The organism is Microbulbifer maximicatervae (SeqCode) (assembly GCF_056232625.1).
Map to the genome: position 1 here is coordinate 1,213,601 of NZ_CP174324.1, position 461,373 is coordinate 1,674,973.

The 461,373-nt window shown below is 46.8% G+C and carries 374 protein-coding genes, 6 pseudogenes and 1 riboswitch (1 of these 381 running past the window's edge); of the genes and pseudogenes, 178 read left to right on the forward strand and 202 right to left on the reverse strand.

What is annotated here, in order from left to right; all coding sequences use genetic code 11:
* A protein-coding gene (locus ACJJI6_RS05295) for an aspartate kinase (protein ID WP_475712718.1) crosses the window boundary here: on the reverse strand, positions 1-311 show its beginning. The gene continues 1,120 nt to the left of window position 1, outside the view; only the first 311 of its 1,431 coding nucleotides appear in the window; the start codon lies at positions 309-311; the stop codon falls past the left edge of the window.
* Between the two features lie 418 nt (positions 312-729).
* Positions 730-1,227 (reverse strand): diaminobutyrate acetyltransferase, encoded by a 498-nt coding sequence (gene ectA, locus ACJJI6_RS05300; RefSeq protein WP_475712719.1) that lies wholly within the window; start codon positions 1,225-1,227, stop codon positions 730-732.
* 436 nt (positions 1,228-1,663) lie between these two features.
* Between ectA and ACJJI6_RS05305 the strand changes: the two genes are divergently transcribed.
* From ACJJI6_RS05305 to ACJJI6_RS05335, 7 genes are all read left to right on the forward strand, one after another.
* Complete coding sequence (locus ACJJI6_RS05305; RefSeq protein ID WP_475712720.1) at positions 1,664-2,215, forward strand: MarR family winged helix-turn-helix transcriptional regulator; 552 nt, start codon at positions 1,664-1,666, stop codon at positions 2,213-2,215.
* 155 nt (positions 2,216-2,370) lie between these two features.
* Entirely contained in the window at positions 2,371-3,435 is a 1,065-nt protein-coding gene (locus tag ACJJI6_RS05310) for an FAD-dependent oxidoreductase (RefSeq protein ID WP_475712721.1), read from the forward strand.
* A gap of 210 nt (positions 3,436-3,645) precedes the next feature.
* Positions 3,646-3,855 carry a cold-shock protein gene (locus ACJJI6_RS05315; RefSeq protein WP_108733254.1) on the forward strand — a complete coding sequence of 70 codons (210 nt, stop codon included), beginning with the start codon at positions 3,646-3,648 and terminating at the stop codon, positions 3,853-3,855.
* Positions 3,856-4,104: 249 nt separating this feature from the next.
* Positions 4,105-5,133: a serine hydrolase domain-containing protein gene (locus ACJJI6_RS05320; RefSeq protein WP_475712722.1), complete on the forward strand. Its 1,029-nt coding sequence runs from the start codon at positions 4,105-4,107 to the stop codon at positions 5,131-5,133.
* A gap of 183 nt (positions 5,134-5,316) precedes the next feature.
* Positions 5,317-6,030, forward strand: a complete 714-nt coding sequence (locus ACJJI6_RS05325) for a response regulator transcription factor (protein ID WP_444927794.1) — start codon at positions 5,317-5,319, stop codon at positions 6,028-6,030.
* The gene (locus ACJJI6_RS05330; RefSeq protein WP_475712723.1) at positions 6,017-7,270 is read left to right on the forward strand and encodes a sensor histidine kinase; all 1,254 of its coding nucleotides are present in this window, start codon (positions 6,017-6,019) and stop codon (positions 7,268-7,270) included. The genes ACJJI6_RS05325 and ACJJI6_RS05330 overlap by 14 nt, the downstream gene beginning before the upstream one ends.
* An 86-nt stretch (positions 7,271-7,356) precedes the next feature.
* Entirely contained in the window at positions 7,357-8,166 is an 810-nt protein-coding gene (locus ACJJI6_RS05335) for a MipA/OmpV family protein (RefSeq protein ID WP_475712724.1), read from the forward strand.
* Between the two features lie 148 nt (positions 8,167-8,314).
* On the opposite strand, the gene ACJJI6_RS05340 is transcribed toward ACJJI6_RS05335, so the two are convergent.
* The 5 genes from ACJJI6_RS05340 to ACJJI6_RS05360 all read right to left on the reverse strand — a co-directional run bounded on the left by ACJJI6_RS05340 (position 8,315) and on the right by ACJJI6_RS05360 (position 11,113).
* Positions 8,315-9,238 (reverse strand): LysR family transcriptional regulator, encoded by a 924-nt coding sequence (locus ACJJI6_RS05340; protein ID WP_444913055.1) that lies wholly within the window; start codon positions 9,236-9,238, stop codon positions 8,315-8,317.
* A gap of 78 nt (positions 9,239-9,316) precedes the next feature.
* A complete protein-coding gene (locus ACJJI6_RS05345; protein WP_444908314.1) occupies positions 9,317-9,802 on the reverse strand; it encodes a DMT family transporter in 486 nt (161 codons plus the stop codon).
* Positions 9,799-10,242 (reverse strand): DMT family transporter, encoded by a 444-nt coding sequence (locus ACJJI6_RS05350; protein ID WP_445354243.1) that lies wholly within the window; start codon positions 10,240-10,242, stop codon positions 9,799-9,801. The genes ACJJI6_RS05345 and ACJJI6_RS05350 overlap by 4 nt, the downstream gene beginning before the upstream one ends.
* The gene (locus ACJJI6_RS05355; RefSeq protein ID WP_475712725.1) at positions 10,239-10,754 is read right to left on the reverse strand and encodes a VOC family protein; all 516 of its coding nucleotides are present in this window, start codon (positions 10,752-10,754) and stop codon (positions 10,239-10,241) included. Before ACJJI6_RS05355 ends, ACJJI6_RS05350 begins: the two co-directional genes overlap by 4 nt.
* Positions 10,754-11,113, reverse strand: a complete 360-nt coding sequence (locus ACJJI6_RS05360; protein ID WP_413665785.1) for a carboxymuconolactone decarboxylase family protein — start codon at positions 11,111-11,113, stop codon at positions 10,754-10,756. The genes ACJJI6_RS05355 and ACJJI6_RS05360 overlap by 1 nt, the downstream gene beginning before the upstream one ends.
* A 382-nt stretch (positions 11,114-11,495) precedes the next feature.
* Between ACJJI6_RS05360 and ACJJI6_RS05365 the strand changes: the two genes are divergently transcribed.
* Positions 11,496-12,137 (forward strand): CatA-like O-acetyltransferase, encoded by a 642-nt coding sequence (locus tag ACJJI6_RS05365; RefSeq protein WP_475712726.1) that lies wholly within the window; start codon positions 11,496-11,498, stop codon positions 12,135-12,137.
* Positions 12,138-12,280: 143 nt separating this feature from the next.
* Here ACJJI6_RS05365 and ACJJI6_RS05370 read toward each other — a convergent pair whose 3' ends face one another.
* The 7 genes from ACJJI6_RS05370 to ACJJI6_RS05400 all read right to left on the reverse strand — a co-directional run bounded on the left by ACJJI6_RS05370 (position 12,281) and on the right by ACJJI6_RS05400 (position 19,354).
* Complete coding sequence (locus ACJJI6_RS05370; RefSeq protein WP_475712727.1) at positions 12,281-12,838, reverse strand: PepSY-associated transmembrane domain-containing protein; 558 nt, start codon at positions 12,836-12,838, stop codon at positions 12,281-12,283.
* Positions 12,839-12,902: 64 nt separating this feature from the next.
* On the reverse strand, positions 12,903-14,897 hold the full coding sequence (locus ACJJI6_RS05375) for a TonB-dependent receptor (protein WP_475712728.1): 1,995 nt from the start codon (positions 14,895-14,897) through the stop codon (positions 12,903-12,905).
* Between the two features lie 106 nt (positions 14,898-15,003).
* The gene (locus tag ACJJI6_RS05380; protein WP_475712729.1) at positions 15,004-16,371 is read right to left on the reverse strand and encodes a sensor histidine kinase; all 1,368 of its coding nucleotides are present in this window, start codon (positions 16,369-16,371) and stop codon (positions 15,004-15,006) included.
* Complete coding sequence (locus tag ACJJI6_RS05385) at positions 16,368-17,066, reverse strand: response regulator transcription factor (protein WP_475712730.1); 699 nt, start codon at positions 17,064-17,066, stop codon at positions 16,368-16,370. The genes ACJJI6_RS05380 and ACJJI6_RS05385 overlap by 4 nt, the downstream gene beginning before the upstream one ends.
* A 97-nt stretch (positions 17,067-17,163) precedes the next feature.
* Positions 17,164-17,580 carry a hypothetical protein gene (locus ACJJI6_RS05390; RefSeq protein WP_475712731.1) on the reverse strand — a complete coding sequence of 139 codons (417 nt, stop codon included), beginning with the start codon at positions 17,578-17,580 and terminating at the stop codon, positions 17,164-17,166.
* Complete coding sequence (locus ACJJI6_RS05395; protein ID WP_475712732.1) at positions 17,564-18,367, reverse strand: CLCA_X family protein; 804 nt, start codon at positions 18,365-18,367, stop codon at positions 17,564-17,566. Before ACJJI6_RS05395 ends, ACJJI6_RS05390 begins: the two co-directional genes overlap by 17 nt.
* Before the next feature lie 105 nt (positions 18,368-18,472).
* Positions 18,473-19,354: a LysR family transcriptional regulator gene (locus ACJJI6_RS05400; protein ID WP_475712733.1), complete on the reverse strand. Its 882-nt coding sequence runs from the start codon at positions 19,352-19,354 to the stop codon at positions 18,473-18,475.
* A 122-nt stretch (positions 19,355-19,476) separates the two neighbouring features.
* On the opposite strand from ACJJI6_RS05400, the gene ACJJI6_RS05405 reads away from it, so the two are divergent.
* The 3 genes from ACJJI6_RS05405 (at position 19,477) to ACJJI6_RS05415 (ending at position 21,238) form a co-directional block, all read left to right on the forward strand.
* Positions 19,477-20,151 carry a type 1 glutamine amidotransferase domain-containing protein gene (locus tag ACJJI6_RS05405; protein ID WP_475712734.1) on the forward strand — a complete coding sequence of 225 codons (675 nt, stop codon included), beginning with the start codon at positions 19,477-19,479 and terminating at the stop codon, positions 20,149-20,151.
* Positions 20,152-20,211: 60 nt separating this feature from the next.
* Positions 20,212-20,664 carry a DMT family transporter gene (locus tag ACJJI6_RS05410; RefSeq protein WP_475712735.1) on the forward strand — a complete coding sequence of 151 codons (453 nt, stop codon included), beginning with the start codon at positions 20,212-20,214 and terminating at the stop codon, positions 20,662-20,664.
* Positions 20,665-20,938: 274 nt separating this feature from the next.
* Positions 20,939-21,238, forward strand: coding sequence for a putative quinol monooxygenase (locus ACJJI6_RS05415; RefSeq protein WP_444917146.1), 300 nt, complete (start codon positions 20,939-20,941; stop codon positions 21,236-21,238).
* A gap of 139 nt (positions 21,239-21,377) precedes the next feature.
* Here ACJJI6_RS05415 and ACJJI6_RS05420 read toward each other — a convergent pair whose 3' ends face one another.
* From ACJJI6_RS05420 to ACJJI6_RS05430, 3 genes are all read right to left on the reverse strand, one after another.
* Positions 21,378-21,899, reverse strand: coding sequence for a MaoC/PaaZ C-terminal domain-containing protein (locus ACJJI6_RS05420; protein WP_475712736.1), 522 nt, complete (start codon positions 21,897-21,899; stop codon positions 21,378-21,380).
* A gap of 82 nt (positions 21,900-21,981) precedes the next feature.
* Positions 21,982-22,830: an HpcH/HpaI aldolase/citrate lyase family protein gene (locus ACJJI6_RS05425; protein WP_475712737.1), complete on the reverse strand. Its 849-nt coding sequence runs from the start codon at positions 22,828-22,830 to the stop codon at positions 21,982-21,984.
* An 8-nt stretch (positions 22,831-22,838) separates the two neighbouring features.
* Positions 22,839-24,152 (reverse strand): acetyl-CoA hydrolase/transferase family protein, encoded by a 1,314-nt coding sequence (locus tag ACJJI6_RS05430; RefSeq protein ID WP_475712738.1) that lies wholly within the window; start codon positions 24,150-24,152, stop codon positions 22,839-22,841.
* Positions 24,153-24,680: 528 nt separating this feature from the next.
* On the opposite strand from ACJJI6_RS05430, the gene ACJJI6_RS05435 reads away from it, so the two are divergent.
* Complete coding sequence (locus tag ACJJI6_RS05435; protein ID WP_444927808.1) at positions 24,681-26,051, forward strand: NAD-dependent succinate-semialdehyde dehydrogenase; 1,371 nt, start codon at positions 24,681-24,683, stop codon at positions 26,049-26,051.
* A gap of 28 nt (positions 26,052-26,079) precedes the next feature.
* Positions 26,080-26,715 carry an SDR family oxidoreductase gene (locus ACJJI6_RS05440; RefSeq protein WP_475712739.1) on the forward strand — a complete coding sequence of 212 codons (636 nt, stop codon included), beginning with the start codon at positions 26,080-26,082 and terminating at the stop codon, positions 26,713-26,715.
* A gap of 10 nt (positions 26,716-26,725) precedes the next feature.
* On the opposite strand, the gene ACJJI6_RS05445 is transcribed toward ACJJI6_RS05440, so the two are convergent.
* The 3 genes and pseudogenes from ACJJI6_RS05445 to ACJJI6_RS05455 all read right to left on the reverse strand — a co-directional run bounded on the left by ACJJI6_RS05445 (position 26,726) and on the right by ACJJI6_RS05455 (position 30,697).
* Entirely contained in the window at positions 26,726-27,352 is a 627-nt protein-coding gene (locus tag ACJJI6_RS05445) for an anaerobic ribonucleoside-triphosphate reductase activating protein (RefSeq protein WP_475712740.1), read from the reverse strand.
* Positions 27,345-29,618: pseudogene (locus ACJJI6_RS05450) on the reverse strand (ribonucleoside triphosphate reductase). The gene ACJJI6_RS05445 and the pseudogene ACJJI6_RS05450 overlap by 8 nt, the downstream one beginning before the upstream one ends.
* Before the next feature lie 188 nt (positions 29,619-29,806).
* A complete protein-coding gene (locus tag ACJJI6_RS05455) occupies positions 29,807-30,697 on the reverse strand; it encodes a LysR substrate-binding domain-containing protein (RefSeq protein ID WP_475712741.1) in 891 nt (296 codons plus the stop codon).
* Positions 30,698-30,819: 122 nt separating this feature from the next.
* Here ACJJI6_RS05455 and ACJJI6_RS05460 point away from each other — a divergent pair, with 122 nt between their 5' ends.
* From ACJJI6_RS05460 to ACJJI6_RS05470, 3 genes are all read left to right on the forward strand, one after another.
* Entirely contained in the window at positions 30,820-31,512 is a 693-nt protein-coding gene (locus ACJJI6_RS05460) for an FMN-dependent NADH-azoreductase (RefSeq protein ID WP_475712742.1), read from the forward strand.
* A gap of 564 nt (positions 31,513-32,076) precedes the next feature.
* Positions 32,077-32,685, forward strand: coding sequence for an HD domain-containing protein (locus tag ACJJI6_RS05465; RefSeq protein WP_475710209.1), 609 nt, complete (start codon positions 32,077-32,079; stop codon positions 32,683-32,685).
* Positions 32,686-32,705: 20 nt separating this feature from the next.
* Entirely contained in the window at positions 32,706-33,077 is a 372-nt protein-coding gene (locus ACJJI6_RS05470; RefSeq protein WP_445354217.1) for a VanZ family protein, read from the forward strand.
* Between the two features lie 9 nt (positions 33,078-33,086).
* Here the strand turns inward: ACJJI6_RS05470 and ACJJI6_RS05475 are convergent, their stop codons facing one another.
* Together ACJJI6_RS05475 and ACJJI6_RS05480 are read right to left on the reverse strand one after the other, a co-directional pair.
* Positions 33,087-35,519, reverse strand: a complete 2,433-nt coding sequence (locus ACJJI6_RS05475; protein ID WP_475712743.1) for an ATP-dependent DNA helicase — start codon at positions 35,517-35,519, stop codon at positions 33,087-33,089.
* Between the two features lie 2 nt (positions 35,520-35,521).
* The gene (locus tag ACJJI6_RS05480) at positions 35,522-37,183 is read right to left on the reverse strand and encodes a VRR-NUC domain-containing protein (RefSeq protein WP_475712744.1); all 1,662 of its coding nucleotides are present in this window, start codon (positions 37,181-37,183) and stop codon (positions 35,522-35,524) included.
* A gap of 269 nt (positions 37,184-37,452) precedes the next feature.
* Between ACJJI6_RS05480 and ACJJI6_RS05485 the strand changes: the two genes are divergently transcribed.
* Positions 37,453-38,598, forward strand: coding sequence for a hypothetical protein (locus ACJJI6_RS05485; protein ID WP_475712745.1), 1,146 nt, complete (start codon positions 37,453-37,455; stop codon positions 38,596-38,598).
* Positions 38,599-38,634: 36 nt separating this feature from the next.
* Here the strand turns inward: ACJJI6_RS05485 and ACJJI6_RS05490 are convergent, their stop codons facing one another.
* Positions 38,635-39,066, reverse strand: a complete 432-nt coding sequence (locus ACJJI6_RS05490) for a hypothetical protein (RefSeq protein ID WP_475712746.1) — start codon at positions 39,064-39,066, stop codon at positions 38,635-38,637.
* Positions 39,067-39,447: 381 nt separating this feature from the next.
* Here ACJJI6_RS05490 and ACJJI6_RS05495 point away from each other — a divergent pair, with 381 nt between their 5' ends.
* The 13 genes from ACJJI6_RS05495 (at position 39,448) to ACJJI6_RS05555 (ending at position 50,768) form a co-directional block, all read left to right on the forward strand.
* Positions 39,448-39,924 (forward strand): hypothetical protein, encoded by a 477-nt coding sequence (locus ACJJI6_RS05495; protein WP_475712747.1) that lies wholly within the window; start codon positions 39,448-39,450, stop codon positions 39,922-39,924.
* 166 nt (positions 39,925-40,090) lie between these two features.
* Complete coding sequence (locus ACJJI6_RS05500; RefSeq protein WP_475712748.1) at positions 40,091-41,206, forward strand: 4Fe-4S dicluster domain-containing protein; 1,116 nt, start codon at positions 40,091-40,093, stop codon at positions 41,204-41,206.
* The gene (locus ACJJI6_RS05505; protein WP_282932825.1) at positions 41,203-41,691 is read left to right on the forward strand and encodes a cyclic nucleotide-binding domain-containing protein; all 489 of its coding nucleotides are present in this window, start codon (positions 41,203-41,205) and stop codon (positions 41,689-41,691) included. The genes ACJJI6_RS05500 and ACJJI6_RS05505 overlap by 4 nt, the downstream gene beginning before the upstream one ends.
* The gene (locus ACJJI6_RS05510) at positions 41,681-42,490 is read left to right on the forward strand and encodes an FAD/NAD(P)-binding protein (RefSeq protein WP_475712749.1); all 810 of its coding nucleotides are present in this window, start codon (positions 41,681-41,683) and stop codon (positions 42,488-42,490) included. The genes ACJJI6_RS05505 and ACJJI6_RS05510 overlap by 11 nt, the downstream gene beginning before the upstream one ends.
* Positions 42,466-43,284: an NADH-quinone oxidoreductase subunit B family protein gene (locus ACJJI6_RS05515; protein ID WP_475712750.1), complete on the forward strand. Its 819-nt coding sequence runs from the start codon at positions 42,466-42,468 to the stop codon at positions 43,282-43,284. The genes ACJJI6_RS05510 and ACJJI6_RS05515 overlap by 25 nt, the downstream gene beginning before the upstream one ends.
* Positions 43,285-43,327: 43 nt before the next feature.
* On the forward strand, positions 43,328-44,692 hold the full coding sequence (locus ACJJI6_RS05520; RefSeq protein ID WP_475712751.1) for a Ni/Fe hydrogenase subunit alpha: 1,365 nt from the start codon (positions 43,328-43,330) through the stop codon (positions 44,690-44,692).
* Positions 44,661-45,149 carry a hydrogenase maturation protease gene (locus ACJJI6_RS05525; protein ID WP_475712752.1) on the forward strand — a complete coding sequence of 163 codons (489 nt, stop codon included), beginning with the start codon at positions 44,661-44,663 and terminating at the stop codon, positions 45,147-45,149. The genes ACJJI6_RS05520 and ACJJI6_RS05525 overlap by 32 nt, the downstream gene beginning before the upstream one ends.
* Positions 45,112-45,384 (forward strand): hydrogenase/urease maturation nickel metallochaperone HypA, encoded by a 273-nt coding sequence (locus tag ACJJI6_RS05530; protein ID WP_282932830.1) that lies wholly within the window; start codon positions 45,112-45,114, stop codon positions 45,382-45,384. Before ACJJI6_RS05525 ends, ACJJI6_RS05530 begins: the two co-directional genes overlap by 38 nt.
* Positions 45,374-47,689, forward strand: coding sequence for a carbamoyltransferase HypF (gene hypF / locus ACJJI6_RS05535; RefSeq protein ID WP_475712753.1), 2,316 nt, complete (start codon positions 45,374-45,376; stop codon positions 47,687-47,689). Before ACJJI6_RS05530 ends, hypF begins: the two co-directional genes overlap by 11 nt.
* Positions 47,644-47,913, forward strand: a complete 270-nt coding sequence (locus ACJJI6_RS05540) for a HypC/HybG/HupF family hydrogenase formation chaperone (RefSeq protein WP_444917168.1) — start codon at positions 47,644-47,646, stop codon at positions 47,911-47,913. Before hypF ends, ACJJI6_RS05540 begins: the two co-directional genes overlap by 46 nt.
* A gap of 11 nt (positions 47,914-47,924) precedes the next feature.
* Positions 47,925-49,052 carry a hydrogenase formation protein HypD gene (gene hypD, locus ACJJI6_RS05545; RefSeq protein ID WP_475712754.1) on the forward strand — a complete coding sequence of 376 codons (1,128 nt, stop codon included), beginning with the start codon at positions 47,925-47,927 and terminating at the stop codon, positions 49,050-49,052.
* On the forward strand, positions 49,018-50,055 hold the full coding sequence (gene hypE, locus ACJJI6_RS05550) for a hydrogenase expression/formation protein HypE (protein WP_475712755.1): 1,038 nt from the start codon (positions 49,018-49,020) through the stop codon (positions 50,053-50,055). Before hypD ends, hypE begins: the two co-directional genes overlap by 35 nt.
* Positions 50,056-50,141: 86 nt before the next feature.
* A complete protein-coding gene (locus ACJJI6_RS05555; protein ID WP_475712756.1) occupies positions 50,142-50,768 on the forward strand; it encodes a LysE family translocator in 627 nt (208 codons plus the stop codon).
* A 369-nt stretch (positions 50,769-51,137) separates the two neighbouring features.
* Here ACJJI6_RS05555 and ACJJI6_RS05560 read toward each other — a convergent pair whose 3' ends face one another.
* Positions 51,138-51,662: a hypothetical protein gene (locus ACJJI6_RS05560; protein WP_475712757.1), complete on the reverse strand. Its 525-nt coding sequence runs from the start codon at positions 51,660-51,662 to the stop codon at positions 51,138-51,140.
* Positions 51,663-51,909: 247 nt separating this feature from the next.
* Here ACJJI6_RS05560 and ACJJI6_RS05565 point away from each other — a divergent pair, with 247 nt between their 5' ends.
* The 3 genes from ACJJI6_RS05565 to ACJJI6_RS05575 are packed head-to-tail and all read left to right on the forward strand — an operon-like array spanning position 51,910 to position 54,115.
* Positions 51,910-52,233 carry a hypothetical protein gene (locus ACJJI6_RS05565; RefSeq protein WP_475712758.1) on the forward strand — a complete coding sequence of 108 codons (324 nt, stop codon included), beginning with the start codon at positions 51,910-51,912 and terminating at the stop codon, positions 52,231-52,233.
* Between the two features lie 4 nt (positions 52,234-52,237).
* Positions 52,238-52,510, forward strand: coding sequence for a hypothetical protein (locus tag ACJJI6_RS05570; RefSeq protein WP_108733205.1), 273 nt, complete (start codon positions 52,238-52,240; stop codon positions 52,508-52,510).
* Positions 52,511-52,531: 21 nt separating this feature from the next.
* A complete protein-coding gene (locus ACJJI6_RS05575) occupies positions 52,532-54,115 on the forward strand; it encodes a PepSY-associated TM helix domain-containing protein (protein ID WP_475712759.1) in 1,584 nt (527 codons plus the stop codon).
* Positions 54,116-54,366: 251 nt separating this feature from the next.
* On the opposite strand, the gene ACJJI6_RS05580 is transcribed toward ACJJI6_RS05575, so the two are convergent.
* The 4 genes from ACJJI6_RS05580 to ACJJI6_RS05595 all read right to left on the reverse strand — a co-directional run bounded on the left by ACJJI6_RS05580 (position 54,367) and on the right by ACJJI6_RS05595 (position 57,214).
* Positions 54,367-54,936: a carboxymuconolactone decarboxylase family protein gene (locus ACJJI6_RS05580; RefSeq protein ID WP_475712760.1), complete on the reverse strand. Its 570-nt coding sequence runs from the start codon at positions 54,934-54,936 to the stop codon at positions 54,367-54,369.
* A 112-nt stretch (positions 54,937-55,048) separates the two neighbouring features.
* Complete coding sequence (locus tag ACJJI6_RS05585; protein ID WP_475712761.1) at positions 55,049-55,993, reverse strand: SMP-30/gluconolactonase/LRE family protein; 945 nt, start codon at positions 55,991-55,993, stop codon at positions 55,049-55,051.
* A 116-nt stretch (positions 55,994-56,109) separates the two neighbouring features.
* Entirely contained in the window at positions 56,110-56,811 is a 702-nt protein-coding gene (locus ACJJI6_RS05590) for a cytochrome c biogenesis CcdA family protein (RefSeq protein ID WP_475712762.1), read from the reverse strand.
* Positions 56,804-57,214: a thioredoxin family protein gene (locus ACJJI6_RS05595; protein WP_444897334.1), complete on the reverse strand. Its 411-nt coding sequence runs from the start codon at positions 57,212-57,214 to the stop codon at positions 56,804-56,806. Before ACJJI6_RS05595 ends, ACJJI6_RS05590 begins: the two co-directional genes overlap by 8 nt.
* Before the next feature lie 345 nt (positions 57,215-57,559).
* On the opposite strand from ACJJI6_RS05595, the gene ACJJI6_RS05600 reads away from it, so the two are divergent.
* Positions 57,560-58,234: a hypothetical protein gene (locus tag ACJJI6_RS05600; RefSeq protein ID WP_475712763.1), complete on the forward strand. Its 675-nt coding sequence runs from the start codon at positions 57,560-57,562 to the stop codon at positions 58,232-58,234.
* Between the two features lie 120 nt (positions 58,235-58,354).
* Here the strand turns inward: ACJJI6_RS05600 and ACJJI6_RS05605 are convergent, their stop codons facing one another.
* On the reverse strand, positions 58,355-58,723 hold the full coding sequence (locus ACJJI6_RS05605; protein WP_108733199.1) for a putative quinol monooxygenase: 369 nt from the start codon (positions 58,721-58,723) through the stop codon (positions 58,355-58,357).
* A 976-nt stretch (positions 58,724-59,699) separates the two neighbouring features.
* On the opposite strand from ACJJI6_RS05605, the gene ACJJI6_RS05610 reads away from it, so the two are divergent.
* Both ACJJI6_RS05610 and ACJJI6_RS05615 read left to right on the forward strand, forming a co-directional pair.
* Entirely contained in the window at positions 59,700-68,402 is an 8,703-nt protein-coding gene (locus ACJJI6_RS05610) for an RHS repeat-associated core domain-containing protein (protein ID WP_475712764.1), read from the forward strand.
* 12 nt (positions 68,403-68,414) lie between these two features.
* Complete coding sequence (locus ACJJI6_RS05615; RefSeq protein WP_475712765.1) at positions 68,415-68,843, forward strand: SEL1-like repeat protein; 429 nt, start codon at positions 68,415-68,417, stop codon at positions 68,841-68,843.
* 68 nt (positions 68,844-68,911) lie between these two features.
* Here ACJJI6_RS05615 and ACJJI6_RS05620 read toward each other — a convergent pair whose 3' ends face one another.
* From ACJJI6_RS05620 to ACJJI6_RS05630, 3 genes are all read right to left on the reverse strand, one after another.
* A complete protein-coding gene (locus ACJJI6_RS05620) occupies positions 68,912-69,250 on the reverse strand; it encodes a helix-turn-helix domain-containing protein (RefSeq protein WP_475712766.1) in 339 nt (112 codons plus the stop codon).
* A gap of 657 nt (positions 69,251-69,907) precedes the next feature.
* A complete protein-coding gene (locus tag ACJJI6_RS05625) occupies positions 69,908-70,585 on the reverse strand; it encodes a transposase (protein WP_475712767.1) in 678 nt (225 codons plus the stop codon).
* A 51-nt stretch (positions 70,586-70,636) separates the two neighbouring features.
* The gene (locus ACJJI6_RS05630) at positions 70,637-70,795 is read right to left on the reverse strand and encodes a hypothetical protein (protein ID WP_475712768.1); all 159 of its coding nucleotides are present in this window, start codon (positions 70,793-70,795) and stop codon (positions 70,637-70,639) included.
* Positions 70,796-70,893: 98 nt separating this feature from the next.
* Between ACJJI6_RS05630 and ACJJI6_RS05635 the strand changes: the two genes are divergently transcribed.
* The 5 genes from ACJJI6_RS05635 to ACJJI6_RS05655 all read left to right on the forward strand — a co-directional run bounded on the left by ACJJI6_RS05635 (position 70,894) and on the right by ACJJI6_RS05655 (position 77,703).
* Positions 70,894-71,625, forward strand: a complete 732-nt coding sequence (locus ACJJI6_RS05635; protein ID WP_475712769.1) for a hypothetical protein — start codon at positions 70,894-70,896, stop codon at positions 71,623-71,625.
* 567 nt (positions 71,626-72,192) lie between these two features.
* Entirely contained in the window at positions 72,193-72,768 is a 576-nt protein-coding gene (locus ACJJI6_RS05640) for a hypothetical protein (RefSeq protein ID WP_444897341.1), read from the forward strand.
* Between the two features lie 12 nt (positions 72,769-72,780).
* Complete coding sequence (locus tag ACJJI6_RS05645; protein ID WP_475712770.1) at positions 72,781-75,645, forward strand: prolyl oligopeptidase family serine peptidase; 2,865 nt, start codon at positions 72,781-72,783, stop codon at positions 75,643-75,645.
* A 263-nt stretch (positions 75,646-75,908) separates the two neighbouring features.
* Positions 75,909-76,565, forward strand: a complete 657-nt coding sequence (locus ACJJI6_RS05650) for a hypothetical protein (protein WP_475712771.1) — start codon at positions 75,909-75,911, stop codon at positions 76,563-76,565.
* Positions 76,566-76,845: 280 nt separating this feature from the next.
* Positions 76,846-77,703 carry an urea transporter gene (locus tag ACJJI6_RS05655; RefSeq protein ID WP_475712772.1) on the forward strand — a complete coding sequence of 286 codons (858 nt, stop codon included), beginning with the start codon at positions 76,846-76,848 and terminating at the stop codon, positions 77,701-77,703.
* A gap of 21 nt (positions 77,704-77,724) precedes the next feature.
* Here ACJJI6_RS05655 and ACJJI6_RS05660 read toward each other — a convergent pair whose 3' ends face one another.
* On the reverse strand, positions 77,725-78,210 hold the full coding sequence (locus tag ACJJI6_RS05660) for an SRPBCC family protein (protein WP_475712773.1): 486 nt from the start codon (positions 78,208-78,210) through the stop codon (positions 77,725-77,727).
* 288 nt (positions 78,211-78,498) lie between these two features.
* Here ACJJI6_RS05660 and ACJJI6_RS05665 point away from each other — a divergent pair, with 288 nt between their 5' ends.
* The 5 genes from ACJJI6_RS05665 to ACJJI6_RS05685 all read left to right on the forward strand — a co-directional run bounded on the left by ACJJI6_RS05665 (position 78,499) and on the right by ACJJI6_RS05685 (position 81,722).
* Positions 78,499-78,858: an ArsR/SmtB family transcription factor gene (locus ACJJI6_RS05665; protein WP_475712774.1), complete on the forward strand. Its 360-nt coding sequence runs from the start codon at positions 78,499-78,501 to the stop codon at positions 78,856-78,858.
* Between the two features lie 206 nt (positions 78,859-79,064).
* Entirely contained in the window at positions 79,065-79,538 is a 474-nt protein-coding gene (locus ACJJI6_RS05670; protein ID WP_475712775.1) for an SRPBCC domain-containing protein, read from the forward strand.
* A 104-nt stretch (positions 79,539-79,642) separates the two neighbouring features.
* Entirely contained in the window at positions 79,643-80,293 is a 651-nt protein-coding gene (locus tag ACJJI6_RS05675) for a dihydrofolate reductase family protein (protein WP_475712776.1), read from the forward strand.
* A gap of 230 nt (positions 80,294-80,523) precedes the next feature.
* Positions 80,524-81,006, forward strand: a complete 483-nt coding sequence (locus tag ACJJI6_RS05680) for a VOC family protein (RefSeq protein ID WP_444908264.1) — start codon at positions 80,524-80,526, stop codon at positions 81,004-81,006.
* Positions 81,007-81,197: 191 nt separating this feature from the next.
* The gene (locus ACJJI6_RS05685; protein ID WP_445364226.1) at positions 81,198-81,722 is read left to right on the forward strand and encodes a dihydrofolate reductase family protein; all 525 of its coding nucleotides are present in this window, start codon (positions 81,198-81,200) and stop codon (positions 81,720-81,722) included.
* A gap of 76 nt (positions 81,723-81,798) precedes the next feature.
* On the opposite strand, the gene ACJJI6_RS05690 is transcribed toward ACJJI6_RS05685, so the two are convergent.
* From ACJJI6_RS05690 to ACJJI6_RS05700, 3 genes are all read right to left on the reverse strand, one after another.
* Complete coding sequence (locus ACJJI6_RS05690; protein WP_475712777.1) at positions 81,799-82,206, reverse strand: DUF427 domain-containing protein; 408 nt, start codon at positions 82,204-82,206, stop codon at positions 81,799-81,801.
* Between the two features lie 523 nt (positions 82,207-82,729).
* Complete coding sequence (locus ACJJI6_RS05695; RefSeq protein WP_475712778.1) at positions 82,730-83,719, reverse strand: hypothetical protein; 990 nt, start codon at positions 83,717-83,719, stop codon at positions 82,730-82,732.
* A gap of 541 nt (positions 83,720-84,260) precedes the next feature.
* Positions 84,261-85,685 carry a serine hydrolase gene (locus ACJJI6_RS05700; RefSeq protein WP_475712779.1) on the reverse strand — a complete coding sequence of 475 codons (1,425 nt, stop codon included), beginning with the start codon at positions 85,683-85,685 and terminating at the stop codon, positions 84,261-84,263.
* A 752-nt stretch (positions 85,686-86,437) separates the two neighbouring features.
* Between ACJJI6_RS05700 and ACJJI6_RS05705 the strand changes: the two genes are divergently transcribed.
* From ACJJI6_RS05705 to ACJJI6_RS05715, 3 genes are all read left to right on the forward strand, one after another.
* Complete coding sequence (locus ACJJI6_RS05705) at positions 86,438-87,253, forward strand: hypothetical protein (protein ID WP_444941708.1); 816 nt, start codon at positions 86,438-86,440, stop codon at positions 87,251-87,253.
* 381 nt (positions 87,254-87,634) lie between these two features.
* A complete protein-coding gene (locus ACJJI6_RS05710) occupies positions 87,635-88,531 on the forward strand; it encodes a peroxiredoxin family protein (protein ID WP_444959550.1) in 897 nt (298 codons plus the stop codon).
* A 302-nt stretch (positions 88,532-88,833) separates the two neighbouring features.
* A complete protein-coding gene (locus ACJJI6_RS05715) occupies positions 88,834-89,583 on the forward strand; it encodes an alpha/beta hydrolase family protein (protein WP_282932837.1) in 750 nt (249 codons plus the stop codon).
* 147 nt (positions 89,584-89,730) lie between these two features.
* Here ACJJI6_RS05715 and ACJJI6_RS05720 read toward each other — a convergent pair whose 3' ends face one another.
* Positions 89,731-90,624, reverse strand: coding sequence for a LysR family transcriptional regulator (locus ACJJI6_RS05720; RefSeq protein ID WP_413661990.1), 894 nt, complete (start codon positions 90,622-90,624; stop codon positions 89,731-89,733).
* A gap of 192 nt (positions 90,625-90,816) precedes the next feature.
* On the opposite strand from ACJJI6_RS05720, the gene ACJJI6_RS05725 reads away from it, so the two are divergent.
* Both ACJJI6_RS05725 and ACJJI6_RS05730 read left to right on the forward strand, forming a co-directional pair.
* Positions 90,817-91,479, forward strand: a complete 663-nt coding sequence (locus ACJJI6_RS05725; protein ID WP_445354184.1) for a peroxiredoxin-like family protein — start codon at positions 90,817-90,819, stop codon at positions 91,477-91,479.
* Positions 91,480-91,587: 108 nt separating this feature from the next.
* Entirely contained in the window at positions 91,588-92,154 is a 567-nt protein-coding gene (locus ACJJI6_RS05730) for a carboxymuconolactone decarboxylase family protein (protein ID WP_252081685.1), read from the forward strand.
* A gap of 239 nt (positions 92,155-92,393) precedes the next feature.
* On the opposite strand, the gene ACJJI6_RS05735 is transcribed toward ACJJI6_RS05730, so the two are convergent.
* Positions 92,394-93,287: an enoyl-CoA hydratase/isomerase family protein gene (locus ACJJI6_RS05735; protein WP_475712780.1), complete on the reverse strand. Its 894-nt coding sequence runs from the start codon at positions 93,285-93,287 to the stop codon at positions 92,394-92,396.
* 666 nt (positions 93,288-93,953) lie between these two features.
* Here ACJJI6_RS05735 and ACJJI6_RS05740 point away from each other — a divergent pair.
* From ACJJI6_RS05740 to ACJJI6_RS05810, 15 genes and pseudogenes are all read left to right on the forward strand, one after another.
* Positions 93,954-94,118, forward strand: a pseudogene (locus ACJJI6_RS05740) (IS3 family transposase); the annotation flags it as partial.
* Positions 94,119-94,990: 872 nt separating this feature from the next.
* Positions 94,991-95,746, forward strand: coding sequence for a tyrosine-type recombinase/integrase (locus tag ACJJI6_RS05745; protein WP_445364220.1), 756 nt, complete (start codon positions 94,991-94,993; stop codon positions 95,744-95,746).
* Between the two features lie 320 nt (positions 95,747-96,066).
* On the forward strand, positions 96,067-97,566 hold the full coding sequence (locus tag ACJJI6_RS05750; protein ID WP_445364219.1) for an SIR2 family protein: 1,500 nt from the start codon (positions 96,067-96,069) through the stop codon (positions 97,564-97,566).
* Between the two features lie 79 nt (positions 97,567-97,645).
* Positions 97,646-97,966, forward strand: coding sequence for a hypothetical protein (locus ACJJI6_RS05755; protein WP_444897362.1), 321 nt, complete (start codon positions 97,646-97,648; stop codon positions 97,964-97,966).
* A 15-nt stretch (positions 97,967-97,981) separates the two neighbouring features.
* Complete coding sequence (locus tag ACJJI6_RS05760; protein WP_444897363.1) at positions 97,982-98,512, forward strand: HEPN family nuclease; 531 nt, start codon at positions 97,982-97,984, stop codon at positions 98,510-98,512.
* Between the two features lie 185 nt (positions 98,513-98,697).
* Positions 98,698-99,306 (forward strand): hypothetical protein, encoded by a 609-nt coding sequence (locus tag ACJJI6_RS05765; RefSeq protein WP_444897364.1) that lies wholly within the window; start codon positions 98,698-98,700, stop codon positions 99,304-99,306.
* 476 nt (positions 99,307-99,782) lie between these two features.
* Entirely contained in the window at positions 99,783-100,310 is a 528-nt protein-coding gene (locus ACJJI6_RS05770) for a hypothetical protein (RefSeq protein ID WP_445364218.1), read from the forward strand.
* Between the two features lie 357 nt (positions 100,311-100,667).
* Positions 100,668-101,387 (forward strand): response regulator transcription factor, encoded by a 720-nt coding sequence (locus ACJJI6_RS05775; protein ID WP_475712781.1) that lies wholly within the window; start codon positions 100,668-100,670, stop codon positions 101,385-101,387.
* A gap of 310 nt (positions 101,388-101,697) precedes the next feature.
* Positions 101,698-104,829 carry a membrane dipeptidase gene (locus ACJJI6_RS05780; protein WP_475712782.1) on the forward strand — a complete coding sequence of 1,044 codons (3,132 nt, stop codon included), beginning with the start codon at positions 101,698-101,700 and terminating at the stop codon, positions 104,827-104,829.
* Between the two features lie 281 nt (positions 104,830-105,110).
* Positions 105,111-105,384 (forward strand): annotated as a pseudogene (locus ACJJI6_RS05785) (transposase); the annotation flags it as partial.
* Between the two features lie 44 nt (positions 105,385-105,428).
* Positions 105,429-108,308 (forward strand): hybrid sensor histidine kinase/response regulator, encoded by a 2,880-nt coding sequence (locus tag ACJJI6_RS05790; RefSeq protein ID WP_475712783.1) that lies wholly within the window; start codon positions 105,429-105,431, stop codon positions 108,306-108,308.
* Positions 108,309-109,082: 774 nt separating this feature from the next.
* On the forward strand, positions 109,083-112,250 hold the full coding sequence (locus ACJJI6_RS05795; RefSeq protein WP_445364214.1) for a hypothetical protein: 3,168 nt from the start codon (positions 109,083-109,085) through the stop codon (positions 112,248-112,250).
* Positions 112,250-115,129 carry a hypothetical protein gene (locus ACJJI6_RS05800; RefSeq protein WP_445364213.1) on the forward strand — a complete coding sequence of 960 codons (2,880 nt, stop codon included), beginning with the start codon at positions 112,250-112,252 and terminating at the stop codon, positions 115,127-115,129. Before ACJJI6_RS05795 ends, ACJJI6_RS05800 begins: the two co-directional genes overlap by 1 nt.
* The gene (locus ACJJI6_RS05805; RefSeq protein WP_445364212.1) at positions 115,126-116,706 is read left to right on the forward strand and encodes a hypothetical protein; all 1,581 of its coding nucleotides are present in this window, start codon (positions 115,126-115,128) and stop codon (positions 116,704-116,706) included. Before ACJJI6_RS05800 ends, ACJJI6_RS05805 begins: the two co-directional genes overlap by 4 nt.
* A pseudogene (locus ACJJI6_RS05810) lies at positions 116,705-116,818 on the forward strand (IS481 family transposase); the annotation flags it as partial. The gene ACJJI6_RS05805 and the pseudogene ACJJI6_RS05810, both read left to right, overlap by 2 nt.
* Before the next feature lie 123 nt (positions 116,819-116,941).
* On the opposite strand, the pseudogene ACJJI6_RS05815 reads toward ACJJI6_RS05810, so the two are convergent.
* Positions 116,942-117,082 (reverse strand): annotated as a pseudogene (locus ACJJI6_RS05815) (IS256 family transposase); the annotation flags it as partial.
* A gap of 827 nt (positions 117,083-117,909) precedes the next feature.
* On the opposite strand from ACJJI6_RS05815, the gene ACJJI6_RS05820 reads away from it, so the two are divergent.
* The 3 genes from ACJJI6_RS05820 to zigA all read left to right on the forward strand — a co-directional run bounded on the left by ACJJI6_RS05820 (position 117,910) and on the right by zigA (position 120,893).
* On the forward strand, positions 117,910-118,203 hold the full coding sequence (locus tag ACJJI6_RS05820; RefSeq protein WP_475712784.1) for a hypothetical protein: 294 nt from the start codon (positions 117,910-117,912) through the stop codon (positions 118,201-118,203).
* A 109-nt stretch (positions 118,204-118,312) separates the two neighbouring features.
* Positions 118,313-119,566, forward strand: a complete 1,254-nt coding sequence (locus ACJJI6_RS05825; protein ID WP_445364210.1) for a tyrosine-type recombinase/integrase — start codon at positions 118,313-118,315, stop codon at positions 119,564-119,566.
* A gap of 121 nt (positions 119,567-119,687) precedes the next feature.
* Complete coding sequence (gene zigA, locus ACJJI6_RS05830; RefSeq protein WP_475712785.1) at positions 119,688-120,893, forward strand: zinc metallochaperone GTPase ZigA; 1,206 nt, start codon at positions 119,688-119,690, stop codon at positions 120,891-120,893.
* A gap of 100 nt (positions 120,894-120,993) precedes the next feature.
* Here the strand turns inward: zigA and ACJJI6_RS05835 are convergent, their stop codons facing one another.
* The 3 genes from ACJJI6_RS05835 to ACJJI6_RS05845 all read right to left on the reverse strand — a co-directional run bounded on the left by ACJJI6_RS05835 (position 120,994) and on the right by ACJJI6_RS05845 (position 126,119).
* On the reverse strand, positions 120,994-122,379 hold the full coding sequence (locus tag ACJJI6_RS05835) for a S8 family peptidase (protein WP_413662043.1): 1,386 nt from the start codon (positions 122,377-122,379) through the stop codon (positions 120,994-120,996).
* A 587-nt stretch (positions 122,380-122,966) separates the two neighbouring features.
* Positions 122,967-125,015, reverse strand: a complete 2,049-nt coding sequence (locus ACJJI6_RS05840) for a S8 family peptidase (protein WP_475712786.1) — start codon at positions 125,013-125,015, stop codon at positions 122,967-122,969.
* 615 nt (positions 125,016-125,630) lie between these two features.
* On the reverse strand, positions 125,631-126,119 hold the full coding sequence (locus ACJJI6_RS05845; RefSeq protein ID WP_475712787.1) for a hypothetical protein: 489 nt from the start codon (positions 126,117-126,119) through the stop codon (positions 125,631-125,633).
* A gap of 261 nt (positions 126,120-126,380) precedes the next feature.
* On the opposite strand from ACJJI6_RS05845, the gene ACJJI6_RS05850 reads away from it, so the two are divergent.
* Complete coding sequence (locus ACJJI6_RS05850) at positions 126,381-126,914, forward strand: Dps family protein (RefSeq protein ID WP_444913109.1); 534 nt, start codon at positions 126,381-126,383, stop codon at positions 126,912-126,914.
* A 120-nt stretch (positions 126,915-127,034) separates the two neighbouring features.
* Here ACJJI6_RS05850 and ACJJI6_RS05855 read toward each other — a convergent pair whose 3' ends face one another.
* Together ACJJI6_RS05855 and ACJJI6_RS05860 are read right to left on the reverse strand one after the other, a co-directional pair.
* Complete coding sequence (locus tag ACJJI6_RS05855) at positions 127,035-127,499, reverse strand: GNAT family N-acetyltransferase (RefSeq protein WP_475712788.1); 465 nt, start codon at positions 127,497-127,499, stop codon at positions 127,035-127,037.
* Positions 127,500-127,713: 214 nt separating this feature from the next.
* Positions 127,714-128,700, reverse strand: coding sequence for an LLM class flavin-dependent oxidoreductase (locus ACJJI6_RS05860; RefSeq protein ID WP_475712789.1), 987 nt, complete (start codon positions 128,698-128,700; stop codon positions 127,714-127,716).
* Between the two features lie 270 nt (positions 128,701-128,970).
* On the opposite strand from ACJJI6_RS05860, the gene ACJJI6_RS05865 reads away from it, so the two are divergent.
* From ACJJI6_RS05865 to ACJJI6_RS05885, 5 genes are all read left to right on the forward strand, one after another.
* A complete protein-coding gene (locus ACJJI6_RS05865) occupies positions 128,971-129,489 on the forward strand; it encodes a MerR family transcriptional regulator (RefSeq protein ID WP_413662048.1) in 519 nt (172 codons plus the stop codon).
* Positions 129,490-130,173: 684 nt separating this feature from the next.
* On the forward strand, positions 130,174-130,530 hold the full coding sequence (locus tag ACJJI6_RS05870; RefSeq protein ID WP_282932855.1) for a helix-turn-helix transcriptional regulator: 357 nt from the start codon (positions 130,174-130,176) through the stop codon (positions 130,528-130,530).
* Positions 130,524-131,822 carry a type II toxin-antitoxin system HipA family toxin gene (locus tag ACJJI6_RS05875; protein ID WP_475712790.1) on the forward strand — a complete coding sequence of 433 codons (1,299 nt, stop codon included), beginning with the start codon at positions 130,524-130,526 and terminating at the stop codon, positions 131,820-131,822. Before ACJJI6_RS05870 ends, ACJJI6_RS05875 begins: the two co-directional genes overlap by 7 nt.
* 318 nt (positions 131,823-132,140) lie before the next feature.
* Positions 132,141-132,752 (forward strand): hypothetical protein, encoded by a 612-nt coding sequence (locus tag ACJJI6_RS05880; RefSeq protein WP_475712791.1) that lies wholly within the window; start codon positions 132,141-132,143, stop codon positions 132,750-132,752.
* 291 nt (positions 132,753-133,043) lie between these two features.
* Positions 133,044-133,727: a VOC family protein gene (locus tag ACJJI6_RS05885; RefSeq protein ID WP_475712792.1), complete on the forward strand. Its 684-nt coding sequence runs from the start codon at positions 133,044-133,046 to the stop codon at positions 133,725-133,727.
* A 99-nt stretch (positions 133,728-133,826) separates the two neighbouring features.
* Here ACJJI6_RS05885 and ACJJI6_RS05890 read toward each other — a convergent pair whose 3' ends face one another.
* From ACJJI6_RS05890 to ACJJI6_RS05955, 14 genes are all read right to left on the reverse strand, one after another.
* Entirely contained in the window at positions 133,827-135,971 is a 2,145-nt protein-coding gene (locus tag ACJJI6_RS05890) for a TonB-dependent receptor (protein WP_475712793.1), read from the reverse strand.
* A gap of 31 nt (positions 135,972-136,002) precedes the next feature.
* The gene (locus tag ACJJI6_RS05895) at positions 136,003-139,413 is read right to left on the reverse strand and encodes an ABC transporter permease (protein WP_475712794.1); all 3,411 of its coding nucleotides are present in this window, start codon (positions 139,411-139,413) and stop codon (positions 136,003-136,005) included.
* The gene (locus tag ACJJI6_RS05900; protein ID WP_282932862.1) at positions 139,410-140,297 is read right to left on the reverse strand and encodes an ABC transporter ATP-binding protein; all 888 of its coding nucleotides are present in this window, start codon (positions 140,295-140,297) and stop codon (positions 139,410-139,412) included. The genes ACJJI6_RS05895 and ACJJI6_RS05900 overlap by 4 nt, the downstream gene beginning before the upstream one ends.
* A 76-nt stretch (positions 140,298-140,373) precedes the next feature.
* Positions 140,374-141,480 (reverse strand): Gfo/Idh/MocA family oxidoreductase, encoded by a 1,107-nt coding sequence (locus tag ACJJI6_RS05905; RefSeq protein WP_444941690.1) that lies wholly within the window; start codon positions 141,478-141,480, stop codon positions 140,374-140,376.
* Positions 141,470-143,743 carry a class I SAM-dependent methyltransferase gene (locus tag ACJJI6_RS05910; RefSeq protein ID WP_475712795.1) on the reverse strand — a complete coding sequence of 758 codons (2,274 nt, stop codon included), beginning with the start codon at positions 143,741-143,743 and terminating at the stop codon, positions 141,470-141,472. The genes ACJJI6_RS05905 and ACJJI6_RS05910 overlap by 11 nt, the downstream gene beginning before the upstream one ends.
* Before the next feature lie 9 nt (positions 143,744-143,752).
* Positions 143,753-144,904 (reverse strand): class I SAM-dependent methyltransferase, encoded by a 1,152-nt coding sequence (locus tag ACJJI6_RS05915; RefSeq protein ID WP_475712796.1) that lies wholly within the window; start codon positions 144,902-144,904, stop codon positions 143,753-143,755.
* Positions 144,901-146,001, reverse strand: coding sequence for a saccharopine dehydrogenase NADP-binding domain-containing protein (locus ACJJI6_RS05920; RefSeq protein ID WP_475712797.1), 1,101 nt, complete (start codon positions 145,999-146,001; stop codon positions 144,901-144,903). Before ACJJI6_RS05920 ends, ACJJI6_RS05915 begins: the two co-directional genes overlap by 4 nt.
* Positions 145,998-147,752, reverse strand: a complete 1,755-nt coding sequence (locus ACJJI6_RS05925; RefSeq protein ID WP_475712798.1) for an ABC transporter ATP-binding protein — start codon at positions 147,750-147,752, stop codon at positions 145,998-146,000. The genes ACJJI6_RS05920 and ACJJI6_RS05925 overlap by 4 nt, the downstream gene beginning before the upstream one ends.
* On the reverse strand, positions 147,749-149,557 hold the full coding sequence (locus ACJJI6_RS05930; protein ID WP_475712799.1) for an ABC transporter ATP-binding protein: 1,809 nt from the start codon (positions 149,555-149,557) through the stop codon (positions 147,749-147,751). Before ACJJI6_RS05930 ends, ACJJI6_RS05925 begins: the two co-directional genes overlap by 4 nt.
* Positions 149,558-155,143, reverse strand: coding sequence for a non-ribosomal peptide synthetase (locus ACJJI6_RS05935; RefSeq protein ID WP_475712800.1), 5,586 nt, complete (start codon positions 155,141-155,143; stop codon positions 149,558-149,560).
* A 48-nt stretch (positions 155,144-155,191) separates the two neighbouring features.
* Positions 155,192-161,815, reverse strand: a complete 6,624-nt coding sequence (locus ACJJI6_RS05940; protein WP_475712801.1) for a non-ribosomal peptide synthetase — start codon at positions 161,813-161,815, stop codon at positions 155,192-155,194.
* The gene (locus ACJJI6_RS05945) at positions 161,793-163,208 is read right to left on the reverse strand and encodes an isochorismate synthase (protein ID WP_475712802.1); all 1,416 of its coding nucleotides are present in this window, start codon (positions 163,206-163,208) and stop codon (positions 161,793-161,795) included. The genes ACJJI6_RS05940 and ACJJI6_RS05945 overlap by 23 nt, the downstream gene beginning before the upstream one ends.
* Entirely contained in the window at positions 163,205-163,534 is a 330-nt protein-coding gene (locus ACJJI6_RS05950) for an isochorismate lyase (protein ID WP_413662063.1), read from the reverse strand. Before ACJJI6_RS05950 ends, ACJJI6_RS05945 begins: the two co-directional genes overlap by 4 nt.
* Before the next feature lie 317 nt (positions 163,535-163,851).
* The gene (locus ACJJI6_RS05955; RefSeq protein WP_413662064.1) at positions 163,852-164,589 is read right to left on the reverse strand and encodes a thioesterase II family protein; all 738 of its coding nucleotides are present in this window, start codon (positions 164,587-164,589) and stop codon (positions 163,852-163,854) included.
* Positions 164,590-164,710: 121 nt separating this feature from the next.
* Here ACJJI6_RS05955 and ACJJI6_RS05960 point away from each other — a divergent pair, with 121 nt between their 5' ends.
* The gene (locus tag ACJJI6_RS05960; protein WP_444927906.1) at positions 164,711-166,315 is read left to right on the forward strand and encodes a (2,3-dihydroxybenzoyl)adenylate synthase; all 1,605 of its coding nucleotides are present in this window, start codon (positions 164,711-164,713) and stop codon (positions 166,313-166,315) included.
* A gap of 84 nt (positions 166,316-166,399) precedes the next feature.
* Here ACJJI6_RS05960 and ACJJI6_RS05965 read toward each other — a convergent pair whose 3' ends face one another.
* The 3 genes from ACJJI6_RS05965 to ACJJI6_RS05975 all read right to left on the reverse strand — a co-directional run bounded on the left by ACJJI6_RS05965 (position 166,400) and on the right by ACJJI6_RS05975 (position 170,376).
* Positions 166,400-167,155, reverse strand: coding sequence for a putative outer membrane beta-barrel protein (locus ACJJI6_RS05965; RefSeq protein WP_475712803.1), 756 nt, complete (start codon positions 167,153-167,155; stop codon positions 166,400-166,402).
* A gap of 523 nt (positions 167,156-167,678) precedes the next feature.
* The gene (locus ACJJI6_RS05970; RefSeq protein WP_475712804.1) at positions 167,679-169,238 is read right to left on the reverse strand and encodes a BCCT family transporter; all 1,560 of its coding nucleotides are present in this window, start codon (positions 169,236-169,238) and stop codon (positions 167,679-167,681) included.
* A 13-nt stretch (positions 169,239-169,251) separates the two neighbouring features.
* Positions 169,252-170,376: a mandelate racemase/muconate lactonizing enzyme family protein gene (locus ACJJI6_RS05975; protein WP_413662068.1), complete on the reverse strand. Its 1,125-nt coding sequence runs from the start codon at positions 170,374-170,376 to the stop codon at positions 169,252-169,254.
* A 324-nt stretch (positions 170,377-170,700) separates the two neighbouring features.
* On the opposite strand from ACJJI6_RS05975, the gene ACJJI6_RS05980 reads away from it, so the two are divergent.
* From ACJJI6_RS05980 to ACJJI6_RS05995, 4 genes are all read left to right on the forward strand, one after another.
* Positions 170,701-171,918: a CaiB/BaiF CoA transferase family protein gene (locus ACJJI6_RS05980; protein ID WP_475712805.1), complete on the forward strand. Its 1,218-nt coding sequence runs from the start codon at positions 170,701-170,703 to the stop codon at positions 171,916-171,918.
* Positions 171,919-172,036: 118 nt separating this feature from the next.
* Positions 172,037-173,227 (forward strand): AMP-binding protein, encoded by a 1,191-nt coding sequence (locus tag ACJJI6_RS05985; protein WP_475712806.1) that lies wholly within the window; start codon positions 172,037-172,039, stop codon positions 173,225-173,227.
* 61 nt (positions 173,228-173,288) lie between these two features.
* Positions 173,289-174,260 carry a methyltransferase gene (locus ACJJI6_RS05990; protein ID WP_475712807.1) on the forward strand — a complete coding sequence of 324 codons (972 nt, stop codon included), beginning with the start codon at positions 173,289-173,291 and terminating at the stop codon, positions 174,258-174,260.
* 463 nt (positions 174,261-174,723) lie between these two features.
* Positions 174,724-176,076 carry a lectin-like protein gene (locus ACJJI6_RS05995; RefSeq protein ID WP_475712808.1) on the forward strand — a complete coding sequence of 451 codons (1,353 nt, stop codon included), beginning with the start codon at positions 174,724-174,726 and terminating at the stop codon, positions 176,074-176,076.
* 272 nt (positions 176,077-176,348) lie between these two features.
* On the opposite strand, the gene ACJJI6_RS06000 is transcribed toward ACJJI6_RS05995, so the two are convergent.
* The 4 genes from ACJJI6_RS06000 to ACJJI6_RS06015 all read right to left on the reverse strand — a co-directional run bounded on the left by ACJJI6_RS06000 (position 176,349) and on the right by ACJJI6_RS06015 (position 180,482).
* Positions 176,349-177,596 (reverse strand): DUF418 domain-containing protein, encoded by a 1,248-nt coding sequence (locus tag ACJJI6_RS06000; RefSeq protein ID WP_475712809.1) that lies wholly within the window; start codon positions 177,594-177,596, stop codon positions 176,349-176,351.
* A gap of 311 nt (positions 177,597-177,907) precedes the next feature.
* A complete protein-coding gene (locus tag ACJJI6_RS06005; protein WP_475712810.1) occupies positions 177,908-178,735 on the reverse strand; it encodes an SDR family NAD(P)-dependent oxidoreductase in 828 nt (275 codons plus the stop codon).
* A gap of 222 nt (positions 178,736-178,957) precedes the next feature.
* Complete coding sequence (locus tag ACJJI6_RS06010) at positions 178,958-179,515, reverse strand: hypothetical protein (RefSeq protein WP_282932883.1); 558 nt, start codon at positions 179,513-179,515, stop codon at positions 178,958-178,960.
* 73 nt (positions 179,516-179,588) lie between these two features.
* A complete protein-coding gene (locus ACJJI6_RS06015; protein ID WP_475712811.1) occupies positions 179,589-180,482 on the reverse strand; it encodes a hypothetical protein in 894 nt (297 codons plus the stop codon).
* Between the two features lie 199 nt (positions 180,483-180,681).
* On the opposite strand from ACJJI6_RS06015, the gene ACJJI6_RS06020 reads away from it, so the two are divergent.
* The 6 genes from ACJJI6_RS06020 to ACJJI6_RS06045 all read left to right on the forward strand — a co-directional run bounded on the left by ACJJI6_RS06020 (position 180,682) and on the right by ACJJI6_RS06045 (position 189,774).
* Positions 180,682-181,083: a hypothetical protein gene (locus ACJJI6_RS06020; protein WP_475712812.1), complete on the forward strand. Its 402-nt coding sequence runs from the start codon at positions 180,682-180,684 to the stop codon at positions 181,081-181,083.
* A 185-nt stretch (positions 181,084-181,268) separates the two neighbouring features.
* Positions 181,269-182,807, forward strand: coding sequence for an efflux RND transporter periplasmic adaptor subunit (locus ACJJI6_RS06025; protein ID WP_444927918.1), 1,539 nt, complete (start codon positions 181,269-181,271; stop codon positions 182,805-182,807).
* Positions 182,801-185,935, forward strand: coding sequence for an efflux RND transporter permease subunit (locus ACJJI6_RS06030; protein WP_475712813.1), 3,135 nt, complete (start codon positions 182,801-182,803; stop codon positions 185,933-185,935). Before ACJJI6_RS06025 ends, ACJJI6_RS06030 begins: the two co-directional genes overlap by 7 nt.
* 263 nt (positions 185,936-186,198) lie before the next feature.
* On the forward strand, positions 186,199-187,587 hold the full coding sequence (gene dbpA, locus ACJJI6_RS06035; RefSeq protein ID WP_475712814.1) for an ATP-dependent RNA helicase DbpA: 1,389 nt from the start codon (positions 186,199-186,201) through the stop codon (positions 187,585-187,587).
* 328 nt (positions 187,588-187,915) lie between these two features.
* Positions 187,916-188,299, forward strand: coding sequence for an SMI1/KNR4 family protein (locus ACJJI6_RS06040; RefSeq protein WP_444927922.1), 384 nt, complete (start codon positions 187,916-187,918; stop codon positions 188,297-188,299).
* Between the two features lie 1,031 nt (positions 188,300-189,330).
* The gene (locus ACJJI6_RS06045) at positions 189,331-189,774 is read left to right on the forward strand and encodes a bacteriohemerythrin (RefSeq protein ID WP_444927923.1); all 444 of its coding nucleotides are present in this window, start codon (positions 189,331-189,333) and stop codon (positions 189,772-189,774) included.
* 448 nt (positions 189,775-190,222) lie between these two features.
* Here the strand turns inward: ACJJI6_RS06045 and ACJJI6_RS06050 are convergent, their stop codons facing one another.
* Positions 190,223-190,462 carry a hypothetical protein gene (locus ACJJI6_RS06050; protein WP_444927924.1) on the reverse strand — a complete coding sequence of 80 codons (240 nt, stop codon included), beginning with the start codon at positions 190,460-190,462 and terminating at the stop codon, positions 190,223-190,225.
* Positions 190,463-190,711: 249 nt separating this feature from the next.
* Between ACJJI6_RS06050 and ACJJI6_RS06055 the strand changes: the two genes are divergently transcribed.
* From ACJJI6_RS06055 to ACJJI6_RS06080, 6 genes are all read left to right on the forward strand, one after another.
* Positions 190,712-191,170 (forward strand): nuclear transport factor 2 family protein, encoded by a 459-nt coding sequence (locus ACJJI6_RS06055; protein ID WP_475712815.1) that lies wholly within the window; start codon positions 190,712-190,714, stop codon positions 191,168-191,170.
* A gap of 312 nt (positions 191,171-191,482) precedes the next feature.
* Complete coding sequence (locus tag ACJJI6_RS06060) at positions 191,483-191,848, forward strand: cupin domain-containing protein (protein ID WP_444927926.1); 366 nt, start codon at positions 191,483-191,485, stop codon at positions 191,846-191,848.
* Positions 191,849-191,968: 120 nt separating this feature from the next.
* Entirely contained in the window at positions 191,969-192,472 is a 504-nt protein-coding gene (locus ACJJI6_RS06065) for a GrpB family protein (protein ID WP_444927927.1), read from the forward strand.
* A gap of 297 nt (positions 192,473-192,769) precedes the next feature.
* Positions 192,770-193,159: a hypothetical protein gene (locus ACJJI6_RS06070; RefSeq protein ID WP_444917235.1), complete on the forward strand. Its 390-nt coding sequence runs from the start codon at positions 192,770-192,772 to the stop codon at positions 193,157-193,159.
* Positions 193,160-193,221: 62 nt separating this feature from the next.
* Entirely contained in the window at positions 193,222-193,449 is a 228-nt protein-coding gene (locus ACJJI6_RS06075) for a hypothetical protein (RefSeq protein WP_444927928.1), read from the forward strand.
* Positions 193,450-193,714: 265 nt separating this feature from the next.
* Entirely contained in the window at positions 193,715-194,599 is an 885-nt protein-coding gene (locus ACJJI6_RS06080; protein WP_444927929.1) for a homocysteine S-methyltransferase family protein, read from the forward strand.
* Positions 194,600-194,967: 368 nt separating this feature from the next.
* Here ACJJI6_RS06080 and ACJJI6_RS06085 read toward each other — a convergent pair whose 3' ends face one another.
* A complete protein-coding gene (locus ACJJI6_RS06085) occupies positions 194,968-197,901 on the reverse strand; it encodes a YncE family protein (protein WP_444927930.1) in 2,934 nt (977 codons plus the stop codon).
* Positions 197,902-198,475: 574 nt separating this feature from the next.
* Between ACJJI6_RS06085 and ACJJI6_RS06090 the strand changes: the two genes are divergently transcribed.
* Positions 198,476-199,045, forward strand: coding sequence for a DJ-1 family glyoxalase III (locus tag ACJJI6_RS06090; RefSeq protein WP_475712816.1), 570 nt, complete (start codon positions 198,476-198,478; stop codon positions 199,043-199,045).
* 49 nt (positions 199,046-199,094) lie between these two features.
* Here the strand turns inward: ACJJI6_RS06090 and ACJJI6_RS06095 are convergent, their stop codons facing one another.
* Positions 199,095-200,093: a GlxA family transcriptional regulator gene (locus tag ACJJI6_RS06095; protein WP_475712818.1), complete on the reverse strand. Its 999-nt coding sequence runs from the start codon at positions 200,091-200,093 to the stop codon at positions 199,095-199,097.
* Between the two features lie 108 nt (positions 200,094-200,201).
* Here ACJJI6_RS06095 and ACJJI6_RS06100 point away from each other — a divergent pair, with 108 nt between their 5' ends.
* The gene (locus ACJJI6_RS06100; protein WP_475712819.1) at positions 200,202-200,504 is read left to right on the forward strand and encodes a putative quinol monooxygenase; all 303 of its coding nucleotides are present in this window, start codon (positions 200,202-200,204) and stop codon (positions 200,502-200,504) included.
* A gap of 28 nt (positions 200,505-200,532) precedes the next feature.
* Positions 200,533-201,333, forward strand: a complete 801-nt coding sequence (locus ACJJI6_RS06105; protein WP_475712820.1) for an alpha/beta hydrolase — start codon at positions 200,533-200,535, stop codon at positions 201,331-201,333.
* A gap of 43 nt (positions 201,334-201,376) precedes the next feature.
* On the opposite strand, the gene ACJJI6_RS06110 is transcribed toward ACJJI6_RS06105, so the two are convergent.
* Complete coding sequence (locus ACJJI6_RS06110) at positions 201,377-202,246, reverse strand: LysR family transcriptional regulator (RefSeq protein ID WP_475712821.1); 870 nt, start codon at positions 202,244-202,246, stop codon at positions 201,377-201,379.
* A 140-nt stretch (positions 202,247-202,386) separates the two neighbouring features.
* Here ACJJI6_RS06110 and ACJJI6_RS06115 point away from each other — a divergent pair, with 140 nt between their 5' ends.
* Together ACJJI6_RS06115 and fghA are read left to right on the forward strand one after the other, a co-directional pair.
* Complete coding sequence (locus tag ACJJI6_RS06115) at positions 202,387-203,517, forward strand: S-(hydroxymethyl)glutathione dehydrogenase/class III alcohol dehydrogenase (protein WP_475712822.1); 1,131 nt, start codon at positions 202,387-202,389, stop codon at positions 203,515-203,517.
* Between the two features lie 56 nt (positions 203,518-203,573).
* Positions 203,574-204,425, forward strand: a complete 852-nt coding sequence (gene fghA / locus ACJJI6_RS06120; protein WP_475712823.1) for an S-formylglutathione hydrolase — start codon at positions 203,574-203,576, stop codon at positions 204,423-204,425.
* A gap of 72 nt (positions 204,426-204,497) precedes the next feature.
* Here the strand turns inward: fghA and ACJJI6_RS06125 are convergent, their stop codons facing one another.
* The 3 genes from ACJJI6_RS06125 to ACJJI6_RS06135 all read right to left on the reverse strand — a co-directional run bounded on the left by ACJJI6_RS06125 (position 204,498) and on the right by ACJJI6_RS06135 (position 208,675).
* Complete coding sequence (locus tag ACJJI6_RS06125) at positions 204,498-205,931, reverse strand: aldehyde dehydrogenase family protein (RefSeq protein WP_475712824.1); 1,434 nt, start codon at positions 205,929-205,931, stop codon at positions 204,498-204,500.
* Between the two features lie 253 nt (positions 205,932-206,184).
* Complete coding sequence (locus ACJJI6_RS06130; protein ID WP_444917247.1) at positions 206,185-207,894, reverse strand: alkaline phosphatase D family protein; 1,710 nt, start codon at positions 207,892-207,894, stop codon at positions 206,185-206,187.
* Positions 207,895-208,108: 214 nt separating this feature from the next.
* A complete protein-coding gene (locus tag ACJJI6_RS06135) occupies positions 208,109-208,675 on the reverse strand; it encodes a DUF1993 domain-containing protein (protein WP_475712825.1) in 567 nt (188 codons plus the stop codon).
* Positions 208,676-208,823: 148 nt separating this feature from the next.
* On the opposite strand from ACJJI6_RS06135, the gene ACJJI6_RS06140 reads away from it, so the two are divergent.
* Together ACJJI6_RS06140 and ACJJI6_RS06145 are read left to right on the forward strand one after the other, a co-directional pair.
* Entirely contained in the window at positions 208,824-209,291 is a 468-nt protein-coding gene (locus tag ACJJI6_RS06140; protein ID WP_444917249.1) for an allophanate hydrolase-related protein, read from the forward strand.
* A 34-nt stretch (positions 209,292-209,325) separates the two neighbouring features.
* Positions 209,326-209,718: an allophanate hydrolase-related protein gene (locus tag ACJJI6_RS06145; protein ID WP_445361767.1), complete on the forward strand. Its 393-nt coding sequence runs from the start codon at positions 209,326-209,328 to the stop codon at positions 209,716-209,718.
* A gap of 59 nt (positions 209,719-209,777) precedes the next feature.
* Here ACJJI6_RS06145 and ACJJI6_RS06150 read toward each other — a convergent pair whose 3' ends face one another.
* Positions 209,778-210,494 (reverse strand): SMP-30/gluconolactonase/LRE family protein, encoded by a 717-nt coding sequence (locus tag ACJJI6_RS06150; protein WP_475712826.1) that lies wholly within the window; start codon positions 210,492-210,494, stop codon positions 209,778-209,780.
* Between the two features lie 245 nt (positions 210,495-210,739).
* Positions 210,740-211,585, reverse strand: a complete 846-nt coding sequence (locus tag ACJJI6_RS06155) for an alpha/beta hydrolase family protein (protein ID WP_475712827.1) — start codon at positions 211,583-211,585, stop codon at positions 210,740-210,742.
* Between the two features lie 549 nt (positions 211,586-212,134).
* Here ACJJI6_RS06155 and ACJJI6_RS06160 point away from each other — a divergent pair.
* Entirely contained in the window at positions 212,135-213,007 is an 873-nt protein-coding gene (locus tag ACJJI6_RS06160) for a glycosyltransferase family 2 protein (protein WP_475712828.1), read from the forward strand.
* Between the two features lie 63 nt (positions 213,008-213,070).
* On the opposite strand, the gene ACJJI6_RS06165 is transcribed toward ACJJI6_RS06160, so the two are convergent.
* Entirely contained in the window at positions 213,071-214,216 is a 1,146-nt protein-coding gene (locus ACJJI6_RS06165; protein ID WP_475712829.1) for a hypothetical protein, read from the reverse strand.
* Positions 214,217-215,296: 1,080 nt separating this feature from the next.
* Here ACJJI6_RS06165 and ACJJI6_RS06170 point away from each other — a divergent pair.
* From ACJJI6_RS06170 to ACJJI6_RS06190, 5 genes are all read left to right on the forward strand, one after another.
* Positions 215,297-216,127: a sulfite exporter TauE/SafE family protein gene (locus ACJJI6_RS06170; RefSeq protein WP_475712830.1), complete on the forward strand. Its 831-nt coding sequence runs from the start codon at positions 215,297-215,299 to the stop codon at positions 216,125-216,127.
* Between the two features lie 1,039 nt (positions 216,128-217,166).
* On the forward strand, positions 217,167-219,362 hold the full coding sequence (locus ACJJI6_RS06175; RefSeq protein ID WP_475712831.1) for a hypothetical protein: 2,196 nt from the start codon (positions 217,167-217,169) through the stop codon (positions 219,360-219,362).
* A 621-nt stretch (positions 219,363-219,983) separates the two neighbouring features.
* Complete coding sequence (locus ACJJI6_RS06180) at positions 219,984-220,781, forward strand: hypothetical protein (RefSeq protein WP_475712832.1); 798 nt, start codon at positions 219,984-219,986, stop codon at positions 220,779-220,781.
* Between the two features lie 1,070 nt (positions 220,782-221,851).
* Positions 221,852-222,355 carry a hypothetical protein gene (locus ACJJI6_RS06185; protein WP_475712833.1) on the forward strand — a complete coding sequence of 168 codons (504 nt, stop codon included), beginning with the start codon at positions 221,852-221,854 and terminating at the stop codon, positions 222,353-222,355.
* The gene (locus ACJJI6_RS06190; RefSeq protein WP_475712834.1) at positions 222,352-223,308 is read left to right on the forward strand and encodes a histone deacetylase family protein; all 957 of its coding nucleotides are present in this window, start codon (positions 222,352-222,354) and stop codon (positions 223,306-223,308) included. Before ACJJI6_RS06185 ends, ACJJI6_RS06190 begins: the two co-directional genes overlap by 4 nt.
* A 127-nt stretch (positions 223,309-223,435) precedes the next feature.
* On the opposite strand, the gene ACJJI6_RS06195 is transcribed toward ACJJI6_RS06190, so the two are convergent.
* From ACJJI6_RS06195 to ACJJI6_RS06215, 5 genes are all read right to left on the reverse strand, one after another.
* Positions 223,436-224,317, reverse strand: coding sequence for a DMT family transporter (locus ACJJI6_RS06195; protein ID WP_475712835.1), 882 nt, complete (start codon positions 224,315-224,317; stop codon positions 223,436-223,438).
* A 526-nt stretch (positions 224,318-224,843) separates the two neighbouring features.
* Positions 224,844-225,656: a hypothetical protein gene (locus tag ACJJI6_RS06200; protein WP_475712836.1), complete on the reverse strand. Its 813-nt coding sequence runs from the start codon at positions 225,654-225,656 to the stop codon at positions 224,844-224,846.
* A gap of 270 nt (positions 225,657-225,926) precedes the next feature.
* Positions 225,927-226,148, reverse strand: coding sequence for a hypothetical protein (locus ACJJI6_RS06205; RefSeq protein WP_475712837.1), 222 nt, complete (start codon positions 226,146-226,148; stop codon positions 225,927-225,929).
* A gap of 458 nt (positions 226,149-226,606) precedes the next feature.
* Positions 226,607-226,816, reverse strand: coding sequence for a hypothetical protein (locus tag ACJJI6_RS06210; RefSeq protein WP_475712838.1), 210 nt, complete (start codon positions 226,814-226,816; stop codon positions 226,607-226,609).
* 1,239 nt (positions 226,817-228,055) lie between these two features.
* A complete protein-coding gene (locus ACJJI6_RS06215) occupies positions 228,056-228,469 on the reverse strand; it encodes a hypothetical protein (RefSeq protein WP_475712839.1) in 414 nt (137 codons plus the stop codon).
* A 248-nt stretch (positions 228,470-228,717) separates the two neighbouring features.
* Here ACJJI6_RS06215 and ACJJI6_RS06220 point away from each other — a divergent pair, with 248 nt between their 5' ends.
* Positions 228,718-229,893, forward strand: coding sequence for a thiolase family protein (locus ACJJI6_RS06220; RefSeq protein WP_444908172.1), 1,176 nt, complete (start codon positions 228,718-228,720; stop codon positions 229,891-229,893).
* A gap of 11 nt (positions 229,894-229,904) precedes the next feature.
* Positions 229,905-230,342 (forward strand): cupin domain-containing protein, encoded by a 438-nt coding sequence (locus tag ACJJI6_RS06225; RefSeq protein WP_475712840.1) that lies wholly within the window; start codon positions 229,905-229,907, stop codon positions 230,340-230,342.
* A 39-nt stretch (positions 230,343-230,381) separates the two neighbouring features.
* Here ACJJI6_RS06225 and ACJJI6_RS06230 read toward each other — a convergent pair whose 3' ends face one another.
* The 3 genes from ACJJI6_RS06230 to cadR form a co-directional block, all read right to left on the reverse strand.
* On the reverse strand, positions 230,382-230,786 hold the full coding sequence (locus ACJJI6_RS06230) for an acyl-CoA thioesterase (protein ID WP_108733067.1): 405 nt from the start codon (positions 230,784-230,786) through the stop codon (positions 230,382-230,384).
* 104 nt (positions 230,787-230,890) lie between these two features.
* A complete protein-coding gene (locus ACJJI6_RS06235; RefSeq protein WP_444957821.1) occupies positions 230,891-231,727 on the reverse strand; it encodes a metallophosphoesterase in 837 nt (278 codons plus the stop codon).
* Positions 231,728-231,748: 21 nt separating this feature from the next.
* A complete protein-coding gene (gene cadR / locus ACJJI6_RS06240) occupies positions 231,749-232,183 on the reverse strand; it encodes a Cd(II)/Pb(II)-responsive transcriptional regulator (protein WP_475712841.1) in 435 nt (144 codons plus the stop codon).
* 77 nt (positions 232,184-232,260) lie between these two features.
* On the opposite strand from cadR, the gene ACJJI6_RS06245 reads away from it, so the two are divergent.
* Positions 232,261-234,447 (forward strand): heavy metal translocating P-type ATPase, encoded by a 2,187-nt coding sequence (locus tag ACJJI6_RS06245; RefSeq protein WP_475712842.1) that lies wholly within the window; start codon positions 232,261-232,263, stop codon positions 234,445-234,447.
* 306 nt (positions 234,448-234,753) lie between these two features.
* Positions 234,754-235,080: an energy transducer TonB gene (locus tag ACJJI6_RS06250; RefSeq protein WP_444908167.1), complete on the forward strand. Its 327-nt coding sequence runs from the start codon at positions 234,754-234,756 to the stop codon at positions 235,078-235,080.
* 96 nt (positions 235,081-235,176) lie between these two features.
* On the opposite strand, the gene ACJJI6_RS06255 is transcribed toward ACJJI6_RS06250, so the two are convergent.
* Complete coding sequence (locus ACJJI6_RS06255) at positions 235,177-235,449, reverse strand: hypothetical protein (protein ID WP_475712843.1); 273 nt, start codon at positions 235,447-235,449, stop codon at positions 235,177-235,179.
* A gap of 23 nt (positions 235,450-235,472) precedes the next feature.
* The gene (norR, locus tag ACJJI6_RS06260; protein WP_475712844.1) at positions 235,473-237,044 is read right to left on the reverse strand and encodes a nitric oxide reductase transcriptional regulator NorR; all 1,572 of its coding nucleotides are present in this window, start codon (positions 237,042-237,044) and stop codon (positions 235,473-235,475) included.
* Between the two features lie 81 nt (positions 237,045-237,125).
* Between norR and ACJJI6_RS06265 the strand changes: the two genes are divergently transcribed.
* The 4 genes from ACJJI6_RS06265 to ACJJI6_RS06280 all read left to right on the forward strand — a co-directional run bounded on the left by ACJJI6_RS06265 (position 237,126) and on the right by ACJJI6_RS06280 (position 241,749).
* Entirely contained in the window at positions 237,126-237,467 is a 342-nt protein-coding gene (locus tag ACJJI6_RS06265) for a hypothetical protein (RefSeq protein ID WP_475712845.1), read from the forward strand.
* 448 nt (positions 237,468-237,915) lie between these two features.
* A complete protein-coding gene (locus ACJJI6_RS06270) occupies positions 237,916-239,181 on the forward strand; it encodes a glycosyltransferase family 2 protein (RefSeq protein WP_444894014.1) in 1,266 nt (421 codons plus the stop codon).
* 5 nt (positions 239,182-239,186) lie between these two features.
* Complete coding sequence (locus ACJJI6_RS06275) at positions 239,187-240,212, forward strand: HlyD family secretion protein (protein ID WP_413662141.1); 1,026 nt, start codon at positions 239,187-239,189, stop codon at positions 240,210-240,212.
* Between the two features lie 304 nt (positions 240,213-240,516).
* Positions 240,517-241,749 (forward strand): TackOD1 domain-containing metal-binding protein, encoded by a 1,233-nt coding sequence (locus tag ACJJI6_RS06280; protein ID WP_475712846.1) that lies wholly within the window; start codon positions 240,517-240,519, stop codon positions 241,747-241,749.
* Positions 241,750-241,801: 52 nt separating this feature from the next.
* On the opposite strand, the gene ACJJI6_RS06285 is transcribed toward ACJJI6_RS06280, so the two are convergent.
* The 3 genes from ACJJI6_RS06285 to ACJJI6_RS06295 all read right to left on the reverse strand — a co-directional run bounded on the left by ACJJI6_RS06285 (position 241,802) and on the right by ACJJI6_RS06295 (position 244,445).
* Entirely contained in the window at positions 241,802-242,203 is a 402-nt protein-coding gene (locus tag ACJJI6_RS06285; RefSeq protein WP_444959517.1) for a thiamine pyrophosphate-dependent enzyme, read from the reverse strand.
* A 509-nt stretch (positions 242,204-242,712) separates the two neighbouring features.
* Positions 242,713-243,699 carry a PQQ-binding-like beta-propeller repeat protein gene (locus ACJJI6_RS06290; protein WP_475712847.1) on the reverse strand — a complete coding sequence of 329 codons (987 nt, stop codon included), beginning with the start codon at positions 243,697-243,699 and terminating at the stop codon, positions 242,713-242,715.
* Between the two features lie 14 nt (positions 243,700-243,713).
* Positions 243,714-244,445, reverse strand: a complete 732-nt coding sequence (locus ACJJI6_RS06295) for a hypothetical protein (RefSeq protein ID WP_475712848.1) — start codon at positions 244,443-244,445, stop codon at positions 243,714-243,716.
* A 698-nt stretch (positions 244,446-245,143) separates the two neighbouring features.
* Here ACJJI6_RS06295 and ACJJI6_RS06300 point away from each other — a divergent pair.
* Both ACJJI6_RS06300 and ACJJI6_RS06305 read left to right on the forward strand, forming a co-directional pair.
* The gene (locus ACJJI6_RS06300) at positions 245,144-245,614 is read left to right on the forward strand and encodes a hypothetical protein (RefSeq protein WP_475712849.1); all 471 of its coding nucleotides are present in this window, start codon (positions 245,144-245,146) and stop codon (positions 245,612-245,614) included.
* A 9-nt stretch (positions 245,615-245,623) separates the two neighbouring features.
* Positions 245,624-245,755 carry a hypothetical protein gene (locus ACJJI6_RS06305; RefSeq protein ID WP_475712850.1) on the forward strand — a complete coding sequence of 44 codons (132 nt, stop codon included), beginning with the start codon at positions 245,624-245,626 and terminating at the stop codon, positions 245,753-245,755.
* Positions 245,756-245,804: 49 nt separating this feature from the next.
* Here ACJJI6_RS06305 and ACJJI6_RS06310 read toward each other — a convergent pair whose 3' ends face one another.
* Positions 245,805-247,445 (reverse strand): acetolactate synthase large subunit, encoded by a 1,641-nt coding sequence (locus ACJJI6_RS06310; protein WP_444933344.1) that lies wholly within the window; start codon positions 247,443-247,445, stop codon positions 245,805-245,807.
* A gap of 304 nt (positions 247,446-247,749) precedes the next feature.
* Here ACJJI6_RS06310 and ACJJI6_RS06315 point away from each other — a divergent pair, with 304 nt between their 5' ends.
* Positions 247,750-249,639 (forward strand): potassium transporter Kup, encoded by a 1,890-nt coding sequence (locus tag ACJJI6_RS06315; RefSeq protein WP_475712851.1) that lies wholly within the window; start codon positions 247,750-247,752, stop codon positions 249,637-249,639.
* Between the two features lie 195 nt (positions 249,640-249,834).
* Here the strand turns inward: ACJJI6_RS06315 and ACJJI6_RS06320 are convergent, their stop codons facing one another.
* From ACJJI6_RS06320 to ACJJI6_RS06330, 3 genes are all read right to left on the reverse strand, one after another.
* On the reverse strand, positions 249,835-250,554 hold the full coding sequence (locus ACJJI6_RS06320; RefSeq protein ID WP_475712852.1) for a DUF2059 domain-containing protein: 720 nt from the start codon (positions 250,552-250,554) through the stop codon (positions 249,835-249,837).
* A gap of 59 nt (positions 250,555-250,613) precedes the next feature.
* Positions 250,614-251,405 (reverse strand): penicillin-binding transpeptidase domain-containing protein, encoded by a 792-nt coding sequence (locus ACJJI6_RS06325; protein WP_475712853.1) that lies wholly within the window; start codon positions 251,403-251,405, stop codon positions 250,614-250,616.
* A 290-nt stretch (positions 251,406-251,695) separates the two neighbouring features.
* Positions 251,696-252,598, reverse strand: coding sequence for a prohibitin family protein (locus ACJJI6_RS06330; RefSeq protein ID WP_444927968.1), 903 nt, complete (start codon positions 252,596-252,598; stop codon positions 251,696-251,698).
* 602 nt (positions 252,599-253,200) lie between these two features.
* Here ACJJI6_RS06330 and biuH point away from each other — a divergent pair.
* Positions 253,201-253,923 carry a biuret amidohydrolase gene (biuH, locus tag ACJJI6_RS06335; protein ID WP_445354090.1) on the forward strand — a complete coding sequence of 241 codons (723 nt, stop codon included), beginning with the start codon at positions 253,201-253,203 and terminating at the stop codon, positions 253,921-253,923.
* Positions 253,924-253,991: 68 nt separating this feature from the next.
* Here biuH and ACJJI6_RS06340 read toward each other — a convergent pair whose 3' ends face one another.
* The 3 genes from ACJJI6_RS06340 to ACJJI6_RS06350 form a co-directional block, all read right to left on the reverse strand.
* Positions 253,992-254,513, reverse strand: a complete 522-nt coding sequence (locus ACJJI6_RS06340; protein ID WP_413662149.1) for a DUF4166 domain-containing protein — start codon at positions 254,511-254,513, stop codon at positions 253,992-253,994.
* 120 nt (positions 254,514-254,633) lie between these two features.
* A complete protein-coding gene (locus tag ACJJI6_RS06345; RefSeq protein ID WP_475712854.1) occupies positions 254,634-255,938 on the reverse strand; it encodes a S8/S53 family peptidase in 1,305 nt (434 codons plus the stop codon).
* A 390-nt stretch (positions 255,939-256,328) separates the two neighbouring features.
* Positions 256,329-258,554 carry a S46 family peptidase gene (locus tag ACJJI6_RS06350; protein ID WP_475712855.1) on the reverse strand — a complete coding sequence of 742 codons (2,226 nt, stop codon included), beginning with the start codon at positions 258,552-258,554 and terminating at the stop codon, positions 256,329-256,331.
* Positions 258,555-259,687: 1,133 nt separating this feature from the next.
* Between ACJJI6_RS06350 and ACJJI6_RS06355 the strand changes: the two genes are divergently transcribed.
* Positions 259,688-260,644 carry a leucine-rich repeat domain-containing protein gene (locus ACJJI6_RS06355; RefSeq protein WP_475712856.1) on the forward strand — a complete coding sequence of 319 codons (957 nt, stop codon included), beginning with the start codon at positions 259,688-259,690 and terminating at the stop codon, positions 260,642-260,644.
* A gap of 241 nt (positions 260,645-260,885) precedes the next feature.
* Here ACJJI6_RS06355 and ACJJI6_RS06360 read toward each other — a convergent pair whose 3' ends face one another.
* From ACJJI6_RS06360 to ACJJI6_RS06375, 4 genes and pseudogenes are all read right to left on the reverse strand, one after another.
* On the reverse strand, positions 260,886-261,923 hold the full coding sequence (locus ACJJI6_RS06360) for a CobW family GTP-binding protein (RefSeq protein WP_475712857.1): 1,038 nt from the start codon (positions 261,921-261,923) through the stop codon (positions 260,886-260,888).
* Positions 261,923-262,390 (reverse strand): Fur family transcriptional regulator, encoded by a 468-nt coding sequence (locus tag ACJJI6_RS06365; protein ID WP_475712858.1) that lies wholly within the window; start codon positions 262,388-262,390, stop codon positions 261,923-261,925. Before ACJJI6_RS06365 ends, ACJJI6_RS06360 begins: the two co-directional genes overlap by 1 nt.
* Positions 262,391-262,393: 3 nt before the next feature.
* A pseudogene (locus ACJJI6_RS06370) lies at positions 262,394-262,759 on the reverse strand (ZrgA family zinc uptake protein); the annotation flags it as partial.
* A 152-nt stretch (positions 262,760-262,911) separates the two neighbouring features.
* Positions 262,912-263,274: a MerC family mercury resistance protein gene (locus ACJJI6_RS06375; RefSeq protein ID WP_475712859.1), complete on the reverse strand. Its 363-nt coding sequence runs from the start codon at positions 263,272-263,274 to the stop codon at positions 262,912-262,914.
* 124 nt (positions 263,275-263,398) lie between these two features.
* Between ACJJI6_RS06375 and ACJJI6_RS06380 the strand changes: the two genes are divergently transcribed.
* Together ACJJI6_RS06380 and ACJJI6_RS06385 are read left to right on the forward strand one after the other, a co-directional pair.
* A complete protein-coding gene (locus tag ACJJI6_RS06380) occupies positions 263,399-263,533 on the forward strand; it encodes a hypothetical protein (protein ID WP_475712860.1) in 135 nt (44 codons plus the stop codon).
* Positions 263,534-263,539: 6 nt separating this feature from the next.
* On the forward strand, positions 263,540-263,818 hold the full coding sequence (locus tag ACJJI6_RS06385) for a TraR/DksA family transcriptional regulator (RefSeq protein WP_475713439.1): 279 nt from the start codon (positions 263,540-263,542) through the stop codon (positions 263,816-263,818).
* Between the two features lie 49 nt (positions 263,819-263,867).
* On the opposite strand, the gene ACJJI6_RS06390 is transcribed toward ACJJI6_RS06385, so the two are convergent.
* Together ACJJI6_RS06390 and ACJJI6_RS06395 are read right to left on the reverse strand one after the other, a co-directional pair.
* Positions 263,868-265,118, reverse strand: coding sequence for an anthrax toxin-like adenylyl cyclase domain-containing protein (locus tag ACJJI6_RS06390; RefSeq protein WP_475712861.1), 1,251 nt, complete (start codon positions 265,116-265,118; stop codon positions 263,868-263,870).
* Positions 265,119-265,849: 731 nt separating this feature from the next.
* Positions 265,850-266,758 carry a LysR family transcriptional regulator gene (locus ACJJI6_RS06395; RefSeq protein ID WP_475712862.1) on the reverse strand — a complete coding sequence of 303 codons (909 nt, stop codon included), beginning with the start codon at positions 266,756-266,758 and terminating at the stop codon, positions 265,850-265,852.
* 258 nt (positions 266,759-267,016) lie between these two features.
* On the opposite strand from ACJJI6_RS06395, the gene ACJJI6_RS06400 reads away from it, so the two are divergent.
* From ACJJI6_RS06400 to ACJJI6_RS06415, 4 genes are all read left to right on the forward strand, one after another.
* A complete protein-coding gene (locus tag ACJJI6_RS06400) occupies positions 267,017-267,985 on the forward strand; it encodes an LLM class oxidoreductase (RefSeq protein WP_475712863.1) in 969 nt (322 codons plus the stop codon).
* Positions 267,986-268,006: 21 nt separating this feature from the next.
* Positions 268,007-268,807, forward strand: coding sequence for an SDR family NAD(P)-dependent oxidoreductase (locus ACJJI6_RS06405; RefSeq protein WP_475712864.1), 801 nt, complete (start codon positions 268,007-268,009; stop codon positions 268,805-268,807).
* A gap of 33 nt (positions 268,808-268,840) precedes the next feature.
* Entirely contained in the window at positions 268,841-269,686 is an 846-nt protein-coding gene (locus tag ACJJI6_RS06410) for an enoyl-CoA hydratase/isomerase family protein (RefSeq protein ID WP_475712865.1), read from the forward strand.
* Between the two features lie 101 nt (positions 269,687-269,787).
* Positions 269,788-270,780: a zinc-dependent alcohol dehydrogenase family protein gene (locus ACJJI6_RS06415; protein ID WP_475712866.1), complete on the forward strand. Its 993-nt coding sequence runs from the start codon at positions 269,788-269,790 to the stop codon at positions 270,778-270,780.
* A 264-nt stretch (positions 270,781-271,044) separates the two neighbouring features.
* Here ACJJI6_RS06415 and ACJJI6_RS06420 read toward each other — a convergent pair whose 3' ends face one another.
* Positions 271,045-271,902, reverse strand: coding sequence for a LysR family transcriptional regulator (locus tag ACJJI6_RS06420; protein ID WP_475712867.1), 858 nt, complete (start codon positions 271,900-271,902; stop codon positions 271,045-271,047).
* 109 nt (positions 271,903-272,011) lie between these two features.
* On the opposite strand from ACJJI6_RS06420, the gene ACJJI6_RS06425 reads away from it, so the two are divergent.
* The gene (locus tag ACJJI6_RS06425) at positions 272,012-273,100 is read left to right on the forward strand and encodes an alkene reductase (RefSeq protein ID WP_475712868.1); all 1,089 of its coding nucleotides are present in this window, start codon (positions 272,012-272,014) and stop codon (positions 273,098-273,100) included.
* A gap of 59 nt (positions 273,101-273,159) precedes the next feature.
* Positions 273,160-274,038 carry an SDR family oxidoreductase gene (locus tag ACJJI6_RS06430; protein ID WP_475712869.1) on the forward strand — a complete coding sequence of 293 codons (879 nt, stop codon included), beginning with the start codon at positions 273,160-273,162 and terminating at the stop codon, positions 274,036-274,038.
* 113 nt (positions 274,039-274,151) lie between these two features.
* Here the strand turns inward: ACJJI6_RS06430 and ACJJI6_RS06435 are convergent, their stop codons facing one another.
* The 19 genes from ACJJI6_RS06435 to ACJJI6_RS06525 form a co-directional block, all read right to left on the reverse strand.
* Positions 274,152-274,487 carry a DUF6488 family protein gene (locus ACJJI6_RS06435; RefSeq protein WP_475712870.1) on the reverse strand — a complete coding sequence of 112 codons (336 nt, stop codon included), beginning with the start codon at positions 274,485-274,487 and terminating at the stop codon, positions 274,152-274,154.
* A 46-nt stretch (positions 274,488-274,533) separates the two neighbouring features.
* The gene (locus ACJJI6_RS06440) at positions 274,534-275,082 is read right to left on the reverse strand and encodes a hypothetical protein (RefSeq protein WP_475712871.1); all 549 of its coding nucleotides are present in this window, start codon (positions 275,080-275,082) and stop codon (positions 274,534-274,536) included.
* A gap of 64 nt (positions 275,083-275,146) precedes the next feature.
* Positions 275,147-275,842, reverse strand: coding sequence for a HupE/UreJ family protein (locus ACJJI6_RS06445; protein ID WP_475712872.1), 696 nt, complete (start codon positions 275,840-275,842; stop codon positions 275,147-275,149).
* A 62-nt stretch (positions 275,843-275,904) separates the two neighbouring features.
* Positions 275,905-279,060 (reverse strand): efflux RND transporter permease subunit, encoded by a 3,156-nt coding sequence (locus tag ACJJI6_RS06450; RefSeq protein ID WP_475712873.1) that lies wholly within the window; start codon positions 279,058-279,060, stop codon positions 275,905-275,907.
* Between the two features lie 9 nt (positions 279,061-279,069).
* A complete protein-coding gene (locus ACJJI6_RS06455) occupies positions 279,070-280,299 on the reverse strand; it encodes an efflux RND transporter periplasmic adaptor subunit (protein WP_475712874.1) in 1,230 nt (409 codons plus the stop codon).
* Positions 280,296-281,609, reverse strand: coding sequence for a TolC family protein (locus ACJJI6_RS06460; RefSeq protein WP_475712875.1), 1,314 nt, complete (start codon positions 281,607-281,609; stop codon positions 280,296-280,298). The genes ACJJI6_RS06455 and ACJJI6_RS06460 overlap by 4 nt, the downstream gene beginning before the upstream one ends.
* 10 nt (positions 281,610-281,619) lie before the next feature.
* Entirely contained in the window at positions 281,620-282,573 is a 954-nt protein-coding gene (locus ACJJI6_RS06465) for a M56 family metallopeptidase (RefSeq protein WP_475712876.1), read from the reverse strand.
* Positions 282,573-282,956, reverse strand: coding sequence for a BlaI/MecI/CopY family transcriptional regulator (locus ACJJI6_RS06470; protein WP_475712877.1), 384 nt, complete (start codon positions 282,954-282,956; stop codon positions 282,573-282,575). The genes ACJJI6_RS06465 and ACJJI6_RS06470 overlap by 1 nt, the downstream gene beginning before the upstream one ends.
* Before the next feature lie 577 nt (positions 282,957-283,533).
* Complete coding sequence (locus ACJJI6_RS06475; RefSeq protein ID WP_475712878.1) at positions 283,534-284,031, reverse strand: hypothetical protein; 498 nt, start codon at positions 284,029-284,031, stop codon at positions 283,534-283,536.
* Between the two features lie 89 nt (positions 284,032-284,120).
* On the reverse strand, positions 284,121-285,014 hold the full coding sequence (locus tag ACJJI6_RS06480) for a cobalamin-binding protein (RefSeq protein ID WP_475712879.1): 894 nt from the start codon (positions 285,012-285,014) through the stop codon (positions 284,121-284,123).
* Between the two features lie 30 nt (positions 285,015-285,044).
* Positions 285,045-285,878 (reverse strand): adenosylcobinamide-GDP ribazoletransferase, encoded by an 834-nt coding sequence (gene cobS, locus ACJJI6_RS06485; protein WP_475712880.1) that lies wholly within the window; start codon positions 285,876-285,878, stop codon positions 285,045-285,047.
* On the reverse strand, positions 285,862-286,467 hold the full coding sequence (locus ACJJI6_RS06490) for a histidine phosphatase family protein (protein ID WP_475712881.1): 606 nt from the start codon (positions 286,465-286,467) through the stop codon (positions 285,862-285,864). Before ACJJI6_RS06490 ends, cobS begins: the two co-directional genes overlap by 17 nt.
* Positions 286,457-287,503, reverse strand: coding sequence for a nicotinate-nucleotide--dimethylbenzimidazole phosphoribosyltransferase (gene cobT / locus ACJJI6_RS06495; protein ID WP_475712882.1), 1,047 nt, complete (start codon positions 287,501-287,503; stop codon positions 286,457-286,459). The genes ACJJI6_RS06490 and cobT overlap by 11 nt, the downstream gene beginning before the upstream one ends.
* A 288-nt stretch (positions 287,504-287,791) precedes the next feature.
* Positions 287,792-288,340: a bifunctional adenosylcobinamide kinase/adenosylcobinamide-phosphate guanylyltransferase gene (gene cobU / locus ACJJI6_RS06500; RefSeq protein ID WP_475712883.1), complete on the reverse strand. Its 549-nt coding sequence runs from the start codon at positions 288,338-288,340 to the stop codon at positions 287,792-287,794.
* Positions 288,333-289,115, reverse strand: coding sequence for a heme ABC transporter ATP-binding protein (locus tag ACJJI6_RS06505; protein WP_475712884.1), 783 nt, complete (start codon positions 289,113-289,115; stop codon positions 288,333-288,335). Before ACJJI6_RS06505 ends, cobU begins: the two co-directional genes overlap by 8 nt.
* Entirely contained in the window at positions 289,115-290,137 is a 1,023-nt protein-coding gene (locus ACJJI6_RS06510; protein WP_475712885.1) for a FecCD family ABC transporter permease, read from the reverse strand. Before ACJJI6_RS06510 ends, ACJJI6_RS06505 begins: the two co-directional genes overlap by 1 nt.
* On the reverse strand, positions 290,134-291,642 hold the full coding sequence (locus tag ACJJI6_RS06515; protein ID WP_475712886.1) for a cobyric acid synthase: 1,509 nt from the start codon (positions 291,640-291,642) through the stop codon (positions 290,134-290,136). Before ACJJI6_RS06515 ends, ACJJI6_RS06510 begins: the two co-directional genes overlap by 4 nt.
* 12 nt (positions 291,643-291,654) lie before the next feature.
* On the reverse strand, positions 291,655-292,269 hold the full coding sequence (gene cobO / locus ACJJI6_RS06520) for a cob(I)yrinic acid a,c-diamide adenosyltransferase (protein WP_475712887.1): 615 nt from the start codon (positions 292,267-292,269) through the stop codon (positions 291,655-291,657).
* Between the two features lie 35 nt (positions 292,270-292,304).
* Positions 292,305-294,161: a TonB-dependent receptor plug domain-containing protein gene (locus tag ACJJI6_RS06525; protein ID WP_445364110.1), complete on the reverse strand. Its 1,857-nt coding sequence runs from the start codon at positions 294,159-294,161 to the stop codon at positions 292,305-292,307.
* Positions 294,162-294,264: 103 nt separating this feature from the next.
* Positions 294,265-294,412: riboswitch (cobalamin riboswitch) on the reverse strand.
* A 1,739-nt stretch (positions 294,413-296,151) separates the two neighbouring features.
* On the opposite strand from ACJJI6_RS06525, the gene ACJJI6_RS06530 reads away from it, so the two are divergent.
* A complete protein-coding gene (locus tag ACJJI6_RS06530; protein WP_475712888.1) occupies positions 296,152-297,141 on the forward strand; it encodes a right-handed parallel beta-helix repeat-containing protein in 990 nt (329 codons plus the stop codon).
* A gap of 752 nt (positions 297,142-297,893) precedes the next feature.
* On the opposite strand, the gene ACJJI6_RS06535 is transcribed toward ACJJI6_RS06530, so the two are convergent.
* The 4 genes from ACJJI6_RS06535 to ACJJI6_RS06550 form a co-directional block, all read right to left on the reverse strand.
* Positions 297,894-298,247 (reverse strand): DUF1428 domain-containing protein, encoded by a 354-nt coding sequence (locus ACJJI6_RS06535; RefSeq protein ID WP_444897492.1) that lies wholly within the window; start codon positions 298,245-298,247, stop codon positions 297,894-297,896.
* Between the two features lie 106 nt (positions 298,248-298,353).
* Positions 298,354-298,746, reverse strand: coding sequence for a hypothetical protein (locus ACJJI6_RS06540; protein WP_475712889.1), 393 nt, complete (start codon positions 298,744-298,746; stop codon positions 298,354-298,356).
* A 12-nt stretch (positions 298,747-298,758) separates the two neighbouring features.
* Complete coding sequence (locus tag ACJJI6_RS06545) at positions 298,759-299,106, reverse strand: class I SAM-dependent methyltransferase (RefSeq protein ID WP_475712890.1); 348 nt, start codon at positions 299,104-299,106, stop codon at positions 298,759-298,761.
* A 911-nt stretch (positions 299,107-300,017) separates the two neighbouring features.
* Positions 300,018-300,953: an SPFH domain-containing protein gene (locus ACJJI6_RS06550; protein ID WP_413662199.1), complete on the reverse strand. Its 936-nt coding sequence runs from the start codon at positions 300,951-300,953 to the stop codon at positions 300,018-300,020.
* 447 nt (positions 300,954-301,400) lie between these two features.
* Here ACJJI6_RS06550 and ACJJI6_RS06555 point away from each other — a divergent pair, with 447 nt between their 5' ends.
* Both ACJJI6_RS06555 and ACJJI6_RS06560 read left to right on the forward strand, forming a co-directional pair.
* Positions 301,401-302,687 carry a hypothetical protein gene (locus ACJJI6_RS06555; RefSeq protein ID WP_475712891.1) on the forward strand — a complete coding sequence of 429 codons (1,287 nt, stop codon included), beginning with the start codon at positions 301,401-301,403 and terminating at the stop codon, positions 302,685-302,687.
* 544 nt (positions 302,688-303,231) lie between these two features.
* The gene (locus ACJJI6_RS06560) at positions 303,232-304,506 is read left to right on the forward strand and encodes a hypothetical protein (RefSeq protein ID WP_475712892.1); all 1,275 of its coding nucleotides are present in this window, start codon (positions 303,232-303,234) and stop codon (positions 304,504-304,506) included.
* A 155-nt stretch (positions 304,507-304,661) separates the two neighbouring features.
* On the opposite strand, the gene ACJJI6_RS06565 is transcribed toward ACJJI6_RS06560, so the two are convergent.
* The 4 genes from ACJJI6_RS06565 to ACJJI6_RS06580 form a co-directional block, all read right to left on the reverse strand.
* Complete coding sequence (locus tag ACJJI6_RS06565; protein WP_475712893.1) at positions 304,662-307,808, reverse strand: efflux RND transporter permease subunit; 3,147 nt, start codon at positions 307,806-307,808, stop codon at positions 304,662-304,664.
* A gap of 13 nt (positions 307,809-307,821) precedes the next feature.
* Complete coding sequence (locus tag ACJJI6_RS06570) at positions 307,822-309,063, reverse strand: efflux RND transporter periplasmic adaptor subunit (protein ID WP_475712894.1); 1,242 nt, start codon at positions 309,061-309,063, stop codon at positions 307,822-307,824.
* Positions 309,064-309,078: 15 nt separating this feature from the next.
* Positions 309,079-310,449 (reverse strand): TolC family protein, encoded by a 1,371-nt coding sequence (locus ACJJI6_RS06575; protein WP_475712895.1) that lies wholly within the window; start codon positions 310,447-310,449, stop codon positions 309,079-309,081.
* 85 nt (positions 310,450-310,534) lie between these two features.
* Positions 310,535-310,927: a hypothetical protein gene (locus tag ACJJI6_RS06580; RefSeq protein WP_444913965.1), complete on the reverse strand. Its 393-nt coding sequence runs from the start codon at positions 310,925-310,927 to the stop codon at positions 310,535-310,537.
* A gap of 222 nt (positions 310,928-311,149) precedes the next feature.
* Between ACJJI6_RS06580 and ACJJI6_RS06585 the strand changes: the two genes are divergently transcribed.
* The gene (locus ACJJI6_RS06585) at positions 311,150-312,082 is read left to right on the forward strand and encodes a DUF2092 domain-containing protein (protein WP_444913966.1); all 933 of its coding nucleotides are present in this window, start codon (positions 311,150-311,152) and stop codon (positions 312,080-312,082) included.
* Positions 312,079-312,567 (forward strand): hypothetical protein, encoded by a 489-nt coding sequence (locus tag ACJJI6_RS06590; RefSeq protein ID WP_413662207.1) that lies wholly within the window; start codon positions 312,079-312,081, stop codon positions 312,565-312,567. The genes ACJJI6_RS06585 and ACJJI6_RS06590 overlap by 4 nt, the downstream gene beginning before the upstream one ends.
* 39 nt (positions 312,568-312,606) lie before the next feature.
* On the opposite strand, the gene ACJJI6_RS06595 is transcribed toward ACJJI6_RS06590, so the two are convergent.
* Entirely contained in the window at positions 312,607-312,810 is a 204-nt protein-coding gene (locus tag ACJJI6_RS06595; protein WP_444913967.1) for a zf-HC2 domain-containing protein, read from the reverse strand.
* A gap of 2 nt (positions 312,811-312,812) precedes the next feature.
* Positions 312,813-313,430 carry an RNA polymerase factor sigma-70 gene (locus ACJJI6_RS06600; RefSeq protein WP_282933052.1) on the reverse strand — a complete coding sequence of 206 codons (618 nt, stop codon included), beginning with the start codon at positions 313,428-313,430 and terminating at the stop codon, positions 312,813-312,815.
* Between the two features lie 403 nt (positions 313,431-313,833).
* Here ACJJI6_RS06600 and ACJJI6_RS06605 point away from each other — a divergent pair, with 403 nt between their 5' ends.
* A complete protein-coding gene (locus ACJJI6_RS06605; RefSeq protein WP_475712896.1) occupies positions 313,834-314,880 on the forward strand; it encodes a methyltransferase domain-containing protein in 1,047 nt (348 codons plus the stop codon).
* 25 nt (positions 314,881-314,905) lie between these two features.
* Here ACJJI6_RS06605 and ACJJI6_RS06610 read toward each other — a convergent pair whose 3' ends face one another.
* On the reverse strand, positions 314,906-315,898 hold the full coding sequence (locus ACJJI6_RS06610) for a hydrolase (RefSeq protein WP_444897503.1): 993 nt from the start codon (positions 315,896-315,898) through the stop codon (positions 314,906-314,908).
* A gap of 34 nt (positions 315,899-315,932) precedes the next feature.
* Complete coding sequence (locus ACJJI6_RS06615) at positions 315,933-317,186, reverse strand: MFS transporter (protein WP_413662210.1); 1,254 nt, start codon at positions 317,184-317,186, stop codon at positions 315,933-315,935.
* Between the two features lie 77 nt (positions 317,187-317,263).
* Here ACJJI6_RS06615 and ACJJI6_RS06620 point away from each other — a divergent pair, with 77 nt between their 5' ends.
* On the forward strand, positions 317,264-318,511 hold the full coding sequence (locus ACJJI6_RS06620) for an ArsB/NhaD family transporter (RefSeq protein WP_475712897.1): 1,248 nt from the start codon (positions 317,264-317,266) through the stop codon (positions 318,509-318,511).
* Between the two features lie 9 nt (positions 318,512-318,520).
* On the opposite strand, the gene ACJJI6_RS06625 is transcribed toward ACJJI6_RS06620, so the two are convergent.
* The 4 genes from ACJJI6_RS06625 to ACJJI6_RS06640 all read right to left on the reverse strand — a co-directional run bounded on the left by ACJJI6_RS06625 (position 318,521) and on the right by ACJJI6_RS06640 (position 324,186).
* Positions 318,521-319,015, reverse strand: a complete 495-nt coding sequence (locus ACJJI6_RS06625) for a DUF411 domain-containing protein (RefSeq protein WP_444897506.1) — start codon at positions 319,013-319,015, stop codon at positions 318,521-318,523.
* On the reverse strand, positions 318,999-319,967 hold the full coding sequence (egtD, locus tag ACJJI6_RS06630) for an L-histidine N(alpha)-methyltransferase (RefSeq protein WP_444897507.1): 969 nt from the start codon (positions 319,965-319,967) through the stop codon (positions 318,999-319,001). The genes ACJJI6_RS06625 and egtD overlap by 17 nt, the downstream gene beginning before the upstream one ends.
* Positions 319,968-319,969: 2 nt before the next feature.
* Entirely contained in the window at positions 319,970-321,274 is a 1,305-nt protein-coding gene (gene egtB, locus ACJJI6_RS06635) for an ergothioneine biosynthesis protein EgtB (protein WP_445358225.1), read from the reverse strand.
* A 362-nt stretch (positions 321,275-321,636) separates the two neighbouring features.
* On the reverse strand, positions 321,637-324,186 hold the full coding sequence (locus ACJJI6_RS06640; RefSeq protein ID WP_444913971.1) for a TonB-dependent receptor: 2,550 nt from the start codon (positions 324,184-324,186) through the stop codon (positions 321,637-321,639).
* A 325-nt stretch (positions 324,187-324,511) separates the two neighbouring features.
* On the opposite strand from ACJJI6_RS06640, the gene ACJJI6_RS06645 reads away from it, so the two are divergent.
* Positions 324,512-326,839, forward strand: a complete 2,328-nt coding sequence (locus ACJJI6_RS06645) for a penicillin acylase family protein (protein WP_475712898.1) — start codon at positions 324,512-324,514, stop codon at positions 326,837-326,839.
* 22 nt (positions 326,840-326,861) lie between these two features.
* Here the strand turns inward: ACJJI6_RS06645 and ACJJI6_RS06650 are convergent, their stop codons facing one another.
* From ACJJI6_RS06650 to ACJJI6_RS06685, 8 genes are all read right to left on the reverse strand, one after another.
* Positions 326,862-327,125: a hypothetical protein gene (locus ACJJI6_RS06650; protein ID WP_444908100.1), complete on the reverse strand. Its 264-nt coding sequence runs from the start codon at positions 327,123-327,125 to the stop codon at positions 326,862-326,864.
* Between the two features lie 64 nt (positions 327,126-327,189).
* On the reverse strand, positions 327,190-328,584 hold the full coding sequence (gene cysG, locus ACJJI6_RS06655) for a siroheme synthase CysG (protein WP_475712899.1): 1,395 nt from the start codon (positions 328,582-328,584) through the stop codon (positions 327,190-327,192).
* Positions 328,585-328,676: 92 nt separating this feature from the next.
* Positions 328,677-329,960 (reverse strand): serine--tRNA ligase, encoded by a 1,284-nt coding sequence (serS, locus tag ACJJI6_RS06660; RefSeq protein WP_282933066.1) that lies wholly within the window; start codon positions 329,958-329,960, stop codon positions 328,677-328,679.
* 47 nt (positions 329,961-330,007) lie between these two features.
* Positions 330,008-330,382: a fluoride efflux transporter CrcB gene (crcB, locus tag ACJJI6_RS06665; RefSeq protein ID WP_282933067.1), complete on the reverse strand. Its 375-nt coding sequence runs from the start codon at positions 330,380-330,382 to the stop codon at positions 330,008-330,010.
* Between the two features lie 19 nt (positions 330,383-330,401).
* Complete coding sequence (locus ACJJI6_RS06670; protein WP_413662219.1) at positions 330,402-331,745, reverse strand: replication-associated recombination protein A; 1,344 nt, start codon at positions 331,743-331,745, stop codon at positions 330,402-330,404.
* Positions 331,738-332,349, reverse strand: a complete 612-nt coding sequence (gene lolA / locus ACJJI6_RS06675) for an outer membrane lipoprotein periplasmic chaperone LolA (RefSeq protein ID WP_282933069.1) — start codon at positions 332,347-332,349, stop codon at positions 331,738-331,740. Before lolA ends, ACJJI6_RS06670 begins: the two co-directional genes overlap by 8 nt.
* 93 nt (positions 332,350-332,442) lie before the next feature.
* Complete coding sequence (locus tag ACJJI6_RS06680) at positions 332,443-334,785, reverse strand: DNA translocase FtsK (protein ID WP_444897513.1); 2,343 nt, start codon at positions 334,783-334,785, stop codon at positions 332,443-332,445.
* Between the two features lie 226 nt (positions 334,786-335,011).
* Positions 335,012-336,067 (reverse strand): methyltransferase domain-containing protein, encoded by a 1,056-nt coding sequence (locus ACJJI6_RS06685; protein ID WP_475712900.1) that lies wholly within the window; start codon positions 336,065-336,067, stop codon positions 335,012-335,014.
* Positions 336,068-336,477: 410 nt separating this feature from the next.
* Here ACJJI6_RS06685 and trxB point away from each other — a divergent pair, with 410 nt between their 5' ends.
* The 4 genes from trxB (at position 336,478) to infA (ending at position 339,262) form a co-directional block, all read left to right on the forward strand.
* The gene (trxB, locus tag ACJJI6_RS06690) at positions 336,478-337,425 is read left to right on the forward strand and encodes a thioredoxin-disulfide reductase (RefSeq protein ID WP_282933072.1); all 948 of its coding nucleotides are present in this window, start codon (positions 336,478-336,480) and stop codon (positions 337,423-337,425) included.
* Between the two features lie 88 nt (positions 337,426-337,513).
* Positions 337,514-338,206, forward strand: coding sequence for a leucyl/phenylalanyl-tRNA--protein transferase (gene aat, locus ACJJI6_RS06695; protein ID WP_475713440.1), 693 nt, complete (start codon positions 337,514-337,516; stop codon positions 338,204-338,206).
* On the forward strand, positions 338,199-338,918 hold the full coding sequence (locus ACJJI6_RS06700; RefSeq protein ID WP_413662222.1) for an arginyltransferase: 720 nt from the start codon (positions 338,199-338,201) through the stop codon (positions 338,916-338,918). The genes aat and ACJJI6_RS06700 overlap by 8 nt, the downstream gene beginning before the upstream one ends.
* 125 nt (positions 338,919-339,043) lie before the next feature.
* A complete protein-coding gene (gene infA / locus ACJJI6_RS06705; protein ID WP_010130378.1) occupies positions 339,044-339,262 on the forward strand; it encodes a translation initiation factor IF-1 in 219 nt (72 codons plus the stop codon).
* Between the two features lie 97 nt (positions 339,263-339,359).
* Here the strand turns inward: infA and clpA are convergent, their stop codons facing one another.
* Both clpA and clpS read right to left on the reverse strand, forming a co-directional pair.
* Positions 339,360-341,639: an ATP-dependent Clp protease ATP-binding subunit ClpA gene (clpA, locus tag ACJJI6_RS06710; protein ID WP_475712901.1), complete on the reverse strand. Its 2,280-nt coding sequence runs from the start codon at positions 341,637-341,639 to the stop codon at positions 339,360-339,362.
* Positions 341,640-341,773: 134 nt separating this feature from the next.
* Positions 341,774-342,154 (reverse strand): ATP-dependent Clp protease adapter ClpS, encoded by a 381-nt coding sequence (gene clpS, locus ACJJI6_RS06715; protein ID WP_413662224.1) that lies wholly within the window; start codon positions 342,152-342,154, stop codon positions 341,774-341,776.
* 265 nt (positions 342,155-342,419) lie between these two features.
* Between clpS and cspD the strand changes: the two genes are divergently transcribed.
* On the forward strand, positions 342,420-342,719 hold the full coding sequence (cspD, locus tag ACJJI6_RS06720) for a cold shock domain-containing protein CspD (protein ID WP_413662225.1): 300 nt from the start codon (positions 342,420-342,422) through the stop codon (positions 342,717-342,719).
* Between the two features lie 104 nt (positions 342,720-342,823).
* On the opposite strand, the gene icd is transcribed toward cspD, so the two are convergent.
* Entirely contained in the window at positions 342,824-344,074 is a 1,251-nt protein-coding gene (icd, locus tag ACJJI6_RS06725) for an NADP-dependent isocitrate dehydrogenase (RefSeq protein ID WP_020415259.1), read from the reverse strand.
* A 149-nt stretch (positions 344,075-344,223) separates the two neighbouring features.
* Here icd and ACJJI6_RS06730 point away from each other — a divergent pair, with 149 nt between their 5' ends.
* The 6 genes from ACJJI6_RS06730 to ACJJI6_RS06755 all read left to right on the forward strand — a co-directional run bounded on the left by ACJJI6_RS06730 (position 344,224) and on the right by ACJJI6_RS06755 (position 349,810).
* Positions 344,224-344,826, forward strand: coding sequence for a pseudouridine synthase (locus tag ACJJI6_RS06730; RefSeq protein WP_444897515.1), 603 nt, complete (start codon positions 344,224-344,226; stop codon positions 344,824-344,826).
* A 97-nt stretch (positions 344,827-344,923) separates the two neighbouring features.
* Positions 344,924-346,069 (forward strand): tRNA 2-thiouridine(34) synthase MnmA, encoded by a 1,146-nt coding sequence (gene mnmA / locus ACJJI6_RS06735; protein WP_444897516.1) that lies wholly within the window; start codon positions 344,924-344,926, stop codon positions 346,067-346,069.
* Positions 346,070-346,075: 6 nt separating this feature from the next.
* A complete protein-coding gene (gene hflD, locus ACJJI6_RS06740; protein ID WP_413665869.1) occupies positions 346,076-346,714 on the forward strand; it encodes a high frequency lysogenization protein HflD in 639 nt (212 codons plus the stop codon).
* Between the two features lie 15 nt (positions 346,715-346,729).
* Positions 346,730-348,103 carry an adenylosuccinate lyase gene (gene purB / locus ACJJI6_RS06745; RefSeq protein ID WP_475712902.1) on the forward strand — a complete coding sequence of 458 codons (1,374 nt, stop codon included), beginning with the start codon at positions 346,730-346,732 and terminating at the stop codon, positions 348,101-348,103.
* 128 nt (positions 348,104-348,231) lie between these two features.
* Positions 348,232-349,386, forward strand: coding sequence for a JmjC domain-containing protein (locus ACJJI6_RS06750; RefSeq protein WP_475712903.1), 1,155 nt, complete (start codon positions 348,232-348,234; stop codon positions 349,384-349,386).
* Between the two features lies 1 nt (position 349,387).
* On the forward strand, positions 349,388-349,810 hold the full coding sequence (locus ACJJI6_RS06755) for a GNAT family N-acetyltransferase (RefSeq protein WP_444897519.1): 423 nt from the start codon (positions 349,388-349,390) through the stop codon (positions 349,808-349,810).
* A gap of 49 nt (positions 349,811-349,859) precedes the next feature.
* Here the strand turns inward: ACJJI6_RS06755 and ACJJI6_RS06760 are convergent, their stop codons facing one another.
* Positions 349,860-350,465, reverse strand: a complete 606-nt coding sequence (locus ACJJI6_RS06760; protein WP_444897520.1) for a TMEM175 family protein — start codon at positions 350,463-350,465, stop codon at positions 349,860-349,862.
* 493 nt (positions 350,466-350,958) lie between these two features.
* Between ACJJI6_RS06760 and ACJJI6_RS06765 the strand changes: the two genes are divergently transcribed.
* Positions 350,959-352,257 carry an MFS transporter gene (locus ACJJI6_RS06765; RefSeq protein ID WP_475713441.1) on the forward strand — a complete coding sequence of 433 codons (1,299 nt, stop codon included), beginning with the start codon at positions 350,959-350,961 and terminating at the stop codon, positions 352,255-352,257.
* On the opposite strand, the gene ACJJI6_RS06770 is transcribed toward ACJJI6_RS06765, so the two are convergent.
* Positions 352,219-352,806 (reverse strand): flavodoxin family protein, encoded by a 588-nt coding sequence (locus ACJJI6_RS06770; protein WP_444908091.1) that lies wholly within the window; start codon positions 352,804-352,806, stop codon positions 352,219-352,221. The genes ACJJI6_RS06765 and ACJJI6_RS06770 overlap by 39 nt on opposite strands.
* Positions 352,803-353,648 (reverse strand): arylamine N-acetyltransferase family protein, encoded by an 846-nt coding sequence (locus ACJJI6_RS06775; RefSeq protein ID WP_475712904.1) that lies wholly within the window; start codon positions 353,646-353,648, stop codon positions 352,803-352,805. Before ACJJI6_RS06775 ends, ACJJI6_RS06770 begins: the two co-directional genes overlap by 4 nt.
* Before the next feature lie 192 nt (positions 353,649-353,840).
* On the opposite strand from ACJJI6_RS06775, the gene ACJJI6_RS06780 reads away from it, so the two are divergent.
* Both ACJJI6_RS06780 and ACJJI6_RS06785 read left to right on the forward strand, forming a co-directional pair.
* Positions 353,841-354,203, forward strand: a complete 363-nt coding sequence (locus ACJJI6_RS06780) for an MBL fold metallo-hydrolase (protein WP_475712905.1) — start codon at positions 353,841-353,843, stop codon at positions 354,201-354,203.
* A 316-nt stretch (positions 354,204-354,519) separates the two neighbouring features.
* On the forward strand, positions 354,520-354,798 hold the full coding sequence (locus ACJJI6_RS06785) for an MBL fold metallo-hydrolase (RefSeq protein ID WP_475712906.1): 279 nt from the start codon (positions 354,520-354,522) through the stop codon (positions 354,796-354,798).
* 235 nt (positions 354,799-355,033) lie between these two features.
* Here ACJJI6_RS06785 and ACJJI6_RS06790 read toward each other — a convergent pair whose 3' ends face one another.
* From ACJJI6_RS06790 to ACJJI6_RS06800, 3 genes are all read right to left on the reverse strand, one after another.
* Positions 355,034-356,947: a BamB-related PQQ repeat family beta-propellar protein gene (locus ACJJI6_RS06790; RefSeq protein ID WP_475712907.1), complete on the reverse strand. Its 1,914-nt coding sequence runs from the start codon at positions 356,945-356,947 to the stop codon at positions 355,034-355,036.
* Between the two features lie 984 nt (positions 356,948-357,931).
* Positions 357,932-358,336 (reverse strand): hypothetical protein, encoded by a 405-nt coding sequence (locus tag ACJJI6_RS06795; protein ID WP_475712908.1) that lies wholly within the window; start codon positions 358,334-358,336, stop codon positions 357,932-357,934.
* Positions 358,337-358,353: 17 nt separating this feature from the next.
* Entirely contained in the window at positions 358,354-368,436 is a 10,083-nt protein-coding gene (locus ACJJI6_RS06800) for an RHS repeat-associated core domain-containing protein (RefSeq protein ID WP_475712909.1), read from the reverse strand.
* Positions 368,437-370,269: 1,833 nt separating this feature from the next.
* On the opposite strand from ACJJI6_RS06800, the gene ACJJI6_RS06805 reads away from it, so the two are divergent.
* A complete protein-coding gene (locus tag ACJJI6_RS06805) occupies positions 370,270-371,070 on the forward strand; it encodes an IclR family transcriptional regulator (protein WP_413662238.1) in 801 nt (266 codons plus the stop codon).
* A gap of 35 nt (positions 371,071-371,105) precedes the next feature.
* On the opposite strand, the gene ACJJI6_RS06810 is transcribed toward ACJJI6_RS06805, so the two are convergent.
* From ACJJI6_RS06810 to ACJJI6_RS06820, 3 genes are all read right to left on the reverse strand, one after another.
* A complete protein-coding gene (locus tag ACJJI6_RS06810; RefSeq protein WP_475712910.1) occupies positions 371,106-372,536 on the reverse strand; it encodes a coniferyl aldehyde dehydrogenase in 1,431 nt (476 codons plus the stop codon).
* Positions 372,537-372,600: 64 nt separating this feature from the next.
* Positions 372,601-373,728 carry an acyl-CoA dehydrogenase family protein gene (locus ACJJI6_RS06815; RefSeq protein ID WP_475712911.1) on the reverse strand — a complete coding sequence of 376 codons (1,128 nt, stop codon included), beginning with the start codon at positions 373,726-373,728 and terminating at the stop codon, positions 372,601-372,603.
* Positions 373,729-373,755: 27 nt separating this feature from the next.
* A complete protein-coding gene (locus ACJJI6_RS06820; RefSeq protein ID WP_445364085.1) occupies positions 373,756-374,955 on the reverse strand; it encodes an acyl-CoA dehydrogenase family protein in 1,200 nt (399 codons plus the stop codon).
* A 468-nt stretch (positions 374,956-375,423) separates the two neighbouring features.
* On the opposite strand from ACJJI6_RS06820, the gene ACJJI6_RS06825 reads away from it, so the two are divergent.
* The 5 genes from ACJJI6_RS06825 to ACJJI6_RS06845 all read left to right on the forward strand — a co-directional run bounded on the left by ACJJI6_RS06825 (position 375,424) and on the right by ACJJI6_RS06845 (position 382,210).
* On the forward strand, positions 375,424-377,301 hold the full coding sequence (locus ACJJI6_RS06825) for an acyl-CoA synthetase (RefSeq protein ID WP_475712912.1): 1,878 nt from the start codon (positions 375,424-375,426) through the stop codon (positions 377,299-377,301).
* 55 nt (positions 377,302-377,356) lie between these two features.
* Positions 377,357-378,559 carry a 3-oxoadipyl-CoA thiolase gene (locus tag ACJJI6_RS06830; protein WP_475712913.1) on the forward strand — a complete coding sequence of 401 codons (1,203 nt, stop codon included), beginning with the start codon at positions 377,357-377,359 and terminating at the stop codon, positions 378,557-378,559.
* A gap of 62 nt (positions 378,560-378,621) precedes the next feature.
* The gene (locus ACJJI6_RS06835) at positions 378,622-380,724 is read left to right on the forward strand and encodes a 3-hydroxyacyl-CoA dehydrogenase NAD-binding domain-containing protein (protein ID WP_475712914.1); all 2,103 of its coding nucleotides are present in this window, start codon (positions 378,622-378,624) and stop codon (positions 380,722-380,724) included.
* An 82-nt stretch (positions 380,725-380,806) separates the two neighbouring features.
* On the forward strand, positions 380,807-381,736 hold the full coding sequence (locus ACJJI6_RS06840) for a DMT family transporter (RefSeq protein WP_475712915.1): 930 nt from the start codon (positions 380,807-380,809) through the stop codon (positions 381,734-381,736).
* Between the two features lie 24 nt (positions 381,737-381,760).
* A complete protein-coding gene (locus ACJJI6_RS06845) occupies positions 381,761-382,210 on the forward strand; it encodes a PaaI family thioesterase (protein WP_444957892.1) in 450 nt (149 codons plus the stop codon).
* Between the two features lie 398 nt (positions 382,211-382,608).
* On the opposite strand, the gene ACJJI6_RS06850 is transcribed toward ACJJI6_RS06845, so the two are convergent.
* Together ACJJI6_RS06850 and ACJJI6_RS06855 are read right to left on the reverse strand one after the other, a co-directional pair.
* Positions 382,609-382,833: a hypothetical protein gene (locus tag ACJJI6_RS06850; protein ID WP_444917348.1), complete on the reverse strand. Its 225-nt coding sequence runs from the start codon at positions 382,831-382,833 to the stop codon at positions 382,609-382,611.
* A gap of 126 nt (positions 382,834-382,959) precedes the next feature.
* Positions 382,960-383,430, reverse strand: coding sequence for a hypothetical protein (locus ACJJI6_RS06855; RefSeq protein WP_475712916.1), 471 nt, complete (start codon positions 383,428-383,430; stop codon positions 382,960-382,962).
* A gap of 461 nt (positions 383,431-383,891) precedes the next feature.
* Here ACJJI6_RS06855 and ACJJI6_RS06860 point away from each other — a divergent pair, with 461 nt between their 5' ends.
* Together ACJJI6_RS06860 and ACJJI6_RS06865 are read left to right on the forward strand one after the other, a co-directional pair.
* Positions 383,892-384,695: a hypothetical protein gene (locus ACJJI6_RS06860; protein WP_475712917.1), complete on the forward strand. Its 804-nt coding sequence runs from the start codon at positions 383,892-383,894 to the stop codon at positions 384,693-384,695.
* 23 nt (positions 384,696-384,718) lie between these two features.
* Positions 384,719-385,615, forward strand: coding sequence for a fatty acid desaturase family protein (locus ACJJI6_RS06865; RefSeq protein WP_475712918.1), 897 nt, complete (start codon positions 384,719-384,721; stop codon positions 385,613-385,615).
* A 199-nt stretch (positions 385,616-385,814) separates the two neighbouring features.
* Here ACJJI6_RS06865 and ACJJI6_RS06870 read toward each other — a convergent pair whose 3' ends face one another.
* Together ACJJI6_RS06870 and ACJJI6_RS06875 are read right to left on the reverse strand one after the other, a co-directional pair.
* Entirely contained in the window at positions 385,815-386,528 is a 714-nt protein-coding gene (locus ACJJI6_RS06870) for an aspartate/glutamate racemase family protein (RefSeq protein ID WP_475712919.1), read from the reverse strand.
* A gap of 428 nt (positions 386,529-386,956) precedes the next feature.
* Positions 386,957-390,514: a sialate O-acetylesterase gene (locus ACJJI6_RS06875; RefSeq protein ID WP_475712920.1), complete on the reverse strand. Its 3,558-nt coding sequence runs from the start codon at positions 390,512-390,514 to the stop codon at positions 386,957-386,959.
* Between the two features lie 1,623 nt (positions 390,515-392,137).
* Between ACJJI6_RS06875 and ACJJI6_RS06880 the strand changes: the two genes are divergently transcribed.
* From ACJJI6_RS06880 to ACJJI6_RS06890, 3 genes are all read left to right on the forward strand, one after another.
* Entirely contained in the window at positions 392,138-393,211 is a 1,074-nt protein-coding gene (locus tag ACJJI6_RS06880; protein ID WP_444913571.1) for a 3-deoxy-7-phosphoheptulonate synthase, read from the forward strand.
* A 248-nt stretch (positions 393,212-393,459) separates the two neighbouring features.
* On the forward strand, positions 393,460-393,915 hold the full coding sequence (locus tag ACJJI6_RS06885) for a hypothetical protein (RefSeq protein WP_444913570.1): 456 nt from the start codon (positions 393,460-393,462) through the stop codon (positions 393,913-393,915).
* Positions 393,916-394,065: 150 nt separating this feature from the next.
* A complete protein-coding gene (locus ACJJI6_RS06890) occupies positions 394,066-394,674 on the forward strand; it encodes an OsmC-related (seleno)protein (RefSeq protein WP_475712921.1) in 609 nt (202 codons plus the stop codon).
* A 54-nt stretch (positions 394,675-394,728) separates the two neighbouring features.
* On the opposite strand, the gene ACJJI6_RS06895 is transcribed toward ACJJI6_RS06890, so the two are convergent.
* Entirely contained in the window at positions 394,729-395,103 is a 375-nt protein-coding gene (locus ACJJI6_RS06895) for a potassium channel family protein (RefSeq protein WP_475712922.1), read from the reverse strand.
* 316 nt (positions 395,104-395,419) lie between these two features.
* Positions 395,420-396,340, reverse strand: a complete 921-nt coding sequence (locus tag ACJJI6_RS06900) for a LysR family transcriptional regulator (protein ID WP_475712923.1) — start codon at positions 396,338-396,340, stop codon at positions 395,420-395,422.
* A gap of 139 nt (positions 396,341-396,479) precedes the next feature.
* Here ACJJI6_RS06900 and ACJJI6_RS06905 point away from each other — a divergent pair, with 139 nt between their 5' ends.
* The gene (locus ACJJI6_RS06905; RefSeq protein ID WP_475712924.1) at positions 396,480-397,244 is read left to right on the forward strand and encodes an SDR family NAD(P)-dependent oxidoreductase; all 765 of its coding nucleotides are present in this window, start codon (positions 396,480-396,482) and stop codon (positions 397,242-397,244) included.
* 110 nt (positions 397,245-397,354) lie between these two features.
* Here the strand turns inward: ACJJI6_RS06905 and ACJJI6_RS06910 are convergent, their stop codons facing one another.
* Entirely contained in the window at positions 397,355-397,711 is a 357-nt protein-coding gene (locus ACJJI6_RS06910; RefSeq protein ID WP_475712925.1) for a 5-carboxymethyl-2-hydroxymuconate Delta-isomerase, read from the reverse strand.
* A 31-nt stretch (positions 397,712-397,742) separates the two neighbouring features.
* The gene (locus ACJJI6_RS06915) at positions 397,743-398,684 is read right to left on the reverse strand and encodes a peptidyl-alpha-hydroxyglycine alpha-amidating lyase family protein (RefSeq protein WP_475712926.1); all 942 of its coding nucleotides are present in this window, start codon (positions 398,682-398,684) and stop codon (positions 397,743-397,745) included.
* Positions 398,685-398,801: 117 nt separating this feature from the next.
* On the opposite strand from ACJJI6_RS06915, the gene ACJJI6_RS06920 reads away from it, so the two are divergent.
* Positions 398,802-399,698 carry a LysR family transcriptional regulator gene (locus ACJJI6_RS06920; protein ID WP_475712927.1) on the forward strand — a complete coding sequence of 299 codons (897 nt, stop codon included), beginning with the start codon at positions 398,802-398,804 and terminating at the stop codon, positions 399,696-399,698.
* A 28-nt stretch (positions 399,699-399,726) separates the two neighbouring features.
* Here the strand turns inward: ACJJI6_RS06920 and ACJJI6_RS06925 are convergent, their stop codons facing one another.
* The 3 genes from ACJJI6_RS06925 to ACJJI6_RS06935 form a co-directional block, all read right to left on the reverse strand.
* A complete protein-coding gene (locus ACJJI6_RS06925; protein WP_444913563.1) occupies positions 399,727-400,173 on the reverse strand; it encodes a GNAT family N-acetyltransferase in 447 nt (148 codons plus the stop codon).
* A 304-nt stretch (positions 400,174-400,477) separates the two neighbouring features.
* Positions 400,478-403,603: an efflux RND transporter permease subunit gene (locus tag ACJJI6_RS06930; RefSeq protein ID WP_475712928.1), complete on the reverse strand. Its 3,126-nt coding sequence runs from the start codon at positions 403,601-403,603 to the stop codon at positions 400,478-400,480.
* Complete coding sequence (locus ACJJI6_RS06935) at positions 403,600-404,967, reverse strand: efflux RND transporter periplasmic adaptor subunit (RefSeq protein WP_475712929.1); 1,368 nt, start codon at positions 404,965-404,967, stop codon at positions 403,600-403,602. Before ACJJI6_RS06935 ends, ACJJI6_RS06930 begins: the two co-directional genes overlap by 4 nt.
* A 277-nt stretch (positions 404,968-405,244) precedes the next feature.
* Between ACJJI6_RS06935 and ACJJI6_RS06940 the strand changes: the two genes are divergently transcribed.
* Together ACJJI6_RS06940 and pcp are read left to right on the forward strand one after the other, a co-directional pair.
* Positions 405,245-405,664, forward strand: a complete 420-nt coding sequence (locus ACJJI6_RS06940) for an ester cyclase (RefSeq protein ID WP_282933128.1) — start codon at positions 405,245-405,247, stop codon at positions 405,662-405,664.
* 95 nt (positions 405,665-405,759) lie between these two features.
* Positions 405,760-406,428: a pyroglutamyl-peptidase I gene (gene pcp / locus ACJJI6_RS06945; RefSeq protein ID WP_413665523.1), complete on the forward strand. Its 669-nt coding sequence runs from the start codon at positions 405,760-405,762 to the stop codon at positions 406,426-406,428.
* 177 nt (positions 406,429-406,605) lie between these two features.
* Here the strand turns inward: pcp and ACJJI6_RS06950 are convergent, their stop codons facing one another.
* The 4 genes from ACJJI6_RS06950 to ACJJI6_RS06965 form a co-directional block, all read right to left on the reverse strand.
* The gene (locus ACJJI6_RS06950) at positions 406,606-407,352 is read right to left on the reverse strand and encodes a putative adhesin (RefSeq protein WP_475712930.1); all 747 of its coding nucleotides are present in this window, start codon (positions 407,350-407,352) and stop codon (positions 406,606-406,608) included.
* A 174-nt stretch (positions 407,353-407,526) separates the two neighbouring features.
* Positions 407,527-407,964, reverse strand: a complete 438-nt coding sequence (locus ACJJI6_RS06955) for a cupin domain-containing protein (protein ID WP_413665521.1) — start codon at positions 407,962-407,964, stop codon at positions 407,527-407,529.
* Positions 407,965-408,059: 95 nt separating this feature from the next.
* On the reverse strand, positions 408,060-408,566 hold the full coding sequence (locus ACJJI6_RS06960; protein WP_475712931.1) for a DoxX family protein: 507 nt from the start codon (positions 408,564-408,566) through the stop codon (positions 408,060-408,062).
* A 315-nt stretch (positions 408,567-408,881) separates the two neighbouring features.
* Positions 408,882-409,211: a DMT family transporter gene (locus tag ACJJI6_RS06965; RefSeq protein ID WP_475712932.1), complete on the reverse strand. Its 330-nt coding sequence runs from the start codon at positions 409,209-409,211 to the stop codon at positions 408,882-408,884.
* A gap of 1,009 nt (positions 409,212-410,220) precedes the next feature.
* On the opposite strand from ACJJI6_RS06965, the gene ACJJI6_RS06970 reads away from it, so the two are divergent.
* Positions 410,221-411,339, forward strand: a complete 1,119-nt coding sequence (locus tag ACJJI6_RS06970) for a KamA family radical SAM protein (protein WP_444941961.1) — start codon at positions 410,221-410,223, stop codon at positions 411,337-411,339.
* A gap of 152 nt (positions 411,340-411,491) precedes the next feature.
* Here the strand turns inward: ACJJI6_RS06970 and ACJJI6_RS06975 are convergent, their stop codons facing one another.
* Both ACJJI6_RS06975 and ACJJI6_RS06980 read right to left on the reverse strand, forming a co-directional pair.
* A complete protein-coding gene (locus ACJJI6_RS06975; RefSeq protein ID WP_444941962.1) occupies positions 411,492-412,442 on the reverse strand; it encodes a D-alanine--D-alanine ligase family protein in 951 nt (316 codons plus the stop codon).
* Positions 412,443-412,642: 200 nt separating this feature from the next.
* The gene (locus ACJJI6_RS06980) at positions 412,643-413,107 is read right to left on the reverse strand and encodes a cupin domain-containing protein (protein WP_444897561.1); all 465 of its coding nucleotides are present in this window, start codon (positions 413,105-413,107) and stop codon (positions 412,643-412,645) included.
* Positions 413,108-413,232: 125 nt separating this feature from the next.
* On the opposite strand from ACJJI6_RS06980, the gene hrpB reads away from it, so the two are divergent.
* Together hrpB and ACJJI6_RS06990 are read left to right on the forward strand one after the other, a co-directional pair.
* Positions 413,233-415,797: an ATP-dependent helicase HrpB gene (hrpB, locus tag ACJJI6_RS06985; protein WP_475712933.1), complete on the forward strand. Its 2,565-nt coding sequence runs from the start codon at positions 413,233-413,235 to the stop codon at positions 415,795-415,797.
* Between the two features lie 201 nt (positions 415,798-415,998).
* A complete protein-coding gene (locus tag ACJJI6_RS06990) occupies positions 415,999-416,994 on the forward strand; it encodes an endo alpha-1,4 polygalactosaminidase (RefSeq protein WP_444957456.1) in 996 nt (331 codons plus the stop codon).
* 33 nt (positions 416,995-417,027) lie between these two features.
* On the opposite strand, the gene ACJJI6_RS06995 is transcribed toward ACJJI6_RS06990, so the two are convergent.
* From ACJJI6_RS06995 to ACJJI6_RS07030, 8 genes are all read right to left on the reverse strand, one after another.
* Positions 417,028-417,462, reverse strand: a complete 435-nt coding sequence (locus ACJJI6_RS06995) for a nuclear transport factor 2 family protein (RefSeq protein ID WP_475712934.1) — start codon at positions 417,460-417,462, stop codon at positions 417,028-417,030.
* Complete coding sequence (locus ACJJI6_RS07000) at positions 417,446-418,321, reverse strand: patatin-like phospholipase family protein (protein ID WP_475712935.1); 876 nt, start codon at positions 418,319-418,321, stop codon at positions 417,446-417,448. The genes ACJJI6_RS06995 and ACJJI6_RS07000 overlap by 17 nt, the downstream gene beginning before the upstream one ends.
* 239 nt (positions 418,322-418,560) lie before the next feature.
* Positions 418,561-419,430 carry a patatin-like phospholipase family protein gene (locus ACJJI6_RS07005; RefSeq protein ID WP_475712936.1) on the reverse strand — a complete coding sequence of 290 codons (870 nt, stop codon included), beginning with the start codon at positions 419,428-419,430 and terminating at the stop codon, positions 418,561-418,563.
* Between the two features lie 310 nt (positions 419,431-419,740).
* Positions 419,741-420,613 (reverse strand): patatin-like phospholipase family protein, encoded by an 873-nt coding sequence (locus tag ACJJI6_RS07010; RefSeq protein ID WP_475712937.1) that lies wholly within the window; start codon positions 420,611-420,613, stop codon positions 419,741-419,743.
* A 256-nt stretch (positions 420,614-420,869) separates the two neighbouring features.
* Complete coding sequence (gene nfuA, locus ACJJI6_RS07015) at positions 420,870-421,460, reverse strand: Fe-S biogenesis protein NfuA (protein ID WP_282933143.1); 591 nt, start codon at positions 421,458-421,460, stop codon at positions 420,870-420,872.
* Positions 421,461-421,568: 108 nt separating this feature from the next.
* On the reverse strand, positions 421,569-422,249 hold the full coding sequence (locus ACJJI6_RS07020) for a type 1 glutamine amidotransferase domain-containing protein (RefSeq protein WP_475712938.1): 681 nt from the start codon (positions 422,247-422,249) through the stop codon (positions 421,569-421,571).
* A 33-nt stretch (positions 422,250-422,282) separates the two neighbouring features.
* Positions 422,283-423,314, reverse strand: a complete 1,032-nt coding sequence (curA, locus tag ACJJI6_RS07025) for an NADPH-dependent curcumin/dihydrocurcumin reductase (RefSeq protein ID WP_475712939.1) — start codon at positions 423,312-423,314, stop codon at positions 422,283-422,285.
* A gap of 119 nt (positions 423,315-423,433) precedes the next feature.
* The gene (locus ACJJI6_RS07030) at positions 423,434-424,024 is read right to left on the reverse strand and encodes a TetR/AcrR family transcriptional regulator (RefSeq protein WP_282933146.1); all 591 of its coding nucleotides are present in this window, start codon (positions 424,022-424,024) and stop codon (positions 423,434-423,436) included.
* A gap of 220 nt (positions 424,025-424,244) precedes the next feature.
* Here ACJJI6_RS07030 and metH point away from each other — a divergent pair, with 220 nt between their 5' ends.
* Positions 424,245-427,940 (forward strand): methionine synthase, encoded by a 3,696-nt coding sequence (gene metH, locus ACJJI6_RS07035; RefSeq protein WP_475712940.1) that lies wholly within the window; start codon positions 424,245-424,247, stop codon positions 427,938-427,940.
* Positions 427,941-427,944: 4 nt separating this feature from the next.
* On the forward strand, positions 427,945-428,163 hold the full coding sequence (locus ACJJI6_RS07040) for a DUF2970 domain-containing protein (RefSeq protein ID WP_413665506.1): 219 nt from the start codon (positions 427,945-427,947) through the stop codon (positions 428,161-428,163).
* Positions 428,164-428,514: 351 nt separating this feature from the next.
* On the opposite strand, the gene ACJJI6_RS07045 is transcribed toward ACJJI6_RS07040, so the two are convergent.
* Positions 428,515-429,327, reverse strand: coding sequence for a hypothetical protein (locus ACJJI6_RS07045; protein ID WP_475712941.1), 813 nt, complete (start codon positions 429,325-429,327; stop codon positions 428,515-428,517).
* 431 nt (positions 429,328-429,758) lie between these two features.
* Here ACJJI6_RS07045 and ACJJI6_RS07050 point away from each other — a divergent pair, with 431 nt between their 5' ends.
* Together ACJJI6_RS07050 and ACJJI6_RS07055 are read left to right on the forward strand one after the other, a co-directional pair.
* Positions 429,759-431,420 (forward strand): nitrite/sulfite reductase, encoded by a 1,662-nt coding sequence (locus tag ACJJI6_RS07050; protein ID WP_444905527.1) that lies wholly within the window; start codon positions 429,759-429,761, stop codon positions 431,418-431,420.
* Entirely contained in the window at positions 431,404-431,952 is a 549-nt protein-coding gene (locus ACJJI6_RS07055; protein WP_475712942.1) for a DUF934 domain-containing protein, read from the forward strand. Before ACJJI6_RS07050 ends, ACJJI6_RS07055 begins: the two co-directional genes overlap by 17 nt.
* Before the next feature lie 49 nt (positions 431,953-432,001).
* Here ACJJI6_RS07055 and ACJJI6_RS07060 read toward each other — a convergent pair whose 3' ends face one another.
* The gene (locus ACJJI6_RS07060; protein WP_475712943.1) at positions 432,002-432,604 is read right to left on the reverse strand and encodes a TetR/AcrR family transcriptional regulator; all 603 of its coding nucleotides are present in this window, start codon (positions 432,602-432,604) and stop codon (positions 432,002-432,004) included.
* A 108-nt stretch (positions 432,605-432,712) separates the two neighbouring features.
* Between ACJJI6_RS07060 and ACJJI6_RS07065 the strand changes: the two genes are divergently transcribed.
* Positions 432,713-433,447 (forward strand): SDR family oxidoreductase, encoded by a 735-nt coding sequence (locus ACJJI6_RS07065; RefSeq protein WP_475712944.1) that lies wholly within the window; start codon positions 432,713-432,715, stop codon positions 433,445-433,447.
* A gap of 54 nt (positions 433,448-433,501) precedes the next feature.
* On the opposite strand, the gene ACJJI6_RS07070 is transcribed toward ACJJI6_RS07065, so the two are convergent.
* Both ACJJI6_RS07070 and ACJJI6_RS07075 read right to left on the reverse strand, forming a co-directional pair.
* Complete coding sequence (locus tag ACJJI6_RS07070; RefSeq protein ID WP_413665500.1) at positions 433,502-433,795, reverse strand: YciI family protein; 294 nt, start codon at positions 433,793-433,795, stop codon at positions 433,502-433,504.
* A 380-nt stretch (positions 433,796-434,175) separates the two neighbouring features.
* The gene (locus ACJJI6_RS07075) at positions 434,176-434,481 is read right to left on the reverse strand and encodes a YciI family protein (RefSeq protein ID WP_475712945.1); all 306 of its coding nucleotides are present in this window, start codon (positions 434,479-434,481) and stop codon (positions 434,176-434,178) included.
* Between the two features lie 138 nt (positions 434,482-434,619).
* Between ACJJI6_RS07075 and ACJJI6_RS07080 the strand changes: the two genes are divergently transcribed.
* Complete coding sequence (locus tag ACJJI6_RS07080; protein ID WP_475713442.1) at positions 434,620-434,892, forward strand: winged helix-turn-helix transcriptional regulator; 273 nt, start codon at positions 434,620-434,622, stop codon at positions 434,890-434,892.
* A 413-nt stretch (positions 434,893-435,305) separates the two neighbouring features.
* Here the strand turns inward: ACJJI6_RS07080 and ACJJI6_RS07085 are convergent, their stop codons facing one another.
* On the reverse strand, positions 435,306-435,716 hold the full coding sequence (locus ACJJI6_RS07085) for a GFA family protein (protein WP_444912850.1): 411 nt from the start codon (positions 435,714-435,716) through the stop codon (positions 435,306-435,308).
* Positions 435,717-435,826: 110 nt separating this feature from the next.
* On the opposite strand from ACJJI6_RS07085, the gene ACJJI6_RS07090 reads away from it, so the two are divergent.
* Positions 435,827-436,186 (forward strand): winged helix-turn-helix transcriptional regulator, encoded by a 360-nt coding sequence (locus ACJJI6_RS07090; protein ID WP_444927582.1) that lies wholly within the window; start codon positions 435,827-435,829, stop codon positions 436,184-436,186.
* A 295-nt stretch (positions 436,187-436,481) separates the two neighbouring features.
* On the opposite strand, the gene ACJJI6_RS07095 is transcribed toward ACJJI6_RS07090, so the two are convergent.
* Positions 436,482-437,231 carry a sporulation protein gene (locus tag ACJJI6_RS07095; protein ID WP_475712946.1) on the reverse strand — a complete coding sequence of 250 codons (750 nt, stop codon included), beginning with the start codon at positions 437,229-437,231 and terminating at the stop codon, positions 436,482-436,484.
* Positions 437,232-437,879: 648 nt separating this feature from the next.
* Here ACJJI6_RS07095 and ACJJI6_RS07100 point away from each other — a divergent pair.
* The gene (locus ACJJI6_RS07100; protein WP_475712947.1) at positions 437,880-438,893 is read left to right on the forward strand and encodes an ELM1/GtrOC1 family putative glycosyltransferase; all 1,014 of its coding nucleotides are present in this window, start codon (positions 437,880-437,882) and stop codon (positions 438,891-438,893) included.
* Between the two features lie 111 nt (positions 438,894-439,004).
* Here ACJJI6_RS07100 and ACJJI6_RS07105 read toward each other — a convergent pair whose 3' ends face one another.
* Complete coding sequence (locus tag ACJJI6_RS07105) at positions 439,005-440,969, reverse strand: aconitate hydratase (RefSeq protein ID WP_475712948.1); 1,965 nt, start codon at positions 440,967-440,969, stop codon at positions 439,005-439,007.
* A gap of 369 nt (positions 440,970-441,338) precedes the next feature.
* On the opposite strand from ACJJI6_RS07105, the gene ACJJI6_RS07110 reads away from it, so the two are divergent.
* The gene (locus ACJJI6_RS07110; RefSeq protein ID WP_444941976.1) at positions 441,339-442,025 is read left to right on the forward strand and encodes an alpha/beta fold hydrolase; all 687 of its coding nucleotides are present in this window, start codon (positions 441,339-441,341) and stop codon (positions 442,023-442,025) included.
* A 129-nt stretch (positions 442,026-442,154) separates the two neighbouring features.
* Entirely contained in the window at positions 442,155-443,723 is a 1,569-nt protein-coding gene (locus ACJJI6_RS07115; RefSeq protein WP_475712949.1) for a multicopper oxidase family protein, read from the forward strand.
* Between the two features lie 53 nt (positions 443,724-443,776).
* Here the strand turns inward: ACJJI6_RS07115 and gad are convergent, their stop codons facing one another.
* The 11 genes from gad to ACJJI6_RS07170 all read right to left on the reverse strand — a co-directional run bounded on the left by gad (position 443,777) and on the right by ACJJI6_RS07170 (position 456,797).
* Positions 443,777-445,150 (reverse strand): glutamate decarboxylase, encoded by a 1,374-nt coding sequence (gene gad / locus ACJJI6_RS07120; RefSeq protein ID WP_475712950.1) that lies wholly within the window; start codon positions 445,148-445,150, stop codon positions 443,777-443,779.
* A 14-nt stretch (positions 445,151-445,164) separates the two neighbouring features.
* On the reverse strand, positions 445,165-446,685 hold the full coding sequence (locus tag ACJJI6_RS07125) for an amino acid permease (protein ID WP_475712951.1): 1,521 nt from the start codon (positions 446,683-446,685) through the stop codon (positions 445,165-445,167).
* 220 nt (positions 446,686-446,905) lie between these two features.
* Positions 446,906-447,709 (reverse strand): class I SAM-dependent methyltransferase, encoded by an 804-nt coding sequence (locus ACJJI6_RS07130; RefSeq protein ID WP_444905541.1) that lies wholly within the window; start codon positions 447,707-447,709, stop codon positions 446,906-446,908.
* Positions 447,710-447,745: 36 nt separating this feature from the next.
* Positions 447,746-448,114, reverse strand: coding sequence for a SpoIIAA family protein (locus ACJJI6_RS07135; protein WP_413665487.1), 369 nt, complete (start codon positions 448,112-448,114; stop codon positions 447,746-447,748).
* 81 nt (positions 448,115-448,195) lie between these two features.
* On the reverse strand, positions 448,196-448,762 hold the full coding sequence (locus tag ACJJI6_RS07140) for a hypothetical protein (protein WP_444912840.1): 567 nt from the start codon (positions 448,760-448,762) through the stop codon (positions 448,196-448,198).
* A 309-nt stretch (positions 448,763-449,071) separates the two neighbouring features.
* On the reverse strand, positions 449,072-449,536 hold the full coding sequence (locus ACJJI6_RS07145) for a netrin-like domain-containing protein (RefSeq protein WP_475712952.1): 465 nt from the start codon (positions 449,534-449,536) through the stop codon (positions 449,072-449,074).
* A gap of 199 nt (positions 449,537-449,735) precedes the next feature.
* The gene (locus ACJJI6_RS07150; protein WP_475712953.1) at positions 449,736-450,821 is read right to left on the reverse strand and encodes a PQQ-dependent sugar dehydrogenase; all 1,086 of its coding nucleotides are present in this window, start codon (positions 450,819-450,821) and stop codon (positions 449,736-449,738) included.
* Positions 450,822-450,971: 150 nt separating this feature from the next.
* Positions 450,972-451,994 (reverse strand): GlxA family transcriptional regulator, encoded by a 1,023-nt coding sequence (locus ACJJI6_RS07155; RefSeq protein WP_475712954.1) that lies wholly within the window; start codon positions 451,992-451,994, stop codon positions 450,972-450,974.
* Between the two features lie 2,169 nt (positions 451,995-454,163).
* Positions 454,164-454,811 (reverse strand): YiaD family glycine zipper/OmpA-like lipoprotein, encoded by a 648-nt coding sequence (locus tag ACJJI6_RS07160; RefSeq protein WP_413665482.1) that lies wholly within the window; start codon positions 454,809-454,811, stop codon positions 454,164-454,166.
* 616 nt (positions 454,812-455,427) lie between these two features.
* Positions 455,428-455,655: a SlyX family protein gene (locus ACJJI6_RS07165; RefSeq protein WP_282933169.1), complete on the reverse strand. Its 228-nt coding sequence runs from the start codon at positions 455,653-455,655 to the stop codon at positions 455,428-455,430.
* The gene (locus ACJJI6_RS07170) at positions 455,655-456,797 is read right to left on the reverse strand and encodes a serine hydrolase domain-containing protein (protein ID WP_475712955.1); all 1,143 of its coding nucleotides are present in this window, start codon (positions 456,795-456,797) and stop codon (positions 455,655-455,657) included. The genes ACJJI6_RS07165 and ACJJI6_RS07170 overlap by 1 nt, the downstream gene beginning before the upstream one ends.
* A gap of 110 nt (positions 456,798-456,907) precedes the next feature.
* On the opposite strand from ACJJI6_RS07170, the gene ACJJI6_RS07175 reads away from it, so the two are divergent.
* A complete protein-coding gene (locus ACJJI6_RS07175; protein WP_282933171.1) occupies positions 456,908-457,372 on the forward strand; it encodes a PaaI family thioesterase in 465 nt (154 codons plus the stop codon).
* A 63-nt stretch (positions 457,373-457,435) separates the two neighbouring features.
* Here the strand turns inward: ACJJI6_RS07175 and ACJJI6_RS07180 are convergent, their stop codons facing one another.
* On the reverse strand, positions 457,436-458,269 hold the full coding sequence (locus ACJJI6_RS07180) for an ion transporter (protein WP_413665480.1): 834 nt from the start codon (positions 458,267-458,269) through the stop codon (positions 457,436-457,438).
* Between the two features lie 166 nt (positions 458,270-458,435).
* Between ACJJI6_RS07180 and yciH the strand changes: the two genes are divergently transcribed.
* The gene (gene yciH, locus ACJJI6_RS07185) at positions 458,436-458,759 is read left to right on the forward strand and encodes a stress response translation initiation inhibitor YciH (RefSeq protein WP_444932961.1); all 324 of its coding nucleotides are present in this window, start codon (positions 458,436-458,438) and stop codon (positions 458,757-458,759) included.
* Here the strand turns inward: yciH and ACJJI6_RS07190 are convergent.
* Positions 458,756-461,299 carry a hypothetical protein gene (locus ACJJI6_RS07190; protein WP_475712956.1) on the reverse strand — a complete coding sequence of 848 codons (2,544 nt, stop codon included), beginning with the start codon at positions 461,297-461,299 and terminating at the stop codon, positions 458,756-458,758. The genes yciH and ACJJI6_RS07190 overlap by 4 nt on opposite strands.
* Positions 461,300-461,373 lie beyond the last annotated feature (74 nt).

Sequence of the window (461,373 nt, forward strand, 5' to 3'; positions counted from 1 at the left end):
TCCAGAAATGCGTTGGCTTCAGCCAGGAGATCTCCTCGCTCAAACAGGCGGCTATTGATTTGCAGTAGCGCTTCACGAAGCTCGGCGAATTTAGTCAGCCAGCTATCATCTTCAATACTGCTGGAAAAGAGAGCATAAATCCCCGGCTGACCACTCTTTTTTTGCTCGAGAAGTAGATCGGTGATACCCCCGTAGGCGGAGACTACAAAAACACGGTTGTAGAGCCCCTTGGAGCTACCTTTAATAATATTATCCCTGACTGACTCGTAGTCCGTCATGGAGGTGCCGCCAATCTTTTCTATCGTATGCATCGTCTCTAACAGATCCTTTCTCTTGCTTGAAAAAAGAGTGGGAGAATCAAATTAAATTCAGGCCGGGAGATCGAGGTCGATTACTTGCTGCGAGAGAAACCGGGCAGTGGCTCATCACAAAACCGTCCCAGCACCCCTGTATCGAGTGGGGGTGCATAGCTTCCGCGTCGGGATTTGAAAGTGCGACTGCAATTGAGAATCGGGGTGGAGAGTCTCTGGCATTGGGGGCTGTCTGGTCATCGATACTTCTAACTTACGACCTGCGTAGTCGATCTATCTGAGTGAAAATAAGGAGCCGTGCAGAGGTGCCTTAAGTCTAGCAGGTCCTCAACTTTTGCCAGGGTTTTACCGTCGTTAGATCTGGGTTACTCAGGTCCTTCGCCCAGGAGGCTTCTCCCTCCCCATGAAGAATAAATGTTTATTGGGCTATGGGCCCGATACGAACAAGTGTTTTAGAGGGGTGCACCCCATCGAAATGTTTCAGTGAATCCATCCAGGGTGAAGAGTCAAGGTCGGCAGCTAACTTTTCTGCGGTGCTATGGAAAAGTGCCCAGCTGGGTAGGTTGTGCTCGGTTATTGTGGTTTCAATAAACTTCACCGACTTGCAATGGGGGCGTCCAATAATGTTGCTGAGCATTTGAGAGGCAAGCCCTAGGTTTCGGGATTGTTCAGCCACCGCAACTTGCCAAATGAACAATGTGTCTGGGCGGTCGGGGATTATGTATCCAGAGGTAAACCCCAAAGTCTCTCCACCAGCTTCTGCAATTACCGAGGTGTTGGCAAAGTGGCCGCATTGGAGCAGGCTGCAATAGTTGGAATCTGTATCCAGAGGTGGGCAGTTGGCGATTAATCGATGGGCTGCAATACCGTCTTCAAGGGATGGGATTCGCAATGAAATACTCTCTGAACTAGACAAAAAACCTCCGTAACCGGCAACCAATTATTTTAGCTCTAAACACTTTAACGGTTAAAATAAGCTCACTGCGGTGAAAATTAACCCAAATTAAGTGATTTTGTACCGGTTTTATTGTGAATTTGTATTGAGGGCTAAGCATCGTACAGCAGTAAAGTGTAAAGTCCAGCCCACGCCTTATGCATAATACAACCTAATTTTTGGTGACTTATTGGGATGACTCACCTATTGAAGCCATAAAATATTCCTTTGAGATCGAAAGTAAAGCTTTGGGATTAATTTGGAACTGCTTTTGGGCAGGGGGTATCCAGAGGGGGGTTACTTGAACAGCGTGCGCTTTAGCGGCGTACTCTGCCTTTAAATTAGAAGGGCTTAGCGATTAAAGTCTCCAGCGATATAATTGACACAATCACCCAGATTTCGAGATTAAGAGGTAGCTTTGAACAGTATCGAACAAGTGCTAGTGGCCTTGCGACGAGTAATAAGAGCCACAGATTTGCACTCCAAGCATCTGGCAAAAACCACCGGTCTAACCGCCCCCCAGGTGCTATTGCTACAAGCTATTCGCAACAAGGGTGAAGTGACGATCGGCGAACTGGCCAACGAGGTCAGCCTGAGTCAGGCAACCGTGACCAATATTCTTGACCGCCTGGAGAAGAGAGGTTTGGTTTATCGCCAGCGTTCCCAGGCGGATAAGCGCAAAGTGCATGCATATCTTACTGAAGAGGCCGCTGAGACTTTGCGCGATGCCCCCATACCGCTCCAGGACCAGTTTGCTCGTCAGTTTGGCGATTTGAAAGACTGGGAGCAGAGCATGATTATTGCTTCACTACAGCGCGTGGCCCAAATGATGGACGCTCAACATATCGATGCCTCACCAGTATTGGATATCGGTGTTCTGGATCGCCAGGGTGCTTCGATGGATAAGCCCGCAGCGGCCCTGGGCTACAGTGACATTCCCGACTCCTCCGACAGAGATAAAAGTATTTAAGTAGGGATACCACAGAAGAGGGGCTGAGCACATTTAGAGTGCATAACACCCCTCTATAGCGGTAGAAATTTGTCTAAGCTTGCAGCACAAGCTCCCTGTAGCGATCGAGGCATTCTGTGTCGACCGGTTGAGCTTTCAGGCTACAAGTTGTATCGATGGATATCCTGGTAATTGGTGCCGGTCCGACCGGATTGACTGCTGCAGTCGCCCTCACTTCCTTGGGGCTGAGGTGCCGTATTGTTGAGCGCAAAGATAGCCCTTCCGAACTCTCCCGCGCTGTTGGCATTATGCCGGCCACCATTGATGCCCTTCGGGAGCTGGGAACCGCAGATCCCTTTCTTGCAGAGGCGATGCCTCTGAGGAAAATGCACATATTGCGCGATGAGAGAACCCTGGTTTATATCGACAACAGCGGAAATGAGTTTCGCGATAGGGTTCCTCTCGGGTTGCCGCAAAACCGGACTGAGGGAATCCTCAGGGATACTCTTGCCGAGAGGGGCGTCGAAGTTGAGTACGGGGTCTCAGTCACTAACATCACAACCACCCCAGACAAGGCGGCCGTCAATTTCTCAGACAATACCAGCGCCTCTTTTGACTGGGTGATTGCCGCAGACGGTATACAGTCCGCCGTGCGACAACAGCTGAAAATACAGTACCCGGGTATTGATCTGCCCAATAAGTGGTCAATTGCGGATGTGGATTTGAGAGGAAACTTCGATCCGGAAGAGATTGCCCTGGACCTGTACGGCGGGGAAGGTGAGTTCACCTTGGTACTCCCTATCGAGTGGCGCCGCGCTCGCATCGCATCATCAACCGAAGATGCCCTGGCAACCCTCAGGCTGCCGATAGAAATCGCCAACATCCGAAGGACAGCGGCCTTTAAAATCTCCATCCGACAGGCAGAAACTTACCGAAAGCACCGGGTGTTGTTGGCTGGAGACGCAGCCCATTGCCACTCTCCAGTGGGAGGGAAGGGGATGAATCTGGGTATGGCCGATGCCATAGCCGCAGCCTCTGCTATCGCTAACGGTGCGGTCGATAGCTACTCTACCTCCCGGCATGAGGCAGGGGAGTCCGTGGTTAAGAAAACAGAGCTGGCGAGAAAGCTGATCTCCTCGAGCAATCCTTTGGCAAAATCGGCATTGTGGCTATCGGCCCACTGCATCGCCTCAGTGCCTCCGGTTCATCGCGCCTTTATGCGGCAGTGGACGGCAGTCTGAGTACCAATGTCGGGAGTAGATTTAGGCAAAAGTGGACATAGGTGACAGGCTAGTGCTACTATTCGTCCGCCGGTTTAAAAGCCATTTTTTATTGCAGTTTACCTCGTAGTTTTAGTCATAATCCTTCGTTCGGTCTCGTTTAAAATAATACTTTTTGCCCGCACAACTCCATTCAATTGGAGCGCAATTGTTCAATCAAGGATATCTATTATGTCTAATACAGTTACTGGTACCGTTAAGTGGTTTGACGAAGGGAAAGGTTTTGGCTTCATCGCCCAGGAATCCGGTCCCGACGTTTTTGCTCACTTCAGCGCAATTTCCGGTGGCGGTTTTAAAACCTTGGCCGAAGGCCAGAAGGTAGAGTTTACCGTGACTCAGGGCGCTAAAGGCCCACAAGCAGAAAACATTGTCTGCCTGTAAACTTTAGGCTTCGCCCCCAATAAGGGGCGAGACCGTTCACTTCCCCAGCCAGACATGTGCTGGGGAGGTACCTCTCCTGTTATATGCCCCCTCTCTTTTTTGTAGTGACGGCCAGCTCTTTAGGTCTATCACGCACTGTCGATCTAGTAACCCCCAAAAATTGACTAGCTTTTGTCAAAGACTTAGGGTATTTCTCGCCCCATGGCCCGGAGCCGATTACAGCTCATCTACAGTTTCACGGATATAAGAATGAAAGCAGTTTGTCTTGCGGTTTTGTTAATCGCTTCTTTCGGTGCACTCTCTCCACAAGTCTACAGTCATCCATCCCACTCGGATTACACTAGCGCTGAAAGTTTGCTTGAATCTGAAGGTTTTATAGGGTCATTTCTCGTCAAGCGTGATGGCACCGATATTTTGAGAAAAGGGTTCGGCTTTGCCAATGTAGCCCAAAAGATACCTAACCGAATTGATACTCAGTATCGAATTGGCTCTCTCTCCAAGACCCTGACGGCATTAGTGGTTGTACAGCTAAAAAACACTGGAAAAATTCCCAGCTACGACATGCCTGTTTCACATTTTGTGAAGGACTACCCAAGAGGAGATGAGATCACCCTTAGACACCTCCTCACTCATCGCTCAGGTATCCCGGAGTTTTTTTACGGAATTGACCACAATGAATCTTTTAGCCCTTTGGAATTGGTCAATCTGACTAAGTTTAAGCCTCTGGAGTTCGAGCCTGGTGAAAAATATAGCTATTCAAACTCTAACTATATTTTACTGGGGTACCTTATTGAGTTGATCTCCGGGTACACCTACACGCAGTACTTGTCCCAACATATCCTGGAGGGGCTAGGCTTGGATCATACAATATATGGCGAGAGTACAATCTCCCAAGCGAACCACGCTCAAGGCTATGCAACCGCTAACCAGGCTGAGCTGGCAAACTATATTGATATGTCGATTCCTTATTCTGCGGGGGCCTTGTCCAGTAACCTGGCAGACTTGGAAACCTGGTCCGAGTCCATTGCCACAGGCTCTTTGATTCCTGCCGCTGACAAAGAGGATGTTTTTGTCGAGAGGGGATATGGTTTTGGCTGGGTTACCTCCACAGTCGCTGGCAAAAAAGTGTATACGCAATCTGGCGGAATCTATGGCTTTAGCGCCCTAATCGTCATATTTCCTGAAGAAAACCATTTAATAATTGGGCTCACCAATATCGAGGGGCAGCAGCCAAAGCTTAAGCAGCTGGCAGCAACTATTGCCGAAAATGAGTTTTAACCAAAATTGTAATCCAGCAATCAAATAGCCTTTTGGGAAGAGGGGCTATAGATCTCGTATTTGTAGTCAGGCCTGCTCACAAGCAAGCTTTATGCGGGTGATTGAAATTTCATCACTTTTACACTTGTTTACTTACCGTTTACCCATTGAGCCTTATTATTCCAGGCTATCGAGAACTTTTGAGTGACTAGATCAATGGGGCCTGACTGCAAAACGCCATTATTGGTACTCTTAGCTGAAGACAATCACGCACTGGCGTCCAATATTATTGAGAGCCTCGAAGAGTACAATATTCGATGTGACTACGCTGACAATGGAATAATGGCCACTGAGCTGGCCTCAAAGCATGACTTCGATGTAATCGTACTTGATGTCATGATGCCGGGTAGAAGCGGTTTCGAGGTGAGTTCTAAGTTGCGCAATGAAGGAAGCTCGACACCAATATTGATGCTGACCGCGCTGGACCAATTGGACGATAAAATCACCGGTTTCCAATCTGGAGGGGACGACTATCTGGTTAAACCCTTCGAAATGCTTGAGCTGGTCGCGCGGATTCGGTCTCTATCAATAAAACGACGTGTTACCCAAACCCGTTATAAAGTTGAGGACCTGGAAGTTAATTTAGAGACCCATGAAGTCACCAGACAGGGAAAATCTATAAATCTGCCCCCAATCTGTTGGGAATTGCTCGTGTTTTTGATGCAACAGAGTCCAAAGCTGGTTACTAAAGAAAAAATTGAACAGCATTTATGGCAGTTTCTTTCCCCCGAATCCGACGTAATCAAAGTACATCTGTATCGGTTGCGGCAGGGAATTGATAAGGGGTTCAGTTTTCCACTACTGCACACGATCAGAGGGAAGGGTGTTATCTTGGGGAAGCGTGATGAAAGCCTTTGATCGCTCCATTCGCAGAAAATTTTTCTTTCATTATATTTGGATTCTTGCCGCAATTGTGGCATGCAGTGCAGTTGTCGTTGAGAAATCCAAAGTGAAAATGGTTAAGCACGCCTTAGGTGCGACACTGATATCTGTAGCTGAAAAACGTATCAATGAGGCTGGAGGGGTTGTTGATGACCCTTTTTTTGCCCAGTTACAAACATATGATGAGTACAGTTCACTGCCAGATACGGCAAGGCGTGTGTTAGAGGAAGCTGACGGCGAAGAAAAAAGGGTGCACTTTAGCAAAGACTTAATTGATGATCGCTACTATTTAGCCATTATGCCTTATGCTGAAAGCGCCCTTAAGACAACTTACTACGTGCTGGAAATAGAAGAAGCTGCAATACCCAGCAAGTACAAAAAGGTAGAAATTGAAGTTCTTATCGGTGTCTTACTAACCTTTACTTTAGCATTAAGTGTGCCTCTTATTCTTGCAAGACAAGTGATATCGCCATTAAAAGACCTGGAGAAATTTGCGCAGAACAGTAGGCATAAGTTGACTCCGATCCCGGAATCTTTAAAGCAAAGGAAGGATGAATTTGGTCGTGTAGGGCGAGTACTGCAAGAGTCGCTACAGCAGGTATGGAATCATCAAGAGCAGGAAAAGCAATTTCTACAGAATGCGAGCCATGAATTGAGAACCCCTTTGGCAACCATTGGCAGTGCCTTGCATGTGGTGAAGGTAAGGCAAAAAAAAGGTAAGCCAATCGATACTCAACTGGAGCAGATTGAGCGCTCCTATGAGCAGATGACCCAGCTAACACAGGCACTTCTACTGCTATCTCAAAGCAAGGTAAATCTGGAATCAAAAGAATTTGATTTCAGTAATATGCTTCAAACTCGAGTTGAGCAGCTCAAATACCTCTTGGGTCAGCGAGATGTACAAGTTCATCTCAATTCGGATAGTTCGGTCAACTTGAAGCAAGTACAAGTGCTATTGGATATCGCTATAACCAATCTGCTCAGAAATGCCTTTGAACATACCCTTGAGGGAAGTATTGATATTGATTTTGATGCAAATGGAATCCGGGTTCAGAACCCCATACTGCCGGAGCAGCAGGTGCATTTTGACAGGGGGGAAGGGCAGGGTTTTGGTTTAGGCCTTCATATCCTGAAGCAAGTGGCCGATCAGCAGCAATGGATCTTTTCTTACAACAAAAATGAACAATACTTAACCGTTAACCTGGCCTGGGCATGAGTTTATTTACCTGGCGTTTACCTTTATCGGCATAGAATCCACTCCAGAAATAACGGAACTTCAACCAGTTCAAATTGGGATTCAATATGTCTAGTTTGCGAGATCAAAACCATAAGAGTTCTCTGCCATTAACTTTGAGTATGTGCACCGCGCTGGTGGGTTCGGCATTATCCAGCCTAGCTTTTGCAGATGAAGTTACCCAGAAGCCGCCAAGGCAGGATGAGACGGCACTTTCTGTAGGTATTGGGACCTTTAGCGTTGAGTCAATCTACGTTGATGGAGAGGACCAAAACAACATATTTCCACTGATCTCAGCCCGCTACAAGCGCTTTTACTTTCAGGGTTTTGAGTTGGGTGCTGATCTGTACCACGACGATAAACTTCGAGTGAAGCTTGGTATTGGCGGCGACTTCGCTGGTGATAGAGACAGAGGGGACAGTGATAAGCTCAGCGATATGGAAGAGCTTGACCTGGCGATTCTTGCCAACTTATCTATGAACTATAAAAGCCCTGTGGGCCTTTGGAAGGTTGGCATCTCACAAGATATCAGTGATACCCACGACGGATACAGTCTATCGGCTGGATATAGTCTGCCTTACAAGCACCAAAAGTGGATCATCAAACCCGACTTCACTATTAGCTGGCAAAGTGATAGTGCGTTGGATTACTACTATGGCGTGGACCTAAATGAGGTAACCCAAGATAGGGCAGCGTATGAAGCAGATGCAGATATCATTACCCGGTTAGGTGTACAAGTGGGTTACAGCATTAGCCCAAACCTCATTCTTATGGGAGGCGTATATCAAACCTGGTATGGCGATGAGATTAGTAATAGCCCAATCGTGGACACTGATAGCTCTAGACGTACGTCATTAATGGTGAGTTATAAATTTTAACTCTTCTTACGGTATTTGATGAGTGTAGATTATTTAGGTTAGCCGGCTATTCAATACCAAGTAGAAGTTACAGGCCGAGGCAGGAGCCCCTGCCTGTAACCAAAACCTGTTTGCATTACAATGCACACGTCATAGCAAGAGGGCTTCTCTATTTAGCATCCCAATAGCAGGGACTACCGTATTTCTCCTTTAGGAAATCAATAACAACACGTACTTTGGGAGCCAGGTTATCCGTAGGTAAGTAGAGCGCATTAATAGTTTGGTTTTCTGCCGATGAAGATGCGCGGTAGTCAGTCAAAATAGGAACCAGCTTGCCCAACCGAATCTCTTCATTGATTAACCAAGTTGGGAACATAACAACCCCAGCTCCCCCTATAGCACTGGAAACCAGCGTTTCTGCATTATTGCTGTAAAGTGATCCCTTAACTTCATAGGGTGTCAAACCATCTTTACCGATAAACCAGCGCTGTAGCCCATTGGTTCCCTTAAATACCAAACAGTTGTGAGCAATTAACTGCTCTGGGGTTTCCGGAACCCCATTTGCTCTCAGATATTCCGGGCTGGCTGCCAATACAAAGTTATGATTGCCAAAGCGATTCATTTTCAAGCCTGAATCTTGGAGCGCTCCAATTCTGATAAGTAAGTCAATACCCTCCTTAGCAGGGTCAATAAAGCTATCTGTCTGCTGCATTTCGATCCTAAGCAGCGGATAAAGCTCTAACAAATCTGGAATATAAGGAGCAATATGAAGCCGCCCAAAAGCAACGGGGGCGCTGATTTTAACAACCCCCCGTGGTGTGTTGGCCCTTTGCTCAATTTGCCCGCAAACTAACTCATACTGACGAACAATATCGCTACAATACTTTGCAAAGGCCGTACCTTCATCCGTCAGTGATATTGCCCTGGTATGACGGTGCAGTAGTTTGGTTCCCACTTTCCCCTCTAGCTGAGCCATTTTTCGCGATACAGAGGACGGTGTCATTCCCTGCTGCCTGGAAACCTCAGAGTAGTTACCCAATTGGGCCGTCATTAAGAACAGTTTTAACTCTAATATTGATATATCGTAATTCATTAGCTAGCGGTCGATAGTGGGTAACTGTTGAGTGATGTTATGGCCCCTCTGAGTAGTGCTTTACTCCTGTATATTCAGCTAACTTTGGATAGCGGGCTGTAGTGCCTCATTACTGCGAACTGGCGCTCTCCGATTAGCAAGGTAATTACAGATCAACGCTAGAACTACGCAAACCATTGCGGCAATTCGCCAGGAACTTAACGGGATAGACGGATTCGTAAACCATCCCTGGGTATCAATAATCAAACTCATGCTCATCTGCCCAAAAATCGTTGCAATTGTTGTTGATGCCACACCAATTCTGGGAACAACAGCAACTACGACTATCATGTAGAAGATACCAAAAAGTGCACCTGTTAGTTGCCACTTAGGTACGGAAAGAATTGATGGGCCGCTGTGTTTTCCAAAGAAAAACACCAGTAAGCCCATCACTACAGCTCCGATACCAAAGGTAAATAGGGCGCTTTGGACAACTCCTACACTTTCTCCAAATTTTCCGTTAATTGCCGCCTGGGAGCTCAACGCTACGCCGGATAGTACTGCGAGTAACATCAGCCCAATCATAATTTGGCTCCCAAGTAGGTAAAATATAATGCAAGGCATAAAAATGTTGCCCCACATATTCTCAGGAGATTAATGGGCTGTTTACGTACCCCAAACCACCCCAGTGAGTCAATTAGGAAGCTTTTGGCTGTTTGCCCCACAAGAATCCCGATCATGGTCATAGCTACTCCAAGTATAGGAGTGGCTAAAGTTAGAACAACAACGTAAACAGGTCCCAATAAGCCACCTGAAAGCTGCCACTTTGGAACCTCTCGCCAGCTTATATATTTTGCACTGGGGACAAATAGACTGATGAGCCAAAGTAGGGCTGTCCCAACACCAAATATGCTTAAGGTGGCCCACAAGTGACCAACCTGCATACCTAGGGGCCCTAACAATCCCGCCTCGACGGAGAGCCCCATACCTGCAATAACAACCAAAATAGTGGCGAGAATATTCATCGAGGGTCAAATAGGCGTACGTTAGTCAACTGCTCATAGGCCTTTCCATTAGGATATGAAACAAGTTCAAGTTGCATGCCCCATGGAGCCATGAAATACACCCAGGTCTCTCCTTCAGTTGGCCCTTCAGTCATTACCGTAGGAGCGCCGAGTACCTCTATATTCTGTTTCTTAAGGTATTCAACCGCAGCATCAATATCTTCAACATAGAATGCTAAATGATGCCCCCCAACATCAGCATTGTTTGGTGCCACCTTATTTCGATCTATGTTGTCGGCATACTCGAATATTTCCAGATTGATGCTGTTAGCATTCATAACAGCAATTTTCTTGATCTCTGCACGAGGATTTACATTAAGGTGATCCGTCATCCAGGTATCGTCTGAGGCAAATGGCCCAAACGTATAAGCCAGCTCAAAGCCAAAGTGTGTACTAAAGAACTCAACGGCCAAATCAACATCCGGAACGGTGAATCCTATATGATCTGCTTTTTTAAGTCCGGGGATAGCCATTAGATATCTCCTCGATCATGTCGAAGCTTATTCAGTGCGCCCATAGTGGTAGCCCCTTTATTGAAGCCTGTATACATTGAGGCAAAAACAATCAATTCCTCAATCTCTTCATACGTTGCCCCTTGTTTGAGTGCCATATCAACATGGGCTCCAAACGGGTTACCTTCACCATTTACATTGAGCGCCATTTGGTCAATAGCGATAGTGATTAGTGCTTTGGTTTTCTGATCCAGAAGCGGCTTTCCCCATACCTCGCCTGCGACTCGTACAGCTAGATCTCCCCATACCGGGTTAATAGACTTAAGTCCCTCAATCAATGCTTGATCATCCAAAACGGCATTTTCGTACTTGGTAGTCATAGTTAATAGTCCTGGTTATCTAGATGATATTTCGCTGTAACAGCTGGAAGTTATTATAGGGAGCTGTATCCTTCTTAAAACTTATAAGCAGGAACATCACTTTTGCAAATTATGCACAGATGATCGCTGTTTATGAGGTGGCACAGTCTGTTGTTGGGACTTATTTTAGTGCCCCAAACAGGGGCGAAAGAGAGAAATAATAGCGTTACTAAAATGGTATTAGCCGGAAGGGAAGAACGTTTTGAAATGGCGATTACGGCATGCTAGCTAAAGCCTCTAAATATATTCCAGGCGTCCCAACTAGATAAAAGCTACTAGCAACGCCGGTGCTACTTATAATCTAACCTAAACTATGAATATCCATTGAAGGCTCGATATTCATATGTCCATGACTCCAATAGATATCGAACGCTGGAATAGAAAGGCCCACTTTGAATTTTTTATGAGCAGTGCAGGGTCAACTCGGATAGGCTTAACCCAGCCGGTCGATGTGACAAATCTGGTATCTTTCTGTAAAAAAAATACACTCCCTTTTTATTACAGCCTTATTTTTCTGGTCACGCAGGTGGGAAATGAAATAGCGGGTTTCAGGCATCGTATCGTCAATGGCCAGCCCATTGAGCACGATATGCTGCACCCTTTATTTTCTGATTTAGGGGATAATGAGTTATTCAAACTCGTTATGGCAAGAATGGAAACGAATCTGACAGAGTTCGTCCACAAGGCTAAGGGACTTTCACAGGCGCAATCTGAGTACCTCCCCGTAGAAAATTTCATCAGCCGCCATGATATCTTGAATATCAGCTGCTACCCCTGGGGTGACTTCTCTGGTCTACAGGTAAAGCCTGTACAGAAAGAAGGTTGTGATCCAGGAATACCTTTTATTTTTTGGGGTAAATACCATCGCCAAGAGGGCCGCCTTGTCACCTCGATGTATGTTGAAGTTAATCACTGCTTTCTGGATGGCATCCATCTTTATCAATTTAAACAGCAGTTGGAGGATAAGATTTGTCAACTTGCTTAAAATTTTTAAGCTTGATCTAGGAGACTCTGAGTAATTCCATGAACCCGCTCTTAAAGTTGCTTATCGCAGACCTTTAAGAGCTATAGAGGTACTAGATTGTTACTCAGAGGCTCCCTAACTAAAACTCCCTTAAGTGACAGGTTTCAGCCCCCTATAAAAAAGGCAGCTACCAGCGCAACAAAACCGAGAGAAGTAAATTGTATAGCGGTCTTCCTGAATTTTGGTACCGCAAAGGCGACCACTAATCCACTAATCAGGCTAAATAACAGACTTGCACCAAGCATAATGGCTGAGAACCAGAAGAGGGGACCGGCATGACCTTTATGAATCAGCAGAAATTGATGCCATAGATCGTGTTCTTTTACATGAAGTATCGCTGACTGCTTATCCTGGCTTGGCTCCAAATAGACTTGGCGTTTGTAGCCGTACCAACCAATCCACTCATCTTCCAAATAGAAATCTGCCGGCAATGATACTTCAGTGGGCTGAACAAACGGAGATATGGTATCCAGAGTCTCTTGCTCATTGCTGGGCAGGCCCTTGGGTAGAGTAACTGTGTACTCAAATTGTTCATCGACGCCCCCCTCTATATCAAATAGATAGAGCACGCCCGTGGCGATATACAAAATGGCAATGGGTAGAAAAAAGCAGGAAAAATAGGTGTGGAGCTTGATCCACAGTAAACGGTATCTGGATTTCATAGGCAACAAAGGGCGCAATGCAAATGCATTGCGCCCTGATAGTAAATAAAACAAATAAAGGAAATTAGAAGCGGTAGTCTACTGATAACCTGATATCGCGGCCTGCCTCATAAATTCCGGCTACGCTACCAAACCCGGTAATATCTGTATAATCTGCTACGCTGGAGTGATCCCGATAGTGCTCATTAAACAGGTTTTGAACCGCTAAATTCACATTCAGACTGTCATCTGCCAGTGGTTCCCAGTGCAAGTAAAGATCGTGTACTTGGTAACCGGGCTTGTCAACCTCTTGGATACTGTCGACATCGTCGTCGACCTCTACTGAGCGGTGTAAAACCTCAATATCATTTAAGTCTTGTACCAGTGTAAAATTCCAGCCCAACTCTAATTTCGGTGTAATAGCATAGCTGGTGGTCAGGTTCCATGTATCGCCGCGAGCATTTGCTAAACCGTTGTGCTCATACCCCTCTACAGTCTCTCCATTCAATTCCGAATCATTGTGGCTGAATGCGGCACTGATGATTAACTGATCCCAAACATATGAGGCGCTGAGTTCAAACCCTTCAGTTTCCAGCTCACCAATATTTTCATAATAAACGGGACGCCCGACCTGATCAAAAATAACGTCATCGATAGTGCTGCGATAGATAGCGGCTTTTAGTTGAAGGCCGTCCAGGCTGTATTCTAGCCCCAACTCGGTATTGTCGACCGTCTCAGCATCCAGGTCAGGATCAAGAGTTGCCGACCACAGAGTAAACCCATCTCCAACCTCCTTGCCGCGCATCGCTGTTGCATGACCCGCAGTAAAGGTGAGTGCATCGGTAAGCGAATAACTCATTCCAATATTGGGACTGAAACCCTGGCTATCCGTCTCGTCATCATGAGTCACTTGTTCCAGCTCGTATTCGTCGTAACGAAGTCCAAAACTTAGCAATAGCGCGTCCGTAGCCTGCCAATGATCCTGGATATAAGCTCCACGAACATGTCCTTCTTCAAGCCAGGAGTTGAGGCCTCCCTCCACCCCTTCCACTTCATCCTCACGGGCTTCAATGCCATAGGTGATGGTATGTTGACCAACACTGCTGGTATTACGTAAATCAAAACCGATGGATTCCACGGAAGCAACGTAGTCCCATAGCTCCCGCCAAACTTCTGATGTGGTGTGGTAAACCGTTGTTTCTAAATTGACCAGTGCACTGGGGGCAAATTGGTGGTTTATGACAAAGGTCTGGCGTTCGGCTTCCATCGGGTAAAGAGTTTCGCCTTGCAGGGCGGGCCAGTTGGGATGTCTACTGAACTCGCCTGATTCTTCCCGCTGTTCAAAGCTGATACTCAGTTTTTGATTTTCAGACAAATCGCCACTCAACTTTATAAAGGCGAGATCTTGATCGGAAGCTGAGCCGTGGATAATGTCACCGTCGCCATCTTCCATATTATCGCGATCAACGGTCACAAATGACCCGAGCAGCCCCCAATTGTCAGTAATCTTTCCATATACCGAAGCACTGGCTTTCTCACCATCATTACTAAAGAAAGCGCCTTTCACTATTGCGCCAAACTGCTCACCGTCATCTAGTAGATCATCCGCATCTTTGGTCTTAAAGCGGATAGCACCGCCAATGGCACCGGCCCCACTGGTAGCTTCACCAGCACCAGCTTGCACTTCAACTTTCTGCAATAGCTCCGGTTCTATTGATACCCGACCAATATGATGGAAGAGGGTGCTTGTTTGTGGAGCACCATCAACAGTCACATTAAGAAGTGTGTCTTCCATACCGCGGACATAGACTTTTTGCGCAATACCCAGTGACCCACCAACAGATACGGAGGGTATCTGGCGAAATATATCGCTGAGATCATTTGCCTGCTGGATGTCGAGTTCTTCAGGTGTAATCTCGGTATCTGTAGCGACGCCGACAACGACCACGGTTTCCAAAGGGGGTTCAGTGGTAGTCTCTCGCTCTTTTACTTCCTGTGCCTGACTAATGCCAGAAGCCAGGACGCTGGATACCATCAAGGGGAGTAACGCGTGTTTGCTATGAGAAATGTTGCGGGCCATTTGGCTGTCCTTCGCAGAGTTACTTATTTGCAAATGCGAATTATTCCTATTGCGACTCGCAAAGTACAGCGGTGTTGCATTTGTTACATTTGATGTCCGCTTTAGCCTAAGCTGGCTCTAAGCATCCAGAAAATTGAGAGGGAAGAGTCACTCTCATGCACAAGCCCCCTGCGGGACGATTGGAGGCTTCCACAGTTGCACCAACACTCTTCAGTTGGCGTCGTGCTAAAGCTAAACCAAGCCCAAAATTTTTTGATTTTGAGGTGCGTGATTGATCCGCCCTGAAAAAGGGCTTAAAGATACTACCCAACAGATCCTCTGGAACTCCGGGTCCCGAGTCTTCGATATCAATAATGACTTTATTTTCTGCGGTCTGCTCCAGAAGAACATGAACAGCTTGCCCCTTCGGGGTATAACGCATCGCATTGCGTAGAATATTCTCCAGGGCCTGACCAACAGCTTGATGGTTGGATTGTCTTATTTCCACCGAGTCCGGCAAGTGGGTGCAGATAGTGCGGTTGGGGAATTCAAAACGAGCATCCTCAACAATAACATCGATAAGGTCTACCAAGTCCAGGTCTTCGTTGCCCATAGTGGGTTGCTCATTATCTAGCCAGGCGAGAGTGAGGGTGTCCTCAACCAAATGTCGGATATGAGAGGATTCCCGCTGAATCCTTTGGATATTTCGATCACTTGAATAACGGTTACCTGCACCTTCGATGGCAATGTCCAAGCGAGTTAGGGGCGTTCGTAGTTCGTGGGAAAGGTCAGCAATCAACTGGCGCTGGTTGACGATTTGCTCGCCAATTCGGGTGGCCATCTGATCGAAAGTTTTGGCAAGTTCAGAGATCTCATCGTTGCGATTGCCTAACTGGCGATGGACACGAACATCAAAATTTCCTCGACTGAATTCCCTTGTTGCCTGCTCCAACTTCCGTAGGGGGTTCATAATGTGGCGGTATAGCATCAGGGAAATGAAAGCTAGAATGCCCATGGGTAACAGTATTTGCAGTGCCAGTCGGGTAGTTTGCCAGTAGCTACCAGGGCGCATCCTATCCGGAAGCAGTATCAGCAAGCTGGTTCTCTCTGTTTCAAATGGGATCTCCATTACCGGATTGTCCGCAAAATAGAGGTGGACTTTCCAATCTACATCGCGGCCTAAGTTATATCCGATGTAGCGATGCTCATTCCCTCTCTCTCCTGCGATGTGGGTTACCTCATACTGAGTAACAGTGGCCCAGGTATTCTCTCGTTTCTGGAGCATATACAACCATTGCTCCAATTCAGCTTTGTTGCCAGTGAGAAAGTACATCTCCGCATCTTTGCCCCACTGCTTTAACTCCTCCCGGTGAGAAGTTTCTAGCAGGCTCATCTGTTCCTCGGTGCGGATAGTTAGGGAGTTGATCAGATAGAAGAGGGCAACGATACCGGCAGTAGTCAGTAAGCAGAGTTTCCAAAAAAGTTTCCGGTTCATTTCAAACAGTATCCCTTGCCATGCACCGTTTGTAAGCGGTCTCCACGCCAGCCTACACTCGTTAGTTTGCGTCTGACCCGGCTCAAGTGCATATCCAAACTGCGATCGTAGGCACCCAAAGTGCGGTTGAGGACCTGCTGGGAAAGATATGCCTTGCTCAATACTTCACCGCGGTGTATCGCTAGCTCCCACAGCAATTTGAATTGAATCGCTGTGAATTCAATTGGAGAGTCGCCTGCAAAAACTTGCTGGGTATTCAAATCGAGCAGTAGATTGTCGATCTCGGCATGGTCGACGTTCTCCGTCTGCGCCGGCTGACTGCGGCGCAATAACGCCTCAATGCGCAACAAGAGTTCAGTCTGATTAAACGGTTTAGCCACATAATCATCTGCCCCGTGGCGCAGGCCAGTGATTCTTTCTTCTTCTGCCCCCTTCGCGGTGAGGATAATCACTGGAACCTGACTGGTTTTGCGTAAAATCTTGAGTAGGGAAATCCCGTCCATTTCTGGCAGCATTAAGTCGAGCAGAATTAACTGTGGTTGGTGCTTTGTAGCTTTCAAAAGCGCGGTATGCCCATCAAAGCAGGTATTCACCTGATACCCTGCATCTTGGATCATCTCACTAAGTTGGTCGTTTAGGCCTCGATCATCTTCGACGATTAGGATATTAAATTGTGAGGGCAATTTTTGGCTCATGAAGACACTGGCTGTTTGCAAAATGATGCAGAGCAAATTACCACAATGGGCAATGGCTAAATATGGTTAGTTGAATTGATCAGGAGCCGGTCAATGATCACTCTGAAGCTGAATGGGTAATCAGCTGTAGTAACTTGGCATTGTATGCTTGAGCGTAAAATTTATTGTGTTTGTGCTGCTCGCTATCCAGAGCGTAATCTTCAATATGGAAGCCGGTTCCACATAAGAAAAATGTTTCCTGAGGTCTGAATTCAGCATACTTACCTTGCAAGTCTTCTTCTAGTATCCCGGGCGTTACATGGCCAACCCCTGGAGAATAAACATCCACGAACTCAGCCCGTTTATGAGTGAAATCATCTTCCGCATCAAAGAATCCACGCTCCGCTGACAACACGGGATCGCTGGCTATTGCAATCAATTCATAGCTTTTTGAAAGCTCAGCCCATACCCAAGCGACTACACCAGCGAGAAGGGCCGTGCCCAGAAGAAAGGTATTTCTAAGAGTTGACGTCATTGTCTCTACTTGTGGAAGCCCTAAGGCTTCGTCCTAAATAGGAAAAATAGGCTGTGAAAGCCTGGTTAATTCTTTTGCGTTGCTGCCCCTGTGGATATAGTCCCAACTTTGCCTCTTGACTAGCCTTTGAGCCAGCAACCAAAAAATTATTGTTGATACTGGCATCCTGAATAAATGCTTCGAAAGCCCGAGCACTCAGCTCTACAGGCTCACTGTAGTAGACAGAACCATTTGCTTTATCGGCACTGATGGAAGCAGTCACCAAGTCACTGGGGTTATTACCACTCTCATCCAGCATCACAGTTTTAAAGCACGTAAAAAGTAAGTCATTGAGCGGGTGGGGCACTGGAGTTGCATTCCGCAACCAGGCCTCTGAGGCATACATGGTACTGGGCGTATCACTGAACGCTTTTTGGGCCAAGTAATGATCAAATGCATGAAACCATTCATGGGCAATAGAGCCAGGCCCCGCATTCTTGGCAAGAGAAAAGCTCCGGGCAGTAGGGTCATAAAAGGCAGCCATCCCCGGGCGCCCGCCGATTCCATATTGGAAAGACAATGTACCTCGTAGAGATACCAACGCTTCCGGTCCTTGAAGAATGGTCATTAGATCAACAAGTGCATCATAAAAAAGCCCAGCGGCCCGATCGCGCTCCTCGCGAGTGACCCATCGGCCAACAGCAATTGAGCGAAAGCCGAATCGCTTCCTGACATCCACAAACGAAACGGGTTGTCGTTGCTGGGTTGCAGTGTGACCACTGCGATAAAATGCCCTGGTCAGGACCATAATCAATGCCAGTCGATTGGAGGAGGCTGGATATTAATCCTCTGGATTGAAGGTTTGCAAGAAATGGGAAGTGCTTCTATTCCTTTCAACGAACCCAATTGATTTCTATTCAACCCAGTTAGAAAAGTAATCAACCAAATAGTCAATCGCCATTCGCGCTCGCATGGGTAAAAAGCGACGATTCTGATACACGATCCAGCTACTGGCTCCGCGCCCACAAAAAGATTCCAAGATAGGCTCCAGTAAGCCCTGTTGAATTGAACCACTGAAACTGCTTTTGGGCATATAAGCTATACCCAGGCCTTGCTCACTAGCTTTCACGATCGCATGGGCATTATTTGTTCTCCAGCGCCCACTAACCTTTACGCTTACAGGCTCTCCATTCAGGTCAAAAACCCATTCATCATTGTTAGCCACCAAGCAACTCTGCGTTTTTAGTTGATCGGGGTGATTGGGTATACCATTTTCTTTCAGGTAACTCGGGCTTGCGACAGCCATCATTTGGCGGTCGGCCAGTTTACGAGCAACTAAGCCGGAATCCTCAAGGCGACCATAGCGTATGGCAAAATCAATCCCATCCTCGACGAAATTGACCATCCTGCTATTGAAGTCCATGTCGATTTTCAACCCCGGGTGTTTCAAGCCAAACTCCATCAGGGCAGGGGCAACATATTGCTCAGCAAAGATACCAGCACCGCTAACTCTTAGTGTTCCATTGAGCTGAAACTGTTGCTGGCTAACCTGCTCATTCGCCTGTTGAAGGCCAATCACTAACTCTTTACACCGCTGGTAATAGGCGGTCCCGGCTTGGGTCAGACTTACCTGACGTGTTGAGCGGGCCAAAAGGGATGAACCCAAGCGCTCCTCCAGACGGGAGACCTGCCTACTCACATGGCTAGTACTGCAGCCAAGTTGCTTGGCAGCCGCTGAGAAACCTTGGCTTTCTGCCACCGCTACAAACTCGACTATGCCGTCAAAATTTTCCATGTTTCTCAATCTCGACTATTGCCATTCTGCAAAGGTATTTAACAGATTTTACGCATTATCAGCAGAAGAGGGACAATCTACAATCCCTCCCCACTGAATGCTGACCAACAGAGGAAAGAAACATGAAGAAAGTACTTATTCCAGTGACCAACCACGCCACTCTTGGTGAAACTGACCAGGCAAATGGCACTTACTCACCTGAGTTGACTCACGCGATTCACGTATTTATGGAGAATGGACTCGACTATGACATCGCCTCTATTAAAGGGGGGAAAGCACCACTCTATGGCACTGACATCGAAGGTGACGACATCAACCAAAATGTGCTTAATGATTCAGATTTCCAAAACCGTATCAATAACACCATCCCTATGAGCCAACTGAATACTGCAGACTATGATGCAGTATTCTACCCCGGCGGATTTGGTCTGCTTTCTGACTTGGCAACTAACGAAGACTTCGCAAAGCTAAGTGCCGAGATCTACGAAGAGGGTGGCACATTGGCCGCAGTGTGCCACGGTCCCGCTGGTTTCCTGCCTATCACCCTGAGCAATGGCGAAAAGCTTTTGGCTAGCAAGTCTGTCACCGGCTTCACTCGTGAGGAGGAGATTGACTTCGGCACCATTAATGACATCCCATTTTTGCTGGAAGAATCTTTGGCGAGGGGCGCTGCCCGCTACAACAAAGTACAACCTTGGCAGGAGTTTGTTATTGAAGATGGGCGAGTGATTAGCGGCCAGAACCCAGCAAGTGCACACGGTGTTGGTGTTGCCATCGCCAAACAGCTTGCCAGCTAATACATGGCCTGGCCGGCCCCTCTGGGGTCGGCTCGTGATTCTAAGTAGAGGTGTCCCGTAGTGCAAAATGCAGTTATCTACCCGTCTCTAATGCTTATTGCAGGCATTGGTATACCGATAATGGCCACGCTGAATAGTGGTCTCGGTATTAAGCTTGGTAGTTCAGCCCTGGCTACTACACTGCTATTTCTCGTTGGACTTGTAATCTCCGCGGCCTATCTCTTGAAAACGGAGGGGTTACCCAGTGCTGTTTTTAGCAAAGGTATTGCCTGGTACTTTTACTTGGGTGGGATTCTAGTAGCTTTCTATATACTGAGTGTGACTTGGGTGTCGCCAAGGTATGGCGTGGGTAACGCAGTATCTTTCGTTCTTCTGGGGCAACTGTTCGCCATTAGCGTTATCGACCATTTTGGGTTACTGGGTGCGCAGCAAACCAGTTTGGATACCAAGCGCCTTATCGGTCTCGCCATGATGGTTGTTGGCGTACTGTTGGTAGTAAAGCGCACGTCTTAAGGAGCCTCTGAATAACTACGTGATACCTCTGGTTCACAATCAAGGCGCGGCTTCGCAGGAATGTCTAGACCTTTCAAGAAGTCGCAACGCGGAGTATGCATCGCTCTGTAAGCTCCGAAGAGCGGGCCTTGAAGGCCACAGCTGCTGCGTTGCCTACGGCCATTCACGGCGAGCTGCGCCTAACATCTGCAGCCTTCAAGACCCGCAGAGGCATTACAGAGTTATTCAGAGGCTCCTTAATTTCACAATACTAATCGTTATGTACCGAGATCATATGACTAATTTAATCGTTATGGCAAAAGTCACAGTTCACCCACAATATACTTCTCAGGCATCAGCACTTTTAATCGAGCTGGCGTGTAAGTCAGAACAAGAGTCTGGCTGTTTATCCTATAAAATTTTACCCTCACTGGATGAAGGCAATGTTTTCACTACACTAGAAGTTTGGGAGTCTTCTGAAGCTGAAATGAAGCATTGGAATACAGATCACTTAAAAACCATCATTGCAAAGTTGAATCCACTTCTTGCTGCGGAGGCAAGAATCGAAAAATATACGGAGGTAAAAACTATCTAGCACAACCGTTATTTTATATTGCAACTTTTTGTAATCTTACTTTTATAACATCAATACCTTCATTTTCATTGAAGTGAGTCTAATCGGACATCGGCTTAAAGAAGTGCATATATACCAATGAGATAGCCTTTCTGTTAGGTTATTTTTTGATTTCATAATTAGGAGCGTGGCCTTTCTTATAAACCAGAACTGTTCGCTGAAAGCTCATAAAATTATCTCCTCGCTGATTAATACCACGGGTTTCTACGCTAACAATACCCTGTGTTGGTCTAGACTTGGATTCACGCTTAGAAATGACCTCACTTTCTGCATAAACCGTGTCACCTTCAAAAACAGGTTTGAGCAGTTTAACTTTGTCCCACTCAAGATTGGCAACAACTTTCTTGCTAATAGTATTTACAGTCATACCCGTGACAATAGCCAATGTCAGAGTACTATCTACTAATGGAAGGTTCCATTCAGTGCTCTCTGCGTAATGGGCATCAAAATGGAGTTGCGCTGTATTCATAGTTAACAGGGTCATCCAGGTATTGTCTGTTCGCGTCAGTGTCCTACCTGGGCGGTGCTCGATAATGATACCTTCTACAAAGTCCTCGAAGTAGAAGCCAAAATCTTCGCGATATCGATTGTTGTCAATCTGTTTATAGGGGTTAAATTCCATTTAAGATTACCTCCTTGATTGAGTGATTGTAAGTTCGCTTGGATATACCCGGAGCACTGGCAGATTTGCGCTGGAGTAGCCTTTAGCTAAGACTATTAAAGTTTGAGATTATTTGCTGAGCCTTAGAATAGATCGGGATATCTATCATTCGGCCTTCATATTGGCAGGCTTTACCTGAGGATTCATTGTAGATGCGAACGATTTCCTTTGCTTCCTTATACTGGTCTAGTGTGGGCCTAAAAGATAACTTGATAGTTTTTACCTGTTTAGGGTGAATAGCTGCCTTGCCACTAAAGCCAAGCGATTGAGCCTCATTGAGTTCATTAACTAGTCCACCTTCATCCTTAAAGTTAAAACAGGGGGAGTCATAACAAGCTATCTGTTTGAGTGCGGCAGCTTCGACCATTTTCATACGCGCCCATATGAGTGCTTGTGGGGAGCATTCACAATTCAGATCGGCTGCATAATCAGCGGCCCCAAACATCAAACCTTGTAATTTTTCAGAACTACAGTTAACGATATCATATAAATTAGATGTTCCCTGAGCGGTTTCAATTAAAGCTATAATCGAAATATCCTTATAGGCTTCACTCAAGAGCTCACTGATAAGGTTGATATCATGTTGAGATTCTGTTTTCGGATAAAGCAGCACATCTATAAATGGCTTTTTATCTATAATTTCGGCCAAATCTTTTATTCCATTGATCGTTGACAAACTATTTATCCGAATTGCACTTATAACACCATTCGACCTTGACCTTGAATAAAAATCGATCGCGATATCCCTGGCTCTATCTTTGTCCTCCACTGGTACGCTATCTTCAAGATCAACAATTATTCCATTTGCCCCAACTTCAGACGCCTTAGCAAAGCGTTCCGGTTGGTTTCCTGGGGTGAATAACAATGCGGGGAAAAGCTTTAAATTAATCATTGTATCGCTCAAATAAAGTTTTGCTCTTTGGCCTGCTCCAATAAGCTTTTACGGAATTTAGGGTGTGCGATTTCAATCAAGGCAAGGGTCCGCTCTGTGGTTGATTTCCCCATAAGTCTGCAAGATCCGTACTCGGTTACCACGTAATCGATATCTAACCGAGAGTCTGTGGTGATAGATTTCAAACGTGGAACTATCCTGGAGGTTTTACCACGCTGTGCCGTTGAGCTACTGGCCAGAATAGTCTTCCCATTTTTTGAGTAGTAAACTCCCCTCACGAAATCCAGTTGCCCGCCAACACCCGAGAATTGATGTCCAATGAATTCCGCATTGACCTGTCCACTGAAATCAATCTCAATAAATGAGTTAACTGAAATCATATTATCGATCTGGGCTATTATTTGGGGTTCATTCACATATGACACAGGCAGGCAGAACATAGATGGATTGCCATCTATAAAGTCAAATAGTTCTTTGTCTCCAGCTGCAAAAGTGAATACGCTCACATGAGGGTTAATTGTCTTTCGGGCATTAGTTACTGCTCCAGACTTAATAAGCTTAATCATACCTGGTGTTATCACCTCGGTATGAATGCCCAGATCTTTCTTTTTAGTTAGTTGTTCACAAACTGCATTCGGAATAGCACCAATACCCATTTGGATAGTTGCGCCATCAGGTATTAACGGAACAATGTAGTCACCAATTTTCCTATCTAAATCGGTAATCTCTTTTGGAGATTCCTCCGCTAATTCCATAGTGTTTTCAACAATGGCATCCACTTCACTAATGTGCAACAGGGTGGCCCCCGCTGTACGTGGCATATTTTCATTCACTTCCACAATTAATCGATTTGCGTGGCGCGACAACTCAATAGCATAATCACCATTAGTACCAAAATTGAAATAACCATGCTTATCCATCGGCGCCACAGTTACCAGGAAAGCATCTATTTTAACTTGCTCTCTGATTATTTGAGGGTATCGACTAAAAGATATAGGGACATAGTTAATATATTTTTCCCCTTTTGAAAATCCAGCATTTGCTAATTTAACTTCGTCTTTAGTTAGCATTGAAGAGTAAGGCCTAACCCGGTCCATTAGATCTTCTTGAAAAATAGTTTCCGTCGCGACCTTCCCACAGCGCATATAATAGACTTTTAAATGTGTGATAAATCCATTTCGAATATGCTTCTCTAGTGCTGAAAGTAGGGCTGGTGGGCTAGCGGTGCGCATGCCGATAGAAATAACGCTATCGTCTGGGATTAAATTAACTGCTTCTTCAGGTGTTAGCTGTTTCTTTTTATACAGGGCGTTGTTATCCATAGTAGCTTAACCGATTATTTGGCCACACTGTGATCCTTGAAGCGGCTGCTGTCGCTCTTACGGTCCTGTTACAAAGGCTTTAATAAGCAGAAAACGTTCATAGACCTGCAATCAAGCACTGATAAGGAAGTAAGAGCTACTAAGCCCTGCGATTATAGTTTGTGAATTAAAGCTTGTTTCAAAAGGGCTAGTGACTTAACGATGAATATCATGCAGCTTGTTTGAGCAGATTTGATTCTATGCAGTCAGTATGTTCTAAAAGCTCCGCAGTTGATCTTTATGCCACGGTGGTATTCGTAAAGTACCTAAATTTCTTAATGGTGTTCCATTAGCTTTAAGCGCTATTCACCAAAGATTGCAGCCTATCAGCTGTCTATAAGAAAGAATGATGTGGCTTTAGCTGATCGATCAAGCAGTGGTATGCCAAACCTCAGCAACTACACTTTTGCAAACACTCGTAGATGCCGCACTGGTACTATTCCAAATAGTTCTTTAGCGGTTCCCAAAGCAACCGTTGGAAGTCTATTCATGACAAAGTCAAAACGTCCACTGATTTCCGTCAACCCCTTGAACGGTAAAACTCTGAAGACTTATCACGAAATGTCACAAGAGGATCTCGACAAGGCGATCGGTCGCGCAGACAAAGCCTTTGTAAGCTGGAGAAACCGAAGTTTTAGTGATCGAGCAGTGATACTAAAACGTGCAAGCAACCTATTTGAGGAGCGATCCGAAGATCTTGCCCGCCTGATGGCGTTAGAGATGGGTAAGAAGCTCAGTGATGGTCAAGGTGAATTGGCACTTTGTGCTGAAATTTTTGACTACTACGCCGAAGAGGGCGAAAAAATCTTAGCTCCACAGCAACTTTCCACCCGCGAAGGGGAGGGCACTTTAGTCTTCCAGCCCTTAGGAGTGGTCTACGGCATCCAACCATGGAACTTTCCCTTCTACCAACCGGCTCGCTTTACCGCCGCCAACTTAATCGCCGGCAATGTTGTACTTACTAAACATGCCTCTAATGTTCCCCAGTGTGCCGAAGCCTTCGCACAGCTGTTGTTTGACGCAGGGGTACCGGAAGGGGTCTATACCAATCTACCGATTACATCCGGTGGAGCAGCCTCCATTATTGATGACGATAGGGTCAAAGGAATCTCCTTTACTGGCAGCAATGCCGCCGGGGCAATGGTCGCAGAGCAAGCTGGCCGCAATGTAAAGAAAACTGTTATGGAGCTGGGTGGTGTTGATCCATTTATCGTGCTCGAAGATGCGGATATGGATTTAACGATACAGCGATTTGCAGAGGGAAAGCTGGGCAATTGCGGGCAGATATGTTTGGCTGCGAAGAGAATCATTCTAACTGAGCCCATTGCTGAAGAATTCCTAGACCGAGCTACCAAGTTGTTCCAAGCGCTGAAACCCGGTGATCCTCTTGTAGAAAGCACAGATTACGGTCCGTTATGTACCGAGAAGGCTGCTGAGCAACTGGAGGATCAAGTCAGCAAGTCCGTTAAGGCTGGCGCCCAACTGCTAGTGGGGGGTAAGCGCAATGGCGCATTTATCGAGCCGGGTATATTAACTGAAATACCCGCTGGTTCCCCGGCAGCCGTAGAGGAGTTGTTCGGCCCCATCGCTTGTGTTTGGGTAGTTCCCGATGAGGAGGCAGCGGTTAAGCTGGCCAATGATAGCCCCTTTGGCCTGGGTGGTTCTGTCTATACCCAGGACCATGAAAGAGGCCGCCGTGTCGCGGAACAGTTGGAATGTGGTACTGCCTTCGTGAACCATGCCGCTTCAAGCTACGCCAGTATGCCTATGGGAGGAGTGAAGAAATCCGGCTATGGCCGGGAGCTGGGAGAACTAGGTATTAAAGAGTTTGTCAATCAAAAGCTGATACGGTACTTCTAAGTAGCGCAATATAGACGTGGGCAGAGCAATGAAAGTACTTGTGGCGGGCTCTAACGGTGCAATCGGTCAAATCCTTGTGGGTAAACTTGTCGGCAAGGGGCACGAGGTAACCGCTATGGTCCGCACGGAATCCCAGCAAGATAATTTGCGTAGTACAGGTGCGCGTCCCATTCTTGGAGATCTGACAAGGAAGGAGTCCCTAAACAATGCGGTAAAGGGGCAAGATGCAGTCATTTTTGTTGCGGGCTCCAAGGGTAAAGCATTGGAGTCTGTGGATCGGGATGGTGCTATCCATCTTTGTGATGCAACGAAAAGCGCGGGTATATCGCGCTTTATTCTATTGAGTTCCATTTTTGCCGGGCGACCAGAGCAGGGGCCTGAAAAGCTCCAACCCTATCTAAAAGCCAAACATATAGCAGATGAATATGTAAAAAAAAGTGGCCTCGATTACACGATATTGAGACCTGGTGCCCTAACTGACACATTGGGAACGGGGTTAATCAGCATAAGCGATTTATTTGCTGGGCCAGACATAGAGATCAGCCGAGCCGATGTTGCAGAGGTAATTACCACTGCGCTGGATGAGCCCAAAACGGTCGGTGCGGTTTTTGAATTCATTGGGGGCGAAACCCCGATTCCTGACGCATTAGCACAGCTAAACTAGGTTTTATCATTCAAGTTAAGAACCTCAACGTCTGATCTATAGCCTGCTCACTATTGCAGCGCTGGACCTCCAACTTTTCAATACCAATATCGTTAAGTTTCCCCCGTATTTGGTTCAGTTCAGTATCAGTTGTGAGGCTCGGATGCCTGGTAAGGCGCACTTGCAGAGGTATCTTCGACTGAGCGAGAAGCTTCGCACATTGCCAGGGGGCCACGCCACTGCCATCGACTCCTGTAATAGATGGGTAGGTTTCCGGCATCGCTTTGATATCCAACCCCACCCAATCAAGACTTTGGATCAGACGTTCGAGCCTGCGGGGGTAGATTCCCGCAGTATGCAGCCCGACCTTGAATCCCAGCTCCCTGACTTGGGCAATCGCCGGCTCCAGGGCACTCTGGGCGGTGGGTTCTCCACCAGAAAACACAACGGCGTCCAGCAAGCCCCGGCGACTGTCTAAAAATGTGAGGATCTGATCCCAGTCATAGGCACTGGGTGCTCGCGCAGGTAGTAGATCACCGTTATGGCAGTAGCGGCAGCGCCAGGGGCATCCCTGGCAAAAAACCACCGCTGCCAACTCGCCGGGGAAGTCGATTGCCGTAAACGACGTGAATCCACCGACACGTAACTTATTACTCATAAGTTTTTAGTGCATTCCTGCTGTTGTCCGCCACAAAGAATTGGCGCTCCCGGTGCTCGGATTGTTTTCCCGGATTCCAAAATGAAACTGGGCGGTGGTAGCCCATAACCCTGCTCCATACCTCGCAGCGGGTGCGATCTTCTTCTCTCAATAAAGTGTCTTGTTGGCTCATGGTCTTTCTCCTTGAAAGTTTGGTTTAGTCGCTACAACAGGATTGCTCTCGGGCCAGGAGAGCTTCATCACAGCGAGGGCAGAATTCGTGTTCACCGCTCAGATATCCATGGACCGGGCAAATAGAAAAGCTCGGCGTCACGGTGATATAGGGCAGGCGGTAGTTTTCCAGAGCACGCCGCAATAAGCGGCGGCAACTATCGGCATCAGGCAACTGTTCGCCCAAATAAAGATGAAGCACAGTGCCACCGGTGTAACGGGATTGGAGGGATTCCTGTCGGGCCAGGGCCTCGAAGGGATCATCGGTAAAGCCCACTGGTAGCTGGGATGAATTGGTGTAGTAGGGCGCTTCACTACTACCTGCCTGCATAATATCCGGGTAACGTTTGCGATCTTCGCGGGCAAACCGATAAGTAGTGCCCTCTGCCGGAGTTGCCTCCAGATTGTAGAGATGCCCGGTTTTTTCCTGGAATTCAGTCATGCGCATACGGATATGGTCGAGTAATTGCTCGGCCAGTTCTTTCCCATCTTCCGTAACCACACTTTTGTTGTCGCCACTAAAGTTTCTCAGCATTTCATTGATGCCGTTCACCCCGATCGTGGAGAAGTGGTTGCGCAGTGTCCCCAGGTAGCGGCGAGTGTAAGGAAACAGACCTGCATCCATATGCCGTTGGATGACTTTCCGTTTCACTTCAAGTGAATCACGGGCAAGTATCAGCAGTTTGTCCAGCTGGGAGAGCAGAAGCTGCCAGTTTCCTTTATAGAGATATCCAAGGCGGGCACAGTTGATAGTTACTACGCCGAGCGAACCTGTCTGTTCGGCGGAGCCAAAGAGGCCGTTGCCACGCTTTAACAATTCGCGTAGATCAAGCTGTAAGCGGCAGCACATGGAACGAACCATGTTTGGGCTCAGGTCTGAATTTATAAAGTTTTGGAAATAGGGCAGACCGTAGCGAGCGGTCATGGCAAACAGCCGCTCAGCATTTTCGCTCTCCCAAGGGAAATCCTCACTGATGTTGTATGTGGGAATAGGGAAAGTAAAAACCCTACCGCGCGCATCCCCCTCGCTCATGACTTCGATATAAGCGCGGTTGATTAGATCCATTTCCTCTTGCAGGTCGCCATAGGTGAAGGGCATTTCCTGGCCGGCAATCACAGGCACCTGCTCGCGCAAATCCTGGGGGCAAACCCAATCGAAAGTGAGATTAGTAAAGGGGGTCTGGGTACCCCAGCGGGATGGCACATTCAGGTTAAAGATCAACTCCTGAATGCACTGGCGTACGGTCGCGTAGTCCAGCTGGTCCTTGCGCACAAAAGGCGCAAGATAGGTATCGAAAGAGCTAAATGCTTGCGCGCCCGCCCATTCGTTTTGAAGTGTTCCAAGAAAGTTAACAATCTGTCCGACCGCGCTGGTCAAGTGGGCCGGCGGTGCTGATTCGACTTTTCCCGGAACACCATTCAACCCTTCATGTAATAGGGTGCGCAGCGACCAACCTGCACAATATCCAGCCAACATATCCAGGTCGTGGATGTGTAAATCGCCATCCCGGTGTGCTGCGCCGATCTCAGGGGAATAAACATGATTTAACCAATAGTTGGCAATCATTTTACCTGCGCTGTTCAGGATCAATCCCCCGAGGGAATATCCCTGGTTCGCATTGGCTGCAACTCGCCAATCCGCTTGCTCTAAATACTCTTCAATAGAAGCACCGACATCCACCAGTGTTTGCCGATCAGTGCGCATTTGCGCATGCCGCCCCCGATAAGCGATATAGGCGCGAGCAGTATCAATGTAATCGTTATTGATCAATACCTGTTCAGCAATATTCTGAATCTCTTCAATATCAATGGGCTCACCACTATCAAAGCGGTGCTTGATCACTTTAAGGACAGATTCGGTAAGTTGTTCCGCTTCCTGTTGATCAAAAGATTCCGTTGCCTGGCCAGCACTAAGAAGAGCCAAAGTGATCCTGCGAGCATCAAAAGCCAATGTCCTGCCATCTCGCTTACGCACCAACAGTTGATCTGAACTTACCTGCGAAATCTGTTTTGAAGCTGGTGCGGCTTCGCTGTCGGGTATAGCGGTACTGGTCATCGGCCTTCCTCACAATTTGTGGGGAGAGCATATCGAAGAGGCAGGAAGACCAATTGATCCAGATCACTATATATGGCGCACTGATTAATAGATAAACACAATATGTTGTGCTCTTGCTGTAGGCTTAGGTTAGGGACATACCTACTCTCGGCAAGCCCGAAGGTGAGTTCAGTGCCAGTCGGATGTACCTAACTATAGGGAGCATTGCGTAGTGTTTCCTTCAGCCAGGTTACAAAAGCCAACACATTTCCATTTCTTGAATGGCGGCCAGGTATTAATGCGGAATAGGTAAATCCCTCGATCCCTGAAAGCTTGGAGTCTCCTCTATAGGGAACTAGCCATTGGTTGCGTAAAGCATTTTGAACAAGAAACGAGCTAACTAACGCAATACCCTGGCCAGCTAGGGCTGCCTGGATCACATGATGCTCCAGGTCAAACTGCCGCACACGAATACCATCGAGATTTCTATTGAGGAGAGTTTGCCAGTTCAGCGGTGGAAGTGATGGATTGACCCATTTTGTTTCCAGAAGTTGAGCTTCAGAAATATCCCTAATCTGAGTCAGGTAGCTTGGTGCAGCATAGACACCGATTGTTTCGGTGGCCAAGTGGAGAGCATTCTTTGTACTTTCATCATATTTCCCGTACCGAATAGCGATGTCGATGCGTCTATCTCGCTCGATATCACTCACTTCTTCCCCGGTCACTACTGAAACAATGATATCTGGAAATTTCTGATAAAAATTCTCCAGATGGGGCACAAGCCACATAGCAGCAAAGCTTGAAGTCGTACTAACGGTCAGTGTTTTCTTTGAGCACGTTATTTCACTCACCATTTCAGTGAGCTGCTGAAAAATTTGAGAGGTAGTTTGAGCGAGCATCTGCCCTTCACTGGTCAACTGCACAGCACGGGTTTTGCGCTCGAATAATGTTGTACCCAGGGATTCCTCCAAACCCTTTATCTGATGTGATACGGCTGTCGGTGTTATAAAGAGTTCTTCCGCAGCTCTCTTGAAACTGCCCAGTCTGGCGGCGGCATCGAATACTTTGAGGGCGTTGAGGGAGGGCAGGTTTGGGTACACCGATCGGAATCTCTTATAGATGAGTTTTTCTCATCTATAAGAAGAAATAACTCGTTTGTCAAGGATACTCCCCGGCATCACCATAGATGAACCTTCAGACGGTTTAGTAAAGGTTCCAGACTTTGAAAACACTATTACATATTGACGCTAGTGCCCAGAAGTGGAGCGGCTTAGCAGCACCACAAGACAGTGCGAATATCCCCAGGCATACCTCAATCTCCAAAGCAGTTGCCGCGAGTTTTGTAAGCAGCTGGCTAGAAAAGAGGCCTAAAGATAAAGTTATCCATAGAGATGTTGGTTTAAACCCACCAGGCTTTATTAATCAAGATTGGATTGCCTCGGTTTTTACGCCTGAAGCGGATCGCACCAAGGAGCAGCAGTCCCTGGTAGCGCTTTCTGACACCTTGATTGATGAGCTATCCCAGGCGGATATCATTGTTATGTCCACTTCGATGTATAACTACGGCATGCCTGCCGCACTTAGGGCCTGGTTCGATCAAGTTGTTCGTATCAACAAGACGTTCACCTTTGATTTAGACCGTGGTGACTTCCCCTTAGAGCCTATTATGTCTGGCAAAAAGCTGGTGCTAATCACCTCTGCCGGGGAGTTTGGCTTTGGACAAGGAGGAATCCGTGAGCAAATGAATCACCTGGGGCCACATATCCGAACCTTAAGCCGCTATTTGGGGGTTGAGGAGTTCCATGAAATCAATGCAGAGTACCAGGAATTTGCTGATAAAAGGCACCGGGATTCGATTAAACGAGCTTTCCTCAAAACTCAGGAGTTAACCGCAACGTTGGCTAACTGCCTTTAAAGTTTGCCTGCCAAAGCCAGCTTGTCTCCCCAATAAAGTGGCCAGCGGCTTGTCAGAGTGGCCTCCCGATACTTACTATGGGGAATAGGCGCAAATAGCGTCTTTGCCAGCTCTCAATTTGTACTCGGGTACAAAAAAGTAAATAAGTATCTGAGGATTTATGAAGCAGCGGGTATTTGGCAATTCATCGGACAACAACGGGAATATTACTTTAGCCTCTGGGAACAATTGCCGGTTGATCAGGGTTCGCAGAGACTTAATACCGAATTACCACCTCTTGGTTTTTCCAAAATCCCAGGGAGAACCAAGTAAGGAGTAGGTTAGTGAGATGGTTTCACTTGGCATTGAGCATGCAAGAAGCATTGCCGAATCAATAGTCGGTGACCCAGAAGCCTATACTCTCCTTTACAGTGGTTATAGTGCTCGACGGGAAAAAGGCTGGCATATTCATATCGTATTATTGGGGAATCGATGGAGAAAGGCATGGCTTTATTTGGTATTGGCAGGGAAAAACACTTTACAAGCTACGGGTTTTCGGAAAGATGACGCTCCGAGGATTAGCCAATGAACCAAAATAGATGGCTCAACCTAATGGGGGCACTCAATCTTCCTGAATCCCTTCAGTGCTTCGAAAAGTTAGTTTCTTCGTATGCAGAGAATCATAGGCATTATCATACAGGGCATCACATTGATGCGATGCTGAAGCACTTTGATAAAGTTGCAGAGCTTGCCGAGCACCCCCATGAGGTCGAGCTGGCTATCTGGTTTCACGATGCGATTTACAAGCCTTTTTCCTCTAAGAATGAAGAAAACAGTGCTCTATGGGCAAAAAAGTTCCTGATCGATTCCGGGTATTGTCCCACAGGGGCGGATAGGGTGTACCAATTGATTATGGCAACCTGCCACAATTACACGCCAGTTAGTATTGATGAAAAGCTAATTATCGACATTGACCTAACGATCCTGGGTGCCAGCACAAGCGTTTTCGAAGCTTATGAAAAACAAGTCCGTAAAGAGTATCGGCTGGTACCGATTATGATTTACAAAAAGAAACGCAGGGAAATATTAAGGGAATTTTTGTCTCAGAAAAGGCTTTATCACACCGATTACTTTCACAGTCACTTTGATGCTCAAGCTCGAAGTAATATTAAAAGAAGTTTACAGGCCTTTTGACGTATTCTTGCGTGGTTTAAATGATAATTCAACTTCCCTTAAGGCTCGTCTACAACTACTGGATTCTGCTAACAGTGGTGTTTTTGTGCATTATTACGAGCCTATCCCTGTTTCCACTTCCCGAAGTACCCAATATACCTGGCACCGACAAAACCAATCACTTAATTGCCTATAGTGCACTGATGTTCCCCGTCGCCCTACGCAGGCCTAGTTACTGGTGGCTAATAGGATTATTTTTTGTGCTGTGGAGCGGTGGCATCGAGTTACTTCAACCTTACGTGAATCGAACGGGTGAGTGGTTGGATTTCGCGGCCAATACGGCAGGGATATTGAGCGGCACGCTTATCGCTTGGGTGTTGGGGAAATTCGGGCTGAAGGAGTACAAATCCTAAAAACCTGGATTAGCTCAAGCTCCAGAACTGCTCTAAGTTACCGGTTAATTGATCGGTGTTACGACAAATCACCGGTTGCCAGTGCTCGGGAAAAAGCTGCCAATAAAAAGGTTCTGAAAAGCGGCTATCTACCAGAATGATCACTCCTTTATCAGATTCGGAACGTATAACCCGACCGGCAGTTTGCAGTACGCGAGTTATCCCTGGATAGCGGTAGGCGATGTCAAATCCATGGATGCCAGTGGTTTCCGCAGCATCGCGCTGTAGCTCCCGCTCAACATTAACTTGCGGGAGCCCAGTACCGACGATAATAGTGCCAACCAGCTTCTCCCCAACATAGTCAATGCCTTCACCAAAGATGCCCCCCATAATGGCAAACCCAAGGCTCTTGTTACCTTCGTTGAATCCAGACAAAAACTCAGCGCGCTCTGTCTCTCCCTGTCCCGGCAGCTGTTGTAACAAGGACACTTTCGGGAATCTCGCCTTAAAACTCTCAGCAACTTGCTCCAGGTAACGATAAGAGGGAAAAAATACCAGGTAATTTCCTGCTCGGCTGTAAAAGGTACGGGAAATAATGTCGACGAGGTTCTCTATTGAGCGGTCGCGGGCTTGGTAGCGCGTATCTATATATGGACACAGGAAGACACCCTGTTGCTGCGGCTGAAAAGGCGAGGGCAGTCTTAAGTAGGGCGACTCATGCCCTACACCCAGTTGACTATATATATAGCTAGCTGGGCGCAAAGTCGCAGAGAAGAGTAAAGCGGCCTGGCTATGCTGGTAGGATCGCTGTAAAAACTGTGCAGCATTTAAACACAGCAGCTTAATTTCCTGCTCCTGCCAGGGAGCATCCCGGTTAATCACCCGAGTGACGACTTTATGCTGATCGCAAAGCTCCTGTTCAATAACGGCGTAGCGATAGACAGACCTTAACCACTCCGCTATTTCCTCCGGGGGCGACTGAGAGCTCTCCATCAGTTGGCTGACCGTGGAGAGCACTTTTTGCACGGCTCGAGAAACTGATTCTGGATTCTCTGCTTCACCTGTTGCTGCAGTGACCCAAACTTCGCCCCCCTCAAAAGCACTGCGACTTTGAGCTACGCCAACTTCTCGCAATCGCTTGATCCAATTTTCAATTGCCCGAACCAGAGACTGGATACTTCTCCGCAGTGTCGGAGAATGCCCTTTGCAAGCATTAGCTGCACGGCGACTATCACGGCGGGATAACTTTGCACTGTACATTTCCTGGGCGCGGTCGATCAAATTATGAGCTTCATCGACTAACAGTGCGCGGCGATTGCGCTGATCCTGAAAACTGGTCAGGCGTACCAAAGGGTCAAACACGTAATTGAAATCACATACCACCAAGTCTACCCAAGGCAATATTTGAAGGGAGAGTTCAAAGGGACAGATTTGCTGCTGATCCGCCACATCAGCAATCTCTTTGGGAGTTAACTGGGGCCGGCCGAGCAGGGCATCCATTGCAACTGGAAGTCGATCATAAAACCCTTTTGTTCTCGGACAGATGCCGTCATCATCACGGGTACAAAGCCCCAGGTTACAGGCACAGGTTTTTTCCCTTGCTTGAATTTCAAGTAAAGATAACTGCAAACCACTCGCCTGAAGTGCCTCAATGGTTTCCCGCACCATTTGCCGACCGGAATTCTTTGCTGTCAGGTAAACCAGCTGATCCAGCTTTTCCTCGCCAATTGCCTTTATGGCTGGGAATAGGGTGCTGATTGTCTTGCCGGTTCCCGTGGGTGCTTCAGCCACCAGCTCACCACCGTCCCGGAAATACCGGTAGGCTTCCACTGCCAGTTGGCGCTGGCCGGGGCGGTATTGTGGAAAAGGGAAAGCGAGCTGTTTCGCCGTATCAGTAAGCTGTTGCCGATGTTCCTGCCAAGCCCTGTGCCAACACAAATATTTTGTGAGAGCCTCAAGAGTGAAGGCCTTTAACTCACTAAAGCGGTACTCTATGCACTCTGGATAGGCCTTGCGCTCCTTGAGGTTATACCAGACAACTTGCAGGGCAACTGTATCTGTATCACCTGTAGCGTCTTCATTTACCAAGTAGCAATAGCCGTAAATTTTTAGCTGGGCCCAATGCAATTCCTTGGTGGCTTCGGGCAACTTCGATGGGGGTAAATAAGTGGTCTTAATTTCATCCAGCTGAGCCGGTTTATGCAAATCACTTTTCGGGTGAAAAATGTCAACCCGGCCGCTCAAAGTAACCTGCTGTTCCATCCAATCTATTTGGGTCTTGAGCTTGTACTCTGCCTCAGCGCCTTTGGGCCGCTGATTTTGTAGCTTCTGATGAGCCCGAATCCCTTCCTGGGCAGAGGGCCCAGAAGTTGGCTCCCGAATCAAATCCCCGCTGCGGCAGGAAAAAGCGACTAGCTCTCCCACAGAGAGATTCAAAGTCTCAGCCGACTCTAAGCTATCCAAAGCTAGCGCCACTCCACATGAATTACCCGATGAGGGATCGCCTCTTCAGCAAAAAACGCCAGCCAGCGTTCTTGGTTTTTTTGTAAGCGATCCCCAGGACCTTTAACCTCCACGAGTTCATAGTGACCGGAGGGAGCAAAGAAAATGAGATCCGGCAGACCATTTCTGTTCTGTGTGATATCGCTGAGCATACGAGCAAAAATTGAACGCCAATGACTTAGTGGGATTCTATCCAGCGCCTCCTCAAGTAGTTCTGTAGACAAAACCTCCCAAGCAACCAAAGGGTTGGCAATACCTTGTTTCTCAGCAAAGGTAGCGAGGACACGGGACTTCAAAGACTCATGCTCTATTTCAGCCAATCGCTGGGTGAATAGCGCTTGACGGGAATAGTAAAAATCCGCGGTGCGAAAATCAGCTGGGGCTACCTGGAAGGGATTGAAAAAAGCACCAGGCACAGGTGCAAATAGTATGTCCCATATATAGAGGCCCAACACACCGGTGAATAGGGTGTTCTCTACATAAAAACACTCACCACCACTAGAACCTTCAAGGTGCTCTGCCACCAGTAGCTCAACACAGATTTCCCCCTGCGCCAAACTTATCACTTCAGTGGGGGCTTGGATTTTATGAGGTGCCTGCCAGTTGTTGAGGCCTCCACTTCGTTTGGCTGTGCGGTAACCAAAGCTAAGAGCAAACTCTGTTTCTGCCTGGTCCATAGGGGAGGCTATTATTTCCTCGCATATTTCCAATGCTAGAGTGTCGTACCCTTGCTTTACGGCAATGCGTGCGCGGCGCTCACGGGCGGGAGGGGTTTTACAAAGTTGATATAGTGCATCGGCCTGCTCAAGAGCATTGAGCCGCTCAAGCTGCCGTGCCAACTTAAGACGTATTCTGTCCAGCCGACGAGCCAGGGTTGAGTCACCATCAATACCTTCTGGCAGTTGAGCAGATAAGGCTATTATGGCTTCTGCATCTTCCAGTAATGGCTCTTCTAACAGCTCCAAGCATTGATAGTAAAGCAGATACTGATCAATTTGTGCTCGGCTTTTAAAGGGGAGATTTTGCTTATCCAGCGGATAGGACTCATAGCGATAAAGCCCAAGATCCCGCAATACATAGTCGGTAAGATCCTGATTCAAGTTGCCAAAGTAACACAGTTTGAAAGTCTGGAAATGCTCAGCACCCTGGACGGCTAGTACCCGGTGCTGAGAAAGCAACTTCACAAACCAGTCACTCAAACTGGACTCTTCGAGCAATAGTTGCTCAAGGGAAGGGCGACTTAGCGACTTGGGTATATCCGGGGGAGCTGCCGCAAACAATTCAGCTTTGGTAAATAGTGGTAGATATTCTTGTGACGTTAACACTGGGTTATAGCAAAGTAATCCAGCATGATCCAAAGTAGCTGCGGCACTTTCAATGCTCTCTATCTCACCGTAGCTAAGCTTCTCCAGGCGGAAAAGGGCCCCATTAGAGGAGGGCACTCCTTTGCGAGATAGCAAGCGTACATAAAGACGCTGACTATAAATATCCAACTCTTGGAAGGTTTTGAAAAACTCTTGCTCAGATGTGCTAAGAAGCGAGGAATAACGTTGGCTAACAAATTCAATCAACGCTTTGAAATTGTCCAGGTAGTAGCCAGTTGGCAATTCTATCGGTTGGGTCATGGCACAAGCGCTAGTTTTTCGATCTATCTATCGTCGATACCGCACACCAGTTCCTTATGACGTGATATGCAAACAATGAGGCAGAGGTTACTCTAGAGCTGTATGGTTATACAGCAAGTTAGCCCGGTGAACAAACAACAATCCCAAGCTTTCTTCTTAGTTATTCAGCCATTTTTTCCTATGGCAACTCCCTTGATGCTCATCCAGGCTTGCAGTCGAGGCTTATAAGCGGTCGCCCCATAAGATTTAACCAATAAGGGATCACCTCTATGAAAGTGACAAATTCTGTGACTGCTGCCACGCTATTTGCCGCCAGCGTATCTGCTCTAGCTGATAATAATGTCACCCTGGTATTCCAGGAAGGTACTGGCAATAGTGCAACTTCTGATCAGTCCGATGGTACTGTGCACAACAACTTGATTGTTCAGACCCAAATCGGCGATTTCAATGACTCGGATGCATCCCAAACTACGAGCACTTCTGAAAGCACTATTGAATTGGTGCAGACGGGAAATTTGAATCAGGCCTCAGCAGTGCAACAGAATGCAACGCAGCTTACTACTTCCTCCCTAACCCAGAGTGGCAGTAATAATACAGCGACCTTGCTGCAGGATGATGCTCAATTCAGCTCCTTCACCGGCATGCAATCTGGAGACTTAAACGACATCCAAGTCCTGCAGCAGGAAGATGTTACTTCCACCACACTTGTTGCATCTCAACAGGGAATGTCTAACACATTGGTTTTAGATCAGCGTATAAGGGTGGATAGCACTAGCGCCATGTTCACCCAAGTTGGTGACTCCAACTTCGCCAATATAGATCAGGATAGAGATGTAACCTTTACCTTTGCCATGGCCAGCCAGACTGGCTCTTCCAACTTTTTAGATATCGAACAGGATGAAGTCACGACGACGAGCACTGCAATAATAACGCAGATAGGTAATTCAAATACCGGAAGAATAGAACAGGAAACTGATGTTTCAGCTGCTACTGGGATAGTCACCCAGATTGGTGACAATAACATTGCAAATGTGGATCAGGAGAATATTACCTCAAGCAGCGGTGAGGTAATGCAAACCGGCTCTTCTAATACGGTAAATCTTGATCAAGGGAACGAAAATATTGCCGCTATTGAACTTATTTCCTGTACCACTCTAGTAATCCAAGATGGCTCAGCCAATACAGCACAAATAGATCAGGGGCAGGACGGGTCTTTGCTCACTAGTTCACTGGTGCTCAATCAGTTTGGTGATTCTAATTCTTCCCAGATTAATCAACATAGCGGTATTAGTAGCAGCATTCTGGTGACGCAAAACGGTGTTTCCAATACTCAAACAACTTTGCAGGTTGGCAGTGGTGAAATCGCATTAACCACGCAAACTGGCACAGGTAATGTTGGCAATACCTTCCAATAAAACACTTACTGAAAGTGGTTAAGGCTAGCGTAGATATTATTTAAAATATCGCATCACCTTTTGATATCGGTACACTGCGTACCAAGTAAAGAATATCACTGAAATCCAAATCATAGTAATGATTTGGATTTCCAGTACTGACATATTGAATTCACCTATGACGGAGAAAAATTCAAACACGTCAGTGCAGATTAAAATGGGCAAATAGATACGCCAAGCATTTGAGAAGGCAATCCTTTTCGAGAAAGCCAATCCAAACAAAGCAACAAAAAATACAATATAAACTAGCAGGCTAAAAATCATCCACCAAATAGGGAGGTCCCACTCATCGGCGTTGAAACCAAGATATTGGGAGTAGACTTCCAGCGGGGCAAGAATAAAAAGGAGTACCTTCCAACCAGCACTGGGTTTGTAGTGTGGAATAGAGTCTGTAAGGGGGCTATCTGGTGTCTGATACATATCCTGCATCTCGAAACGTCCTTATTATTTACCACTATTCCGGATAGGCACTAATTGCCAACCCGAAAGTTACCTCTCGCCATTCCCTGAGCTAAATTGAGATGATCATTACTTACTAGCTAGGCTCTGTGACTATCAAAATTTGAACAGCGAGGATATTGTCTGCAGCTTCAAAGTCAATACTTGACTCAAGTGTTTGTCGATAATGTGAGGCAGCTCATCGCATACGTGTGACAATATAACCTGCTTTCTTGCAGTTCAAACAAGGTGAAGTCATGATGTCAATCGAATGCCAATGGCCAAGCGATAAACGGCAAACTACTTCTACATTCTGGCTGCAGTAATAGCCGACAAGAATTGCTTATAAGTGCACTAATCCATAGGATTGAAGTGGCCGACAGTTTTAAATTTCAAAGGCCAATTAAAGGGCAGAGCGTGCAAAATCCTTATCAAGCACCTGAGAGCGAACTCGACAATCGCCCCCCCGTCTATAGCCCTAGCGTAGGCTGGAAAATTGTCTTTTTTATCCTTCTACCACTGGAGCTGTATTCCCAATATACGGTTTTGACCGATGGCACCACAGGCATCCCCTTTTGGTGGCTGGTAATCAGCTTGATTGTTTCCTCCCTTTTCTACGTCGTACTGTTTGGATTAGCGTTTGCCAAAAGAATAGGGTTCGAACAACTTTGGATCTTTTTTATTCCAGTGATTGTGCTTATCGATATTTTTGAATTTTCTTTACTCGCCATCAACTTAAACAAACTCGGAGCAGGCGTAGCCCTTGTGATGGCAAGTACTGCGCCAATCATCGTGCTTAGATGGTATGTCGTATATAAGTATCAGAAGGTTATGAAATACTTTGCCTAAAGGGTGCACCCCACCTCAATAAGGATTCAGAGCTATGGCTTTTCTCTAAACTTTATTCTTAGCATTTTGGCACTTTTGTCTTAGTGCAATTAGCCAGTACAGACCTAAAAATCAGTAGGTCACCAACTACTGCTCTTTCGGAGCCGGCTCTCGGCTATTCGTGGAAATGCTTAAACTGGCAGCGAATGACCTGGATCGTTTGATTCAGACAATTCGCAGTGAAGGTTACCAGCTCTTTGGCCCGATACTGCATAACGGGGCTATAACCTATGGTGAGATTGAAACTCCCACAGATCTACCCCAAGGATGGACGGATCAGCAAGAGGCGGGGCAATACCGGGTGGAGCTCCGCAATGACAAGGCTTATTTTGGCTACGCCGTTGGACCCCATTCCTGGAAGCAGTTTCTTCAGCTGCCCCAGCGCCAGCTCTGGAGCGCTAGCCGCTCTGGAGAAGATGTTCAGATTCTGGAAATTGAAGAGCCTCCGGTCAAGTTAGCGTTTCTCGGTGTTCGCAGTTGCGAACTACACGCCATTGCTATCCAGGACCGTGTCCTCGCACAGGGGGATTACGCCAACAGCAGCTATAAGGCACGTCGAGCACAGCTGTTCACTATCGCTGTGGAGTGCACAACAGCAGCAAATACCTGCTTCTGTACCTCAATGAACACAGGCCCGCAGGTGCAACTGCCCAGTGATCTGGTAATCACCGAAGTTCTGACCTCCGATGCCCACTTCTTCCTCATACGCAGCGGAAGCCCTCAAGGCGACAGAGTGTTAAAGCAATTACCCACTGTTGACGCATCAGAAACGGAGAAACAAGAGGGGCAAGCTGCCGTTCAGCAAGCCGAAAATCAAGTGAGTAACGGTCGCCGCAGCTTTGACAGCTCTGACCTGAAGACACTGCTTTATCGCAATTATGACAACCCAAACTGGGATAAAGTCGCGGAGCGCTGCCTCTCCTGCGCCAATTGCACTATGGCTTGCCCCACGTGCTTCTGCTCAACCGTTGAGGACACAACAGATTTAACCGGAAATGAAGCACAGCGCTGGGAGCGTTGGGATTCCTGCTTTACGGCTGAGATTAGCTATTTGTCTGGCGGCCCAGTTAGGGCGGATACCCGCAGCCGCTATCGGCAGTGGATGACTCACAAACTGGCCACTTGGTATGACCAATTTGACAGCTCTGGCTGTGTCGGCTGTGGACGTTGTATTACCTGGTGTCCAGTAGGCATCGATATCACGGAAGAGATACAGAATATTCGCGCCCAGGAACAAAAATGAAAGTTGTCACCACCTTACTCAAGGAGCACCCTTTCTTTACCGGGCTGGCAGACAAGGACCTGGCATTCCTCTCCGGGTGTACAAGCAATAGTCACTATAAAGAAGGCGAATACCTTGCCAGGGAAAACACTCCGGCTAACCATTTCTTCTTAATTCGATCTGGACGTGTCGCCGTAGAAACCTTTGTCCCCAACTATGGGCCCCTTTGCCTGATGACACTGCATGGTGGAGATATATTCGGCTGGTCCTGGCTGTATCCTCCCTACTTGAGTGCTTTCGATGCCCGGGCCCTGACCTCAGTTCGCAGCCTTAAACTCGGCGGGCAGTGCCTCCGAGATAAGTGCGAAAAAGAACCGAGACTCGGTTTCGAATTGATGAAACGGTTTACCAAAGTTGCTACAGAACGACTGCAGGCAGCACGAATACAGTTGTTGGACCTTTACGGGCCACATCCGTCACAGGGAATCCCTCGCTGTGATCCCTGAATTATGGCGTGTTACCCATCGGCGCGAAGAATTTCCTGGCACTGTCACTCTATCCCTGATGCGAGTAGCTGGGACCCCATCACCCATTCAGCCCGGGCAATTCAATATGCTTTATGCCTTTGGTGCCGGGGAGGCTGCTATCTCCTTAAGTGGCCCCAGTACGTCATCCGCTGACCCACTTACCCATACGATTAAAGGCCAGGGACTTGCTACCCAAGCGCTTTGCAAGCTGGAAGTTGGAACGCAACTGGGCATCCGGGGACCATTCGGGCAGGGGTGGCCAACTCACTTGGCGGAAAATCGCCCCTTAGTGATTATCGCCGGCGGACTCGGGCTAGCGCCTTTGCGTCCCCTGATCTACAGCTTTCTTAAGGGGCACTTGCCGGCCAGAAGCCTACAAGTTCTCTATGGGGCTCGTCGCCCCGAAGAAATGCTCTACCAGCCAGAGCTTGGTCACTGGCGCAGCTCATTTGAACTGGTGACATCTGTGGACCACGCCAGCACAGACTGGAACGGGCATATTGGTGTGATTACCGACCCTCTGCGTGTCACTCATTTGGAGTGCAATGATGCTTTAGTGTTTGTGTGTGGACCGGAGATCATGATGCGCTTTTGCATACAGGTTCTTCTCCATAAAGGTGTGGATGAATCCAATATCTATCTATCCATGGAGCGCAACATGAAGTGTGCCATTGGAATCTGCGGCCACTGCCAGTGGGGACCTAACTTTGTTTGTAAAGATGGCCCTGTCTTTTGCTACCGGGATATTCGCTCATGGTTTCAAATCAACAGCCTATAGCGAGTAGTGATCCTCCCCCCAAACTTGCAGTCTGGAAGTTCACCTCCTGTGATGGCTGCCAACTGAGCCTGTTGGATTGTGAGGATGAGCTTCTCTCTTTGGCAGCCCAGGTAGATATCGCCTATTTCCTGGAGGCTTCCAGTGAGGTGAAAGAGGGTCCTTTTGATATCTCTATCGTCGAAGGCTCCATTACCACGCCAGCAGATGAAGAGAGAATCCTAGAGGTCAGACGTCAGTCCCGCTTTCTAATCAGTATTGGCGCCTGTGCAACAGCTGGAGGGATTCAGGCACTTCGCAACTTTGCCGATGTGCAGGAGTTCACCGATGTGGTCTATGCCCACCCGGAATATATCGCCACTCTCAAGGAATCCACACCAATATCAGGGAGGGTACCAGTAGATTTTGAATTACAGGGGTGTCCGATCAACAAGCATCAATTGCTTGAAGTAATCAGTGCATTCCTGCACCGGCGAGCCCCCCAGGTTGCCAATCACTCGGTGTGTATTGACTGTAAATTGCGCGGCAATGTTTGCATCTGGGTTGCCCATGGCACCCCTTGTATGGGGCCTGTTACACACGCGGGATGTGGCGCTATTTGCCCCAGTTACAACCGCGGTTGCTACGCTTGCTACGGTCCCAAGGAAAATCCCAACACCGAATCACTTTGCCACTGGTGGGATGAAAAACTAAATGTAGAAAATACTTTAATTATTGAAAACCTTAGAAATTTCAATCCACTAGCGCATTCTTTTAAAGTGCAAATTGAAGATAGACAAGAAGACGGGAAGCGTTAATTTCCCCAAACATTGGTGATAAATCTGCCTCCAGGTGAGCTTTATGGCGGATCGCAGCAAAACGATTAAGGTAGATTATCTCGCTCGGGTCGAAGGGGAGGGAGCCCTCCATATCGACTACGACGATAGCGGCGTACAAAATGTACAGCTCAAGATTTTTGAGCCCCCAAGGTTCTTCGAAGCCCTTCTCAGAGGGCGCGATTACTTGGAAGCCCCAGATATCACCGCGCGCATATGTGGGATCTGCCCGGTTGCCTACCAGATGAGTGCTGTGCATGCCATGGAGAATGCCCTGAACCTAAAGCCCGGCGGCGCTTTGCGTATGCTTCGTCGATTGCTTTACTGCGGTGAATGGATCGAGAGCCATATGCTGCATATCAGCATGCTCCATGCACCAGATTTCCTCGGCTACCCCAATGCAGTCGCAATGGCTAAGGATCATCCAGAGATTGTTAAGAACGCGCTGGAGATTAAAAAGGCGGGCAATGCCCTGGTTCGCCTTATTGGTGGGAGGGAAGTACACCCGATTAATGTGAGGGTAGGGGGTTTCTACAAGGTTCCGGAAGCTCGTGAACTCACAGCCTTGGTAGCGCAGCTGGAAATGGCTCGGGATCTCACCGAGCGACTGGTGCGCTGGTCCGCGGCTTTGCCTTTCCCCAGCTACGAATGGCGAAGGGATAATCACTACGAATTTGTCGCTCTAACGCACCCGTCAGAATACCCAATGAACGAGGGCAGGATCACCTCCAGTGCGGGACTCAATATTAGCGCCCAAGACTATGAGAACCACTTTGAAGAAGAGCACGTCGCTCATAGCACCGCGCTGCACTGTACTTTACGGGAGCGGGGTGCCTATCTGGTGGGCCCCATCGCACGCTACAACCTTAATCGCGACAAGCTGTCGCCTCGAGCATTGCAATTAGCGGAGGAGATCAACTTTAGTGCCCCCTGTTTAAATCCCTTCCAAAGCATCCTCGTTAGGAGCCTGGAGGTACTACATGCCTTTGAAGAAGCTCTGCATATTATTGATAGATACCAACCCCCAGCCGAGCCTCATTTAAAGACCGAGCCGAGAACCGCAAGCGGCTGTGCAGCCACCGAAGCACCCCGTGGGCTTCTGTATCATCGCTATGACATTGATGAGAAAGGCAAGATTACGACGGCAAAAATTGTCGCTCCCACCTCACAAAACCAGAAGACCATCGAAGATGACCTCCGCTTGATGTTGCCGAGCTTTATGCACTTTCCTGAGGATAAATTACAGGGGCTATGTGAACGGGCGATAAGGAATTACGACCCCTGCATTTCCTGCTCCACTCACTTCCTACAGCTACATTTGAATTATGGACAAGCGCAAAGTAAGCAATCCATGGTTAATGGTAAGCCTGGGGAACCCCCTGCGCGGTGATGATGGAGTAGGGCCACATATCATCGCTCGACTTCGCCAAAAACTTGGAGGGGCGGTGGAATACCTCGAAAGCGGCGGCGATATTTTACATTTGCTCACGCAATGGAAAGGTCGATGGGTTTGCCTTGTAGACGCCATGATAAGCGATCAGCACCCTATCGGGGAGGTTGTCACCATTGATGGGCTTGAGAGTGCTCTTGCTCCATCGATGTGCAATACATCAAGCCATGGATTTGGGCTGACCGAAGCGCTGACCATGGGAAAGCACATTAATTCGCTGCCGGCACATCTGGATGTTTTTGCGATCAACTCAGAAAGTCTGGCAAAAGGGCAAGGGTTATCGCCCAAAGTGGCCAGTGCAGCCCATCGAGCAGAGCAAATGATTATCGCGCACCTAACGCTATACAGCGGAGACCACTATGCACGAACAGAATCTCATCAAAAACCTGATCGATAAAATCCAGGAACTGGCCTCTGATGAACCCGGCAGGCCGATCGGCGTTCGCTTACGCTTGGGTGCCCTGGCGCATATGTCTGCAGCGCATCTGAGGGAGCATTTTGACAGGGAGATACTCGGGACTTCTCTCGAGGGGATTAAGCTGGAAATTGATGAGCTTAAGGATATTAATCACAAGGAAGCCCAGGATGTAATCCTGGAGAGCTTAAAGTTTGAGGAGACTGATGGCCACTGAACGCCGCCGGATTGAAATCGCCGGATTGGTGCAGGGAGTAGGATTCCGGCCCTTTATCTATCGCCTGGCCGATAGCTTTCAATTGAAAGGCTGGGTGGCCAACTATAGCGGCGGCCTGAGAATTGAAGTCCAGGGCAAAAGCCGGGAAATCGAAAAGTTTATCGATAAGTTATCTTCAGAGAAACCTCCCTACAGTCGCATCACTCACATTGAATCCTATCCGGTGGCTCTTCAGGCAGAATACGGTTTTCGAATCTTACCCAGTGTCCGTGATGCCAGTAGTTCAACCATCGTTTTACCAGACCTGGCTCCCTGTGATGATTGCCTCAGGGAATTGTCAGACCCTAACAATCGCCGCTATGACTACCCGTTTATCAGCTGTACTCTTTGCGGCCCCCGCTACAGCATCATTTACAAACTGCCCTACGATCGTGTCAACACCTCCATGCACCACTTCCCTTTGTGCGGAAAATGCTCGGGGGAGTACCGGGACCCCCTCAATCGACGCTTTCACGCGGAACCCAATGCCTGCCCACAGTGCGGTCCTCAATTACTTTTCTCTAATACTGCCGGCGTTACAATTGCGAAGAAGAGTCGGGCACTATCCAAAGCCCTTGATGCCCTTGCCCAGGGGAAAATTATTGCCCTTAAAGGGGTAGGCGGCTTTCAACTGTTAGCCGACGCCTCCAATGGTAAGGCGCTCGCCAACTTGCGCCAGCGCAAACAACGTCCGCATAAGCCGTTCGCGCTTCTATATGACGAGCTGAAAAGTGTCTGCCAGGATTGCTGCGTCTCGGAGCAAGAGGCGCAGCTACTATCAACCCGAGAAAGACCGATTGTTCTATTGGAAGCGAAGGATGACAGTCACTCCAGGATACATCCGCTGGTCGCTCCAAATCTTGCCGACTTGGGGGTGATGCTGCCTGCATCACCTTTACATTACTTGCTCGCGCAAAAGTATCGAGCCCCTCTTGTCGCTACTAGCGGTAATCTCGCAGAAGAGCCTATTTGTACAGAAAATGATGAGGCGTTTGAGCGCTTGGGTAAAATCGCTGACTATTTCCTGGTTCACAATCGCCGAATTTTGCGCCCACTGGATGACTCTGTACTCAGGGTGGTCAATAACCGTCCGCTGATGTTGCGTCGAGCCCGGGGCTACGCGCCACTTCCCATTACCTTGCCTAGACCAGGCCAAAAGGGCGAAAGTGAACGAGAAAGCTTCCTGGCCCTGGGCGCGGACCTGAAAAACACAGTTGCACTGTCTCACGCCGGGTGGGCATATCCCAGCCAACATATTGGCGACTTAGGAAGTGCCAATACCCTGAAGCACTTCAACCAAACTATTGGCGACCTCACCAAACTACAGCAGTGCCGCCCGAAAAAATTAATCCACGACCTCCATCCAGGCTATACCTCTCACCGCTGGGCTATGAAGCAAAGAGCTGTGCGTATTGGCGTTCAGCACCATATTGCCCATCTATTCTCCTGCATGGCAGAACACGCTCACTCAGGGCCTGCACTGGGAATCTGCTGGGATGGAACTGGTTACGACCGCAGTGGCATTGTTCGCGGTGGAGAATTCTTTCACTGGAATGGACAATCTCCTGTCAAACACATCGCAAGTTTTCGCACATTCCCGCTGCCAGGCGGTGAAAAGGCCGTACGGGAGCCCAGACGCTCTGCGGCTGGACTTCTGTATGAAATCTCTGGGTTTGTCGCCCTGGAGAATCGACAATTAAAGCGCTGCTTCACCCGCGGCGAGCGTCAAAACCTGGTCACCATGTTAAAAGGTGAGATTAACAGTCCACCGTGTAGCTCTGTCGGCCGCCTTTTCGATGCGGTATCCGCACTCCTGGGACTGACTACGCATACCAGCTTTGAAGGGCAGGCAGCCATGGCTCTAGAACAGTGTGCCCGTGGCGTCAGCTCTAAAGACAGCTACCCCTTTAGCCTTGTTCAAAAAGGGGACCTGCTGGAACTGGATTGGACACCCTGTATTAGTGCTTTGATCTACGATGAAAACCGATCACTGCCACAAAGGGCCGCTGCATTTCACAACACCCTCGCGCAGATGGCGCTGGCAGTAGCAACGCAACAAGGTGAAAAGAATATCTTTCTGTCCGGCGGTGTATTCCAGAACAAGCGGCTTACCGAAACCGTCACTGCGCTTCTGGAAAGCCAGGGCTTTTCCGTTCACAGCCACAGCGAGGTCCCCCCAAATGATGGCGGAATATCGCTGGGCCAGATCCACTACGCACAATGTATGGATGCTGCTGGGCAATCATTGGGAGAGGAGAGTTCCTAGTGTGCCTGGGAGTTCCCGGAAGAATCGAATTAATAGAGCAAGAATCAGCCATGGAGCGCACTGGAAAAGTTTCCTTCGGCGGTATCAGTAAAGCTGTAAATTTATCACTGGTACCCGAGGCTGAAGTAGGAGACTACGTGATCGTTCATGCTGGAGTCGCGATCAGCAAGTTGAGAGCAAAAGAAGCAAATAAGGTTTTCGAGTACCTCAAAACATTGGGTTGAGTCAGCCTGTAATGAAATACCTCAAGGAATACCGCAACGGCGAGAGCATCAAGCTAATTGCGGCAGAGATTCAGAAAGTCACTACTCGCCCATGGACTCTAATGGAGATCTGTGGAGGGCAAACCCATGCCATCGCAAAATACAACTTGCAGCAATTACTGCCCGAGGAGACTCAATTAGTACACGGACCCGGTTGCCCGGTTTGTGTCACACCTCAGGAAATCATCGATAGAGCTATTGCGATTGCTGCAATGCCCAATGTTATCTTCTGCTCCTTTGGCGATATGTTACGAGTCCCCGGTTCATATCGAGATTTACTAGAGGTCAAAGCTGCCGGAGGCGATGTCCGTATTGTCTACTCGCCGCTGCAAGCGCTCAATGTGGCAGAGCAGAACCCCACCAAGCAGGTCATATTCTTTGCGGTGGGTTTTGAAACGACTGCTACCGCCAATGCCCTGGCGCTGTCCCTCGCCAAGCAAAAGCAAATCGACAACTTTTACGCATTGATATCCCAGTTTTTGGTTACACCGGCGATTCAATCGATATGTGCCCGTGAAGACTGCCGAATTCAAGGTTTCCTAGCTGCCGGCCACGTTTGTGCAATAACCGGATATCGGCAATACCGCAGCTTGGTGAAAAAGCACCAGATTCCAATAGTGATCACAGGCTTTGAACCCCTGGATATTCTTGAAGGCGTACTCCGGTGTGTCCGTCAATTAGAGAGTGGTCGCAGTGAAGTAGAAAACCAATATCAGCGCGCGGTTACTAAAACAGGTAATACCGTTGCCCAAGACTTGATTAAACAGGTTTTTAAAGTAGCAACACAACAGTGGCGCGGCATAGGTGAGATTCCTGCTAGCGGTCTGGTATTGAGCGATGATTACTCAGGATTTAATGCAGAACAAACATTCAATCTGCCAGCATTGAGCATTTCTGAAAACAGGGGCTGTATCAGTGGGGATATTATGCTGGGGCTAAAGAAGCCCGGGGATTGCCCTCACTTCGCTAAGACCTGCCAACCCCAGCAACCGCTGGGGGCGCCAATGGTTTCCACTGAAGGCGCTTGCGCGGCCTACTATCGATACCAGAACCAGGTGGAATCGAATGAATCTGCAGTGTCCAATTCCACCAACCGCTGACGAGGTCGTACGCCTCGGCCATGGCAGCGGTGGGGAGATGACCCAACGCTTGATCGATCAATATATTCAACCTGTCTTCTCTAACCCCTGGCTATCCCAGGCCCATGACAGTGCAACACTTCCATGGAAACCGGATCAGCTCGTATTTACCACCGACTCCTTTGTAATCTCACCGCTTTTCTTTCCCGGAGGAAACATCGGTGAGCTCGCCGTTTATGGCACCGTCAACGATTTAGCCATGGCCGGCGCGGAACCCAAGTTTTTAAGCTGCGGCTTGATTCTCGAAGAGGGGTTGCCCCTGGATACTCTCCAACGTGTTCTGATCTCGATGGCTGAGGCTGCCCGGAACTCAGGAATTACCTTAGTCACCGGCGATACCAAAGTGGTAGAGAAAGGGAAGGGGGATGGGCTCTATATCAATACCAGCGGTATCGGTACCCTGATAAGAGAACAACCCATTGATCCCAACCGTATTTGCCAAGGTGACTCTATTATCCTGTCCGGCGATCTCGGCCGCCATGGCATAGCAGTGATGGCCATCCGAGAGGGACTCGAGTTTGAAAGTGATCTCCTCAGCGATTGTGCGCCACTGAATGGTGTAGTTGCACAAATGATCAATGCCGGAATTGAAGTTCATTGTCTGCGAGATCTCACACGAGGTGGGCTAGCCACCGCATTGGTGGAGCTAGCGGAAAACTGCGGACGGACCTTTGTCTTGGAGGAGAGCAAGATACCTGTTTGTGATGCTGTGCAAGGCGCTTGTGAGCTACTGGGGCTAGACCCACTCTATGTAGCGAATGAGGGGCGTTTTGTGTCTTTTGTCCCTGAAGCAGGTGTTAAGATGGCACTTTCCATTCTTCGAAAAGCAACAGCAGATAGCAGCTTTGCGGTTATTGGTACTGTTGGGGGAGGAGGTAGCTCCCAGGTTATTTTGAAAAACAATTTGGGATGTGATCGGTTATTGCAGCGTTTACCTGGGGAGCAGTTGCCAAGGATTTGCTAGCCAGAAGCCTCAAAAGCACAATTTACGTACAGTTTTTGAGCATATAGAATCACTGCATAAAAGCTCTAACAATCACTGAGTACCTCATGACAATCTCTACATCCTTAGCTCTGTTCATTTCAATGCTAGTTCTAGCACTGATACCTGGGCCGGGAGTATTAGCTGTTGTTTCCCGGTCAGTGACACTCGGCTTGCGCCAGGGGTTAATTACAGTAATGGGAATTGTTGTAGGTGATTATTTCTTTATTTTGTTAGCTCTGCTTGGCTTAGCAACGCTAGCCGAAACCTTGGGGAGCTTATTCATAGTTATTAAATATGCTGGAGCAGCCTATCTTATCTGGCTGGGAGTGAATATCTTTCTCTCAGCAAAGAAAAGACAAGTCGACCAAAACCAAATAGCAACAAGCCACTCCCATAGCAGCTTTTCAAGTTTTCTACTGGGCTTAGTCACCACGCTGGGTAACCCGAAAGCCATTCTTTTCTACGTAAGCTTCTTTCCAGCCTTCCTCGATCTAACTCGTGTTGCTTCTTTGGACATTGCAATTATATTTGCAATTGCAACGCTAGCCGTAGGCAGTGTGATGGCCGGTTATGCGTACCTTGCCTGCAAGGCACGGTCAACAATCAGTCAATCAGGAAAGACCCCGGCTCTAAAATACGGCTCTGGGGCTTTGCTTATAGGAAGTGGAGTTTTTATTGCGGCAAAAAGTTAGTGCCTACACAAGGTGCAGAAGTAATAGACCTAAGGAGCCTCTGAGTAACTCCGTAATGCCTCTGCGGGTCTTGAAGGCTGCAGATGTTAGGCGCAGCTCGCCGCGAATGGCCGTAGCCCTTTGCAAGAGCTGCAACGCAGCAGCTGTGGCCTTCAAGGCCCGCCCTTCGGGGCTTGCAGAGCGATTCACACTCCGCGTTGCGACTTCTTGAAAGGTCTAGACATTCCTGCGAAGCCGCGCCTTGATTGTGAACCGCTCTGCATGCCAGAGGTATCACGGAGTTACTCAGAGGCTCCCTAATTACTGCTCTCTGTTAGTTAGTCTAAGGAGGACGACCGTTTTACTTAACTCCAAAGCTACTCACTCATATCAGCCTGCTAATGCTACTTTCAGTGCCTTCCTGATTATTTTTGCATCATCCAGCACTCGATGAACTGTGAATTTGTCAGAGTCCTCCAGCTTTTCGCGCTCATTAATGAATGCTCTTAGGTGATTTTCAGAGCCGCCAATTAGCTCCTGAATATCCCTGAGTTCACACTCCTGATGAATACCGGTATTAGAAAAAAGGGCATTGCACCAAAAACTGCCCCAGTGCAGGGCATCACAATAGACAATCTGACCTGAAAGAATCCTGTTTAGGCTATAAGCCACTGTAGTTGGATCTATACCCTCGGATTCCAGCTTTGATCGGGAAATGTTATGTATTGATTCGGCACCATCGGACCAATAAGACCAGTGTGGCACTGGTTTTATTAGCGCCTGGTATTCTACTGTTTCAGAGCAGAGGCCAACTTCTATAGGGTAACTCTGCTTGGATAAGCCACTGGATTCGAAGTCAATAATCCACATGATAAGAAAGATAAGATATGGAAGAAAGGTAACAGAACTTAGCACCTCTTCCTCGCTACCTTCCAGTCTGTCTGCATTTTCAAGCCAATTGAATAAACATATATCTTAAGATAGACTGCAACTGATAATGATTATTATTTGTAACTTAAATTTAAACCCAGTAGATCGCTAAATACAAATCTTCCCAGTATTGAAGGCAATATTTGCAACTACGAAACTCCATTTCTGTAAAGAATAAGCGCAATGTTCAAAAAATCCGCGACCTCTAAGCAAAGAAGGCTGGAAAACTTCAATGTCTAACCTGGTGGCTTTCCTACTTACTTATTTGGCTGTACTACTTATTTTTGTAACCAGACATAAAGATCTACAGCTCAGTAGTTTTAAGCGCTTACAAAGAATTGCCTGGTGGGTGCTTCCGGTGAGTTCAATTCCTTATGGATTCCTATATGGTTGGGAGGTAGGGATACCCACCTGGCTTTGTGTCGCAATGTTCTGCGCTTTATTACAAGCACTGCTCGCCCCAATCAAACCTAATTGGCTGCTTCGCCATTTTCCACTGTCAGTAGTGGGCTTGTTGGTATTAGAGCAGGCTCTTCTTCTTCTAACTATCGGATAACTCTATGGCTGCCTCAATAAAAATCAGTTGGCAACAGGTCGCCCTGACCATTGTGCTGAGCATTATCTTGATGTTTTCCAGCACGGTGATGTTGTCGATTTACTGGCCGTCCGCCGAGCCAACAGAACGGATGGCAGCTGGATCTATGTTATCGACACTTTTATGGGTCGGGTATATGAGTATGGGGTTACTCGCCGCCTCCACTTGGCGCGCAGCGGCATACCTATTATCCCTGTTGCTGGTCATGCTCGGACTAAGCGCTCTTTCTTTTTTATAATTTTCGGTCTAGCCAACTTAAATGCAACAGCGTAGCAATATCCTTTTTTACGAAATTCACTCCTGGATTGGGGTGTTATTTTCTATTCTGCTATTCATAATTTCCTTTTCCGGCGTGGTCGCACTATTTGGCCACGAGCTGACCCAATGGGAACGCCCCGAGCATCGTATTGCCTTCGATGCTGAAGCGCCTGTGGATGTAGATCAACTGGTCGCTCCGGTGCTCGCTGAGGCAAATATCGGTGAGGACAGCTTTTTTATGATCTCAATGCCAGACTACTACCATCCTATGCTGGAAGTGCTCTGGACTGATGCTGAAAGCGAGGAAACCGAGGTACGCCATATAAACCCCAATACCGGTGAAGTGCTGCCGCCCAGCGGCTCTGATTTCGCTGAGCTATTGACGTATATGCACACTGATCTACTGTTTCCCAGGCCTTTTGGACGCTACCTGGTTGGACTGATGGGCTTGGTGATGCTGCTCTCCATATTAAGTGGCATCATCATTCACAAGAAAATCTTTAAAGAGATGTTTAAATTCCGTGTGGATCGCAGCAGGCGGCTCAAATGGACAGACCTGCACAAAGTATTAGGGGTCTGGCCGCTACCGTTCCATATAGTGATTGCTTTTACCGGCGCAATACTTGGCCTGAATGGCATTATGATCCAGGTTGCTGCATTTTCTGCTTTTGAAGGTAATGTGGAAGCTGCAGTCGCCTCGGTAGTGGGGGAACATCCTGAGATAACTGGCGAGCCTTTGCTGTCCAATAGCTATAACCAAATGCTGCTGCGCTACCAGGACCAAGTGCCTAATGCGAAACCCAAAGCCATTTATGTGGAGGCCTACGGGGATCGCAATCAGGTTGTCCAAGTCTCGGGCCAAACAAACGAGGCGCTGGTGCGCTTTGTTGATGTCAAATACCGCAGTGAAGATGGCGAAGTAGTTAACATCAATAACCCAGTGCAGGACTCAGGTCCGTTTATGCGGGTGTATTTTTCACTGACTCCACTTCACTACGCACTCTACGGTGGCTTCCTGATAAAAGCCCTGTACTTTGTGTTGGGATTGGCATTGTGTTTGATGATGGTAACGGGCACCGTTATCTGGCAGGTTCGCAAGGCACAGAGGCAAAAGCTCCCCTCTGGTGATATTAATACCCGAGGTTCCGGCTGGTTCCTCAGTTTGCTCACGGTAGGGGTTTGTGCCGGTTTGGTTGTCGCCACCGCGGCCACTTTCTATGCCAATAAGCTGTTACCTCCCGGTGGTGGTGGCGATCAGCGCTTTCACTGGATTGAAATGGTGTATCTCTCTGTATGGGGAGTGGCCATAGCCTGGGCGATGTTGCGCCGCCAGATAAAACCTGCATTAGCAGATCTCTCACTTTGTGCAGGTTTGCTACTGTGCGGCATCCCGCTGCTGAATGCGCTGGTAACTGGGAGTGGTCTGCTGGTCCCCTGGAAGTCCATCACTTTGCCAGTAGTTTTCACTGACCTGGGCGCCCTGGTAATGGGTGTCATTTGCCTCTATTCGAGCAGATATATCTATAGGCAGGTATCCCAGTCAAAGCAGTCTGCAGATATACCCCAAGCTGTTGCCGCCCAATAACGGGCTATTTCCTACGAGATGGCGAATGCCATCTCGTAAACTCTATAGAATCTGTACAGCACTGGAATAGGGCGCTGCAACCTATCCCAACTACACACTTTACCTTCCATTCAATTACTCTCGAAGAGAGTGGTATTTGCTTTCAAGCATTCAGAGGACGCTACTTTTTTCACAACTTACATATGGGATGAGTGTGTCGTTGGGCTGGATAAACCCAGAACATTCTTGCCCCTCCCGAACCGAGATGTTCCCTAATTCCCGTCACCAGGTATGGAAATATCAAAACCATTTAAAATGGCAGAGACCTGATGATAGCCAGCCACGAGAAAGACCAGTTCGGCGGCACCCTCGTTACCAAAAGCACTCACGGCCATCTCCCAAGTAGCCTTTGGCAGGCGGCCTCCAGCTGCAAGTGATGCGGCGACATCATAAGCAGCGGCTTCCTCAAAAGTTAGGTCTATTGGGCGCTGGCCCGCTGCGATAGTGGCGATTTTGCTCCTTGCCAACTCACTTTTCTCACCAATAACCGTATGGGAGTAAAGCTCATAACCCGCTTTAAAATGAGCTGCGGTGATTAGAATCGCAACCTCCCGAGCAGCCTTAGGAAGCGTGGGTTTGTCTGCAATAGCCTTGATATTGTCCCACCAGGGCTTTCCAAACCTGGGATATTGCAGTGCTGGTGCCCAGGGCCCCAGTAAAGCGCCATCCTTGCGCTTCTTGATGAAACCTGTGAAATACCCCTTCATCTCATTACTCATATCTTCGTAAAGAGGTTTCTGTTCTTCGCTGAGTTCTTCTGGTGGGATGGCAGGGATACGCAACTGACACCTCTCTTGTCCAATTGGCGATTCAGATTTATCACACACAAAGATTCTAGCCCGACAGAACGCAAGATTCGGGATGCCTGTTTGAAGAGTTGCATTCAACAGCAGATTAACTGCCGAACTTTGGCTCAGGAAGCCCCTGAACTCCAAGCCCGTGAACGGCTAAGATACAGCCCGGCTGAGGATGTCGAGCCAGTTCCTCTTTAGTGAGGAATGACTGCTGAGATGTGACAAACAGTGTCTCATAATTATTACCGCCAAAAGCGATGCAGGTAGGGCTGCGAATCGGCAGGTCGATCTCTCTATCAAGCCTTCCTTTGGGATCTACTCGCAAGATTTTGCCCCCCAGATTCAACGCAAACCAGTAAAACCCTTCCGAATCTACCGTTGCACCGTCGACAATTCCTGGTTGTCGGTCTTCTATGGAAAAGAAAGGGCGCCGGTTGCTAATCCGGCCGTCAATGATATCCAGATCGAATACGTAAACCATATGTCCAAAGGTATCCCCGAAGTACATTCGCGTATCTTCAGGGTCAAAAGCAATGCCGTTGGCTACAACAAAGCGAAAATCCTTATCGGCCTTTCGGTAGGTTAGATCGGGCTCCAAACAATAGAGATAGGAAGATTTGTCTTTAAAACGCACATCCATACTACCGCACCAGAAACGCCCATAGCGGTCCACTTTGCCATCATTCAAACGACTGTGGGGCCTACCGGGTTCAGGATTAACGATTGTATCGACACGCCTGTTTTCCAAGTCGATAGCAAAGAAACCGGAGCATCCACCTCCGATCATTCCGCCTCCACGGCGGAAGCCAAAGGAGCCTATTTGTTCAGGCATCTCCCAGGTCTTGCGTTCGCCTGTTTCGATATTGAAACTTCTTATGGATGGAGGCCGGGCATCAGTGGGGTCAGGTTCGGGGTTAACGTGATCAGCCCAATAGATAGACTTGTCTTCCGCTGACCAAATCGGTGTCTCGCCCAATCCATCATTGCACTCCCATAGACACTCGATTTCCACCACCGTAAATCCTCCAATATGAAAAGTGCGCATTCACGCCGATGAAGGGAGCGAGTACCTATTGAGTCGTAAGGCTAATTTTAAGAAGGCCGAATAAGAATATCCGGCCCATAAAAACCAATATGGCTTGGCTTACCACTAAAAGACCATCAAAAACTGAAAGTCCACTCGGGAATCCAATTCAAAGCCCAGGCTTCCATTACTTTATCAAGCCCACTCAAGACCAGTACCCCGAGTAGTAATAGTATAAGACCTAGTACTGTTTTGCCTCCAATCGCGAAAGCCCCAACTGATGGTGACAGTCGAGTATAAATCTGCCTCGATAGCCCCCCAGCCACTAAAAGCGCTGTACCGGTACCTAGTCCGAAAGCAAACATCACCATAAATGACTGCCCCAATTGTTGGCCCATGGAAGCCAGTGCTATAGCGGCACCCAGGGTAGGGCCAACACATGGCAGCCAGATAATTCCGGTAAGGAAGCCAATACCAAACTGCCCAGCCCAAGCTCCATCACCGGTAATGCTCGCCCCTGCGGTGATTTTTGATAAGCGTAAGGTAAGCCAATCGGAAAGTGGCTTGATCAACAAGACTAGTGCAACCGCCACTAACATTATCGCGGCAATATAGCGGAAGAGTTCTGGGTCTAATCCTAAGGAGACCAATAGAAAGCTCAGCACAGTACCTGCCAATGCAAATGACAGGCTGAGTCCAATCGCCAACGCGTACGGCCCCCAGCGCCCGGCACTATTAGAAGCACCGACAACCATTGGCACCAACGGCCAAACGCAGGGAGAGAGAATACTGAGAGTACCCGCGATCAAAGCCAGGGGGATGGCGCTAAGCTCAAGCATTGTCAGTGCAAGCCTTAACTGAATCGAAGATATTCTGCTGAATTACATCGGCACGAGTTTCGGCAACACTGAACCACACTTGTTGCTCCCCATTAAACAGTAGTAGCGTTGATTGCCGAGGAGCGCGGAAGTGCTTAACCCACTTTTTCTGGGAGTCGAAATCCACATTCAGGATCGTAAGGCCACACTGGGCATTGTCCCTCTGAAACTGCGCCAGAATCTCGCCCTGCTTTTTACAGGTTGGGCACCAATCTGCTCTCACATCGATCAAAATGGGTCGTTTGGCGGCTTGTAACTCCTTGAATCGTTCTTCGGAAAATGGCTCTGATGCTAGAGCGAATGGCATAGAAAAAACTAATGTAGCGGCGATCAAGGTACGAAGAGCTAAGCGGATAAATTTCATACAATCCATATCCTTAGTGGCAGGGTATAAGCCCTAATTTGAAGACAATCTGTTTAGATACCCATCTTGGTCGTACTGGAGTGCAAATTCTTACAGTAAGGCTACGAGGATTTGTTCGACTAGGAACTCCTAGGCCGACTCTCTGTGTATTCAGGAGCGAAGAAGGCTAGGCATCGAGATGGAGAAGGGTGATGGCCTCACTGTCATAAAGTAACAACCAGGTGAAGTTGGAGCCTCCAAAGAACTTATAAGATCTGTGGGAGTCCTACCTGTTATCGCACTAATCACAGAGTTTTTCGGAAAAGGATTTTGGCCAAGTCTATTGAGATATGGTCTACGAAGTAGATGGATTTTAATACGACGACACCTTCACTCTCCAACATCAAAACCACCAAAAAATGGCGCCTTGCAGTCTCAGTACTGATTGCTATTGGAACCCATATAGCGCTGATAGTTGTTCCAATATCAATAGCTCCAGGTCCAACTCCTAGGACCAACACGTCGCTAGAAGTCAAATTACTGGCCCCAATTACTCCTCTACCTTCTACGTCTCCGCCAACTGCTGAAGAACCGAGCACAGTATCAAAGCAGGATACCACTCTGACAGATGCAGTAACCGTTACTAGCCCGCCAATACCTGATAGTTTAAATAAGGTGAAGCCAGCCAAAATAGAAGAGCCACCACCCAAATTGGAAGGAGCATTAGAGGCAAGGCCCCATTCCGAGGGTTTCCCAACTGCCCCAAGGTCAGGGCGACAACCGACTGTATTCAATCCCGCTCTTGAGAGAAAAATAGCCAGGGAACGCAACAAAGTCCGTCGATATCAGCCTACAGAAAACAGATACCAGACCTCGACAGGAACCTTTGTTCAAGTTGGAGACCGTTGTTTTGATGTTAAAGAGCTACCTGCTACAAATACAGATAGTGATCTAAACCCATGGTTTGGTGCGAAGTGTCCAGATAATTCCAGATCACAAGCAGAAATCGATCGATTGGCTGAGAAATATGGGATTCCATGAAACTACTGGAGTAACTTTTTATAAATGAAAGGGTACCCAGCCTTCACCAGTTGTCTTGAAACATGTAGTAATCAACTCAACTGGTGAAAGTCTTACACCTTTACTTTCTTCGCTTAAAGGTTAGTGGGCCTTACCACCTGAACGTTCAAATCCAGCGTAAGGGTGGTATAGAGTTGATTGCAGGCCTGAGTGACGCTCCCGAAGATCTTGTGGCATATCTCCCAGGTGGACTAAGCGAGTCGGTTCAGCAGCCGCTATCCAACGATCGGCAAAGTTGTCCCACGAGTCAATGTGCTTATGAGCGGACTTGGAATCCTTGAAATGCTCATAGATAAGCACGTTTCCATCATCGGTTACGTAATACTGGTAGTTCAGGGTTCCACCTTCTTTCTTAGTTGCTGCGACCATCTCATTCACAACAGCTTTGAACTCCGCTTCATGTCCCTTTCTTATCTTTCCCTCGATAATCCAACCTACGTTGTTAAACATGCTTGCTACCTCACTACCGAAAGTATCGTTTAACCAAATAACACCGGAAGAGTTCTGAAGTATCACTCAGGGCGCTTAGCTGGTGTGTTGAATTGTAGATGGTTTCAGAAGAATTACATGCCGCAGGCAGGATGGACCAATTCAAAACTAGTAACTAAAAGAGAGCCTAGGGTCAGTACCCGCTAGTCAATTTGGTGGCATCACTATTATAAGCTGAGTCCATATGATGTTTTCGCTGATAACTTTGTGGATTTCACGTCCCTTTCGATTTAGGAGAGAAGTTCACCCTGAGCGGGTAGGGTAGTGTAGTGTAGTGTAGTGTACACTTATTTTGACCACATTAAATTGATGGACAGAAAATACGATGGGTAAAGTTAAACCCAATATTGACAAGAAGAGAGTCCGTAACCGTTAGGATTACCTTTTTGCCACCTAACCCGTATTTTAATCTTATCTTCCCAAAGCTCCAGCACGCACTGCGGAGCAACTATGAATCTATTATATTTGGCTCAACATATTTTGACCTAATATTGCAAGGCTACCAATCAATACCAATTAGGCTTTAAAATAGATTGTATGCACGCGCACGTTCACAACTAGCCGATAAAGACCTGCCTCGTTAGATCTCCAGGCTATTTTATAAAAATCTATTATTTAAATATATTTGAGTGAAAGAAATAAATTTAACCCCTCCATCTACAGCCTCCTAGTAATTGGAAAATAAAAGCCGATGAAGCATCCCTTCTTTTGGGAACAGTGTGAAGAAGGCTCCAGCACCTTAAAAATTATTTAAGAGAGACCATAAAAACCAAGAATCAGCATACTTTTGTTGCCCAACCTCCCAAGCATGTATAAATCATTAATACCAAAGTTTGAATATTTTCACATACCCATTTATTCGTTGAGAAACCAGTAAAAATTATGATAATTTCCCGGCCAAATGGAATTGCTGATAAAAGATTGGACTTTTAAGGTTATGTTGTTTCTACAGGGATCAAACTGGGACACCCGTAATGTTTGGCTTTTCACTACATTAATTTTCGGGTTTCTATATTCAACCGTTATATGGGCTGGAACTGGTGGAGTAAAGGGTCCAGACAGCGATTATGACGGGACCTACACTATTAGTTTTTATCCTGATAGATTCTATAACACTCCAGGTTGGACCGTACACGGAGTATCCCATATCTATGAGTTCAAGAATGATAACTATACCCGGAGGCTTAAGAGTACAACTTCCAAGACCTTGAATGTCTCTGTCTCTTCGGGTGGTTCTTACCGCTATGAAGTAGTTTGGAATATAGAAGTGGCATACTGTGATGGAGGTGGTGTTCCATTTATAGTCGCGCCAGGTTCAGAAGTTCCTGAGAGCTCAACGACAAATTCAGTTACTCCTCAGGGATGTAGCACACGTTTTGAGCATCACACTTTGGGATCCCATACCGTTGAGGTAGATGTTATCCCCTACACTCCAAGTGACATGTCTGCGCCAGCGAGTAGCAAAAATGGTGACGTCACCCTCAAATGGTCCAGCCCGCCTCAACCTGTGACCAAATATCAATATCGCAAGCGAATTAACGGGAACGGCTGGGGCTCACCTAAAGATTTTGTTTCTTCAGCAGACGATGTAAGCATGTCGATCGGTAACTTGGGTAGCGGTAAGTGGGGATTCCAAGTTAGAGCTTGTAACAACTTTGGCTGCTCGAGTTATACAAGTGAAAAGAAAGTGACGGTTGTACGAAAACCCGGTAAGCCCGGTAGTATCAGCTTTTCCCCGACAAGCTTGAGTTGTAGCTCAAACTTTGATGTCAACTGGGGGGCGGCATCTGGAGGTAACCGCTACCAGATACGTCAGTCCGTTAAATCAGACGATGGTAGTTGGAGTAGCTGGAGTACATTGGCAAGCGCAGTCACTGCCACAAAGTACGACAGAGATGGCTTGGCGCCAGGTAGGGATTATAAGTACGCCATCAGAGCCAGATATTATCTAAACGGCTATTACAGTGACTGGAGTTCCTTCACTTATTCCGATCCAATCAGAAAGCCACACTGTAAGCCCGGTGATATGGATTCGCCGACCTTTTCCAATAGCAACCCATTGACGACAAGCGTCTTTGACATACAGTGGAGTGAAGCTTCAGGGACAGTGGATAGCTATGAATTGCTTCAGAAAACCCCAAATGCAGACTGGAGCCCCATTCAAGATACTGCATCCCTGAAAAAAACACTGGGCAACCTGGAAAGGGGGCAAAATTGCTTTAAAGTTCGTGCCACAAATGTAGACAGCGCTGGCGACTTTTCCGATCCTGCCTGTATATTTGTTAAATATCCTCCTCCCACTTTATCGGTAGTGGTGACACAGGCTCCAGAGCAAAGTACATACAATAGCGGCTATTATGGTCAATATACCATTGCATGGCAGGTGGACAGCCAGGAAGTGGTGAGTGCCGAATTGTTGGAGGATGGTCAAACACAGGATATTTTTGATCGACAGACTGGTCAAAACCAGTATGATCAACCTGACAATATGGGACCAGGAGATACAACCCATACCTATCAGGTACAAGCCTGCAACATTGACGCCTGTGCTCTTTCAGATGAGCTCACTGTAATTGTAAGACCATGGCCTATCCCCTCATCCCCTAAAAATTTTACAAACAACCCACCAACTAGTGATAGCACCAGCTATACCTTAACTTGGACAGCGCCTCCAGAACCGGTTGACTTCTATATTATTGAGAGGGACGGCGAAGAAACGATTCTGGCTAAAACTGCTAGTTCATATACATTCACTGGCTCCCATGGAAGTAGCTATAACCACTCTATTAGTGCCTGTGCCGTCGATACTGACCCGGAACATTGCAATCGTTCTTCGTCTCATTCTGTTTACATCCGCAAACCTAAACCGGCTACCCCGGCTGATTTTCATATAAAATCGGGCCCAGATGGCTACGGTAACGTTACTCTCAAGTGGGATGATATCTCCCACGCCTTCGCTTATGACTTTGTACTTTTTGAGAGGGTTCCCGATGGCCAATGGCGAGAAATCTACCGGGGCCCAAGTACAGAGAAGTCCCTTGATTTTGATGAGGATGGAACCTGGGAGTACAAGGTTTTGGCCTGTAATTCTGATCGCTGTAGTAACCAATCTTCAATAGTTAAAGTTGAAATCGACCTATTTAAGTGGGCATTCCAGGGCGGGACAATTCCCGATGCCAGTTACAACGGAATCTCCCCTGAGAATAGTAATTTCCATGGCGTGCTCGCAGGTTCGGGCAGCGTCAGTGGTGGCGCTGGCAACTACTCTATCCCCATCACTCTCCCACCAGGACGGAATAAAGTCACTCCCGCAGTTTCCCTGAATTACTCCAGCCGTGCAGGTAATGGTATCGCTGGAGTAGGGTGGAATATCTCCGCTGGCTCAGTAATTGCTAAATGCCAATCTACTTACGCACAAGATGGAACCCAGTACATCCGCGACCACTCCAAACTTTGCTACAACGGCGAACGATTGCGCTTAATAAGTGGAAATTATGGGGCCCCAGGTGCAGAGTACCGAACAGAGCAAGATAGCTTCATTAAAATCATAGAGGGCACTGATGATTTTATTGCATACCACCCGAGCGGGGCACGAGAGTACTTTGCTCGCGAGGGCGGTAAATGGTATCTACAGCGCCTGGAAAAAGATTCAGGGAATAATGTCATTGAATATGAGTATGAATATTCATTAGATAGCGGAGTAGTACTACGGAATATTTATTATACTGGTGACAACAGTAATCGCGGCAATCGACAGGTTACTTTTAACTACACGGATCGCAGTGACCGCAGCTCGCTGTATACGCGTTACGGAAAAACCATTCAGAACAAACGCCTGTCAGAAATCGAAGTGCGCTACGACGGAACACTGATACGTGAATATACATTGCAATATGGCAATTACAGTGCAACCAGTGGACGCTCCCTATTGCGCTCGATTTCTGAATGTGCATTTGATCTGCTGAGTAGTATTTGCCGCGAGCCCACAACTTTTGAATGGCTAGAAAACCCGATCGATTACTCGGTTCGGCTACTAACTGACAGCAACGGTAATGAAATACACCCCGGTCCGGTAGACAGCCTTCAACGACATGCACCCCATGGGGATCGAAATGGTGACGGTGTCAGGGACTGGCCGGGACTATTTGTGGATGCCGAAGGCAATAGTACTCCAAACAATTTTGACCTGATGACCTGTTACTCGGTAACTCGAACCTTCAGCACGCACTGTGTGGAAGGAGACTTTAATGTTGATGGCAAGACTGATAGCTGGAAAGTGCAAGGTGGATATTTGCAAATTGGCTATACCAACAATACGAGCACAGGGAGCAACTGGATAGGCACCAATATCCCATTGGATGCGCCTGAGCCCGGTGCAGGTGGCTATCAGAGAGATTCGCTATTGAAAGTTGCAGACTATAACGGCGATGGTTGGCCGGATATAACCGTATTCCGCTACAATAACCGCAACCCCGAAATTTATCTCTACTTCCATACGCAAAATACAGCAACGCCTTATCGACAAGCCGATGCGGAACTTCTATATACCTATCAAACCGTCGGCTATGGATGCACGAACCCTGATGGTTTTGGTGAGTGCGATACCCGCTCCTCAATTTCGCCAATGGGTGATATGGATGGTAACGGACTGCCTGATTTTGCAATCCTTACTAAATACTCGGTAGGTGACAGGCTGTGGCCCAGTATGCTACTGCTAACCAAACAAGCATATAGTGGCGCCATCGAGTTTGAATCCGTTGGATTTGAATATGCAAAACCAAGCTCATTAGAGCGTATTCCATTCTCTACATTTATTGATGTAAATGGGGATGGCCTGCCAGATTGGGTTGGTTGGATTGGTGGCGGCGGCTCCACCCTTTACTTACGCGTCAATAGAGCCAATGGAAATTTTTCAGCTCCGATTAACCTTGGTGTATCAATAGCAACCCGTGATTATTATATAAATGGAGATATCGTAAACGATAGAGACGAAACAGTTAAACAAGCACTTTTTGAAAGTAGTATCTTCGCAATGGATGTCGATGGCGATGGTAAAAGCGAACTACTCATGCCCGGCTCTATTGAGGTTGAGGGCTGTAGCATTGTTTACCACAAAGGCGATACCGAGTGGCGCTGCGGCAGTGACTTATATGGCTACTATCATCAAGTTAGGGGTACCAGAGAATATTTAACTACCATACCCGGTTCGTATAACACCAATATCTATAAATACAAGGCTCTGCATTTCAATGAAGATGAGAATGGCGATATTACAGCGGAATATCGTCCAACCAACTTGATTGCTGGTACGAAAAATTTTGAAGTCATTGATACCTTTGGCAAGGGATTGCAGGATCTGGTCTTCAGTTACGGATGCAAAAACGCCAACTGTAAAATGAATGCCCCCAAAGCCGGCAGTGCACTCACTGGTAAACCCGAAGGCGTTTACATTAACTACAATCCCGGAGCCGCGACAGGAAATGAAAACTACCAGCCTATTGATCTACTGAGTGCCGTAGAAAATGGGCTCGGTGTGCGCGATGAATGGACATACCGGCCACTGTCATCAGGTGATACACGCTTCCATAGTAACGCCAAACCGTTTTACGAGCGCGGCGCCTACCTGGATCTTGTGGCTCAAGCAACTCGGAATGAACATTTTGAGTTTGCTTCCAGTATGTATGTGGTTGCAGAGCATCGCCGCACCAATGGCGTGGGTGAGATGAATGCACTTCAGTACCGATATAAAGGGGCAGTTTACAACAGTGTGGGCCGTGGTTTTCAAGGCTTCCACACCATTATTGAGGAAGACCTAGTCGCAGGGATTGAAACCCAGTCTGATTTCCACCAAATATTTCCACTGGCCGGTAAGCTATATAAACAGCGACAGTGGGCGCTGGGAGATCGCACCTCTGATAGCAGTGGTGTCGAGGCTTTCAAGGAGTCGAACTTTACCTGGCAGTTCTGGCCCAAAGGCGGCCACGGCTCCCCTCTGGTGGTGGATGCCCTGACGGATTCGTGGAACATCTCAGCTAACGATCCCTATTTTGTCGGACCGAAAAAGCAGAACACCATTCATCGCACCCTAAAGCGCTCCGGCAATAGCCGTACGCATTTATATACGCAGAGTCAAAATACCACTATTGATCGCTGGGGCAATGTATTGGTGGCGGAAAGCCGCTATGAAGAGGCCAATAGCTCCCATATCGTTGTCTCTACGTCGGACACAGATTTTGCGCCCGCAGACGAAGCGAATTGGTGGTTTAATAAACCAGAACAGCAAACCGTTACCAAAAAATCCATCCAAAACCGCAAAGGGGTTTCTATTGCGGCAAATACGGATGTACAGCAGTCTGTGGTCGTGGATTACTTATCGTGGGATAGCAATACTCGAAAACCTAAGCGGGTAAAAACCACGCCCTCAAGTGGCAAGTGGACCCAGGTGGATACGGTTTATAACAGTTACGGCCACGCCACCAAAGTCACCACTTCCGCAGAAGGGGAGGCGAAGACCCGAATTGTGGAGACCACTGCGTTTAGCCCCGATCACTACTTCCCCAAGACCATAAAAAACGTGCTGGGTCATAAGGTTACTACTGAGACCAACGCCAAGTTCGGCCAGCCGGGTTTGGTCACCGATGCCAATGGTTTGACCTCTCGTAGCAGCTACGATGCCTTTGGCCGCCCCACGGTAATGACTGCACCCTCCGCACTTGGCCTCAAGGCCGCACCGGACATATACACCGCGCAGCGGTGGTGTGATTCCAGCTGTGATCGTGCGCCCGGCGCGGTGTTTATTACCATTCAACAGCAGGCCGGTGCGCCAGAGCAGGTTAGTTACCACGATCAACTTGGCCGCGTGATCCGCACCGAGTTGCAGGCCTTCGACAGCAGCGACTGGATAGCGAGTAACGTCACCTACAACGCCCTGGGGCAGACCACTTTCGAATCGGTGCCGCACTATGCCAGCAGCGGCACCAGTCACGGCACTCATTATCTGAATTACGACACTTTCGGCCGCGCCCTGCAAAAGGCGGTGAGCCAGGCCGATGGCCAGCAACTAGATGTCACATACACTCACGAGCAGGGCAGCGGCTTTACCACCAACATCCAAGTGAACGGCCGCTTAATGAGCCGCACCTATAACGGCCTGCAACAGCTCACGGAAACTATCGATGCCTTGAGCGGGAGTACCCGCTATGCCTACGATGCCGCCGGCAATCCCATCGTCCTGCAAGATGCCAACAGCAATCGCATCACCGCCAAGTACAATGCCCTTGGGCAAAAGGAATGGGTGGATGATCCCAATATGGGTTCCAAATCGTTTACCTATACCGGCTTTGGCGAAGTGGAAACCGAGATCGACGGCAACCTAGATATCACCAGCTACACCTACGACCGCCTCGGCCGTATGGACAGTCGCAGTGTGAATGGGACCGAAGAGGCCAGCTGGATCTACGACACTGCCACCTACGGCAAGGGCCTGCCCGCACAGGAGAGCCGCAGTGATGCCAGCTACGCACGCAGCTACAGCTACGATGCCCTGAGCCGCCCCTACAAAGTCACCACTACCATCGACGGCGAAGACTTTATTACGCAAAGTCATTTCGATAGTAACTACGGCCGCCTAAAAGGGCTCAGCTATCCCACCGGGCTCACCCTCCAATACAACTACAACAGCAGGGGCTATCAATACCGCACCAGTAACGCTGCCAGTGGCTATACCTACCGGGAAATCACCCAGATGAACGCCTGGGGCGAGTGGGAGTTTGCCAACGTCGCCGCCGGTAATTACACCATCGGCCGGGACTTCCACGGTGAAACCGGGCAGATGACCGGTACCACTTTCGATAGCCTGGTACAGAACCACCAGGGTATTGCCTACCGCTATGACAACTTCGGCAATCTATCGGAGCAGATAGTACAGCTGCCCTCGGAATCGCCAGCCTTAAATGTAGAAAACCACTACTACGATGCGCTCAACCGTCTCGACTACAGCACCCGCACCGATGGCCCCGGTATCGATTACGACTACGATGCCATTGGCAACCTGCTAAAGAAAGACGACTTCGCCAGCAGCTACCGCTATACCGGTGGCAGCAGTGGTGGCCCCAGCGCAGTCAAGAGCGTTAACCTGATAAACGGAGGTAGCAAGACCTACGGCTACGACCAGAACGGTAACCGCACCCATGAAAACGGAACCCAGCAGGTCTGGTACAACGCCTTTAACAAACCCACCCAAATCAACCGCAATGGTGCCAAACTGTACTTTTATTATGGCGCCGACCAGATGCGCTATAAGCAGGTCAATCAAACCAGCGGCAAAACCACCCTGTATATCGATAAGCTATTCGAAAAGATCGCCGGCGGAGGTGAAACCCAATACCGCCACTTTATCGGCGATATCGCGGTCCTCACTACCACTGAGCGGGCCAATATCACCACTGGAGCCATAGGCTTTACCCACCGGGATCGACTCGGATCAGCTGTCGCCATCGGCGACCACCGGGGCAACCTGCAAGAAACCCACAGCTTCGACCCATTCGGCAAGCCACGGCTGGGTAATATCACAGACAAGCTACCGGGTATTCTCGACAGCCAGTTCACCTCCCGGGGCTTTACCGATCACGAGCACCTGGACGATGTCGAACTGATCCATATGAATGGGCGGGCCTATGATTACAATCTTGGTAGGTTCCTGAGTGTAGATCCGTTTATCATGGACCCCGGCAATAGCCAGGCGCTGAATCCTTACAGCTATATTCTCAACAACCCCTTGGCTGGAACGGACCCCAGTGGCTACGCAGGCCAGTGTCCAGGGGCAGGAAAAGAAGAAAATTGCACGCAAGCGGGGGCAGGCTCTACTGAAAGCAACAATGGAGCTGAAGTCGACTTAAATGATATTTCCATCGATCAAATTTCAGGGGTATCGGTAACCGAGGGTGGGCAGGTCATCCTAAACTTGAAGGACGGATCGGGCGTTCAAGTTGACGGACTTAAGTCCAGCGTTTCCAGTAATGGTAAAGTTAATATCTCTGAGACGGGGGGAGCTGCGGAAAGTAGTGTTGATATTGGGCAGAGTGGTGAAGCCCTAGGAATTCCCAGTGCAACTGCGACATCTACCGATTCTTATCAGCCGACAATGAAGGTAGGTGAATCTAGATTTTTGACTGAAGGGGAAAAGGAGCTTGCAAGCTCTATTTTTGGGGAGGCAATATCAGATTACGACAGTGTTAAGGTTATCAGGGATAAATATATTTTCTTCCAGCCTAAGGATGTAGTGATGGCTCCAGATGGGAATATCTATTTCCATCCCAAAAGTACTGCTTACCGAGATGATTTTTCTGTTGATGGGAATATTGATTTGCAAGGGTTGTTTATCCACGAAATGACGCATGTCTACCAACATCAGTTAGGCATAAATGTTAGGAAGGCGGCATTGAATCGAAATTATAAATATGAGTTGCCCATTGTTTTGCCTAGCAAAGGAGGGAGACCGTTCTCAAAGTATAGCTTGGAGCAGCAAGGAGATATTGTTCGAGACTACTTTTGGTTAAAGAATAATTCCAGACCAAAATCAATGCTTAATAATCCAGATGCTCCATCTTTGAAAACGTATGAAGAATTAATACCTTTTTAGGGAGGTGGTTTTATGTTTAGGATCGCTGTTTTTTTAGGAGCGTTATTGATTATATCGTGCAGTAATGCTGAGGATGTGCCGGCAAAAGACAAGGCTGCTCAGTACGTTGAAGCAGGAAATTTTGATAAGGCATATAAAGTCTTGTTGCCCATTGCACAAGCTGGTGATGCGGAAGCCCAGTTTGGTTTGGCTATGCTAATTTCTAATGGTTATGGTTCTGCGCAAGGGAAAAGTGACGCTGAGCAAGACAAGCTTGTTTTACATTGGTTAATGCTTTCCACGAAAGGTGGGAACGAGAAATCCAGGCTTTGGCTGGCAGATAGTTATAGCAATGGTTGGTACGGCCTAGAAAAGAATCAGGAGCTCAGTAATTGCTACAGGGATATAGGCTTAGATATATCTCGTTGCTTTCAAATGAGTTCAGAAATTACTAACGAGTAGTCTCTGAGGCGATTTATCTAAAGAATAGCCATCAAGAGCCCCGGCAGAGCAATCTGCCGGGGCTTTTATTATCCAGTACGAGTCCAGCGCCGGGCCTCGTACTTCACAATCATGCCTTCCAGCAGCTCGCGAATAATCAACTGCTCCTCCTCGCTGAGCCGCTCCACCGCCTCGAATAACAGCTTCATGCGATCACTGGGGCCGCGCTCACTCTCCTCGAATACCAGTTCATCCAAACTCACATGCAGGGCTTTGGCCAGCTTGACCAGCCCTTCCAAGGTTGGTTGTGAAGACCCGGCTTCGTAGCGTCGCACTTGGTTGATATGCAGCCCGGCGGCGTCCGCCAGCCCCTGTTGGGTTAATCCCTGCTCTTTACGAATCTGAATCAGCCTAGCCGGAAAGTTCATGGGGGAAACAAATCAGGACACCCAAAGATTAGATAAAGATGCGAGCCGTGTGGTTAGTATCAGCTCTAGCGACTATTTCTTTCTAGTTCAGTGTTAAGGCGCAGTGAAAGCCTGAAAAAATATACTTGGGATTGGAAAATCGTGGTTTGGATGCAAGCCGGAAGGAGAAGTATCGATAGATTGGATGGTAATTAGCAGGATGCTCTAGAAAGGAAGCGCCGACAGTCGCCTATACCGTGCACCCAGCGTTTATTGAGCTGGATACAGGCTTGCTGTACTGTCTCCACTGATCCCACCAAACCTTTAAATCGACTTTCAAAGTTTCTGTTGAGGTATAGCCAGTGTTTTGGTGAGATGCCTAGTCGTTTGAGGATAGGTGGCGTACTTTCGGCAATATAACCTCGTTTTCTGGGGTCTAGATGTCGACCACTCCAGTCCACAAGTTCTAAATAGTGATCCAACTGAAAGGGATAACAAATCAGGACACCCAAAGATTAGAGAAAGATGCGAGCCGTGTGGTTAGTATCAGCTCTAGCGACTATTTCTTTCTAGTTCAGTGTTAAGGCGCAGTGAAAGCCTGAAAAAATATACTTGGGATTGGAAAATCGTGGTTTGGATGCAAGCCGGAAGGAGAAGTATCGATAGATTGGATGGTAATTAGCAGGATGCTCTAGAAAGGAAGCGCCGACAGTCGCCTATACCGTGCACCCAGCGTTTATTGAGCTGGATACAGGCTTGCTGTACTGTCTCCACTGATCCCACCAAACCTTTAAATCGACTTTCAAAGTTTCTGTTGAGGTATAGCCAGTGTTTTGGTGAGATGCCTAGTCGTTTGAGGATAGGTGGCGTACTTTCAGCAATATAACCTCGTTTTCTGGGGTCTAGATGTCGACCACTCCAGTCCACAAGTTCTAAATAGTGATCCAACTGAAAGGGAAGCCCTTTAGGTATATTCAGGCGCTCATTGCCAGCAAACGGTAGTAAGTCTTTGGGCTGCTCACCTGAGATTGCTGAACGAATGCGTTGCTGGATCGAGGTATGATTAGAGTCTTCTGGTGTTTTTGCCATATTGGCACGGATAGGGTTGAGGTCGACATAGGCCATACAGGCAGCAAGAGCCCTTTCATCTAATAAAGCCTGGGACTTGAAACGACCTTCCCAAAAGCGGCCTGTACAATTATCTTCAGCATTGGCCTGACGGGCGATAGACTCGTTTAAACAGCGCATAAACCAGCTAAGATCCATCAAGCGATCTCGCCATAGAGCGACGACTTCCTTTAGTTTTCTCATCTCACAGTGATCGAGAATGTCTCCTTGAAGGTAGCGACGGGCCAAATTGGAAGCTTTGAACAGTTTCTGCCAGCGTAGAATGACCTCGGTATCCGGCTAATTCAGCGCTTTCTCTTTGTCGATATAAAGTACGATATGGTAGTGGTTACTCATAACTGCATAGGCGGCGATATCAAGGGCAAAGATCGAGGCCAGATTATGCATTCTGGATTCAATCCACTCGCGGCGATGCTCATAGTCATTACCAGATTTCACATCTCTCCCACACAGAAACGCCCTTCGTACGCAGCGGGAGACGCAATGGTAGTAGGGGGTAGTGTCTAACGAGACTTGCGTGCTACGAGGTAAGGGCATTGATCTTTGGTGGTGTGTATATTTATACAGTATTTAATCTTGTAGTATCTGCTATGTCAATATTTCTGACACATAAATCGATGACTTTTATGGATATCCAGAATTTTGAATTTTCATCCTTACCCGATGACGATTCCCCCTCAACAGCATTGGTATTAATTATGGATAGCAGGATTACCGCTAACTGGCTTACATTTTTTCTTTCGTTGTTTTTCCTTAGCGCCTGTGAGGGCAGTTACGGAGATTCCGTAAAGAATAGCGTCTTTTATGAGTGCAGGAATCAGTGGAAAGACTTTCCTTCTAACGGTCTCCAGCAGGCATTTAGAGATTTTCTTCATGAATATGGGGATGCCGATGCCTATATTCTTGTCCGGTTAGGTATGGCAGATTATGGATATTTTGAAGGGCTCTTTGTCGCTGTAAAAGGCGATCAGGCCTTTGTCGCCAAATCTAAAGATGATGAACTCATTGAAAAGCGATTTAAGGTTAACGCTGATCTAGAGTCGAATTTTTTAAAGCTCAAAAAGGGAATTATTGGTGAGTCCTACACGAAGTCAGCGAAAAGTGGCTTGCATGCGACCTGCAAGTTTATCGATGTAAAAGTTGATGATGTTGGGCTGTCATTTGAGACAACATACAATCCGGCTTGGATGGATGACTACATGCTGAAAGACTTGAGTGTTGAGCTTTCTCAGTTTGATGAAGCCTTGCACTACTTCTTAAATATCTAACAAAACAAGAGGCCCCCACCCGATCAAGTAATTCAGGACAACCATAGATTAGCGAAGTGTAGTAGCAGTTTAGCTAGCGTCTGTTCTAGCGGGTATTACAGCCTGATTTGGTACAAACGCAAGGTTAAATGCTGAGAAATTATCCTTGAGTTGTAAGATGACAGGGTTGGATAAAGTCGGAAGAAATAGTATCCTGAAAAAGGGGGAGAATTAGCAGGGCAGTAGTGCAAAGGAAGCACCGACAGTCGCCTATGCTGCCTACCCATCGCTTATTGATCTGGGTATAAGCTTGTAGAGCAAGCCTCTCCTGAACCGGCAAAGCCTATAAAGCGACTTTCAAAGTTTCTGCTGAGGTACAACCAGTGTTTTAGTGGCATCAAGTCGCTTAAGGGAGCCTGCCATGGCTTCGACAATGCAGCCTCGTTTTTCTGTGCTCTCGGTGTCTACCACTCCAGATCAATAATTCTAGATAGAGATTTATATGCGCTTAGTAATCCAGAGATAGGCCAAGTTACCAAAAAATATTCAAGGATGAGAGTTGAAGATAGGTATAAAAATAGGTCTTACATGAAAATAAATAATTTTATATTGATTGTATGTATATGGTTGCCACTTCAACTTAGTGGCTGCATTACTGCAGTAAAGCCTATTGTTGATGGTCAGAAAAACAACCTGAAGATTGATGAAGGTTTTCTTTTGGTTGCGATAGACACCAACTTTAGTTTAGATAAGATTAAAATAAAGGGAGCTAAATATTTTTTTCTCTCCAGAGAAAACCTCCATCCGGGCAGTAACTATATCCTATTTAAAGCTCCGGCCGGCAAATACAGATTTGATAAAATCTATCTAAATTATCTTTATTCGTATGAGTTGGAGGAGGAGTATTGGTCTTTTCAGATTAATCCAGATGTGATTAGCTATGCTGGTCACCTGACAGTAGATCAAAACCTCTTCAAGTTACGGGCAGTAGATCAAAACCTCTTCAAGTTACGGGCTCATATAGAGCTTGAAAATCGTTCTACCGAAGCATTAGAATTTCTCGAAGAAAATTTTTCAGAACTAATAGAAACTAAAGATATCCAATATGCTGGCCCAGGAAAAGATGATTTCTTTAATGTTGTCGCACAAACACAAAGGAAGTAATGGATTATGAGGGTGCACTTTCTTCTATTAGCATTTCTAATTGGATTCTCTTCTATCAATATTGCAGAAACTTTGCCTGCTAATTTATTTTTCCGAAATCCAGAAGTGCTTTCCTTAAAGTTAGGGCCTAATGCACGGTACCTTATGGGTCATATGAATAAGACCAAAAATTATCTAGCACTGGTGGATACAGAGGAAAATGAAGAACATCCAATACTACTATTTGATGCCGACCAGTTAATCCTTAACGATTATCATTGGATTGATGAGTCAACAGTATACTTTAAATATTTTAATAAATCCATAAAAGAGTCGAAGCATGGATTTATTTATTTCGATTTTTCAAGCTTAAATCCCGACTTTAACATTCTATATATTAAAGAAAGGGGGGCTTTGGTTGACCCACTTGTGAAGCAAAAAAACAAATTACTTTTTTCAAAGAAAACGGGCAATTATTATCAGGTACATATTGCATCAACTCAGCAACTTGCACATGGAAAGCTATCTAAAGCCACATTGTTTAAGAAGCCTCTAAAAAATGTAATTAACTATTCGTGGGATGCTGCTAGGAGTGCTTTGATAGCTACAACTTTAGAGGATGACTTAATAATAACATGGTACCTTCCAGAGGGGGAGAAGAAATGGAGCAAACTTTACTCCTCTACCAACCTATCTGAAATATTTCGGCCAGTGGGTTATTTTGAAGAAGGAGTATTGGCTGTATTGAGTAATGCAGTCTCAGATAAAATATCCCTTTACAAGTATGACATCAAAGATAATGAATTTTTAGATATCCTATATCAGCACCCAAGATATGATCTCACTGATGCTTTATTTGATAAAGACAACAATTTATCGTCAGTATCATTTTTTGACCATGGAAGGCTGGTGACCGAATATTTTCAGTCTGCGCACAAGGATGTACAAAATAAATTTAATAAGGCACTCCCTGGGAAGCAAATTGCAGTTATTGATAGGGTTCCGGAGCGCAATAAAAGCTTAGCGTACGTGTTTGCTTCCAATGACCCTGGATCTTACTATCTGTTTGACACTAAGAATTTGGAAGCAAAACATCTTTATCAATTGCATCCGGAATTTGATGGTAAGGACTTAGCTCCTTCTTTTTCATTAGCATCGCGCTCAAGTGATAACAAAATAATAGAATCCATCATCACGACTCCGAAACATAGTAATGGTGTTTTATTAGTGCACCCTCATGGGGGGCCAATTGGTGTTCGCGAATATCAATCTTATAATCCAGAAGTTCAGTTTCTCGCTAACCGCGGCTACACAATTCTTCAAGTAAATTTCCGTGGATCCATTGGGTTTGGGAAAACATTCAATAAAGAAGCTGTCGGTCAGTGGGGAGGACTTATCGAAGATGATATTATGTCTGCTGTTGCGGAAGTCAAGCAGGAATATAGTTTTCAGAAAACCTGCACTATTGGTACAAGTTACGGCGGTTATTCTTCGATGATGTTGGCGATCAAGCGGCCTGAAGAATATGACTGTGTTATTTCTATGTACGGTGTTTATGATTTACCTTTGCTTTTTAATACCAGCAACTTGAAAATGCAGGAACGCTATCTGGAGTCAGTTTCTAGGACTGTTGGAGGAATGAATGAATCCTTGGCAAGGAATTCACCATTTCGCCTAGCTGACCGGATAAGCGTTCCTACTTTGATTGTTGCAGGCAAAGAAGACGATATATCAGGTTTTGAACAAGCTAATAGAATGCGCTATTTAATGCAAAAATTGAAATCAGACATTGAATTTATTGCCTATAATAGCGTAGGGCATGGACATTCTACTTGGAATGGCGAATATCACCAATATGCTTATATTGATGATTTTCTCCGCCGAAAACTCTCCATTAAAGACAAAGACAAGAAAACTGCGGACATTCTAGCAAATGATTTATTGTTTTTAAGCAATTCATACCGCCAGGGCACCTGGACATCTCCAGATAGCAATAAGGCCTTGGCTTATCTTAAGAAATCGGCTCAGCTGGGGCACAATGAGTCTCAGTACAAACTTGGGGATCATTATTTGAATACCAAGTTGGATCCTGAAAGAGCCAACTATTGGTTTCGAAAAGCGGCTAGGCAAGGAAATGAAAAGGCCACTTATGCTTTAGCGAAGCTTTATGATGAGGGAGTCGTTTCAGGAAAAACTAAGGAAGAAGTTTACGAGCTATTTGAGAAAGCAGAATCATCAGGCTCTCATCTAGCCTACTTGGATATGGCTAAATATCAGTGTTTAGGTGAGGGGGTAAAAAAGAATCTAGATGCATGTATTGAAAAGATATTTTCAAAAAAAGACTGGAGCAACAAAAGTCTACCAAAAAAGCGGCTTGATTTTCTTGAAAAAGAAATCTGGAACAAACAGCAACAGATTATGGCGGAGGTTATGGATAGAGTTTCTTTCTCAAAAGATCAGATTGAAAGGATAGGTCAATACTATAAAAGTATCGGCTTTGATCAACTATACCCAGAGGTTGCATCTATTGAGTTTGGTGAATTTTATGAAGGAGAGCCCCCATATCCCATAAAAAAGACTACGAATCGCATTCCAATTCGAAAGAATATGCGTTTCGGTGTTAATTATATTCTCCGTTCAAGTTTAAAGGAGGATCAAGATGCATATGCTGTTGCGCGGATAAAATGGACCACCCCTGATTTATCTACACCTTCCGGCAAGATAACTAACTCGATCCAAATTATGTTCTTTCCTAAGCTAAATCAAAAATCAGGATATTATTATGTACTGGAACATGATTACGAGATGGTCGAAGGAGAATGGATAGCCGAGGCTTTTAATATTGACGGAAAACAATTATTTAAAAAGACTTTTCAAACTTATTATCCTGAGCCCTAATATGCCTGCCCGATATCCGTTTATAGAAGGGCAGGGTGGTCAAAACTCTGAACCAACCATACAGCTTTACAACCTGGCAACTAATTCATTAGTTCCAGATTCGAGGCATTCATAGATTGAATGATAGCGCCGACCTCACTAATTAAATAATTAAGAATAAATTAGTTGATAGGCCATACTTCTATGGTGTTGATAAAAAATAAGTACAATTATAGTATTTAGCAATAGCACCACTCTAAATTTACTATCATATGGAAATTGATATGAATAGTGTCAATGAATTACCAAAGGCTAAAGAAATCAGCCTTGTATTGAAAGCATTTGAAAGTTACAGTCGCGCTGTCAATAAAGACAGCTTGAGTACCGCAACTCGTGATGCTCAGATACCCGATGCACAGGTTTTTGTAAAGGAGCAAACTGGTGGCGTCATTATCGTTCTTCCGGAGCGTCACTCCAGTGAGGATGAAGAGGTTCAGAGCGGGGCTGCCTCCATTGCGAAATATGTCATGGCGATCCCAAAAGTGAAGATCGCGGTTGAAGAACCCGTCAGATACAACGGTACCTTGATATCGAATGTTGGATGGGGCACTTCCATTCAAAGTAAGCCACAGAGCCAGTCCATTTTTGATTTTTTGCCAGACGCTCAAGGGTCTATTTCTCACCAGCTGTACAATAGGCAGGTGGGCATGATGATCATTTCTTCAACTCGCTATCCAGCTGAGGATATACCAGCTAACCCTAATCGCTATAACAATCCACAGATAAATGCGACGATGGTAAAAAACTTGCGTGAAAATACGAAAGCTGGAGATATTTCTGTTTTTCCAGTTGGGCCTGACCATTTAAAGCGGACATATGACCCTAACACGTTAAAGGTACGTTTAGGTGCCCATGGATGGACCGAGCTCAGCCACAATTAGTTCCAAATATAGAGCAAGTAAGGGGAGGCGCTCTAGAAATACCGAGCTAGTGCCAACAATTAGCGTCTGCCCTTTCTCTACTAGCTCGAATAAATCACTGATTATATCAGGTTAAGAAATTAGTATATTGTCCCTCCTGATATAGCACCTATCTTTGTCGGGTAGTAGTTTCTTGTGAATCACTTCAAACTACTAAAGAGCACTCAGACTATGGGTTAGTATCAAGAAATTGGGTGGGTATTTCCAAAGTACCTTCGAAAGAAAGCACCCATAGCCACCTATGCCTTACACTCTACGCTCGAAAGCAAGATACCTACTTGTCAGTCTCCTCAGGGGAATTGGCCAAGTCATCCTTCAAAAGAATGCCGTAAGTGGTTTTCTATTCTTACTCGGAATAGCAGTCAACTCAGTTACCATGGCTGTTGGGGCCATACTTGGTGTTATTATTGCAACTTCTTGTGCCGACATTTTACATTATCCTGATAAAGAAATTGAAGATGGACTATTTGGGTACAATGGAGCTTTGATCGGTGTAGTCATATTCTTATTATATGCTCCATCCCTAATGACTTTTTTATTGATTGTCGGTGGAAGTGCTTTAGCAGTCATAATCATGCGCTTTATGCTGCTTCATTTTATCCTTCCGCCTTATACTGCACCCTACATTCTGGTGATATGGGCTATATGGATATTGGCTCCAGCACTAGATCTAGCGCCAACTGTAGCATTCGTTAACGAAAACACCTCAACCTGGGGGATATTCGAAGGTATTGGTCAAATCATTTTTCAGAACAATGCCATTACAGGTATTTGTTTTTTAATTGGGATTTTTATCTCGAATAAATCTCATGCGCTTTGGAGTATTATTGGTGGAATGCTGGCCACATCACTGGCCATGCTCCTGGCCTTATCACCCACATTAATTCTTGCTGGGCTCTTCGGTTACAATGCATCTTTGAGCGCTATTGCATTATCAAATGGTCGTAAGCGATGGCTAGCCCCAATTGCAGGGAGCATATTAACCGTTCCAATCGCAATGGCTTTTATGAGCGCTAATATTATTGTATTAACCGCACCATTTGTTATCGCTAGCTGGATTATATTGTTGATCCAAAGAAAACTTACATTAACTCATTAATCCAGCCCATTAGAGAAAACACTAGCTCGTGAAAGATTCGGTAAGTACAGCTTCCATTTGACGAATTGATTGAGTCCAACTGACTTTTGCCAGTTTTGCGTAGTCAGTGTTGAGAAGCGTATGTGTCAGAGTAACGATGGTACCAAGCTCAGAGCCCCTGAATGCAACTTCAACCAAAGATGCATTTTCTTGCGGCTCGGTGTTGTTTGGCAGATTAAGATTGCAATGCTCGTGGACTTCAAAAACTAATCGCTTCGGCCTGTCAACGCTGTGATACACACCAGAGATAACGCAGGAACTGCCGTTTGGAGCAGTCATCTCAAAAGCAAAGCACCCACCAACCTTGGCAGTGAGGTTGAGTACACGTGTCGTGAAATCGTCAGGTCCCCACCATTTTTCAACCATGTTGGGTATGATCCAGGCATCAAAGACCGTCTCTGGCATTGCCCGGACTGTATAAGAGATCGGTTCAGTTCGAACTTCCTTTTGATAAATAAAATCGATCACTGTTGCACCTTATTCTTTTAAGTAAGTGGTTTCCCGTGGTCTGTCAACACTGAAACAGTTTATTACTGTTGTCCAACACCATTCAATCAACCCCAACGGCTTCTATGATCAAAGTAGGGACCAGAACTAGCGCTTGGAGACCATCTGAAGCATATCTATTATCGTTGAGGTGGCAAGGCTAATCGAATGACTGAATAAGCGGTTTCCGAGTAACCTTAAGTTGCTTTTAATACGTAGCTACACCCGGCAGCCATTGCCTAACAATATTTCACCGATATACTTATTCAGATGGAAGAAAATCACGACAACCTGAATACTGTTTTCCAAGCTCTGGCTGATCCAACACGACGCGCTGTCATTCAGCATTTGATAAGCGGACCAGCGTCGGTCACCGAGCTCGCAGAACCATTTGAGATGGCACTCCCTTCGTTCATGAAGCATATTGGTGTACTGGAGGATGCGGGCTTGATTCGCTCCAAGAAAACCGGTCGCGTGCGAACTTGTGAGATAAAACCCAAGCAACTGACAGCGGCACAAAAATGGATCAATACACAAACGGCCATGTGGGAAGGCCGGATGTCTCGGATGGCGAGCTATGTCGAAACGCTCGACGCAGAAGAGCAGGATGACTTAGTACAAAAGGGGTAGATGCCCCAACAATACGAATCCCATAGGCATAAGCCAATTTCTCGCCCTCCATCCCACCTAGAGTTGAAGTTTTAACCACACGGAGCTATTCGCCGGTTATCCATTGACCTAACAATTACTGTTAACTATAGTTATCCAAAAAGCTAACTATCGTTATTTTTTGCACTCGGCTGTTCACGCTTTGCAAACATCGCAGAGGGATTCGCATGAGCCAAGATTTATCCCACGACACCATATCGATCAGTAGAAGGATCAAAGCACCGAGAGAGTGGGTATTTTCCGCATGGGAAGACCCGCAAGCCCGCTCGATATGGGGGCCTCCCTCTGAAGATGAATCAATCGAATTTCTCGAAAACGACTTTCGCGAAGGAGGCCTAGACGTACATCTATGCGGTCAAAAAAGCGATCTGCGATTCCGGGTTGAAACACACTATTACGAAATCAGAAGACCGCAGCGGCTGTTGTTCACCGAACGAGTAACTATGGATAGCTCTTCACTGAGTGTCTCTTTGGTTAGCGTGGAGATCAGAAAAATTGGAAGCGTGACAGAGCTTGAGGTAACGATACAAATCGCGTCCCTGGCTGGCTCGGGAATGATCGAGGGAACTCGCAATGGGTGGCAGCGGGCCCTTTCTAATCTGACTGCTTACTTGGAAGCAAGAAAAGTAGAAGCCGAATAGAGAAGGGCAATATTATTTCTCTTCGGGCTTCAATAGCCATTGAGTAACAGTCCAAGTACACCCGCAGCATCATTTGGACCAATAGAGCCAACAGGGAAGAACTTGTGCGAAAAATAATTGTAAACACGTTTATTAGCCTGGATGGTGTGATGCAGGCCCCTGGCGGCCCGGAAGAGGACTCTTCAGGGGGCTTTGAACTTGGTGGATGGGTAGCTTCCTATTTTGATGAAGGTGTTGGTCAATTCATGGGCAATGTGTTCGCAGCGCCATTTGAGTTACTACTTGGCCATCGGACTCACAATATTTTCGCTGCACATTGGCCAAAAGTTGCTGCTGACCCTCCGCCTGAGGGTGTTGATGAAAGTGAAATCCAGCTGGCCAAAAAAATCGACGGTACAACACGATACGTGGCTTCTCGCACGAAACCTGAGTTTACTTGGGAAGGCAGCGAGTGGCTGGGGAATGACCCAATCTCGAGGCTTCGTGCAATCAAGGCTAGCAATGGCCCTGATTTGTTGGTTCCAGGCAGTGCTGACTTTATTCAAACTCTACTCAAAGCGGACTTAATTGATCAGTTTAAATTACTGCTTTTTCCTTTGGTCCTGGGTAACGGGAAACATCTTTTCGGTTCAGGTGTGATCCCTACAGCGTTCCATGTACAGCAAGCCATAACGACAAATAGCGGTGTAATTTGTGTGACCTATGTTCGAGGCGGAAGTATCACGACTGGCGATTTCTCCCTGCAACGAGAGTAGGGCCGGCAGTCTAAGCGCAATTTGGGATAGATAAGCAGAGATAGGAACTCGAAAGTTATGGAGCCCATCACTGACTTGGTATTCAAGGAAAGCTGCGCACATTATGCCGATACGCTCAGCAGTAAGATCAGATCTGGAACGCCCACCAGATGTCCCGACATAACTATCAATGCCAGAGCCTTTCAGCAGAGTAAGTATTCGACCCGTTTAAAACCCAAGGAGATATCAAAATGACAGAACTCGTTACCTGTCTTTGGTTCGACTACGGCGAAGCAAAGAAAGCGGCGGAATTCTACGCAGCAACTTTTCCCAACAGTCATGTCGACCGTGTTAATACGGCTGCCGCTGACTACCCCGGCGGCCATGAGGGCAGTGAGCTAACTGTTGAATTGACTGTCCTCGGGCGCAAGTTTATAGGACTGAATGGCGGCCCAAATTTTACTCCGAATGAATCGGTCAGTTTTATGGTTATTACCGAAAACCAGGAAGAAACTGACCGTTACTGGAATGCGATTGTGGATAACGGTGGGCAAGAGAGCGCCTGCGGTTGGTGTAAGGATCGCTGGGGCCATTCGTGGCAAATTACGCCAAAACTGTTACTCGATCTTACAACGAACCCCGACCGTAACAAGGCAAAACGCGCCTTTACCGCGATGATGACCATGAGAAAGATCGATATTGCGACAATTCAAGCTGCGACAAATTCGGTTTGAAGTAACAGATAGATATCGCGAAAGAATATTTGAACTACGCATGGCCAAACCGCCTCGGAAGCCCAGAGCTACTAGCGCAAGGCCTTAACAAGCTGAGTGACACTGCCCTCATCAAGCTCAGTCCCAACAGACAATACAAGAGACAAATACATGAGGATCAGATTGTGAGACGGTTAGTGGTTTGGAATGTGATGTCGTTGGACGGCTGCTTTGAAGGTACCGCTCCGTGGTCATTGGACCATCACGCAACAGTGTGGGGCGACGAATTAGAAGCCTTCTCTCTTCGACAGGGTGATGAAATCGGCACCTTGCTATTCGGATGTCGCACCTATAAAGGGATGGCCGATTATTGGCAAAACGAAACTGGGGCGATTGCGGACATGATGAACTCGCTTGAAAAAGCCGTCATCTCTCGCACGCTAGAAACCGCCAATTGGTCAAATACTCGTCTACTGAAAGGCGAGGCGGCCGAACATGTTCGCGCGCTGAAAAAAGAGACCGGGAAGAGGGATATCTTCGTATTTGGTAGTTCGAATCTTGTAGCTACTCTGCTCAGAGAGGGTCTAGTAGACGAGTACCGGATATGCCTAGCACCTATCGTACTTGGAGCTGGTTCACCTCTCTTCAAGCCTGACGGCATCCAGAAAAATTTTGAGCTGATGCGGGCAGATACCCTTGAAATGGGCGGAGTGGTCCTTCGCTACAAGTGCCTATAAAAGGGCGGAGTGTTATTGCAACCAGGTTCTAGGCATGGTTTGTATCATTAACCTAAAAGAGTCTATGGGAAGAGGGTCATGATGAAGTTCCAACTTCTTCGATTGCCACTTGATCCGGATAAAAGGCAATACGCCCGTTGATCACCCCGGCAAAGTCAAAAGCAGCTTCATAGGCCCATGCAATAGCCTCTCCGCTATCATCGATTGAGAAGTAGCTGGCATCGCCTTTCAGTGGGCAATAGCTTGTCTTTCCCTCTATAAGGGAGAGGGGAGCAAGAACATCTTCTTTTGGGAAATAGAATACGGGGTCGAGCATATCTTTTGCGAGTTCTGTAACTCTCAAAGCATTACTACTCTCGGCAATCACCTTGCCACCACGACGCACACGCACTGTCCTAGGCACAATCTTGGCGCGCATAAGGTGCCGGGGTTCTTTCGGGTTGTGGATTGTGTTACTAGACATCGTAACTTCTGGATAGAGCATTGATCTTTCCTTTCAAGGTATTAGCCTGAAGCGATAAGAGGGCCGCATTTACCCAAATAGAGATACACACTTATAAGAGTAAGCGAACAGCGAGCCTTCATGTCACCTCACTTGGACTCAATAGTTAGCGTTGATACGATCTTCGATGCATAAATTGTGGACGATTGCCGCCGAATTACGAACTCTCCAGATCCCGTTGAACCAATAGGGTTTGCATGGTCACGACTGATTTCGATGGTATCACCTGCTTCGCACGCGTTAGCCAACTCCCTAAAGTACCTCTCCAATTCCAGCGATAAAATCTGAGGTAGTAACAGTGTAAATTGTTACCGTGTACTCGGCGTACGGGAAGTGGCGACCAATATCAACCAATCCTTCACCACTCACGCATACACCAGAGTATCTACACCCCAAACATGGAAACCCTTGGGTCCCGGGGACAGTTCTCTGATTTCGGTATAGGACCCCAAATTGCAGGAAACGTAATCATCTCAATTAATTAGACTGCCCCCTGGGTTTTCCTTTAATGATTAAGTAGGCTTGGGTGTACTTTTCGTTTACCTACCATCCCGGTAACAATTCTCCCAACTTCCTGCTCAGAGGGTAATTGTGCTACGTCATACGCAAACCATGCCAATGAGTCCGCATTTTCCACCGCTTTCACCTCAGTGAGCTCTGCCATAAGAGTTGCCGCTGCATCTTGTCCGCGTAACTGATTGAATGCCTGCTGTACAACAAGCTTGAATGCTTGTTCATGGGTTTTACCACTGTCCTGATGGAACTTCATCCATATAGCGCCACCTTCACTGATAGCTTTATCCAATTTATCCGCAATGCCTTCATCATTAAAATATTTATGATCCACGGTTTGCGCATATTTATGTGTTCCTTCATGGATCAGAGTAACAATGCAGAAAACCTCACCTTTTTCCCAAATTTTACTAAAACTCAAACAGATAGGATTTTGATTGGGCTTCATAAAGCTCCCCCCCTTAAGTTGCCCTCCACCGGCCCATGACAACTTACAGAAGTTTGAAATTGATCTGCCCCAACTTTCCGTAAAGGGCACAAACACAAACCCGGCCGCGTTTTTCGAAGGGTCCTCAATACCAAAAGGATATCCTATCGTCGATATGGTAGAGCATTGAACTTTACACAAGGTGGGCATCATTTTTACATCCGCACACTCTACATCACCACTCAAGCCTATCTGGGTTTTACTGAGCTTTTGGAGTATCGCATTTACGCAGTTTGAATATCTTTGTGGCGGGCAATCCATAGGAAGGCCAAAGTAGTAGGAGACTAAATTTTTAAACTTATCAGGAACCTTATCAGGGTATGTAATCGCTACAGTGCACATATCTATCGCTCGTTTTAAGATAGTCTGCGCTTCATCCAGCCAGTTTTCGAGTGATTTTTTGACCTTCGTTTGAAAAAGTATCGGCGAATTATCCTCTACCAACACGGTAAAACTCACTTCCCGGTTGATACTGCGGCTCACTATTTTTGTCATAATTATTCTCCTGCCTTTTCCTGCTACTTTCAGCGATGGAATTCACTGTTTTTGCTCTGATGCCAAACCAGAGTAAAATAGAATATATAATATTACTTAGCACGACTGTACATTAATATTCTTTAAATTATTCAGGAATAGCACTTCTTAACAATCCACCACGAATTAAAGTGTCTTGCAATAATTCTTCTGGAGATTACTCCTAGATTAATATTGTGGAGGGATTGAGGTAGTTCGCAGTATTTTGAGTCACTTTAACTGATTTTTGCTGATTTTAAACTCGGCTAGTAATTACTGAGCGTCGGCCACTACGAAACCCGGCCAAATCCAGCCCAATTAAGATGTGGTATTGATAAATCAATTTGCAGCAATGACCTGACTGATATAAAAAATCTCAATTAATCAATAAGTTAAAACTGTTTCGTCTAATATTCCCCTAGGCTGCACTTACTAAAAAGGGAGAAGGGAAAAATACACCGCGCATCTCGCGTGCGGTGTATTCTTTCCTTCCACCCCAGTAGTAACTAGCCGACCATTCAAACTAGGGCAGTCGTTTATAGGAGTAAGCTTTTCCACCTTGACGAAGAATAAACGAGCGGGCAGGGCTCGTATCGCCCTCCTCAAACTCAATAGTCAACCCTGGGACCATCTTCGATGCATAGATTGTGGACGATTGCGGTCGAATTACGAACTCTCCATATTCCGCTGAAACTATAAGACCTGTATAGCCACGGCTGATTTCGACAATATCATCTGTTCCGTGCCCATAGCGCCCGACACCTCTCAAAAGCACCTCCTCTGGTAAAGTAATGAAATCTGGCGCAGGGACAACCTTAGTTGATACCGTCTGCTCGGGGTTCAAGAAGTGATGGCCAATATCATCCAGCCCTTCACCGCTGGCAGTATCTGCCAAGGCAACAACACCGATGCTCCGCGCAGGGTTAAAGCCCATAAATGTACGCGATCCATCACTGCTGCCATTGGACCAATAGTAAGTCTCTCCATTGGTGGTTGTCCTGCGCCAACCCAGGGCCATACGAGTGATACCACTGCCTCCCGGCCTATCAGTTGACAGCATTAGCCGCGATGCCGCAACCAAATCCTTAGGACCTCGACCGTTGATAAACAAGTCGAGAAGTGTGAGGAGATCTCTGGCTGTGGATCGTAAACCGCCAGCCGGCGAGAGCACCCCATCGCTTGATGGGCCGATCGGGCTGAGATAAAAGTCATGGCCTTGAGCTCGCCGAGCAGACTTCTTGGGATCATCCTCTAAAGTGGTATCACTTAGCCCTAAAGGTCCCGTCACACGCTCTCGCAGTATCGTTGCAAAAGAGCGGCCTTCCTTCAAAACAAGTCCTTGACCTAAGAGCCCAAAAGCCAGGTTTGAATAGCTGAATTGAGTACCCGGGCTAGCTTTCAGATGATAGCTTGGCAAGCCCCCATAGAGCTGCTCAAAGGAATAACCAGCGTACTTATTGGGCGCATCGGGTGCCGATGCAGCAAGATTATTTGGTCTTAGAGGAAGAGAAGCAGCATGGGTAGCCAGGTCAGCGAGAGTGATTTGTTGCCCTTCAAAAGTTGGAGCTTTTACACCGGCTGGTACGTAATCCTGGAGAGGATCATCGAGTTTCACTCTCTTATGCACAACTTCAACAGCCAATAGCAAGGCCGTAAATATCTTAGTTAACGACGCAATTTCAAAAATCGTATCGTCCCCTAGTTGATAAGTATCCTTGGCTTCAGGCTCTCGAACAGTAATGATTCGACGATCAGAAAAATTTAGGGTACCTGCAACTGCTGCATGTGCCGCGTGTTGCTTAAGAATACGATGGCGAATCAGACGTTGAAACTCGTCATCATCATTCACCGGTTGGCTTGATAAAGCATCTAAAGCGATGAGTGGTCGAGGGACAGCAAATACAGAGGTAGCCCCAAGAAATAATTTTGTGAAATCACGTCGCTCCATGGCAATCAGAACCTATCAATAACTTTCCAGAATTCAGTTGGCAAAATTTGACTATCAGAAAGGCATATAAGTTCCTGTGATAGATACGCTGATCACTAACAGAGATAAACGCATTTAGGGCAAACGGAGCCTAATGGAGGATAAGCAGAACTATGGAACTCGTGGAGCGGGTGGAGCGGGTGGAGCGGGTGGAGCGGGTGGAGCAACCAGTAAAGTTAGAACAGTTAGATTCTCAAAAAGATCTACTACCAATAACCTGTGATGCTGAATAAAGAGGCTCAGGGGATAACCGAGCTTTTTGCACTAGTAAAGCACGTTTATAAAAACTCTGAAATGAGTTTGATAGAAAATATTAGGTTATTGGTAGAGTGAAGGCACTGACGGAAAGCGAGTTTACACTCCTGAAAACCTCGTCCTTATGAGGCTATTCTCCAGCTGGTAACTGTCATAGATGGAAGATTAGGATGGCCCGAAAAGTTAAGGGCCCGTCTTCTGCGTTATCTATAAATAAAAAAATAGTTTGGAGTGTATGGGGCCACATCAAACATCTATAGCCCTTCCTAACGGCATTATTAAATTTATACGATTATGCCAAGGATGTGGAGGATAAAACGCTGACTAAAGACATTATCCTTTTTTATTAAAAAAATTTCTATGGTTACTAACGACCGTAGAACTGCTATAGCGATTGATTTAAGAATTTATATCTCTGTGTTGTTACTCAGACAGAGCTGCTTCAGTCTCGAAGTCCTTTGAAAGTGGCATTGAAAAAATGGCCCTTAAATCAGGAAAGGGAAGTACGCGGTTTTACTGCTGGTCACGTAATAACTCGTAATCTTATTTTTCACTCCATTTTATATATTACTGCCTATCAAATTGGTACATTGGACTCACTACTCTCACTGTCAAGCACAACGAAAAAGGAAATTTTGATGTTGAATCTTAAAACTTTACCGAGTCAGAACGGTAATTCTTGCGCCGCTCACTGCACCGAGATCGCAGTGTCAGGATTTGATCTCCGTGCGCCAAGGCCACAGAGTTTTGTGGAAGACACTCTGTGGCGCGCTATCAAATGGCAGAATGGGGACCTACCTCTGATGCCAAACGGTGCCGACCATCCCTTAGTGGCGGCCAACAATAGTTCGCCGATGCGTGTGCGAAACTATGTGAATACCCAGTGCCCTGGGCGTACCGGTCGGATTTTATATGACGCGACCCAGAAAGACATGTGCCTTCAATTCGCGCAGCCGGGCAATAGAGTTGATTATAATGCGTTGTTTACAAATCTCATACAGCCAGCTAGTAATGGGGGAATGCCGAGGAACTTGCTTACCGACACCTATTACAATTGCGCTTTTATGATGTTTCGAGGCCCTTCCCCTGGGTCTGCTCATGAAATGGGTTTCCATAATATCCTGGTTGCCAAGGATGGGTCGACAATCAAATATTATAACCCGAATGAAGATCAACCAGTTTGGAGGGCTGATATTGGATGGCGAACGTTGCGTCATCAAAACGCTGGAAGGCATAGTTACGTTTGGAGTGGTATTGCAATCGAAATCACCTAGCAGTTAATGTTTGATGATGCGATCATTAGTATGGATCATGGGGTTTATCCTTGGTTTTGCTTTTAGGTTTAGGCACTTTCATCAAAACCGGTAAACCCTTCTTATTCAAGACGATCTGTCAGATCGTGGTCTGATCTTGTCTACATCTTTACACCTTCTTCCAGCTTACTAGCTCCTTTATTTGTTAAGAAATACTAAATTCCTGCTAGAACTGAGTGTAAGTTACTCATGCCAGCCACTACTAATAGATCGATAAAATAAATCCGATTGTATCCGTTTTCGCAACATTGTTTCTCTATTTGAACTAATTATTGAGTCAATGTGATGTACTAGGATAGATCGCAAGTTTTGGACATTAACCCAACGCTTCAGGAGCTTGAAATGAAAGCAAAACTTATTTTACCAATGATTCTATTAAACATGCTTGGCGGAGTAGGGTCCGGCATCATGATCTATATGTCTGGCGGCGATCCGGTTTGGGTCGGCGCACTTTTAGCGACCTTGCCTTTACCATTTTTCTTGATGGTTCTGACAAATGTGTTCAGCATTTCAAGAACATCAGAAAGGCTGCCAGTTATTCAAGCCGTTAACTTTTTAGGAGTTGCACTGGTTGCTTATTCAACTTATTCGAACCAGGCTCCAATGTCCTTGTCTCAGTACGTTCCTATTGCAGCTGCTGCCCTGGGCTTCGTATCCCTTCACTGGTATATCTGGTCATTCTCCGTTTACAACCGCAGAAAGAGCAAGGCCATATCAAAAGGCCAAAAACTGCCTGAAATGAATTTTAATCGATTAGATAAATCGGCTGTGTCTTCCACTTCTTTTGACGAATCTAAAACACTATTAGTGTTCTTTAGAGCCAACTGGTGCCCATTTTGTATGAACCAGTTAAAAGAAGTGAAGAAGTATGCTGAGACACTTAAGCAATATGATGTGAAGGTAAAGTTTATCTCTAACCAAGGCTACGACAACTCAAGGAAGTTAGCCGACAAGCTTGACCTACCTGGTCATTTTGAAATTCTTCAAGATGACAACTTAATGGGTGCTAAAGCCCTAGGCATTGAAGATATTGGCGGTTCCCCTGCAGGAATGCCTGGTTACCCTAAGGATACCGTTATGGCCACAGTGATAGCACTGAATGAAGATGGTACGGTTATATTCGGTGATGAGACCGACAATTATCGGAGACGCCCAGACCCGACAACGTTTCTGCATGTTTTTGAAGGCTCAAAGCCGCAGACTTTAGATGCTAACACAACTCTCAAAGGTACCGCCTAGCGAGGTAAAATATCAATCTCTCATAGAGCTTATCGATAGGCCCATAAAGAATGAAAGATAACTGTCTAGCTAGCAATATTGTCGCAGGCCTGAACCTGGATTAATTAAATGCCTTAGAACAACCAGTATGGATTATATAAAGCCTGAAGATTCTATCGATGCCTAAGCAAATACAGGTCTACCTTATATCAGTTGACATATAAAAGACTATCACATATTCACATACCCCTTTCTATGATAGACAGGGGTTTTTCCTTGTTGAGATTAGAGTATTCTATAAGTAATTGAAATTGGAGAACGTCATGGAGTTTAACTTCCCAAATCGTGATGGCGTAGAATTAAAGGGCAAGTTAGAGGAATCTGTTGGAACCCCAAAGGCTTATGCAATTTTTGCACATTGTTTTACCTGCTCAAAAGATATTATTGCAGCAAGCAATATTTGTAAGTCATTAACCAGTAAAGGGATATCAGTATTAAGGTTTGACTTCACTGGATTGGGTAATAGTGATGGAGATTTTTCCAATACTAATTTTTCATCCAATGTTGAGGATTTACTTAGTGCTTACAATGAAATCGAAAACCGCTTCGAGGCACCAAAATTGTTAATTGGGCATAGTTTTGGAGGTGCTGCCGTTTTGAAAGCCGCTGGTATGATAAAGACAGCTAAAGCTGTTGTTACTATAGCTGCTCCAAGTGATGTTAAACACATCCAGCATATGTTTAAAGAGGAACTCGATAGCATCAATAAAACAGGTCAGGCAAGAGTGGTTCTGGCTGGGCGAGAGTTTACGCTAAAGAAGCAGTTCATTGATGATATAAATGAAGCAGACGTCTTGGTTAACCTTAAGGAATTAAGGAAAGCGCTGCTAGTAATGCATTCACCACTAGACAGCACTGTTTCAATTGAGCATGCGGCGAAAATATTCGCTGCTGCGAACCATCCTAAAAGTTTTATTTCTTTAGACAAAGCCGATCATTTGCTTATGAAAAAATCAGATGCTGAATATGTCGGTAATGTTATTGGAGCCTGGGTTCAAAGATACATTAATTAATATCGGATGTTACAGAGAGTAATATCGAACTTTAAAGCCTTGCAACAGTAAAGAACCGTCAACTATCGAGAGCTGGGCGGTAAAGAACAATAGAAACAGCACTAGATGGAATTTAGGTTGCTCCTAGTCCACCTAATAATCCGGGGCTTAACTCAGTTCCTTTTTTAGAAACTCGATAAAGACTCTGGTCTTTGCCGGCATCGCTCGACCACTGGGAATCAGTGCGCTAACAGGCGGTCCTGGAACTGCTTTCTCTGGGAATAACTCAACAACTTCACTATTTTGAACAGAAAAGCCAAGCGCTTTATCATAAACCTGAGCTATTCCCATACCGGCTACCACTGCGTCAATCAGAGTTCGTCCATCTCTGAATATTGCTAGCGGTGAGGGGGAAAATTCAGTAATTGGGCCTCCATCTTCTTGGAACAACCAGCCTCTCAATTTTCCTGTAGGTGCACGGAAAACAAGAGAATCATGCTCCTTTAAATCTTCCAAAGTCTTTGGCATACCCTTTTGTGAAAGATATTCAGGTGAAGCGCACAGGATACGTCTGGTTTCACATATTTTTTTTGCGATAAAAGAACTATCTTCCAGTTCACCAATCCTCACGACGACATCCCATTCACCTCTAATAGCGTCCTCTAGACTGTCTGAAAGAGAGACCTCGACCGTAACCTTGGGATGCAACTGCGTGAACCCCTTCAAAGCACTGACAATAGTTCGGCCTATGCCTATTGGCAAATTGATACGCAATCGTCCAGCAGGCTCATCCTTCCTGGCATGCAGTAAAAGCCTGGCCTCATTGATTGTTTCTAACGCATGTTTTGCGGCATCTAGAAATATTTTGCCTTCTTCTGTCAGCCTGATACTTCGTGTGGTTCTGTTGAATAGCTTAAGACCCAATTCCTCCTCAAGCTTCTTCACTGCCTTACCAGCGCCTGATTTGGTTGAGTTCAATGATGCCGCCGCTTTTGTAAAGCTTCCATGTTCGGCAACAGCAATAAATACAACTATTTCGTTCAAATGGGCTTGTTGAAACACAGATTGTGTCCCCAATGGATACAATGAGTATCAAAATAGCATGTTTATAGCGCAAATCAAAGTAACTAATCTTCCCAATAGTGGTTTGGCGTAAGTACCTGCATAGAGACCAATTGGAGAATTAGCCAGGTCACATCGAAGGCTTACCCAAAGCTCGCGCTTCCAAACTTTAAACCATTAGAGGAATAGGTTATGTCTCTTCAAGACAAACTAGATGCTTTCAAAGAAGTATTTAAGCAACAGGCCCCGGAAGGAGCATTTGAAGCCTTTGCCAGATCATCCAGGGAATTGGCTGCTAGTGGCCAAGTTGAACGTTCGATTAAAGTAGGGGAGAAAGTCCCATACTTTACATTGCCAGATTCAGAAGGTAACGACCTTGTCCTGGAAGAACTCCTAGCCAAAGGGCCCGTTATTCTAACGTTCTATCGAGGCGTGTGGTGCCCTTACTGCAATATTGAGCTGCAAGCGTTAGAAGAAGTTACTGCAGAGATCAAAGCGCGTGGTGCAACCCTGGTTGCTATTTCCATGCAAGGGCCCGCTGAAAGCCGCAAATCTCAGAGAGATAACAAGCTAAGCTTCCCAATTCTGACTGATCAAAGTGGAAAGCTTGCTGAAAAGTTTGGTATCCGCTGGACATTACAACCTTATGTAATTGAGTTCCACAAGGTGTTCAAAGTCGAACTCCCGACCATCCATCGTGACGGCGCGTGGAACTTACCTATGCCTGCAAGATATGTCATAGATACCGATGGAACAATCGCATATGCGGAGGTGAATCCTGACTATACGCGTCGCCCAGAACCCAGCGACTTATTTCCCGTACTTGAAAAGCTGAGTCAGTTTACAACTGCATAGTATGTAAACACCTCCACCTCTTTTGCGCTGACTGGCGCCAAAGAGGTGCAAGCACTCAATGTAAATCGATATCGAGCACCGTAAAACCCAACTTATATGGTAAGACTCATGGTCAATTTTACACGTTACACAATTGAAACAGCACCAGAAGCCTCTAAGCCCACTCTAGAAGCCGCTAAAAAGAAAATGGGATTTGTACCCAATCTAATGGCAACCATGGCCGAATCACCTGTAATGGTAGAGAGCTACCTAACACTTATGGGATTATTTGATAAATCTCGCTTGAGTGAAACGGAGCGAGAGATAATCCTGATGACAAACAGCCGCCTAAACGGTTGCACCTACTGCATGGCTGCGCATACCGCCGTTTGCAAAATGGCCGGTGTAGATGAAAATGTCATCAAGGCGCTGCGTAGCGGCAAAACACTCGATGATCCTAAACTCGAAGCGCTCCGAGCATTCAGTGTCATTATCAATGAGAAACGTGGATGGGCTACAGAAGAGGAAGTTGAGGCGTTTCTTGCAGCAGGTTATACGAAAGAGACGGTTCTAGAGGTGATAGTTGGAACTAGTCTAAAAGTACTCTCGAATTACTCTACCCACAACCTGAATGTCAGTCTCGATGATGCGTTTTTGCCAATGGCTTGGAGTAAGGATATGGATTCGAATGATTGAGCGTAAAGGCAAATAAAAAACATGTATCCGATTCAAGCGTCTAATCAAGACTGAGCCTTGGGAAGAGGGCGCCTGTCCAGATCATAAAAGTGACGATAAGAACCCCACTGATTCACCAAAGTAATGAGGCCCATATAGGCACTATGGGCCTCTACTACATTGTCCGAGATATATTCGTGGTATCTAAGCCCCTAAACAATACATCCTCTTGAATACAGCCTTCTTTTGGGTTATCGCAATTACTCCATTTCGCTACGAATAATGCCGGGAGTTTTGGCTTGTCCTCGCACTCGGTCAGGATGATCGCGCTCGTTAAAACGCCTCAAGCCTTCGGACAGCTCTTCTTTGGATTCAGAGTCGCTGAATAATCGGTTGAAGCACTCAGCCTCAATTCGTAGACCTTCATCAAGATCCTTTCCATAACCACGAATGGCAGCTTCTTTATCAGAGTGAATCGCTGGCTGGGGAAGGGTAGAGATATACTGTGCTAACTCAACAGCACGATCTAATGCGGCTCCCTTTGGCACCACTTCGTTGGCCAATCCAATGCGATAAGCTTCTTCAGCATTAATAACTTTTCCCGTGATGATTAACTCCAGCGCTCGTCCCATACGAACAATACGCGGCAAACGCTGAGTACCACCATCAGCTAAGCCGATATTCCAACGACGACAAGTCATTCCAAAGGATGCGTGTTCTTCTACAATCCGCATATCGGCAAAACATGCCCACTCAAAGCCACCCGCATAAGCAATTCCATTAACTGCCGCAATGATAGGCTTATAGATATCGGTCCAGCGGGATGGACCTATAATCCCTGGAGCTTCACCTCGATTATGCCGGGCAATATCAGCCGGCTCTACAGGACATAAAACAGCCACATCAGGATCGGGGTGATTGGTGGGTTCGGTTGCAGCAAGATTGCTTTTCAAATCACCCCCTGCACAAAATGCAGAATCGCCAGCACCGGTGATTACCGCAACTTTTGCTCCGTCATCGGTACGAAAGCGATCGAATGCATCCACCAGCTCACGGTGAGCGCGAGTACCAATACAGTTCTTAACCTCTGGACGGTTAAAAGTAACGATGGCTACAGGGCCAATTTGCTCGTATTTAATATGATGATATTCCATGTCATAAGACCTTTATCATGTGGCGTCGAAGTAATATCTGGAATCTAGCCTTGAGCTGTCAATCTCATTCGGTACTCGTTTACTGCCCGTATTGATTGGAGTCCTCTTCATCACTAGCAGTAATTATTTGGTATTGGTGTAGAATTAATTCTGGCATCTTATACAGAAAGACTACCATAGCCTAAATGCGCTTGTTATCTTAAGTTGCCCGCCAGGCTGGTATGCCAGACGCTTTAATACCACGTTTAATTATCCGGAATTGCCTACGCATAGGCCTCTCTAAATCATTTTGACCAATACTTGACGCAATAGGAATGATCCACGCAGTATTCCGCAAATGCTTTTAAAGGGAGCAGGTGTGACTGTCAAAATGCCCATAAATGTAACACTTAAGTCATTTCCGCTCGCACCGGTCTATACGGCCAGCATGGTGGTAGTAAACCCCCTTTCTGAGTTTTCTACGCTTGAGCTGAACCCCCTGATTATCCGATTTTATATCATACTGCCTAGCAAGGCATGGAAAGCAAGCTTCGGATAGAGTGAGTGTGCACCCATAAGTTGGCGTGTTCGTCCCCCCATAAGTTGTCGCAGTTAGGGACCGAAAGGGCTATGACTCACAAAACGACCGGTAAATGAGTCATAGATCCAAGTTTTATGGCTCATAGAGAATGGATACCCTCTCGCGGTTACACCTCTATCACAGAAGCGAGCCGAGACATCAGCCATTACTTGATGACTTACTACAACTGGGAGCGTCCCCACCAACACAATGACGGATTACCTCCCGCAAAAGCGGAAGAAAAATTTAACTTACTATCCGGAAATAGTTGACCACTACACAGCCACCTATTAGAGAGAAAAGCTCAGGGCTTTCTATATTGGCTAACGAAACTTTACCAGCTTCATGAAACGGTACTCAGGCCGAGTTTAGCTGCCGCAGGCTCCTAACCGATAACCTAAAAACTATCACACTGACACGTGTCAATGCCCCAATTTTTTCGCCGGAGCTGCCAGCCTGCAAATGCTACAACCCTCTACCCAACAGTTTTGCAGTCGAGTTATAACTTGAAAGTCAAGTTAACAGCTGGCGATTTTGCGTGCGGATTTTAAGTTGATTTCAAGGTTAGGGGCTATTTCTGCAAGTTCAATTTGTCTGCGGTACTCTCGTGGAAATTCTCATTTCTTATGGAGGCTGAGGCGATGATGGCTTTATTTGGTCAACTGATTGCGGGGCTTTTTCGCTACTTTAAGGTCGGCAGGGGCAACCCTGGACAGGGCGGGGGGGCCGCGCCGCAGGTGGTGTTCTCTTACTCTCATTTTTGCGGTAACCCGGGCAGATATGCCAATAATTCGCGGCACTGAATACCGGGCTCGTGGGCGCTGGTATTTTGCACTTAACGTGCAATTACGGGTTGACGCCAAATAGGAAGTTTCTTTGTATTTCAGTGGGTTAGCGGATACAGGTCCAGCTGGAGGCATCGAAGCTGGTGGAGCTCTCCTCATGGACGCAAGGCTGGTACCTTACCCCTGAAAACTTACGCACTGACACGTGTCAGTGCCCCAATTTTTCCGGTGGAGTTGTCTGCCAGTAAACATTCCCATCAGGGCCCGGTTTTGCTAGCTTTGAGCTAATCAGATGGCGCATTAATAACCATTATCACAGGTACAAGATATGGTGCATTTGTGATAATCAGGGGAAACCTATGGCTAGAACTAGACCTGTGAATAGGTTGAAGTCTGTCACTGTGACTGGCTCAGGACAGGCTGAGATCGTGGAGCAGCCTAAGCAGCTGGCTCATATCCTGTGGGCAGCTTCGCGGGGCGATACAGGGAAGCGGAATGTAGCTCTCATTTGGATGTTATTTGGTAGCGGACTAAGGATCAATGAAGTAGCACAGCTAAAAATTGGGGATATATACCACCCAACAGGTGAGCTAAAGCTAGCTTTTAGGCTGCCTGGAACATATACCAAGACAGGGAAGCCTCGTACGGTATACCTTTTGGTTCCACAGCAGAGAGCTGCACTAGAGGATCTTAGGGCTCAGCGCATAGAGGATCGTGTAATGCTTAGTGAAGATGGGGCTTTTGCTGGGCTTGCACCAGATAGTCCCGTATTTCTATCTCTGAAAGGCAAACAGTGGCGCAAGCTATCTTTCAATTTCAAGAAATACCCAGATGCCGATGGAAATATAAAAACAACTCTGGTGTGTGGTTCACTCGAAAACCTTGCGCGAGACCTTATAAAGCAAGCCGGAATTCATGGCGGATCAAGTCATAGTGGGCGACGTAGCCTAGCAAGCTGGATGGACCGCAAGGGGTTTGACCTTGAGTTAATTCAAAATATTTTGGGTCATACCTCAGCAGATATGACCCTAATTTACATAGATCCTTGGGAAAAACGTATACAGTCTGCATTCAGACGGACTTGTTTCGGTGTTCAATTGCCGAATTTTGGATAAATGCAAAAAATAGGTGATGATACTTGCAGGGTGTTCAATGAACACATATATTGATCTCTACAGGGTGTACTATGAACACTAACCAATAGCTTGGAAGGACAACGTGACACCCAATGAAGAGTTAAGAATGATTATGGCAACAATCCCTCTAAAGCAGGAAAGAGTTGCCGAGCTTTTGGAACCAACAAGCCTTGATACAGTTAAAGGCTGGTGCGCTGATCCTAGAAGTTCTAGATATAGAAATATGCCCCCAACAATGTTGAGGTTGTTGAAGTTTGAGCTTCGGGATCGAGGGTTAATCAAGGAGTAAGAATAAGAATATGAATATTCGCGAATTTATAAATCAATATAGAAATCATCCAGTTCTATTTATTGGTGCGGGCATCAGCCTCCGATACTTGGTAAACTCGTACACTTGGGACGGCTTGCTCAAGTACATCGCCACAGAGATAACAGGCAATGCAGAGTTTTATCTAGATATCAAATCACAATGCCAAATTGATGGCAAATACGACTTTGCGATGATTGCGACAAAGCTTGAACATGAGTTCAATAACACCTTGAGTGCGGACCGGAACGGTAAGTTCAAAGATGTAAACGATTTCTTTTATGAAGAAATGGAGAAGGAAAATAACTTGAGCCGCTTCAAGATTTTTATTTCTCATCTGATAAGTAATCTTGATTATCGTGAGGAAATGAAAGATGAAATTGCAGAGTTAAAGAAAATTCGCAAAAATATCGGCTCAGTGATCACGACTAATTATGACCAGCTAGTAGAGGATGTTTTTGGCTTTCAGCCGCTGGTGGGGAATGATATATTACTAAGTAACCCATACGGCTCTGTCTATAAAATTCACGGTTGTCACACTGACCCAGCTAAAGTGATTATTACTGCAGACGACTACACTAAATTCAATAATAAGTACGAACTTATCCGGGCCCAACTGCTTTCTATTTTCATTCATAATCCAATCATATTTATGGGGTATGGTATTGGTGACGAAAATATTAAAAGTTTACTAAAAACTGTATTCACTTACGTTGAGCCAAACTCAGAAGATGCGGAGCGTATCAGGAATAATTTCCTGTTGGTTGAATATGAAAAAGATTCCATGTCACACGAGATTTGTGAGCATGATATCGATCTTGAGGGTTTTTCAACTATTCGTATTAACAAGGTTAAAACGGATGATTTTGTAGAAATTTATAAGGCGCTGTCTGATTTAAATCTACCTGTTTCTGCCATGGATATCCGAAAAGTTCAAGGCATCGTGAAAGAGATTTACTCCGGCGGAAACATAAAGGTAAATATAACTGAAGATCTTGACTCGCTAAGTAATAGTGAAAAAATCCTAGCAATCGGTTCAAGCAAATCGATTACATACACACACCAAGATACATCAGGGATGATGAGTAATTATTTTAGTATCATTGATGAGGCTAATATTCAGTTATTAAAGTTGATTAACGAGATCAAGATCGCATCTACTCAGTGGTTCCCTATATTTGGGTTCCATAAAATATGCCCTTTAATAGAAAAAGCTGAAGAGCTGAAGGCTCAGCAGAAAAGCAAGTTGAATGCATATTTAGATAACCTGAATGGTAATGTTAAATCTACTCACGCTAGCGTTCAAGCTATTCAAGATGACGAGCAGATATCATGCGCAAACAAAGTTAGTGCCGTCATTTGGTCTGTATCTAATGGTAACTTGGATCTTGATGACGTGGCGAGTTTCTTGCAGGGTATGCAGAATAAGAAAGATACGCATTACAGGCGGTTGTTATGTGCGTACGATTTACGAAAGTATGGAGAGGAGTAGAAAAAATTAGTGGCAACAATAAGCAGAATACCAAGCTTGGGTTAGAAACTAGATAGGCTCAGAAGAACTGGGTGGGAATATGGACACAGAAGAGATTATTGGGCGCTTATCACAGGCAGTGAGCCCAGATTATCAATGGCCCGAGATCCCTGCCGGATGGAAGCTAGAGTTTATTCTGTATCCAGATGGTGAGCTTGATATGGATCTTCTTCACCCTGTATCTGCTCGCTTTTGGTCTGAAGACAACGGCTTCTTAGATATGCCGGTGATGAAATCTGGCAAGGTCATCACTGTGACTGACCTAAAGGCCGCAGGAGTCCCGCTTATGACGACCTTTGGTCATGCTGTTGTGTCTGATGTCCCCCAAAAAACCCATCTTGCCACTGTTGAAGAAAAGTAAGGGGTAGGTAGGAATATGGATAAATTTGTAGCTGATAGAAAAGTAATCCAAGAAAGTTTTAATAGTACCTGGAGGTATATTTGGGATTCGGCTATTGCTATTAAAAATGGAAGAGTTGAAAGACTTAGTTCCTTGCCACAAAATATGAGTTGGTCACTACTTAATCCCGGATCAATTTTGGCGTCGGCGTACATATATTTTGTTATTGGTAGAGAAAGTAATCTTCTTACAAAATTTCCAAGCTCAAAGTATTGTGATTTTATAAGTAAATTCAATCTTATTGTTACCACTCGTGAGTTTGAAAATAAATCTGATAAAGACAAATGTAAATATATTATTAGGCGTCTTAGGAATGCCATTTCTCACGGAAATGTATCATTTGAAGATCGTAATAAAGAGGGGGATGCTCCGATTGATGGGAATAGGTACTTCATATTTTATGATGAAGACCCGCGGAGAACAGATGATAAATGGTGTGCCAGCATAAGCATTCCTGATTTTGGAAATATAGTAGAAGAGGCTGGAGAAGTTTGTTTTAACACATAGTGTCACACATATAGAGATTGGAATATGACGGTTGCCTTGTTCGTAGAAACGTCAATGTGAAAAAAAGGGCGGGTTATATCTGTCAAAATCAAGAAATTATTGGGATATGCTTTCAAATATGAATTTCAAAGTATACATATAAAAGTAAATAAAATTCTGATTTAGATAATATAAAGGAAAGCATTTTGGGTGAAGCAAAAAGAAGAGCGAATGAAATCATCAAAATAAAACAACAGCATATCAATTGGTTATCCAATCTAACTGAAGAGGAAGCGACGATAGCTAATTTAGCTGAGAGACTGGAAGAAAAGCTCATTCAAGCTCAGTCATTCACAGAAGGGTGCTATCATTTAGCCTTTTTCATGACTCGCTATTTGGCGGAAAAACAGATTTCTGTTATCCCTGTAGTTGGATGGGTGAATGATGGTACTTGGGAGGGTGTAACTTCACATGCATGGATTGAGTACAATGGTCTGAAGACTGATGTATCATTAACAAAAACATCTCACCCTGAGCAGCAGCCTCCCGGCTCTTTAATTGTTTTGGATCATGTATTAAAAAAAGGAAAGGTAGATTACATTTACTATCACAATAATGCTGAAGAGGTGCTGGAGGCTAGAAAATTTATTTCATCTACCCCCAAGCTTAGAATGATTCAAAATTATAAAGAGCAACAACATAAAGAGATGATGCATATAGCAGAGCCAGGTCAATTAAAACGGATCGATACTTATCTTTCTAATGCTCCTTTAGGTTTAAGGTTCGAAGACCTGAAGCGAATCGTAGAAGAGTAGCAGTGCGCTTGTATATGATCACTTTTAAATAATTGGGAGATTATTGGAGTATGGTTTTTGGTTCAATTTCAAATAGATCGAAACAGCCGCTAATAGAAGCTATGAGCACCATTCCAATAATAGAACAAGTATCTGAAAGTGAAGTCCAGTTTCGTTCAAGAAATCAGGGGACGATGATTCGATATACATTTTTTTCCCAGGGAGAGGTGATAGGTGAGGTAGTGACTGAGCTGTGGTGTGATGAGAACCTTCTGCTAGTTCATGAAATCAAGGCTTCAACACCAAGGAAGAGGCAAGGGACAGCTATTATCAAGTGGCTCGTAGGGCAGTCTTCACAACTGATTCAACCTGTACACGTTATAAGCGGTGGTATGTCTTTTTGGATGAAGTTAAAAGAGATATGGCCAAACAGAATTGCCAGTTCGGACCTAAGGTGCAGTGAATACGATGAATTACTAGAAATGCGAACTTGAGGATTGAAAGATGAAGGCCAAGGTAATCACTGTGGAAATCTATTGGTAATGAGTTATACATTTGGTTTGATCGCTATTCCAGCTATTTTTTTTGCTTATTTTATTTTCTGGATGGCTTATTCCGTAAGGAATAATACCATGGATGGGAAGTTGAAAAATATTGCAAATAAAATCGGTATAATACCGGCTCAAGAATTTTTTAACGATATTGAAGAGAGATATGTTTCGACAAAAGGGCAACTCTTATCGCTAAGAAAAATAAATAAAACCGTTCTATCTAATCACGATGCAGGCTTTTTTAACCGTTACTATTATAACCTTGAACACAAGGTTATATTCTATATTGACGAAGAAAAACATATATGTGAAAGGTCTGTTTTTAGCATGATTAACAATAAAGATGAAGATCGCGCTGATCGGGCGCTTGCCATTGTTAGCAGCTCTAAAAAAGTTAAAGTTTATTATGATCCTGATAATATTAAAGAGTCCTACGTAATTTTCAATGACATAAAGGATTGGTCTGCGATTTAATTCAGATCACACTCAGAGTCTTTTTCAGCGGGCAGAAATCTCTAGCTTTTAGTTGTATGCTTGATGGGAGATTATAGTTACACTGATTAAACTCACAACTTTCATATGATCAGCAGGGAGAGGAAATATGAAAATAAAAGGAACTGTGATTGGTTGTCTATTATCATTTTTTTCTACTTTGAACGGTTGTTCAAATTTTGATGCTTTAAATGGGGGGTATTCAATTAGCCCCCTCAGGGGGCTTTCATCATACCACCCGCTATGCGGGTGGTTGCTGATTGTTTCACAGCTCAATTGTTGATTGTCTTTATCTGCCTGCAATTATGCCTATATACTACCCGCTTTTGAAGAGTGGATATGTACCAGTTATTGATCGTGGAAGATGATATTCAGCAACGGGAATTGTTGACAGATTTAATGGAAGCTAGAGGCTTTCACGTCAAAGGCGCAGCTAGTTTGGCGCAAATGTACACGAATCTAGATGATTTTGGCAATAAAATCGACGCAATATTACTTGACCTGTCACTTCCTGATGGTGATGCTCTAGGGCGAATAGCGCAGCTGCGACGCCGACTTTCCTGTGGCTTACTGGTCGTTTCTCTTCGAAACACAGAGGCTGCTCGTGTAGAGGCGATTGAGCAGGGGGCTGATGATTTTATCGCCAAGCCTTATTCTCCCGCCGAGTTGGTGGCGCGGATCAAGACAGTTATTGCACGAGCAAATAAAGGAAAAGAAAACAAAATATTACGTTACAAAGGCTGGTATATCGATCAACGCTACCACGACATATCTGACCCCTGCGGTAATTTTATAGATTTAAGCTTAAGCGAATACATTCTCTGGGTAGAGTTTCTCTCCCACCCCGGAATAACCTTGTCTCGAGATCGTTTATTGGATCTATTTGGCAATAGTTTTCGAGATGTCTCAGATAGATCCATCGATACTTTGGTTAGCCGCTTAAGGCGTAAGATTTCCGATCAAGCCAAACCTCCGCAAATTATCCAAACAGTTAGAGGGGAAGGGTACCGGTTTACCGGAGCAATGCCAGCAGTCAGTTCAGTTCAAAGCAAATCTTAAAGCTGCGATTTAATATTCAATGAGCTGACCTTTATGAGCTTATCGGAAATTGTACAAATTTAAAAAACTGTACCAACTTGAAAAGAGTAAATATGGTGAGCTGCGCCTTGCAGGTTATGATTTACTCCCTAGAGACCAAAACGCTAATACCTTAAGGTTACCACCTAATTAAAAAATTAAGAATCAACCGTTCGTATTCGTGCAAGAAAAATTTCTATTGTGTCAATCTGTCAAACTTGAATAGACACTCTCAGCTATCATGAAGCCCATTATTTTTTAGTACATTGGTTCTCTTATCTAGTGAGAAAATATGGATAAGTTAAAACTCAACTCGATTGTCAAGATATATTACGGCAGCCTGGGAAAACTGTTTATTTTTGCCGCTATCAACTGTATAGCAGGAACAGTAACTGCTGCACCTTATTTTGATAAATCGAGCCTGCAGCCTGGAGTCTGCAGTACCAAAGGAGGGTACCGCTGGTATGCGGCCCGTTTATATGGAGGTGAGGGGAGTCGATGGGAAGATGAATGCTGGACGACAACCATAACGATCAATAATACATATTTTAAGCGGCCGCATTACTGTAGAGACTATTCTGGCAGCACGGGTACTTGGGGCGAGTGGGCTGTTCCCGATGCAAGGTGTGGATCGACTTCAATTCATGAATTGGGAGGAAAGTGGAGAGCGCTAAAGCGCCAGAATTGTGGGACTAATGATGAATGGGAAACCAGTGGAGCCGTTAATGCGGGTGCTCGTGGCTATAGAAAATACTATGCATGGCTGGATCATAAAAACGAAAGTTCCGCTGATTGGCTGGCAACGTGTGCTCACTGGCCGATTAATATTGCTGGGGTGGAATTTGGCAAAGGCGGCAGCAATTCACAGTCAGAGCTGGGGTGGCGGGCCTGTTTTCCTGGGGCCATAGGGCGCAACAGCGTGTTTAACACACACGCCGAGTTTTGGATCAAAGACTCAACATGTAATGGTAATTTCGCTACTCCGGAGCGCGGTAATGGCTCTGGTCTGGTAAGCAATACCCCTCTCAACGGGTATGCAGATCTTCATGCTCACCCTTTTGCTTATAAAGCGTTTGGCGGCGGTATTTTCGGTTCTGTACGCGGCACAGTAGCAGAAGCATTCCAAAATCATAATCATGATTTGCTTGAAAAACATCCGTGGTTTACCTGGACGTGGCGTGTACAATCGGCGAGAGGATTGCTCGATCAACTTTGGTTAGCGGGCGGGAGGTGGGACTCTGACGTTGTCCCATGGGACCGGCATAGTACAGGGTACCCGGATTTCACCACCACCTCTTGGTCTGACAATCCCGGTAACGCTTGGCCTCGTGTTTGGGAAGACGCACACGTAAAAATGCATAATCACTGGTTGCGGCGCGCCAATATTGGAGGTTTGCGCTTAATGATCGCGTTTGCCAATAACCATGGTTTGAATTGGAACGGCCGGGATGCTGACGAAACAAGATTGCCTGACATCGCAAAAGGCCCGGCATATATGGGCGAACTTGAAACGGACCTGAACGGCGATGGCGAAAAAAATAAATGGGATATTGATGATTGGGGGGCGCTACTGGGACAAACGGAAGAAATGCATAAACTCGCCCAAGAACACGAATGGATTGAACTCGTATCCGATGCAAAAGAAGCACGAGCAGCCGTTGAGGCCGGTAAACTGGCTATGGTCTGGGGTTCGGAGATTGATCAGGCATTCAATTGTAAGGAAAGCTGGTCGACAGCATGGGGTGCGGCTAGTGCTAAAGTGTGCGACCAGAGAGATATCGATAAAGCCGCTATGGTCCATGAAATGCTGCGTATTCGTGCAGTATTTCCGGTGCATGTAAAGGCCAATGGCCTGGGACATCCAGCATTCAACTCTCCTCTGGTCTTTCAGGGGCCTACTTGGAGTGAGGGCTATGAAGCCTGCAGGGATTACCAAGGAATGGCCGCTTTCAATGAAGATACAAATCCCGACATGGGTGTCTGTTCATCTGGGGGTTTATCAGACCTCGGTCGCCATGCGATTCTTAAATCGTGGTCACTCGGACACATGATTGATGTTGGGCATATGGGAAAATATACCTTTAACTCAACCTTAGCGCTAGCGGATACCTACAATGTCCCGGTAGTTCATGGGCATAGTGGTGTTTTTGCTACGGCAGCAGACAGCCGTCGCTATGAAGGGAATACAGGCAAGTACCAGTTTAAAAAAATAGCATCGGTCGGTGGTATGGTGGGTGCGATCGAGTTTCAGGGGGATCAATCGTTAACAACAAATTATGTTCACGCATCAATACCCGACACCGTTGGCGGCAGCGCATCTTCATGGTCCCAGGCTTATGAATATATTAATGACCTGGAGGGTTTTGGGGTGAAACAGGATAGTATCACTAAAGAGTATTATGGCACTGTCGCCATCGGAACAGATTTTAATGGCGGCATTGCACATGCGATTGGCCGCAAACAGCACTACTATTTCCGTTTTCCATTTGATCAACAAATTGCTTGGTGGGGGAGTGCCGGGACGAAAGTTACAAAATATGTGGAATATCCTTTCGACTTGCCAGAGCAGTTGATGGGGGCCTACTGCAACAGCCAGGGAAGCGAGTGTGATCTCAGTATAAATCAGTTACAACCGGGTTTGAAGCTGTCAAAAGCATCAATGTCACTATTGGATTTAACCGGAGTGGACTATAACGATCGTGGTCTTGCGACAGTTGGCCAACTTCCTGATTTTATTGAAGATCTACGCGTTCAAGGGATGCCGTTAGCCAAACTTGAATCTTTCTATCGCTCCGCTATGGGGTATGTCAATATGTGGGATAGAGCTGAGAAGAGCGCTAAGGAAGATGTTTACTGGTTTTCAACATCACTCTATAACGACTATTCAAAAGTAAATTTTCCTTTGCGTAAAGATGCAGGAACAGAAGGTGAAGTAAAGATTCAGTCAGAAGGAACTAACTCTGCTCCGGTATGTCGAGCTGTTATTCGAGACGCTAACAATAAATTTGTTCGATATGCACCGGGAGTATCGGTGACACGCAATAACGTTAAGGCATGTGTTACTAACCGTGGGTCAGCTGAGGGTAGCTGGACAGTGAAGTTTGTCACGGAATTTGATGAGTTTTTTAGCAGGGAAGGCAGCAGTGCCAAATGGGTGGCAATCACAGAAACAGGCGGCGTTGATAACAAGCTGAGCCCAGTCTACATCAACCCCAATAATATTAATGCAATTATTGGCACCGATGGAAAACTCTGTAAGGTAGGGTCTGCAGTAGGCTTCGTTGCTGACACAGGGGAATGTTTTGCTGTGAGCTATGATGCGCAAATAAATACCGTTGTTGAAGTTGTGAGTACAAGTGACTATGAACTCTTTTATGCTCGTATACCTGTCCAGAAAAAACAAGTCAGCTTACAGATACCTTAGGGCCATGTTAAAATAGGTTTGAACTTATTCGAAAATACTTGACTGGAGTCTATTTAAGTCGGGATTTTAGGGGTAACGGTTATAATCGTTATATCGATTCTGTAAATAATTCTGCCTATCTGCCCGGTTAAATATAATTTCACAAATGGTCGGATAAATCGATAGTAAACTTGTTCAAGATCGATTTTCTATTCCTGATAGACTCTCTTCACCCTCAAGAGCTGAAGGCTTTCTCGTAACTCAGTACCCACAAAATCAGTTGCTCCTGGTGATCGCACAGGGACAACCTCAATATGCTCTTTAGTTATCCGCCTAACATACGCAAAGCCATCTACACGACAAATGCGATTGAATCTTCAGTAGGTCCTCCGCAAAGCGATCAAGAAGCGGAGGGTCTTCTCTATCGAAGGCTTGGCACGGAAGGTGATTTATCTAGTGATTCGCTATGCATCGAAAAATTGGGTAATGCTCATTCGGAAATGGAAACCAGCCTTGAACCGGTTTATTATCGAGTTCGAAGGCCGCTTGGAAGATAATATTCAACCGGGCAGATAGGCTGAATTATTTACATGGTCTTAATCAAAGTAAAGTGCAGACCTATGGCAAAAAATTATTATCTTTATTTGTATTTTATAATATTCTTTATCACTGCACATTGCACCTCGCTTCATGCCCAGCACAGTGAACCACATGAACTCATTTTAGATCACGCGACAGATAGACAACTCCTTAGCTCACAGATGTCTTTCCTGGAAGACCCAAACGGGCAGATGGACATTATGGGTATAATGGAATTTACTTCGTCAGAACGCTTTATGCCCTATGGTCAAAAACCGAGAATCTTTGGATATACCGATTCAACGTTTTGGTTGAAATTAAAAATTGTTAATAATCATTCGGAACCAGCATGGATCATCAAAGTTGGTGAGGCTTGGGTCGACAGTGTTGAGATGTATCTTATATCCAAGGGAGAAGTTGTCGAACATCAAATTTTTGATAAAAATTTAGATTATGATCAAAGAAAGGTAAAATACCGGAAACCGGCTTTTAAATTGTCCTTGGAGAAAGACAATCCTTACGAACTTTATTTGAAACTACAGACGATAGGTCTCCTTGACACCAGAACGAATATTTATTCTCTTGATGCCTTTCAAAATATAAACACAAAAAATAATGTATTCTTTAGCGCCGTTTTTGGCATGCTGGCCATTATGATGATGTTTAATTTATTCTCTTATATCACGATTCGAGATAATTCTTTTTTATATTTAACGCTTTTTATATTGGGCTATATGGTCCAAGGTTTGGGTTATACAGGGTTTGCTTACGAATGGGGTTGGCGCGGGGACTCGAGAACAACTCACTGGATTTCAGCAACAAGCGCTCATATCACCATAATTGCCATGCTCTTGTTTTCACGAAATCACCTACAATGCAAAACACTTGATCCGCTAATGTATCGTGTTATTACCGGTGTGATTGTCGTATTAATTTTTAGCTTAACCTTTTTCCCCTTTTTATCGATTGCGCAGGCAGAATCTCTGCAGGTGCTGATGATTTCCTATCCTTTGTGTTTAATTAGTTTAATATTTCGCGTGTGGTGGAAGAAAAAAGGATTACCCCAATACTTGAGATTGACTTGGCCGGCCTATGTAGGCGTACTCTATATCACCGCAGTCTATAGCATTCATATTCTTGCAGAAGTTGTTGTGATGTCAGATTACATTTTATACGGTGGCAATATAGTGGTCGCTGTTTTGTTCTCATTCGATGCTGGGGATCGTATCAATCGTATGCGTGAAGACTTAAAACGATTGAATAAAGACTTAGAACAAAAAGTCCATGAGCAGACGCTCTCTTTACACGAAAAGGTTAACACACTACAAAAACGAGAGGCTGAGTTAAGTGTGGCTCAGCGACAAGCCGACACCGCGAACCGAGCAAAATCGCGTTTTTTGGCTATGATGAGCCACGAAATACGAACACCCATAAGTGGAATTTTGGGGACGCTCTCTCATATAAAGGCGAATCCCTCCCACCATCAAAATCAGCAATTTGTGATTAAAGCGGAGAGTGCCGGGCATACCTTATTGCAGATTCTCAATGACATCCTCGATATTACTAAGCTAGAGTCTGGGAAGGTGAATCTGGAAAAGACTCCATTTTCGGTGGTTGAGATTACGCGTAAGTCCTTCGAGATCAGTAACATGGGGATGAGTAATAAAGCAGTTGCATTTGATTTAAAGCTTCCAAAAGCATTACCGATGGTGATTGGTGACCCCGCACGTTTGCAGCAAGTTCTAATAAATTTACTGGGCAATGCCCTCAAATTTACTCATCAGGGAGGCATTATCCTTTCTGTGACAGAAAAACAGGAAAAGCATAACAAGCTAACCTTGCTATTTAGTGTTTCTGATACCGGCATTGGTATTGAGCCGGCCAAACTTGAAATGCTCTATGAAGAATTTACCCAAGCCGATGACTCTACAACCCGAATCTACGGAGGAACAGGGCTCGGCTTACCCATTACAAAGCACTTGGTGCAATTGATGGGGGGTAAGCTGGCTTGTAACAGCGAACTAGGTAAGGGGAGCTGTTTTTACTTTGAGTTATGCTTTCCGCTTGTTTATAAATTGCAAATTGACAAGCCTAACATTGAGCCACCAACAAGCGCTCTGCCCAATCACAGATGCCTAAATCTGTTGTTAGCTGAAGATGATGAGCTGAACCGAGAGTTGATCGCAGCACGACTGCGGCAGCTTGGGCATAAAGTTACTGCAGTGAATAATGGTCGTGACGCTCTGTATGAATTGCAAAATAACCTATTTGATGGTGCTGTCTTGGATATGCACCTACCTTTTATTGACGGTATTGATTTGTGTCGAAAAGTGCGCCTAGGCACAACATCCGCCTCTATGCTGGTCATTGCTGTCACGGCAAATGTGATGAAGCACGATATCGAAACTTACTACAAAGCAGGCTTTAATCATGTATTGCCAAAGCCTATTGATTGGCAGAGACTTTTTGATATTTTATTTACCCATCAACTGTCGACAGAGATTAATAGACCTTTCCAAAGCTCTAATGTGACTGCACAGAACTGTGATGATAGGCTGAGGGATGATAATAGTTTTGACGTCAAATTAATCAGTGAAATTAAATTAATCTTAGGGGAGCCTCAATTTAGAAAACGATGGGTTCAGTTATTTGAATCCTTGCACATCGATCTCGAAATGATTTCACAGACCCTATCAAATAAGGAGTTCGATCAAGCCAGGCTTTTAGCCCACACCCTAAATGGACGATGCGCTAGTATGGGTTTACTCACTTTAACCAGGATGTTTAATTACCTTGAAGATAACATTGAGATGATCTCGAAAGATGAGCTCTCACAAATTAAGTGTCAATGTCAGAAAGATATTACTTATTTGGATATACACGAGGTAATCGAGGGGTCTTCATTACATACCACGATATAATCACTCTGATTTTTTGGAAAAAGCATATCAATTACTAAAAGTAATAACATGGTAGCATCATTGTTTGAAATTTCTTATTTCGGTTCTGGTATTGAACCTACTACGTATAAAAATCTTTATAAAATCTGACCGCTCGAAGGTCGAGTCAAAAACGTTAACATATTGGCCAATGACATAAAGAGCAAATCCTCGTCTGGACGATTGATGTACAGTGATTTAGTGTTGCTTCGACGAAGCAAATAATAGCTTTTTGAAAAATTACAAAATATGAAGGGATTGAGCAGGGCGGGTAGGTGGCATTCTAAATTTTGCATTACTTCAGAAGAGTCTGTCTCTCTTTAACCTAGCATTCTGTGTATATCTGAAAGCCATAGAGTACTTTTAGTTTTACTAAAAGTTAGGTAAGGCGTAAAATATTTTCTATTGTGTCGATTTGTCATACTTATTTTTCCATCTTAATTTAAGATTGCATACACTTAGTTAATGCTGATTTCATGCAAGTTTAATTGGCACCTCTTAGTGCCATATAAATAGTATATTTCTAAGCAAACTATTCAACCTGTTTAAACAGGAGCCTCATTATGTGGAATACTCGATGTCAGCACATTTACAATGAACTAGATACAGTGTTACTTATTAACGATTTAGAAGATAAGAGTAGGAACGATCATGTTCTCAAACGTGAGAAAAAATCGCTTGGAGGAACGGTAGTCCCCTGGTGTCGCAATATTGCAGCTAAGAGAACACTAGATATTAAATAAAAAGTAAATAACTATGAATATAGCCGATGCAGCTAATCCCTATTTTTTCATCGAAGAGAGGAAGGCAATAAAGGAAGGAGGAAAGTTTGTTACGGCAGGAAAGACAATAATTTATTCCGTATTGGATGAGGTATATATTGGGGAAAAGGATTTACTAAATCCTTATGCTGAAAAAGTTTCTGGTGGGAACGACATTGTTATATATGGTTTAGATATTGTACTTGTGAGCGATTTCATACAAAGATCTGCAAAGATTTACGAGGGCCGAAATGTAACTATTGCCTGTAGGAAACTAACCATTAATGGAAGTAAAAAAAATGGACTGATCATTGATGTAAGTGCTCATCCTGATGAAACCCACAAGAATACAATAGCGCCCACTAAGACCTATAAAGCAAAAAAAAGTGATACAAAAGGCACTGACGGTGATGATATTGCTATAGCCATCAACAGATCGGATGGAAGTTGGAGTAGATATTTTGAGGAAGAACCTAAAGGAAAAGCATGGGCTAAGCAGGGGGCCAATGGAGGAAGCATAATTATAGCTTGTGAAACTATCGAGTTTAAATCTAAGCTAATCCTAAAGGCAAACGGTGCAAAAGGTAATGCAGGGGTAGGAGGACAGAATATAACGGTAATCGGTAATTCCATTGGTGGAGATGCCGGTAAGGGAGGTAAGGGCGGTCAACCAGGTAAAATTGAGCTTTACTACAACAAAATTAAGTCTAGTGAAAAAGCGTATTCAGGGAATATCGATAAATGGGTTGTTAGAGAATGTTTTGCAGGAAAACCTGGCGAAAGTGGCAAACCAGGATACGCACAAATTACGGACAAATATGGCAAACCATATAGCAAAGTTTATGGCTCAAGCGCTGAATTAGTTGATAGCTTTGAAGACGGTATTCCAGTGATGGCTTCACCGGCCAGCTTACCATTAAGTAGCAAATACATTGATGAGCCCTTTCCTGACTTTTCTGCAATAGCCGTCTATTCTGATTTCCACTTTTGGTCATTGCTCTATCATAGAATAAAGCTAGATTATATCAAATTTCAACCAACTGGTTATTCGGCTATAGACCCTGAGAACCCTGAGTGGGTAGCACTTGGTGAAAATTTGGTTTTTACGACCTTTTTGGGGGCACTACATTCAAATAATTCGGATAATCCAGAGTTCTCTAAAAAATTCAAAAAAAAGCATGATATCGAGAAAAAAGCATTAGATTCATCAATTTTAAATGTCATGGATGACAGCGAAAGAGAACTAAAAAAGCCTTTGGCTGAAGCATTTAAGATGATGCAAATGTGGCATGCTGGAAAACAAACAATCTGGGGAGGCGAGATTACCCGTGTTCCGCAGTTACCTTTTGATGTTCTAATTGAATTGGTTGATGAATATTTTTCATCACAAATTAGGATACGTGATTTCTATATAAAATTGCGGATTCAAGAAGCAGGTGCAAAAGTTGAGAACTCAAAACACGCAGATATGACTGATTCGGCGGATTGCGCGATAGCTTTACATGAGGCGACTATCAAAGTATTAAAAAAAATATTATTTGGTACGTCTAAATATGACATAAAGAACGATAAGTCCTTAGTCGGAAAGCTTTACGTCGCTGATCAAGAATGTCAAACATTGATTGAAAATCTTTCTAGAGATCTTGAAGATGTTGTTCCGATTGTTGAGGATTCAGTTAGTCTTAGCTTTAAAGATATACTCAGCGCTTTTAAAGACCTAATATTTGTTGCTTCGGATTTGCCTGCAGCAGGACTGATGGCAATTGAAGAGGGTACAAGTCTATTCTTAAAAGCAAAAGAAAAAATATCGACTGATGATGGAGCAGAAGTACTCAAGAGTACTGTTATTGAAGAAGTCCGACATATGATCAGTACCGAAGTTAAGCTTGGCGAGCTAGTTGCTACCGGCGAAAATCAAGAAAAGGTAAATACGCTAATTATTACATCAGCAAACAAAATAAGTGATTATGTCAAAAAGTTCTCTAATAAATTAAAAGAAAAAGGCAAAGAGGTTGAGAGTGACGTAAACCATATTGTAAATCTTGCCAAATCAAAAAATGAGCTTTGGATTTTATGTAATAAAAAAATAAATTTGCTTGCTAAAGAGCTTACGGATTATCAAAAAGCTGTAGAAAAACGACAAGATATAGATAGGCTTTTTGATCAGAATCAGTCTCCCGAGTTAAACAAAGCAATTAAACATTATACCAATGTCTACTTGTCAAACATTGAGCGTACAGCAGATATCTGGGTGCAACTTCTTCGTAAATTGTCGTATATAACCCTTGGCCAAATCAATATGGAAAATAACTATTTTGATAGGTTGTCTACATTCTGGACAGTAGATAAAGCTAGCGCGCAGGAGAAGGCTGATAAAGAAAATAGTCTGTGGGATATTGCGGATAATGAAGTAATCGGAGAGCAGAAAAAAGATGGCGTTCGTTGGCAGCTGGCAAACTATAATGCAAATTTACAAAAGGCGATAGCGACCAATCCAAGTGATTATTCTAAATATAAAGTTGAAAAAAAAAGCGATGCCTATATCACTATAAGCGGCAAAACCCCTGATGGGAAAGAATTGATTAGTTCATTATTGAATTATGAAACAGTTACGATTCAAGTGGTGCCCGGGGAATCAACAAAAATACAAAAGTACTATTCAATGGAGGGTAAAAGGGTAGATTACCCCTATTGGCGAAATGCTTCTACCTTTCAATTCCCATTGATGGGTGTGCCCAGCTTCGATGTACGTATTGCAAAAATTCGTCCATGGATACAAGGGGTGAATACCGATTCAGTAGGAGGGGAAATTTCAAGAGTGGTCTTCCAGGCTAAGATAGGAATGCAAGCGTACATCGTAGACCAAAACGACATCGCTCATTTTTATGATTACGGTCTTGATGCCCCGGTTGCAACATTTGTACATGCCGCGCAAGCAACTCATGGTGACGATTCAGTAGAGGATGCGCTGGGCGAGGATGGAAACATTAATAGTAAATTTGTTGAGCAACGCGGAATTTTTACATTTTTTCAGCTGTGCATTCCTGATATTGAATTTAATAGCGGATTGACTGCAGCTACAAAAATTGAAGATATTGTCCTTAATATCCATTTTTACACTGTAAAGCGTGGAAAATATTATTCCAAATTAGGAGTAGAATAATGGAAGACGTTATACAAGATAATTCAAAAACGAGAAATATCCTCATTGGAGATAGCAATCAAGCAAATGAAGAGGAGCGCGCTGCAAGATCTATGCTCCTATACCATACAAAAAAACCTTTGGCAGCATTGATGCTGACAACTAAAGTATCGGATGCAGTGAGAAAATTAAAGGATTCCAATCCATATGCTACCGAGGAGCAGATCGATAGATTGAGAGAAGAGTGTATACAGGATATGGGGTATATCACCGATCTTGCCAGCTTTAAAAGCCAGCAAAATTATATGGATGCGTATCATGCGGGTCTTTTTTGTGGCGATTACGCGATTATTGACTCAAAAGATAACCTTCATCGGTTAATTATTGGCTCTCAATCTATACGGTTTTTGTTAAACGGAAAAGATGAAGTTGTTAACGTTCTCAGTGAGGGAGAACATTATAACAGCCAAAGAATTACAATAAAAAATAAAAAAATAGAACTGAATATTAAATTAAATACGCCTATTGAAAAATTGAATTCTGGGTCTAATTTTAAAGAAATAATTGACAGCTACAAAGTTACTGTGACCGGAAGCATGACGTTGATTGCGGAGGATAATAAGGACGAGTTAGTGCTTGTAGGCAAAGCTGGCGTAAAGACGCCAGCAGGTATTCGTTATGAAAAAGGTTACGAACCGCCTTTTATTTGGGCGGGAGAATATGTTGTTCGGTATACCGACAATGATAACTGGGATTTTTTGGAGGAAGCACTTAATATTCTGTATGACACCAATGAGCATACTTTGTCACTCTATTTAGGAAAAGTCAAAGCTACTGACTTATATTACACACACAATGTAATGGGCTGCAAACTGGAAAGAAAAAAGGGGGTTGTTACCAATGTCTCAATGAAATGCTGCATTAGCATGAATGGGAAACGAAAGCTGTTTATTCGATTTGATGAAGATAAAAAAAATCGGAACTTATCTGCATACTCCAAAATTAGGCTGAAGAAATCCACGCTTTGGGGGGAGCCTGTATCTCTAGCAGCAGAAGTTTCTGCGAAAAATGTAGCGCGCATTACTGGAAAACAAACAAGTCCGATTTTTCCATTTACTACCGATGGTGATGATATAACCCGTGAACAAAGTTTATTTTGCAGAACGGTTTACGATTCCAATTTAATGGCCGCTGACTTGTTTCCGTTAACAGAAACGAATACGCCAGCAGAAGGTGAGGGGCCAAAAGAAGAAAATAGTTTATTTAAAGGCAGTACTATTTCTTTAGTGAAAGATGATGTTAATCAAGAAGGTGAAATTACCGGTTTCAGAGTGGATGAGCTGGATGAGTCAAAAAATAAAACTGGGCGGATAGCGATATATAACACCGATGATGTCACCTCTGAATGGGAGATTCCTGACGGTGCATCTTTGAAACATTATCAACAATTAGATCTAGATATGAAACCAAAGCCTGGTCTAGAGAATGTTCGATTAGGTTTTAGTAGTGAATTAACACATGAGTTACCAAGACTAGTGGAAACTGACTTTTACGAATGTAGACTTAATCTATTGGATTATGGGAGCTATTGTGGCGATGGGGTTAGTATTGAACTTGCTATAGATGATCCGGACCAAGGTAAATTATTGACTACATCAAAGGCCACAAATGCGACATGCCACAAAGTAAGTCCGGTGGGTCTAGGGCCTGATATCAAAATATCTAATGTAATAACAGCTGATAACGGTACGGTGGTGAAAATAGAAGGGGATGTTCCAGACTTTACCAAGGCCTCTGTACTGATTCGTGCAACTAGTGGGGAGACGCAAGTGGCAGGCAGTCACTATTATCATTTTTCTATGATCCCCAAAACCAAAGGCAGATCAGGCTTCTATGATGTTTCCAAGTACATTTGTGAACCCACAGAAGAAGGCCCTTACAAATTAGTGTCCAAAAGTACAGAAAGTGTACCCATCTTAATAAGAACGCTGATAAATATGGGAAGCGCAGATGAGATTGCCTTATCGGGTGAAGACTGGCCTCCAGCTTACCGCTCTAAACACTATGAAGCAAGAGTAACGGCAATGAAGGGCGTTCAACCGTTTACATGGCGCCTCATTAAAAATGATATACCTGCTGGTTTAGACTGGGATCATGATGCAAAGGTTGGCAAGGATATTGATGAGTCCGGATTAATTTCTTTTGGGGTTTCCGGAACCGTCGACGATAGTGAAGATCCAGGAACTACCCATCAGCCCCTGATACGTGTTATGAATCATAAAGATGCGATAATGGCGCCCACACTAGTGATTCCACATATTCAAATTAGTGAACCCGAAATTGAAGATCAAAAAAGTCGAGACGATGGTTTAATCGCATTAGCAGCAGTTGAAGGGTGTGCTGGTTTGGTTGGGCTTGCCTTGGCTATCATTTTAGGGGCAAAAGAGCTAAATAAGAAAGACGAAGAGACCACTGATAAGGACCTTGAATTGAAGGCTCGTCAACTGATAGGTAAAATTGAGCATGAAAATGAAGAAAACATTCAACGATTGGGTGATGAGATTAATAGAATTTCGACAAGGTTCGCAGACCTTGAAGTCGAAACACGCACCAATATAGAAGACAATATAAATGACATCGATCATAAAATTGAAAAAATGAGGAATACCTTAACAGAAAGAAATAAGCGGATATCTGATTTAGAATCCAAGCTTGAAGAGTTGGAATTTGAAAATAACAATGAGAACGGAAGGTTAAGTTCAGAAATCTATAATTTAGAGCGGGAAATTGATGAGTTAAAAAACGCTAATGAAGACTTAAGGAGTCGACAAGAGGAATTTCAGAAAGAAGAGGAAGCATTAGAAGAGAGCGGCGCTTCTCACCACGAGGTGGAAGTATGAATTTGGTCATCTTAAAATCACTTTTCTCTCTCCTATTATTTTGTTCATTTATTCCTTTTGGGCATGCTGCAAAGGAATTAGTTTATTTCGTTGCAACGAACGGAAAGCATGGCAATACGGGTATACACCCAGACCAGCCCCTGAGGTTTTTAGCAGAAGCTGTAGATAAAATTGGAGAAGACAATGTGCACCCGGTGACTATCAAAATGTCAGTTGGAAACTTTGAAACAGCTGACCTTTTGCTACCTCCCAACACCACCGTTGAAGGCGGGTGGAACACTGGTATCAAAAATGCGTTTTCAGTGCAAAATCAGTTCACAAATCGACAGCTCCTAAACCTAAAGGAAAAAGACTATCTATGTGAAAAGCATACATGCTTGAATGGCAAAAACGCTGACCGATTGCTAACCATTAATCAAAAAAATGTCCATTTAAAACAGCTTGTTTTAAATGGTAGTGACCGCTCAAAAGTACCAGGGCAGAGTTCATATGCATTGATTGTGGATAAGGTAGATACTTATTTAGATTCAGTGGTCATTAAAGTGGGGAAAGGGGGTGTGGGGAAAAATGGCCAGCCCCCCGAAGCTGGAAAAAAATACTGTACCAAAGGCGGTACGGGTGGTCGCTACAAAGATATTCATGATTGGAGTGGTTACCCCCCAAACCCAGCGTATCCTCGACGTAATCCTTATTGTCACGTGAGCAATCATTCAGGCAAAAAGGGTACCGATGTAGCTACTGGTGGTAAAATTGCACGAGGTGGAAGTGGAGGGGAGACTGGAAATTCCAACTGTATTGATTTTCCAACAGTGAGTTATGCAACAAAAGGAAATGGGGGACATAACGGTGGCGATGGGATTCCAGGTAGGCATGGATCTCCGTTAAACGCAACTAGTGGTTTTTTTTCTTACAATAATGATAACAAATTGTATTGGGACACAAATTTAGGTAGAGGTAATGGAGGTCGTGGTGGTAACGCGGCCGGTGGCGGAGGGGGCGGTCTCGGTGGCTCATGGTATGTATATTGGTTTTGGTGTGATGATAAAATGTATCAGGGCGGGAATGGTGGCGACGGAGGGGATGGAGGATGTGGTGGTAACGGAGGAATAGGAGGCCAATCTGGCAGAGGGGCATTCGGCCTTATCATTAATAAGTCAACGGTTAGATCGAAAAGTCTGGTAATTATCGGCGGAGAAGGTGGGCGAGGTGGTAATGGGAGCGATGCCAGACCAGGAGAAGAAGGGCAGCCTGGTGTTAAACCTAAACACGGTAACTATGTGGATTATTGCGGGCATCAAGGTTATACACAAAAAGGGGGTAAAGGAGGTGATGGAGGAAGAGGTGGTGACGGCGGTGGAGGGGCCGGAGGGCCTGGAGGGCCAATGATTTCAGTTGTGAAATTAAACGGTGCCAGCCTTAAATGGGACAAAAATGAAATTCATCGTATCGGTGGCGGTAAAGGAGGCGGAGGAGGTGAAGGAGGCAAAGGGGAAAAAATTAAAGAAGGAACACGAGCGCCTCATGGCAATGATGGAGTACACAAGCCATATACCACAATTATTAAAGTAAAATCGTAAATTTCGACCAAACAAACCCGGCTCTCCGCATCCTGATGGCAAAGTAGGGCGCTCACAAAGAACTGACAAAGAGGAATTTTACTCGACCGTTAGTCTGGATCTAGAAGAACTCCAAAGCACCACGCTTCTCGAGTGACAAGGGCTTCATGGATCTTTCGGGGGTAAAACACTAATGGAAGTTGTTTGCGGGCACCTGAGGGGGTAAATAATTCTGTGTAACTGCCCCGTCAGTTGGTTATTGGTAGTCGGTGAGTCGCTCACCAAACTCGATCATAAATCTGTTTAAAGCTGGCTTCCAATTACGGATTGGCATTGTCCATTTTTTTGAAGCACCCTGCATAGCTAGGTATACCACCTTCATAGCTGATTTATCTGTATTAGTTCAGACCAAATCTGACACATCTCCTTAAAAAGAAGGGGGATTTAGCACGCCTGCCTCCGTTAAGGTCCTTTTCTGATAGTCCTGGTTCAGAATGCGACCATACTGCACTTTAATTCCACGGCATACTCAGCCAGTTACCGCTTGACTATTTTACTGTATTAGCCTCGAGCTAATGGAGTCATCTACTGATCAAGTTCGCAAGCCCTTGCAGTATATTCGCGACGCACTCTAAGTAAAGGGTACCCCAATTCTGGATTTTCATAGATAGTAGAACTTTTACCAGGGATTCACACAGTATCTTTCCCGACCAAGATTCTACTTGCTTTGGTCCCCTTTCCTAGGAATAAGGATGTAGATAGCTGCTAGATCGATGCCTACCCCCAAAAGGGCAAGAAAGAATGCGGTAAGTGTGCCAGTATTTCCACCTTCGACATTTTCCCCAGCAGGAGGCCAATAGACAATTACCAAGGTCAGCGTCCATATGCCTAGGCCGTAAAGGATCCAAGTTCGGTTAAAGTGCTGCCTCAAACCCCGCCGGTAAGATGTCAGTTTCTGTACGATGTAAGCTGCAGAGAAGAATATAATGCATCCCACAACTGCAAGGTTGCAGAAGAATACCAAAGAAGGGTAAGCAAAACGCCTAAGTTCCAAGTGAAATTCATTCCATATGGTCAAGCTGGATAGGGGTTCCGTCGGAATCTAGCCTTGAGCTGTCAATCTACTTGTGATTTCTAGCATGAAGGAGGCTTTGTAATACGTGCGCAGGGATAGGCGTAGATCGACAGTGGAGAGTTTGCGACGGATGTGCAGGAGCTGGAATCTTGGTAGATAACCCAGCGCCGTTTGATGTGCAGCTAACAATATTTGCTAACGAGGTTAAGCCGCTTCGCGACTTCCTCGCGAGCATAAACACCGACCTGGTTAATCTGGTTAACCTGGTTAACCTGGTTACCCAGGACCTAAAACAAACGGAGAGCGTTATGGGAGCACTGCAGGAAATCATCGGAGAGCTTGATTTGATCACGGTTCGACACGAGCACCGCAATCAATCTTTCGGAAAGCAGGGACAGACGTGGTTATCGGAAATAGTAGTCAAGAAAAAATTGAAAACCTGAGGGGGTTCAAGGGGTTACGATATTTCCGATATTTGTGAATATCGGATATTTTATAAATACCCGATTTTACGTATAATTTGCCGCATTCCAACAACAACGCCATATATCTATGTCTGCTTCCAACCGGCCACCAGCACCAATCATCGACAACCTGAGCAATCTTGAGAATCCATTCCGCTGCACCAGCTTTTCAGCTAGCCGTTATCTCAGCAAGCAGATTCCTGGTGCGAATACCGATCTGGAGTTCACGCTTAAGTTTCTTTACAGCTACAACGGTAGCCAGGCAACGTTTAACAGCTACCGCCGTGAACTTGAGCGTTTGCTGCAATGGGCGTGGCGCATTGAAGAAGTTTCAATAATGACTCTGAAGCGCGAACACATTGAGGAGTTTGTGCAGTTTTGCATTGAGCCGCCAATTGCCTGGATCGGAACTAAGAATGTTGCCAGATTCAAAACACAAAATGGCGAGCGCGTTGTGAATGCCGATTGGCGGCCATTCGTAGTCAGTGTATCCAAAGTTGAGTTTCGTGCTGGCAAGACGGCTTCCCCCAAGGAGTTCCGGCCATCCCAGGCAGCGATCAAATGCATCTTTACTGCATTGTCGTCTTTCTTCGATTTTCTCTATCAAGAAGGCCTGGTTCCAGCCAATCCTGTGGCACTGATTCGCCAGAAAAGCAAGTTTGTTCGACGTGAGCAACAAAGCCAGGTTGTACGTCGAATCAGCAACTTGCAGTGGGATTATGTCCTGGAGACTGCTGAGATCATGGCCGAGACATCACCAACTGATCACGAGCGAACTTTATTCATTATGAACGCCCTATTCGCTATGTATTTGCGAATCTCTGAGTTGGTTGCGGATGAAAGATCGGCACCAGTTATGGGTGATTTCAAGAAAGATCGCGACGGAAACTGGTGGTTTCATGTTACAGGTAAAGGTAACAAAGGCCGGGCGATCACTGTTTGCGACCAAATGTTGAAGGCCTTGAAGCGCTACAGAAATTATTTGCAGCTCCCTGCTCTGCCCAGCATTAATGAGCAGACACCTCTGGTGCACAAGTCCCGTGGCAAGGGACCGGTTACCAGTACCCGACAGGTTCGCCTGATTGTTCAAAACTGCTTTGATTCTGCCCACCAACGGATGGTTGAAGAAGGCTTAGGGGAAGATGCTGAAGATCTTAAGGCTGCCACTGTGCACTGGCTCCGCCATACGGGTATTTCTGAAGATGTGAAGTACCGCCCCCGCGAGCATGTGCGCGATGATGCGGGCCATGCAAGTATGGCTACGACCGATCGCTACATTGATTCCGATATGCGGGAGCGGCATGAAAGTGGGCGGAGTAAGCGGGTAAAGGAGGAGCGGTAATACTACCGCCCTACCCTCATGTAAATGAAATAGCTTGACCCATAAAAGATACGATATATCATTGCGCACAATCTGATTAACCTAGTACACATGGATGAATACTCAGAGTGTGGAGAGACTAATGGCACATACAAACAAACTCCCAGTCACCGTCCTTTCAGGTTTTCTAGGTGCCGGTAAAACTACCGTACTTAGCCACATACTGAACAATCGCGAAGGCAAAAAAGTTGCTGTAATCGTCAATGACATGAGTGAAATCAATATTGATTCGACGAAAGTACAGAGCGAAGTTTCTCTTAACCGTAGTGAGGAGAAGCTTGTTGAAATGAGTAATGGCTGTATTTGCTGCACTCTGCGGGAAGACCTTCTGGAGGAAGTCACTAAGCTTGCGCAGGAAGGACGGTTTGATTATCTCGTTATTGAATCAACAGGGATTTCTGAACCCTTACCCGTTGCAGAAACCTTCACTTTTGCCGACGAAAATGGTGTTTCTCTCTCTGATGTTGCCAGTTTGGACACAATGGTGACGGTGGTCGATGCAGTCAATTTTTTAAAGGACTATGACGAGGCCGTATTTTTACAGGATGCTGGTGAATCATTAGGTGAAGACGACGAACGCAGTGTAACTGATTTGCTGATCGACCAGGTCGAGTTCGCAGATGTCATTCTGATCAGTAAAACAGATTTAGCTGGCCCTTCTGATGTTGAGCGCCTAGAGGCCATTCTGCGAACTCTAAATACGCAGGCAAAAATAGTTCCGGTCTCTCAGGGGCAAGTCGATATTGACGAGGTTCTAAGTACCGGCTTATTTAACTTCGAGCGCGCGCAGCAAGCACCTGGTTGGCTTAAAGAGATGCGAGGTGAACATATTCCAGAAACGGAAGAGTATGGCATTAGCAGTTTCAGCTACGAAGCACGTAGCCCCTTCCATCCAGAAAAATTTCATCAATTTCTGCACAATACTGAGAGGCACGGCAAGTTAATTCGCTCCAAAGGGTATTTTTGGCTAGCGTCCCGCCCTGAGTTTGCAGGCGAGTGGAGTCAAGCGGGAGGTATTGCCCACTATGGGTTCGCTGGGATGTTCTGGAAAGCTATACCCAAAGAAAACTGGCCCACAGACGAAAATTATCGCAGCTCCATTGAAAAACAATGGGTAGAACCCTTTGGTGATATGCGGCAAGAACTAGTATTTATTGGCCAGAGTTTGAATCAAACCAGCATGACAAAAGCGCTTGATGACTGCCTGCTAAGCGAGGACGAAGTGCTACGAGGCAAAGAATACTGGGCGACATTGAATGATCCATTTCCCGCATGGGAACAAGGATGAATATTAACCTCACCCCTGTACTTGGCTAGATCCTTTAGTGGGAAAGTGTAAAAGACCGACGAAATGTCGGTCTTTTATTAAGCTAGCGCCTTTCGACAGTTCAATTCTCTATAGCGGCCTCAACGGCTGCCGCCGCATCAACAATGCCTGACCCACAGCGCCGACATGAGCCTGTAAAACTTCGGGCTGTACTGGTGAGAATGGATTCAACCTCATCTGGTGTAACATCGGGCTTGACTGAATATATAAGTGCGGCTGTACCGGCAACATGTGGAGCGGCCATGCTGGTGCCGGCGTAGTAAGCGAAGCTATCACTACCGGGAGTTCGCGCGCCGCTGTTTAATGTAGAGAGAACGCCATCGGATTCCACCGAGTTAGTTTCACCTCCGGGGGCAGCGACATCGACCACATTGCCGTAGTTGGAGTAGTAAGCAAGTCCTCCGGAGCGGTTGGTCGCGGATACTGTAATGACTCCTGAACAGTTAGCCGGCGAAAACCAGAAGGCATTCCGCCCAGAGTTACCCGCGGCAACAACAACTGTGGCGCCCAGGCTACGGGCTGTATTGATGGCACTTTGAGTTGTGCTTCCACAGAGGCCAAAGCCCCCCAGGCTCAAGTTCAACACTTGAGCCGGAGTTTCATTGGCTGGTGCACCACTAACCGAGCCGCCAGCGCTCCAGACAATGCCATCAGCAATATCAGATGTGTAACCGCCGCAGCGGCCGAGTACTCGAACGGGGAGCACTTTTGCTTTATGGGCTATCCCAGCGATACCCATATTGTTGTTGGTGACGGCAGCAATGGTGCCGGCCACATGAGTGCCATGCCAGCTGCTATCAAATTCGGGATACAGTGGGTTTCCGCAGTAACTATCGGTATACCAATCCCCGGGATCACTGGCATCACTATCACGGCCATCCCCATCTACAGCGATATCGGAATCCGAAATCATGTCGTAACCAGGCAGCAAGTTGTCCATGAGGTCTGTGTGAGCGAGATAACCGGTATCAATAACTGCTACTACCACGCCCTCCCCCTGAGTTATATCCCAGGCTGCGGGCAAATTCAGTCCACCATCAGCTTCAAAGTAGTGCCACTGGTCGTAATAGCTGGGGTCATTAGGGACCGCCATAGGGTGCATCATCAAGTCGGGCTCAGCGTACTCAATATTGGGGTCTTGTTTTAGGCGGTTGATTATCAGGTTGATCTCGGCTTGGCTTTTTCGGCTCCCCAGGTGCATGACTTGTGCACCCGTCGCCATGCGCCGCAAGTGGCGCAAGTTGTGGCCCGCACGGCGAGAGGCTTTCTCCACGGTTTCCTGAGTCATGCTCGCTGACCGTCCGATCGTGGAATCCTGCTTGTATTTCACAATGATCCGGTCAGTTGTTGGGGAACTACTTAGGTTATCCATTTGGGTGGCGAAGGAGCCTGTACATAGAAGTGAAAACACACCTGCTAGAGTGGATTTTTTCAACAGTGACTTCATTATTGTTATCTCTCCATGATGATTTAGCCGACGGGGTGTAACATCCTAACCATTAGTACCACTGTCCCTGTTGTGACAGGGCACGTTAGGCTTTACGCAAGATATATGCCTGAGCAAGTCATGGCTGGATATCGAGACAAAATTAGTACCAGTGTTTCAATTTTGCCCACAGGGATAGTAGTGGCAACCGATGTATCCTTCTTAGGTGATTGCCGGCCTCTTTCTATTCTTGTGACAGCCTCCACCTAAACAAACTTATTTATCTGTCTTTGCACCGATATAGAGATAACTAAGGGCTTTCCAATCACTGTGCACAGAAAGGCTGCAAAATACTTTTCGAAATTTATCAACTTTAAAGAAAAGGCTGGAGCTTGAAGTTAATCCACTCTGATAAAACGAGCTTTAATCGAACAGTGGAAATGATCATCACAGAATTGGTGATATTGCCGGCAATATAACTGGGAAAGGATTCTGCGGAGATCAACGTGTTAAATGAAAATGCCAGTCAGCTTAACTGACTGGCATTATTTGAGTAGAACAGCTATCTACCCACCCCACAGGAACCTGTCGAGTGGGAGTTGGCCCATTTACTCAGTACTAGCACTCAAAGAAACTCCAGAGTAGTCAGAGTAACCGCGGATACTGATATACCAGGTACCTGCGTCTGGATTGCTGATGCTGCAGCTTTCATCATTACCCCACTCGTAAGGACGACAATCGTACGCTGTGCGGGTGGGCTCTTGGCCGAAACGAACATAGAGGTCTGCATCCCCACTGCCACCAGACATTACGGCGCTCAGTGTTGAAGCTCCGCTATCAACGTCGATAGTGAAGTGCTGCCAGCTGTTGCGGGAACCACTGAGATTTGTCTCTTCCCAGCTGTCGCTACCGCCACCGCCGCCACCACCTGCGGTGTAGCTGCCTACGAGGCTAACGTTAGAGAAGGAGCTATATCCACGTACCATGACGTGATAGGTTCCTCCCTGTACGTTATCGATATCACAAGTTTCATTATTGCCTGAAGTATAGGGGCGGCAGTCATAGGTACTGGTTGTGGGGGCGCTGCCATGGCGAACGTAGAGATCAGCATCGCCGCTTCCACCGGACATTACAAAAGACAAGTCTGTAGCGTTGTTAGGCACTTCTAGGGTGAAGTTAATTTCATCACCACTGTTACCCTCGATACCAGTCTCAGCAACACCATTTTCAAGTTCACCGCCGTCGTTACCGCCACCACCGCCGCCGCCACCATTGGCCGAGGCTACGGCCGCTGCTGCATCGACAATACCTGAGCCACAGCTGCTGCAAGAAGCCGGGAAGCTCCGCGCGGTACTGGTGAGAATTGATTCAACTTCATCTGGGGTCAAGGTAGGGTCTACGGAATAGAGTAATGCTGCAGCACCGGCCACATGAGGTGCCGCCATACTGGTGCCCTGGATGTAATAGTAACTATCACTGCCGGGGTCAGTAGCACCATTGTTATAGGTAGAGAGGACGCCGTCGGAGTCATTGGCGAAGCTCTGTGCTCCACCCGGCGCTGCAACATCTACTACATTGCCGTAGTTAGAGTAGTAAGCACGACCGCCACTGCGATTAGTCGCAGCCACTGAGATCACCCCATCACAACTGGCAGGAGTAAATTGGCTGGCATTAGCATTGCTATTGCCAGCGGCTACAACAACCGTGGCACCGAGACTGCGAGCAGTATCGATGGCATTTTGTGTAGTAGTACCACAGCTTCCGCTGCCGCCAAGACTGAGATTGAGTACGTCGGCGGGATTCGCATTGGCTGGCAGGCCACTGACAGAACCGCCAGCCCCCCAAATGATCCCGTCAGCAATATCTGACGTATAGCCACCACAACGGCCGAGCACACGGACAGGAACGATCTTGGCCTCATAGGCAACACCAGCGATACCAAGATTATTGTTGGTAACGCCAGCGATAGTGCCGGCAACATGGGTACCGTGCCAGCTACTGTTGCTTGAGGAGCTATCTCCACAAGTACCAGAGCTATACCAATCACCCGGATCGGTGGCATCGCTATCGCGACCATCGCCATCTACGGAAACGAAGGTATCGTCGATCATGTCGTAGCCCGGCAAAATGTTGGCTGCCAGGTCTGCATGGGGTCGATAACCAGTATCGAGTACCGCGACCACAGCCCCGTTACCCGCAGTGGTATCCCAGGCTGATGGAAGGTTCAAGCCACCGGTAGATTCATAGTAGTGCCACTGATTGAGGTAACTTGGGTCATTAGGTACAGCCACTGCTTTCAAGATCAGATCTGGTTCTGCGTACTCCACATCCGGGTCTTGCCTCAGGCGATCGATAATTGCATTTACTTCAGCTCTATTTTTTCGACCTTCCAGGCGCATTACCTGAGCGCCAGTAGCTATGCGGCGCAGATGGTGCATTTTATGGCCAGCGCGACGGGAAGCTCTTTCCACAGTTTCCTGAGCCATAGTAGCGGCCCGTCCAACTTTAGCGCTTTCTTTGTACTTAACGATGATGCGATCAGTTAGCAGCTTGTTATCCGCTTCTTCCGCATAGGCACCAAAAGGCGCAGTGCATAGCAATGAGAATGCACTTGCTAAAGCCGTCTTTTGTAAAAGAAATTTTAAAGATAATTTCATTATTGTGGTTTCTCCGAAGTTATATTTATTCCAATACCAAAAAATCATTCGATATTGGTTACTCCTAAACCGCCCCGCTTTGGCTAAATAAATTCTATAAAGGGAAAGCCCAAAAACTGCTGAATTTAGGATCATTTAGTTAGCTTGAGCGAAATTGGTACCATTGTTTCAGCTTGGTACAAATGTATAACGACTTGGAAATTGTTGTCCTCAATGGAGATCTCGAAACTCATGTGGACTGCGATGACAAGTTTTAAATCTCTATAAAAAACTTAGGTAATAAATATTTTTCCGCAAAAAAGTGTGGAATGGTTCACGGGAGACACAACCAAAGAGGATTAACAGATCACTTATGACAAAAAATACGGCCTTATCCCTCAAACATAAAGCAATGTTATATCACATCAAAAATATTTTATTTAACTATGACTTTTGATGACTGGTAAGTTGATTCAATGAGGGATGGGCGCTCTTGCGAGTATGAAAGAAAAGAAAAAATCTACTACTTTAATCGGCGCTAGTTATCAGCCTCTTACTTGAGCTAACCATTCACCGTTTGATAAATCAGCATCAAATCTAATTTCTCCGAGTTGTATAGCTGCTATATCTCGGCCTTTATAGGTGTTCTTTCGCTAGTGAAATTAAACGATCACACCTGGCTATAGCTTTATAGGCATAGGCCTCTTTGTTGCCCCGAGAAGTATCGAGCTCAGAAAGGACACTCTTTTTAAGAGCAGTAGCAACTTCAATCGCAAGAGCATACTTTTGGTGGTTTAAGCAGTGCCGACAAAAAATTGTTTCCAGCGTATCTTCGCTATCAATGTTTAAATACCCCAAGTCGTGCACATCCTTATGAAGACCTTGAATAACTTCAAAAGATAAGTCTCTCTCAGAGAGCAACAAAAACTTCTGCTCAGCAATACGCCGCTTTGTTTCAAGCACTAAATCTGGATATTCTTGAATAAGCGGGTAGTGTATGCTTTCAACCTTGTCAAACTCAGTAACTATCTCATCATAATCAAGGTCTTTTACTTTTAGATATGCATCCGTTAAAAGATTACACAACTTTCTAGACAACTCTTCCTTTTTGAAGCTATTGAACACTCAGCAATTCTCCGTAGCTGCATTACCTATCCTAAGAGCCTTTTAACAAATCAGATTGAGCCGCTTTATATCTCAAACAGACTCCTCCATATACGCTTGAGATATATCAACCAGTATAAGACTGATGAAAAAATAATGTACTGGTTCTCTCTGGCTTCCAACCCTTTGTGAATGGCTAGTCGCCATATAGGTGTCTAATCTAGTGCCATGGAGACACCGACTGCCACACCTATCCCTTTGTCATAACTTGTGAGGTTTGATATGAGAAAAGCAACTGGAGAAGCGGTAGGCACACAATCCAGGCTAGCCGCCCCATCTGATTTAAGTGAAAGTGCGAGGGCCAGCATTACTATCGCCGTTAATACCCTGCTGGCAGATACTTTCAGCCTATATATGAAGACCAAGAACTTTCACTGGCATGTTAGCGGCCCCCACTTCAGGGACTACCATTTGCTTTTTGATGATCAAGCCGATGAAGTATTCGAGATGACCGATGCACTGGCGGAGCGCGTGCGCAAACTGGGAGGCACTACGCTTCGCTCCATTGGCCATATCGCTAAGCTACAGCGATCTTCAGATAATGATGCCGAGTATGTAGATCCGCAAGATATGCTGTTAGAGCTAGGCGAAGACAACCGGGAAATGATCGCAAGTATGCGTAAAGTCCACGAACTTTGTGATGAGCACAGAGATATTGCTACAGCAAGCTTGCTGGAAGAGTATATTGATCAGGCGGAAAAGCGGTCATGGTTTTTGTTTGAGGCTAGTCGCAGCTCTGGTTTAACACACCACTGAGCCCTGTGGCCCAAGCTTGATCTGGCAGACAGCGCTACTTTTTGAATTACCCTGTCAGATCAAACTCAGCCTATACGACTTTCTTTTTTCAAAGCGACCTGTTCCTTTTCAGGTTAAGAGCTACAATTCCAGCTTCAATCTCTCCCCCACCGAATTCTCAAGGAAACCTTCTCGGAGGTAAAAATCAATTGTTCGTTGCCAGTTTTCTCTTTCTGGAGTACTAACTTCCAACCGTGGCCAGCCCTCCTCCTTCGCAAAGCTGATCGCCTCAGCCAAAAGAGCCTTGCCAATAAACTGCGAGCGGAACTCTGGTTCAACATACAGCTCCTCGATTACCCCGTAGTTGCCACCGGCATAAATAGCGGCAGACCTTGATAGGGTAATAACGCCCACTGGAGCTCCATCGGCATAATATAGGAAAGCATAAAATCCATTATCTTGTGAAAGTAACTTCTTAGCCGTTACCGCCATGACCTCTGGATCGATGTTGCGCTTATGACCGACAAGAGTTTGCAGCAATTTTGTTACCAGTCCTGCAACCTCACTACTCTGCTTCGCCCCGGCCTTTACAATCGGACTTACCATAAACTATCCCTTCCCTTCAGCTTATTTACATTTTTACCCAGCCAAAATGTGATCACATTTTGAATCTATCAGCAATTTTGGCTGGCAGCAAGCTGGGTGCGTAGGAAAGAAAGCGGACAACTCTCTATTGAATTGCTCTTAAGTGAAGGGGATGAGCCCCTTAATCAGGGGCCGGTTTATTGAGACCTTGATCCCAGCGCTTATAGATCGCCTCTTAAATGTCTCCTAAATATTCGAGGCTACGTAAAGCAACAGACCAATCCAAGCCACCAAATCGATTGATAAATGCCATATGTTCAACACCAATATCCTGATAACGAGCGATCATTTGTTGAACTTCCGCTGGAGTACCAAAAAGCCCAGTTCCTTTATCACGCATACAGTTGTATATCCCCGAAGCATCTGAGACTTTGTTACCGGAAAGATAAGAAATCACACGGGCCAATGCAGGCTCTACTGAATACCTCACGTCCTTTTCCGATTCCCCCACCTGGGAGAAGATGGTAACTACACTTTCCGCATGGTCCTTACCAAAGCCGCTATCAGCCAATCCCTGACGATGCTGCTCAATTCGCACAGCGATTTCATCAATATTCTCGGTTGAAGGCGCAACAATTGTTATCAGGCCATATCCCGACCTTCCAATTTTATATGCGCTTTCGGGGTTATTGCTCGCGATGTAAATTGGGGGAGAAGGCTTTTGCACAGGAGATATATTTAAGGACTCAACTCCTCTATGGCCCTCTAAAGCCAGCTTCCAGCGCTTTTGAATCTCAGCTAGGTTATTCTTAAATCTCTCCCCTCGGCTTGAAAAGTCATACCCCATTCCTTCTGACTCCAAGAGTTGCCCACCAGTACCCACTCCCATGTTGAGGCGCCCCGCAGACAAAATATCTAACATGGCATAGTCCTCTGCCACCTGAATCGGGCTCCTTAAGGGTAAGATAGAAACTCCCGAACCTAGGCGTATCCTTTTAGTCAATTGGGAAAGCGCTGAAAGGAAAACAGCAGGGTTGGGAATATGTCCCAGATGCTGGAAGTGATGCTCTGCACACCAAACACTATTGAAGCCAGCTCTTTCAGACAACACCGTATGTTCTATGCAGTGCTTCATCAACAAACTGGGATATTTTTCGACCTCCGGGTGATAGTCCAAAAGCCAGAATAGTGACTTCTTAATATTGCTAATTGAGTGAGCCATAACCAAAAACATCTCTCGCTGATTGCTAAAGCCCAGAACTTTGAACCCTGCATCTATAGACGAGTCAATAGCAAATAAATGACCATATATTCGCCATATACACAAACCTACGGTAAGTGTCATTTTCATTAGCACAAAAGAAGGGATTCTACGGAGCGGTTCAAATCTCCTTTACACTTCCATAAGAGCAATTCAAGGTATCGCCTTCCGACTTGACCTGTCTACAGGTTCAGGGTTGATCATCACCTGCTCTACCTATCTGGAGCATTTATGCTAACTGTTACAGAACTGGCCAGGCACTGTGGTATATCCAGGGCAACGATTCTTTACTATGAACGAGAAGGAATACTTGCGCCCACACGGCGCTCAGATAACGGCTATCGCTGGTATGGCCAAAATGAAACTAGAAGGCTGGAAGCTATTGTTGCCTATCGTTCCTACGGCCTATCTCTGAACGATATAAAACGATTACTTGATGGCCAAAACACTTCATCTCAGTCTCGGATTCTGGAAGATCATTTCTACCAATTGGAGAGCGAAATTCACAAGCTTAAAGAACAACAGAGAGCGATCGTCGCCCTATTAAAAGAGCCAAGTTTGCTTAAAGATCAAATGGTCACTAAGAATCGATGGGTAGAAATAATGAGAGCGGCAGGGTTTGATGAAGACTCTATGCTCGCTTGGCACCATAAGTTTGAGGAAATGGAACCTGAACAACACCAGAGGTTTCTTGAGTCTCTAGGTATGAAACCTGAAGAAATAAAAAGTACAAGAGGTTTTAAGGCCTAAAGAGCGTCTACAGCAGTTGATTTGTTTTGGTTTCCAAAGCATTGCCCCGTCGTTAATCTATGTACTTTCTCTTATCGTCGCCCTGTTAGCTATCAATATATAAGCTTTACCTCCTACCAAATCTAAAGAACTCCTACCATACCTATAGAGCAGCTTACAATCCTCTACAAACTATAGGGGAGCGTATACAAAAACCTTCCTCCTAACTTAAAGTTAACAGGGATAAATTTTGTAACGGTCAGCTACTGTTGGTTTATCCATAGAACAATATAGGGAAACAATTTGCTTCTAGTTAATTTGCGGCCACTGTTCATGGCAGTATCTAATGTAAATCTCCATAGAAACCTCTTAGTTGTTCCCATTTGGCAACGGCAAGAAATCTAATAGCAGCAGTGAAGCCTAATCATCCCCGAGGAAAGTAGTCGCCCGCCTATGGCATCAAATCTTATGTAGAACAGGTGTTTCTCTTATCGCCAGCAGAAGTTGAGCTTCCGGTAGAGGCGGCCTCCATCAATAATAGGATTAATACAAATAATAGCCTGAATAACACCTGTAAACGATCAATTTAAGCATTAATAGCTGCAACTCCACCTATTAACACTTTTAACCTTTGTAGACTATAATAGCTCAAAAAGCACCCTTTAGCTCGACAAAACCTAATCAAAGGGTGGAAAGGCAACTATTATGGGATTTCACGGTCAATCAGATAAGCAAATACTTGAGTCGCTGGGCAATCGTCTCAAAAACTACCGCTTACGAATGAACCTTACTCAAGATGACATGGCTGAGCGTGCAGGCCTATCCACCTCCACCATTAAAGGGCTGGAGGCTGGTCGTGGCAGGCTTGATAGCCTTGTTGCTGCGCTGAGAGTACTTCGCCAACTTGATTCATTGGATAGCTTCTTACCTGAACCGGCAGTAAGTCCGATGCAAATTGCTACTCAAGGTAAACAGCGGCAGAGAGCCAGCCGCAGCTCACAGAATCAGCGCGATACCCTGCCCTTGAACAGCAATAAGAAAAGGAGCAAGCCGGAATGGTAAACCAGACAAATGCCGCAACAGTTCACTTGTGGGGCGAGTTGGTAGGCGCTGTCCACTGGGGTGACAGTGGTTATGGTTCATTCGAGTATGCACCGGAGTTCTTGCGTCGGGGGCTGGATATAGCTCCGATAACCATGCCTATTGAAGCTTCAAATGAGCCATATACATTTCGCGGCCTCAGTCGGGAAACATTTAAAGGATTACCGGGACTCCTCGCCGATTGCCTGCCTGACAAGTTCGGCAATGCGGTGATTGATGCCTGGCTCGCACGCCAAGGGCGAACTCCAGAGAGCTTCAACCCTATTGAGCGACTCTGTTACACCGGTACTCGTGGCATGGGAGCGCTTGAATTTCAACCGGCGGTGGACGGCACCTTCAAAGATTCTGTCGACCTGAACGTTGAAGAATTAGTCAAACTAGCTGCCGCAATTACCAATAGGCAGACAGATCTCAACACGCAATTTGGACATAGTGATACTGAAAAATCAGGCTCCTTGCTGGACATATTGCGCGTAGGAACCAGTGCGGGAGGCGCCCGTGCAAAAGCAATTATTGCCATGAATGCTATGGGGGATATTCGCTCTGGTCAGGTCCCCGCCCCTAAAGGCTATGACTACTGGCTTCTCAAATTTGACGGCGCTGGAGATCTTGAACTCGGGGTAAGCGATGGCTACGGGCGGGTTGAATACGCCTATCATCGTATGGCTCGCGAAGCGGGTATCAATATGGCGGAATGCAGGCTATTGGAGGAAAATGGCCGAGCGCATTTTATGACGCGGCGCTTTGATCGGGTAAACGGGCAAAAGCTTCATATGCAGTCTCTATGTGGTATTGCGCACTTGGATTTCAACATGGCAGGCGCCCACTCCTATGAGCAAGTATTCAGCATAATGCGTGAACTATATCTGCCTAAAAATGAAGCCGTTCAGCAATATCGCCGTATGGTCTTCAACGTATTGGCCAGGAATCAAGATGATCATACAAAGAATATTGCATTTCTTATGGACCCAGCCGGAGAATGGTCTCTTTCACCAGCCTTTGACCTGACTTATGCCCACAATCCTGGCGGAGCTTGGACAAGTCAACACCAGATAAGTATTAACGGAAAGCGTGATCACTTCAATTTAGATGACTTAATAACATTAGGGGAATCCATCAGTATTAAGCGCCCAATGGAGATAATTGATCAGGTCGCAAGTGCGGTAGCAAATTGGGAGCAGTTCGCTGAAGCCTCCGGTGTCTCTGAAAGCTGGACTATTGAAATTGGCCAAAACCACCGCAAGCTAACTTGAATTTTATCTATATGTCATTGACCTAGCCGCTACCCACTTCTTTTGTAGCCCCAAGGATGGAGCCAGGGCTCGATCCCAAATTTTACCGCTAAAACCTTCAGCCTCCCAACCATACTCCCACGGCGGCCCCAGTGTATCTTTTAACTCCAAAGATCCCTTGTCGAATAGAACAGAGGCACCGTAAACGGGCTGATAGTCCATAAGATATCGAGGGGGATGAAGTCAAGTCCAATCGAAAAAACGACACTTCAATCGTCTTCATCTGAGAAATATCAGCTTACATTCTATTTTGGCGATTAACGTATTAAAGAGCTGCTCATGATGAAACTGTCACTTTTATTCACAATAATTTTGATTTCCCTTGCTTTTATGGGAGCTAAAACGGCAGCAGAAGAGAATAGTCATAACTCAATCAAGAATAGTGAGGGCATCATTTGTAATAATGAGTATGTTCTATGCACATCTGCCCCATGCATTCCAGATCCCAGTAATCCAGATTCAAATGCAATTTGCAGATGTGACGTTAATAAGGGGTTGAACTTCGGGTTTTCTGAATGTAAAAACCGGACTCCTGAGACTGACTCAAACGACGTCAAAAAAGCCTTATCGACATTTTCTTTCGCGCAGGCTTACACCAAGCCTGTACTTTCCTGCCCCGAAGGTAAACCGTGGACTGATTGCCTGGATCAACCCTGCATTGTCGATCCGATGAATCCTCTCAAAGCCATATGCACATGCAAGATTGTGCGTGATAAGCCTTTTGTAACTTTTGGAGGCGACTGTGTATCCCTGAGCTGTGATACGGGTTACTGGTCTGGTGCAACGGTAGAGTCTTATGTGGGAGCAAGCAGAAAACTGATGAAGGCATTTAGCTTAGATGAGGTTCCCGCCAAATATTGCGTGGGGATCAAACCTGAGGTTTCAGAGTAATTTCTGCTCGGTCCAAGCCACATCAATCTTTTGTGTTTTTAGAAATAGACACCCGATTCTCACTACGGGGCGTTGACCCCTACACTGTTCAGCGGCCCATACAATTCCTGAAAGAATCACCAAGTAGATTATATTACTTTCATAATTATTAAAATTTCGGCAAAAGTTAAATCACCCTTATCGTAATTTCTGGTATGGTTAAATCAACCACAAGAAATGATTAACTAACAACTGCCGCCTAAAAAATAAAAGCCAAACAAGCAACACTATTTTTAGACAAAAGGCACTCTTATGAGAACACGCTGTAGCCACGTTTTACTCTGGGTGGAGGATATTCATCAAGCTGTACGAGATTTCCGTCAGCTCGGTTTTTCTGTGGATTACGCCACAAAAGAAAAGAACGCCCAGCACGCCCATATTTGGTTTAGTGAAGGGGCTATTATTGAGTTATTGACATCTCCATCCAATGCCCACTACTTCAAATGGATTATTGATCTCTTTGCCGGCCGGGGCGCAGGACGTAGGATGATACGTTGGTCGCAAGAAGGGGAAGGTTTTTGTGATGTTGCCTTAGTCAGTGACGATTTTGATAATGATCTTTCAGCGATGAAGCGTGAGGGTGTTCAAACCGGGCGAGTGATTCCCTGGCAACGAACCAAGCCAAACGGACAAAAAACCAGCTTCCGCTTTGTTTATCCTCGCTCTGAGCGACTGCCATTTATTGTAAGTCCATATAACCCACCTCAGTACCCTCAAGAAACAAACCATAAAAATGGTGCTACTGGCCTGAGTAAAGTGCACATGGAAGTCAGTGAACAGGACTGGAAAACTGTACAACGTTTAATCGATAAAGATTCCACATTTAATATCAAACCCGGGCCTACAACCAAAGTTACGGGTATAGAGGTTAGTGGACTGAGAGAAAATTTGGACCCGACTCTATTGCATGGGAGTACAATCAACCCAGCAAGCTAAGGAGCCTCTGAGCTATTTAGTGGATCAATCTCTACAGAGATTGATCCACTCACCATCAAGATAGATAAAACAGTCGTTAACTAAACTGTCGAAATCTCATTACAGACGGTATAGAACTCCAACTCCCGCACGACGTCCTTTTGCCGGCGCCCCTATTCTGGCATCAGGGGCAAATATCGCATTGGTGTAGCCATATAACTGATACTGCTCATCAAGCAGATTGTCAGCAAACAGATAAAGCTCCATAGAGTCCGTTTGCAGTGCTACACGAAGATCCACCTTGCTGTAAGCATCCAGGTTAAAGTGGTTTTGTGCATCTGCCGGGCGCTCATCTACATGGCGTACAGTCAAGTTAGTATTGAGAGCCGGTGCGCTTAACCCCATAAAGTCTGGCAGAGGCTGGTAGTAATTCAATGCCAGGCTAGCACTCCAGCTGGGTACGTCAGGCACTTCATTACCGGCCAAAACGTCACCGCCGGAAACACCATACACATCTTTTGTAATTTCCGTATCCAGGAAGCTCAAGCCACCGGCAATACTAAACTGCTCGGTTATAAACCAATCGGCCTCAAGCTCTGCACCAAATGTCTCCGTATCTGCATTTACTGCAGCAGAGGAATAGGAAGCAAAATCAAAGCCTAACAAATGATCATCTTCCACTGAGCTAAAGAATACAGCACCACTGATATTCAGACTGTCTGACTCATTTTTAATGCCTAGCTCGAAGGTGTCGACAGTTGCGGGCTTGTAAGCAACGCTATCGGCAGACTGCAAAGCAAAGTCATTGAACCCACCGGATTTATAGCCTCGTGCGGCAACTGCATAGATATTTGTAGAATTGGACAGCGAATAACCAAGAGCCAATCGGCCAGTTGTATAACTATCGTCCAAATCTCTTTGATCTTGAGAAACGTAGAGATTGCCATCCGTACCGTAGCTGGAATACTCACCGGCGTACTTCTTACTCTCTTGGGTGTAACGTAATCCAGCTGTAAAATTCAGGGAGTCAGTTACAGGTAATGTAGTCTCACCGTAAATAGCTTGGCTATCAGTATCGTAATCCCGGTATTGATTGGCGAAGGACACCAAATCAATTGAGTCAAAACTTCTTTCACCTTCTTGTAGATTGAGTCCAATCACCCAGAATGTAGTTGCCTCAGGCAATGAGGACAAGCGTAGATCCTGGCTGATGGTCTGCTCGTCCTGGCTATCGCCACGAAGATACTCCATTGGGAAATTGAACACTGCTTGGGCAGTCTCTTGGTCAAAACCGGTTAGGTAACTAAAATCCGTGTTGACCAATGCAGTGATAGAAGTCAGTTGAGTATTAGCCCATTGGTGATTGATTTCAGTGGAAAATCGCTCAACGGTTTTTTCATTATCGTCAAAAGCTCCTGGTGTGTGTTCACTGCCAGGGTCATCACCGAAAGGTTGTAATAACTGAAGGTTCAGAAAGCCTTCCTGTTGTTGCTTCTCAGCAATAAATAAGGCTGATGTTTTCGCACCCAAATCCCATTCCAGACTACCTCTGAAAGCCAGGTCTTTGGGTTCAGTCATTGGATCGCCGTTAGTCGTATTCTCAACCCAATGGTCCTCACTGATATGTCGAATGGCTACTCGGCCACGGAGTGATTCAGAGAATGGGCCGCTGATCACAGTTTGATATAAACTCTGGCTATCCTCTCCGAGCTCTACACGTCCGTAAGCTTCAAACTCTTCGGTTGGCTTGTTAGTGGTAATATTAATAGCGCCAGCTTCACTGTTGCGCCCGAATAAGGTCCCTTGAGGACCCTTTAATATTTCCAGTCTTTCGATATCAAGGGTCCCAAGGGACACATTTCCCGCAGGCATAGATACGCCATCAAGGTTCACTACAACGGAGCCATCATCCTTATTTACCTGAGTCAGTGAACCAACCCCGCGAATACGGATATTTGCATCCACCGCACCACTGGAAGAATAAACATCTACTCCAGGTGCACTGCGTAATGCATCTTCAAAATTGAGCAGCAATCGGTTTTTCAAATCCTCTTCGCTAACAACACTCAAGCTGAAGGGGACATCCTTGGCTTTCTCTTTTGTAAGCCGGGCAGTAACTTCAACGACTTCCATTTCAGTTTCGGAAGAACTCTCCTTTTCCGCTCCTTCCGCCGCAGAGTAGGCTCCGGAAGCGTATAGCAGACTTGCCGATATTAGCGAAATTTGTTTCGCAAGTACTTTCTTATCTAGGTTTAAGCTGAGCATAAATTGAATTTCCTTTCTATTACTTAGGCTATTAATTGATATTCGATACTTCAGAACTCTCAGCCAGTAAATTCTGTGCAGGGTCCCGCTGATAGGAAGGCCAGATATCCAGCGCTAGAACTTTCTCCGAGGGCAGACGCTCAATCAGCGTTTTTCCATTGATGACCTCGGAATCCAACTCATTGATATCGGCTAGCAAACGGTAGCTGGCCGTTTGTGCGACCGGTTGCCATCCACCCTTCTCCCAGCGCCAACGCTGTCCGTCCAGGCGTATTTGACCGGACTCCAGGTACTCGACCGTCAGAGCTGATGAAAGAGGAGCCCCGAGCATATTTTGCGTCCGTGTCTCACCGACATAAGCGCTCAGTACATTTTCAATATTCTTCTGCTGCTTGATGTCATCGAGTAACGCGGACAGGGACTCAGGAGATTGCAGAAGCGTCCAGTCCAGTGCGGCCACCGGCGCATAGTAGCGAGTCCAACCGGAAATCGGTGCGGTGCTCAAGCGCTCAACGGGTACCTCACTGCCAGCCAAGTCTCTGGTCGTCTTATCGGAGTATCGAACCAGCACATCATCAAGCACTTCGATGCCATCGATTTCCGCTACACAAAGCAGGCCAATCGCTCCGGAAACTCCATCGCTGAGCCACGCGGAGCCGGCAATACGTCGTATGTCCGAACTTTCCAGTAAATGCTGGCGGGCCAAAGCTCGGGCGATATCGACCCGCCGCAGCCAACGCCCTGTACCTTCATCGGCAATATCCCAATGAGGCCCCTCGGACAATTGCAGCAAATTACCGCTGGCCCGTGTCTCTCCAAGTCCTCTTGGCCATTGGGCAATCCGTTTAATTTCGATATCAGTACCCAGCCGCTGGCTCACGCAGGCCTGCATCTGCCCAACGTCTTTAGCAATGGCAGAAACCATATTTGAGCGATCGGAATCATGGGAAACATCAAACCCATCGAATACCGCTAGTTTCGTATTGGGTGCCCATTGAATGGAGAAATCCAAGGGGCCATGAGTGCTCCCCTGCTCACTAAAGACATTTTTATCATCCCGTTGGATTTGGATCTGCCAGCGCCAGTCCCCCGATGGGGCCGCGCCCTCAAGGGTTGTGGCCAGTTGTGAAGCCGGCAGGCTGAACTCAGGGTTCAAGCCCAGCGCTTCACGTTCCGCTGACACACGCAAGATACGCTCGGGGTCAACACCGATACGCGGAACAATATCGCTCGCTTGTAACCAGACTCCACTGGCAGTTAGCCCTGAGGGCTCTCCCTCTGCGGACCACCCCGGCGCCGTCATTTGCCACAACAGTTTGATGTTACAACCCTGTTCAGAGCAGCCTGATATTGGCAGCGACATATGGTCGTAACGCTGATCCGGTGTGACTTCACGCCCGCCCACTAAGGCCTTAACCAATACAAATCCGTGGGGTAATTCAAACTGCAAGCCCTGCCCTTCGACATGAACTTTATGCAATAACCACTCACCTTCTACTGTTTGGTTATCCGGGTTGATATTGATATTCAATTCACCACCGGACACCTCAAACCCACTCGCTTTCGGCAGCCAATAAGATTCCCAGAGGGCATCTTCTTGTTTGAGTTGCTCTGGTGATTGATATCCGCCCTGCACTACCAGCCTATCTCCCAATACAGAACCGAGACCGAGAAGAAATAAAGCAGAACAAGCCACCAGGGCGCCCTGAGGGGCCATAAGGCGTGAACGTATCAGGGCAAAACCCTGAGACATGCGGCTATCCAGTCCACGGGGAATCAAAAGAGCGGCCAGGCCGATCATCAATAGGGCAAGCGCAACTTTAAATCCATCCAAGGCCAATAAATAACCGATCCAGGGTTCCCAACCACTGAGTGCTGACAGTTGAATATGAGCGGTGATACCCACTTCATAGGGCGGGTAATGCACCAGCTCCAGCTCATGATTGAGGACCAGAATAAAGGTCACAAACATTGACATGGAATAGGCAAAGCCCGCATGGCGGAACAGTGCATGCACCAAAAGCACCATCATCGACAACTCCAATAAAGGAGCTGTCACTATCAGCAATTGATAAGTGAACGCCTGTACGATATCGACAGATGCCGGAGAGGTGAGAAGCACAGCAATAATGCCCGATAGACCCGGCAACAGGGCCAACAGCACCGTCATGGCGAATACGGTAAGGGCAACGCCAAATAATCGTGTGTAGTCGGGCGCGGGGGTTGCAGACAGCATGTCGTCAAACCCAGGCACCTGATCCCTGCGGCACACCAAGCCAGTCAATGCGGCGATTACAAAAGCAATAACCAGGAAAATAACATCCTTGAGAAGCGGCAATAGCATTTCCAAGCGCGGTGCCATAGGCCCTTCAGCGTGCCAGATGATCTGGGTAAACGAGCTAGCCACCCCCATTATTACCAGGACCGCAACACCGACCCACCAAGCGCGACTACTCCATACGTGAAATAATCTCCAGCGGGCTTCCAGCATGAGTTGACGCAGGGAGCGGCCAACCGATGCGGTATCGGGCTTAGATGGAGAGAAATCTTTAACCTTGCGAGTGGCTGCCTTTTTAGCGGCCTTCGCCCGGGCAGGTTTGGCAGCCCCTACCAGTACCAGTGTTTCCCTTCGCAAGTATTTCAGGCAAGCCGCCAAGGCAAGCAAAGGAACAAGACACCATAGAATTCGATTCAGTACCGAACCCAAAGTAAACGGCAATAGCGAGGTTGATTTTTGCAGAGGTGTCCAGGAAGTAACCTCCGTATAAACGAAAGTAAATAGCGAGGGGTCCATTACCGCAGCCAGCTGCGGATTAATATTGCCACCCCGAAGAACGATCACAGAAAACATCCACAACATCATTAAAGCCGCTGCGAGTCCAAAAGGACCGGCCAGGCTGCGGGTTCGCAGCGTAGCGACAAAATACAGAGCGCCAATACCGATGCTCGCGGGAATCTGTAACCAGATCCATGCAAATCCAAGGGCTTTCCAGGGCGCTGGGCCAATCGCTGTTTCGGGCAGCAAGCCCATCCACACCAATACCGGCGAGACCAAAAACCCTACCAGCGCAGATGCACTTAATATGGCTCCTATTACCGCAGCGCCAAGAAACCGCCCCCAAAGCATTACGCTCAGGGAATTCGGTGTTGTATAGATCACTTCATGCAGACTGGCTTTGCGGTCCCGCAAAATAGGCTGCGAGAAAACCCAGGCCCAAGCAAAAAACTGAAAGAACATACATCCCGCACCCATCAGGTAAATGAGTGACGGTGAGTTCCGGGGAATATCTGTGGCCCCCATTTTCTGCATATAGTCGGCATTGACCAAATTCAGAAGCAGGTAGATCACCAGCCCCCAGAAGGCTAAAGCCACGATGCCGCTGCTAAATCCGGCTCTTATCTCCAGCTTTGCCTCATGGGCAATAAGCGCCAGCTTGTTCATGCAGCCTCCCGCTGGTCTTTTACCTGCTCAATAGCCAGATGATAAATATCTTCCAGGCGCGGGGTGTGGGCAGTAAAACGAGAGTCTGCGGGTTTTTCCCCGTGTACGATTACCTGGGTACCATCGGGTCTGGCAATATTGTGCAGGGATGCGGGAAGTGATTCGCCACGGGGAATCAGTGCTTGCCACATCTTGCCTATATGAGGGTCTGTGACCTCCGGGGCTGTGCCCTCAACAACAATACGCCCAGAGGCCAATATGGCCAGGCGCTGGCACAGGTTTTCGATATCTTCAACAATATGAGTAGAGAGCAATACAATGGCATCCGCCGCGACATCCGCCAAAACACAGTGAAAGCGATTGCGTTCAGCCGGGTCCAGGCCAGCGGTTGGCTCGTCAACGATGATCAGGCGCGGCTCGCCAATCAATGCAATGGCAATACCAAAACGACGCAGCATACCGCCGGAATAGGTTGATACGGCTCGATCGGCTACATCGGCCAAATTGACCTGCTCCAATAGCCTATCCACTTCACGGCGTCTTGCGCTTGTTTCAGTGAAGCCTTTGAGCCAGGCAAAACGCTCCAGCAATGACCGCGCTGCAATTCCAGGATAGGCGCCGATATGTTGCGGCAAATAGCCCAGTTTACTGCGCATAAAGTCCGGCTTTGCCAGCACATCCACACCATCCAGCATGATCCGACCACTGTCCGGGGTTTGCAGGGTAGCCAAGGTACGCATCAAACTACTTTTCCCGGCACCATTAGGCCCAAGTAATCCGTACATGCCGGGGCCAACTTCCAAGTTAACGCCGTTTAACGCCTTCACCCCATTTTTATATGTCTTAAAGAGCCCTTCGATGATCAACCCTGATTGATTTTGCATCTCTCCTCCTAACCCCGTTTTATAAGTAAAAATTCCGTAATCACTTTTTTTGTGCTGTTCGTGTTTTCTTAAAACTCTAGTCGCAAGCCTGACCGACAATATCCGCAAGTGCCTGAACTGATACCGGCTCCGGTTCCCCTGGCTGGATCAAAGTCGGCATACCGATTCGGGCCGTTAAATCACTCCACGCCATTGAGACACTCAATGCCCATTGACCACTTTGCTTGCGCTTCTCGGGTTGTGCGATATCAGTACAAAGGGAGTGCAGAGCCTCAATAACCGCCTCCGGCCAAGTGAGGGCAAAAATATCGTGGTAACTACGCATTTCCGTATCGCCCAGGGTAACCATGCTGGGAACGGCCAGCCGCTCTGTACCCTCACCCTTTAAAATAAGCCGGCCGGTTTGGTCCCTGGGTGAATGCAACCTGGGATTCCAGAGCACGGGGCCGTGAGTATCAGTCAAAGTCAAAACCCCAGCCTCGCCACCTATAGCAAGCCGATGTAATAGCAGGGAATGATTATCAGGGTCCTGTGGATGAACCTGATTCTGAATACGCAAAGTCATGGGCACACCACCAAAGGTAGCCGACAGACTTTGAAAAGGATGGCCCTCTGGTTGCACCGGCTCGCTAAAAGACCAGGGGCGAAGCCCTCCCACTGCACGACCAATAACATCCAAAAGCGGATAGGCCATCTGGCTGTTGCAAATAGCATCGATCATTTCCAGGCGCTGATGCCGACGCAAGTATTCTGCCGCAGCCAGGAACTGCCTGGTGGGGCGCAAATTGGGGTAGAGGGTGTTAACGGCATAGGCCGAATTTCCCTGCTTTGCAGCTAGCAGGTTGGCGGTAATTTCCTTGGTGTGGACCGGATGCTCCTGCAATACATGAATGCCTCGTTTAAGAAACGATTGTGCTATTTCAGAACCCTCGCCCCCGGTTGCACCAGAACGCACAACAACACACACAATATCGATATCATCGGGGACCTGCTCTGCCTCGGTATAGAGCGGTACTCCATATTGCTCGGCACAGCTCCTGGAATAATCACTGCCACGAGCCAATAATCCAGAGAGTTCAAAATGTTCTCGGCCGGGTAATCTGGACGATGTCAGGGCTTCGAGATAAATACGACCAAAACCTGTCCCTGCAACGACAACCCGCTTGCGGTTATCAATTCCCATTTGACTCTCCTCGGTTTTTAGCCATGGACACGGCCCATTTCTCTAATTGGTCCTTATCTATCTGCCCCTCAAGAGTCAAAGGCAATTTGTCCAAAACTTCGATATAGATTTCTGACTTAAAGTGATCGAGGTATTCGGCCAGGCAATCTGCTGACAGTCGCATTTGATGTTGCTTGGCTCTACAGGCAAAGAAGCGGTGCCCCTGTCTGGACAAAGGGTGTTCGGAGACAGGCAAATCCATGACCAGCTGTAAGCCGGCGGCATCCATAGCGTTGTGCCACTGGGAAAGTGACAGGAAGGTTGCACCGGTATCTGTGCGCTCATCGACGGCATCCACCAGCATAAACGCCTGTGATGCCATCACCCAAAACTCCTCACTGGTTGGCTCCGTCATAATGAACCAACCACCAGGGCGCAATAACTCGGTTGCCCTGCGCAATGATGCATCTGTGTCGCGGGCGGCGTTAAAAACACCGCCGGCAATAATTACATCGAAGCTATTGGGGGAAAACCCCTGGCTGCGCGGTGAACGATCAATATCAAACAATCCACGGTGCAACCAGGGGCGCTGCTCCTGATCCCCATGTTTTGCGAAAAAGCTATCGAGAAAAGCCGCAGAGATATCCGTAAACTGGTATTCAAAGTTGATATGGCCACTGACACCATCCAACACTGGCAGTAGAGCCTGGGTAGTCGACCCAGTGCCAGCGCCAACTTCCAGTATTTTCAGAGTCTGTTGCTGGCCTTCCCAATTATTTAAGATGGACTTCAATAAAGCTCTTACTGAATGCTGCTGGTACCTGGCCGCTATACCCTCCCGGTAAAGCGCACTCGCCAACTCAGTGCTACCACGGGGGAACAGCAGGTGCACAGCCTGGACTTTGCCCCGAATTAGATCCGGTAATTGTTCCGCGTTAGCGCGGGCGTAATCGATCGTTTTACTGGCTCCAGACAGCATCCGCCATTCCTGTTCCAGCCGAGTCCATGCCAGAGCCAGGGCAGCATCACTGTAGCTGTCTGGATCTACCTCTGGCGACCAATACTCGCCATCAGTACTTAGTAACTGCTGCTCCTGCAAAACCTTGATCCAGCGCTTAATCAAAGCTCGGTGCTGCTGAGCCACCGGAGGGGCTTCAAGTATTTCCGCTAAGCTGTGTACTGAATGTCGATCACAAAACAATCCCAGGTGGCTGAAAGCATTCAGCATGGATAGCAAAGCAGTAGCGTTAAGTTGTTCCGTAACCTTTACCGCATGTTCCAAATCAATATGGGCAAATTCCGCATCCAGCTCGGTATTAATTCGCGCGAACAACCCTGCCATATCAAGGTTGCTGGCCTCTGCCTGAATTTTGGGCTGCGCAAAGACCGCCCAGCGATTCTCTCCAGCAAGGGGAATTGTCACGGAGCTGGCGACCGCAGGGTGTTTCGCCACACTTTCGACAAGAGTCGCAAGCTTTTGGGTCTGGGCTTGCTGGACCTTTGCAACGGGTTCTATACCTTTATCGGTACGGACCCAACCGGAAATATCTTTTGCCAATAAGCGTTGAATATCCCGCAACAACGATTGTGATAGCAAGACATCGGTTTCATACAAAAGGCATTGCAGGCTTTTGAGATTGGTCAGGGCCAATGCCGGGTGTGCGACCAAGCCTTTTAGCAAAGTTGACGTCAATACCACACCGGAAAACCCTGAACGCTCCAGAGCAACCAGCGCTTTAGCTGGGTTGATAGCGGGGTCCTGCAATCGCACAGGTAGCCCACAACTCCATGCTGCGAAAATACCAAAGCGAGCAAATTCATTAAGCGGAGAAAATACGGCGACCTTTCCCTGAATAGGCCCCAAAGCTTCTTGCTGCGCTTCGAGTAAGGTAAGGTTTGTCTCCACGGTGGTGTTTTCTGCCAGCAATACCGAAAACTCACCTCGATGGCCTTCTAACGCATTCGGGATTTGTACCTCTAAGATCAAGCAATCCTTCTCTGGGTTCGCCTCAGGCACAAGTTCAAACCCGATTCCCAGCCTTAGTGCCACCAAGTGCATCAGCAGAGGCAATCCATTCCCAGAATTATCAGCTTGCCAGAGTAGTGTTTTGCCTCGCTGTGAGCCCTGTTCTGCAAGCTGCTCACTGAGCTTTGCAACCACGGAACCAGTCCAAGTCAGCACCTGACTGCCACTCCAGTCACAGCCTTCAAGTGATAATGCCGGATCTTCACCCAACTGTTCCAAACCACTTAAAATATTTGCTGCTATTTCTTCTATTTTCATCACAGTCCCTTAAACAGCCCTTGCAACAAATAAGGTTTGGCCGGCTACTGATAGCGGCGATGTCGAGGGTGCCAGGAAGTACTTAATCTCAAAGCCAGCGCTAACCAGCTCTTCCTGCCAGGCTGCGCTATCGATAAATACCTGATCCGAGCCCCCTCGCCGATCTTCACTGCCCAAAAGAGTCCCGGATTCAGCAGGGGAAAGCAGAAACTGCATAGCCGTTAACATGGCGTGGTTTTCCCGAGTGGACTCACTAAACAGCAACCAACCACCGGTGACCAGAGAACGACGAATACGCTGTAAGGTCTGGCCAATATGAGCGGCGTTGTGCAAAACATTGCCAGCCACAACAATGTCGGTGCTGGCTGCTGGGATTGACTGCGCGGTGAAATCCGCATTGATATCGAGCAGGCTGCAACGCAAACCGATGTGATTGCGGAATTTCTTCTGGGCAGCGGTGGTGAATAGAGGCGATATATCAGTAAAGCGATAATTAATCGGCCTGCCAGCCAGAGTATCTAAAATTGCAGCAGTGGTTAGACCCGCGCCGCCGCCTAATTCGAGCACCCTTAACATAGGGCCAGGTTTAACAGCCTGTTTTACAATGCTTGCCGCCGCATTATTGAGATAAGTCGTAAACCAGTTGTTCTGGTAGGCGGCCAGTGCCGTTAGTATTTCTCCATTCTCAAACAGCAGTTGATTAATGGAGACTTGATCCCGCACCAATGCAGACAAATGCCTCAGGAGCTTTTGATGTGACTCGGCCATTTCCGGGGGAAATCCCAACGCATCGTAGGCCTCCGGTAATTTATCTGCCCCAGCTGCACTCTTGGGAATTTGCTCCCAGGAGTAGTAACCATTACTGAGCTTCAAAAACTCTCGCTCAACCAAGGCCACCAGCCAGCGGCGAACCAACCAGTGGTGTCGGCAGGCCGCACCTAGCGTATTAATAATTTCCTCACTGCCGCGCCCAACACTCTCTGGAGTCAGCGCTCCGCTGGAGGAAAATAACTCCATAATCGCCCGCAGGCTGATGAACTCAAGCCTCTGCATTGCAGCCGGCAGTTTTGCCAAACCACTGTCTGTAGCAAGCTCAGCGGGTAAAGCTGCCAGCCCAGCCTCATGGGCGGCATCGGCGGGTGGAGGTGTTAGGTTTTTCAAATGGCTCCCTCCTCAAGGCACACCATATCTTCAATACTTGTTTCCAGGGTGGTTAAAAAACTCAATGCCCCAATCTTCGACATACGCTCCATCGCCAATGCCGGCGGCAATACTTGGGCGCAGTAGTGACAACCCGCTGGGATTTCATCGCGAAGTACAGCCATAGTGGTGACTGCGGCTACCGCTGCTGTTAGATCTGCATTGCCAGTGCCCCGCAACGCGGCTGTGCGAGTGCGCTCTTGCTCGTTGTATTTACCGATAAGTTGCAAAAGCATCAGCACATAGGGATCGCGCCCCGCCAGATCCAGTTCACTGGCCCGACACAGGGCTGCACGCGCTTTATCGCGGCTAAAACCATGGGCAGTATTAAAGGCGGATAAAATATAAGAGCCGCTAACCGCGTTATACCAATCACCATCAGAGAGGGATAAATCCTGAGCCAGGCGCTCGCCCTCGCTATTTAAATACGGAAGCACAGTGGTAGATTCAGGAAAAAAGGGCAGCTCGACATCGGAACGGCGTTTCAATATTCCACTCACCCGGCGTCCATTGCGCCAGGCTGCCAAGGGTTTATTGTGCTGTTCATTGGCACCTTGCAAATAATCATCGGCGGCGACATCGGTAAATCGATCGCGCAAGCCGAAATAGCTGATCAGGCTCTCTACCTGTGAAAACTCCTGCTCTGCCAGCCAGCGTGGTAGCAGACTACTGAGCCCCGGCTGTAATCCAGCAGATAAAACTGCGGTCAGACCATAGCTCTGGTAATAGGATCCATCGAGTTGCTCATAGAGGGCTTCATCGCCAGCAACATCGATATAGGCTGCTCCCACTTGTGCCGCAGCTTTGGCAACCCTGTCGCCAATTAAATGTGAAGGTCCTGCACAATTGATCAGAACCTCACAGCCAGATACAAACTGATCCAGTGAGGCTGCATCCAGGTAGTCCACCGTCTGATAAGAAATTACCGAATCACTGGATAGCGGCTGTTTATGTGCATTGCGACCACCAATACGCATAGCACCCAACTCGAGGGACTGTAAATAACCGGTAACCGCTGCGCCCACATCGCCATAACCACCTAAAATCGCAATTGTCATAGGCTTACCTCCGTATCGGACTCAACCAAACGCCAGCCAGTAGCACGGCTGCGCTGGTGCCAAAAATGTGCATACAGCCCCTGCTGTGATAACAACTTGCGGTGATTGCCAACTTCAGCCACCGCACCTTCTTCAAGTACGATTATTTGATCCGCGTTCATAATGGTGGATAATTGATGGGCGATCACAATGACAGTGGACCCTTGTTTTAATTGCTGCAGGGAACTGTTCAGGTACTTTTCATTGCGCGGATCGAGTGCTGCTGTTGCTTCATCCAACACAACAATAGGTGCAGCTTTTAATAGGGCACGGGCGATAGAAACCCGCTGGCGTTCGCCACCAGAAAGTGCAGCGCCCCCCTCACCTACCTGCGTCTGCCATCCCTGGGGCAAACGCTCGATAATCTCATCCACGCCAGCCAGTTTCGCCACACGTTCCAGTTCTTCCTGACTGGCTTCGGGACAGCTCAAGCGAATATTCGCTTCCAGGGTGTCGCTGAGCAGATACACATCCTGCATAACGATAGAGATCTGCCGCATCAGGTCTTCTGTGCGCAGTTGCCGCACATCCACCCCGCCCACTTTTACCTGGCCCTGGTCGGTATCAAAAAAACGCAATAACAAACGGGTGATGGTGGTTTTACCCGAGCCTGATGCACCGACTATCGCTGTAGTGGTACCCGGAGAAACCCTAAAGGAAAGATCCTTCAATACCGGTTGCCCCGACTCGTAGCTAAAATTCACATTTGAAAATTCAACCAACCCACCCTGCTCGGTAAAAGGCTGAGATCTGGATGGCTCAGGTAGCGACTGCTCAAAAAAGATAGCGGCCAGTCTGTGCAAATCATTACCGGCCATGCGCAGCAGACCACTGCGCCCGGCGAGTTCCGCCAGAGGACCGGTAAATCGGGCCGCTAAAGCTAGCAAAGCCACCAATTCAATAGGGGGAAGTTGTTGATTGAGCGTGAGCCAAACACCCACGGCAATCACTGCGGCAAAGGCGAGTTGCACCATAAATCCACCGGCAAACAAGCGGGGGAAGGTCTGCTGCAACATGGAACCCGCCGCTCTGCTTTGCCCGGCAATCGCCTCTTCCAGTGGGAGATAACCACTGACGTTTTTACCAAATGCCCTCATTACCGCCTGGTTGCGCGCAAACTCCACTACCCGGTTGCTGGCGCGAGCACCAGCAGCATCCACTTCCGTTTCCATGGCGCCGATCCACTGGGAGGACCAACGATGGCCGACATAAATCAAGGGCACAAACAACAAAGCGGTCAGCCCCAGTCGCCAGTCAAACCACAACATTGCCACCCCCACTGTCAGCGGAGTGACAACACCGCTGACAACAGGGGGCAACAGGTGGGCAAAAACGTTAGTCACCATCAAGGTGCCCCCGGTTGCGCTGCGGGACAAACGACCGACTTTTTCTGCACTGAACCAACCGAGGGGAAGTTGAGAGAGGTGTTCACCCAAGCGATTGTGCAGGGTTTTCAATACCAGGATGGCCAGTGCAGCCCCTTTTACGGTTTGCTGGTAACGGGCAATACAAGCAATCACAACTACCGATAACAGGGAAAGCAACCAATACCCAACCGCCTCCATCTCAGATGCCAACAGTGCGCTGAGCAGAGGTACCAGAAGCGTCACCGCGATTCCCTGCAACACGCCATAGGCGAGAAGCCATACTGTATAAGTGCCAACTTCACGGCGATGCGCGGGTCCGAGAATGGCAAGCAAACTACGAATCATGATGAGACCCCGCTGATAACCTGAGCCCCACCATTCATTGCTTCTTCGTTTTGTTCAGCACTGTTGTACAAACGCCATAATTCCGCGTAGTGCTTGCCCTCTGCCAACAGTTGTCGATGAGTTCCGCATTCAACCAGGCGGCCACTGTCCAGGACCGCAATCTGGTCAACGCCGGCGATGGTGTGCAGCTTATGGGCAATCACCAGCACAGTGCGATTACGCACCAAACAAGATAATGCCTGTTGAATCTGGGCTTCAGACTCCGGATCGGCGTGAGCTGTGGCCTCATCCAAAATCAACACAGGGGCATCTGCTAAAAGCGTGCGCGCGATACTTAAACGCTGTGCTTCTCCACCAGAAAAAAAGGCATCCTTGCCAATAACCGCCTGGTAACCTTGGGGGAAACTTAAAATTTTTTCATGGATGCAGGCACTGCGCGCTGCATCTACCAACTCCTGGTCACTGGCACCCGGGCGCCCAAGGCGCAGGTTATCTGCCACAGTGCCACCCAATAGCTGAGTCTCTTGAAGTACAAAGCCAACATGTCGATATAAATTGTCCGGATCTATATCACGGACATCGACGTCTCCCAGAAGTACAGCACCTTGGGTCACGTCATAAAAACGGGGAACCAACTTGGCCAGGGTGGATTTCCCGGCACCGGAACTCCCCACCAAAGCTGTGATCGAACCGGGGCGACAGCGCAAAGTAATATCGCTTACTACCGGCCGATCCTCGGCATAGGCAAAACTGACTTGCTTAAACAGTAACCCTGCATCTTTGGGCTCTTTGGGTTCAGAAGTCACAGCCAAGGGCGCAACCTCCAATAGTTGGTCAATCCTGGCTGCGGCTGCTTTGGCTTTTTGTTGGGCGGTTAATCCCTGGCTCAAAGTCAGGATGGTCTGAGGAATCATTACCGCGATCAGTGTGGTTGCAAGAACATCGATTGGCTGAATGCCTGTATTCACTACCAACCAGGCGCCCCCTCCCAGACTCACCAACATGATGACCGGCACCGATAGGGCCAGAGAGGTGACTGCCTCCAGACGCACAAGCGGTGTAACCCAGCTTGTATAACGGCGACTAAAATCTTCCACGGCCTGTTGGTAATTCCTGTGGGCGCGACCGGTTTGAGAGAAAACCTTGACCACCGCAATACCGTGGACAAATTCAACAATCGCAGCACTGACCCGGCCAAAGTCCTTATCCAGCTGCTGCATTTTTTCCCCGAAACCACGCATCATCCAGGCGTAGGACACCAGGTAAATTGGCAGGGTAACTACCGCTAACAGGGCCAAGCGCCAGTCGAGCCAGAATAAATAGCCCAAGCCCGCCAGCGGCAGTGCAAACGCAGCGGCCAACTCCACCTGATGGTGCGCAACCATATGGTGGAGATCATCGAGATCATCTTGCACGGCCTTGCGGACCGCACCGGAAGTGTGCTCGCTGTACCAACCCAGAGGCACCTGCCCCAATTTTCGCACCAGGGCACGTCGCAGTTCCGCCTGCATACGCTGGTCCGCAATATGGGTTAACCACAAACCGATCACGGTGCAGATCCAACCCATCGCCAGCCCAGCAACTATCGCGAATACAACGGGAATAATCGCATCGGCGATATCACTGATATCGGGCGCCAGGAATAGGCGAGCCAGCTCAACGATACCGATAAAAGGAATCAGTGAAGTGAGCGCACCACAGGCACCGAGCACCACCCCCAGCCACACGAGGCTACGAAATGGACGCATCAGTTCCCGTAGGTTGTGCTTTCGCAAGTTAGAATTTGGCAAAATGTGCTCAGCCATCTATTCGCCCGCTTTACCGCGCTGTAATGGTTTTGCCAAATGCTCAACGACAGTGGCAACCTGCGGCGGCTCCATCACGCTGAAGTGATTGCCCGGTACATCGATTAATTCAAAATCACCCAGACAAACATCCTGCCAATAAGGCGCAGCCATATGCCCTACGCCGGCAGTGACACCGAAGGATTGCTCTTCCTGGCAGCGCAAGTAGGTCATATCGCCAATATAGGGAGGCAGATCAAAACAGGCAGCGCGCATACTGTGTCGGCACACCCGGAAAAGCCCCGGTATCATCGCGGCTTCAACCGGCACACCCGCCTGGGCAGAGGCCAACTCGGTATAATCGGCCAGGCGCTGTTCCTGGGTGAGTTGAGAGCGTTGCCGCACGGCTTCCGCTACCGCTTTAAGCCCGGCATCACCGTCGAGTTCTGCCATTGCACCGGCAGGAACACGACCGCTGTGTTTCTGCATTAAGGTCTCGATCGCGCGGGAAATATCCTCGCTCTCGATATGCTCACCAAATACCGCTTTTACCGGGTCGAGATTTAGGTTGGGGGCAAAAATCGCTTCGAAAGCCAGCTCTTCATCGGTATCCACAAACATTGGGATACTGTCGATCAGGCTTAGGTCAATCACATCGACACCGCGCTCCAGCAGTCTGCGCGAAACTTCCGTCGCCAGCAGGCCGCCCAGGCAGTAACCAATTAACTGGCAGCGCTGGTAGCCCTCGTCGATGATTCGCTGGGCGTAATCGTCGGCGGTGCGCTCGATTAATTCTTTTGCATCGATCGACAAATACTCTTCCGTATTCGCTACCGCAATCCCAAATACTGGACCCAGATCTTGAGCCGCAAGCGCTTTGCCCAAGTGCTGGAAATAATCCAGGGTACCCAGGGCTGCATGGAACATAATCCGTACCGGCGCCCCTTCTTTAGATGCCCCTTTACCCTCGCCTATATGACTGAAAGGAACCATCAAGGAATTGCTGCCCTCTCGGGTAGTGGCAACCAAAGTGTCGCCCTCAGTATCTTCCTGCCCCTCGGCAACAGCATCCGGCTCAACTCTCAGGGCTCTGGCCAATGCAGCAACCGTTGGTCCGTTGAGCATGTGGCGCAACAAGGCGTCGTAAGTGAAAGGTTTCGCTTCCGGAATTTCTTCCAGCAATCGCCCTGCAACCCGCGCCATAATCAGCGAATCACCACCCAGATCGAAAAAGCTATCCTGGCGGCCGACATTATCGAGACCCAATGCATTCGCCCAGAGTTTGCACAGAGCAGTTTCCAGTGGGTCCATTTGCTCTGAGTTCGCAGCCTCTTGCGTATCCCCCGTTGCTGGACGCCAACCAGCCAGCTTTTTGCGATCGATCTTGCCATTGGCGGTGAGCGGTAGCTGATCGAGAACTTGCAAATGTGCGGGCACCATATGTGCGGGCAACCGATTCGCTAAAAAGTCCCACAGTGTCCTGGCACTCAAATCCTGTCTGTCAGTTTTCATCTGCGCGGCCAGTAGATTCATGCCGAAAGCAGACAAAGGATGGTCATCTTCAGGCAGGGAAAGAATCTGTCCGGCTCCATTGGCTTTCAACAGCGACTGCCATTTCCCGATAGAAAGGAACTTGGTCGCACCACAAGCGCGATCATCACCCGCCGGGTCCATCATAAAGCCCTGGGTGAGTAAGATATGGGCGTGATCCACCGTTGGCTCAGTCAGGATTAACCAGCCTCCGGGTGCAAGTAACTCCACAACACTGGCAATAGCCGCCTCTGGATCTCGGGTGCTGTTGAGCATACCTGCACATAAAATTACATCTGCGCTATTAGGAGCCAAACCCTGGGCGCGATAGTCGGTATTGAGATCCATTAATCCAAAGCGCACCCAAGGCCACTCTTTAAATTGGCGGCGAGCCTCAGTCAGGAAAAATGCGGTCATGTCAGTGAATAGATAATCGACGTCATATCCATCCAACATAGGAATAACAGAAGCGCTGGTAGCCCCTGTGCCCGCACCCAGCTCAAGAACCCTTAACCCTCTATCGCTCTGGGCGGCAATACGGTTAATTAATGCGGCAGCGGAGGCATTGTTATAGCGGGCGATAAGATCATCTCGATAGAGAGCCAAAGCCACTTGCTGGTCGCCCTGGGGGAACAACAACTCAAATGGGTTTTGTTGATTCGCTAATAACTGCGGTAATAACTCGATATGATCCCGGTGATATTGCAGGAATTCCCGATTACAAAAGCCGCTTTCAATCCCCTGCTCAACTCGCTTCCACACAGCATCAACTGCGGAAGCATCAACTTCTTGGGTTCGCATGTATTTTTCCTCAGTACTGGAGCTGGCAGTGGATAAGCTGAGCAGCTTTGCGTTAACGAGAAGGTCCAACCAACGACGCACTAACCAGTGATGCTTTTCATGTACTTTGGCTAAGGAGAGAACTTCTTCTGAACTATATCCCTGCCCACAATTTGTAAACGCCCCTAATTCCACCAGACCGTGAAGCATCGATAACAGGGATGCATTTTCAAGTGCCTGCACATAATCGCCGACACTGACAGCTTCTGGCTCACCAGCCTGATAGTGCGCAAACTGACGCACTGAATTCACCAGCTCGGGATCAATAGTCGCCGGTTCTGCATCATCTAAGCGACGGCTTTCCACAAAACCCAACAGATTTAAATCCGCTCGCGAGTCTCCCTCTTTCTTTTCAATCACCGTCGCCGCTGTTGACACTGCGGGGTGGGCCAGCAATGCAGACTCCACTTCTCCCAGCTCAATACGGTGTCCGCGAATTTTTACCTGTCCGTCTTCACGGCCCAGGAATTCGAGTTCACCACCGGGTAAATAGCGGCCCAAGTCACCAGTGCGGTAAAGGCGCTGGCCATCCGTCGGGTGATAGAAGAATTTCTGTTCAGAGAGGGCCGCATCACCGAGGTAACCATCGGCCAATCCGAGGCCAGTAATCATCAGCTCACCCGCTACCCACACAGGGGCATCGCGCAATTGGCTATCCAATACCCTGAAGCCCTGGTTCGTCAGCGGCACGCCATAGGGAATACTGGTCCAAGCAGAGTCGACCCGATCAATACGGTGATAATTGGACCAAATCGCAGCTTCTGTAGCCCCACCCATACCGATCAGGTCGAGTGCTGGCACATGGCGCCGGATATGTTCCGGTAAAGTAACCGGAATCCAGTCTCCCGACAGCATTGCCAATCGCCAATCAGACAATGGACGAGGTTCTGTATCCAAATAGGTAGCCAGCATTTGTAACTGCGCAGGAACAGAGTTCCACAATGTCACCCGGTGCTCATCCATGACCTCCGCCCAGTGCGAAGGGTCTGCGCCACGGGCCGGATCGGTCAATACCAAAGTCGCACCCACTGCCAAGGGGCCGAAAATATCGTAGACCGACAAATCAAAACTGAGTTGAGCCAAACCCAAGATACGATCGCTCGAGCCCACCTCGAAACGGCGATTAATATCCAGCACCGTATTCAAAGCGGCCCGATGATTAATCATCACCCCTTTGGGATCGCCGGTAGAACCGGACGTATAGATAACGTAAGCGAGCTGCTCCGGGTCGCCGTTGCTGGCCACCGGAATTTCAGTTTCAGGAGCTAGGCTATCGACACTGATCACCTGCACTTCTGACGGCCACTTAATTTGGTTGGCGAGGTCACTGAGTGTCAGGACATATTCCGCCTCTGCACTGAGCAACAATTTATTGAGGCGTATTTCCGGTTGTGCCGCGTCCAGTGGCAAATAGATACCACCAGCCAGGAGCACACCGAGGGTCGCCGCTATCTGCTCTCGCCCTTTGGGCATTGCAATGGCTACGCGACCACCCAGCTGGAAACCTTCTTTTCTCAGCGATTTGGCGATACCCGCCGCTTTTTTCGCTAGATCCCCATAACTCACACTGCCATTGCTATCAATAATGGCAGTAGCTTCCGGTGTTGCCGCAGCCTGGGCAAATACGCCCTGGTGCAATAACTCTGAAGGAACTGGTCCATCGGTTTGATTGACCTGATGCCTCTCCTGTTGCTGCCACTCGGGTAAAGAAACTGGAGATTTACTAAGCCATTGCCCGTCGCCGCCAGCGGCAAGCTCATTCAATAAGCCGGTAAAGACCGCGAACATATCCTCCACCAGGCCCGATGGAAAAACACCCTGGCGCACGTCCCAGTTAATTTCCAGACCATCGGCATCGTCCCTTACCTGGCAATCCAGGGTGACTTGCGGTGTCTGGGTAATTCCCCTGCCGGACTTTCTACCGCTAGCGGGTTTTTCGGTATCTCCCAGACCAATAGCACTGGTAAATACCACCGGCATCAATGCGGCCTCGGGTCCTCGCGCACGTGACATTTCCCGCAGTACTTCCACACCGGAGAACAAGCGGTGATCAATATCACTGAACAACTGTTCGCCAATGCCTGCCGCCCAATCGCGAAAGGTTTTTCCATTGGAATCACCAATCGCCAACACACTGACCGAAGTAAAATCACCAATCAGCTGGTTAACCTGAGGGTGTAAGGGCAATCGATTCAATAATGTAAGACTCAGGCTGAAGCGTGGCTGACGACTCCAACGCTGCAATACCGCGGCGTAGGCAGCCAGTACGGCAACTGATGCGGTCAGTCCAGCAGCACCAGCTCGCTGCTTCAGTTTCTGCCAATGGGTAATATCCAGGCGGTAGTGATGGCGATTAAAGCGCACAGATTCCGCTTCTGAGGCTGGCGGCAATACCGGTAGCTCAGGTGCTGCCGGCAGTTGATCGAGGCGGTCCAACCAATAGCGACGATCGTTTTGGTAGCCTTGGCTGTCCAGTAGACTCCGTTCGGCCAGTAGGTAATCGCGAAAATCAATTTCCAGTGCAGGTAGGGAGGCACCGGGATTCGCTAGCAGAGTATCAAGCTCGCTGAACAGTATGCCCGCACTGGCCCAGTCTGCGATCAGTGCATCCATAGAGAAATGTACGATATGTCCTTTATCCGTGCGGGTATGGCGCAGCTCGAACATCGGCCACTCACCAATGGTGTACACACGGTGGTCCAGTTCATCTCTCACCGATTTAAGGGCGAGCTCCAGGGCTTCCTCATCCATGCCGGTGAGGTCCTGACTGATCATCTGGTAGTGCGGCACTTCCTGGAGGACCCGCTGATATCCCTCCTGCTCAATAACCGCCCTCAACATAGGGTGACGCTCAATCAGCTGGTTCCAGGCTTCCTGCAAACCTTTTGGGTTTAATCCGGGATATTCCAGCTCCAGGTAACCGTGACAGGCAACGCCACCATAGCCAAATGCATTTTGCCGCCCCAACAAATAGGCAGTCTGTACATCGGTTAAAGGGAAAGGCTCATGCCGATTTTCTGTGTCGGCCTCGACCACCACCCCCAAACCAGAGTCATTGCCAGCGCCTGATTGAGCAGCGTTTAATATTTCAATAATTTGTAACTTATGCTCCCGTAACCTTTGCTTGTGCTGCTCGGTCAGCAGGCCTTTGGCTGCGCGGAAACGCAATTGTTCAGACTCGGTCCAAAGTTCAACCCCAAGCCCTTGTAGTTCGTCGATCAGTTCCATAGCCGTCATGGGGTTAAAACTCCGTCCAATCGCTGAAAAATAATTTACTTATCAAATTCATATCACGCCCTCTTCCACCATATCCGCATCAATATCCACTGGCGGTTCCATTGTGCTTAGGGCACCGGCAACATCTGCCAGTCTCGGAGAGGCAAATAAACGTCTGAGGGGAAGGAGCAAACGGTGCTGCTGTTTTAGGCGGTCAATAAAGCGTGTCGCCAATAAACTATCGCCACCGAGTTCGAAGAAACTTTGATCGCGGTTAATCTTTGGCAAGCTGAGAAGCTCCTGCCAAATCTGCGCCACCAAGCGTTCGTTGTCTGTTACCAGTTCAGGGGCTTTTTGTTTTTCCGGTTTTTCTGCTGCATTTACTTGCTTTAAAACCAAAGCGCGATCCACTTTGCCATTTGCACTCAGGGGCATTTCCGGCAAAGTCACAACGAAATCCGGGACCATATAAGAAGGCAGCTGGGAGCGAAGGTATTCCCGTAGGTCGTCAGTATTAAAATCTGTTGGGCACTGGGGCCCGAGCACAACGGTAGCAACCAACTTTTGTGCATTAGCCAGCACCAGGGCCTGCTGCACAAACACTTGGCGAGTAAGTACGCTTTCGATTTCACCCAACTCAATACGATGGCCACGCACTTTGACCTGGCTATCGGCACGTCCCAAAAATTCCAGGCAGCCATTCGACCAATAGCGCCCAAGATCCCCTGTGCGATACCAGCGCTCACCATTGACTGTGACAAAGCGCGTTTCGGTTAACTCTGGTGCTGCGCGATAGCCCATGGCGACTCCATCACCGCCAATCCACAGTTCACCTGTAACCCAGTCAGGGCAATCGCGCCCTTGGGTATCCACCACCCTAAATTGCTGGTTGGCCAGTGGGTATCCATAGGGAATCGAATGCCAGCTTGGGTCAACTTCTTCTACTTCAAAACTGTTAGACCAAATAGAAGCTTCAGTGGCGCCACCCAGTGCGATAAAACGGCATTCGGGCTGTACTTGTTTTAATCGCTGGGGTAAATCCAGGCCAATCCAATCGCCGGAATTTAATACCAAACGCAAATTGCCAGGCGGTGTACCGGCACCGACAGTGAGTAACATATCCAGTAGTGCCGGTACCGTATTCCAGATGGTGATGCCGTAGTGACATACCCATTGATGCCAGCGCTCGGCATCCCGTCGGTCCTCTTCTTCAATCAATACCAGCGCACCACCGACCGATAGCAGTCCGAAAATATCGTAAACAGAGAGGTCAAAATCCAGGGCTGAAATGGCCAGTACACGATCATTTTCATCAACAGAGAAACGTTCGTTGATATCCGCAATGGTATTCCAGGCGGCACCATGACTGATCTCGACGCCCTTGGGTTCACCTGTGGAGCCGGAAGTGAAAATGATATAAGCCAGTTGCTCAGCTTCTGTTGCAATAGGCTCATCTATAGGAGCGAACTGTTCGGCCTGTTGAATTGCACTTTGGTCGAGTACCACTTTTACATCGGCACGGCGCAACATTGACTCGCGCCTTGCCTGCGGTTGATCGATACCGACAGGTAAATAAGCAGCTCCCGCTGCGAGCACCCCCAAAACAGCGGCAATCTGGTCGGGTCCTTTCGTCAGGTTAACGGCCACTACCTCGGCAGATGAAACCTGGCTTTCCAATAACCAGGCAGCAATGCGCAAAGCACGCTCTGCCAGAACGCCATAGCCCAGGGAATTATCGTCCCCCCAATATAAGGCGATATTGTCGGGATTCGCTTTTGCTTGCTGGAAAAATCGCTTCGACAAATTATCAGTTGGGTCAATTGCGGTACGCTTTTCAAGCTGGGTTCTCAATTCCCGTTGAGACTTGGGTAATAAATCAGGTGGTGTGGAATCCCATTCAGCGTCACCCGCCCATTGGAGCAAGCCGATATAGGCTTGGAACATCTCTGCGCACATTCCCTCGGGGAACAGTGCTTCGACCACATCCCAATTTAAATAAACACCGTCCTCTACCTCGACCACCTGGTGATCCAGCCAGACTTGCGGTGTCTGTGTCAAAGCCCAGATGGGTTCTCGCAGAGGCCCATTTTCGGGAGCCGCTGTACCACCGGGAATACCCAGGGCGCTGGTGAATACCACAGGCATTGTGGCGTCCGCGTCGCTCTGCCGGCGAGCTAACTCCCGCATCAAGCTGACACTGGAAATATCACGGTGCTCCAGAGCCGCACCAACTTCCCCTTGTATTTTTCGCGCTCTTGCCAACCAACTGTCGCTGGCTTCTGGCCGGTAACCCACCAGGGTCAAAGAGGTAAAGTCGCCCATTACCCGATAAATATCCGGGTGAACCTCACGGCGGTCGAATAAGGTAAGGTTCAGGCTCAAATCAGGGCGACTGCTCCAGCGGCTAAGCACTTCGGCAAATGCGGTTAGAAGCAGACTCGAAGGCGTGATTCCCTGTTCAGCAGCACGTGCAACCAGGCTTTGCCAGGTACTCTTGTCGATATGCTGTTGATGACGCACGAAATGCGGCCGTTCAATGGATGCCGGCTCCCGAACAATGGGTAATTGGGGCGCGGGGGGTAGCTCTGATAATTTGTGCTGCCAAAATGTTTTTGCGGCAGCCAGGGGACCTTCTTCAAGATCACTATCAAATACCGCAGTAGTTTGCGGCAATACATTGCGCACATAGTCGCGGAAAGATAGATCGATTGCAGGTAGATCAGTATCAGGGCTCTGGTAGAGAATATTTAACTCACGATAAAACAGCAGAATACTGAAAGCGTCGAGAATCAAGTTATCCAAACCGATGGCCAATCGGGTATTGCGGCCACAGCGTACCGCACGGACATCAAACAGCGGCCATCGGCTTGGCTCAAACACCTGCTCCGCATATTCCTGTCGCAGTTGCGCTAAAGCAGAAGTCGGATCACTGTCTATCTCTGTAACATTGATGGAAAATCTCGGCACATCCGCAAGGATGCGCTGTCGACCTTCGCTATCGAATACAGCCCGCAGCATCTCATGCCGGGCAATCATGGCGTTTAGCGCAGATTCCAAACGCTCCAGATCGAGATCAACAACGTCATATTCGCGATAAAAATGACAACCAATGCCACCCAAAACAAATTCTGGGTCCCTTCCCAGCCAATAGGCCCGTTGAACCTCAGTAGGTTCAAAAAGCTCGTGGCGAGTGGACGTATCCGATTGCCAAGGCGTAGTAGCAATTTCGGTAGCGCTGTTATTCTGCTCTGGATTCTCAGCAGGGTCTTGAGCTAATGTCGCAGCAAAGGCGGCCAGGCTTGGCTGGCTAAACAATTCCGACAGTGTGACACCTTCAAAGCCAGACTCACGCAGATCTCGCACAACACGGGTTGCTAACAGGGAGTCTCCACCGAGTGCGAAGAAGTTGTCGTCCCGGGCGATATCAGCAACATCGAGGAATTTACTCCAGGCGGCAGCGACCTGCTGCTCTAACTTGCCTTGCGGTGGGTTCTGCTTTGCCTGGTGTTGCGCTATAGATTCATCGGCAAACTGCTGTAAACCGCCGCGATCAATTTTGCCATTGGCGGTAAGAGGTATTTCAGCGAGACAGCAAAGCTCACTGGGCAGCATGGCGCTGGTCAATCGTTCGGTCAGGAATTCACGCAGGTCGTTCAAGGGTTCCTGCAACTGCTGCAAATCGACAAAGCACTTTTCTGGATTTATATTCCCTTGCGATAACTTGGATTCCAGAACGACAACCGCAACCACACCTCGCTGAGTCAGCAGTGCAACCGCTTGCGCAATCCCTTTGTGTGCGGTCAGTGCCGCTTCAATCTCGCCGAGTTCAATGCGGTGTCCACGCACCTTGACTTGGTTATCGGCGCGGCCCAAAAACTCCAGGCACCCGTTCGGCCAGTAACGGCCCAAGTCTCCGGTGCGGTACCAGCGCTCCCCTTCGTCTGTCACAAAACGGGCTGCGGTGATACCGGGAGCACCGCGATACCCTAAAGCAACGCCAGCACCACCGATCCACAACTCCCCTGTCACCCAGTCAGGGCAATCGCGCCCCAGGGCATCCACCACTCTGAATTGCTGGTTGGCTAAGGGGTAACCATAGGGAATAGATCGCCAAGAGGGATCGACTTCTTTGACCTCAAAATTGTTCGACCAGATAGAAGCTTCAGTGGCGCCACCCAAAGCGATAAAGCGGCAATCCGGGTTAACTCGTTTTAAGCGTTCCGGCAGGTCGAGGCTGATCCAGTCGCCAGAATTTAATATCAGGCGCAGCTCGCCAGCTGGGGTATTACCACCCGTGGTCAGCAGCATATCCAAAAGCGCCGGCACCGTATTCCACACAGTAACGCCATGCTGGCACACCAGCTGATGCCAGCGCTCAGCATCCCGCCGGGATTCCTCTTCAACCAATACCAATGCACCGCCGGCGGACAAGAGCCCAAAAATATCGTAAACGGAAAGGTCGAAATCCAATGCTGATACGGCGAGCACTCGATCATTTTCGTTAACCGAAAAGCGCGTGTTAATGTCCGCTATTGTGTTCCAGGCACTCCCGTGACTAATTTCGACGCCCTTGGGTTCACCGGTAGAGCCAGAGGTAAAAATGGTATAGGCGAGATCTTTTGCCTCTCCCACAACAGGCTGGGATAAAGGCGCAACACCAGAGAGCACAGACAAGTTATCTATAACCAGCTTGGCTCCGGCAAGCTTTATCACGCGCTCTCTACGCAACTGTGGCTGGTCTATACCCAGCGGCAGATAAGCCGCTCCTGCCGCTAATACCCCCAAGGCTGCAATAATCTGCTCCGGTCCCTTGGGTAATAAAATACCGACCAAATCACCGGGCTCAACACCTTGAAGCTGTAAATACGCGGCCATCGCCAAAGCACTGTGGGCCAACTCCCCGTAACTGATTTGATCACCGCTCCAATAGAGAGCCACTGCTTCTGGGCAGTTTTTGGCATTGCTAAAAAAATGTTCGTGTAATTGGTGAGGCTGGTATGGCTTGGCTGTGGAATTTACCTGCTGGCGCTGCTGCTTTTGTTCCGCTGGCAGCAGCGATGGTATCGGCTGGGCCCAGAATTCCGGGCTACCGATCAGGCATTCCAGTAACTGCGTAAAGGCCGCAAACATGCCATCCAGAACGCCGGGAGCAAAAGCAGCTTCCCGCGCATCCCAGTTTACAGACAGGCCGCCTTTGAGCTCCATAACCTGTACGTCCAGCCACACTTGTGGCCCTTGGGAGATAATCCAATTGACATCTCCAAAGGCACTGCGAACTGACTCGCCAAATAATTCACCCAGCCCAAGCGCACTGGTAAAGACGACCGGCGCAAACACCGTTTGTCCCTGTTGCCTGCTGAGGTCACGCAGCACCTCTACGCCGGAATAACTCCCGTGCACTACATCCTGACGGAAGTTATGTTGTAAACGCTGTGCACGCTCAACGAAGGTCCCACTCTGGCTGCCCTGCCAGGCAAGCAAGATCGAAGAAGTAAAGTCTCCTACCAGGGAGTTGACATCCCGGTGCAGGGATTCCCGGTCGAACAGGGGGAGATTCAGCAGGAAGTCTGACTCTTCGCTATAGACCGTAAGCACTTCGGCAAGCGCCGCTGCCAGGGTCATGGACAAAGTAATTCCGTGACGGCTCGCAAGTTCCGCTAGCTGGTTTTTCTGGTCAGCAGACAAGCTATAGTGACGCCGAACAACTCGACGAGTGTCTTTAGACTCAGTACCTATCGCGGTTGGCAACTGAGGGGCGCCGGGCAAATCTGTCAGGCGATCCTGCCAGTGTTCTTTGGCCTGCTGCTTCTCAGCTCGGCGCTCTTCCTTTGAGTGAAGAGCGCTGCGGTCAGCCTGGTAGCGCGGATAACTGTAATTAAGCGGAACCAGAGACTGCTCTGGCTCCAGGTAGAGCTTGGCCAAGTCATTCAGTAACACACGCAGACTAAAGGCATCTGCAGCTACCATATCCAGATTAATATGTAGGCGTGTGCCGCCAGCTTTTAATTCCGCAGGTAACAATGAGAGCTGTACATCAAAAACCTCGCCCTGCGATATATCCAGCTGCCGATGGGAGAGTTGCTCCCTAACAGCGATAAGACTCTGCTCCGCTTCTGCGGCAGCCTGATGCCTGAAATCATGAACCTTTAAACCGGGCCAGCTCACTTCTACGGGAATCTGCTGTCGACCATCATCGAGGATTTGAACACGCAGCATCCCATGCCGCTCGAATAGGGAGCGCACAGCCTGTTCCAATCGATCAGGTACTACATCCTGGCCATCAAACTCATGATAAAAATGTGCGGCAACGCCCCCTAAATATTGATTCGGGTCTCGTCCAATCCAATAGGCATGTTGCATCGGTGCCAAATCAAAGGGAGTGCCTTCATCAAAGGCTCCTGGCACAGACAAATGTTCACTGGTACTTTCTTCAGTTCCAGTAGCCAACTGAGGTAGAGAAAGCCAGACTTCCAATTGAGGCACTGCAATAAGATCAGCAAATTTTACTTTGATCTTTTTCTGCCTTAATTGACCAGCTATCTTCATGATTTGTACTGAGTTGAGCCCCAGTGCAATTAAGTCAGCCTGCGGATGAATGCCATTAATATCGGCATCAATAGCCTGACAAACTAAATCCTTTAACAAACTGGCCGGACTGATTGGCTCTGATTTATTCTGCGGCTTCGGCGACAAGAGATACGCTCCTTATTGCGTCTCGGATAACACGCATTTTGATACAACTTTCACGATACTCGTGGGTAGGAAGGGAAGCCTCAACCAGGCCACAACCGGCAAATAGTGTTACCTTGCCCGGAGTAATAAGTGCAGAACGCAGCGCAACAGCAAACTCCCCTTCCCCCTCGGCATTGAGCCAACCAACAGGTCCGGCATACCAACCGCGATCCAGGTCTTCATTTTCACGGATATACTTCAGTGCTTTTTTCCTCGGCAGGCCTCCCACCGCAGCACTGGGGTGTAAATCCGATAAGATATCCAACAGATTTGCGCCTTCTTTCACCAATCCCTCTAGAGGCGTCAGCAAATGCTGAATTTGCTTTAATTTACAGAGTTGGGGCGGTTCTGGTTCCGCTACGCTGTGGCAGTATTTGCGCAAAATAGAAAGGAGATGTTGGACAACCAGGTCGTGTTCAAATCGGTCCTTATCGCTGTCAAGCAGAGATATCCCCAATCTATAATCAGTTGCCGGGTCTTTTCCCCGAGGTGCGCTACCGGCCAAAGCAACTGTGCTAATACGCCCGTCTTTACCAGCCGCTAAGCGCTCAGGCGAAGCCCCAAGAAAGCAACTTTTTCCGCGGGAAAAGGCAAATAAATAGGCATCGGGGTAAGATTCTTGTAAATATCCGAGAATACTTCCCGGGCAGCAATCCGCGCTCAGTGATTCAGAACGAGCGAGAACTACTTTTTGAAATTCGTTGCGCTTGATTGATTCGACCGCGCCTACTACACGCTGCTGCCAAGCCATTTGGCCTGCATAATTTTGGCTAAAATCAGACTCCACCGAAAACAAATTGTCATTCGCAGAAAAGTCAGAGCTACGAGACAAAATATGCTGCCACCACGCCTTCAGCCGCTCCGCAGCCTGATTGCATTCTGTTTGATCGGTAACGATAAAATTCATTACCAGATAACTGCGATCCCCTTCACAGCAAAGGGCCAACTCAGGCAACGTAAGCGCCCCTGCGGGAAAGTCTTGCCACAAGGATGAGGAATCTTTTTGGCTATCAAAAGCAAACCCACCACACAAAACCGGCCGATGCCCCCCGCTTACCACAGCGGAGGACATCAATTTTTGCCAATTGGCTTGGATTTCAGACCAAGATTCCCCTGGGGCACAACTAAATTCACAGGCAGAGCCAAAGGTCACAGCATATTCATCTCTAGAGGGCACACCCCACAGAGACGCGAGCCTTTCATGCTGATAGCCGGAGGCAAACAACCCTATTGGGTTGCGTCTATGACATGGAGATGAAAAAGATGCCAGAACCTCTGGCGGTCCCTGGCTTACCCTGGACTTGGCTTCCTGCAAACAGGCTTCCAGGCCAGCATATTTAGAGCGGCCCTTCATACACCTTCCTCAACTGGCAAGCCGCGCTCAGCGCGCCAATGCAGCTTTTGCTGATTGATAAACCAGTGAATAATCCCGGTAAAAAGCTGCTCTATATAATCTGCGGAAAGTTGTTCTTTCTCAGCCCAACGACGGCGGTCAATCAACATCTCCGCAACCCGGTCTGGAGCAGGAATACTCGTTTCATCCGGCTTGAACTGGGCTGCTGACAAAACATACCCCATACGCCGCTGCAACAGCCTGATGATCTCGCGATCAATGGAATCGATACCTTGGCGGATCTCATTCAGATTTTCACACTCCATTGGTAGCTTCGTTGCTTGCATAGAAACTCCATCACCTAAGCTGTTCATCTTCCCATCGATAATGAAACGTTATAACATATCATTTGCGAAATCAACGGGATGTTTGTTTTGGATTTGGGCGTCAGGGTGGAGAGAGTGTGTGCTACTTGTTACTAAAGAGAAATAATTCGAACATCATCAAAAATAATGATCCCGGATTAATCGAGGCAGAGATCCGCTATCTATTGAACGATGGAGAATATAGGGCCGCTCAACAGCCCTATTCTCCCGACAATTAATTTCGATAGCGTTACAAGAAACAGAAAGATTTTATACGGCCAACTTAACTTTACATGCAGTTAGGCCAAGCGGAGCTTCTGAACAATATGGCCAACCACCAGATCGGGACAATCTGACAGATAAAAATGGTTACCTGCGTATTCTTTCAATTGGAACTCACCATTGGTCCACTGCTGCCAACCCCGAGCTTCATCGGTGCTCAACTCAGGATCATCCCGTCCTAGCATCGCGGTGATGGGACAATCTAAAAGTTGGTCCGAGGACATCTTGCTGGTTTCGATCAATCGATAATCCTGGCGTATAGTAGGAAGTAGTAGAGCCCTTAACTCAGGAATTTCCAATAATTCAGGAGAGGTGCCGCCAAGCTCAATGAGTTGTTGGCACAGAGATTCATCACTCAACTGGTGTACGTTTCCACTCTTTTGAAATTGTGGAGCTTCGCGCGCAGAGACAAATATGTGTTCAGGACCGCACAATTTTTCGCGATACAAGGAGAGAGCCAATTCATGAGCAACTGTAGCTCCCATACTGTGCCCAAATACTGCCCAGGGTTTATCGATGACAGGTTTGATAGCCCTACTTAACAAAGCAATTAAAGTTTGCATATTTGTGGGCATAGTTTCATTACAGCGTTGCTCCCTACCCGGTAAACATACGAGAACCAATTCTATGGAATCTGGCAATAATTTCGCCCAGGGCCGATAAAGTGATGCTGTACCACCAGCATGAGGCAAACACAAAAGTCGGATAGCCGCTTTAGGTTGAGGGCGAGGGATTTGTAGCCAAGCGCCGGACATAGATTTATCTCAATAAGAAATTTGAAGCCGTGAATACTAACTGTTAATTCTTAATTTAGAAATCTGAAGAAGATTCAAAAAAACACTCCCCTGCTCCACCCAAACATTTCAGGAGACCAGCATGGAAAATAATTTACTTAATGGTTACACGCCTCACCCAAAGGAACTAGAGGATTTCTATCAGCAACAAGGAATTTGGGATAACCAACCTATTTGGGAGCTGATCACACGTAATGCGAAAAACTTTCCCAATCAATGCGCAGTTCGGGACCTATCGGATCAATTAACTTATGCTGAATTGGTTAATGAGGCCGATAGCATTGCTGCAGGCCTGGTGGAACAAGGCTACAAAGTTGGGGAGCGGGCAATACTCCAGTGGAGCAATAAAGTCAGTTTCATCACAGCCCTACTCGGTTTATTTCGAGCGGGATTGGTTCCTGTATTAGCTTTGCCAGCACATCGCCAAAATGAAATATGCCATTTTGCACAAGTCTCGGGTGCCAGTATCTATATCACTTCAGGAGCTGAAACTGATGGAAGTCGCCCCAGCATGATAGAACAAATTGCTTCGCAATCTCCGACCTTGCGAGGCATATACAGCTCAGATGAAAATGACACATTCCGCCCCCTGCCCAGAAGAGAATGCCAAGGTTTCACCCCTGTTCCAGTAGACCCCAACGCCCCAGCTCTATTCCTCGTTTCCGGTGGCACTACAGGACTTCCGAAACTTATTCCACGCACCCACAATGACTATCGCTACAACATTACCTGCGCTACGGCTGCTTGTAATTTAGGAAAAGATGAAATCTATCTGGCAGTACTCCCCGCCGCCCATAATTTTCCACTGGGTTGCCCCGGCATTCTGGGCACGCTATCCATGGGTGGGCAAGTCATATTCACCAAAGATGCAAGCCCGGACTACTGCTTCGAGCTGATAGAGCGCTACGGCGTAACCGCCACAGCCCTGGTCCCAGCACTGGCTCAAGTCTGGACTGCAGCGACAGAATGGGAAGATGCTGATTTAAGCTCTCTCCGCTTACTTCAAGTTGGTGGCTCAAAGCTGAGTCCAACTGACGCCAATGCTGCGATAGATGCTTTTCCCGGTGCACTACAGCAGGTATTCGGTATGGCCGAAGGGTTGATTTGTTACACCCATCGCGAAGATAACAATGAAACCATCACCAATACTCAAGGAAGACCTATGAGTACCCTCGATACTCTAAAAGTGGTTGATGAGTACGGACAGGAAGTGAAAGCCGGAGAAGAAGGAGAACTGCTTACTCGCGGCCCCTATACACTGAGAGGCTATTACCGTGCAGAAGAACATAACCGACGCGCTTTTACCCCAGATGGTTTCTATCGCAGCGGCGATCGTGTACGCATTCTAGATAACGGCAATATTGTAGTTACTGGACGACTCAAAGATGTTGTAAATCGGGGCGGGGAAACTTTTGCATGTGATGAAATTGAAGAGCATCTACTCGCCCATCCCAACATTCAACAAGCAGCTATCATTCCCTTGCCAGACCAAGAGATGGGAGAGCAAGTTGGAGCGACTATCGTATGTGTAGATAAAGCGCCAAGCTTGCAAACGTTGCGCGACTTCTTAACCGAAAGAGGCCTGGCCAGCTTTAAGCTACCTGAGCAGCTTAAAGTGTTAACTCGTCTGCCGGTTACCGCAGTCGGGAAAGTTGATAAGAGGAAGCTCTTAGATCTTATCGATTAGTACTAATTGAGAGATTGAGTTCCCATATTTATGAAAGTATGGCTTTAATCCATACTTTCATTTTAAATGAACAAGAAGTATAAATCAGAATATAAAGGATATACCAACTTGCAGCACATTAAGATTCCTTAAGTCAAATTCTATATGGTCAAAGTCATTTATATAATACTCCCCCACCTTACCAACATTGTGCAGCATGTATTCGGCACTTATACGCAAAGAGTTATTTAAGTTGTAGCGCGCACCTAGACCTACATGGAAATAGCTTTTACTGAATTCTGTTGACCCATAATAGTTACCGCCGGCGTAAAATTCAGCCATAGTATATGACCAGTCCAGCTCCGCAAAACTATAGCCCAACAACAAATACATACAGGACCTGTCGCAATACCAAGATAAATCCAAAGTTCCTGTAATTGAAAATACATCCAAGCGATGTTTCTGATTGACCTGATATCGCTCAATAACTGTAACTTCGTCATCAATATAATCGATATTTTCTATCGATGTCGATCGCCCTAAATTTGTTCTGCCATAGCTAAAGCGAAGTTCAAACGGGTAGCCATTGAAGTCGATCCCGATATCGACGCTGCCCCAAGGCTCACTTCCTGAACTTGAGGTTTTGTAGTAACTATATTCGTAAAAATAATCGTAGTAGTATGGGTCATAAAGTACCCCTACAGTACGATAATCCTGCTTAACTTCTAGCCTATTAACTCCACCATTCAGTGAAACATATGGACGAAACCCCCACGGATTTTCTAGACTGCCATAGTCAGCAGCTATAGCTTCCATGGAAAAAATAAGTGTTCCAATAATGACAGCTAAGTGCAGGCGCATAGTAACCTCCTTGTCGCTTTACACAACTCAAACCCCACGCAATATCTAATACAACGATTTATCGATATGATTCATTGCCCTTTACGGCGTAACAAAACACTATTTGTCAACACTCTCATCTTAATATCGATAAATGACTTTCTTCTGCAATGAACAGCTATGGATTCAAAGTAAATCTATACTCCTATGAATTTAAAAGTAGCAGTAACTCCAAACTTCCAGGGCTCAATTTACTGCCAGGGTACCGAAAGGTCTTAACAATGTGATGAACGGGCATAAACCAACAATATAAGAGCGCAGCGATTAAATTTATACACCCCGTTTAAACACTCTGAATTTCGATATAAACTACATTCAAAACCGACACGCTAACATTACCGATACTTTTATATCGGACAACTCAAGGAGGAAGGCTGAAAATCGGAACACTCCGCGACCACTTATCTTTTCATGTCATTTAGCCAGCTGTTTAGCACAGAGTTACACTCTACAATTAATGTACAACTCAATAATTTCCTGCACGTTACATCTTAGCAGGTGCTCTATACGCTTCAATTTCGCCCTCAGACATGTCGCCAAATTGAGACGACAGGTAAGCTCCTGTTTTAACACATAGAATTACCAATATAGGAAGGAGAGGGATTACAATTAAAACGGGAAAAGCTTTTAGCGTATCCATATCGGCGTTAATAAATAAAAACACAATGGGTATCACCGTTAGCAACCCGCACCAAAAAACTCGATATGCCGGCATAACATTTGCCTCAGCATCAAGATTTTTTGTGACAACCCCGGTCAATGAATATGAAGTTGCATCCAAGGTTGTCACGCAAAACAGTATCATTGACAGCAGAAAAATGGCTATCGCCAACTCAGGAAGCGGCAATTGATTTAAAATATCATGGGCGAGACGAAGAGGCTCTCCGCTGGAAAGCTCTTGCACTGCATTAACAGCCCCTTGATTCATAAGATCTACAGCATAAGTTCCCGCAATCCCAAAGATAAATGCGCTACTAAGCCCTCCCCCAAGGATCAAAGTTAAAATCACATCTCTCAGACGGTGCCCCTGAGAAATTTTTGTAACAAACACACCTACACCCGGCGAATAGGATATCCAGGTTGCCCAAAAGAAAATTGTCCAATACTGAGGGAAATGCGTACTCCCATATGGGTCTGTACTTAAGGACATGCGGAAATATTCAGAAAACAATATCCCCAAACTATTCGTTACATTATTTGCAATAAGAGCACTTGGCCCAACAATAAACGTATATAAAAGCAGGAAAATTGCTATATAGATGGTCCACTCAGATATACGTGACATCCCCTTCTCAATGCCAATAAATGACGACAATGAAAAAAGGAGAGACAAACCTATGATAATGGCTATCCCTGTAGAAAGACTATCCGGAATACCCGTTAAGGCGCTGACATTATACGAAATCATTGGAATCGCAAGACCAAGGGTTAATGTCGTAGCCGAAAGCGTGGTCACAATGAACAACAAATCTACACCTTTTTTCAACCACTCAGGCATACGATCATCAAGCATGTTATTTAATACAGAGGACAACTTAAGGGTTCGATTCTTTTTAATATGAAAACTCACAGAAAAAGGGATCGCCACCATCAAATTGATAACCCATCCTGCCGACCCCCAGTGGAAAATATTGAAAGCCGTTGCATACTCCATTTTTATCGATTCAGCAGAAATACCGAACTGGGGGTCCATATAGTAATGAATTACTTCAATATATGCCCAATACATCGTCGAAGCCCCCATACCTGCACAGAGAGCCATAGAAAAAAGCTGAACAAGAGAATACTTTGCCTTCCCCTCTCCCAAACGAAGCTTGCCATATTTTGAAAATGCCAAAAACAAAAGGGCCAAGGTCCCTAAAAGAGTATACCAAAGAAATATTGTCCCTAAGTCAATTATAGTTAGAGCCAACATTTCTTTCATAAAGTCCTTGGTACCTTCAGGATAAATAACTGCAACAACACCAAGAAGTAAAACCAAAAAGAAACTAACCAATGTTAACTTCTTATCCATGATATATTTCTTGGCATCCGATTCCTGCATAGTCTAGATCACCCTACTCAAACACATATTGACAAAAACAGTTATCCTTTACCTTTTCCCAATCCATGGCTATCCCCAACCCATTTCCCTGAGGGGCATGGACATAACCCTCCTTATCGGTTCGAATAGACACCTTGCTCGCAAGCTCAAAACCTTCATAAGGGAAAAACTGCTCAAAATAATTGCAATTTTTATGTGCAAGGGCAACGTGTAGGTTCGCAGCTTGTGTAAGCGTAAATCCCATACTTTGTATCTCTAACGTTTTACCAAACCCTTCCGCAATGGCAAAACATTTATTTAAAGGCGTAATTCCTCCACAAACAGTGGCATCTAGGTGAACACTAGTCCAGGTATCCAAGTTCAACGCATTGGTTATCTCATGTAGTGTTAACAAGGAATTACTATCACTTAATATTCGTAAATCGAATTTATTAACAAGATCTTGATAAGTCCTACAATCAGAATCTGGAACTGGAGCTTCAAACCACTCCCAGTTGTTTTCACTCAACCACTTGGCCATGCCCATAGCTTCAGCAGGAGTATATAGAGAGGCTGTATCCAGCATGAAACGCACACACTTCCCTTCAAAACGTGCTTGAATTGCTGAAACTAATTCCATATCTCTCTCATATATACAAGAGCAATGAAATTTTATTGCTGTAAACCCCTCCGCTATACAATCTTCGATATATGTTTCGTATTCCTCCACAGTGTCAAACATAGGAGAGGATGCATAAGATTGTATTTTTGAGCGTGCCCCACCTAAAAGTTCATAAATCGGCATCTCAGCCTTTTTGCCTTTTATGTCCCATGCAGCAATATCAAACGGCGATTTAGCAGGCAACCCGCCCCAAGTACACCGTTCCATTAACCAGTTATATAATTCCTCTGTCCTCAATGGGTTTTTACCCAAAATACCAGGTGCAATTGTGCGCATGGATTCAATAATACATCGATCAAAACCGTTCTCGGTATAACTCAATGTCGCACCAATACCTTCGATACCATTACTGGTTATAATGCGAATAACGTTGTTGGTGTATAACAACGGAGTTTGATTAGCAGTCCAACAAATTGGCGGCGCATTTTTATCGGCTATCGCATATAGCTCCACCCTGCTGATATGAAAACGATCCATATTCACATCCTTAAAAGCTATTAACTGGATCTCAAGGAGTCTAGTTCGCAATGCCCAGTTGTGCGTTGGTGGCACATACTTAGACTTACTACTAGGTAAAAACTATTCTTCGGATCGGGATACTATTTGTCAGCCAAACCTATAAGGAATAATTAAACACTCAATGTCCGCCGTAACTTCAATAGATCCTAATAACCAATGCAAACTTCGTACTCTCTTTTCCCACATCAGATTTACACAGTGATCTATAAACTAATACCCACTTGTAACTAAGTGGCAAAACTTGGCTGGCCATTAATTTTGTTTGCGCAAATCAGGTATATCATGATGCTCCCTCTCCACGGAAAGCGTATTCTTTCATTCGAAACCTGGGGCGCAGGTTCCTTTCATGGCACTTTACTAGCTTTTCTGGGCGCAGAAGTAGTCAATATTGAAGACCCCAAACAAGGTGGGAATCCACTTAGAAAAATGGGATCTATCTATCTTGATGAAGCTCGCGAAGACAATGAGACAAGTGAATCGACGCTCCACAACAAGAAGAGCTTGGCCCTGGATATCAGGGATTCCGCTGGCAGGGAGGTATTCTTAAAGCTTGTGAATAACTCACACGCAGTTATCGACAACTTTCGAGGTTCTTTGCCCGAAGAGTTAGGCGTTACCTATGCTGACCTCAAAGTGGCGAACCCCAAAATAGTTTGTACCCATCTCTCAGGGTATGGCAGAGACAACAATAGAAAACACTGGCCAGGATATGATTTCCTTATGCAGGCAGAAACTGGTTGGATGTCAGTGACTGGAGAACCAGGATCTATCCCAACCAAAGTTGGCGTATCAGTAGTGGATCTCCTGGGGAGTGTCTATTCAGCCCTCTGTACAGTTTCAGGGTTACTGCGGACCGAAATCACAGGAAAAGGCGGTGATTTTGACACTAACTTATTCGATATTGCGCTAAATTGCCTCTGCTACCAAGGGTTATGGTTTCTCAACGAGGGGATAGTCCCGGGGAAGCAACCTCGCTCAGCCCACGCATCCCAAGCACCTTGCCAATTAGTAAAGACAGCAGATGGTTGGTTTTATGTGGCCTGCTTAACCCAGAAATTCTGGGAAATGCTTTGTCACGAACTAGGCTCCGATTTATTACAAACTGATGCCCGCTTTTTGACCAATGAAAGCAGGATGCAAAACAGAGAGCTGCTGACAGAAGCTCTAGACCAGCACTTCCAGAAGAGAACAACAAAAGAATGGTGCGCTCAAATGGAGGGTAAAATCCCCTGTGCCCCGGTCTATGATATCGCCGAGGCGCTTAACAACCCCTATGTCCAAGATAACGACAAGACTGTATCAATTCCCTATGCACGCAGTACAAGCCGTGACTCAATACAATTTATAAACGCCCCCTTCTCTATTCCCGACACTCCTCCAGTGCCTTTCCAGCAAGCACCACTTTACGGAGAGAACACTCGAGAGATCCTTGGTGATTTGGGTATCCCACAAGGTGAAGTGGAGTCCCTGGCAAAAGCTGGCGTGATCTATTGCTGCTGAAATGCATCGGTACTGATGAGGATAACTCCCAATTGGCCAGACCACTCTCTACCTAGGCGCCCTGTTACTACAATTTCCTCAGTTCCATCCGATACCTCACCACCCCAGGAAGACGGGATTGAACGGGAGCTACCTTAACGCTATGAACATCGGCCACCTGGATTGGAATGCCATTCTCGCCCACGCCCGCAGCCTTTCACTCTACGGTGGACCAGATATACCTGTTTCTGCCGTCTGTCTCGATGACATCCCCGTTTGTGGCCCCGTTGAACTGAAACATATCAGCCAAAATGCCGCGCAGGAACACGGAGCCATTATCATGTCTAGCGGCGGCACAACTGGAAAGCCGAAGCTGGCCTATACACCTTATCACCAGGCAACTCAAAGATTGCTGAAGGAATGGCGCCCGCTCAGCTCTCAAAGTGTTCTTCTTAACCTCTTTAATCCTGGGCGGCTATGGGGTGCACACTACTTCATTCAAACACTGGCAGAGGCTTCCAAATGCACCATTGCACCTACAGGCCCCTTTATACCTGGTGAGGTGGAGAATTGGCTGGAACTTCTACATAACATCGATGTGGACTCACTTGCTGGCGCCCCCACAGGACTGGCAGATTTTGCCGAAGGAGTACTAGGTTCAGGCCGCCAACTCCCAATAAAGACAATTATCTGGATGGGGGAACCTTGGACCAAAGCAAAGTTGAAGGTCATACGTAAGGCTTTCCCTGATGCTGGGCTGTGGTGCGACTATGGATCGGTAGAAACCAATAGCATTGCTGTCAATTCCCCTGAGTGTGATTTGAACATATATCACCTTTTAGCAGACCAATTGATCGAAACTGACGATCAAGGCGCCCTGCTTACCCGTGTAGGTACAGGGTGGACGGTACCGATAGTGCGTTACCGGTTAGGTGACCTAATCCAAAAAGCAACTTGTCCCTGTGGTCGTCCTAATGGCCTATCTATTCAGGGGAGAGCAGATGACAATGTCGATTTATGCAGCGCTCTTCTGGACCTCAATAAGATCATAGAACTCACCTATGAATGTGAAGGCGTCGAAGAAGTTCAACTACTTCTCAGCGGCGACACCCAAACAAAAAAGTCTGCTGATTCAATTGTCGTTCAGTTCACAGGCACGGCAAGTGCCAAGAGCATCTGTGAGCATATTTTGAACAACATTCACAACCTAGCCTCTGTTGTCAGACAGTACCCTCAGTCCTTCACAGTACAAAAAGCCGAGCGACTTAAGCGTATCGAACGCACCAACAAAGTTCCCCGGGTTATTTGGAGAATGAGCGATGGGAAATAGCGGTAGAACTCAAAGCATAACTCCCCCTAGCGCATCCGACGGCCCTATGTGGGACCGTCTTATGGGAAACTATAATTTTGCCTGCCTGATGGTTTCTGCAAGGTTGGATATCACCGGGCTAATTGAACGCGGTTACGATTCCTGCGAAGCACTCAGTAAGGAATTGCAGCTCAACAATAAAGGAATGGGTTTCTTTCTGCTGATTCTGAGTCATTTGGGGTATATCTGCTTCGACAAACAACAAGTGAAAAATACAGAGCTGGGGAAATGCTACCTCTCCAAGAATAGTCACTACTATTGGGGAGAAGTCTTACTCGATCCTTTTCAAATCTATGACATCAATCACCTGGATAAAAAGATACTCACCAGCTTACAAAGAGAATATGAGCTGGAATGTAAAGGTCGCTCTGTAACCGACATGTGGCAAAAAAATGACATGGACAATGACTCGGCAGCAGCTTTTACTCATCTGATGCATTCGCAGGGGTTTGCCTCCGCAGTTGAGGCTGCTTCCTGCGGTATTTTTGAAAACGCTCAAACCCTACTCGATGCCGGTGGAGGCTCTGGAACCATTGCTCTCGCCTTCTGCGATACCTATCCTGAGCGCAATGCGCTGCTCTTCGACCTGCCGCCGGTTTGCGATATAGCAGCAATGTATATAAATAAGTTCAAGAAAGACCAGCAAATCCAGATAGTTAAAGGGGATTTCTTTAGAGACCCATGGCCTGAGGGGTTCGATGGCATTTGCTTTAGCAATGTGTTGCACGATTGGCAGCATGCTACATGCCAAATCTTAATCGACAGAGCCTTCGCACTTTTACCAAAAGGTGGGCAGGTATTTATCCACGATATGCTCTTCGATGATACTCGTTTAACGCCAAGCTTGTTCTGCTTTCATTTGTTTATGAACCACGGCTCCCAACTATACTCAGCCAAAGAGCTTTATCGGATGCTTGAGACAGCAGGATTTGTAAATCCTCAATCATACCAGGCACTCGGCTATTTCTCGGTATTATCGGCCAGAAAACCCTAGCCCTACCCTTATTATCCTATTTTACTTATATGCTATCTATCGCTACTTCCACGAGCACTTCGTTTTTTGATTACCATTTCGTCACCGACTGACTATTAGGGTATTAGATAGAAAGTGTTTAACCTTTAAATAATAGTAAATAGTTTTTGATTTAAGCATTATAAAACTATAACTTTGTGAGGTGCTTCTCGTTAATACATTTAAAGTAGCTAACAGGTTATATCTTTTCGATATCATTGCTTTCGCACTCTATTGCCCTTCAGGGGTTTATACTTGAAACATTTGAAGATTATTGAAGTTCCTGATATCCGACCTCACAAGGGAGATGTGTAGAAATAAACTTCATACGTTTAGAGACGCAAGTATTGCTGCATGCGATTACTTTTATCTCGGCAGTCGTAATAGAGAGCGCAATTAAATCTGTTTAAAAAATAACAAACTCAGGCGAACAGTAGGAATAATAATGAAAAAAAACTATTCATGGCCACTCTCGAAAGGGCTAAAGAAGATTTGTATCGCTCTATTTAGTTATATAACGTTGATGAGTACGCCTCTATTTGCAGAGACCGATCCTTATTCAATGTTGGTTCAATTCAACCTCTATTACGATTACGAGACAGAGCAAGGTACCAATGACCACGCAAAATATGCACTCGAGCTACAACGGCGCCTGACTTACTCAACACCAATTCGCTATACACAAGTCCTTGCAACACACAACAGTTATAACTCTGATGCCTATGGTGCTATCTGGGTAGGCTCTGAACAATCTGCCAGGGTTAAAGACCAAATTGATATTGGTGCTGAAATTATTGAGCTGGACCTGCATCAGTTCAGTGGTGAACAATATTTTTGTCATGGCTCATTCTATTGCAATTTCTGGCTTGATCCTCAACGCGTTCCTATCTCTACTGTATTGGGAGATTTGAGGGATTGGGCTTACAAGCAGGATCAATATGGCACTAACCGTACAGTAATCGTACATATCGAAAATGCGGTATCGTCCGGTGCCCAGGTAACTTTTAAAAATCATCTTATAGATCAGATAGGCCTGGAATACATTTACACTCCCCAAGACTATAGAGAGGACTTTCCCAATGGGGTTGAAGTCACGAGCTATAAACGAACCTCACTCCCCTCTCAAGAGTTATCACGGGAGACAGTCCGTAAACATGATGGTGTAAATGGAAAAAAGAGATTCGTATTTTTCTGGACAAAAAATGACAGCAATATTGGGGATGATAATGAGTCATTCGATGTAATATTCGATGGATGGGGAGGACTGGACCGGCACTGGAAGAGTGGCGATGACGACTCCTTGGATAACTGGGATGACGGTATCAACACCGTAGAACACTATGATGTCAGTGCTACAGACAGCAGATTTCAAAGTAAAGGACTGTGGTCTTGGGGAGAGGGAGAACCCAATGATCATGGTAACGGAGAGGACTGCGCTGTTATCAGAAGCGACGGGCGCTTTAATGACCGCCAATGTGATCGCTCCTATTCATTTGCTTGTAAAAAGCGATTAAATGGCGAACTGCATGTAAACGACTTAAAAGATAATGGTGCTATCGATTACCCTGTTATGTGGTCACTAACTACGAGGAGGTCTACCTGGTTGAATGGAGAGAGTGAATGTCAGGCACTGGGTACTCAATGGCACTTCGATGTGCCTCGCAATATGATGGAAGCGCTCGCATTGAAAAGTAAGCTGGCAGCTGCTAGTGAGACAGCAGCCTGGATTGCTTATACTGACCAGGATAGTGAAGGTACAATTGAAGGTGACTTTATAATAACAACCGTAGATTACTAAAAAGATATTGTAAGGTTCTTTGTCTTAAGGTAATTAGAGATCTACTAACTTTCAACTTGATCTGACAGTTACCCGCTTCTTAAAAGAAGCCCTGTCAGATCAAGTTCAATCATGCCTATTTTTAATATGATAACATCTTATCTTTACGGCCAATCATCCTATAAAAATATTTAAAAGACCTCACAATAAAAAATCTGTGGTACAGGTAACAAGCTACCGATGACTCCTATTCTCAAGGTTAACAGCAGCCCGCCTAATTTTAGCTATGAACTCTATAAGCGCTGTTCGGTCGCTGGTACGCCCCTTTCCTTTATCATAGGTGCAAACCTGAAATATGTTAAAGTTCGCCAAAACCACTCTAGCGGCCCCATACGAAATGCCTTGAGCCAAAGATCCGAATAGGCCAGCTGAAACAGGCCCAGCAGCACACAGACCACAAGTACTTCTATACGTGTCAGCTCACCATACAAGCCCAATCCAAAGCCATAAAAAATATAAATGCAAATAAATGATTGAGCCAAGTAATTGGTAAATGCCATCCGTCCAACACTTTGGATTTTTCCTTTGATCCATAGGTGCTTACCTAACTTGAACCAAAGGCAGATCAATCCGATATAACCGATACTGGTAAATGTGGACCCTACCAAATTAAAAATGGCACCATAGGTGAAGTAATCATCCATACTCCAGTCATGACTATAGTTCCAAATAAGCCCTATACCGGTCAATGTCACACCAATAGCCACCCCAGCAATAGCTAGTTTTTTGTAGGCAGACGAACTGGCTTTGCCACGTAGGATATCCAACTTAAACAGGCCCATTCCCAGCAACATCATAGCGGCAGCTTTTAAAACAATGGAGAGACTAAAGTAGGAAATAACGATTGCTGATTCCGGACTAGAAGCTAAATTACCAGCAACTAATCGACTCCCGACCAGATCCCAGAACCCTCCTCGATATATTTCTATATCTTGCTGGATCTGCGCTGTATCAGGGGCAAAAATGGCTGCCGTTGCATATCGAGCTTCTCCTGTTAGGGGTTGTATAAAAGCTCCTGCCAGATATGAGCTATATGCTGACAAGGCAAGAGTAATCACCCCCAATGCAATCAGCCAGCTTCCGCGCAACTTGCGGAAAAAATAGGCAAACATGGCTATAAAGGCATAGATCATCAGGATGTCGCCTTCCCAAATGAAGATGCCATGACAAAGGCCTATCAATAACAGCCAGAAATTTCGACTGTAATGAACTTTTGCAGCAGACTTATTCTGTTGCTCGCGCTTCTCAGCTAAAAGTATGATCCCCGCGCCGAATAGCATGGCAAAAAGCCCCATGAACTTTTGATCAGCAAACAAATGGAAAAAGCTAAAGAGAAAATCATTCAAAGGGCCATTTGGCAAATAGGCCTTTGGATTCAAATAAGCCGCCATAGGCATAGAGAAATTTATCATATTCATTAAAGGAAGCCCCAACAAAGCGACTCCCCTCAACAAATCCAACTGTGATATTCGATCCTGCATATAAGTCCTTTTAAAACTAAAATACGTTACAGATATAAAGAGGTGGAGATTACAGGAAAAAAGGAAGAAATCGCTATATTTTTTCTGATCGCAGGTACCAACTAGGACCTTTCTAAGGAAGCTTTGATAAATGGACTTCTAGCCACTCCCATGGGATGAGAGCATGCATCTGAGAAAAAAATTCTCGCAGCGAGTTCCATGGCACTTCAGATTATATGCGGCTTCGTCAAAGGTGGCTAGGTACAAGATCTTGACGGATAGCGGAATACTACCAAGTTGGCTCGAAATTAATCAGAAGTTCCCTAACTAAGCTAAATATCAATTAACGTATTACTATCTAGCATCGCCTTCGCCTGCTGAAATGCAGTTTCGGGTACATAAGGATGGGAGAAAATCCAAAACTGCCCGCTTTCTATACCACTAGTAATGATATCAGCAGCTTTTTCTGGCTTCATACCTTCAGAAACCACCTTGACAACTTTGGCTTTAACTTTTTTCTCGACTTCAGACTCAGGGTGAATTACCGCTACACTTGCAGGCCTATTACGTGAAGAGTCGAGAATATTAGTTTTTATAGCACCAGGACAAAATACAGAAGTTTTTATAGGCGAGTTAGCCAAACGAAGATCCCGCTCTAAACTTTGCATTAAACCTACAACACCAAATTTTGAAACATTGTAGGCCCCTAAGTACCCTATACCATATAGGCCGGATTCCGATGCTACAGACAATATATGGCCCTCGTCATTCTGTTCGATATGAGGGAGAAATACATGAATACCGTTAATAGGCCCCCACAAATTCACTGATAAAATCCACTCCCATTCATCCATAGAGGTTTCTGCTATAGCCCCCAAAGGACCTATTCCGGCCACATTACAGAACAAGTGTACCTTATCAAAGTGTTTTAAAGTTCTATCGGCGATGTTTTGCACATCACCAAGTTTAGATACATCTGCTTGTACGCATATACACTCAGCACCTTCTTGTGCTATCAACTTGGCTGTTGATTCGAGATGACTTAGGGTATATCCGGCTAATACCAACTTCATTCCTTTTTCGGCTAAACGTATTGCTAAAGCCCGCCCTAGTCCACTTCCCGCTCCTATAACAACAGCAACTTTATCAGACAAATCCATAACTTTCCTTTTTACAATATATTCAACATGACTAGGAACTTTAGATTCAACAAATCCTTAAATAGTTGATATATAGCTATTCACAGCAATAAAAATTGAATAAATTGAACCTCTACCAATAGTCTGAATAACTGCCAGGAATCTTATCCTTTAGCCCTTCAGTTGAAGTCTGTTGTGGCCATTTAAGCCACTTAAACTTTAATGAAGCTATAGATTAACAACCTAATGAACCGGGTATTGTATTTCTTTAGCTATCACCCACATTTTATAATCTGCAGGCATTTCAGATAAGTAATCGAGAGTTCGATAAATAAGATGTTTCTCCATTTCATCGACCCCAGAAGACTTGCTCCAACCTTCTGCTGCTAACCGGTACATAAAAGTAACCAAAAGGAATTTCTGTTTGCTCGATAACCCATTTCCATGACCATTGATCATCATATGCATGGAAACAAGGTCATAATCCAAGTCAAAAATTGACTCATCAACCTGGACGGATATCTGGGCCGAACGACCCGATACAGAATTCCCCCGCGCAATCACCTGCATTTCATCAAGAAAGAAGGAGACATGAGCACTATTAGCGGCAGAGCTGTTTTGATATCGGCCTCTTAGTGCCAAATCCCTTATCTGACGATTTGAAATTTCACCCTTTAGCCAGAGTTCCGTCATCTGGGTAAACGGATCGTAGTCCTCGCTCTGGACTATATATTCATCGGCAAAGGGGGACAAAGAATAGAAAAGCGCGACAAGCCAAAAACAGATCCTTGTTACAGTCATTACAACTACCACTCGAAGTGAAGACCATGCCACGCGGTCGATTATGATGGGAAGTCTATTAAATTAAGTATAATCAAGAATTATTGTAGGAACATTGATCGGGAGGACACTTGCACTCATTTACGGGCGAATCAACCGGAGGCTTAAATTCCACATTGATCTTAGCTTTTTGAGCCAATCTTCTTTCCCTATGACTTTCCAAACCCTCCCTCATCATTGCGCTGATCTCTCCAGAGAGAAATTGATTTACAAACATTTCGGCCTCTTGATCCAAACTGTAATCACTGGGCCCCATTCCATTTCGTGACTTATATTTCGATAAGCTATAGGTCAGTAATATCTCTTGAGCCTCATTATCAAACTGGCTGAATAAGTCTATGGTCCAATTAGTTCCCACCATGTGTTCAAGAGCTTCAATATTATCTTTAAGCTCTAGATAAATAGCGGAAAAGTCCTCACCGCCTTGAAGGATCCGGCCAATGTAGCCAGCTTCCTCTTTGTGGAAATAATCCAATCTTGCCTGGATGTTTATTTCTTTGATGTCATTGGCGATAACATAGCGACCCAACTTTTCTACTTCAGTCACAGTCATACCAAGCTCATAAAGCTCCTCCTGATTCATCGGCAACATATGCCAAGAGGAGAGTATCCTCAGCAGCCTATATGATGTCACCCACTCAGGATTCTCTCCTAAATCAATTTCGTACCAAGCGGACTTCTTCTCAAGCCCATACTTACTGAGGTAAGACAAGTCTTCCCCCCTATTAGCAGCTTCTCTAACAGCCCTCATTCTTTGCCAGGCAGCCCAGTTCCGCTCCCTACTCAGCACCCATTCACTGTTAATCTCTTCATTATGTTTATAGGTAGTCGCAAATAACTCCTCGAGAGATGTGCGTTTAGAATCTGCAAAAGAAGGTGCCGCCAATAAACAGATCAGAAGGAGGCAAACCGGAGGAGTTAATTTCATAGAGACACCTTGTGGTGCTGTTGTAGTCGCATTTATCGAAGGGAATCTACTAACTATCGTCAAGAAATCTCTGCCGAAGGGTTAACCTGTGCCGTAATTACCCCTAGTAGAAGAAAGAAAAACTTGGAAATACCCCTTGGTCACATAGCGAAAGCAACCTTTGTCGAACAACCGGCCTCTGGTGTATGATTTATCAGTAATGAAAAACTATCCGTCCACATTTCGCGCCAAGCTGATAGCCATGGCGGCCCTGCTCCTGCTGATCTTGCAGGTGCAGACCGTGCTCGCCTGCGAAATGATGGAGGACCCCAAGCCATCAGCGGAATGTTGCTGCGATGATATGGCTAAGGGGTCAGACTCTGATGATGACTGTTGTGGCTATGACGCCCAAGTCTCCCTAAAGACTTCGCTGGACGACCATCAAGTTGCCGTCACCGCCGCATACTTGAATCTGGAACTTCCCCAGTTGGCGCCACCGCCAACTTACCAATGGCCCCAAATTCTGGCTCCGCCTTTCGGTACCCCTGAATTATCTCCTACTGCGACAGAATCCCACCCCGGCAACCGAACCTGGCTTGCCACTTTGCGCCTGCGTATTTGATCACTCCCTTTCTCTCTGACTAGCGAAATATGCCCCCAGCCCATGTTTGCTGGCGGCTTCAGAAAGATTGTTCTAGGAGTGAACCTTTTGATTTCCCAACAAGCTATAGCGGCCATTGGTGGCCTGCTCATTGATAACGTGCTTTGCGCGCAGATGCCCCTTTCCTTCATTCAGGAGGGTGCCCTATGAGCCAGCAAAGAACATTGAGCTTAATCGCCCTTACCCTGCTGTTAGCGGCTGCCGGCGCGGCCTTTTATTGGAAGAAAATTTCTGCACAAGCCGAAGCTCCAAATGCTGATTTTGTGCAAGCTGGCCCCTTCCAGATCGCAGTGTCTGTCGATCCGCTGCAACCCCAAGCGGGTAAAAACCAAATTCGAATTGAAGTTCGCAATGCTGACAATAAGCCGGTATCTGGAGCCGAAGTTCGCGCGGTAGCCGAGATGCCCGCCATGGGCGCCATGCCAGCTATGCGTGCCGTCGCCGATATCAGTGAATCCAGCCCCGGCATTTTCACCGGTGAAATTGAGCTGGCCATGGTGGGCTCCTGGCCCATGGTGGTAGACGTAGCGACAGGCCACGATAAACATGTCGATCTTGCCTTTGATATGAGCACCAATCGCAAAGGCCTGCGCCTAAAGTCTGCGCCTGAGGCTTCAGATACCGCCTATTACACCTGCTCGATGCACCCGTCGGTGAGAGCTGCCGAAGCCGGTAGTTGCCCTATTTGCGGTATGAACCTGCAACCTGTGAGCCACGATGAACTGAAAAGTGGCAGCATTGTGGTGGATAGCGGCCGACGCCAGGCTATTGGTATCAAAACCGGTATCGTCGAGCGACAGCCATTCGCCTTGCCCATTCACCTGCACGGCCAGGTCACCTATGACGAAACCCGCTTGCGGGATATCAGCCTGCGCTTCGACGGCTGGATTGGTGAGTTGGATGCAGATTTTGAAGGCAAGCAGGTTAAGCGCGGCGAAGTACTCTTCTCTGTTTACAGCCCCGAGTTGCTCGCAGTCCAGGACGAGTATCTAAAGGCCCGCCGCCGTGGCGATGCCTTGGAGAAAGCAGCACGAAGGCGTCTACTGCTGTGGGGTCTCTCTGAAGAGCAAATCGACTGGCTAGTTGAACAACAAAAAGCGCAGGACTATATCCCGATTTTTGCACCCGCCAGTGGTGTGATTATTGAGAAGAATATTGTCGCGGGCTCTGCGTTTGAAAAGGGCGACAACCTGCTGCGTATAGCCGATCTCAGCCAGGTTTGGATTGAAGCCCACGCCTACGAAGATCAGTTGCCACTGATAGAAAAAGGCATGCCGGCCAAAGTGCGTTTAACCAACGTCTACCACGAGGAAATCCCTGCCACCCTCACCCAGATTGATCCCTTCCTTAATCACAATAACCGCAGTGCACGGCTGCGTGTGACCCTGCCCAATACCGATGGTGAACTGCGCCCGGGACTGTTTGCGGACATCATGTTAACCGCCGAACTGGGAAACCTCCTGGTGGTACCCAGGGATTCAGTATTGATCTCCGGCAAGAAACGCATTGTTTTCCGCGACTTGGGCCAGGGTCGTCTGGAGCCGGTGCAGGTACGCACCGGTTATGGCGACAGCGACAGGATTGTTATCCGTTCTGGCCTCCAGGCAGGAGATAAAATTGTCACCTCTGGAGTATTCCTGATCGCGGCGGAAAGCCGCCTGAAGTCGGGGGTACAGCAGTGGTAAATTCTGAACCCAAAGGGCTGATTGCCCGAATTATTGGGGCCTGCGCCGGTAAGCCGGGGATCACTTTGATTCTTGTAGCGATCGCAGCCCTGGCTGGATACCGGGCGCTAACCAGTGTCCCCCTGGATGCTATTCCGGACCTGTCCGACGCCCAGGTGATTGTGATGACAGACTGGCCGGGGCGCAGCCCTGACCTGGTCGAGGATCAAATCACCTACCCGCTTTCCACCGCAATGTTAGGGCTGCCCAAAGTCAAATATGTGCGAGGCCAGAGCTTTTTCGGTCTCAGCTTTGTCTACGCCATCTTTGAAGACGGCACCGATATTTACTGGGCCCGCTCACGGGTTCTGGAGTACCTCAACCAGGTAGCCGACCAGCTCCCAGAAGGTGTTCAGCCAAAGCTTGGCCCGGATGCTACCGGAGTGGGCTGGGTGTTCCAGTACGCGCTGGTTGATCGAAGCGGTAATAACGACCTGCAAGAACTGCGCGCACTACAGGATTTCAAGTTGCGCTATTGGCTCACTTCTGTTGAAGGCGTGGCCGAAGTTGCCTCCATTGGAGGCTACGAAAAGGAGTACCAGGTCCAAATCGACCCCCATCGCTTGCAGATGTTTAAGGTTCCGCTTGGTAAAGTGGTCGAGGCCATTCGCCGCAGTAACAACGACACCGGAGGAAGAGTACTGGAGATCGCGGGCCACGAACATATGGTGCGTGGCCGTGGCTATATCCGCAGTGTTGACGATCTCGAAGAGGTGGTGATCGGGGTCAATGCGGCAAAGATTCCGGTGACTTTGGATCAGGTAGCGGATATTACTCTGGGGCCTGCGATGCAGCGCGGTATTGCCGAGCTGGACGGCGAGGGCCAGACCGTAGGTGGCATCGTGGTGATGCGCTACGGTGAAAATGCCCTCAAGGTTATTGAGAGAGTTAAAGAGCGTATCAAGCAAGTCCGTGCGGGCTTACCGGAAGGCATTGAGCTGGTAGTGACCTATGATCGCTCAAAATTAATTAATAGTGCGATCGACAATCTCAAGAACACCCTGATTGAAGAGATGCTGGTGGTCGCCGCTGTGATCGCTATTTTCCTACTCCACGCCCGCTCCGCATTGGTAGCTGTAATCACTCTGCCGATTGCAGTTTTACTGGCCTTTATTCCACTGTCCCTACAAGGGCTTACCGCCAACATTATGTCACTGGGAGGTATTGCCGTAGCCATCGGTGCCATGGTGGATGCGGCAGTGGTAATGGTGGATAACATCCACAAAAAGCTGGCAGCCGATGGGGATAAGGAGTTGTCTCCAGGCGAGAAAAGAACGCTAATCGTTCGGGCAATGCAGGAAGTCGGACCGAGTATTTTCTTCTCCCTGATTATTATCACGGTTTCATTCCTGCCGGTATTCGCGCTGGAAGCTACCGAGGGCCGCCTATTCAAACCCCTCGCCTACACCAAAACCTACAGCATGGCTTTCGCCGCCCTATTGGCAATCACCTTGATTCCAGCGCTCGCGGTACTGCTAATGCGCGGCAAAATTCGCAACAGGGAAAACCCGATTTCCCGCGTTTTAGTCCATACACTACAGCCAGTGATTCACTTCTGCGTGCGTCAACGCAAAGTTGTAGCCACTCTCGCGGTATTAGCTCTGGTTTCCGTGGCCTACCCCATTAGCAAGCTAGGTGGTGAATTTATGCCACCGCTCAATGAGGGCAGCATCCTGTATATGCCTACCGCCCTACCCGGCATGTCGGTTACCGAAGCGGGCAAGGTGCTCCAACAAATGGACGAGGAACTGAAAGCCTTCCCAGAAGTTGAGCATGTCTTTGGCAAGATTGGCCGTTCCAACAGCGCCACCGATCCTGCACCGCTCTCAATGGTAGAAACCGTTATCACTCTGAAACCTAAAAGTGAGTGGCGTCCCGGCATGACTTGGGACGACCTGCTGGCGGAAATGGATGAAAAGCTGCGCTATCCGGGCATGCCTAATATCTGGTGGATGCCCATCCAAACCCGCACTGAGATGCTCGCCACCGGTATTCGCAGCCAGCTCGGCATCAAAGTGTTTGGGGATAACCTGGAGGAAATCGAACAGACTGCTTTGGCCATCGAAGAAGCACTGCGCAGTGACCAGCGCACTGTGGAGCAAACCCGAAGCGTCTTCGCCGAGCGTCTAACCGGCGGTTACTTCCTGGACTTTGATATCGATCGCGCACGGGCTTCCCGCCACGGCTTGAATGTACAGGATATCGAAGATGTGATCGCCGCAGCGGCTGGTGGCCTGGCCGCAACCCAGACCATCGAAGGCCGCGAACGTTACGATGTGTTAGTGCGCTATGCCCGCGACTACCGGGATACTCCTGAACAGCTGGAACAAATCCTGGTCCCCGCCTCTGATGGTTCCCAAGTGCCCCTGAACCAGCTGGCTGATCTGGACTTCCGCACTGGCCCGCCCATGATCCGCAATGAGGATGGGCAGTTGGTGGGCTTGGTATTTGTCGACTTGAAGGGCGATATCGGCGTTGCAGATTATGTTAATCGCGCAAAGCAGGTTGTTGCCGATCAGGTTAATCTGATTCCCGGGCAACGTATCGCCTGGGCCGGCCAATACCAATACCTGGAGCGCGCCAAGTCCCGCCTGCAATGGTTAGTGCCCCTGACTTTGTTGGCTGTGTGCTTCCTCCTGTATCTGCATCGAGGCAGGCTATCCGACACCCTGTTTGTACTCACCGCCATGCCAATGGCACTGATCGGCGCCTTCTGGCTGCTGTACCTGCTCGACTACAAACTGAGCGTTGCTGTATGGGTAGGCATGATTGCCATGGCTGGTCTCGCCGCTGAGATGGGGTTGTTAATGCTGCATTACTTATCTGCCGCCGGAAATAACTCTGATCGCGGCAATACTGCGACTGTTGCCCAAGCGGCAGCTGGCCGTATTCGCCCGATGCTAATGACCAGCCTGACACTGTTAATCTCATTGATACCAGTCATGGTTTCCGATGGCACCGGTGCAGATGTTATGAAACGGATCGCAGCACCAATGGTGGGCGGCACCATAACCACACTGCTGTTTGTATTGTTAGTGATGCCCGGGGTTTTCTATCAGTGGAAGGCCCGCGAAGGAAAGCAAAGCTGACGTTAGTAAATTGGGGCACCGGGTTTATGCTACCCAGTGCCTCAGTTCTCATTTCACAAGAAGATAATCTGAATAGAAGAGACTATGACGGGAACAAGGTGATTCATAGGTTTCTTCAGGGTTAACTGTTAAAATTCCATACAGATTTTGTATCGCACAAACTGCAAAATTGCAGCGATCACAAAGGCTAAGTAGGTGACGATCACTTTCCCTACTGCTTGTGTAATACGCGTATTTGACATTTAACGACTCCAGGATTCACCTTGACTGCACCTTTTTCCGATCTCCCCCTAAACCCCGCCCTGCTGAAAAACCTGGCGTCACTCAACTATAAATCCATGACCGAGGTTCAGGCCAAAACGCTTCCGATCATTCTTGACGGCAAGGACGTTATCGCCCAGGCAAAAACCGGTTCCGGTAAAACGGCCGCCTTCGGTTTGGGGGTGCTGCATCGGCTCAATGTCAGCCGCTTTCGGATTCAATCGCTGATTCTCTGCCCAACACGGGAATTGGCGGACCAGGTTGCGCAGGAACTGCGCCGACTGGCACGGGCAATTCACAACATAAAGATTCTGACTCTCTGCGGCGGCATGCCTTTCGGCCCTCAAATCGGCTCCCTGGCCCATGGTGCCCATATCATCGTTGGTACTCCAGGACGTATCGAAGAACACCTGCGCAAAGGAACACTCTCCTTAGAGCATGTCGATACGCTGGTCTTTGACGAAGCCGACCGAATGCTCGATATGGGATTTCAGGACGTTATCGATACCATTCTGGCGCAGGTGCCAACTGGGCGGCAGTCGTTACTATTCAGCGCTACCTACCCCGATGAAATTGAAAAGCTCAGCGCCCGAGTGATGCAAAAACCGGTGATGGTTAAAATTGATTCTGCCCATAGCGACGAGGTGATCGAACAACGCTTTTACAGAACTGAGAGTTTCGAGGATCGCCTGGAGATGACTCGGCGTGTCCTGCTCAATGATAAACCAGTCAATACCCTGGTTTTCTGCAACACCAAACGCGAAACCGATGAAGTGGCCGATGATCTGAAACAGGCTGGCTTCAATGTCCTCGCCCTGCATGGTGATATGGAGCAGCGCCAGCGCAATGAAACCCTGATTCGCTTCGCCAATGGTAGCGCTTCAATTCTGGTAGCTACTGATGTGGCTGCACGCGGCCTTGATATCGACAAGCTGGATGCCGTTATCAACTTTCATATCGCCAAAGACCCGGAAGTTCACACCCACCGCATCGGACGGACAGGCCGCGCCGGTGAGCGCGGTTGCGCTTACTCCTTTTTTGCCGAGAAAGAAGGCCACAAACTGGTTCGCATGGACCTAACCCAGGACCCACTATCCGATCCAGATACACCGCCACCCGCCAGCATATTAAGTGAACCCCCTTTCCAGGCACCGATGGCCACTCTTCAAATCGATGGCGGCAAGAAGCAAAAGGTCCGTCCCGGCGATATCCTGGGTGCCCTAACCGGCGGCGATCGCCCGATTAACGGTAAAGATGTTGGCAAGATCAACGTACTGGACATGACCGCCTATGTTGCGATTAAACGCAATGTGGCATCACAAGCACTGAAGAAAATAGAAAACGGCAAGTTGAAAGGACGTAAATTTCGGGTGCGGCGTATCCGAGGGTAAGTCGAGTGAATATCCCCTGGTAACGCCGGGGGATTGCCCTTTGGCGCTCGCTTCGGGTTCATGGTTATCCTGACTGTTATTTCAAAAGCTGACGAAAAATATAATAATCAACTATGAATCAAAGAGTTACAGAGTGATATAAGAAATGGGGTAGTAGTCAAAGTGATCCTTTTTGCAGTTTGCACGGCCGTGACAACTAAATTTAATCCAATGACTTTATAACAATATTTTCGTTTTAGCGAAGAAATTGATTCTGAAATAGTAATCAGGATAATAGTGATCCGTATGATTACTATATAAATGCTATACGTGGGCAATACACAAACACATGAAAAATACAATTAATACAATTAACAATGCCTTTGACATTGAGTTACCATCTTTCTATACCGATACTCTTATAAATTACCCATTCCCACAATCTGATGATCCAGACCAGATTGAGGGAGAACTTGTAAAAGACTTAGACTGGCTTATAAAAACTAATCGGAAGCTTCGTGAAGATGGTTTCTGTTATCAAGATCATTGGCCAAATAATTTTTTTGCAATAGGCTTCGACGGCTTCGGAAATTATTATTTTATCAATTTAAGCCAACAAGATACCACTATATATATAGCAGACCATGAAGAAGATTTTAACCACAAAGAAATTTCAAATATGAAGCTAGCTTCAAACATTGAAGAATATATCAATGACTGTCTTGAAGAGTAGAAAATTTCAACCGAAAACATTTAACAAAGTCATTAAGTACGTTCTGACCAAGAAACAGCCTCCACCGGACTGCCTATGAGTTGCTCCGGCTTCCGTTTATAGCTAATTTTATTGATAGGATCTCAAAACTCCAACCCCTGGAATCCATAAAGAGCCCAATCGAGTATCCCCCACGGCTTGATTTTTAAATCCACCAGTTCCCCAATCTTGCATAACAACTCCATATAAGACACAGTTAAATTGAAATAAAGCTACAAATTATTGATTTACATCAAGAAAGCGCAAAACGTCTGTGTATAAAACTTAGTGGAGGCGTTATGGTAGCAGACCATATAAATTTTTGATTATGCCAACATAGAATATTAAGTACTAATTTGGCATTCAGCTTTTTGCTAATTGCCAGCTTGAAAGTCAAGCGGTTTCGTTCCTAGAGTGTTCGTTTGGGCGTGGTAGATAGGGGCAATTCGCTGAAATTTCACGGAGTGCCAGTAAGAAAGAAATTGGGTGGGGATAGTTTGGTATTTTTTCCTCGTAAATATTGGGCAGTGGCCAGCCAAGCTGTTGGCTAGTACAGTGCTAGTCGTCTGCCTGAAACACGCCAGCCATAATCAGGCTAGGTATGTACGAGAAAGGCATCCCGACTGGCTTCGCATCGTGAAGTAAAAAAGGCCTTCAAGACGCATAAGTACGCTCAAGACAAGCGTGGTAACTAAGGTCTTACAGAATACGAATTGGTATACCCGAATTGTTTCACGCCAATGTATGAAACTGGCTTGGCTTTCAAGGCCTCATAAGTTTCAAGTATTAACAGGGAGTCAAAATTGAGATTACTAGTTGAAGGTCAGTTGGTCGAATAAATAGATTGTCCCACTGCACGAAAATCAGAATTTTGAGAAACAGTGAAAAATTACAAAAAAAGAACTCACAAGCAGCTGTTATCACGTTTTCGGCTTTGGGATGCTTATTCCGCCGCTTTGCGGCTCCGCGCCTGCTACAGAGTCGAGTGTTACATAAAAACCTGGTGAAGAAAAATGAGCTACTGGTCCTGGGATGCGTCGTTGTCAGTGGGTATAAACGTCATTGATGAGCAGCATAGGAGAATCGTAGATTATATAAACGAGCTTGATTTGGCACATATTGAAAATGATAAAGAGAGAATATCAAAAGTACTTATAGGCCTTGCCGATTACACGTCCACCCACTTCGATTTTGAAGAAGACTTGATGGAAAGATCAGGTTATCCTCTGTCAGACACTCACAAGAAAGTCCACAGATCCTTTGTTGCGCAGATAGACTCATATGTTGAGCAACACGAAAACGGAAAGGATATAACTCGTAGACTTATGAGTGATTTAAAAATCTGGTTGACAAATCACATTAAGAACGACGACAAAGATTATTCTCCCTATGTGAGGAAAGAAATGACTAAACATCAGGGGTGGATAAGTCGCACCGTTCACAGATTGTTCAAGTGAAATTCATGTACTCAACTCTTAAATGAGATTTATGATAACTTCAATAGAAATGAAAACCCGGACTGAAAACCTGGCACTTATGTACAGATTTATTTTTCTGGAAAAAATTCTCCGTAAAGAATGGATACTGACCTCATAATAAGGTTAAAGCTGACTACCTCATAACTACAATTCATTGGTTAATTGATACAGGAGTTGCCGCACCCAGGTGCTTGATAAATTCACCACACCAGAGGCATATCTAAAATGCTTCGAGGTAGGTGCCAATCTAGAGGTTCGAGAGGGTTCAAAGGTAGTTGGCCATGCTGTGATACAGGAAATATATAGTGAGCAACTACGAAAAAGTGGCTAACAATTGCTGATAAACTGCCAGCGATTCACTTACACCTATGCGCAATAAGTTTCGGACTTTCGCTCTCCCTGCGCCAATTCTTCCAATAAATCATTCTTAATCTCTGCCGTATCCAATAGTCCAAATCAATACATTTTTATAGCCTTGGACTATACCAAAACAATTGATCCAATCACGGAGAAACACGGCAAGCTCTTTCAGAGTCTTGCCAATCAAAATACCGCGGGATCGACTAGCAAGCTGACAAAAATGGTATTTTAGTTGGAGCAGAGACTTATCATGCCAGGCAAGCTTTGCCCCAAAAAATGAAAACTCTTTAGTTTCAGCAAGCACCATACTATACCTGAGCGCAACTACCCAATGATCCCTCCTGAAACTGGTATCATGGTTTTGTTTGAGTACCCTCGTTTTAAACTAACAAACCAAGTAAGCCAGCTCCACATTGTGGAGATCCAATCAGATAGTTATTTAGTGGGAAAAGTATGATATTTTTCCCTGTGAATTTAGCGGGCGATGGCAGGGCTTGAAAAGCTACGCGCCACTTCGGCTGCTCTTGCTAGCAACGTTATTTTTTAAGAGGGAACCATGAAAACACTAAGAAAAATTGTATTGGTTTTGTCACTGTTCTCTGGACCTGCTGTAGCAGAATCAGATCCAGTATTTGAACCGGTTGTTGCACTCTTTTCAGCTATTTCTAAGTTTGATCATTCTGCTATGAAGAGGTCCGTAACAGACAAATTTGAGCTTCTTGAGAATGGAGAAGTTTGGGGTATTGATGAACTTATCGCCGCTGTTCCACCTGCTGAATACAAGAGGGAGAACTACTACAGCCTTATCTCTACTGATGTGAGAGAAGATATTGCCCTTATAAATTACTGGAATAAAGCTGTGTTTTCCTCTAAAGAGGGTACGTGGGACGTTGTATGGCTGGAAAGTGTTGTGGTGGTCAAGGAAGATGGTAAATGGGTTCTACAGCAGATGCATTCTACACACGTTGAACCCAAGAGGGTTCCGGCGTCGATTGCATATCTAGAAATGCGCTGAAAAACATAATGAATGAGGGGCAACGCCTACATTTCTACTTCGCTTTTGGGTTGCTCACCGGCTTCGCAAGTTAACATAAAACTAGTGCGTTAGTACGGCGTGCCTTATCCAGTGGTTCAGGCTGTAGAAAACTAATGTGTGTTTTTGCTCCCTTAGGTGTGATCAAATATTAACCTCAAGTGGCGATTCTACGAAAATTCTGGCTGAGTTTTCACTGGTCAGTAGGCTATTTTTCACGTAAAAGTACAATATAAAGTGAGGGGTGAGTTTTTCTACACACTCGTTAGCGGCACTTAGCAGAAAGGATTCTGAATGGAGTTCAATGCAATAAATCTCAAAGAGAAATACGCAAAATTTACCGAACATTGGTCTCCGCGTGTTATCGCAGAGATGAATGATTATCAATTTAAACTGGTTAAAGTTGAAGGTGACTTTGTATGGCATAATCACCCTGAAACAGATGAAGTGTTTATTGTAATTGAAGGGTCACTACTTATTGAACTCCGTGATGGCAAGGTTGAAATTAACTCAGGGGAAATGTTTGTTATCCCAAAGGGTGTTGAACATAAACCATCTGCAACAGATGAATGCCAAATCATGATTGTTGAGCCTAAAGGTGTTGTTAACACTGGCGGTACTGAAAGCAGGTTAACGGCAGAAAATGATGTATGGGTTTAGTTTACTGCTAGCAAACAACCCAGATGGATAAGCCAATATTATGAAGTTTTCGCTACGTATCAGTTTGGGGCAATATCTGCCTACCAATTAATCGGGCGTCAACAGCCTTTCTTCTTTGAAATGAAAATTGAATTAGAAAACTACAATAGTGCTTGGCCTGATGCATTTGAGAAGGAGAAAGGAATCCTTCTAAATGTAGCAGGCGAATGGCTGTGCGGAGCTGTCGAGCACGTTGGTAGCACTTCAGTTCCGGGGCTATCTGCAAAACCCATCATCGACATAATGTTTGGGGTAAAAGACTTACCCAGCTCCAAACCTGCTATTGAAGCCCTATCGGTGATTAATTATTGCTATTACCCATACAAAGATGATGTTATGCATTGGTTTTGTAAACCTAAACCTGAATACCGCACGCATCATCTTCACCTTATCCCATTCAAAAGTAATCTTTGGCAAGAGCGTCTTAAATTTCGCGATATATTGCGCAATAACCGTACCATCGCTCAGAAATACGCAGCATTAAAACAAAAGCTTGCCCAAGATAACCCTCAAGACCGTGAAGCCTACACTGAAAACAAATGGCCATTTATCAAGGCTGTACTATCGGGCAGGATACGCAGCTAAAAAAATAGTTAACCCAACTTCCACTACGTTGATTCGTTCACTCCTTAATACTACGCTAGCGTGAAAAAACAACTCCGTTTCAACCGGTTAAGCGTTATTCTGGCAGTCAATTTTTAGGTGGCTTGTATTTTCTGCAAGAATTAACCTCTACCTGAGCACACGACTCCTGAGAGTTTTCCTACAATCTGGCACTATAGCTTCGTTTTAACTCAACAAGCCCTGCAAGATCACCCACTCGGATGGTTGGGCAGCTTATACTCTACTTCGGCTGCTCTTACTCGCGACGTTGGTACAGACATGAAAAAAATACTGACTTTAGCTCTACTATGGTTGGCTTCTGGCAAGGCACTTTCTGATTGCTCTTTTGAATCGAAAAAGGATAGTTACAAACCTGAAACTGCAGCGATCTTAGCAGAGAAGGCGTTTAAAGAGGATAATGTTTACTTCATCGTAGTAGCAGATGGAATTGGCCCTTCTCGCCCAGGCTTCGATATTCCATTTACTTCATGTGTTTTTAAAAATACTAAATGGGAGATACTTTGGGTTGGAGCTGATTCTCAGTATTGTGTTAACCATGAAGATCTTATAGCGCAGGCCAGAAGCTTTGCTCAAAATTTCAACAAGAGTATGGTGCAATTGGCAAGCAGTCAACTTCGTGAAATGTGCCCAGGATTCCATAAACAATAACAATCGCAGACAGGATACTCCAGCCCTGGAGCATCCATAAGTATTATGTAAGAAGGATTTTTATGATCCCTTCAGTTTTTGAAGTGACAAAGATTGGTAACGGTACGCTTCATGCAATGCCTAAAACCTCTTCAAAATTGTTGACTGAAGACGCCAAATATTTTTCTAAGATAGGAATTTCTAAAGTTGTATCCTTGTTAGAAAATAGCGAAGAATATGAGCTTGGATTAGCTAAAGAACATCAGGAGATAGAGGCCCATAATATCGAATTTCAGAGCTTTCAAATCTAGGGCTGAGTTCTTAACCACTAACGACATCCAGCTAATCATATTTCCTGCCCTTACACTCGCTAGTTTTGCTAGTGGGAATTGGTTGTGCAGCTCATTCGCTCCAAAAGTACCAAGTACACTTTATGACTCGTTGGAGTTTACTTTGTCAGTAGCTGGGTTTTAATCCTAGTCTTTCTTGCATGGCAATTTTAATGGCGGCAGTATAAAGTTTAAATATAACTGGGTGTTCAACTTCAGCGCCCGACAGCTTACACCGGAGAGCATCATGCAAGGAATTCTTTCAGAAAAGTTGATTCTTACTGAAGCGGCCATACTCGAAAGAGTCAGGCGTAACAAAGATATAAGCCTTTGCAGCCATGTCGACCATGCTAAATTAATCTATAGCAAAGCTGGTGCTGAAAGCCTTAAACGAATCTACAGTGAATACATAAACCTTGCAATTGATGCAAAACTCCCTCTTTTGCTTGCAACTCCTACATGGAGGGCCAGCTCAGAGAGAGTTTCTCTAGCCAAGGCACCTACATCTATCAATGAAGACGCTGTTAATTTTCTTTCGAATATCTTGCCAAAAGAAGGAAATGTATATGTAGGAGGCCTAGTCGGCTGTAAAAATGACTGCTACAAACCAGAACAAGGCCTAACTTACAAAGAATCTCTTTCTTATCATCGTTGGCAAATTGATAAGCTCGGAGCCTCTAATGCTGACTACCTCATGGGAGTAACCCTACCAGCTATACCAGAGGCACTTGGCATTGCATCTCTAATGTCAAAGTACTCTAAACCATATTTTATTAGCTTTGTCATTGGCTCAGATGGCCGCCTTTTAGATGGCCATACCATTCAAGAAGCAATTTCACATATTGATCACCAGGTTTCGCCTAAACCTTCTGGGTACTTTATTAATTGTTCTCATCCTTCTTTTCTAAACGCTTCAAGTCAATTACCTGACAGACTAATCGGCATACAAGCCAATGCTTCATCACTAACGCACAATGAACTAGAAAACAGCAAAACAACGCGCTCCGACAGCATATCAGAATGGGGTAATCTTATGCTTCGCTTAAATCAGAATAACGGGTTCAATATATTGGGCGGCTGCTGCGGCACTGATACAAGGCACCTGGAATACATCATAAATAATCACAACTAACAAATTTAGCCCGCTTCTTTCCGCTTACGACTACCCTCGGCAGCCACTCTCTTGGATTGGCTATTATTACAAAGGGCATTAGCTGGACTGCTGAATTATGAATAGGGGAAAGGGAGCAACACTGAGACTCGCAATTGCCTGAGCGCCTCAATTCTGCTGGCCACCGAGGTGACAGTTCGCGGTCTGGATATCGCCAAAGGTCCGGAAGTACATACCAACTGGGCCGGCAGTGTCATTAAGCGCAATGTGGCAGCACAGTCACTAAAAAATGGAAGATTGAAGATATCGGATGCAGCGTACTCTAGTATAAGGTACTTAATTTTTATTCAGTGTAACTAAAATGGGCCCTGCCGGGCCCATTTTCTTGTTTAATGTAAAATATCATCCTTATTAATTTTGTACATAACACCCCCAAGCACGACAAGTAATTCATCTTCATTAAGATCAATGAGCGCCCTGCCTTCCCCCAGAAGAATCGCAAATGTTGGCATTTTTACTGAAGCTAACTCTTCAAATGTATCCAGACTAAACACCTTGAGTGCTGGATCATTGGCAGATGTCAACATTGATGCATACAAATACATCACTCCCCGGTTTTCATCAATTACAAAATGATGGCGTGTCCAATTATCTGTCGACAAGCCTTCCATCTGTCCAACTAGCTCCATGGAATCAGTATTAATCACATATCCAAGAGAGCTATATAGTCTCTCGGAAGAATAAGCGATTTCATTTGGAAATCCCCAAATTAGATCATCATACTCATTGACGAAGGTGACTCCACTAGAATCAACCTTGAATTCGCTCACTTCAAAACCGGTACTATCAGTATTATAACCAAATACTAAATTATCACTTGCAAAACGGATTCGATTTGCACGGATTCCAGCAGGAATATCACTTGATCCTGTCGATAGTTTAATGCCATCCACATATACCTCCATTCCTTCAAAGTCTGTGGTATACCCTTGCCTGGCTGTAGAAACAAGCACACTGCCTTCATCTGTAGGGAAAGGTTCTAGATCACCAGCAAAAATTGGTCCAGAATAGTTACCCCTTGTTCCCAGGTCTACATTCATTTCGAGGGATAAATCGTTTAAATTAAGTACAGAGTATTTATTCGTACCCAGATAAGAAATGTAAAGGAATTTGTCATTCTTACTTATTTCAAGTTCGTAGGGTTCAGAACCAACAGGTATATATTTTTCAAAATTCAGTGTTTCTCTATTTATAACAGCTATAGAATTACCATTGACACCTGCAACTCCCGGAATTGATGCATAAATTTTATCATACTCTGCACTGTAGGCTGCATCACCGAACAAACAACCGGAAAAGCTAATATCGAGATCAACTCTCATATCGGGAATAAAATATTGCCCACAATTCGCATCTCGATCAACTGGAACATCCTCATGACTAAATATCTTAACTCCAGCATCAGTTACGAAAGCAAATTTGTTATCATTAATGTTAATTAAACGTAGAAATTTACCTTCTACACCTGGATCGAATACTCCCAAGTAGGTATATCGATCCCGGTCATATATCTCAAGATATTTAGCAAATATATAGGTATATTCACCACCCGGTGTAATCAAAGGCGCAAGCTTTCGATATTCCTCATTGTCATATCCGTTAACAACTGAATTTCTACCATACAATTCCCCGGAGTCTGGATTAACTACAGTTCCAATTCCATTGTAAAGAGCCCCGTCATACATAAGAATGTCGGAAGGTCCACTTGCATAATCTTTTAAGTTCAATACATGATCCAACCCATTTATACCGACCGAAAAAACGTCAATATCATAGGCGGTTGAATCATCTGTGTATGCAATTAATCTGCTTCCATCCTCATCAAAAGTGATTCGTGTTGGACTAGAAAACCAGTCTCCCACAACCGATTGCTCAACCCCATCTCGGAAAAATTTTATTTTTGCCGAATATTTACTATCCGAGTCAAATTCTAGTTGGTAAGTCGTAACAGCAACCGTATCGTTAGCAGATGGAGATACTGTTATATTGCGTGGGTAATGCAGTCTCCCATCCTCTTCTCCCAAATCAAGTAAAGTTGATAGGGTAAAATCAGAAAGATCTACACGCTGCACTTCAGGAAAATTAATATAACCCAGATACAAAATTGCTCCATCACCAGATATTGCCAGCGGACCAGCCTCCCCCTTTAGTGCAAGACTACGGGTGATACTCATTGACGATAGCTCATACTCTATCAAGTGATTGGCATACTCTGACCCATTGTCAGGTATGGCTATATAAAAATAGCCCGAACTCGAGGCGTAAACCGCATCATTGATATCCATACTGAATTCAATAGATGGGAGTCCAGGAACTTCAAAGGTTGGTTGAGGGAATCCAGGTTGATACTCATAAACTGATTCAAACTCATTCCAGTACATGCCTAAAACTGGGCGATACTCCTGGCTGTCTGCGTCAAGAATTGATACATCCATAGTCCCTCCAGCATACCCCTCACTAAGAAGCAAAACATCAGGGTTACTGTCAGAACAATAAATTTCAAAATCTTTCGGATTCCACGCTCCCATACCATATGGCTCTTTGGTATCACAACTGATCTCGCCTCCTAGTAAACTACTATTTAACTTCACAGAATATTCGCCAAAGAAGTTTGACCTAGGCCACATGTTTAAACCTTGATCTAGGTCATATTCAATATTTGCCTCTATCTTGGAAAAAGTAATACTGTTTGACTCATCTCTTAGTTTGAGTGGGTTCTCAGAAATATGTTTCACATCAATAACATCACCGTACCAGGTTGCCTGTAAACCGAGGGTGAAGCTACCTAGTACAGATACGTAGGTGTTATCATGTAAACTTAAATCCTCATCAATATTGACCCGTCCTTGAAAGAAAACTTCTTGAGCAGAATTAGAATATACAGATTCGGGGATTAACTCAGCCTGCCCACTAAATCCAATCTCTAGCTGCGAGTTCTCGCAACTGTTAAATTTTACAAGCACCTCTGCTTCGCTCACCACATCAATGGAGATACTTCCAGAACCGTCACAGTAAAACTCATGACTTTCCTCTCCAGATAGAATTGTGGCATCAAGAGCTTCTTGTAGCTGTATTCCAAGCTTTAATATAGTGGCAGTTGAGTCCATGGCTTGTGAAGCAACCACATTGGCATTCTCCTCTGTGATTCGAAAACTGGATCCACCACCCGTATTACCGTCACCATCTCCGCCGCCACTGCCGCCGCATGCAGATACAAGAAAAACGGCTAAAATCACAAGTACTTGCTTGTAGATGCAATTCATAACTGCCCCAACTTATTAGATATAAAGGAATAACAGAACTGCCGGCATGGTCGACCCAAAGGTTTAATTGCCTAGTTCCACGAAACAAAATCACTTTGACTTTAAATGTTTAATACTATCAGATAAAAGCTTATATTTCTTTAAGGGCCTCAAGTATCAAATTGTATTAACCGTACCAAAAACTTTGGCACTTCGAACATTTTGGCAGTTATGGTTATTATATTGCATACTCCTAATATGAGTGGTTTGCATTCTATTCTTGCATTTAACCCCCCCCCTTAAGAATAAGTCCACTCATGTCATTAATGATGAAACAATTAAAAATCACCTTTAGTTCTGCCTTTAAATGATAGTCAGCCATATAAATGGTACAAAAATCAGCTAAATACAGCTGCTCAACTACAATTTAGTTTGACTTACACCAGCAATCCTTATCCAACTCAAATAGCATTCAAATTGGCACAAACATTTTCGCAATGCACATTAGCTATAAATTATTAAAGACGAAAGATACAAAGGTATATTTTTAGTTTTAAAAGCGTATAGATAATCTAAATAATTTGGAGTTATATCAATGCCCAACATATTGATTCCCCTCGCCGATGGTAATGAGGATATCGAAACCATTGCCATCTACGATATTTTGAGCCGCACGGATGCAGAGCTTGCCTTAGCATCGATTATGCCAAGTAGGCGCATAACTACCCTGCGTAACCTTGTTATTGAAGCCCCCTGCTCCATAGAGGATTGTTTAGACTCTACATGGGATCTAATAGCCCTGCCAGGCGGTAAGGAAGGTGCCGAGCAAATGCATAACTCGGCTCCCCTAATAAAGCTCATCCGAGAACAACTTGAGTCGGGCCGCTGGCTAGGGGCAATTTGCACTGCTCCCGTAATCGTTCTTGGTCGGCAGGGGTTAATTACCAATTTCAAGGCCACTTGCTACAAGACTTTTCGCGGTGAACTTAGTCAATATGTAAAGGAAACTAGTGATCAGAGAGTGGTTGTCGACCGGAATTTAGTAACCAGCCAATCACCCGGGACCGCTATCGAGTTCGCTTTTGAACTCGTCACCTGCTTATTTGGGAAAGAACTATCGCAGGAGATTGCACAGACGGTGAATGTCTATCTACCGCCAAATTAGCTTGGCTTTTTCCAGGAACCTGGGGCGCTGACTTCTATCACCAAAAAAATCAGCTTTTCTGGTATTTCTGCCTAAATTGACTGGGACTCATACCCACATGCGACTTAAATACACGTCGGAATACTGCATCATCGGAATAGCCTAATTCTTGCGCAACACTGGCAACTTTATTGGCTGGGTTTAGTAAAAGGCTGCGAGCGTACTCCATACGGACGCTATCGATAAATTGTTTGGGTGCTTGCGCTGTTAACTGTTTTAGCCGCCGGTGTAATGTTCGCTCGGATATCGACAGTTCTTTTGCCAGCAAATGACTGCTTATCTGTTGGCCAAAATATTGACGAACCACATTTTCAGCATCCACCAGAAACTGCTCTTTTGATACCTGGTAGCCTTTTGGTACATGCAAAGTTTGCGAGCGCGGGTGGGAATCCACAACAGCGAGATCAGCTACTTTGGTTGCAACTTCTTCACCAGCTAGCATCTTGATCACTTGTAGAGTCACATCTACCCAAGATAAAGGGCCACCCGCTGTCACTATATTTTCATCTACTATCAGTCCACTGGCCCATAGCGGGCAGGCATTGCTAAAGCGGGATTTCAACTCATTGTGTAACCACCAGGTGGTTGTGCATTGTCGTCCATTTAGCAAACCCGCTTCACCCAGCGCCAAAACGCCACTACAAGAACCCGCGATAATCGCCCCGCGCCTATATTGAGTTCGCAACCATTCGCAAGTCGGCTGGTCCAGTAACTTTTCAGGGGGCACACCAAACTGGTTGGGCATAAATCCGGGGACTATCACGGTTTCGCAACTGGATATTTGTGATATCCCATGGCCTACAGCAAAGTGCCTGCCCTGCCCATCTACAATGTCGGCGCCATCAGCACTGGCGACTAGGATTTCGGGGGACCAGGACTGTTGATAGGCTGGGTCCAGGGAGTGCTGGCTTTCAGATAAGCGGAGGCCACCCAGGGCAAACATATCTTGAACGCCAGCCAGAGCCGACGGCAAAACTCCTGGCATAGATAAGATGACTATCTGGGCCATAAATCCTCAAAGTGGCGAATTTTGTCTGATCATTGTCTTTTTGGACACTGATAGTCAAGCCTGAGCTTCCCCTAGGATACTCATCACCAAACAACGTGAGAGAAAACAATGACTGAAGCAAAGCTGGCCATCGTGGCACTGATCGACGCCAAAGCGGATAAGGCTGATGAGGTAAAAGCGCTGCTCACCTCAGCCCAACCACTCGCTGTGGAAGAGCAAGGAACCCTGAGCTGGTATGCCGTACAAATCAACACTACGCGATTTGCTATTTTCGACACGTTTAGCGATGAAGACGGCTTAACTGCACATCTTAACGGCAAGATCGCTGTAGCATTGCTTAGCAAAGCGGATGAACTGCTCGCATCAGAACCACAAATTATGACTGCGGATATCCTCGCATCTAAAGTCTAAGGAAGCCTTGAAAAACCGGGAGCTGGCTTTGGATACCCCTATCGTCTTTATCCACGGAACCAATGCCGGCCCCTGGACAATGGAGAACTTCCACCAGCATTTTGAAGAGGAAGGATTCTATTGTCACAGCCCAAGCTACCGCTACCATGAAGATCTAAAGTCAGAACAAAATCAGCAACACCTTAAAGGACTGAGTATCGCCGACTACGTTGATGACATCAGGGCATTTGTACAATCTTTAGATGAAAAGCCTGTTCTAGTCGGCCACTCCCTGGGCGGTGTTATTGCACAAAAATTGGCAACTATGGGTTTGGCAAGGGCAGTCGTGTTGCTTAACGGAAGCGTAAACTGGGGAATACTGCCCACCACAGAAGAAGAGCGTGCGCTGGGCAAGCTGTTTATGGCTGCGGGTGAATTTTGGAATGATGTCCTGTTACCGGATTTCGTGACAATGGCGAAATTCGGGTTGAATAAACTTAATCCAGACGACCAGCACAAGGTCTTCGATCGATTAGGTCCTGAATCTGGGCAAGTCTTATTTGAATTGTTCTTCTGGATTTTTGACAGCAATAAAACAACCTGGATTGACTATCAAAAAATCAATTGCCCCACTTTAATGGTTTCGGGAACCGATGACCTGGCAATCCCCCCTTCCACAGCAAGGTTAATTGCTGAGTGGCAAGGAAAAAATACCACCTTCTACCGAGCGGAAGGTTATGGTCACTATTTAATGCTGGAGCCAAAATGGAAGCGGATTGCAGAATTCTGCAGCAAGTGGGTAAGCCAACAAATTGAAGAAACCACCTCCGCTAGTAATAAACCACTGTGAACCCTTTGCTACACCAAGCCCTAAATCTTCCTCTTCCCTTTTCTCAAGTGAGATACTCGGCTAGATAATCGATCAGCAGCCTGACTTTCGGCGCGATATATCGATTGCCAGGGTAAACTGCATATACCCCTTCATCCCTATCTTCGAGATCACTTAAGAGGGTGATTAACTTTCCTTCAATGATATATTGCTCGACATAGTAATCGGGCAACTGTACAACCCCCAGGCCTTTAAGCGCAGCATCTAAAAGCGCCCCACCATTGTTGTAGCGAAGGCTACCTTTGACCCTAAGGTTTTTTTCTCCATCCCTGGCATTGAATCGCCAGTAATCCAGTGTACCCAGCAGGCAGTTGTGCCTGTTCAATTCCGACAATGAGTGCGGGGTCCCGTGCTCTTCAAGATAATCCGGTGAAGCGCACAGGTGAATTCGCCGATCCGCCAACTTTCTTGCCATCAAGGTTGAGTCCTGCAACTTACCCAGGCGTATGGCGATATCGTAACCCTCATCTATAAGGTCAACCTGGCGATTGGTGAAATAGGCATTGACCTCAATCTTAGGGTTTTGAATCACAAAATCATTGATCAGTGGTGCAACCTTCTTTTCAGCATAAGTGACCGGTGCCGTCAGTTTGATTTTGCCCTGTGGGTGGCTCTGTAATTGAGTTACTGCTCGTTCCGCCGCCTGCAGCCCATCGAGCACCCCCCGGCAATGCTGGTAAAAAAGCGTACCTTCTTGTGTCAGTGACACCTTGCGCGTGGTTCGATATAGCAGTTTGACATTCAAACGGCTCTCCAAAGCACTGACCTGGCGGCTGACTTTTGCAGTAGAAATAGCCAGCCGCTGCGCTGCGAGGGTAAAGCTCTCGCTTTCAGCAACATAAACGAACTCTGTAATGCCTTCCCAGTCTTTCATTATTGCAAATATGTAAAAGTAAGTTTCAAAAAAACCCAATTATAATCAATTCTGCAATCAATATAATGGCTCCCCAGTCGTCACAGCGGGGCCAACCAACTCCAGGCCCTGAATGACATGATTTAACAGCGAGTAATCTAATGTCTGAACAATTTATCAAGTCGAAGGCCGCCATCGCTTGGGGGCCTGGCCAACCGTTATCGGTCGAAGAAGTGGATGTCATGCTGCCAAAGGCTGGTGAAGTATTGATCAAGGTCATTGCATCGGGAGTGTGTCACACCGATGCTTTCACCTTGTCTGGCGACGACCCGGAAGGCAAATTCCCCTGTATTTTGGGCCATGAAGGTGGCGGTATTGTCGTGCATGTCGGTGAAGGGGTTACCAGTGTCAAAGAGGGTGATCATGTGATCCCCCTGTACACCCCAGAATGTGGCGAGTGTAAATTCTGCAAGTCCGGCAAGACGAACCTCTGCCAAAAGATCCGTGAAACTCAGGGGCAAGGCCTGATGCCCGACGGCACCACACGCTTCTATAAAGATGGCAAGCCCATCTACCACTATATGGGCTGCTCGACATTTTCGGAGTACACCGTACTGCCAGAGATTTCACTGGCAAAAGTAAATCCGGCTGCACCGTTAGAGGAAGTCTGCCTGCTGGGTTGTGGTGTCACTACTGGTATGGGCGCCGTGATGAACACCGCCAAAGTTCAAGAAGGCGATACTGTTGCGATTTTTGGCCTTGGGGGCATTGGCCTTTCGGCGATTATCGGCGCTACCATGGCAAAGGCCTCGCGAATCATTGCCATCGATATCAATGAAATCAAGTTTGAATTAGCCCGCAAACTGGGGGCGACGGACTGCATCAACCCCAACAACTACGATAAGCCAATTCAGGAAGTCATTGTCGAACTCACCGAGGGCGGTGTGGATTATTCCTTCGAATGTATCGGCAACGTCAATGTGATGCGCTCCGCTCTGGAGTGCTGCCACAAGGGCTGGGGTGAATCGGTCATTATCGGTGTAGCTGGTGCCGGCCAGGAGATCTCCACCCGCCCATTCCAGCTGGTAACAGGCCGAGTCTGGCGCGGGTCAGCATTCGGCGGAGTTAAAGGACGTTCCGAATTACCAGACTACGTAGAGCGCTACCTGAATGGCGAATTCCAGCTCAACGACTTTATCACCCACACCATGAGCCTGGATGACATCAATAAATCTTTCGATCTGTTACACAAAGGCGAAAGTATCCGCACCGTCATTCACTTCGATCAATAACCAGCAATGATCAATTGGGCCATCCCTTGGAGGTGGTCCAATTAGGGCTATCCATCATGTCTATTGAAAATATCAGTGCCAACCGGAGTTTTGGCGGCTGGCACAAGCAATACCTTCACGACTCACAGTCACTTAACTGCAAAATGCGTTTTGCTATTTATTTGCCACCGCAAGCTTCACAAATGCACAAGGTTCCGGTGCTCTACTGGCTGTCAGGTCTGACCTGTACCGATGAGAATTTTATGCAAAAGGCAGGAGCCCTGCGCATTGCCTCCAAACTGGGGATAGCCATCGTTGCTCCCGACACCAGTCCCCGTGGAGAATCTATTGCCGATGATAAAGCCTATGATCTGGGGCAAGGTGCTGGATTTTATATCAACGCCACCCAAGCGCCCTGGAGTCGCCACTACCACATGTATGATTATGTGGTGGAAGAACTGCCAGCACTTATCGAGACCACCTTCCCTGTGACAACACAGCGCGCCATTGCAGGACATTCAATGGGGGGCCATGGTGCACTGATGATCGCCCTGCGCAATCCGGCAAGTTATGTTTCCGCATCAGCCTTCAGCCCCATCAGCAATCCTTCTCAGTGTCCGTGGGGACAAAAAGCCTTTGAAACCTATTTGGGCAAAGATCGGGATAGTTGGCGAGACTACGATAGCAGCGAACTACTCAAAAATGCCGACAAGCCTGTGCCGATGTTGGTGGATCAAGGGGAAGCCGATAGCTTTCTTGTTGAACAGCTGAAACCCGAGACGCTCGAAGAAGCTGCCAAAGCAAGCAACTACCCGCTCCAACTTCGCCGTCATTCCGGTTATGACCACAGCTATTACTTTATCGCCAGCTTTATTGAGGAACATCTTCGGTTTCATGCCCAGCATCTCAGCCAGACATGCCCAAACTAATAAGTAAGGTCAATCGTTAGTCCAAGGCCACAGCTGCAAGGAGAGTTGTGGGCCTGGTGACCTATTAATTTTCTAGCTATTTAACTCACGCACCACCATCAGCCTCTCCTCGGTCATATCCGCAATAGCCCAGCGTACCCCCTCCCGACCAAGCCCCGAATCCTTAACACCACCATAGGGCATATTATCTACCCGCCAGCTGGGTACATCACCAATAACCACACCACCCACTTCCAAGGTATCCCAGGCTTGCTGGGCTTTGTAAAGGTCACGAGTGAATATGCCAGCCTGCAGACCAAAGGCACTGTCATTCACCTTGTCTAAAACATCATCAAAGCTATCGAAAGGCTCCAGAATTGCAACTGGACCAAATGCCTCCTGCTGTACAATGGAGCAGTCATGGGGCACGTTTTCCAATAGCGTTGGATCAAGCATGGCGCCATCTCGTGTACCTCCACAAAGCAGGGTTCCCCCGGCTTGAACCCCCTCTTCCACCCAGGTATGCAAGCGGGTAGCCTCTCCCTCAGAAATCATTGGGCCAATAAATGTATCTTCTGATCGAGGATCGCCTTTCTTAAGCTTTTTGGTACGCTCAACCAGACGTCGCTTCAGGTCTTCATATAGACTGCAATGTCCATAGATCCTCTGGACGCCGATACAGCTTTGACCCGACTGATAGAAAGCACCGAAAATCAGCCTCTCTACAGCATCATCAAGATCTGTATCCCGATCGATAACGCAGGCTGCATTACCCCCCAACTCCAAAACCACTTTCTTTCGTCCCGCCCTGGCCTTTAGGTCCCAGCCCACCGCAGGTGAGCCAGTAAAGCTCAGCAGCTTAAATCGATCATCCACCGTAAACAGCTCTGCTCCCTCTCTATGGCAGGGCAATACAGAAAAGGCACCTTTCGGCAGCTGTGTTTCGGCCAGAACTTCAGCGATGATTAATGCCCCTATGGGCGTGCGGCTAGCGGGTTTTAGTACAAAGGGGCATCCAGCAGCGATGGCAGGTGCTACCTTGTGAGCAGCAAGATTCAAAGGGAAATTGAACGGCGATATAAATGAGCATGCGCCCACCGGTACTCGCCTGATATATCCACGATAGCCCCGTGAGCGCTTGGATATCTCAAGATTGATAATCTCACCATTGATACGCACTGCCTCTTCAGCGGCCACATGAAATGTATCGATTAGACGCAGTACCTCGCCCCGTGAATCATGAATCGGCTTACCAGCTTCAATACACAGCGCTTCGGCCAGCTCTTCAAACCTTTCACGAAAACGTACAACACAATGCTGTAAAACTTCCTGGCGGGTGTAAGACGGCAAATTAGCCATCGGTTTTTCAGCCAAAAGCGCCCAGTCGATGGCACTGTCAATAACCTTGGCATCAGCCATTGCAACCCGGGTAGCTACTTTCCCTGAATACTTGTCAGTAACTTCCAGATCGGTGTTGGCATGCACTGCTTCATTGGCCAGGTAGTAAGGGTAAGATTCTTGCAGCAAAGTAATATCCTTTTACTTGAAGTCTTGATCTATCAAGAGCGCCCCAACGCCAGATACAGCATTGTGCCCATCGTCGGGTATAGATGACCCGCAGGCATATATCAAATGCGTGTTCATTGGCTTATTAGTTTTGCTATCGGGGAAGGACTTTCTTACTCGTACAAGCTAGATATGATGAAGAAGGAATCGAAACAGTGGAATCTTGTGAAGTTGGGGGCAAGCGCCCCACAACTTCATATTGACTGAGAACCAGCTACTTTTCGGTTAACCACATGCCAACAGGCTCATAATTAAACTTCTTATATACCGCTTTTTCGGTATCCGGGTTATCACTCTTCTTATCGATGTTATATACGGTCCAGTTTAATTCATTGACATTGAATTCGATCACTGCATATCCATAGATATTACTAACAAAATCTTTGATATGTGGGTTATTGACCTGAACCCCGCCATTTAGCAATGATGTAAACACACTGCCAACATCAATACCTTTCTCAATCGTATCGTTCATATTGGGAGAAGATATGGAAGGGGTCATCAGCTCAACGCCAACCAGGTTGTCGTAGTCCCAGTTGCTAATTTTGCTGAAATCAACTTTCAGGTATGAAGCGATACTGGAGTGGAGATCCCCTGTCAGCACTACAAAGTTATCGACATTGCTGTCCTTAACAGATGACAGGATCTTTTCCCGCTCCCACTGGTAACCATCCCAGGCATCATAATTGGCGTACACCAGCGAGCGCCCCAAAATAGTACCAGCCAATTGTGCCAGCAAAGTCTGGTTGCCCCACACTTTCCAGCGGGCATTGGAGTTAACAACTCCATCAATCAGCCAATCCCGCTGAGTCTTACCCAGCATGGTTTGGGTATCTTCTTCATAATCTGTGCACCAGTAGTTTTCCCAAGCTGTACCATCCTTGCACGGCTCCTTGGTTCTATAGGTGCGGCTATCTGTCATATACAGATCAACCAAGTCACCGAACTGGAAAGAACGATAAATCTGTAAGTAGTCAAAAGCGTGGCTTGCGGATTCATCGACTTTTACCCGTGCAGGGACATATTCGATCCAGGCCTGCTGAGCATCGCGACGCAACTGGCGCAGCTGGTCAGGGTTATTATCGCCGGTCTGGTAGGGATGAGATGGCACACCCAGAGTATCCCGCTCGTAATCCCAGTAAGCATTGTCTGCAGTTTCATGATCATCCCAGGTGATGATAAATGAGTGCATTTCCATCGCTCGCTGCAGGTTCTTGTCCTTGCGATACTCTCTGTAAATATGACGATAGTCCTCAAGATCCATCGCAACAGAGCCGCCAGAAGGCAGGGAGAGTGAATGCACTATCGAGCTTTCAAAGCCTTCGTATTGGGCATATTCATAGATAAAGTCACCCAAATGCAGTACGCAATGTACATCTTCGTCCGCGATATGGTTGTAGGCGTTGTAATAACCGGTGGTGTAATCCTGACAGGTAACCACAGCCATCTTTAGATTCTCTAGGCTACCGGTAGGCAGTGTGTGACAACGCCCAACACGGCTACTGATAGTCCCGTATTTGAAGCGATAATAGTAACGTTGGTCAGAAGATAAGTAGCCTTCCAGGTCAATGTTAACGGTGTAATCACGGTCTGCCGTGATATCGCTAGCATTAATCTCAGCACTTAGAATTGGCTGGGTAAACTCCTCATCCAGCGCGACATCTACATACAGAGACTGACCCGCGATATAGGAGTCAGGGTTAATGTGCGTCCAAAGGACCACTCCAGTTTGACTGGGATCTCCCGAGGCTACTGATAAATCAAAAACAATTCCGTCGTTGTCAATTTGATCAGCAAATGTGGTGCCGCCCAGTACAAAACGTGCATAGGTTTCACTATCAGTGTCCGCGAGAGAACGGACCGTAAAGGGGGTTAAAAGTGCAACCCCCATAGCCTGGACAAAGGTTCGGCGGGAGATGGTCATATATAAACTTCCTGTTATCGTACGTATGAAGAATCGGAAAGGGAGCGGATTCTATAGAAGAACGTACCAACAAAGAAGTTTGACTTTTTAGCTAGTAATCTCTTTTTCTCTCAAAATTAATACTTATGGAGTTAATACACAAAAGTCAGATGGAGAAAAGCAAAGTCCCCCTCCCCATCAGCTATGAACTTGAAAAACTTAGCGTTGTTAACCATTAGCAATCTGAAATCATCTCTGGCCTGAGATAAGCAAAGGCGTGCTGTACATAGTCGGCTTTACCTAAGGAAACACCTTGAGCTCTCAAGATTGCATAGGCCGTGTTGATATGGAAATAAAATTGAGGTAGCGCCCAGTCCCTGGCATATTGCTCATTAATCATATCGAAAGTCATCCCGTTCGGGAGCTTAATCGTCACAGGCTCACATACTGCTACCATCACTGTTTCTGGCGTAACGCTTCTTAAAAATGCCAGTGCCTCTCGAATTCGCTCTTGAGCTTCGGGAATAGATCCGGGGTTTTCACCAGCTCCCTGCCCTTCACGAGCCAATTGCTCCAGAAAATCTGGAAGCGCACGCCGCTTCAATCGAAATATTGCCTCTTGCGCCTGTAAGCAACTAAACCGAACCTGGGATGATAAGGGAAACATATCTGGAGCAAGCCTCGCTTTAAGGAGGGCTTCAGACTCATCTTCTGGCAATTCTGTTTTTGCCTTATCCAACCAACTAGAAAGGGCTTCCAATAGTTGTATATACGTAGGTAACAACAAATCTGTCAGGTTCATAATATATTTCCACTAATTTTTATTGATAAGCGACAAAATATATCTCTGGTACCATTCTAAAATAATAAGGGAGGCACAAGCATCATTTAGTGTCTTCTTGCCTCCATGTCTAAGCTAAATTCATAAGGCGTCAACTCGAGATAAATAAATGCTCAGGATACTCAGATATATTGCTGCTAGTTTAATGGTATTGGTGTCACTAGCGAATGCTGAATCTATTGACGTCGCAGTTAATGGCACGCTAATGCGTGGATTCGCCCTCGAAAAACACATGCATAAAAACCATGCCACTTTTGTACGAGAGGCTAAAACGGCGTCGATCTATCGCATGTGGTCAGTTGCAGACAAATACCCCGCAATGGAAAGAGTTCTCAACGGCGGCACATGGATTACACTGGAGATCTGGTCGATTCCGCAAGCCAACTTGGTCAACCTATTAGAGGAGGAAGCCAAAGGATTGGTTTTAGGTAAAGTTGCTTTAGCGGATGGAACACAGGTATTAGGCATACTGGGTGAAAACTATATTGTCCAAAACCAGAAAGATATATCCAAGTGGCATGGCTGGCGAGCCTATGCGGAGAGTATGGGTATGAGTAGTAATAAAACTGGTCAGTAGCACTAATATCAAATATTTGATTTAGACAATCGAAATGAGTACACATACAGAAGTCGCAGTAAATGGACCATTGATGCGTGGCCTGGCGTTAGATAAAAACTTAATACAAAACAATGCAACATTTGTTAGGGAGGCTAAAACAGAAGCCATTTACCGGATGTGGGCAATCAAAGGCGAATATCCTTCGATGCAGAGAGTGCGCACAGGTGGAACATGGTTCAAGGTTGAAATTTGGTCCTTACCTAAGGCCAACTTAATTGAAGTGCTTAATTTAGAAGCGGCGGGACTAACTTTGGGTAAAGTAGTCTTAGAAAATGGCGGGCAAGTTTTAGGGATATTAGGAGAAAACTATTTGACTCAGCAACAAGAAGATATTTCCCGATTTCATGGATGGCGCAACTATATACAACAGAAATCTAAAAACTGACGTTGAAGCTGCTTTTATTTGGCCCTAAACAATATCATTAGGTAGACAATCCACTCAGTCTATATCTTTGGGCGATATAGCTGCCTACCACGGCACGGTATTCCTACCCACTCTAAGCACCCTGCATCCAGAATCGTTACTACCGCCCCACCTCTCGAGTCTTCGCAAAAGGCTATATTCGTGGGTCGCTTACCACAGGTGGGTATACGTTCAGCCACCCTTCCCTCACCATCAAGAACGGTCACGTCACCTTGACCAAAAACTGCACAATATAATCGCCCGTCGCTACCGAAAGCTATCCCATCTGGCCCTACAAATCCCTCTGGCGCCCCAGCAACCACATTGCCGAAAAGCTCCCGCTTGGGGTGCATTAACGAAGCGAGATCGTAGCGGTAGATATTGCCGCTAATAGTCTCCCCTACATACAGCTGGCCCCGATCATCAATGGCAATACCGTTGGGAAAACGCAATCCGGAATCAAGCTGTCGCAACACATCTCCATTGCGAGGATCTATCTCTAATACCTGTCCATAGTAGCGACAAGATCGGCAATCAGCTCGAATCACCTGCCCCTGAACAAAAATATCCGGGTCAATCCCGGAGTCTGTTATGTAAAGTAAGCCATTATCACCAAAAACCAGATCATTGGGCCATAAGTAGGGCTGATCTTCTGGTCCGTCATAAGCTTCAATAAGATCCCCATTTAGCCCCATGCGAACAAGCTGCTTACCCCCTCCATCTGCAATCCATAAATTGTCATACCCATCGATTGCCATGCCATTAGGTCGCCGAGCAGGATACCCTATTTGTTGATATTGACCCTGCAAGTCAATACAGCTTATACAGTGCCGTCTAGATGCCATTTCAGTGACATAAATGCGGCCATCAGGCAGACAGACGGGCCCTTCTGGTTCTTGTAAGCCTCTACATAGTACTTGTCTCTCCATGCTAACGACCACAGGCTCGAGTTGGTATAAAAGGCATCATGTGTGATACGAGGGCGTATCAACGCCAGGAGGGACTAGTCCAGCCAACCTAATACGTTCCGCCAAAGACTCTCCTTGAACTCCTTTCGGAAAAACCCAAAGTGGCCTATTGATGTATTTCCAATAGAGCTGGTTTGAATAATCTCAATATCTGTATTCGCATTACAGTAAAAATCTCGCAATGCACGGACAGCCTTCTCTGGTGCAAAGTCCTTATCGTCATCTATAAGCAGGAACTTCATATCACACTGCATGCGCTCGAACCCCTCACGAATCGGCCGACCATGCTGATCGACAACGTAATCCTTATGTCGAGCCCAGTAAGCCCATTCACGAGCTATTCCTGCAGGTAAGTTCTCTCCACCCCAAAGTACTCCAGGCACCCATCCCAAAACATTCGATAGCAAAGGAAATGCGCAGTACCATCCGAATAATAGCTTTGGCTGATACCTTGCATCCCAATGCCCCCAATAGCCGCTCTGAGAAGAAACACAATACACACTCGCAAATCGCGTGTTATTTGATGCAAGACCTACAATTTGACCACCGACACTATGGCAAATGCAGTGCCACTCCAAGCTTTTAGCTCGTTTGCTACACCAGTCAATCACTGCCGCCAAATCTCTCTCCCCCCAGGCTCTTAAGGTCAGCCGTTTGTCCCTTTGACTCTCGATAGCGGACTTACCGATACCTCGGTAATCATAAGTAAGAACCAAATAGCCATTCCGGGCTAAGAAACAAGCAAAATCCCGATAGTAGCTCTGCTTAACCGCCATAGCAGAATTAATAATGATGCCGGCTTTGGGCACCTCACTCGGCGAGAATAGCCTTGCACCAAGCACTATCCCATCGTTAGTGGGGATTTGCTGAGCCTCAATCATTTACTCAAAAGTTGCCCCGTGTAATTCAACACAAAGCATTGGGGTAAGTTAAAATTTCACCCAATACTTCCGGTTTATAGCATGAGATATAATTAACAAGTTGATCCCTAGCAGGTATTTCCTCCTTCCAAGAGCAGTAAATTGACTTGAATATTCACTTTTCGACATTTACCACCCCCTAAAGACTAGAGCAAGTTAAAAGCCCTAATTATATAGCCCTATATAATTAGATTTGATGTTCCAGTTTATGAATTGAAAGGAGGTAGCTTTACCAAAAAGTCAAATAACATGGCAGACAATTGCTCTAGCTTTCCACTATTTTACCTGTAAATGTCCAAGTGAGCTGCACAAAAATATACCCTGCCAATAATCCTCATATTCACTATCAAAAGTGCTAAAACTTCTAAGTACTCTAAAATGCAAAGGGCAGGTTTGATGGCCGATCAATCCAGTCGCCAAGTTAAGGAGATTCGATTTATAGCTTATCTTATATTTCACCTGATTCACTTAAAATGATTTTGAGCTATAGACAACAGGAAGTTTAAGTGCATGTCTGATCGATTCAGTATTATTGTGCCATGCTACAACGATTCTGACCTTCTGTATAACCTATTACAAGGCTACACTTTACAAACCTTTCCAAAGGAAAATTTTGAAATTATTATTGTCGATAACAACTCGAAAGCCCCCAACATCCTGTCATGTTACAACCAGTTCAAGAACCACCTTAATTTAACTTTACTATTTAGACCTCAATTACCAGACCCATTCGCACTTAACTCGGCGCGAAACTTAGGGGTAAAAATTGCTAAACACGAGTGGTGTGTATTTACAGATAGTGACTGTATCCCTGCCCCGAACTATCTGGCAGAGATTCAAAAAACAATCAATGATTATGGGCCTAGTATCTGCATGACCGGGATAAGGGAATTTATTCACTCTAAAGATATTGTCCCAGCAGAAATGGACGGCGACGGCAAGTACCTTGACGCATGCCCTAGATTTAATAGCCCATCAAATTATGGACTCAGTAAAGATAGGCGCCTAGGGAAAATAGAGCAATTACCGAATACAGAACACCCCTGGGGGCACTTTTATGGCTGTAATATGGTATTTAAAAGGGAGGATGTCATTAAAGTTGGTTTTTTTGATGAAAAATACGATGGAACCTGGGGTTACGATGACATAGACCTGGCTTATCGAGTTATCAATGAACTCAAAGTACAGCCAATTTTTATGAAAGAAGCCATTGTCTACCACCAAGACAACATAAATTTAACAGAGACAATCAATGGCAAGAAGAACAAAATTAAAGATTTGAGCAACCCAAACTATCAATATATCTGCAAGAGAATTTCCGGGTATTATGAGTTTAGTAATCGCGAATTCAAACGATTTGGGCTAACAACTACTGCAAGCTAACAATTGACCTGAGTGACCAACTTAAACGCGCCTAAATATTGTTATACATTTTTCAAGCATCTATCAGATATCTGATAGTTCAATCTCACTAGAGAAAGATTTCAGAAACAGAACAACCTTATCAAGAGAGAAAATAGCCTCATTAACAGCAACCTCAATATGATAACCATCAGAAGCTTTACTAATAACAAAGACCAGTGCATCTCTTGTGATTGAATAGGTCGCGATACAGTCGACCTCTCGAGCAGGCAAATAACTAAATGTAAAGTCTTCATTGATACTTGATGTAACTTGTTTCCCAATTTTTAACATGTTGAGGAGTACCATTGCATAATATGCAATGTGGTACCTTTTTAATAGGTATATTTGATACCTAGAGAGTTTATTTAGAGAAAAATAGAAACCAGATGCCGTATTTCCTACCCCAGCCAGTCTTTCACCCTGATCCGGAATGTTGTGAATAAACTCTTGTGTAATCAATATATTTGCTCGCTGCCTTTCGAAAGTACTGACAAAATTATCTATAAAAGATTTCAAAACATTTTCGAAAGATATCTCGCTAGATTCAACTTTAGCTGACACCAATACGATGTCATCGAGATCTCCTTTTATACAACCCTTTTCCTCCAAGAGAAATGGATTTGGCTTGTTCTCCTTCCTATTAAACATTCTCAGACTTAAACCTATAAATATAGCTTGGGCCAGCCCTATAACTCGGTGAAAATTCGAGTATTGCCCATTACCCTTGTATACATGCATTATTGAAGAGTAATATGCATCTGACTTCTCCTGATCTTTCTTCAACAAGCAATTGGCATATTTAGAAAAGAGCAGGCCAGTGTAACCGGAAAAAAAATCATGATTTGCTATAAAGCATACAGACGTGCTATCAAAGTGGATGTAGAAGGGGATCTTTTCGACCTCCAACCTCTTATATAGGGCCTTCCTTCCAACGGCACCTGTCAGCTCTTTCCTCAGCGCCTCTATCTTTTCTAAGTAAAAGCGTTTTGGGTGAGGCGCGGTAGTCAATGCAACTAAGTCATAAAGCTTGTCTAGACAATCAGTAATTTCATCTTGGTTACTTCTAGTGACAACATTTATAAGCAGAGTAGATACACAGCCATAACCTTTTAAGTGCTGCTGGACAAAGCTCTCTGGCGCTTCTATCGGCGTGAATAATCTGGACAGAAAGTTGGACTTGTCGGCCACGATACCACCTTAAAAGGGAGGGTTTGCCACTTAATTTGATCACACACCATATAAATTTAGTCAACTACCCTTATGGCAACAATTACTTTAAGGTTTTCCTTTGAGCAACTTAGCATAAAGAGGACGTAGAAAAAAATAAGACAAGTAGTTATTATAAGCTAACAACCATTAACACAACTGTGTATGCGCCGGGGTCCATATCTAAATAATAACTAAAGAAAAACTACACGCCCATAGATACCTGACAGGGCTGTCGCAAGACGCATGTTTAATCAAATTATTTTCTTAAATTTAAAGCTAACGAAGCCTTATCTGATGATAAGCTTCACCATCTAAACAATTGGCAGACCAAGCTGCTAAAGTGACTCAACAACTGCAGTTGGATCAATCCTGAATACTGTTGCATGTGCCCACGTAGCCCCATAGAACCTTAACATGCTATAAATCGTTTGAGCCTGCTGAGTAAAGCATTGCCCTGCTCCAATACTGTTAAGCACGATGGAAAATCGTTCTTTTATATGAAAAGTAAATATTTCAATACTCAAAGCAACCTTTATTAAACTCAATAAACCACCTTCACTCTAACCTGAAATGCATCTTGAATTATACAGATAGGGAAGCTTCAAATTTCTTTAAGCCTGGAAAGGTAAGTATATTTTTTGATCCTGGAAAAATACTTATGCCTATGATTCCCATCCTTGCTCAGACCTAACCACACAAAAACATAAGCAAGCAAACTTCATTAAATGCAAAAAATAGCCAATAGTTTCAATACTTATAGAGGCTAACACACCGAATTAGTAGAAAGGAGCCAGAAAATGATTAAATAGCTTACTGATCTAGTTCAAGTGCCAACCACACACCACACCTATACAGCCCAATATAAACCCCACCTAGAGCTCAAACTTGAAAGGTGCAAACCCTACAGAGGCACCCTCCTCCATTTTTAAATGGGGGCTCGAATAGATTTTTTAAAAGTCAATTAGCTGGGACGCAAAAAACCTATGAAGCAATTTGATATATTAAACAGCTCGATTCAGTGTGTTTGGTTAGCTTCAAGAGTGACTAAACTATTGCACTATGGAAATGCTATTTGTTTACTTGTTACTCGGCGCCATCGCGGGTACAGCGGCAGGCCTCTTGGGGATTGGTGGGGGCCTGATCATCGTGCCTGCTTTGGTGTTGATTTTTTCTGCCACGGGTATCTCCCCCCAGGTGCTGACCCATATGGCGGTGGGGACTTCGTTGGCAACCATTATCGTGACTTCAATCAGTTCGGTCTGGGCACATAACGCAAAAGGTGCCGTTGACTGGCGCCTATTCTGGATTATGACTCCAGGGATACTTGTGGGGTCTTGGCTGGGCGGCGTGACAGCAGACTTGTTACCTGGTGCTTGGTTGCAGCTATTGATTGGCGTGTTTGCCATATTTATGTCCGTGCGTATGGGTTTAGGTGGATTGGCCTCAGCAACCTCACAAGAAAATGGCCATCACTTACCCGGGGCAGCACCTTTGATCTGTTCCGGAGGAGTAATCGGCTGGCTCGCAGCGATCTTTGGTATTGGTGGAGGGGCCTTAGTGGTTCCCTACTTATCGCACTTCGGTACAAAAATGCAGCGCGCTGTCGGAACCTCCGCTGCCTTTGGTCTGCCAATCGCTATTTCTGGCTCAATCAGCTTTGCCGTGCAAGGGTGGGACAATCAGCTACTACCAAAGTGGAGTAGTGGTTATATTTACTGGCCGGCTTTTGTGGGAATTGTACTTACCAGCGTGCTCTTTGCCAGGCTTGGTGCCAGCGTTGCACACAAGATATCTGCTAAGCGCTTAAAGCTGTGCTTTGCCTTACTGCTTTGTATTATCGGGGTTCGTTTTATCTGGCAAAACTTCAATCTGTTAGCTGGGCTAGGCTAGACCTACCCTCTGGATTGTTTTTAGCGGATCGGAAGTAAATAGTCTATTCCTCCCAAGCATCTATTATCAGATGCTCGCAATAGCCTTTGTGGTTTTAAAGACTACCAGTCGAATTACTCTTCCCAGCCCTTCGGATTACGCGACTGAACCATCTTTATAGGATATTAGTAACACAATGATTGGTATTTACCCCTAACGCATACCTACCAAACATTATGTACTTAAAGTGGAAAAGATTATTTTTAGCCATTGACAATCTCTACTTTCAAATTAGGAAAGACTGCCACCCGCGTTAAACTTGCCAGCAGGGAATTGAAATTTTAAAGATGGAAGTCCATTAAAATATAGTTACGAAAATATTCATATTGGATTTTACACACAGGATAGACGACATGTAGGCCTCCGAAAAGAGCGCCGTGTTGCCGAGAGCACAGCGCCTATCTCTGCACAGCCCACTATATCAATCAGGCACTGACCATTTCTGAACCGGAATTTTTTGAGGGTTTGTTCAGACTTTGTGAGATAGTGGGAGCAGTACAGAAATCTAATATTTGCTTCAATATATGCTGACATCTTAGCGCGGGCTATTGCCGATGCTTCCTCCACTTCGCACGCTGCAACATAGTTCAAACCTTTTATTACATTTATCTCCAGCCGCATCAACTTTAATGAAATTTATTCTAGTAATAGATTAACTCCCCACCCTTTCACTCTTGAAAACCTTATCAAAGAGCTAGCCAGCATTATTGGTAAAAACTATAGAATCAGCAATACCAATTAAGATAACAGTCACCCTACTTGGCCTTCGACAAAAATTCTAGTGATTCCATGTAAAGCTTCTTCAGATGCTCAAACAGAGGGACTTCACCAGATTTCCTATCAAAATAATGCCCCTTTAGAGAAATTATTAAGTAATCCACAGAAAGGTAGATCAAGAGAACTAGAATGGCGCTCTCAATTCTAATAACTCAAAAATGAGATTTTGTCGACAATTTCACAGATAACAATCGATTCCAATCGCACATTTACGGGCAAACTTATGAGCAAGCTATTCAGCAAAAAAACTTTGGCACTGGCACTTACAGTCATACTGGCTTCATGTGGAGGAGGTGGAGGCTCTTCTTCAGATTCGGACCCAGCCCAATCATCTGGCGACAATGGCGGGGGCCAAGGCTCTGGAGATGGTGGCGGTTCAGGTAGTGGTAGCGGCTCTGGGGATAGCGGATCGGGGACCCTTCCAGACAACGAACCTGGTACCGTGACTGTTGGCGATATAGAAACGGCAGATCTGGGGTTTGCACAGATTACTTCCCGGGATATCACATTGCCGAATGGCCAAACCAATGCCGAAGAAGTCCATGGACTCCCACACTATATAGCCAGAACAGACAGTAATCAGGATGACAATCTACAGTCTGTGCCCATGCGAAGTTACACCACAGCTTGCGCAACCGACACTGATAGGCCCAGGATGTTTGTTTCCAAAACCCTTAGCGAAGGTAGTGGAGAAGATGAAACCACTTATGGCACTGTTTATGAGCTGCAATATAATCCTGAAACTCTAAGCTTCGACCAAACCGGCAATACCACAATTCTAAAACAATGCTACGAAGCCCATGGTATCGCAGCTAGCGCTGATTGCTCACGGGTTGCGGTCTTGTGCAACACCGAATACCAGGCAAACGAGCGCTATGACGTACAAGGGGATCTGGTTGAGCAATACGGTAGCGACTGGATGAAGATGGAAAATAATATCAGTGCTATTGACGGACGTATTGAAAGGGATATCGGCCTGATGATATCTACCAATCACAGTCAATACATTGGCTATTTTACGGACCACCCCACACTGAAGTTCGAGGACTTCCTACCTGGACTAAAAGAAAATTTCCCCGAGACTGACTTCGGCGACTCCCCGACCTTTAAGACAATTAAAGGTAACGAAATGCAAGAGGAGATGGCTTATATAGTCGATCAACTCTCTGAAGCCGATTATAACGCTATGGTCGAGTATATTCGCGAGAATGGCTATAAATATAATGATCAAATCTGGCTAATGGAGTGGGATAACTTAGCGCTTAGCGAGAAGCCTGCGGCCTACGTTGTAAACAAGATGCACGGTGGTGGCCACGCCGGAGCCCAAGAGCTTATCTATGTCGAGAATGATAGCCAAGGCCGCACCAGCTACGCCTTCTCAGTAACTGCTCGGGTTTTTGATAGCAGCTATGGTGGCTCCCACTATTCTGCTGGAATGACTGTTATTGATCGCGATAACTGGTCCTTAAATATGAGTGGCAGTAATAACAGAGGCTGGTATTGGCTTTGCGGCTACGGTCATGTCTTGAATATCCGGGCATTTTATAATCCTGGTACCGAAAAATATGGAGCGATTTGCACTAGCGATGGTGGTCAATATAATCAATCGCGCGGATTAAATACTATTGCCATCAAAATGGAGGATATTTCTTCTACCAGTAGATTTGAAGGTTACTACAATTACCTGATCCCCTCCGACAATGCATTTTTCTCTAACGGAGGTGGACATACTGTAGTCCCTGTGGATGAAGATACTAACTTATCTCTCATCGTCTCCCCCAAGTACATTGATGACGAGGAAATGAATCGCTTCCTGCAAAGCGAATACGGCATTGATACCAGCACTGAAGGGCCTTTTGACCAGCAATGCTCATCCGATGATACGAACTGCTTCTTTTCCTACATGTCAAACAGCGATAATCCAACCGTTTCAAGACAGGGATTACGCAGTGGGGATGCTCTTGAATCCTCATCCCTGACTCGCATTGGTATTGCTAAAGTGGATGGTGAGGGAAGTATCGAGGGGGAAGGCTTTAAATGGCTTGTAGAAGAGCCCGACTGTCAAATCAGTGACCCACAACTTATCGACTTGAAAAATGGGCGTTACCTATTTGGCTATGCGCAATTTCAGTGTATTTCCGACAACCTTTCTTATAACCGGAGTTCCGCTAAAAATGGGGCAATGCGGATGCTTGTTCCGAAAGCCTACTATATTATGGAAATTGATGCAGACCTAAATGTATTGGAAGGCCCTGTAAAGCTGACGAACTTTGGTTGGGGCGGACTTGACGAACCTGTCTTCATGGGCAACGGCAAAGTCGCTTGGTCATATATCAAGAACCCTACAATTGATAGTTACGGCGGCGGCAAGCAGAACGTTTGGCAAGCGATGATCTACCACTCAAATAGCGCTAATTGACCTGAGCATATAGAGAACGACTAGTTTTTGTGAAATGGAAAGAATAACTCTCCATTTCACAAAACTAATATTTGTGAGTTTTTGGAATCTCACAGCCACAGAAACTCTGCTCTCCTTTTAGCACTACATTGTCCCTATCTGAATAAGGAACTTAGAATTGCGCCACCTCTCCACTAGATAAATTCTGAACTAGTTGGATGATGCAGCAACATATCAGTGTAATCACTTAAATAACCTCAAGAGATTTCGAGACGACACAGTCGCAGCTTTAGGTACGACAAGCATTAATATTCCACTGGCTGCCAAATTAAAAAACAATACAAGTCCTACATAGCCAGCACCTTGCCTCACAGTAAGCAGAATTCGTTAGATTCGAACCCTATTACCACTGGGTGTCCCATTGTGCATGAAGAGAATTTTTCGCAGATATCTAAATTTGTTGTTGACTGTGAAAATCACGACTAACACATTAAGTCTAGGACAAATATCCCGACCTCTGTTTCTCACGAGACCTCTTCCTATACATCAATACAGATTAATTACTACTAAACCTTACCCTATATCAACAAAAAAAGGTGCTGAACTGGCCAACTACTGAGACTGCCCCTCAATGGCACCAAAGTGCAATTAAGCACACAGAATCACTTGCACCTTTACTCAAAAAAAAACGAGAAAAAACACTTTGCAAAGAAATGTAAATCTCTTAAAGTTTCTCCCGCCAACACGAGCCCGACTCCAATTGGCAAACTATTAGTAGTTGAAGGATTTAACTTAATGAAAAAAATTTCTGCATTTATTTTTTCCACCCTACTCATCATTTGTGGGCAGGCAAATGCAAAAAATACACTTGAACCAGGCACCTGGTTACAGTCTGGCGAAAAATTAGTATCAAACAATGGTCGGTTTGAGCTTATTATGCAAACGCCAGGAAATTTGGTGCTATACAAAGTTGGCACCAACAGCAGCACTGGGGAGAGATGGCAAACAGCATTATGGGCAACCCGCACCGGAGGCAACCCAGGTAATCCAGGTGCAAAAGCATTTATGCAAAGATCCAACGGTCAACTTGTAGTTTACACTGCAGACAACAAACCTCTGTGGGTTTCTGGAACTGCAAAAACTGCAAATAAAGATACCAGACTTTTCCTGATGGACACTGGAAATCTAGTACTTTTAAAGCCAGATGGAACTCCTATTTGGCATACTGACACCGGCCCTAAAGAATGTAAAACTGAAAATGTCCATATGTGGGGCGGCAGCATACAGTATGGCGTAACTTTCCCTTCAGAACAGAGCTGTAAGGCTTACGTTCCCCTGCTTCCTAGTTCAGATAAATATTGGGCACCTGCTTCTGGTCCCGAACCTTGTGTAATATCCCCGGCATATGCCGGTAAGTATCCACAAACCATTTGTGAATAATTCTTAACCGAGCCATCCTAAGGGATCAGCCCCTACTTTTTAGGGGCTGATCTGACTAACACGCTTCTTCTTTAAACCTCTAAATATAAAGTTATTTTTATTGACTCAATCACCCGAAGACCTATAAACCTGAAATTAATCGATTTCAGTTGAAGAGACCTTGCTACAGTGAATGCTGTAAAATCAAAAACCATATTAGTATATGTAAAATCCAAGATAGCGCTCTTAACTTTAATGTAACCCCATGAGCACTGCCCGAGTGTGCAAAAGGCAACCTTGTAAGAAGCTTATAATTACTAGATGAAGTTATTCAGGCTTAGTATACATATATGAGTCCATCGACCATTGGGCTAATGCCGAGCTTTTTTCCGCAGCCAGCTAATCTTTTGATGAGACTTTTTCTAGGTGCCATCCAAAATCACAGCTTCTTAATTTCTAGTAAATTTCTTCATAGTTTGGATACGTCTTAGATCTAAATCGGTAAGTGATGCTCCTAAAGCTGTTACCTCTAATGTTGCTGGCACTGCTCTCTCATATTTTAGGTTCGATAATTTATTCTGTACTATTGAGGCTGGTGCAGTTCTCAGTGTATTCCAAGGCAATGTAAAACTGAAGATATCTGGCCAGGGCAGAAATGACGATCCTGTTTTCCTGGGCGGCGGTAAGCAGAACGTTTGGCAGGCGATGATTTACCACTCAAATAGCACTAATCAATTCATCCATAAAAAGTTAAACTAGCTGTGATAAAAATGTAGGCTTTTGCTCTCCAATTTTATCACACAACTGTTAGGCCTCCATAACCTCCAAAGATAAAGAAGTGCTATTCATCCATTTATCGATCGATGGCAAATCCCTATCGAATATAAACTCAAAACTACTGTTTCTTCATACAATGACTACTGGATCGGTAGAATAGTACGGCATCAGATCAGTGCAATTGCCTGAAAATACATACCCAGATGCAAGTATGCTAACCTCCCGCCTAAATAAAATTAGTCACTGAACCACAAAAACTGAACCGCCCTTTCTTTATTGAGTATTGAATTTAGAAGTCGCTACCCAATAAGGAAATGGCTATTACTGTTCATGTCTGGAAGAAAAAGACCGGGAATGTCGGACATGCTTCCATCACCATTGATAACACCTATATCAGCTACTGGCCTTCTTCAGCGGCAGGGAAAAAGGACTTTAAAATCGGGCGATCGCACAGCCCTTCCTTTCCAAGTGGTTATCGAGTTGATAGGCGCCTCGAGGGTGGTGATGTGGATCAGAACATTCTTATCGATGGGCTGAATGAAACAAAAATGATTGAAGCCTGGGAAAACTTCAAGGGCGAACAAAAGCATTACAATATGAAGGATCAGAATTGCTCGACGGTCGCTGCCTGGCTACTTGAGACTGGCTCAGGGTTCGCATCACCTGGAAAAGGAGGAATCAAAATCAGTGACTGGGCAGCGAGCCCTATTCACCGTATTCTCTTCCAGTTACGCTTTTTCGGTAATCATATTGATATGTGGACACCCAATGATGTGTTAGCTTATGCGCTACAAATTCGAAGCCAGATAACCTCATGAGCCTACCGCTATTCTACTCGCCAAATTACAACATCAGCTTGCCGCTGCTTTCCAGCTTGCATCCTTTTGATGGCTGTAAATATGAGAAAGAATTGGCACTGATTAATGCCGAGTCAGAAGCGAACATTGAGTTAAAAGTTGTTTCAGAGCCTCTTAGTCAAGACTGGCTGTTATCTGTACATACGCAACCCTATTTAGATAGCTTGCATCAACCGAAAACACTGGCTCGCGTTATAGAGATGCCGCTACTGCGCTTGCTGCCCGCAGGCGTTTTAAATAAATATTTCATGAAACCAATGCGCTTTGCAGCAGAAGGCACTTGCTTGGCGGTACGGGAAGCCTTGAGCCAGAAAACCTCTGCTTTGAATCTCGGTGGAGGTTATCACCATGCATTCGCTGGTCACGGTGAAGGGTTCTGTGCTTTCGCCGATGTAGCCATTGCTATTAATCGTGCCCGCGAACAGCACCTGCTCTCACCAGATGACAATATCTGGGTAATTGACCTTGATGCCCATAGAGGGAATGGGTTTGCTGATTGGGCCATGGAGGACCCCAATATACATATCTTTGATATGTACAATATGCAAGCCTACCCCGGCTTGCACCCCGATGAGCAGGAATCTCGCTGGCCATTTTTAGTCCCCCTAAAGCAAGGAACAGATACTGAAGGTTACCTCAGTCGGTTGGAGTCGGAATTTTCGGACTTCATTAAGCAGAGTCCGCTGCCTAAATTGGTTATCTACAATGCAGGCACAGATATTATTGCCCAGGACAAGCTGGAGGGGCTCCAGGTCAGTATCGATGGGGCCAGAAAAAGGGACCAATGGCTGGTTGACCAGATTCAATCGCTGGATGTGCCTATGGTCACCGTAACCAGTGGCGGCTACTCCGAAAACTCCTATCGTCTAATAGCTGACTTGGCGATTTACCAGGCAAAAAAGGTAACAAGTTGAAGCTCTGGAGAGGCCTCTGTCATTGAGAAAAGTGGCCTAGTAAACAACCGCTCCCTAACCCACCAAATTTTTCAAAGACTTTTGAGTATTTAGGCACTTGATTGACGCTGGAGTACTGAGCACCAAGTTACTCTTTGAGCTCTTTCGCCCGCAACCAAGCCAACCCGAGACCAGCGGCAACCGTAATACCCATGCCTATCACACCACGGATACCGAATTCTGTGCCAAACATAAAACGATCAGCTAACACACCGACGAGGATCGCACTGTAAAACAGTGCCCCAACGAGGTAAGCAGGTGCAACACGATTAGCGATCGTGTAAGCAAGATTCTGTGGAACAAACAGCAGTGCGGGAATCGCGAGAATCCATAGCGACGATGTCTCTACCTTCGCCCCCTCCCAGAATACAATAGATAAGCTAAAGACCAACATCCCAACAGCGAAATAGAACATGATGCGCTCAGGTGGCTCGGTCCGGCCTGCGACACCGGTTGTGATACTACCCGCTGCACGCGCTACTCCCGCCAGCAACGCAAGGAGTGAGTAGGGATTGAAAATGCCCTGAACACTGTGCTGGATCAAAATGAGGCATACGCCCAAGAATGCCAGTATCGCAAGAAAGATAGTGGCGATACTAACCCGGTGACCGAGGAATACTCGGGCCATCAACATGGCAAAGAATGGATTCGTGCTTTCCAGCACCAGGGCATCTGCGATGGGTATGCCCTTGACCGCCCAATAGAAGGCAGCAAAATAGACAAAACCTGATATGGAGCGAAGGATAAGGATCTGGGGATTCACCGGCCTTATCCCCGCCATCCCTTGTCGCATCAGAAGAAACATACCCGACAATGGAGCAAGCAATATGACCTGTGCAGCCAATAGCAGAAATGGGCTAAGGCCTGCACCAGAACCCAGCTTACCGGCAATACCAAGCCCCCCCATCAACACTCCGCCGAGAAGAGCTAACCCAACACCCAGGGAATGATTTTGATAAGTGGATGGCAAACTGTCACTACCTTTGGCAAATAGAGGTCAAACCTGCCTGAGAGGCAATAATGATGCCTTCATTTATGCATCGGGCAGGTCATTACAGAGCAGAACACTATGTAACATTAGCCCTCCGATTGATTCATTTCCTATTGGGCTGGCCAAAGATTTTGACGCAGCAATTCCTTGCCTGCCGGCGTCAGTTTCCCTGTTACAAAAAATATGAACGTCATAATATGAAAGCTGAGTTTTGGCCACTTTTAGATCAAGAGTATTAATCCTGTCCCCAGTTCTACCTCAACAGATATACAGCGTAAGCGACTGTCGGTACTTCCTTTCCACCAGACCTAATCCCAACCCAATATCTCGTTACTTCTCCTTGCGGTTTATATCAAACCCTATGGGCTTTATCGCACAAAGATGGTTGGTAGCCCTAAATTACTTCAACTTGGCGGTGGAGCGTAAGAATCTATAGACGCTCGCTTGAATATGGAGATTGTACCTACACCCTATTTATTAAACTCGCGTTATGCCTTGCCGATCGCTAACTTGTATAAATATCACTGCTCTCGGAAAATTCTCTTAGTGTCTTCATATATTTTTCTACATATTTTAGAGCGCTTTCTTTGCTAATCAGTGGTTCGCAATATCCAAAAACAAACACTCCTTCTCCATCTATTGTACATGTCACTAGCATTATGGGGTGTTCTCCATGTGTTTGAACGGTCATAACCACACCAAAGTCAAAGAACTTCAAACGGCCCGTATACTCACCTATATCCCCTACATTGGATACGCAAATCCCAGATGTAAAGTAATCTTTCGCAGTACTAGAATATTTAGCCAAATGTTCGATCTCAACAAGGCTGTAATCGGGCACAAGTGGAGGTTTAAAAAAATGCCCACTTCTCAACTGCAAATAGACTTTTCTTTGAATTAAACGCGCGAGATCTAACAAGTTGAGACTAGTCTCATCTGAGGATAAGGATATAGTTAATACAGTTGTACATTCCCCTATAACATCTCGATCTATCTGGCGTTTACACAAGTACTGTGCATTTATAGGTAACATTAACTCTGTTGTTGAGCGGAAACCTGGTAAAGACCGGGCAGCAATAACAGCAATGGCATTATAAATAGAGGTAACCTGAACATTCTCACGCTTTGAAAGTAAGTGTAAATGGGAGCATAATTTTTTGGGGAGGACACGATACATAGAACATCCCTTTCGAAGGGAAGCGTTTACTGCCTGCTCTACAGGCCACTTTGAAGAAACATCATTTTCGTCACCAACTGCCGACTTTCTTTTTTTAAGATGCTTTATGGAACTAACATAATCCACCACCGATTTTTGCATTATCGAAGCAGAGGATTTATCTTCCGCCCCCCTCTCAAGTACCGATCCAAATCTCTAACCAAGAGTAATAAGGAGCGCCCATCCATGGCAGCATGGCTTACCATAAAAGCAATCCACCTTACTTCTTCATCCTCATTCACATAAACCGTGAAACGATAAGTATACTTATCCAGCTTAAGAACTTTACTTCCTAATCGCTTGAACTCTTCCTGATAATTTAAAGGCAATGCACCATGCTTTATTTCAAAAGGTATCGCCTTAAAAGCTACATCACAGAACCAATAAGCATGATGATTTTTTTTCTATACGAGAACGGAGCATTGGGTGCAGGTTATGGAGGTATTCCATTCCCTTTAGCAATTCTTCGACGCCGAGAGACTTACATGCCCTGAAAAAGACAGCTAGTTGAACCGCACCGTTTGACTTTTCGGTCAACTCTACAAAAAGTGCCTCCTGAGCCCCAAGCTTCCGAAAAGGTTTTGCTTTTTTCATTGCAGGCTCTTCCCAGTAGGGAGATCACTGCCAATAGTATAGAACGAGAAAGCGCTATAGCCACGCAACATTTGTAATAATCGATTCTACATAACCACTAGATTTGCACAAACCTCATAGATACCGGCGTTATAAGTGATGAGACCTCTTTCCCCTTGCCGTTTTTTTGTGGTGCCTTACTGCCCCAATAAACTGTCAGTTACTATCAACGCCGCTCAACATTCTCCGCCTAATAAAAACATATAAATGATAAGCAACAACTACAAATCCGACCTTGCACCCCATCTAAATTGAGTCGATTAACTTTTGGTTCTCTGAATCAAAAAAAGTGAATACACATAAGCAATGACATTCGTTAAATCAACCTGCATAACCTTTAAAAATATAACCAGTCAGCATCCAAGCAATAAGAGCCTGTTCTCGCTGTATACGCAGAGCATTTCCTTGTGGGAGAGATGCTAAATCAATGAAGTCGAGTCTGGTTTATTATGCTCATCAAGCCAATTTTCTAGTTCGCCCAAACGATCATCTAATCGTTCACCCAGCCCTTGAAATGCACTCGGTTCATCTATTAGTACCTCTAGCCCTCTGGCAGTTTCGCCCAAGCTTATATAACCACCTAAATAAATTACTTCTTCAGAAAAATCAGTCCCACCAGGTGCAATCAAACCCTATATTCCTACAATAACCAACACACATAGAGATAACGAAGAAGGCCAGCTGAATGTAGGCTAGTTGGCTTCCACAAAAACAAGTCAGGAACCTCATGGGAACCTATACCAACCCGCTGACCCTGAAAGAATGATACCAGATCGAAGTCCTCAATGGACGGAGCTATTCGGCTTGAGCTATTGCTCTTCAGCTCATTCGCTCCAACAAAACTATCTCCCGAGAGCTTAATTGCTTTCATCCTTACTGTGCTGAGAGCGCTCATCCCCAGGCTTTACGCAGGCGATATTAGCTAATAAGTGCACAAAGTTTTATTTCGCCATGAAGGTGCAAATCGACCATCAGCTAAAAACGCTAGCCCCGAACAAGTTGCTGGTCGGATGAAGCTTGAGAAATGTGAGAAAACGGTCAGTTGTTCTACCATTTATTGCTGGATAGCTCAGCTAGGTTGGATACGAGCAAACGAACTGAACTGGATCAGCTGCGACATAATGTAAAGTACAAATTTATCAAAGAACAACAAAGTAGCTTTCCGATTAGAGTGCTCTACCGAAGTAATGCAGCTAAATAAGAGTAGCTATTACATTTGGTGTCGCCATATTGTGATAGCCAAATAGATAACCAAACTTAGCAACCATACCATCGATTGAAAACCTTATTATTAGAATCTCTTGAGAGCCTCGAAAGCTGAAGTTTAATGATTCTGTTACGTTAATAAGGCATTAAAATTAGGCATTATTCAGTCCGAAAACCAACAAAAAAAATGGGCTTAGCAGTAAAACTCAAGAGGTGATTTACACTAACCACAGATAGCAAACACCACCTCCCAGCTGCTGAAAACCTTCTGAATAGGGATTTCTCACCGAATACTAAAAATCAAGTTTGAACTATGAATACCACTTACATCTGGGCCGTGCAGGGCTGGTTATCCTTGGCGGTGGTGTTTGATCTTTATTCACGCCGGATTAATGGCTGACACCTAGACCACCTGATGGAAACAGCCCTGGCAAGTCGTGCGCTGATATCTATCAATTTGCACACGCCACCAAAAGGTCTTCTGCACCAATCTGATCGAGGTAGTCAGTATACCAGATAAACACCAAGGGTTACTTAAGAAGCATAGAACGGTGTACTCAATAGATTTTCTTAAGCAAGAAGTTATAAAGGGATAATCGCTAGAGCGGAAGTCAGCGGAGCACTACGAACTCCCGCTTCAACTCACGAAACTCCAGAGGCAATCACCTAAACGCAATTATCCCAAAAAAAATAAATGCAAAGGAGAAGAATAGACAAAGCCACCACTTCATCACGTAGGGCTTTGACATGCATTTTTTAGACAAATTTCTCATTGAGGAAGTCTGTCTAGACAATTGCATCAACTTTTCTACGCCATCACCCCTAAGCATATAAAGCTGCCACAAATATCCCAAGCAAGCCATGCCCATATAGAAATAAATAGACAGCACACCCACACCAAGAAACCAGTTCAGGAGTAAATTCAAGCCAATAGTAAACGACCCTACATATACAAGACACGGAAATAAGAGGGCATCATAAATTAACCCTGGCCCTTTTTTAGTTTTAGGGTTAACTGCCAGCTTAACCATAGGTCCATAGAAAACCCAAAATGCAACCATCAGAAAATTATTCATTCCACCATACAACACTTTATTTCAGTTATTACTTTCCTTTACCAACTAGTCACCTGTTGATAAAAGTTGATTGTATTTTCACCAAAAGCCACGCCGCTCCCACGACCAAACCATAGGGTCTAACGCTTTAGCTGTCAAAAATGAGAGGGATAGATCCCAAAGCAGCTCCAAACTCACCTCCCTCCTGCAAGCCCCTCTATCTGATCTAATGTAAACACATCCCCTCCCCGATCGTGTGAGCTACACCCATGAGAGATGTCGCCGTTGTTGCCTATTGCCGAACTGCCATCGCCAAAGCCAGGCGGGGTGCGCTGAATGAAACTCACGGTATTTCTATGGCTGCCCATGTCCTGAGGGAGGTGGTTTATAAGGCGGGTTTAACGCCACAGGAAGTGGAAGACGTTGTGTTGGGGTGCGGCTTACCCGAGGGGGCTACTGGGCACAATGTCGCGCGCAACGCGGCACTATTTGCCGGCTTTGGGTCTCAAGTGCCGGGTTTTACTATAAATCGCTACTGCGGCTCTGGCCTCAATGCGGCTTCTATTGTGGCCAACCGTATTGCCGCAGGCGAAATGCAAATTGGGGTGGCCGGTGGCGTCGAGAGTATCAGCCTGGTGCAGTTCAACTTGAACCTGAACCATTTTGTCTATGAGCCCTTACAAAAGAAAGTGCCGGCAGTTTGGTGGACCATGATCCAAACGGCCGACTATGTCGCCGATCAATACAACATCAGTCGTGAAGATCAGGATCGCTATGTGGTTGAATCACAAAAGCGTGTTGCCGAAGCTCAAAAGGCCGGAAAGTTTGCCGAGGAAATCACGCCGTTTGATACGGTAATGGCAGTGAAAGATAAGGAGAGTGGCGAAACCAATCGCCTGAAAGTCACCTTGTCAGAAGATGAAGGCCCCCGCCCCGGCACAACCATGGAAGCCCTGTCTGCGCTGGAACCGGTGAACACAGGAGGGACGATAACTCCCGGTAATGCGTCCCAGTTATCCGATGGGGCCGCAGCGGTCGTCATGATGGATGCTGAACTGGCAGCGCAGAGAAACCTGCCTATTCTGGGGCTGTTTCGCGGTATGCAGCTGGGAGCGGTAGCGCCAAAAGAGATGAGTATTGCGGTAGCGCCAGCGGTCAGTCGCCTTATGAAGCGCCACCAACTCACCCAGGATATGATTGACCTTTGGGAGCTACATGAGGCTTTTGCCGTAACCACCCTATACAACCAAGCTGAACTCAAAACCCCTTGGGACATTACCAATGTTAATGGCGGTGCTATTGCGCTCGGCCACCCCTACGGTATGTCGGGCATCCGCTATCTGGGTTCAACCCTATTAGAACTGGGCCGGCGCGACGCCCATCGGGCAATTATTGGTGTCTGCACTGCCGGCGGTATGGCGACGGCTGCTTACTTAGAGCGATAAGGAATCAGCCCATGAACACCTGGAAGCCTATGGCTGCCCTAGTATTACTGCTACTGCTCCCCTTGGCGGGTTATCTACAAGAAGATATGCAGGGGGTAAAATTTGACACGCTGGTAGAATCGACCAAGGATTGGGCCGGAGATACCCTACCCCAATATCCAGAGGGGCAGCCAGAGCTCTCTGTAGTGCGTGTGACAATCGAGCCCGGCGCACGGCTACCAGTGCACAAACACCCCGTACCTAATAGCGTCTATGTTGCCGAAGGCACTTTAAAAGTTACCCTGGTTGACCAGGATAAAAGCCTAACTTTGGATGAGGGGAAAGCCTACGTTGAAGTCACCGATATGTGGCATTTTGGGCGCAATGAAGGCGACAAGCCGGCGACACTTATCATTTTTTACGCTGGTGCTAAGGGAATTCCGACAACGGTCTTTCAAAAAGATAATTAGGAAGCACCCTACTCTAATAACTTGCCGATGAATTGGCAGCTAACTGACGCGCAGCAGGGCCTCTCTAAGATAGCCTGGTAATGGGGTCTTTAGCTTTTCAGGGGATGATAGAGTGACATAGGTAATATTGGCGGTGAACGCTAGTATTCCATTCTCCAAAAAGCCTTTCGTTTGAAACGTAAAAGAGTGATTACCAATATCCGCAACAGAAACATGGATACTTAATTCTTGATCCCAGGTTACAGGGGATAGAAATTCCAGGTTAAAAGCTCTTACAGGTGTAAGAAAACCCAGCTGTTTCATTCTGGCGATAGCAGGCCCTTCAAGCAAAACAGCCATTGCATCATGGGTTGCCTCAAGTGCAAAAGATGAGAACCTTGGGGTGTATACGATTCCCTCGGGATCACAATCCCCGAACAGTACTTTTCGTTTGACGGTTATCATCGTATCAACCCGTTATTTCTTATCTGGGCTGGAATTATATGTGAAGGCCTCCACTCCATTCCTACCAAACCACCTACCCAAATCCATCATTGAGAGATCAAACCTCAAGGACCAAATATGGATAATACAGTTACTTCTGGTGGCACCAGGAAACGTACTGGCAAAATACTGGTCCCTACCCCAGGGCTTACATAGAGGTGTTTATCACCTTCAACAATATGCCCAATAGCAAAACGCTGCCCGTAACTTGAAGGTACTATGGGCCGCCCAATAAACGGCAAGTAGACCTGGCCCCCGTGAGTATGCCCGGCGATAGTTAATGACAGCTCCGCAGGCAGTTCGGGGAAAATATCCGGATTATGAGTGAAGGCCAATATCGTCTCACCTTCATCTATCCCTTGCATTGCTTTTTTAACATCGTGAGGCCCCTCCCAAAAATCACTGATTCCCACTAGTCGTAATTTACATTCGCTACTAACCAGACTTACTGACTTATCCTCAAGCACTGAAATTCCCTGGTTTTCAAGGGATTGCTCAACCCGCGCTGCATCAAGCCACCAATCATGATTTCCCAATACGGCAAACACCCCCATCGGGGCCTTGAGTTCTTTAAGAATTCCCGCTGCATCCTCCGGCGGAACAAATTTACCTCCAACAACCCCCTGAATAACAAAGTCACCGGGTAGGAGAATAAGGTCGGGTTGGCTTTTATTAACAGTCTCAACCAGGTTTTGTAAGCTCTTCCGCCCCTTGTAAGGGGAACCTACATGCAGGTCAGCAAGTATCGCGACCCTTAGCCCGTTACATTCCTTTGGCCAGGTATCTACGACAATATCATCTTCATTAATTCGGAAACTTGCAGGCTCAACGATAAATGCCCATACGGCCAACAACAAACCAATACAAAATAATACGATAAAAGTTATACGCCACTTACTCAAAACAAGGCCCAAAATTTACGACTAACACTCATTATTATTTGCCGGATGGCCATGACAGCTACAATCTGTCAGCTCCCGCATAATGTCACAGGCATTAATTGCCTGGCCACCCTCACATCGATTGCGTAAATCTACCAAGCTTTTTCGCAACTGCTTGAGCGATTCCAGTTGTTTTTCGACTCGTTGAATTTGATCATCAACCACGCTATCAATATCAGTGCAGCTTTGCGATGGAACCTCTTTTAATCTCAACAGGTTGCGAATATCCTCGAGGGGGATATCCAGAGAACGACAGTGGCGAATAAAACGCAGTTGTTCCAGGTGAGACTCTGAGTAAAGCCGGAAATTACCCTCTGAGCGAGCGGGCTCTGGCAGTAGCCCTGCCTGCTCGTAGTAACGAACCGTTTCCACTTTGCAGCCTACTCTCCTGGCAGCTTCACCAATCTTGTAAGCCATGCCACTCCCTCTTGACTCTATAGTTACTAGAGGGATTGTAATACTGGCTCACTGACTGATCTATCCGAGAGTGAATAATGGTCAAGCGCGATTCCAGCTGTGGCTGCAGCGGGGCAACCCAAGCCACAACCATGACGCCGATTCAAAACACCAATAACAATAGCGACAAAGGTGACCTGTCCCTGTTCTCCATCAGCAAGATGGACTGCCCCACTGAAGAGGGGTTGATACGCGCCAAGCTCTCCGGCATGCAGGGCATTTACCAGCTGGACTTTAATCTGGTGCAGCGAATCCTACAGGTGCGCCACGCGCCAGGTATGGAGAGCAAGATCCTCAACACCCTAACCCCTCTTGACCTGGACGCACGCCTGGCCACGGAAGATGACATCGATTCCGCGCCACCTACCACCCATGCAAACTGGTGGTTATTGGGCGCTGCCGGTTTGGCGGCGATTGCCTCCGAGGTCGTATTCTGGTTACAGGGGGGGAACAATTGGCTGGTAATGATACTGGCCCTGGCCGCTATCGCTGGCGGCGGACTCACGACCTACAAAAAGGGCTGGATCGCGCTCAGCAATCGCAACCTGAATATGAACGCGCTGATGTCCATCGCGGTCACCGGCGCCCTGCTTATCGGTCACTGGCCCGAAGCGGCAATGGTGATGGTGTTATTCACCCTGGCAGAATTAATTGAAGCCAAATCCCTGGATCGTGCCCGCAATGCGATTCGGGAGTTAATGGACCTGGCCCCGGAAACCGCCACCGTACAGGGTCCAGATGGCGAGTGGGTTTCCATGTCAGCCAAGACAGTTCCGGTTGGCACCACCATTCGGGTGCGCCCCGGCGAACGTATCGCTCTTGATGGGGAGGTAATACGCGGCAATTCAGCAGTAAACCAGGCCCCAATTACCGGGGAGAGCCTTCCGGTAGACAAAGGCCCTGGAGATGAACTTTTCGCCGGCAGTATCAACGAATCCGGGGCACTCGAATACCAATCTACGGCAGCTGCCAACGATAATCTGCTCGCCCGAATCATTCATGCGGTGGAAGCCGCACAAGGTAGTCGCGCACCAACCCAGCGCTTTGTCGACCAATTCGCCCGCTGGTATACGCCCCTGGTATTTGCAGTGGCACTGGCTACTGCGGTAATACCGCCGCTGCTTTTTGCCGGCAGCTGGATGGAATGGATCTATCGCGCACTCGTGTTACTGGTAATCGCCTGCCCCTGCGCACTGGTGATTGCAACTCCTGTCACCATCGTAAGCGGCTTGGCATCGGCCACCCGCCACGGAATCCTTGTCAAAGGCGGGGCCTACCTTGAGCAGGGGCGCCACCTTCGCTGGTTGGCATTGGATAAAACTGGAACCATCACCCATGGCCTGCCAACCGTCACGGATTTTAAAGTGTTAGCGCCAATGCCCGCGGAAGAGGTACAAACCCTGGCGGCGAGCCTAGCCGAACGTTCCGATCATCCGGTATCCAGGGCCGTACTTGAGTTTGCTCAGATTCCCCACGAACGCCTACAAGAAGTGGATAGTTTTGAAGCCCTGGCCGGGCGCGGCGTCAGGGGCAGAATTCAGGGAGATCAGTGCTACCTGGGTAACCACCGGCTTATTGAAGAATTGGGCATTTGCTCCGCCGAGCTGGAGCGCCAACTGGGAACCCTTGAGGAAGAAGGGAAGACTGTTGTGATGCTGACCCGGGAGAACTCCGTTCTGGCGATATTTGCTGTCGCCGATACCGTGAAGGAATCGAGCCAACACGCCATTGAGAGCCTTCACAAGCTGGGCGTGAAAACACTAATGCTTTCCGGGGACAACCAGCACACTGCAGATGCGATTGCTAAACAAGTCGGCATCGATCGGGCTGAAGGCAACCTACTGCCGGAAGACAAGCTCAGAGAGGTGGAGGCTCTATCTGGAAAAGGCCAGGTTGGCATGGTTGGCGATGGCATTAACGATGCCCCCGCCTTGGCACGTGCTGATATAGGGTTTGCTATGGGAGCAACGGGAACCGACACAGCGATAGAAACTGCTGATGTGGCCCTGATGGACGACAATCTGGGCAAGATCGCCACCTTTATCCAACTATCTCGTTCAACGGCCCATATACTTTGGCAGAACATTATCTTGGCGCTGGGCATTAAAGCGGTCTTTCTAGTGCTTGCTTTTGCCGGAGAAGCAACCATGTGGATGGCTGTTTTTGCCGATATGGGGACTAGCCTGCTCGTGGTTTTTAATGGGTTGAGAGTGATGAGGAAATGAGCCGGTTTGATATACGGTTTTTCTAGTTAACCGTACTAATTCAGCAATATAGTCTTTCCATTAACTCCGCTAGATACCGGATAGATTACTTGCTATTTAACAGCTACAGAGAAAATCTATAGGGTGTTACACTTGCCATTTCAATAATTGCAAAGAAGATTAAAAGTTTTGAACAAATTAGCCCTGATATCTATTATTTTTCTTCTTTGCAGTTGTACTGACTCTCCAACAAGCAAAAATTGCAGCTCTTACGACGAATGCCCCCAGTACATTGGCTTTTATAAATCCAGCATAGTAGACAGGGAAATGGCAAGAGAGAAAGGCGGGCCTGTTCCTGTTTACAAATCACTGCCAATATACCCTCAAGAAGCGCTGGAAAAGCAGATGGAAGGCTACGTAATTGTTGAGTATGACATTAATAAAAACGGCGATCCGGTAGACCCCCGAGTTATTAAAAGTAAGCCCTCGGGTTTCTTTGAAGAATCTGCTATCCAGACAGCAAAACACTTTAAATATGAAGCAACTCCAGAAGAGTTCAATAACATTAGAACCAAAGTCATTTATAATATTGCCGAGAATCAACCTGATAGCCAAGAAACATTTTTTGCATATTTATTGTGGCTAGCGATTTAGTTATTTTTATACAAGATCGCAAGTATAAGTATTTACAGCTCTAGCCTTCTATCAAATGCTTGGAGTAATATCACATGCAAATCGTAATACCCCTTATCAATTCCACCAGCGTCTAAAACTAATAAGGCTACGTGCCAGCAAAAAGGGAACCAGAAACTGGCCACTCATCTGAAGTGCAAACTTTGGCCAGAAATCTATTTCTTCAGAGAAGAATGACAATACAAGATTGCCTGGAAATAAAAATGTACCGAAATATGGCCAACCCCCACCAATTATTTTCCAGTTATACGCAAATGCCAGTAAGCCGATAGTCAGGGAAATTACCCCTACAACCAGTGAAAGCCGTAATCCTTTATCGCTAATCAACATTGCAACTCCTTGCTTCATATAGATTACTTACCTCGAACAACCTCTTTCTTGATGTAAACACCCAACCTTTTAGCGAGACGCACCAAGTTCCCTCGGTCTACGGATAGTAATTTGGCCGCTTTACTCCAGTTCCCATCGGTCTCAGCCAGGGCACCCCCAATGAGTTCACGCTGATAGTTTTCCGTTTCCACCCTTAAATCAATAGCCTCAGACAGCGACTCTACCGGTTTCTGCGGAGGCTTCTGAATAACCTGGTCATCGGGAATTTCAATTTGTGCTGCAGTAATGGCAACAATAGCTTCTGGAGAGCTACCTTTGCGGGCCCTAAGGGCTGCGCGGCTGATAATATGTTCCAGCTCACGAACATTACCCGGCCAAGCGTATCGCTGTAGCTTGTTGGTGGCCTCTGTACTGAGACGCAACTGACGAAAACCCAGCTTCCTGCGGGAGCGCTCCAAGAAGTAGTCTGCCAACAGCAGGACATCATTACCCCTCCGGCATAGCGGTGGGACTTCAAGGGGATATACAGAGAGGCGGTGGTAGAGATCAGCTCGGAAAGTACCGTTTTCAATCCCTTTGCGTAAATCCCTATTAGTCGCCGCTACAATACGAACATCTACATGCTGCACCGTATCTTTGCCTACCGGTTGAATCTCACCACTTTGCAATACACGCAACAGTTTGCTCTGCACCACAAGCGGTAACTCGCCAACCTCATCCAGGAAAATAGTGCCGCCGTTCGCCAGTAAAAATTTGCCGGGCCTCTCGCGATCTGCACCGGTGAAGGCCCCTTTTGAATGGCCAAAAAGTTCAGCTTCCGCCAGGGTTTCAGTCAGGGAAGCGCAATTCAGATAGACTAAGGGCCTCTCCTTGCGAGTCGACAACCTGTGGACGGTACGGGCCACCAGCTCTTTCCCCACCCCCGTTTCACCGAGAATCAGCACGTTGTAATCCGACCCAGCCACCAGCTCTATCTCACTGCGCAGGGACTGCATTTCCGCGCTCTCACCAATTAATTCACCTCCATCCCGCTCCAGTGCCTGCTGAGTTAGGTCTTTCACCAATTGCTCGGCATGCTCGGCGGAGTGTGACAGGGCTTTTAGCTTGAGGGCTGTGCGTAAAGTGGCCGCAGACAGCGCGGCTATCAGCTCCAGGGTTCGATCACTGATTCGGGCATAGGCATCCGCAGACATGCTATCCACTGTCACCAGACCAATCAGGTGGTTATCTGAATAGAGAGGCAAGCCCATACAAGAGTGCACGGGAAGATCTCCCTCCCTATCCAACAGCAAACCATCAAAGGGATCTGGTAGCTGACAGTCAGATGGGAAGCGGACTGGGTGTTCCGAGGCGCAGATTTGCGCCAGCCGTGGATGCTCATCAATTAGGAATCGCCGCCCCAGAGTCCTTCTGGCAAGCCCTTGGACTGCGAGAGGGGTGAGTGTTTCGCCATTGAGCCCAAGCAAGGCAACGGCATCGCATTTGATCGCCTTGCGGATAGTAGAGAGCAGACGCTCAAAACGATCGCTGTTATTAAGGCTGTTAGCCAGGTCCAGAGCCACTTCGAGCAGCAAGGTTGCGTTGGTATCTACCATAGCTAAATCAGTCCAAAAGACCTTTTAGGGTCATTATGACACGGCAACCACAAAGGTCAATTTGACACAAAAACACTAAGGATGATCCGCAACCCATTGTTTTTATTGTCATTTATATTTGGCATGGCAGTTGCTAAAGATAGATTAACGCCGTTTGAACCTGAGGCCGATATGCTGAATACGGAAAACCCCTTACTGCGTGAGCGTTTCAAGCTACTTCTAAAAGCCGGTAACTTTACGCTGCTTCTGTCAGTTCCCCTGCTAATTCTGACGATTGTTATTTGCTATCCCCTATCGCACCTGTTTTCAATTCCCGCGCAGGTCGCCGGACATATCTTTATGGTGATTAGTGCGACGTTTCTAAAACTGGGCTACATAGGTCGCGTGGTTGCTCAATACAATCTGGACCTTGAGGTTCGATAAAGGCTGAACCGCCGCCTCCGAATTCCCCCCTTCCTATTAGCAGCGAATAAATCAACCCAGAGCCCCTGCTGGCTCTGGGGCTCAGCATTGCCCGACACCTCAAACCACCGTGGACTATACTGACAGTCTCAGAGATAGCATTTCCTTCTAGGGAGACTTATGGCTGCCCCTCTGGTTGAGCCAAGGTCTCTTTTACAGGCTCTATAGCATAAAGGGCCAAAGTCAGGGGGTATCAAAATTGGGCTTAGCCTATACAAGCAGTGAGCTGATAGCCCTTACCAGTGAATGGAAGCTAAGCGTAAGATCAACCTTCCATGCTCGCCCCCTAGTCCACCCAAGCGAAGTGCCGCAAGACACTCGCTGTTCTCCAAATAAGATCACTACCATATCACAGATAGGTAACAGCAATAGCCGGGGCCTGTATTCGCCTATTCAGGAGCAGACCTAAATGTGGGAAATGATCGATGATGGAATTACTTTCTTTGCCACTCAGAGCTACGCCACCCTCTTTACGATGTTTTGGATCGTGGTGGTATTGGAATTCCCTAGATATTTAATGTCGTTTTTTACCTCGGTATTCTTTTTCGCCACAAAACCAGAGTACGAGGAGGACATTGAATCCTTGGGCAGACTCACTGCAGTCATCGCCGGTCACAACGAAGAAAACTCTATTGAAAAGTGTGGCGAGCGCTTACAGGAACAGAGCTATATCCCCTATGAAGTCATCGCAATCAGCGATGGCTCCACAGATAAAACCCGAGACGATATTCATTACCTGCAAAACAAGGGCCGCTTGGATGGCGCTCATGCAACAGAACTGCGTGGAGGCAAGGCCTCAGCCCTCAACTTAGGACAGAGATTTTCAACTGGCGACTTTATCGCCTCAATTGATTGCGATTGCACCTTCGATCGCCACGCTATGAAATACGTGATGCAAGGCTTTGCAGATCCCAGGGTTGGCGTGGTTTCTGGTAATGTAATTGTTCGAAACTCCACAGAAAATATACTCAGCTCATTCCAGGCCATTGAATATGTAATCAGTATTTGCTTGGGGCGACACTCTCTAGCGATGCTCGACCAAATGTGTTGTGCCTCCGGTGCCTTCAGTGCTTTTAGGGTATCCGCAATGAATCAAATTGGCGGCTTTGATGCCGGCGGAGGAGAAGACTTAGATATCACCTTTCGTTTGCGGGATTACGGTTGGAAAGTGGAATTTGCACCTGAGGCGATTTGTTATACCGATGTTCCCACCAGCATAACCGTTCTAATGCGCCAGCGCTTTAGGTGGGAACGGGATGCTATTCGTCTTCGTTACCGCAAGTACCTGCATTTTATTAATCCGTTCCGCCAAGGAATGCAGCTAAAAGAGTTTTTTCACCAATATGAATTCCTGGTTTTCAATGTTATTGCCGCAATAGCTTTACCCGTCTATTTAATCTGGCTATTCGTGCGTTATGGCGAAAATGCCTGGTTTATTTTAGCGGGAGCCCAGGTTGTATTAATTGCACTCGATACAATTACCTTTGCTTTAGCTTCTTACGCAACCCCAAAAGTCAAGTCACTTCCCCTTTGGCCCTATATTCCTGCCTATAGCATCTTTTATGTAAACTTTATGCGAGTCGTAAGACTGTATGCTTATGTTCAGGAATGGATCTTTAGAACATCCTATAAAGATTCTTTCGCCCCTTTAAAAGTACACCGTGTTCGTGAGTAGCTTGAATGAAGGCTCTGCGAAAACGACTACGCCCAGATAGCTTCGAAAGCGAGCAGCGAAAAACCCGGGGATCTGCCAGCCGACGAATATATCTGGCTTTGTTAATCTTATTTGGCATTGGTGTTATCCGATATATATGGGGCGACTGGTTTTTACTACGAAGCGATGGGTTGGTACTACGCGATCAAAGCGTTATTGAAATGGGCTACTTGGTAAAAGTGGTAGAGGTTGCCGTAGATGAAGGGCAAGCTGTTCGAGAGGGCGAGCTACTCTTAAGGATTGAATCAATGGAGCTACTGGAGCGAATAGCCGATCTCTCCACCCGCCAAGCTAACCTAATACAGATTTCTGCTGAATTCACTTTATTGGCAGAGACTGCAAAAAAACTACTTACTCCCGCCAAGGAGCGTAAAGTACAAATTGGCCGAATCGTAGATAGAATCAATAAACTTGCAAATAGAGGAGTAGTCAGCGAAGTCGGTTACCAAGATGTATTGAAAGATAACTTCGAGGCCAGTGAGACCCTGGTAAAATTACAAGTTGAAAGCGCCACCCTGGAAGGAAAACGTAGATCTGTTGATGAGGCAATTTATCGCTCCGAACAAGCGCTAAGAAAACTGGAGGAGCATTACAATAACGGTATTATTCAAAGCCCCACTTCTGGTCTAGTTGGGGCTTCAGTCCCCCATGTCGGCAATGTCTATGATGCTGGGGAGCCCCTTATGTCTATCTACACCGGGGAAGCCTATGTCCTAGCCTATCTACCCAATCAATATCAATTCGTGATCAAGCCTGGAATGGAGGTATTGGTTACTGGTGGACGCTTTAAAGACAAAGGGGTACTTGTAGAAATGATCCCCCTCTCAGCCGCACTACCCCAGGAGTTCCAAAATACATTCAAGCCCACATCGCGTAATCAGTTAGCGAAAATAGTCTTACTTGACCCATCAAAATTTCCGGTGAACGAGAAAGTTACCATAACCCTAAAGATTGACTGGATTGATGTCATTATTGATAAATTTATTAATTAACTTCCCCAGATGACGACTACCTTCTATGTCATACAATTATTCCTAATTCCCGCCAGGGACGTAGGGCACCTATCCCTGCCTATTGCCAATTTTTCACCTATCTTTTCTTAAATACTCAACAATCTATTCAGTTAAAGGGACGCCATATACACTACAGGCTACACAGTTACGCATAACTGGCATGAAATAAGCTAAAACACTCAGTTAATCTTTCAAACGCCAGCTGTTATATAGGTGTGGAGGAATCAGCATCTCCTTTTTAAGTGACGAATATAGCTTTTTTCGCTGGCCCGGCGACTCTAAGGTGACATCGCATACCGGTGAATCCAAAGACGCTATTTTAATTGAGGAGCCAGCATCAGTAGATGACCTGACGCATATATGGCATATGCGTGGTGGCTTGTATCTACTCCCGGTTATTGATCTCACTGGAACAGTCGGCGAGAAGGCAGATCTGGATTGCTCAAAGCTTAGTGCGCAGGATATGCCCGTTGTGAGCCAGGTTATTGACGACTTTCACTATCGGCGCGCGCAAGTCCACCTGGATTTCCACACCACTCAGAAAGATAGCGACAAAATACTAGCGCGATTATTTGTATCTGGCGTAAGTCTCTCGCCGCACTATAGCCCCAACTCCAAAGCGACTGTTGATTTTAATATTATCCTCGATAGCCCGACGGTTGTGACGGAATGTGAAAAAATGATCGAATCAGGATTTCTACAGGGCAAGTTTTTCGATCGACGCCATATCTGTAACGGCTGTGGAGGTTCCCAGTTTAATGTCCGTGAAGAGTGCGCGGTATGCAGATCCTCTAACCTTACCGAAGACTTCTATCTGCACCATTTCAGCTGCGCCTACCTGGGGCGTGAAGCTGACTTCAGGGAAGGTGAAGACCTGATATGCCCAAAATGCCGCAAGGAGCTTTTGCACTTTGGCAGTGACTACGACAAACCCGGCACCTTGCTTATTTGTAATGCTTGCGGTCACGCCAGCTCAGAAGTGGAGATAGGTTTTTTGTGCCTCAACTGCCAGAAAGATACCGACAGCGAATCCATACGCACCGGGGACATTCACAGCTACGACATTACGGAACGCGCCAGTAGCTACCTAAGAGCTGGCTATGCATTTCTCGATTTTACTGACCATAACCCTATGTTCGCTGACCTACCCTTCACCCTGATCGTAGAACTCAACCAGGCGGCAAGAGCCTGGAAAGAGAACAAAACAAATTTCTGCTTGGTGAATATCAACTACGAACATGCTCATGAACTCGAAGTCGAGCATGGGCCCCGACAAACAATGCAGAGCCGCCGCCAATTCATAGAGAACCTTCATGGAGTTTTATGTAGAGCTTACGAAGGTATACGGAAAGAGGACTTTATTACCGGGAAATATGAGGATTATATGGTTCTGCATGGTATCGCTAAGGAGGACATTCTCGAGGACCGAAGGGAAATGATCAAGATTGCCATGTCCTCCATAAGGCTGGATATTGGCCCCTACTTTAAAGTACTTGGGCCCGAGGAGCTTGTGTAAAAGAAAGCCGAACACCTCCCTGTTACAACTACCTTACCCGAGCCGGCTACCCCTACAACTTACTCGACAACTCGCGAATTTCATGATTCAGGATACGGTCGTTGTGGCTGTAATCCACGGGCACATCCACGAGATGGACTCCACCCGCCCTGCAACATTTTTCTATCATCGGCTTAAACTCATCCGTGGCCGTTATTCTGTGGCCATGAGCACCATAGGATTTTGCATAGTCGACAAAATCAGGGTTACCAAAATCCAGACCAAAGTTATCAAACTCCATCATGGCCTGCTTCCACTTGATCATTCCGTAGGCATCATCGCGCAAAATAAGTACGATAAGGTCAAGCTTTAAGCGAACCGCCGTTTCAATCTCCTGGGAGTTCATCATAAAGCCCCCATCCCCACAACAAATTGCAACCACACAGCGGTCAGGGTAAACCAGCTTGGCAGCCATTAAGCCATTAAGCCATTAAGCCATTAAGCCATTAAGCCATTAAGCCATTAAGCCATTAATGATGGGGCCTCTGCGAAAATATTCCAGGGTTACCTTTAATATAACTAGGGTAAAATAGTAGCTGGAAGCCCATTATCTCTACTTGCTAATCTAAATATCTAACTAAAGAAAACAACCTTTTGGGGCCAATGCTAGTAAATCGTAGTAAAAAAAGCTCGCAGGCTCCTTTGCCATATACGCAAATAACAAAAAGAGGGCTATGCATCAAAAATAATGGATCAGCAATCAAAATAGTATTCAAATCTTCATAGCCAGAAACAATATCTCTAACAACCTACCACTTTTCTGGCCATGAGAATCTGTATATTAATAAGATGAAAAGTAATTAGTAAGCGACCGCACTTCCTAAATCTCTTTGAAGTAGTAGTGAGCAGATATGAACCACCCACTACAAGATTTAGATTCTGCTTATTACTTTACAACATTAAATCAAGAGAGCATAGCCAATATCACATGCATTCCTTTTCAAAGACATGTAATGTGCCCAAGTTATCATAAACCAGCAAATAAGGAGTTCTATAAATAATAGGAGTAGGAGGCGGAAAACTGACACCCTCTTCTTTGTGCACCCAATCAAATTCATGGGTAACAGTATTAAATGCTCCAATAACACCTTTTTTCTGGTCTGTGGTAAGTATATGACTTCCTTCCAGAATATAATTACTTCTTTGCGACCCTATGCCTACTGATTCAAAATATGGAAAATTTTGATAATTATCCTTTAACTCCCCTGTCATTAAATCATAAGCGGCATAATTAACTAGCATTTGATGAAGGAGCCCCTTCGTTTTATCAATGCACAACCCTCTAGCAAAAGTTTGTATCTCCCATTTAACTTCTCCTGTCTCAATATTAAAGGCAACTACTTTATCTAACCCTTTAAAACAAAAAACAACTATATTGTTATCAGCCCCAACTAATTCAGGAAGATATTTTCCACTGGCCATTTCCACAGACCACTTAACTTCTCCACACTCAAGGTCTCGCCTACCAATTCCTTTAAGCGAAACTGTAAAGGCTATATTTGACTCAACCCTAATATTCTCTCCAAAATCCGCTTCCCAGATAACCTTATCTAGAAAAATATCTTGAATACCTTGCCTTGACAGAAAAAGAGAGTAGTCATAGTCAGTCCTCACTACAATTAATTTTTCGTTATATATACTGAAATCACATACCGGATTTTCAATAGTGACCGATTTTACAGTGGCGAGTTGAGAGTCAAAAAATGCGTATCCAGAACCCGAAATACCAATAAGAACATCATCTATCCTTACCAACCCCTTGAAATCACTCTCAACATGTGAGTCAAATATTTCTTTCTCACTTACTATATCATACTGAAAAATTTTTGATCCTGATTGATAAGTCAGCATGCTACCCTCTAAAGAATAGCCTTTGCTGACAGATTTAATTTCAGATATTTTTTTATACATATAATGCCTATCCATCAGTGTACAAAATCCAATAAAGGGTGATTAGTCAATAGCCCTTTATTAGCTAAGTCAATTAGCATGTCAGCATCTGAAATATCTTGGCGTATAAAGAACTCCGGGGTGGCATCAAATAATTCATTTGCCTTTGAAGAGCTCTTAAAAACATTCTGAAATTGACCCTTCATAGCATCATTTAAACCATTGCTAAAGTAGTATTCAAAATCACTTCCACCTGTCAAATAAGCTTTAAATTGTTCATAAGTACTACCAGAAATACTCCGTGCAGAACTCCAGTTTTTCATCTCTACAGATTTAGATCCAGAAAGGCCTGTAGTCGGATCAATTCGAGTAAACAAGGCGTCAAGTTTGTGCTTTGTTTCAATGTCAGGAATTGCCCCTTCAAAGCGGTTCAACACCCAACCTCCATGTGTTAATTCATCCCAACGTTGAGACATCACACTCAAGGTTAAAGCTGCTCCCTTTGCTTTGGAAGCTTGTTCTCCGGCTTCTTTTAAAAAGTCATCAAATCCATCAACCAGACTACCATCAGCCTTAACAGCCCTTTTAGTAACTACGGTATAAAAATCATTAAGAACAGCATCTAAATTACCGATTAAATAGTCTCCAGAATTTCCGCAGGTCGCACACCTAGGATTTGCTTTTATCAAGCTGGTCATAAAACCGTCAAACCTTTGCTGCCCAACTTTATTGATAAAGTCCGCATCAAAATTCGCATACGATCTCATCTTTATGTTTTCACTCAGATAAAATAATGAGAATACATAAACTTATATAAAGCAAAGGACAGTACTTTAACTCTGCCACTTACTCCATCTATACCAACCAGGAGAATCCAGCTGTTTTTATCAAGATGAATTTGGGCGGGGATAGTATCAGGAGGGGAACTAAAGGGTCAATGAATGCCACCAGGTAAGAATTGGCTTTGAGACCTATCTACCACCCAAATAATAAGCTTGGTGCAGGTTAACCACCAAGAAATATTACTACGGCAGCAGTACAGCAACATTAGAAGAATACAACCCCAGTAAAAACAGCGAAACGTAAGAAGCTCACCACCTTAAGATTGGACTAAGAAAGACGCCCTTCGCTCTTGTAGGCCTGCAAAATGAAGTAAATTATAGGTGTAAAACTTCAAGTAATCTAGCATATCACCTTTATCGCTCATTTCAGATTGCTATTTCTTTTAATTGACAACAATCGCTTCATACACTCTATCAGAATTATCTATTACAGTCGGCATGGTTAGATAATCATCCAGTTCTGACTGGCGAATTTTTTCTTACTCTTAACGGGCGTGGCATCGGATACTAATTGTACTAATCACAAAGACAGCGACAAAATATTAGCGCAGTTGTTTGTATCTAGCGTCAACCTTCCCCCTCACTACAGTTCCAACTCCAAAGTTATCGTCGGTTTTAATATTATGTTCGATTGCTGGACGGTTGTGACGGAATGCGAAAAGCTCATTTGTAATGCCTGCGGCCACGCGAGTTCAGAAGTGGAAATAGGGTTTTTGTGTCTCAACTGCCAGATGGATACCGATAGCGAATCAATCCGTACCGGTGATATTCATAGTTACGACCTCACTGAAAGAGCCAGCAGTTACCTTAGGGCCGGATACGCATTTCTCGATTTCACTGACCACAATCCCATGTTTGCCGACCTGCCCTTCACCCTGATCGAAGAGCTCAACCAGGCGGCAAGAGCATGGAAAGAGAACAAAACAAGTTTTTGCTTGGTGAATATCAACTACGAACATGCTCATGAGCTCGAAGTCGAGCATGGGCCCCGACAAGCAATGCAGAGCCGCCGCCAATTTATAGAGAACCTTCATGGTGTTTTATGTAGAGCTTACGAAGGTATACGGAAAGAGGACTTTATCACCGGGAAGTAGGAAGATTATATGGTTCTACATGGAATAGCTAAGGAGGACATACTTGAAGATCGCAGAGAAATGATCAAGATTGCCATGTCCTCCATAAGGCTGGATATTGGCCCCTACTTTAAAGTACTAGGGCCCGAGGAGCTTGTTTAAAAGAAAGCCGCCCCCCTGTCACAACCACCTTACCCGAGCCGGCTACCCCCTACAATTTACTCGACAACTCGCGAATTTCATGATTCAGGATACGGTCGTTGTGGCTGTAATCCACGGGCACATCCACTAGGTGTACCCCACCCGCCCTGCAACATTTTTCTATCATCGGCTTAAACTCATCCGTGGCCGTTATTCTGTGGCCATGAGCACCATAGGATTTTGCATAGTCGACAAAATCAGGGTTACCAAAATCCAGACCAAAGTTATCAAACTCCATCATGGCCTGCTTCCACTTGATCATACCGTAGGCATCATCGCGCAAAATAAGTACGATAAGGTCAAGTTTTAATCGAACTGCCGTTTCAATCTCCTGGGAGTTCATCATAAAGCCCCCATCCCCACAAATTGCGACCACACGGCGGTCTGGACACACCAACTTGGCAGCCATTGCCGAAGGCAAACCCGCCCCCATCGTTGCCAGTGCGTTGTCGAGCAGCACGGTATTCGGGGCTAAAGCAGGATAATTCCGCGCGAACCATATTTTGAACATGCCGTTATCAAGCGCAATAATGCCCTTCTCCGGCATTACTTCGCGGAGATCCTTTACCAGCCGTTGCGGACGAATTGGGAAAGTGGTGGTATTTGAGCCCTCCTGGATATGCTTTTGAAGCGCGGCACGGATACGGTGCGCATCGGTAAAGCTCCAGTGATCCTGGGGTTCCAAGTGCTGGTCCAACTGCCACAAGCTGTTGGCAATATCGCCAACCACCTCTATCTGCGGGAAGTAGACCGGATCCACTTGCGCTGAATTGAAGTTGATATGTACAACTTCCGGGCCACCGGGACGCATAAAGAAAGGTGGTTTTTCTACAACATCGTGACCCACATTGATAATCAGGTCGGCCTGCTCAATGGCCCGGTGAACAAAATCCCCATCGGATAGCGCGGTATTTCCAATAAAGTGCGGGCCCGATTCATCAATTACCCCCTTACCCATCTGAGTTGTGACCACCGGAATACCCAATTTGTCGACAAACTTGCGCAACATTTTGGCGGTTAATTTACGGTTTGCGCCTGCTCCCACCAACAGCAGAGGTTTACGGGATGCCGCAATCGCTTCTGCAGCTTTGCGCACCGCCTTCTCTTCGGCAATTGGCCTGCGGTTATAGCTGGGCTCCAAGACCGGCATGGTGGAGTGTTCACGGGCAATATCTTCAGGAAACTCCAAGTGGGTTGCCCCCGGCCGCTCCTCTTCCGATTGCCGGAAGGCTTCACGGACATGAGCAGGCACATAGTCGCCCCCCACAATGGTCTTGGTGAACTTGGTCAGCGGACGCATCATGTCAACAATATCAATAATCTGAAACTGGCCTTGCTTGGAACTTTTGATAGGTTTTTGACCAGTGACCATCACCATCGGCATTCCACCGAGCTGGGCATAGGCTGCAGCTGTCACAAGGTTCGTGGCCCCCGGACCCAAAGTAGACATACAGACACCTGGTTTGCCCGTAAGCCGACCATAGGTAGCAGCCATAAAACCGGCACCCTGTTCATGGCGCGTGACAATTAGTTTTATCTTTGAACCCCGCAAAGACTCCAGCATATCCAGGTTTTCCTCACCAGGAATCGCGAAGATATACTCAACGCCCTCTTTCTCTAGGGCACGAATAAAAAGGTCCGATGCTTTCATTGGGGAGGCTCCTGTAGTCCCGCCTTACTAACAATAAGATCCCCGCCAAAAGAGCTGCTTTTATAACTGCCTGACACGATTGCTCAATTACGCGGATACCTCTCTTACATCTCACTTTATCGGCTCGTAAGTTTGCACCCTGCACAGTAGCTCACATGGTGCCTTAGCAATGTATTGCTAAGATCAGTCTCAGGGAAAATTAATTTCTTGCGCGCTGATATCCACCATCCGAGTGATGACAGCAAACTCCCTGATAAGTCTTAAATCACTGCCTTTGTATGACACCGGATGATAAGAGTTGCAAATGGAATCTCGCTCAGAAGGCGCAAGAAAACACTGGGTTCTATCACTTGCCGCTCTCGGGGTTGTATTTGGTGATATCGGCACTAGCCCACTCTACGCCTTTAAACTGATTTTCCACCCCCGGTTTGGAATTCCCCATAACACCGAGACCATTATTGGTGGGGTCTCTGCTGTCTTCTGGGCACTTACCCTCATTGTCACTATTAAGTACGTCATATTGGTAATGCGCCTGGACAACCGAGGGGAAGGTGGGATCATGGCGCTGATGACACTGGCCCTGGAAGCGACAAAAGGGCGAGAATTATTAAGAAAGCTTATTATCGGCGGAGGGATCTGTGGGGCGGCACTATTTTTTGGTGATGCCGTTATCACACCAGCCATCTCCGTTCTCTCCGCAGTCGAAGGACTGGAGATAGTCAACAAGACTCTAAAACCGTTTATCCTGCCAATTTCTATCGGCATACTCTTTGGATTGTTTTTTGTGCAACGCTTCGGCACCGAAACCGTGGGGAAACTGTTCGGCCCGATCACCGCCATCTGGTTCTTAGTTTTGCTGCTCGCGGGCCTTTACTGGGTGCTCCAAAACCCTGTAATCCTCCATTCCGTCAATCCGCTGCATGCTTTGAGCTTCCTCACTAACCATGGCATGGCTTCATTCTGGATATTAGGTGCAGTATTACTGGTGTTTACCGGAGGAGAGGCTCTATATACCGACATGGGGCATTTTGGACGTATGCCTATAAGAATTGCCTGGATAGGTTTGGTGTTCCCCGCCCTGGTGTTGAACTATATGGGACAGGGCGCTCTACTTATTAGTGACACCTCTGCGGTAGACAACCCCTTTTACCGGATGTACCCGGACTGGTCGCTCTACCCAATGATTATTCTTGCAACTGTAGCAACCTGCATCGCTTCCCAGGCCTGTATCTCGGGGACCTTCTCCCTGACAAAACAAGGAATCCAACTTGGCTTGATGCCCCGTTTTGCCATCCGGCACACGTCATCAGCACTCGCGGGACAAGTCTATATGCCCGGTGTCAATTACCTATTAATGACAGCGGTAATACTGGTGGCAATTCTCTTTGGAAGCTCAGTCCACCTGGCTAGTGCTTATGGTGTATCAGTGAGTGGCGCAATGTTGATTACCTCCTGCATTGCAGCAATCGTGTATCGTCACTACCTCAAATACAATCTGATAATTTGCCTGGCTGTCGGCTCATTCTTTGCTTTTATTGATTTTGCCTTTGTTACTTCAAACCTGGCAAAGATAGGCCACGGGGGGTGGTTCTCTATAAGTTTAGCCGCCTTTATTGCGATGCTGATGATTACTTGGCGAGATGGAAAAAAAGCAATAAATTGTTACTTGCAGGGTAAGAATTATAAATTGGAACCCTATTTAAACTCACTTTTTGATAATCCCCCATTACGAGTACCTGGAACTGCAATATTTGTGGGAACCAATCAACTCTTTGTACCTCATGCCCTAATATACAATTTGAAACATAACAGTGTTCTTCACGAAAAGAATCTTTTCCTAACCGTTACGTCAGCCAACACACCAAAAGTACTCCCAAAGAACCGAGCAATCATTAGCAAGATTAGAGAGGGATGTTTCAGGCTAATATTACGTTATGGATATATGGAACGCCCAGATGTCGAAGGGGCCATAAATAAACTCAACAAAATGCACCTTTTGGATATAGATCCAAGTAAGTCTTCTTTCTTTACCTGCCGCTATAACATATTTCCTGTTAAAGGCGGCTATAGCAAAATGGCAAATTGGCGAGAGCGGATCTTTGCCGCCATGGTAAGGAATTCAAGTAGTGCTATAGACTATTACCGCATTCCAGCGAATCGGACTGTAGAAGTGCAAGAGAATATAATGATTTGAATTGACAAGCTATTTTATCAAATAACTGACAAGCCCATGAGACTCACCTCAGGGTATAGAATGGAAAGGTAAATGTGTGATGGTCATACCGCCTGCTTCCTTTACAGCTAATATGGATGCAGGCGGTAGGCCGAGAAACCCCTAAATATTCTAATTAAGAAGTATAAAGATATTCAGGAGCTCCCTATCCCATAATCAGTTCGCTTCATTTTTAAGTATAGAAGCCATATCACCGGACCAACGGCCGATTACTTGTGTTAAAGCTTTATTAAGCCCTGCCATTGAAGAGGAATTGAATTTTTTAGCTTCTGGCTGGCTCAAGAACTCCTCATATTTCGCTAAGCTTGCATCGTCGAAGCCTTGATAAGTTTGCACGAAAGAGAGAGTAACAAATTGCTCAACATTTTGACGCATCTGGGGCTTCATTGCTTCCATTTGTGCCTTATAAGCATCTAGATTGATCTCTTGGCCAGGAGCCATCACTGCCGTAACTGCGGAATAGACAGCAATACCCGTAGAGATCTGCATCTCCATCGCCATATCGGTAACACCAACAAGCTGATCAATACGAGTTGCCATTTCAACGCGCTTTGTGTCAGCCATCAAATTCTGGAATGCCTCTTCAGAGCTTCCTTCCTCTTCAGCCTTGGTAATTTTCTTACCGATATCTGACTCATACCAAGCCAATAAGACCTCAACATCTTTATCGGTCAGAGAAGTACTCAGTGACGAGCGCACTTCATCCATAATGATGGACGGTAAAATTGTATTATCTGCACTTTCAAGAATCTTCTGCAGTTTATCCTGAGAAATTGGTGCACCCTGCTGTACGCCTTCCGCAAATCCAGATTTTACTAGCTCAGGAAACCCCTCAACCTGCTTGGTGAAACCTGACACAAGCAGAAGCTTATCCAAATTGGTTATTTTATCGGCAGCGGCAAAAACAGACGTACCACAGCTTCGCTATAAAGAGCCTAAATAATCCCCAACTCAGATAGTTTTTTTCTGGCAATTTCAATTCTTTTCTTTTGTACTTCCCGAAAACTACTGCCATCTATGTTAATCGCAAAATAATGAATATTGTTATTGGACTCAACAATTCCAATATACCAACCTAAAGCCTTATTCTTAGCTAATGGCCCTCCTCCTGTTTTTGCATATAGCTTATAGGCATCAGTCTCCTCTACTAGCATCACTTCTTTAAATTTATCTATAACTGACTGCGATACAGGTAATTGACCAGTAAATAAACGCTCCAGGAAGTCTACCTGCTCCAACGCTGATATTTTGATACTCTCATTGAGCCAGAAGGTATCAATACCAGACGAAGCATCCCGATTACCATAATTAAAACCTGCCAAATACTGATTCATTCTCTTAGCGCCAATCTCCGTTGCTAATTGCTGATAGATCGGAACCGCTGAATTTTGAAATGCTTCGCGAATCGTCAAAGGCCTTTCTGACCAGATTGTAGGCCACCACTCTTTAGCCGGGTATTTGTCATGATTATAGGTTAGCTCTTGTAACAGGTTCTCAACTAAACCCAAGTCAAGTGCAATAAGGGTATTGGGAACCTTAAAAGTAGAGAATGGTGTGAACTGCCTGGCTGCCCTCTCCCTATTAATTACCGTATATTCTGAGGTACGACTATTCTTGAGCACAAAAGTACATAACTTGCTACATGAGCCCCCATCTTCTGCAATCACCGAGTTGCTGACACCAAAAACCAATATTGCAGCAGTGATAAACCATATATAGTGTTTCAACCGGAATCTCCTTGATTTAGAGTGCGTGATACCCGAGGAACATCAATAAATTTAATCAGGATCTACCGGGTAATAAGCACACCGAAAAGTACCTTTCGGATATTGGGAGGAGTTAATTGGCAAGTCAAGTAACTACGAGACTAACAAACAGTCCTCATTAAGTAATGACTGTACCATCATTTAGAATTTAAGAAATACTGCCAACTGAACAAACTAGGTTTGGTGCTTCCTATTGATAAGCACCAAACCTTTTGTGTAAAAAGCAAGCAAAGCTCTAGCTTTGGGCTATCTTAATTTCTGCGGTCTGAGTTATTCCCCATATCCCACAGAATTGGCTGATCGCCACCCATAATAGTTGAAGGCATCTGACCATTCCATTGCTGCGCGCGGATATATTCAACCAAGGTATGGTTTCTGGCAATCGCATCAGCTTTTGCTTTAATCGCTGCAGCTTCCGCTTCCCCTTTCTCCAGAATCGCAAAAGCTTCCGCCTCGGCTTCTACACGAATCTTATGGGCTTCACCATCTGCTTTAGCTTTGGTGGCATCACGGCGCGCATTAGCAGTATTCACCTCACGTTGCGCTTCCAGCTTTTGACGTTCCAATTTGTGCTTTTCGGCAGCCGCCAAGTTCAACTCTGTCTGCTTGGTTTCAATAGATTGGATGTACTTGGGAGGCAAGCTGATGCTCTCAATCTGTACATCTCCCAATTCCATAGGCAACCCCTTGGTTTCCTCCTCCAAGAGTTCCTCAATCCGTCGAATTGCTGCATTCCGGTTCTGGATAATCTGCTCTGCCTTGAATTCAGCCAGACCAGCTTTACTGGCGCTTCTCAGCCTGGGATCGAGAATCCGCTGTTCAAATTGTTCCAAACCGCCATATTGCTTATACAAATCTATGGCTGCACTGCGAGTTACCGTCCAGTTCACCGCGGTCACTGCTTTTAACGGCATTTGTTCTGCGGTGGCGGCATTCATCGTTTCAACATTTTTCCGGGTTCTCACTTCGATTTCGACCACATTATCCATAAATGGGACTTTCGTATGAATTCCGGGATCAACCTGTGAAACTGCCTTGCCAAATCGCTTTACGATTCCTACGTGACCCTCGTCAACCGTGAAAACTGTCCCCATGGTGATAGGGATAATCAGTAATGCAACACCAGCGAAAATTCCCTTCTTAAGATTTTCCACAAACTTTCCTTTAACTACTTACATCCAAAAACGGTTCTTAACTTCAAAGATGAATACAAAAGCGGGCATTTTTTAATCCCTATATTTCTTAATCAGATGGGAGTACCAAGTAAGCTCCGCTAAAATTCACTCAAAATGACCCGCAGGATGATATAGATAATTTTTCAATAAAAAAAGTATGATGCTTCACTTCCACATATCAGTAGAACAAACTCTTTGAACCGTAATATAGAAGTAAGCTTGAACTATCCAACCGTGATCTTGTTTGTAGATATTTAGCGCACAATAAAATCGCATTCGCAATTTCATATGCTAGATATACGAATAAAAATCGCCTTTTAAATTTGATCAAATACTTGAAGAGAACCGTATACACAAAAATAGATGTCACAATATTTTTGGCCTTTCATGAATAAAAGATATAGGAGAGATACGCCTAAACCCACTACCAGATGAGCACTTATTACTTATGCAAATCCAGCTATGCCTCACCTAAGCAAGAATTGTGCGCCCGATAAAGCCTTGCCATTCAATCAAGCTCTCAATCAACGCTATTATCCATTAGCAATCACTTTCTCTATCAATAAGTAGAGGCCTTGACAATGAGCACTTCAGATTCATCGGACAAGAATGGCCCTGTCGAGGCCAACCCATACAAGTGGCCATATAATGGGGATCTCAGGCCAGAAAACACCGCTCTCGTGGTTATTGATATGCAGGTGGACTTTTGCAGCCCCGGCGGCTATGTCGACAAGATGGGATATGATCTGGAGGCAATGCGCAAGCCCATCGAACCCATCCAGCAAGTATTGAATGCGATGCGGGCAGAAAACTACCACATTATGTACACCCGGGAGGGGCATCGCCCCGACCTTTCTGACCTCCCTCCAAACAAACGCTGGCGCTCGCGACAAATTGCTGCCGGTATCGGCGACCCGGGACCATGTGGACGTATTTTAGTCAGAGGGGAACCTGGTTGGGACGTGATCCCTGAACTAGCGCCCAAAGCTGGCGAGGTCATTATTGATAAGCCTGGCAAAGGTACCTTCTTTTCTACAGACTTCGGGCTCATACTCAAGCTTAAAGGGATCGATAACTTGATTCTCGTGGGCGTTACAACCGACGTCTGCGTACACACCACCATGAGGGAAGCAAATGATCGAGGATTCGAGTGCCTGCTTCTATCAGACTGCACTGGGGCTACCGACATCGGCAATCATGAGTCAGCTCTCAAGATGATTACTATGCAGGGAGGTGTCTTTGGCGCTCACACAGATAGTCAGAAACTCCTGAAGGGACTAGCGGAAGCCTCTAATACCAGGTAAGTAAATCATGTATTGTAGCTGGGGAAGAGCTTGTTACTGAGATCGCTCTTCCCTAATGGCATTTTAAATCAAGCGGGTTCCGTAATTTTCAGATCGCCAGCATATGATAAAATGAACCCCACTAAAAACATGTGCACACTGACACTGAACTGATACTGCCCTTCACTCTCTGTTTCATAAGCCTTGACTTTGGGCCAAAGAAACTTTGGCAAAGGTATACCTAATAGCTTCGTTTTTGAAAACTGATATTCAAGTGCTCCGTCGACATTATGAGCGGTAAACTGCATTTCCAAAGGGCCGAGCCTTTCCACCAGGTAATTTTTTTCTGAATAAAATGATGAACTCATCTTGAACCCATCGAAATCTCTCACCCAATCCATCCGATCGGAAAAGTGCCCACAATCAACAACTAACTGCGAACTTGAACTCGCCTTCGGGAATCTAAATATTGAACAAATAGTATTCGCAATAACTCCACCTCGCTTGACTACAACAGAACCCTCATACCTCTTCACCCCAGTGTGTGCAAATTGCAACAGTGGAGATAATTCATTGAATGAGGACCCCATATGAGCAGAAAGTATGTTCAATATTCACTCCTATTCCTATTCACGTCCTTTACCCACAGTACCATCTATACAGGTAGCTGGCAGGCTGCAAATATTCAACCTGCCAGCGCACTCTCAGTCAACTCGATGACTAAATCAAGCTTATTTTCTATTCGCTCTCAGAATAGTGCTCATAGCCCGGTGGGCGTCAACGAACCCAAGCCCGGTGTTGTGATTACCTAGCCAACTGCGGCGAGCATTATCTTTCAATGACTTGCTCACTAGTTGAGCAGCTTCTACCCTGCTAAGGCCATAGTAGTCTGCCATTTCAAGGAGCAATAGACTCACAGCCGCTAGTTGAGGAGCGGCAAAAGAGCTACCGGACTCAAAGTTTTGACTGGAAGCTGAATATACTGCATCGCCGGCAATAGCAAAGCTCTGCTTAATAGCCAAGGGGTTGTAACCCGGAACCGTCGCCGTAAGTGAGATCTCATTTGAGAATGGCTGGAGGTTGATTGCAAAAAACAAATTTTCAGCACCGGCCTGCCCTTCATTCTGAGCAAGGAATGCCCTGATTAAATCCAGGTCATAGGTAAAGAAGCTGCCGAGTGGCGGTAGTTCCAAGCGCTCTCTCACATCGGAGTTGTTATGCTCAAGATCCGTACCTGTATTTCCCAGTGACTTGGTAAAAATCTTACTTTGTAAAATAGCGGAAAGATGCTCTGCAAACTCTGGGTCCAGTTGGTCATTGGTAATATGGAATGCACGGCTCATATTGATCACACTAATGTCATCTCGATACCGCATATAGGCCATTGCATCATTATAAGTTTTGCTCTCAGCACTAACGGGTACAATAGTTGCCTTAGGAGCAATATCCAAAATGATATCAATTACGGTGTTACCATGAAGGAAAGTAATGGGATCACCAAATGCAACTTCTGCTTCAATATTGGGATACTGTTCGCGCTGCTCTTGTAAGCGTGTCGGATCAAACAAATCAAAGACAGCAATTACCATACCCTCGCCATCAAAGCGCTTAGTCAAAATTTGCTGTTTCAGTTTATAACCGGGCACATGGGGAAGCAGTAACTCATTAATTGCCAATCTGAATAGATTCAGGTCGGCAATAGCGGCATCAAATTCCGGCCTATATTGCTCCTGGTAATCTTCTGGCTGAAACGTATACAGAAGCTCAGCTAATACAATAAATTCTGTGATTGACTGGCCCCACTTGTGCATCAGTAATTCTTCAACCATATAGTGGGATTTTGCCATCCCCGAGTATTGATCAAATTCAGCTGCCATATACTCTTCAAGAATTGGAGTTACCGGCTCTTCCCAAGGCCATGGGGTTAGCTCCTTAATTACCCCGAGAGAATCTTTAGCTTGTTCAACATTTGGAGTTTCCGCAAATACACTGAAGCCACTCAGCATTAGTACAACTACTAATATTATCCTATTCAAAACTATTTCCTTGTTGTTTTAAATTATCAACTAGTGATTATTGACTGCAACAGGCCACGGGAAAACTTGCCCCTGACAGGAATCAATTGCAGTTTGGAAATAGGATCACGGAATACCTTGGAACGCAACAAAGCGAACTAGCATTGGAGTTATAGAGCAAAGATCCAGAAAGTCGAATCAAGTTGACGAATTATTCGTACCTTTCAATATGAAAAGAAAACTACGAGTCCTAAAGAAAGAGAGTGGCCTCAACACTGTATCTTACTGAGTGAAGCTGTGCGGGAATCATTACTATGGAAAGTAACACCCCCAGGGGAGCCTTGCTCCTCCTGGGAATGCCTGATAATACGGATTCAGCTATTATCAGTTTTTAAATTATGAAGCCCCCAACTACTGGCCCATCTCCCGAACCAAGTATCCGGCCCCATCAATGTTCTCCATTACCCAGAGAATATAAGCGATATCGACATGAATCGCCCGGGTACTATCGGTGAAGTCCCAATCAGCATTGATACTATCGTAGGTTCCATCGAATACGACTCCCACCAACTCACCGCGACCATTCATTGTCGGTGAGCCTGAGTTACCGCCCGTAATATCTACGGTACTTAGAAAATTAACCGGTACTGAATCCAGCTGCTTTTCATAGTAACGGCCATAGTTCTTCTTATCGATCGCTTCCATCAAAGCCTTGGGAGCATCAAAGGGGTCCTCGCCGGTATACTTTGCCTTAATACCACGCAATGTTGTAAAAGGTACAAAGCCTTGTTTACCGTCATTACCATCTGCTGCCTGTTTAATTGTTCCAGCCGGTGGCTCATAGCCTTTAACCAGGCCATAGGTCACACGAAGAGAGCTATTTGCATCCGGGTAGACCGGCTTACCTAAGGAGTGGTAATAATCTATCAGCATCTCCATATACTGTGGGCGCAATTGGGCGAAGCGCCCTTTCATGGATTCCTCATGCTCTTCCCGGGCAAGCATATCATCGTACATGGCCACTGCCAGTTGGATAAACGGATCCTTGCTCTCTTTGAAGTCTTCAGGCTTTTTACCAATCCACGCTTCACGTACCTCGACATCGGAAAGCTCTGTTTCCTTATACATTTCGTCGAGAGTTGCCTCTAGGTCAGTATTGCCTTTGCCGATATTCAAGTAACGATCAAAGCTGGTTATACGCTGCTCCTTCGGGAGCGCCTGGTAACGGTCCAGGAAGTAAAGCCAGATCTGTTTGTCGACTGAAGGGTGATAGCTGCGCTCTATACGACGCATGCCCTCTTTGAATCGGGTTAGATCCCGCTCCTGATAACCCGGCTTGCGCTCAGCATCCGGTTTTTCGTTCTCTTTGGCCAATCGATACAGTTTGCTCGCGGCACCCAGCATGGCTGAACGATCCATATAATCGATGGCCAGGTCCTGTTCACGAGTTGATTCTTTTTCTACAACCAGCGCCTCAAGATCATCGATCGTCGACTGGTATTTTTTCTCGCGGGCCTTGTCTGAATCCACCCAAGCTTGCAAATCTTTTTCCAGCTTTTCTTTACGCTGCAATAGATCGCTGCGCTGGTAACCCTCCATCATGCCGGTAAAGTTTTTAGAGTAATTATTCAAACCTGCCACGAGGCTTGCATACTTTAACTCTGCATCTTTATTGTCGGCAGTTGCTACACCAATCGTTTCCGACCATTCACCCAGCACCCGCTGCATGTTTGGGTAATACCAGTTGAAGTTGCTTTCCACTTCCTGGGCAGTGCGGTAACGGTTGGTACGCCCCGGATAACCGGCAACCATCACGAAATCACCTTCTTTAGGCCCTTTTGCCGCTACAGGCAAATAGTGCTTGGGCTCGTAAGGGACATTATCTTTGGAGTAATCAGCTGGTTTACCATCTTTGCCAACATAGGCGCGGTAGAAAGCGTAATCGCCAGTATGGCGAGGCCACATCCAGTTATCGATATCGCCGCCGAATTTGCCAATCGAAGACGCCGGCGCATGCACCAAGCGCACATCGCGGATTTCCAGCTGCTTAACCAGGTAGTAGTTCAAACCGCCGTAGTAGCTATAGACCTCACAACGATGGCCCTGATCTTTTTCACACTCGGAAACCAGCGCCTTCTCCGCTTCTTCGATTGCGGCAAAACGTGCAGCGCCATCCATCTCATCTGTCAGGCGTTCGTTGACCTTGTCCGTTACTTCGTTCATTGCAACGGTGACGTAGACGCGGGAGCCCGGTGCCGCAGGCAGCTCTTCAGACAAATCTCCGGCCAGAAAACCTTCAGCCAGTAAATCCTTGGATTCGGTTGAATTGTATGAAATTGAACCGTAGGCGCAGTGGTGGTTGGTAATCACTAATCCTGTGGGAGAGACAAAGGAAGCAGAACAGTTTCCCAGGCTGATCACCGCATTCATTGGAAACTCGGTGAGCTCAGTCATACTGGCTGGGTCTAGCTCTAGCCCATAACCGCGAAGCTCTTTGGAAAGCTCAGGCAACTGATGAGGTTGCCACATGCCTTCAGTTGAAACACTCTCTTTCTCTGCGGCAAGGCTGGCGCAACTCGCTCCAGCAAATAATGCAGCAGTTGCAACCCCGTAAACAATAGAATTATTTATTTTCATATTTACTCAGCAATATTTAAAAAAATAACGGATTAGTTTTGGATGTACCCCAACTCCAACCTGTCTTTTGCGACATCCACACCGAAAATTCATCTATAAGTGCGGCAGACTGACAGGGTAACATACCCGCCAGGACGGTAGGCCGACACGAAACTGTGCTCTTGGTTAAAACCAGTATTTCATCGATATTACTTCACTGGCTTATACATTCAAATGGGGCAAGCCATAGATATGCAATTGATACAATATATCATTTTAATATCGTAAAATCTGGGCAAATCTAAATTATGGCGACAACAAGAAGGAAATTTGCGACAAGCTGTTTTGCCCTCACAAAATCTCTGAGCAAGCCACTTCCGATTCCGGCAGGCACTGACCAATAAACTTCAGTTAACGCCCTACAACCACTGAGATTTCTGTGTGGGTTCTGGATTCAAGCTTGATTATCTCCAACTACCTGGAGGCTATCTTACTAGACTAATCAGCAAAGTGATGCATCACATCATTTCAACACCGGAGAAGTGAACTGTACGATCAAGGAATACAGGTATTGACCCGTCTTCAATAGCAGGAAGCAGGACAGCTAGAACCTCGGGAAATAATTTTCATTAGTTGAAGTTATCGAACGGAAGAATAGCTTGAGTTTTAGTTACTCTACAGAAAGATACCTTGAGCAACGCATTGCACAAGTGAAGAGAACTCAGCTGACTCCAATCAAGAACGGACCGTCTGCGGTAACTTTACATATTACTCGTCGGGCAATATCTACAGATAAGTCAAAATTTTTTGCAGATATAGTGATCTAAATCTTTCAGACACATCGCTAAGATGGTAAGGCTATAAAGCAGGATGTCATATGTAGCAAACAGTATACGCCTGAATTTTAAACCGGAGTTCAAGAAAGATGGCTCAAGCCTATTGGCCATATCAATTGACCGCTTCTATCTGGTCTTGCCCTTTCAGGGCTGCTTACTGGTACGAGTTTCCCTAGGCCACTGGTTTGTTTGTGCAGAAGTAAATCAGCACACAATCTACTAGCCTCCTTTGCTCTTGCCAAGCATATCCGTTGCTGTAAGAATTCAGATAGAGCTATTAATAAATTATATTACTTGAAAATCCCTGGAAACTCTATTATGCCAGCAACACCTATTCTAGACGAAGAAGTTATCGATCTCTCAGGGAGAGAAAATCTTACTGATCTGTCACCGTTAAGTGAATTTAGGAAGGTTAAAGAACTGTACCTAGAGGATACTATGGTGGAAGACCTTACACCGATAGCAAACTGTAAACAGTTAAGAGTTCTTTCCCTTTCCCGTTGCCCGGTAAAATATTTGAAGCCCATCGAAAGCCTTACTGAGCTTGAGGAGCTTCACATTGATCAAACATTAATATCAGAACTGAGTGAGTTTAAAAAAATTAAGAAACTATACCTGAATGATACTGATATAAAGGACTTAACATCAATAGCGAACTGCAAACAATTAGAGATCCTTTGTCTATCTCGTAGCCCCATTAAAGATTTGAAGCCCATTGAGAATCTTACTGAACTCAAGGAACTTCAAGTTGATCAAACACAAATCACGGACTTATCTTCCCTGACAAAGTTAAACATGCTTGAGTGGCTAAGAGCTGATCATTGCAGCTTTACCGCGATCGACTCACTTTCTGGAAAAAATAGACTTCAACGCCTAGACATCTCCGATTGCCCAGTTAAAGATTTTACACCACTGAGATCCCTAAGCTCATTGATAATGCTTGGATTGCGGAATACCTATTTTGATGATTGCTCCATTTTAGTCAACAACCGGAATTTAGCTAATCTTAACCTGGCCCGAACAGAGGTAAGCGAAATATCTGCGCTTGGAGAAATGAAAGATCTGTGGTGTTTATCTTTAGAAGGAACGTTCGTAAAAAACTATTCTGCATTATCTTTATTGCCCAATCTGCGTGAACTTTCTATAGGCGAGTACCTCTCTAAAGAGGAGTATGATGGAACTGACAGTATCCCTGTTACAGATCTAAATCTTAACTGGGAAACTATCCGAGGATTGGAGGAAGTTCAGGAATTTATTGGAAGACATTCACATTAAGTTTTTAAAATATCATTTTCTGAGAATGTCCAAACTGTTGTTAATATGAACAATTCAGTTTGGTTGTTTTTATACCAACCTTTAAGACTGGTAGAGGAAACTCCCAATGATATTAGAGCAACCAATCATTAGAACAGCCTTGTTACTTATGTACTGAGTAGAGCAGAGTTAAGAAAAAATGAGCAGATCTTTGCAAGAATTTCTATTAAGCCAGGCCAGATTTGAATATCTGGCCATATAGCTATTTGGATTCGTAGAACACTTTTGTTTCGGTACCCTGGTTATCCGCCAGGGCAGCGATCCAGGAGCTCTCCATTGCATCCCAATCCAAACGCGCTTGGTCAATCGCCTCTACCCTGCTTTCCAATGTGTCATCCAGCTCTAAAACTGTAAGCACTTTGTCAGCCTTATTAAATCCAAATACACCTTGCTCGGTAATAAATACCCCCTTGATTCTCTCTGCGTCAGTGCCACTGAATAGTGAAAAGAGCGCATCATAATCAAATATAAATTCTGGGCTAAAACGCCAGCCACAGCTGTAGTATCCCTCTCCGCTATTCTCTGAGCGGAGATAGCCACACTCCGGCAATAGCTCAACTTCATCCGCCGCCTGAGTTACTGGGTGGTGGTCACTCCCCGACGAGACCTGAAAGCTGCAGGGCAGCTGGAGCCAATCCAATTCGATACGCCCCTGCTCCACCACTTGCAGCGGTTTTTCAGCGCCCTCACCTAAGAACGAGAGAAATCGCTGAAGGTTTTGCAAGTCTTCGGGGCCGTAGAGATCAGACTTATTAGCCACTACCAGATCAGCAACTTCTAATTGCTGCCGAAAAGTCTCACTACGTAAGTAGCGGTTATCTTCAATACAGCGAGCATCGACCAAAGTTAGCGTACCGCGAAGGTCCAACACACCGCCGCGCACTGCATCAGACAAAGCCGCCAGCACCTCTCTAGGGTGCCCCAGGCCCGTCGGCTCAATTATTAATCGATGGGGCCTGGCCTTAGCCAGTAACTGGTTTAAAGCGACCTGCATCGGCAAACCAGCAGCACAGCACATACAGCCGCCAGGTACCTCCCGAATATAAATATTGCCTTCCTGGTCCGGTTCAAAAAGCGCGCCGTCAACGCCCACTTCTCCAAACTCATTGACCAGAACAGCCCAGCGCTCATCAGCGGGCTTACTTTCCAGGAGATGCCGGATAGCCGTTGTCTTGCCGACGCCCAAAAAACCAGTGATAACGTTTGCAGGTACCCCGCGTATTAACTGACTAGCTGCCACTAAGCTGCATCCCGGCTGCACTCATCACAAACACAATCCAGCTCCAATTGGGATGTCTGGAGATGATATCCAGCACTTTCAACCGTATCCCGCAATGCATCAATGACTTCGGGCCTAATGCCAATTTCCCGCACTTTGCTGCAGCGATTGCAGATTAAAAACTGTGGAGTCTGGTGGCTGTGGTCACAGGCAATATGAGCACAGGCCAGGTACTTGTTTTCTGAATTGAGTTTGTGAACCAGGTTCTCTGCTGCCAGAAAGTCCAGCATTCGATAGACTGACATGGCGGGAATTGAGTCGCCAAAGTCACCATTGTAATGCTCCGCTATTTCATAGGCAGAGAGCGGTTTTTTTGACCGCAACAACACGGTAAGAACGTTCTTACGCTTTTCAGTCAGGCGGGCACCTGAACTGCGACAGGTTTGTTCCGCCACACTCAGGGTCTGTTTGATTTGGGATGCTTTCATAGCCTATTTCATTTGCAATTTGTTGTCTTTACCAGTGAGCAGTTCAGCCCCCTGACGACCGGAGCTGATCCATTGCACTGCAATCCCATGAATACCGGGAAACCTCTCAAACAGGGTAACAATGACACTGTTGAACTCTGCCAGATTATCACACTTGAATTGGTAACTAGTACGGAAACCACTGTGCACTGAGTTGTCACTGGTAACTTCTGCGCTATATGGCGCCTTAACTTCCACACTTAAGGGTTTGCACTGGGCACCGACAAACTCAAGAAAATGATCTGGCTTGGATAGCTCGTGAGCAACCTGCTCTAACCGCTGCTTTTGAACATCGCTACGTGGCACATGCTCAAATCCCACTAGATCGACTGTGGGTGACTCCGCTCGACGATGATTTTGTCTGCTTCGGCCACCAGATACATCATCGCCTTACCGTGAACATGACTTCCCATTTCTCCAACGACTGGGCCGGCCCAAAACAACGCAACAAACAATGATCCTGCAAGCCTCATAACCCTCACCTACTCGACTAAAGCACCCCGATAAATCAAGCGCAGGTTTACCCAGTGGGCAACAATCAATAAGCCTGCACCAAGAACACTGGCAACTAGCTCCCATACCCCCTCGATATATAGCGCACCAACCAATAGCAATGCCCCGGAGAAACCAACAATCATTACCGCGTAACGCTGATGGCGTCGGCAAGAGGCTGGGAAGCTGGCCAAGGCCAGAATTACAACGGGTACAAGCAACAGCAAGTGGAGAAACTGGTCCTCTTGTAAAGCACCCAATATCCCCAAACCTCCCAATACCGGTAACAAAGGAGTCAAAAGACAGTGCAGCAAGCAAAGCCCAGAAGCCAAAATTCCTAAAGTATCTCTCACAACAATCCTTTTAATCTACGAGAACCCAAGACAACCACATACACTTTAATCAACCCAATGATATGTTATATCATAAATTTAATATTTCAAGTCAACTCAAGCTATGCAACAGGGGATTCATGGAATGCCAAAAATTAGTGAACAAGAACTGCTGGGGATGCCTGCATCAGACTATATGAACGAAAAGCAATTACTCTTCTTCAAACAGCTTCTGATGGAATTGAGAAATGACCTGCTGGCCGAGCTTGCACAAGGGTAACAGGCTATTGCTACCACGAAACTTGCCTTAGCTGATGACCTGGATCGGGCAACTGCAGAGCAAGAGAACCAGCAACATCTGCGCTTTACCGGTCGAAAGAACCTGCTGTTGAGAAAGATCCAGCGGGATCTGGAAAAAATAAAAGATGGCAGCTACGGTTACTGCGAAATCAGCGGTGACCCTATCGGGCTGCAACGACTATTGATAAGACCCACCGCAGAGCTTTCCTTTGAAGAGAAAGCTCGCCAAGAAATACTGGAGCGTAACTACAGTAAGCGAAGATAAGGGTCACCTTCTAAGAGACCACTAATATTTCTTTCATACAGCCCGATAGTTACGCATTGTACCAAGGTGGGACGATCCACTGACCAAAGTGCCAATCGCGAGGTACAAATCTTCCGTAACCTTGCCCCAATCTGTCTGGCTTGTTATTGGCAGGGTTCATTGCCCAGCCCTCTGCCAGAGTGACATTGACACCATTTATTCTGCACATTGCTATAAGCTCTCTGAAAGCCTGCAAAGTTTGAATAACCACTTCACTGCGAGCAGGAGTAAATGCAATAAGGGGTAAATCTATGTCATTCACATATGGGCGTGCGGCTTCATCACTGTGCCACAGTACATTTCTTCTGGGGAATGGCCCCCACTGTCCAGCTCCAGCTCTCGGGTTGCGAATGCCACCAATAGTGGAATTGAGTGTCTGGCTTACTTCATAAATCCGATTAGTTATATTTCCCAGCTTGGTGCCTTGCCTTTGGGTAGTGAAATTTCTCTCTAATTGGGTTTCGATATGCTGACGCTGCGACCAAGCTTGAGCAGTGCCGAGAATACGGCGATCATCTCCATATCGATCAAACCTCTTTGCGCCCCGCTTAAATGGCCAGATAGCAAACAGATCATAATCTCCAGTAATCGCATTAAGGGGGTGCTCATTACGAAAATGACGATGCTCAACAGGGTTGGTCATTGCCAGTAGCGGCTCATACATGTCCTTATACTTTGTGTCATACTGGACAACAATGTTGCCACGCTCCTGAATAAAGCCTGACTGCCTACTTTTTTCCTTATCAACATAGACACCCCACATGTCTCCCAAGCATGTGTTAACCCTGATAAGTGAGTAATGAAAAGTAATGCCACTGAGGTGGCTGGCTACACCTTCGTAACGATCTTGAGTTTTTCTTGTAACATTGATCTTTCCTGATTGAATAAGCCAATCAACCCGCTCCTGATGTAATCGAAGAGGTGTTGTTGATGCGGTCCAACCTGCACCAGATTGTAGATCAGTAAAGGCTTCTCGATGTTGATCACGGTTATAGGCCGCCTTTCTCATCCCGTGTTTATTTAAACGAGGGTCCCGTAGAACAAAGCCGGCCATTGGCCCCCAATCACAGGACTTACCGTGAATTCTAAAGCCTTTCGTGTCATATCCCTGCTCAAGTAATTGGGTACATGTTGGCCCCGTTGCGCGAACGATAATAACGCAACGGTGAGATGCTGCGGTGGTTTTAAATGCGTCTGCATGAGAAGCCGGACAGCCTATAAGGTTTTGACGCAATGCAGCATTGTTAAATATAAGGTCCATGTATTAACTTCCTGTTTCGTGGCAGCCTACATTTAAATTTCGACTAGCTAAATAAATGCTATTTATAGAAATTTATTACGATCAATGTAAAACTACTAAATCTATATTTTGTGCCTCTAAAAATAAGCACTAGTCCAATTACTATTATCAAACACGCCAAGGTAAAGATCTTGCTCACCGCCCTTAACCCTGACTTGTTTATAGGTCTGTATCTGTGAACACAAACTGAATTAATCTTTTGAATCCAATTAATAAAGCCAAATTCTTAGGAAGCTTGGCTTGAAAAATGCTCTACCCCAAATTCATACGTAAAGGAAAGACTACAAAAATACCAAAGTCCGTGGATCGTATTACCTAAAGTATCCAAAAGATTCCCAGTTTGTCCTAAAACTGAAGCCTACACGCAGTTCGCAGTGCGGCCTTTAGGTTTTGGGCATATTTTTTTAGATTTTGGCCTTTTAAATTGAGAGGGGTTGGTTTATACAACTGAAGTATCACTACTAGACGTATAAGATATCCTGTAAATGGATATATTCTTAACAGATAGAGAATTTACCAGATTAGAAAAGGGAGGCCGCATCAAGCCGTGAATTATTACCTGAAAGAAAAAAGACCTCTAGCTGAGCACCGAGATCTTCCCCTTTAAGGAGCGAAATTAACCTTCTTATGCTATGCAGAACAGAGCTTGCGCATATCCATGTGAAGTGGAATCCTTTTGACGAAGCAACAATCTACTGTTCCCAAACCGGCGGCTTTCCGATTTTCTCAATCAGGTAGTCAATAAATACTCGCACTTTAGATGTCAGAACATTGGACTTGGGGTATACGAGCCAAATGGCTGATTGGTCATCTATATAATATTCTGGCAGCACTCTAACCAGGGAGCCCTCTAAAATTTCTGTTTGGATATTCCAGATAGAACTCATGCAAATTCCCACCCCTGCTTTTGCAGCGATACGCATGCTGGCGCCATCATCACAAGTCACTCGAGATTTGCTGTTTGAAGGTGGGAATTGATAAGTAGCCTGATCGCTCGCAGATATGAGTTTCCTGGGTTTTGAATTGATAAAGGCCAAAAGCTGATGCGCAACTAGGTCTTCCGGCTTTTCGGGAACACCATATTTTTTCAAATAACTGGGAGAAGCGCATAGAACTCGCTTGTCATCCGCAAGCTTCCTACCAATTAAACTGCTGTCTTCAACCGCATAATTGCGTAGCGCCAAATCAAAGCCGCCCTCGATAAGGCTGACTTGTGTGTCTGAGAGCTTCAGCTCAACATTGACGCCAGGGTACCTTTCCAGGAATTCAGGCAGAATAGGCGCGATAAAACGCTGAACGAAAGTGCTCGATGCCGCAAACCTGAGTGTTCCGCTCACGGAGGAATTTCCACGCCCCAGCGCAGCAAATGCCGCATCCTCTTGTGCGATGATCTCCCGGGCAAAAGGTAGGAACTCCTCCCCCTCTATCGACAGTGAGACCTTGCGGGTAGATCGATGAAAAAGGTCCGCCCCCAGCTGAACTTCAAGCTTCGACAAGCGGGCGCTGGCTACAGAGGGAGCCAATCCAAGCCTTCGCCCCGCAGAGCTTATATTCAGCATCTCTGCGGCCAGCACGAATAGCCGAACCCCATTTGTATCCACTTATTATCTCCAAAAACCGAATTCTAATTCCATTTATACGTCGTTTATACACCAATTCCAATGATTTAGCCTTGAATAATAGATCGAGCCAGTACTGATTGACGACTGGCCTAGGCTTTGTGGGAGATAAAAGATGCATGTGCGAGTGTTTATGAACGGCGGCGCAAAAAATGGCCAGGTCCAAGCCGCTGATAGTGATCTAGTTAGCACCTTTGGCCGCCAATCCTCTCCTATCCGAGAAACATAGGAGCTACCTCAGTGCGCTCTCAACACCAAGCTCAAGGTGGCTCTTTTGCTAGTATCAATGCCGGTTACAACGCTGTATTTAGGCCAGGTAAGCTCACGGTGGGACTTGTGGTTCCCATAGAGGATTACGCCACGAATCCGGTTCCAACAATGCTTAATCATGTTGAAAAGGTTCGGCTTGCGGAAGAACTGGGGTTTAGTGCGATTTGGCTTAGAGATGTCCCCTTCAATGTGCCTTCTTTTGGCGATGCGGGTCAAACTTTTGACCCATTCGTCTACCTTGGGCTGCTCTCAGGCCAGACATCGAAAATTGCCCTCGGCGTAGCCAGCATCATTTTGCCCTTACGTCACCCAGCGCATATCGCAAAAGCTGCTGCCTCTGTTGATCAAATCTCAGGCGGGCGCTTAATTCTAGGGATCGCCAGTGGCGATCGTCCGGAAGAATATCCTGCGATGAATGTTTCGTATCAGGAGCGCGGGAAACTGTTCCGGGAGAGCTATAAATATATTCGCCGTGTAGCAGAGCCCTACCCCCAACTTCAGAGTTACTTTGGAGCAATTTCGGGCGATCTGGACATATTGCCCAAACCAGAAAAAACAAAGCTGCCTTTATTGATAACGGGCTCCTCTCAGCAGTCCCCAGACTGGCTCTTTAACAACGGAGATGGTTGGATCACCTATCCTCGCCCACACATCGCGCAAAAACAATTTATTGGCCAATTGAGAGATAACTCTGCCATTAACAAGCCAGTGATGGAACCTCTCTATATTGATATAACTGAATCTCCGGATGCCCTACCACACCCCATACACTTGGGATATCGACTGGGAATTAGCCAATTATATCAATACCTCAAATCACGAGAAGAGATCGGAGTTAACCATGTTGCTCTTAACCTCCGATTTAACCGGGTAAATATTGAAGAAACACTTGGAATAATTTCGGAATTAATTCTCCCACATTTTAATGAAAAGGAATAACAAGTGCGAAAGACCATTTTGTTGACAGGCGGTACTGACGGTATCGGATTAGAAACTGCAAAAATACTGGCAGCAAAGGATCATACTTTGCTCTTACATGGCCGCAGCGATACAAAACTAGAAAGTGCAAAAGAAGCAATAAAGCAAAGCTATCCCAAGGCCCATATAGATACATTCCGAGCAGATTTATCCAATTTATCAGATGTATTAGCACTGGCCTCAATGGTAAAAGTTCAATATTCAAATATTGATGTTCTTATCAATAATGCCGGCGTATTTAAAGTACAGAACCCAATAACCGACACGGGTTACGATGTTCGTTTTATCGTAAATGCTATTGCACCCTACTTGTTAACGACACAGCTATTGCCGCTGTTTAGCGCCAATGGCCGTATTATTAATCTATCCTCTGCAGCGCAAGCAACTGTGAACATCGAAGCGCTCAAAGGTCACCAACAACTATCCGACAGCGACGCTTATGCCCAAAGTAAATTGGCTCTCACCATGTGGACCTTTCAACTAGCCCGCTCACTTGGCGACAAGGCCCCGCAATTTATCGCAATCAATCCCGCCTCATTTCTGGGTAGCAAAATGGTGAAAGATGCTTACGGAACTCAAGGGAAAGACTTAAGTATCGGCGCCAATATATTGGTACGGGCGGCACTCGATGATGAGTTCTCAAACTCTAGCGGTAAATACTTTGACAATAACATAGGCAATTGGTCCCAGCCGCACCCAGACGCGCTAGATGAGAAAAAGAGAAAGGTACTTATTGAAGAAATTGAGAACACTCTCGACAAACTCGGCATTAAAAATACCTAAGACGTTAACGCAATCAATTAAAAGGAATTCACCATGAAATATGAAGGTTTTACCACATTCACGGCGAAACAAGATGACGGAATCCTAACTGTGACATTTGACTTTGGTCCCGTGAATGTCCAAGGGCAGGAAATGCTGGCCGACTTAAACAGCCTGGCTATGCGCCTGGAACGGGATCGAGAAACCAAAGTCGTTGTGTTTCAGTCTGCCAATCCGGAGATTTGGGTATGTCATTACGATACTGAGCTATTAAAAGACATGTCTGACGAAGCTGTATCTCGCGAAGAAGTCCAAATATTGGATTTACAAGCTATCTGTGAACGCATCAGCAAAGTACCTCAAGCAACGATCGCCAAACTAGAGGGTTTCGCTAGAGGTGGTGGCCATGAACTGGCCTTGGCACTCGATATGCGTTTCGCAGCCCGAGGAAAATATAAATTCATGCAAATGGAAGTGGCTATGGGAATCCTCCCATGTGGGGGAGGCGCATCAAGGATGGCTCGCCAGACAGGACTGGGTAAAGCGCTGGAGATTATTCTCAGCGCCCGTGATTTCGATGCTGACGAAGCGGAAAGCCTCGGCACAATCAACAAAGCACTAGAGCCAGATGAAATTGGCGAGTATGTCGATAGCCTAGCGAAGAGAATCGCTCAATTTCCAGCAGAATCAATCAATGCCTGTAAGCAGGCGGTCTATGAGTCAATAGATAAACCTATCGGTGAAGCGCTAAAAGCGGAAGCCTATTGGCTGTATCAAGCAACCAGTAAAACACCTGCCCTAAAACGCTTCTCTATCGCAGATGAACAAGGGTTGGAACACGATATTGAAAATCAGCGAAACTGGAACCAACTGGTTATGGATGTACAAAAAATAAACTAGCAGTAGCAATTGGGCATCCGACAATTTACAGACGGCGATGCCCTACTTACTTCGGACACTTAGACAAAACTCTACAGAAAGTACACTTTTTGGGAATCAAAATGAGAGCAATGATTGTAAATACCTTTGGCGGCCCAGACGTATTTGAAGCTGCTGAAGTACCCAAGCCGACCACCAAAGCTGGCCATGTGCTGATTAAAATATCAGCAACCAGTGTCAATACCGTAGATACCATGATTCGCCAAATGGGACCTGCATTACCCCTTTCACCGAAAGCCCCGGCAATATTGGGTATGGATTTCGCTGGTGTTGTTGAAGAGATTGGCGAAGGTGTAACCGATTATCAAGTGGGTGATGAAGTCTATGGCTGCGCAGGTGGACTGGCTGACTTACCGGGAACATTAGCCGAATATATTGTTGCAGACGCGAACTTAATTGCCCTGAAACCCGAGAACCTGACCATGCGGGAAGCAGCAGCTTTGCCCTTAGTAGGCATAACCGCCTACGAAGGGTTACAGCGTGCGGGAGTTAAGCCTGCACAAAGTGTTCTTGTTCACGGTGGCTCGGGCGGTGTGGGTCATATAGCCGTACAGCTGGCTCATCACTTTGGTGCTGATGTTTACTCAACAGGCTCCGGAGATCCTCAACGGGCAATGATTGAAAAATTGGGGGCAACGCCGATTAACTACCGGACTGTATCAGTTGAGTCTTATGTACTGAAGTACACCAACGGAGCAGGCTTCGATATAGTATTCGACTCAGTCGGTGGTGCAAATATAACGAACTCTTTTGAGGCAGCAAAACTCAATGGCCAAATAGCTACTACCGTTTCCATGGTAGCACTTGATCTGGCGCCTGCTCACTTTAAAGGCTTGTCTTTGCATGTCATATTTATGTTAATTCCAATGCTGCACAATTACCACCGTGAGGAACACGGGCATATATTAAAAACAATAAAAGCCATTACTGAAGCAGGCGATCTCAAACCTGTGCTTGATGAAACTTCTTATAGTTTGCCTGATATTGGCAAGGCCCATGAACGGCTGGCAAGTGGGCAAGCTATGGGGAAAGTTGTTGTGAATATCGATCCCTAAGACTGACTAATAGAGATTTCAACTCGCAAATCTCCATTATTGATGGAAATAACGCTAAAAATGTAGATGTTCAGACCTGATATGATAAGCCTCGGTTACTCAGAAAACTTCATTTTAGGTCTGAACTGTTTCAACCAGCTCACATTAATTTATCAACATATTTTTTAAAGTAGACATCTTATTTGAAGAACAATTTCTCCACTCAATTTTGTAAGATGGCTTTAATCCCCTTATAGTTGTAAATGTATTAAAAATATACCAACCTTAAAAAGAGTCCCAAAATCTACCAGCAATTGGTCCCAAAGAGCGTTCTCTATTACGAATAATACATAAATCAAAACTGCTAAATGCTTCAATCCCCTCAACACTAATAGGGACAAGCAAACCTCGCTCCAGTTCACTCTTTATGAAGTGCCTTGGTATTCGACCCCAACCAAGTCCAGCAAGGGTCAGCTCTTTTTTTGTGTGGTAGTCATTAACAAACCATCTGCGCCCAACTTCCAGCAAGTTGATATTTCCCTTATTTTCTGAGCGGCCCGTATCCCTCACAACAATTTGGGGTAGTTGTGCAGCTTCCAATTGTGAAATTTTATCGCCAGGAAAAACATCAGGAGCCACAACATTAACTAATTCGACCTGCCCTATTTTCTTCCACTCATGCTTACTCTCAACGCCGAACAAAGTAGCAAATGCCAGATCAGCTTCATTGTCATCTATGCGCTCCATTACGCCAGACAGTAGTTCAGTGCTAATACTAAAATCCGTATTAGGAAAAGACAGCACTATAGGTTTGATCTGTTCCAGAAGTGGGCTTAGCTCGACAATACCACTAATGACCACAGTAAACTTGGGTTCTATTCCCGCACCAAGCTGGTGCGCCATTACAGAGAGTTGCTCGAGACTTTGCATAACTCTCTTGGTCTGCTGATAAAAAGCCTGCCCCTGTTTTGTGAGGTTCGGTCTATAGCTATCCCTATCAAATAAGGGAAAGCCAAATTCTTCTTCAAGCTTCTTAACCGCATTACTAATCGTCGGCTGGGTTTTGAAAATCGCCTTGGCCGCTCCACGAAAGCTTCCCTGCTCCACGACGGCAATAAACATCTTCAGCTGCTCTTGGGTCATATCAATACTCGATTCATAAAATCTATCATTTTGATCCAAATATACCATTATTACTTTATCGCGAGTATGGCTAATCTGCGTCCTGTCGAAACAAGCAGAGTCAACAGAAATGACTAAAAAAAGCAGTGACCCGAGCCTTTTTTCCCACGGAAAGCTCGGCCATATGGAAACTGATAGCCGTATCATTATGGCTGCCTTAACACGTGCAAGGATCGGTCGAGATGGCGTACCAACAGACGTTAACGCCAAGTATTACGCCCAGCGTGCCAGTGCGGCGATGATTATCTCGGAAGCTACCGCGATCTCAGCCCAAGGGCTTGGATGGGTGAATACCCCAGGCATTTTTACGGAAGAGCAAATCACGGGCTGGAAAAAGGTTACCGATGCTGTACATCGTCAGGGAGGAAAAATTTTTATCCAACTCTGGCACATGGGCCGAGAAGTACATCCAGACCTTATCGGCGGTCAAGCGCCTGTTGCTCCCTCGGCAATTGCAGCTGAAGGTGAAGCACATACTTATGAGGGAAAGAAGCCCTATGCAGTTCCGAAGGCTCTAACATGTGATGAGATTCAAAGTATTATCGCGGATTATAAGCAGGCAGCTAAGAATGCGCTTATAGCCGGCTTTGATGGGGTTGAACTTCACGCTGCAGGGCCTTACCTTCCGGCTCAGTTTCTTCACGACAGCACCAATCATCGTACAGATGCCTACGGCGGCAGTATAGAAAACAGAGCTCGCTTCATCTTCGAAGTAACTTCTGCATTATGTGAGGTCTGGGGATCAAATAGAGTTGGAATCAAGCTATCTCCGGAAATCAGCTTGACGGACAGTAATGCTCAAAAAACCTATCTATATGTTGTCAACCAACTGAACAGATATAACCTTGCCTATCTACAGATGATGGAACGGGCCTGGGATAGAGAAAACCAACCAAACATTGACCACACCCAGCTACGCAAAACCTATAAAGGTCTGTACGTAGCCAATGGAATGTATGATCTTAAATCCGCAAACAATGCCATTGCCGATGGCTCTGCCGATTACATTTCATTTGGCCGTTTATTTATATCCAATCCGGACCTCGTAGAGCGCCTCGCAAATAATGGCCCCTTTAACAAAGAGGATATGTCTTCATTTTTCGCTGGCGATGAGCGCGGGTATTTGGACTACCCCTCATTAGTAACACAAAACTCTTAACTTACACATATATCAATTTCACTATTACGGAGTTATTCAGAGGCTCCTTAGGAATAATCATGGAAAAAATCTTAATTACCGGCAGTACCGGAAACAACGGCAAAGCCGTTCTTAAAAACTTTGCAAACACCAATATACCTGTCAGGGCCCTACTTCGGGATCTTTCTAGAGCTCCAATCGTAGCTGACAATATCAGCTATGTAATAGGAGACTATGAGAATGAATTTTCACTACTGGAAGCTATGCAAGGTATCGAGACTGCCTTTTTGGTTACAGCATTCGAACCTTCATTTACTAATAAGCATGCCGCTTCTATTCGTGTAGCGGAGCAAGCTGGCGTAAAGCATATTGTACAAATCTCCGGCTTAGGTGCTGATAAGGATTCACCAATTGACATAGCTAGATGGTTGGGAGAGGCAGAAGAGCATCTTATCGAATCAACGTTAAACTGGACAATTCTTCAGCCCGCCAGTTTTAACAGCAATTTCTTTGCCTCTGCAGAAGAAATTGCTCACCAAAACACAATTAGCGCTCCATTTGGCTCTGCACCGGGGGCAGCTATTGTTACTGTTGACCATCAGGATATCGGTGATGTAGCAGCCAAAATACTAATAGAACCGGGTGAGCATATCGGTAAGAAGTATATTCTTACTGGAGCAGAAAAATTAACTTATACAAATATATCAAATATATTATCTGAAGTCCTGCAGAGGAAGATAACCTATCAACCTATTAGTGATGAAGCAGCAAGGTCAGCATTATTAAACTTGGGGGTTTCAGAGAGAGCTGCCGATGCGTTGGCACAGCTTTGGCCTGTAACCCGCGAGTGGGGGCACACGATTGAGCTTTCCAATCACGTAGAGCAACTTCTGGACAGAAAACCAACTTTGCTCAAGACATTCTTTGAAAGCGCAGCTAGCCAGTTCATTAGAAAATAGGTCTAAATGTAGAGCTATAATTACCCTGATAGCCGCACTGGGCATATCAGAGTTATAGGTCATGTTCCTGCGCCGATGCCTACAGACAGAAGCGCAGGAACATTACTGATTTTTTAACGATCAGTCACTTTAAAAGAAAGAAAGTACCCTTCCGTTGATAAAAACACTTTCAGTATTTTATCCAGACCCCCATCCTTGCCCTGAGTGCTAACAACCCACTGTCGCTGGTTGTCAACACGTTGCATGGCTGCATTGAGCGGCTTGTCAGCCCAGGATTTGTTGAGCTTACCCTCTTTGATTAGGCGAGCTACTTCCTGGCTGGCGATACCCTTGGCTTCTACCATGGATACAGTGGCAAAATTGTCTCTCTCATGGTCACCATGGGCGAAAGCAAGATTTGCGAAGCCTAAGGTAACTGATACGCAGATGACTCGAATAAGTTTGTTCATAATACTCTCTTTCTTCTCAGTTTTAGCGAATGTTAATAAAAAGGCGTTACTGTTTGAGTCCAATAACCTCGTAGAACCCCTTTGTTTTTAGAGTGATCTTCACAGATTCCTGACCGTTATTCTTCCAATACCAGCCATGGGAACCATCAAAAGGCGTGGTGAGAGAGCCACTCATTTTATTTGCGGTAGCAATAGCAAAGCTCTCAAAGTAGCCGGTAGTATCGCCTGTGGGTTCGCCGTGAAAATCAAAGTAAAGTTCACCACTCTCCGTCACCCACTCATATTCCAAATGACCATATTTATCCAATTGAAATTTGTATTCAATTCCACGGCCAGCGGGCACTTCAATAGTTGTAGTGTCAGTCCGATAAGCAAAGGTCTGCTCACCACGCTGCACTATTTCCGGCACAGCAATTTCCTGCTCTTGACTGTTTAATTCAGTCAGCCCCAGTGCACTGCCGATTCCGATGGGGTCTATATTGTATTCAGCTGGCAGGATCACCGTGGTCAACATAATGGCTGCAAGTACGCCAGCAGCAAGTGTGGATTTAATCAGCGTTTGTGCAGACTGCACTGGCATTTCAGTTGTATTCATTCTGTAAGCTCTAAATCTGAGTTCTTTCTGTTCAATAAACTTGTAAAAGCCACTTTCTGGCTATCTAACCTACGAAGTAGCCTGTCATCTGGTAACCCACCAACATCAGTCCACCACTCATTAGTAAGGTATTTGTCATAGTGGAAAAGCGCAGGAAACTGTCAAAGCGACGCCAATAATTGATGGCGAGAAGAATAAACAGCAACGCAGCAAACTGACCAATTTCTACTCCGACATTAAAGGCCAGGATATTCTCCACCAACCCATCGCTGGACAGCTCGAATTCCTGTAATTTGGTTGCCAAACCAAAACCGTGGAAGAGTCCAAAAATCAGTACGGCAGCCTTGGTATTAGGCTGAAAGCCAAAAACCCGCTTGAAGCCGCCGAGATTATCGAAGCCTTTATAGACAATGGATAATCCAATAATGGCATCGATCAAATAGGCATTCACATGGGTGTCGTTTAGCACTCCAAATAAAAGGGTCAAGCTATGACCGAGCGTAAAGAAGCTTACGTAGATGAGAACATCTTTTGATCGATATAAAAAGAAAATGACTCCCACCAGGAACAGCAGATGGTCATAGCCAGTCACCATATGCTTGGCGCCAATATATAGAAAGGGAATAATAGATACCCCTTCGTTGCCGGCAAGAAAAGTCTTGGTAGCATCGTCCACTCCATGGGCAAATAGTGGCATAGATATCACCATACCTGCTATCAGCGCCATCAAACCGAAAACTGTTTTTAAACTATTGTGCAACGTTACTATCTCCCGTTATTAAAGTTCTAAATTCTTGTGAACCAAAGCGTACACAGGCCCAGTTAACTGGCTCCAGCCAGAGCCACTTCAGGGTTATCTTGTAAGCTTTCCGACTTGGCATTCCTGCCATGTAAAATTCTGTAGAGTGCCGGCAACACTAAAAGTGTCAGGATTGTTGATGAGACAATACCGCCAATAACCACCGTAGCCAGTGGGCGCTGTACCTCAGAGCCAATACCAGTATTCAGGGCCATGGGCACAAAACCGAGTGAGGCAACCAGTGCGGTACTAATGACCGGACGTAATCGGATCAGGGCGCCCTCAATAATGGCATTTTCTATGCTGTAACCTTGGTCACGCAGGTCCCGAATAAAGGAAACCATCACCAGGCCGTTAAGGATGGCAATCCCGGAAAGTGCGATAAAACCAACGGCTGCGGAAATGGAGAACGGGATATCCCGCAACATTAAAGAGAGCACACCGCCGGTTAATGCGAGGGGTATACCGGTAAAGATAATTGCCGCATCTTTTATGGAGCGAAGCGCCAGCAGGAGAAGCCCCATAATCAACACAAGAGTCAGCGGCACTACAATCGATAAGCGTTCAGTAGCAGACTGTAGCGCTTGATAAGTTCCGCCGTATTCAACCCAGTAACCGGGTGGTATTTCCACTTTCTCGGAAACGGACTGCTGCACATCAGCAACAAAGCTACCCAAGTCCCTACCCCGCACATTGGCCGTTACCACTACCCTGCGTTTACCGTTCTCGCGGAAAACCTGATTGATACCGGCAGTGAGTTCCAAGCTGGCAATTTCCTCCAGGGGCACATAGTTGCCATTGGATCGATGAATCGGCAGTTTCTTTAGCGCATCCAAATCCTGGCGCAATACCTCTGGCAAACGCACAACAATATCGGTGCGGCGGTCCCCTTCATAAAAGCGGCCAGCAACCGTACCTCCCAGGGCGGTTGCCAGCTGCTCCTGTACCTGGCTAATGGCCAGCCCATACTGTGTTAGCGCGGCCTGGTCAGGAACAATGGCGAGAACCGGTAAACCGCTGGTTTGCTCCATCTGTATATCAGCAACGCCTTCTACACTGCCGATAGCCGCTTCAATTTCACTGCCCAAACGCTCTAATTGCTCGAAGTCATCGCCAAAGACTTTGATCGCCAATTCCGCGCGTACCCCCGCTAAAAGCTCGTTAAAGCGCATCTGGATTGGCTGGAGAAATTCATAGCGGTTGCCGGGAATTGGTTCTACCAGCTTTGCCAGCTCTTCTACCAATTGCTCTTTCGGCTTATCCGGATCTGGCCACTGAGACCTGGGTTTCAGGATAATAAAGTTATCGGCAACACTTGGGGGAACGGCATCGGTAGCCACTTCCGCAGTACCAATTTTGGCGAATACACGCTCCACTTCGGGCAACTCTTTAATCCGCTCCTCCAGGGATTTTTGCAGTGCAATCGCTTGTTCCAGGGATGTGCCGGGAATACGCAAGGCGTGCATGGCAATATCGCCTTCATCCAGATTCGGCACAAATTCTCTACCCATTCTGCTTGCCGTATAGCCGGAAACCAACACCAGTAGCGCAGCAATAGCGACAACCATGCCACGCTGGCGCAGTGCAAACTCCAAGGCCGGGCGATAAATTCTATTCAGCTTCTCAAGTGCAGGATTTTTCTTTTCGATCACCGGTTTGCGGAATAGCAGCGCTATGCCGGCTGGCACCAAAGTGATGGAAAGAAACATCGCAGAAAGCAGCGCAATCACCACGGTTATAGCCATTGGATGGAACATCTTGCCCTCCACTCCAGTCAGGGCAAAAATGGGTAAATACACTGCTGTGATAACGAACACACCAAACATGGCCGGGCGAATCACTTCCCGCGTCGATTGGAATACCAGGGTAATCCGTTCATTTAGATCTAACTGGCCACGCTCGCGGGCGGATTCGCTGAGGCGTCGCAGACAGTTCTCGACAATAATGATGCCCCCATCCACCAACAGGCCAAAGTCCAGCGCCCCCAGACTCATCAGGTTTGCACTTACGCGGGCCTGAACCATGCCGGTGATGGTCATTAACATGGCTACCGGAATTACCAGCGCAGTGAGAATTGCTGCTCGAACATTGCCCAACAGCAGGAAAAGAACCGCGATAACCAACAGCGCACCTTCCATAAGATTGGTTTGTACAGTGCGCAATGTCTGGTCAACCAGACCGGTACGATCATAAACCGCAGTCAATGTGATACCTGGTGGTAGACTCTGTTTGATATCCTCTAACTTTTCACCAACTGCACCTGCAACGGTGCGACTATTTTCGCCAACCAGCATGAAAACGGTGCTCATCACCACTTCCCTGCCGTTCTGAGTAGCCGCCCCGGTGCGCATTTCGCGCCCCTCTTCGATCTTGGCCAAGTCGCCAAGGCGAACAGCAACGCCATTCACTTCCGCTACCAGGAAATCCTTCAGTGTCTCTAACGAGCTTGCCTGCCCCGGAACCCGCAACAACCACTGGGCGCCACTGTGTTCAATAAAGCCTACACCGCGGTTACGATTGTTCTCCTCGATCGAGAGATTCAGGTCTTCCTGGGTCAGGCCAAATGCCAGCAGTTTCTCTGGCTCTATAGCAATCAGAATTTCTCTCTTGAATCCGCCAATCGGATTGACTTCCACCACACCTGGTACACGCAATAACTGCGGGCGCACAATCCAGTCATGCACCGAACGCAAGTCTTTAGGTGTTACCGCACTGCCATCAGCATTGGTAGCTCCGGGTTCGGAGTCCACTGTAAACATAAAGATTTCGCCAAGACCTGTGGCGATGGGTCCAAGCTCCGGCTCCAAACCAGCAGGCAGTGCACCACGTACACTAGTGAGCCGTTCATTCACTAACTGGCGGGCAAAATAAATATCGGTGCCATCTTCAAAAATCACCGTAACTTGGGACAACCCATACCGCGAAACGGAACGTGTATAAGCAAGGCTCGGCAATCCAGCCATTGCATTTTCCACAGGGTATGTAACCCGTTGCTCAACTTCTTTAGGGGTATACCCCGGTGCCTCCGTATTAATAACCACCTGGATATTAGTGATATCCGGTACCGCATCAATGGGCAGCCGGGTGAAATTCCAAATGCCCAAACCGCACAGTAGTAGCACAAGGGCAATAACCAGCCCGCGATTTTGAATTGAGGTTCTTATCAAGTACTCAAGCATGTCGAACCCTCAGTGATCGTGGGATGCACCGGACTTTTCAATGTCCGCTTTAATGATGTAGCTGTTACCGGTGACATATTCGATTCCCGGTCGAATCCCCCCCAGCACTTCAACCCAGTCGCCTGCTTCACGCCCCAGCTCCAACATGCGCACTTCATATTGATCGCCCACCTTGGCATAAACGACAGTAAAATCGCGGAACGCTTGTAAACCGGAACGCTTGACGGCGAGAGGCACCTCATATTCAGCAACTTGGATATCGCCGCTTACAAAAGAACCTGGTGCGAGGCCTGAGGGAATATCTTGCAGTGACACTCGAACGGCAGTGGCCTGGTTGGGCTTCATCAAAGTATCAATTTGTTTCACTACCCCGAGCAGAGGAGTTTCCAGGGACTTGATATTTACGGAAACGGGCGTGCCCTGGCGAATCTGGGGGCGTGTCGAGGGAAAAACATCCAGCTCTGCTAACAAAGCAGCATCATCGGCAACCGTTAATAAAACTCGACCTGCGGTCTGTTCGCCAGGGTTTACATTGCGCTGGACTACTACACCGGCAATTGGGGATTGAATAGTGTAGGTGTTTAGGTTTTGATTGCTGTTAATGGTAATTAGGGGTTGCCCTTTTTTAACGCGCTCCCCCAACCCCACCTGCACAGTTTCTACAAAGCCATCGAAACGCGCACTAATTTCACGTACCTGCTCTGGATCTACAATAAGCCTGCCATAAGCGCGGCTGGTCTCACTCATCATTGCGGGGCCGACGGTTTCCGTATCAATTTCCATGGATTCAGCAATACCGGATTCGATACGGGTTCGCCCCTCAAAATTATCGTATTGCCAACGGTATTCGTGCCCCTGGTACTTGGCTGTTAGAGTCACAACAAATGAGTGGGGCTCATAGATCACCATATCGCCACGCAGATAATTCCCCTCAGGCCTGAACTCGATGTGATCCTCTCCATCTCCAAGCCTTGTAAGAACCACTTTAAGATCAACCTGCCGAGGATTAACCAGCTCTCCATCGTTACTCACCCAAACCCGAAACTCCGGAGGAACACCAGTTTCATAAATACTTAGCTCAACGGCAAAATCACCTTCTCTCAACATGCGCCCACGATTGGGCCCTTTTTCCGGTTCTGCCTCTGCGACAGCTCCGGCCGCATACACACTGCCGCTGCCACTTAGGAACAAGGAAAGTAAAGCACCGAATATCAGGCTGGAAAAAACTGCGGATCTCATATCTCGCTCTCGCTTATCTGTGCCAATGACAGGCCGGTAAGTTTTTCAATTTCAATCAGGCTAAGGTGTGCGTTGTACTGCGCCTGGAGCAGTGAAAGCTGCGCATCGCTAAGCCCCTGTTGGGCTAGAGCCAACTCCGAGTAGTTATAGCGGCCACGTCGATAGGCTTTTTGCGTAGCGATGAGCGCTTTATCAAAACTGGGAATCATCTTTTCATTCAAGGCGGTAGCTACGTGCCGGTGATGCTGTAGCCTTTGGGTCATCACAAAGAGCTGTGTATCCAACTCAATCTCTTTCGCATTTCTTTCTGCTCGGAAACGATTTTGTTCCGCCCTCAAAGCAGATACCTTGCCGCGATTACGGTCACCCTTACCTAGTGGGATTGCGAACCCTGCCACCAACCCATAATCTCCGCTCGCTTCGTTGCGACGAATTCCCGTATCAATCCTCCACTGAATACCAGCTTCTGCACGTGCCAAATCAATTTCCGCCTGCGCCACGCGCTCGCGGCTCATGAATATTTCCAAATTTGGGTTGCTCGCCACCAAGCTTCGCAATCTAGATAAATCAACTTCTGGAAGGACACTGGAAAGAGAACCAGCCACCGCACGAAAACTGGGCTCTCTGGAGCCCCACTGGGCAGCTAATTGATATCTGGCAATATCCAACTCGTGCTCGACATCTTCCACAGCTAAGAGTCGACGCTGTAAGTCGACTTCCGCCCGAAAAGCATCGGCTTCATTCGTTCTGCCAACACTAACCTGACGATTAATTTCAGCGGTCATATTGCGAGCCAGGTCGACAGCTGTTTTAGCAATTTTCAGGCGTTCCTGGTGCGCCAGGACCTGGAAAAAGTAACGCGCAGTATTAGCGGCAACTTCTAACTCAAGAACCTGCTTTTCGGCCTCAATCACGGAAGTCTTACTGCGTGTAGCCAATACACGTTTTTCTGCGAGATCACCCTGTAATAGCCAACTGATGCCTACTGTTACCTGGGAACTGCCGTTGCCATCGCTGTCCTTTTCCTCCCCCACCCCCTCGGCGGCAACACTAAGCTCCGGGCGTGGTCCAAGCTTGGCGTGCTTGGATAAAGCATCCACAGCCTCAAACTGATATCGGTAACCCGCCAGTTCAGGGTGATTTTGCAAGCTTTTAAGAATTGCCTGTTCATAAGTAAGTCCCGATAACTCCTCGCCCTGTTCTGCCCTAAGGGGTCCACTTAATACGACTAAAAAGAACACGGCTCCGGCCAAAAAAAACCGATTGACGATCGGTTTTTTGGTTATGACTAAACGCAGACAATTAAACACTTCGGCTTCCTTAGTGGGAGAAAAGGGTTTCGACGGTGTGGTGGAGCGCGTCCACCGAAACAAGGCAAGTGCCTGTAAGAGCCACAAACATTCCAGCTAATAACAAGGGGGGTAAGCTGCGCCCCTTATCATCAGACAGCAAGTAACGAATACGAGCATCCAATTGGTCAAGAGCGAAATAACAGACCATTGCTGAACTTCTCTCTTTGGGATGCAACCCATTGGAGATACGGGTTACTTTAAGTAGGGTTTGGGCGATAAAAGTCTCACTCCACCCCTGCCTATGGACATAAGCATCTGCACGCTGCTCCATACACAGCGCCATCTGCCGATTCAGGTAATTCCCCAAACGCGTAGGGAAAAAGCTGGCAAATAAAGCGAATATTAATTTCTTCAGCGGATCAAATTTTTGCGCATGGGCTTCCTCATGCAGGCGCACCACCTCAAACTCTTCCGCTGTTAACTGGTCTCGCAGACCGCTGGTATAAAACCCTTGCGGACGGAGCAGACCACTGGTGAAAGCCTGGGGCCCCTTTGCCTGGATAATACTCTGGTCAGACTTATCCCTTTCGCAAAGTTGCATTAACAAACGGAGCTGCGCCAAATGGCGATGAACTCGTTTAAAACTTTGAAACGCCAAAAAACCGCTAAAGAAAAGAAACGCAATAGTAAAAACACCGTGCCAACTGTAGAGGTTAAAAGCATTGATATGGTGCCAGTGCGCCAGTGATGCAACGCCTCCCAAAAGGCTGGGGAAAGCCAGGATTACAGCGGCCGTGGAAGCCGCGAACCACGGCAGCAATACCGCACTCCACAGCAGTAAACGCCGGCTACTGACAGACAAGTTAAGTGAATGCCGGGAAACGGAAAGGCAGGCAGCTGATACCAGTAAAATACCGACAAACAGGCCAAGCGCTGCAATAGTCAGCAGGTTTAGCCAGAGTGCAACCTGCCCCAAAATCATTAGCGATCACCCTGCTGGCGCTTTATCTTCTGGCTTTCGATCAACTGCTCCAGTTGCTCTAATTGACTTTCGTTCAGCTCCGATGAGATGGAGGTAAACGCGGCTACCAGCCCGTTCTCATCATCAACGAACTCACGAGTAACATCTTGAATCAGCTGCCCGACAAACTCGTAGCGTTCCACTGCCGGGCTGTATTGGAATGCATGCCCCTGCTTCTCTCGAGACAGCAAACCTTTCTTATAAAGGCGGTCAAGTGTGCTCTGGATGGTGTTAAGAGAACCTCCACGGGCCCTGCTCAAGTCCGAGTGGACCTGTTTGGCATCCGCAGATTTTCTATCCCAGAGGTATTGGAGCACCTGTTTCTCAAGATCGCCAAGTCGCATAGACCATTATTCCAGAGGTTAAAACTGTTCTTTGAATGATGGTAGAGCGGCAAAAACCGATCGTCAATAGGTTTTTTGCATTTCAGCCTACTTCGACTGTGGGATGGGTTTTGTTCCAGGCTCCAAGGATACCTACCCAAGAAAATAGCCGTTTTCTTAACTTCAATACCGCAAGCTAGATAACGATACGAATAATTTAGACACCTTGGAAATACCGCCAGCATTTGGCAATGAAATTAAGGGGCCATTTGACTTGAACTCAACATTAATACAGCTAGGGGCGGCTTTACCATTGACGAGCCCTGATCTACCAAAAAGTGATTTTTTCACTACTCACTGATCGTGTAAGTAACAGGCGAGAGATCCAGCGACCATCTCTGTGGCTGACTCTTCAGCAATTCCTTATCATGGATATATCTTCCAGTTTCGGATACTACCGATAAACACAAGAACGATGATAGCTTTCAATTATAAAGAAGAATCGTTGGACTTTACGACATTAAACACACCCGGACCCACCAAAATTTGAACACTAAGAAAATTGAGATTTATCAGACTGTATCAATTACATTGCCGACTACCTGTCACCGTCTAAAGTTCCAGATTCTGTTTTATCTCTATTGCTGAGTACTTGTTGCTTTACACATCTAACTGACACCAAAAGCATAGCGATGGCTCCAATAAATGTAGTGGCTGCCATTGACAACTCTAGAGCAATCAACGTTAAAGAAATGACACTTATCGATAACAGCTTTAAATTTTTGATATGGAATTGAAGATAATCTTGCCTCAGAAGATCTTCAATTAAAAACAACATGAGAACCGCCAAACCAAAAGCAATTACTATAAATTCAAAGCTTCCTGTCGACACCCCTCGATAAAACGATATATAACATAACAAGCCAGTAACTGGGATAGCTGCAACACTTTGTATTGTATAATAGTCTGCGGAAGCCAGCCTCCAGAAGGTTGACCACTGACTACTTTCATCTTGTTCAAGTATGGTTAGTTTAATCACCAAATATGGGACTGCAAGCAGCCCTCCGACAAAGAGAATAACAAAAAATATCACCATAAAAATATCTAGCCAGCAAATTCAATTTCGATAGTTGATCTACAAAATAATACGCTGCGACTGAGTCTTCCTGCTGATAAGCAGAAAAACTAACCGCTTTTTCTCACCCGATTCAAATCATCACAAACCATCTCCATACCATCCAGCACCCGAAAAGTATGTCGCTGAATGATATCCGGTGGTACATGAAACAGGTTTCCCTCTTTAACTGCATTAATTCTTGGGTATGCTTCCCAGGCATCCAACCAATCTGGCCGCTCTTCTCCCATGCCGCTGGCGATAATTACTCTCGGGTCTCTATCGAGTACAGACTCAATGCTAATCTTCGGTGCTAATACCAATGCATCGGCAAATATATTACGGCCGCCACAGGTTTGAATAACATCGCTAATCAGGTGGTCGCCATTAAGTGTTTGCAGAGGCTCATTCCAAACCTGATAAAAAACACTGACTGAATCCAGGTCCTTGTGGCTATGCTGTATTTGATTCAGTCGCTCAAGCCACTTTCCGGCAGATTTATCTGCATAGTCACTTGTGCCTGCAAGTTTACCGAAGCGCTTTACATTCACAGCGATATCTTCAAGAGTGTGAGATTCAGATACGAAAACTGTAAAACCGAGATCCTCCAGTTTATTAATCATCTGATCGCCATTTCCCGACCCCCAGGCAACAATCAAGTCAGGATTTAGCAATAGTAAACTTTCATAGTTTACCGCTTTATAGTTACCTATCTCCGGTAATTGCTTGGCTTGCTCGGGGTAGTCACTGTAGCTTACCGCAGCAATTAGCTTATCCCCTGCCCCGGCACTGTAAAAGTTCTCCACGATATTTGGCGCTAGCGCAACAATACGCTCTGCTGGTGCAGGCAGTTCAACCCATTGGCCACGGGCATCTTTTACCCGCACGGAATCATCCGCCCAAGTATTACTCACCAATAACAGATTCAAGGCTAAAACAACACGGACAATACTGCTTCGAGACATCTCTTTAACTCGACTATAACTAAGGAGCTTCTAAACAGCCCCGTAATTCACATTGGCAACCACTGCCACCCATAATATCAGTATCGACAATTCACTTATCTCAACCAAACCGCCTAAACAATCGCCGGTATAACCACCAATAGTCTTATCCCACAGGCGATGCCAGAATAAAACCAGGGCAAACAAACTACAGACGATGCCAATGGCAATGGGTCTTGGCGCCGCTAAACATCCAATAGCAACTACGATTGCAACTACCGGCAATAGGTCCCATCGGCGCTCGGAGCCAGAGGGCGGTACATGGCCTTCAACACGTGCGTATTGTGAAATTCCCATTAAAGCCAGGGCCGAAGCCCTGGCTAGCATAGGTGAGATCACCAACGGCAGATAGACCCAAGCATCTTTTGTTACCGGGTTTATTAGCTCTAGCAGGGCTGTAATTGCAGCAAATTTCATCAGTAGAAAAACAACAACAGCCGCTACCGCAATAGAACCGCAGTGGGGATCGTGCATTATCCTCAAAATATGCTGACGTTGCTCTTCAGGATCGGCACACTTATGTCCAGCAAAGTAGGCATCAGTACAGTCAGCAAGGCCGTCGAGGTGTAGTGCACCTGTCAGGACCACCCAGAAACCCAATAGTATTGCAGCTTGCAACTGGGCACCTAAAGGAGCCAGAAGGTAGGCGGCCCCGGATAACAGTACACCAATCACCACTCCAACCAGGGGGTAAAAATATATCGACCGCTTCACCGTTTCCTTGTCCACCTCCCGAAGCAAACCCGCCACCGGCAGCCGGGTAAGAAATACCAGCGCATACAGAAATGCTTGGGATAGGTTGTACAACTTACGGGCAATAAACATAAGCTGACTGCTCTGGGTAGGAAACGGTAAAGGTCTTATTGTCCGAGTCGTATCTCAGCGATGCGGCAAACCCGTAGTTAACTTGCAGTGAAATCATTTTCACTGGGAGCCAGTTATTCGCATACGCGAGCAACAACTTGATAACGCCACCGTGAGTAACGAGCAGCAGGGACTCTCCCGAGTATTGCTGGGCTAGATTATCAATAGCTTGAAGAACTCTGGATCGAAATACGGGAAAGGGCTCACCTCCCGGCGGTGCGTGCTTTTCTGGGTCACGCCCCCAGGCTTCACACAGTGCTCGTTGCTCAGTCCAGATCTTATCGACTGACTGCCCCTCCCAGTCCCCGAAACCAATTTCCCGGATATCAGGAACTTCAGTTATCGGCAGTTTTTTCTCTCGGGCAAGCTGAGCCGCAAAGCGTTGGCAGCGTTGTAAGGGTGAAGTAACAATCCGGTCCCAGGAGTCATCGAGCTCGGTAAGCCCTCGCAACATCTGCTCCCTACCCTCACTGGTTAGAGGCACATCGATCTGACCGCGAAAAATATTTCCACCTTTGCAGGCACCGTGTCGTAAAAGATCAATCCGCAACTGGCACTCCTGCCTCACTGAAAGTAAACATTTTGTTATGCAGGTTCAGCGCTTGCTTGATAATACTGATGGCCAACACTGCACCTGTGCCTTCGCCAAGGCGCATATTGAAGCTCAGCAATGGCTTCACCCCCAGGCACTCGAGGGCCAGTTTGTGACCAGACTCGTCAGAGAGATGGGCGTAGAGCAACCAGGGTTTCACCGACGGATTAATAGCGCCGGCAATAGCTGCCGCAGCAGTCGCCATAAAACCATCAACCAATACAGGGACACCTCGCTGGGCACTGGCGACAAACGCTCCCGTTAAGGCTGCAATCTCAAAACCACCAAAAGTTTGCAAAATAGCAAGTGGCGAACCCAGCGCTGCCCGGTGCTGCTCCAAGGCAAATTCGATCAGTTCCACCTTGCGGGCGAGCACTGCATCGTCGATACCTGTTCCCCGCCCCGTAATGATGCCAACCTCTAGTTCAAAAAGGGCGGCAAACATGGCAGCGGCGGAAGTGGTATTGCCAATACCCATATCTCCGCCAATAAAACAATCTGCATCGGTAGACTGGCGGCAACCGGCATCAAGAGCAAGAGCCAGCTGCGCTTGGGTCATAGCGGGATTACCTTGGGAGAAGTCCGCAGTAGAGGGAGCTATAACTTCATCAATCAGGTCGGGGTGTTCAGCGGGGACCACACAACCCAGATTAATTGCGGCAAAGTCAGCATTCTGCTCGCGGCTCAACACATTAATAGCCGCCCCACCCTCGCAAAATAGTTTCAGCATTACAGAAGTGACGGCCTGAGGAAATCGGGAAGTTCCCTGGACTGCAATACCGTGATCAGCACCGAATACGCGCACCGACAATTTATTCAGTTGGGGTTGCTCCCTCCCCTGGAATCCGGCGAAATCTACGGCAATACTCTCGAGCCGACCGAGTGCGCCTTGCGGCTTAATCAATTGCTTCTGGCGGACAATCGCGGCATTGCGCGCACTCTGGTCCGGGGTTGGTGCAGGCTTATCGAGCCAACTGAGTTCATATGTCATCATTATCAGTCTCAGGTGATTCTTTAGGAGCCTATGAATAAACTCCGTGATACCTCTGGCATGCAGAGCGGTTCACAATCAAGGCGCGGCTTCGCAGGAATGTCTAGACCTTTCAAGAAGTCGCAACGCGGAGTGTAAATCGCTCTGCAAGCCCCGAAGGGCGGGCCTTGAAAGCCGCACCCGCTGCGTTGCAGCTCTTGCAAAGGGCTACGGCCATTCGCGGCGAGCTGCGCCTAACATCTGCAGCTTTCAAGACTCGCAGAGGCATTACGGAGTTATTCAGAGGCTCCTTTACTTTACAGCGAGCGGCAAACCAGCAATTGCCAAGGTGACGCTATCAGCTCGCTCGGCTAATGCCTGATGCAGCCAACCTGCCGCATCCACAAATTCCCGCGATAACTGCCCAAGGGGCACAATACCCGAACCGACTTCATTACTGACAAAAACCCAAGGTGGGGTATTACCGTTAGCGAGAGTACGCCTCTGATCGATACATTGCAGAAGCGCCTCTTGCTCACGCTCCCAAACGCCCTGATGAAGACAGTTGCTCAACCACAAAGTGAGGCAGTCCACCAGTACACAGTGGGACTCAGGAGCGGTAACCAAAGCCTCTGCCAGTGCAATAGGTTCTTCCAGGGTCTGCCAGCGATGATCCCGGTCTTCCCGATGTCGAGCAATACGGGTAGACATTTCTTGATCGCCAGCCGTAGCCGTTGCCAGGTAGATAAGTCCACCATCGCTACTGCTATTTAGCCACTGCTCCGCGCGCTGTTGCGCAAGCCGGCTTTTTCCACTGCGTGCGCCTCCTAGTACCAGATGCACACCACTGGCACTAAACATCGGCAATCACCAGGGATTTACCGGTTACCGGGTGTGGCATCACCGTGACACTGTAGCCGTAAAGCTGCTGCATTTTCTCCGCAGTCAATACATCCTCCGGATTTCCGTAGGCCATACTGCGCCCCTGCTTTAAGGCGAGGATTCTGTCGCTATAGCCGCTGGCATGGGCCAGATCATGGACCGTCATTACCACAGCTACGCCACTTCGCGCGAAGTCTCTTACCGCTCTCATCATTCCATATTGGTGTGCAATATCCAGGCTGGCAGCGGGCTCATCTAATAAGAGGAGCCGCTCTCCACCATCCTCTGCCCGCCAGATCTGGGCCATCACTCGAGCCAATTGCAAGCGCTGCTGCTCGCCGCCAGATAATGTTGGGTACAGGCGCTCAGACAAATGACTAACATCCAGCGCTGCCATGGCTTCCAGGCAGATTTCTCGGTCCCGGTCAGTGCCAGTGGAATGCGGAGTTCGACTGAGGGCGACCAATTCCAGCCCGGTAAAGGCAAATGTCAGTGGGTTATTTTGCGGCAGGACGGCAACTTGCCTGGCTCGATTGCAGGCGGACAACTTTGAAAAAGAGCGGCCTTTAAAGTGGACCTGCCCGGAATCCATCCTGACTTCACCGCAAAGGGCACGCAGCAGAGTCGACTTACCGGCGCCATTGGGGCCAATCACACAAACCAGCTCGCCGACATCTACCTTCAGGTTGATATCTTGCAACAGCGGCCGATTATCGACACTAACCGCAACTCCCTCCACCTGTAGCAGAGCCATTAAATTGCCCCCCTGCTTTTACGCAACAAGGAAACAAAGAAAGGCACTCCAATTAGTGCGGTGATCAGCCCTACCGGGATCTCCACCGGGGCAATAATGGTTCGCGCCAGGGTATCGGAAACCAGCAATAAACTGGCTCCAGCCAGGGCAGAAAGCGGCAACAGTTGCCGGTGATCAGGTCCTACCCATAAACGCACTATATGGGGCACTACCAGCCCCACAAAAGCAATACTGCCGGCTACAGCAACCGAAGTGCCCACTCCCGCCGCAACAAGCACTATCAAACGGGTTTTTACCCGCTCTACATCAATACCGAGGTGCCGCGCCTGGGATTCTCCCAATAAAAGAACATTTAGTGAGGTGCCGAAGCGGGACATACTGGCAAGCAAAGCGCCCAGCACGGCCAAAACCAGAAAAGCGCGAGGATAGCTCGCTGCATCCAGCCCTCCCATAAGCCACAGGCTCATACGGCGCAAGGTGTCATTATCAGCAAAGTACTCCATTAGCCCGATCAGGCTTGCGGAAAAAGCGGTAACGGCAATCCCCATTAGCAACATGGTGGCCACGGAAGTGCCATTAATACTTTTCGCCACTTTGTAGACCAGTGTCACCGCTAAAAGGCCGCTGCAAAAAGCAGCTATGGATACAACGGGCAAACTCCCAAACGCAGCGGCAACCTCCGCTCCTAGCAGGATGGCCAAACAAGCACCGAGAGAAGCCCCTGCGGTAACACCAATCAGGGATGGGTCAGCTAGAGGGTTTCGAAATAAGCCTTGCAACATTGCCCCGCAGATGGCGAGCACAGCACCCACTCCAGCCGCCAACAGCGCCCTTGGCAATCGTATTGCCTGAACAATCTCCCCAGCGAGTCCACCATCGCCCTGGCCACTGATCGCGGCAAATAGTTGTGAGGGTGAGAGATACACTGCACCTATAGCAACGGCAGCAGAAAAACTCAGGGCAAGTGCTGTGGGCAGTAACCACCAGGCAATATTTAATGCTTTGATACGGGCAACAGTCACTGAGTATCCTCTTGCAGCATTGCCGTCTCCCTGGTTCCCTCAAATTGCTCGAGCCAGTTTCCCTGGATATTCTCGGCAATAGTCTCAGCCAGCCTGTCCAATTGTTGCTGTCGCTGTTTACCTATATCCAGCGGCATAGAGTCTTTCAACCCACCCCAGGCAAAAAGTGCGCTCAGCGCTTCGGGTGAATCGAACAGCCCATGCACGTAGGTCGCGAATATCTGTCCATCAGCACTTATTGCACCATCAGGCCTGGAATTTCCGTCTTTATCACAGATATATACTGCCGGAGTTTGCAGAGCTACACCTTCGGTTATACCACAGTGGATTTCATAGCCCTGAACAGGAGTAGCTTCTTTTACTTCATTTTCCAAAGCTAAAAAGCCGGTAACATTTTTCAGTGCTTTGACTGGTTGCAAGCGAGTTGTGTAATCCAGATAACCCAAGCCCGGTTCGTTACCCGACGTATCCTCTACCCCATCCGGGTCCTGCACCTCGCTACCCAGCATTTGCAAACCACCGCAAATACCCACGAGTTTGCCGCCGTAGCGCAGATGCCGATCCAACTGTGCAGGCCAATCGTTTTCTTTTAAGTAGGCCAAGTCTGCCCGTACATTTTTACTGCCGGGAAGAATAATCCAGTCGCATTGTGGGACTGGTTCACGGACACTGACAAATTGCAGATCGATATCCGGATGCAATCTTAGCGCATCAAAATCTGTATGATTGCTTATGCGCGGCAATACCGGCACTACCACTTTCAATCGAGCATCAGCACCGCTCTGTTGGATACTAATGGCATCCTCCGCGTCAAGGTAGAGATCATGGAGATAAGGTAAGACTCCGAGAACTGGCTTGCCGGTATACTCTTCTAACCAGTCGAGCCCCGGCTGAAGTAATTGCAGATCGCCACGAAAGCGGTTGATCACAAAACCGACGACACGCTCTCGTTCTGAGGAAGACAGCAATTCGAGGGTGCCTACCAAGTGGGCGAACACACCTCCGCGGTCGATATCGGCAATCAGTATAACCGGGCAATCAACGGCCTCGGCAAAGCCCATATTGGCAATATCGTTTTCCCGCAGGTTAATTTCTGCCGGGCTACCTGCCCCTTCAACTAACACCAGCTCATATTGATCATCGAGCCGTGCGAAGGAGTCCAGCACTGCATTTTGCGCGGTGGCTTTATAGTGGTGGTAATCCAGCGCCTGCATATTCCCCAGAACTTTACCCTGGATAATAACCTGAGCCCCGGTATCTGAAGCGGGCTTAAGTAACACCGGGTTCATATCGCTGTGGGGGTCGATCCCACAGGCCTGGGCCTGCAACGCTTGTGCCCGCCCTATCTCACCACCATCCACCGTTACGGCACTATTGAGTGCCATGTTTTGCGGCTTAAAAGGTGCGACACTGACTCCGCGCTGGGAAAAGTAACGAGCGAGCCCGGCCACCAAAGTACTCTTGCCGGCATCGGAAGTCGTGCCCTGAACCATCAACACGGACATAGTGAAAACAACCTAGTAATCTACGCCTTTGCGGGCTTTGATGCCCGCTTTAAAAGCGTGCTTAACATCTTTCACTTCAGATACCGTATCCACTAGCTCTTGTAGTGCACTACCACCACCTCGACCAGTCACCACCAAACTCTGTTCCTGTGGCCGCTGGGCTAGAGTCTCCAATACTTTGGACTCATCCAGGTATTTGTATGCGAGCATATAAGTGAGCTCGTCCAACACCACTAAGTCATAGGTGGTATCGGTGAGCATTTTTTCTGCCTCTGCCCAGGTTCTCTCTGCAGCAGCAATATCCCTGGTGCGATCCTGAGTATTCCAGGTAAAGCCAGTGCCCATTTGATAGAGAGTAACTTCCGGGCAATGGTTTGTAAGGAAAAGCTCTTCCCCAGATTGCTGTGCGCCTTTAATAAATTGCACAACGCCCACTTTCTGCCCGTAACCCAGTGCGCGTATGACCATGCCGAAAGCTGAGCTCGACTTCCCTTTGCCATTTCCAGTGAGAAGGACAGCAACTCCACGCTGGATATCGGCTGCTGCAATGTTGGCATCAACCTTCTCCTTGTGTTTTTGCATTGCCTGCTTGTGCTTGGCATTTCGTTTTTGCTCGTCTTCCGACATGGCCACCTCAGTTCAAGAACCTATAAAAAAGTGTTTTAGAAGCTGAATTCCACACCAGCATAACCGGCGAGGCCTGCGGTGTTATAGCCAGTAACTTCCACATAGTCGTCATCGGTGAGGTTTTCACCGCGAACAAATACCGTTGTAGAATTATTCAGCTGATAACGAACGCTGGCATCCAGGACATGATAATTATCCAGCGAGGAGCCATCTCTATCGACAACATCTGCGCTGCCGCGCAGGTTCATAACCAGACTCAAGTCACTGGTAGGCTGATAAGTGAAGCCGAGATTGGCTAGGTGCTTAGGGCTGCGAGCCCGGGGAGAATCATCGGCCTCTTCAGCGTCGGTGTAGGTGTAGTTGGCAGAGAGTAACAGGGTATCAGTTATCTGTGCTTCCGCTACCAATTCGACCCCACAAGATTTGCTTGTTCCACTACTTTGCAAGTAACCAGAAGCGTCCGAGTTCCAGCCAATTGCATTTTCAATAATCTGGTGAAACAGCACCAATTCAAGGTGCAGAGCATCTTCATTAAAGTACTCGACACCAAGGTCTAGACCCTGACTCTCTTCCGGCTTAAGAGACGGTAAGTCCAATGGGGCATAGGTCAACCAATCAATTGCGGTAGCGTTGTAGTTGACTTCATACAGGCTTGGGGCACGGAAGCCTGTTCCAAAACTGCTTTTTATCTTTACAGTACCGTTGGCAACATCCTCAAACAAATAGGCTGAGCTGGCGCGGAAGCTGTTGTAGCTGCCAAAATCGGAGTTATTGTCATGGCGAAGGCCAAGGGTGATATAGGCCTGATCGGCATAGCTTCCCTGATACTCTGAGTAAAGGGCCCACTGATCTCGATCCAGGTCTCCCGCAGTATCTTCACGATGCTCTACCCCGTAGACCACCCCATGCTCGCGGCTAAACCCGTGGGAGCCCATTAGGTTTAACTTTTCGATATCACCTTCTACTTCATAGGAAGTTACACCTTCATCGATATAGGTACGCTGCAATTCAGACCGTGTATAGGCTAATTCCTGTTGGCTGTCCTCACCTTTGTGAGCCAAGCTAACGCGAGCACTTTCCTGATTAAACTCAAAGTTGCAATCGTCATGGAGAACAAACCAACCGCAACGATCATATTCACCAGAGGCATCTGTATCTCGCGCTACCGCTTCAAATCGCCACTGCTCAGAGATATTCCAACCTACACGGCCATGCAAGGTTTCATTATCGTAACCGTCGTCATCTCTCAATTCTTTGTCATTGCTGCTGGTATTAAACCCATCGGTTTCTGCCGCCGCTGCAGAAACAAAATAATCCAATGTTTCATTGGCACCGCTAGCGCTGGCATTGTAGCGTTCAGTATCGAAGCTACCACCCTCAGCTGACAGCTCAAAGCGCTGTCCTTGATCTTCGCGACGCGTTGAGATATTCAGCACTCCACCCGCATCGGCCCCGTAGAGCATTCCCTGCGGGCCACGCAGAAGTTCCACACGCTGTAAATTGCTGCTCATAATATGTTCAACATGGGCACCGGCCTGAAGACCAGTTGGGTCAGAAATGTCGATACCGTCTATCTGGACCAAGGTTCTGAAACCGGACTCTCCACGTACCCTTAAGGAGGTTGTCTTGCCCATACCCCCTGTATTAGTAACAGACACGGAAGGAACACTGCGCAAGACATCGGCAAGGGACACCAATCCCCGCTCTTTTAGCTGTTCTTCATCCAATACAGTTACTGAAGTAGCTACCTGGCGCAGCGGTTCACCCTGACGGGAGCTCACAACAACCACGGTTTCCAGGTCTGGAATTGAAGATTCGGTAACAGTGGATTCAGCAAAAGACGGCGCGCTCACGGCTGACAAAACAGCCAGGCTCAATATAGATTTTTTCAAGTTTCAACCCCTAAGACAAAAGCACATGGGATCGAGGGAGGAATAGCAATGCGGCACGCCGAAGCGCGAAAGATCGTATTGCAAGATGGTAGCCCTCCGCTCCATCGTGTTTAGAAAAGAGGCCGGTATCGGGCTTACCACTCAGAATACAGGTGGATCACCGTTGCGGGGGCAGCGCCGGATTTCCGGACTTCCCGTTTAACCTTCTCAGCCAATTCAGGGCAGAAGGCACCTCTAATCCTGGTCGCGAAACTAGTGGAAAGGTACCGGAAAGTCAACAGAAGCCAAAAAAGACTAACTTTCACGTCATAAGTCATTAGACACCTGGCTCTGGAGCCATTCGAGGGTGTCAGTTCCTCCAATTTTAGATACATCAATTTATTCGGGTTATTTAACCATTAGCGAGATTTTTTTGAGATAACACTCAATAACAATTAACCCACGAAGAAAGGAGGATATAGACAGAAATATGAGAGGTTTTTCTTTGCAAGCACGATTATTACTCAGGGTGATCACAAATTTTATCCGCTGCCTAAGCGAATACTTTCAAGCATGATCGTTAAATAACCATTATTCAGCACTCAAACTCGTACCTATCAGACCCTTTCCTACAAAAATATAAAAATCACGTCAGCCTAAGTTCAGAGCTCGGCTAAACCAGGTAACTATTTTAGCAAATAGATTAATAAAAGTACCCCTGAGTATATTAACTCGCGAGTCAGACGTACTTTCCCTGCTTGAAACACTAACCATACCTGCTCCTATCCTGGCAGCACTCTACGAACAAGAGGCCATAAGCTATAGGCAAGATATATCAATAAGCAATTAAATACAGCTTTAAAAAAGGAGCAATTAATAAGCCACTCCCTATAATTATTATCAAATACTGCAATCCAATCCGAGAAACATTTATCGGTACATTGACGAAACAATGAAAACATCGAAGATGCATTTTATTCATGGAGATTACAGCCACTTCCATTATGAATAATTACATTTTGTCAACTATTTCAGTGAGAGCACAATATAGAGCCGAAGCGCGAAAGATTGCATTGCAAGATGGTAGCACTCCATTCCATTATATTTAAAAAAGAGGCCGGTATTGGGCTTACCACTGAAAATACTGATGGATCACTGTTGCAAGGTCAGCGCCGGATTTCCGGACATCCCGTTTAACCTTTTTAGCCAATTCTGGGCATAAGGCACCTCTAATCGTGATCACGAAATTGGCGGAAAGGTACCAGAAAGTCAAACAATACTAATCAAATGAGGAGATGCAACTGGGAACAGTTTTTATTAAAGCGCCATAATTAAATTTTTAATAGGGGCCTCAAAATATTTCTGCAGTATATTGCAGGCATTGATGGTCGCAGACATTAGGCGCAGCATGCAACGAATGCCACCAGCTCATTGCAAGTGTCACAGCGCAGCATCTGCGATCTTCAAGGCTTCCCTATGGAACTTTCGGCATCACAAAATTGTACACCCCCTAGATATTCATGTGGAAGCACCGAACCACCTGGTTATTAGAGCCTACCACTCCCAGTACTTGATCATAGTCCCTACCCAGTTTGCCATTTAAAACTACCCGGAGTATTGACCTTAAAGGAATTCAAAAAGTATTACCTGAGATGACAAGTATCAGACAAGATAATTACACCCACTAATTCTCAATATCTATATGGGACAACCGACACTAAACATTTCCATATAAATATTGAAAATCAACACCAGCATTTCTCAGGCAAAAGCAACCTCATAGACCAAGGGAAACATCCAAAGACTTATAAAAAAATATAATTACAATAACCTCAAAACTCCAAATAAATATTTGAAAGAAACAACCACACAAAGCAGAATTATTACTGCAATAACAGCCACCCACTTTAACCACAAAACTGCATTAAAGACTCTAAACAAACCATTTCAGGACACCTAAAAAAAGATAAACTAAACCTACTCATACCTTATCACATGGAAGGAATCGTCAATGAATATCAAATTTTCTAAGTCATTGGTTACGCCCATCTACTTAATGGTAAGCACTTCAGCCGTTATATTTTCCCCTCAATCACTTGCCGTTGAATGTTTTGATACTATTAATTCACCTACCACTCTTACAGAAAATTTACAATGTGAATTAACACCAGAAAACCCTTACGCTTTAACCATTACCGGCCCCTCAGGAAACCTGTATATGTCAGGTGATGGCGGAATCACATGCGTCGGCGAAGCTGGAGAAACTGGACAATTTGGTATAATGGTTGAGGGTACCTCTCGTCAAGTTATCGGTGGGAGCGTAGAGAATTGTCCAGGGGGCATTCTGGTAGCCGGCTCCGGCTTACACTCAATTCTTCACACACAAATCACTAATTTTCTCCTCGATGACGGAATCAGAGCAGAGAGTAATAACAATCTAATACAGGGCAATATTATTACTAGTAATGGGGTGGATGGTGATGATGGCATAGATGCCAGTGGCGACTTCACTACAGTAACACAAAATATAATTAATGGGGCAGGTGACGAAGGCATCGAAATTAATGGCGCCTCAGCCTCTATTATCCAAAATTATACTGCAGGCAGTGAAGATGATGGAATTGATCTAAACAGATCAGGAGCAACCATATCATTCAATGTTTCTGAAAATAATGATGGTGGCGGAATCGTCATTAATGGAAACAACTCTTATATATCCCAAAACATTGCCTCCAATAATGGTGATGATGGTATTGAGATCTCCGACAGCGGCTCTAGCAATACAATCCTCCAAAATACAGTCCAATATAATGGTGACCAGGGAATATATATAGAGCAGTCAGGAAGTGTCGACAATGTAATTCGAGGCAATATATCTACAGACAATGTTGGTTTCGACTTGCTGGACCCATTTGCCGATCCCACCTGCACTAATTTAAATAATACTTGGAGCTCCAATACAGCCAATACTTCCGACCCTGACTGTCTTCGATTCCTCTAGCGTATCAAATAAGTGTACTTGTAGATAATCCCTACATTTACAGCGTGGGCGATCGATCATGGGGGTAGGCAGTGGAAAAAAAATTTAATAGCCGTGGATTGGCAACTTCGAGAGTTATGTATATTAGACAAGCCTACCCCCTAAATACAGCTACATTCAACTCCAAAAGAGCGACAATGACCCGAATAAGGCCGACAACAATAGTCACCCTAAATCTACTGAGTGTTGAACAAAATACACAAATGTGCAATATAGCTGTAACACTAACCACATGTTCCGGATCATTCGATGTGGAGAGCAAACTCCTACTATCCCCCAAACACCAACCTGACAAGTCCGTCGTGAGGCTACCATGGCGTTATTACTTGTAACCAAGGTCGTCGGGCCCGTAGAGGAGGCAAACGCTTAACTAGGGTTACCCAATTTTCCTGGGAGAGACCTAAACAATACCACATTGCGATATTGGGCTTTTGACGAATCTACCAAACTAAAGAAGTTAAGATCATCTTCGAAGCCGTGAAGTGTAATTTCACTTTCTTTAGGCAGTGGATAGTCGCCACAAGCTTCGAGAATCACGAAGCCCAACTAAGCTGCAGAATATATCGACCCTCTTCAGGTGTGGCTGCACGCCAAATACAACTACGTATCAATCATTAACGGAACCTTCGCACTACTCAATTCACGATAAAATACCACCTCAAAGGCAACTCAAGCTAAGCTATTGAGATACCGCAATGACCTACAAACATGCCTTATTCATCCAATATAATATTAAAGCCACCATAGATTAATCTCTTACCATCAAATGGCATGGGGTTTTGATCTGGGTTCATCCTCGGATCATCCATAACCGCCTGCCATCCAGAGTCTCGAACCTCTTTAGAAGGCCAGAGGACCCAGGAGAACACTACAGTTTCATTGCCAGCACACTTTACGGCCAAAGGAAAAGAGGTTAATTCGCCTTCTGGAACATCATCACCCCAAGTTTCAACAACCTTTAGGGCCCCCTGCTCTTTAAATACCTCTGCAGCAATTTTTGCATGCTTAATATATTCTTCTTTGTTATCTGAGGGTACAGCTGCTACAAATCCATCTGCATAAGACATTTTTAACTCCCCGACATTTTCTAATTTGATAAGTTACTATTTAAATTAAATACAGATTTGCAAAGCACTTCTACTGCCCTGATCTAGTAATAGCGATATCTCTCTATCACCAACCTTTCTTACACCCTACATAGAGCACAAAATCAAATGCTATCACTCGTTTCTCTTGTGGTATTTTCCAAACCTCCCTAGCCTTACGGTAGGCCCGCTCCATAAATTCACCACCCATGCCATCTATACATCTCCGCACAGCCGAAAAAGTATGTATAAAATTAAAAAACCCATTCAGGTCCCAGACTGCTTCCATAGTTGGCTTCGAAACCTGTATAGTACCAAAAGGAAAGTCTATATCCTTAAAATGATTCCAGAGCAATTTGTTTTGTGGAGCCCAGTGCGCCTCTATTGGACCCAAAATAAGATCATTGAATATTTGAGCCAGTTCTCCATCTAAGACTGGCCAGTTATAGCCCCAAGCTGAAAAAATACCTTTTGGCTTCAAAACCCTTAGAACTTAGGGCCAAAAATCATCAAGGTCAAACCAATGCAACGCCTGGGCTACACAAACCAAATCACAACTCTCATTTGCCAGGTCACACTGCTCAGCAGGTCCTACTTGATAGTGAATATTAGGGTGAGCTTTAGCCGCTTTTATTGGCTCGACACTAATATCAGATGCGTACACACTACCAAATAGTTTCGCCAATCCTATCGCTGCCTGACCACTACCGCAAGCACAATCCCAGGCAAGTTTATTTGATGGAGCCAAGCTTGAGAGACACTTATAAAGCTCTGGAGGATAGGTTGGCCTAGCAGTCTTATAAAGCTCACTCTTGTCACTGAATAGTTTTTGATGGTGCATTCCTGCCCCCAGGTTCTTTAAGCAGCCGCGGCAAGCTAATATATATGAGCTACTATAGCTGCACCTCTTACTCTAGCTCTTAGGTCATAATCAAAAAAACCATGTTATTCTTATTTATTAGCAGCTGGGACCCCCACCAAGCATTACCCTACCAATAACTTCTTGAGATGCAACAATTCATGTGAGACCAATACTGGCGCGACAGTGGACATCAATTCTCCTACCCAATACCAACAAACTATAAAATAGCGATACCTTGCCCTTCCGAGACATAATACGAGCATCATCTTCCAGGTAAAAACTTGACAGCTTCAATATCACGTATAATTTTCCGCCACTAGCTATGCAGACCAAATACACATTAGGAGTCATAATAGAACTTCGAAACAGCAATAGCACAAAAGACACTAAGAACTTTGCTTCAACGGCCTTCTAAACAGGCGAAACATAATCCTCCATCCAGGGCCAAAAATAAGCCAAAAAATAAGAGTGCTTTGGAAATATCATCCCACATATAAAGTGCAAAGGATTTATCTGGATTACCGATCATTCATGTCATTGCTCGAATGAGAGCTAGGGTGATTACGCAGGCTAACAGTGCTTTTATAAATACAATCAGTTCATACCTTAACTTGGGCCAACCATAGTCGAGACTAGCCGGCTTGGACTCGCCGGTAAAATCCCTAGCAAAGATCATATCGGCCTATTGAATCAAATTACGACCAAAGACAACTGATAAAGCAATATAGGCAGAGCCAGGACCGTGATAAAAATGTTGTAGTTGTACCACTTAGAATATCAAGCACTGTAGCGCTGAGCAGTACGACATCGACTATCGGAGTAAAGTACTATCAAGATACCCCGAAGCTACCAAAGGATAAGCCCATAGGCTTACCCCTCGGATGACCTTACTAGACAGGCTCGGGCTCTCTCAGCGGCCGTTGTTTTGCTACCGCAGCCGACTTATCAGGTAACGGCAAAGCGACAGGTACTTGCTGCGCCTGGCTGGTAGCCATTACCACAGTACTACCGTGACGTGCAGCAGTTACCAGCGCATCATTATCTGCAATGGCAGTCATAAAGCGCAACGCTTCGTCTGCACTGGTACCAGCGCTGGTGAGAACCTTAATAGCCTCGGCTGCACTTTGTGCATATACCCGTCGTGCCTCCCCCATTTTCTCCATACGAATCTTTACGGACTCGCCATCAGCTTTAGCCTTACCCACTTCGCGCTCCCGGATCGCCTCAGCCTCGTAGGTAGCGGCCTGCTTCTCCCGCTGCATTTCCATAACTTTGTTAGCCTGAACCTCTACCGACTTGGGTAGCCGCGGCTCATCTGATAATACATCGACAATCTCTACACCAAAGTCGTGGAAAAATTGGCGAAGGCGCTCCTTAGCCTTGTCAGCTATATGTTCTTTTTTGTTATAAACGTCTTCCAGCTCAATGCCGTTGGCAACAGGAATAGCTGCATCTGTTGCAAACGACTTCAGCTGTGCCTGGTAATTCTCTAGATCATAGAGAGCTTTGTATGCAAGCTGTACATCCGACGACACCTGATGCTGAACCTTTAGAATCAAACCAAATGTGACATGATTACTGGTCTTTAGACTCAACTCAACAGGGGTTTCGTGCAGAGCCGTTGAGGCTTTTTTGTCTACCCAGGAAAGGTAGGGAATAATCAAGTTGAAACCAGGGGTGGCAGTTTTCCAGTACTTACCAAGAAATAGCACGAAGTGGTACTGCTTTGGCTCCACTATCACGATGGATTTAGCTAGCAAAAAAAGTACTACAGCTCCAAGTATCGCAGGCCAAAAAGGTAAAAGTGTAAAGAGTTGTTCCGGCATATTTTAAAAGCCCAGTCAGAATAAATTATATAAGATGTGTAAATTATCTTACTCAGCAAGGGGCAACCAGTGTATGAGCAAATATCCCCCCCACTAAGAGCACTCACCCACAGCTTACATCAACTACAACATGCTGGCCACAAAACTACTGTCCTAAACCCAACTGTAAGTCTACTTTCCCCCAGTAGGGTAAAAGTAAATGTAAAGAACTTCACTAAACCCGTTACAGACCAATAAACAAAAATTTTCCTGGAAAAACCCTTAAATTAAAATCCGCACCAACAAAACTATTGTTAGTACAACTTACCATCACTTAACTATTCTTCTGCAACAAAGTATCCAAAATCAAATCTACAGCCATTTATCTTTAAGCAACTGTTTTTTGCGATTCAAGCCTATTCAAGTTACTTTACATGATATGGATGGGCTTTAAAAAGGAGGTACTTTGTGCCGGCTACAGAGCTCTCCAGAGTATTAGGTGCAGAGGAGGCTATGTTCACCGAGTTGGCAAGGCGAACTTGCGGGGGGACATTAGTAATCTCCTTTATCAAAGTACTCACTACTCTTAGCGTTGAAAAATTGATAAGTGGTTTCGCATCGGCACATAAAATCTACCCACTTTTACAGGCAAGAGTTGAGTCCGGCAACAAGCTTCGATGGCGGTGCGACGTACCATTCGAGTCAATTCCAATTGAGGTTCGAAAATTGAAGGGGCCTCTTGATTTCGAGGCTGAATTCAATCGCCGGGGGAAGACGGGCCTTGATGTTGAAAAATGCACATATACACTTTCTTTCTATATTAATTCCCATGACGAAGTTGAATGGATCTCACTAGTCAGCAGCCACGCAGCTTTGGATGGCCGATCAGTGATGACTTTATTCTGTATTTTGGACATATTCTTTAAAGATGAAGGGACATTCAGGTTGGGCGGACAACCACTTTACGAAGCTGTCGAAAGCTACTTTAGCTCCTCTAAATACTTTGCCCATGAAAAACCATCTTCTCAAAAAGATGAACTTTTTAATTGGCCCGTAGAGGAACCTGCTTTTGTATCAGAGCGTGAAGGTCATGCTATATATCGGCAATTTCCGATTGCAGAAATTTCACAACTGGTAAAAATAGGAAAAAGTCACAAGGTAAGGCCAAGCGCCCTGTTTTGCGCCATTGCGATTCAAGCATCCAAAATATTACCCAACCATAAAGATTGGATAAAAATTTTACTACCCATGGATGTTCGTGAACTCTGCGGCACTGAAATTGGATTAAGTGCAGTAGGTGCTTTTTCATCAGCAACCACTCTTGAAATCATGCCCAATATAGACATAGAAGATACTTGGCAACTAGCGCGCCACTTACAGATTGAGCTTGATAAACAGGCGGAAGAAGGAGAACCATTCAAGTTTATGTTTCCCAAGAAATATAAACTCGAGGATATTATTGAATGGGCTCAGGATTATGAGGAAAAGAAATCTGTCTTTTCTGAAGGAATGTGTATATCTAATGTAGGCAGCATGAAAGCGCTTGGCACGGCAATGAAGTACTTTGAAATCATCACGGCAATTCCATTTCAAACACATGGGGCTCACCCTATCTCACTACTAACCTATTCAACGGTACGTAATTCAGTATTTATATTTTCGTACTGTGATCCACTCACAAAACGAGATAGCGTTTTGAATTTTGCAGAAAAATTCATCAACACTATCAAGAGGCTTTTAGAACCTGAGAACTAACCCTTGACTTAAAAAACGAACAAAAGCAAAAGTAAAGCAAAGGCGCCCATTACTCCCTAATCAGCCAAGGCTACCCCCCAAACAATTTCACCTTATGTACGATTCTCAAACAAAGAATTAATTGGTCACTACAAGTGACCACCAAAAATCAATGCAAGGAAATATTGGCAACGCCAACCAAGTACAGTCAGTCATATCATATACATCTCACAGATTTCACCAAACATCAACCTTAAGCCAATAAACCATATAAAATTCAGCACTTGATTTTTAATGTAACCTGCCAAAAGGAGGCGACGTTACTAGCTTTATTGAAAGGCATACATGTATTCCAAAGGAGCTATTGCCCCATACCCCCACTCAAGTAATGCACCTCAAACCAGTCAACATTAGATCAAGTCACGACAAATCTTAGCCAACACTTATGTATTCCGAACATGTATATATAGATAAGCAAGCAATATTTAGGTATCAATACTTTTGCATCTTAACTTCTATTTTATTAAGTTTGACATTAAGTCAATCTGTTCTTGGAAAGGCACCTATGTCCAGCCGAGAGTTCTCCAGGGTGCTGGGGCCTGAAGAAGCATTATTTACCGAGCTAGCCAGGAGAACTTGCGGGGGAACCTTGCTGGTTTCCTTTTATAAAGTTCTAATTCCACTGAGTGTTGAGCAACTTAAAACTGCCTTTTCTTTAATCCATAAAATTTACCCCCTTCTACAGGCTCGTGTTGAGTCAGGTGAGCAACTGCGCTGGTATTGCGACGTACCCTTTGAGGATATCCCTTTAGAGATAAGAGAACTTTCAAAACCCATTAATATTGAATACGAATATACTCGCAGAGGTAAAACAGGACTCAACGTTGAAGCATGTACATATACTCTTTCCTTCTATCTAAATTCACTAGGTAAAGTCGACTACATATCTATGGTCAGCAATCATGCTGCATTGGACGGCCGGTCTGCCGGGATCATATTCTATATTTTAGATTTGTATTTTTTGGATCAAGGAAGATTCAGGTTAGATAGACAGCCGTTATACGACCCTGTTGAGACCTACTTTGATTCAAGCAAGCATTTCTCCAACCAGCAAACATCTGGAATTAAAGAAAATTTATTTAAATGGCCAGTAGAAGAAGCCGCTTTTGTTACTGAACGGGAGGGCAATATTTTATATCGCAAATTTCCCATGGAGGAACTCTCTCACGTTGCAACTATTGGCAGAAAACACAAAGTAAGACCTAGTGCGCTTTTTTGTGCTATTGCCATCCAGGCATCAAACATACTGCCAAATCACAGAGAATGGATCAAAATCTTATTACCCATGGATGTCCGCGACCTATGCGGCACCGGAATCGAGTTAAGCGTTATTGGTACCTTTTCTGCAGTTACTACTCTTGAGGTTACACCAGATATCGATATCGAGAACACCTGGGAGCTGGCAAAGCACTTACAGATTGAACTTGATCGGCAGGCAGTGTCCGCCGAATATTGTAAGTTTAACTTTCACAAGAACTATGATTTAGGGAGTATTATTGAGTGGGTTGAAAAATACGAAACCAACAATCCCTACTTTCTTGAAGGATTATGCGTATCCAACTTGGGTAACCTGGAATCCCTGGGTGTGCACATGAATTTTTTTGAACCTATCATAGGTACCTCACTCCAAACTCACGGCGCCCATCCAATATCATTGAGCACTTATTCAACAGAAAAAAGTTCCGTTTTTGTCTTTTCATACTGTGAGCCACTGACAAAAAGAAATAACGCTTTGAATTTTGCTGAAAAATATATCAACACTCTAAAGAATCTGATATGAATCAGCTGCACATAAACTAGGCATCTCAAGCTATACAACCTGCACTCATACCTTTTGTTTAGAGCATCACTAGGAGTCAATAAATTAACTGAAGCTTGCCTCATTGGTTCTCCACCTACTTCACCTTTTTTGTGAGGTGAAGTAGGCAGAAACATCTACTTAATAGAGTTTTTAGCCATCTCGTCTCCTCCCCTGCCATGCACAATCCGATAAAGTAACGGAAGTACAAACAGAGTTAGAAGTGTGGAAGAAATAATCCCCCCAATCACAACCGTGGCCAGGGGCCTTTGTACCTCTGCGCCGGTACCCACATTCAATGCCATAGGCACGAACCCTAGGCTGGCGACCAGAGCAGTCATCAATACAGGACGAAGACGAATCATTGCTCCGTCAATAATCGAAACCAAAAGCTCACCGCCCTGTTGCCGCAGCTGACGAATAAATGACAGCATTACCAGGCCGTTTAAAACCGCAACACCAGAAAGGGCGATAAACCCAACCCCTGCAGAAATCGATAGAGGCATACCGCGCAGCCATAGAGCTAGCACCCCGCCAGTTAGCGCTAAGGGAACTCCTGTAAAAATGATCAAGGCATCTTTGAATGAGCCGAAAGCCATTACTAGAAGACCGAGGATTACCAAAAGCGTCAGCGGGACAACGATAGAAAGACGCGTACTTGCAGATTCCAGTTGTTCAAATGTACCTCCATATACCAACCAGTAACCGGCAGGCAAAGACACCTGTTGTTGGATTCGGGCTTTTGCCTCCTCCACAAAAGATCCTAAATCGCGATCGCGTACATTCGCGGTTACCACTACACGGCGCTTGCCATTTTCACGACTGACTTGATTGGGAGCCGGTGTCATTTCAAGATTGGCTACTTCAGACAAGGGCACATAGCTACCTAGCGGGCTACCAGCGGGTAAAGGTACAGGTAAGTCACCAAGGTTTTCATAGTCCCGGCGCAGCCCTTCCGGCAGCCTTACTACCAATTGGAAGCGACGGTCACCCTCATAAATCAGCCCTGCAGATTCCCCACCAATTGCGGTTGATACCAAGTCCTGTAGGGTTTTCAGGTCGATACCATAGCGGGCAAGCGCTATACGCTTGGGGACTACAGAGAGAACTGGCAGACCTTCAACCTGCTCTACTCGAGCATCGGCTACACCCTCAATCCCATTTAACACACCCAGGATTTGATTAGACGAAGCGACCAGCTGGTCCAAGTCATCACCAAATACTTTGATACCCAGATCTGCACGCACACCAGAAATCAACTCGTTGAAACGCATCTGGATTGGCTGGGTAAATTCGTAGTTATTACCTGGAAGCTCTCGAACGGCTGCTTCGATTTCTGCCACCAATTGCTCCTGAGGCAGTATTGGATCGGGCCATTGATTTCTGGGTTTCAGGATCACAAAGTTATCAGCCACATTCGGAGGCATTGGATCTGTAGCTACCTCTGGAGTACCAATTTTTGCAAATACCTTGTCTACCTGGGGGAACTCCTTAATGCGCTGCTCCAGTAGACGCTGCATTTCCACCGACTGCTCGAGGCCAGTCCCCGGAATACGTAAAGCGTGTAGTGCAATATCGCCCTCATTAAGCTGAGGGATAAACTCAGAACCGAGAGTAGTAGCTAGCCAACTACAAAACAGTACTAAAGCAAGAGCCCCTGATAGTACCAGCCAACGCACTTTCATTGCGGCAATTAAAAGCGGCTTGTACAGTGACTTAGTAGCAACAATCACCTTATTTTCTTTTTCACTGACTTTCCCGGTGAGAAAAACAGCAACTGCTGCAGGTACTACGGTGAGAGAAAGAACCAATGCAGCCAATAACGCCATAACCACAGTAGCGGCCATAGGGTGAAACATCTTTCCTTCGACACCAGTCAGTGTGAACAAAGGAATATACACCACCGTGATAATCAACACTCCAAAAAGGCTCGGGCGAATCACTTCATTGGTGGCCTGGAATACCAGCTCCAGTCGCTCTTGCAGAGGTAACTTACCGCCCTTGCGCTGTTGGGCTTCGGCGAGCCTGCGAATCGCATTTTCTACGATAATTACAGCCCCATCGACAATCAGACCGAAATCGAGCGCACCGAGACTCATCAGGTTGGCAGAAACACCGGTTTGCACCATACCAAATATAGTGGCAAGCATGGACAGCGGGATCACAGCGGCCGTAATAAAGGCAGCCCGAATATTTCCAAGCAGCAAGAACAGCACGACGACTACCAGCAACGCACCTTCAATAAGGTTTTTCTGCACGGTAGCGATGGCTTTGTCCACGAGCGTCGTGCGATCGTAAACCGCTTCCACCTTTACACCTTCAGGTACAGTGGATTTTACTTGCTCCAAAGCTTCCGCAACATTGCGCGCCACCTCGCGGGAGTTTTCCCCCACCAGCATCATAGCGGTGCCCAATACGGTTTCTTCACCATCTCGCGTAGCAGCACCGGTACGCAGCTCTTTACCAATAGCCACTTCAGCAACATCAGAAATTTTAACCGGCACCCCGGATCGGCTGGTAATTACTACGTCTTCAATTTCTCCGATATTCTGTAGTTGTCCCGGTGAACGCACTAACAGTTGGCGTCCATTATTTTCCAGATAGCCAGCACCTCGACTTTCGTTGTTGCGACGCAAAGCCTCGGCAATGTCCTCCATAGATACGCCGAAGTTAAGCATCTGGCGGGGGTCCGGTGTTACGTGATACTGCTTGTTATAGCCACCGATAGTATTTAGTTCCGTAACCCCCGGAACGAGAGACAATTGCGGTTTAATAATCCAATCCTGAATCTCCCGCAGTGCAGTGGCGTCGTAGGGCTGACCATTGGGCTGGGTTGCTCCGGGCAGAGCCTCCACGGTATACATAAAGATCTCACCGAGCCCGGTGGCAATGGGCCCCATTTCCGGCTCCAACCCAGGGGGCAGATTGCTCTCGATGGTACCCAGACGACTGTTTATCAAGTTTCGCGCAAAATAGAGATCTGTCCCCTCTTTGAAAACCACGGTCACTTGGGATAGCCCGTAGCGAGAAATCGAACGGGTGTACTCCAAGTTGGGAAGTCCGGCAAGTGCCGCCTCTACCGGATAGGTGATTCTCTGTTCAGCTTCTAAAGGCGAGTAACCAGGTGCTTCAGTATTAATCTGCACCTGAACATTGGTGATATCGGGGACTGCATCAATAGGGAGTTTCTGGTAACTCCAAACCCCGAGCCCCACCAGAATAAAAATTAGGGACAATACGAAATAACGCCGCTCAATGGAGAAGCGCAGGATGCTTTCAATCATCTTCTGGCCTCAATTAATGGTGGTGAGCAGCGCCGGATTTCTCTATATCCGCCTTGATTAAGTAACTGTTTTCAGTGACGTAGCGGTCTCCAGGGTTGAGTCCACTTAATACCTCTGTAACCCTGCCATCGGTCCGCCCAAGTTCCAGTGGGCGAATCTCATAAGCATCCCCTACTTTTACAAACACAACGGTCCAATTGCGGAAGGGTTGTAGCGCTTGATTTTCCACCACTAAAGGCGCGGGACTCTCATTGGTGACAACATCAGCTTGAACCATCAGGTCTGTTGTCCATATGTCCTCTGGATTCTCAATCATCGCGCGGGCTATTGCGAAAGGCGTGCCATTGCCCCCCGGTGCCAAGCTGACAATTGTCGAATCAAATGAGAGCCCATCGGCGGTAATAGAAACTTTTTGTCCGCGAGCAATTTGTCCCCGGCGAGTGGGGAATACTTGAAGCTCTGCCCATATTTGCTTGTAGTTCGCAATCGTAAACAGTACCCGGTCACCGCTAAACTCCCCTCGACTGGCCTGCTTATCAATAATCTGACCGCTGATAGGCGCTATCAAGGAATAAGTTTGCAAGCTGTCATTGGACTCAATTGTTGCCAGCTTTTCCCCCTTTTGTATGGAATCACCCAATGCTTTTTCAATCGTCATAATTGTGCCCGGATAGCGGGCGCGAACATGGCTGAGGCTGCGATGATCGATAGCAGTTTTGCCGTAAAGAATGACGCGCTCTTGAATAACTCCCGGTGCGGCAATCGCAGTTTTAATACCGGCTTTTGCTGCCATATCCTCGGCTATCTTTACGCGGCCCTCATAGGATTCAAACTTCCATTCAGCACTACCCCCCTTGTAGGTCAGGGAGAGTTCAATATCGAATGAATGGGGCTCAGGCAAATCTCTATGGCTGCGCCAGTAATCAATACTGTCATCGCGGGAAAGAGCTATTCGTTCTGACTTACCCCCAAGTCGAACTAGAGTCAGGCTCAAATCCGCATTATTCAGTGCTTCTCCATTTTTCTGAACCCACGCGCGAAACTCAGCCTTACCACTTTGCTCTACCAAAGCCAGCTCAACCACTAAGTCTCCGCGCTCCAGAAGCCGCCCTCCATGGGGCCCTTTGGACTCTTCTTCATGTTGCCCTCCGCCATGGGAGCCACTTGCATAACTGAAATTCATCGCCCCCATTGCTGATACCAAAAGGGAGAAGAACAACATCGCAAACTTTAATGTTTTATTTGATCTGCTCATTTTCTAAATCCAAATTCATTTGCTGCTATCAGCAGCCACAGCCCCTAAAGGTCGGGCAGTTAATCTCTCAATTTCCGCGCCATATAAATGGACAGATCGCGCCGCAACAATTCGGGAACGCTCGGCATCGAGCAACTCCTCGCGGGCAGAAATTAATTCAACATAGGAATAGCGACCACGGCGATAAGCCCGACCCACTTCGGAGAGCCCCTCGCGCAGCATAGGGATTACGGTGTTTTCCATTTCATCGACGGTAGCCAGGGCTTGTTCCCGGCTTGTCACCGCCAGGAAAAGTTGGGGGTAGAGTTTTAGAAGCGCCGCCTCTCTCTCTAACTGAACCTGCTCCAACTCAGCCATCGCAGAGATTTCCCGACCCCGGTTGCGTCGACCGGTGAAAAGAGGCACGTTAATACCCGCCACCACCGCATTCTCATCATATTCGCGGTCGATACGGTAACCGGCATACCAACCGATATCCGGCTTCGACTTCGCCTGTGCCAAGTGCAGTTGCGATGTACGTAATCGCTCTTCCGAAGCAAATCGAGCAATGGCAGGGTTTTCCTGAGCTCTTTCGTACAACACCTCGAAACTCGCACCTGGCTCAAAACGAAACAACACGCTGGAATCAACAGTGAAGTCTTGCGTCGGCTGCCCCCAAAGTGCAGACAATGCGTACTTGTAGTAAGTCAGCATTCTCTCCTGCGCCTCAGCAGCCAAAATGGCTTTTGCCAACGCGGATTCTGCCCGCATGCGTTCAGCCACTGGCGAAGCTGCGGCATTCACCCTCGTAGTCACCACTTTCAGCGTTTCTTTAGCCAGTGAAACTTTTTCTGCTTCAAGAGCAAGCAACTCCGCGGCAGCAAGTACCTGGGCATAGGCTCGAACTACCTCGGCCAAGACATCTAACGCAGTCGCCTGCTCATCAGCAATCAAGAGATCCCGTTGGGCATTAACTACATCAATACGAGCTTCACGTTTTCCACCCAACTCAATAACTGACGAGAGTGAGGCGGTCAGTTCAAGCTCGGTATACTCATCATCGCCATCATCGTCGTCACTTGGAGGACCCGGGGGGCCTGGAGGCCCGGGAGGGCCATTACCTGATGAGCCATCGTCGTAGGTTGCATACTCAGCTTCAAAGCCAAAATCCCAAGCAGGACGCTGTTTTGCGGTGAACTCAGCACCATCCAAAGCCCATTGCTGGAAAGGAAAAACTGCAATTTGGGGGTTTTGTGCCAGCGTTCTCTGTATTGCCTCTGGCAGTGTTAATAGCTCCCCTTTCTGCGCAAAAACAGTTTGCGCAGATAAACTCAAAGTGGTCGCCAGCAAGAATTTAGCGGCTGCACGACCCACCACGCCCCTAAAGAGCGTGTAATTAAAATCCATGGAATTCTCCCAAGTCACAACTCGATCAGCATGCGTGGGCAAAAGCTACATACTTCATATAGCGGCACACGCAGTATTTAACTAATCAGACTTGGGTTATAGGTGGGCGTAAAAGTGGAGAAAAATAACCTGAGGGCACAGCTGCACTGATTGTGTCACTGTAACTGATAGTGCCCCGAAGAAGAGGTTGATAAGACTGCCCCAAAAGCCCGGTTGCATTAATTCCGTGACAATGGCAACAGTGATTACAGAAATCCAACGTCGGTGTAGATTGCTCTTCACCGGAGGAAGGCAGCGAGAAAGTGACGGAACCCCCATCAGGCTCGTCAGTAGGAGCTACCCCCGGGAGTTGATCTGTATGATTTGAAGAGAAGTGGATGGTGATATCTTCTAGCTCATCATGACTGTCATAGAAGGCGCCAGCTGTCTGGAAAATCAGCAGCGCAATCAGTAAAAATGACAGACGAACCACATTCATAGGAGCAGGCTAGTATCAATAATGGATCGACTCTAGCAAACATAACCCAGAGCCTCAATTGAATACGGCAAAAGTTTTGTAAAACAACAGCTTATTGACCAGCAATTCTGGATAGCCAGTCTCGTTTCAATACTCGTTTTTACGCAACAGCAGGCGCGAAGGTTCTCCTCTACACTGATTCAGATGCCACAACTATGGCTATGTATTGGGAGGTACCGGTAAATGCTTGCTTTTCAACCCTTTGGTGGCTTGGCTAGGGCGCTGATTCTTGCAGCGACGGTGGCATTAGCCCCTGCGATTGTCGCTCAAAACCCGACACCACCCCCGCAATCCGATAGCACTGGCTCCCAAGGCCAAACCCCGCCACCAGGGCACCCCACTCAATCGACCGATGACAGCAATCCCCCCCAGCCACCAGGGCAAATGCAGCAAGGCAAACCTCCTCAAGGCCAAATGGGGGCCATGGAATCAAACGAGCCCCTAGACCCCAAGGCGATGGCAACCTTGAAACGAATGGGTGACTACCTCGCCAGCCTCAAAATGATGATGTTTAACGCCGATATATTCACTGAGGTCGTTCTGGAGAATCAGGAAAAGCTCCTGATTGGCGGTACCGTCAAATACATGGCAATGCCACCCAAGCAACTGCGTGTAGACCTGAAAACAGATTCTATTACCCGTCAATTCATTCACAATGGCGACAAGTTCACCGTGATTGCTCCCCGCGATGGTTACTTCGCAGAAATGGAAGCACCCCAGCCTACAGCGGAAGTTTTAACCAAAGCCGCCAAGGATTACGGCATTGAGATTCCTTTTGCCGACCTACTCGAATGGGGAAGGAAGGAAAATGTTTGGTCCGGTATCAAAGAAGGCTTTCTGGTAAACCGGCCTATGGTTGACGGCCAAAAAACCGAGCACTGGGCATTTCGCTCTGAAAACCTGGACTGGGAAATCTGGATCAAGGCTGGTGACAAGCCTCTGCCCCTGCGTATTTCAACAGTAAACACCCGCGACCCCGCCAAGCCGCGCTTTATTGCCACCTTGAAATGGATGGAAGCCAAACCTGGTGCCGCCGGGCAATTTACCCCTTCCATCGACAAGCTCAAGCAGATTCAGTTTAAGAAGGCGGAACCCAATAAGGAGGCCACACCATGATGCATCGCAACGGTCAAAAGACGGGTTTCCTTGCACAACTGGTTGTGCCTGCTCTGGTCACGGGGGCACTACTGACTGCATTGGCCAGTCCCTCAGCCGAAGCCTTTGGTCGGTTTGGTGGTGGTGGGGCTCATTTCAATATTGGGGGACATTTTAATGGGATGCGTCCGATGGGTGGAGGCTTCCACGGTGGCTATGCCCCGGGGGAGTTTGCAAGGCGCTTTCCCAATCACCCCCCATTTCACCCCCATCATCCACCCTACCCACCGCCCCCTTGGCGCCCCCACTACTGGCCCTACCCGGGACCAGCATTTTGGGGTACGGCAGCAGCCGTAGGTGTCGGCGGGTGGTTATATACGTTGCCTCGCAGCTGTGTTGCAGTAACTGTTGGTAACGTTACCTATGAGCACTGCGGGTCCTACTGGTATGAACCGCACTTTGTCGGTGGCCATATCGCCTACCGCCCGGTTCGCCCTCCCCGCTAGGAACGCCAATATTGGATAAGTGGCCCCAAGTGCGAAATGCTATTTTTCGTTGTCAGCTTTCTCGGGGCCACCCTGAGCATAAGATTTGGTTATATGCCTGAGGGTCTTCATCTGCTTGCCGAAATTGCGGCAAGGTGTGCAAACCGCCAGATGTAACTTCAGGCTCGCCTTCTCGGAAATGAGCAGGTCCCTCTCCTGGGACTCAGACATCAGCTTCGTGGCTTCCCGGCAGGTCTTCATCATTGTCACTTCTCCACACCAAACCAGTTATCTTCCAGACACTCGCGCAAGCGAAGGCGCGCCCTGTGCAATGTGACATTTAAATTGCTAACGGTAATCTCCATGGCAGCACAGATCTCATGGCTTTCCAGCTCAATAAATTCCCTCATCATAAAGATCTGCGCTTGGCGCGAGGGAAGATGGCTGAGACAGGCCTCAAAGATCCGCCAGAAATGCTTATCGTGAATTGCCGACTCAGGATCAGCCCAGCGTTTGGGCTTTTCATCCTTCTGCCAGTGCCCCGTCTGATCAAACAGCTCATCGTGATCATATTCTTCCCTATCCCCACGAACCAATTGATCCGCATCTACGAAGCGCTGTCTCTGTCGCAATATGTCGGCAATCTTGTTCTTGAGAATGGCGAAGACCCAGGTCTTCAAAGCCGAGCGACCGGAAAAGCTACGCGAGTTCTTTAGGGCACCCATCAATGCTTCCTGAACAGCATCCTCAGCCAACTGCGTATCCTGCAACTGCAAACTGGCAAAACGCAGCATCTGCTGGCGCAAATCCACCAGGAACTGCGAATTCTGTAAGGAATCCTCGGCGGACTCTGTCGAAGCACTGGGAGCTAGGTGATCGCTCAATTACGTTCCCTCATAATATCGAAGCGGAGAGAGTCGATATTAACGAAAATAATGCGATTCTCTACAAACCAATTCCCACTGGCGCCAAAAGGCAATTTTGCTGATTCTGAAATATCTAGTGCATCATGCTGGTATTTTTGTGCCAATTGAGACTTTTCTGCTTTACCCTGCATCTTGAGCCAGAATGAGTGAAATATCATGCCAGTATAGAGCTCTGCATCAGTTTCGAAAGCGGAAACCTTTGGCCAGAAGAACCTCTAACTCCTCAACTCTTCCGTGATTCCTCTGGTTTTTAGTCGCGGGAACCGCAGACTTGTTACACTTCCTCAACAAAATTACAAAGAGCGCCAATACCGGCGCAACTGCGCCTTTTTGGTTAACCCCCGCAATAGGTAAAGAGCCAATGCACGATTTAGTACAGGACTACTACGGACGCCAACTAAAGAACTCTTCAGACCTGAAGACCAATGCCTGTTGTGATCCCAGCGATATGCCAGAGTGGCTAAAACCATTGCTGTCCAATATTCATCCCGATGTCCTATCACGCTATTACGGCTGCGGACTTGTCTGCCCTCCACTTTTGGAAGGCTGCCGGGTACTGGATCTTGGCTGTGGCTCAGGCCGGGATATTTACTTGCTCTCCCAGTTGGTAGGTCCAAAAGGTGAAGTAGTAGGTGTCGATATGACGGAAGAGCAGTTGGCTGTGGCCAGGCAGCACCAAGCCCATCACGCCGACAAGTTTGGTTATGACAATGTCCGCTTCCTGCACGGCTACATCGAAAAGCTGGAGGAACTGGAATTAGAGCCTGAAAGCTTTGATGTGATCATTTCCAATTGTGTGGTTAACCTCTCCACAGACAAAGATGCTGTACTCAAAGGCTTGTTCCGGCTGCTGAAACAAGGGGGAGAATTTTACTTCTCCGATGTCTATGCCGACCGCCGCATTCCCCCCGCAATTAGCTCTGACCCCGAACTATTCGGCGAGTGTCTTGGGGGCGCACTCTACTGGAATGACTTTCTGGAAATTGCTCAGGGCAGCGGCTTCCGCGATCCACGCCTGGTGGAGAGTCGGCCATTACTTATCACCAACCCAACCCTGGCCCAGCGCTGTGGATCAATTCGATTTTTTTCCGCCACTTATCGATTGTTCAAATTAGCGCAACTGGAAAAAGACTGTGAGGATTACGGCCAAGCAGTGATTTACAAAGGCACACTTCCGGGCTCTGCCGATCAATTCGTTCTCGATGGACACCACATTATTGAGACCGGACGAGTATTCCCTGTGTGCGGTAATACTTGGAGAATGCTCGCAGAGACCCGTCTCGCACCCCACTTCGAGTTTATTGGCGATTTTTCGCGGCACTATGGCCTGTTTCCCGGCTGCGGCAAGGAAATGCCATTTGCCAGCGACACTCCCGAAGCGGATCAATCGAGTACCCAGTGCTGTTAACCCTGAGCCTGGAAATGGGAGCCCCCTAACGGGCTCCCTTTGGAAACCCAACGACTGCCCCCAAAAAGTAGGGTATTTTTTTCTCCAGCCAATAACTGGGGCTCCATACCGTCCCATCTATAAACCCTACATGCCCCCCTCGATCACTCACCGCCAAATCGACAGCAGAACTAACTTCGCTGGTTACAGGTATCGCTGATGGACAAATAAAAGGATCATCAACGGCGTTGATAATCAAAGTCGGCGTGCGAATATCTTTGAGTAAAGGCTTACTGGATGCCTGGGTGTAATACTCATCCACATCACGAAAACCATGTAACGGCGCAGTGAAAGCATTGTCGAAATGCCTGAAATCGACAAAGTCCTCACTGCAATTGAGATCGGGTAAGGCCGCAGCCAACTGTGGGTCTTTCGCCTTATGAAGCAGGCTCAAACGAAGCCCGCTAATCAGGTGGCGCTCATAAAGGTGGGATATACCAGTGTTGATGTAGCGACTACAGGCATGGAGGTCCATTGGCGCCGAAACAGCAATCCCAGCGGCTACCTGCCCGCGGCCACCATCTTCACCTAACATTTTCAGAACAACATTTCCGCCCAATGAGAAGCCAACCACGGCAATCGTCATTAATGGAAACTGCTTCTTAAGTTCACTAACCAGCCAGCGAGGATCTTCAGTGTCACCACTGTGATAGGCCCTCGGCAACTTGTTAGGCACACCACCACAACCTCGAAAATGCATTACAGCGACCTGATAATGGTATGCCAGAAGAGTTTCCATCAGCCCCTGCACATAGGGCGACTCTACCGAACCTCCCAAACCATGAAGTATCAATACCAGAGGATAATCGGGATCATTGCGTAGCGGTCTGGGAAAATGCAAAGAAAGGCGATCGCCATCAGGCGTTTCGTACCAGCGGCAATCTGTCTCAATCCAGGGGGTGGCGCGGTGAAAACGACTGAATACGGTCTGAATATGTCGATTGCCAAGGCCTGGGGCTGGAGAAAAAGAATTAACCATAGATTTCTATCAATAGTCGAAACAACCGGGGCTATCAGTTTCCTGCTGATGGTTTAGGGATTGTTGCCCCTTTCGTTTCTGGGACAAAAATCAGAAAAAATGTACCGGCGATCAGAGCAATAGCTCCCAAAGTAAGAAAAGCAACGCCATAGCCAAAATACTGAACAATATATTCCGCAGAAAAATTACTACATGCCGAACCAATTCCCACCAAGGCAGCCATAGCGCCCTGAGTAACATTGAAACGGCCCGTACCACGTGTCAGGTCGGCACACATTAAAATAATAATGACGCCAAATATACCATTAGCCACGCCATCCAGGGATTGAATTGCTACCAGGAAGTACGGATTGTCCGTAGACATAAACAACAGCGCCCGTACCGGATTGATAAAAAAACCGATAAGGAAGATTAGCTTGCGCCCCCAGGTATCCGCTTTGGCCGCACACAGAAAGGACATCAGCATCATCATAAACTGGGCGGCGATGATACAAGCTGATGTAAAGGCAATAGCTATATCGGCATTCGAGTTAATCGACAGTTTCTGACTCACCAAGGGCAACATCGCGGCATTGCCAAAGTGGAATAGAAACACGCTGACAGCCAAAGCGACCAGGCGCCTGTCAGACAGCAGTGACTTGAAGCCCGACGGCTGTGCTTTGCCCTCTAGATCCTTGTGCTCTCCGCCCCGAGCACGGATATGATCGATAGATTTTCCCGGAATAAAGGCTACCGAGATCGCCATAAGGGCACCCATAACTGCCATCAACCAGAACACCCCCTGCCCGGAAATAGTCAGGGCAAGAATCGCTGCAAGCCCAGCAGCAAAGACATTGCCCGCATGATTGGAGGCCTGGTTGGCACTGGTTTGATAGGTAAAGTTCTTATCGCTGGTAACCCCGAGTGTGATTGCCGCAATAGAAGGAGCCACGAAGGCAATTGCGCCTCCCATCAAAACCTGAGAGAGATAAATCAATGGCTTGTGGCTGGTAAATTCCACAATAGTGATAGAAACAATACCGATAATGATCCCGCAAGTGGCAATAAGCCCTCTCTTAAAGCGAGTACTATCGATAAATGCGCCAGCAGGTGTCTGCAGCAGTACAGTGGTTACCCCGCCAATTGCCAGGACAACCCCAATATCTCCCGGCTTCCAGTGCATGGCTGAGAGCAGGTAAATAGCCAGGTATGGTCCCAAACCCGCAACCACATCTCCAGCAAAGAAATTCGTAAAGAGAAGAGGTTTGTTTAAACTCTTATGAATGGCCTTGTTGGCACTCTGCTGCACTGGATAGAGCCTCAGAAAAATAGCAATGCTGAAAACCAGAGTAGCAGTTGGGACTAGCGACACTCGGATAACGATAGATGTCTATCAGCTTAACCGTCTCGGCAATCATCTTTATCCTAATAGCCGTGCGCCAATGGCTACCGTCTGCAGTTCGTATCTGGCACATCATGACCCTTGGCGCAGTAGCACTTTTGGCCTTGAGGCAAATCACACTTAAAGACGCATTCTTTGCTGTGGATTGGGATTTAATCCTCTACTTATTCTCTGTATTTTCGATTGCATCCACTCTATACGACACAGGGATTTCAGCGCAAATCAGCAGGCGAATACTCTCGCGAAAAAAACCCAATACCATACTGGCAAGCTATGTCCTGATCATGGCCGTCTGCGCCGCCCTTCTCACCAATGATGCTGCAGCAGTGATTGGTGTACCTATCGCTCTATTGATGGCTCGGGATATGAACTGGGGTGTTGTACCCCTACTTATTTTACTTTGTGCCACCGTAACGATCGGCAGCATGATCTCCCCAGTCGGCAACCCACAAAATATCTTGATTGCCAACGCAGGGCAGTTTGACAATATGTTCCTGGTATTTGCCGAGTGGATCTTTATCCCGGCAGCAATCACCATGCTGCTGTCGATTCTTTGGTTAAAAAGGTTTCTTAAAGTTGACGAACCCAGTCACAATGTAGGCATTCAGCATCGAGAGGACAATGAGATAGCACAAAAATGGCCACCTCTATTGTCGGCAGCCCTTCTGGTAATTCTAATAGCATTAGGCAGTGTACTTCATAACGTAGAAGGTATTTACCACCCAACCTTGGGTCAAATAGGCTTGGTCGCCTGCTCACCCATTTATCTGGCGAGTCATGAAAGAAGAAGAATACTGAGAGAAGTAGACTGGCCCACCCTCTTTTTCTTTATTTCTATGTTTATTGTGACCGGCTCACTACTCAAGTCCGGATCACTACAGTTTTTTCTGCACAAGAGCGGGATTAATCTGGCTGAACCTGAAACCGTAACTTTTGTCAGTTTTTTTGCCAGCCAACTGTTTTCCAATGTTCCCGTAGTGGAAATATACCTGAATCTGCTACATGAACACGACACTCAAACACTTATGATGCTATCAGCCATATCTACAGTTGCTGGTAACCTATTTATAATCAGCGCAGCCAGCAATGTAATAGTGCTGCAGCAGGCGGAAAAATTTGGTGTGCAACCATTTAACTTCTGGCAGTTCTTTTTATTGATGTTGCCGGTAAGTGTTATCAGTGTGGCAGCGAGTTATCTCTATATTATTTGGTACAGCTCGCTACAGACCTAAAAACAAGAGCTAACTCTGGGGCTTCTCGACTCGGACAAAGGGGCGATAGTCTCCCCCTTCCAGCAGCAGATAAATATTGTAAGGTTCAAACTTTCCATCCACCTCCATTCCTGGGCTACCAACGGGCATCCCGGGTACTAATAGACCGATTCCATCCTCTGGAGGAGAGGAAATAAATTGCAGGATATGTTTGACGGGAACATGGCCTTCAAAAACATATTTGTTGTGCCACACCGCCGTATGGCAACCCTCCATCCCCCGAGGAACACCCCATTGCTGCCGAATTTTGGCCATATTCAGCTCAGAACTGGTAGATACGGCAATGTCGTTACCCCGTAGATAATCCACCCATTTGTTACAACAGAAGCAAAGCGGATGTTTATACACAATAAAACTATCAGCATCCCACTGTTTTTTTTCCTCCGCACCAGCAAAACTTGCTGGTGCGGCCAATATCACCAGTGAGAAAAGGAGACCTAAAACCTCCCTAGATAGCCTGGGCATAGTGAATAGCATAAGATTCAGAGGAATCAGTCCAGTGGCGAACAGGTTTAAAGCCGCCTTTCATCAACAGGGTATTAAAACTACTCACTTTATATTTATGGCTATTCTCGGTATGAATAGTCTCCCCTTCCGAAAAGACGATTTGTTCCCCAGCGATTGCGACGCTTTGATCCCGGAGGCTAACTAAATGCATTTCTACGCGTTGTCGCAATGGCTGATAGAAGGCGCGATGAGAGAAAGATGACAAATCAAAGTTGCCTCCCAACTCACTGTTAATTCGTTGCAGGAGGTTCTTGTTAAACTGCTCCGTAATATGCTCACTATCGTGATACGCCCTCTCCAGCACAACTGAATCTTTAACTAAATCAGTTCCGATAAGCAGGCCGTCTCCCGCTCTCAAATTTGCCGCAAACGTCTCCAGCAATTGCTCCGCCCTATCCGGCTCAAAGTTTCCAATTGTCGAACCAGGAAAAAACACCACACGTTTTTTTGACTCAATATTCGACAGATTGTCCCATACTTCGGCTTGAGTAAAGTCACCCACTTCCGGCCAGATAGAAATATGAGGTAAGCCTTTTTTAATTCGTTGCCCCGCCAGATAGAGAATCTCCGGGGAAATATCGATGGGATAGTATCCGCTAGGGCTTTTTAATAGATGCAGTAGGCCCTCTACTTTTTCGCAGTTGCCTGCACCGGGCTCCACCAGTAGCGCCCCTGGGCCAATTTCCTCAGCAATATCCGGTAGATACTGACTGAATATCTTCGCCTCAGTACGGGTTAAATAATAATCGTCTACATCACATATTTTCTCGAATAACTGAGAGCCAAGTTCGTCGTATAGGTATTTACACGGTAGTGTTTTCTGATCTCCGGCCAACCCCCGTAACACATCATTGAGAAATTCATGGTCTTGTTGTGAACTTTCCTGCATCGATGATACGGCTGCTTTCACATTTAGTCTCCTGCCAAACGGATACCGGTAAATTGCCACGACTGGTGTGGATAAAAGAAGTTGCGGTAACTGATCCGGATATGGTCAGCCGGAGTTGCAAAAGATCCACCGCGAAGAACCTTTTGGTTACACATAAACTTTCCGTTGTACTCCCCTACTGCATCCTCCCGGGCTCTGAAGCCTCGATAAGGTAAGTAAGCGCTGGAAGTCCACTCCCACAAATCCCCTAAGAACTGCGTTTGTCCCCGTTGCGCCTGCAATGGCCTGAAGTGACGTTTTTCCAGGAAATTAGCTGATGCCATCTGGTTCGGCTGGCGTAAATGGCAAGCAGCTGCCTCCCACTCAAATTCGGTAGGCAATCGTTTTCCAGCCCAGGTTGCGAAAGCATCTGCCTCATAGAAAGAAAGATGACAGACAGGCTCAGCTGGATTTAAGGGTAGCAACCCATAGAGGGAGTACTGATGCCAACCATCACTGTTCAGCCGCCAATAGGATGGGTGCTTTTGCTGATTTTTCTGCAAATGCAGCCAACCATCCGAAAGCCATAGCCGATGCTGTTCATAGCCACCATCCTCTATAAATTCAAGATACTCGCCATTGGTAACCAATCGGGAGGCAATCACAAAGTCATCGATAAACTGCTGATGCTCAGGGCCTTCATTATCAAAGCAGAAAGCATCCCCATCACTCCCTATCCCATAGAAGTCCTTGGGTATGCTCAACCAACGCAGTGGTTCCAGTGCCCCGTCTTCTTCTTCAGGAAACATATCCCGGTAAGCTGGTGCCATGGGATTAGTTGATAGAGCATGCTTGATATCGGTCAATATCAATTCCTGGTGCTGCTGCTCATGATTCAACCCCAGCTGGACCAACGCGGCCAAATTTTCAGGAATCGGGTACTCACTGAGCAACCGGTGCATGGAGTCATCGATAAACTTTCGATATTCATAAACCTGGGCACTATCCGGACGCGAAATTAGCCCCCTGTTAGGGCGTGCAAAGGGGGTACCCAAACTGTTGTAGTAAGAGTTGAACAGGTGGTTGAAGTGTGGGTTAAACGTTTGATATCCCCGCAACCGGTTAGCAAGGATAAAGGTCTCAAAGAACCAGCTCGTATGTGCTAAATGCCATTTGGTAGGACTGGCATCCGGCATAGACTGTAGCTGCATATCCTCTGGGGATAACGGCAAAGCGAGGTTCTCTGTCTCTGCACGAACCTTCTGGTAATCACTGAGAAGTTGATGTTGTACTTCCTCTAAAGTTACTTCACCGACGTGTATTGCCATATTAGTAATCAACTGCGACACATTTCTTCTCTATTGAAATCATCATACGCAGTTTTAGGTGTAAACCTAGAGGCTAGCTATTCAACAGAAGGGTATATGCGCCAGTTTATTTTTCTCTTGCAGGGTCAATAAAAAAAAGGGCCGGATAAACCGGCCCACTCTCTCGTCATGCTGACAGGAATAACTTAATAAAATAGAGCAAAAATTGTTTTATGTACTATTTCTTTCAAAATTTAGACGCAATTTTCACAGTCTAAACGTTTTTTATAGACTACTGCCGGAATAAGGGGCTCTAAATAATCCCACAATACCCTTGTAGCCTTTAAATGCCCTCCCAAGGTCGACAACAGCACATCCCTGTGCCGTATTAACCCATGGGTTAATTAAAATCGGACAGTTAAATCCGCACCGTACATTCTCGGCATAAAGCGCCAGGCGGGACTGGCACCAATGGCTGCACCGGTACCACCATAGCCGCCAGCGATTTCTTCATCCGTCAAATTTTGTATCCAGAGCGCTAAAGAATAACTATCTGAAGGGCTGTTCCAGGCCGCCCGCAGGTTGAACAACTGATAGTCTTCCACGATACGTGTCCGATCAGTAATCGAACCAATTCGCTCATCTGTCCAGTTATAATCGCCACGGAAAATAAACTCCCCGCCAGATGCAAGGTCCACTGTGTATTCAGCCATTAGGTTGAATTTATTCTCTGGCGTTGATACCCGAGACTGACCTACTTTCGAGTCCTCTTCAGTCTCACCAATGGCTTCGATGATCTGGTAGTCAGTAAACTCTGTATCCAGGTAGGAGTAATTACCGGCAATAAACAAGCTCTCTGTTACTGCCCACTGTACTTCGATCTCCGCCCCAGTACCCTCCGCATCCGAATTCCGCAAGTTATAACTGGGAATAGGAGTACCCACCAGATCCAACTCCTGCAAATTGTTGTATTCGTAGGTGTAAATAGAGGTATTCAAGCGTACTCGGTTGTCGAACAGGCTGCTCTTAAGACCAACCTCCAGGTTAACGACATCTTCCTGATCGAAAGACGACTCAACCCCGGGACCAAAGTTCAGGCTATTGAATCCACCGGCTTTAAAACCATCCGCCAGGGAGACATAGGTCATCACATCGTCATTCCAGCGGTAATCCAGCACTATACGACCGGAAAGGTCGCTCCAGCTATCACTCAATTTGGAGTCCAAAACCGGCTGGCCATTGTTGAAAAACACAATGCCAAACAACTGGGACCCCAAGTCGACCTCAGGCAAAGTTACAGTGCCGATCACATTGCCATCTCCGTCAACCAAGCGCACATCTCCGCCGGATAGTGACAGAGGAATACTGTTGCCATAAGCCGTCTGGATGGTGAAATCTTTTTGATCGTAGGTATAACGAGCACCGACAGTCAGGTCCATCTTATCGGTAAGGCTCCAGGTCATGTCGCCATAAATAGCACTGGAACGGTAATCACCTGTGTTGCGAACGCTCTCCCCCCAATGTGCATCCGAGGCTATCCAGGGATTGAAACCCGCCATCATCTGTCCGACTACATCTTCCGCATAGAGCATATCGCCGGTTATACCAGTGGCCCCTAACTGAGCGAGTAACGCATCCACTTGGCCTGTTTGCAGCATTAGGTCATAGACAAAGGAAGCGCTGGCAATTCCCTCCAACCCCGCCTGCTGCAGCTGCGCACGGGTGATAACCGCTAAGTCCTCTTGCTCGGTTTGGGTCAGGTCCGGATAGGCAGCCTTTACCCCTTCATAAACGGCGAAGGATTCTACCGATCCGGTAGTGAAATTGGCATAAGTGGTGTGATCCACCTCTTCTTCGGAGTAAGAAGCTCCCAGAGTCCATTTGATGGTATCTGTAGCACCATTGAGACGGAATTCTTGAGAAAATTGGCTTTGATCATCAGTATTAGCGGACCCAAACATATAGTCCGGGTTGGCGGTACCATCCTCATCCTGCTGCAGGTGGGCATCGAATTCGCTGTAGGCAGTAATCGAAGTAAAAGTGAAATTATCGAAATCTTTGGTAATTGTCAGTGATGTGCCAAAGGAATCACGATCCTCAATGGTCGGGGTATCCAGGGCATAGTCGCCAAAAACATCCGTTTCATCTTTAAGGCTGGGCACTATGGTTGTTCGCAAAGCGCTGCCTTGATCCATAATCCCGTAATTGGCGCGCCACAGCACCTCGGTATCCGTCGCCGGCTCCCACAACACAGAGGCGCGGTAGGTCTGAGTATCCTGATCCCCTACAGAGAACCCATTTGCTAAATTATCGGCAAATGGATCGCGACGATTTGTCGACGCCGAAAAACGACCATACAGGTTGTCACTAATCTGGCGATTAACCAAAAGATCCGACGACTGGCGCCCATAATTACCGGCAGTTAGATTTAATTCTGTAGAATCATCAGCCTGCGGTTTGGTGGTAATAATGTGGATCGCACCACCGGTGGCATTGCGACCGAATAGTGTACCCTGAGGCCCTTTGAGGACTTCAACCCTCTCAATATCGGTCAGCGGTATCTCGGCACCTGCACTGCGGCCGGTATAAACCCCATCCACATAGACCGCCACTGCTGGATCAGAGCCTATGGTCCAGTCATTAGTTTGCACGCCGCGAATACTGTACGTTGGTTGCAGGGCGGTATCATTGTGCATTTCCACGCCCGGCGTATATTTCCCCAAATCAGTCAAATTTTTGACACCGGCTTCTTTTATATTTTCCCCGGTGAAGGCGGAAATCGCGATAGGTACATCCTGTAGGTTTTCCGCTCGCTTCTGCGCAGTAACGACAACCTCCTCAATTTCCGCAGCGTGAACGTGAGAGCCAACAGCGGTGAGGAAAGCAATGGTTCCAGAAAGAATGGAAAGATTGAATCTACGGTTTGTTACATCTCTACCAACATCGTGCATCATCGCGTCCTCGCGTTTATTGTTATACAGCCTGATGTTTTCGATTTCTTGTTGTTTTTGTTATTGCACGCCATCTTACGGTTGCGTTTTCATATTGAAAACCCTGCGATGACTTTTTTCTTGTGACCAGTCAGTTCTTCGAGAAATAGCAGTGAATGACAGGAAAATCCTATAATTTAAAGCTTGGGTTTTGTCACTAAAAGTTACTCTTTGTATCGCTTAGTAACTTTGCGAGTGAAATTAAAATTGCACAATAAAGTGCTACCGACATTAACTCAGAGATTTTGCGGCCACCACAATGACAACATTCCCATTTCTCAAGCGGTATATGCCAGCACTAATTATCAGCCTATTGGGTTTGATAATTATATTTTTAATTGGCTCCTGGATCTGGCTCCGACAGAGCTTGCCTTCTCTCGATGGAACCATTACCACGGGTGAATTAAAAGACCCGGTTGTTATCGAGCGCGATTCACAGGGAGTGCCATTAATTCATTCTGAAAACCGAAACAGTTCGGCCTTCGCATTGGGCTTTTTACACGCGCAGGAACGTTTTTTCCAAATGGATCTGTTGCGGAGAAGTTCTGCTGGGGAATTATCAGAATTACTGGGCGCATCCACTATAAAACACGATCAAAAGGTACGTTTACATCAATTTCGCCAGCGAGCAGAGCGAAACATTGCTGCGATGCCGGCGGAACAAAAAGCCCTTCTGGATCAATATATCAACGGTATTAATTTTGGCCTCAACCAGCTTCCCGCAAAACCCTGGGAGTATTTGTTATTGGGCCAGGAACCACGCCCCTGGAATTCTGCCGATAGCCTGTTAACTATCTACAGCATGTACCTGACGCTTCAAAGTGAACGCGGTAGTTATGAACTTCGCGACACCGCTTTAGCCGAATTGCTTCCAGCAGATCTCTACGCTTTCTATTTTCCCCAAGGGGGGCGATGGGACGCACCACTATTTGGCGAAGCACGAGCAAAAGTCAGCCTCCCAGAAACACCGATTTCTGCGCTTTTAGATGAACAGGACACTATCGTTTATCAGGCGATGGAGAGTGATGACAAGATTTACGGCAGTAATAACTGGGTGGTCGGCGGTAATTTAACAGCGCACGGTGGAGCCATTCTTGCCAACGATATGCACCTCGGGCTGAGTGTTCCCAATATCTGGTTCCGAGCAGGCTGGAGCATACCTGGCACCAACCGATTTGTCCGTGGCGTCACACTTCCGGGCGGCCCAATTATGGTTGCCGGAAGCAACGAATTAGTTGCCTGGGGATTTACCAACACCGGTGGCGACTGGAGTGACCTGATTCCACTGGAACTCAGCGAGGACGGCAATCAATATAAAACGCCTGAAGGCTGGAGGAATTTTGCCTATGAAACAGAATCTATCGCAGTCAAAGGCAGCGCCCCAAAAACCATAGAAGTTCGCACAACTATCTGGGGTCCCGTTATCGGTACAAACCACGATGGCGTTCCTCTCGCATTCCGCTGGGTTGCTCACGACACTCTGGGCGGCAATATGAACTTGATTGATATGGAAGTTGTCAGTACCGCCGAAGAAGCTCTGGAGCTTGGCCCCACCATAGGCATCCCCCACCAGAACCTAGTGGTTGGCGATAGTGACGGCAATATTGGTTGGACTGTGGCTGGCGCTATTCCCAAGCGAGTCGGGTTTGATGGCAGTCGATCAGTCAGCTGGGCAGATGGTAGTGCCTATTGGGACGGCTATTTAAGCCCCCAGGAGCACCCCCGCCTGTATAACCCGGAGTCCGGCCGAATCTGGAGTGCCAACGCTCGTATCGTTGATGGGGACTATCTCAAACTCATGGGCAACCACGGCTATGCGCTCGGCGCACGTCAGCAACAAATTCGCGAACGGCTTTTCGCTCAAGAAAAATTCAATGAGCAGGACCTTTTAAATATCCAGCTCGACGATCAGGCAGTATTTCTCGAGCGGTGGCAGCAACACCTCCTCACCTTACTTGAGGATCAGCAGGACTATCGCGAGGTATATACACAGATTCAAAATTGGGGAGGCCGAGCCGCCATCGACTCCGTAGGCTATCGCATCGTTCGCAACTATCGCCTGAAGTTAATGGAGCTTACGACAGCGCCCATTTTAACTTACATGCGCCGCTATCAGCCCAAGTTTTCTTTCGGCCAACTCAAACGCCAATTTGAATATCCACTTTGGGAAATGGCTCAGCAAGAGCCCAAACAGCTTCTCAACCCAGATTTTGAATCCTGGAACGCGATAAAACTCGCCGCCCTGGATCAAGTACTGGAAAAAATGAACCGCAGCAATCAGCCCCTTAAGCGTCAATCCTGGGGTGCTGAAAACACGGCAAAGATCCAGCATCCACTGGGCAAAGCAATACCACCGCTGAACTGGTTCCTGGCAATGCCTGCGGAGCCTCTCGCAGGAGATACCCATATGCCCCGCTTCCAATCTCCCACTCATGGCGCATCCCAGCGCTTAGTGGTTTCACCGGGCCGGGATGCAGACGGTATTTTCCATATGGCCACAGGTCAGAGTGCTCATCCACTCTCACCATTTTTCGGCAACGGCCATCAGGATTGGGTAAAGGGAAACACTTCATCATTTATTGAACACGAGCCTCGCTACCGACTCACGTTAAATTAGAGGTACCGCAGGGACGCTAAAGTCAGGCAGTCTCATCGAGTATTGCAAAAGACAGAAACGTGGTGAAGAAGGCAAGACTCACAACGAAAGGCAGCACTGGAAAGCACAACATCAGTGCCGCCGATGTAATCCAGAGGTTTCTCACCCAACTCTTCTTTTGCTGGTAGTGGTAGGTGTAGCGCCGGGTGTGACTGTCTAGTTGTGCAGGAATTGCTATTTCACGGACCGGTGGGAGAAAAAAGCGCACAGCATTGGTGCAATAAAAGCGAATAAATGCAAGCAGCATATTGAACACCACTCTGAGAGTACCTTTTCAGTATAGGTACTCTCGGCGTCATTGGGTGCCTGCCTTAATCTTCTCGATTTGGCTGATACCACTGAAGCTTTTCATGCAAGCTCACTACCCCACCAATGATGGTGAGTGTTGGCGCTCGAACTTCACTGTTTTCAGCAAGGGCCGGCAAGCTGCTCAAGTCACCGACAACTACTCGCTGGTCTCGCGTAGTGCCCTTTTCAACCAAGGCCGCCGGCGTATTCGCATCGAGCCCGTGTTTAATCAATTCAGCACAAATGGTTTGTAACCCCGTAAGCCCCATATAGAAAACCAGGGTTTGTGCTGGGCCCGCAAGTTCTTGCCAAGGGAGGTCCAACTCACCCTCTTTCAGGTGCCCGGTAATAAAGCGCACAGATTGAGCGTGATCCCGGTGAGTCAGTGGGATACCGGCGTAACTGGCGCAACCAGAGGCCGCAGTGATTCCCGGCACTACCTGAAAGGGAATCCCCGCCTCTGACAACTTGTCTATTTCCTCACCGCCTCGACCAAAAATAAAGGGATCGCCTCCCTTAAGTCGCAAAACTTTTTTACCTTGGCTGGCCAGATCTACCAACAGCTGATTGATATCGTCCTGTGGCACCGCGTGGAAAGCCTTGCGCTTACCTACATAGATCCGCTCTGCATCCCGGCGCACCAACTCCATCACTTCCGGTGAAACCAGCCGATCGTAGAGCACCACATCTGCCTGCTGCATCAAGCGCAGTGCGCGAAAAGTCAGCAGGTCTGGATCTCCCGGACCTCCACCTACCAGGTAAACCTCACCCACCGGATTGGGGCTCCCCTGCCAGTCTTGTAGCGCATCCACCAGCGCTTGCTCTGCATCTGCTGGTTGCCCCGCCTCCATACGGTTGGCAACGGGGCCGGCAAAAACCCACTCCCAAAAATTCTTGCGCCGAGACTCTGGCAGCACTGCCTTAACCCTATCGCGCATTCGCGCCGCCAAAGTTACCAGCGGTCCCAGACCCGGCGACAGCAGAGCTTCAAGCTGGGCCCTGATTCTGCGTGCCAGTACTGGAGCCGCGCCACCACTACTGATACCGATCGATAGATCTCCCCGCTCCACAATGGCCGGGAAAGTAAACGTGCACAACTCTGGCGCGTCCACCGCATTGACAGGTAGGCGCTGAGCCTGGGCATCGGCCGAAACCTGTGCATTCACGGACTCACTATCAGATGCAGCAACGACCAGCCCCGCTTTCTGTAAATACTCGCTCGAATAAACTGATTGAAACCATTCCCCACCAGAATCAGTCACCATTTGCTGAAGCTCATCGGTAATTTCCGGGGATATCACCAATATCCGTGCACCCGCTTTGTGCAATAAGCGAGCTTTACGGGTGGCGATGGAGCCGCCTCCAACAATCAAACAGGGATGATCTTTGACATCAAATGCGAGGGGTAAATAACGCAACTTCTTATTCCATCAAATAGCGGGCAAAGTGAAACTCATGACTACAAACAAAAAAGGGCGAACTCTACGCTCGCCCTTTTGGAGTGCTACGCTCAGGAAGCTGAGATCACTTCCTGGCCTCGCATATAGGGCCGCAATACTTCAGGCACCTCTATACTGCCATCCTCGCGCTGGTAATTTTCCAGAACAGCGATGAGGGTACGACCCACGGCAAGGCCGGAGCCATTCAGTGTATGCACCAATTCGGGCTTATTGGTTTCCGGGTTGCGCCAGCGTGCCTTCATTCGGCGCGCCTGGAAGTCACCTACCAGGGAGCAAGAGGATATCTCGCGGTACTTATCCTGGGACGGAATCCAAACTTCAATATCGTATGTCTTTCGAGCAGAGAAACCGATATCGCCACCGCAGAGAATCACTGTGCGGTATGGCAGGTTCAGCTTCTGCAAAATGGTCTCAGCATTTTGCGTCAGGGTTTCCAATGCCTCTTCAGACTGATCCGGGCGCGCCACCCAAACCAGTTCTACCTTTTCAAACTGGTGCTGGCGAATCATGCCACGAGTGTCGCGGCCGTGAGAGCCAGCTTCAGAGCGGAAGCAGGTAGTGTGAGCAACCAATTTATGCGGCAGGCTAGCACTGTCTTCAACAATATGATCGCGATACATATTGGTGAGGGGCACTTCCGCAGTCGGGATCAGGTAGAAACCACGATCATCTTCGAGCTTAAACAGGTCTTCCTCAAATTTAGGCAGCTGGGAAGTGCCGTACAGGGAATCAGCATTCACAACAACCGGCACATTGGTTTCCTGGTAACCATGCTCTTCAGTGTGAGTATCCAGCATAAACTGTGCCAACGCGCGATGCAGACGCGCAACATCACCGCTCATTACCGCAAAGCGGGAGCCAGTGAGCTTCACTGCCATCTCGAAGTCGAGGCCACCAAGGTGTGTGCCCAGGTCTACATGGTCTTTAACTTCAAAGTCAAAAGTACGCGGCTGGCCCCAGCGGCGAACCTCTACATTATCGTCTTCACTCTCGCCTTCGGGCACTGAGGCATCCGGCAAGTTGGGAATCGCAGACAAGATTGCATCCAGCTCTCCCTGCAATTCTGTCAGTGCATGTTTGGCATCTTGCAACTCGCCACCGAGGGACTCCACTTCTTTCAAAAGCGGGGCAATATCTTCACCATTCGCCTTGGCACGGCCGATATTTTTCGACTTGCTATTGCGCTCGTTTTGCAAACTCTCGGTGCGCACCTGCAATTCTTTGCGGCGTTCTTCAAGGGCTTCAAGTTTGGCAGTATCCAGTTCTACACCGCGCTTTTTCAGGGCAGCGGCCACCTGGTCCATATCCGTGCGAATCAGTTTGGGATCGAGCATCGTTTCCAGTTCGCCTGTTATCAGGCTCCTACAACAGAGAAGTTAAATTAAAAATACCGTGTCGCCAAAGCGACAGCAGCAGCGGTGGCCAACAAACAACCAACAAGGCTGCCGACAATATAGCCAAGGGCCACCAGCGGCTGGCCATTGTGCCACAGTATCAGGCTTTCGAGGGAGAAAGTGGAAAAGGTTGTCAGTGCGCCAAACATGCCGGTCATCAACAGTAGACGCCATTCCTCCCCCAACATGGCGCGGTGAGCGATCAGTACATAAACAATACCGATCAAAAAAGAGCCTGTTAAATTGACAATGATGGTTCCTAGCGGAAACCGACCCTCAAATACCGGAAAGCTCCAGATACTCACCAGGTGGCGAAGAACTGCCCCAAGTGCGCCGCCCAGGGCGACTGCCAGCCACTGCATTTAGCTGCTTCCTTTCTATCTATTTAGAGTTTCTGTAACGCTGCCTGTCACTCTCGCGATTCAGTCGGCGCAGAGTCTGCAATTTTTCTGAAATTTTTAACTCCAGCCCTCGGGGAACCGGCTGGTAGTACTCGCGCTCAGCAATCTCTTCGGGGAAGTAATTCTCTCCCGCAGCAAAAGCATCGGGTTCGTCGTGGGCGTAGCGATACTCCGCACCGTGGGACAGGCTTTTTGCCAGTTTGGTAGGGGCATTGCGCAAATGCACTGGCACTTCGTAACTGGGCTCGCGACGAACATCCGCCACGGCACGATTGTAAGCGGAGTAAACTGCATTGCTTTTTGCCGCAACCGCCAGGTAAGTAATGGCTTGGGCAATTGCCAGCTCGCCCTCGGGGCTCCCCAAGCGCTCCTGCACATCCCAGGCATTCAGCGACAACTGCAAAGCCCTCGGGTCCGCATTGCCGATATCTTCACTGGCCATACGTACGACACGGCGAGCGATATATAACGGATCGCAGCCTCCATCCAGCATCCGCACAAACCAGTAGAGCGCCGCATCCGGGTCAGACCCCCGCACTGATTTATGCATGGCGGAAATTTGATCGTAAAAATAATCGCCGCCTTTATCAAAACGGCGAACATCGGCACTGAGCACCTCGGCGAGCACGTCTTCATCGACAATCAGTCGCCCAGCCTCCTCTTTGGCCAGATCGCAGGCCACTTCCAGCAAGTTCAAAGCACTGCGGGCATCCCCATCGGCAGCCCGGGCAATCTTACCCAACACTTCTTCGGGAATGTTGACGCTCCGCTCGCGCAATTGCTGGTCGGTTTGCAGGGCGTAGCGCAGCAACCCCAACAACTCCTCTTCGGGAATACTGCGCAAAAGATAGACCCGACACCGGGACAGGAGCGCATTGTTCAACTCAAAAGCCGGGTTCTCCGTAGTCGCCCCGACAAAAGTCACAGTGCCCTCCTCCACGTAGGGAAGGAAGGCATCCTGCTGAGCCTTATTAAATCGATGCACTTCATCGACAAATAAAATAGTGTGTCGGCCCGACTGTATCCGGTGCTGCTCAGCTTCGGCCACCGCCTGACGAATATCTTTCACTCCGGCGAGTACCGCAGACAGTGTGGCAAATCGAGCATCGCACTCTTCTGCTAGCAACCGCGCAAAAGTGGTTTTACCCACACCGGGAGGGCCCCACAAAATCATAGAGTGCAGCTGGCCGCGCTCTACGGCCTCCCGCAGAGGTTTGCCCTCCCCCAATAAATGCGACTGGCCCACATAGTGGGCCAGGGAATTCGGTCGCATACGGGCCGCGAGGGGTTGGTGGGTTTTGGGAGTATCGAACAGATCACTCATCTTTAATAATGTCAGTACCGGCCGGGGGCTTAAAATCAAATATAGAAGCGGATAGTTTTGGATTCGCCTCCATACCACTGAACTGAATTTCAGTGGTTTGTCCCATACCATCGCGCACGGTCATTGCCGACGGCAAGCCATTTTTGGCAAATCGAATTTCCATGGCTTTAAAAGGGGCCGAGGGGTTCTTGGGGGTCAGGTGATAAACCCCTTCTTTCTGGCTCACATTAAACGAGCCCCGAATTTCCTCTACTTTGCCCCCCAGCAATAGGGCTGGGGTATCCTTAATACGGGCATCCACTGGGCGAACTGTCACCTGCTCCAGATCCGGATCGTACAGCCAGAGCGTCTTGTTGTTTGTCACCAGTAACTGGGGGTAAGGCTCACCGGTTTTCCAGCGCAATTTGCCCGGGCGCTGCACAGAAAAGCTACCATTGCTCTTCTGTGTGACCTCACCGCGCTCGTCGATCAATGTCTGTTTGAAATTACCCGAAATCGCCTCCAACGGCTTGAGTAAATCGCTCAGGTCATCGGTGGCATCAGCCCAGGCCGCGCTGGCGGTAACACTGATTGAAAGCAGCAGACCCTGCAGAATTCTTTTCATAGTGGAGTCCCAACGTATTGATTTCCTTAAAGATTAACCCCGACTAAGTGAACAGTGGCTTAACCCGCCACTGCTCCAAGGGCCAAACTCCTATCAGGCTGGCGGCGGTGCCAGCACCTCTCGATTGCCGTTGTGGCCCGCCGCAGATATCACCCCAGCAGCCTCCATGGCGTCAATAATTCGAGCCGCGCGATTGTAACCAATCCGCAGCTGACGCTGCACAGAGGAAATTGACGCCTTGCGGGATTTAGTGACGAAAGCTACGGCTTCGTCGTAGAGCGCATCGGCTTCAGGGTCTTCATCCTCACCGCCTTCAGACTGTAATCCAGGCACGGGAATACTGTTATTACTATCGTCGACAATACCATCGATATAATCAGGCTCACCGCGACGGCCCCAATCCGCGACAACTTTATGCACTTCGTGATCGTCGACAAAAGCGCCGTGGACACGAACGGGAACACCACTTCCAGGCGGTAAGTACAACATGTCACCATGACCGAGCAGCTGCTCCGCGCCGCCCTGGTCGAGGATTGTGCGGGAGTCCACCTTGGACGAAACCTGGAAACCGATTCGAGTAGGTACGTTAGCTTTAATCAAGCCGGTAATAACATCCACCGACGGACGCTGAGTTGCAAGCAGTAAGTGGATCCCAGCTGCACGGGCTTTTTGTGCGATTCGCGCGATCAGCTGTTCAACCTTTTTACCGACGATCATCATCATGTCGGCAAATTCATCAATCACGACAACAATGGCAGGCAGTGCTTTCAGGGCCGGTGCGGTTTGTTCATCTTCCGGCACGCTGGAGGCGGGATCTGGCTGCCAGATAGGATCGATCAGCGGCTCCCCGGCCTCTTCCGCTTCTTTCACTTTGCGATTAAAGCCTGCGAGGTTTCTCACCCCCATTGCCGCCATCAACTTGTAACGGCGTTCCATTTCTCCAACACACCAACGCAAACCATTGGCGGCATCGTTCATATCGGTGATGACCGGGGTCAACAAATGCGGAATGCCCTCGTACACAGAGAGCTCCAGCATTTTTGGGTCCACCAGAATCAGGCGGACCTCATCGGGCGTGGATTTGTACAGCAGGCTCAACAACATAACGTTGATACCCACGGATTTACCCGAACCGGTGGTACCCGCTACCAGTAAGTGAGGCATCTTGGCCAGATCGGCCACCACTGGCTGACCGGAAATATCGTGACCGAGCGCCAGAGTCAGCGGCGATTTGGCATTATCGTAAACATCTGCCGACAACACTTCACTGAGGCGCACCATCTGTCGATTTTCGTTAGGGATTTCAATACCCACTACCGATTTGCCTGGGATTACCTCGACCACACGCACACTGATCACCGCCAGTGAGCGCGCCAGGTCTTTTGCCAGATTGGAAATCTTGCTCACCTTTACACCGGGAGCAGGCTGAATTTCAAAGCGGGTTACTACCGGTCCCGGCAGCACAGATACCACTTCGGCAACAACGCCGAAGTCTTTCAGCTTAAGTTCCAACAGGCGTGACAGCGCTTCCAGGGATTCCCGGGAGAAGCCGGCCTTCTTGTTTTGATCTGCTGGATCGAGAAGACCCAGCGGCGGCAGGGTTCCAGTAACCGGGCCACTCTTGAAAAGCTCTCGCTGTTTTTCCTTTGCTGCCCGAGGACTCTGCTTCGGCTTGGGGGCAGTGGGCTCAATCTTTGGGGGAATTCGTTTGGCAACTCGCTGTTTCTCTTCCTCCACAGCGGCCTTGCGCACGACGATCGCCTCTCTGGCCACCCTCCGCTCATTGCGCTTTTGGCGCCAGCGTTGATAGAAACTGCCCAGTAAGGCAAAAAAGCCGAGCACATTCTTGCCGATTGCCTCTGCCAATTTGAGCCACGACAAACCTGTAAAAACAGTGACACCGATAGCAAATATCGCCAGCAGTAAAATGGTTGCCCCTACATAGCCGAGGCTAGAACCCAGGGCAGACGCCATCGCACTGCCGATGATGCCTCCGTTGGTAAACGGCAACGGGTTTTCTGCGGGATCAAAACAAAGAGTCGCCATTGCCGCCCCGCTGACAAGAACAAGCAGCAAGCCAAATACTCTCAAAGCAAATAGCGGCAAATGGAAGCGGGCATTGCGATCGCGAAGAATGTGATAGGCCCGCAGACCAATCAGCAAGGGGAACAGGTAAGCCATCCATCCGAGCAAAGACAAACACACATCTGCCAGCCAAGCACCGGCTGGCCCAATGGCATTGTGCACTTGTTGGGTACTGCCAGTTTGCGACCAGCCCGGATCTTCTGCGCTAAAGCTTAACAGGCTAATGGCGAGCAACAGGGCACCAGCCAGCAAACTGATCAGGGCCCCCTCGCGAACGAGTCGGGCGATCAATGAGTCTGGCAATGCATTGCTCTCTGCAGGGCTTTTTTCAGTTGCGCTTTCGGCCTTCAATGGCTTACCTCAATAATGCTGTACTTTTTATGTCCACATGAACTTGGCGGTGTCTACCTGGGACCTGAATCCCCATGCCGCCTGACAAAATTCTGTATTGCTTACAGAAGAAAGCAAATCAATCAGGCTATTTTACAATCTACGCTTTCAGATTGCGCCTTACGATCCCTGACACCAAGTAGTTTTTTGTTGTTTGGCGGCAGTATCGAAAAACCTGGAGCGCTTCCTAGCCAGTATTCTCTTCTAAATTTATCGGTTTGTACGTGCGATAGATGCAATTTGGAATCATCATCGAGATATCTTGCCCTGAATCCTCCCAGCAAACCTCATCAATAATCGCCTGGGTAACTCTCTCGCGGAGGTAACTATTCAGAATTTCCAATTTGTATTGATCCCCGCCCAACTCTGTTTTTAATTTGTCTTGAGTACTATCCCGGTAATAGGTTCTGGATACCCGCTCTGCTTGCGAAAAGCCTGCATCGCTGAGTAATTGTAACAACTGGTCTTCCCGCAAAAAGAACCGATCCAAGAGCAACGATTCACGGTGTGTCAGCGCTGACAGCTTTCGCTTTTGGGCACACAGTAAATCTTGGACCCCGGCAGACGCCGGCATCAAGTCCCAAACCAACAGCGGACCTCCCGGCTTCAAAACCCGATAACACTCCTGGAGAACCAGGGGCTGATCTTTATAAGGCACTTCGTGCAGGCCCATTCTGATTGCCACAGCATCAAATAATTCACTGGGATATGGCAAGTTTCTTCCATCACCTATAGTGATATCGGCAGCTAGCAATTGAATATTTGGGTCAAGGTTTTCAAGCTGCGAAGGGTGGGAATCGCACAAGCTACATTGAATAATAACCCCATGAGCTTTGGCAAACTTAAGCAGGTAGCTACTCAGGACTCCCCTGCCACACATCAAGTCGAGAACTCGACAACCATTGCTGAGGCCCAGCGCCATAGCAAACTTCTCGAGCTCTTCTGGCTCACCCGCGCAAGTAACCGCCCCACCTCCTGTATCACCATATCCATCAGAGACAATTTCACAGCGCATTTGCAAGTTGAGCGCGGTAAATAGATCCAGCAGGTGGGGTGGGCCATGTAAGCTCGCCCGGTGATCGCCATCGGGCTCCAGATCAATGGAAAAACGCAACGAATAACTATCGTCGATAATTTCGGCTACGAAAGCCTGGGCCTCCTCACTAAGGGTCAGAAAAGTTTTAGGGTGCCCCAACTGCTCTCGCTTCAGGTTTAAGGGTATGAACTTTCTTTTGTAGCGCATAACGATCCTCAACCCACTGGGGTTTGGGCACTTACTCGAAGTCACTGGCCCCTATGACGCTCACACACTCAATACATCTAACAATCCGTAATTCTAATTTGTGACACCCCATTCTCCCCCTAGCAGTGCCAGCAGCAGCTGCGTTAGATTGGAACTTTTTTACATTTTTCCAGCTCTTACGGCCAACTATGGCGCAAACTCCGATTTGAGCCAAACCTCTAGCAAGGTCAAAGAGAGTTGAATAGGTACGATCAATCGAACAAATTAAGGCAAACTATTTCGCCGAATGGTAAATATCGCCTATTATATCGCCCAATTTAATAGTCTCGCCTGATCAAAAAATGGACGGGCATATGGACTCCCAGCCCATTGGGTAAACTTCGCAAATTGAGAGTTTTAAAGAGTACTTCATGAGCAATAACCATCATCGACTGATCATCCTAGGCTCAGGCCCAGCCGGCTACACCGCGGCTATCTACGCTGCACGGGCAAACCTGAACCCGGTTGTTATCACGGGTATGCAACAGGGTGGGCAGCTGACCACCACCACTGAAGTCGAGAACTGGCCGGGCGGCATTCCGGAGCTTCAAGGTCCGGACCTGATGGTGCAAATGCAGCAGCACGCAGAGCGCTTCGAGACAGAAATCATCTTCGATCACATCGAATCTGTTGATCTGAAACAGCGCCCTTTCACCTTGAAAGGTAACGAAACTTACACCTGTGACTCGCTGATTATCGCCACTGGCGCCTCAGCTCAGTACCTGGGCCTACCTTCTGAGGAAGCCTTCCAGGGGCGCGGTGTCAGCGCCTGTGCGACCTGTGACGGATTCTTCTATCGCGACCAGAAAGTTGCTGTTGTCGGTGGTGGCAACACCGCCGTAGAAGAGGCCCTGTACCTCTCCAATATCGCCAGTGAAGTGACCCTGATTCACCGCCGCGACGAGCTTCGCGCAGAAAAAATCCTTCAGGACCGCCTGATGGATAAAGTGGAAAACGGCAATATCAATGTCTGCTGGCACAACACCCTGGACGAAGTGCTCGGTGACGACAACGGTGTAACTGGGCTGCGCCTACGCAACACCCAGGACGACACCACTACAGAGCTGGACGTTTCCGGTGTGTTTATTGCTATCGGTCACAAACCGAATACCGGTATCTTTGAAGGCCAGCTTGAAATGAATGGTGGTTACCTCATTGTGGAGAGCGGCCTGAACGGCAATGCCACCCAGACTTCTGTTCCCGGTGTATTTGCCGCAGGTGACGTATCCGACCATATTTACCGCCAGGCGGTAACTTCTGCGGGTACCGGCTGTATGGCCGCCCTGGACGCCGAGCGCTTCCTCGACGCCGAGAAGTAAGTCAAATCCCCGGGCAGAGCTTTTCTGCCCGGTATCCCCCTCTACCGACAGGAGTCAGATCGTGGCAGGGAACACCCAAAGCCGCCTGATGTGGCTCGACCACACCGTTGTAGACTTTCCCCCAACTGAATTCGCACTGGATGACCCCAATGGCTTGCTGGCAGCCGGAGGAGATCTGACTCCCGAGTGGCTGGTTGAAGCCTATCAAAGAGGGGTCTTCCCCTGGTATTCAGATGACCAGCCGATCTTGTGGTGGAGCCCCTCCCCTCGCTGCGTGGTTATCCCGCAAAACTTTCGTATTGGCCGCACTTTGCGCAAAGTATTGCGCCGAGGAACCTTTTCGGTCACCTTCGACCAAGCCTTTGCCGAGGTAATTGAGGCCTGCCGTGCCCCCCGGGCGGATGAAACCGGCACATGGATCACCGATGAGATGTGCGACGCCTATATCGACATGCACCATCAGGGATTTGCCCACTCTGTGGAGGTTTGGCGCGACGGTCGACTCGTTGGCGGACTCTATGGTATTGCGCTGGGGCGAGTGTTCTTTGGGGAGTCGATGTTTCACCGGGAGACAGACGCTTCAAAAGTCGCTTTTGTCCACCTCGTTCGGCAATTAGAATTGTGGGGCTGCCCACTGATCGACTGCCAGGTGAGCAATCCTCATCTCAGCAGCCTTGGGGCGGTGGAAATGTGTCGTAAGGATTTCGAACAACTGCTGGCAGACGGCGTTAAGCAGCCGCCTTTCCCGCAGCCCTGGAAGCTTTCGTGGACTTATGGGTAAATACTCTCAGCTGGATTCAGTGCGCCTACTGGCCACCCTGCCCCACCCCTGCGGTTACCTGCCGGATCGGGAGGCAACAACGGTGTTTGTCGATCCACAAACAGAAGTGGATCAGCGTCTGTACAACCGCCTGTCAGAGCTGGGATTCCGGCGCAGTGGTGCCTACCTCTATCGCCCCCAGTGCGCGACCTGTCGCGCCTGTATACCGGCTCGCGTACCTGTGAGCCTGTTTGTCCCCGACCGCAACCAGAGACGCTGCTGGAAGCGCAACAAGGACCTGGACATATTCCATATCGAGTCCATCGATACAGATGAGCATTACGAACTCTACGCCCGCTATATCGAGCAGCGCCACGCCGATGGGGAGATGTACCCGCCCAGCCGGGAACAATACCGCAGCTTCCTGAGTCAGGCTTGGGGGTCTACTCGCTATATTGAGCTGAGAGCCCGCGGCAAGTTGGTGGCAGTGGCGGTAACAGATATCCTGACTGCCGGGTTATCGGCCATCTATACTTTCTTCGATCCCGATGAGGATAAACGGAGCCTGGGCAGTTACTGCATCCTCTATCAGATCGAATGGGCCCGGCGCTTGGGACTACCTAATCTCTACCTGGGGTACTGGATTGAGAAGTGCCACAAAATGGCCTATAAAAGCCAATTTCGCCCCATCGAAATGTTAAAAGAAAACCGCTGGAGCCTTAAATCGCTCTAGTTCAACACACTCTCCCTTTGCTCTATCTTGCCTTTTCGTGCAAAATGCTCGCCCGTCAAGCCGCGGCTAGGCCAAAGAGCCTCCGGGGTAAAGGTCTGATCAAGTTATTGTAAGGTTGCTGCCGCATGGCAAAAGACGATTATATTGAAATGGAAGGCGAGGTGATCGACACCCTGCCGAACACCACTTTCCGCGTAAAGCTGGAAAACGGACACGTGGTAATTGCGCATATCTCTGGAAAGATGCGTAAAAACTACATTCGCATTCTCACCGGCGACAAGGTGAAAGTGGAGCTGACTCCATACGACCTGAGCAAGGGCCGCATTACGTACCGCGCGCGCTAATTCGCTCAGAGGCCAAATTCCGCAAGGCAATTTGACCTGAAATAAAAAAGCCACCTCTTGGTGGCTTTTTTATTGCTTGACTGAAGCTAATTTAACTTTAGGCGGGCACCGCCGTTTTAATCGCCAGCTCATCATCTTCAATGGTGACGCAAACACGCCCACCCTCTTCTGCCAACTCACCAAAGAGCACGGCTTCTGCCAAAGGCTTGCGCAGCTTGTCGCGAATCAGACGGGACATAGGCCTCGCACCCATCTTCTCGTCATAACCCCGCACCGCCAGCCACTCTCGAGCCTCGTCATCAACAACCAGTGTCACCTTGGAGTCATCCAACTGGGCCTGCAACTCAACGATAAACTTATCCACCACCGTCTTCACGACATCCAGAGGCAGAGAACGGAATTGAATAATATTATCGAGGCGATTGCGGAACTCCGGGGTAAACATCTTCTTGATCTCCTCCATTCCATCGGTGGAGTGATCTTGATGGGAGAAACCGATTGAACGGCGGCTCATCACCTCAGCGCCCGCATTGGTTGTCATAATCAGGATGACATTGCGGAAGTCCGCTTTGCGGCCGTTGTTATCAGTTAGAGTACCGTGATCCATCACCTGCAAAAGCAGATTGAATACTTCGGGGTGTGCTTTCTCAATTTCATCGAGCAACACAACACTGTGAGGGTGCTTGGTAACCGAGTCTGTCAGTAAACCACCCTGGTCAAAACCTACATACCCAGGGGGCGCGCCGATCAGGCGGGAAACCGTATGGCGCTCCATATACTCAGACATATCGAAACGAATCAGCTCGATACCCATCACCTTCGCCAACTGGCGGCAGAGCTCTGTCTTGCCGACTCCGGTGGGGCCCGAAAACAGGAAGGAGCCGATGGGTTTCTCTTCAGAGCCCAGGCCGGCGCGACTCAGCTTAATCGCCGTACCCAGGGCATCAATCGCGCTGTCCTGCCCAAACACCACCATTTTGAGATTGTCATCCAGGCGTGATAACTGCTCCTTGTCAGAAGCAGACACGCTCTTGGCAGGTATTCTCGCCATCTTGGCGATAACCATCTCAATTTCACAGACCCCAATAACCTCTTTGCGGTCCTCTTCAGGCAGCAAAGATTGGTAGGCTCCCGCCTCATCGATTACATCAATGGCCTTATCTGGGAGGAATCGCTCGGTGATGTGACGACTGGATAGCTGCGCAGCAGCATCCAAAGCTCCATCGGTAAAGCGGACCTTGTGGTGATCCTCAAAGCAGCTTCTGAGCCCCTGCAATATTTGCACGGTCTCTTCCACTGAGGGCTCACTGACATCGATCTTTTGAAAACGGCGCGACAGCGCGCGATCTTTTTCAAAGATACCGCGATATTCAGTAAAAGTAGTGGAGCCTATGCAGCGCAATTGACCGCTGGAAAGTAGCGGCTTAAGCAGGTTGGAGGCATCCATGACGCCTCCTGAAGCGGCGCCGGCCCCGATGATGGTGTGGATCTCATCAATAAACAGTACGGCGTGCTCACGCTTCTTGAGCTCCGCCAGCAGCGCCTTAAAGCGCTTCTCAAAATCACCGCGATACTTGGTTCCCGCCAACAGGGAGCCGAGATCCAGAGAGTAAATAGTGCTCTCCTTCAAAGGTTCGGGGATATCCTCATCGACAATACGCCGTGCCAAGCCCTCAGCAATTGCCGTCTTGCCGACACCGGACTCACCCACCAACAGTGGATTGTTCTTGCGGCGACGAGCGAGAACCTGCGTGACACGCTCCACCTCAGGTGCACGCCCCACAAGCGGATCAATACGACCAAGAATTGCCTCTTGATTGAGGTTGGTGGCATAGCTTTCCAGGGGGTCGGAACCACCTGGCTCAGCGCCCCCACTAATTTCCTCATCTACCTGCTCAGGCGTAGTATCGGAACCGTGATGGTGATTATTACCACTGGAGCCAACGCGGGAAATTCCGTGGGTGATGTAGTTAACTACGTCTATCCGGGCAACACTCTGCTGCTTCAAGTAGTAAACAGCCTGGCTCTCCTGCTCACAGAAAATGGCGACCAGGACATTAGCCCCTGTAACTTCCTTTTTACCGGATGACTGGACATGGAATACGGCCCTCTGCAGGACCCTCTGGAAACCCAATGTCGGCTGGGTTTCTCGATCTGTATCGGCCTCCGGGATCAACGGTGTTGTGGAGTCCACAAACTCCAGGAGTTCACGGCGCAATGCACTTAAATCCGCCCCGCACGCATGTAGAACATCTGCTGCGGATTCGTTATCCAAGAGCGCCAGCAATAGGTGCTCAACGGTCATGAATTCATGCCGTTTCGCTCGAGCACCTTTGAACGCTAGATTAAGCGTTACCTCTAAGTCCTTGCTGAGCATCTAAACCTCAAACCCTAATCGCCAATATTTCCCGCCGACTCCGCTGGTAGGCGCGCACCCTTCGCCGGCGTTTATATCCTGGCTGATTCCCTTCAGGTGACGGGACCCTTTGTTCAAAGCAGTTTTTGTCAGAATCAATCCTCTTTGCTTTCGTCCGCTTCAATTTCACATAACAGGGGATGCTCATTCTCTTGAGCGAACTGATTGACCTGTGCGGCCTTTGTCTCCGCTATATCCCGAGTATAGACACCACACACTGCTTTTCCCCGTGTGTGAACCTGCAACATTAACTGTGTGGCGCGCTCCCGGTTTACTGAAAAAAACAACTCCAAAGTCTCAACAACAAAATCCATGGGGGTGTAGTCATCATTGAGCATAACGACTTTATACATCGGCGGCCGCTTCAGCTGCGGCGGCGCCTCCTCAAGGGCCAACCCACCATCGAAATCATCGAAGTACGGGTTGTCTCCATCGGAGTCACTGGAGCTTAGTTTAATGATTCGCGAAGTACTCATAACAATTATCAATGAATTCTATCGAGCCTGAAAATTGCACCCAATGCAACCTTCAATGACGTGACATTGTAACCTTATTTGACCTTTGACACAGCGGTCAGCGGGGAACCTTGACAATCCCCCAGCCGTTGACTACAAGAGGTAGTGACCGTTACATCAAACGTTAGTCGCAGATAGGATCGCAGCCGACTAACCAGCAGGTCAAATAAATATAAAAACTCTGTAAGGTGGCCAGGGGCCACTCAGGCAATTAGAGGGAATCGTTATGCCTACCGGTACTGTAAAGTGGTTCAACAACGCTAAGGGATATGGGTTTATTCTTGCAGATGAGGGAGGGGAGGATCTGTTCGCGCACTATTCCGCAATTCAGATGGAAGGCTACCGAACCCTGAAGGCCGGCCAGCAAGTCACCTTCGATATTATTCGAGGAGACAAGGGCTACCACGCTGCAAATATCTCCGCATTGACCTCCGAAACCACTTCACCCAACACTTCGAGCAAAAGCGAATCTGATGCAGTACACACAGAAAAGTCGAGGGAGAAGGAAGCGGAAGCTGTCGGCTAAGCGAGCCCAGCAAACAGACAATAAAAAAGCCCTTCACCAATGTGAAGGGCTTTTTTCATGGGGCTCGGGCCAACTTAAAGCCAGCCCGGCCTCACGGATGTAGCTTAAGCCATGTGCTTGATAACTTCGTCACCAAACGCAGAACAGGACTTCAGCTCAGCACCGTCCATCAGACGCTCGAAATCGTAGGTTACGGTTTTGGCTTCGATAGCCCCTTCCATACCCTTGATTACCAGGTCAGCAGCTTCGTTCCAGCCCAGGTGACGCAGCATCATCTCAGCAGAAAGAATCAGGGAGCCCGGGTTAACCTTGTCCTGGCCAGCGTACTTAGGCGCAGTACCGTGGGTTGCTTCGAACAGGGCAACGTCGTCGGACAGGTTTGCGCCCGGAGCGATACCGATACCACCAACCTGTGCAGCCAGTGCGTCAGACAGGTAGTCGCCGTTCAGGTTCAGGGTAGCAATTACGTCGTACTCAGCCGGACGCAGCAGGATCTGCTGCAGCATAGCGTCAGCAATTACGTCCTTAACAACGATTTCCTTGCCAGTCTTCGGGTTCTTGAAGCTGTGCCAAGGACCGCCGTCCAGCGGCTGAGCGCCAAACTCGTCGCGAGCCAGCTCGTAACCCCAATCAGCAAAGGCACCTTCGGTGAACTTCATGATGTTGCCTTTGTGTACCAAGGTTACAGAATCGCGATCCTGGTCCACAGCGTACTGGATAGCCTTGCGCACGAGACGCTTGGTACCTTCTGCAGAAACCGGCTTAACACCGATACCACAGTTCTCAGGGAAACGGATCTTCTTAACACCCATCTCGTCCTGCAGGAACTTGATAACTTTCTTAGCTTCGTCAGTGTCAGCTTTCCACTCGATACCAGCGTAGATATCTTCGGAGTTTTCACGGAAGATAACCATGTCTACCTTGTTCGGCTCTTTAACCGGAGAAGGTACACCGCTGAACCAGCGCACCGGGCGCTGACATACGTACAGATCCAGCTCCTGACGCAGGGCTACGTTCAGGGAACGGAAGCCGCCGCCTACTGGAGTGGTCAGGGGGCCTTTGATGCTAACAACGTAGTCTTTGATCGCTTCCAGAGTTTCAGCCGGGAACCAGTCGCCAGCGTAAGTCTCTGCCGCTTTCTCACCGCAGTAGATTTCCATCCACTCGATTTTCTTTTCGCCGCCGAAAGCTTTTTCTACAGACGCGTCGATCACCTTGCGCATTACCGGGGTGATATCCACACCGATGCCGTCACCCTCGATGAAAGGAATAACCGGGCGATTCGGAACATTCAGCGAACCGTCGGAATTGACTGTAACTTTTTCGCCGTCTGCCGGCACTTGGATATGACCCATATTGCGTAAACTCCCAAAATTCTATGACTTTTTAGGTCCAGCGTTGCTTGCACCGCTCCCCCGGGACCTTAGGGCGGGGATGAAAAACGGCGGGATTATAGCAGCCTCGGCTAATTTTTGTAGTTGGATTACAATACTCAATTTTTCTTATGGCAAAGATTATTCTCCTCAACAAGCCTTTTGGCGTATTAAGCCAATTTACAGATGATCAGGATCGCGCCACTTTGGCTAACTTTATCCAGCACAAGGGATTCTATGCGGCGGGCCGCCTGGACTACGATTCTGAAGGATTACTACTACTGACTGATGATGGAGCGCTACAACATCAAATCAGTCACCCCAAGCGGAAAATACCCAAAACCTATTGGGCCCAGGTGGAGGGTGAAATTACTGATGATGCCCTTTATATGCTCAGGCAAGGGGTCGACCTGAAGGATGGCCGAACCGCACCTGCCAAGGCCAAGCGCCTGCCTGATATGGAGCCCTGGCCCCGCACGCCGCCAATTCGCGAACGCAAATCGATCCCAACCAGCTGGCTGGAGCTGACTATCTCTGAGGGGCGGAATCGCCAGGTAAGGCGGATGACTGCGGCGGTAGGCTTCCCTACCCTGCGGCTAATCCGGGTGGCGATAGGCAGCTGGAAGCTCGACTCATTAAAGCCTGGCGAGTATCGAACGGAGGAGGTTTTTAGTGCTCCCAAGCCCCGAACAAAGCCGGCAAACAACCGCAATCGACCGCGCCGAAAGCGATAATCTATAACGGAAGATCAAAGCGGTCTTGGTCAAATGGGGCGTTCGCAGGTAAAATTCGCCCCCCTTTCATACCAGTGAAGTAGTGACTGTCCTTCTTATGCCTGATTCCACCCACAACAAACAGCCAAAGCGCGTCATCGTCGGTATGTCCGGCGGTGTGGATTCCTCTGTAGCCGCACACCTGCTGATCCAGCAGGGCTATCAAGTGGAAGGCCTGTTTATGAAAAACTGGGATGAAGACGACGGCACAGAATACTGTACCGCCAAGGCAGACCTGGCTGATGCCCAGGCAGTTTGTGAGAAATTGGGCATCAAGTTGCACACCGCCAACTTTGCTGCGGAGTACTGGGATCACGTATTTGAGTACTTCCTGGCAGAGTATAAAGCCGGGCGCACTCCCAACCCGGACATCCTGTGTAACCGGGAAATAAAATTTAAGGTCTTTCTTGAGTACGCCGAAGTGCTGGGTGCCGATGCAATAGCCACCGGGCACTATACCCGTCGCCGCGATATCGATGGCCGCACCTATTTATTGAAGGGCCTCGACGGTAACAAAGACCAGAGCTACTTCCTGCACGCGGTGGGAGAAGCCGAATTTGCCCGCTCACTCTTTCCTCTAGGAGAGCTGGAGAAGCCCGAGGTTCGCCGTATCGCTGAAGAAAACGGCTTTATCACCCACAACAAGAAAGACAGCACCGGCATCTGCTTTATCGGCGAGCGCCGCTTCAAGGATTTCCTCGAGCAGTACCTGCCCGCCCAGCCCGGCGATATGGAAACCCCAGAGGGTGAAGTCATGGGGCGCCACGCGGGCCTGATGTACCACACCATTGGCCAGCGCCAGGGGCTCGGTATTGGCGGCGTCAAAGGTGCAGGCGAACAGCCCTGGTATGTTGTCGGAAAAAACCTGGAGCGCAATGTCTTGATTGTGACCCAGGGTGCACACCACCCCCTGCTTTATGCAACGGGGCTGGAAGCAACACAGACCCACTGGATAAATGGCGCAGCACCGGGCAAAACTTTCCGCTGCCAGGCCAAGACCCGCTATCGCCAACCAGATCAGGATTGCACCGTGCACCTGCAGGACAATGGCGATTTGGTTGTAGAGTTCAACGAGCCACAACGCGCAATCACACCGGGACAATCTCTGGTACTGTACGATGGAGAAACCTGTCTCGGTGGTGCGGTGATCGAGAAAGCCACGGGAGTTGGCGCCGCAGTACCGGAAAAATACAAGAAAGATTAAGGAGTAATTTTGAATAACTGGCGGGATCAGGCACTGGCACTGGCAGGAATATTCCAATCCGCAACACTGGTGGAGCGCCTGGCCAAAACAGGCTCTGCACCGCAGGAACAGCTGGAAACCGGGGTATATAGCCTCTTCCAACTAAACCCTGATCGCACTGAAGATATATTCGCCGGTGCAGACAAGCTGCTGCCCGGCTTAAAAGTATCGCAGCAAATACTAAAGACCCGGCAACACCCGGAATATACCGACGGTCTACGCTACGCCCTCTCGGTGATCTACCTGCAGCGACAACTCAGCAAGAATAATGACCTGCTATCAATCATTGGCAGCCGATTGGATAAGGCCAAGACTCAAGCAGAGCACTTCGAACTGACTCACGAGAATGTATTTTCCAACCTCGCCAGTATCTACAGCGATACGCTAGGTACCTTCCGTTTCCGGATTCAAGTACTGGGTGACTTCAATTACCTGCAACAGCAGCGTATTGCCAATCAAATTCGCTCCATGCTATTTGCCGGCATCCGCTCGGCAACCCTATGGCGACAGCTGGGTGGGCGTCGCCTGCACCTTCTGTTCCAGCGCAAAAAGCTTTTGAATGCGACCAACGAATTGATCGCACATATCGAATCTATAGAACACTAATCCCGGAGATTTACTATGACAGTTGAGCTTTCCGCACTCACAGCGGTATCCCCTATTGATGGTCGCTACGAGAGCAAGACTGCCCCCCTGCGTGAAATTTTCAGTGAATACGGCCTGATCCGCGCCCGCGTTGAAGTGGAAGTACGCTGGCTGCAAAAACTTTCCGCACATAAAGAGATCGCCGAAGTTGAGCAGTTCGACGAAGCTGCCAACAAGCTGCTCGACAGCATTGTGGCCGACTTCTCCCTGGAAGATGCTGAGCGCATCAAGGAAATCGAGCGCACCACGAACCACGATGTAAAAGCGGTTGAATACTTCCTCAAGGATAAAATCAGCAGCAATGCCCAGCTGGCAAAAGTGAGTGAATTCGTACACTTTGCCTGCACCTCTGAGGACATCAATAACCTGTCCCACGCCCTGATGCTTCGCGCCGGCCGCGACAACGTCATGTTGCCTGCGATGGAAGCCCTGATTGACGCTATCGCAGGCCTGGCCCAGGACTTTGCCGATGTACCCATGCTGTCCCGTACTCACGGCCAGACTGCCAGCCCGTCTACTGTTGGTAAAGAACTTGCCAACGTGGCCGCGCGTCTGCGCCGCCAGGTAGCCCAGATTAAAGCGGTACCGCTGCTAGGTAAAATTAACGGTGCGGTAGGTAATTACAACGCTCACCTGTCCGCCTATCCCAATATCGATTGGGAGCAAAATGCTGAAGAATTCATTTCTTCTCTCGGTCTTAGCTGGAACCCCTACACCACCCAGATCGAGCCCCACGACTACATTGCTGAGCTGTTCGACGCTGTTGCCCGCTTTAACACCATCCTGATCGATTTTGACCGCGATGTATGGGGCTACATCTCCCTGGGTTACTTCAAGCAAAAAGTCGTAGCCGGTGAAGTTGGCTCCTCCACCATGCCGCACAAAGTTAACCCCATTGACTTCGAAAACTCCGAAGGCAACCTGGGTATCGCCAACGCCGTATTCCAGCACCTGGCCGCCAAACTTCCAGTATCCCGCTGGCAGCGCGACCTGACAGACTCCACCGTGCTGCGCAATATGGGGGTGGGTGCGGGCTACTCCGCCATTGCCTATGCCGCCACCATGAAAGGCCTGGGCAAACTGGAAATCAACCGCGAGCGCCTGGCGGAAGACCTGGATAATTCATGGGAAGTATTGGCAGAGCCGATCCAAACGGTTATGCGTCGCTACAACATTGAAGAGCCTTACGAAAAACTGAAGGCCCTTACCCGTGGCCAGGGCATCACCCGTGAAACCCTGAAAGTATTTATCGAAAACCTGGAGATTCCCGCAGAAGCCAAAGGCGATCTGCTGGAAATGACTCCGGCATCCTATATCGGTAATGCCGTAGAACAGGCTCGCAAAATTTAACCGAGCCCAGCTACCAGCCGCACCCAGTGCGGCTGGTCATCTTTTAAGAAATACAAAAGTACGCTGGATAGTTTTCGAACCTCAGAATATCCAGATACAACCCCAGCCTTCTGACAGTGAGAGTTACCGTGGCCAGCCCCCTTACCCATCTTGGCGACATGCCCATCGAAGTTTTTATGCGTGAATACTGGCAGCAGAAACCCCTGCTGATACGCAATGCTTTCGCCAACTTTGAATCACCCATCTCGGGTGAAGAACTCGCAGGTATGGCCCTGGAGGAAGCGGTCGAGTCTCGCTTGGTATTGGAAAATGGTGAAAGCGGCCCCTGGGAGCTGCGCACAGGTCCATTCACTGAAGAAGATTTTCTCTCCCTCCCTAAAACCCACTGGACCCTGCTGGTACAAGCTGTCGATCAGTGGATGTCAGAAATTGCTGAACTAAAAGATTTCTTCCGCTTTATCCCCGACTGGCGTCTGGATGATGTGATGATCAGTTACGCCGCCGATAAGGGCAGCGTTGGCCCCCACTACGATCACTACGATGTGTTTCTTCTCCAAGCCGAAGGCAAACGCTTGTGGCAGCAAGGCCCCAAAGTGGATGAAAGCAATCCCCGCCTGGAAGGAACGCCCCTCAATATCCTGAAAGAATTCGAAGCAGAAAATAGCTGGGTACTAGAGCCCGGCGATATGCTCTACTTGCCGCCCCAATACAGCCATTGGGGAATAGCCGAAGGTGGGTGCACCACGATCTCTATTGGTTTCCGCGCCCCTTCCGCCGCAGCGATCCTCGAAGATCTCGCCGCTGAAGTTGCTATGGATTTGCCGGACAGCCAGCGTTACACCGATGCCCGTGCTGAAGTGGCGAAAAACCCAGCGGAAATTGACCCCGCCTCTGTTGCCCGCCTGCAACAACAACTCGGCGAATGGCTGCAGCAGCCGGCGAAAATCGCCCAGTGGTTTGGCGCGATTATGACCGAAGCGAAATACCCGGATACTGTCGCCCTGGACGCTGACGACGCTGCAGACTGGCGCGAACAAATGCCCCAGGGAGCACAACTGGTTTTAAATCCCGCTTCCCGCACCGCCTTTTGCCGCGAGCCAGCCACTTTATTTGTTGATGGTGAAGCCTTCCCCTGCCCCCTGGCATTTGCCGAGCAGTTTGCTGAATCCCATGAAATATCATGGGATGATATCGAAGCCTTCCCGGAAATTGCCGAAGACAGCGGCATTCTCGATCAGCTGGTTGCACAGGGCACCCTGATCTACCCTCCTAAGGATTTCTGAGATGCCAGTAGCTATACGCCTAGCCGATTGGGACACTGACCGGGACGCAATTCGCTCAATACGCGAGGCCGTTTTTGTGCAGGAACAACAGGTACCCGCAGACCTGGAATGGGATGATCAAGAGGAGACATCCCAGCACTTCCTCGCCTACCGCGAAACAACTCCGGTTGCCACCGGACGCCTCACCCAAGGCGGAAAGATTGGTCGTATGGCTGTGCAGAAGTCTTCACGTGGGTGCGGCATCGGGGCCCAGCTATTGCAGGCCATCTGTGAGCGGGCGAAGGAACAAAACTTTCAGCAAGTCCATTTACATGCACAGCAACATGCTGAGGGGTTTTACTTGCAGGCTGGGTTTGAGGTGGAAGGCGACGTGTTTTACGAAGCGGGAATTCCCCATTTCAAAATGGTGCGCAGCCTGATTTGACCATTTTGAGGCCTGCCACCAGCAACCATATGGCAGGCCCAGCCCCATCTCAACTCTCTACTGGGGCATAGCGCTTCTCGACAAAGTGAGCCAAAGGCGCTATCCCCAACACATATACTATCCAGAGCCCAAGCCCCCAATAGGGATTGAAAAGGGTCAACAAGCACGCCAGGATACTGGTACACAACATCACCATGCTGACCACTAGTACACGGTGCGCGGATACGTTCGTTCGGTTCGCAGCGACACACCACATACCCGCAATTGCGATAGCGGCCACCGCGTAGCTGGCTGACAATAAGATCACTGACCAAACCTGGTCTGGATACTCCCCCATCAAACTTGCAGGAAAAGGAATAAACGCCACCGCCCCCAATAGCAAAAAGTTAAAACTGGTAAAGGCAACCGATTTAAATTGGTGGTCCGACATTAGATGATTGTGGGTAAGCCATAGCCGACAGAGAATCGCAAAGCTCAGTATCCAGGAAAAAAAGTGGGGCAACTGCTGAAGGATATTGCTGTGGAAATCCTCGCCGGGCTTTATATCCTCCAGATCGGGAATCTGGATATTAAAAACCAACAGCGTCATAGCAATGGCAAAAACACCATCACTGACGGCATTAATACGGCTAGCCAAGAAAGACTTTCGACGCATGGGCCACCATCGATTGCCAGGGTTGCATACTCATTAAAGCCCAGTCCCGAAGCAAGATCTCACCTCTAGTTTCAATATGCCAACAGCGTTCACACCACTCACATCCCTTCCACCTGATAACGAGCCACGGAATGTTTCTATTGAGGAGATGAAATCATATGATAACGACTTTGTAAGTGTATTCTTTTAAACAAAGAGTCTATTGAAGCTCCTCAATACGGCACCGCCTAGCAAATAGCATTCAACTTCAACAGCCGTTGGCGATATTTTGATCAAACCTAGCTGCCCGATCGATTTCAATCCTGCTTACTATCAACTACTTGTGTTCGGGCTACGGCTCCTAATTGCTCTAAGATCTATCTAATGCGACTTGTTTCATATCCATTTAAAACCCTAGCGCTTTATCCCTATTGGTCGCTGCAATCATAAGCAGGAGCTGAGGAGTGAAGCCCAAGGCCGAGACGTGGCAATAGACACCGATAAAGAAAAGCCTATGGGGCAGAAACACTTCCGCTACGCGTCTTGGACAGTTGCAGTCATATTTTTCAGCGCCAGCGTAACCAACTCAATCCTATTTGCCCTACTATCACCTAGCCTCACTCAAGAACTCAATCTCAACCATCAAAGCTTAGGGATGCTGGGAGGATATTACTTTGTCGCCTATTCTATTGGTCAACTGACACTTGGCTCACTATTGGGCCCTATAAGTCCACGGTATTTACTGAGTATCTCAGCCACCCTCGCCGCTAGCGGCTGTGTAATTTTTGCCAGCAGTCATTCTTTCGGAACAGCCCTTACAGGGCAGCTCTTAGTCGCACTTGGATTATCCAGTAGCTTTTTGGGAGTTATCTATGTTATCGGGCGGGATTTACCTAATAAGTTTTCACTGATGGCCGCTGTTAGCCAAGGACTAGCTAACTTCGCAGCAGCTTCACTCTCATTACTTATCGGTTTGTTCGATACCGAAGTCTCATTCCGGGAGCCCTACTTCATCGCAGCGCTATTTTTTATTTGCCTTGCTGTGCTGCTATTTATTTTTATTGGCAGCAATCAAAACTCTTCCCATGAACTCTCTGCCAAAAAAGCCACTCAATTTGACAAGCTAAATTCATGCTTCAAATCAAGAGCTTTTTGGCTGGCCCTCACCTTTTACTCCTGCCTTTTCGGCGTAATTATCGCCTACTCTGATTTATGGAATATACAGTTCCAAGTTGATTTTTTTCGTGAAACATCCAGAGAAAGTGCCCTACTCAATGCGATGATTTCAACGGGTATCATTATCGGCAGCTTTATTGTCGGTGCTTGGTCTCATTATCGGGGAGATTATGTAATTCCAGCGAGAACTTTTAGTTTCCTCTCAATTATTGCTGTCACAGCTTTACTGAGTATTCACTTGTCGGACTCCTGGACTTTGACGGCAAATTTTCTCTTAGGATTTGGCCTCAGCAGCTCAATTCTATCTCTCTCGATAGTACAATCTGAACTTCCTGAAAAGGCGCACGCCATTGCCTCTGCCCTTATTGTAACTGGGGGCTTTGTTTTAGGAGGGGTAATTCAAACCCTCATAGGGCTCTCACTTGATCAAGATATAGAGTTCGCTTATATCCGCTCCCTCAGCGATTTATTAGCCAGACTTTTTGACTTTGCTCCACAACCAACACAGAAATTCTACAATTACCAAGCGGGATTTCAGCTAATCGGGATTATCGTCATCGTAGGCTGCATCAGCAGCCTACTTTTGAGCAGCAAAAAGCTAGTCAAGAAACGTGGTCCTAAAATCGGAAGTTCGTAGTGCTAAGCCTGCGATTCGACGTCCTAAATGTACGGCTGTCAGTCGGTCCAACTCATGAATTTCACCAGCTCCTTCAGCGACAGCTACCAAGCCCGACTGACAACCACCCCGGTTTCTACCCAGGGAATCTTGACTCGGTAGAATATCCAGGGGAACCCACAACATGCCCATTTGTGCAGCAAAGACCTGTAGAGTCCTGATGGTACCTAGCTGATCACCACTAAAATTACTACCAACAGTAAATCCTGCAGCTAACTTATCCAGCCAGCACCGATCTCCATAGCGCTCACTTGCTGCATCCATAAATGCTTTGAATTGAGCGGAGACAGTACCCATAAAGGTCGGCGAACCCATTACTATGGCTTCACATTGATCCAACTGAGCTAATAATGACTGATCTTCATAACGTCCGTGAAGAATGCTCTCTCCCTGAATCTCAAGGGCAACACCAATACACTTCTCTAGCGTGTTAACCCCCTCCACCACGGACTCCGCAAGAACTTTACTGCAACCAGATACAGAATGGTAAACAACACCTACCCTCTTCATATGACTCGCTCCGCTATGCCGTCTGACTCAAATATCCGGCCTAACTTTTGATCAATTTCTCTGCCAGACGGCACTTCTATCCCAAAGATATCCAGTAAAGTAGCCCGAAGCTCATCAACATCCGCTAACATGACAACACTCTTGGAGCCTAAAAGTGGTTGATAGCTTAACTGTCTATTGAAAAGTGTATGCCGCCCCTCTGGGAAAGACCGAGCAACAATCAAGTGCTCTACAAACCTGGATTTAGGGTGCGTTGAACAATACCAACTACCAATTTTATAATCGCCATGAGTTTTAGGTTTCAAGTCAAAGCTGTACATAGGTTGCCAACCACTATCGGTTGTAACCTCTAACAGGTACTCATCATCTATTAAAGTAAAGCGGTAAACACCGTGCGGTGTGCTCTGACGATCACTGGAGTCTAAATTGAGTGGTGCAGTCAAAGTGTTACTTCCAAATCCCGCATCTATCAGGAAGCGTGTACCCTCAAGCTCCACCATCAGAATCATATGCGACTGAGCGGGTTGATGCCCTATCGGCATTTGCCACAGTATCCGTGCGGCGAGGTTCGTAACTTTAAAACCGATTTGCCCTAACACTGCCCCTAATAAGGCATTTTGCTCGTAACAATAACCTCCACGTTTTTGTTGTACTAACTTGGCCTCAATAGATTCCAACTCAATATCCACGGGGCTTCCCAAAAATGAAGTGACGTTCTCGAATGGAATCGTACGGACGTGCTGGGTCAACAACTGCTGTAGACACTGCAAGTTAGCACCCGGGGCTCCATCAAAATTAATACGGTCTAAATATTGCTGCAAGTAAATACCAGGGGTACCCATCTCGATTGTCTCCTCAAAATCCGGGCTCATAAACAATAGACGGGAGCTTAATACCTAAACCTAACTTGAGGTCAATAGCTTTTTTTCATCTTCTACACTGCTTATCAATCAGAAATTAATCACAGCCAAAGCTCAGGAAGACCCCTAGCCAGCGTAATCTTCAATATTTCTAAACAATCAGGTAGCGACTAAGTGGAAATACTGTTTTTGGGGACATCATCAGGCACTCCGACCAAGCAGAGGAATGTTTCTGGTATTGGGCTATTAGAAAGCCTGAGAAAGAACTGGTATTTGATCGACTGTGGGGAAGGTACCCAGCAGCAGATTCTACATACAAACTTATCACTAAATAGGCTAAGTGCAATCTTTATCACCCATAAGCATGGCGATCACTGCTACGGACTCCCTGGTCTACTTGGTAGCTCGGGAATGCAACGAAGAACAGCACCACTGACACTTGTTGCCCCTCGAGCCGTTTATGAGTGGCTTCTATCAACTCAAAGAATCACCGAACTCTATTTCCCATTTGCGCTCGGCTTCATTCCTGTAGAATGATCTACCCCAAGTAGACATCGGGCAATTCACTATTGACACTGCACAACTTTCTCACAGGGTTCCTTCCTATGCATATAGTTTTACTGAAAGAAATATTGAGGTTACTCTTGATACGCAGAGACTAATTTCTGTTGGTATCCCCAAAGGGCCCCTATGGGGAAAACTAAAGGCCGGTATCGATGTCATCCATCAAGGTGAGACATACGCTGCAACCGACTTCATTCTGAAGCCAAGGTCTCCACGAAAAGTGACAATTTGCGGGGATAATGATAACCCGCAGTTATTAAATGATACCTGTATTAATAGCAGCGTTTTAGTGCACGAATCAACCTATGCAAAAAAAATGGCTGTAAAAGCAAGGCATGTGGGGCATAGCTACTCCACCCAAGTAGCTTCATTTGCAGAAAGTCGTTCAATACCTAACTTAGTTCTCACCCACTTTAGTACACGCTATCAAAAAGATATCGATGCAGATTGCTCAATTGAGACGATCAGAAACGAAGCTCAGTCCGTATATAAAGGGCAGCTGTATTTAGCCGAAGACTTCATGAACCTTAAGCTAGAAAAATCTGGGAATCTCATTCAAAAAAATTAGTAAACCATACACTAGGAAAGCTAGCTAGCACTAGCTGACTCCCTCGGATGTAGTGGCACACTTGTTTCTTGCCTAGATAGTAGAACGATTAAGTGAACTACACATAAATAAAGATGAAACGAATTAGTTTGCTCAAACTTTACACATCTTATTGACAAAGAGAACTGCCAGATTTGATGGCATTGCCCAAACGTCAAAACAAAGTCTTAGCTAAAACCGACCCAGTTAATCCTACTCATTCATCATCTAAACCAATATCACTTTGCCAAATTAATGGCCCATCTATTTGCATTTGGTTATCACCCGCTGAATCACTATTAAGCATCATCTGAGAATTCTGTGACATCATCGAAGAGGTTGTACCGACCTTTAGCGCATATACATTATGAGTATTTCCGTGCACAAATAAGATAGATCCATCTTCACTAAGTGCTGGGGTAGCGCTAATTGTCTCGCTTTCCGGCAACTGATAACTCCAAACTTCATCACCACTATTTGTATCTAGACCAAATACAGAGCCATTATAAGTGACAACATAGAGGACACTTCCATCGTCATTAAGTACAGGACCCGCAATCACTCCATCTGCCATTTCATTCTTCCACTTTGTAGTTTTATCAGCTCCCAATGCAACAACACTCCCACCAGAAGCATTGTTTGTACCCACATAAATGGATCCACCAAAAGTTGCAGCTTTATTCATCACTATTCCGAGGTTTTCCAAAGTCCAATCTAGATCACCACTGGGTGTGAATCGATAATAATTATTATCAAAAGCTCCTAAAAATACCGTTCCATTTTCGGTAACAGTTAACGAGGCGCTAATTGCATCTTCAACTTGATCTATGGGGGACTCATCCCATTGGTTCTCAGGTACAGAAATCGAAACGGAAACTTCAACCTCTTTACTAGCACTACCACTTGGTCCCTTAGCTGAAATCATATACGTTGTAGCGAACTGAGGAGCAACACGCGCGGTCCCTTCATTAGACAACTGACTAAAAGACAAATCATTTGCATCGTTACTCAAAGAAATAGAAGTGGCCCCAGTAACAGACCAACTCAACCCAACACTATCACCTGCCCGTGAAACTATTTCTGGCAAGGCTGTGAAAAAATTAATATTTATTGCGGGATAGCTGTTCATATCAAATGGATCACTACCAACTGCAATTTCTTCTAAATCATAAATCCCATCAAAGTCTGAATCAATTTGAGAAGGGCCACAGCCCAAGCTATTTGCCTGCTCTTGAAGTTTGGTAAATGAACAGTGATCTTCAAAGTTTGCAATACCATCCTCATCAAAGTCTGCCGCGATTGAAATAACACTACGAGATATAAGGACATCAGACTTAAATAGGCTGGCTTCGACATCTACCCAATAATCACCAATAGAATGAGCTAATTCACATTTACCGACACCAGTTGTGGTGTCAAAACTACAGGCGGCATCATTACCCGCCACAGAGACTGTCAATAAGGCGCCATCTAAATCCGGACCAGAACTAGCCCTCAATCTTAGTGACGGTTTATCTGTACTAACTAATGACTTATGAACTGGAGATTCAAAAAATAATCCATCCTCGATCGCATTTTCTATGGGTTCAGGCACTTCAGGCACCTGATCGGAAGAGGCAAGAAGCATATTTATTGCCGGTAATATCTGAAGAAACTCATCTATATTAGATATACCATCCCCATCACTATCTATCTGGATAGGACTACATCCATTTAAATCTGCGGCTAGTGGGTCTAGTGTTCCTAGACATTTATCTTCGTGGTTTGGGATCTTGTCATCATCTTCATCTACGGCAATGGAGATCTCAATCTCATCAAGAAGGTCACTGTCATCAAACAACCAGACTTGTATAGATTGCCAGCCGTCAGAAAGGCTAATCGCCAAAGAGCAAAAAGCCATACTCAAATCTTCATCGATCAAACAGTTGCTTTCAGGTAAGCCATTTCTGCCAATTCTTAGACGGAGATCAGACAGACCTTGGGTATTCTCCAGCTTTATACTGAAATCCGGAAAACGGCTGGCCACTAGGGAATCATCTAGTGGAGAATCGAACAATATAGCTGGATTTGACTCAGCCATCACTAAAGAGTATGAGATTAATCCATAAATCAAAACTGCGATTCGCAACACTTTTACTCTCCACAGACAGATTAAAAACGGACACAGATCGATTATTTCAATCTTTAACTATCGATAAATACAATGACTTCCGGGGAGTCAATCAGCAGGCAGAATACAACCACATGTGAATACCCCAATAAAATCATCAAACCAACAATCATTACATTAATTCAGATCTTAGATCATTTTCTTCTAAGAAGAATAATTTTTACTTATCACTGCCCTCACAGAAAAGCACCCAAATAATTTATATGAACACTTTTAAAATCTAACAAACTAAACCTATTTTCATACACCACTCAACTAATATAGTCACGGAATGAAATAAATTTTATCAGCTTATTGATGTGGAGATATCAATCAAGTCAACTCCACTATCAAATTAGGCCGCACAATCATTACTTTTCTCAACGCACAGCGACTGAAGCTTATTTTTCCAACAATAGTCTCTCACCTATTTTTTCACTTTCCCTTCACATAAAGCTACACTAAAAAAGCAGATGAGCCTAACACTCTTCACCTGGAATTCGCGCGAACCCTACCCTAGGAATTTCTACGATCGCTTCAAGTCCTTCTAAAAATATAACCTCCTTCTTCGTCGATAGCATGAGTCGCATGAAATTCAAATAGCAAGCTCTCAGTAACTGAAATATCCCAAGAATCTACCCACACCCCAGTTGAAAGTCCTCCAGCCTAAGCTAACCTTAACTATAAAGAGAGACTGCCAGCACACAATCTTCTAGAAATTGAAATCCATAACCTTCCTAAAAGATATTTACCTGATAAAAACCTAACTATCGATCAAGGGGCTCTAATATAACGATCTTATCCAAACTAGATACTAAATACATTTTATTTTAGATTGAAATGACTCACCCATATAAGCAACCAGATAGCTAGTGCAAGCTCACACCGTGAATTCTACAACCCCAGTTAAAACCTTATGATCGCGAGACATATGTACTTCATGTAAAGACAAAGACATCCATCAAATTATCTCCCCCTCTCTGAACACCGAGGAGCATAATCATCTGTCCGATGATAAACCTGCCTTTCTTGACCAACACTGACTTCAAAAATATCACTACTTGCGCTTAGCAGTGTATAATTTTTTACAAAAATTTTATCTACAATTAAATGAAGACTTCCTTCAGTAACATTCCACTCTCCACCAAAATCTAAGACGAGCCCCCCTTCATTAGGATAATTTAAACATTTAAACTTATTATTTGCGAAGAATTCGCACTCATCCCACCCAGAACCAAAGAGACTTCCCTGTCTATTTATCCATTTACCAACCAGTTGGGACCTACCACACTCAACGTATAAATCAACATTCGCATACGTAATAGGTGCTAATCCTAGCAATACAAAAAACACAAAAATGCGAGTTGTCATTAGGCTTATCCGCATAGCTAATAAACCTCATTTCGCCATTTTCTTGTCCACTTTCTATGGGTTCGCTTGTACTCCCTAAAGTCTCGGCTTCTCACTCTCAACCTTAGGGCGGCACTTTTCTCTATAACCCAGCCAGTTGCTTCAGACTCCATTGCAAATCTTCGAACATTTGTATCCACACGCCACCAGTACCCCGAACGAATCTGCACAACATGAACCATTTCCTCCGCCAACGTCTGGGTGAATCGAGTACCATCCATCTTATTAGACAAAGACTCATCTATCAGGATAGTACCTTCACTATTTACGGTCCCCCAAGCTTCTTCGCCTTTTGTAGCCTCCTTAATTTCAGAGACACTTGCAAACTTCACATCAAATTCAGTATCAGATAAACCAATAGCTTCAGCTATTTCATCAACTCGCATCTGAAGCTCAGTCTTTTGGGAAACTTCCTCAGACATTTCATTATTAAATGCTTGACTGAATGCGCCAGTAACAGCGCCATTTGCAAACTTACCTCCAGAAATCTTAGATACTGTACCGCCAATAACAGATCCAATAGCAACTCGAGTCCAACTAAAGCCACCACCGCCTATAAATTTAGAATTATTAAAGCTACTTGCTAAAGCTGTAAAACCAGCAGCAGCAAACCCATGACCAAAACTCCCACCTTGAAGTTCAGCCATCACACCGCCTGTCAAGCCATGAAGGGCAACTTTTAGTGCAAAGCCTTCCTTAGTTAATCCAGCGGCAAATTTCCCACCATAATTAGCTTGAAGACCCTGACCGATACCTGCAAAAGCCGCTGCAGAAACCCCCGCAATAAGACCACTTTTCACAGCATCTTTAAAACTGGCCCCCTGCAGCATGGCATCTGTAAATGCAGCTGCCCCCATCACAACGGCAATAACCCAAAGTGATTTTGCCTTAAAAGCAACCAGCATAGCTGCCGCAAACATTTGCACTACGTATCCACTTGGGTCAGTCGCATTTAATGGATTATTCCAAGTATAAGCGTAACGATTATGGGATTGGCTATAATTCGGTTCTTGCACAAAGGGATCTGCTTGTAGAAATTTTGCTAAACGTGGATCGTATATACGACCATTCATGTGGATTAGACCAACTTGATCCAGCATTTCATGGCCGGTAAAACCGCGAGTCGTTATCTCTGTAGCAAAACCAGTAAGCTCAGAACTCAATAGAGTTCCCCAATCCAATGCGCTCCGGCGCTGGCCCCAGGCGTCAAAACTAAATTGCTGTTTGTTTCCATTTTCATCCTCTGCAATCTGTCCCAAGCTATCAGTAATTACATCGAGAGACCCAAGGTGATCCTTGTGAATGTAGCGACTCTGGCGTCCCGTAGAAGATATCGTTACCAGTGCACCGCCAGGCAAATAACGCTTGATTTCGGTATTACCTCCTTGAGTGACTTTCTCAACATTACCGATATAACGGGTTTCAGTAATTTGCCCATTCTTAGCGATATCCTTGCGAAGGTAACGCTTACGCTCTGGACCATACAAAAACTCAATTTTATGACCATCCTTGGTGATTTCCGAAGGCTTATCAAAAGTGGTGTACCTTAATGAAAGTCCACTAGAGTCACTGATCATGCTACCATTTCGATTATATTCGTAGCTGACCCCATCCGTAGTTTCACACACTGCGTTAGGTCCAAAAGCTTGAGAACATTCATTGCCGTAACGATACTCGCCAACATCTGACTTATAGATAATATTTCCCAAATCGTCATATTCCATTTCCAGCGTATCCCGCCCACTGACTTGGGATTGTTTCAGTCTATTCAATTCATCGTAAACAAAATCTTCACGCAGATTTTTATCGCCACTACGGTCCTCACGGTATTTAAGGTTGCTTAAATCATCCCAAAAATATGTGAGGTCCTGAATAGTTTGAACCCCGAGAATATGCGCAACTTGGTTGGTAAGACGCCCAGTGTCTGGGGCAAACGTCTTCTCTGTAATAACTCCATTACCTGTCACGTACTCGGTCACATTTCCCCGAGCATCCATTTTAAGTACCGTATAAAACTCTTCAGCAGTGGCAAGATTTAACTGCTCAGCATCTACAACCTGTTCGAGATAACCGTACTCGTTATACTTATGCTGAATTGCACTACTTTCCCAGTTGCCAACACCGCCAGCATCAAATATCTGGAAAGCTCGACCATATTGGTCGTAATTACTTTTCTCGAAATAATCATCTCCTTCCGCAAAACTAGTTATTGTCTCGTTAGGTCGACCTAGATTATCGTAGCCATATAACTTGATGTAGCCAGAATTAAAAGCTTCTACTTCCCTCATTGCTGTCGGTGGAGTACCGTATTCATCTGCTTGTAAATTATTATTGTAGCGCCACTGAGTGGTTTCGACTGGATTTCCGTTAGCATCTATATCAACTCGTTCGATCAAGCGTCCAAGACGATCATAGTGATTTACCACCCCTTGATCTTCTGCATTTGTCTGCTGAACCAAATCACCAAACGCATTATAACGATAGGACCAGATACCTTTATCCGGGTCGGACATTAATACCTTACGACCTAGCAGGTCATACTCAATCTCCGTGACTATATTTCGCGAACTATTACCATGGTTTACTACAAATCGCTGGTTACCTTGGGCGTCATGCTTGAATACTTGTACATTCCCAAGATTGTCTTCTACTCGAACGGTTTCTCCAACCGCATTACTTGTCGCTCGGTGAACCTGGCCTTTAGGATTTATAGTAATCGCGGTATAGCCATCATATAGCATTGCCAAGTCATAAGTTGTGCCATTTGAACTACTAATGCCTGGCAGATTTGAACCTATCACCTTTCCGGATAAGTCATAAAACTGCGTTGTCCAGTAACTCGCACTACCAGATTGGTAGGGCTCTGATTTATGCTGGACACGCCCCAGCTTGTCGTACTCAGTATCTATATAGTTCCAGGCACCATTAAAACCAATATTAGCTTTGCGTACTTCTCGAGTGAGACTATCGAAACATACAATAGATTGCCCACCACCCGCTACACGCTCAATAGCCTGATACACGGCGCTAGTCGGGCACTGCGCCCCCGCTGGAGCAAGCAGGTTAATTTTGTGGGCACCCGCTGTATTGTATTCTAGAATTTGACGCCCAAAAGCATCATAGGAAAGAAACGTGTCTATTCCAGTGATATCTGTAATCAGCGTTGGTTGACCAATACTATTACGTTCAAGCACAGTCATGATCGTCTGGCCGTAACTATTTTCTTCTCGATCTATAAAACGTCCATTATCGTAAATCCACCGTTGCAGGCGGCTCTCTTCGTTATCTGCGATTTGCTCGACCAGAATCTTATTACCATAATGATCATACTTGTAATTTTTAGTTAGTCGTAAATCCAATGAATCAAAACCACCATTATCTGGCTCAACTACTTCGCTTCGCAGTAGCCCCGCCTCACTACCGCTATCATAATAAGTAAAAATACTCTTACGTGTCGCCTGATGAGATTCACCAGCTTCAACTCGACTATGAATAACTTCTGTCTTGGTAAGACGCCCTAATTCAGCATAACTACTAAGGTTGTGATCAGGGTTATTAAAGCTAATCTCCTGGCCTTCACCATACTCATTTAATGTTTCTGTTGAAAAATTATTCCCGCTAGGCGCATCGATAACAACATAGATACGCTTGGCATTGCCATGCTCATCCTGTTCATTTACGGTAGTTACTGTTTTTAGAAGCTGCCCTTGTACCTGACCGTTGTTTTTGAACTCATAAACCTTTTCTATACTTTCAGAAATATAAGGCTGTAAGGCTCCAAGAGCAGCTGTGCCATTGGATATTGAAATCTGCGGCCAATTTGACTGCCATCCATTAAGATTCCAGTTATTTTTTGCTTCACTCATCAACATACCTTCCCGCGTACGCTGCTCCGTAAAAACCGGATAACCGATATACGGGAAGTCCTGACGATAAGTCGTTGTGGTCGTAACACCAGACTGCTCATCTAGCGTTTGCACTTTTTCAAAGCCAAGATAGCCTCGCCCACCCGCTTGCATTCGCCCCCGACCATAAAAATAGCTAACAGCGCTAGTTGCTGTAATATCGACCAGACCCGGACTACTACCGGCGGCTGGAGCCGTACTTTCTACACGAGTGACTAGGAATTGGGGGCCCTTCATATCCATAACCACAGAAGATCTCCCAAGTGTATTACCTTCACTCCAATCGCCGTTAGTAGCCGTGTAAAAACCGTTGAGATCTGATGCTTTATACGTTAAACACCAGTCCTTAGTAATAGTAGAATTATTACTTTCTTCATCACAGTAATTATCTAACTGAGTTCCAATTGCTAACTGAGCATAGTGTGCACTCGAAGATGTAGAGCTATATTCAATCGTGGTTTTTGCTCCAAGCCCATTGGTGATTTCATTAATAACATTTGGTGCCACCTTACTATTTGGCGACAAGTACAAATGAAGAATATTACCCAAGAACTCGGCATGATCAGTAACGCCATCACCATTCATATCTACGAAGAAATCCTTTCCTTCCGGAAATATATATGAATGTTTAAATGTCTCTGGGCTTAAATACTTGTTTGACCTTTCCTCCCAGCGCCTCAAATATAAGCTCCCCATATATTTTCCTGGCTGCCTGATAATTAAATCCAGATCTCCGTCGCCCTCAAAATCAAACCAATTAAAATCATCCTCTTGCTCATAACTCCCTAAGCTGACGTATCCCCCAAAATCAATACCGGTATTTAGTTGATACGAAACTTGATTTTCGTCCCGAATAAATAAATCAACGATCCCATCTGAATTAATGTCGACAGTTTGCATGGATTTATTAAGATGCCCATGCCTTTCATTTGGCAAAGCCTCAAATTTTCTACTATCCCCTTTAAAACCATCAGACTGCTGAAAATCAAATAACTTTTGATTCAGTATTAATTTGCTATCTTTAACTAGCGCCAGGTAGAAACGAGCATGCACCGACTCTAGCTCTGGTGTTTCTCGTGTAATCGGGTCAATTACCGAATCCCACTTTTGTTTGGTATTAACCAGCACCAGATCTACTTGTCCGTCTGCATCAAAGTCACCCAATGCCTGCGGATCCAAATAAAGTGAAGTGCTTTCTCGAGTTTCATCAATCCCTGACCAAGATTCGAGGCCAACTATGCTCCAGTCAACATGATCGCCGAAATGATAGAAGATTCTTGATGACTCAGATGCACTTGTGTCCCGCTGTAAAAGCCGATATCCACTTGCGCTAACCGCATCAACCAATCCATCTCCATTAATGTCAATAAAGCGAGTATTTTCCTCCGTTATAGGAAGTTCTAATGGCTGCAATGACGAAGGAGGTAAGCTCCATTCACCACTTATCGAGTCGGCCTGGCTGATATGGAGTACCCAATGACCGCGCTCTCGAACATAGATAGCCAAATCCGAACGGCCATCTGCGTTGTAATCAATCATCTCCCACTGATATGGGCTAGATAGATCCTCTCCATACTTGAAGGCTAACTTCTCACTTCCATATCCATTACCATCACTAAGAACATATTTAAAATACTGATCGTGAATTCTTCCATCATCATCCCAGTCTGGCTCCTGCCAAATTATATCCATATTCCCATCACCGTTTATATCGGATGGGCGAGGTGATAGTGCCGTACGATCTCGTTGGCTACTTAGTGTGATTGCTCTTGAATAATCTGGGTCAAAGTCCCTATTTAATAGGTGCCAATCAAAAACAGTATCCGGCAGGCAAAACCCACTCGAACACTTCCTAATTCGTTCCACTCTACTTAAATAATCATGTCCTGTATCTAAATACTCTAATTCATAACTAAATAAAGATTCCCCATTAGATCCCAATATACTAATTTCAGTTAAACGTTTTTCACTAGAAAAGTATGCTCCAGCGTAATACCCATTAACCACATCCATTCTATCTTCATATTCAAATGCTACTCGTGCTTCAGGCAACCCTCCTCCTGCAAAAGCATACTGTATTTCACGAATACGATGGCCTTTATCTGTAGCATATATGTAATCAATCCCATTCCCAGCGCTATCCTCAAAACGACTCACCATCCAACTCAACGTTCCAAGTCCACTATATTCTTGATGAGATTTATTTCCATGCCCATAATATCTTATAGACCCATCTTTACCCTCAACAGTGAAGTAAAGAGGGCTTCCAGTAATACCCCCATGGGCCGTTATCAATACATAGGTATCAATCTCAGTTCTATATTGGGATTTAGGCTCTCCATAAGTATGATCTGAAACAAGTATTAATCTTGCTCCATCTAAACAAAATCGATCATCTTGTCCCCAGGATATCCCACTATTTTTCTGATCTTGAGACAATGTTTGTCGGCAACGAGTAATTGATGACAGGCCATCAATATTCCAGCCTTGTCCTACTAAACCGTTGCCTCGTTGGCTGGAATAAGAGAGTGCCAATTCAGGGGTCACACCGGCTGTTCCAACGGGAAGCTCTATGGGGATAGAGTAAGTAGATGCGCCAGTCTCACTGACTTTAAAATCGCCAGCAAGAAAGCCTATTGATTGTGAGTCTCTCAACTCGACAGTACTGATTGCGGGAGCCTCAGCAGGCAACGGTGGCTCATCAGGAATACCATTGTAACAACCGGCTGCGCAGGGGCTTAGGTTTCGGTCAAACGCGTCACCAATTGTTACGAAATCTCCATCTGGATCATCACTAGGATCATATTCCGTGGTGCCAAGGAAAAGGATTTCCCACCAATCCGGTAATCCATCGCCATCACAATCCCGTGTATACTCATCTCCATCATCACATTCAGTTACTGCCCAGCTATAGTCTTGATCATATAAATAATCAAAGCTCAGCCCCAAAAATTGGCTGGTTTGGGCGGTATATTCCGTTGACTGAGTAAATAAAGTCGCTACCTGTCCCCTTGAGTACCCACTTGCTAACATATCAAGGAGCATTTGTTGACTGTAAGAGATCCCCCCCCACAAGAAGTTCGGTTGAAATTGACCGGGAAATATCCGTTCATATAACGATTCTAAGAAACGTTCATTGCTTTGCGTTTGAGGGAAATTACTCTTACCAGTATTGGAATTAAGAAACGCTTCCGCGATATCAACTTTGCTGACAGATTTACCTACTAGCTGATAAGTCCAAAAAGTTAATACCTTCTTGTCTAACGGCAAAGGGGGTTGTAACAGCCCACGATACAATCTAGCAACAGCCAGGAATTCTGCTTTCTTTGAAAAGTCTGGATACCAATCTCCGATTTCCTCCCATAGCAAGCTATCATCAACACTTTCCCAAATAATTTTTCCCGTACCTGAGTTATTACGCGGAAGCGCATAGATCTGACTGTCATCAACCGTAGTAAAATATATCAAATCTCCACCCGCGAGAACGGGGGTTTCAGCAATTCCTGAACCTGCTGGATAGGTCCATTTAATCGAGCCATTCGGGGCATTAACTGCGTATAGAAATCCATCCATTGACCCAAAGTACAGATTTCTTTCTTCATCAATTACTACTGATGAAATGACTTCACCTCCAGTACCTAATCTCCATTTCTGATTAGCATCAGGAGTTATCGCGTATAAGCTATGATCAAGCGATCCGACGTAAATAGTTCCATCAATACCATCAACCCGTGGTGTTGCCTTAATAATTCCACCGGTCTCAAATGGCCATGCGGGCAGAACACTACCGTCTATCGAACTTAAGGCAAATAGATTATTTTCCGCACCAACATAAAGGGTTCCATCTTTCCCAAGTGCTGGGGCTGATTGTGTTTCCCCAATGATTTCCGTGGCTCTATTCCCATAGATAGTGATACCGGCACGGCTACTGTTTGGATTTACTATTGACGCCCTCACACCCAATTCAAAAAGAGCTTTGTAAATGTCACTGTTTGGAGATAGTTCCATTTTAACTCTAGAAGAAGAAATACTGTCGAAATCAGAGAAAGATAACGTCTGCTCAATACTTGGATTATGGATACCAGAAAGCACAAGCGATGCTTCAGGGTCAATCCCTAGTCCTAAGATTTCTATACAAGAATCATCACAAGAGAGGGCAGCTCCAGTCAACCTTGGGGACAACACGGTCAAAGAAACTATCTGGCTGGAATCACTACATCCAACCGCATTACATGCTTTTACTCTGTAGCTATATACACCCGGCTGTTTATCTATCACCGTATAATTATTATTTATGCTGTTATTACTCACTGTTACCCAGTCAGTTGGATCTTCTGGACCTCCATTTTTTTCCTGAAGCAGATAATACTTTGGCTGTATATCGCCACCACTAGAATCCCATACATTCCAACTTAACTCGTAATTGCCTGTAAAAACTTGCGCTCCTTTGTAAGGAGTAGCAATTAATCCAGCAGGTGAGCGCGGCTCTTCTTTAACAACAGATACACTAATTTCAGGACTTGCTTGGTCACTGCAATCCGCTCTATTACATGCAAAAACCCGAAACCTATAATCACCGGCAGCCATGTTTGAAAAATAATGTCCGGGGAGTTTATTGTTAGAAAGGGAGACTTCTTGAAAATCGCTATCAATACCTTGCTGTAATTGTTGTAAACGAAAGTACTCTGCACCTTCCGGCAGATTCCACTCTAATTCAAAGTTGCCTGTAGTATTATCTGGAATAGGCGCAATTTCTTCGTCAACTGTTAACATTGAAGGAGCTTGCGGAGGGGCTAAAGCTAGGATCGTTAATGGGCTTCCGTTCGATTTCGCGCTTAAGCCCTCATTATCAGTCACTCTTACTTGCAACTGAAAATTTCCAGAGTAGTCAGGCGTCCAACCCACTAACTCATAAGGAGCTGTTTTATCTAACCCTAAAATAGCATCATCGAGCAAGAACTCCACTGAATCTACTGTTCCATCATCATCTAGAGCATGTGCAGTTAAGGTCACATTATCAAACTGTACGATGGTTGAAGGAGGAGAATCTAACCAAGCTGATGGGGCTGTATTATCTAAAACTGCTACAGATATTTTGGATGTAGTTTTTTTTGCTCCTAAACTATCTTCCGCTTCCGCCCAAAGTTTTACCGAATTACTTTTAGGGCTTGAATTCCAATTTACCCTAAAGCAATCAGAGCATTTATTATTATCTTTGGTAGCTTTACCCACCCAATATTCCCCAGAGCCACTCCCATTATCCCTATAAAAATTTACTTCTTTAATTCCATTATAATCAGAAGCTTGTGCATAAAGGGTAGGCAGCTGGTCTGGCCGATGGGTTTCACCGTGTGGAGAATCTAATAGAGAAATAGTAGGATTTTCATTTGTACGAACTTTGACGAAAACCTCACTACTCCAGCTATCGGCACATTCTATTTCATTGCAAGCTTTTAGCTTATAATAATAAGTCTTCCCTTTAGCTCTGGCCGTATTCGTTGTATATGAAAGTGCAGTCGGCGTATCAAGAGCTACGGAGCTGTAAGTTCCAGAACTACCAACTTTTTCCTCTAAAATATATTTACTTACATCTCCAGAAGGCTTGCTCCATCCTAACGTATATATTCCACTGGCTGCTTCTTTTTCGGTTGGAACATCAGATATTACTGCTTTCGCTGGCTTAACTAGAGTATTAACTGTAATTGACACTGTTTGACGCCAGCCAGCACATCCCCCATAGGAATTGCACCCAGTTATAACTTGCAATCTATATTGATAATCACCATTACCTCTGATTAGAGTCTTATTAAAGAACTCTAAAGCACCTATTTTACCTAAATTGGAGTTGCATTCATTACTAGATATTTGATCCCAAGTCGTTCCAGCGTCTTTACTCTCATATAGATGGCAGTTCCCACTTCCTAAAGGTGGAGGTAACGGCGCACCAAGTCCAATCCATCCATACTCCAAGTCAGACTTCCCTTTCAATGTAAAAGAGCCTGACTTGGTGGTACCCGAAGGAGAAACGGACAAATTTATTTTCCCGCCATGTTCATACCATGTAATATTGGCGAGGCAATAATCTGAAAACGATAATAAGAAAAACACACAAAAGACAACTCTAGAAAACCCTCTAAACAACACTGTATCTTTCATTCTAATTTCTCAGATTAATCAAACGTAATCACTCGCGCATAGAAATAGCATGACTCGAAAAAACACCATACCACACATATAACTACATTTAGCTAATCAGCAACAAGTGTATCGCCCACCCTTTGAATACACTATTACTAAATGGGCGGAAAATTCATCCCACACAAATATAAGCTATGAAAAAGCTAACATAACCAAAAAGCCAATTACAATTAAAAACACCAAAACCATTAAAACATAATTGGTACAAAAATTAGATTTTGGAAATCTAAAACTCAGAAAACCATTTACTTTCAATAGTTTTTTGTTAAAAATCAGCAATCCAAGCAGAGATGTAACAAGTGTAACAAGTGGAGCTCAAGATAATAGAGAATCTACTGCAAATCTACCAAATCAAATGCCACTTACAAGAAAGTAGCCCCAACTTACAACGCAACGCTCATCAAAATAATACAAAATTCCCAAGGGAACTTACACAAAACCAATCAGGTGCAAGCTTGACTTACAACCCTAATAATTTTAAAAGCGCCCATAAAAGTGCCACTATAATTCCTAATAAAGAAGTGAACGTAATTGAATGCCTTGCAGACCTCTAAATTACAACTCAAATTAACATAAGGCATTTCAATGAATATGGAAGTAAATTCACGATCTGCAGATTAGTACTTGAAGGCATCTAGACTTTTAAAAAATATAGATAGCCGATGAATTACACCGCCCATTAAAGATCAATAAATCTCTTCTTTCCCTTCCATTAGATCACACCCTTAACTCAACCTCAGAGGTGAAAAATTAGAGTAGATTAGAAACCAAACATGACATTTTCAGCGAGAGAGCTTGAGAGCTTCGCATTATTTATCTTTACTAGAGACTAGCATCTACCTCTAACTTTTGTATTTATGGTGACAGTTTTTTGTATTAAGACCTCCAAGAAAGCAATCTTCACTATCCCTTTGAGTGTGTTGTGACGCTAACCCATTACATATAATGTGATAAAATACTTTTTAACATAAATAGTATTACCTGACCAAATATCTTCAAGCTATCATTATACGGAAGGCTCTCTAGACGCAGTCAGTAATCAGTAATCAGTAATTTAGATGTTATTCTTACACTCACAGTATTTCTCACTCTTTTCAGTCTAACAAACACCCAGCTTTATAATCCACTTAAAATTTTCATCTTACTTAACGCACTCAGGAATCCTGCTCTGCCCGCCCTGCTTATACCTGAACTATTTTATACTTCGGAACCTTTATTGAATTATCATTAGCTATTCATATTCTCTGAAAGTTCCATTCAAGCGTTTTAAGCTAAAATTAAAACAATACAAATTTATTTCGTAAGTTCTGTATACACCTACCACCATAAGATATTCATACTACATGGGCACCCGAACGACCTTACCCTAAAAACCTGAAGAAATAAATATCGATTATGTGTCTCGCATTCTGCAATCAAGCGCTCAATCCTAAACATTAATGCCACAATAAAAACACCTTAAACATTACCAAAGGATTACCTTTAAGAGTTACATGGGATCAGTTCATGTTTTTATTGTTATACCAACATTTTAGTCAACAAGATCTTTCCACTTAGCAAAAGCAACTTGTTCAATGGAGCCAACAGCTCATATATGTAGCCATCATTACCTAACCCTCTCTAGACATAGGTACCATTGCAACTCCAGGCTTAGCTTGATTTTGCTATTAAAGTCAGATCAAGCTTGTCGCATCTATGTATTCAACTGAATAGAAGTTAAAATATTGACTCCCTACTTCAGATTTTGGAGTACAAATTGTATACTTACCTTCAACATGAAGGACTAAACCAATGGTCTCCCTAAGTGACCTCCCCAGAAAAAAAGATACCGAACCAGATCGAAAATTTATTGAGGCTCTAGCTCGTGGTCTGGATGTGCTCCGAGCTTTTCAACCTGGTGATGGCTTCCTGGGTAATTTGGAGATCGCCCAGCGCACTGGCCTGCCCCGCTCCAGTGTTTCCAGACTGACTTATACCCTGACGAAATTAGGTTATCTGACCTACTCTGATCGAATGGAAAAATATCAGCTGGGTAGTGGCGTCCTGGCTCTTGGTTATGCTTTTGTCTCAAATCTCACAGTCAGGCAGGTAGCCAAGCCTTTAATGCAGGATCTAGCCAATTCTACCGGTACCGCTGTTGGTCTCTCTGATCGGGACCGGCTGGATATGATTTTTGTCGAGTTCTGTGCTCCTGCAAATGTCACAACTTTTCGCCATGAAATCGGTAATCGCGTACCCATAGCTTCCAGCGGCTCCGGGCGAGCTTTTTTGGCAGCACTCCCTCAAGAAGAACGGGAATATTTTTATGGCTACCTGGAGAAAAAAGCTGGTGATCAATGGCCAACGATCAAAGCCGGTATTGAAGAAGCGGTCACCAGCTACCAGCAGCGCGGCTTCTGCTGCTCTTTTGGCGAGTGGAATCGCGATGTCAACGGTATCGCGGTACCTCTCTCTTTAAGCCAAGGTCATATTTACACTTTTAATGCTGGCGGACCTGCTTTTAGACTTAACCCGGAATACTTAGAAAATGAAGTAGCTCCTCTGTTGAAAAACCTGGTAGGCAATATCGAAGCTATGTTAATCCGATATTAGTCGACTCAAACTCCAGATCTTCTCAATCAGTACAGCTACAGTTTGAAACGCAGTAGAAAGTTGAAAATTTTATCAAATCTTTGGCCATAAGGTGGTCGTAAAGGCACCGCCGCTGACTTTTTGGCTTGTGTAAAGATCGGTCGTAATTTTGAGAATTCCAAAAAACCCTCATAAGCGTGATATTGCCCCATGCCACTCGCCCCAATACCACCAAAGGGCAAGTCTGCCTGGGAGACATGCATCGCGCAGTCATTGATACAAACACCTCCAGACATTGTGCTTTTGATAATCTTTTCCTGAACATCTCCGCTAGAACTGAAAATATATAATGCTAAAGGCCTATCTTTACTATTTATGTAATCTATCGTATCAGACAGATTCCTATACGTAAGAATAGGTAAAATAGGGCCAAATATCTCCTCGCGTAGCAGACTCATGTCTTCTGTCGGGTTTAACACTAAGGTGGGAGCAATTTTTTGCAAACCTTTATTGTTTTCAACATCTAATAACGGCAGAACTGTAGCCCCTTTCTCCAGAGCATCCGTTAGACAAGTATTCAGCCTATTAAACGCCTTTTCATCAACAATCGAAGTATAATCTTCTGAATTTAAAGATGGATACCATTTGGGTACAAGTCTCTTAGCCGATTCCAAGAATCCTGAAAGTTTTTCTTCAGGAATCAATAAATAATCTGGAGCTACACAAGTTTGGCCCGCATTGAAGAATTTTGAGCTCAAAATACGTTCCGCAGCAATATTTTCATCAAAGTCGCCACATATTATGGCTGGAGACTTACCTCCCAGTTCTAGTGTCACAGGAGTTAGGTGATCCGCAGCTCTCCGCATTACCACTTTTCCTACTTTGCCAGATCCAGTAAAGATCATGTGATCATATGCCTGGGCTGTAAACTCCGTAGCGCTCACTCCAGGAAGAATAGCTACCAGATCCTCTGAAAAGAATCTATTAAATAACTGATGTAATAATGCAGAAAGGGCACGCGAGTTAGCAGCCATCTTGATCATACAGCGATTCCCTGCGGATATCGCACTCACCAAGGGCCCAACAGATAGAAGTAGTGGGTAATTCCAGGGGGTAACAATAGCAACCACCCCTTTTGGTTGAGGTAATACGCGATTTTTTACTCCTCGAAGTAGCAAAGGCACATGACGTTTCTGAATTTTCATCCACTTTTTTAAGCGCTTACGAGTGTAACGAATCTCCTCGATACACCCATAGATCTCTGCAATTTTAGTTTCCTGGATGGCACGATTACCAAAATCCTCGCTTATTGCCTTTGCTATGGATTTCTGGTTTTCCAGGATCAATTGCTCTAATTTTTTTAAACTTTCCAGGCGCTCCTGAAGACTCGGGTAGGGGTTCCTATTAAATGCATCCTTTTGAAGTTTAAAAACACTCTCTACTTTACCTATGCTCACAGATCTGGTGTGCTCGACAACTTTTTCCATGTGTGTGCCCTCGCAAAGTGGCAAGTAGAGAGTGAGTTTGGCCGTATAGTCAGTACTTTATGATTTACAGCTTGGCAAATCGTAAAGTGTGGTAATCAGTACTGCCAAATAGGTACTGAGTTGTTGTTAGACGCTTAAAGTAGTGACTTACATCCAACTCCTCAGTAACCCCTATACCGCCATGTAATTGTATCGCCTCTTGACCGATAAACCGCGCAGCTTTACCAATGCGGCTTTTTGCAGCGGATATCGCCTTAGGCGCAACTCCGTTATTGCTATCAAGCTGTAGCGCAGCCATCAACAATATTGAGCGCGCTTGCTCATACTCAGTAAACATATCCACCATGCGGTGCTGTAGTGCCTGGAACTTGCCAATAGGAACACCAAACTGCTCCCGCGTCTTAGTGTACTCAACTGTCTTCTTATAGATCCTTTCCATAGCTCCAACAGCTTCTGCACACAATGCCAACGTCGCTCTATCAACAGCCTTTTCTATAGCTCCTAAAGCCGCCCCCTCTTCCCCTATCAGATTAGCTATGGGTACTTTCACGTTATTGAATTTAATTTCGGCGGCACGGTGTGCATCCACAGTGGCATATCCATGCCGCTGAAGCCCTTCTGTATTAGGATCGACAAGTAGTAAGGTGATCCCCTCACGATCTCGCTGTGCTCCGCTCGTCCGCACAGCAACTAAGAATTTATCTGCTACGTCACCATTTAGAACGACAGCTTTATGTCCATTCAGAAGGTAATTGTCTCCATCCTTTACCGCAGTCATGGCTATATCAGTAAGGTTATAGCGACTCTGTGACTCAGTAAAAGCGAATGCCAATTGCAATTGGCCTTCCATTAACATTCCCAGGAGTTCTCGCTTTTGCACCTCACTAGCGCAGTCAGCGATAAGACCACCACTGAGAACAACACTGGCCAGGAAAGGCTCAACCACTAAACCTCGGCCGAACTCCTCCATAACCACCATCAAGTCTACGGCGGAGCCTCCTAGGCCTCCATCATCCTTTCCAAACGGCACCATTAACCAGCCGAGTTCCGCAAATAGCTTCCAATTTTCCTTACTGAAGCCAATATCGTTACTCACTATTTTACAACGACGGTCAAAGTCATAACCCTGCTGGATAAACTTGCTCACACTGCTTTGCAGCATCCGCTGCTCTTCGCTGTAGGAAAAATCCATCGCTCAAGTCCTCTTTAGATGCTGCACTTACAGGCCAAGTACCCATTTACTGATAATATTTTTCTGAATCTCATTACTTCCGCCATAAATTGAGGATTTACGGTTGTTTAAGTAACGAGGCACACTGCTGGCAATAACACCGGGGCCCACCCATTCTCCGTCAAACCCGCTCCTAAACTGCTCTCTCACAAACGGCATTCCGTAGTAACCCGCAGTCTCCATATACAGTTCATCGATAAGTTGAGCGACTTCGGTTCCTTTGATTTTAAGGATGGAAGATTCCGCTCCTGGGGCACCACCTGTACTTACCGCCGCAAGCGTACGTAGTTCAGTAAACTCCAGAGCCAAGAGATCAATTTCAACTTCGGCCAGTTTTTGGGCAAAAGCCGGGTTCTCAAGCAGACTATTTTCTCCATCGCAGGTCTCTTTGGCTAAATCCTTTAACGTTTGTAAGCGTTTCTTGGATTTTGCCACCCGCGCAATACCGGTGCGTTCGTGGGTTAGCAAAACCTTGGCGTAAGTCCACCCTTGCCCCTCCTCGCCAATACGGTTTTCTACCGGTACCCTCACATTATTGAAATGGACTTCATTTACTTCATGGTGACCACCCAAGGTCATAATTGGCGAAACCGTAATACCAGGGTGTTTCATATCAATTAGCAAGAAGCTGATAGCAGCCTGGTTCTTTACTTGAGGCCCACCAGTACGAACCAAACAAAATATCCAGTCTGCAAAGTGACCCAAGGTATTCCAGGTCTTGGTGCCGTTGACAATATACTCATCGCCATCACGGACAGCTGTTGTTTTTAAGGAAGCTAAATCTGAGCCAGCATTTGGTTCCGAATACCCCTGACACCACCAGACATTACTTGCCAGGATGTCAGGCAGAAATCGTTGCTTTTGCTCTTCACTACCGTAGGTAAAGATCACTGGAGCAACCATTTTTAAGCCGAAAGGAATCAACTCTGGTACACCATAGTTAGCACATTCGTCTGCCCAAATGTGTTTCTGAGTAGGTGTCCAACCGGTACCTCCATATTCAACCGGCCAATTCGTAGCTGCCCACCCCTGCTCATAGAGTATTTTTTGCCAGCGAACAAAATCCTCTTTCTCCAGGGGGATTTCCTTCAGGGTTTTCTCTCTAATATCCTCAGGAAGTTTCTCTTGGAGAAACTGCTGGACCTCCTGCTGAAAAGCTAACTCTTCGGGAGAAAAATCTATATTCATTCGCCTGCTCCTTTATTAGTCGGCGCATTGAACAGCAGCTCCTACAAACTGCTTCTATCACAATCTTGCGCAGCAAAAATACGCAATCTTTTGAAAGATCCCCGGTACAGGCGGAACTAGTGTTTAACAGATTCACCTCGACAAGTTACTTAATTGCCTTTGAATCGATCCCAACGATTTAAATTATTGGCACAAAATGCCTTTATCGAAATAAAAAACCGAGTATTTCTAGCGCCAATCAACTCCAGATAGGCACACAAATCAACCGCTTGAAAAATAAAACTGGAAAAACCTCAACAACATGGCGCTTTTTTATTTTTTATAAGTTTTTTTGCGCCATTTTTCATTAAAAAATGCATTAGGCACTTCTTAATAGGTAAAACACTAACACCTTATTCCGCAGAGTGGAATGCTGTATTCACTTTTGCTATGGTCGTCACCATAATAACCAAAGTGAGAGAAGCCCCCATGTCGATCACGCCCATTCAATCCTCCGATACAATGTTGCAGTCACTTGCTGAAATTCAGGAGTATGAAAAAGTCCCCCTTTCGCAGCGATACCCCTGGGAAAGCACTTTTGATTTAATCCGGCAATCTGCCCGCCTCTACCAACATGACTCGGCCATCGAATTCCTGCCAACGGCCGCACCTGACGAAGACACGGTTAAAGTAAGTTTCTTCGAGTTATCCCAGCGAGTGCACCAGACTGCCAATCTTCTTCACTCCATCGGTGTTGAGCCAACCGATACAGTGACTTTATTACTACCCAATTTGCCAGAAACCCATTTTGCACTTTGGGGAGGCCAGGCAGCAGGTATTACCAGCCCTATTAATCCGTTGCTGGAACCCGAACATATAATCGAAATTATGAATACCACCAGGGCTAAAGTCCTGGTCACTCTTGGCCAAGATCTTAGCGAGGAAATATGGGATAAAGTAACGCAAATTCTCGAGCAAGTTCCCACATTAAAAACTCTGTTACTAATCAGTAAAAAGCCAATTAGCAATACTCCAGTTCCAGCGGGTATTCACGCAGATAATTTTGTCTCGGCTATATCCCAACAGCCGGACGATCATCTAAAGAGTGAACGTTATATCCAGGGGAGTGAAACCGCTAGTTATTTCCACACCGGGGGCACTACTGGAAGACCTAAAATAGCCCGCTTAACTCACAGCAATATTGCCTTCGTCGCTCAATTAAGTGCTGATACGTCATCCAGTAAAGGGCGCTTCGCCACCCTGAGCGGACTTCCGCTGTTTCATATTTTCGGTACGGTTGTTGCGGGTATTGGCACCCTATTGGCCGGACGCACAATTGTTATCATGACACCCTCTGGTTTTCGCTCACCCAATGTCCTACCAAATTGGTGGCATCATGTTGCGCGTTTTCAGGTGAAGGGCTTTGCCGCCGTCCCCACCATCCTCGGTGTATTGCTGCAAATTCCCGTGGGTGACAATGACATCAGCTGTCTAACAGATATTGGCTGTGGAGCCTCCACCCTGCCAACGGGGTTGAAGAATGCCTTTGAGGAGAAGTTCAATGTCCTTGTCAGTAATGGCTACGGCATGACGGAGTCCAGCTGCCTTTTAGCTCGCCCTCCTACCGATATGCAAGCCCCTGAAGGCAGCGTCGGCCGGCGATTGCCTTATATGGAAATGAAAATTGCCGAAGTAGACGGTACCCGACTGGTTAGAACCTGCAATACAGGAGAGGTGGGCATAGTACTCGCGCGCGGGCCACATATTTTCTCTGGCTACTTATCAGAAGAGGATAATGCTAAAGCCTGGGTCGATAAGTCCTGGTTTAATACCGGCGATATGGGATATCTCGATGGAGATGGTAACCTGTTCTTAACCGGGCGGGCCAAGGATTTAATTATTCGCGGCGGCCACAATATAGATCCGGCTCTGATCGAAGAACCATTATCCCGTCACCCTGCCGTTGCTATTGCCGTTGCAGTGGGTCAACCAGATGCTTATGCCGGAGAAGTTCCAGTAGCTTACGTTACCCTGTTTCCATCCACTAACCCGCCCACAGAAGAACAACTCATTGACTATTGCCGCAGCCAAATTTCTGAGCGTGCAGCCATTCCTAAGCGCGTGGAAATTATTGATGAGATTCCACTCACTGCTGTAGCCAAAGTATTCAAACCGGCTCTGCGCAATCGCGCTACCGAATATGTCGTAGGCCAGGCATTAGAGGAAAAAAGTATTACCGCTAAGTTTTCCGCCCACTTCGATGCATCCCTTGGCCAGGTAGCAAAAGTTCAACTTGAACAAGCCTCCAGCAAAGCCGCTGTAGAGGAAGCCCTGGAAAATTTACCCGTGGCTTTGGAGTTTGAATAAAAGAAATTACCGTATGACTCAATGCACTTAGAACTCCAATATCGGAAATTTCACTATGTCACATGCCTATATTTATGACGGCGGCCGCAGTGTTTTTGGCCGCCACGGGGGCAGCCTTTCCAGTATCCGGCCCGACAACCTGCTTGCCCATGTCATCTGGACCCTGACTGAAAGAAATAATTTTAACCCTCAACATTTTGAGGATGTTATTGCGGGCAATACCAATCAGGCGGGAGAAGACAGTCGCAACGTTGCCCGATTTTCAGGCCTGCTAGCAGGATTGCCCATATCCACTGGCGGCATAACGGTAAATCGCCTTTGTGGTTCCGGCTTGTCCGCTATAGCAGATGCCGCTCGCTGCATTCGCGCCGCAGAAGGAGAGCTATTTATCGCGGGAGGTGTCGAATCAATGAGTCGCGCCCCCCTGGTTCTCTCCAAAGCCAACAGTGCCTTTGATCGCAATCAGGTATTGGCAGATACGACCCTAGGACCCCGCTTCACCAACCCAGACATTGTTGCTGAGTATGGAAGCCACACCATGCCTCAGACCGCAGACAATATTGCATCAGACCTGAATATTTGCCGGGAAGAGTGCGATACATTTGCATTGGCATCACAAACTAAATACGAGTCGGCACGTACCGATGGCTTTTTTGTCGATGAAATTATTCCCATCGAAGTACCCCAAGGTCGCAAGAAGCCAGCCCTTCTTATCGATACGGATGAACATCCCCGCCCCAATGCAACATTGGAGCGACTTCAAGCCCTACCCGCGCTTTTCGAAGATGGAGTGGTTACTGCCGGCAACGCTTCCGGCATCAACGATGGCGCGGCGGCACTCATTATTGGTAGCGCCGAAGCTGGCCAAGCAGCAGATCTAAAGCCTAGGGCACGTATTCTCGCCAGCGCCATTGCAGGAGTAGAGCCGCGGGTAATGGGGTTGGGCCCGGTACCGGCTACCCGTAAAGCCCTTGCCCGTGCGGGCTTGGAGCTTGGGGATATGGATGTAATGGAGTTCAACGAAGCTTTTGCGGCACAGGCTATGGGCTGCCTCAAAATGCTCGAAATTGATTATGCGGACCCACGGGTAAATCCCAATGGTGGTGCCATCGCCGTTGGTCACCCCCTGGGGGCCAGTGGTGCCCGTATTTTGCTGACAGCATTGCGCCAGCTGGAACGTACCGGCGGACGCTATGCATTGGCCACCATGTGTATCGGGATTGGCCAGGGCATCGCTGTAATCATAGAACGCATATAAACCTGATTAGATGTAAATAAAACCGAGACCGAACAGTTGTCACTTAAGATCTGGAGATAGCAATGTCTAGTGTAAGTTATGAACTCATTGGCGATATCGGTGTAATTCGATTGAACAACCCTCCTGTGAACGCCCTCTCTCACGGCTTGCGTGAAGGCATTTGGGGAGCGATTAAGAACGCTCAAGGCGATGCATCTAAAGCCCTGGTGCTAGTGTGTGAAGGCCGAACTTTTATCGCTGGTGCGGACATTACGGAATTTGGCAAGCCACCACAGGCGCCCGCCCTATCAGAAGTGATTGAGGAAATAGAAAACTCCTGTAAACCAGTGATCGCCGCTATTCACGGCACGGCACTCGGCGGTGGATTCGAAGTCGCGCTAGCCTGCCATTACCGCTGTGCAATAGCATCGGCCAAAGTGGGGCTTCCAGAAGTCAAACTGGGATTACTGCCAGGGGCCGGTGGCACCCAGCGCACCCCACGCTTGGCTGGTGTTGCCGCTGCACTGGAATTAATCACAAAAGGCAGTCCAATACCGGCCTCTAAAGCCAAAAGTATGAAGTTAATAGACCGGGTTATCGATGATGACTTGTTAGAGGGAGCCCTCGCCTTTACCCGTGAATTGATAACAAATGAAGCTCCTCTGCGCCGAGTCAGAGACATCGTAATAGATCCTGACAGCATTCCTGAAGGGTTATTTGATGATTTCCGCAAGCGCCTTGAAAAGAGATCACGAGGTCAGCTTGCACCGCAACATATTGTTACCTGTATAGAGGCCGCAGTTCATCAGCCTTTTGATCAAGGACTTGCTAAAGAGCTCGACTTGTTTATCGAATGCCTGCTCTCCAGCCAATCGGCCGCACTCAGGCATTTGTTTTTTGCCGAGCGCACTGCAACCAAAGTCACAGGTTTACCAAAAGACCTACCCACCAGGGAGATAAAGAGCGTGGGCATTATCGGTGGAGGCACTATGGGCGGAGGCATCGCCATGAACTTTGCCAATGTCGGTATTCCAGTCAAACTGGTAGAAATCGATCAAGCTGCGATAAATCGAGGGCTAGCAGTGATCGACAAGAATTACACTATCAGCATGCAGAAAGGGAAACTCACCGAAGGTCAAAAAACACAATGTCTCTCATTGATTTCCGGCACAACTGACTACGCAGACCTAGCTGATGTAGACCTGGTCATTGAGGCCGTATTTGAAAATATGGAGCTCAAACAGGAAATTTTTGCCAAATTGGATCACTCCTGCAAACCCGGTACCATACTTGCAACCAACACTTCCTACCAGGATATTGATCAAATCGCAGCTGCAACCAACAGGCCTCAAGATGTTATAGGGATGCATTTTTTCAGCCCTGCCAATGTAATGAAACTACTCGAGGTGGTTCGCGGCTCGCAAAGTGCTGACGATGTAATTGCCACTGCCATGCAACTCGCTAAAACGATCAAGAAAGTTCCCGTACTAGCGGGAAACTGTTACGGCTTTATTGGCAATCGTATGTTGCGCCCCTATGGCAGAGAATCGCAGCTGTGTTTAATCGAGGGCTCAACCCCGGAGCAGATTGATTCGGTTATGCAGTCTTGGGGGATGGCTATGGGCCCTATCGCCGTTGGAGATCTAGCGGGACTGGATATCGGTTACAAGGCCCGCCAGGGCCTGAGCGAATCAGAAAGAGGAGAGCCAAAAACCTACTGTATTGCAGATGCCCTGGTTGAAATGGGCCGCCTGGGGCAGAAAAGTGGAGCCGGCTACTATCGCTACGATCCCGAAACTCGCTCTCGCAGCAGCGACCCGGAATTACTGAAAGTCATTGAAGCCCAAGCTAAAAGCCAAGGGGTTGTAAGGCGGGAAATTTCCGACGAGGAGATTCTAAACCGCCTAACTTTCGCGCTGATTAATGAAGGAGCCAAAATCCTGGAGGAAGGTATAGCCCAACGTCCGAGTGATATAGACGTTGTATATGTTTACGGTTATGGCTTTCCGCCCCATCGTGGAGGACCTATGCACTATGCCGACAGTATCGGCTTGAAGGAAATCTATGAAAAAATATGTACTTTCCGCCAGCAGCATGGAGATACCTACTGGACTCCAGCCCCTTTACTGGAACGGCTAGCCCAAGAGGGAAAAACATTTGCGCAATGGGCTGATGGCAAAATCTAAGCTTGTAAACTATAGGGGAAGTCAGTATGACTACTGGCTTCCCACTTTACCCGCTGTAGCCAAATAAAGAAGTTGTGTCACCATGAGTAGGCCTGATGCCTTAGTCGAAGTACAATCCCCATTAAGTCAGCCACTCCGCACGGATATCCAAAACTGGAAGGGCATTGGTTTTGCATTGGCTACCGCGCTGGTAGCAAGTACAGCGGCCGCAGCCAGCAAATGGGTGTCTACCGCGGTCCCCGTGCCATTAATTACGCTCAGCCAATACAGTATCTGCCTGATACTGCTAACCCCATGGCTAGTGCGACAAACACCTCGACACCTTACCACCCAACACTGGAGAACCCACCTAATACGCGGTTTTGCTGGGTGGTTATGCTTTTTCACATATTTTTCTGCCCTAAGCAAAATTTCACTAATGGAAGCAGGGTTATTGCGTAATGCAGCTCCCATTTTTGTTCCCCTTATTGCCTGGCTTTGGGCTCGAGCACAGATCCCCATAACCCACTGGCTACCAATCTTACTGGGCTTACTCGGGGTCACCTTGATTCTTCAACCCAACGTAGACGGTATTAGTAGCGGCCATGCCCTCGGCCTGATTTCCGGGCTTACCCTGGCTGCCTCTATGGTCGGAACACGAATTTTGTCCCGTACCGACCGGCCCAGCCTTATATTGTTTTACTACGTATTAATCTCGTTCGCGTGCAGCCTGCCCCTGGGTATCTATTATTGGGAACCAATACCTTTATGGACACTCCCCTATCTTATTTTCAACGGTGTCTCTGTACTCTTGGCTATCTGGCTGTACACCAAAGCATATAGCTATGCAAAACCCAGTGTGGTGTCGCCAATCAGTTACTTTGGTGTGGTTATTGCCGGACTTCTAGGTTGGCTCATTTGGCAGCACTTACCTAACACTATTGCACTGATGGGGACGCTGATCGTTATCAGTGCAGGATTGCTCACAGTCTACCTTTCAACTCAGAAAACAGATTGTAGCGACCCATCATAAACTTACTTTCTAAGGTGAAATTGGATGAATTGGCAGAACAAGAAACAACCCCCGTTCAATGACCATCTAGGTGTAACCATAGATAATTGGCAGGAAGGCCATGTTGCAATCAGCGTAGAAGTACAACCGGAACATCTGAATACCCATGGTGTACCCCACGGTGGTTTTATTACAACATTAATCGATATCGCTGGCTCTTACTGCGGCCTCTACTGCCCCCACCCCAACCGCCGTCGTAGAGCTTTTACACTTTCTTTAACAGCAAATTTCACCGGTCAGGCAAAAACTAATCAACTCACTGCGATAGGTAAGCTAACGAGCACTGGACGAAAGATATTCTATTCATATACAGAGATATACGACAGTGAAGGAACTTTAATTGCTACCGGCCAAATGACTATGCGCTATCGTGGTGGCAGTGAAACATTGGATGGCGAACTGATTGATGAAAACACTTTCGAAGTTTCTGAGTAGGTATTTAGAGCATTGTTGCGATCAAATCTAATCTCACACCACTCTCTTCTTGATTTTACTCTATTATCCCGCGTCACAGGTTATTTGCAGCAGCTCTTAGAACCTGTGCGGCTAAAGCCATGAGCGGTAATCTCTTTCAGGCTATCCATCAGCATGTAGACTCTGCCCCAATCAGGTCACTGATCTGTAGGGAGCTCCAATTGCTATCGTTGAAAGCGTAACCTGCTACAGCTGCCCAAAAACCTGATGGTAATACACTGCTATTTATCGAAGGTTAAGAAGACCTGGGACACCTTAATTATCGTTAGCAACAAAGTCTGCATGAGCATTCATTAACCGTAGCTGTATATTCCGTGTAGAAACTTCAACAACCTTAATAAAAGCTGTTTTACTTTTGTCTAGCTCCTCCGCTGAACAACATTCATACTCACTTTTACGACCATTAACGCTCTGGCTGCATAGGCGGCAGCGGCTCGTGCTTTGTAGTAACCCTCAAGATCACCAGCCAAACGAAGCTCTCTCTGTGCTTCTGTTTCTCTTAAACTTCCCTTTTGTACACGTTCAGGCTGTAGAAAAACTAATTTATGTCTTTGCTTTCTTAGATGTGATTGAATATTAATCATAAATGGTGGTTCTACGTGAATTCTGATCTAGCTTTCACTGATGAGTGGGCTATTTTTCACGTAGAAGCACAGTACGAAAAGAGGGCTGAGTTTTTCTACATCTTCGTTATTCGAATTAAAGCCCAATCAAGAATCTCCATGTTTCTTAAGCTCTCCCAATCGCCCTTTAAGATTTTGTTTTATTTTGAAGTATTCCTCGCAATCGATTCGGTATTCTGAAGCGACCAACTTCATCGCAGATGTAGCGGATTTATGTGCATAAGAAACCATTTGTATCGGATATGCGCTTTTTGGGGAATTCAATAACTTTGGATACGTCATATCCATCAGCTGAGTCATTTCGCACACTCTACGAGGTGTTAGCATATCTGATTGAATGTTGTATTTAACTGCAACAGAAGCAAAAGAAACCCAACCAACTAGTAAGGTAGTGTATAGCTGTGCCTCTCTATTTGGATCTATACCTTTTTCAAGAAGGTCGTACATAAAAGCGAGATTGGCTTCATGCGAGGCAATCAAATCTCGAAACTCTTTATCTTCTGCAATAACTGGCCTAGTTAAAACTAATATTGTCGTTAAAAATAAAGAACATTTCATAAGTTAATTGCCTCTATACGCCATAACTTAGGAACCACCAGAATTCTCTATTGCCATCACAACTTATATTGCTGCAGTCATCAAATTAGCTCTATCCTTAATCGTACCATATAGCTTCACAGAACTGACTACTGCACCAAGGAGCCCACTGTTCGCTAAGCCCACGAAACTATAACTCCTAAAGCCGATGCTCTACTGCGTAAATTGCCTTACCACCAAGTTTAAGATTATCAAGCTCATCCTCGCGCGAAGAGCCTGCCGAGCACCTAGAAGCACTTGAATATAATCCTCCCCAATTGATTTCTCTCACGGTGATAAGGATATCGGATAGCAGTAGATGGCATTACCGTGGATTTAAGCGTCTATTTGTTTAACCCAAAGATTACAATGTCTTGCAAGTTGTGCTCTACTCTGTAATATCACGTGAAACAAATACCAGGATTATTGTCAGTAAAATCACTATGTATCAGTTTACGTATGAGCCTACCCCCAAAAATGTCCTACTGGACCTGATGGGCGTTAACAAGCGACACGAGCTTGGAACCAGTCAGCTCAGCTTTATATCTGATGCATTTGACATTTCTATCAATAGTCTACGAGTAACATTAAATAGATTGGTGAGTACCGAATTGGTCAGCCATGATGGGCGAGGGATGTACCGTTTAACAGAAAAAGCGATCGCCAAACGCGCTTTTATCAACCGCTGGCAACATGATACTTTTCATTATGAAACTTGGGACGGTAGTTGGCTTACTTGTCACTTACCTAAAGGAATATCACGTACGGTTCGTAGAAAGTCATTATCGGTTCTCCAATGGTATGGTTTTTCCGTAGGCCTCGATCACCTGTGGGTACGACCCAACAATCTAAAACTCGCCCATACTGAAATAATCGCTTCATTAGATACTCTTGGACTTGAGGTAGGGGCTAACTGTTTTGTATTGCATGAGGTTCCGGATTCATTAGTCTCTCAATGGGCTCACCAGCTATGGGATATCGAAAGGCTTGATAGCGAATATGACGATCTCGTACGGTCCCTTGAGAACAGCCTTAAGACTCTGTCAAATAAACCTATTTATACAACATTATCAGAAACATGCCGGTTGGGTGGTGAGGCCATTCATCGCCTAGCGATTGATCCTCTACTCCCAAAGATAATAAGACCGCAAGAGAAGTACCAAGAATTGAAGAATATCGTGCGTAAGTACGATCGTGTTGGCCGTAACATTTGGCTGGAACAGTTGAAGAAGTTAGGTGTTGACTAATAATCACAACAAGGTACTCCTCAATGAATATCCCAATTAGCAAAGAAGAACTCAAGCCTTTTCTGCAGCGTAGTGATGCCAGAGCTTGGTGGATAGTAGCAAGCGCTTGGATTGGCATCGTTATTATTTTTGTTATTGCAGCGCTATTACCGTATTGGTACGTATATATTGCAGCAGTATTCTTGCTAGCTGGGCGTCAACAGGCCTTAGCTGCAATCATGCATGAAGCCAGTCATAAAACGCTTTTCGCAACCCGGGCCTATAATAAATTCGTTGCCAAGTGGTTATCTTCACCATTTTTATTGATGGATGGTGATACCTATATTAAGAGCCATCTAAAACATCATCGAAATGCTGGCACAGATAAAGATCCAGATCTGAAGAACTATAAAGACTATCCTGTAAGTAAAAGGAGTCTAGCGAGAAAATTCATTAGAGATTTTTTGGGAATCACTGGTTTAAAGGCAAACCTATATCTTTTTTTAAGCGGTCGAGATTTGTTGAGCAGAAATAAGAGAGTTAATTATCAGTTAACACGGGGCCTGTTTGTTAACGGTATCATGTTTGCGGCGTTGTGGGCCTCTGGCTTTCCGCAGCTGTATATCCTATGGGTGATAGCCTACTTTACAGTCTATATGGCCATCATTCGAATGCGTCAAATCGCTGAGCATGCCGGGGTTAAAGATCTCTATCATCTGGAACCAAAATATAATACACGATCGGTTCCAAGGGGAATTTTAGGATTACTCTTTGTCAGCCCCACCGATGGATTAAGCTACCATTGTGAGCATCACGCTTTTATGGGTGTGCCCACCTATAACTTAAGGGCACTCCATAAGTTTCTTAAGGCCCGCGGGTACTATGATGATGTAGAGCTGGCTGATAACTACCTTGGCGTGTTAAGACAGGTGTTAAGATAGCAACTGGAACTGAATACTTCGTGGCAAAACAGCTTAAGATAAGTATGATACTTCCGCCGTATTTTCCATACAGGCAGCAGCAAAATCCATACTAACCTATCCGTGAAATGGTTTTTTGCTTTGCTGCCATCTAAATCCATACATTAGAGCTTCGCTTTATATGTGATAAATGCCGATCGAGCACCCACTATTGCGCTTACTAGGAATATTCTGCACATCCAACAGCCAACCTAATTGCTGCCTCCGCCAATAAATGATTGGAGTTCAAGGTAGGCAGAGGGGAGTTGGAGTCACTAATTATTAGTGGTATTTCTGTACACCCAAGTATAACGGCATCACAACCATTAGCCTTCAAACTTTGAATTACCTCTTGAAAGTAAGTTACTGAATCTGGCGTCGAGACACCACAGACCAATTCTTCCATAATAAAGCGGTCTATATTGTGTACCTGCTCATTTGTAGGTCGCAGCCAACCAAGGTTCTGCCCTTCAATTTTCTTTGGGTAAACATCACTTTCCACCAGCCATTTGGTGCCTAAAATACCAAGCTTTTGATAACCGCGAGATTTCGCACTCTCTGCTACAACTTCAGCAATATGGAGCCAAGGTAGCGGTGATAATTCTTTTACATAATCAAACGCCTGATGAATGGTATTATCTGGACAAATTAAGAAATCAGCACCCTGCGCTTTGAGCTTTTTAGCTGAAGAAAGCATTAGGTCACCAACACCCAACAAATCGCTGTTATTCAATCGATCCACATAGTCTGCCAAAGAGTGAGTATGCATGGAGATTTCCGGGTGCGCATACTCCCCCAAAATTTTGGGGCTTTCAGTACATATTGCTCTGTAGCAAAGGGCGGCCCCTTCTGCGGAGCATCCAACTATACCTATATGTTTAGGCAAGGTTTTCATATTACTAAACTTCTATCTATTAGAATTAATCCGCCACTTAGAATTGTGGCGGTCCCTTATGATACGCACTACTATCGATACTCACTTTAGAGTAACTAAACTTAAAACCCAAAGGCTACATCTCTACCGATATCAATATTCCCTTCACATAATTTTTCAGCAAAAGTAATTTTGAAGACACAGGTAATCAATGTAACGCCTATCTCAAACGCTGAAGTACGCACCTTTTGATGGGGCAAATTAACTACTTGAGTATAGCGCTATTGATATCACGCTATTAGAGCGAGATACAGTATGGTTTGAAAAACCTGACAAGATAAACGGAAGGGATAATACTGGTTTTTTGGCTTTGTGGGCTAGGTGAGCGTAGATAAGACTTTCAGCAGGGAGGCCTTATCTACGCACTTGCTATCGAGTATGATTTTTAATCAGCGCAAGTTATCTCTCTCTTCCTTCATGCGCTTACCTATCGCTAAATGCGCCGCTGGATCAAAATGGTAATAACCTGAGAGATCATCTGTTTCATGAGCCTCAACATTGTAGATGTTGTCCGCAACAGACTGTTGGGCAGACTGGATAGCTCCACTGGCATCACCATAGTGGCTTTTAGCAATAACAATGGGCAAGTCATAATCATTTAGCGCTTCCCGTAGGCCATTCACCAGACAGGTCAAATTCGCCTCATAGTTGTTTTCATTTACAGTTTGCCCTCCATCATTCCAACCCTGAAACCAGATAAAACTATCGATTTCAATCGACTTATTTTCATACTGCGGAAAGTAACCAGCCAAAACTTCAGGGTCGCGCAGGGCCTCAATCTTCTCCAACATCGCAGTGTAAAGAGACTCCTGACTTTCCTCATCTTGGGTCCACTCATTAGCGGCGGAGTCATGGCAGCCAGGGACCTTCCAGTCAACTCTCAGGTCAGTACCACCCTGAACCACTTTTAAAAGTAACAGATCGTTTTCAGTCTCTTCACCGAGGTAGTGCCCTAAAGTGAGCTCTGGTCCATAGCGGTTAGTAGACACGCCGTAATTGGGGAACAATTCACCATGGCGCTCAGAGAAAGAGAGAGAACCGGTATCATTCAATGAACCCTGATACTGCAGTACAGTAATATCGTCTCGTGTACCTTCAAGAGCTGCGTCCAGGTGACCATCAGTATAAATCTCAGCTACCTCCATAGCAGTACTCATTTGCATCCAGGCATCGTAGTTGTACCCATAGGAGCCATCGCTAGAAGAGAAGTAATATCTACTGATGGTGGCAAAGAGTCGGTCAGTCAGATCAAAGTTACGGCTATCGCAGGTTTCACCTGTATGGGAGTCGAGACTGCCTGCACGGCAGAGGAATTGCCCGAGCTTCTGCACCACAGGATCTTCGTTATCATCGCTAAGTCTCTGGTTATAATCGGCTAGCGAATCACTATTATTGATAAACTGCTCTGTTATCTGGTCATCACTAATCGCCGTAGAACCACAGTCGACATCGCCGTAGGTGTAATCTGCATTGGCATGGCAAATCAGCTCTTGCAAGCGATCTAACCGGGTGTTGTTGCCTTCCATATTGGACTGGCCTGCCATAACCACAACTTTTACAACATCCTCATCTGAAGTATCACCCACTGGATCGGTATTTACGTCGCCACCAGATGGATAGATAGCAAAATCATAATCATAAAACTCAAAATCCCTGAAGGTGTCAGGAGTTGTGACTACGAGAGCATAGAGTTCATGATTGGCAGGTACCGGTACTACGGTACTTGAATCTTCCCCGGAGCTATCAATATCAAATGGATAATAACTACGAGAACCAGTAGATGGGTTGTAAACCACTGCACGACCACGGAAGTCCGCATGAGCTGGGTTATTTTCAGCATCAACCCTAACCGCAACGGTGTAGTTACTGTCTTCAGCAATACCTTCTACCTTAAAGGCATTAAAAGCCCAAGAGCCTGGTACAAAACCGGTATCCATATCAGTCCAGCTGTTACCCGTCCCTTCCTGGTCAAATGTTTGAGTGTACTTATTATCGTGGGTGCTGGCATCAGGGTGCTCACTCAACATTCGACTCAAAGAGGCCGCCTCCGACACCTGGTAGGCCTCACTCTCAACCATATCCCAGGTCGTGATTTGTGCGGCAAAATCTGCAAACAGGGCCTTCATGTCGTGCCCTTGGGCTGTTAGATAAGCATCGGCTGCTTCCAGGTCGTTAAGCCCACCCCTGGAGTCACGGAATACCCCCCCCATCAGGTCCTTACTCACAGCATAATTAGTCAGCCAAGACCAGAAAATATAAGCGCCGTATTGATGCCCACCTTTAAAGTCATAACCATATTGGTGATCGACGGGAGAGTCTTGAATGGCCCAAAGGGTAATATGTGGGTGGAGAGTGTAGTAACCCAGCAAGCTATCTTTAACGCCCGGGATATTGTGATCCGCGCCCCAGCTTGCGGAGGATTCCAGGGTGTACTTACCACTGGACTCACCTGTAACCCTGTTTAGCTTACCCTGATAGGAGTGGAAGTTCTCATGCATCCAGTGCTGGGCGTTAGACTGGGTAAGCGGGTTATCCTCCAGGGTGTAATTCTTAACGAACGTATTACTGATTGAGTCATTGAGTTCTAAATCACGGGTGGAACCTTCATCACTGAAGTAAGTGCAAAGCTCGCCTTTTCCATACATGCCGGCTTCAAAGATATTCCTCTCCCATACCCGCTCTTGAGCCACAATATAATGCTCAAAATTAGCCATGGTTTTGTCGGTATCATCCGACCACCATTGGCACTGGTACGTTGAACAAAGATAGTTGTTGTAACCATCATAGGGGCTGGTAGCAATCATGGATTCATTGCAGTTACTGCCACCCAGGTCCATGACTTCATCGTATGTCAGCACACGCTCATAGAGTCGCGCATCCCAGATTTTTCCCGCAAAGGGCCCAAATTGCAGCATGTCGCCCAAGTAAGGATAGCTATCACCATCAACAGATATCGAAGTAGAAGCCTCACCGTTTACGTACACGGTTAGCGTGCCATTGTCGACCGTAACTGCGACATGATTACAGCTACGGGTTTTTAAAGTACTTTCTGCGTTAGAAAACTGCTGGCTGTCTTGGCCGCCCAATTGCCCTACAACAACATCATCACTGATGCCTATATAAAAGCTGCCGGAGTTATTATCACCATTAGGATCGGCAATTGATCTCACCATCACTTCATCGCCTTCAGTACTATCCGGGATGAACTTAAAAGACAAGCTAAAATGCGCGAGGCCATCTTTCTCAGGAAGAGCCACCGTCATGTCTGCATTGTTAAAGTCGTTGCGACTGACAAACATTGTGCGCCCTTCTACATCTGGATCCGAAGATGCACTTTCTGTTAGCGCAGTACCCTCAACAATCACAGAATTTCCACCCGCTACATCACGGAATTCCAAGTGAGACGGAACATGCACCAGAAGGCTGTCAGCTGGTCCATCCAGGAAATCGCTGGCACAATCATTTGCCGCAACTTCAATAGTAACTGTCGCAATATTACTAGCACCACTACTATCTGACGCTAGATATGAGAAGCTATCAGTACCCGTAAAGTCTGTTGCAGGGAGGTACTCCCAGCGACGCCCACTTCCTGTTAAAGTGCCATGCGCCGGCTCCGACTGAATAGAATATTCTAGAGAATCCAGATCTTCATCATACGCAGCAAGAAATATAGATTTTGCAAGTCGGCCGTGTGCGGCCATCTGTACCAACTGATCATTGGCAATGGGCAGCGTGTTAGAATCATCACCTTCATCCGGGGTATCTACCACTCCCCCGCCTGAATTTCCACCGCCCGAGTTGTCACCGCCAGTGTTCTCTTGCGGTGTCGTCTCATCGTTACTACTACCTCCGCCACCACAGCCAAAAAGTAGTGCGCTTAATAATAATACAAGGGGGGCCTTAAATGCCTTTTCGGAGCGATTTGTTTTGCTGATACGTATAAACATTACTTGTCATTTAGAAATACTGAAATTAACAAACGAAGCTTATCCGTATCTCCTTGCAGGTACCGTGAACCAGTTCTTTGATTGAGTCACCCTGACTTAAAATTAAAGCCACCACTAAAATTTATTGACTTACTTAACTTTTCCACGACGGCTCTTTTTGACTACTAAGGCTTACAAATCTATTGGCTATTTATAGAACATAGAAAATTATCAGTCTTCTCTTGAGGCTTGATAACTAGCTATGTAACGAAAGCAAGGCGTTATAAGTGCACTTAACTTAGCCTTCCCTTGAGTTAGCTTCCCATGCTCATTCATCAGGCAATTAAGGCATACCTTGAGTATTTCAACATCTACCAGGACACTGGACCCTAAGCTTGCTGCCAATGTTGGAAATATATTTGATATCAGAAAGAGTACGACAAGACAGATTAGACGGTTAACCAAGTCGCACTTAAAAAAACGCTTCTTTATCTCTCAGGTTTTGCAAACCATATCACAGCATTATAAACAAGGCTCTTGCAGTAAATCGTTTGCAAAGCGTTGGGCATAACTTCTCTAGTTATTCACAACACAGCCTAGTCAATTAAAAGTAAGAAGGTATAAATTTTGCTTAACCAATACAGGAAAAAGACACAACCCCAGCTTCAAAAGATTGAAAATATAATTATGCTCTTTTCAACCGCAATCAAAAAGTAATTATTGATCACATGGATAGAGGTGAGTGTCCACAAAAATTAATACTCCTATTTTTGCACAATACGAAACCCTAACCCCTTACAAAGAAAAGGCAAGCCAATTTTCTACATTTTGTAGGAATCGATCCGCACCGAAAAAAGAAAATTTATTCGCAACAATCATCAACTTGACTACATTTTAGCTCCTACAAAAAGCCCAATTTGATATAAGAACACCTTTATGTCTAGCAGAGAAGATTCTCATCAAATTAGAACCTGTAATGCTCAGAAATGACAATTACTGTTCACATGGATGTTTGCGATAACTACAAAATTAGTTGAAAAGACTTGCGAGCCCTTTTTGAAATGCAAGACATAGCTGATCAGTTTATTATTTCGTTTTATGGGGAAGCTTTGAGACTCATATAGGAGGCAATAGCCGGCTCTATTCTCGAGCACTAGCTTCGCAAACTACACAGATATAATCCTGGGATTCACAGACAGCTTGCCCGCCAATTTCAGCGCCCGTGTAGCTTATTCAATGATTTAGATCGCTAATTTAGCTAAATCAAATACCGCCCGGTGACGTTAACTATCGACCATCCTTAATTAAAATTATCCGCGGCTTGTCTCGAGTGACACCCACTCCTGGCACTCGCGAATTGTTTTCAGCTATTACTCTGTAAGGAGCCCTCTGAATACTGCGCTTCTGGCTGCATACTCCATAGAAGCGCTAATGCCATCTGCCACCATTTGGCTGCTAAAGATGGCGGCAACTAACGCATTGCACCAACCAGTCTAAGGGGCCCTAGTAAATGGCCATCCCAAAAGAAGGCCAATTATTTGGTTGCAAATGAAACCCTCGCCCTATTCTTGATGGCAAAGTAGGATAGGTACTCCGCCTGCAGGTGCAGCGCGGCACTAAGGAATAGAGAAACCAGAAGACGCCATGACCACACAGCAGTTCGACGACTTAAATGTTGTCTCCCAGGAAGTACTGATCAGCCCGGAGACGCTGAAAGCAGAACTCCCCATTAGCGATGCCGCCGAGGCGACTGTCGCTGGAGGACGCGCCGCCGTGCGCGACATCCTAGATCGCAAAGACCACCGCCTGATGGTGGTAATCGGGCCATGCTCCGTTCACGATGTGAACGCCGCAATGGATTATGCTAAGCGCTTGAAGGCGATTGCGGACAAGGTTTCCGATACCCTGCTAATTGTAATGCGCGTCTATTTTGAGAAGCCCCGCACCACTGTTGGCTGGAAGGGCTTGATCAACGACCCTCACTTGAACGACTCCTTCAAGATTGAGGAGGGGCTGCATATTGGCCGCAAGCTGCTATTGGATGTTGCCGAGCTAGGACTGCCTACTGCAACAGAAGCACTAGACCCAATCTCCCCTCAGTACCTGCAGGACCTAATTTCATGGTCTGCCATTGGCGCGCGAACCACAGAGTCACAGACTCACCGGGAAATGGCCAGCGGCCTCTCCTCTGCCGTGGGCTTCAAGAATGGTACCGATGGTGGCCTGGAGGTGGCTATCAATGCCCTGCAATCGGTCGCCAACCCCCATCGTTTCCTCGGCATCAATAAGCACGGTCAAGTTGCGATTATCCACACCGCAGGCAACCCATACGGTCACGTTGTACTTCGCGGGGGCAATGACAAGCCAAATTACGATTCAGTGAGTGTTGCAATGTGCGAGCAGGAGCTGCGTAAGTCCAATATCGTGCCAAACATTATGGTCGACTGCAGTCATGCCAACTCCAATAAAAACCACGAATTACAGCCCCTGGTGGTCGACAATGTGACTCACCAAATCCTTGATGGCAATCAGTCGATTATTGGCATTATGGTGGAAAGTAACCTGAAAGCCGGCAACCAGAAAATTCTGCCAAACCTGAGCGATATGGAGTATGGCGTTTCGGTAACCGATAAATGTATTGATTGGGAAACTACCGAGTCCCTGCTGTTAGGCATGGCCGAACAGCTACGCGAGCCCCTTAAAGTACGCTCCCCTTAGATCTCCCCCTGGAGAGGCCCATAGCGGGCCTCTTTCCTACCGAAAAGATAACCGCCACAGCTTGATCTCCCTACAAATTACGCTATCCACTTGATAAAGACCCTACAAAAAGAGTACTTTTGCCCTGCCGTAACAGATAGCTGTCGTATGCTTCCTTCAATCAGCTAAATAAAAATAAGCGGCTTACTAACTGAGGTCGAAATCTAGCACCTAATTTTACATTTATGGGAAATAGGAAAGCAGCACATATGGAACTGCAGTCCAACAAAGTACCAATCTATATCTTTGGTGGGTTTACTCTGACCTGGCTACTTGTCAGCCTAAGTTTTGCTCTCGATGGAGGCTCCACCATCTCCTGGCTGGCCACCGCTCTCTGCACTCTTCTCGCGGTAATCACATTCTCCTTTCGGGCAACACATTACATCGATGGAGAATCAAAAAGCTATGTTTCCAAGAGACAAGCCCTCTGGCATAGCTGGACCGAGAGGCAATCGCTAGCGGCGTTCAAGGGGGTTAAGGTTGTCTCCTACTCATCCCATACCACAGACCGTAAAAGTAGCCACTCCAGCTGGCAGGTAATGTTGGTCCCCCGCCAAAATAACGGTAGCAATAGTATCCAGGCGCAGGCCTTCCACTCCAAGAATGATGCGCTGGCCTACGCGCATGAACTCGCGCTCTTTACAGCGCTCCCCCTACTGGACTAAAGAGCCTGTACTCTTAAGGCACAAGTGGGAATATAGCCCTTCTCACCCTAACCTCCTTTGTTAAAGCTGTTGCCACCCAACTCCGTAGGGGTGCACAAATCAACTCTACTCGACCCTCTAGTCGAGACACAAAAACAGAGGAGCCTCGAAATGGACCCAATTCAATGGGAAATGTCGAGTTCTACCATCGTTCGCAAGTTGGACGAGGATGCACACCAAGTAACCTTCCCTCCCCCTCACCTCGATAAGGTGAAACAAGGCGAGCTGCTGAAGTTTCACGCTCATATTAATGTCGAACAAATGCCTGAGGGGCATCACCTAAAAAAAGCCACCATATTTTCCAACGTTCCTAATGGTGGAACATGGGAGCTTATCTGTGATGAAGGCACAGCCGTCGGCGGTAGAGGCAGCGCCCCATCTCCAATTATGTACTTCTCTGCAGGACTAGCCCTTTGCATGATGTCTCACATCGAAATGCTGGCTAAACTTGGCGGGATCAAATTAAAAAGTGTAAGGCTAGAGCAAAAAACTGAGTTCTCAACCACTTTGAATTTTGGGGGTATCAAACCGAAAGAAGTCTTTGGCAAGGGGGACAGAGTGGAAATACATTTGATTGTTGAAAGTGATGAGCCAGAAGAAGAACTTGTAAAATTTATGCATTGTTGCCGGCAGGCCTGTATGTCACTTCAAACCGTTTCCAGTGCAACACCCGTTGATACCCAGCTCTTTATCAATAGTAAAGCGATTGAGTTCAATTAAATACCCTGGGATGGCCTCACAGACGAAGAGGCCATAGCCTAATAGCGCTTGTTACTAATCGTTTTCTACATCCTCAATCCGGGCTTTAGATAAGGCAGAAGCGACAAGACCTGTCGGAATTGCAACCACCCCCAAACCAATCAAAGGCACAAAGAAAGTAAATATTCTCCCACCGAGAGTAACTGGATACATGTCACCATAACCCACAGTGGTTAAGGTTGTAACTGCCCACCACAAACTGTGAAAGATAGATTTAAATTGTTCCGGCTGAGCAGCGCTCTCAAAATAATAGATACCTACAGATGACAAATAAAGCAAGATCAGAGCTGTTACTCCAAACAATACCAGTTCTTCTTTAACCATACTAAATGCACGGCTAAATCGAGCAACTGCCTTGCTATAGCCGGCCAATGGAACTTTTATATGCAAACCAATGGTGTGAATAGAACTGTCCAGCAGCTCGTATGGACCGACTGGAGTTCCTACCTGCCCTATTTTGCCTACTAATAATCAGGTTTCTAAAAAGGCCAGACTACAGAGCATCAATCTGGCCAGCAGCGGGTAGCACATAGCATGTACGGAAAAGGATACCTGTTTGGCATTGTTGCTGCGCTTGTCTTATGGCTACTGCTTAGATATGTCGACAAGCGCTACTACCAAGAGAAAAGAGAATTAAAAAGAAAGAAGCTTCAGGAAATTCAAAAGAACTAAAGAGGTGATACGTAAAACCCTGCCATATTTGCTTTTAAGGCTGGATTAAATCCCTCTGCAAGCCCTCAACCAATGCCTGCCAAACTACCTCTACCGCTTTACTTCTTATAGACCTTCCCAAGCACACTAGATGGATCGGTTGCAACTCAGGGCTTCTCCATTGCTGAAAGATAGATATCAACTTGCCCTCCGCTAATTCCCTGCGCACCAGAAGAGGATCAATCATAACTATACCTTGACCCATTGTAGCTAATTCAACCAATGTACGGCCATCATCGACCACCATCGCCGGATCAATGGCAACAGTCTTTATTTCCTTACCATCGTTAGAAAAGTGCCAGTGGTCAATGGTTGTTGTTTGGTTACTAAACACTAAGCATTGATGCTGGCTTAAATCATCTGGAGAATTAGGCTCCCCCCAACTCGCCAAATAATCCGGGCTGGCAAACCACCCCCAACGCTTTTCACCTATTCGGCGCGCTACCAATGAAGAGTCCGGCAAGTGCCCCGTGCGAATGGCAATATCAACTCCTTCATCCAGTAAGTTCACAACCCTATCGCTTAAGTTCACTTGAAAAGTAATTTTTGGGTAGCGTTGCTTTAGTAGTGGTATGGATGGCAATAAGTACCGCTGTCCCATTAAGGTAGAGCAACTTATCTTAACTCTACCAACAGCTTCATCCTGGTGGGAGAGGATCAGGTGTTCGGTATTGCTCATTAGCTGAGCCATAGTCTCCGTTGCTTCCAACAAAGCAGCACCGGCATCCGTAAGGCGCAATTGCCGCGTACTTCTATGCAATAGACGCTGATCAACAAACCCCTCCAGCTGTGCCAGCTTCTTGCTGACTGATGAGCGAGGTAAGCCCAGCTGATTAGCAGCCCCCTGAAAACTGCCTTGCTCAATGACTAACCGGAAGACGTACAAATGTCCCAAGTATTGATGTAAATGCTGCATTCTGTCTCATTGCTTCCAATTTAGAACCAAAGTATTGCCATAATGGTGCCTTATTGATACCAGTCTAACAACATATCCTCCTAAGCCTAATCTTGGCAACTGCCATTCATTGCACCATTACAATCGCAAGAGAGGATCTATGGGACACCAGCAGAGAACAAAAACCATCGCAATCACTGGTGGCACTGCCGGTATTGGACTCGCAACAGCTAAGCACTTTTTATCCGAGGGCTGGCAAGTCATCATCACGGGCCGAAACGCTGAAAAACTGGAACAAACAGCCGAGGATATCTCGGGCCTCTTTGGGAGTAGCGGCCAGCTGACCTGCCACCTATGTGATAGCGGAAAACTCGATCAAATTGAGCAACTGGGAAACAAATTACAAAACGATAAGGTTAAACTGGATGCCCTTATCTTGAATGCCGGTATTTTCAAGCCTGGGATATTTGAGGAAACCGATGAAGCCCTCTTCGATCACACTTTTGACATCAATGTGAAGGGACCTTTTTTCACGCTGCAAAAATTACTACCGGTGATGAATAACCCCTCCAGCGTGGTTTTGCTTTCGAGTATTGCCGTAGAGAAAACCTTTTCGGGAACTTCCGCTTATAGCGCGAGCAAGTCTGCCATTGAAGGTTATGCCCAGGTCCTGAATGCGGAGTTAGCGGTGAGGGGAATTCGTATAAATAGCGTACGCCCCGGAATCACCCTGACCGAAATCCAGGAAAAAGCCGGCATGAGCCAATCAGACATTCAAAGTCTCACAGAGAGTATGATGGTAACGCCACTGGGCCGGGCACTTGAGGTAGATGACATAGTGCCAGCAATCCACTACCTGGCCACAGATCACTCAGTCGGTATGCGAAATGCACACCTGAAGGTTGATGGGGGCTACTGCCTCTAACCGGCTTGAAAGTGCACAAGTGGGGGCTTAGCCCCCACTTGTGCCAATGAGTACCTTTTGCCGAAGCTTTCTCGTAGTTCACCCCGGCACACTTAAACACGGCAAATAAGCTACGCAGCGAGTCCCAATGCAGCGCGATTACAATATGTAGCTCGCACAATCTCGCGGACCTCTACAGAAACCATCTCCACATCGGGCACGGCTTCACACAGGGCCTTGGCTAGTAAACGAGCCAAGCTTTGTCGTTGCTCAATACTTCTACCAGAAAGCAGACTGCATTCCAGGTGTACAAACGGTGCTGGTTCAGGTCCAACCAAATAGTGCTCGACAGGTAACAAACGAACTTTAATATCCCCCGACTCAAACAGTGCAGACTGATCTGCAGCGGTATGGATAGAAGTCAGTAAGCTATCAACATCTACCGACTCAAGTAGATTAGAAGGACACTGGATAACACAGTGAGGCATAAATACTCCCAGGTAAATTTTGAAAGAAAAGCTACATGACCGGAGCGGGTAGTGTATCCGCTGGCAGTAAGCGATTGATGGTCCAATTCAAGATATGGGATACCCAAAGTCCGTCGTCATCCACATAGATCCCATGTACAAAGCCAAATTGCTTCTGTCCCCGCCCAGGCTGGCCTTGATAACGCATCTTGAGATCACCAGACAGGTCGTACTGTCGCACTTCCTCGACCCGTGCATCTGTCATCCACAAAGCATCACCTTTGAGAAACAGGACATAGGGGTAACCTATTCCACTCCATTGAGTTAAATATTTACCCTTTGAATCAAAGATCTGTACCCGGCGATTTTCACGATCGGCAATATATAACTGCCCCTCGGAATCAATCACAATGGAGTGAGGGAAATTAAACTCTCCAGGGGCCTCCCCCTGACCACCCCAGGTGGTTACCAAAAGGCCATTCTTATCCAGCTTTACGATGCGGCTGTTGCCTTTATCCACCACATAAATAAATCCATTTCTATCCACCGCAACATCTTGGGGCTGATCGAACAGCACCAAGTTGTAGTCGCGATCAAACCAGCCTTCACTGGCTGCACCTCGCTTCCCCAATACCATGGCTACTTCGCCATCAGGTGCAAATTTCAATACCAAGTGCGTGGCAGTATCGGTAGTCCAAATATTGCCCTTATGGTCTATACGAAGACCATGCGGATTTTCAAACAGTCCCGCACCGATTTCGCGAACAAAACGCCGCTGTCCATCGAATTCCAACAGTGAATGAGACCCTCGGTGAAACACAACAAAGTGGCCATTCTCCCTGCGGACCACCCCCGCAACCTCCCCAAAGTGCCAACCCACTGGCAACTTAAAATCACCCCCCTTGACGTGAAATGGCTGGCTGTTTGGCGGTGCCTCGGCCAGCGTAAAGGCGCTGGGAACCAAAATCAGGCATAGCAATACAATCACTCTCATCAGAAACCCTTCTTAACTTGTCGATCTGCCAAGATATTGTGACTTTTTCCTATAAATGCGTTAATAGCATAATTTTGATATTCACTTTTTCCTGACAGGAAATTATTGGAGGTTCCTTTGGACCGGTTCCACTTAATTCAGGTGTTCACTACAGTGGCGCGATTGGGGTCATTTACCCGTGCCGCCCGGGAATTGGGGTCCACGGTGTCCGCTGTGAGCAAGGCCATCCAACAGCTTGAGCAGCGACTGGGTACTCGGCTAATTCACCGTACTACCCGATCCCAAAGCCTTACGGATGCGGGGCGGGACTACCTGGAAACCACAGAGCGTGTCCTTAATGATCTACGGGAAGTGGAAGAGCGACTAACCAGCTCCAAAGGGCAGCCCTCTGGATTGTTGCGGATTACCGCCCCAACGGCTCTGGGGCAGTTCTGGCTGGCACCTAGGCTACCGAAGTTTACAACTGAGCACCCAGACATCCGTTTGGACCTGATTCTGGATGATCAGCTTCGGGACCTTACCGGTGAAGGGTTTGACCTGGCATTGCGCTCCCAACCTGCGCAGCCCCAATCAACGCTATACTCTCATCAAATCGGCCGGCACGATCGGCTCCTGATAGCATCTCCTGAGTACCTGGCAAGGATTAAGTCCTTTTCCTCCCCGGACCAACTCAATAAATTCCAACTACTGTGTTACAAGTACAGCCGCGATCCACTTTCCTGGACCTTTCAAAAGGGGCAGGAATCGATCACGATTGCCCCCAAGCCCTACTTTTCCAGTAATAACTACTATTCCCTCTACCAAGCAGCCCTGTCTGGCGCCGGTATAGCTTGCCTTTACGATTATTTGGTAGAGCGGGATATTACGACGGGTAAATTGGTTCAGATTCTGCCGGATTGGCAGCAATCAAGCAGGCCACTTTTTGCGGTGTATCAGCAGAGAAGAGCCGCCTCCGCCAAGCTGGATGCCTTTTGGAGGTTTCTGGAGGAATGTTTTGAGAACAACGCCTGCTGACACTTCTGTAGCATAGGCGTTTGTGTATTTAGTTGGCGCTGGGGGGGCGAACCATCTCATTGGCAAGTACAGGGACCCCGCTGTAGGTAGTTTGCAGCTCCCTGGTCACCACAAAACCATATTTGCGATACAGGTTTTTCACCGGGTCGTTGGTTTTGGCAACCTGCAGGTGTACAGCGCCACTGATTTCCCCTAAAAGGTACTCCAGTAACTCCCGCCCTACCCCCTGACCTCTAAACGAAGGATGCACAAACAGTGCACGAATCTCATTTTTATATCGTGCACCATAGCCAAGAACATCACCTTTTTCGTACACATAAATATCCGACTCCATCAGCTGGGCCAAACGTTTTTGATCTTTATCCAGCGGCAGCAGATTGAAACTCCGGCTTTCAAACCGTAGCTCATCGAGTTTTGAACGGGCATATATATCCAGCACACGTGGATAGTCATTTTTATTGTATTTTCTAATCATTTTGAGCGTGAATCTGTACAAAAGAAGGCAAGTTCAAATTTATCTTCCTGATTATCAATTGAAGTAAAGGGGACAACAAGGACTATTCGCTACTTATTCCGTGACGTACATGAAACATTCGACTACTTAAATCAACTCCGAAACCCTATATTGGATACTCGTACAAGTGCGCTAATTAAGAATTGATGATTAATTCTTCCCGGAGCTCAAAGTATTACCACTGCTTCCTCTTTTATCTTCCTTCTTCTACCACTCATTCCAGCTACTTTTTCACTTCAACAATCAAGATTATCCGGGTGCTACCTTAGGGCGTAGAAGCGGCGATATCTTCAGGTAATCGATCTAGCGGCTCCTGAATTCGCTCAGTTAAACCAAAGTCCTTAAGAATGCCATAAAGGGCTGGCAGGACTAACAGAATCAAAACCGTTGAACTACTTATCCCAAATACAATACTGGTTACCAGTGGAATCAGTATCTGGGCTTGAAGGCTGGTTTCGAACATCAGTGGCAACAATCCGGCCACTGTTGTCAGTGAGGTAAGGAAAATAGCTCTGAACCGATCGCGACTGGCTTGACTCGCCGCCGTGTGAAAGTCCATTCCCTTTCGGACGCGAAGCTTCACAAACTCTACTAACAGGATTGAATCATTCACCACAATTCCAGTGAGAGAGACAAATCCCATCATGCTGGGCATCGTTATATTCTGCCCCATAATAATATGTCCCCAGACTACACCTATTAAAGCCAGGGGAATCGCCATCATCACAATTACAGGTTCGGTATAACTACGAAATTGAAGCGAGAGTAGTAAATAGATTCCTATTGCCCCAATCAACAAGGCCTTACCCATCGATAAACCTGTAATGAGACTATTTTCAATCTCTCCCTTCATGGTTACCCTTAGGCCCGGAAATTCCTGCTCCAGTGGTGCAAAAAAGTTCTGTTGGGTATCCAGCAGAATTTCACTGGCATTGGCCCTCTCTGTAAAAACATCTGCAAAGACCGTAACAACACGCTCACCATTAATTCTCTGGATACGCGCATAGTCCCGGTGCATTTCAATATCGGCAATTGCCATCAAAGGTACACGCTGTCTTGTCTCAGGGTGAATAATGACAAGCTCATCAAATCGTGACAGCGCACTGCGAGATGGCCCATCCATTCGAACACGAATTTCGTAGGTCTCTCCCTGATACTGCACTTCATCAATCTCTGTGCCCTGATAGGCAGCTCTCAATTGAGTGGCCACAACACTGGCATCAATACCAGAAGCATAAACCCCCTCCCGCATTCGGACCGTCAGCTGTGGCTTACCAGGACGCAGGTCATCCAGTACATTCACCACTCCTTCGTAACTGCGCAGCCAGTTTTGTAGACGTATAGATATTCCTTTTAGCTGATCAATATCCAGCCCGGCCAAGCGAAGGTAAATAGCTCGTCCAGCTGGACCAGGCGATGGCTCCTTATACAAAATCGCGATCGCACCAGGTATATCGCCAGCAGCCTTACTCCAGGCCTGACGTAACTCACTGATACTTGTATGGCGAACTTCTGCAGCCAGTAGGTCGACATTTATTGTGGCTACATGAGCTCCACTCTCAAAAGCATCGCCATTCACACCGTAAGTAACACTAATGTGCTCGATAAGTGGCGCTACCTCTTTCTCTGAGAGGTTTCCAGCAGCTAAATACAGGGCCTTCTTCTGATACGCCACCAGCTTTTCCATTTCTACGAGGGAGGTTCCTTGGGGCATTAGAATTCGGGCCTGTAGTAAATCTCCCTCCAATGTAGGAAACCCTTGGAATTTAACTAACCCCGCAGGAAGTAAACTCACCGTAACACAAAATAGTCCCACTACGCCGCCGACAAAAGCATATCTGTATTCAACCGCTTTATCAGCGACACACCCGACATACTCTCTCCACAACTCAAATCGCTGAGCAAAAGCGACTTTCCAGGCTGGTGGGTTTTCCTTGTACGAAAGGGCATGACGCAAATGGGCGGGGAGAATAAGAAAGGCTTCAATCAGGCTAACCACTAGTACAGAGATTAAAACAATTGGTAATACTTTGAGGACCTGCCCCATGTCCCCTTTGATAAAAGCTAATCCAGAAAAAACGATCACGGTAGTAACAAATGAGGAGATAACCCCCCTTGCAACACGCTTGGTTCCGATAACCACCGCCTGAAGAGGTGTACGGCCATCCCGGTATTCGGTGGCGACACTTTCCGAAAGCACAATGGCATCATCCATCAAGATACCAATTGCAATCAGCAGCCCCACCAAGCTGATCATATTGATGGATATACCCAAAGCAGTAATCACAGCAAAGGCGCCGAGAAATGAAACGGGCAAGCCCATCACCACCCAAAAGACATATCGCCCGCTAAAAAACAAATAAAGGGTCAGCGCAACAAGAATAAGCCCTTGCCAGGCGTTGGTAATAATCATCCTTAAACGATCAGCAACAATTGAGGCGCTATCCTGAGTAAGAATCAACCGCATTTCTTCCGGTAAACGGGCATTTTCCGCCTGGACAAATTCGCGAACCGCTTCCAACACCCTCAAACTGTCATCCACGCTGTTTTTCTGAACAACAAGCAATGCGGCTCGCTGCCCATCAAAAGTGATTTTGTCCTCCTCCTTTTCAAAACTGTCGTGGATAGTGGCAATATCGCCCAATCGCACCTCTGCGCCAGCCATTCCTTTGACAACAATAAGTTCTTCAAGCTCTGCTGCGGTGCGCCGCTTTTCGGTAAAACGAACCTGATACTCCCGATCAGGTGCAGTTACCTTACCGGCGGGCATATCAATTGCTTGCTTATCGATAATTGCGGCAAGATCGGCAACACTCAGTCCATACTGTCGCAAATTGTAATCTGAAATTTCCACTTGCAATTGATGGTCTGAAAAACCGGAAATTTTGACAATGGGCACCAGCGGATGACGAAGTAACTCTCGGCGATAGTGCTCGGCCAATTGGTTGAGCTGGATCAAAGGCAAATCTGCGCTTAGGGCAACACTCACCACCGGCTGGGTGCGTCCCAGCTCTTCTATGACTGGCCTTTCGCTCTCAGCAGGAAGAGAGTCTATCGCATCTACTGCAGATTCAATGTCGGCAAGAAACTGCCCCATATCACCTGCTTCCTGCATTTTCAGTTTCATCACGCCAAGATTGTCTGCAGCTTCACAACGGCGCTCATCAATAAATGGGATGCCATCCGTTGCCTCTTCGAGGGGGAGGCAGATACTGTCTTCGACCTCAGCGGTAGCTGCACCAGGATAAAATACTGAGACTTGTACTTCGAACTTGTCGATTTCCGGCATAGTCTCTCGCTTCATCGTCGGCAATACGAAAAAGCCAGCCAGCATTAAACCCACCATAAGCAAATTGGCAGCAGTTGGGTGGATCGCAAAAAAGCGAATCACTCGCCAACTTCCTCTGCTGCCACGGCCAGGTCTGAAACTCCCTTTTTGACATCGATGACAGATACTGCCGTCCCGCTGATTGCTGGGATAACATCAGTAGTTATCACCTGATCTCCAGGCACCAAGCCAGAGCGGATAACAGCTAGATCACCCAGGTAGTAGTCCACCGTTATGGTGCGAATCTTCAATTGATTATTTTCAGCCAAGTAGACCCGCCCTTCATGCATGGCTCTGCGAGGGATAACCAAAGCTGGCGAAGGAGGTGCAACAAGCTTAATCCGGGCATACATACCACGAAATAGGGGCGGCCGACCCTCGGCTACTATATTTCGATAAGGGTTATCCACTGCAACCACTACGGATAGAGTTCTGCTTGTGGTATCCATGGTACCTCCAACTCTCACTACCCTGCCCCGCCATTCCACCGGTTTAATACCACCTACCAGTCCAACCCTGGCCTCCAATCCCAATAAGGCATCTGAGAAGTCGTCAGGCGAGAGAGTTTGATCACTGGGAGATTCAATACTCCGAAAAAGAGGCACTATTTGAGCCATCGTCAGTTCGGCTGAAACCTCCACCTGATCCATACCATAAGCGACAAAAAGCGGAGTCCCATGGGCAACAGACTGGCCAGCCTCCACATAGACATCACCGATCCGCACGTTATAGGGCAGGCTTATCCGGGTTCGCGATAACTGGTAGCGACTTTCACCAAGCAGCGCTTCAGCACGACTTATCTGGGCCTTTATCACCTGCCTACGAGTGGGAAAGAGGGAGAGATTACCCTTTTGAAGTTCAACTTCTTGTCGCAACTTCAATACCCGTTGCTCCTCCGCATCAGCCGCTGAGCGAGAAACAATCCCCTTAACCGCCAACTGCTCTTTTCGCTGTAATTCCTGTTCCCCTAATTCCAGTGTCCTCTGAGCTATTTCCAACGAACGCTGGCTATTAGCCTTTTCAACCTCCAGTTCTTGTAATTTTGCGCGATAAACAGCCAAGTCACTCTCCGCTTGAGCAACGGCCAATTGATAGCTGGTTTCGTCAATATTTAGGATTGGTGCCCCGGCAGATATTATTGCGCCAGGTTCCAAATCAGCCGACACTGAAACCACACGACCACCAACTTCAGAGTTTGCCTCAAGGGTAATGCTCGGCATCACCTCTCCAAAAGCAACAGTTTCAGCTCGAATAGGCATTCGCTTCACTTCGATGGCTTCCACCAGCAGTTCCGGAACTTGCCCTTCGTATCTTTGTGGTTTCTGTCGACTGGCCACCAGCGACATAGCCATTAAAATTCCACCAAGTATCAAAACGGGTAGCATTCGACGACGCTTTAGTAAGGCTTTGATTGCGCTACTTGTCATAGTTTTACCCATAAAGAACTGGCCGAACCAGACCTTAAAAAGCCTAGTGCCACTAAAACCCAGCAGTTGAATACTCTATTAAAGTTCGCAGAACGCACAACACCCTGTAAAGCTTAAAGTAGTTACTCAATATATTTATTTATCATGTAATCTGCGCCAACTCATATCAATCGACTATCAATATTGAATCTAATCCCACTTCGATTCGCTCCCCCCTTAAATTCACTGAACTATGCTTGGGCTACCAAATTCCGACCTAACTGACAGTGGGACAAAAATGGCGAACAATCACAAAGAGACATCAAAAGCGATACTGGAATTGTGGGGGGACAACTTCCCCGACAAAGCGACAGATTATTTATCACCGGATTATAAAAATCACCAAATGCCCTATGCTGGCGGTTCCACGTCGGTTTTATCGATAAAAGACTGCCTGGATTTAGTCGCTGAATTTCACCAGGGATTCTCCAACACAAAATTAGAAATTCTGGTACAAGTTGCCGAGGGTGATTATGTTTGTACCCGCTGGAGGATTACCGCCACCCATACGGGTAAATTCCTACAGTATGACGCAACAGGAAAAACCAGCAGTTGGACTGGCGTACATACCGATAGATATAAAGATGGAAAAATGGTGGAAAGCTGGGTGGACTGGGATAAATATACTTTCCTGGAGCAATTAGGTTTAGTTGAATAGCCGACCACGAACCAGTCAAAGGTAGCCTGCACAACGCTACCTTTGACAAATAACAATATATCAATCTTTCTGTATCTATTTACGATAACATCTCTATGGAAAAAGTTTTATTGACTGGCTTTGAGCCCTTCGGTAACACACCGATAAATCCAGCTGAGTCAGTTATGCGCATGCTGGACGGAACACAAATAGCCAATGGTGATATTCATGGTCTTTTGATACCCAACAACTTCTTTGAAAGCATTGAAGTTGTCACGGATGCTATTGAAGAAATAGAACCGCAATTAGTGGTGATGTTAGGAGAGTACAGTGGCCGTGCAATCATTACAGCTGAGAGAATTGCACAAAATTATAATGACTCCACCAGATATAACCTGAAAGATAACCGGGGAGTTGAAATGCAGGGTGAGCCGACTATACAAAATGGTCCTGTCGCTTATCACAGCACACTCCCTATCCGCGCAATGGTTATGGCAATGCGCAATATTGGTGTTCCTGCCGACATTTCTGATACTGCGGGTACTTTTTGTTGCAACCATATGATGTATGGCGCGCTTCACTATATCGCGACTAATCAACTAAATATCCCCGCCGGCTGGATACACCTTCCTCAGCTACCCCAGATTGCCGCACTACCCGAAAATATCGGCAATCCCAGCATGTCAAAAGAAACTGCCGCCCTTGGGATACAGGCCGCCATTGAAGCCGCACTAGCTAACCCGCGGGACACTGACGATCCAATCCCTTCTCACTTACAAATCTAATCAAATTGAACAGTTTAGTAAGGTCATATTCTCCCTACTAGTAATTTTTATGCAAAAAAAACATACAAAGAAGGAAATATCAACGAGATATTTCAAAGTACCAAGTAGATCAATAAATGCTCTTACCGCACAAAAAAAGGCCATATCGACACTATAAATCAAACCCTTCTAGTACTACTAATTTATAGCAACATCATCACTATATTTATCCCCTCCAGACAGACCCGACATCACAGCTACTGTGCCAGTCCAAAGAGTATTTCTACAGAAGAGACAATCAATGTCATTAAAGTGATGCCCCTTTTTCGCCAAGGTATCCAAAACCCACTTCAGGTTTACAGCTGCCATAAACTGTCTATTTCTTATGGTTAGAATACTGGGCGGCTGAAAGGACTGAATGCTATTTGCCTTGGCAACCATTCCGATATTATTAGCATTCTGAATTCTGCGTCTTCGACTATCACTATCATTGTGAGACATAATCGCATTAATCGAAGTATAAGTTTCATTGTTAGTATTGTGTCTATTAGTAGCGCTACTGGTATACTTCGTCAGGATGTAGTTAAAACAAGTATCATTTAAACCTAAATCTTCAACAGAATTGGCCCCCCGATCATAAAACCTCCCAAGTCCAGGATCATTCACACTGAATTTATCATGCGAGTAAAAATGCAGGTTAACATTGTGCTCTATTTTGAAACTGGATGTAGTTCTGCGATACCCGTGAGCAGTTACAATTAACCGGTTCGTTGTCATTCCACGAGGAGTCCACAACCAAGCACGCCCATCAAGATCTATACACTGATAGTTCCCTGCCACCGCCACTTCAGAATCATCAAAGGTATGCCAAAGTGCTGTTGCTTTATTACCAAAATAATCCTTTAACGCACTTTTGACATTACTGAAAAACTCCTTTGCAGGCATAAACCCTCCCCAGCTTTCAAAGCCGAAGTTAACAAATAGAATTATCTCGAGAAAAATCGTATTCCACTCAACAACCGAAGTAAATGTTTAAAATATGCGATTTTTTAATCAAAAATAGCTTTCAATAGCTACAGGAAATATGATCCGGAGCCTATCAGGCAAACCATTAGATACTCACTCTTCAGGAGCAGGAAGCAAAGAGTCGACAGTTAATATAAGTAATTTCGCGGGATCTGTTTTGGAGGGATTAATCGTACAATGCCCCTGCTGGTCAATAGCTATACCATTAACAGGCGTATCTCCCCCAAAATGAACATCTCCAGGCCTATATGTCACCTCAACACCGTCCCGAGTTGTCGTACGCCAACAGCCAGATAATGTAATAACCCATTGAGGGTTCGGAGTAGAGTGAAAATCGCTTTTCCACCCAGGAGGCAAAATTGCAAACTCACTTCGAATAACTTTAGGTAAATCACGATAGTGATATTCGGGCACAGGATTGGAGTATTGAATCAATTCAAAATCTGAAAAATGTCCTACAGTGGTTCTTGACCTTCCTCTTTTATCATACCATAGATGATAAAAATCTTGGCGAACGATTTCTTCTTGCACTACGAGTATCTCACCTCATCAGCAAAATCTAAAAACTGCCTCATCGATAAGTCACTAATTAGCTATAGGTTACCCCTAGTTTCAGACAATCCAGTTCACCTACTTAGAAACTGTAACACCGAAGAATTTGTCTTCCTCAAGTATTGATCTACAGACCACCTTCTGCCGCCGGTTAACACAAAAGACAAACAAATAAAAGCCCAAAAAAGAGGGTATTCCCACCCCCCATAAACGGTTTGTATATTTCCACTAATATCTATACCACTGACATGGCTTGCCCATGAAAAACCCGCGAGATAATGCCGCCCTTCAAATAACGCAATTATCAAATAGAGAGCAGTTCCAACAGCGGCAAACCGCGTAAACAAACCGAAAGTAAATCCAACAAATGCAGAGAATTCACAAATACCAGAGATGATCACCATTGAAGATGAGTATCCAATCCCCTCAAAATAACGAACAACAAAATTGTAAGCATCGGCTCCCAGCAGACCAAACTTTTCAGCAAAATGATGGGTAAAATTGAGACCGATATAAATCCGAATCAAGGCCAACTGTAAATCAGCTGCAGTCCCATAACTTTCGTGCGTGCTCTGCTTCATATAACACTTCCTTAACACACAACTCAACCACAGCCATACCTTCCCTTTTAAGAGATATCATATAAGGGTTTACAGTTATCTATAATAATAGGCCAAGCCCACCCTGTTGAACCGCAAAAATTGCCTAATTCGCAACGCCGTATATATTATTGCGGTAAGTCAGATTTACCTAAATGATAAAAGAGGCACTTCAAAGAATGCCCCAAACCTATTCTCTGGAGGAGGCCAGCAGCTCATCGATGCACTTACACCGTAAAACCAAATTCACCGGCCTTTCTCTGAGCAAAGCCCTCCTATAAAAGCTTCAGGAAAAAGCTACTGCTCAAACACAGTGGATTTTATAGTAATTAGAACCGTACCCATAAATATCAAAGCAACTCCACTCACAGCGTATACGTCAAACTTTTGCTGCCAAATAACAACAGAAGCTGCACAAACAAGAGCAATACCGACGCCAGACCAGATGGCATAAGTCATTCCCACATTCATATTTTTTAGTACAAACGCAAGAAATAGACTCGCCAGAGAATAAAAAAATATAGAGGCCATTCCCAGCCACCACTTTTCCCAACCGTTGGAGGCCTTAAGTAGTAGGGTAGCTGTAACTTCGGTAATGATCGCAAAAAATAAAAACAAATAGGTCAAGTTCTACTCCATTAGAATTTATTGTAGTCAAATCACTTGATCAGCTAGATACTATCAAATTTATGACGAATAGCGCTATTGGAAAATAGCGGGAATTCTGCTATTTACTATGCGGCTGTACGAAATACAATGCTGGACTTTACAGTCAGCAGTCAGCCCTCTGGCTACCCAAGATAACTCATGTCTTCCCATTGACAAATCAGCAATAAAAGAAGAGCTAGATTTCAGCCCCGACAACTACCTAGCCTATCGATACCAATAGATCTAATTGTAGTATTACAGCTGTTTTTTATACTCCTCCAGAAACAATCGTGACTAATTTTACACTCATATTGGCCCCATACCAGCGATTACTGACTTGTTGAAAAATACTCAATGTGTGCAAATATTTATTAAACAGAGGAGTGCGGACCAAATAACATCTACCTCACGTAGCAGGCAAGTTGCATAGAGCAACAACTAAACGATATTTGGGATATAGGATTGAAATATCGTGAAACCGATACTTGGTATAATTTGTGTGGTTACACCCTATATCGCCAATGACGTACCCCTTTTTAGACCTGTGTTACTACAGGCATACAATCGCGATGATTACAAATTTCTCGATTTAGCGTTTAGAGCGCAAAACACTTCTCTCCCAAGCTATCGACAGAACAGTATTCTTCGTACCTACCAGCTGAAAATCGCATCTTCTTTTTTTATTAGAAAGGCGGCAGATAAAACACAGCCCCCCTACTTCACAAGGGTATTGAAGAAACTAAGTAGTATGGTCTCAAAATGCACTGGAATTGGTTGCTCAGAAGTTGGCTGCCCAAAATATCGCAGAAAGTCCTACAGAGATTTGAAGCATTACGAACATCAAATCCTTCCACAGATTTCATTACACATAATGATTGCTTCAAGTTACTGGATCCAGGCAATCCATGTTCAAGCCCCTTACAGGCAATCTCGGATATCGAGGCAGACCATCAGCAACAAATGAATGCACAGCAAAGCGGCGATACTTATGCGCAACATTATAGTCCGTTCCGTAACGGGAAACTCTGACGAGGCCTGGTCTGATTGGCGCTGGCAAATGCGCAATCGCATCAGCACATTGGATGGCCTAAAGCGATGGATCAATGTTTCTACTTCTGAATCTGACGCTATCCAAAAGCTAAAAGGAATCTATCGGTGGAGTATTACACCCTACTACGCCTCCTTAATGGACCCTGATGACCCTAATTGTCCAATTAGATTGCAGGCAGTTCCCTCACTAGAGGAAACCATCGTACCCGACAGTGCAGACATTGACCCTGTAGGTGATCAGTATTTTCGTAAAACCAACCGCGTCGTACATAAGTACCCAGATCGCGTCATCTTTCTGGTAACGTCTGTTTGCCCTGTTTATTGCCGTCATTGCACAAGGAAATTTCACACCACAACGGTGGGCCCGGAAAGTTATTTTGAACAAGGCGAAGCAACCAGCTGGGATGAGGATATTGCTTACATAGAATCACATCCACAGATTCGCGATGTATTACTCACCGGCGGCGACCCACTGATGTATTCCAACGACCGCTTGGCCAAACTATTGGAGAAGCTGAGAGCAATAAATCATGTGGAAATTATTCGTATTGGCTCACGCTTTCCCGTACTGGCCCCCCAACGTATCACCGACGAATTGTGCGAAATGCTCGCATCATTTCATCCGGTGTGGCTGAACACGCACTTTAATCACCCCAAAGAAGTCACAGAAGAAGCCGCCGCTGCATGCGACCGCTTGCTGAGAGCGGGCGTTCCGGTGGGAAATCAAACAGTGCTTTTAAAAGGCGTAAATAATTCACCGGATGTTATGCGACAATTGATGCTCGCTCTGGTAAAAATACGAGTCAGACCCTACTACCTCTATCACTGCGATAATGTGGTCGGTGTCTCTCACTTTATGACAAGCCTGAAGGAAGGACAGGCGATTTATGAGTCATTGCAGGGGCACATCACGGGTTTTGCGGTCCCTCAATATGTACTTACTACTGAGCTGGGCAAAAACCCGGTCATGCCCTACGAATATGTAAAACAAGGCGATATCGAAGGCGAATGGCACATTCGAAATTTCAGAGGGCAAACGGGTATATATCTGGAGTAACAAAGTGCTAACTACCAGAGAAGGCAATCATAAGTCACAGATTTATTGCGCTGATGCCTTTTGGATGCTCCTGAGATATCCAAAACACCAAGTGTTTGGCAACGGTAGTCTGCACCACAATATATCGTAGAGTTTTACAGGATCCAGGATAACTATAAATGACTGCTTATAGCTGATTCCACAATGCGGTTGATCATGGCCCCATACTGAATACCCGCCAATTCACACATCACGGGCAGTTCAGAAACTTCAGGCCGCAAACCGGGTAGGACATTGACCTCCATAACCATGGGGGCTCCCTGTGCATCATAGCGAATATCAACTCGACCACCATCACGACACTCAAGTACTTCCCAAGTCTTCTGCGCAATTGCTCGAACCTTTAGCGCCTGACCATCGTCAACCAGCCGGCCGGGGAAAGCTCCATCATACTTGTAATAAACAGGTTCATCGCCCAATAACTTTTCCATCACGCCAATGCACTCGGCAGTTGCACCCGTCCCCAAAAAACCCACAGTAAACTCTCGGCCAGGTAGGAATGTTTCAACCAGTACTGGCTGATTAAATCGACTCAAAAGGTATTCACAGCGGTTTTTCAAAGCTGCCTTGTCGATAACTTTGGACTCAGGCGATACCCCCTTACTGGTTCCCTCCCTGAGCGGCTTTGTCATCAAAGGGTATTCAAGCTCCACTCGATTGACATCTGTAACGCTTCGAACAACTGCAAACTGTGCCGTTGGTATACCCATATCCCGCAATATGCGTTTGGTCATCTCCTTATTAAGAGTCACTGTGCTGGCAAATGGATCAGAAAATGTGTACGGTATCTTCCAGGCGTCCAACAAAGCGGGAACCTGTGCTTCGCGCCCCGTTCCATACATCCCCTCAGCAACATTGAACACTAGATCCCAGGTGTTACCTTCAACCAGTTGCTGCGCCAATCTGTAAATATTGCCGACCCGTTCGATATGGTGGCCTGCGCAGGTAAGCGCATCGTGAATCGCATCTATCGTCTCCAGGTAATCAAGTTCAGCGACGTCCTCTTCACTAAACCCCATCCCGAGATAATCATCACGAAGGTCGTAGACTATACCGATACGCATCAATCATGCTCCGCTGCCACTACACAATCTATCGAATGCCGGACTGGAATATTAGCTACGCAACTGATTTTCACTTTAACGCCCCCCAGCCCCTACCCGGAAAAGTGAACGTAAAAAAGAAGTTAATAACCTTCATTAGTACTGAGTTTTGGATAGGGTTGAAGTCGAAAGTACTTGCAAGTAACCATTAATAAAGACAACTAACCAAATGCCGTATTGCCCGTAGAGCTAATTAGCACAAAAGCTATCACGCAAGGTTCTTCACCTCGATTGACCCAATTATGAACTGTCCCCCGCTGGACAAGTGCATCTCCCGCAGACAGCTTCACAACAACCTCATCTCCCATTTCCATCTCGATATTCCCAGACATCACTACCGCATAATCAATGCTGTCAGTTTGGTGAGATCGTGGCGTAACTCCCGGCCCAAATTCTACGACCTTAAAAACCGAGCCTCCCGGAATCGTAGTTCCATCAAATTTTCTCCCGCCGTTGTCTCTACCATCTTCACAAAGCTCTACGGGCAAGTCCTGAGTAGTCCATAACTGCTGCTGAACCATATGAGGCCGCCAACTACTGGTATGCAAACCCTGATCATCTATGAGCACTACTGGCTTTCCCTCTGGGTCGTGCCCTGTAACAACTCGCCGGACATTCACACTCATCGCACTCTCCTTTCTCCTGGGAAGCAACCATCTAGTTACGGGAGAATATAGTTCAGCCAGCAGCTAGCCAGCTTACCGGACAGTGCTGGTATCACCGATGTTGCGAAATCACTATAATCGCGCCCATGTCTGAGTTACCTATTCACAGTATCCTCCCCGAACTGCTCCAGGCCTTGAGAGGGCATAGTAATGTCGTGCTCCAGGCGCCCCCCGGAGCGGGTAAAACGACCGCCGTACCACTGGCATTAATAGATGAGCCTTGGTTGAGCGGAAAGAATATTATTATGCTGGAGCCGCGACGTTTGGCCGCTAGAACGGCAGCGGCGCGCATGGCTAACCAGCTGGGTGAGAAAGTTGGTGATACCGTTGGATTTCAGGTCCGGGGAGAGCGGAAGTCAAGCAAGAAGACTCGCATCCTGGTTGTAACCGAGGGAATTCTCACGCGCCTCTTACAGGCTGACCCTGAATTGGCATCCAGTGCTCTGGTCATATTCGATGAATTTCATGAGCGCAGCCTGCAAGCCGACCTCTCCCTCGCCTTATGTCTTCAGTCCCAGGAGTATCTTCGCGAGGATCTCAAGATTCTGGTGATGTCTGCCACCCTGGATACCAGCGGCATCTCCTCACTACTAAATAACGCACCCATCATATCCAGTGAAGGACGCAGCTATCCCGTCGATATTGAATACTTAAACCAACGAGAAGAGCCCGAGGACAAACGACAAATCCCAGCTTTGATGGCAAGTAAAGTTGTCGCATCCTTAGGCAAACAAGAAGGTAGTGTTCTCGCCTTCCTTCCTGGTGTCGCCGAAATCAAACAGGTTGAGAGCTTATTGGGGGAGCGACTATCTGAGGAAACCGAAAAGGGCCGCATTATTATTGCACCGCTTTTTGGGGATCTGAGCCGTGAGCAGCAGGATCAGGCGATAGCACCAACGGCACCAGGCACGAGAAAAATCGTACTGGCTACAAATGTGGCCGAGACCAGCCTGACGATTGAGGGCATCCGAATAGTTATCGATTCAGGATTAATGCGCGAATCGCGATTTAATCCCAACTGTGGCATGAATCGTTTGGTGACAAGCTCGATTTCCCAGGCCTCAGCTACCCAGCGCACAGGGCGCGCCGGGCGTCTCAGCGCCGGCTACTGTCTGCGACTCTGGAGTGAGGGCCGGCAGCGGTCATTGAGCGCCAAAAATACAGCGGAAATCACCCGCAGTGACCTGGCTCCCCTGGCACTTGAATTAGCCAAATGGGGGGTTACCGATGTCAGCGAGCTCAACTGGCTCGACACACCACCCCCAGGACCTATGGCCCAGGCCCAACAGCTCTTGCAGCAACTGGGGGCACTGGATGACAAACTGCGTATTACCCCTCACGGGAATACCATGCTGGCCTTTGGCGCCCACCCTCGCCTCGCACATATGTTAGTTGCCAGTGTCAGCTGGGGATTGCATGAACAGGCCTGCCTGCTGGCAGCGCTACTATCTGAACGGGATATTTTTCGTGGCGAAGCACGATGGGATCGGGACATTAGCAAACGGATTCAGGCTCTGCAGTCCCAAAGCAACGATCGGTGGGTAGATCGCGGTACTGCTCATAGAATACGCCAGCAGTCTAAAACCTGGCTCTCTCAATTAAAGAAAATTGAGTCAAGTTCAAGTCCTGCGCTACAGAGTATCGATCACTCCGATGAAACTGGTGCCCTGCTTGGACTCGCCTACCCAGACCGTATTGCGAAATCACGCAGTGATACCGGCCGCCGGTTTCTACTCTCCAGTGGCCGAGGCGCACATTTCTCCCATGATGACGCCCTAGCTTTAAGCGAATACCTGGTCATTGCCGAACTGGATGGCCAGGGCCGAGATGCAAGTATCCAGCTGGCAGCAGAGATTTCCCTGCCCGCTTTGAAGTCGCATTTCGCCGCCCAGGTCAAAGAAGAGATTTCAGTTCGCTGGGACGAGACTACCGGCCGCGCTGTCGCCCTACAGCAAACGCAATTGGGGGCGCTGGTTTTACACCAGCGGCCTGCAGCAGATATTCCACCGGAGACCCTCAGTCGCGCATTATTAGAAGCCGTACGAAAGAAAGGTCTCTCCTCCCTCCCCTGGAACACAGAAGCTAACCAGTTACGTTTTCGAGTGGAATTTTTGCGCCAAAGTGAAGTGTCCGGGGATTTTCTCGGCGACACTCGAGTACCAAACTGGAGTGATGAGGCTCTATTGGAGACCATGGAGGATTGGCTGTTACCTCATTTGCAGGGGTTCAGCAAACTTGAGCAGCTAGGGCAGCTTGACTTGCAAAGCATCTTGCGCGGACAGCTTGAGTGGGACCTGCAACAAAAACTCGATGACTTGGCCCCCAGTCACTACCTGGTTCCCAGTGGCTCCCGGATAAGAATCGACTACGGAGAAACCCCACCTGTTTTGGCTGTGCGCCTGCAGGAGCTATTTGGATTGGCACAAACTCCAACAATTCTAAAAAACCGCTATCCATTGATGATTCATTTACTCTCTCCGGCACGGCGCCCCGTTCAAATTACCCGTGACCTGGTGAATTTCTGGGCCAATACTTACCAAGAGGTAAAGAAGGAGCTGCGTATCAAATACCAGAAACACTATTGGCCCGATGATCCCCTGACGGCTGAGGCTACTACTAAAACGAAGAAGAGAATGGATATGGGACGGTAGTTCTTTTTTTAGATTCACTGCCCCTGGGCAGCAAAATTACTTTCTGGGCGGCGGTTAAGTTAACATTCAGCAACAACCGGATAGCATAAGCTGCCGCAAGGGATAGGAACTCGCGCCAATAGAGATAGTCTGAATTATTTTGGCCCGCAGCGACGCCCCAAAACCAGAACAAACTCTAACTCGTAGCAATGGAGATGTATTTTGCGCCGAATACTCTTAGCAGCTCTCAGCCCATTACTGATATTTGGCTGTAGCCTCGATGATCTTCCCGATGATTTGAATCAGTCAACTATCAAGTACGATAAGGAAATGCGTTACCTGGTAGAGGATATCAGCGCCTACGCCAAGGGCATCAACCGTCACTTTCTCATCGTACCCCAGAATGGGGTTGAGTTGATTACTACGACAACCACTACCACTGGTCCCGTCGATGAAGCCTACCTGGATGCCACAGACGGCATTGCACAGGAGGCCCTCTTCTTTGGCGCAAATGGTGTTGTCAACGAGCCCACCAGCGAGTCAGAAACCAAGCGCCTGCAAACTTACCTGGACTTGGCGAAAGATGAAGGGGATACAATCCTAATCACGGACTTCACCAATATTGAGCGGGATATTCAAGAGTCATATGAGAATAACGAAGAAGCTGGGTATATTTCTTTTGCCGCAGATAGCGAACTCCTGAACGATGTACCGCTATATCCCGATGAGCCCTTCAATGTTAACTCTCTGGACATTGATGACCTTGAGGAAGCCAAAAACTTTATCAATATCACCAATACCAGCAACTACTCTACGCCTCAAGATTTCATCGATAAACTGAGTGAAACCGATTACGACATATTGATAATCGACTTTTTCTTTGACGGTGAACCTTACACAGAAGAACAAATTGAGCAGCTCAGGGTAAAAGAAAATGGTGGGCGCCGCTTAGTGCTGGCCTATGTCAATGTCGGCGAGGCACAAGACGATCGTTATTACTGGAAATCCTATTGGTACAACACCCCTCCCGAATGGCTATTGGGAGAAGTACCCGGTGAGTCAGGCAATTACTATGTGAAGTACTGGCAGGAGGGCTGGCAGAAAATTATCTTCGGCAACGATGATTCTTATATTTATATGATCGTTGATGCAGGATTCGATGGGGCCTATATGGATGGAATCGATGCATTTGAATACTTCGATTCCGACGATGAGTAATCATTAGGCCCCAACGCTTTCACTCAGCAGGTATCAGGCCTGCTGAGCTTCCTTATATTGAGTCACATACTGGGAAAGCCGCCCGGACATTTCCTCTGCCAATTTTTGCAGGGCGTTGAGCGGGCGTATCATCACCTCAAACTCAATAATCTTGCCTTCATCATTAAAGCGGATAATATCCAATCCCTTCAGACTCTTATCACCGATGGAGGCTGCGAATTCAAGAGCCAGATCGTGTCCCGATTCGGTAGTAAATTCACGGTCGTATTCAAAACTCTCAAAAACCTGCATCACCGTATTGAGAATCAGGCACACAGCAGCGGAGCTGTGGTAGGGCTTAAAAAATGCCGGTGAACGAAAAACAGCATCTTCTGCAACGATCGCTGGCAAGCGACTCAGATCTCGCGCAGCGACCATCTCGTGCCATAGGGCAATAGATTCCGCTATTTTATTATTGGAATTGTTCATTGGAGACTTCCTCTTCACTCACTTGTTTTTGTAAAAATTCTCTCCCATCAGCACACCCCAACTCGTAAGTTTTTTGGGCTAGCTCAGGATTTGTGTAATCCCAAACACTGATGAATGGCGGTTTCGAGGGCTGGACATAAGTCCAATCCTGATCGCCGTTACGATGTGTAAATATGTCTGGGAACTGATCGTAACGACGGGTCAACAACACCAGCACCCTTCCCTTTCCATTATCCAGCCCTGCCACAGGGATGTTATCTACCACCCCACCATCGAGTGCTGTTCGCCCCCGCAACTTAAGTCTTGGGGTGAATGGCGGCGTACAGGAGGAGCACAAAATCAGGTCCACCAACTCCTCAATACTGGAACAATCCCGGGCTCGATAAAATTGCTGCTTAAAACCTAAGCGCTGGGCGATCTTGGGGTGAAGGCTGCGTAAAAAATGCTTATCGGCATAGTAGGCCATGGCCCCCACTCCAAAAGCCAAACCTCCAGATAGGCCTTTTGGTGGGTGAACAACCGCAATTCGCAACTCTGCGCCCTGCTGAAGGGTCTCCAGTCCATCGCGAAACAGCTCTAACATCGCATTGCGGTAGATTCCATATTGGGGGAACACAGGTTCTTTACCAAAAAGGTTTCCCCAATAAGCATTTTTTTCATTAGTCTCGAACGCAGTCCAGAAATGCTCTCGAGCCTCCTCCGTCTTACCCATCAGCACCAGGCTCGACATTAGGCCCCCTGCCGAAACCGCAGTAACCACCTTCGGAGAAAGACTAATTTCGTTGGCTATGGACTCCCAAAAGCCAATCTGCCAGGTACACCGCCCACCACCACCGGCAAAAACAACTTGGTCAAACATGATCGCGCTTCCCTGCAGCAGCCTTCCGACAGGAACTTCCTGAGTCCATTCTGTGTTTTACATCCTCTCAAGTGCAGTTTCAGGCCGCTCTTTGCGTTACCGCCAACACTTTTGACCAATTAGTTTCAGCCTTCATGATGACATATTGATGACGACAACAATATGCAACTAATTGCATAAGCTAATCGAATCACAAGCATTGTGCAACTGATCGTCTTGACCCTGAACTCACTGAATACTCAAATTTCCACCAGGCGTTCCTTACCGGACACAAGCGCATCAAGAAAGGCATAACCGTCTGCAACCCCAATTTTCAAGGTGTGCCTCAGCGCACTGGGGTCAGCAAAATTCCACATCCCGATGGGCAACGGACTGGAAGGCTGAACATAAGTCCACACCTGATCCCCCCTTTGCACACTGAAACTGTTCGGTAGGTGTGGAAAGCTCCCTGTATCCAAAATCAGAACCCGCCCTTTGCTAGCATCCAAGCCGGCGACCGGAGCATTACCTACCAGAGCTCCATCCAGCACCTCTGCACCATCAAGCGACAACCTTGGGGATATGGGGGGGGCACAGCAGGAACTCAAAATAAGCTGCTCAAGATCTGTCCCATCTTTGCATTTACTCACGGGGTGAAACATTTGGCGGAACCCAAGATGTAACGCTGTATTTGGATGCAAGTCGTGAAAGATGTGTTTGTTAGAGTAGAAAATTGCCAGCCCCAGTGTTAAAGCGAGAGGCACAGGCAACCATTCCGGGGGATAGGTCACTGCAATTCTGAGGTCGGCAGATTGACGTAGAGGCTCAAGGCTATCGTGGAAAAATTCATGCACCCCTTTGCGATAGATCTCAAAGTGCGGAAAAATTGGTTCTTTACGGAATGAATTATTCCAGTAGAAATTCCTCTCATTTTTTTTGCAAGCAGAGTGAAAGTAATTAACACCCTCACGGCAGCGGTCCGTAAGCATGAGTGCCGCTACCATGCTGCCTCCGGATGCAGCACAAACAACTTTTGGCCGGATCGGTAATTCGCGACTTAGGGATAACAAAAAACCAAGCTGCCAAGTGCAACGGCTTCCTCCGCCACCAAAAACCATTTGATCAAACATGACGACACCCTCTAAAAAAGGCTATCGCAACAAATACGGGTATTTTTGATTTTAGGCAGGAGTTTTTGTCTCTATCGCCACCAAGCGTTAAAGCGAGATCACAGTTAATGGCTCTATCCCAACTATTACGCATCTCAATCAGCAAACCTGCCAACCACCTTGATACAAATAGATATAAAAAAGGCTTCACTTTTCAAACCAACTAGGCATTGAGACTAAAGGTGTCTTTATCTCAACACTCAGTGCAAACTTATGAGTAACTTTAAGATCGTAACCTTCCAATCAGTAATTCAAGATATCCCCAGTCATATCAGGGAGGACTCTCAAGTAACCGCCCTTCGCCACTCAGTGCCGCTAAAAATGCACGGCCATCTGCAATCCCCATACGGAAAGTATCTTTCACCTCTTCCGGACTGGCAAAATCCCAAACATTAAGTGGAACATGTCCAGAGGGCTGAACATATGTCCATTCCTGGTTAAATTTTTGTACCGTAAAACGGTCCGGCAGCTGTGGGAAACGTCGGGTTAGCAAAATAAGCACCCGTCCTTCAGCGGTATCCAGCCCACCAATAGGCACACTATCTACAACCCCTCCATCCAATACCTCTGCACCGCCCTGCTTCAGACGCGGAGTCAGAGGTGGCGTGCAGGATGAAGTAATAACCAGCTTCTCTAACTGGGACGGATCTGAACAGTGACGAACTTTATAAAAAGATTGGCGGAAGCCCAATTTAAGTGCAGTAGTGGGGTGAAGGTTCGGGAAAATATAAGTATCAGAGTAATCAATTGCTGCTCCAATCATTAACGCGATCGGACCAGGCAGCCATTTCGGCGAAGTACTGACTCCAATACGTAGGTCTGAGGCTTCCCTAAGTTGATCAAAGCCTCCAGAAAATAAGTCGCTTAATGCTCGCCGATAAATTGTATAGTGCGGGAATACTGGGTCCTTGCGAAACATATTGCCCCAATGGATATTTTTCCCATTGGACTTAAATGCCGAAACGAAGTAATCCACCCCGTCGAGTGACCTGCCCATCAGAACCAGGCTGGCAACCAGGGAGCCAGCGGATACTGCACTGACCACCCGAGGTGCCAGATCAATTTCCTTTGCAACCGACTCCCAAAAGCCGATCTGCCAGGTACAGCGCACGCCGCCACCGGCAAACACCACTTGGTCAAACATAGATTGTTCTTCCCTGGAGTTGGCGCACAAGCAATCACTAGCATGACCAATCACTGGATCGCTGCACCGGCACTTTACATTGCCCCAGCGCCTCAAAAGCACCGAGGAATATTTCAAATATATACAGTGTGGGAGTAGTTCGTAGGGAGGCTTACGCGGGATCTAACCTGAGAGGTTCACTGCAATAAAAAAGGCGAACACAAGGTTCGCCTTTTTCTTTTGAGCCACTTGGCCGACTCAGAATGGTCTCAGGAACTCAGTAGTAAGCCTGGGACTTGTCGGTGTGGTCAGTAATATCTTTCACGCCTGCTAATTCGGGGATTTTCTCTTTGAGAGTCTTTTCCACGCCTTCCTTTAAGGTCATATCAACCATGCCACAACCCTGACAGCCGCCACCAAACTTCAACACAGCAAACATATCCTCGGTCACTTCTACCAGGCTTACCTGGCCACCGTGAGCTGCCAGGCCCGGATTAACCTCGTTGTACAAAACATAGTTAATACGATCCTGGATAGGGCTGTCGTCAGTAATTTTCGGCATACGGGAGTTGGGCGCGCGAATCGTCAACTGCCCGCCCATCTTGTCCGAAGAGTAATCGACCCGAGCATCATCCAGATAGGGAACGCTGCGCCCTTCGAAGTAAGCTTTGAGACCGTTCATTTCCAACATCACATCACCTTCTTCCTCCTCTCCCGGGCGGCAGTAGGCGATACAGGTCTCGGCGTTAGGCGTGCCGGGACTGGAAACAAACATGCGAATGGCAATTCCCTCACAGTCCTGTTTGGCCAACAGCTCTTTCAGGTATTCCTGAGCGGGTTCAGTAATAGTGACATTCAAATCAGACATATAGGCTCTCAAATAACCAAGCTTCTTTGTCGGGTATTCTACTCTCAGAAAGACTCAAGGGAAACCGGTCAGTTGGAACCCTTTCGACCGACCGGCCTCACCACTCTCCTAGGTGGGGATAAATCCCATAAGAGTCTGGGCGGTTTCCTCTGAAGAGGCCGGATTTTGACCAGTTACCAGTTTGCCGTCTACCACTACATAGGGTGCCCAATCACCACTTTTGGAGTAGTTTCCACCATTTCCCTTGAGCATATCCTCAACCAGGAAAGGCACGACATCCACCAGTTCAACCGCAGCCTCTTCCGAGTTGGCAAACCCGGTCACACCTTTTCCCGACACCAGGTAAGCGCCATCCTGACGGCGTGTATGACGGAAAATGCCCGGAGCATGGCACACAGCACCGATCGGCTTGTCTGCGGCAAAAAAGTTCTCAATCAGTGCAATTGAGACCGGGTCTTCCGCAAGATCCCACAAGGGACCATGGCCACCGGGATAAAAGACTGCATCAAAATCAGACTCATTCATATCAGCCAATTTGTGGGTATTGGCCAGAACCTGCTGAGCATCGGCATCAGCCTGAAAGCGATGAGTCGCCTCCGTCTGAAAATCCGGTTCATCACTCTTGGGATCGAGAGGCGGCTGCCCGCCTTTTGGAGAGGCCAGGATCACTTCAGCACCGGCGTCCTTGAAGATGTAGTAAGGTGCGGCAAACTCCTCCAGCCAAAACCCCGTTTTCTTACCGGTATTCCCCAGTTCATCGTGGGAAGTCAGAACCATCAGTATTTTCATATTTCTGTCCTTATAAACTTTGTCAGCTTTGCTTCAATCATCATTGCCTATGCGCACAACTAACTTGCCGAAGTTCTTTCCTTCCAGAAGCCCGATAAATGCATTGGGTGTTTCTTCCAACCCTTCGACCATATCCTCAAGATATTTAATACTGCCTTCCGCAACCCACTGGCTTAATGTACGCACCGCTTCATGAAAACGTTCGTAGTAATCGAAAATAATAAAGCCTTGGATTTTCAAGCGTTTGGTCAGTACATCCCGCATTAACAAACTGGTCCGATCCGGGCCTTGCGGCAATGAGGTTGCGTTGTACTGAGAGATAAGCCCACATACAGGAATCCGCGCAAAATCATTTAATAGCGGTTGCACCGCATCAAAGACCTTGCCACCAACACTTTCAAAATAGATATCGATACCGTCAGGGCAAGCCGCAGCCAATTGATCGACAAAATCTTCGGCGCGGTGATCCAGGCACAGGTCGAAGCCCAACTCCTCTACCGCATAGCGACACTTTTCCTCACCTCCAGCAACACCGATTACCCGGCACCCTTGCAACTTGCCGATTTGTCCAACTGTTGCCCCCACAGGACCGGTAGCAGCTGCAACTACCAGAGTCTCTCCTTCTTTTGGCTCCCCAATTTCCAGCAAGCCAAAGTAGGCAGTGATTCCCGGCATACCCAGCACTCCCAGGGAGAAGGAGGGGTAATCCGGATTTTTACCCAAGTTAATCAACCCGGTACCATCAGAAATGGCGTAGTCCTGCCAGCCGCTATAACTGAGTATCCAATCCCCCTCCTCGAAGCCATTCAATCGGGACTCAACCACACGGCTCACCGTCCCTCCAACCATGGTCTCTCCCAGTGAAACAGGCTCTGCATAGGACTTCGCATCACTCATTCGCCCCCTCATATAGGGATCGAGCGATAGGAATACTGTGCGCAACAGCACCTCGCCGACCTCCGGCTTGACCACAGGGGCATGCTCCAGGCGGAAGTTATCTGTCGTCGGGGCACCTTCAGGGCGGGATGCCAATACCAGGCGGCGGTTTATATCGCTCGATTGCATTCTCTATTCTCCATAACTTCGTAAAATGGAAGTCAAAGTCGCCAAATTAGACCGGTCGTCTAGAAAGGCGCCATAAAAATACCCGCAACGGTTTTCCCCTCGCGGGCTCAGTAAAAAACTCAGTGTTTTCCCAGTATCTCCTGGGTCGCCAGCATCGCCTCTGCCATTGGCGTATCGTTGCGGTTTAACTTGGCCAACAGGCTGGCTCCCAGCCACAGCTGGTACAGGGAAGCTGCGGTGGCACGGGCATTGAGGGTGCTAGGCAGAGAACCGTCTTCCCCTGCCAGCTCAATACAGTTCTGGAGCTTCTGAATAATATGCTCAGTCCCATCTCTGAGGATAACCCGCATCGATTCAGACAGGTCTGCCACCTCAGCGCTAAGCTTAACCACCAGGCAGCGGTGTGCATCGTAACGCTCCCCACTACTCTTCTGCCAAGCATCAAAATAGGCCAATAAATTATCGGCGGCAGATTGATCCCGGGAGGAAAAGGCAACGTCCATCTGTTCCAGGTAGCTGCGAAAATAATCTTCCAGCAGAGCCTCGCCAAATTGCTCCTTGGACTTAAAGTAGTGATAAAAGGATCCCTTTGGCACACCGGCGGTTTTGAGAATTTCACTCAAACCCACACCGGAGAAGCCTTTTACGGCCATCACGGTATAACCGGTATCCAACAAATGTTGGCGAGTATCTTCATAGCTGCTTTTCATGCCTAGCACTCTACGCAAAACTAGACCGGTCGTCTAGGGATTTATAGTGATTAGGCGCTGTGAAGTATCTATTAATTGCTCAACTTTAATCAAAATTGCTCTGTTATTGTGGTGGATCAACCAAAAAGGCGTAAGTCGCAGCCAGTGAGTGGGCGTGACTGTGCTAAGATTGGCGCCATTCCCACCATCGGCAAAAGATCGACAATATAAGGATTGGTAAATGTCCCAGCAGTCCCGTGACCAACGTCTCGAGCAAATTAATGCCGCGCTTGCGCAGCGTATCCTGATCCTGGATGGCGCTATGGGGACGATGATCCAGAGGGAGAAGCTGGAAGAGGCCGATTACCGGGGTGAGCGCTTCGCCGACTTCCCACGCGATTTGAAAGGCAATAACGACCTGCTCAGCCTGACCCGCCCGGAGCTAATCGAAAAGATTCACCGGGAGTACCTTGAGGCGGGCGCGGACATTATCGAAACCAATACTTTTAACGCGACCCAGCTGTCCCAATCTGATTACGATATGGAACACCTGGTGGTAGAGATCAACCGGGCCTCCGCAGAGATCGCGCGCCGTGCAGCAGATGCACTCTCTACCCCAGAGCGCCCGCGCTGGGTAGCCGGGGTCATCGGCCCCACTTCCCGCACCGCCAGTATTTCACCAGACGTCAATGATCCAGGGGCACGCAATGTCACTTTCGATGAACTGGTAGAAAACTATGTAGAAGCGGGCCGTGCTTTGGTCGAAGGCGGCAGCGACCTGATCTTAATCGAAACCATTTTTGACACCCTCAATGCCAAGGCCGCTATCTATGCCATGCAGCAGCTCTTTGAGGAGCTGGGTTTCGAACTGCCAATTATGATTTCCGGCACCATTACCGATGCCTCTGGCCGCACCCTTTCCGGCCAGACGACCGAAGCTTTTTACTATTCTGTTGCCCACGCAAAGCCAATTTCTGTGGGGCTCAACTGTGCCCTGGGCGCCACCGAATTGCGCCCTTATGTGGAAGCCTTATCGGGCGCCTGTACCTCTAATGTCTCCGCCCACCCCAACGCGGGATTGCCCAATGAGTTTGGCGAATACGACGAAACCCCAGAGCAGACCGCCGCAATCGTAGCGGAATTTGCCCGCAGCGGATTTATTAATATCCTCGGCGGCTGTTGTGGCACCACCCCCGATCATATTCGTGCAATTGCCGACGCAGTGGCCGATATACCCCCACGACAGCAGCCGGAAATAAAACCTGCTCTGCGCCTGTCCGGACTGGAGCCATTTGTCGCCGATGAAAACGCCCTATTCGTCAATGTGGGCGAGCGCTGCAACGTCACTGGCTCCGCCCGATTTAAGCGCCTGATCCTTGAAGAGGACTACGACACCGCCCTGCAAGTGGCGGCGGCCCAGGTGGAAGATGGTGCGCAGGTAATCGACTTCAATATGGATGAGGCGATGCTGGATGCCCTCGCCGCTATGCGCCGCTTCCTCAACCTTGCCGCTACCGAACCGGATATCGCCAAGGTGCCATTTATGGTGGACTCCTCCAAGTGGGAGGTGATCGAGGCCGGCCTGCAATGCATCCAGGGCAAGCCCATTGTGAACTCCATCAGCCTCAAGGAAGGCAAAGAGGAGTTTATCGAAAAGGCCCAACTGTGCCTGCGCTACGGTGCGGCTGTGGTGGTGATGGCTTTTGATGAAGATGGCCAGGCGGATACTTTCGAGCGCAAAATTGAGATCTGCAAGCGCAGCTACGATGTGCTGGTCGATGAAGTCGGCTTCGATCCCACCGATATTATTTTCGACCCGAATATTTTTGCTGTCGCCACCGGTATTGAGGAACACAATAATTACGCGGTGGACTTTATTGAGGCGTGCCGCTGGATTCGCGCAAACCTGCCCGGTGCCCAGATCAGTGGCGGCGTCTCCAATGTTTCCTTCTCTTTCCGGGGCAACAATCCAGTACGTGAAGCCATTCATTCAGTATTCCTGTTTCACGCTATTAAAGCCGGCCTGAATATGGGTATCGTGAACGCCGGGCAGTTGGCGGTTTACGACGAACTCCCAGAGGAGCTGCGGGAAAAAGTTGAGGATGTGATCCTCAACCGCAGCCCGGATGCCACTGAAGCCCTGTTGGACATTGCCCCCAAATACCAAGGGGATGGCGGTGGTGCGGCGCGCAAAGAGGACCTGAGCTGGCGCAAATTGCCCGTGAAGGAACGCTTGGCACACTCCCTTGTGAAAGGCATTAACAACTATATCGAGGAAGATACCGAAGAGGCCCGCGCAAGTTCCTCACGCCCACTGGATGTGATCGAAGGTCCACTGATGGACGGTATGAATATTGTCGGCGACCTGTTTGGCGAAGGGAAAATGTTCTTGCCCCAGGTAGTGAAATCCGCCCGGGTTATGAAACAGGCGGTAGCCTACCTGCAACCCTATATTGAAGCGGAAAAAACCGAAGACAGCCGCTCCAACGGCCGTATCCTGATGGCCACTGTTAAAGGGGATGTGCACGATATCGGCAAAAATATTGTGGGTGTGGTGCTGGCCTGCAACAACTATGAAGTAATCGACCTCGGCGTGATGGTGCCAGCGGAAACCATTTTGCAAACTGCAAAGGAAAAGGAGTGTGACATTATCGGCCTGTCCGGCCTGATCACCCCCTCCCTGGATGAAATGGTTCACGTAGCCGCCGAGATGGAGCGCCAGGGGTTTGATATCCCATTATTGATCGGCGGAGCCACCACCTCCAAAGCCCATACCGCCGTAAAAATTGATCCCCAATTCCATCGCAACCAGGTGGTGTATGTAGCCGATGCATCCCGCGCCGTAGGCATGGCCAGCAGCCTGATTTCCAATGAGCTGCGCCCAGCCTTTGTGGAAAAAATCCAGGCCGAGTATGAAAAGGTGCGCACCCGCACCGCCAACCGCAAGCGCAATGACACCCGCTTAACCTACGAGGAAGCGCGGGATACCGCTCCGGAATTTGATTGGAAAAACTACCAGCCAGCACGACCCAACAAGCTGGGCCTCACCGTGATCGACGATTTCCCTCTGGAGAAACTGCTCGACACTATGGACTGGACGCCTTTCTTTATTTCCTGGGATTTGGCGGGTAAATTCCCGGCAATCCTTGAAGACGAAATTGTGGGAGAAGCCGCAACCGATCTCTACGACAACGCCCAGCGCATGTTGAAAGAGATTATCGATAAAAAGCTATTGCGCGCACGGGCCGTATTCGGCCTATGGCCAGCCAATAGCGTCGGCGACGATATCATCGTCTACAAGGATGAAAGCCGCAGTGAGGAGCTGGCTCGCCTTCACCATATGCGCCAGCAGGTACAGAAACGCGGTGGTGATGGCCTTTGCCGCTCCCTGGCAGATTTCGTCGCGCCGCTTGAGTCCGGCCAAATAGACTATGTGGGCGGCTTCGCGGTTACCACTGGCATCGGCGCAGACGAGTTAGCAGACACCTACGAAGCCAAGCACGACGATTACAACGCCATTATGGTAAAGGCCCTGGCAGACCGTATGGCAGAGTCCTTTGCTGAGACACTGCACCGTTTGGTGCGAAAAGAATATTGGGGCTATGCCGAAGACGAAACCCTCAGCAATGAGGAGCTGATCAAGGAAGCCTACCAGGGCATCCGCCCAGCCCCGGGCTATCCAGCCTGTCCCGATCATTCGGAAAAAGCTACCCTGTTCAAATTGCTACAAGCGGAGCAAAATGCAGGCGTCAGCCTTACCGAGCACTTTGCCATGATGCCCGCAGCTGCGGTGAGCGGTTGGTACTTCGCCCACCCCCAGGCAAAGTACTTCAATGTGGGCAAGATCGGCAGGGATCAGTTGCAAAGCCTGGCTAAACGAAAAGGGGTCAGCGAACCGGAATTGGAGCGCTGGCTACGTCCCAACCTCGAGGAGTGAGCCTGTGGAAGATAATAATAAGAAAGCGAAAAAGCCCAATTTCGGCCAGGTGGTAGTCAGTACCCTGGCCGCCGCGATTGGCGTGCAGAGTGATAAAAACCGAGAAAGGGATTTTCAAAGTGGCAGTATTATGACGTACGTTATTGCCGGCGTTGTTTTTACCGCCGTATTTGTAATCGGATTGGCTCTAATTGTGAAAATAGTACTCGGCAATATGGGCTAAAAGCGCAGAGTGCTTTCCATCAGCTAGCAGCTACACAAATAAGCCGAGCGAAATGTCTATCGCTAATGCCCGGGACTACACAACTCCGGGCCAGCGGCGGGCTAGCGCGTGGCCACCCAAAAAACACAGGTGGCTACGAAAATTGCGACCAGTGCTACAGCAGCAATTGCATCCACTACATTATCGTCTTCAGAAACTACAGCTACTTCATCATTCATCGAATCTCTCCGATCGTTCTTTATTGTTATTTAAAGTAGTTGGGCCGCTGGATGCGGCAACCCAAGTAGAGCAAATCAAGTCATCAGTTGCAAGGCGGGGCCGGCAAACAACCTTACCAACCCAACTGCCTCTCTACGCCTGCCCGGAATAGAGAGCGATATGAAACCCTCCGGTGAGAGCCTGGCCAGTCTTAGCAACCTGTGTACGGCTGTTAATATCGACATTCAGATTGCCCCATTTATTTGGGGAAACTGACATAATTCCATTAACACCTTTGCCCTTGTTAACACTCGTCATATTGCAAAACACCACGGCTCCACCACCACTCTTGTTCGTCGCCAGAGAACCTGGACTCGGGCTTGAGCCATCGGAAATCAGAATATGTACATCGACAGTTTTACCACCCAGCGAGTTTTTTAGAATCCTATTGTTATGATCCAAACAAATATCAATGCCAAAAGTTAAGCCCTTGTACGAAAAAGTACTGTCACTTGCCTTGGTCGAAAAAGCATCATCCGTCTGATACTTATCATTGCCAACTTTATATTTCTTCAGCAGGAAATTGCCACCGGCCAGGATAGGAGCAATGCTCAAGTAAGATGCTGAAGAAAAACATCCACCACCTTTTGTGTAAGCAATAGTCCCTGCAACAATCAAAATGTTCGGGTACTGACGGGAAGCTCTGCGCAGGCCGGAATAAATATCACCCTTGGAGCCCTTGCTTAAAGAGTCGATGTGATTAGTTTTTGCTTTAGAGGCATACCCTGAAAAGTAATACTCCGGCGCAACCAACATCTTGATATATTTATCGTCGGAGTACTCTTGCATCATGGCTTTAGCGCGAGCCAACGCCCCCTCAAACACATCGAAATTACTGTTACTCACACCAGTAAACTTTGATGAATCATCAAACTCAATCATCGCCGCAAGGATATGTTTAGCCATCCCGCTTACCTCTTATATTTTTTTAGGAATTCACTCACTGACTTACCCACTGGCCAGTCTCATATGTGACTGGCGATTCGCACTTTATATCACCGCAAGTAAACTGAGAGGCGGTATCAATTCACAGCTAACCGAATTAGCGTCGATTTGCCAGGGCCCCGAAGTGGAGTCGCTACACTCAACAGGTAAGTTGCGGCTAAAAAACAGACAGGACGGCATAGATAGCCATTACTCCAACGCTCCTCGAATCTGCAACAACAGACAAGCACTATGCTGATAAATCTCTCTTATAACTGTTGGTTACAGATATAGCGGAAAATATTGTTATTTATTGCATAAGAGCGCTGGTATGTTATGCGCCAGCGGAGAATCGTCCGGGGCCTGCCCCTTTCTCCACCATCAGCGCACAAAGGCAATGGAATCAAGCTGTTATGTATCGATACGACGACCGGGACCGCGCCATCATCAACGATCGCGTAGCCCAGTTCCGCGGCCAAACGGAACGTTACCTTGCCGGCGAGTTGAGCGAGGAGCAATTCCTGCCGCTGCGCCTGCAAAATGGCCTCTATATTCAGCGACTGGCCCCCATGTTGCGTATTGCCGTTCCCTACGGCCTGCTCAACAGTGCCCAGTTACGCCGCCTCGCTCGCGTAAGCCGCGACTACGATAAAGGCTACGCCCACTTCACTACGCGCCAGAACCTCCAGTACAACTGGCCGCAGCTGGAAGATGTACCCGCTATTCTCGATGAACTGGCGGAAGTGGAAATGCACGCGGTACAAACCAGCGGCAACTGTATCCGAAATACCACCTCGGACCCCTACGCCGGCATTGCGCTCGACGAGATTGCCGACCCGCGCCCCTACTGCGAGTTGATTCGCCAGTGGTCTACATTCCATCCGGAATTCGCTTTCTTGCCGCGCAAGTTCAAGATCGCCGTCAGTGGTTCAGAACAGGACCGCGCCGCCATCCGTGTACACGATATCGGTGTACAGATCGTCAAGCGCGGTGAAGAGATTGGCTTCCAGGTATTGGTAGGTGGCGGTCAGGGCCGCACACCGGTTATTGCCGAGACCATCCGCGACTTCCTGCCGGAAGAAGACCTGCTCTCTTACCTTGAAGCGATTGTCCGCGTTTACAACCAGCTGGGTCGTCGCGACAACAAGTACAAAGCGCGCATTAAAATTCTGGTCAAGGCCCTCGGCCCGGAAGAGTTCGGCCGCCGCGTGGAAGAAGAGTGGCAACACATTAAAGACGGCGCTGAAAAGTTAACCCAGGAAGCATTGGATTGGGCTAAATCCTTCTTCACTGCCCCGGAATATCGCGAGTTTGACGGATCAGCTGCTGAAGCTGCACTGCAACAACAAGCTGACAGCGACAAAGCCTTTGCCCGCTGGCTTGAACGCAACACCTACCCGCACCGGGTACCCGGTTATCGCGCGATTAAGTTGTCCACCAAACCCACTGGTGTACCCCCAGGTGATGTAACCGATGCCCAATTAGAGGCTATTGCCGATCTCGCCGATACTTTTAGCTTTGGTGAAGCTCGGGTAACTCACGACCAGAATGTGGTACTCGCAGACGTCGAACAGGACAAACTGTTTGAACTCTGGCAACAGGCCCGCAAGCACGGCTTCGCCACACCGAATATCGGCACCCTGACCGATATGATTTGCTGCCCCGGCGGTGACTACTGCTCACTTGCCAACGCCAAGTCCATCCCAGTAGCCGAAGCCATCCAGCGTCGCTTTGACGATATGGACTACCTGTACGACCTGGGTGACCTCAACCTCAATATCTCTGGCTGTATGAATGCCTGTGGCCACCACCACGTGGGACATATCGGCATCCTCGGCGTCGATAAAAAAGGCGAAGAGTTCTACCAAATTCAGCTGGGCGGCAGTGCATCCAACGAGGCCAGCCTGGCTAAAGTATTGGGCCCCAGTTTCTCCCGCGCTGAAGTGCCAGACGTGATCAGCAAAATCCTCGACCTCTATGTCGAGCAACGCCAAACGGAAGAGCCCTTTATCGACACCTACAACCGCATCGGCCTTCAGCCCTTCAAGGAGAGAGTTTATGCCAAAGCCAGCTAAACTGGGCCCACAGCCGGGCAACCCCGCAGAACTGATCATCGATGGCGAAGTAAAGACCAACGAATGGCAGCTGGTACCCCAACTTGAAGCGGGAGAGGAGTTGAACCCAAGCACCCTGCCCTCCGGCAAAATTATCCTGCCACTGCGACAGTGGCTGGCGCATCGCGATGCGCTGTCATCCCGCAGTGACGAAGTCGGTGTTTGGCTGGACAGTGAAGAAGGTGCCGAGCAGATTGCGGAAGAAGCTCCCAAATTGCCGGTAATTGCCGTGCACTTCCCGGCATTTGCCGACGGTCGAGGCTTTACCGCCGGACGCATGCTGCGCGAGCGCTACAGCTTTACCGGAGAGTTACGCGCAGTAGGCGGATTTATGCGAGACCAGCTGACCTATTTACAACGCTGCGGCTTCAATGCCTACGCATTTGAAGGTGAGCAGCCTCTGGCAAGCCTTAAAGACTCGATGAGCGATTTTGGCGATAGCTACCAAACAGGGGTAGACCAACCGCTGCCCATGTTCCGTCGCCGCTTCTAAAGCTCAATTTAGACCTCTGAATACTCAGAGGTCTAAATTTCCACTTCCATCACGCCTCCAGCCCCAATCCATTGAGCGCAAACTCCAAAGAGGGCTCCACCTCCTTGAGTTCTCGCCCGGATCGCAATACCGATGCTGTGCCATGCAACAAGGTAATCAGGTATATAGCGCACTCCTCGGCACGCCGATCCAGCCCTATAGCCTGGGACTCTTTATCAAAACGAAACAAGTCAACCAGTTGCTTTACCGCTTCTGCGTCAGCAGCTTTTAAAGCGTCAATGGCATCAGAAGGCAAAGCATCACCGGCAGTTTCCGATAATCCAAACGCCAGATAACAACCCCTCGGGGTTCCCTCCCCGGCCTGTCCTTTAACGGTAGCCAGCAAATAACTATGCAATCGCTGCCGTAACGGCACTCCCTCTTCCGTCAGGAACTGCATACGATCTTTGGCATATCTATCCAAGTATTGCCCCAATGAAAGAACAAACAGTTTCTCTTTATTACCAAAGGAAGAATACAGACTGGGCTTATTAATCCCCATAACCTTGGTCAGGTCGGCCATTGAGGCGCCCACATAGCCCTTTTTCCAAAAGACTTTCGTTGCTGATTCCAGCGCATGCGCCTTATCAAACTCCGGCTTGCGTCCCGCCATTGGCAATCTCCCAAAAATTGTTTTGACAATATTGTACCGATCGGTAAGACTTAGCTCAAACCTTACCGATCGGTACAGTATTGATCAACCCTTCACAGGAGAACAGAATTGAGCATTTCAATCGAAGGAAAAACTGCCCTTGTAACTGGAGCGAATCGCGGAATTGGCAAGGCAATTGTTGAGCGCTTTCTCGACGGTGGCGCAAAAAAAGTCTATCTGGCCGTGCGCAACCCGGAGACAACGACAGAACTGACAGAAAAATATGGCGACAAAGTAATCACATTGGAACTCGATGTGGCAAAAGCCCAAAGTGTAGGGGCGGCGGCAAAGGCGATTCAGGAATTGGATATTCTGGTGAACAATGCCGGGGTACTTGCGCCTGCAGACCCGCTTAGCGACCATGTAGAGGACTCCCTTAAGCAGGAACTGGAAGTGAATACCTTTGGGCTTGTCCGTGTAGCCAAGGCATTCACCCCCCATTTGGAAAAGAGCAAGGGCGCCCTGGTACAAATGAATTCGGTCGTATCCTTGCGTACCTTCCCACACGTTAGCACCTACTCCGCATCCAAAGCCGCCAGCTACGCAATTACCCAGGCACTTCGAGAAACGCTTCAGGAGCGAGGCGTAAAAGTATTGAGTGTTCACCCCGGCCCCATCAAAACAGATATGGCCAAACAGGCTGGGCTGGAGGACGGAGAATCCCCCAGTGCAGTGGCTGAGGAAATTGTTGGCGCGCTAAAAAATGGGGATTTTCACCTCTTCCCGGATGCCATGTCGCAGACTTTTGAAGCCGCTTATCAGAGCTTCTCTGATTCGGTGATCACCGCAGACCTTAGCGAATAACACGGCCGAAGATTGTCTGAGTAAGAAGTAACACAAGCCTCGAAGGAACCCGGTCTAGGGTTCTTTCAAGAGGCTGGAAAATTCCTCTGAAGCCATAACGGGTACAAACTCAGTGATCGTAAAAGTCGACGCCCCATGTTTTGTAAAAGGGTCTTCTTCCAGAACCTTTCTCAGCACCTCCTCAGAGGGGTGACGTGAAATAATTATCGCGCCAGTTCTAGGCTCTTTCGCTCCCCCAAAAAGCAGGTCTCCCGATTTATAGTGCCCCTCCAGGTAGCTCACATGCTCCGCCATTAACTCTGGGGTCAGTTTTTTAAGATCCGGGAAATTCAAGTTCACTAAAAACATAACATCTCCCCCTCCTTAGGGGCTATATATCAACTCTTTACACCACTTTAAGCTTGCAGAAATAGCCTCCACCAATCTAATAGATAGCAAATCTTTCCACCTTGGCGATAGAGGATAATCCCCAAGTAGTAGCTTAAATGGAAACCATCGGAGATTGATGATCGGGCACCATTTAATTTAATGGTGCCATCAAGTACCTTTCTTTAGGCAATAGTGCTAAATAGACGATACTTCAGATTAATCAAGTTACATGTGGCCTGAAGAGCTTCATCTGCCTTCCAGGCTATGGTGTCCCCCTCAAAGCCACATACCAAACTCCCCTCAAAACATTTGGGGATTAATGAGATGGCACTCCCTCTTTGAGCTCACTCTTAAGACTGTTAATGCGAACTCATCTTTAGAAGGTGTAAAAACTGTTCAGAGGCCATAACAGGCTCAAATTCGGTTAGCGAATAAACTGCCACTCCACTTTTTATAAAAGGGTCCTCATCAAGCACTCTCCGCAATGCTTCTTCACTGTTGTGACGAGAAGCAATAATCCCTCCAGTCCTGGGATTTTTCCTTCCTCCAAAGAGCAAACTTCCAGACTTATACTCTCCTTCCAGATAAAGCCTATGCTCCGCAGTCAGTTCTGGGGTTAGCTTTTTCATATCCTTAAAATGCATATCCACTAAAAACACACCCATTCCCTCTTCTCTAAAAACACTATAAGATTGCTACTGATTTCGTAGCAACTGTAACGCTACTAATTTAGAAGCGCAAGAACCATGGCAACTCCTCTACCGAAAAAAACTGTCAGAGGCTCGACTAGCGGCATAGCCATTATGGCTGTATTCGATCTGCTCGGGCGAAAATGGAATATGAGAATACTGTGGGAACTGAGGAACACACCCCGGAGCTTCAGGGAGCTCCAAGCCCAGTGTGATGCCATGTCCCCTTCGGTACTAAATACAAGAATCAAACAATTGAGCGAAGCTAAATTGATTAATAAGTGTACGAATGGATATCAACTGACAAATCTGGGAGTTTCGTTAATGGAAACCCTTGATCCGCTGAGGGAATGGGCTAATAACTGGGAGGAATCCCTCAAGGCCTAATAGACACTCTGTAAAAGCCAAAACCCAAGAGCCTTGCAGCCTAGATGCCGCTGGGTTCTTGGAGGCAGGTCAACTATCGCGAAAAAATGGACTAAACCGATGGGGCAGTCTCATTATCACTCGCATCATACGCTAGCGAAAACGAATAATATTTATCGCCGCGCAAATCAAATCTACGAATAATTCGGCCAAACAATGCACCTGCTCACCATCAAGGGTAAAGGAGGGTTCAATCTCTTTAGAAGTCAACAAACCACTGCTCTTAAGGGCACTCTTATGAGTTACCTTTTTGTGCCCGTAAGCAGCGAGTCACGGGGATTACAGGGAGATAAATTGAGAGAAATGTGATTTTCAGAAGTTTCCTTAACCCAAAAACAGCTATGCGCTGCATCCCCTACTTTTGATTGTTAAGGTCACATTTCTGGCATTTTTTCAAATTTTTGTAATTCCGGGTCCATATAGTCCCAAGATGCACCACTACCAGCATATACCACCATTGTCGGGTTGAATTGCTCCAGGTCATGAAGACTTCCAGCGCGGATAAATTCAAACTGCGGCATACCGCTATTTTCCGCATAAATATGCGAACCGCAGCGAGGGCAAAAACCTCTCCTTACTGTATTGCCGCTATCTGTCTGCTTCTCATGAAATGCAAGATCGCCACTAATGGCTAAGCTTCCGCGAGGAATAGCAATGTTAGCGATGTGTCCAGCCCCACTAATTTTCTGACAATCTGTACATTGGCAATGACCCGCCATTACCGGCTCTTCGGAGCAAGAATAACTAATATAACCGCACAGGCATTCTCCAGATATTTTGGACATAAATTTCTCCTGTTACTTGCGAAGTTGAAGTAACCTTAGCCTAAATCAATAACTTCAACTTCGCAAGCAACTAGGCTAGTATTTCATTTTCTGGCAGTACGAGAGTGAGCATGAGTCCTGATAATCAATTTTTACGTTCGGGATGCCCTATCGTGAACGGACTGGACGTATTCGGCGATAAATGGACATTAGTTATTCTAAGAGACTTATTGTGTGGTAAAGAGACCTATAGCGAGCTAGCTGACTCACCAGAGAAAATACCAACCAATAGACTCGCAGAAAGATTAAAAATGCTAGAAGCAGAGGGAATGTTGGTGAGGGAACAATATCAATCAAAGCCTAAGCGATATAAGTACCTGCTAACACAGAAAGGCAAGGATGTCTTACCGATTCTTCAGGCAATCGCCAAATGGGGAAATACATATTTTGAAGGCTCATGGATTCCCCCGAAGTGGTTTATGGAAACCTAACCTTTTGATTCGGGCCAGAAGCGCAACAATTCCGCAGGACCAAGCTAAGCTGAAAATTTAGCAATAACAGCAACTTTTATGCATTTTTACTCCGAAATTGCTCTCCATAAATGGCCAGAAGCTTATGATATTGACTCTGCCTGTTATGCTCCCCCCCCAATCTCATTAAGAAACCCTCCTGAATCACTAACGAACCTGGCGGCAGTTGATACTAAGAGTATACTATTTTACTTGAACACTTTTGCCCCTAAGGGCCCGGCAGCTCAGTGCCGCCAGACTCTATGGATCAGCTCAACTATAGAGACAAAATAGACTGAACCGCTGCGACAACCTCATTATCACTCGCATCATGCGCTAATGAAAACGAATGATATTCATCGCCCCGCAGGCCAAATCTTCGATCAACTTCTGCCAAACAGTGCACCTGCTCACCTTCAACGATAAAGGAGAGTTCAATCTCTTTTGAAGTCAATAAGCCACTACTTTTAAACTCTATCTCCTGGTAGCAACCAGACCGGGAGACAAAATTGCTTCCACGCAAATGCCCCTTTTCAACATCCGCTTTTACCATTTTAAAGCCACTTTCCTCGATCATGGAAAGTACCTTCTCTACAACAGGTAAAGGTCTTATCCGCAAGGAATCCCTGTCTTTCGGATCCAGCGCAAAATCAATATCCAGGGAGGTTTCCAGCCATACATAGCTTTTATTTTTACGGGTGTTTAAAACAGTAACTGGCGTCTCTTCATGCAACGCCAACTGAAAAGGAACTTCCAGGCTCTCTCCAGCGCCAATAGTGAAAGGGTCCTGTACCTGTAATTCATTCAGTACAAAACGCTCATGGCTTACCCCTTCATCGGTCTCCACCTTGATCTCGGTGCAGAGCTTTAAACTTATAGCATCCACCTGCTGGTCGATATCACCACCAATGATATGGATAGCCCCTTCAATGATTCCACCCTGAACTTGCTCAGAGTTTTGTAGTACTGTATCAACTTTAGCTGCACCAATACCTATTGACGCTTTGAGTTTTTGAAACATAGACATACTTGGGGTACTCACCTAACCAAACAACCTGGCCTTAAAATATGGACTTCAACCTATTTCTTAGCCCAATAAATAGAGTCCAACATTAACATAAATCCAATTTAGGTAATACCAGGCCCAATAAGTTCATTTATATATTGAACTTCTACATAAATAATTGATAACCCCCATACCTACCTCTATCAGGCTCAGGGAGAGCTTGCCTGATTAAAAAGAGATATTTTTATTACATATTTCCCCCAAAAGTAAAAAATTCAATGCTTGAATAAGGTCACTTACTTTTTCTAAATGTGTCATTTTTCGTTGGAATATCGGCAAAATCCTAACTGTTGTTAAGGAAATTCCAGCAGTACCATAGTATCTGAGTCCTATTTATACCGAAGAAGTAAAAGTATGATCAGTGATAATTTCAAAATCACACCCTCTCATACCTACATCATGCTGCAAGGGCGAGACCATTATCCGTAGCACCAGAAGTCGATAACAAACCAAAGGTTGCCTGTGGACTTAAGCCTTCAGATTGAGGTGCTCAATCTCAACAACTACGTATAGAAAATCCATCTACAGAAAATTGAGAATAATCAATTTAGGGTACTTCTATTCACTTAAAACCCCCTAGAAACATTTCTCAAACCATTAAGCAGGGTTATGCACATTTTAATAATTTACGATGGAAAACCGGGCCATCTCAGTCCTTCGCTGGGGCTATACCATCTACTCTCCCGCCACTCCAAGGGCAATTACTCTTATGAAATCACCACCAGTAAACCAGTTTTAAAGGCCCTAAACAAACCAATAAGACTATTGACCAGGCATCTCGCCAGAAACGCACACAAATTTATCATGCTCTTTCACAGAAACCCCTCCTTCAAAAGAAAACCAGATATAATTATTTCCTTTGGTGGAAATAGCGTTGCTGCGAACGTTGCACTAACCCAAAAAATACAATGCATGAATATTGCCATAGGAAATATTTACAGCTTCAGGAAAACCGATTTCTCTCTAACCCTATCTACCAAAGAGGATATTAAGAAATCAAGGCAATACCTTCCGTTTAGCCGCATAGATGTAAATTTATGCAATGCATTGGGCGACAACTTAAAGAAGAAACACCACAAACCCTTTTATACTTTACTTATCGGAGGCAATGGAAGCGGCTATAAATACACACGGAAAGATTACACAGACTTGATAGAAGAGCTAAAAAAAATAGCGACCTCTCAAAATATTTCATGGCTAATTAGCACCTCAAGAAGAACCCCTAAATTTGTGGCTGAGCTAATTGAAAGCAGCATGCCATTTGATACATGCTTTAACTTGCTAGATTATGAGGCCCCCAACGCCAGCCTCGAAGAAATACTCGGTGCAAGTGAAGCTGTCTTTATAACCGAAGACAGTTCATCAATGATTTCTGAGGCCCTTGCCCTATCTAAACCTATATATACTTTAGTTCCCCAAGAGAATAACATCTACGGAGCCCACAAAACTCTCATTAATAGACTTTACAGTGAAACTTATATTAAGAGGATGGAGATTTTCGAACTGGCCAAGACCTTTAATGATTCCCTATCAAAAGATTTCAACTTAGATTATGGATACCATTCTAAAGCAAGATACGATGAAATTGTCTCTGCGCTTGACATCAGTAGCAATGGTAGGTGAGCGATTTCACCCCCTTAAATTGACCATCATAACGACAGAGACTTCAACACAAAGATCTATTGATATAAAAACCTTTAGTGGAGAGCCAACCCCACAATATCCAATACACTGTTAAAATGAGCCCATATCTTCCAGAGACCTTCTCAACAACCCCTTAATATAGTTGATGCGGCCTCCAAATTTAATTATTTCAATTTCCTCTTGGGAAAGATCATTTTCCAACCAAATCTTAATACCTTTTGTCACATTTCTCAGCTCTAGTATCTTGTTACCCCCTGTACAGCTTGAGAGATCATAAAATTGAAGTTGATCATCTTTACTAAAGGCGTCAAAATCGCTTGGATTACAAAATGTTAAAATGAGAATTCCGTGGTCAATAAGATTCTTGCGATAGAGTCCAGCTACACTTTTGGCTATGACGCAGCGCACTCCCAGGTATCGCAGAGTAATTGAGGCATGCTCCCGGCTCGACCCATGACCTAAACTGTTGCCAGCAATAAGAAATATATCCTCCTCGGTGCTCAAAGCCCGCTGATAAAAAGATTCATCTACATTTGAAAAAGCAAAGCGGCTTAACTCTGGGACATTTGACCAATAAGGCAAAGCATCCGCACCTCCGGGAATAATATCATCGGTTGAAACATTATCCTCCAGCTTTAAAAGAGCAGGGCCTTCGATCACACTTAACATTTTTTCCAGAACTGGCAAAGGCTTGATGTTGGGGCCCTTTCTAACCTCAACTTTCACTGGTATTTCCTGCGGTGGCTCCAATAGTGACCGCATATCCATTAGATGTTCAGGCTCTTCAAATACCGGATAATCCATGTCTAAATTTCTGGGGTCAGTTATTTTTCCTTTCAGGGCGCTGGCCGTCGCAGTCTCTGGGCTGCATAAATAGACGCTATCTTCTTTAGTTCCCGAACGCCCAGGGAAGTTTCTCGGCACAGTTCTAAGACTATTGTGCCCGCTAGCTGGGGCTTGCCCCATACCGATACAGCCACCACAGCCGGTTTCATGCAAGTAAGCCCCTGCACCAAGTAGTTTTTCAAGGTCACCACTATGAGTCAGCTCATGAAGTAGTTGGCGCGACGCGGGATTAATATCTAAAGAAACCTCGTGCGGTACAAAGAGACCATTTACCATCCGGGCGGGAATAGAAAAATCACGCAACCCAGGGTTAGCCGAAGAACCGATATAGCTCTGAGAAACTGGCCTACCTTCAACTTCACGAACTTTAACAACCTTATCCGGCCGCGAGGGGCAAGCGATCATTGGTTCAATTTTCGATAGATCTAAAGTTGCAACCTCATCATAGGTTGCATCCTTATCGGCAAGCAGCTCGACAAAGTCGCTCTCGCGCGACTGCTGCCGCAAGAAAAGCCTCACTTGATCATCAGCTGGAAAGACACTTGTTACGGCCCCCATTTCCTGCCCCATATTGGCGATTACGTGACGATCCATTGCTGTAAGGTTTGCCAATCCAGGGCCGTGATATTCAACGATCTTGTTCCAGCAACCTCTCAATGTATATCTACGTACAAGCTCCAAAATAACATCTTTAGCGCTTACCCATGGCTGTAGCTCCCCCTCTAAACGCACCCCCAAAATAGTTGGCATTACCAGAGAAAGCGGAAATCCCATCATTGCGAGCGCAACCTCAATTCCTCCGGCTCCTATTCCTAACATACCTAACGAGCCCGCAGCACATGAGTGGCTATCCCCACCCAAAAGGGTTTTACCGGGGATACCAAAACAAGCCATGTGGACAGGATGGCTAATACCATTTCCGGGTCGCGAGTACCATATCCCGTAGTTTCGACAGGAACTTTGCAGGAATACATGGTCATCACCATTCTTGTGGTCTGCCCTCAATACATTGTGATCCACATACTGAGCGCATATTTCTGCTTTCACCTGCCTCGCCCCCAAAGCTTCAAGCTCCAACATCACTAACGTGCCGGTGGCATCCTCACTGAGGACTTGGTCAATTTTAAGCTCGATAACACTTTGGGGAGCCATATTCCCTTTGACCAAATGACTTTCAATTAACTTTCTAGCTACGTTTAGGCCTGTCATTAAGTTACACTAACGAACTCTAATACTTATTCACTTAGACAACTTATTGGCCTAGCAATTCCGTTTTCGTTATCGACATAACTAGAAATAACGTATTAGTATAAATAAATATCCACTAGAATAATTAAATATATTTAGAGGCTTAAATCAAAGAAACTATTTTTATCTAAAACATGCACACCCAACAGCCTTCACAGCAACTCAAACCGCCTCATACGATAGAAAACTTCACCTTTCGGCACTACCAGATTGCTTGTCCCGTACAATCATCAAGAAGAATTACCCTGGCTGAATGTCATATATAGAGAAGTACTCAACATAAGCATGTTAATATTCAATTAATAGGAAATTCCAGCAGGATATTCGGAATTGAAAGTTTTACTTCTACCAGGACTTGATGGAACAGGAACACTGTTTTCAGGTTTGATTAAGGCACTACCAAAACAATGGACAACCGAAACTATCTGCCTTTCCAAGCTCCCAGGGGATAGTTACCTGGCTCAAGCTCAATCAATCGCCAAGAGCTATCTCAATGAGAAGACTTACATTATCGCTGAATCCTATTCAGGAAGAGTTGCATATGAGCTATCCCTTTTAGCTCCCGAGAAAATTTTAGGCATTACCTTTATAGCTAGCTTTATAAGCTCTCCTTCGCTGCTATCCAAGGCAGCACAACTAGCTCCAATTTCGCTTATAGACTGCCCATCTTTAACCAAAATCACACTAAATTTCTTTGGTTTCAATGGCAAAGGCAGTGACATACTCATTGACAGCACCTATAACGCCCTACTAAATACCAACAGAGGCAAACTAAAGCAAAGGCTTCATAATATCGCCTCTATCTCCAAACCATCCCAAAAATTGGAAATCCCTGCCGTCTATATCCGCCCGGATAGAGATCGACTTGTAAGTAAAAAAGCTGTCATCGATATATCTGCGATATACATCAACCTCAATGTCATTGATATTCCAGGTGGGCACTTTATTGCTCAGGCACACCCCAACAAAGTCGCGAGAATTATTATGAATTTTGCAGAAGGATTATTGCCACCCTAACTTACCTCTCAATTAACGATTATATGGCGAGAAATTCCACAAATAATCTCGCCTTAGAATCTAAACTGATATTCGTTCATAAAGTACCTCTTACCAATCTCGCTTCCCACAAAGTCCTCGGAGTTAACAGTGAGCAATAGAGAGCATATTTCCTTTCTAGAACCAATAAAAAATCCACCCGCTTACTCAATGGATAAAGAAAATAGAAAACTAGAACTTAAACTTGATGTACAGTACGAAAAGAATAACATTTTCAGTTTTTACAAAACCCATGACACACCAACCTGGACCCGTGTATTTTCATCATCAATCACTCAAGAAGCAGGTTTCACACTGACAGGCCCTACCATTGAAATTCGCGCTGATAGCCACCTTACTATCCAGACAAACAACCTGCTGCCAGAGGAAGACCCCCTCAATACACCCGCTACAATAAACTTCCCCCATGAGTTCAATACCTACAACTTACATACTCACGGGCTCCACGTCTCCCCAGAATCTCCGGCCGACAATGTCTGCATGAAGATCAAACCAGGGGAAAGTTATACCTACGAATACGACATTCCCAAGGACCAACCCCCAGGACTCTACTGGTACCACCCCCATAAGCACGGCTCTGTCGCTATACAAGTCGGCAGCGGGATGGCAGGTGCCCTAATCGTAAGAGATGAATTTGACGATGAACTTGAGGCAATGGGAGTTAAGGAACATATTCTTGTCTTCCAGAATATTGCCGTAGATGAGCACGGAAAAGTAGAGGATCAACACCAGGTCGCTAAGTTCCCAGATAGTGAATACTGTATTACCGTTAACGGACAATACTGCCCTATCATTCATGCAACGGTGGGTGAGCTTCTCAATCTGAGACTTCTCAATGCTACCACCAGGACATCGATAGATATCGATTGCCCTTGGTTCGCGCAAATGTATATCTACGGGTTTGATGGAAACCCTACTGATGACTACCGCCTACAAGACGGAGTAAGCCTGGGCCCCGCTAATCGAGCCTCCCTTTTCTTAAAAATCAGTGAAGCCGCCACTCCGGGAGCTCATTTTTACATTTACAATAATGCGATTGAGTTCCAACAAATGCCGCATTATAAGTACCATAACAACAGTCCACTTTTTGTTATCGCCATTGCCCAGGGGGAGGAAATCGGAACGGCAATCTATGCCCCCAGCAAACCACCCGCCCGATGTGCACCCCCACCCTTCCCCAGCAGTTTTAAAGTGGACTTACTGAAACCTATTACAGATGATGAGATCACCAATACACGTCGACTCACTTTCCAGGCCAACACGCTTGATGACCCCCAAAAATATTATCGCGGGCTGAATGTCAGTATTGACCATTCACCATTCGAAGGGTGTGAAGTGGTTAATCATTACGTAGAGCTTGATGCAGTAGAGGAGTGGACCTTGGTTAATGAAAGTGAATTCCCCCACCCAATCCATATTCATGTTAATCCGTATTATGTTATCGAGGTGGTTGGAGAAGACCCCATGCACCACACACTCAAACTACCGTTTTGGTGCGACACCTTTCAAGTACCGCCCCATGGACATGTCAAATTCCGTACTCGTTTCACGGATTTTACCGGAAAGTATCCTCTGCATTGCCACTTACTTTATCATGAGGATGGGGGCATGATGCAGCATGTTAGAGTTGTCAAAGATGCCTCTGAGATTCCAAAATAGCCCGCTTATCTACCCAGTCATTGAATGCAAGGATCGTTAAAGTCCTTTAAGAATTAACACTTACTGGGGGCCACTTTTTGCGGGTCATGCAACTTGGGCGGAGTTGCATTGCCACAATGCTTACTCAGCCAATCGCAAGCATGGATAATATCCTTAGCAAGGCCACTGATTGCATTCTGATTGAGATGAGGGCGAACAACAATTCTCAGAGAGTTTACAGACTGAGCGTTTGGCGGCATCGAATAGGCAGAAAGAACCCATCCCCGCTCACGTACTTTATTGGATATATCATATTCATTAAAATTCTTATATTTTTTATTCAGGGTCATGGCAACAACCGGGATTCTCTGGGTTTTATTCATTATTTCAAAGTACCCACTGGCCACCAGAAGTTGACGAAGAGTCTGCGCATTTTCCAAGGTATGCTGCATAATCTGCCTGTAACCCTCATAGCCTAGACGTATAAAGTTGTAATACTGGTAGGCAACCGGCGATGCATTTCGGCTGAAGTTCAATGTGGCTGTAGGCATCTCCCCACCCAGGTAATTAACATAGAACATCAAGTCTTCATCAAAAACTGCTCTTTCACGAAAAATTATCCACCCCAATCCCGGCGGCACCAAGCCAAACTTGTGCCCGGAGGCATTGATAGATTTCACTCTTGGCAAACGAAAATCCCATTTGTAATTCGGATAGAGAAATGGATTAACAAATCCTCCCGACGCCCCATCAATATGCATAGGGATATCGTTTCCTGTTCTCTCTTCATACTTATCCAACCAGTTTTGAATCGCCCTAAATGCATCATCCTCACCGGTAAAGGTTTGCCCGGCGATAGCGACAACAGCGATGGTATTCTCATCGACCAACTCATCCAGATGTTCACTGGTAAAGCGGTAATGACCAGGCTTTAACGGTGCTATGCGCGGCTCCACATCAAAGTAGCGCATAAATTTGTCCCAAACGATCTGCACATTGGCTCCGGTAACCAGGTTAGGTTTTGAGCCGTCTTTGCCGGCTTGCTGCCTCTTCTTACGCCAATTCCACTTGTGCGCCAAACCAGCCAACATGCAGGCCTCTGACGAGCCTATGGTCGCTGCGCCGTATGGCTCTACTCCCTCAGGTCCATTCCAGAGGTTGTGTAACCAGCGAATCATTCGCGCTTCCATCGCAAACAGCTGTGGATACATGTCGTGATCAATATAGTTCTTCAGATAATGTTTCTTAGCGACCTCAAATGCTTCTGACTCAGTAAAAGTTGTGACAAACGAAGATAAGTTCATCGCAGGCTTTGCGTCAGCCCAGGTTTCACTGGTTACGATAGCCTCGGCAGCCTCTGCTGAAATACTACACCGGGGAAAGTGCTTTTCTGGAATATCTTCATTGTATTCGTCAAAGAACCTATCAAATGGAGATTGCTCTTTCACTACCTGCCTCCGGCTCACTCATCAATATCAGAAAATGACTGCTGTTGATGGCCACCCTCCCCCCGCCAGGAGGGATTGTGAAAATAGAAAATTAACAAGGGAACGGTGATCGCTATAGCAATTCCACCCAGGTTGAGAGCAACATAAGTTACAGGATTTTTTATCGTGAGCTGTTCTGGCGGGAAAAATGAAACTACCAAGGCAAAAACAACGGAAATTAAGCCTATTCCGGCAACAATACAAACCCCTGGCAGCCCTCCCGGGATACGAAAACTTCTAGGTAAGTCTGGTTGCGTGATCCGCAATCGAATAACCGCAGCAAACATCATTATGTACATAATGATATATAAGCTAATAGCCATCACTGAAATTAAAACAAAAGCTGTAGATACATTATCCATTAAAATATAAATGGACGAGATTGCCGCTACCACTACAAACTGTGCGAGGAGAATATTTTTTTGTACACCCACCCGGTTTTCTCGCTGAAACCAGGGCGGCAACATCCCATCCTGGGCCGTAGCCAGTAGCCCTCGACTGGGGCCAGCCAACCATGCCAAGGCACCACTTAGTGCACCATAGCCAATTAGCCAGGAAAGTGCTTGCACGGGCCATTGAATCCCAAGTAGCTGCCCAAAAGCTCTTTCGTAAGCTGTAAATAAGCCAGTTTCTACAGATATCTCTTTATAGGGCAAAATTGCAGCAATAGAGAGTGCGCCGAGAGTGAACACCAGGATGGAAATAACGGCGGCGATGGCGATTACAGCTGGATATCCTCGACGGGTATCACGTAGTTCCGACACATGCGTGGCCTGTGCTTCCACCCCAGCAAAGGCAAGTAAAATACCCCCGAGAAAAGCAATAGCCCCCAAACCGTTAATATGGGGAAACCAGCGCGGGTGATCATAACCATCCCGACGCACTGCTACTTCCGGGTCGGTCAAGGTCTCCCAGCCAATAGGATTACCACTCACCACCCACCAAACAGCCAGGACAATCAAAATCAAGCAGGGAAATACGATACCCACCAGAAATCCAAACTGTGCCACTTTTACCAGAAAGCGGGTTCCGGTAAGGGCAATCAGTGTCGCTAGCAAATAGGCAAGAATACAAAACCCACCGATATAGTAGGTATTCTGGGCGATGGTATTATCGCCCACCGCATAAGCCACCGCCGCAGCGGCAAAACCCAACTCCGTGGGATACCAAACAATGCACTCGATCCATTGCAACCATATAGCGACAAAACCCACCTTCGGGGTGAAGGCCTCACCAACCCAGGTATAGACACCCCCAGTGCGCTCTGAAAAGGCGCTGCCAAGTTCTGCCGACACGAGCCCTGCAGGAATCAAGAACAGCAATGCCGCAAAGCCGATATAGAAAAACATCGTCAGTTCTTCCTGCGCCATCATCGGCAGGGTGCGCAAGCTGGTAACGACCGTTGCGGCAGTTAGGAGCCCGAGAGCAGCCACAGAAAACATCTTTCTGTTGGCAATATCCGGGGTGCTCGATTCACTGCTCCCTTTTGGTCGCACTGATGGGACCTCCCTGGAGTGCAATATTTTTGCGGCAGTACAAAGAAGCAAAGCCTATCGTGGGAGTCTGCGGGATAGATGGGATAACAGAGGTGCCGCTACCAAGGCATAAGCCGCCCTTTTAGCAACGGACTTATGGAAACATAGAATTCATAGCAAGTCGGTGCCCACACCATCTTTCACCCAAGGAGAAATCGGCTAGGGCAGCGGTATGTGGCAGTTAGCCTGGAACCCCATGTTTGGTGTAGATATCGAAGCGGCCGGATTTCCCCTCCAAGGAAAGGTTGGGCTTCATATCAGCCAAATAGGGGGCAAGCTTAGGGCGCTTAACTACTGTGCGGTAGTAGCAGGCCGCCAAGGCAGGGCTCAATAAGCTATCCGCATCCTCATCAGTCCCAACCAAATGATGGAAGGCAGCCATTTCCTTTTTGACCTTGGCAGCTTTCCCTCGCGCAGGGAACATCGGATCCAGATAAATAACAGGGATGGATTCCTCCGATTGCAGCGCGAGCCACTCTGACGCCGCCGTACAGCAATCCACCAAGCTCATTCGCTCAGAAATTGCAGCCAACTCAGCATCCCCGATAGACGCCTGTCGCAGCCGGCGTATTCCATCTTTCAGCAATTGGAAAACAACCGGGTTGCGCTCCAGCATCTGCACCTCACATCCCAGCGCCGCCAGAACAAAGGCATCTCTACCCAAACCAGCGGTAGCATCGAGGACTTTGGGATGGAAGCCAGAACGCAGACCAACAGCTTTTGCTACCGGTTGAGCTTTACCGCCACCATACTTGCGGCGATGAGCAAGTGTTCCAGCAACAAAATCCACCCATACTGGCCCGGCTGCTTTACGCCCGGTTGCACATAACTGCAGTTGCTCTCCGAGACACAACACCTGGGGAAAGTCGACCACATCAGCAGGAGAAATAGCTCCAAGGAGGGGGTAATCTAACTGAGCGGATAGTTCTTCCGCTGCGGAAACATATTCTGGCGCCGCAGCGACAATAGCCAACGATGGACTCACCTGCCCTCCAGGTAACATTGAAAAAGGGAGGCGATGCTAACCCGGTTTTTGTAACCATTCCAGAGCTTGAGCGGACTCCTCTTCAGGAAAAGGACGCACCTCAGCACTGATGAAGTGACAGGCAAGGTTGGGCATAAAGCGGAGGATAGGATTATCGGTAACCACGGCTATCCGGCGGATATGCCGTTGATGCTCTCGAATAAAGCGAAAATGAGAGATCATTGCGACGAAGCTCTCCCAGCCAGCGAAATCCCCCGCATTGACTAGCAACCCTTCTATACGTCCCCGCTTGCTGATGATCGGATCAACTTGCGCGGCTAGCAACTGGAAGTCCTCAACGGTTAACTTCCCAACTGGTCTAACCTCGAGTATTCGATCACCCTGATGCCAGATATGCTCAATCATATTTTGAGAATGCGGCAGGGCCACACTTCTGTGCGGCCCTGCTTTTCGCTTAGCTCGATGTAGCTGAGTCATTATTATTGGTCAGTTATCATTACTTTCCATTCCCTCATCCTGACCGGTATCTGCCTCTGTATCTGTTTCAGTGCCATCGGCAGAGGCATCCATATCGTTAGTCGCTCCCTCTACAGCATCATTGGCTTCCTTCGTAGCATCATCTACGACTTTATCCGCTTGCTGATTTAGGTCGCCGCCCGAGTTATTGCTCGCGTCTGGCATGGCGCTAGAATCATTAGCATCCGGGCTCATGTTGCCATCTGCACCCATATTGTCTGACCCAGACATAGTAGCGTCAGGTGAGCCCCCGTTATCTGAAGACCCCGGAGGGGCGGGATCGGTTGAGTCAGAGTCCTGGGGCATTTGGGAATCGGGATTGCCCATACCATCAGGGGAATCCGAGGTATCTGCTGGGGCCATTGAGCCGCCGCTACTTCCTCCACTAGAGGGGGTAGAGGATCCCCTCATCTGTTCACTCTTCTGCTCCTGCTCCATCGAATTATAGGCTTCTTTAGCCTTATGCTCGCCGCTGCGCGACATAAAATAACCGATGATCAGTAATAAAATGATCAGGGGAATCAGTAACTTCTTCATATCTGGACCTCTCGACCCCAGGCAAACTCAAAAGAAGACATTAATCGTTAAAATCGAGCCGGTTACACAGTGCTGGTCGGTGTACTTTCTCGATAACAATCCCAAACCCTGACACTCCAGCCTGTTTACAACGGTGCGCAACTTAATGAGATGCAGCGCCTGTAAAAGAAGGTCGCGCCAATACTGATAAGAATAACCCTCCTTTGGGGTTCTTCAAGGGGGAGAGCCACTTCGTAGCAGGTTGGATTGCTGTAAAGAAAGAACCAGTTACAACTGATAGTTCTAACAGGTCTGCAAGAAAGCAACTTATTAGCCCTGTTTAATAAACTTATTAAGTTGTGCAAGTATCGCGGTGGCGTCTGACTCAGCAATAACCGCCTCACAACTCCTCAGGTGTAACCTTCCGTAGCTATCCAAATTCGCAAAAATCAGATAGTTTTCACCTTGCTCCAGCTTTAAATCGCAGGATTCAAATCCCAGGCGGAAGGTGATCTCTCCACCCATTGGCCCCTTCCAAACCTGGCTGGGAACGGCAGAGTAGATATAGCCTGATATGGCTGTAATTCCCTCCTCAGACAGTGCGCTATCCACATCCCTGTGAACATCAATAATTTCTACTTGCGCCACAACCTCAGCTTGGGCAAAACGTAATTCCAAATGAGCAGTAGATGCCGAAGCTAGGTCCTCAGCCGCATGCGCCGTGCTACTCACTAGGAGATATAAAATAACACTCACGATTTTGGAAAATGTCTCACAGGATATTTTTTGCGTCACAACCCTCTCCTTACTTATGCTCTTATCGCAGTAGACATAGCACAAGTAGTTAGGATCGGCTTATTCTTTTTTACAGAGTCTGAAGGATAGCTAAGAGGTGAGGAAATTTGGCAGAAATTCCTCTAGCGTGAAAATCAATACAGTAGATAACCAAGCGGGCTGCTCAATGAGCAGCCCTGATAGCTATAAAATCGGCCATTTAAATACCGGCATAGGTTAAGCGATAGATTTTATGGGCAAAATCATCAGAAATTAATACGCTGCCATCAGGCATTTCTAAAAATGCAACAGGGCGCCCATAGGTGGTTTCATCCCGCATAAAACCAGTGACCAGCGGCTTGTAATCCGTGACCTCACCATCTTTAACTGTCGCCATCATTACTCGGTAACCTGATTTTTTGCTTCGATTCCAGGACCCGTGCTCAGCAACCAACAAGTTCTGTTGGTATTCCTTGGGAAACTGCCCACCGCGATAAAAGTGAATTCCAAGAGGCGCCACATGGGCATCTAAATTTAATACCGGCTTGGAATAATCAGCGGCCTTCTTACCCTGACCAAATTCCGGATCTGCAATATCGTCACCGTGGAAATAAGGATAGCCAAAATGCTCTCCTGCAAAGCTTACCTTATTGATTTCACAGGGTGGGATATCATCACCCATCATGTCCCGACCATTGTCTGAAAACCACAATTCATTGGTTTGCGGATGAAAATCAAAGCCAACGGAGTTTCTCACCCCATTTGCAATCACTTTTGTTTTCTTAGATTGCAAGTCCAGCGAAAATATTTTTGAGTAATTTTCGTTGGCATCACAGATATTACAAGGTGCGCCGACAGGCACTATTAGCTGCCCTTCACTATCAAAACGCAAAAATTTCCAACCATGATGCCTGTCCGCTGGAAACTGATCGTAAACAACCTCAGACTTCGGTTTGTCAAGATTTTTATCAATCTGGGGGAAGCGAATAATCTTATTGACATCAGCCACATATAAATCGCCATTTTTATAGGCAATACCTGTCGGCGCTTTTAAATCATCCATCAATAGCCAACGCTGATCAGCTACACCATCATTATCTGTGTCCTTGAAAGCATAAACTTTTTTCGCGCTGAAAGAACCAGAAAATACTGTACCCGACTCAGAAAGTGCCAATTGACGAGCCGTCTCAACATCTTCTGCAAAGTAGCTGAGCTTAAAGCCCTCGGGTACCTTGAGGTAATCAAGGTCTATCTCAGCACTTGCAGAAGCTGCAAATAGCAAACTGGTCAAAAGTAAGTATTTCATATTTATATTCTTGCAAAATATAAATATTAACTAAAAGTGAAGATGTTGATCAACTCAGAGGTTCAGACATACATGAGCATTCATGCTTAAACCCTGAAAAGCCGCCCCCCATGTCGAAGATAAGCCAAAAATCAACGAAATCCAGTATTTTCAAGCGAACTGTTTGCGGTATTTACTGGGAAGAATACCTTTCTGCCGGAGAAACGCCCTTCTCATTTGTTCCTGCGACGAAAAGCCACACTGGGTTGCCACTACATCCTGACTAATCCCTGCCTCCAAGATTAACTGACAGGCCTTCTCAACTCTAACCTGCTCCAAATACCGAGCCGGAGTTACACCTATCTCGCTTGTGAAGCAGCGAGAAAAATTTCGGGGGCTCATTGCTTGTTTTTTGGCCAAAAAATCAACACTGAGAGACTGCTCTAAGTTTAGGTTTATCCATTCCAACAACGGGGAGAACCTATTATTTTTTAATTGTGCCTGTAAATAACTACTGTACTGACTCTGATCACCATCACGCTTCAGGTATAAAATCATTTCCCGAGCAACTAAAAGGGCCAGTTTTCGACCGAAGTCCTCCTCAACCATAGCCAAGGCCAAGTCTATCCCTGCACTTCGCCCTACAGAACTGTAGATTTTCTTATCTCTCACAAAAATCGCTTTGTCATCTACTTCAATATCTTTATATTTTTTTAGATCACCGATGTATTTTTCATGGGTTGTAGCCCGATGTCCTGATAAAACTCCAGCCTTAGCAAGTACCAATGTGCCACTTCCGCTAACCCCTATCCTCTCAACTTCCTTTGCCTTAACTTTCAACCACTCAAGAAACTGACTGTCATCCGTTAAGTCAAGGCAACTTTTCGCAGTACCACCACCAACTAAAAGAGTATGGATGGAATCAGCCTCGTAGAAACATTTATCTGGATGTACTTTCAGGCCAGTAGTTACTTGCCTCGGCTCCTTGCTTGCAGCCAAAAATTCAATTTTATACAGCTGATCTTCGCCGTACCCAAAATCGGCCATTTGTTTATTAGCAAACGTAAACACCTCAGCTGGACCTGTGATATCCAGGCACTGGGCACCAGAGCAAATAATGATCGATATCGTTCTCTTTTTACTTTCTTTAAGGCCCTGGTATGACGATAGAAGACTACTTTTCACGGCAAACACCTACAACTAACTTATCAACCCAGAAGGGTTCTTTATGTTTTCTCGCAAATCTAACTTGGCGTAAAAAGGCAAAATAACTCGATGGAATTAAGTGACTTTGCGTTAGGATGTACTAACCTTGCATATTCTGTAAAGTGATATTGATATTACCTTAAAGAATAACCAGTCACCCAAAATTTGGGGCCTTTTAACTGATCAAATTTCATCCCACTTGTACTAACAAGCTGTACCAATAAAACTAACAACCTCAATTGGTACAGATGAACCAATAATTATTTCACTTACACAACGATAAATAGTATTTTCCACCCTAAAAATTTTGGCGTCTTTTGCATGCACACCAGCAAATGATTGAAGACTGTTTTTTTGACACATCTAAATAAAATGCCAATTAAGGACCCACAACACTGCCTCAATTTTTCCACCCCACCCCACAGACCGGGCCTGGGTGTAAAGAAATCACCCAAAATTAAAAAAACTCCAAATCACAAACAAAAAAAGAACAAAAACCTACTAGAAAAATTTAAATGTAATAAAATTGCAATAAAACACTAAAGCCAAGAACTATTTACCAACTCTAACATCCAACCACTCAATCAATAGCTTTACGATCGATTCAGCAATTAGGCGCAGCTACTACATCTACCGCATGTTAAGTGAGACCCCTATCTTTACCTGAGCCACTAAAATTCTAAACTCTTCCCTTAAGAGGAGAGTCAAGGCTTTAAGTTAAGAACTCATTGTGTACTCTTCTCAGAACCTACTTTTAGCCAACACCTTCTGCCAAGATCACCGCTACCCCTTATTAATTACCAACCAAAAGTTATCGAGATAGCCTTTCCATCTTATGGATAAAATCTTTTAGTGAAGAACTGAAAATGACATAGACCTTCATGAAAAGAGCTTGAAGCCCTCAGCCCCAATATGAATCTCACAAAACATTTAAGTAATGAAGCTTGACGATCATCACAGGCCCACATCTTAAGACTCATCATTTCCAACCAAAAGGACAAGCTTCCTGCAAAATTTTACTTTATCGCCTCTTAAAACCAGCCAGGTTCACAATCACCATTATTATATTTCTGCAGCGCATAGATCAGCCATTTACAGCAGTGAAACCATGAAAAACAATACTTATGGAATTCTTTACCCACCTCAATGTGTCGAATTAATTCTCCGACGAGACAGACACAAACATCCATCCATCCATCCATCCATCCAACAACTAAATTACCAATCGAAGTGGCGAATGAGGGAAGGAACAACCTCCACTATTAACACAACCCTAAAATCTGGCGCTACACCCTTCGAATTAGAAGTATTTATGCGATCCTTTGCCTGGGGGGTACTAATCAAAACTGATTCCACCAACTAAACACCTAAAAATATCCGCGACAGAAAAAACAATAAAAACTTACGACTCACACCACCTCAACTTGCACAGGTGTACCAACATAAAAAGCTGGTCAAAAATATAAATCACATAAAGTACAAATCCAGAAAATAATAAAACTAAGAAATTATTATTAGCGCCAACCCAACCCTAGACAACTTAATTTTCGGACTTTCCTGCTTACTTGACGGCCAATGCTCTAAAAATCAAAAAGCAAGCAAATCCATCTCTGCATACATGGCCACAAAATCAATTTTTCATAGATAGAAAATATGATTGGCAAAAAATCTCTATAAAAATGTTGGCACGTCTAATTTTTAGCAGTCGAACAAACTGAGACATCAAAGAACTGACAACCACTATCGTTTGGCTCAAAAAAAAATTTTCTAAAAATCTACTAGAATCAAACTAATGCTAAATCTTAGGGTCGTTAGATTTATATAAGTCTGAAAACAAGACAACACGGAAATCCAAAGATGAGCCTTGATCTAAATAGAATGGTTTGAGCGGCAACTACAAAAACAGTTCGGAAAAGATTCTGAAGATGGCAAGAGGATAAGTGAGAAAGCTATCTCTCAATACGTCATCCGCTGAGTAACCAGGGATCAAAGCCGGAAACTCTTTGCAGGGACAAACAAATAGCGGATTAAGGGAATAGTTAAGAAATTGAGCAGAATAATAAAGGGAATTTATGAAGGGGTGTAGTGCCCAAACCGAACAATCTGGGCACTATCAACAAAAGAACGACTAAAGGTAGAAATTATCTGACCTGATCGTTATAAAGGCAGTAGTTCCAACTCAACTCGGCGATTGGCCTGACGCCCAGCTTCAGAGTCATTGCTGGCAATAGGATAACGCTCACCGTAACCTACAGCCTGTACACGACCTGCAGAAACGCCCTGACCGCTGAAGAAGCCAGCAACGGAATTAGCACGCTGTTCGCTCAAGCTCTGGTTGTACACATCTGAACCAGTGCTATCGGTATGGCCGCTGACTCGAATTGCAGTTTTATCAAACTCCTGCAATACAACAGTGACCGATTCCAGAGTGTCATAGAAGTCTGTACGAATATCTGCGCGGTTAGTACCGAAGGTAATGTTACCTGGCATGATCAGGCGAATATTATCACCTTCACGCTCAACACGTACGCCGGTACCTTCCAGGCGCTGACGCAACAACATTTCCTGACGATCCATATAGTAACCAATGCCACCACCGATCGCCGCGCCACCCAGGGCACCGGTCAAGGCTCCCTTACCACGGTCTTTCTTACTGGCAGTAGCGACACCAACGATCGCTCCAGTTACAGCTCCAATTCCAGCCCCCTTGGCGGCATTACTGGTCTTACTTTCACCTGTGTAAGGGTCCAATGTGGAACAACCAACCATCGAACCCAGTGCCAGGGCTGCTACCCAATATTTCATTATTGGCTCTCCTAACGCATTTTTAAGTAACGGGTATTGAGCTACACATGTCTTGTGCAATCTCTGTATTGTTCAACACACTATCTGACTGGCGGCTGAACCAACCCAATGAAATTTTCCATAGACTAAAGCGAATTTATTGTCAGTTCTACTGACTAGTCCCCATTACGTACTAACTATTCATAACTACGTACCAATGACGGACAAAGTAGCGAGCAAGAAGTGATCAGCTTCCCGGTCTTCCACAAAATCTGTGGATAAAACTGTGCACTAATAAGCTATCCATGGCGCCAGCCGGCGTAAACTCTCGCCTACAGCGTTTTGCACATTTTTTAAACTCTTCAGTTTTCCTTTTAAAAACAACAAGTTAGAAATCTGCCTTGACGTCAAATAGCGGTGGATATCTTCTTGTTTGATGGCAAATTTTACCAACTGCGTATGTGGAAAAGTTTGTCAATAGCCTCACGCTCCACTGAGGCAATTTTTTTAGACGCTTTTGTTTTTAAAGTCACCCCCAAGAGGCAGCGAATACCTCTATGTCTGTCACTTAGTAACAAAAAAAATTTTCGTGCCAGCCCCTGTGGACTTCTATAAAAACCCTTTTGTAACCACTGAATTAGTAATGCGGAGGTTTTTCATCCAGCGGCTTGCCGGCCCCCTGCATCTCAAAAGCAATCGTCCGATACTTTTCGCCCAACTCGCGCATATGTGCGAGTAGAGTGCGAATATCCGTATCCTGACGAGTAATCACATCATTTAATTGGCTTATAGTGTCTTCCTGAAAAGCCAAACGGCTCTCCAGTTCATCGACCCGCTCTACCAGAGCCTTTATTTCTTCAGTCATCACAACAACCCGTAAAGAACATCTACCAGACCGACCGCTCGACGATCCATAAATAAGCTCTGCCCCAAACGAGTTGTCACGTATCCGAATCCCAGCCCTCTTTCCGGATCAGCAAAGCCGACACTACCACCCGCTCCCGGATGTCCAAAGCCCTGGCTACCCCCAAAGCGCAAGTCCGCAGCGGAACTGCTGCGAATAAAACCACAACCAAAACTCACCTCAGCTTGCAATACTTTATCGCGGCCATGACTCTGCTCCTTTGCCGCTTCATCTATCAACCGCTTGGGCAAAATAGTCGGCTCGTCACAGGTGAGTTCACCGTAAACCGCTGCCAGGTCTCTCGCACTAAAGTGGCCATTGGCTGCAGGAATTAAAGCACCACGCCACTCGGAGCTATTGGTACCCATCATCAAGCTCACCGGGTTGCTAAATGCCATCGCAACAGGCCCTTTGCGGTCTTCTTTTATGGCGCGGCCAATGGCATTTTCCCGAAGCTCTGGTAAGGGTTGTTTCAGCGGGCTGACATCGGCAATTCTCTGCGAGAGGTGTCCGTTTGCCCCAAAGCCCCCATCAAGATTGAGGGGTTTGGCTAGCAATTCCCGATAAAGTTCCAACAAGGGTTTTTCGGCAACCCTTTCAATTAATCCACCCAAGCTCCAGCCGTATAAAAATGGGGCGTAACCCTGTGCACTTCCGGGCTTCCACCAAGGCTCGCTGCCAGCCACCTGGTCGCAAGCCGCCTGCCAATCGTAAATCAAACTGTCTTTTACCCGCTCACGGAAAGCGACAAGTCCGCTGCGGTGGCACAGCAATTGGCGTGCGGTGACAGTTTCTTTGCCTGGGGCAAATTTAGGCCAGTAATCCGCTACCGGGCGATCCAAATCCAGTTTGCCTGCGGCAACTTGCTGCATCGCCAAAACTGCAAGAACCCCTTTGGAAGACGAGAAGACATTGGCCAATGTATCTTCAGTAAATGGCCTCTCTGCACCCCGATCTGCACTTCCCGCCCATAAGGAACAGATTAATTCTCCGTGCTGGCGCACGGCAAAGGCCGCTCCTGTATCACCGCACTCGCGAAAATTTCTGGCAAAAGCATCGTAAAGAGCCTCTAAACCAGGGGCACAAAAGCCGTATATGTCCATGTATTTACGTCCAGATAATTCGGATAACTCTGTTGCAAGCCCGCAAGGGTAGTTTCTTCCACTCTGCGGCGCAAATCGGTAGTATTGCGCGCTCATAGCGAGGGATAAATATGACTCAGGAAAGCGCAATTCAAGATCAGATCCAGGGCAATCATTGCTTCGGCTGTGGCCCAGACAATGACCAGGGCCTGCGTATTAAAAGCTACTGGACCGAGAAGGATCAAACCCGCTGCGAGTTCCTTCCCAGCTCCCATCACAATGCCGGACCTGCTCAATATTTAAACGGTGGAATTATCGCTACGGTTATCGACTGCCATACCGTATGCACAGCCATCGCCGATGGCTACCTGCAAGCCGGACGAGCTGTCGGCACTGGTGACAAGATCTGGTATGCCACCGGCAAACTGGATATTAGCTATCTGGCACCGGCTGCCATCGATAAGCCGGTCATTCTCGAAGCCACTATTGTTCAGCGCTCCTCCAAGAAAACTGTTCTGCACTGCAATCTCACCAGCAATGGACGCCTCTGCGCCAAGGCAGAAGTCATAGCAGTCCGCGTCCCTGATGAATGGTAAAACCATAAGCTAATAAATGGCTGCCGGCCCTGTTTTGGCCGGCAGTGACAAAGTGCGAATAACTTACAGCGCTTCGCTCTCTTCCATATCCTCCAGGCGATGGCCACAGAATTTGCAGTATTCCGCATCTGGGTCATGGGCACTACGGCTGCAGTTATCACAGCGCTGTTGCACTCGCTCCCGATGCATTTCTCCAGCCAATTCCGCCGTTAGAATGCCGGTAGGCACTGCAATAATTGAGTAACCAATCAGCATGGTCATTGCAGCAATGCCCTGCCCCAATGGCGTTTGCGGAGAGATATCGCCATAACCAACGGTTGTGATGGTCACAATGGCCCAATAAACACTCGTGGGAATACTGGTAAATCCGTGGCCTGGCCCCTCCACCACAAACATCAGGGAACCAAAAATAATGCACATAACCAAAACACTGGAGTAAAAGACCAGGATTTTGCGCCGGGCCAGCCCGAGGGCTCGCAACAAGACGTTGGCATCACGTAAGTAGCGAACCAACTTCAGGATTCGGAAGATCCGCAGCACCCGCAACAGGCGAATCACCAAAAGATAAGTGGCGCCGGTATAGAGAAGCGCCAAGTAACTGGGAAGAATTGCGAGCAGGTCCACAATCCCATAGAAACTGAAAATATATTTGCGGCGATTCACCGTGCAATATATCCGGGCGATATATTCAATGGTGAAGAGACCAGTAAATACCCATTCCAGGCCGATGAGTAAGTGCTCATAGCGGTCGCGCACCGTACCTATGGAGGTCAGGAGCACCAAACCCACGCTGATCAGGATCGCCCAGATCAAAAAAACATCAAAATTCCGCCCTGCCCGGGTCTCGGTTCCGAAAATTACCTCATTGAGCAGTTTGCGACGTCCCGTCAACGCCATCTATCACCTCAACTACGCTGCTGTTTCATATTGCGGCAAAATTCTAACCTCTCAAGCCCCAGGGGTCGCCCCATTTTCAACATCGTTTACAGCGGCTTTGATATCCTGCGCACCTCGGGCACAATTCCCGGCATTTTCAGCAAATACCAACGGAGTATTCCCAGCTATGGCTAAGGAGAATCGTCTCGTCTATTCAACTGACCTCGGTCGAATTAAAGAGGAATCCAGGACAGAGAAGCGCCGTGATGGAGATGGCATAGTTCGAATCCAAAGGGAAACCAAGGGCCGCAAAGGAAAAGGGGTGACTTGCGTACGCGGGCTACCAGGCACTGACAGCGAACTCAAGCTGCTCCTGGCAGAGCTCAAGAAGCGCTGTGGCTGCGGTGGCGCCCTCAAAGATGGGGTGATTGAGATTCAGGGTGACAAGCGTACTGAGATCAAAACATTCCTGGAATCTCGCAACCACACGGTAAAACTGGCCGGCGGTTAGCCGGCCTTAAGCAGTCGCAGTGGCTTTAACTGCAACTGCTTTTCCCGCTCCAAACACTGACTCAGCAAGGCGGCTAGCTGGATATGATAGTGCTCCAGAATCGCAGCGCGAATGTGTTTGCAACGCGATTCCATAACCTGCAGAGAATCCAGCACTTCCTGTCGCCCTTGTGGCAGCTGCCTGAAAGGCTCCCCCTGAGCTTTCAAATTTATTGCCGCCGCCACGCCTTGCTCTTTTAATAGAGCCGAACTCTCCACTGCCGCTACTATGGCATCTATCTCCCGCAAAGACAGCGCCGTATATTTTTGCAGCAGTTCCCTTTCATTCAACTCTGGTGATAGGTGCTGGGCAAATATTGCCAGCGAGTGGCTATAACCGGCGAGCCGATCCAGATGTGGTGCCAAGCTATCGTAGGCGGCCAAATGGCGCAGCTGGTTCCTGGCTGTCTGGCGCTGATCCGTGGGCATAGTTACCAGGGATAGACACAGGCGCTGATAGAAAACACCATAAATCTGCTGTAATTGCTTGTGTGACTCCTCCAGTTCAGCGCGCTTAACAGCGATCTGCTCTTGAGCTCCTGCAAGGCTGGCCCCCTTCAAGCAAAAGTCTTCAGCGGTAAAAGGGATTTTGCCGCGTATCAGCGCCGCTCCCAGCTGCATTGTAAAAACCCTGATCTGCAAGTCCTCCCGGCGTCCACGCAAATCACGCAACTCCACCAGTTTACTGCGCAGCCAATCGATAGTGCCCTGCAGATCCAGCGCCTGCATTTCCGCAGAGGATGGCCTGCGCAGAGGCATCAGGGTCAAGGGCGCCAGGCGATTGAAATACTCGTCCAGTACCTCAGCAGACTCCTCTGACTCCTTACTTGAACTCAGTAAAAGTCGGTTTTCGACCATCTCACAGTCTTTGCCAACAACTTCAGACGTCACAGCGGTTGCCAGCCCGGCAAAGTCCACAAACATGGATTGCAGGGGTATCGCAGATCTAACCTGCCCCACAAATTCCCGCTCAATCAACACCGTTACACATTCACTGTCGATCGCCTGCTGAATATCCCAGGGGTCCCTGGCCTGTGTCATAGCAGCCTCAACCACATCGCAGGTATCAACATCCAGGTTCTCCTGCATCCAGCGGACGGCATCGGGAATATTTGCACAACTGCGTCCCAGCGCCTGGGCTTCGCGATTAATTTCTGCCACTAAAAGATCTGCGTGCACTAACCGGTGCCACTTCCTGGCGAAGTCTGCCAACGCATCACTACCTATTATCTGCGCCGCAACACCGTCAGCCCTCTCCTGTAGCATTACGGCGCTGCCTGCGGTTAAGCGGCAATGCAGTGCCTCCAGGCGCTGCAAGATAGGGAGCAAAATATATCCACCAGTCACTAGCATACGGTGAAATGGCGCGGCCAGTGGTCCGGGGGCATTCTCCGGGCTAACAACACTGCGCTCATTTTCAAAAGCCCACTGCATCAGTTCCAATCGCTGTACAGTGCCGTAAGTTAACCAACCAAGTGCGCCGAGCAAACGGCCGCGATAGAAGGCGAGCCCCCTACCCACGAGTGCCAGGACCTCCTTTCCGTCCAATGAGGCGACGCTGGCAAGCCCTACCGTAAGTGGTAAATTCTGCCTAAAAACCTGGAGAAATCCCGGTTGGGACAGAATATGGGAGTCTGCACTTACAAAGACCTGGCTGATCTTTGGCAGCCCTAACTTATCGACCAATGAATTAATTAACTTCAAGGCCTCCTTACCTTCAGAGGGCAACAGCTGACGGGGCTCCGATGAATCTCGCAAACGGGAGGATAAGCAGAAAAATGGCCAGACAAACAGCAGACCAACAAGCAGGGCGAGAAGTACGGTTAAAATACTCAGCGACACCCCCACCCAAGTAAGTTCTCCCTGCCAAACAGCCATAGGGATTTGCCATAGAGCATATCCACTGGAGAAAACACAAGCGAACAGTACCAACCAGAATATTGAAGGCACGATTACTGCTTTGACCACTCCCCAAACTGCCTTTCCCTGACTGGTGACACTGTCAGCCTGTAATCGGCCTGCATCAGATAAATACCACTCAACCGAATCCCGGGAGCCTTCCGGCTTTATTACTGGATTGCCTGCGGCAGGAGTGGATGAAACGACTTTCTGGGGCTCGTCTGCTTCGAGAGTTTTCTGGCTAACAGGAACAAAAGGGTCAGTACCAGCGCACGACTTATCCGGCGCATCCACCGATGCAGCATTGACCTGGGCCTTGCGCCGCTGGGCGACTTTTATCTTTGCAATCAGCTCGCGGTTATCAAATCGTCCCGCCGGACAAACCTCCACTCGCAGGCCAATTTTCTGCAGACTGGTGCGAAACTCCAGCGCCTGGTCAGAAACCAACCGATCTTTAATTACCCAGCCTTTTAGTAGCAGCCTGCGCGCCTGGGGCTCCGAGATAGAGAACAACTTCGCCACATCCCGGATAACCGGACCCGGTTCTTTGGCGTGAAGTGTCCTTCCCGTGGAAACCACCTGGTACAAATCCTGGCCCGCCATCTCCCTCTCCTGTCACCAAGTGACGCAAATTGTCACATTTATTACATCTTGCGCGGAGAGTAAAAGATTCAGAG

What these genes read in the sequence shown, in the direction of transcription:
- ACJJI6_RS06505 (WP_475712884.1), bottom strand. Translation starts at nt 289,115, where the DNA reads ATGGCTCTGCTACAGGTGGAGGGAGTTGCGGTTAGTGTCGATAATCGG.
- ACJJI6_RS06865 (WP_475712918.1), top strand. Translation starts at nt 384,719, where the DNA reads ATGAATATCCCAATTAGCAAAGAAGAACTCAAGCCTTTTCTGCAGCGT.
- ACJJI6_RS06305 (WP_475712850.1), top strand. Translation starts at nt 245,624, where the DNA reads ATGGTTCTACATGGAATAGCTAAGGAGGACATACTTGAAGATCGCAGA.
- ACJJI6_RS05890 (WP_475712793.1), bottom strand. Translation starts at nt 135,971, where the DNA reads ATGCTCAGCTTAAACCTAGATAAGAAAGTACTTGCGAAACAAATTTCG.
- mnmA (WP_444897516.1), top strand. Translation starts at nt 344,924, where the DNA reads ATGCCTGATTCCACCCACAACAAACAGCCAAAGCGCGTCATCGTCGGT.
- ACJJI6_RS05795 (WP_445364214.1), top strand. Translation starts at nt 109,083, where the DNA reads ATGAATATAGCCGATGCAGCTAATCCCTATTTTTTCATCGAAGAGAGG.
- ACJJI6_RS05970 (WP_475712804.1), bottom strand. Translation starts at nt 169,238, where the DNA reads ATGCAGGAATCGGATGCCAAGAAATATATCATGGATAAGAAGTTAACA.
- ACJJI6_RS05445 (WP_475712740.1), bottom strand. Translation starts at nt 27,352, where the DNA reads ATGAGTAATAAGTTACGTGTCGGTGGATTCACGTCGTTTACGGCAATC.
- ACJJI6_RS06595 (WP_444913967.1), bottom strand. Translation starts at nt 312,810, where the DNA reads ATGATGAAGACCTGCCGGGAAGCCACGAAGCTGATGTCTGAGTCCCAG.
- ACJJI6_RS06310 (WP_444933344.1), bottom strand. Translation starts at nt 247,445, where the DNA reads ATGAAAGCATCGGACCTTTTTATTCGTGCCCTAGAGAAAGAGGGCGTT.
- ACJJI6_RS06455 (WP_475712874.1), bottom strand. Translation starts at nt 280,299, where the DNA reads ATGAGATCCGCAGTTTTTTCCAGCCTGATATTCGGTGCTTTACTTTCC.
- ACJJI6_RS06190 (WP_475712834.1), top strand. Translation starts at nt 222,352, where the DNA reads ATGAGCCTACCGCTATTCTACTCGCCAAATTACAACATCAGCTTGCCG.
- ACJJI6_RS05375 (WP_475712728.1), bottom strand. Translation starts at nt 14,897, where the DNA reads ATGGCCCGCAACATTTCTCATAGCAAACACGCGTTACTCCCCTTGATG.
- ACJJI6_RS06145 (WP_445361767.1), top strand. Translation starts at nt 209,326, where the DNA reads ATGAGTACACATACAGAAGTCGCAGTAAATGGACCATTGATGCGTGGC.
- ACJJI6_RS05780 (WP_475712782.1), top strand. Translation starts at nt 101,698, where the DNA reads ATGGATAAGTTAAAACTCAACTCGATTGTCAAGATATATTACGGCAGC.
- ACJJI6_RS06070 (WP_444917235.1), top strand. Translation starts at nt 192,770, where the DNA reads ATGAAAAAAATACTGACTTTAGCTCTACTATGGTTGGCTTCTGGCAAG.
- cspD (WP_413662225.1), top strand. Translation starts at nt 342,420, where the DNA reads ATGCCTACCGGTACTGTAAAGTGGTTCAACAACGCTAAGGGATATGGG.
- ACJJI6_RS05350 (WP_445354243.1), bottom strand. Translation starts at nt 10,242, where the DNA reads ATGAATATTCTCGCCACTATTTTGGTTGTTATTGCAGGTATGGGGCTC.
- ACJJI6_RS06915 (WP_475712926.1), bottom strand. Translation starts at nt 398,684, where the DNA reads ATGAGAGTGATTGTATTGCTATGCCTGATTTTGGTTCCCAGCGCCTTT.
- ACJJI6_RS05480 (WP_475712744.1), bottom strand. Translation starts at nt 37,183, where the DNA reads ATGACCCAACCGATAGAATTGCCAACTGGCTACTACCTGGACAATTTC.
- hypE (WP_475712755.1), top strand. Translation starts at nt 49,018, where the DNA reads ATGAATCTGCAGTGTCCAATTCCACCAACCGCTGACGAGGTCGTACGC.
- ACJJI6_RS05355 (WP_475712725.1), bottom strand. Translation starts at nt 10,754, where the DNA reads ATGGCTATCCCCGGACTTAAAAAAGCAGATCATATAGGATTCACCGTT.
- ACJJI6_RS05875 (WP_475712790.1), top strand. Translation starts at nt 130,524, where the DNA reads ATGGTAAACCAGACAAATGCCGCAACAGTTCACTTGTGGGGCGAGTTG.
- ACJJI6_RS06835 (WP_475712914.1), top strand. Translation starts at nt 378,622, where the DNA reads ATGTCTAGTGTAAGTTATGAACTCATTGGCGATATCGGTGTAATTCGA.
- hypD (WP_475712754.1), top strand. Translation starts at nt 47,925, where the DNA reads ATGAAATACCTCAAGGAATACCGCAACGGCGAGAGCATCAAGCTAATT.
- ACJJI6_RS05360 (WP_413665785.1), bottom strand. Translation starts at nt 11,113, where the DNA reads ATGACTACCAAGTACGAAAATGCCGTTTTGGATGATCAAGCATTGATT.
- ACJJI6_RS05715 (WP_282932837.1), top strand. Translation starts at nt 88,834, where the DNA reads ATGGAGTTTAACTTCCCAAATCGTGATGGCGTAGAATTAAAGGGCAAG.
- ACJJI6_RS05505 (WP_282932825.1), top strand. Translation starts at nt 41,203, where the DNA reads ATGAAAGTTGTCACCACCTTACTCAAGGAGCACCCTTTCTTTACCGGG.
- ACJJI6_RS06225 (WP_475712840.1), top strand. Translation starts at nt 229,905, where the DNA reads ATGAACACCTGGAAGCCTATGGCTGCCCTAGTATTACTGCTACTGCTC.
- ACJJI6_RS05920 (WP_475712797.1), bottom strand. Translation starts at nt 146,001, where the DNA reads ATGACAATTGCGATTTTAGGTGGTTATGGCGATGTGGGCGCAGCGGTT.
- ACJJI6_RS06025 (WP_444927918.1), top strand. Translation starts at nt 181,269, where the DNA reads ATGAGCCAGCAAAGAACATTGAGCTTAATCGCCCTTACCCTGCTGTTA.
- ACJJI6_RS05965 (WP_475712803.1), bottom strand. Translation starts at nt 167,155, where the DNA reads ATGCGCCTGCACTTAGCTGTCATTATTGGAACACTTATTTTTTCCATG.
- ACJJI6_RS05610 (WP_475712764.1), top strand. Translation starts at nt 59,700, where the DNA reads ATGTTGTTTCTACAGGGATCAAACTGGGACACCCGTAATGTTTGGCTT.
- ACJJI6_RS06095 (WP_475712818.1), bottom strand. Translation starts at nt 200,093, where the DNA reads ATGGCCCAGATAGTCATCTTATCTATGCCAGGAGTTTTGCCGTCGGCT.
- ACJJI6_RS05520 (WP_475712751.1), top strand. Translation starts at nt 43,328, where the DNA reads ATGGCGGATCGCAGCAAAACGATTAAGGTAGATTATCTCGCTCGGGTC.
- ACJJI6_RS05685 (WP_445364226.1), top strand. Translation starts at nt 81,198, where the DNA reads ATGTCGTTGGACGGCTGCTTTGAAGGTACCGCTCCGTGGTCATTGGAC.
- ACJJI6_RS05565 (WP_475712758.1), top strand. Translation starts at nt 51,910, where the DNA reads ATGTCTAACCTGGTGGCTTTCCTACTTACTTATTTGGCTGTACTACTT.
- ACJJI6_RS05800 (WP_445364213.1), top strand. Translation starts at nt 112,250, where the DNA reads ATGGAAGACGTTATACAAGATAATTCAAAAACGAGAAATATCCTCATT.
- ACJJI6_RS05955 (WP_413662064.1), bottom strand. Translation starts at nt 164,589, where the DNA reads ATGTCCGGCGCTTGGCTACAAATCCCTCGCCCTCAACCTAAAGCGGCT.
- ACJJI6_RS05975 (WP_413662068.1), bottom strand. Translation starts at nt 170,376, where the DNA reads ATGGATCGTTTTCATATCAGCAGGGTGGAGCTATATGCGATAGCCGAT.
- clpA (WP_475712901.1), bottom strand. Translation starts at nt 341,639, where the DNA reads ATGCTCAGCAAGGACTTAGAGGTAACGCTTAATCTAGCGTTCAAAGGT.
- ACJJI6_RS06910 (WP_475712925.1), bottom strand. Translation starts at nt 397,711, where the DNA reads ATGCCTCACTGTGTTATCCAGTGTCCTTCTAATCTACTTGAGTCGGTA.
- ACJJI6_RS05665 (WP_475712774.1), top strand. Translation starts at nt 78,499, where the DNA reads ATGGAAGAAAATCACGACAACCTGAATACTGTTTTCCAAGCTCTGGCT.
- ACJJI6_RS05570 (WP_108733205.1), top strand. Translation starts at nt 52,238, where the DNA reads ATGGCTGCCTCAATAAAAATCAGTTGGCAACAGGTCGCCCTGACCATT.
- ACJJI6_RS05980 (WP_475712805.1), top strand. Translation starts at nt 170,701, where the DNA reads ATGATGCTCCCTCTCCACGGAAAGCGTATTCTTTCATTCGAAACCTGG.
- ACJJI6_RS06175 (WP_475712831.1), top strand. Translation starts at nt 217,167, where the DNA reads ATGAGCAAGCTATTCAGCAAAAAAACTTTGGCACTGGCACTTACAGTC.
- ACJJI6_RS06890 (WP_475712921.1), top strand. Translation starts at nt 394,066, where the DNA reads ATGGACCCAATTCAATGGGAAATGTCGAGTTCTACCATCGTTCGCAAG.
- ACJJI6_RS05575 (WP_475712759.1), top strand. Translation starts at nt 52,532, where the DNA reads ATGCAACAGCGTAGCAATATCCTTTTTTACGAAATTCACTCCTGGATT.
- ACJJI6_RS05910 (WP_475712795.1), bottom strand. Translation starts at nt 143,743, where the DNA reads ATGAAAATAGAAGAAATAGCAGCAAATATTTTAAGTGGTTTGGAACAG.
- ACJJI6_RS05680 (WP_444908264.1), top strand. Translation starts at nt 80,524, where the DNA reads ATGACAGAACTCGTTACCTGTCTTTGGTTCGACTACGGCGAAGCAAAG.
- ACJJI6_RS06300 (WP_475712849.1), top strand. Translation starts at nt 245,144, where the DNA reads ATGTTCGATTGCTGGACGGTTGTGACGGAATGCGAAAAGCTCATTTGT.
- ACJJI6_RS06045 (WP_444927923.1), top strand. Translation starts at nt 189,331, where the DNA reads ATGAGCTACTGGTCCTGGGATGCGTCGTTGTCAGTGGGTATAAACGTC.
- ACJJI6_RS07070 (WP_413665500.1), bottom strand. Translation starts at nt 433,795, where the DNA reads ATGTTTTTAGTGAACTTGAATTTCCCGGATCTTAAAAAACTGACCCCA.
- pcp (WP_413665523.1), top strand. Translation starts at nt 405,760, where the DNA reads ATGGAAAAAGTTTTATTGACTGGCTTTGAGCCCTTCGGTAACACACCG.
- ACJJI6_RS06440 (WP_475712871.1), bottom strand. Translation starts at nt 275,082, where the DNA reads ATGAATACAACTGAAATGCCAGTGCAGTCTGCACAAACGCTGATTAAA.
- ACJJI6_RS05825 (WP_445364210.1), top strand. Translation starts at nt 118,313, where the DNA reads ATGTCTGCTTCCAACCGGCCACCAGCACCAATCATCGACAACCTGAGC.
- lolA (WP_282933069.1), bottom strand. Translation starts at nt 332,349, where the DNA reads ATGAAAAGAATTCTGCAGGGTCTGCTGCTTTCAATCAGTGTTACCGCC.
- ACJJI6_RS06055 (WP_475712815.1), top strand. Translation starts at nt 190,712, where the DNA reads ATGAAAACACTAAGAAAAATTGTATTGGTTTTGTCACTGTTCTCTGGA.
- ACJJI6_RS06380 (WP_475712860.1), top strand. Translation starts at nt 263,399, where the DNA reads ATGCCAAAAATTAGTGAACAAGAACTGCTGGGGATGCCTGCATCAGAC.
- ACJJI6_RS05930 (WP_475712799.1), bottom strand. Translation starts at nt 149,557, where the DNA reads ATGGCTGAGCACATTTTGCCAAATTCTAACTTGCGAAAGCACAACCTA.
- ACJJI6_RS06205 (WP_475712837.1), bottom strand. Translation starts at nt 226,148, where the DNA reads ATGAAAAAAGCAAAACCTTTTCGGAAGCTTGGGGCTCAGGAGGCACTT.
- ACJJI6_RS05440 (WP_475712739.1), top strand. Translation starts at nt 26,080, where the DNA reads ATGAAAGTACTTGTGGCGGGCTCTAACGGTGCAATCGGTCAAATCCTT.
- metH (WP_475712940.1), top strand. Translation starts at nt 424,245, where the DNA reads ATGTCCCAGCAGTCCCGTGACCAACGTCTCGAGCAAATTAATGCCGCG.
- ACJJI6_RS06625 (WP_444897506.1), bottom strand. Translation starts at nt 319,015, where the DNA reads ATGCCCAGGCTATCTAGGGAGGTTTTAGGTCTCCTTTTCTCACTGGTG.
- trxB (WP_282933072.1), top strand. Translation starts at nt 336,478, where the DNA reads ATGAGCAATAACCATCATCGACTGATCATCCTAGGCTCAGGCCCAGCC.
- ACJJI6_RS05790 (WP_475712783.1), top strand. Translation starts at nt 105,429, where the DNA reads ATGGCAAAAAATTATTATCTTTATTTGTATTTTATAATATTCTTTATC.
- ACJJI6_RS05530 (WP_282932830.1), top strand. Translation starts at nt 45,112, where the DNA reads ATGCACGAACAGAATCTCATCAAAAACCTGATCGATAAAATCCAGGAA.
- ACJJI6_RS06775 (WP_475712904.1), bottom strand. Translation starts at nt 353,648, where the DNA reads ATGGGTACCCCTGGTATTTACTTGCAGCAATATTTAGACCGTATTAAT.
- ACJJI6_RS06160 (WP_475712828.1), top strand. Translation starts at nt 212,135, where the DNA reads ATGTCTGATCGATTCAGTATTATTGTGCCATGCTACAACGATTCTGAC.
- ACJJI6_RS06810 (WP_475712910.1), bottom strand. Translation starts at nt 372,536, where the DNA reads ATGGAAAAAGTTGTCGAGCACACCAGATCTGTGAGCATAGGTAAAGTA.
- norR (WP_475712844.1), bottom strand. Translation starts at nt 237,044, where the DNA reads ATGGTAGATACCAACGCAACCTTGCTGCTCGAAGTGGCTCTGGACCTG.
- ACJJI6_RS06905 (WP_475712924.1), top strand. Translation starts at nt 396,480, where the DNA reads ATGGGACACCAGCAGAGAACAAAAACCATCGCAATCACTGGTGGCACT.
- ACJJI6_RS05670 (WP_475712775.1), top strand. Translation starts at nt 79,065, where the DNA reads ATGAGCCAAGATTTATCCCACGACACCATATCGATCAGTAGAAGGATC.
- ACJJI6_RS06880 (WP_444913571.1), top strand. Translation starts at nt 392,138, where the DNA reads ATGACCACACAGCAGTTCGACGACTTAAATGTTGTCTCCCAGGAAGTA.
- ACJJI6_RS06830 (WP_475712913.1), top strand. Translation starts at nt 377,357, where the DNA reads ATGTCACATGCCTATATTTATGACGGCGGCCGCAGTGTTTTTGGCCGC.
- cobS (WP_475712880.1), bottom strand. Translation starts at nt 285,878, where the DNA reads ATGTTTATTGCCCGTAAGTTGTACAACCTATCCCAAGCATTTCTGTAT.
- ACJJI6_RS06275 (WP_413662141.1), top strand. Translation starts at nt 239,187, where the DNA reads ATGAAGGCTCTGCGAAAACGACTACGCCCAGATAGCTTCGAAAGCGAG.
- ACJJI6_RS06570 (WP_475712894.1), bottom strand. Translation starts at nt 309,063, where the DNA reads ATGAGCAGATCAAATAAAACATTAAAGTTTGCGATGTTGTTCTTCTCC.
- ACJJI6_RS06640 (WP_444913971.1), bottom strand. Translation starts at nt 324,186, where the DNA reads ATGATGCACGATGTTGGTAGAGATGTAACAAACCGTAGATTCAATCTT.
- ACJJI6_RS06940 (WP_282933128.1), top strand. Translation starts at nt 405,245, where the DNA reads ATGGCGAACAATCACAAAGAGACATCAAAAGCGATACTGGAATTGTGG.
- ACJJI6_RS06620 (WP_475712897.1), top strand. Translation starts at nt 317,264, where the DNA reads ATGTCTATCAGCTTAACCGTCTCGGCAATCATCTTTATCCTAATAGCC.
- ACJJI6_RS06450 (WP_475712873.1), bottom strand. Translation starts at nt 279,060, where the DNA reads ATGCTTGAGTACTTGATAAGAACCTCAATTCAAAATCGCGGGCTGGTT.
- ACJJI6_RS06545 (WP_475712890.1), bottom strand. Translation starts at nt 299,106, where the DNA reads ATGCACCATCAAAAACTATTCAGTGACAAGAGTGAGCTTTATAAGACT.
- ACJJI6_RS05585 (WP_475712761.1), bottom strand. Translation starts at nt 55,993, where the DNA reads ATGCGCACTTTTCATATTGGAGGATTTACGGTGGTGGAAATCGAGTGT.
- ACJJI6_RS07030 (WP_282933146.1), bottom strand. Translation starts at nt 424,024, where the DNA reads ATGAAAAGCAGCTATGAAGATACTCGCCAACATTTGTTGGATACCGGT.
- ACJJI6_RS06430 (WP_475712869.1), top strand. Translation starts at nt 273,160, where the DNA reads ATGGAAAAAATCTTAATTACCGGCAGTACCGGAAACAACGGCAAAGCC.
- ACJJI6_RS05700 (WP_475712779.1), bottom strand. Translation starts at nt 85,685, where the DNA reads ATGGAGCGACGTGATTTCACAAAATTATTTCTTGGGGCTACCTCTGTA.
- curA (WP_475712939.1), bottom strand. Translation starts at nt 423,314, where the DNA reads ATGCAATCGAGCGATATAAACCGCCGCCTGGTATTGGCATCCCGCCCT.
- ACJJI6_RS05485 (WP_475712745.1), top strand. Translation starts at nt 37,453, where the DNA reads ATGAAAGTGACAAATTCTGTGACTGCTGCCACGCTATTTGCCGCCAGC.
- ACJJI6_RS05960 (WP_444927906.1), top strand. Translation starts at nt 164,711, where the DNA reads ATGGAAAATAATTTACTTAATGGTTACACGCCTCACCCAAAGGAACTA.
- ACJJI6_RS06080 (WP_444927929.1), top strand. Translation starts at nt 193,715, where the DNA reads ATGCAAGGAATTCTTTCAGAAAAGTTGATTCTTACTGAAGCGGCCATA.
- cobT (WP_475712882.1), bottom strand. Translation starts at nt 287,503, where the DNA reads ATGATGACATATGAACTCAGTTGGCTCGATAAGCCTGCACCAACCCCG.
- ACJJI6_RS06005 (WP_475712810.1), bottom strand. Translation starts at nt 178,735, where the DNA reads ATGGATTTGTCTGATAAAGTTGCTGTTGTTATAGGAGCGGGAAGTGGA.
- ACJJI6_RS05490 (WP_475712746.1), bottom strand. Translation starts at nt 39,066, where the DNA reads ATGCAGGATATGTATCAGACACCAGATAGCCCCCTTACAGACTCTATT.
- ACJJI6_RS05735 (WP_475712780.1), bottom strand. Translation starts at nt 93,287, where the DNA reads ATGGAATATCATCATATTAAATACGAGCAAATTGGCCCTGTAGCCATC.
- ACJJI6_RS06515 (WP_475712886.1), bottom strand. Translation starts at nt 291,642, where the DNA reads ATGTCCGTGTTGATGGTTCAGGGCACGACTTCCGATGCCGGCAAGAGT.
- biuH (WP_445354090.1), top strand. Translation starts at nt 253,201, where the DNA reads ATGAGCACTTCAGATTCATCGGACAAGAATGGCCCTGTCGAGGCCAAC.
- ACJJI6_RS06800 (WP_475712909.1), bottom strand. Translation starts at nt 368,436, where the DNA reads ATGAAAGATACAGTGTTGTTTAGAGGGTTTTCTAGAGTTGTCTTTTGT.
- ACJJI6_RS05390 (WP_475712731.1), bottom strand. Translation starts at nt 17,580, where the DNA reads ATGACGTCAACTCTTAGAAATACCTTTCTTCTGGGCACGGCCCTTCTC.
- ACJJI6_RS07100 (WP_475712947.1), top strand. Translation starts at nt 437,880, where the DNA reads ATGCACATTTTAATAATTTACGATGGAAAACCGGGCCATCTCAGTCCT.
- ACJJI6_RS05885 (WP_475712792.1), top strand. Translation starts at nt 133,044, where the DNA reads ATGAGAACACGCTGTAGCCACGTTTTACTCTGGGTGGAGGATATTCAT.
- ACJJI6_RS06825 (WP_475712912.1), top strand. Translation starts at nt 375,424, where the DNA reads ATGTCGATCACGCCCATTCAATCCTCCGATACAATGTTGCAGTCACTT.
- ACJJI6_RS06535 (WP_444897492.1), bottom strand. Translation starts at nt 298,247, where the DNA reads ATGTCTTATGCAGATGGATTTGTAGCAGCTGTACCCTCAGATAACAAA.
- ACJJI6_RS07160 (WP_413665482.1), bottom strand. Translation starts at nt 454,811, where the DNA reads ATGAAATATTGGGTAGCAGCCCTGGCACTGGGTTCGATGGTTGGTTGT.
- ACJJI6_RS05935 (WP_475712800.1), bottom strand. Translation starts at nt 155,143, where the DNA reads ATGACGGCTATGGAACTGATCGACGAACTACAAGGGCTTGGGGTTGAA.
- ACJJI6_RS05730 (WP_252081685.1), top strand. Translation starts at nt 91,588, where the DNA reads ATGGTCAATTTTACACGTTACACAATTGAAACAGCACCAGAAGCCTCT.
- ACJJI6_RS07045 (WP_475712941.1), bottom strand. Translation starts at nt 429,327, where the DNA reads ATGGCTAAACATATCCTTGCGGCGATGATTGAGTTTGATGATTCATCA.
- ACJJI6_RS05925 (WP_475712798.1), bottom strand. Translation starts at nt 147,752, where the DNA reads ATGATTCGTAGTTTGCTTGCCATTCTCGGACCCGCGCATCGCCGTGAA.
- clpS (WP_413662224.1), bottom strand. Translation starts at nt 342,154, where the DNA reads ATGAGTACTTCGCGAATCATTAAACTAAGCTCCAGTGACTCCGATGGA.
- ACJJI6_RS06355 (WP_475712856.1), top strand. Translation starts at nt 259,688, where the DNA reads ATGCCAGCAACACCTATTCTAGACGAAGAAGTTATCGATCTCTCAGGG.
- ACJJI6_RS06090 (WP_475712816.1), top strand. Translation starts at nt 198,476, where the DNA reads ATGCCCAACATATTGATTCCCCTCGCCGATGGTAATGAGGATATCGAA.
- ACJJI6_RS06265 (WP_475712845.1), top strand. Translation starts at nt 237,126, where the DNA reads ATGATCCGCAACCCATTGTTTTTATTGTCATTTATATTTGGCATGGCA.
- ACJJI6_RS06650 (WP_444908100.1), bottom strand. Translation starts at nt 327,125, where the DNA reads ATGCTGCTTGCATTTATTCGCTTTTATTGCACCAATGCTGTGCGCTTT.
- ACJJI6_RS07190 (WP_475712956.1), bottom strand. Translation starts at nt 461,299, where the DNA reads ATGGCGGGCCAGGATTTGTACCAGGTGGTTTCCACGGGAAGGACACTT.
- ACJJI6_RS06700 (WP_413662222.1), top strand. Translation starts at nt 338,199, where the DNA reads ATGGGTAAATACTCTCAGCTGGATTCAGTGCGCCTACTGGCCACCCTG.
- ACJJI6_RS06960 (WP_475712931.1), bottom strand. Translation starts at nt 408,566, where the DNA reads ATGAAGCAGAGCACGCACGAAAGTTATGGGACTGCAGCTGATTTACAG.
- ACJJI6_RS06020 (WP_475712812.1), top strand. Translation starts at nt 180,682, where the DNA reads ATGAAAAACTATCCGTCCACATTTCGCGCCAAGCTGATAGCCATGGCG.
- ACJJI6_RS07135 (WP_413665487.1), bottom strand. Translation starts at nt 448,114, where the DNA reads ATGATTGAGCATATCTGGCATCAGGGTGATCGAATACTCGAGGTTAGA.
- ACJJI6_RS06010 (WP_282932883.1), bottom strand. Translation starts at nt 179,515, where the DNA reads ATGACTGTAACAAGGATCTGTTTTTGGCTTGTCGCGCTTTTCTATTCT.
- ACJJI6_RS05405 (WP_475712734.1), top strand. Translation starts at nt 19,477, where the DNA reads ATGAAGAAAGTACTTATTCCAGTGACCAACCACGCCACTCTTGGTGAA.
- ACJJI6_RS05905 (WP_444941690.1), bottom strand. Translation starts at nt 141,480, where the DNA reads ATGGGAATTGATAACCGCAAGCGGGTTGTCGTTGCAGGGACAGGTTTT.
- ACJJI6_RS07020 (WP_475712938.1), bottom strand. Translation starts at nt 422,249, where the DNA reads ATGAAAATACTGATGGTTCTGACTTCCCACGATGAACTGGGGAATACC.
- ACJJI6_RS06585 (WP_444913966.1), top strand. Translation starts at nt 311,150, where the DNA reads ATGCTTGCTTTTCAACCCTTTGGTGGCTTGGCTAGGGCGCTGATTCTT.
- ACJJI6_RS06140 (WP_444917249.1), top strand. Translation starts at nt 208,824, where the DNA reads ATGCTCAGGATACTCAGATATATTGCTGCTAGTTTAATGGTATTGGTG.
- ACJJI6_RS05895 (WP_475712794.1), bottom strand. Translation starts at nt 139,413, where the DNA reads ATGAACAAGCTGGCGCTTATTGCCCATGAGGCAAAGCTGGAGATAAGA.
- ACJJI6_RS05990 (WP_475712807.1), top strand. Translation starts at nt 173,289, where the DNA reads ATGGGAAACTATAATTTTGCCTGCCTGATGGTTTCTGCAAGGTTGGAT.
- ACJJI6_RS05745 (WP_445364220.1), top strand. Translation starts at nt 94,991, where the DNA reads ATGGCTAGAACTAGACCTGTGAATAGGTTGAAGTCTGTCACTGTGACT.
- ACJJI6_RS07140 (WP_444912840.1), bottom strand. Translation starts at nt 448,762, where the DNA reads ATGAAGAAGTTACTGATTCCCCTGATCATTTTATTACTGATCATCGGT.
- ACJJI6_RS05400 (WP_475712733.1), bottom strand. Translation starts at nt 19,354, where the DNA reads ATGGAAAATTTTGACGGCATAGTCGAGTTTGTAGCGGTGGCAGAAAGC.
- ACJJI6_RS06845 (WP_444957892.1), top strand. Translation starts at nt 381,761, where the DNA reads ATGAATTGGCAGAACAAGAAACAACCCCCGTTCAATGACCATCTAGGT.
- ACJJI6_RS05695 (WP_475712778.1), bottom strand. Translation starts at nt 83,719, where the DNA reads ATGACAAAAATAGTGAGCCGCAGTATCAACCGGGAAGTGAGTTTTACC.
- ACJJI6_RS05840 (WP_475712786.1), bottom strand. Translation starts at nt 125,015, where the DNA reads ATGAAATTATCTTTAAAATTTCTTTTACAAAAGACGGCTTTAGCAAGT.
- ACJJI6_RS05605 (WP_108733199.1), bottom strand. Translation starts at nt 58,723, where the DNA reads ATGTTTAACAACGTAGGTTGGATTATCGAGGGAAAGATAAGAAAGGGA.
- ACJJI6_RS05870 (WP_282932855.1), top strand. Translation starts at nt 130,174, where the DNA reads ATGGGATTTCACGGTCAATCAGATAAGCAAATACTTGAGTCGCTGGGC.
- crcB (WP_282933067.1), bottom strand. Translation starts at nt 330,382, where the DNA reads ATGCAGTGGCTGGCAGTCGCCCTGGGCGGCGCACTTGGGGCAGTTCTT.
- ACJJI6_RS07080 (WP_475713442.1), top strand. Translation starts at nt 434,620, where the DNA reads ATGGCTGTATTCGATCTGCTCGGGCGAAAATGGAATATGAGAATACTG.
- ACJJI6_RS06295 (WP_475712848.1), bottom strand. Translation starts at nt 244,445, where the DNA reads ATGAGATCGTATGCGAATTTTGATGCGGACTTTATCAATAAAGTTGGG.
- yciH (WP_444932961.1), top strand. Translation starts at nt 458,436, where the DNA reads ATGGCTAAGGAGAATCGTCTCGTCTATTCAACTGACCTCGGTCGAATT.
- ACJJI6_RS06645 (WP_475712898.1), top strand. Translation starts at nt 324,512, where the DNA reads ATGCCAGCACTAATTATCAGCCTATTGGGTTTGATAATTATATTTTTA.
- ACJJI6_RS05555 (WP_475712756.1), top strand. Translation starts at nt 50,142, where the DNA reads ATGACAATCTCTACATCCTTAGCTCTGTTCATTTCAATGCTAGTTCTA.
- ACJJI6_RS06970 (WP_444941961.1), top strand. Translation starts at nt 410,221, where the DNA reads ATGCGCAACATTATAGTCCGTTCCGTAACGGGAAACTCTGACGAGGCC.
- ACJJI6_RS06550 (WP_413662199.1), bottom strand. Translation starts at nt 300,953, where the DNA reads ATGCCGGAACAACTCTTTACACTTTTACCTTTTTGGCCTGCGATACTT.
- ACJJI6_RS07175 (WP_282933171.1), top strand. Translation starts at nt 456,908, where the DNA reads ATGACTCAGGAAAGCGCAATTCAAGATCAGATCCAGGGCAATCATTGC.
- ACJJI6_RS06730 (WP_444897515.1), top strand. Translation starts at nt 344,224, where the DNA reads ATGGCAAAGATTATTCTCCTCAACAAGCCTTTTGGCGTATTAAGCCAA.
- ACJJI6_RS05655 (WP_475712772.1), top strand. Translation starts at nt 76,846, where the DNA reads ATGCCTTACACTCTACGCTCGAAAGCAAGATACCTACTTGTCAGTCTC.
- ACJJI6_RS05775 (WP_475712781.1), top strand. Translation starts at nt 100,668, where the DNA reads ATGTACCAGTTATTGATCGTGGAAGATGATATTCAGCAACGGGAATTG.
- ACJJI6_RS06155 (WP_475712827.1), bottom strand. Translation starts at nt 211,585, where the DNA reads ATGATTGAGGCTCAGCAAATCCCCACTAACGATGGGATAGTGCTTGGT.
- ACJJI6_RS06050 (WP_444927924.1), bottom strand. Translation starts at nt 190,462, where the DNA reads ATGGTGCTTGCTGAAACTAAAGAGTTTTCATTTTTTGGGGCAAAGCTT.
- ACJJI6_RS06200 (WP_475712836.1), bottom strand. Translation starts at nt 225,656, where the DNA reads ATGCAAAAATCGGTGGTGGATTATGTTAGTTCCATAAAGCATCTTAAA.
- ACJJI6_RS06350 (WP_475712855.1), bottom strand. Translation starts at nt 258,554, where the DNA reads ATGAAAATAAATAATTCTATTGTTTACGGGGTTGCAACTGCTGCATTA.
- cadR (WP_475712841.1), bottom strand. Translation starts at nt 232,183, where the DNA reads ATGGCTTACAAGATTGGTGAAGCTGCCAGGAGAGTAGGCTGCAAAGTG.
- ACJJI6_RS05385 (WP_475712730.1), bottom strand. Translation starts at nt 17,066, where the DNA reads ATGAGCCAAAAATTGCCCTCACAATTTAATATCCTAATCGTCGAAGAT.
- ACJJI6_RS05855 (WP_475712788.1), bottom strand. Translation starts at nt 127,499, where the DNA reads ATGGTAAGTCCGATTGTAAAGGCCGGGGCGAAGCAGAGTAGTGAGGTT.
- ACJJI6_RS06805 (WP_413662238.1), top strand. Translation starts at nt 370,270, where the DNA reads ATGGTCTCCCTAAGTGACCTCCCCAGAAAAAAAGATACCGAACCAGAT.
- serS (WP_282933066.1), bottom strand. Translation starts at nt 329,960, where the DNA reads ATGCTCGATCCCAAACTGATTCGCACGGATATGGACCAGGTGGCCGCT.
- ACJJI6_RS05880 (WP_475712791.1), top strand. Translation starts at nt 132,141, where the DNA reads ATGATGAAACTGTCACTTTTATTCACAATAATTTTGATTTCCCTTGCT.
- ACJJI6_RS06420 (WP_475712867.1), bottom strand. Translation starts at nt 271,902, where the DNA reads ATGACCCAAGAGCAGCTGAAGATGTTTATTGCCGTCGTGGAGCAGGGA.
- fghA (WP_475712823.1), top strand. Translation starts at nt 203,574, where the DNA reads ATGTCTATTGAAAATATCAGTGCCAACCGGAGTTTTGGCGGCTGGCAC.
- ACJJI6_RS07085 (WP_444912850.1), bottom strand. Translation starts at nt 435,716, where the DNA reads ATGTCCAAAATATCTGGAGAATGCCTGTGCGGTTATATTAGTTATTCT.
- ACJJI6_RS05525 (WP_475712752.1), top strand. Translation starts at nt 44,661, where the DNA reads ATGGTAAGCCTGGGGAACCCCCTGCGCGGTGATGATGGAGTAGGGCCA.
- ACJJI6_RS06885 (WP_444913570.1), top strand. Translation starts at nt 393,460, where the DNA reads ATGGAACTGCAGTCCAACAAAGTACCAATCTATATCTTTGGTGGGTTT.
- ACJJI6_RS05850 (WP_444913109.1), top strand. Translation starts at nt 126,381, where the DNA reads ATGAGAAAAGCAACTGGAGAAGCGGTAGGCACACAATCCAGGCTAGCC.
- ACJJI6_RS05320 (WP_475712722.1), top strand. Translation starts at nt 4,105, where the DNA reads ATGAAAGCAGTTTGTCTTGCGGTTTTGTTAATCGCTTCTTTCGGTGCA.
- ACJJI6_RS06980 (WP_444897561.1), bottom strand. Translation starts at nt 413,107, where the DNA reads ATGAGTGTGAATGTCCGGCGAGTTGTTACAGGGCACGACCCAGAGGGA.
- ACJJI6_RS06850 (WP_444917348.1), bottom strand. Translation starts at nt 382,833, where the DNA reads ATGATTAATATTCAATCACATCTAAGAAAGCAAAGACATAAATTAGTT.
- ACJJI6_RS06255 (WP_475712843.1), bottom strand. Translation starts at nt 235,449, where the DNA reads ATGTTGATTAGCGATAAAGGATTACGGCTTTCACTGGTTGTAGGGGTA.
- ACJJI6_RS05835 (WP_413662043.1), bottom strand. Translation starts at nt 122,379, where the DNA reads ATGAAGTCACTGTTGAAAAAATCCACTCTAGCAGGTGTGTTTTCACTT.
- ACJJI6_RS06900 (WP_475712923.1), bottom strand. Translation starts at nt 396,340, where the DNA reads ATGCAGCATTTACATCAATACTTGGGACATTTGTACGTCTTCCGGTTA.
- ACJJI6_RS06220 (WP_444908172.1), top strand. Translation starts at nt 228,718, where the DNA reads ATGAGAGATGTCGCCGTTGTTGCCTATTGCCGAACTGCCATCGCCAAA.
- ACJJI6_RS06795 (WP_475712908.1), bottom strand. Translation starts at nt 358,336, where the DNA reads ATGACAACTCGCATTTTTGTGTTTTTTGTATTGCTAGGATTAGCACCT.
- ACJJI6_RS05690 (WP_475712777.1), bottom strand. Translation starts at nt 82,206, where the DNA reads ATGCTCTATCCAGAAGTTACGATGTCTAGTAACACAATCCACAACCCG.
- ACJJI6_RS06040 (WP_444927922.1), top strand. Translation starts at nt 187,916, where the DNA reads ATGAAAAATACAATTAATACAATTAACAATGCCTTTGACATTGAGTTA.
- ACJJI6_RS06475 (WP_475712878.1), bottom strand. Translation starts at nt 284,031, where the DNA reads ATGGTGATATTTTTTGTTATTCTCTTTGTCGGAGGGCTGCTTGCAGTC.
- ACJJI6_RS06085 (WP_444927930.1), bottom strand. Translation starts at nt 197,901, where the DNA reads ATGAATTGCATCTACAAGCAAGTACTTGTGATTTTAGCCGTTTTTCTT.
- ACJJI6_RS06170 (WP_475712830.1), top strand. Translation starts at nt 215,297, where the DNA reads ATGGAAATGCTATTTGTTTACTTGTTACTCGGCGCCATCGCGGGTACA.
- ACJJI6_RS07055 (WP_475712942.1), top strand. Translation starts at nt 431,404, where the DNA reads ATGCCAAAGCCAGCTAAACTGGGCCCACAGCCGGGCAACCCCGCAGAA.
- ACJJI6_RS06875 (WP_475712920.1), bottom strand. Translation starts at nt 390,514, where the DNA reads ATGTTTATACGTATCAGCAAAACAAATCGCTCCGAAAAGGCATTTAAG.
- ACJJI6_RS06580 (WP_444913965.1), bottom strand. Translation starts at nt 310,927, where the DNA reads ATGAATGTGGTTCGTCTGTCATTTTTACTGATTGCGCTGCTGATTTTC.
- ACJJI6_RS05540 (WP_444917168.1), top strand. Translation starts at nt 47,644, where the DNA reads ATGTATGGATGCTGCTGGGCAATCATTGGGAGAGGAGAGTTCCTAGTG.
- ACJJI6_RS05315 (WP_108733254.1), top strand. Translation starts at nt 3,646, where the DNA reads ATGTCTAATACAGTTACTGGTACCGTTAAGTGGTTTGACGAAGGGAAA.
- ACJJI6_RS07075 (WP_475712945.1), bottom strand. Translation starts at nt 434,481, where the DNA reads ATGGGTGTGTTTTTAGTGGATATGCATTTTAAGGATATGAAAAAGCTA.
- ACJJI6_RS06575 (WP_475712895.1), bottom strand. Translation starts at nt 310,449, where the DNA reads ATGGATTTTAATTACACGCTCTTTAGGGGCGTGGTGGGTCGTGCAGCC.
- ACJJI6_RS05750 (WP_445364219.1), top strand. Translation starts at nt 96,067, where the DNA reads ATGAATATTCGCGAATTTATAAATCAATATAGAAATCATCCAGTTCTA.
- ACJJI6_RS05710 (WP_444959550.1), top strand. Translation starts at nt 87,635, where the DNA reads ATGAAAGCAAAACTTATTTTACCAATGATTCTATTAAACATGCTTGGC.
- ACJJI6_RS06605 (WP_475712896.1), top strand. Translation starts at nt 313,834, where the DNA reads ATGCACGATTTAGTACAGGACTACTACGGACGCCAACTAAAGAACTCT.
- ACJJI6_RS07050 (WP_444905527.1), top strand. Translation starts at nt 429,759, where the DNA reads ATGTATCGATACGACGACCGGGACCGCGCCATCATCAACGATCGCGTA.
- ACJJI6_RS06435 (WP_475712870.1), bottom strand. Translation starts at nt 274,487, where the DNA reads ATGAACAAACTTATTCGAGTCATCTGCGTATCAGTTACCTTAGGCTTC.
- ACJJI6_RS06150 (WP_475712826.1), bottom strand. Translation starts at nt 210,494, where the DNA reads ATGGCAATCGATGGGTATGACAATTTATGGATTGCAGATGGAGGGGGT.
- ACJJI6_RS07105 (WP_475712948.1), bottom strand. Translation starts at nt 440,969, where the DNA reads ATGACAGGCCTAAACGTAGCTAGAAAGTTAATTGAAAGTCATTTGGTC.
- ACJJI6_RS07150 (WP_475712953.1), bottom strand. Translation starts at nt 450,821, where the DNA reads ATGAAATACTTACTTTTGACCAGTTTGCTATTTGCAGCTTCTGCAAGT.
- ACJJI6_RS06995 (WP_475712934.1), bottom strand. Translation starts at nt 417,462, where the DNA reads ATGAACAATTCCAATAATAAAATAGCGGAATCTATTGCCCTATGGCAC.
- ACJJI6_RS05860 (WP_475712789.1), bottom strand. Translation starts at nt 128,700, where the DNA reads ATGGCTCACTCAATTAGCAATATTAAGAAGTCACTATTCTGGCTTTTG.
- ACJJI6_RS06110 (WP_475712821.1), bottom strand. Translation starts at nt 202,246, where the DNA reads ATGAAAGACTGGGAAGGCATTACAGAGTTCGTTTATGTTGCTGAAAGC.
- ACJJI6_RS06755 (WP_444897519.1), top strand. Translation starts at nt 349,388, where the DNA reads ATGCCAGTAGCTATACGCCTAGCCGATTGGGACACTGACCGGGACGCA.
- ACJJI6_RS06315 (WP_475712851.1), top strand. Translation starts at nt 247,750, where the DNA reads ATGGAATCTCGCTCAGAAGGCGCAAGAAAACACTGGGTTCTATCACTT.
- ACJJI6_RS06390 (WP_475712861.1), bottom strand. Translation starts at nt 265,118, where the DNA reads ATGGACCTTATATTTAACAATGCTGCATTGCGTCAAAACCTTATAGGC.
- ACJJI6_RS06290 (WP_475712847.1), bottom strand. Translation starts at nt 243,699, where the DNA reads ATGTATAAAAAAATATCTGAAATTAAATCTGTCAGCAAAGGCTATTCT.
- ACJJI6_RS05650 (WP_475712771.1), top strand. Translation starts at nt 75,909, where the DNA reads ATGAATAGTGTCAATGAATTACCAAAGGCTAAAGAAATCAGCCTTGTA.
- ACJJI6_RS05435 (WP_444927808.1), top strand. Translation starts at nt 24,681, where the DNA reads ATGACAAAGTCAAAACGTCCACTGATTTCCGTCAACCCCTTGAACGGT.
- ACJJI6_RS06065 (WP_444927927.1), top strand. Translation starts at nt 191,969, where the DNA reads ATGAAAATTGAATTAGAAAACTACAATAGTGCTTGGCCTGATGCATTT.
- ACJJI6_RS05470 (WP_445354217.1), top strand. Translation starts at nt 32,706, where the DNA reads ATGATAATTCAACTTCCCTTAAGGCTCGTCTACAACTACTGGATTCTG.
- ACJJI6_RS05420 (WP_475712736.1), bottom strand. Translation starts at nt 21,899, where the DNA reads ATGGAATTTAACCCCTATAAACAGATTGACAACAATCGATATCGCGAA.
- ACJJI6_RS06925 (WP_444913563.1), bottom strand. Translation starts at nt 400,173, where the DNA reads ATGATTAGAAAATACAATAAAAATGACTATCCACGTGTGCTGGATATA.
- ACJJI6_RS06760 (WP_444897520.1), bottom strand. Translation starts at nt 350,465, where the DNA reads ATGCGTCGAAAGTCTTTCTTGGCTAGCCGTATTAATGCCGTCAGTGAT.
- ACJJI6_RS06100 (WP_475712819.1), top strand. Translation starts at nt 200,202, where the DNA reads ATGACTGAAGCAAAGCTGGCCATCGTGGCACTGATCGACGCCAAAGCG.
- ACJJI6_RS06840 (WP_475712915.1), top strand. Translation starts at nt 380,807, where the DNA reads ATGAGTAGGCCTGATGCCTTAGTCGAAGTACAATCCCCATTAAGTCAG.
- zigA (WP_475712785.1), top strand. Translation starts at nt 119,688, where the DNA reads ATGGCACATACAAACAAACTCCCAGTCACCGTCCTTTCAGGTTTTCTA.
- ACJJI6_RS06530 (WP_475712888.1), top strand. Translation starts at nt 296,152, where the DNA reads ATGAATATCAAATTTTCTAAGTCATTGGTTACGCCCATCTACTTAATG.
- infA (WP_010130378.1), top strand. Translation starts at nt 339,044, where the DNA reads ATGGCAAAAGACGATTATATTGAAATGGAAGGCGAGGTGATCGACACC.
- ACJJI6_RS06770 (WP_444908091.1), bottom strand. Translation starts at nt 352,806, where the DNA reads ATGAAGAGGGTAGGTGTTGTTTACCATTCTGTATCTGGTTGCAGTAAA.
- ACJJI6_RS07165 (WP_282933169.1), bottom strand. Translation starts at nt 455,655, where the DNA reads ATGACTGAAGAAATAAAGGCTCTGGTAGAGCGGGTCGATGAACTGGAG.
- ACJJI6_RS07000 (WP_475712935.1), bottom strand. Translation starts at nt 418,321, where the DNA reads ATGTTTGACCAAGTTGTTTTTGCCGGTGGTGGTGGGCGGTGTACCTGG.
- ACJJI6_RS06470 (WP_475712877.1), bottom strand. Translation starts at nt 282,956, where the DNA reads ATGCGACTTGGCGATCTTGAGAAACAGGTGCTCCAATACCTCTGGGAT.
- ACJJI6_RS06975 (WP_444941962.1), bottom strand. Translation starts at nt 412,442, where the DNA reads ATGCGTATCGGTATAGTCTACGACCTTCGTGATGATTATCTCGGGATG.
- ACJJI6_RS06415 (WP_475712866.1), top strand. Translation starts at nt 269,788, where the DNA reads ATGAGAGCAATGATTGTAAATACCTTTGGCGGCCCAGACGTATTTGAA.
- ACJJI6_RS05370 (WP_475712727.1), bottom strand. Translation starts at nt 12,838, where the DNA reads ATGAAATCCAGATACCGTTTACTGTGGATCAAGCTCCACACCTATTTT.
- ACJJI6_RS05365 (WP_475712726.1), top strand. Translation starts at nt 11,496, where the DNA reads ATGTCCATGACTCCAATAGATATCGAACGCTGGAATAGAAAGGCCCAC.
- ACJJI6_RS06425 (WP_475712868.1), top strand. Translation starts at nt 272,012, where the DNA reads ATGACTAAAAAAAGCAGTGACCCGAGCCTTTTTTCCCACGGAAAGCTC.
- ACJJI6_RS06610 (WP_444897503.1), bottom strand. Translation starts at nt 315,898, where the DNA reads ATGGTTAATTCTTTTTCTCCAGCCCCAGGCCTTGGCAATCGACATATT.
- ACJJI6_RS05310 (WP_475712721.1), top strand. Translation starts at nt 2,371, where the DNA reads ATGGATATCCTGGTAATTGGTGCCGGTCCGACCGGATTGACTGCTGCA.
- ACJJI6_RS06215 (WP_475712839.1), bottom strand. Translation starts at nt 228,469, where the DNA reads ATGAATAATTTTCTGATGGTTGCATTTTGGGTTTTCTATGGACCTATG.
- ACJJI6_RS05945 (WP_475712802.1), bottom strand. Translation starts at nt 163,208, where the DNA reads ATGAAGGGCCGCTCTAAATATGCTGGCCTGGAAGCCTGTTTGCAGGAA.
- ACJJI6_RS06230 (WP_108733067.1), bottom strand. Translation starts at nt 230,786, where the DNA reads ATGATAACCGTCAAACGAAAAGTACTGTTCGGGGATTGTGATCCCGAG.
- purB (WP_475712902.1), top strand. Translation starts at nt 346,730, where the DNA reads ATGACAGTTGAGCTTTCCGCACTCACAGCGGTATCCCCTATTGATGGT.
- cobO (WP_475712887.1), bottom strand. Translation starts at nt 292,269, where the DNA reads ATGTCGGAAGACGAGCAAAAACGAAATGCCAAGCACAAGCAGGCAATG.
- ACJJI6_RS07005 (WP_475712936.1), bottom strand. Translation starts at nt 419,430, where the DNA reads ATGTTTGATCAAATGGTTTTTGGTGGCGGAGGAAGCCGTTGCACTTGG.
- ACJJI6_RS07010 (WP_475712937.1), bottom strand. Translation starts at nt 420,613, where the DNA reads ATGTTTGACCAAGTGGTGTTTGCCGGTGGCGGCGTGCGCTGTACCTGG.
- nfuA (WP_282933143.1), bottom strand. Translation starts at nt 421,460, where the DNA reads ATGTCTGATTTGAATGTCACTATTACTGAACCCGCTCAGGAATACCTG.
- ACJJI6_RS05335 (WP_475712724.1), top strand. Translation starts at nt 7,357, where the DNA reads ATGTCTAGTTTGCGAGATCAAAACCATAAGAGTTCTCTGCCATTAACT.
- ACJJI6_RS06000 (WP_475712809.1), bottom strand. Translation starts at nt 177,596, where the DNA reads ATGCAGGATCGAATATCACAGTTGGATTTGTTGAGGGGAGTCGCTTTG.
- ACJJI6_RS05395 (WP_475712732.1), bottom strand. Translation starts at nt 18,367, where the DNA reads ATGGTCCTGACCAGGGCATTTTATCGCAGTGGTCACACTGCAACCCAG.
- ACJJI6_RS05415 (WP_444917146.1), top strand. Translation starts at nt 20,939, where the DNA reads ATGACTAATTTAATCGTTATGGCAAAAGTCACAGTTCACCCACAATAT.
- ACJJI6_RS05600 (WP_475712763.1), top strand. Translation starts at nt 57,560, where the DNA reads ATGGATTTTAATACGACGACACCTTCACTCTCCAACATCAAAACCACC.
- ACJJI6_RS06560 (WP_475712892.1), top strand. Translation starts at nt 303,232, where the DNA reads ATGTCCAGCCGAGAGTTCTCCAGGGTGCTGGGGCCTGAAGAAGCATTA.
- ACJJI6_RS05380 (WP_475712729.1), bottom strand. Translation starts at nt 16,371, where the DNA reads ATGAACCGGAAACTTTTTTGGAAACTCTGCTTACTGACTACTGCCGGT.
- ACJJI6_RS06365 (WP_475712858.1), bottom strand. Translation starts at nt 262,390, where the DNA reads ATGAAAGCATCCCAAATCAAACAGACCCTGAGTGTGGCGGAACAAACC.
- ACJJI6_RS06185 (WP_475712833.1), top strand. Translation starts at nt 221,852, where the DNA reads ATGGCTATTACTGTTCATGTCTGGAAGAAAAAGACCGGGAATGTCGGA.
- ACJJI6_RS06935 (WP_475712929.1), bottom strand. Translation starts at nt 404,967, where the DNA reads ATGACAAGTAGCGCAATCAAAGCCTTACTAAAGCGTCGTCGAATGCTA.
- ACJJI6_RS05640 (WP_444897341.1), top strand. Translation starts at nt 72,193, where the DNA reads ATGAAAATAAATAATTTTATATTGATTGTATGTATATGGTTGCCACTT.
- ACJJI6_RS06815 (WP_475712911.1), bottom strand. Translation starts at nt 373,728, where the DNA reads ATGGATTTTTCCTACAGCGAAGAGCAGCGGATGCTGCAAAGCAGTGTG.
- ACJJI6_RS05330 (WP_475712723.1), top strand. Translation starts at nt 6,017, where the DNA reads ATGAAAGCCTTTGATCGCTCCATTCGCAGAAAATTTTTCTTTCATTAT.
- ACJJI6_RS05430 (WP_475712738.1), bottom strand. Translation starts at nt 24,152, where the DNA reads ATGGATAACAACGCCCTGTATAAAAAGAAACAGCTAACACCTGAAGAA.
- ACJJI6_RS06765 (WP_475713441.1), top strand. Translation starts at nt 350,959, where the DNA reads ATGGGGCAGAAACACTTCCGCTACGCGTCTTGGACAGTTGCAGTCATA.
- ACJJI6_RS07095 (WP_475712946.1), bottom strand. Translation starts at nt 437,231, where the DNA reads ATGTCTATGTTTCAAAAACTCAAAGCGTCAATAGGTATTGGTGCAGCT.
- cobU (WP_475712883.1), bottom strand. Translation starts at nt 288,340, where the DNA reads ATGTTTAGTGCCAGTGGTGTGCATCTGGTACTAGGAGGCGCACGCAGT.
- ACJJI6_RS05865 (WP_413662048.1), top strand. Translation starts at nt 128,971, where the DNA reads ATGCTAACTGTTACAGAACTGGCCAGGCACTGTGGTATATCCAGGGCA.
- ACJJI6_RS05755 (WP_444897362.1), top strand. Translation starts at nt 97,646, where the DNA reads ATGGACACAGAAGAGATTATTGGGCGCTTATCACAGGCAGTGAGCCCA.
- ACJJI6_RS05725 (WP_445354184.1), top strand. Translation starts at nt 90,817, where the DNA reads ATGTCTCTTCAAGACAAACTAGATGCTTTCAAAGAAGTATTTAAGCAA.
- ACJJI6_RS06855 (WP_475712916.1), bottom strand. Translation starts at nt 383,430, where the DNA reads ATGAAATGTTCTTTATTTTTAACGACAATATTAGTTTTAACTAGGCCA.
- ACJJI6_RS06250 (WP_444908167.1), top strand. Translation starts at nt 234,754, where the DNA reads ATGGCAAGAGAGAAAGGCGGGCCTGTTCCTGTTTACAAATCACTGCCA.
- hrpB (WP_475712933.1), top strand. Translation starts at nt 413,233, where the DNA reads ATGTCTGAGTTACCTATTCACAGTATCCTCCCCGAACTGCTCCAGGCC.
- ACJJI6_RS05595 (WP_444897334.1), bottom strand. Translation starts at nt 57,214, where the DNA reads ATGAAATTTATCCGCTTAGCTCTTCGTACCTTGATCGCCGCTACATTA.
- ACJJI6_RS05900 (WP_282932862.1), bottom strand. Translation starts at nt 140,297, where the DNA reads ATGCAAAATCAATCAGGGTTGATCATCGAAGGGCTCTTTAAGACATAT.
- ACJJI6_RS06270 (WP_444894014.1), top strand. Translation starts at nt 237,916, where the DNA reads ATGTGGGAAATGATCGATGATGGAATTACTTTCTTTGCCACTCAGAGC.
- ACJJI6_RS05425 (WP_475712737.1), bottom strand. Translation starts at nt 22,830, where the DNA reads ATGATTAATTTAAAGCTTTTCCCCGCATTGTTATTCACCCCAGGAAAC.
- ACJJI6_RS07060 (WP_475712943.1), bottom strand. Translation starts at nt 432,604, where the DNA reads ATGGCGGGACGCAAGCCGGAGTTTGATAAGGCGCATGCGCTGGAATCA.
- ACJJI6_RS05615 (WP_475712765.1), top strand. Translation starts at nt 68,415, where the DNA reads ATGTTTAGGATCGCTGTTTTTTTAGGAGCGTTATTGATTATATCGTGC.
- ACJJI6_RS06285 (WP_444959517.1), bottom strand. Translation starts at nt 242,203, where the DNA reads ATGGCTGCCAAGCTGGTTTACCCTGACCGCTGTGTGGTTGCAATTTGT.
- ACJJI6_RS05805 (WP_445364212.1), top strand. Translation starts at nt 115,126, where the DNA reads ATGAATTTGGTCATCTTAAAATCACTTTTCTCTCTCCTATTATTTTGT.
- aat (WP_475713440.1), top strand. Translation starts at nt 337,514, where the DNA reads ATGTGGCTCGACCACACCGTTGTAGACTTTCCCCCAACTGAATTCGCA.
- ACJJI6_RS05340 (WP_444913055.1), bottom strand. Translation starts at nt 9,238, where the DNA reads ATGAATTACGATATATCAATATTAGAGTTAAAACTGTTCTTAATGACG.
- ACJJI6_RS06590 (WP_413662207.1), top strand. Translation starts at nt 312,079, where the DNA reads ATGATGCATCGCAACGGTCAAAAGACGGGTTTCCTTGCACAACTGGTT.
- ACJJI6_RS06410 (WP_475712865.1), top strand. Translation starts at nt 268,841, where the DNA reads ATGAAATATGAAGGTTTTACCACATTCACGGCGAAACAAGATGACGGA.
- ACJJI6_RS06465 (WP_475712876.1), bottom strand. Translation starts at nt 282,573, where the DNA reads ATGATTTTGGGGCAGGTTGCACTCTGGCTAAACCTGCTGACTATTGCA.
- ACJJI6_RS05620 (WP_475712766.1), bottom strand. Translation starts at nt 69,250, where the DNA reads ATGAACTTTCCGGCTAGGCTGATTCAGATTCGTAAAGAGCAGGGATTA.
- ACJJI6_RS06075 (WP_444927928.1), top strand. Translation starts at nt 193,222, where the DNA reads ATGATCCCTTCAGTTTTTGAAGTGACAAAGATTGGTAACGGTACGCTT.
- ACJJI6_RS06015 (WP_475712811.1), bottom strand. Translation starts at nt 180,482, where the DNA reads ATGAAATTAACTCCTCCGGTTTGCCTCCTTCTGATCTGTTTATTGGCG.
- ACJJI6_RS06950 (WP_475712930.1), bottom strand. Translation starts at nt 407,352, where the DNA reads ATGCCTGCAAAGGAGTTTTTCAGTAATGTCAAAAGTGCGTTAAAGGAT.
- ACJJI6_RS06480 (WP_475712879.1), bottom strand. Translation starts at nt 285,014, where the DNA reads ATGTCTCGAAGCAGTATTGTCCGTGTTGTTTTAGCCTTGAATCTGTTA.
- ACJJI6_RS05345 (WP_444908314.1), bottom strand. Translation starts at nt 9,802, where the DNA reads ATGATTGGGCTGATGTTACTCGCAGTACTATCCGGCGTAGCGTTGAGC.
- ACJJI6_RS05760 (WP_444897363.1), top strand. Translation starts at nt 97,982, where the DNA reads ATGGATAAATTTGTAGCTGATAGAAAAGTAATCCAAGAAAGTTTTAAT.
- ACJJI6_RS05950 (WP_413662063.1), bottom strand. Translation starts at nt 163,534, where the DNA reads ATGCAAGCAACGAAGCTACCAATGGAGTGTGAAAATCTGAATGAGATC.
- ACJJI6_RS06130 (WP_444917247.1), bottom strand. Translation starts at nt 207,894, where the DNA reads ATGACCATCTCCCGCCGAACCTTTGTCCAGGCTATGGGGGTTGCACTT.
- ACJJI6_RS06245 (WP_475712842.1), top strand. Translation starts at nt 232,261, where the DNA reads ATGGTCAAGCGCGATTCCAGCTGTGGCTGCAGCGGGGCAACCCAAGCC.
- ACJJI6_RS06670 (WP_413662219.1), bottom strand. Translation starts at nt 331,745, where the DNA reads ATGAGTGATCTGTTCGATACTCCCAAAACCCACCAACCCCTCGCGGCC.
- ACJJI6_RS05515 (WP_475712750.1), top strand. Translation starts at nt 42,466, where the DNA reads ATGGTTTCAAATCAACAGCCTATAGCGAGTAGTGATCCTCCCCCCAAA.
- ACJJI6_RS05465 (WP_475710209.1), top strand. Translation starts at nt 32,077, where the DNA reads ATGAACCAAAATAGATGGCTCAACCTAATGGGGGCACTCAATCTTCCT.
- ACJJI6_RS06565 (WP_475712893.1), bottom strand. Translation starts at nt 307,808, where the DNA reads ATGATTGAAAGCATCCTGCGCTTCTCCATTGAGCGGCGTTATTTCGTA.
- ACJJI6_RS06115 (WP_475712822.1), top strand. Translation starts at nt 202,387, where the DNA reads ATGTCTGAACAATTTATCAAGTCGAAGGCCGCCATCGCTTGGGGGCCT.
- ACJJI6_RS05590 (WP_475712762.1), bottom strand. Translation starts at nt 56,811, where the DNA reads ATGCTTGAGCTTAGCGCCATCCCCCTGGCTTTGATCGCGGGTACTCTC.
- ACJJI6_RS06820 (WP_445364085.1), bottom strand. Translation starts at nt 374,955, where the DNA reads ATGAATATAGATTTTTCTCCCGAAGAGTTAGCTTTTCAGCAGGAGGTC.
- ACJJI6_RS06060 (WP_444927926.1), top strand. Translation starts at nt 191,483, where the DNA reads ATGGAGTTCAATGCAATAAATCTCAAAGAGAAATACGCAAAATTTACC.
- ACJJI6_RS07170 (WP_475712955.1), bottom strand. Translation starts at nt 456,797, where the DNA reads ATGGACATATACGGCTTTTGTGCCCCTGGTTTAGAGGCTCTTTACGAT.
- ACJJI6_RS07090 (WP_444927582.1), top strand. Translation starts at nt 435,827, where the DNA reads ATGAGTCCTGATAATCAATTTTTACGTTCGGGATGCCCTATCGTGAAC.
- ACJJI6_RS06870 (WP_475712919.1), bottom strand. Translation starts at nt 386,528, where the DNA reads ATGAAAACCTTGCCTAAACATATAGGTATAGTTGGATGCTCCGCAGAA.
- ACJJI6_RS06135 (WP_475712825.1), bottom strand. Translation starts at nt 208,675, where the DNA reads ATGAACCTGACAGATTTGTTGTTACCTACGTATATACAACTATTGGAA.
- ACJJI6_RS05500 (WP_475712748.1), top strand. Translation starts at nt 40,091, where the DNA reads ATGCTTAAACTGGCAGCGAATGACCTGGATCGTTTGATTCAGACAATT.
- ACJJI6_RS07180 (WP_413665480.1), bottom strand. Translation starts at nt 458,269, where the DNA reads ATGGCGTTGACGGGACGTCGCAAACTGCTCAATGAGGTAATTTTCGGA.
- hypF (WP_475712753.1), top strand. Translation starts at nt 45,374, where the DNA reads ATGGCCACTGAACGCCGCCGGATTGAAATCGCCGGATTGGTGCAGGGA.
- ACJJI6_RS05995 (WP_475712808.1), top strand. Translation starts at nt 174,724, where the DNA reads ATGAAAAAAAACTATTCATGGCCACTCTCGAAAGGGCTAAAGAAGATT.
- icd (WP_020415259.1), bottom strand. Translation starts at nt 344,074, where the DNA reads ATGGGTCATATCCAAGTGCCGGCAGACGGCGAAAAAGTTACAGTCAAT.
- ACJJI6_RS06860 (WP_475712917.1), top strand. Translation starts at nt 383,892, where the DNA reads ATGTATCAGTTTACGTATGAGCCTACCCCCAAAAATGTCCTACTGGAC.
- ACJJI6_RS06685 (WP_475712900.1), bottom strand. Translation starts at nt 336,067, where the DNA reads ATGCGCTACAAAAGAAAGTTCATACCCTTAAACCTGAAGCGAGAGCAG.